Raw genomic sequence first — 461,373 nt, 5'->3', positions numbered from 1 at the left:
GCGTGACGTGAGACTCTCAAACTCGGGCTTGCTCTCAGGCGGTACTCAGGAGCTGCATCTGAAAAATCTGCACCTGCAGCCGCTGACCGGACCCGGTGGGATCAATGTCGCAGCCCTGGATCTGAAAGCGTCCCAGGACTTAAACGGCCTCTGGCATGTGGAGCGCGGACTCCTGCAAAAACCAGTCATCGAATGGACCCGTGAACTGGAAACAGCCCTGCTGCCCAAAAGCAAATCCACACAGTCCACCGCCTGGCAGGCAAAGATCGATGCACTGGAAGTGCAGGGCGGCACGCTCAAACTGACGCCCACCGAACTCTGCCCCCTGACGGGTGACCTGAACTGGAGCACCAGCCTGGAAGCGCTGGATATTTCCTCAGAGGGACTGCGCTCGGCAGTGAAGCAAAAACTCGCCCTGGCAGATGTGTCCCTGCGTTGGAATCCAAAAGCCGCCGGCATCCAGCCAAACCCCTTCGCACAGACAAAGTCCGCCACACTGGAACTCGTGCCCGACAGCTTTCGCGAGTTGTGGCAGGTGGAATCACTGGTGCTCACGGCCCCCCATTTTGCTTTCACTCCCGAGAACGGTCCATGGTTTGACAAGATCGAAACACCCCCGGTGAAGTCACCTCTCAAACACGCCCTGCCCTGGTGGAAGCAGCTGCAGTTTGGCTCCCTCACGGTGACGGGTGCCGAGCTCGACATCGCGATGCAACTGGCGGAGCGCCTGGAATCTTCGATTCACTTCTCGATCACGACAGAGCAATCCAAGCAGCATCTGCGCATTCAATCCGCTCAGATGAGCATCCCCAAACGTTCGAGCTTGCCGGTGTTGAATTTCGCGGAGGTGGAGGTGCAGGCGGCGCTGCCGGACATGTGGCGCACGCGGCGCCTGGATTCATTGAAGATCACGGAAGGTCATGTGGCGGCGGGAGATGCACTGATGACTTTGTTCACTGGTGATGCAGCAGTGGTTCAAACCAAAGCAGATGCCGCCGCAGCGCGCTGGACAGCAGGCAAAATCGAAGTGGAGAAACTCGGCGTCACGCTCATGAGCATCGCTCCCGGCATGCCCCCGGTGCGTTTTGATGTGAACCTCACCGCAAACGAGACCCCTCTGGATCTGGACGGCCTCGCGGAAAACGTGGAGCCACAAAGCATCCAGCTCACACGCCTGCGCATCCCCTCCCCGCACGAAGCCCTGCGCACCGTGGCGGAAATGGATGTCATCCATGTGAACTACACCCTCGATGGCCTGCTGCACCGCCGCATTGACCGCGTCGAAATCGTCTCCCCCGTTCTCTATGTGGGCGAAGATCTGTTTTGGTATGTGGAAAACTACCGCAAATCAATGAAGGGCGAAGCTCCCATTTCGGATGCCACCTTTGGCCCTCCCGCACCGCCAAAACCCACCGCCCCCGGCTGGCAGGTGGACACCCTGTCAGTGACCGATGGCAAGCTGATCATCGCACCAAAGGGCGTGCCTCTCGCAGGCATCAGCCGCCCCTTTCCCTTCAGCTTCACTTCGAAGCTCGAAAGCGGCCAGCTCGATGCCCAGTTCGACATCCCGTCGGACGATTACACGCTCAATGAGCTGAAGCTCGAGTTCCGCGGCATGAAAGGGCAGGTGCATTTCAATCTGCCGATGAAAGACCGGAACAACAATTTGACCGAGACCTTCACCGTCGAGCAGCTGCGCTGGAAGCAGCTCCACTTTGAAAAAGCCCACCTGAGCGTGACCTACGACGTGCACGGCATCTACGGTCTCTTCGGCAGTTCGGCCTACGGCGGCTATGTGAATGGCGCGTTCGACATCTATCTGGACGAATCCTTCACCTGGGATGGCTGGGTGGCCGGCACCGATGTGGATCTCAAGCCCGTGACAACCACCTTGTTCCCGGATTACTTCCTGATCGACGGCAAGGTGCAGGGCAAGATCGTCGCCACAGGAAACAAGAACGAACTCTATCAGGGCGATGCAGAATTCCAAAACCGCTCGCATGGCCGCTTCAGCATCGCCGCGCTCAATGACTTGATCAAATCCCTCCCCAAGGCGCTGACCGGCACCATCGGAGATCAAATAACTCGCATCGGGCTGGAAACACTGCGCGATTTCGAGTATGAAAACATTGATGGCAAAGCACGCTTCTACGGACGTGAGGGCCGCGGTCACCTGCGATTCCTCGGCCCGAAGGGCTCGCGCAAGTTCGATGTGAATGTCTATGATCACCGCTGGAAAGAGGAACCACGCAAACCCGAAACCGCTGATGCTTTGGCAAACTGAACGACTCATCCTTTGCGCTGCCTCATTTATCCTGGCCGCCTGCAAGCTGCCCGAGGTCCCGATCACCACGCCGAAGCCTCTCGAAGTCAACCTCAACATGCGTCTGGATGTTTACCAGTACCGGGGTGACGAACCCCAGGACAAGGAGGCTCTCAAAAACGCCAGCGAGGCCACCGAGCGCATGCGCAACCGCATGCAGGAAATCCAGACCTTGAAAAACAACCAGCTCGTCAGCGAAGATCATCGCGGTCTGCTCCAAATCCGTGAAGTGCCCGCCGGCGACTGGGGTGCCCAGGTGAAAAAAGCCGTGGCCGCCGAAAATGAAGACCGCATGCTCCTCATGCGCCAGAAAGCAAAGGAGGCCAACCGCCCTCTCTACGAGATCGAGGGCGAGCAGTGGCGCCTGCGCAGCGAGCAGGCCGAACCAGGCGAATGGATTGAAATTCCAGGCTCCACACCCGGCTCGTTTGAGTTAAAACGGGTGGACGCCAAAACGACTCCCCCAGCCAGCCAGCCAACCACCACCACTCCACCCATCCCAGCCACACCCAAGCCATGAGACTCATCCTCTTTCTCCTCTTTTCGTTGATTGTCGTACTTGCCTTCACGAATCCCAACGAGACCGAGTTCCGTACCTACATGCAGCAGAAGCATGGCATCGCCGGCTCGCTCAGCTTGAAAGTCGCCGCCATCTTCTCCGCCGGCACCAGCACCGGAGTGTCTCGTGACAACTACATCATCTGCAGCCGCTACTACATTGGCGGAGACGGCATCCTGCCACGCACAGATCTGGCCTGGGCCGTGGCCGGAAAATTTTTTGACATCGACGAAAGCGGCGGGAAATGAGGCCATGCTTCATCTGCTGCCCTCTTTCATGAGGCTGCCATCTCTGCTGATTCTGTGTCTCCTGCCCGCTTGCACACTGCTGCAGCGCAAACCATTGACGCCCTCACTGCCCAAGCCCGTCTATCACATCGACGCCCCCTTGGCCTCAGCCTTGAAACCGGCGGCGGCCAGCATCGAAATCGACCTCTCCCGGCAGGAAATGCGTTTGTTCAATGCAGACAAAGTGCCCGTCGTGGTCACCCAAATCTCCTCAGGCCGGAACACCTCGCCCACGCCCACCGGTCATTTCAAGGTGCTCGAAAAGCTGCCGACGAAGTTCTCCAACCGCTACGGCAAATTCGTCAAGCAGGACACGCGTGAGGTGGTCGTGTGGCGCGTCTGGGAGCATCACGGCCCGCAGCCACCGGGCACCCGCTACGAAGGCTACGAAATGCCACACTGGCTGCGGCTCACCTGGCCCGGAGTGGGCATTCATCAGGGCGAGTTCAAGCCGGGAGAACTCTCCAGCAAAGGCTGCATCCGCACTCCTGCCGAGCCCCAGCAAGTGATCTGGGAGCATGCCCAGGTGGGCACTCCGGTGCACATCCGTGGCAGCAGCGCCGCTCACCCTGACGCGCCTTGACCTCAGCCCTGTCACCAGCGCAAAAGTTACGGGGCCGGTTCCACCTCGGCTTTCTTCACCGTCGGCATTTCCACGGTCACACTCAGCTCCCAGGCACGATTTTTGATGCACCACACCAGCACCGCCAGGGCGAGGAAGCCGATTAAAACCAAATGCACCATGCAGCCAGTGCCGCATCCGATTCCTTGAAACGAATCACGATAAGTGCGGATATTAGTTCTGCCGGAGTCCCCCATTCATCACAACCTGCCTCATCTTGGATTGGACAGCCAGCGTTTGTCGTCGATTTTTAGTCTGCCTTTTACTGATCCCTCCACCCAAAACTTCCTGATCCACCCATGTCACGCCGTGCCCAATCTGGAGTCCGCCCCACCCACTGGATGGGATTGATCGCCATTCTCGCTTTCGTCGGCGGCGGTGGTTTTGCTTTGATGCATCGTTCGACTGATGCGATGACCGGCGTCACCGAGCTCAGTGCCAGTGAGTTCATGGAAAACGCCACCGCCCTCAGTGGCAATGAATACAAGGTCGAGGGCGTCGTGGACGACCGCCTCGACAACTGGCGCAGCGCAGACGGCCGCCTCTTCAGCTTGCAGATCAGCGATGGCGCAGGCAATACTTACCTTCCTGTCTGGGTGCCGCCGGATTACAAAGGGGCCAACATTCAGCGCCGCCAGCGTTACATCTTTAAAGTGCGCGTCATGGAAACCGGCGTGCTCGAAGTGCTCGAACTCATCAAAGCGTAATCTCACACCGTCATGAAGCGCCTTACTTTTGCCCTCGTCCTAGCAGCGCTGTCTCCTGCCAGCGCCCAGGTTCTCCCAGGCAGCCCCGGTGCGGGTGCGCCCCCGGCCAGCACCACCTCCAATAACAATTACAACATGGTGCCCGGCAGCGCTGCCGACCGCCAGACCGATACGCAGACCGCTCTCGGCAACATGCCCATGGCCGATCCCGGCTCGGAGAACGTCTCCTTCAACGGCAAGCTCTGGAATGTGACCAACAACCGCCTCATGCGCTCCCGGTTTGAGACCTATCTCACCACGCCTGAGGCCAATGGCCCTGAAGACCAGGCCTACCGTGATCTCATGGCGCAGATCATGGAACTCCTCGCCCCCACGCACAAGGCCACCGACCCCGTCACCAAGGCTCAGATCCGCGGTCCTGAAGTCATGAAAGCCTTTGCCATGTTGCCGGAGGCCGGTGCCGCCAGAATCGACGGTGGCCTCTGCAATGCCGTCGCCAATGCCATCTGGGATGTCTGGACTTCCCAGAAACGTGTCAACGAACGCAAGCTCGCCAACACCGCCATGATGGAGCGCCGCAAGCAGCTCGAATGGAACGCTGAGGTGGCCATGAACAGCACCCCTATGGTCAAAACCGGCGGCTCCACCAAAACCGACCAGCAGCAAAGCGAAAAGCAAAGCCAGCAGTCCAATACCAATACCGTCGGCCGCACCTCCGGTTACATCAAGGGCATCGCTGAAATCGAAGCCCGCACCAAACTGAACGAGACAGCCATGGGCCTCTCCGAAATCACCAGCAAGATCCAGTTCCAGGCCCTCATCATCCAGATGTTCATGCAGCGTCGTTTTGAGCACGCCGTCATCGCCTGCCGCTTCTACCCCAATCTTTTCCGCGACGGCGAAAGCATCCTGCAGCTCGACAAGAACAGCGATGTCCAAAAGCTCCTCTCCAGCAGCTTCGGCGTCCCTCCCACCGTCAGCATGATCGACGGCCTCTCCCTCGAAGCCATCCGCAGCGTCGATGAATCCCTCGTCTCCTTCGAAAACCTCGTGTCCCGCCGCGATGTGGACAGCGCCAGCAACCGCCTCCTCGAAGCCTACGCCATCGGTGAATACCTGCCTCGCGTCCGCCGCCTCCCCATGTCCGAAAAGACCAAGGTCCTCGATTTCGTCCGCAAGAAAAACAAGCTCCTCTCATTCTTGGAAATGAAGGACTATTCCAGCGCCGAAACCGTCGTCATGGAGCTCCGCACCACCTCCGACGACTTTGAATACGCCAAGCCCCTCGCCGCGATTCAAACCGCCAAGACCATGAGCAATCTGCACGTGAACAACGCCAACGCAGCCATGGGCAACAAGGATGCCGTGACCGTGGAAAAGGAGATGAAAGCCGCCGCCGAAATCTGGCCCACCAATCCCCGCGTCACCCAGCTCAGCGAGCACATGATGCAGTCCACCGACATGAAGTCCCAGGCCCTCATGGAATTCGACCGCCTCCTTAGCCAGCGCAACTACCGCCAGATCTTCGAAAACCAAGCCCCCTTCATCGCCGCCGTCGCCGATGACCTCACCCGCAAGCAGCAGCTCGAAAAAGTCCTCAAGGACATGGGCCGCCTCGAACTCATCCTCGGCGGAGCCAAAGAAATGGCCGCCAGCAGCGCTCCCGCCGCATGGGAAAAAGTGGAGAAGGAATCCAAGCTCTACCCCGACGATCCCGTGCTCAGCAAACTGCGCGCAGACCTCGGTGTGAAGGCCAGCGAATTCGTCACCGCCATCGAAAACGCCCGTCAGCAGGAGGAGAAGCAGCAGATCGGTTCCGCCATCGCCTGGTATTTGAAAGCCAAGAGCATGCACCCCCTTAGCGAGATGGCCCGCGATGGCATCAAGCGTCTCGTCGAAGTCGTCAAAAACGGCGACCAACCACCGCCCACCATCCCCGAGCCCACCGCGGCTTCAGCGCTCAACAACTAGAGCGGTTTCGTCTCCGAAACGCGCGCGCCAGGTTGCATTACTTGCCGGTCGCCTTCTCGACAGCATCACGCACCCCTTCAGCAGGGCGTGAATCCGTGGCATCATCGATCTTGTCGCCAATCTTTTCAGCCGGGCCCTTTTTGCAGCTAGGAAGAGCGGTCACGGATACAAGGAACAGGGCAAGGAAGCAGAAGAGTGATTTCATACCATCACATCGCGTCTTCCACCATCCCTGCGTGTATCTATTTCAAAATACGAAGTTTTCTCCTCCGCCGTTGATCAGCGGTACTTCGACAACCCTTCCAAATACTGCCGCGCCAGCTCCGTCTGCGGCCGCGTGAAAAACTCAGCCGCAGTGGATGACTCCTCCACTTTCCCGCCCACCAGAAACACCACCCAGTCCGCCACCTTGCGCGCAAAGCTGATCTCATGCGTCGCCAGGATGATGCTCTGACCCGCCTCCGCCAGTTCACGGATCACATCCAGCACCTCCCCCGTCATCACCGGATCAAGTGCCGAGGTCGGTTCATCCAGCAGCAGCAAACGCGGCTTCGGCGCCAGCGCCCGTGCGATAGCCGCACGCTGCTGCTGCCCTCCGGAAAGCTGGCTCGGCCGTTTATGCTCATGCCCTGCCAGCCCCAGTCGGTGCAGCAGTTCCAGCGCCCGCTGCGTGGCCTGCGTTTCACTCATGCCATGCACTTCCCGCAGCGGCAGCGCGATGTTCTGCAGCGCCGTGAGATGCGGAAAAAGGTTGTACCCCTGAAACACAAAACCATTCCCACGCCGCTCGTTCAAAGCCCCCTCCTCATCATGCGGCAGCGCACGCGCGTCGATGCTCACATGCCCGTCATCCGGCACCAGCAGACTCCCCAGCACACGCAGCAGCGTGGACTTCCCTCCGCCCGAAGGCCCCAGCAGCGCGATCACCCGCGCCTCGTCCCCCGTGGCAAACGAAGCCCCGTCCAGCGCCGCGTGCGCGCCATACCTTTTAGTCACCGCATGCGTTTCAAGTTTCATACGCAAACCTCCCTTCCAATCGACGCGCCAGATGCGAAAGCGGTATCGTCACCACCAGATACGCCAGCGCCAGCGGCAGGTAGCCCTCCAGCGGCGCAAAGTTCGCCGCGTTCATGATCTTGACCTTCTGCACCAGCTCCTCGATCCCGATCACCGAGAGCAGCGACGAATCCTTGATCAGCGACACCAGCTGCCCAGTCGTCCCCGGCAGCGCCCGCCTCAGCGCCTGCGGGATGATCACAAACCGGTACGTCTGCGCCTTGCTAAAACCCACCGCACGCGCCGCCTCAAGCTGCGATGCACTGATGCTCTCCACCGCACCCCGAAAAATCTCCGCCAGATACGCCCCCTCAAAACACCCCAGCAAAATGATCCCCGTAAACAGCGGCTGATCGATGTGCAGCGCCTGCGCGATGATGTAATGCCCAATGAGCAGCTGCACCAGCAGCGGCGATCCCCGCACCACCTCCACCACACTGCCGCATCCCATCCGCACCGGCAGCCATGGCGCACGCCGCCCCAGCATCAGCACAAACCCAAACGCAATGCTCACCACCATCGCCACCAGAGACAACCCCATCGTGCTCAGCCAGCCATGGAAAAACTGCTCCCGGTACTGCCACACCCCGCTCCAGTTCCACGGATACTCCACCGCTGAAAACACCCCGTAAAACGCCGCCGACGCGATCGCAAACAGCCCCAGCGCATAAAGCGCACGGCGCGTACTCGAAACAGCGATGTCGTGGGAGTCAGACAAGACCCCATGATTTACGCCGTGAAGACACCGTTTGTCCCGCTGATTTTACTTCGCCACCGCAGCAATCACTCCCGCCCTCGCCGCCCGGCTCTGCAAAAACAGCACCACCCCCCGCGCGATCCCATCCGCCACCTTGTCCCGATACCCCGCCTGCTTCAGCCGCACCGACTCGCTCGCGCTCGTGATGAATCCGCACTCCACCAGCACCGCCGGGCACGCCGCCCGCGCCACCACCGCGTAGTCCCTCGCCTTCGTCCCCCGGTTCTCCGCCTTCGTCGCACCGCACACCAGCCGCTGCACCGTGCTCGCAAAATCCGCCCCGTCCCCCTCCGTTCGCCCCTCGCCAGCAGACACCAGCTGCCGCGCCATCAGCCCCTTCCCTTCCGCAAAATACGTCTCAATCCCCTCCGCATCGCTCCCCTCACCGTCCGTGTTCAGGTGCACGCTCACAAAGGCCGCCGCCTCATGCGTCCCCGCCATCGCCGCACGCTCATCCAGCGTCAGAAACCGGTCCCCGCTCCGCGTCATCACCACCCGCACCCCCGCCTCCTCCAGCTCCTTCTTCAGCCGGTTCGCGATGTCCAGGCTCATGTTTTTTTCGATCACCCCGTTCGCCACCGCCCCGCCGTCATGCCCGCCATGCCCCGCATCCACCACCACAATCGGCGCCCTCTCATTCCAAAATCCCTCCCTCGGCAGAGGCTCCGCCGCCTGCCGCCCCTCCAGCCACACCAGCGAATACACACTCCCTCCGAGGGCCAAAAAAGCGACCACCGTTTGCAGGCTCAGGGCGATGAACGGGCGAAATTTCAAAAAATATATTCGTAGTTATAAAATATTTGATTGAATTAACAATCGAATTTTCTACAATAACCATATGAAGACGACCTGCCTTTCATCCTCCGTGCTGAGATCTCTCGTGCTTTTCGGGGGAGTCATTTTCACCCACCCGCTCCAGGCAGTCACCAATACCTTCACCCAGCCACCCCCTCCCGGCTACCCCGCCCCCGGCACCGGGCTCCAGCAGCCCTCCGCCAGAGCCACCCGGCAGTCCGCCGCCGCCATCCAGGCCCCCGCCGGCCGCCCCCAGTACACCCAGCCCACCGGCTATACCTATCCACCCGCCTCCGCCGGCTACACCTACCCACCCGCCCCTCCCGGCTACGGCCCCGCCCCCAAGACCGCATCCACCAAGTCCTCCAAGGCACCCACCCACGGCAAAACCACCGCCAAATCCACGGCCACCAAAAAGCCCGCCGCAGGCCCCCCGCCACCCCCCAAAGTCTACGGCCCCACCGGCGATCTCACCAATCAGGTCTCCCGGCTCCGCGACAGCGACCGCGTCCAAAACATGCGCATCGGCGACCTCGAGCGCGATGTCAGCAGCATCAAGCGCGGCGGCAAAGGCAGCACCACCCGTTACGATGGCGGCACCGATCTCGCCGCCCACACCACCTACATCGCCCGCCCCGGCGACACCCTCTGGCGCATCGCCTCCACCCACCGCGTCAGCGTCGGCGAGATCCAGCAGCTCAATCGCATGACCGAAGACGAAGTCCACGTCGGCCAGACCCTCCTCATCCCCTCCCCCCACCGCCTCAGCGGCAGCACCTCCACCACCCAGGCCAGCTACACCCCGCCCACCCTCACCGGCAGCCCCTCCTCCGGCTCCGCCCCCGCCTCCGCACCCGTCACCACCATGGTGAAGGTCAGCTCCCCCCTCTACTACACCGTCAAAAAAGGAGACAGCCTCAAAGCCATCGCCCTCAAGCACAAAATCACCCCCGTCGCCCTCGCCACCGCCAACAAAGTCAAAGACGTCAATAAAATCATCGTCGGCCAGCGCCTCAAAATCCCCGGCCGCACCACCACCACCCTCGTCGCCACCAAGACCCGGTCCGCCCCCCCACGCGCCGAATCCCCCGACACCGTCCCCCTCCCCGGCTTCGGCGTCCCCGGCGGCGCCCCGCCCCCAGCCGCCAGCGGCTTCGCCCCGGTGTCAGCCCCGCCATCCGCGCCGCCCCCCGCCCCCATCGCCGCCGCACCCCCAGCCGCACCCCCAGCCGCGCCCAAAGCCCCCGACACCTCCGACTCCCACCGCGGCATCCTCGCCTACCGCGTCGATCGCTCAGACACCATCGAAACCATCGCCACCCAGTTCACCACCACCCCGGATCACATCCGCGAAATGAACCGCCTCCCCTCCGGCTCCACCCTCAAACCCGGAGACGAAATCATGGTCCCCGCCATGGGCGCCGTCTCCGTCAGCACCCGGTAACAGGGGCATTCCTGCCCCAAAGTTGCCTTGTTCCTGCGGAACAAGGACCCCACCGCCTCGCCCCAGACGCTTAACAAAGCAGAGCAAACAGCTCCCGCCATCGCGGCCTGAAGGGCCGCCGGACTCAGCCCAGGGCGCCGCGCAGCAAGCCCTGGGTCACCCCATCACGCGCCCCCTTTCACCGAAGGCCGCACCCTGAAGGGGTGCGGGAGATCTCCCTCCCACCCCCTTTCGTTGGTGATTCCCTTGCCATCCCTAACGCCCTCAGCTTTGGTGGGCAGAGCGCCGTAGGAAATTTCCGATCCAAGCGCTGCCTTTCATCCTCCCCGCCATGCCCCGTTCTGAAGTCCGTTATGACCTGCCCTCCGATACCCCGACCTCGGTTTTGCGCGAAGATGGCATCGAGTCCGGCTTCATCGGCAGGCTCCAGGCACTCAAATACGAATACCGCCGCGACATCACCAATCGCGCCACGCTGGAGCAGAACTTCCGGGAGAAATTCGAGGCCCTAAACCGCGTTCGCCTCACCGACGCCGAATTCGCCCGCCTGCTCGATGAAATCGTAACGCCGGATGTCTTCACCGCCTCCAAGACCCTGCGGGCGATCAACAGCTTCACTCGCGACGATGGCACGCCGTTGAACTACACGCTGGTCAACATCAAGGACTGGTGCAAAAACCACTTCGAGGTCATCAACCAGCTCCGCATCAACACGGACAACAGCCACCACCGTTACGATGTGCTCCTGCTCATCAATGGCGTGCCCTGTGTGCAGATCGAGCTGAAGACCCTCGGCGTGAATCCACGCCGGGCCATGGAACAGATCGTCGAATACAAGAACGATCCCGGCAACGGCTACACCAAGACGCTGCTCTGCTTCATGCAGATCTTCATCGTTAGCAATCGCGACCGCACCTACTACTTCGCGAACAACAACGCCCGCCACTTTGCCTTCAATGCCGAAGAGCGCTTCCTGCCCATCTATGAGTTTGCGGACGAGGACAACAGCAAGATCACCCACCTCGATCCCTTCGCCGAGCGCTTCCTGAAAAAGTGCGACCTAGGCCGTACCATCAGCCGCTACATGGTGCTGCTCGCTGGCGAGCAGAAGCTCATGATCATGCGGCCCTATCAGGTCTATGCCGTGCAGCACATGGTGAAGTGCATTGACGACGACGACGGCAACGGCTTCATCTGGCACACCACCGGCAGCGGCAAGACGCTCACCTCCTTCAAAGCTTCCACCCTGCTCAAGGAAAACGACCACATTCACAAATGCGTCTTCGTCGTGGACCGCAAGGACCTCGACCGCCAAACGCGGGAGGAGTTCAACAAGTTCCAGGAAGGCTGCGTCGAGGAAAACACCAACACCGCCGCCCTTGTGCGTCGCCTGCTTTCCGAAGACTACGCGGACAAGGTCATCGTCACCACCATCCAAAAGCTCGGCCTCGCGCTGGACGAGACCAGCAAACGCAACAAGCAGCGAAAGAAGAACGACCAGCCGACCTACAAGGAGATGCTGGCCCCGTTGAGTGACAAACGCATCGTCTTCATCTTCGACGAGTGCCACCGCTCCCAGTTCGGCGAGAATCACAAGGCGATTAAAGAGTTCTTCCCCAGGGCTCAGCTCTTCGGCTTCACCGGCACGCCCATCTTTGAGGCCAATGCCTCCTTGCAGAAGATCACGGACACGCAGGCCTCCATGCGCACCACGGCGGACCTCTTCAAGAAGCAGCTCCACGCCTACACCATCACCCACGCCATCGAGGATGGGAACGTCCTGCGCTTCCACATTGATTACTTCAAGCCCGAGGGCAAAAGCCCGCCGAAGCCCGGCGAGGCCATCGCCAAGAAAGCCGTCATCGAGGCCATTCTGTCCAAGCATGACGCAGCCACCGGCGGACGCCGCTTCAATGCCATCCTCGCCACCGCGTCCATCAATGACGCCATCGAATACCACGGGTTGTTTGCCGCGATGCAAAAGGACAAAGTGGAGGCTGATCCCGAGTTCAAGCCGCTGAACATCGCCTGCGTTTTCTCCCCGCCTGCCGAGGGCGATCCCGATGTGAAGCAGATTCAGGAAGACCTGCCGCAGGAGCAGGCGGATAACGAGGAAGACCCCGAGGGCAAGAAAGCCGCGCTCAAGTCCATCCTCGCCGACTACAACTCCCGCTACGGCACCAATCACCGCTTCAGCGAGTTCGATCTCTATTACCAGGATGTGCAAAAGCGCATCAAAGACCAGCAGTGGCCGAATGCCGACTACCCCGCCGCGCAGAAGATCGACATTACCATCGTCGTGGACATGCTGCTCACCGGCTTCGATTCCAAGTTCCTGAACACGCTCTACGTGGACAAGAACCTCAAGCACCACGGCCTCATCCAGGCCTTCTCCCGCACCAACCGCGTACTCAATGGCACCAAACCGTATGGGAACATCCTCGACTTCCGCCAGCAGCAGGACGCCGTGGATGCCGCCATCACCCTCTTCTCCGGGGAGAAAACCGGCGAGCAGGCGCGGGAAATCTGGCTCGTGGACAAGGCCCCCGTCGTCATCCAGAAGCTGGAGGCCGCCGTGCAGAAGCTCGACAGCTTCATGAAATCCCAGGGCCTCGACTGTACACCGTCTGCGGTGGCGAATCTGAAGGGAGATGCCGCCAAGGCCGCCTTCATCACCCACTTCAAGGAAGTCCAGCGGCTCAAGACCCAGCTCGACCAATACACTGACCTCACCGAGGAAAACAAAACCACCATCGATGCGGTGCTGCCGGAGGAAGCCCTGCGCGGCTTCAAAGGCCAGTATCTGGAGACGGCCAAAAAGCTCAGAGACCAGCAGGGCAAGACGGGAGGCAAAGACGACACCATCGACGACCCCGTAGATCAGATCGACTTCGAGTTCGTCCTCTTCGCCTCCGCCGTCATTGATTACGACTACATCATGGGCCTCATCGCCAAGTTCTCGGCCAAGGGGCCGGGCAAGTCGAAGATGACCCGTGAGGAACTCATCGGCCTCATCAGCGCCGATGCCAAGTTCATGAACGAGCGGGACGACATCGCCGAATACATCGGCACACTCAAGGCGGGCGAGGGCCTCAGCGAAACCGCCATCCGTGAGGGCTACACCCGCTTCAAGGCGGAGAAGAACGCCAAGGAACTCGCCGCCATCGCCGCGCGGCACGGCCTCGCCACCGCCTCCCTGCAAACCTTCGTGGACGGCATCCTCGACCGCATGATCTTCGATGGCGAGCACCTCAGCGACCTCATGGCTCCGCTCGACCTCGGCTGGAAAGCACGCACCCAGGCCGAACTCGCCCTCATGGCCGATCTGCACCCCCTCCTCACCAAACGCGCCAGTGGCCGCGACATCTCAGGACTCAGCGCCTATGAGCAGTAAGACCAAAACCACCGCCCCGAAGGAAGAGGCAGCGTCCGCGCTGGTGCCGAAGCTGCGATTTCCCGGCTTCAGCGGTCCGTGGGTGTTTGAACCGCTCTCGAAGGTTCTAAAGGAACACAAACTCAAGAACGCCGACGGACGTAATGTCTTCTCGGTCTCGATGGAATACGGCATCGTCAACCAGATCGAACTCTTGGGCCGCAGTTACGCAGCCGCTGACACTTCGCACTACACCATCGGGCGTCCCTTTGATGTGGTTTACACGAAAAGTCCATTGAAGGCCTTCCCTTTTGGCATCGTAAAGCAATGCAAGTTCGACGGAGAAGTCGCACTCTCGCCACTTTACGGCGTCTTCACGCCGCCCAACCCGCATCTGGGTTTGATGATCGAGGCCTATTTTGAATCACCAAACCGGTCGAAGGACTTCCTTTCACCGCTTTGCCAAAAGGGTGCGAAGAATACGCTTCAGATTACAAACACGACTTTCCTGTCGGGCCGTTTGCCGCTTCCGACGCAGCCCGCCGAACAACAAAAAATCGCAGAGTGCCTGAGATCGGTGGACGAATTGATGGCCGCGCAAGCGCGGAAAGTGGACGCGCTCAAGACCCATAAAAAAGGGCTGATGCAGCAGCTTTTCCCCCGCGAAGGCGAAACCCAACCCCGCCTCCGCTTCCCCGAATTCCAGAATGCAGGGAAGTGGGAGATTCGGACGATTGGTGAGATGTTTAACCTCGTCAACGGTTGTGCCTTCAAGCCGGAAGACTGGAAATCAACCGGGACTCCAATCATCCGCATCCAGAATCTGAATGATCCTTCCGCTGAGTTCAATTACTCGCAGGCACCAGTGCCAGATCGAAACCGCGTTGAATCAGGGGATTTACTCTTTGCTTGGTCTGGAACGCTGGGGTCGTCTTTCGGCGCTCGTATTTGGAATGGTCCGTCTGGTGTCTTGAATCAGCATATTTTCAAGGTGCTGATGGATGAGCAGCAGATCACATTACAGTTCGCTTTACTGATCCTTGCGAGGGTTGAAGAAGAAATTGCGAGAAGGACGCATGGATTCAAAGCCTCCTTTGTTCATGTAAAGAAGTCGGACCTTGTTCAAGTTGAGATGCTATTGCCATCCGTCCCCGAACAACAACACATCGCCACGTGCCTGAGCAGCCTCGACGCCCTGATCACCGCCGAAACCCAAAAGCACGAAGCCCTCAAGACCCACAAGAAAGGCCTGGTGCAGCAGCTTTTCCCATCCCCGGAGGAGGTGGAGCCATGAGTGGCATCAGCACCTACAAGAATCTGAAAACATTGGTGACGCGCCTCCGCGATGATTTGAATCAGCAAGCCAGCGTCTCACAAAAGGACGTGGTCAAGACCCCGCCGACCATTCTCCTTGTTTACGCCTACAACCGCACCGGCAAAACGCGGCTCTCCATGGAGTTTAAGGACACGGGGAAGCGCAAGAACCACGGCAATGCCGACACGCTCTACTTCAACGCCTACACCGAAGACCTGTTCACCTGGGAGAATGACCTCGACGGCGACGCCGTCCGCCATCTCCAGCTCAATCCCGACTCCAATTTCTTCAACGGCCTGAAAGACCTCGCCCTGGACGAGACGATTGCAGGCTATCTCGGTCGGTATGCCGACTTCGACTTCGATATCGACTATACCGAATGGAAGATCAGTTTTTCCAAGGAAGTTCTGAAGCCAAGACGGAGCGGAGAACCTGAGCGCATTGTAGAGAGGAACATCAAAATCTCTCGTGGCGAGCAGAACATCTTCATCTGGTGCCTCTTCATGGCTATCTGCGAGCGGATGCTCGATGGTCATGTCTCATATCAGGCCAACAAGTATCTCTACATTGACGACCCCATTTCCTCTCTGGACGACAACAATGCCATCGCCGTCGCCTGTGACCTCGCCCAACTCCTGCGGCGAGCGGCGAGCCGGAAAGACGCGAACGGCGCTGCCGCCCCCATCAAAGTGATCTTCTCCACGCATCACGCCCTGTTCTTCAACGTGATTTGCAATGAAATCGGAAGAGCGAAGGAGGGCGATCCGAGGGTGTCCCACAAACGCTACTTCCTGCACCGCCCGAACGGCGACGGTGCCTACACGCTGCGCGCCACCGAGGACACGCCGTTCTTCCACCACGTCGCGACGCTCGCCGAGCTGCATCAAGCCGCCGATCCCACCACCGGCAAGCTCTACACCTTCCACTTCAACGCCCTCCGTAGCATCATGGAGAAAACGGCCTCTTTCTTCGGACACGCGGACATTTCCTTCTGCATCAAAGCGCTGGACAGCGAGGAAGACCAAGCACTCTACAACCGAGCTTTAAATCTTCTCAGTCACGGCAAATACGCCATTCACGAACCGACCGAGATGGGCGAGGACAACAAGGACCTGTTCCGCCGCATCCTCAGCGATTTCACCACCAAGTTTAAATTCGACCTGCCAGAGATTCTTGAGGTTGCACCGGTCGCACCGGCATCCGCACCAATCCCAGCACCCGTAACCGGAGCCATCAAATGACCGACACCAATCAAAAACAACTGGGCAACACCCTCTGGAGCATCGCCGACCAACTGCGCGGGGCCATGGATGCGGACGACTTCCGCGACTACATGCTGTCCTTCCTTTTCCTGCGCTACCTCTCCGACAACTACGAGACAGCGGCGAAGAAGGAGCTGGGGCGGGATTACCCCGATGTGGGGGGAGACGCCCGCAAGGTGCCGCTGGCGCTGTGGTATGCGAACAACGTGGACGACATCCCGGCCTTTGAGAAGCAGATGCGGCGCAAGGTGCATTATATCATCCAGCCCGCGCACCTTTGGAACAGCATCGCCAACCTGGCCCGAACGCAGAACGCGGAGCTGCTGAACACGCTGCAAGCGGGCTTCAAATACATCGAGACGGAATCCTTCGAGAGCACCTTCCAGGGCTTGTTCTCCGAGATTGACCTGAGTTCCCCCAAGCTGGGCAAGAAGTATGAAGACCGCAACGCCAAGCTCTGTACCATCATCCAGAAGATTGCTGAAGGGTTGGCGGAGTTTTCCATGGACATCGACGCGCTAGGAGACGCCTATGAATACCTGATCGGCCAATTTGCCGCCGGGTCCGGCAAGAAGGCGGGCGAGTTTTACACGCCGCAGCAGATTTCCGACATCCTCTCCGCCATCGTGACTCTGGACAGTCAGGAACCCAAGACCGGCACGAAAAAGCGGCTGGAGAGCGTGATGGACTTCGCCTGTGGCTCCGGCTCTCTGCTGCTCAACGTCCGCAAGAAGGTGACCAAGGCAGGCGGCACTATCGGCAAAATCTTTGGCCAGGAGAAGAACATCACCACCTACAACCTCGCCCGCATGAACATGCTGCTGCACGGGGTGAAGGACACGGAGTTCGACATCTTCCACGGCGACACCCTGCTCAACGAGTGGGACATGATGCGGGAGCAGAACCCGGCGAAGAAACCCAGCTTCGACGCCATCGTGGCCAATCCGCCCTTTAGCTACCGCTGGGAGCCCACCGACGCGCTGGCCGACGACGTGCGCTTCAAAAGCCACGGCCTCGCCCCCAAGTCCGCCGCCGACTTCGCCTTCCTGCTGCATGGCTTCCACTACCTCAAAGACGAAGGCGTGATGGCCATCATCCTGCCCCACGGCGTGCTCTTCCGTGGCGGTGCCGAGGAACGCATCCGCACCAAGCTGCTCAAGGACGGCCACATCGATACCGTCATCGGCCTGCCCGCCAACCTCTTCTACTCCACCGGCATCCCCGTCTGCATCCTCGTGCTGAAGAAATGCAAGAAGCCCGACGACGTGCTCTTCATCAACGCCGCCGAGCACTTCGTGAAAGGCAAACGCCAGAACCAACTGAGCGAGGAGAACATCACCAAGATCATCGACACCTACCAGAACCGCACGGAATCACCCCGCTACTCCCGCCGCGTGGAAATGGCCGAGATCGAAAAGAACGACTTCAACCTGAACATCTCCCGCTACATCAGCACCGCCGTGGGCGAGGAGGAGATCATCCTCGCGGATACGCATGCCGAGCTGGTGAAAATCGAGGAGGCCATCAAGACGGCCACAAACAAACACAATGAGTTCCTCAAAGAGCTGGGCCTGCCCCTTTTGCCTGGCTCCTACCCACCAGCCAAGAAATGAAGCACCAGAAAACTGGTCTCATATTCCCCTTCTGAATTAGCGTCATATCAGCGTCTAATCAGCGGTTAAAATCCGTCTCATCTTCCAGGAGCATCGAGTCAATGGGGCTACCCTCAGGCATTCCTCTGCCAACTCATTCCCTTGCCATTCTCAGCGCATCCGCAAGGCCACAACCCATCCTTCACCGCCCAAGGCCATCACGCCCCAGATTCCAAGGCTGAATCAGCGTCATCTCAGCGTCCCATTCATCCTTCGCAGTCTTGCTACGGAGAATAGATCAGCCGTTAAAAATCCGCCTCTTCCTCCAGCACCACCGAGTCCATGGAGCCAAGCAAACAGGACCACCCTGCAACTTCCCGCTCTCCCTCTTTTCAGACCACTGAATTCATTCCCGTCATTCTGAGTTCCAACTCAGGTTCCGTGTATTGATTCGCTGCGCTCCCCTGCGGGCTCACTGCGTTCGTCTGTCTCGCTACGCTCGGCTCCGTGTATTCCGTGGTCAAAATTCAGGCTCCAACCCGCTGACGCACGGATCAAAGCATTGAGCCAGTCAGTTTCTGACTCCGTCATCCGTGTCAATCCGAGTGATCCGTGGTCAGAAATTCCGGATTCTTTATTAGCGTTCCTATCAGCGTCTAATCAGCGGTTAAAATCCGGGCAGCTCCAACCTCAGTCATTCCTCTGCCTAACATTCCTCTGCCTAACATTCCTCTGCCTAAATCAGCGGCCCCAGTTCCGGCTCCATATCAGTGCCAGTCAGTGGTCCAACTCCCGCTCCAGCCTGCAACGACCCGACAACCCACCGCTTTCCCAAAATCCAATCTCAGTCATTCCTTTGACTAATACCATGAGCAGTTAAAAATGGGTCTGGACAGAAGGGGGCCTGTTTTCAACCACAGAGGCACGATGGACACAGAGGTTTGCAATCAAGACCGGCTTCAGATCTCTGCGCTCATCGTGCCTCTGTGGTGGATTCATTGCTGAGATACAGACCTGTTTTCAATTGATCGTGGTATAACATTCCCTTGCTAAAACCAACGCCCCCTCTTCCTCCAGCACCATCGAGTCCATGGAGCCAGGCAATTGAGACCAGTCTGTCACTCCCTGACAGAAAACCGCCATCTCAATCACCAACCTCAGTCATTCCCTTGCTCTCCATTCCCTTGCCGAAACCAACGCCCCCAGCTCCGGCTCCATATCAGTGCCAGTCATTGTACAGTCAGTGGTCCAATTCCGGCTCCAGCCCGCAACTCCCCGACAGAGCCGCCGCTTTCTCAAAGTCTAAACTCAGTCATTCCTCTGCCTAAATCAGCGGCCCCGCAGCATCCAGAACAGAGAACAAAGAACAAAGAACCCCACTCCCTCCCCCCCTTTTTTGCGACTTTTTGCGCCCTTTTGCGGCCCCAATTCCGGTCACCCTCACTCCTTCACAAAATCCCGCATCTCATACAGCTTCGGGTCCCGCACCGGCTGTTTCCGCGCAGCCTTCGCCCGCGTCAGCATCTGTGAAAACAGCGCATCCCCCGCGTCCCCTTCATCCATCCCGCCAAACTGCTCCTCCAGCTTTTCCGGGTCCTCCCCCGCCTCAAGCCGACGCACCATCTCCCGCAGTTCCGGCGGCGTCTTGTCGCCCATCATCTCCGTCATCTTGCGCATGAAGTGGCCCAGCTGACGCGGATCCGGATTCTCCTCGTTCATGCTCCCCATCTCCCGCTCCATGTCCGCCATGAAGCTCTCCAGCTTCGCATCATCCACCCCCGCAAACGGATCATCCCCCGACTCCTCCTTCGCCTTCCCGATCACCGCAAACGCCGACACCCGCTTCTCCATTCTCAAACCCTCGCCATCCGGACACACCGGCAGCTTGTCCCGATACGCCAGCGAACGCGCCAGGAAGGAATACAGCTTGTTGTTGTCAGGGCAGTAGAACTCGTAAATCGGCATGAGAGGAAAGGTTGGAAAAAGGTTTCCTCCAAATATAGCCAGCCCACCCGACCGCTCAAGCCCCGCCAAACATCCGCCGCCCTTTCAGTCCTTTCAGTCCTTTCCGTCCTTTCCGTCCTTTCTGTCCTTCCCACGCCTTCCGCAGTCCCACCCTCCCAAAACTTCATCTCTGCGGCTTTCCAATCTCTGCGGTGCAAAATCAGTCTCCCTTCAGAGCACGTAGTGGGGGTCGTAGCCCGCTCTGGAAGCGCCACAACACCCCAGATTTGAAGCAAGCCAGCGCACGTATGGTAGTACCGGCTTTAGCCGGAATCTGGAAGCGTGCTTCATCAAGAACGCCCCCAAACACCACTGCCATCCTCCAGAGCAAAATCCCAGAGCCTCAATCGCCAGAACTCATCTCTGCGGCGTTCCAATCTCTGCGGTGAAAAAAAATCAGTCTCCCCCTCCCCAAATCCTCACTTGCCAGCCCCCGCAATCATCGGCACACCATCCACCGTGCCCGCCCTCTTCACGCCCCCCGATCACTTCCGCGAACTCTCCCGCGCCGAAATCTTCCCCGACCCCGCCCGCCCCCTCGAAGTCGATCTCGGCTGCGGCGACGGCACCTTCCTCACCGGCATGGCCGCCCACCACCCCGAGCGCGACTTCCTCGGCGTCGAGCGCATGCTCGGCCGCGTCATCAAAACCGGGCGCAAGATCGACAACCAGCAGCTACCCAACGCCCGCATCATGCGCCTCGAAAGCGCCTACACCGTCGGCTGGCTCCTCCCCACCTCCGGCGTCTCCCGCCTCCACCTCCTCTGCCCCGATCCCTGGCCCAAGAAAGGCCACACCGCCCGCCGCCTCGTCAATCAAACCGAATTCCTCGACGGCCTCCACCGCATCCTCACCGACGGCGGCGAATTCCTCCTCAAGACCGACGACCAGCCCTACTTCGAAGACGCCCTCGCCAGCTTCGCCACCCGCGAGCACCAGTTCACCCGCCTCGACTGGCCCGCCGACGCCTTCTTCTACCCCACCACCGACTTCGAAACCGACTGGCTCCACATGGGCCGCACCATTCACCGTGCGAGATGGCAGAAAATCGGACGTTAAAGTCCGACCATGCTCCGCCGCAGCCTCCTCCTCCTCTTCGCCCTCAGCCTCAGCCTGAGCATCAGCCACGCTGAAGAAACCCGCACCCGCATCGCCCTCGCCGGAGACTCCACCGTCACCGACAAAGCCGGCTGGGGAGCCGCCTTTGCCAAACTCCTCGGCCCCAACGCCGAGTGCCTCAACTTCGCCGCCGGCGGCCAGAGCTCCAAAAGCTTCCGCGACACCGGCAACTGGAAAAAAGTCCTCGACTCCAAACCCGCCTACATCCTCATCCAGTTCGGCCACAACGACATGCCCGGCAAAGGCCCCAAACGCGAAACCGACCCCGCCACCACCTTCCCGCAGAACCTCACCCGCTTCATCGAAGAAGCCCGCGCCATCGGCGCCAAACCCATCCTCGTCACCTCCCTCACCCGCCGCATTTTCGACAACAACAAAATCCGCGGCGAACTCAAACCCTATGCCGACGCCGCCACCAAAGTCGCCACCGAACAGCAGGTCCCCCTCGTCGACCTCTTCACGCGCAGCGTAAACCTGCACAACAAGCTCGGAATTGCGGAATCCGACACATTCAACCCCACAGTTGTCCGCCCCCCCACCGAAGCCAAAACCACCGATCGCACCCACCTCAACGCCCACGGCGCCGAAGTCATCGCCGCCATCATCGCCGAAGAACTCCACAAAGTGGCCCCCGATCTCGCCAAGCTCCTGAAGTAACTTGATGCAACGTCTTGCAGCTTGGCGCAGCCCGCAAAGACGTCTATGATCCAAGCCGTGAAGTTGATGCCGCGTCAGTTCCAAAGATTCCGGTGCCTCGCATGGGCGCTGACCCTCGCTTTGGCGTTGAAAATCAACGCACAAACCACCCCAAAACCCTGGGCCGAGCGCGAAACCAAGCTGGCCAATGAATATCTCTCCCTTCTGGTGCAACAACCGGAATATGGACGCGTCCTGGACCTCCTTTGGGCCCTTTATGAGAAACACGACGCAACCAAGCTCCTCGTCGAAAACGTCTCCCAGCAGGCCGAGAAATCCAAGTTTGAAGCCGTCAAAATCGTCGAAGCCCACCTCATCCGCCGCAGCGGCGACCTGAAACGCGCTGCACAGCTTTACGACGATTTGCTCAAGGCTGCACCCAACAACCTCATCCTTCTCAAATCACGCGCCGAAGTCGCCCGCGAACTCTCCGACCCCGCAACGGCTTTCACCCTGATCAAAAAAGCCGCCGAGCTCACCCCAGCCGATGATCCCCAGGCCCCCCAGATGTGGATCGAACTTGGCGGCATGGCCATGGCAAGTGGAAGAAATGCAGAGGCAGCCGATGCATATGAGCGCGCCGCGCTGCAAAAGCCGCAGGACATCGACCTCGCCCGCCAGGTGGCGCAACTCCTTTTGCAGGCAGGTTTTCCAGAACGTGCAGCGAATTTCTTCTCCAAGCTCGCCGATCAAAAAGACCCCCAGCGCAAACTCGATGCGCTCTACGATCTAGCGCGCATCTACGAACACGCCGATCAGTTCGCAAAAGCTGACAAGGCCCTCACCGACGGGCTGGCCCTGCTGCATTTCCGGGACGGTCGTTACTTTGATTTTTTCCGCAGGCGAGTGCGCCTGCATGAACGCTTTGGAACCTTGGAGGATCTCCGCAAGACCTTGGTGGAAGCCGCCAAGGCCTCCCCTCCTTCAGAACAGACCCTGCTGGATGCCGCACGCTTCTTCGAACTGACCGTCGAACCCGATGAGCAGGTGCGCTGGCTGCGCGCCCTGGTCCAGGCAGTGCCCCAGGTGGAAGATTACCGCTGGCAACTGGTGAGAACCCTGCTGGATCACGAAGGTGCCGCAGAGGCTGCCAAGCTGCTCGATGAGCGCATTAAAAACGACGGCAGTGATGTTCCTACCATTGTGCTGCTGCGTTGTGAGGCCGATTTGCGCAACGGAGATGTAAATAGCGCAAAAGAGCGCCTTCTGAAGCTGCTGGAAATGCAAAGCTCCACCGACGTGGAAAAGCAGGTTTTGAGTTTTGCTCAAACCCGTGCGCTCGACGCCGTCATTGAAAAAATCCTCCGCTCACGCGTGGAACGCGATCCACAGAAAGCAGAAGCGGTCTTTGATCTGGCAGCATTTTTCCGCGCACGCCGTGATGTGGTGTCTGAAGACAAGCTGCTGCACGGATTTACCGAAAGCGCGACCACTCCGGAGGAACGGCAGAAGCGGCTGAGCGACGCCTCGACCTTCCTGGCGGCAAGCAACAATCTCGACAGCGCGATCATCCTGGCACGTGAAGCAGTTTCGAAACCTGGTGCAAGCCGTGGCGCCTGGCTGCATCTGGCGGAACTGCTCGCTGAGCAGGGCGAGAATGACGAGGCTGCGGAATGGATCGAAAAGGCCTGGCATGCCAGCACGACGGACGAGGAACGCGTGGATGTGGATGAGCGCATGCTCTCGATCCTGATGGGCGACACGAAGGCGGCGGTCAAGCCGGTGCCAAACGGTGAATTCAAGCTGCCCGATGCATTTACCGGTACGGGCTTTGCAAGCGATGACACCGAAGGCACAAAACGTGAAAAACTTCCTGAGCGGGTGCTGGAATTCGCACAAAAAGTCATTTCAAGCGCCAGGAAGGTTGATCCCAAATCCAAAGACGCCCAAGCCACGAGGTTTCGCGGCTGTTGGTGGGCAGTGCGGACCAGCCAGTTCGAAGATGCGTATCAATTGCTGAATGTTTTGGAATTTGATCCTGTGACGGAGAAAAAACAGCCCGCTTCACTGGTGCTGGAGCAGTTGAAACTGGATCTGGCGCAGGAGGATGAAAACCATGCGCTGATGGAGCGGCAGCTGCGGCGGCTCTCTGAGATGGATGCTGCGGGACGTGTGCGGTATACGCTGCGGCTGGCGGAACTGCTGATGGAGTCGGAGCGGCGGGTGGACTCGGAAACGAGCAGCCCCGGATGGAAGAGCGACAATCCCCTGCCGCCACCGGGCGTGGCTGCGGCGAAGCTGCTGGAGCGCATGTATCGCGAGTTTCCAGACTCAGGGCAGCTTCTCTCCGCACTATCTCAAATTTATTTCCTGCAACGCCGTGCGGATGATGCGCTGGCGCTGTGGAAGCAGGCGGTGAAGCGGATCGAAGGCCCGGCGGCCATCCCACTTCTTGAAAATTATGCGGACATTCTGCTTCGGCAGCATCGCATCACGGATCACGTGGAAGTGCAGGCGCAGATTTTGGAACGTGAGACGGATGTGAAGCGCCGCCGTGAAGTGCTGCGCCGCAGCATCGACCGGCTGACGTTTTCTGACGCAAGCGGCGGCGAACTGGCACCGAGTGTGATGCGCGATCGCCTGAAGCTGCTGGAGCACGCACTTCTGGAACGCGTGCAGCGGCATCCGTTTGACGGATTTTATCATGAGGCACTGGCGCAGGTGTATGAGCGCGGTGGCGACCATGTTAAGGCCTTCGCGAGCATGAAGCAGGCGTATTACACCGCTCCGGACACACCCTTTTCCCTGGATCAATTGCGTGATGCGGCGCTGAAGGTGGCAGACCTGAAGTCGGCGATTTATTTCCAGAAACAGATCGCGGCAGTCGCTCCGCCTAAAGAGATCGCGACCGAGTCGCGACGGCTGGTGGAACTGCTGGAACAGACATTTCAAATCACCGAGGCAGACCGCGTGAGGCGACGCCTTGAGAGCCGGTTTGCCCAGGATGCGACAGCGCTGGAGGAACTGGCGAAGTACTATCAAAGCTCCGGGCAGGATGAGGCGGAGCGAAGGGTGTATGAGCAGATGACCCAAGTGCGTTCGTGGGATGGCCGTGCGCGGCTGCGGCTGGCGCTGAAGTGCCTGCGATTTGCCGATGAAACGGAGGCTGAGAAGCAGCTGCAGGCGGTGCTGGCCACGCCTGTTAAAGTGCTCAATTATCTAACCACGGGTGTTCGCGCGCCGCTGCCTTTGACGGAAACGCGGCGCACGGGCGGAGGCGTGACAACGGGGGACATTGTCTCGCTGCTAGATCTCGCCCCGGGTCTAGAGCGAAAGGAGCTGGACACGCTGCGGGCTTTCCTTGGCCAGCCAAGGGCTGAGTTTGCCGAACTGCCGGAGGATGCGGCTCTAGTGCGTCTGCGGGCGATCGAGGAACTGGCAAAACTGCGCAACACCCATGGCGGGGAGAAACTTAACGAGTGGATCCATCAATGGAGCACCAGTGAACAGGCGAATGAAGTGGAGAAACTCTGGGCGCTGTTTTATGCGGGTGCAGGCACGGAGTTTCGCGTGGTGCTCAAGAAGGTGCTGCCAGACACCACCACGCTGGAGGCGCAGTTTGCGATACTTTGGCTGATGCTTCACAGCCATGGGATGGATGAGGCCGTGCGTTGGGCCAGCGAAAAAGGCTGGTCGCCAGAAGTGCTGAAATCACGGGCCAGCCTGCTGCAGGCCTGTGTCTCCATGCTGGTGGATGTGAACAGTTTCCGCTTCCGTCCCAGCAGTCTCGCTCAGTTAGGCAGCTGCCGGGTGCTGCGCAACGCCGCCATCGTGGAACTGACCCGCAAGCTGCAGGACAAGCAGCGATATGAAGAGGCGCTGGCGCTGGGCGCGAGCCTGCCGATCAATTCACCGGAAATGGAAATGGACTACTCGCTGTTCCTCGCACGTATCGCGGAAAGCGCGGAGCGCTGGGAACTGGCACGGCAATACCTCGATGTGGCGGTGCGCGGCCCGGTTTCCGCAGAAAACTACCGGACCACCTACGATCCCTTTTTGCTGAGCCTGTCTTCACTGAGCCGCATGACCAGCTCTGAGCAGCAACGCGGAGAGGCGCTGCAGGATGCCTGGCGCAGGCTGCAACGCACCCAGCCTTCGGCGCTGACGGCCATTCGCAAGGCGGCGGTGGCGGGCTTGTCGGGTGCGGATCAAACCGGTGGCGAATCACTGGGCCGGTTTCTTTCCGGGCCGTTCATCGCCCAGCGTGAGATGACGGATTCCAAAGGCAGCCTGCTCCCACAGGGATCATCACGCTATGAAGAACCTCCGCATCTGCGCAGCCTGTGGGAGGAAACGCGGGAGATCGAGGCGCTGCTGGTGCAGCAGGGCATTGGCGGTGTGGTTAAAGACGCGAACGCCACCCTGGCCAAGCACTACGGGGCCACGATGCTGGGCCCACGCTCGGATTCGGAATTTGGCGAATGGCGCATCAATGACCTGCTGGGCAGGCTGCGTGCCGTGGACTACCCCACAAGACGGAGACTGATTCGCGAGCATCTGGCTGCGGTCGATCTTCGCACCGAGCACTCAGTGGATACCCTCGGCAACCTCGGCAGCCGTTTGGAGAGCGCGGGCTTTGTGCGTGAGGCCATCGACATTTACAGCATGCTGCCAGACCGTGCGCCGTCGAATCCCGACTATGCGCTGTGGCTGCTGCGCGTGTGTGAAACGTCGATGGAGATCGAGCCGGGGCTGAGCTTTTCATTGAAGCTGCTGCTGGCCGAGCCCCCGCTCAAGCCGCCGCAACCGGGTGACGACACCCTGCGCGAAAAGCATGCGCTGTTCCTAGCGCGCAATTTCAATGTGGATGAACTGCGTCGTCAGGGTTTTCGCGAGCAGTTTACCCAGGTGCTCGAACGCCGCCGCCCGCATGAGGTTTCCTACCTGCGTGAACTCGGCCTGCTGCAGGAACGCATGCAGAACGATCAGGCGGCGCTCTCCGCCTGGGATCGTCTGCACGCCTGCTATGTGGCGAATGATCAAGCAGGCACGGACCTCGACATCGAGGCGAGTTTGCATCGGGGTCAGATTCTGCAGCGCCTTGCACAACCTCAGGCCGCATTGAAGCTGCTGCGTGAGGTGCCTCTCGCCGAGCCGCTGGACCCTGTGGCGCAGGACCTGCTGAAACTGCGCTGCCAGATCGCCACCGCTGCGGGTGCCTGGGATGACGTGCGCGATCTGATGACGCTGTGTGTCGAACGCAAATCCCTGCCCTGCGTGGTGGCGCTGGCCACAGGGCTGCGCACCCATGACCGTGCAGCCGAGGCGCTGAACTTGCTCACACAGGCGGACCGTACCATCAAGGGAGACCACGAACGCTTCACGCTGCGGCTGGAACAGCTCAAGGTGCTGGCGGCGGCGGCAGACTGGGCACCGGAACGCGGGCGGGCGCAGATCGCCGCGCTGTTCCGCACGACGACCCGGGATCAGGACACCCTCAAGGACATGCACGGCTGGCTCAAAGGACTGGCCAAAGGCAAACAGGCCGCAGGCTGGGCCGCGATGCTGCGCACCGAGGCGCGGGCGGGCACTGACCGGCCACTTGCCGCGCTGGCGCTGAGTGCCTTCACGGCGGGACTGCCGCAGGAAGCACACGAGGACTTCATCAGCGCCTGGCAGAAGGTGGAGGAAAAAGACCGGATCTGCATCGAGCTGGCCGCTGAAGAAATGCTCAAGGCAGGCCGTGCGGCCTGGGCCTGGGATGCCTGCGAGATCGTGGCCGGCATCCCGACATTCCGTGAGCAGGGACGCAAGCTGCCGCTGGCCGTGCGTGTGTCGCATGCCCTGCATGATGAGACGGCGGTGAAGGAACTTTTTAGTGAGACGCTGAGGCTGACCTTTCCCGGCGGAGCGCAGACCATCCAATGGGCGCAGGCCTTTGAGGACACCGGCCATGCAGAACTCGCGCATGAACTGCTGGCGGCGGCGCTGCAGCGTCTGGAAGACACCGCCGCGCTGCAGCCGGAGCTGTTTGCCGCACAGGCACGCTTCCTGATTCGTCAGAAGGAATTTGAAGCGGCGGAGATTTTTCTGATGCGCATGAACTGGACGATGCCGGCCGAGTCGGCAAAACTGATCTTTGAACTCTACCAAAGCTGGGGCAGACTAACGAACATCGAAACGGAGCTGCCAAAGTTCCGCCTGCCAGGAGGTGTGAAACAGGAGATCCTGTTCCTCACACGGCAGACGACCGCCAAAACCACCACTCAGCCATGAATGCAACCCTGCGACTTCTGATCTGCCTCGGCGCAGGCGTTGTCCTGTGCCAGTGCTCCACCAAGACCACTACGAAAAAGAAAAAGGTGGATCCATCAGAGCAGAAGCTGCTGCAGCGCACCACTTCAGGAGTGGATATGACCAAGCGCAGCCAGTATGAAAAATACATGACTGATCCCAAGCTTTCCAAAGGCAGCGCAGGTTCGTATTTTCAAAAGCAGACGCATCACTCTAAAAACTTCGGCGGAAACAATTCGTTTTCCGGGCAGAAGGAGTTCAAGACCAATGAGAGCATTTATGGCAGGTCCAAGTCAAAAAATTTCGACATGACCTACGCGCTGGGAGACAAACAGGCCCTCAGCAAGAACAACAGCTTCAAGGCCAATGAGTCCCGCTTTGGCAACCAGAAGGCCCGCGAAGGCGACAGCCTGTTCAGCGGGGCTGACAATCAATTCAAAACCGGGTCTGCCCTGACGCGCTCCAAAAGCCTCGGCAAGGCGCCGAAGATCATCGAAAACTACAATGACCGGGGTGGAGGCAAAAAGAGCGCGTACTCTGAAGAGGAAGTGCGGAAACTCTTGAATCGGAACTGAGCCCTGCTGTGGGCATGTCAGTGAGCTTAACGCTCTCTTGCTGATGACGGTGCTTGCAGGAGCAAGCGCCCTTTCTATTCAACTGCATGCGCATCCTCCACACGGCTGACTGGCATCTCGGCGCCCGACTCGTCGAGCGTGACCGCCTGCCGGAGCATGCCGCCTTTCTTGACTGGCTCATCGACACACTGCGCACCGAGAAGATCGACACGCTGCTGCTGAGCGGGGATGTTTTTGATGCAGCAAATCCACCGCAGGATGCTGTGGCCTTGTATTTCGACTTTCTCAAACGCCTTGCCGATCTGCGCACGGTGAAAGCCGTCATCACAGGGGGCAATCATGACTCCGCCTCGCATCTCAATGCGCCGCGTGAACTGCTGAAGCGCTTCGAGGTGCATGTCTTTGGCCATGCGGGTGAGAACATCGTGGATCTCGGCGAGGCCGTCGTCGCTGCCGTGCCTTTCCTGCGTGAACGCGATCTAAGGCAGGCCGCCGTCGGTGAGGCCATGACGGATGTGCAAAGCCAGGTGCGTGCGGCCATTCGTGAGCATTATGCCGCGCAACTCGGCGCCTGCCGTGCGTTGGCAGGCAAGCGCCCCGTCATCGCGATGGGACATCTCACGGTGCTCGGCGCGACCACCAGTGACAGCGAGCGCGACATCCACATTGGCAATCTGGGTGCCGTGGGCGCGGATGTGTTTGAGGGCTTTGGTTATACCGCGCTGGGTCACTTGCATAAACCGCAGCGGGTCGCGGGGCTTGAACATGTGAGGTACAGCGGCTCCCCCGTGGCGCTTAGCTTCTCTGAAGCTGCGGACAGAAAATCGGTCGTTGTGCTCGATACCGAGGGGATGAAAATCGAGACGCTTTCGATCCCAGCCACCCGGCTGCTGACCCGTGTCAGTGTCAGTCGTGCCACACTGGCTGCTGACTTGGAAAAGGTTGCCGCGGCAAGCTGGGCGGAGATCACGGTGAAACTTGATGCCCCGGAGCCTGACCTTGACCGGCTGATCCGCGAAGCTGCTGGTGCTCGCTTCGAAGTCTTGAAAGTTCTTGCGGACCTGCCTCTGAGTCTGGCCTCTACCTGGGAGCATACCGGCCCTGCTCTCAGCGAACTTCAGCCACGTGAGGTTTTCCGCGAACTGCTGAAGGAAAAGCAGATTGAGGGTGAGGAATTGAGTGCGGTGTTTGAGGAATTGCTGGCGCTGCGGGAACAAAAAATCACTGCCTAATTCATGCGCCTCCTAGCCGTTCGACTTCAGAATCTCAACTCGCTCAGCGGGACGCATGAGGTGCGGTTTGATGCGGTTCCGCTGAGTGCGGCGGGGGTGTTTTTGATCACGGGGCCAACGGGCGCGGGAAAATCGACTTTGCTGGATGCGATGACGCTGGCGCTGTATGGCCGGGCGGCGCGTTATGGCAATGACCGGGCGGATGAGATGATGAGCCGGCACACGGCGGAGTGTCTGGCCGAGGTGGATTTTGAAACGGGTGGTGAGAAGCTGCGTGCCATCTGGCGGCTGCGACGTGCCCGCGGCAAGGCCGATGGGAAACTGCAGCCGGTGGAGCGCCGTCTGGCCAATGCCACAACCGGAGAGATCCTGGCCGAGAAGGCGGCTGAGATGGATCGAATCATCGAGGAAAAGACAGGCCTGGATGTGCACCGATTTTTACGCTCCGTGCTGCTGGCGCAGGGGCAGTTTGCGGCGTTTCTGAAAGCGAAGCCGAACGAGCGTGCGGAACTGCTGGAGAAGATCACAGGCACCGAGATTTACAGCGATCTGTCGGTGCTGGCCTTTGAAACCCACAAGGTGAAGGATGAGTCCGCACGCACGCTGAAGGAGCGCCTCGGCGCGGTGACGGTGCTGGACGATGCAGGCCGCGCCCATCTGGAAGGCAGTCTCGCCGAGGCCCAAACCTATGCCGCACGACTCCAGACCGAGAGTCAAGCGGCAGCCCAGCAACTGCGGGACCAGCGCGAGCATGCAGGCATCGTGGCAGAAATCGCGACTCTTACCGCATCCCATCTGGCGCTGCAGCAATCGCAGGCAGGACTGAGTGCTGCGGTTTTAAAAACGAGGACCGCTGCTGAAGATGCCAAGCAGCAACGTGCGAAACGCGAACCGATGTGGGAGCAAGCAGCGGGCATGGCGGCGCAGAGCGAGCAGTTTGAAAAGCAGCTCGGCGAGAGCCGTGCGATGTATCAAACGTGGGCGAAGGAACAAAAGGAGGCAGCGGCACGACGCGAAGCCGCCGAGAAGGCGCTCGGAGCACATGCAGATGAGACGCAGGCCCTTGAAGCGTGGCTCAAACAACACGCCGACGACGCAGAACTCGGGGAGACTTTGCCAAAGCTGCGCGTGGCCGTGCGCGAATGGCGCAGCGTGTTTGAAAAGCTCGCCGAAGGCCGGAAGCGCCATGTGGAGGCGCTGGCACTTCAGCAAAACTTAGCCAAAGCGGAGTCGGCTGCGGCGGCTTTGGTCAAACAAGGTGCCGAAAGGACCGCAAAGGCGAAGACGGATCGTGCAGAGATGGAGCGGCTCGCGAAAGCGCTCGAAGCGCAGCGGGAGCTGACAAGACATGCCGAACAAGTGGCGGGATTTGACGAGCATCGGCAGGATTTGAAACCGGGAGAGGAGTGCCCGCTTTGCGGGGCGCTGGAGCATCCGTTTGCGAGGGCGAAAACGAATTTTGAATCGCAGCTTCAAGCTGCCCGAAAACTGCTCAAGGGCCTCGAACAACAGCATGAGAAATCAAATCGTGAGCTCGCGATGCTGGAGCGTGAGCTGGCGAAAAACGAGGCTGAGGTGATGGCGGAGAACAAGCGCATCGCGGAGATCAGGAAACGCGTGAGTGAGCTGGAGGCGCCGACAGATGGAGTGTTGGAACAGTGGAGTGCTGAGGAGGAGCAAAAGCGCGGCGTGGTTCAAAGCAGTCTCACGGGTGCGCAACCGAACGGCCTGTCCTCACCTCAGGAGGCTGAGTGTGAAATTGGCGCGCTGGAGCAGCGTGCCGCTTTGTTTGCAAAGAAACGCGATGAGTCGGTGCAGAAGCGCAGCGAGCGGCAGAAGATCGAAAGCGATATCCAGCTCGCGCAGCAGGAGCAGGATGCGAAGACGAAGCGCCTGGATGAATTGAAGGCGGAAGGTGTGACACTGCGGGCAAAGGCGGATGTGTTGAAGGCGCAGTTGAATGAGCTGCTCGGCGGCAAAACGCTCAATGAAGATCGTCAGCAGCATGAAGGTTGTGTTACGACGGCTGAGAAAACCTGGCGTGAAGCGGAGTCAAAACTGAACACGCTGCAAACGCAGAGCGCGGCGACGATGGCCAAGCTGGAGCAGCTTGAAGTACGCCGGCAGCCGTTTGCAGGACAGAGCGTTTTGGATGGGAAGTCCTTGAGCGAACTGGATGCGAGCGCGAAGCGATTGAACGATGCGTTTGCGACCAAGCGCACGGAACTTGGCTCGCTGGAGCAGCAGATCCGCAATGATGATGAGGCGCGGAAGCGGCGTGATTCTGGTGGTGCTGAACTGCAGGCGGCAGAGGCCGAAGCATTGCGCTGGGGACGGCTGAAGGAGCTGATTGGCTCAGCAGATGGCGCGAAGTTTTCGCGCTTCGCGCAATCGCTCACTCTGCGCCAGCTCATCGGTCTGGCGAATGAGCATTTGAAATCGCTGGCAGAGCGCTACCGACTCATGGCGGCGGAGGGCGATGAACTGGATCTCCGTATCGTGGATCTGTATCAGGCGAATGTGGACCGGCCGATGGAAAGTTTATCTGGAGGCGAGAGTTTCCTGGCGAGTCTGGCGCTAGCGCTGGGCTTGAGCGAACTGGCGAGCAGGCATCACCCGATCGATTCGCTGTTTATTGATGAAGGCTTTGGCACGCTGGATTCCGAGACGCTGGAGGTGGCGCTGAGTGCGCTGGAGAATCTGCGATCGCGAGGGAAGACGATTGGTTTGATCTCGCACGTGGAACTGCTCAAGGACCGGCTCACCACGCAGGTGCGCGTGGTGCGCGGTGCGGGTGGGACGAGCCGGATTGAGGTGGTGGCGTAGATGATGCGAGGAAGTACATTTCTTGCATACCTTCGGCATGCGCCCTTGAGAAGGGCATAACCTTGCATGGGGTCCAGGGGTGGCACTCGCTTCGAGAGTTTACCCCAGGCTACCTTCTGCGATCCCTTCGGGATCCGGTCACTTCTTTTCGAAGACGACTTTGCCGCCGAGCCAGGTCTTGAGGACCTGGGTTTGGACGAGGTCATCGATGGGACAGGTCAGGGGGTCGCGATCCACGAGGATGATGTCGGCGAGCTTGCCGGGTTCGAGGCTGCCGGTGTTTTTCTCGGCCTTGAGGAGAAAGGCGTTGTTGCTGGTGTAGAGGCGCAGGGCTTCTTCGCGAGTGAGTGCGTTTTCGATGTGCACAGGCTTGTCGAGTTTGCGGGCTTTGCGGGTGATGGAGGTCCACATGCCGAGCCAGGGGTTGTAGGGATTGATGCTGCGGAAGGAACCGATCTTCTGCATGTGATCGCTGCCACCACCGACGACGACTTTTTGATCGAAGCAGGCGCGCAGGGGTTGGAAGCGCGCCATGCGTGACTCACCAAAGTGGCCGGTCAGGGTGCGGCCGTCCATGTGGAGCCAGATGGGCTGGAGGTCGATGCAGACGCCGAGTTTGGCGGCTTTGGCGATGGAGTCGGGGTGCATGAAGTTGCAGTGGGTGACGCTGCTGCGTGCGGCGCGGACGCTGCCGGGGCTTTGGGCATCGACGGTTTCGTAGGTGTCGATGAGGAGCTGCACGGCGGCATCGCCGACGCTGTGCGCGGTGAATTGGAGTCCGGAGGCGGTGACTTTTTCGACGAGCTGTTTGAGACGTTCGGGCGTGATTTTTTGCACACCGCGATATTGAGAATCGCTTATGCCGTAGGCTTCGCTGATGCCCCAGGGTTCGATCATCCAGGCGCTGCCTGTGAGCATGCCGCCATCGAGATAGACCTTGGTGCCGATGATTTGCAACATGGGGTCATCCTTCGTCAGCGGGTGCTGAATGACTTCGTCGATGGCTTTAGCGCAGGCGGGCCAGAGACTCATGGATGGGATGCCGGGAGAGGGACGCATGCGAACGGTGAGATCGCCTTTGGTGAGCATTTTTTGATAAAGCTCACACTGCTTGAGGCTGGAATCACGGTCCGCCACGGTGGTGAGGCCGACGGAGTTGTAGTCGCGGAATAATTCGACGGTGCGGCGATAGGTGTCCTCTGCTGTGGCGGATTTGGATGATGTGGGCGCTTTGACGTTGTGACTGAGGCTGCGGAGGAGACCGGTGGGTTCACCGGTGGCATCCACCTCCATTTTACCGGCGCTGCCTGCCGGCACTTTGTAGTCACGGCTGTAACCGCCGAGCTTGAGAGCGAGGCTGTTAAGCATGGAATCCGGGCCGGTGGAAAAGACGACAGGGTTGTTGGGCGCGATGCGGTCGAGCTCTGCGCGGGTGGGGTAGCGTTTCTCTTCGAGACGTGTGATGAAGATCTGACGAACGCTGATGAGATCTCCCGGCTTGGAGACTTTGACGCGATCACTCAGGTAGGCGAGCACATCAGCGATGGTTTCCATGGTGGGAATTTCGTGATCGAACTCGATCATCGCCGCGCCGGGATGGACGTGGGAGTCCATGAGGCCGGGGAGCACTGTTTTGCCGGCTAGATCGAGAAGCTGACTGTCTGCTTCTTTTGTGGCGAGAACTTCATCGTTCGTTCCCACGGCTGTGATGCGCCCATCTGCATCGATGGCGATGGCTTCGGCAATGCGGAAATTTTTATCGACGGTGATGACCTTGCCGTGGTGGAGGATCAGGGCGGGTGCGGCGTGAAGAGAGGCAGATGCCAGGGCGGTAAACAGAACAGCGAGTTTCATCGGCATATCAACGTCATGAAAAGCCAGTTTGTTCTTCTCTGAACGGTGGGCCCGTGCTTGGTTGGCTGCATCCCCATGGCCATTTCAAATATCGAGAACAAAGAATCCCAGATCTGGGTGTATGATGAAAACAGCGAGTGTGTCGGACGCATGCCGGACAACCGGGTGGAGCTGGCTGGATATACCTCCGACTTCTTTGTCACGGTGGAAGGCGGGTGGATCCGCACTTATGACCAAGACTGTGAACGACTGGGCAGCCTGAGCGCCATTGGGGTCACGGTTCGCAGTGTGTCGGGTGGCAACTTTACTGTTACTGATGCGGGGGATGTGAAGAATTATGACCGCCGCTGCAAAGAGGTGAGGAAGCGTGGGTGACTTAGCACTACACCCACATCGCCTGCAGGCGCTTCACGCTCACGGGCTGGGCGGTGCCAAGCTCCTGGGCGAAGACTTGGACGCGGTATTCTTCCATCATCCAGCGGAAGGTTTCGTGCTGGGATTTGGGCACGTGGGACTGCCAGCCGTCGAAGTCGGCAATGAGGTTGTATTTCTCGATGTCCTTGGCGGGATTGGCGAGGCAGCGCTCGTTGCGGATCTGGATGGCTTTTAAATACCGCGGAAGATGCTGGAGCTGCTCGTGCGGTGTGGTGGCGAGGAGATCGGCGGGAATGAGGCGGGCGAGATCCTGTTCGAGGCCGGGGTAGCGTTTGGGCTGTGCGAGGAGTTTGGCGCGCAGATCGTGGATCTGCGTGAAGAGCGTCTTCACGCGATGGGTGACGGCAGGGAGATCGCGGCGAACAGTTTCGCAAAGTTTGAAGAAGCGCTCTTGGGTGAGCGGGAAGGTGGGCTGCAGGCGCAGCATGTAGGCGAGGATGTGCTCGTGGGCCTGCTGGGAGAGATTGGATGCGGGTGCGGCAGCGTTAAGCTGGGTGAGTGCTGCCTGGAAGCTGGCGGGCTGCTGCGGTTTGGCGGAGGCACCGCCGATGCTGCGGAGTTCTTTGGGGAGCCACGCGAGGTCTTTGCTCAAGGTGTTTTCAGCGAGCTGACGAACAGCGGCGGGAGTGGTGCGTGCGGCTTCGGCGGAGGTGCGGAAGAGGCGGACATCGATTTCGTTCTCGCGCAGGACGAGGCCGAGGTAGCCGAGGATGGGGGTGCCGTTGAGCTCTTCGACGACGATGGTTTCCGGCAGGTCGCCGAAGGACCAGGATTTGAGCGCGAAGCGTTCGATGCGTGGCAGCAGTTTGTCCCAGGCATCGGAGCGCAGGTCCTGCTTCTGCATGCTGCCACGGATGGTGTCGAGGTCGCGGCTGGCGGCGATAACGGTGTTCTTCTTGGGATCGAGCACTTCGACGCGCGGCTGCAAATGCGCGGGCAGGCTTTGCGGCGGCCAGTCTTCGGCGCGCACCTGGATGCGATAGCGGCGTGTGATGAAATCGGCGAGCGCGTCGAGGAAGGCTTCGCGGCCGGGATCGAAGTCGGCGGCGATTTCGCGGGCCTTGGGATCGATGGGCATCAACTGGCGGCGAATGACTTTCGGGAGCGCACGCAGCATGACGTTGGCAAGTTCTTCGCGGATGCCGGGGACCATCCACTGAATCTGGCCGCTGGTGAGATGACCGGCGAGCTGCGCGGGCACGCGCACGGTGACGCCGTCGTTTTCTTCGCCAGGCTGGTAGTTGTAGGTGAGGGGCAGCGCGGTGTTGCCTAAGGCGACCTGATCCGGGAACATCTGCAGGTCGGCTTCAAACTTCTCGCCGGCGGTGAGTTCCTGCTCGGTGGCGCAGAGGAAGTTTGGCTGCTCGTCGATGTGCTCTTTGACGAAGCGGTTGAGGTCGTGAATCGACGAGACGTTTTTGATGCGCGCGTCATAGAAATTGAACAGGCGCTCCTCGATGGCGTAGACGCGATTGCTGCGCACGCGGGTGAGCATCGTTTCGATCTTCTGGCGCAGCTTGTTGTTGTGCGCGTAAAAGCGCAGGGTGATGGGCACCTCCTGGCTGTCGATGAGTGCGGCGCGGATGAACATCTGAGTGGCGGCGACGGCATCGACCTTGAGGAAGTCGATGTGCTGGCGCTTCACCTCCAGGCCGTGAATGAGAACGCGTTGCGTCACGAGGACGCGCCCGGCTTTGAGATTCCAATGGGGCTCGCTGTATTTGAACTGGCAGAGATGCGCGCCGAGTTCGGCGATCCAGTTCGGATCAACCTTGGCGAGTGTGCGCGCAAAGAGCTGCGAGGTCTGCACGATCTCACCGGCGACGATCCACGGCGGCTGGCGGCCTTTGTCCTGACCGGGCTTGCCCTTGCCGTTTTTCTCACGGCGTTCGTAGAGATTGGAGCCGGGGAAGACGGAGACTTCGCGATTGCCCGCAGCTTTGTAGAGATTGCGCTCCTCTTTCATAGCGACGTGGCCAAGCTGCGCGGCGAGGATGCTGCGATGGATGGCGTCGTCGGTCGCGGGTGGCGTTTGCTGGCGCAGATCGTCGCTGAAGGAATCGCAGAGCTGCTTCCAGACATCGCGCCATTCCTGCATGCGGGTGAAGGAGAGGAAGTTGGATTTGCAGAATTTTCTCAGTGAATTGCGTGAGCCGCCCGAGGCTTCGGGGGTGGCGTTCCAGATTTTGAGCAGCGTGATGAAATCGGACTCAGGTGCGGCGAAGGCTTTGTGCGCGGCGTTGGCGAGTTCGCGTTTTTCTTCCGGACGTTCTCGCGGATCGGGAATGCTGAGACCGGCGGCGATGATGAGCATCTCGGGCAGGGCTTTTTCAACGCGGGCTTGCAGCAGCATGCGCCCCAGCGTGGGATCCAGAGGCAGGCGGGCGAGTTCGCGGCCGAGGGGCGTGAGTTCGTGGGTTTCGCTGAGAGAGCCTAGTTCGTGCAGCAAATCATAGCCTGCGCGGATGGAAGCGCTGACGGGCGGATTGATGAAGGGGAAGTCCTCGATCTCGCCGAGCTTGTAGGCCTTCATGCGCAGGATGACCTCGGCGAGGTTCGCGCGCTGAATCTCCGGCATGGTGAAGCGGTCGCGCTTCTCAAAATCTTCCTGCGAGTAGAGGCGGATGCAGATGCCGTCCTGCACACGACCGGCACGGCCCGCGCGCTGATTGGCACTGCTTTGCGACACGGCCTCGACCGGCAGGCGCTTGGTGCGCGTGCGTGGGTTGTAGTGGCTGATGCGGGCGAGACCGGTGTCCACGACGTAGCGGATGCGCGGAATGGTGATGGAGGTTTCAGCGACGTTGGTGGCGATGACGACGCGACGCTTGCGGCCGGGCTGGAAGATGCGCTGCTGCTCGGCCGAGGCCATGCGGCCAAAGAGGGCGAGCACTTCAAAGCCGGAACCCAGGCGGCCATCGAGAAGATCGCGCGTTTCACGGATGTCACGTTCCGTGGGCATGAAGACGAGGACGTCACCGTCGTCGGTTTCGATGAGGGCGTTTTCAACGGCAGCGGCGGCACCGTCGATGAAACCGAAGTCGTCTTCACCTCCCGAGAGCGGTGCGTAGCGAATATCCACGGGGAACATACGCCCCGAGACTTCGATGATGGGCGCGCCACCAAAGGCGGCGGAAAAGGCCTCGGTGTCGATGGTCGCGGAGGTGACGAGCAGCTTGAGGTCAGGCCGCTTTTTCAGCAGGCCAACAAGGTAGCCGAGGAGGAAGTCGATGTTCAGGGAGCGTTCGTGCGCTTCATCGAGAATGAGCACGGAGTAGTTCCGCAGCATGGGATCGCTCTGGATCTCTGCCAGCAGGATGCCGTCCGTCATGAACTTGATGCGGGTGTCGCGGCTGGTGTCGTCGCTGAAGCGCATCTTGCAGCCGACTTCGCGGCCCCAGGGTACATTCAGCTCTTCCGCCACGCGTTTGGACACGCTCATGGCCGCCACACGACGCGGCTGCGTGCAGCCGATCTGGCCGCGCACATCGTGCAGGGCTTCGAGGCACATCTTGGGAAGCTGCGTGGTTTTTCCAGAGCCGGTTTCGCCTGCCAGGATCACCACCTGATTTTGGCGAATGGCCGCAACGATCTCGTCACGGCGGGCCGTGATGGGCAGGTCTGGGGGATAACTGATGTGCGGCATGGAGCGAAAACGGGCGAGGAGAGTAGGCGGAAAATGGCAGATGACGAATTCCGAATGACGAATGCTGCGCAGATGTATTGTCCGCCATGGAGTCCACCCGTCCAAAAAACGCCCAGCAAGGCGTGTGCGCCGTCACCGGCAAGTCACAGCCGATCACCAAGCTCTTCGTCCTGCGGGAACTGCGTCCCAACATTGCGCATACCCTGCGCGTCCGTCATCCAGAACTGGCCGACGACTCCCGGGTGAGCTTGGATACCGTGAACGCCGCCCGGCTGGAATACATGCGCGATTTGCTGGAGACCCAGGTGGGTGATCTGACGAAACTGGATGAGGAGGTGGTGGAAAGCCTGCACAAACATGAGGTGTTGAGCGAGCGCCCGCTCTCTGAGACGGAGGAGGTGCAGAACCTCACCTTTGGCCAGCGGCTGGCGGACAAGATCGCGGACTTCGGCGGGAGCTGGACGTTCATCATCTCATTCTGCTTGTTTCTGGCCCTGTGGATTGTCATCAATGCCGGGGTGCTGCTGAAGCAGCCATTTGACCCGTATCCATTTATCCTGCTGAACCTCATGCTGTCGTTTCTGGCCTCGCTTCAGGCACCGGTGATCATGATGAGCCAGAACCGGCAGGAGGCGCGCGACCGCCAGCACGCGGAGGGTGACTACAAAATCAATCTCAAGGCCGAGCTCGAGATCCGCCACCTGCACGAAAAGATGGACTACCTGCTGCATCAGCACGCCACCAAGCTGATGGAGGTGCAGCAAATCCAGCTCGACCTGCTGCGCGAGCTGGCGCACGGGCGCGGCAAGCCGCACGTGTGATTCAGATCGAGCGTGGCAGCGGCCCCACTGGAATGAGTTTCACGTTTTGCGCAGGCAGTTTGGCCCCCGCTTTGATCCAATCGCGAAGGATCTGCATGTCCTTCTTGGAGATCGCATGGCCGCTGGGCGGCATGGCACCGGGGATTTCATCAGGAAAGGTGACGACCTGAAAGAAGCGGCTGGCTTGCGGTTTGCCGGGGACAATCCAGTGGGAGCCGATGAGCTTCGACAATGCATGCGTGTCGTTGATCGGCGGCATCGTGGAGAGCCGGTTGTCGCCGTGGCAGTGCACGCACTGATGTTCGAGCACGGTGAGAGCCGGCCCCCAGTTTCCAGACCCGGCGCTCGCGGTCGCAGATTTTTCTTCCCAGACAGGCTGCGTGCAGGAGGCAATCAGAACGAGGCAGGCTGAGAGCAGAAGTCGTTTCATGACTCAGCATGCCAGCATTTCCGGATCTTCACACCGCAAATGCTTGTGCGGGAATTGGCCTACTCCTCGCCTTTGAAGTACTCCACTTCCTGCATTTCGAAGGCTTTCCGGTGAGGTTTAGTCATCCATTTGCCGGAGTCGGGGTAGTGGATCACATCTGCCTGCGGCTGGTCGGCAATGACGAAAAAGGTGAGGTCTTCGGTGCCGTAGTTGATGAGCTGGTGGGCCTCTCCTGGAGGAAAGACGAGGTAGTCGCCCGCCTTGATGTCTTCCTGCCCCTTGGGGGTGCGCACGGCACCGATGCCGCTGAGGATGTAGTAGGCCTCCCACTGGGCGGTGTGTTCATGGAAGGGAAAATTGATCTTTCCCGCTGGAATGCGCTGGATTTCGAGATCGAAGGGATGGCCGCCAGCCCAGGTGCCGATGTCCTTCTGCCCGCCTGCGGCGATCGAGAGTGACTTGCGGGCGAGGCCGTACTTGCCTTGAGGGGAGTTTTGCTGGGTCCAGGGGAGGTCTTCGGCATTGGTGCGGTTCATATGGGCAGGTTGTAGCACGCGACGGACGTTTTGGCGTGATTTGGAGCAAAGAATTTTCAGCAAAACCGGCATCCCCGCTTGCCAAGTGAGCGTTCCCAATGCAGTTAGAATCATTCTAATTCTAAATTCGTCATGCCCCCCTCCCCTTCACGCACTCCTGCCAAACCTACCGGTCTGGACTGCCGCCTTGCCGTGCTGGGTTCGGACGTGCGCCTGACGCCGCACCGGCGTGAGGTGTTCGAAGTCCTGGCCTCCTCCACGGACCATCCCACGGCCTACGACATCCTCGACCGGGTGAAAAGCCGCAGCCCCGGCATGTCCTTGGCCACGGTTTACAACTGCTTGGAGCACCTGACCTCCAACGGCCTGATCAAGCTCGTCCATCTGGAGCGCGGCCAGTCCCGCTACTGCGCGAACCTGCACGAGCACATCCATTTCCACTGCGAGACCTGCGGCAAGGTGATCGACGCGCATCCCACCACCGACTTCGACCCCGCCAAGTTCTGGAATCTTCCCGCCGGCACCAAGATCGCCCGCACGGATCTGGCCATCCACGGCACCTGCTCCAAGTGCGCTGAGGCGAAGTCCTGAACTCCACCCCCTGTCCCCAACACCCTTTCCATGTCCCTCGAAATAAAAGCCCTCCACGCCCAGATCCCCGGCCGCGAAATCCTCAAAGGCCTGAACCTCACGATCAACCCCGGTGAAGTCCATGCCATCATGGGCCCGAACGGCTCTGGAAAGAGCACCCTGAGCAAGGTCCTCTGTGGCCACGACGACTACGAAGTCACCAGCGGCGAAGTCCTGCTGGACGGCGAAAACATTCTCGACATGGCCGTGGATGCCCGCAGCCGTGCCGGCCTCTTCCTCGCCTTCCAGTATCCGCACGAAATCCCCGGCGTGAGCAACGCCAATTTCCTCCGCGCCGCCTTGAAGGCCCGCCTGCCGAAGGGTGAAGACATCGATGCAGTGAAGTTCTACAAGCAGCTCTACGCCCGCATGGACCAGCTGGAAATGGACCGCAGCTTCACCAGCCGCAGCGTCAATGAAGGCTTCTCCGGTGGTGAGAAGAAGCGCAATGAAATCCTCCAACTCATGATGCTGGAGCCCAAGTACGCCATTCTCGATGAAACCGACTCCGGCCTCGACATCGACGCGCTCAAGATCGTTTCCCGTGGCGTGAACGCCATGCGTAGCGAGAACCGCGGCTTCCTTGTCATCACCCATTACCAGCGCCTGCTGAACTACATCCAGCCCGACATCGTCCACGTCCTCAAAGACGGCCGCATCGTGAAGACCGGCGGCAAGGAGCTCTCGTTGGAGCTTGAAGAACGCGGCTATGACTGGGTGACTGATGAGTCGCTGGTGGCGGCAGCATAACCCCACCCTTTGAAGCCATATCGAGATGAAACCCAGCGTGTATATCGAAACGACCATCCCGAGCTACCTCGTAGCCCGGCCTAGTCGTGACATCGTACTCGCCGGGCATCAGGAAACGACGCGCATTTTTTGGACGCAGCGCCGAAAAGAATTCGACCTTTTCATCTCTTCGTATGTGATCGAAGAATCAAGCAGTGGAGAAGCTGAAATGGCGGCCCGCCGCTTGGACAGTCTCAGAGGCATCCCCATGTTAGCCGAAACGCCGGAAACTGGTTTACTGGCCTTGCGTTTGATTGCCAAACTCGGTCTTCCTCAGAAAGCCGAGGCAGATGCATATCACATCGCCATTGCGGCGGTCCACGGAATGGACTTTCTGCTGACTTGGAACTGCACACACATCAACAACCTGAACATGTTTCGACGCATTGAAGAAACCTGCCGGGAAGCAGGCTTTACGCCACCAGTCATCGGCACCCCCGACGAACTCATCTAATGACTGCCATGAACACCATCGAAGATCCTATCGTCGCAGAAGTGCGGGCCAATCGTGAAGCGATCTTTGCCAGTTGTGGTTACGATCATTCCAAATTCAACGCCCACATGCATGAGGTCAGCGAACGACTCAAAAGCGAGGGGTGGCCCGTGGCAAACCGCCCCGTCATCCGTCGCTCCACGAGCCACCAGTCCACTCCTCCAGAATCCTTCATCCTCCGCGAAGACCCTCCAGCAAACACTGAAAGCTGAGTGCATCCAGCTTGAAACTTTAAACCTGAAACCCGCCAAACTTTAACATTATGGTCACCGCCCCAGACAACGACATCTCCGACATCAAGGTCGACAGCGTCGGCGATTTCACTTTCCCCGAGCGCAACAAGTACGACTCCGGCTTTGGCATCACCGAGAAGACGGTCGATTTCATTGCCGACGTGAAGAATGATCCCGACTGGATTCGCGAGTTCCGGCACAAGGCGCTCAAGGTCTTCCAGGACAAGCCGATGCCGACGCATTGGGCCACGAAGGATCTGGAGAACATCAAGTTCGACGAATTCCGCTACTACCTCAGCGACGGCCAGAAGCCGAAGCGCTCCTGGGACGATGTGCCCGAGGACGTGAAGAAGACCTTTGACCGTCTCGGCATCCCTGAGCAGGAACGCAAGTTCCTCGCGGGTGTGGAAGCGCAGTATGACTCCGAAGCCGCCTATTCGAACATCAAGGCAGCCGTCGAAGAGCAGGGCGTCATCTTTGTGAACAGCACCGAAGGCCTGCACAAACACCCCGAGATCTTCCGGAAGTGGTTCGGCAAGGTGATCCCGACGGGCGACAACAAGTTCTCCGCGCTCAACAGCGCCGTGTTCTCCGGCGGCTCATTCATCTACGTGCCGCCCGGCGTGAAGGTGAAGCATCCGCTGCAGGCTTACTTCCGCATCAACAGCGAGCAGTTTGGCCAGTTTGAGCGCACGCTCATCATCGCCGACGAAGGTGCGGAAGTGATGTACATGGAAGGCTGCACCGCGCCGAAGTTTGAAACCGCCACTCTGCATAGCGCGGTGGTGGAACTCGTCGCCATGAAGGGTGCCAAGATTCAGTATGTGACCGTGCAGAACTGGAGCAGCAATGTCTTCAACCTCGTGACGAAGCGCGGCATCGCGCATGAAGACGCCGAAGTGCGCTGGATCGACTGTAACATCGGCAGCCGCCTCACCATGAAGTACCCCGGCGTCATCATGAAGGGCAAACGCGCCCGTGGTGAAGTCATCAGCATCGCTCTGGCGAACAGCGGCCAGCATCAGGACACGGGAGCCAAGATGGTCCATGCCGCCGATGACACCACGAGCAACGTCATCTCCAAATCCATCTCCATCGGTCAGGGCCGCAGCACCTATCGTGGTCTGGTTCACATCCCAAAGCACCTCAAGGGCTGCAAGAACAACACCGAGTGCGATGCGCTGCTCATCAACAGCAACAGCCACACCGACACCTACCCCGCCATCAGCGTGCGGGGCAACCAGCACTCCACGCAGCATGAGGCGAGCGTCAGCCAGGTCAGCGCGGATCAGATCTTCTACCTCATGCAGCGCGGCCTCACCGAGGCTGAAGCCATGAGCTTGTCTGTGAACGGTTTCATCAATGATCTCGTGAAGGAATTCCCGATGGAATACAGCGTGGAATTGAAGCGCCTCATCGACCTCGAAATGGAAGGAAGCGTGGGCTAGCGCCAGCATGACGAAATCAGAATGACGAACAACGAACATCAACGAATCCCAGCTGCGGGATGCCCGACTTTGTCACGGCACTCTGGAGTATTCCATCCTGCCGGACCTTTCCGCATGCCTGTGATCGCCCGAAAGCGCCGGAGGGCCGGCGCACTCCAAAACGCTGTCGCGGCTTTTATCACACCCACGCGTTTGTCTTCGTTGTGTTCCAAAGATGCCGCCCGCCATTAACCACTGACTTTTTACCTCTCACTTCCCTTCGATGTCTGCCACGCTCCTCGCTCCCACATCCCCCTCCATGCCCGCCGAAGCCACTCCTGATCAGCCCGCTCCTTCCGGCCTCGAAATCACCGTGCCTGTGCGCGATGAGAAATCCGCCCCCGGCTGGTTTCTCGCCCGCTCCGAAGCAGCCTGGGCTGAATTCCAGACGTTGCCGATGCCTGGCATCAAGGATGAGAACTGGCGCTACTCCAGCTCGAAGAAAATTGAGCTCGCTGATCATAAGCCTGCCATCGCCCCCACGGCTGCAAACACCGCTGCTGCTCTCGCGGCCACAGAAGGGCTCAAGGAACGTGCGGCACGCTTTGTCTTTGTGAATGACGTGCTCGTCGAGTCTGACACCACGAACCTGCCTGCGGGTGTGGTTTGCGTGACCTTTGCGGATGCGCTGCGGGATCACAACGAGGTGCTCAAGGAGCACTTCATGCAGCGTGAGATGACACTGGGCTCCGCCAAGTTTGCCGCCCTGCACCTTGCCCATGTGAAAGCAGGAGCGGTCATCATTGTGCCGAAAAACGTGGCGATTGAGAAGCCGGTTGAAATCTTCCACTGGGTGGTCGGCGATCATGCCGCCATCTTCCCGCATACGCTCATCGTGACGGGTAACAATGCCGAAGTCAGTGTGGTCGATCATTACCGCAGCCTCGAAGGCGAAGGCGGACTCAGCATCGCCATTGCCGATCTCGTCGGCGGACGTGGCAGCAAGATCACCTATGCCGCATGCCAGGAGCTGGCGGATGATGCGCAGGCGCTGCATCTTTCCAGCATCGTGGCAGGACGTGATTCCGCCATCAAGAGCTTCCAGGTGCAGCTGGGCGCCAGCTTCAGCCGCAGCGAAAGCGTGAGCGATCTCATCGGCGAAGGTTCCCGCAGCGACATGCTCAGCGTGTCCCTGCCCATCGGCGAGCAGGTGGTCGATCAGCGCACGTTGCAAAACCATAAGGCCCCGCATGCGAGCAGCGACCTGCTGTACAAAAACGCCCTCTACGGCAAATCGCGCAGCATCTTCAGCGGTCTCATCACCGTGGATGAAGGCGCGCATTACACCGACGCCTACCAGACCTGCCGCAACCTGCTGAACAGCAACGAAGCCGAGGCAACGAGCCTGCCCGGACTCGAAATCAGCGCCGACCAGGTCAAGTGCAGCCATGGTGCCACCAGCGGCCCCATCAGCGATGAGGAGCTCTTTTATCTCAAAGCACGTGGCATCAGCGACAGCGAAAGCCGCAAGCTCATCATCGAAGGCTTCCTGGCCGGTGTCATCGAACGCTTTGGCAATGGCGAACTGCTCGATACTCTGGTGGCGCGCATCGACGAAAAACTGGAGCGCGCGGTATAGTCTGCGGGGTGCCCCCCTGCCCTCTTATCGCCGCATCTGCACTTTTTGCGCGGGCTCCATCATCGTCTTGACGCCGCTGGCTGCTGGGTTTTTAAGCACCTCGTCCACCTTTTGCAAAAACCCACGAACGTATGCCGCTGAGAGCGACTGCGACAGATGGGAGTTCGGAAGCGACACAACCAAGCCCTCGCCTTGAGCCGCCCGTTCCAAGACGGCACGATCATACCTCTGTCCCTCCAAAGTGACCTCGTGGTCCTCTGCAGTCTCCTGCATGTCGCTCGCCTGCAATTGCAGGACATTTTTTTGATAACAGTGGAAATAGCGCGCCTTGCCAGACGCTATTTGAGCGGCCAGCCCCCCTCTCACCATCCGCGGAAGCTCCGTTGTCGTGGTGAACTCGATGTAATCCCAATCTCCCTGCACCAGCAGCGAACCGCTCTTCAACCGGAAGACCTCGGTGCAGGCATAAGCTTTGGCTGGATTTTTGACTGTGGAAGGCGTTTCACATGCGACCAGACAAAGGCCGACAGCCATAAGAATACGACGGGAGAATTTTTGCATCATGCCCATAGGATAAAACAACCATTCGCCTTCAAGCAATTTTTGCTTCAAAACATCCCTGACACCTTCCGGTCTTAACCACGCTTTCCATCAATCCGTTGCTGCTTGGAAATATACCGATGGCACCAGCTCGACAGTGGCGTTCTGACACAAGAGCTTTGCCCCCACTTCAACAAACGCGATCCAGCGCAGGAATCACCCCGACCGAAAGATCCACCGGGCAGTTGGTCACACTCGGGGTGAGACGCTCCCACATGTACTGAACGGCCTGGGCCAGCAGTTGAACGTCCACGCGAGCATCGTGGCGCTTCACGCCTTTGCTGGACACGCCTACGCGGCCCAGAACCGCGTCCAAACCATGGCCACCTTTGCCGCCCCAGATTTTGCGGGAGAAGTCACGTGAATCGAGGGCGCTCGTCTCGCGCACCGGAATAGCGTGGCGTTTGCAGTTCTCCGCAATGAAGCGCATGTCGAAACGAATGCCATTGTGGGCAATGAGCGTCGCATCATGACCGACGAAGCGGGAGAACTCCATCAGCACATCCACGGGATGGGGAGCGTCCGCCACCTGCTCCTGCGAAATGCCAGTCAGCTTGGTGATGAAGGACGGAATGCGGTTTTCCGGCCGCACATAGCTGTCGAAGTATTCTCCTTCATCCCACTTGCCGTTCTTCACCTTCATGGCTGCGATCTGGATGATCTCGTGCTGGGAAGGTAACAGGCCGGTGGTTTCGAGGTCGAAGATGATGAGGTTCATGAATGCGGGCGGAACACGCTGTCGCATCCCACCCCTTCGTTGCGGCCATAGCAGGCTGATTGCAAGGCATTAAACGTACACCCGGGGCACGCGGGAGTTGATATTGGTCAGCACTTCATAGGGAATGGTGCCCGCCCAATCCGCCACGTCTTGAGCGGATATGCCATCACCAATGAGGGTCACGGCGTCGCCATTGTAGGCGGTGCCCCACTCCAGATTCACCATGAACTGGTCCATGCACACACGGCCAGCAATGGGATGCCGCTGGCCGCGAATGACCACCTGTCCGCGATTTGACAGCGCCCGAAAATAACCATCGCCATAGCCCACGGGCACGGTGACGACACGCACCGGGTGATCGCTCTGCCAGGTACCACCGTAACTGACGGAACTACCGGTCTGCACGACTTTGAAATACACCACCTGAGACTTCCAGCTCAGCGCCGGCTGCAACATGACGGTATGCGGAACCTCCTTTGAAGGATAGACGCCATAGAGCATGATGCCCGGACGGACGAGATCGAGGTGGCTCTCTGGAAGCTGCAGGATGCCGCCGGAATTGGCGATGTGGCGCTGGGGGGGCTGCAGTCCGCGCTTTGGATAAAACTCCAGCACTTCAAGAAAGCGTGCGAGCTGCTCTTTGGCTGAGGCGAGGTCAGCGGCGTCTGAATTGGCAAAATGCGAGTAGATGCCGGCGACTTCCACATTGGTGAAGCTTAAACTGGCCTCCTGAAGCTTCTCCGCGTTGTACCAATGCACGCCAATGCGCTCCATGCCGGTGTCGATCTTCAGATGTACGCGCGCTTTTGTTTTCACTGCGGCGGCGGCTTCATCAATCTGGCGCAGTTTGTCGATGGAGGAGGCCGCCATCATCAAATCATGCGCGATGAACTGAGGGATCTGCCGCGTGGCCACACCGCCAAAGACGAGAATCGGCAGCGTGATGCCGGCCTGACGCAGCACGATGGCCTCTTCCAGCAGCGCCACGCCCAGGCAAGGCGCGCCATGATTCATCAAGTGCCGCGCCACCTCGACGATGCCATGGCCGTAGGCATTCGCCTTCACCACGGGCATGACGGACGCCGCGCCCACATGCGCACGGATGGCGTCATAGTTCTGCGCGATGGCACCGAGGCTAACCTCGACGTGGGCTGGGCGGATGGCGTCGGTTGGATTCAAGTGGGGCACACTCGACTAGCCCAGGATCGCTTTCAACTTCGCTGACACTTCGGCAAAGGCTTCGTCGCTCAGCGCCGGAGTCGCGGCTGCGGCCAGAGGCAGGCCCTCTTCAGGCAGGGTGATCCAAGAGCGGCAGCCGCCGTAGCTCTTTGCATAGGGGAAGTGCCAGTTCTGCGGCAGCTTGTAGGCGCGGACGAGAGCCACATGCAGGCAGGTCTCATCATCGTAGATGAAGCGATCCTTCACCACGTCCTCGTTCCAGATGTGCAGCGGAGCCAGTGCGGCCACTTTGTCCCAGTCCGTGACTTTCCAGACCTGCTCCAGCGTGGCGCAGCCGTCGATGTCGACGGTGGTGCGTTCCTCTTCGGGTGGGAAGTCGCGCTGGGTATTTTCGGGCACCCAGCTGAGTTTTTCGGCCTGATTGTGGAACCAGGTAGGGAAGAGGAAGAACTGACGGTGCTTCCACTCAAAGCCGCCGCGACCTTCGTGGATGCCGCCTTTGCGCAAAATGATGCTGAGCCGGCCCTGCGCGAGGGCGTCGCAGACGAAGGACCATTCTTTGAATCCGGTGGGGGTGGTGAAATCAGGCATGATAGAGGGTTACGTAAGCGGAGCAGCGGCGAGAGCAAGCAGGAGCAAAAAACGAAGTCTTAATGACAAATGACGAGGTCACACTTCGGTCATCAGATAACCACATCTGGCTCCAGCTCCCGCACGCGCTGCACCGCCACTGCCAGGTCCACTGCTTCCCCGCTCTCCCCCACCCAGTGGGCTGCGATCAGCGCCGATCGTTGCAAGCCCAGCTGGCAATGCACAAACACGCGTCGCTCCAGCGCCCGCTGCTCACGAATAAACCCCAGCGCTGCTTCAATCTGTTCCGTCTTCAGCGGCACCAAGTCCAGCAGGGGCAGGTTCACGTAAAACGCCCGCTCCCGAAATGCCGTCGGCGCATTCGTTTCCGCCGTCAGATCCAGCACCGCCAGATCACCCTGCCCTTCCGCCATTACCATCGACTCCGCCTCCTTGCCCGTCACGCGTCGTCCGAAGCACACCCCCGGCGTCACCTCGCACCAGCCTGGCTTCCGCTTCAGCCACTTCTTCTGCACCCAGCCCCGCACCAGCAGGATGGGCAGCAGGCACCATTCGGCAGAGGGCGACAGGGTTCCATTCTCCTTGCCCAAAAGACGCGAAAGCCCCGTGGCATACGCCAGTGCCACGATCCCACACGCCACTGCTGGCCACACAAAGCCGATCCACGCAAATCCCAGCGCCGCGCACACCACCGCGCCCGCTCCATACCTCACCGCATACTTCTTGGAGGGATTCCACGTCCCCATTTGTCTCGGGTCGGGGATCAGCGCGGCCACCACCCAGCCCATGATAAATCCGCCCGCCACATCAATGAGGTGATGCTGCCACACCAGCAGCGTGGACAGACCGATCAGGATGAACCACACTTTCACCGCCGTCCGCAGGTGTCCCGTGAGACGAGCCCCATAAAACACCCACACCAGCGACCGCAGACTGATGTGCAACGATGGAGCCAGATTGTAGGGCAGGTCATTGAAATACAGCGCGTGGAAAAAAGGAGCCGTCCATCCGCTCGGCTCCGGTCTCGGCAGCCCCAGCTTCAGCGGAAACAGCAGGAAAAACAGCCCGCTCAGAATCGTCACCGTCATCAGCCGCTTCGTCAGCAGATTTAGCTCCGTCTTGCTGCCGCATAAGAAAAACGCCCCGCAAAAAAAGAAGTCCAGCGACCAGTACGGCACCACCAGCTCCTTGACGAACGGGATGCTTTTTTCCCATTCAAACATCATCGTCGGCACATTTCCCCGCGAGTGGGTAAACAGGTTGCAGCCGCTGTACACGATCACAAACGTCGCCCCTGCCAGCGCCAGCCGCCAGAGCGCAGGCCACAGCAGCCCCGCCTCACGTGGAGTTCGGTTCATGACCATGCTCATGCGGCCCCACCCTTCGGCTTTCTTGCCACGCTCACCGTGAAGATGCCGAAGTCATCCACCCATTGCTTCTCTTTCTTGAAGCCTGCGGCCTCCACCAGGGCGTCCATTTCTCCCTGGGGGCGCCGGCGCATCACCCAGAACTGGCCATCGCGGTTCGTCAGGGTCCGTGCGATCATCTCCACCTGTGGATGCCACGGCTGCCCCGTGTAGATCAGCCAGCCACCGTCATTCACCGCACTGAAGAGGCCCCGCAAGGAGCGCTGCAGCTTTTCATTCTCTGGAAACAGCTCATACAGGCCTGACACCACCGCAACGGATGGCTTCGGCTCCACACTCGCCAGCGAGTTCTCATCAAACGCATCGCCCTTCAGATGCGTGATCCGCTCCTGCAGTCCCTTCTCGCGCGCCGTCGCACGCCCTGCATCCAGCGCCGACTCACTCCAGTCACGGCACAGCACCTTGAGATCAAAGCCAAATTCCTGGTCCTCCAGCACATCCAGCAAATAGCGGCCTGCGCCGCCCGCGATGTCCATCAGTTGCAGCGGCATGCCCGCCTCACGCACGTGTTTGAGCGCATACTTCAGCGCCTGATTCATGCACGCCCGCCGTTGGCGAATGCCACGCCAGCCGATCGCATCCAGATACCCGCGATCAATCACCTTCCCAAGCCCCAGCCCCCCATTCGCCTTGTTCTTGTACACATAGTCCAGCGACTCCCCGGAATCGAAGCCCGTCGCATGGCCGATGCGGATCCCCTCGCTCAGCTTGCCAAGCGTCCCCATGCTGATCCGCTGCAGCAAAAACGACAGCCCACGCAAGGAAGGCGACGGCAGCGGCTTCTTCAGCATCGCAAATTCCGCGTTCGTCACGGGATTGGACAAGTCCGCCTCCAGCCGAGGTGGCGTGAAGTTAGCGATGCAGCGCTCTGCGAAGCGCTTGATCGCTCCGCATACTTCATCCCGGCATACATCGTGGAAGATCGCATGCCGCGCCCCCTTCAGCGTGAGGTGCGTCTTCTGGTCACTGCCGTAGTTTTCGTACAAAGTGTCCGCCGCTTCCCGCTTCACCACTTTGTCTGCTCCGGCGGAAAACATCAGCAGCGGCCGGTCCATCACCTCCGCATCACTGATCACCCGCTTCGCGGTTTCGAAGAGATCCACGAGAATTTTTGCCGAGATGTCCTTCGATATGAGGGTGTCCTCGTCATACACCTTCGCCGCACTCGCATCCCGCGTCAGCCATGAGCCCTGTACATAGCTCTTAATGGTCGCATCCGCCTTCACCTTCTGCAGCAGGCGGATGCCCGTCAAGGCTCCCGGAACGATCAGGTTCACCTCCAGCGCCGGCGTCGCCAAAACCAGGCCCGCGATTCGTGGCGCGAAATCATGCACCCATGCCGCCCCCACCACACCGCCCACGCTGTGCGCCACCACAACCGTCCGCTCGGGCACCAGCCCATGCGCTTTCTGCAGGTGATGAAAAAACGTGTCCAGATCCCGCACATACTCCATGAATCCCGCCGCATGTCCGCGCCTCCCGGGCGACTGCCCATGGCCTCGTGCCTCCCATGCGTAGATCGCCGTGTCCGGCATCGTCAGAAGCGGCACCACGGTGTCCCACCGGTCCGCATGCTCATGCCCGCGATGCAGCAGCACCAGCGCCTTTGACGCACCCGCCACGTTCCACGTCTTGTAGTGCAGCGCCAGCCCGTCATCCGTCGTGAATTGCAGTCGTTCAGAGTTCATGCGTCGCTCATCCTTTCGGGGGTTTTTGATTCAAGGCCTTTGCGAGATGCGCCGTGCGCCGCCAGCAAGTGATCACGATGCCAGCGTTCACAATCACAAGACACCACAGCATAAGCGGCGGTGCTTTCACATTCATAATATCGATAGTCATCATCGACAGGCAGCCCACCGTCACGGCAAACATGCGGTGAGGCTTCGCCATCGGCCCGCAGAAATCATGCCTCCCAATCAAGCTCGCACCCAGCGCGCGGATGTAAGCCGTCAGGATAGCACCGCCCATCGCCGCCCAGCCCAGCGCGATGCCCCAGTCTGTGCCCACCGCATAACCGAGTGGCACTAAGATTAACGCATCATCAATCCGGTCGGGAATCTCATTGAAGAGATCCCCCGTCACCGACTTCAGGCCGCCCTCCACAGCCAGCAGCCCGTCCATCATGTTGCAGAAAAGCCGCAGCTGAATCCCCGCCGCTGCCACGAGCCACCACGCCCATGCATGCGCGCTCTGCGGCACCATCAACTCCGCTCCACCGGCCACCGCCGCACAAACGATACCCAGCAGCGATACCCCATTGGGCGTCAGCCCCGCCTTCAACATCCATCGCGAGAAAAACCCCGCCCACGCCGTCGTGCGTGACTTAAGCGGACGCCGTGCGGCAGAGTCGTCGATCATGGTCCCCATGCAACAGCACGCCTTGAGTCCCCGCAAGTGCCCGATTGACGCTGTGCCACTATCCGCCGCATAATCCCACCACTCCCGCACGTATAGTCGTTAGTCAGTTCGCCGCCCTCATGCCGCCCTTCTCCAATCCCACCGGAGCCTGCTCCCCCAGCGCTTCAGTCACCCGCCGCCGCCTTCTCTCTGCCGGCGGCCTCGGCATGTTCGGCCTCACCATGCCCCGCTTCCTCCGCGGCGCAGACGCGCAGCAAACTGCGGCCTTGGCGGCTGCCTCCGCCACCACTCCGGGCTTGGACAAACTCGTCGCCCGCGCCAAGTCGGTGATCTTTTGCTTCCAGTGGGGCGGACCGAGCCATCTGGAGACTTTTGACATGAAGCCCGATGCGCCAGAGGGCATCCGCGGGTTTCACAAGCCGATCAAATCGAGCGCCGATGGCATCTGGGTCTCTGAAAAGCTGCCGAAGACGGCGAAGGTGATGGACAAGGTGACGCTGGTGCGGTCCGTGCATCACACGATGAAGAATCACAACAGCGCGGGCTATTACGCGCTGAGCGGCCATGCGCCGCCGAGTGATGACCAGCGTCTGAAGGATTCGCCGGATCTGTTTCCGGCCTATTCGTCCGTGGTGGACAGGATCGCACCGCTCAAGGGTGAAATCCCGACCGCCGCCACCTTCCCTTACATCGTGAGCGATGGCTCCCTGACGCCGGGGCAACGGGCGAGCTTTCTCGGTAAGGAGCATGATCCTTTCATTGTGCTGCGTGATCCGAGTGCGCCGGGCTTTGCGCTGCCCGAACTGAGCCTGCCCAGCGGGGTGAGCTTTGAGCGGCTGAATGCACGGCGCGAGCTGCAAAAGCTGGTCGATTCCCAGACGCGGCTGCTGGATTACTCCGCCGAGGCGCGGGGCATCGAAAGCTACTATGACAAGGCCTTGTCGATGCTGCACAGCGAGAAGCTGCGTGCCGCTTTTGATCTCACCAAGGAGCCGGACAAGGTGCGTGATGGCTACGGACGCTCGCCTTACGGACAGAGTCTGCTGCTGGCGCGGCGGCTGGTCGAAGCAGGGGTGAAGTTTGTGACGGTGAATTTTTCCCAGGGTATCGGCGGGCAGAGCACCACCGAGGGTGGCTGGGACACGCATGGCTTCAATGACACGCGCATGTTCCCGATCATCGAGAAGTATCACATGCCGATCACGGAGCAGACGCTGCCGACTTTCCTGACGGATCTGGATGAGCGCGGCCTGCTGGATGAAACGCTGGTGGTGTGGGTGGGCGAGTTTGGCCGCACGCCGAAGATCAACAAAAACGTCTCCCGTGATCACTGGCCGCAGTGCTACACCGCCCTGCTCGCAGGCGGTGGCGTGAAGCGCGGCTACGTGCATGGCGCGTCTGACAAAAACGGCGAGCATCCTGCAGATAAACCCGTGAAGCCGGATGATCTGGCTGCCACGATGTATCACCTGCTGGGAATTCAGCCGGACACGGAAGTCAGGGATGTGGTCAACCGCCCCGTGCCCATCAGCTACGGCAAAGTCATCCAGGAAATCATCGCATGAAAACACTGCTCGCCACACTCTGCCTGCTGGTTGCCACCAGCCTGTCTGCCAAGGACCTTGGCATGAATCCAGTCTTCAAAAATTACATCGGCACCTGGAAGGCGGCGGGTGAACTGAAGGGGGAGAACAATGTCCTCGACATCAAGGAGGAATGGACCGGCGCAGCTGAAGGAGACAATTCCTTTGTGGTCAAAGGGACGCGCACGATCAATGGTGACACGCAGCCATTCCAATGGACGATCACCTACAACGAAGGAGCGGACAGCTACGAGGCCATTCTCTCAGGAGCGGAAGGTTCGCAGACGATCCGGTTTGAAGGCCATGTATCGGAGGTCAATCTCACGTTTGAACTCAAGGCCGTCACTGGCAGCGGCGAAAGCAGCATCACCATCAACGAAGCATTCGCCGGCGATGCCAAAGACGTCATCGAAAGCAAAGTCACCTTCACGGGAGACACCGGACAGACAACCCTGCAAGGCGTGATCAAGCACCAGAAAGAAAAACTACCGTAGTGAACATCACCGACTGGAATCAGGCCTATCAGGATAACTTCACGCCGTGGGACAAAGGCCTGCCTTCACCACCGCTGGTGGAATGGGTTGCCAAAAACCAGCTTTCAGGAAGGGTGCTTGTACCCGGGTGCGGCGTGGGCCACGATGTGGCGCATCTGGTGTCAAGCGGCATCGACGCCTGTGGACTCGACATCGCGCCTGCCGCCGTGGCACGCGCCAAGGAGCGCTACCCTGATCTGGCGGAGCGCTTTGTGTGCGCGGATCTGTTTGAGTTTCGCGGCCAGTATGACGCCATCGTGGAGCATACCTGCCTCTGTGCGCTGCCACCTGAATGGCGAGTGAAGTATCGGGATGCGGTGGTTTCTTTGTTAAAGCCAGGCGGACTGCTGGTGGGGGTGTTCTTCATCAATCCTGAAATGGATCCTGGGGAAACCGGGCCACCCTTCGGCATTTCGCCGGATGAACTCACCACCTTGTTTGCTGAGCACTTTCACGTCGTGGAAAGTCATGTGCCTGCGGTGGCCTATCCGGGACGCGAAGGCCGCGAAAATCTCCGCGTGCAGCGGCTCGCTGCTACTTGATAGCCCCAGCCAAGGGCGCAGCAGGGTTCTGCATGCGCCGGGTGATGAAATCCTGCGGGACGAGCTGTTTCACAGTGCCCGAAATAATGCCTTCAATCCCCGGAGCAAAACGAGTCGGACGGCCATAGTAGATCATGGCGCCGGCACCTTCGTAGCCGCCTTCCTCCCAAACCCGCTGAGAGGGAATGTAGCAGGGCACGTCGTTGGTGTAGCTGTTGACCCAGGTGCGGGCGGGATCGAATTCGTTCTTGAAGCGCAGGCTGTAATCCACGACCACCTCGCCGGGCAGATTGATGGTGAGCAGGTCGTTTCCGTAATTCCAGACCTGGACGGTATAAGGGAGAGCGGGGGAAATTTTCTCACCGCGTTCGAGCATGGCGAGATGCTGCCGGGCATGATAGGCCGTCCATTTGTTGGGGTCAGCGGCTTTGGCCCGCCACTCTTCCACCGTAGGCAGCTTGTCGAACGGCAGCATCACCTCCCGCTGGGCACAGTTGAGCGGGCCGTTCAAAGACTGCATGGGGCCGTTGATAAGACGCACGATTTCTTTGGCAATGCTAACGCCGTGATTCAAAGCAAAACGGGTTTCCTTGCGTGGGTAAGGGTTCTGATCTGCACCGCAGCCGATGGCGATCAGGCAGATAGAGTCAGGGAAGCGCAATTCGAGCTCCTCATGCGCCAGCCCCGCCCAATCCCCATGAATTTCGTCAATACCGAGAGTCGTGCAGTGACAGGCATAGCTGGCATGCGTGGCGATGAGCTTTTTCCCATCGGCAGATCTGACGCACAGGAGTGGCAGGGCACGATCACTCGGCCCGCTGAAATTTTGGGCATTCTGGAACCCCGCGTCTGTTTTCAACCGGCGGTTGAAGGCGAAATAGGCCCTGCCCACACTCCATTCGAGCCTGGCGGGCGCCATTTTGTCCAATGCCTGACCTATGATGCTGACAATGTGAGAGGTCAGCTCCTCAGTGTAGCGCTCAATGTGCTTCGCCTGATCTGCAGCCAGGTCCTCGCCGAAAAGAAAAGGCAGCGCACCTTTGAGCATCGGCGCACAATGCGTGTGAGTTGAATGCAGGGCGAAGCGCTCGTCTGCAATGATCCTGCCGCCGGTGGCAAGCCGTTTGAGCACCTCGGCACGGACAGACGCGGGCACACCGCAGTTATCGACACTGACAATGACCGCAGGAGCATCATCCTTCCACTGCAGGGCAAGAGCATTGGCATGCAGCCGCTGCGCCACCTTGGCAGTCTCTGCCGTGCGGCTGCCATAACCGCTCAGACGAACCGGATAGTCAGGCGTGATGTCGACATCCACGGCGCCCGCCTTCCAAAGCGGTGCCGTTTGCGCCAGCAACGGCACCTGGAGGAGCAAGAATATCGGGAGGATGATTCGTCGCATTTGTTCGATTATGAACAAATGCGACGAATGCTTACAAGACTAAACCTAAATATAGCAAAAAATGCTACGCATTGGCATTCGCATAATCGATAGCAGCACGGCAGATTTCCCAGAAGCTACCGGGCTCCATGCTGGCTCCGCCGACGAGGGCACCGTCCACATCCTTCTGGCTGATCAGCTCGGCCATGTTGCTAGGCTTCACACTGCCACCGTATTGAATGCGGATTTTGGCGGCCACGTCGTCACCAAACAGTTCGCCGAGCACCTGACGCGTGTAAGCGTGGGCTTCCTGCGCCTGTTCGGGGCTGGCGGTGCGACCGGTGCCGATGGCCCAGACGGGTTCGTAAGCGATGACGCAGTCGGTGATGCGGCGCGGTCCCACGTCCGCAAGGGATTCACGCAGCTGGCTGCCAAGCACCTGTTCGATCTGTCCATTGTCACGCTCAGCGAGTGTTTCGCCGATGCAAAGAATGGGATGGATGCGGGCTTCGAGGGCCGCGAGCACCTTGGCGTTGACGATGGCGTTGGTTTCTCCGTAAAGGCTGCGACGCTCGCTGTGTCCGAGGATGACGTGCTTGCAGCCGCATTCCTTGATCATACGGGCGCTGATCTCACCGGTGAAAGCACCTGCTGGCTGGGCGCTCATGTTTTGAGCGCCCAGTTCAACGCTCTGCTCACGTGCATTAACGAGCGCGTCCTGCGCCTTGGCCAGGCTGACGAAAGGCGGAGCCACGACGATTTGCACTGGAATTTTGTCCGGCACAAGACGGGCGAAGGCACGGAGGAAGTCATCCGTCTCCTGCGGTGTCATGTGCATTTTCCAGTTGGCGGCGATGATGGGTTTGCGGAAGGGAACGAAAGCCATGGGGATGTTTAATAAAGGGGTTGGTAGCTGAGGGGGCGATTATTTTTCTTTCAAGCAGGCAACGCCGGGAAGGACTTTGCCTTCGAGGAGCTCGAGGGAGGCACCGCCACCGGTGGAGATGAAGGTCATTTTGTCGCCGAGCTTGGCTTTCTTAACGGCTTTCACGCTGTCGCCACCGCCAATGATGGTCTTGGCGCTGGAATTGGCCGCGACGGCTTCAGCGACGTCAAAGGTGCCCTTGGAGCTTTCCTTGATCTCAAACACGCCCATCGGACCGTTCCAGATGACGGTTTTGGCCTTGGCGATTTCGTCGGAGAAGAGCTTCACGGACTCAGGTCCGATATCGACGCCTTCCCAGCCGTCAGGGATGCTTTCGCCTGCAGCTGTGAATTTGATATTGCCGAGCTTCTTCGTGTCGAAGTCGAAGGAATCGGTGATCATCGCATCCACAGGGATGAGGATTTTCACACCGCGCTCCTTGGCCTTGTCGAGGGCGGCCTGGGCGATCGGCTCCCACTCGGGCTTGTAGAGGCTTTTGCCAATGGTGATGCCCTGGACGATCTTGCGGAAGGTGTAGGCCATGCCGCCGCCGATGATGATGGTGTCAGCCTTTTCAAGCAGGCGGTTGATGACGCCGATCTTGTCGTTCACCTTGGCACCGCCGAGGATCACCACGAACGGACGCTCAGGGTTTTCGAGTTCGTCGTGCAGCCATGTCAGTTCCTTCTCCATCAGGAGACCGGAGACGGCGGGCAAGTAATCAGCAATGCCTGCGGTGGAGCTGTGCGCACGGTGAGCGGAGCCGAAGGCGTCATTCACGAAGATTTCCGCGAGGTCCGCCATGCCTTTGGCCAGTTCAGGGTCATTCTTTTCTTCACCGGCATGGAAGCGGGTGTTTTCAAGCAGGAGCACTTCGCCGTTGCCGAGGGCGAGCGCCTTGGCCTTTGCCTCTTCACCGACGCAATCACTGGCGAAAGCGACCGGCTTGCCGATCAGGGCGCTCAGCGCTGGAGCCACGGGGGCGAGGCTCTGCTTGGGATCACGCTGGCCTTTCGGACGGCCCAGGTGGCTGGCGAGGATGATTTTGGCGCCTTTTTCGATCAGGAACTTGATGGTTGGCAGTGTCTCCTGAATGCGGGTGGCGTCAGTGATGACCATCTGGCCGTCTTTCTCTTCGAGGGGCACGTTGAAATCGACGCGCACAAAAACGCGTTTTCCGGCGAGGTCGAGGTCACGAATGGTCTGCTTGGGCATGGTGTTTTTTGATGGGGGTAAACGGGCCGCAAGGCGGCGTGGGGCCGGATTCCTAGCACAGAGCGTGCTCGTTGCGCATGGATTTTTTTGGAGGGCCGGGAGGCTTTCCCAAAAATAGGTGAAAAACCTACCGCTCATTCAAATCCAGCCGGTGGATTTCGAGCGGAAGCTCCTGCTCAAGGAACTCAATGAGGCTTTTCACCCGCTGCGGCAGGTGTTCGTGCGCGGCATGGGCGATTTGCAGATCGAGGGGGGCCAGATGCCAGTCGGGCAGCAGCTGCACCAGCCTCCCGGCGTTGATGTCACGCGCCGCCATCCACTCCGGCAGAATCGTAAATCCGGCCCCTTCAATGGCGGCCTCACGCAAAGCGGTGACGGTATCCAGCAGCATGGCGGGAGCGAGCTTGAGCTTTTTGACCTGCTTGGCCCGCTCCAGATCGACCCGGTCCCGAGAATAAAAGTGCGGCTGCAAAATCCCCAGCCAGGGCAGATGGTTCAGGTCATCCGGACGGGCGGGCAGAGGATGGTTTTTCAACAACGACGGTGCCGCAATGAGACGCCGGTTGAGCTGGGCGATCTTTCGGATGGTCACCCGGCGGTCGGTGGGCGCACCGACCATGATACCGCAATCAAAGCCCTCTTTGATGAATTTGGTCGGGCGATTGATGAGGTGAAGCTCGGTGGTGACGTCAGGATGCAGCTTTTTAAACCGTGACAGAACGCGGGAGGCGATCCACTGGCCCACATCGACCACGGAAACCATGCGCAGATGGCCGCGCAGGGAAAGACGTTCAGAACGCAGGCGGCTGCCCATGCGATCCGCCAGAGTGAGAAGCTCGCGAGCGTCCGAAAGCACGATCATTCCGGCCGTGGTCAGGCTCATCGTGTGGGTGTCACGGCGGATGAGCGGTGCACCCATCTGGGCCTCCAAAGCCGCCAGATGCCTGCTGAGCGTGGGCTGGGCCATGCCGAGAACTTTGGCGGCACGGGAGATGCTTCCCGTGTCGGCGATCTGCACAAATTCACGGACATGCTGGAGGTCATTGAGGTTGGTCATTCATTTACTGTATAAGCGATATGTCACTTATGCACTATTTTCGAGGCCTCATCGTACGTAAGTCTGTCCATGCAACGCGCTTCGTTTTACCCGATTCCCCATATTCTCACCTGGCGGAATGCCATGGCTGGCCTGCTCGTGATGAGCTGCCTGACCTCCTGCAAACGCGGTGCCCAGGGCCCTGGCGGAGCTCAGCAGACTCCCACCCCCGAAGTCACCGTGGCCAAACCCATCGCAAAACGGCTCATGGACTGGGACGAATTCACCGGGAGGCTGACTGCGCGTGAACGCGTGGAGATTCACTCGCGCGTCTCCGGCTACATCACCCAGGTCAGCTTCAAAGAAGGCACGGAGGTCAAGGCGGGAGACCTACTGTTTACCATCGATCCACGCCCTTATGAGGCCATCGTCGAACGTGCCGAGGCCATGCTCGCCCAAGCCAAAACGACGGCTGAACTCGCCGGCGTCGAAGCCAAAAACGCCACGGCATTGCGCCAAGGTCAGGCAATCTCCGTGGAGGAATCGGAACGCCGCCTGAAAAGCGCCACGGGGGAGCTGGCCGGTGTGCGCGCGGCGGAGGCGGCCCTGCGCGCCGCCAAGCTTGATCTCGAGTTCACCCAGATTCGCGCCCCCATCAGCGGACGTATCAGTGATGCACGAGTGACCGAAGGCAATCTTGTCAGCGGCGGCACCCAAAACACCACGCTGCTGACCACCATTGTTGAGCTTGATCCAATCTACTGTGAACTCGAAGCGGATGAGCGTTCGGTGCTGAAATACCGCGCAATGCACAAAAACGGCGAGCGTGTGAGCGCGTTGTTCGAACGGATCCCCGCCGAGATGTCACTCATCAACGAAGAAGGCTGGCCCCACAAAGGCCAGGTCGATTTCGTGGACAACCAGCTCAATCCCGCCACCGGCACCATTCGTGCCCGTGCCGTATTTCCGAACACCGACCGTCTGATGGCGCCCGGCTTCTTCGCCAAGGTGCGCATTCCCGGCAGCGGTGAATATGACGGCGTGCTCATTCGTGATTCCGCCGTGGGCGATGATCAGGGCAGCAGCTTCGTCTGGGTGCTCGATGCGGAAGACAAAGCCGTCTATCGGCCCGTCACTCTTGGACCCCTGCTCGATGGGCTGCGCGTGGTGCGCAGCGGCCTGAAGGCGGATGATCGCGTGGTCGTGCTCGGCCTTATGAGCGTGCGCAATGGCGGCAAAGTGAAGGCGACACCGACGGACATGCAGCCAGTGGCGGCCACCAAGTAACACCTCATGAATTTCGCCCGCTTTTTCGTGGATCGGCCCATCTTCGCGGCCGTGCTGAGCATTGTCATCACAATGCTGGGTGGCCTCGCCTACGTGTCGCTGCCCATCGCTCAATATCCCGAGGTCATTCCGCCCACGGTGGTGGTTTCGGCGGCTTATCCCGGTGCGGATGCCCGCACGCTGGCCGAGACCGTTTCCACGCCGCTGGAACAGGAGATCAATGGCGTCGAGAACATGCTGTACTTGTCATCCTCCTCCACGAGTGACGGCAAGGTGCAGATCACCGTCACCTTCCGGCTCGGCACCGATCTCGACCAGGCGCAGGTGCTGGTGCAGAACCGCGTGAATGCCACCATCTCACGCCTGCCCGAGGAGGTGCGCCGTCTGGGGGTCATGGTCAACAAGCGCTCGCCTGACCTCACGCTGGCCGTGCAGTTCTTCAGTCCTGACGGCTCACGTGAGGTCGCTTATCTCAGCAATTACGTCACGCTGCAGATTCAAAACGAAATCGCCCGAATTCCCGGGGTGGCGGAGGCGTCCTCCCTCGGTGGACTTGATTACTCGATGCGGGTCTGGCTCGATCCTGAAAAGATCGCAGGCCTGGGTCTGACTGCGGGTGACATTGTGCGCGCGATTCGTGAGCAAAACGTGCAGGTCGCCGCCGGATCACTCGGCCAGCCGCCTGCTGCCACAGGTTCGGAATTTCAATACACCCTGACTGCGCCCGGACGACTGAAGAAGGCGGCGGAGTTTGGTGACATCGTGCTCAAAACTGGCAAGCAGGGAGATGTGGTGCGGCTGGCCAATGTGGCCCGCATCGAACTCGGCTCGCGCGACTATTCCAGCCGTACTTACATGGATGGCTACAATGCCGTGTCACTTCGCGTGTTCCAGCTTCCTGGCAGCAATGCCATCGAAACCGCCGATGCTGTTTACAAACGGCTCGCACAGCTCAAGGAGCGCTTTCCTCCGGGCGTGGATTACAAAATCAACTACGACACCACGAAGTTCGTCCGCGCCTCGATCTCCTCGGTGCTGCACACGCTGATGGAGGCCGTCCTTCTCGTTGTGCTCGTCGTCATCATCTTCCTGCAAAACTGGCGAGCCTCCTTGATCCCGCTGCTGGCGGTTCCCGTTTCACTCATCGGCACGCTGGCGGTGATGCAGTGGCTGGGCTTCTCTCTCAACAACCTCTCCCTCTTCGGCCTGGTGCTCGCCATCGGCATTGTCGTTGATGACGCCATCGTCGTGGTTGAAAACGTTGAGCGCAACATTGCCAAAGGACTCGCCCCTCATGAAGCGGCCGTGCGTGCGATGAACGAAGTGAGCGGTGCCGTCATCGCCGTGGCGCTGGTGCTCTGCGCCGTGTTTGTGCCGACAGGATTCATCAGCGGCATCACCGGCCAGTTCTACCGGCAGTTTGCGCTTACCATCGCGGTTTCCACCGTCATCTCCGCCTTTAATTCGCTCACCCTCAGTCCCGCGCTCTGCGCCATCCTGCTGCAGCCGCACGGTGCGCCGCCGGATTGGTTCAGCCGTGTCTTGAACTTCCTGTTTGGCTGGTTCTTCCGGGGTTTCAACCGTGTGTTCCAATTCGGCTCCAATCTGTATGCCGGGCTGGTCGGCAAACTCATTCGTCTGGCCGTGCTGGTGCTCATCGGTTATGCCGCGTTGATCGGTCTGGCTGGCAAGCTGTTCCAGGATGTACCGGCCGGCTTCATTCCTTCCCAGGACATGGGCTATGCCATCGTGCTGGTGCAGCTGCCGGATGGCTCGGCCTTCGAACGCACCGACGCCGTGGTGCGCCGCATGGACGCCATGGCGCGTGAGATCCCCGGGATCGCGCACACCTTTGCGATCTCCGGTTATTCCTCCGTGCTGCAGGCCAACCAGCCCAACGTCGGCGCCGCCTTCCTGGTCTTCGATTCGTTCGACAAACGTCACGATCCCGAAGTCAAGGGTGATGGGTTGCTGGCCGTCATCCGCAAAAAGTTCTCCACCATTCAAGAAGGCCGGGTGCTGGTGCTGCCACCGCCACCCTTGCGTGGTCTGGGCAATGCCGGCGGCTTCAAAATCCAGGTGCAGGATCTCAACAATGCCGGTCTGCCGGCGCTCGAAGCTGCAACCCAGAAACTGCTGGCCGCGGCCCAGCAGGAGCCTGGATTGATTTCTCTCATCACCGGCTTCCGCGCGAAGAGCCCGCAGTTCAAACTCGAAATCAACCGTGCGCAGGCGAAAACCATGGGAGTCTCTCTGGCTGATCTGAACGAAGCGCTGCAGGTCTACCTTGGCTCAGTCTATGTAAATGATTTCAATCTTTTTGGCCGCACCTATCAGGTCACCGCACAGGCTGAACCGGCCTTCCGCAAAGACCCGGCGGACGTTGGCCGTATCAAGATTCGCAACCAGGCTGGTGAAATGGTGCCGCTCGCCGCGCTCGTCAAAGTCATCAAGACCGGCGGCGCCGACCGCGTGCAGCGCTACAACCTCTACTACTCCGCCGACATCAACGGCAACACGCTGCCGGGCGTCAGTTCCGGCCAGATGATCGAAAAAATCGAGCGTCTGGCCAAGGACAATCTGCCCGTGGGGTTTGCCATCGAGTGGACGGATCTCACCTACCAGCAGATTCTCGCGGGGGACACGCTCATCTACATCTTCCCGCTCTGCGTGATCTTTGTCTTCCTGGTGCTCTCCGCGCAGTATGAGAGCTGGAGCATGCCCATGGCCATCATCCTGATCGTGCCGATGTGTCTGCTCTCCGCCATCGGCGGCGTGTGGCTGCGGGCGCAGGACAACAACATCTTCACGCAGATCGGCCTGGTGGTGCTCGTCGGTCTCGCGGCCAAGAACGCCATCCTCATCGTCGAATTCGCCAAGCAGCTGCAGGACCAGGGCATGGACCGGGTGCATGCCGCCATCGAGGCCTGCCGCCTGCGCCTGCGCCCCATCTTGATGACCAGCTTTGCCTTCATTCTCGGCGTGCTGCCGCTCGTGCTCGCCACGGGTGCAGGTGCGGAAATGCGTCAGGCGCTTGGCACGGCGGTGTTCTTTGGCATGATCGGTGTCACCATCTTCGGCCTGCTCTTCACGCCTGTGTTTTATGTCATCCTCCGCGCCTTCGTCGAACGCCGTGAACAACGCCGCTCAGCCGCAACCTCTCCTACGCTTCATGAAGCCCATTAATTCTCTGCTGCTCATCACCTGCGTGGTTTCCAGCTGCAATGTGGGCCCGAGCTTCGTCAAGCCGCAGCCCAAGATGCCTGCCGACTTTGCCTCACGGGCGAATGCGGCGCATGCTGCCGAGGTGGATGCCACCTGGTGGCGCAAGCTCAATGACAGCACGCTGAATGAGCTGGTGGCCCAGGCTGACGCCCAGAACAAGGACATCGCAGCCGCACGCTCGCGCCTGCTCGAAGCCCGCGCCCTGTGGCGTGAGTCGCAGTTCAACTATGCCCCCACCGTCACCTTCGGCTCGGCCTACGACAGCGTCCGGAACGGGGCCACCTCATTCTCGGGTCTGCGCACGCGTGATTTTGAGTTGTACCGCACTGGCTTTGACGCTGACTGGGAGCTTGATTTTTTTGGGCGCATCCGCAACTCCGTCAAAGCCGCCAAGGCCAACTCGAGTGCCATGGATGCCAACCTGCATGACCTGCTGATTTCCCTGCAGTCCGAGATTGCCATCAACTACCTGGAGCTGCGCGGCGCCCAGGCCCAGCTCACGGTGGCGAATGAGAACGCTGGCAATCAGTCCGACGCCCTGAACATCGCCGAGGCATCCCTCAAAGGGGGCCGTGGCACGCAGCTCGATGTCGCCCGGGCCAACGCTCTCTGGAACGCCACGCTGGCGCAAATTCCCACGCATCAGGAAAACATCGCCAAGTCCATCCATCGCATCGCTGTCTTGTGCGGACAAAACCCCTCCGAACTCCGCCCCCGGCTGCAAAGCGTCAAAAAGCAGCCCTCCGCGCCAGCACGGATCGGCATCGTCAAACCTGAAGAACTGCTGCGTCGACGCCCGGACATCCGTGTCGCCGAGGACATTCTGGCGGCCGAAACCGCCCGGATTGGCGTGGCCGTCGCGGATTTGTTTCCACGTGTCACCTTCACCGGTCGCATCGACCTGGAGGCATCCACGCTGAGCTCCCTGACTGGCCGCAATTCGGATGGCTTCACCCTGGGTCCGCGCATTACCTGGGCCGCTTTCAATCTCGGCCGCGTGCGTCAGCAGATCGCCGCCGCCGGACGCCGCGCTGATACCGCGCTCGCCCGGTATGAGCAGACGGTGCTCCTGGCCCTTGAAGAGGCTGAAAACGCCCTGACGTCCTATGACCGCGAACGGATTCGCCTGCACCACCTCGAAGCTTCCGCCGCATCTGCCCGCGAAGCCGCCACTTTGGCGCGCAAACGTTATCAGGACGGCATCGCTGATTTCCTCACGGTGCTTGATGCTGAACGCGTCGCCCTTAATGCGCAAAACGACATCGCCCTCAGCCGCACCCGTGTCGCAACCGCCTGGGTGCGCATTTACAAGGCCATGGGCGGTGGCTGGAAGAGCTGAGGTTTGCGCCGGCTGGCAACAGCAGACAGGGGTGCAGTTCGTGGAGCTTGGGCTGGGTCAGAAGAACCGCCTTGCCTCACGGCCCGACCATCAGGAGCTGCCCTTCACTCTTCGGCACGCCACCTTTTTTCTCGATGCTCAGCGCGAACTTAGCTTCACCTGAGACAGCTTCGACAGGTTTAAAAGTGGCCTTCACAGAACCTTTGGCATCGACGGTCACCACCCCGGCACTCACCGGGTTGGGCTTGCTTGGATCCACGACCCAGAGCTGATAATCTTTGTCAGAATCTACCTTCGGCATCTTATCAAGCATCACCACGCCCTGGCTGCGTTTCTGGTCCCAGACCACGAGCATCTCGCTCCGGCGGTATTCCCAAACCTTGCTTTGAAGAGTGGCGATCTGAAGCTGCGACTGCTGCTCCTGCTCTTTGAGCGCAGCCACTTCGGCGGTGAGTCTGGCATTTTGTGCCTTGGTTTCCGTCTCGCGCTTGTTCAGCGTTTCAATCTCCTTCGCCAGCGCCTGTTTTTGCGCCTCGAATTCATCCCGCCGCTTTTTAAGTTCTTCCTCCAGAGTGCGCGTCTTGCCATCATCCACCACGGGAATGGCGGGATTGTTCACGGGTGCGATGGCGCGTGAGGCGGCAGCGAGCTGCTGAGTCATGCCGGCACGTTCCTTCCAGAGCCAGACCGACGCCAAGGCAAAGCTGGCGGCAAGCGCCCAGCCAGTGCCGCCAATGATGACGCCGCGTGAAACACCGGCCCCCTTGAGGCCTTTGGCACGCATCTTGGCACGGATGCGTTTTTTCATGTTCGCAGGCGGTTCCACCGGCTGGACAAGATAGGCCAGCTCCGCTGTCACCTGCTCCAGTTCGGAGGTGAGCAAGCGCACCTCTTTGTCGCGAGCGACGGCGCCATCCAGAGCACGCTTTTCGTCGTTCTCCAGCATGCCAAGCGCATTCATGGCGGCCAGTTCTTGGAAACGTTCCTCGTCCATCATGCGCCTCCTTTCAAAAGATCGCGCAGGCGCAGCAGCCCGCGGCGGATATTGGTCTTTACAGTACCGAGCGGCATGCCCAGTGACTCGGCGATCACATGGTGTGTCAGGCCCTTCAAAAATGCAAATTCGATCAACTGTCGCTGTTCTTTCGGCAGTTCTTTCAGCGCCTCGCCCACCACCAGGCTGCGCTCATGGGCCTGCACCTCTTCATTGACACCGGCAGTGGAGGCAGCCCCCAAGGTGGAGTGCTCCAAAGCCGCGCTGTCCACCAGGCGGTTGCGACGTCCCAGCATGCGCATGCGATCAATCGCCTTGTGGCGGAAAAGCATGACCGCCCAGGTGAATGCCTTGCTGCGCTCAGGATCAAAAGTCGAGGCACGCTCCCACAGCAGCACAAAACCATCCTGCAGGATGTCTTCGGCCTCGCGCTCGTCATGCAGCATCTGACGCAGAAGACCAAAGAGGCGTGGTGCCATCCGGTCATAAAGCTGGTCAAAAGCACGCGAATCCCCGCGTCCAGCACGCTGGAGCAGGTCTTCTTCGCTGAGTTCTGGCTGGCTCATGAGGGGTTTGGGCACGGATCGTTCCGAAAAGGCTACGATGCGCGGATTCCATGCCAGAGCTATTGCGGTCACACAAGTTTTTGCGTTATCAAAGGCGCTCTGGATTCAAAAAAAGTTACTTTACGTCCACCAGACGGCAATTGCGGGTGAACAGCAGGGCAGATTCGATCTGCTCCAGTTTCAAGCCCGTCAGCCGCACCAAAGCCTGACGGTAGAGCAGGATCTGCGGGCGATAACCCGCCACTTTTTCGGCCAGTGACTCCTCGGTCGCCACCTCATCTGTCTTAAAATCAATCAGTCGCACGGAGTCGCGCTGGACCACAACCCGATCAAACACGCCGCTGATCCAGCTCCCTTGATGGATCAAGTCAAAGGGGCGCTCCCGCCAAGACTGTGCTTCAGCCGCCGGTCTGGCGAAGGCAAACTGCGCAGCGGCTGATTGCAACACACAACGCACCATCGCCAGCGCCGTCGTTTCAACCGCCTCTCCTCGCAGCAGTCCGGACGACTGCCAGCGTGATTCGAGTTCGGCCATGTCCGAAGTGGCGTCCCACCACTCCACATGAGCCATCAATTCATGCACCAGATTGCCCAGTCTCCGACCCGGCTCACGCCCCGCGCTGAAGAGCATGCTGCCCTTCACCTGGAAATCTTCCTCTCCCGAAGGCGTCACGCGCTTGGCCAGCGGCTGGAACTCCCGCAGCAACTCCCCCAGCGGACGTGACACCAGCGCCGTTTCCGGTGCCCGCGGCGTTACGACAGAGGATGTGGCAAACCACTGCGCGTCCCCCGTCTGCCACTCGATCAAATAAGAGTCGCCAGCCTCGGAATCACCCGAAACACCCAGCATCCGGCGCAAAAACTGCGCCTCTCGCATGGATGGCTCTTTTGCCTTCGGTGGTGGCTCGGCAATCAGATACAGGCCGCGTTTGGCCCGGGTCATGGCCACATACAGGCGACAGAGTGACTCAAAACCCGAGCGCTGTTTCGAGACCTCCAGTTCCTCATCCAAAGCCTCATGCAACGGCGCATAAATGCGCGGCGGCTCCTGCAAAACCCAGGAAATGCCCTGCGCATCGCGATTCACAATCAATGATCTCCGCCGCACTTGATCCATCGCATCGCCATTGAGGTCCGGCAAGATGACCACATCAAACTCCAGCCCCTTGGCCTTGTGCACGGTCATCACCTGCACCGCGTTTGCCGCACCGCGCACCTGCATCGGCATATCGCGCGCATGCTGGAGAAATGCATCGATGTCGCGTGAACCACCGGCATCAAATTCGGCGGCCATTTCACCGAACTGACGCAGCCGCAGCTCGTGAAAGGCATCCATCTCCGGCAGCAGGTCGCGCACATGCCGGGTCCAGATTTCCGTGAAACCGACAAAGCCACGCTCAAACACGGATTCACGCACCTGATGGCAGGTCAGCGGCCAGCTTTGCACTTGATCCTGCTTCTTAAATTCAATCTGCGGCCACAGAGGGGTCATTCTGAGGTGCTCCAAAGCCAGGGAATCCCCCGGATGCGCCGCCAACTGCAGCAGCGAGAGCAGGGCAAGCGTCACCGCATTGTCCGTGGCCGGGTGGATCTGCGATTCGCACACGACCTCCATGCCCGTTGTCGCCCTCAGTTCTTCCGCCACTTCATTGGCTTTCTTATTGCCGCGCACCAGCACCGCGCAGGTCAGGCCCCGCTCCAAGGGGCGGATCTCGTTCAGCAGCGCCGTCACCGTAGGCGTGGTGGAGGGATTGCGCAGCCCCTCTTCATTCGATACGCTGAGCAGAGCCGCGTAACCGCTGAGCTGCCGATTTCGTTCCGCAGCCACATGTTCTTTGAACGCAAAACCGGCGGTGCAGCCGGGCAGTACCGCTTCAATGCCTGCCGGGTTTGCAAACACCGCATTCACCGCATCCAGGACCGCCGGAGCGCTCCGGAAAGACTGGCTGAGCGTCTGCGGTTCCAAGCCGTCCTGGTCCTGATGGGGCCATTCACGCAGCACATCGTCAAACAGGCCTGGCTCCGCCTGCCGCCAGAGATAGATGGATTGTTTCGGATCCCCCACGGCGTAAAAACTGCGCCTGCCGGTGTCATCCTGCATCACTTCATCCACCAACCCGCGCACGACATTCCACTGCACGCGGCTGGTGTCCTGAAACTCATCAAACAGCCAGTGGTCATAACGTCCGTCGAGCCGGAACCACAGATCACCGCTTTCTCCGTCCGCCCATTCAGCGCCGTCCGTTGTCGCCGTTGCCAGCAGGCGCTGGACATCCGCAAAGGACAGCCGTCCGCGTGACCGCACTCGCCGGGCGTACTCGGCCTCATACAGCGCCATGAGAGCCGCCATGCCCTGAGTACGCTGCGCCCGGCAGATCAGCTCCTGGTCAAGAATAGCCCCGGCCACCCGCCCCCAGGCACGCGCGGTTTCCCCGGTGAGTTCGGACTTTTTGCCGCGCCCCCAGCCGATTTCCGCCCTGCCAGCCTTGAGGTCTTTCCAGACGGCGGTCGTTTTATCCAAAAAATACTTCACTCTCGGCGGCAGTGTCGCCCCCGGTTCCAAGCAGGAGGCTTCCGCCATGAATTCATCGAAGAACCGGGCGCCCTCATCGGTGCGCGGCACAAAACGATCCCGCAGGTCATTGAGCGCCGCCGTAAGGTTGCCGGCCTCTGCCCCCTGCAATCCGGGCAGCCTGCCCCATGGCGAACCATCCCCGCTGTCGAGCCAGGTGGCATGATGATCATTGATCCAGGACTCCAAGCTGCCTGCGGCGCTGCGTTCCTCAATACCAAAGGTGGCCTGCTTGAATCCTTCGAGCAGCGCACGGCCTGCGTGCTCATCACGCGAGGAATGAATGCGTTCCAGCAGCGCATCCAGCGCCTCCCGCCGTGCCTGAGCCGCCTCATTTTCAGCCATGACACTGGCACCCAGCGGCAGGCCGAGCTCCAGCGGAAAGCAGGCGGTGATGTTGGCAAAAAAACTGTCCATCGTCCCCAGGCGCAGGCGATGGAGCTGCTGGGTGACCCTGCGCAGGAGGTCCACAAACTCCGGCCAATGCTCGGGCAAAGGCGCCATGCCCGTGAAGTAGTGCTCCGGCTGCTCACCATGCTGCGAAAGCACGGACAGCCGCTGCAGGATGCGCTGGAAGAATTCCCCCGCCGCCTTCCGCGTGAAGGTCATCGCCGCGATGCGCTCCGGCGGCTGCCCGAGCGCGAGCAGATGCAGGTGCCGCCGCACGAGCTGGTAGGTTTTGCCGGAACCTGCGGAGGCGGAGACGAGGATGTGGCGGAGGCGGTTCACAGGTGTGCCGATGCAAGCCCACGCTGCACACCATGTCCAGCACTCTCACCTTTCCACCCAGCGCCGAATCCAAGGCAAAGCCAGCACAACGGCGATGATGATCGATGCGCCGAGATAAAAGCCCGCGCTCATGACCTCGGCCTTCCCAAACACCCATGCGGCGAGCACGATGCCGTACACCGGCTCCATATTATAGACGACATTCACCGTGAAAACGCTGACACGGCGCAGCACGTCCATGAAACCCGCATAGGCTGCCACGGTGCACACCAGGGCGAGAACACCGAGCCATAGTGCCGAAGCGGCGTCTGGCAGCTCCGGCAGGAACCCGTTTTCCAGGAAGGGGCGGGAAATCCACGCCGCGATGCATGCACCGCCCATTTGATAAAAGCCGATGACGCTCCAGTGCGTGTCCCGGGCGACCTGCTGCTTGCTCAAGGTGGCAAAGAAGGCGGCCAGCACGGCGGCGGCGATGGCCACCGAAAACCCGAGCCAGTAACGGAACTCCACCTGATAGATCAGCCACACGGCCCCGACCATGACCGCCCCTACGAGGAGTTCTGAAATCCGCCAGCGCCGCGAGCCATCAATGACCGGCTCAATCAACGAGGACCACAGCATGGCCGTAGGCATCACTGCCAAACAGACAGAAGCGGTGGCCAGCCGGGCGGACCAAAAGAACAAAATCCAGTGCAGCCCTAGAATAATTCCCACAGCTAACATTGCCAAAATTCTACGTCGGGACACCAAAAGGGAGTACCCCATGCAGCGGGCCAGCGCCCCAAAGCAGAGCACCGACAGCGCTGTGCGCCACAGCACCACATCCACAGGCGGCAGCAGGATGAGCTTGCCCAAAATCGCCGTGAGCCCCCATGCCAGCACGACCAGATGCAGCTGGATGTAATTACTCAGATTGGAACGAGACATGCTTGGTGACGAATCTGTTGCTCCCGCTGTTACAAGGGCTGGGAGCTTCATTTTTTAGCCTTATACAAGGACGAAAACCCTCAATCCGCCATCTATACATCCCTTGGTCTCAAATAATGGCAAGAAGCCCCTTAGAACTTACGCCTTGACGTGGAGCGGTGCGGAAGCAGTAATGCAGGCTTGTCATGCTCCAGTTTGGGCGTGCCTTGCCGCCCAGTCTTTATCTCGTTTGCTCACTCTGCCCTGCCTATGAACCACGGAACTTCCCATCTGTCTCGTCTGACACTTTTATCTGTAGTGGCTGTCACACTCTTGATCGCCACAACCCAGCAGGCACGAGCACAAGCGGGCCTCCCGGCGGCACCTGCGGCAAAAAAAATCGTGCAGGACGTGCAAGTCGTCATCAAAGGCGCGGTCAAGCTGGATGAAAACCGCATCCGCACCCAGCTGTCCACCCGTGTGGGCCAGCCGTTCAGCAATGAATCGGTGGAACGTGACATCCGTGCTCTTTACAGCACAGGAGCGGTGGAAAACCTGGACATCCGCGCGGTGGATGTGGCAGGCGGCGTCAAAGTCATCGTCGAAATCATCGGTCGCGGCGGCATTGCAGAGATCAATTTCATTGGCAACACCGCCATCGACAACAGCAAGCTGCGCAAGGACATCGCGGTCAAAGTGGGCGACCCGGTGGATGACATCAAGCTTTCCGCTGCACAGCAGAAGATTGTGGAGATGTATGAAAAGAAGGGCTTCTCCGATGTCATCGCCAGCTATGACATCACACCGTCCGCCCGTGAAGGATTCTCCACGGTGACCTTCAAGATCGACGAGGGTGCGCGCGGCATCATTCATGACATCCGCTTTGAAGGCAACACCGCCATCAAGTCACGGGTGCTCCGCGGCAGCATCAAATCCCAGGAGCACCACATCTGGAACTTGTGGGGCAAAAAGGGCAAGCTGAGCAATCAGGACCTGCAGGAAGACATCAAGAAGATCGAGCAGGCCTTTCAGGACAAGGGTTATGTCTATGCCAAGGTGACCGAGGTGCGGCGCGAGCCAGTTTCCTCCAAGCAGATGGACCTCGTTTATGTGATCAATGAAGGCGCCAAGTATGATGTCTCGGCAGTTAAGATCTCCGGCAACACCATTTTCACCACTGAGGTGTTGATGCAGGGCATCAAAACTGAGCCCGGATTCCCTTATGTTGGCAGCTTCATCAAGGCTGATGAAAAGATGGTGCAGGATTACTACGGCTCCCGTGGCTACGCCGATGCACGTGTGGAGACCAGCATTTTGGAAACCGGTGCCGGACAGGTCGCCGTGGCCTACAACATCACCGAAGGCACCAAGTCCTACATCAGCAAGGTGAATATTTCCGGCAACTCCGTCACGAAGGACGAAGTCATCCGCCGTGAACTTCCCTTTGCCCCGGGTGAGGAGCTCAACACCGTAAAAATCGAGGCCGGTAAAAGCCGCCTGCAAAACCTGAACTACTTCAGCTCGGTGGACATGCGCAACACGCCCTCCACCGCCCCCGGCTACAAGGATGTGGACATCAATGTGCAGGAGCAGTCCACCGGCACGGTGAACTTCGGCGCAGGTTTCAGCTCCATCGACAGCATCACGGGGTTCATCCAGGTGACCCAGACCAACTTTGACATCCGCGACTGGAAGGATTTCCGCGGTGGTGGCCAGCGTTTCAACGCCAACATCCGTGCGGGTGCCCTCCGTCGTGACGTCACGGTCAGCTGGACCGAGCCGTGGTTCCTTGGGCGTGAACTGGCTCTCACCGTTGAAGCGTTCTATCACAACCTCTACTACCTCTCCAACTTCTTCAACCAGACCAACGTCGGCGTCTCGTCCGGTTTGCGTAAACGGCTGGGCGAGCACTCCTACATTGAGAGCACCTACACCCTGCAGCAGATCAAAATCGACAGCATTGCCAGCGGTGCCTCTGCTCTTATCGCCCAGGAGGCCGGTTCCTACATTCAAAGCAAAATCGACACGAACTTTGTGCACGACACACGTGACAGCGTCTTCATCACCCGCAGCGGTCACAAGATCGAAGCAGGCATCCTGCTTTCCGGCCTTGGTGGAGACGTCCCGGTTTATGGCGGCAACATCGGCGGCCAGCAGTATTTCAATCTGCCCGGAGACACCATCCTGAGCTTTGAAGGCATGTTCCGTGCCGTCAACAGCTGGAACAGCGATCGGGTGCCCATTTTTGAGCGTCAGTTCCTCGGCGGTGCCAACAACCTGCGCGGCTTCACTTATCGTCATGCTGGTCCCAAGGACACCACGGGGGAACCCATCGGTGGCCTGACATCCATCTATGCCTCCAGCGAATTTTCCGTTCCGGTGCACATCACCGCCAACACGGAAAAGTCACCGCGCGTGGTGATCTTCGGTGACGTCGGCTCCATCAGCGGGGCCACCGGCGCCTCCTATGGCAATGGTTCCATTTACTCAGATGTAGGCATCGGCCTGCGCCTCTTCCTTCCCGTCGGTCCTATCCGTGTTGACTATGCGGTGCCAATCGGCAAGGACGCCACTTCAGGCAACGGTGGGCGCTTCCAGTTCAACATGGGCTACAAGTTCTAACAGCCCGTTGTTCAGCCAAATTTGTTTGTCTGCCCCTCCAATCTCATTCAAAATCCCACACTTATGATTCGCAGCGCGTTCATCGCCCTCATCCTCGCCACCGTTACTCTTCAGGCCGCCGACCTCAAAATCGGTGTGATCGACATGTCCAAAGTCTTCCAGGAGTTCCACAAAACCAAAACCGCTGCGGACAAGTACAAGGCCAATTACGAAAAAGCCGCCCAGGAAATGACTGAGCGTCAGAACACGTATAAAAACCTGGCTGCTGAAGCCCAAAAGCTTCAGAAAATCGCCAGTGATCCGATCATCACTCCGGAACAGCGTGCGAAATACGGTGCTGAACTGGGTGAAAAAGTGAAAGAAATCCGCGCTCTGGAAATGGAAATGCAGGAGTTCGCGGACCGCCGCCAGCAGCAGCTCAAGCAGGAAGACATGCAGATCCGCAAAGGTCTGTATGAGGAGATTCTTGTTGTCGTCCGTGACCGCTCCAAGGCAGATGCCTATGACATCGTTTTCGACAAGACCGGCGTCAGCCTTTCCACGGTGCCGATCATTCTGCACGTCAGGGAAGGGGCTGCCACCGATCTCACCGATCAACTCATCGTCGAACTGAACAAGGATGCGCCACCTCCTGGCGCTGAGCCCAAGAAAGAAGGAGCCGCCGCTCCGGCACCCAAGGCTGAGGAACCCAAAAAATAGCCTGCGGCAGTCAGTTATTCCAAGGCACGCCGCAAACATTTGCGACGTGCCTTTTTTTGTTCCAGCGTAGAGATATTGATCTGCCATGAGCAACTCCATCACCCTGCAGAAACTCACTGAACTCGTCGGAGGAACACTCTCTTCTGGCAGCCCGGAATCCATCATCTCCGGTCTGAACTCCATTCTGGAAGCCAGCCCGGGTGAAGTGACTTTCCTTGGCAATGCACGCTACCTGCCCGGACTCAAAACCACCCGTGCCTCCGCCGCCCTCGTACCGGAGGATCTTGACGCCGAAGACGCGCGGGAGGGGCTTGCGCTCATTCGTCTTAAAAATCCCACGCTTGCCTTCTCCCATGTCATTCGTTTCTTTGGCCCTCCCGCCGTTGAATTTGTGCCCGGCGTGCATCCCACGGCCACGGTGGCCAATGACGTGGTATACGACCCGCAGAAGGTCAGCATCGGCCCAAATGCCGTCATTGAGACCGGCGTGCACCTTGGCGATGGCTGCACCATTCACGCTGGCGTCTACCTTGGTCGTGGAGTCAAACTCGGTGCCGGCTGCGTCATTCATGCCAATGCCGTCATCAAAGAATACTGCATTCTGGGCCAGCGCGTCATTCTCCACAGCGGCTCTGTGATCGGCAGCGACGGCTTCGGCTACGAACAGGTTCAAGGACGCCATCAGAAGATTGATCAGGTCGGCATCGTGCAGATTGATGATGATGTCGAAATCGGCTCCTGCACCACCATTGACCGCGCCCGCTTTGGCCGCACTTGGATCGGCGAAGGCTGCAAGATCGACAATCTGGTGCAGATCGGGCACAACTGCACGCTTGGGAAGCACTGCATCATCGTCTCTCAAACTGGCATCTCAGGCAGCACCCGCCTGGGTAACTACGTCACCATGGGCGGGCAGGTCGGAGTGGCCGGTCACCTTGAAATTGGCGACAAGGTCATGTTCTTTGCCAAATCCGGTGTCACCAAAAGCATCCTTGAAGCGGGGGCCTACACCGGTTACCCAGCCCGTCCGCTCATGGAAGGGCGCAAGATGCTCAGCCTTCCGGCCAAGATCCCTGATTTGCTGGACCGCGTGCGCGCCTTGGAAAAAAAACTCGCCGCACTCGAAGGCGGAACGGTCCAATCCTGAGCAAGGCGCGTAACTTTGCCTGAAGCCAGCGCAGACGTTGCCAAGGGCAGGTCTTCGATCTACTTTCATCCCCCCATGACCGCCGCCTCCATCCTTCCCCTCCCCGTGATGCCCGACAGCCACGGCCACTTTGGTCAGTACGGCGGCATGTTCGTGCCAGAGACGCTCATGGCGGCGCTGACTGAACTCTCGGATCATTACGAGAAGGCGAAAGCCGACCCTGCTTTCCAGAAGGAACTGGACCGGCTGCTCCACGAATACGTCGGTCGCCCGACGCCGCTGTACTTCGCCGAACGCTGGACCGAAAAACTCGGCGGCGCCAAAATTTACCTCAAACGCGAAGACCTGCTGCACACCGGCGCCCACAAGATCAACAACGCCCTCGGGCAGATCCTGCTCGCGCAGCGCCTGGGCAAGAAGCGCATCATCGCTGAAACCGGTGCCGGCCAGCACGGTGTCGCCACCGCCACCGTGTGCGCACGATTTGGCTGCGAATGCGTCATCTACATGGGCAAGGTGGACATGGAGCGCCAGGCGCTGAATGTCGCACGCATGCGTTTCCTTGGGGCCAAAGTCGTCGCAGTGACGGCGGGTCAGGCCACGCTCAAGGAAGCGGTGAACGAAGCCATGCGCGACTGGGTGACCAACGTGCGCACCACGCATTACATCCTCGGTTCCGCTCTCGGCTCACACCCCTTCCCCATGATGGTGCGTGATTTCCACCGCATCATCGGCGTCGAGGCACGCCGCCAGATCTTGGAGCGCGAGGAGCGCCTGCCAGATCTCCTCGTCGCGTGTGTCGGCGGCGGCAGTAACAGCATCGGCCTCTTCCATCCTTTCCTGAATGACAAGGATGTGCGCATGACGGGCGTCGAAGCCGGCGGTGACGGCATCATCCCCGAGCGCCATGCCGCACGTTTCCAAGGCGGTCGTCTTGGCGTTCTGCAAGGCACCAAGACCTGGCTCCTGGCCAACGCCGACGGCCAGATCGAGCTCACCCACAGCGTTAGCGCCGGTCTCGACTACGCCGCCATCGGCCCTGAACACGCCTGGCTGCACGAGCAGGGCCGTGTGACCTACAATTACGCCACGGATGACGAAGCACTCGCAGCGTTCCAGGAGCTCAGCCAAGTCGAAGGCATCATCCCCGCCCTCGAAAGCAGCCATGCCATCGCCGAAGTCCACAAAGTGGCCCCGACCATGCGCAAAGATCAGATCATTCTCGTGAATCTTTCCGGTCGCGGGGACAAGGACGTGGCCCAGGCGGCACGCATGATCTTCGGCGAGGAATTGAAGTTTTGAGATATGCTGCCCGCTCCGATAGCCGAAGACATGTCGCAGCTGAAATCGCTGCTGCATGACTCGCTCTCGCCGCATCTGCCTGCGGCGCAGAAGGACATGCGCATCCTTAATCTGGCCTGCGGACGCTGCGATGAAGCGGAGACCTTGATCAAAGTCGGTTCCGAACTCACCCAGGGCGGCGAGGTCGAAATGATCGGTGCAGACATTCGCATTCGCGAAATCCGGCAGGCTCGTGAAACGCATGGGCACCTGCCAGCGCAGTTTTTGATCGAGGACGCCACCAAGATCGACCAACACAAAGAGCTGAATGATGACTTCAACATGGTCTTCCTGCGCCACCAGAACTTCTGGCACGGTCAGGAGCTGTGGAAGAAGATTTTCGACCAGGGCATAGCCAAGCTGCGCCCCGACGGCATGCTGGTCATCACCAGCTATTTCGATGTCGAGCACCGTCTCGCGCTGCGTGCGCTGGAGTCTCTGGGAATGGAGGTTGTCAGCAACAAGCGCAACAAGAACAGCCGTGCCCTGCAGGACGCTCCCGGCAAGTCCGTGGACCGCTGGGTGGCCGTTTTGCGGCAGCGGCAGGCCTGAGACAGGCTGCCAAGACCATTTACAAGGACCCCGCAAAGCGGTAAACTCCTTCCCTTCCCCCAATATTCCATGAATCGCCTTTTTTACGTCCTCACCCTTTTTGCGGCGCTTGTACTTGCCGCACCGGTGTCGCATGCACAGTCCGTTGATGCCAGCAGCGAAGTGGCCGACCAGTACTTCCGCGGCTTTGTCCTCAACAATGAGGCCGCCGCTCTCGAAAACTCCGGTGACTTGACGCTCGCGCAGACAAAATTCAAACAGGCCGGCGAGATCATGGACAGCATCGCCCGGAATTACCCGACATGGCAGCCGGAAATGCGGGCTGCGCGTCAGCAAAAGATTCAAGATGCTCTCCTGCGACTACAGTCACGCTCGTTGCAGGCACAAGCGCAGGCTCAGGCGGCCGCAGCTGCACCCACAGCAGCACCGGCACCTGCGGCTGCTGTGGCTCCGGCCCCCGCCATGGCTGCGACCAACATTCCCTCTCCCGGCGTTCTAGCGCAACCCGCCGTCACCATTCCTACCACCCCCGGTTCCCTTCCAAGTCTCAACGACCTGCTGAGCCAATGGGAGCAGATGCACAAGAAGCGCGTTCTGGAACTGGAAGCGCAGAACAACCAGCAGCAGATCGATCTCGGCAAATGGCAGAACTGGTACCAGTGGGCCTCCGGCGAGATCACCACCGCCCGCCAGCAAAATGACGCCCTCGGCAAAAAGGCCAGCGCTTTGGAGCAGAGCATCCTCGCCATGGGCAGGGAGGTGGCGGCAGGCCAGGCCGCGCAGGGTCAGCTGGCCAAGGTGATGGAAGAAAAAATGGCGGTGGATCTGGAGATGCGCAAAAACGCCCAGCGACTGACAGCCGCTGAAACTGCGGCCAAGGAGGCCTCCCAAAAACTGGCAGACGCATCCACTCAAATGGCTGCCGCGCAACAGGAGCGTGACAAGCTGATCAAGGAACGTGACCAGATTGTGAAGGAGCGCGAGGACGCGATCGCTCAGCGCGAGGACGCGGTGAAACAGCGTGATTCAGCCGTCAAGGAACGTGATGCCGCCAGCGCCCGCAGCCTGGGATTGCAGGCTGAGGTGGATACTTTGAAAAAGAAAACCGGCAGCGCTGAAATGAAGCGCCTCATCGCAGAGAACGAACGCCTGAAAAAGGAGATCGCCGAGGCGCAGAAGCAGGTGGAAACCCTGAAGGCTGATGTTGGTCGCAAGGACCAGGAAATCGTGGCCCTGCGTGGTCAGCTCACCGGCTTGCAGGGCCAGATGGCCGAACTGCGCAAAGAAAGCGCCACCTACCAGACCCAGGTGGCCGAGCTGACGAAGCAGCTCAAAGAAGTCCAGAGCGGCATGGAGGGCAAGATCGCCACCACGCCTGAGCTCACCCAGGAAAATGAAATGCTGCGCGGCATCATCATGCGCCAGCTGCGCACCCAGCATCGTCAGCAGGCCGCCAAGGATCTCATGATTGCTGAACTGCAGAAAATGGAGAGCGCCTCCAATGAACTCGTCAAGCAGGTCGAAGAAATGAAGAACGCACGCATGATTCTGACCCCCGAGGAGGAAAAACTTTTCTCCGATCCCGTCGTGCGGGAACTGCTGGGCCCGAAAGGAGTGCAGGCCACTCTCATCGCCAACGCATCGCCGGACAGCGATAAAAAGGCGGCACCTCCTGCACCGACCTCCGTCGAAAAACTCATCAGCCAGGCCAACGAAAGCTACATGGACAAAAATTTCGAAAGCGCTGCCAAGCAATACCAGGACGCGCTGCGGGCTGAACCCAAAAACGTCACCGCACTCATCGGTCTGGGCATCACACGCCAGCGTGAAAACAAACATGCCGATGCGGAAGTATCCCTGCAGAAAGCGCTGGCCTACGATCCGACCAACGAACCCGCCTCATTCGCCCTCGGCGTCACCTATTTCAAACAGGAGCGCTGGAAGGACGCGATGACCTACTTCGAGAAGAGCCTCGCCAAACGCCCCGACAACGCCAGTGGCAGGCATTACCTCGGCATCATCGCCACCAAGCTCAATCTGATCGAACGTGCCGAACGTGAATTCAAGACGGCTCTGGCCATTGATCCTGCTTATGGCGAGGCCCATTTCAATCTGGCCGTGCTCTACATCACCTGGGATCCCCCGCAGTGGGACAAGGCACGCGCTGAATACGGCGAGGCGATCAAAAAGGGCGTCCGCGCCGACCCCAATCTCGAAAAACTGCTCGAAGGCGGCAAGGTGTCGCAGCGTTAAGAAGACGACGGACGCAAGGTTTCCGTCGCTCTTCTGCCATGAAAACCCTGTTCGCTTTCTTATTCGCGGCCTCCGGCCTTGCAGCGCAAACCTTGGTCGACATCGGTGCCAAGGCGGATGGCTTGGTGATCGATCTGCGCTACACCACGGCGGACAATTATTTCAAAACGGCGTTCTATCCCAAGCATGCGCGCGCCTTGCTACGCCCCGCCACGGCAGCCAAGCTGGCCAAAGTGCAGGCTGAGTTGAAATCCCAGGGCCTGCGCTTGAAGATCTGGGATGCCTACCGTCCGCTCGCTGTCCAGCGCGCGATGTGGAAAACGCTGCCCGATGCGCGCTTCGTGGCCGATCCCGCCAAAGGTGGTCGTCACAACCGGGGTGCCGCCGTGGATGCAACGCTTGTGGATGCCCATGGCGTGGAACTGCCGATGCCGACAGCTCACGATGACTTTTCCGAGAAAGCCGGAGCTCATTTCAAACTGGTGCCGCCCGAAATTTTCAAGAACCGCGAAAAACTGCAGCAAGTGATGACGAAGCACGGCTTCACGGTGTTCGAAAGCGAGTGGTGGCATTTTGACGACGCTGACTGGGAACGCTATGAAGCGCTGGACGTTCCGATGAGTACGCCCCAGGCGCAGAAGCATCTGCTGCTCGACTCGCGTCTGGTCGAGGCGGCGGTGAATACCAGGCTTACACTCGGCACCCCGCAGAAGCATCCGGCCAATCCCCTGTTTCAGGCGGACAAACCATGGGAGAATTCGATGAACAACCTCTATCCCAATGTGATCTGGGACGAGGATGAGCAGATCTTCAAACTCTGGTACAAGTGTGTCCTGGCCGACAAGGAAGTGATCGCGCAGATGGATCAGCCCAGCACAGTGCATGATGTCGGCTGGTATCTGCTGTACGCTACTTCCAAAGATGGCATTCGCTGGGACAAGCCCGAACTGGGCCTGCACAAGTTTGCCGGCAGCAGCGCCAACAACATCGTGGCCCGTGACTGCCCCAATGTCGGCGTGTTCAAAGACCTGCATGATGCCGATCCAGCACGACGCTACAAAATGGTGAGTGATGTCGGTCTCGGCAAACCACAGGTGCGCTTCTCAGCCGATGGCATTCATTGGGGCGAGGCCCTGGCCGCCCAAGGCTTCGGCGCACAGAACGGCGACACCCACAACAATGCGTTCTGGGATGATCGCAGCGGCAAATACCTGTGGTTCACCAAACTCTATCTCGGAGAACGGCTGGTCTCACGCTTCGAGAGTGATGACTTCCTCACTTGGAAAAATGATGGCCTCGTCCTACGCTCCAGCATGGCAGAAGGCCGCGCCAGCCAGACCTACTGCATGCCGGTGTTCCGTTACGGCAGCATCTATCTGAGCTACGTCATGATGTACCACGTCGGCAGCGGCCGCTCGGTCGATTGCGAACTGGCGTGGAGTCACGACGGCCTGCAGTGGCAGCGCGTGGCCCCGGGGACGCCATTCATCCCACGCGGAGCGAAGGGCAGCTACGACAGCGAATGCATCTACGCGATGGCCGGCCCGCCCATTTTGAAAGACGGCAAGCTCATGATCTTCTACGGCGGAGACGACTTTCCCCACACCGGCTGGAAGCGTCATTGCCTGCCTTGTCTGGCGACGCTGCGGCCGGATGGATTCGCAGGCTACACTCCCACCGAAGACAGCAAGCCCTCCCATGTGCTGACCCGCACGCTGCGACTGACTTCGGAGCCGGTACGCATCACAGCTGATGTGGCCGCTGGGGGCAGCCTGCGTGTCGTCGCCATGGATGAACAGGGTAAAGTCTTGGACACGGCTGAACCTGTGTCAATGTCCGTGACCGATGCGGCGCTGAAATGGAACAAGGGTGCATTGCAGGCCCCGACTGCGCGCTTCAAAATCGAACTCGACCATGCGGTGCTGTATGCCATCAGCGCCGGCGATTTGTTGCATGAGGAAATGCCGCCATCAGAAAATCCGTTGAAGGCTGCGACGCGTGTGATCCATCCTACAGCGACACAGACGATTTCCTTCGATGCCAGTGCCCAGGGCTGGAAGGGCGTCGATCAACTCGAACATCATGCCACAGGAGGCGTGAAAGGCGGTTACATTCATGTTTCGCGCAGCGGCAGGGCGCTGCCCATTGCGCTTTCTCCGGTGACGGCCAAAGCATCACCCCTGGCGGGTGACTGGACCCAGATCATCGGCGGCAAAGGAGCCGAGATCACCTGCCAGGTGCGTTCATCAAAAGCGGGCGGGCGGGTGATGATCGAGCTGTTTGCGAATGACATCGCGCAGTGGCAGTTCGAGACGCAGACCAAGTTTTCACCTGAGTGGAGCCAGGCGTCAGCCACCTTGCGCTATGACTGGGATGATGCCGAAGCGCTGTCCGCAGGCTGGAAACGTGCGGCCAACAGCTTCTCATGGGCGGACACGATTCAACACATCGGCAAGGTCGTGATCGTCCCCGGCGCTGCTGGAGCGCAGGAGAGTTTCGACCTGGATGAGTTGAGCGTCAGCGGATCAGCCCGCTGAGATCAGGGGCGAACTTCTTCGCCGGTGGTTGCATTCGTCAGCGTGATCTGCTCGCGGTGGAGTGCAGGATCACTGCGGAAGGTGAGACGCGCCTGATACTTGCGTTCAAGATCGACCAGCAGTTCACCATCTTCGGTCTTGAGGCGGGTCATCACCTCAGGATGCACGATGACGATGAGGCTCTTTTGATCCTCCTTGGCACGGCCCAGCACCGAGACAAGACGGCGCTGCAGTTCCACGCTCATGGTGAGCGGCGTCTTGACCTGGCCGTGGCCTTTGCAGTACGGGCAGGGTTCATAGAGCGTGGTGCCGAGGCTCTCATTGAGACGCTGGCGGGTCATTTCCATGAGGCCGAACTGCGAGATGGGCAGGACCTGGGTCTTGGCCTTGTCACGCTTGAGATGGTCCAGCATCAGCTTGTACACAGCCTGCTGGTCACGGCGGTGTTTCATGTCAATAAAGTCCACCACGATGAGGCCGCCCATGTTACGCAGGCGGAGCTGGCGTGCGACTTCAGCGGCGGCTTCGAGGTTGGTTTCAAGCAGGAGCTTGTCGACGTCCTTGTGCCCTTTGTTGCGGCCCGTGTTGACGTCAATGGAGACGAGAGCTTCCGTTTGATCGATCACGATGTAGCCACCGCAGGGCATCCAGACCTGTCGGTAGAAGGCGTTGTCGATCTGCTTTTGGATGCCGTAATGCTCAAAGATGGCGCTCTGGCCCTGGTAGTGATTGATGCGCCGCTTCGCACGGCCGGAGATGTGGGCCGCCATGCGCTGCATGCGCTCGACGGTGGCCGCGTCATCGCAGGCGACTTCATCGATGTCCTCGGTGAGAAAATCACGCACGGTACGCTCGACGAGATCAGGCTCCTGGAAGCAGCAGACGGGCGCGTTCTGGCCGTCGCGCTTGGCAACGATCTGGTCCCACTCGTCGAGGAGGATGTTCAGATCGCGCACGATATGACGCGCACGTTTGCCCGAGGCTTCGGTGCGCAGAATGATGCCCATGCCTTCAGGCAGGCTGATTTTCTCGATGATCTTGCGCAGACGGGAGCGCTCCTTCGGGTCTTCGATCTTGCGCGAGATACCGCAGGTGTCGTTCAGCGGCATCAGGACAAGCAGACGCCCAGCGAGGGAAATGTTGGTGGTAACGCGCGGGCCTTTGTTTCCCACGGGACCTTTGGTGACCTGCACCATGATCTCCGAACCGATCGGGTACAAAGTAGGGATGTCCTTGGCCTCAATGCGCTTTTTCTTTTTGCTGCCGCCACGATTGATCTCCTCCAGACCGGCATCCAGCGCGGCAGGAATGGCGTCCCAGAAATGCAGGAAGGCGTTTTTGTCGAACCCGATGTCGATGAACATGGCCTTGAGGCCCTGCTCGATGTTGCGGATGCGCCCTTTGAAGACGCTGCCAATGAGGCTCTGGGTGCCGACGCGCTCGATGTTGTATTCTTCGACGACGCCTTTGTCGAGCAAGGCCACGCGGTTCTCCAGTTTCTCGCAGTTGATGACGAGGCGCACACCGCTTTTGATGTCGCGTTTACCTGTAAGCAGTTCTTTGATTCTTTGAACGAAGGTCAATGCCATAATATAAAGTCTCCCTGAAAATGTGATGCAGTTCTTCAGCGGAAGAGCTTGCGAAAAAATCCGCCGCCGCTGGGAGCGGAATCGGATGGTTTGGTTTCCTGGGAACCTCCCCGGTTGAAAATACCGACCCTGCGCACTGGCACGGCCTTGGGCACGTTCTGTCCGGAGTTGCTTCCCGCCGATCCCGCTGAATCGGCTTTCCGTTTGATATTGGGCGTCGTATTCACACGCGGCGCATCAGCATCAGCCGGTTCTGGCGCGGACACACCCGTGCCCACGTCGCCATCCTCATCCGCGCCGAGGCCCTCTGGAACCGCAGCGTCAGCATATTGGACGGATGCTATATGATTGAAATGACCTTCCGCAGGCTCCATCGGGGTGACATCCACGATGTACTTCGGATTGTCCAAAGCCAGACATTGTTCGAGCACCCGGCGCGCCACAGGCGCTGCACAGCCACCGCCGGATTTGCCGTTTTGCACAAGCACGGCCACAGCGAATTTGGGATCCTTGTAGGGCGCGAAACAAATGAACCAAGTGTGATTGTCGTCATGCTTCACGCGCTTCTCGTCGAGGCGCCAGTTCTGGGCCGTGCCGGTCTTGCCAGCGACTTCCACTCCCGTGATGCGGGCTCCTTTGCCCGTGCCTGAGGGATCATTAACGACCTTCCACATGCCTCTGCGAATGACTTCGATCTCCTCGGGTTTCACGCTGGCCGAAAGATCGCCGCGGAGACTGGGTGGATTTTCCAGCACTGCCTGGTCATGATCCATCACCCGCTTCAGCAGATGCGGACTCCAGGCCTTGCCGCCATTGGCGACCGTGGCGCTGACTGATGCCATTTGCAGAGGAGAGGCGAGCACAAAGCCCTGCCCGATGGAGGTGTTGGCGGTGAAGCCGTCACTCCAGCGCTCAGCAGGATGGTTCGCGCGAAGCCAGTCCGGGTTGGGAAGAATGCCAGGGCTTTCGTCTTCGAGTTCAATGCCGGTCTTGGTTCCCAAGCCGAGAATTTTGCCCACCTTGGTGATGTTGCCGATTCCCGCCGCATTGCCATAGCGGTAGAAGAAGCAGTTGCAGGAATATTTGATGGCATCACTGAGGCCGAGCGTGCCATGTGAGCCGCCGTTCTGGCGCTGAATCCAGCACTGCATGGCCTTGGTGCCATAGGTGACGCTGCCGCTGCAGTTGAAGTGGTTCAGGTTGATGCCTGCAAGACAGCCGGCAAACGAGATCGGAATTTTGAAGGTCGAGCCCGGCACATGGCCTTTCACCGCGCGGTTGAGCAGCGGCACGGTTTTGTTTTCCAGCAGGGCATCCCAGTCGGACTGCTGGATGCTGGGGATGAACTGATTGGGATCGAATGAGGGAACGGAAACCATCGCCAGCACCTCGCCGGAGTTTGGATCGATCACGGCCACGGCACCACGGCCGATCTTGGCGTCGCGCAGAGCCTTGTCGGCAATGATCTGCATGCGGGCATCAAGCGTCAGATAAACATCGTTGCCCTTGCGAGGCTCTTCGTATTCTTCATCCACTTCACCCACGGGCCGGCCACGCTGGTCGCGCTGCATCACGCGCACGCCGGGCTTGCCACGCAGGTAGTTGTCGAAGCTTTTCTCCACGCCAGCACCGCCGAAGTCATCCGGCACGTAATAGTCCCAGCCCTTGCGGTCTTCGGCCGAGGCGCGCTGGTCATCCGGCAGACGCACGTAGCCGAGGATGTGGCAGGCGACTGATTTCAGCGGATACACGCGCGAGGCACGCTCGGCGACGGTGACCCCCGGCAGTCCCAGATTGTGCTCGGCGATGCGGCTGAATTCAGCGAAGGTCAGATCATCCCGATACACCCACGGCACCGCACCGCCAAAGCTGCGGTAGTGCACGCGCAGGGATTCCACCGAGTAGTCCTTGTGTACCCCCATCTCGATCATGCGGGCGGTGATTGTCTCCTCGAAAATCTTGTAAATATCGAGTTCGGGCTTCATCCGCTTGATGCCCCTTTCAGAGATCTCAAAGGTGATCTCCGGCACGGCTGTCTTCTTGATCTTGGCAAGGCGCTTGTACTCGGTGACGACCTCCGCGAGATTGATGCGAACCTCGAAGCTGGCCTTGTTGGTGGCAAGCACGACGCCGTTGCGGTCCTTGATCTCACCACGCGGACCGGGAATGCGCGCGCGTTCCTTTTTCGCCCCGGGAATCATCTTGGCAAACTCCTCCCTGCGGTCCATCTGCAGGGACCAAAGCCTGAACACAAGCAGTCCAAACCCGCACATCATGGCGAGCGAGAACAGATAGAGGCGGAAGCGATATTTAACGACCATCGAAACGGTACCTCAGGCCTTCGTATTTGATTTCATAACTCGACAGGCGGGCGAGCGAATAAAGCAGCAAAAAGATGAGCGGTGCCGCGAGCATGGCAAGCAGGGAATCGGTGATCATCTTCGTCCATACGCCTGCCGGAAACTGCAGGGAACCCCGCAGGAAAGTGATGATGAGAAACTGCGCAAGCAGCCACACAAAGACCGCCAGGCCGACCATCAGCACCGGGAGCTCAAGGCGGCCCCGTTTGAACAACGGACGGATGCCCTGCAGGAGGGTGCCGAGCATCCCAAACAGGACGATGGAGAGGCCAAATGGCAGCGGATGACTGCCCGCGCCCAGTTCAACGTCTGCACCGGTGCCAAACACATCCTCCGCACCTGACAGGCTCTCCAGAACTCCGGGCAGATGGCGGGCATCCCAGACAAAACCAGTGATGAAGGCGAGCAGCAGCATCATCGAAAACGGTGCGGCCACGGAAGCACTGAAGAAGAATACCGCCGGCAGAAACAGCGTGGCAAACTGGGCGATCTCCAGCCCGGGAATGAACTCCTGCACCATGAAGGTGAGCAGGAGCAGAATGATGGAGATCGGGTGGAACAACATGGCGGCTCAGGGCTTGGCGCGTGCCGGTGTCGCTGCAGGTTCCGGCGTTGGCTCGGCAACCTGCATTTCAATCACAAAGACATAATCCAAGGTGGAGAAATCAACGGCGGGTTCGATGACGGCCTCTCCGGAAATTTCACGGTTTTCAAAACGCTTCACACGGCCCAGCAACAGATCCGCAGGAAACACGCCGCCCTCACCGGAGGAGTAAACCCCTGCACCGGCGTTGATGTTCGAGTTGCGATGGAGGAAACGCAGGTGCAGCTCTGGGCGCACTTCCAGCGCGGCACGTTCGCCACCCAGGATGCCCTGCTCCAGCGTTCCTTCGATTTTGGCCGATACACGGCACATCTCATCTGTGAGCAAAATCACCTTGGCCATGTGCGGGGCCAGCGTGGAAGTCTTCCCCACAAGTCCGACGGATGTGATCACCGGACTGTCCGTGCCGATGCCATCGAGTGAACCTTTGTCGATGATCAGGCTGTTCCACCAGGTGCTGGAGCTGCGGCGGATCACCTTGGCAGCCGTCATCTTGAAAGGGGCCGACTGCTTGAACTCAATGAGCTGACGCAGCTTGGCGTTCTCCTCGATGATCTGATTGTACTTCTGCTGAATGATGCGCAGCCGCTCCAGCTGGACGCGCTGCTCATCGTTTTCCCGTTTCATTTCCACCGGATTGATCTGCGGAGCCACGGCAGACTCCGCCGCCTGCTCCATCGCCGCACTGCTGTGGATGAAAGGAGACAGCAGACTCATGACACGAGACTGGATCTGCCGGGTGGTCGCAGTGTCAAAGGTGAACACGGCCACCAGCCCTGCCACGAAGATCAGAAGCGCGAGGATGTTGAGCTTTTTCATGATTGGCCTTTCCTCCGGGCTGGGTGCGGTGCTTTTCGGCGGATGCTTTCAAGCGAACACAGGGCAGCGCGAAATGGTCATCAGACTTCGGTCGTGCTCACTTTGCGCAGGAACTCAAGCTCACTGAGCACCCGTCCGGTGCCTTCGCCGACGGCGCTGAGCGGATCTTCCGCCACATGCACCGGGAGCGCTGTTTCTTCCTGAAGCAATTTGTCGAGGCCGCGCAGCAGTGCGCCGCCACCGGCAAGCATGATGCCGCGGTCCACCAAGTCGGCGGAGAGTTCCGGCGGGCAGCGTTCCAAAGTGGTGCGCACGGCGTCGATGATCGCATTGAGCGGCTCCAGCATGGCTTCGCGGACTTCCTGGCTCGTGATGGTGATGGTCTTTGGCAGGCCGGCCACCATGTCGCGTCCTTTGACTTCCATGGTCGTTTCCTTGCCCAGCGGGAAGGCGGAGCCGATGCGCAGCTTGATTTCTTCCGCAGTGCGCTCGCCAATCATGAGATTGTAGGCACGCTTCATGTAATTGATGATCGCTTCGTCGAGTTCATCGCCGGCCACGCGCACGCTGCGGCTGTAAACGATGCCGGAGAGCGAAATGATCGCCACCTCGGTGGTGCCGCCGCCGATATCAACGATCATGTTGCCCGCAGCTTCCTGCACTGGCAGACCCACTCCAATGGCCGCAGCCATCGGTTCTTCGATCAGGTAAACTTCACGCGCGCCGGCCTGCTCTGCGCTTTCCTTCACCGCACGTTTCTCGACTTCGGTAATGCCGGAGGGCACGGCGATGACCACGCGCGGTCCGCGCATCTTGCGGCCCCCGCCTTGCACCTTCTTGATGAAATGGCGCAGCATGGCTTCCGTCACACGGAAATCGGCGATCACCCCGTCCTTCAAAGGGCGGATGGCCGTGATGCCGCCCGGAGTTCGTCCGAGCATGCGTTTGGCGTCGTCACCCACAGCGACGACTTCGTTGGTGCCGGTTTTGACCGCCACCACTGAAGGTTCTCTGAGGACGATGCCGTGATCTTTTACATAGACGAGAGTGTTTGCCGTGCCGAGATCGATGCCGATGTCTTGGGCCACGAAGCCGAAAAGTTTGCCGAACATTGAGAATAAATGGGAAAAGTGTTGAAGCGAGCAAGCGTCAGAATCCAGATGCGCGACGGAGAATTCCAACTGTTTTGAGAATCACGAAAAGCCACGCGCGCAAGGCAATCTAACCCACCTTAAAGCTAAAACTGCCTGAAAATGCGTCAAGGGATGTTTCTGAGAAGCTTGGGATTGGCAAATTCAGGCCATTTCCGGCCAAAAGCCACGTTTTTCAGCCCCGGATTCGGCTGAATTTGGCCTGTTCGACTCCAAAAACCCGCCCCGCGAGGTGGTCGGCGTCGGCCCAGTCCAGATTCGTGGTCGTGATGATCTTCTGCGTTCCCGGTGGCAGGCACGACAGCAGGGCCCGGCGGCGGTGGGCATCCAGTTCGCCAAAAACGTCATCCATCAGCATCAGGGGGGGCGAACCACAGGCGTGCTCCAGCACCTGCGCCTGGGCGAGTTTCATCGCCAGCGCAAACGACCGCTGCTGGCCTTCCGAGGCAAAGGTGGTCGCGTCCAGATCATTCAAGCGCATCCCAATGTCATCACGATGCGGCCCGAATGCGGTCGAACGCGTGCGAGCTTCTTCATCCCGCATCGTCAAAAGCGCCTCAAACAAGCCCAGCGCGGCATCACTCGTGCGCTGATAGGTGATGCACACATTCTCCACCCCTTCACTCAGCTTCGCATGTGCCAATGACACCTCAGTGCCCAGAGCGGCGCACAGTTCCGCACGCCGCTGCCAGAGTGTGTGGGCAAAGCCGTCCATCACTCGTGCAAAGGCGTCCGCCTGCTTCCACGCGATGCTGGCATCCCGCTTCAACACATGATTGCGCCCACGCAGGGCACGTTCATAACCACGCAGCGCATGCAGATAATCAGGGAACATCTGGCTCGCCGCGAAGTCGAGAAACCGGCGCCGATGCTCCGCTCCGCCACGCAGCAGATTCATGTCGCGGTGATCCATCCACACCACCACACCTGAGGCGGCAAGAAAATCCGCAGATCTGCTACAGGTGGCTCCATCCACCGCCAGCCGTCGCGTCGTGGCTGACTGTGCATAACGCAGTCGTTTGCCCCGCCAGTGGGCTTCCACCAAACACGTGGCAGCACCAAAGCGCACCATCTCGGCACGGTTGGATGTTCGGGGCGACTGCAGGCGCAGCAGGACGCACGCAGCTTCGATGAGGGATGTTTTCCCCTGGGCATTCCTGCCCACCAGCAGCGTCACATCGGGATGCAATTCCAGCCTCGCCTCGGCGAAGCAGCGGAAATCGCGCACAAACAGGTCGGAGAGCATGCAATCAGACACTTCTGCACCACGCCGCATTTCCGGTTGCGTTCACGTTGCACATGAAGATGAATCCCGCCCCCTCTATGGCCTCCTTCCGCACAGTCAAAGGCTTTCGCGACTTCTTCCCTGAAGAATGCGCACTGCGAAACTACATCACCGAAACCTGGCGCTCTGTCGCACGTCGCTATGGCTTCGTGGAGTACGAGGCCCCGCTCGTCGAAAGCACCGACCTCTATCGCAAGAAAAGCGGCGATGAGATCACCAACCAGCTCTACTGCTTTCTCGACAAAGCCGAACGCGAAATATCCCTGCGCCCGGAGGTCACGCCATCGCTCGCACGCATGGCTACCGCTCGTCAGCGTGATTTCAAAAAACCCATCAAGTGGTTTCAGATCGGCCCCTGCTTCCGCTACGAAGAACCGCAGGAAGGACGCGGCCGTGAGTTCATCCAGTTCAATGCCGACATTCTTGGCGACTCTTCGCCTGCGACTTCCGCTGAGTTGATCGCGCTGGCGATTGATGTCGTGCGTGAGTTCGGCGTCAGCTCAGATGATTTCATCATCCGCCTGAGCAACCGCGAAATCTGGAGCACCTTCCTCGCGGACAAGAACATCGCCGAGGAGCACACCACGGCCTTCCTGAGCATCATCGACAAAATCGAACGTGCACGCCCGGAGGAGACGGAGAAAAAACTCGCGCTCATCGGTCTCACGACTGCCGAAGTCCGCGCCTTCATGGCCTCCACGGATGAGAACCACCCGGCCTTTGCTGCGCTGCGTGAGAACCTCACCGCCCGTGGCCTGTGGCAGTTCATCAAGATTGATGCCACCATCGTCCGTGGCCTCGCCTACTACACCGGCGTTGTGTTTGAAGTCTTTGATCTCAAGCACGGCCTCCGCGCTCTCGCAGGTGGTGGCACCTATGACAAGCTCTGCGCCCTCATGAGCGACGGCGGCGTGGACATGCCCGCCGCAGGCTTCGCCATGGGTGATGTCGTGCTCGGCATTCTGCTGAAGCGCACGCCCGGCGCGCAGATGAAGCTCACCAGCGCCTACCTCGCCGCCAGCAGCATTGATGCCTTCGTCGTTGTCGCTGATGAAGCCCAGCGCCCACACGCGCTCGCCGCCGTGCAGGCCCTGCGTGCCGCAGGTATCCGCATCGACTACAGCTTTGGAGCGCAAAAAGTCGGCAAGCAGTTTCAAGCCGCCGAGGATCGCAAGGCCCGCTTTGCCATCGTCTTCGGTGCTGAATACCCCGAGGTCGTGATCAAGAACCTGCTCGCGCGTTCGCAGAGCGCTGTGCCTGTGGCAGGTCTGGTCGAAGAAGTGCAGAAGCTCCTCGCCGAACCCGCCATTGGCCCGTTGATCGCCTGATCGAAGGCAAGCAAGTGATCTTCATGAGCGTTGGTTTGAGCCAATCTCATGAAGTCACTCCTGTTATTTCTCGGCCTCGCTGCCATCACCGCGCAGGCACAACCGGCCTTCCGCGCAGGCGTCTCCGCCATCGACATCACGCCCACGACGTTCCCACGGATCATCGCGGGTGGCTTCATCGAGGCGCAGTCTTCCACGATCACCGACAAGCTTTATACGCGCAGCTTGGTACTGGATGACGGGAAGACAGAGATCGCGATCGTCATCGTGGACACGTGCATGATGACACGTTCGCTGATTGATGAGGCCAAGGCGCTGGCGAGCCAGCAGACGGGTATTCCAACGGATCGCATGCTGGTTTCAGCCACGCACACGCATTCAGCCCCTGCGGCGATGGGATGCCTCGGCACGCGTCTCGATGTGGACTACGCCAAGTTCCTCGTGCCCAAGCTCGCCGAAGGCATCGTGGCAGCCCACAAACGTTTGCAACCTGCCAAGATCGGCTGGGGTGTGGTGGATGACTGGGAGCACACGCACACGCGGCGCTGGATTCGCAAGCCGGACAAAGTGATCACCGATCCCTTCGGAGATCCCACCGCCCGTGCGAACATGCATCCTGGGCATGAGAGCCCGGATGTCACCGGTCCTTCCGGGCCTTCAGATCCTGCTCTGTCGGTGATCTCAGTTCAAACAGCGAGCGGCAAACCAATGGCCTTCTTCGCCAACTACTCGATGCATTACTTCGGAGCCAAGGCGATCTCGTCGGACTACTATGGTGCCTTTGCACAGCACATTGCGAAGCTGATGAAACAGAGCAGCAGCGAAGGGCCGGAATTTGTAGCCGCGATGACACAGGGCACCAGCGGCGACCAGCAATGGATGGACTACAGCAAGCCACGCCCGCAGATCACCATGGATGCCTATGCTGAGGAAGTGGCGAAGAAAGCCATGGAGGCATACGCGAAGATCCAGCATCAGAAACTGGCCCCCATCGCCATGGTGGAAAAACTGCTCACTCTAAACTACCGCGTGCCAGGCGAAAAACGCCTCGCCTGGGCACGACCCATCGCAGCAAAAATTGTTAATGATGTGCCGAAGGACAAACAGGAGGTGTATGCACGCGAAGCAATCATTCTGCACGAACGTCAAAAGACGGAGATCAAGCTGCAGGCCATCCGCATCGGCGATCTGGCCATCGCCACACTTCCGAACGAGGTGTATGCCATCACCGGCCTCAAGCTGAAGGCGCAGAGCCCGCTGCCGACCACGATCAACATCGAGCTCGCCAACGGCGGCGAAGGCTACATCCCGCCTCCGGAACAGCATGCGCTGGGCGGCTACACGACTTGGCCCGCGCGCACCGCAGGACTCGAAGTGCAGGCAGAACCAAAGATGGTCGAGACACTGCTCGATGCTCTGGAGGAAATCACGGGCAAAAACCGTCAGATCATCACCCACGCACTGGGCGCTTATCCGCAGGCCGTCTTTGCCTCCCATCCCACCTCCTACTGGCGCATGGACGAGATCGCCGGTGATTCACTCTATCCAGTCAATGACTGGCGTGGCGAGGAACCGCTCTATGAGCCCGGTGTGGCCCGCTATCTGGAGGGGCCGCAGGGAGAGGCATTTTCCGGCAAGGGCATCAACCGTGCGCCACACTTTGCAGGCGGCCGTGTGGACGGCTTTCCGATGACCGGCAGCGACTACAGCGTGGAGTTCTGGTTCTGGAATGCGCTGCCCACGAATACACGTGCTGTGACGGGCTATCTGTTCTCACGTGGCACTGACGGCGACAAGGCCTGCCCCGGAGACCACCTCGGCATCGGTGGCACGCATGCCGATGCCGCGACGGGCTGCCTGTTTGTTTACAATGGCAACACTGCGAAGGGTTTGATCTCAGGCAAAACCAAGCTGGCCCTCAAGCAATGGCATCACGTGGTGCTGAACCGCACGGGGAAGAAGCTGCAGGTGTTTCTGGACGGCAAACCTGAGATCGAGGGGGATCTGGACATCACACACACTCCGAAGGACCAATGGTTCATCGGTGGGCGCAGCGACAACCTGTTCAACTTCGAAGGCAAGATCGATGAGGTGGCTTTTTATAATGACGCATTAACCGCAGATGAAACCGCAACGCATTACAAGGCCAGCGGCATGACACCGCCCGCGCCCGCGAAGCTGCAAACGGCCACGCCACCGCTTTCACCAGAGGAATCAGCGAAAAAGTGGCACGTGCGCTCAGGCTACCGCATCGACCTCGTCGCAGCAGAGCCTGTGGTGCTTGATCCTGTGGCGTTTGACTGGGATGACAAAGGACGGCTGTGGGTCATCGAGATGGCGGACTACCCGCTGGGCATGGATGGCAACGGCAAGGCCGGCGGGCGTGTGGTGATGCTCGAAGACAACAATGCCGACGGCCGCTACGACAAGCGCACAGTCACCGTGAACGACCTGAGCTATCCCACCGGCATCCTGACCTGGCGCGATGGCGTCATCGTGACCGCCGCTCCGGACATCTTTTTCATCAAGCCGAACGGCGAGAAGCAGGTGCTCTTCACTGGCTTCAGCACGGGCAATCAGCAACTGCGCGTGAACGGCCTGCGCTGGGGCATGGATGGCTGGGTGTACTGCGCAGCAGGCGCACACCATGGCGGCTACAACAAAGGCACGCAGATCGAATCCAAGCTCACCGGCGAGAAGATCGACCTCGGCAGCCGCGATTTCCGCTTCAAGCCGGACACGGGCGAGTTTGATCCACAGAGCGGACCCTCGCAGTTTGGCCGCGCCCGCGATGACTGGGGCCACTGGTTCGGCGTGCAGAACAGCTTTCCGCTGTGGCACTACGTGCTGCAGGACCACTACCTGCGCCGGAATCCGCACGTCATTCCGCCGGACCCGATTCACCAGCTCTTCCCGCGCAATCCATCGGTGTATCCCGCCAGCAGTATGGAGAAGCGTTTTCACAGCTTTGATCAAGCCGGCCGCTTCACCAGCGCCTGCGGCATCGAGGTCTATCGCGACCGTGTGCTGTTTGATGATGGCAAAACCCACGCCTTCACCTGCGAGCCCTTCCACAACGTCGTGCAGCATCACATCCTCGAAGACGACGGCGTTACCTTCAAAGCCGTGCGTGATCCCGCCGAATCAAAAATGGACTTCCTCGCCAGCGAAGACCGCTGGTGCCGCCCCGTCATGGTCCGCACCGGGCCCGATGGCGCGCTCTGGGTGGCGGACATGTACCGCTACATGATCGAGCACCCGCAGTGGCTGCCGCAAAACGGGAAGGATGAACTGCTACCTCATTACCGCGAAGGAGACGACAAGGGCAGGATTTGGAAAATCACGCGCACTCCAGAACCGCCTAAAGGCGGGACTACAATACAAGACTTGGCTTCCTCGAACGGCTGGCAGCGCGACAAGGCGCAGATGCAGCTGGCATGGAGCGGTGAGAAGGCCGCCATCGATGGCCTCCTCAAATCCAAGCAGCCCCAAACGCGGGCACAGGCCACGTGGACACTGCTGGCCATGAAGAAACTCAGCTCCACCGCATGCTTGGACCTGCTGGCCGATGAATCACCACATGTGCGTGAGCAGGCATTGCAAATGGCTGAGAAGCTGGAGTGGAAAGACAACGAATCATCGCCACTCCAAAAGACGCTGGCGAAACTCGTGAACGACAAGGACGAGAAAGTGCAGCTGCAACTGGCCTGCACCCTCGGTGAACTGAAAGGCGACTGGGCGGCGGATCTGCTTGCGCAATTGCTGCGCGAGACCCCGTCAGGCTCTTCGCTTCAAGGCGCGGCACTAAGTTCCGTGATGCCGCATTTGGAAGGTGTTTGCACACGCTTTCCTGAAAGTGCGTCACCGGAAAACAACCAGGTCATTGGCATGCTGTTTCGCTGCGCTTTGGCAGTGAAAAATGAGCGGGCCATCGCCACGCTCCTGTCTCACCAAGCATCTCAAAAACATGCCACCGAGCTGCTCGCCGTCCTTGATGAAAAGGGGCTCTCGCTGTCCGCCTTCACACAGCAGGTGACTTCGGCGGAAGCTCAGCAGGGATTGAAGAAAATGGCCGACCTGCTTCACACGGCGGCCGAGGAAGTCAAAGCGGCCAAGGAAACCCCGCCCATGGCGGCAGTGGTGCTGCTGGCCTCAGACCGTGAACATCGCGAGATGGTGAAGGCCCTGCTGCCGGAACTCTGGAAGAAATCAGCAAACACCGAAGTGCTTCGTTTGGTGGCAAAACTGCAGCCGAAGGACGGACCCGAATTCCTGCTGGCAGGCTGGAATGAACGGACACCGGCGGTGCGGGTGCAGATCATCGAGACGCTGCTCTCCAGCGATGCCTGGACCCTGGCGCTGCTGCAGCGGCCGGAGGCGAAAGCCTGTGATGCCGCGCTGCGGGCACGGCTGACAAAACACCCGAAAAAGGAAATCGCCAAGCAAGCGGCAGCAGTGTTTGCGGATGCCACGAGCGCCACACGCGCAGCGGTGGTGGAGAAGTTCAAACCCGCGCTGAAACTGACGGGCGACGCGGCGAAGGGAAAGACGATGTTCGCTCAAGTGTGCATCAGCTGCCACAAGCTGGACGGCGTGGGCATCGAGCTGGGGCCGGATCTGCGCAGCGTGGTGCAGCATGATGCGGAGAAGCTCATGAACTCCATCCTCGACCCGAGCGCGATCATTGAGCCGGGATTCATGGCCTATCACTGCACGCTGAAAAATGGTGAGCAGTTGTATGGAGTGATCGCCACGGAGACAAGTGCGAGCCTCACGCTGAAGATGGCCGGAAATCTGACGAAGTCGGTGCTGCGCAGCGAGATCGCGAGTTTGCAGAGCACGGGTACCTCCCTGATGCCGGAAGGCCTCGAAGCCGCGCTCACGCCGCAGTCACTCGCGGATTTGATCGCGTATTTAAAGCTGGTGAAGTGAATGCAAAGCGGATTTGAAGTGCGCGGTTAGAGTTCCTCCCGGCGCTGCGTATTGAACTCCGATGTCATCTCCCGATCATCCCTGCTCCGGCCACAGCGCCCCGCATGCATTCACGTTCATGAACCCGCGTGTGCGGGATGGCGTGGTCGTCCACAGCCGGCGCTCGGTTTTGAAGACGAGCCTCGCAGGCCTGGGCGGCCTCACCCTGCCTGCGCTGACGAAACTGCGTGCAGAGGGAAAGACCACCAAGAGCGGCAAAGCGGTGATCCTGCTCTGGATGACCGGCGGCCCCTCGCAGATCGACACCTGGGACCCGAAGCCTGATCGCCCGCGTGAGATTCGCGGCCCCTTCAAAACGATCCCCACCAAACTGCCCGGCACGCATATCTGCGAGTATTTGCCCAAGCAGGCTGCCATGCTGGACAAGTTCACCCTCATCCGCTCGGTGGACTGCCGCTTCAGCAATCATGAGCCCAACATGGTCATGCAGACGGCGAACCTCGCCAACGAGCCGCGCACGAATCCAAAGGCGAAGTACTATCCCTCGTTCGGCAGCATCGTGGCCAAGCATCGCGGGGCCAATCATCCGGCCATGCCGCCGTATGTCGTGCTGAACATGAAATCGCGCTCGCACGTCGCGTGGGGCGGCTACCTCGGCACGCAGTATGATCCCTTCGATGGCAGCAGCGCCACCAAGCTCTTCCAGCTTCCCTCCGGCCTCAGCATGGACCGCCTGCAAGCGCGCCAGACGCTGAGCAAACAAATGGACGGCCTGCGTGCCGACATCGATGCCAGCGGCATGATGAGCGCCATGGACAGCTTCTCGCAGACCGCCTTCGACATCGTGGCCGGTGGCCGGGCGCAGGAGGCTTTTGATCTGAGCAAGGAACCGCAAAAAGTGCGCGACCGCTACGGCGAGCATGACTGGGCCAAGCAGGCATTGCTCGCGCGCCGTCTCGTGGAGCGCGGCTCTTCCTTCGTCACCATTGATCTCAGCAATCACGGCGCCTCCGGCACCTGGGACAACCACGGCGACAACATCCCGCCCTACGGTGGCATCTGGAACGGCCTGCGCCCGCTGCTGCCAGTGTTCGACCACGTCATCACCACACTCGTCAGCGATCTCGCCGAGCGCGGCCTGCTCGAAAACACGCTCGTCATCACCATGGGCGAGTTTGGCCGCACGCCCACACTCGGCACACAGGGCAGCACCGACGGTCGCAACCACTGGCCCTACGTCATGTCCATGTCCCTCGCCGGTGGCGGCTTCCGTCATGGCCAGGTCATCGGTGCCTCCGACAAAGACGGCGGCCAGATTGATGAACGCCCTGTCACTCCCGGCGATCTCGCCGCCACCATCTACCATCACATGGGCGTCCCGCTTGATACGATATACACGGATCATCAGGGCAGGCCCAACTTCATCGTGGATCAGGGTGCACCGCTGAGAGAGCTTATCTGAGCCTGAGCGTTCAGCTCTGCCCGCTAGGGCCGTAGCCTATCCACGCACTCTCCTTTCATTCTTTACATGATGCGGGCCAGGTGTCAGGCTTCGTCATCATTCGTGTCCTCCCATCCAGATGACTGTCGCTGTTCCCAAAGAAACCCATGCGGGAGAAACGCGCACCGCCTTGGTGCCTGAGCACGTGGCCAAGCTTGTGGCCCTGGGGGCGAAGATTGAAGTGGAATCCGGACTCGGCCTTTCCTGCGGTCACAGTGACATGGATTACACGAGAGCCGGCGCAGCAGTGCGGACAGATCGCACCGCGATGCTGGCCGCAGCAGATGTCATCCTCCAGGTGCGCAAACCAACGCTGGATGAAGTGAGCGCCCTGCGTGAGGGCGCGGTGTTCATCGCCTTGCTCGATCCGTTTCAGTCGCCGGAATTGATCCGTGCGCTGGCGGCCCGCAATGTGACCGCCATCAGCATGGAGCTTGTGCCGCGCAGCACGCGGGCGCAGAAGATGGATGTGCTCTCCTCGCAGGCGAGTCTGGCGGGCTATGCCGCCGTGATCGTGGCCGCAGGACAATCTGGGAAGATTTTCCCCATGATGATGACGCCCGCAGGCACGATCAAGCCGGTGAAGGTTTTCATCATCGGCGCAGGCGTGGCAGGGCTGCAGGCCATCGCCACGGCCAAACGTCTGGGCGCCAAGGTGGAAGCCTTTGATACGCGGCCGGTCGTCGAAGAGCAGGTGAAATCACTCGGTGCGAAATTTGTGAAAATCGACGTGGGTGAGACCGGGCAGACGGAAGGTGGTTACGCGAAGGCGCTGACCGACGACCAGCTCAAGCTCCAGCGCGAAGGCATGGCGCGCGTATGCGCTGAGTCGGACATCGTCATCACCACGGCGCAGGTGTTTGGCCGGCGTGCTCCAGTGCTGCTCACCAGCGAGATGCTGGATGCGATGAAGCCGGGCAGCGTCGTGGTGGATCTTGCCGTCGAAAGCGGCGGCAATGTCGAAGGCGTGGTGGTCGACCAGATCATCGAGCGCAAAGGCGTGAAGATCGTCGGCATCGCCAGCCTGCCGGGCCGCGTGCCTGTACATGCCAGCCAGATGTACTCGTCCAATGTCACCGCATTGCTGACGGAGTTCTGGGACAAGGAGACGCAGGCGCTGAAGCTGAACCTGGACGACGACATTCTCAAAAGCTGCGTCATAACCCACGGCGGCCGCATCGTGAACGACAAACTCGCCACCGCCACCTGATCTGCCATGACCGTGGAAATGCTCATCTTTGTCATCTTCGTGCTGTCGGTCTTTCTCGGCTTCGAGCTCATCTCCAAGGTGCCGTCCATGCTGCACACGCCGCTGATGTCCGGCACGAACGCGATCCACGGCATCATCCTCCTCGGCGGCATGCTGGCGCTGGCCGAGGCCGATGGCTTCCTGCAATCCGCCGCAGGATTCGCCGCTGTCGTGCTGGGTTCAGCCAACGTGTTCGGCGGCTTCATGGTCACCGACCGCATGCTGCAAATGTTCAAACGGAAGAAGTGAGACAACCGGAACAAAGTGGAGATAGACGAAGTCAAACGCCCCCATGATCACCTCCTTTGCCTTTCTGATCGCTTCTGTTCTGTTCATCCTCGGCATCAAACTGCTGGCCTCCCCCAAGACTGCACGGAGGGGAAATTTAATTGCAGGCCTGGGCATGGTGCTCGCCCTGCTGGCAGTGTTGCCGCAGCTGCATGGCTCGCATGGTGAAGGCGTGTCACTGTGGAAGTGGCTGCTGATCTTCGTCGGCATACTGCTTGGCCTGGCCGTGGGTGCCGCCGGCGCCTACAAGGTGAAGATGACAGCCATGCCGCAGATGGTGGCGCTCTTCAATGGGGCCGGAGGCGGCGCGGCCGCCTTGGTGGCGGCGATTGAATTCGCGCATGTCACAGCGGATTCGAGCCTGAAGTTCGTGATCTCCATGCTCTGCGCGGCCATGATCGGTGCCGTCTCGCTGTCCGGCAGCATCATCGCCTTTTTCAAGCTCGAAGGCCATTTCGACAAACCGGTAACCTATCCCGCGCAGCAGTTGTTGAACGGCCTGCTCTTCCTGGCCAGCCTGCTCCTGGCGCTCACGATGGCAGGAGGCTCGCACAGCATGGCGCTCATGTGCTTGTTCATTGTGATCGCACTCGCGCTCGGCGTGCTGATGGTCATGCCCATCGGCGGCGCGGACATGCCGGTGGTCATTTCACTGCTGAACTCCTTCACCGGCCTCGCCGTCGCTGCGGATGGTTTTGCCATCGATAACGTCGCCATGATCATCGCCGGCACGCTCGTCGGCTCCTCCGGCACCCTCCTGACACTGGCCATGTGCCAGGCCATGAACCGCCCCGTGACGAATGTGCTCTTCAGCGCCTTTGGCAAAGTCGATGCCACCGCCAGTACGGCAGCCGCTGCCACGGGCAGTGTGAAATCCGTGCAGGCGGATGAGGCGGCCCTGCTGCTCGGCATGGCAGGACGGGTGGTCATCGTGCCCGGCTACGGGCTCGCCGTCGCGCAGGCGCAGCATCAGGTGCGGCAGCTGGCGGATGAACTCGCCAAGAAGGGCGTCGAAGTCAGCTTCGCCATCCATCCCGTCGCCGGTCGCATGCCCGGCCATATGAACGTGCTGCTCGCCGAGGCCGATGTGCCCTACGACCAGCTGATCGAAATGGAAACGATCAACCCCGAGATGGAGCGCGTGGACGTCTGCCTCGTCATCGGCGCCAACGACGTGGTGAATCCCGCTGCGCACGAAGACAAATCCAGCCCCATCTACGGCATGCCCATCATCGAAGCCGAAAAGGCCGGCACCGTGATCGTCATGAAGCGCAGCATGGGCAAAGGCTTCGCCGGCATCGAAAACGCCCTCTTCCTCCGCGACAACTGCCGCATGCTCTTCGGCGATGCCAAGGCCTCCCTGCAGGAGCTGGTGACACTGGTGAAGGCGGGGTAGCGGAGCAATGATGAACTTGAAATGAGGAATGCCCATAACACCGGAGTTGATAGGAAGATGCTGTTCCGAATCGCCACCCTCCTCGCAAGCATGGTGTTGACGACTGGCATGACTGGTTGCCATAGCGTGGCCTATCTCAGTGCGGCCAATCTCAGCAAAAGTGACGATTTGCAGAGTCATCAAAAAAACCAGCGTGAACGCGCCTATCGACGTTTGGCAGGTTTTGTGAAACCGGGTATGCTTCGCCGTCAACTGTATGCCCTCTTACCCCCAAAGGATACGCCAATGGCCACTCCGCCAGGAATTGAAAGCATCATCGGCATGGCCATTTTTTCAACGCACCGTGAGCGTCATCTTCTCGATTCCGATTTCTGCCTGGAGGTTTACTATCAGATCGACAATCCCAAAGAGTACGGGATCGAGCTTCGCAAGAGCAAACCGAAAGCCTTGCCACCATCCATTCAACCAAACAGCATTGATGCGTTGCTCGCATCACCTCCGACTTTCATTGAAGGGGTTGAATGGTCGCATGGGAAAACGGTCCCATCGCGTCAGAATCCCAATGACGTCATTGTGGCTGTTCGGCTCCGTTCGAACATGGCAACCAACGAATTTTTGCTTTCCCGCCCGACTTCAGAACCTTGGGTTTTGAAGGAGAGGTAGCGCCCTCCATCCCGAAGTTCTTTAGCCTACCCCCTTCCATGCCCTTCCTCAAACTGGCATAAATCCGTTCGCTCTCCACCTTCGCCCTCCATGCGCCTCCTCCTCACCGCCCTCCTGTTTGCCACAGTCGTTCATGCTCAGCAGCCTGCGGCACCCAAGCCGAAGGCCTTCACCGATCCGGCGCAGACGGACGAGGATTTTGCCATTCAGGGCGAGTACGTCGGTGAAATCGACGGCAAGACCTACGGCGTGCAAATCTGGGCGCAGGGCGGCGGCAAATTCGAGGCGGTGAGCCGTCTCGGCGGCCTGCCGGGCGCGGGATGGGATGGAGACCGGAGCACGATCACCCGGGTTATCGGCACACGGGCAGAAGGCGAAAAGACCGCCGCGTTTACCTCGCCAGACGGTTCCATCAAGGCAGAGGCGAACGGCGCGAGCATCCTGGTGAACAATGCCGACGGGTTGAAAATCATGGAACTCAACCGCCCGAACCGCGAATCTCCCACTCTGGGCGCCCCGCCGCCGGAAAAGGCGGTGGTGCTGTTTGATGGCAAGGGGGTGAACCGTTTCCCCAATTCGCGTGTGGATGAGAAAATCGGCGCTTTGATGGAGGGGATCACGAGCGAGGACACCTTTGGCGACTGTAGCCTGCACGTGGAGTTCCTCCTGCCCTACATGCCCGATGCGCGCGGTCAGGGCCGGGGCAACAGCGGCCTCTATCTGCAAGGCCGCTACGAGGTGCAGATGCTCGACAGCTTCGCACTCGAAGGGAAGGACAACGAGTGCGGCGGGTTGTACAAGATCGCTGCCCCGAAGGTGAATATGTGCCTGCCGCCGCTGACCTGGCAGACCTACGACATCGACTTTACTGCCGCCCGCTACGATGCGGGGGGCCAGAAGTCCTCGAATGCGAAGATCACCGTCAAACACAACGGCGTGGTGATTCACGAGAATCAGGACCTGCCCGGCGCGACGACCTCAGCCCCCAACAAAGAGGCCCCGACGCCGGGTCCGGTGCACCTCCAGAACCACGGCAATCCGGTCCGCTACCGCAATATCTGGGTGGTAAAAAAGTAACGCTGACATCGCATTTGCAGCAGGTTAAAGGGCGGATTGCGCCGCAAAATTGTGAATAACCCAAGCCCCTGTGAATACAGGCGTCGCATTTTTTCGCGAATAATTATGGCAATCGGACTGGGAATCTATTATTTAAGGCCCATTAACTACCAATTCCGCCTGTGTTCGGAACTGGCCTTTTTGTACGCCCGCTCATGTCTGCTGCCAAGAATGGCTCGAAAAAATCAGCCAAGCGCCCTTCCCGCAAGCGCAAGGGAACGGGCACCCACGTAATCGACTATCAGCCGGAATCTCCGGTCATTCGCGAGCATGAGGCCGTGGAGCGCCGCCGCCGCGGCTTCCGTACTGCCATGTGGCTGATCACGGCGATGATCGTGGTCGGCATCGGCTGGGTGACGTGGCACGAAGCTTTGGAAAAGAATTCGCAGTTCATGCTGAAGACCGTGGAGGTGAACACGGAGGGCACCCTCACGCGGCAGCAGCTCGTGGCCGCCACCGGCCTCACCGAAGCCACCAACCTGCTCACCATGAACCTGCGCGAAGTGCGCGCGAAGATTGAACGCCTGCCCCAGGTGAAGTCGGCGGTGATCCATCGTGACTACCACGGCAAGCTTACGCTCGATGTCGTGCAGCGCCTGCCAGTGGCCTGGATGGAATGCCCCAAGCACAAGCTCCTGGGACCGCTGACCGGCAAAGGCTGCCTGATTGACGCAGAAGGTGCGCTGGTGCCCTGCAACGTTATCACCCGGGACTATCTCGCGATGCCCCGCATCCAGTTCCCGAACCTCAGCGAAGCCACCCCCGGCAAGCCATCTCCAGACATGCAGGTGCACGCCGCGCTTCGCCTGATGGAGAAGCTCCAAAAGCGCCAGCAGGATGACCATCCGGCGCTGGAAATGATCGAAATTCCGAATCCATGGTCGCTCGTCGCTCATTTTAACGGTGACACCAAAATCACCTTCGGAGTGGATGACATGGACCCGCAGCTGGCGCGCTTTGACCGCGTCATGCATGAGGCGCGCGCACGCAAATGGCGCCTCGCCACGCTGAACTTGATCGCCACCACCAACACCCCCGCCACTTTTCATGAAACGCCGGATGTCACCGGGCTGAATCTGGCGGACACCGCCTCCACTCCATCCGCACGCTGAAACTCATGGCAAAAAGCACCATTTACGCAGGTCTTGAAATCGGAACGCACAAGATCTGCGTCGTCGTGGGTGAAGCCAAGCGTGATGGAGCCATCAAGATTCTCGGCGTCGGCCAGGCTCCTTCCCGTGGCGTGCGCAAAGGCGAGATCGTGGATTTCGAAAAGGTCCAGACCTGTGTGAACGATGCGCTCGTGCGTGCGGAAGACCGCAGCGATGTGATGATCCGCAATGTCTTCCTCGGCGTCACCGGCGCTCACATTGAGAGCTTGAACAATCGTGGCCGTCACCGCCTGCCGGACGATCAAACTGAAATCAGCGAGGACGATGTGGAAGAAGCGAAGGAAATCGCCCGCAGCGTGTCCATTCCCCAGTCGAATGTCTTTCTGCACAGCGTCACACGGCAGTACATCGTGGACGGGCAGGAGGCCGTGCGCCAGCCCATTGGCCGCGAGGGCCGTGTGCTGGAGGCTGATTACCACATCATCCACGGCGTGCGTGGCCGGGTGCAAAATGCCATCCGCTGCGTGCGTGAAATTCCGCTCGAAGTGGAGGACGTCGTCTTCAATCCCGTCGCTGCGGCACAGGTCGTGCTCACACGTGAGGCGAAAATGCAGGGTGCGCTCATGATCGACTTCGGTGCCGGCACTTGTGACTACGTCTTGTATGAAGACGGCATGATCACCGCCTCCGGCTGCGTCCCCCTCGGTGGCGACCACATCACCAATGATGTCTCGATGGCGCTGCAGATCCCGAACGGACGTGCCGAACGCCTCAAGGTGGAAGAAGGCAGCGTGCTCTATGATGAGGTGCCGGAAGGCGAAATGCTCAGCATCGAGGACGATACGGGCTTGATCCTCGGCGAGATCGAACGTGCGTTTTTGAATGAGGTCATGAACCTCCGCACTAAAGAAATACTTATTCAGGTGAAGGTGCGTGTGGAGGATCACCTCGGCCGTCTCGGCGCAGGCATTTACCTCACGGGCGGTGTCAGCATGATGAAAGGCGTTGACGTGGTGGCCCGCGAAGTGTTTGGGATCAAAGTCACGCGCGCAGGTTCGGCTCCCGTCAGCGGCATCACCGCCACTTTCGAGAATCCCCAATACTCCGCTCCGATCGGCCTCATTCGTTATGCGCAGATTCTTGACAGCGAGAAGCCATTTCTCTCCCCCCTGAAGCGCCTTGGCCGACGAATGCAGGAGCTACTCTCATCCGTCACACTTTAATTTAAAAACAGCAGCCCAACCTTAACCACCCACGATTATGGTAGAATACGACCGCTCCCAATCACCTGAAGGTGCCAGTACGGCGGCACCGCGCATCTGCATCGTCGGTGTCGGCGGCGCAGGTTCCAACGTTGTCGATCGCATCACCCTGGACCGTATCGTGGATGCCACGCTGGTCTGCGCGCATACGGACGTGCGGGTGCTCGGTCATTCCATGGCGCCGGTGAAGATCCAGCTGGGAGCCGAGCTCATGAAGGGCATTGGTGCAGGCGGCGATCCCGATCTCGGACGTGAGGCCGCGCTGTTCTCGCGCGAGCAGATTCGTCAGTCCATTGAGAATCACGACATCATCTTCATCAGCGCCGGACTCGGCGGCGGCACCGGCAGCGGCGCGGCCCCTGTCATTGCTGAAATCGCGAAGAACACCGGTGCCTTGGTGCTCGTCGTCGCCACCATGCCTTTCAGCTTCGAAGGCCGCCGTCGTCTGGCCCAGGCCGAGGAGGCGCTGGAACTGCTGCAAAAGCGTGCGGATGCCCTCGTGCTGTTTGAAAACAACCGCATGGGTGAGCTCATCCTGCCGAAGGACGGCATTCAGAAAGCCTTCAATCAGGCGGACCAGCTCATTGCCCAGAGCCTGCGCGCCATCTCCACCATCACCACCACGCCAGGTCTGGTGAAGCTCGGCCTCGACGACCTCACCTCCGCTCTGGCCAATGCCAACGGCCGCTGCCTCTTTGGCTTCGGCGAAGCCCGCGGCCAGAACCGCGGTGCCGAGGCGCTCAAGAAGGCGCTCAAGAGCCCGCTCATCGACTCCGGCCGTCTCCTGCACCAGACGAAGAACCTGCTGGTCCACGTCGCCGGCGGCGAATCGCTCACCTTGGTCGAAGTCGAGGGTGTCATGAAGCAGCTGGGACGTCATGTGCCGGATCAAACCCACATTCTCTTCGGCCTCGGGGTCGATGCGAAACTGGGAGACGCCGTCGCCGTCACTCTCATCAGTTCGCTGGGACTCAATCAGCTCAACGCTCACGCCACCGCAGCACCGCCTTCGGAAATGCTCCAGCCCCGCGCTGAGCTGCCCGCCCCTGTCGCAGCCCCGGCTCCGGCCCCTGCTCCTGTCATAACCCCTGCCCCGGCTCCCAAACGTGAGATCCATGCCAAGAAGGCTCCATCCCCGTATGCGCCGCCCGTGGAGTCTCCTCCAGATTTGCTCTTCAAGTCCGAGGAGTTCGCCTCCGTTCCTGCCGTCGGTGAAGCCTTTCCTTTGAGCAGCCTCCAGGCTGAAGCCGCCAAAGTGCAGCCCGTGGAGCTGCCAGTGGCCCATGTGGAAGAGCCGCCTGCCTTTGACGGTTTCGAGCCCTTTGAGGAGCTCGCTCCTCCACCCATGATCGCTTCCACTCCCGAAACGGCACGCATTCCAGTGCGCACCCCTGCCGCGAAGGAACTTGCCGATGCCGCCCGCAGCACCAAGGAATCCACCCTCGCCGCCGTCGTGGCCCGCAGCGTCACCTTGCAGACCGAAGTCTCTGCTGCGCAGGACGACCTCATTTCATTCGACGAACCGGAGCCTGAATCGACCACCATCAGCGCCACCGCCGTCCTCACCCGCAAGGCCACTGCCACGGCTGAAAGCCAGCAGACCTTCAGCCTCGGTGAAGAAGACCGCGGTCGTTTCAAGGACACCGAACCTTCGATCGTGCAAGGTGAGGACCTCGACGTCCCGACTTGGATGCGCCTGAAGAAGAAGCTCCGCCGCTAGACTGTGCATTTGCTGCTCTAAAACTGCAGCCCAGGCGCGTTTGTTCACCCGCATGAACGCTCCTTTCACACGCCGTCGCCTGCTTCAATCGCTGCCCCTTGCTGCCTGCGCGGGCAGTTTCAACATCCTCGCCCGTTCGCAGGAGGCCAAGAAATCATGGATCACCGGCAATCCGGCCATCGACAAGCCGCGTGAAATCGCCCTCGGCCTGCTGAAGCCCACGCAAGCGCAGATTGACCACGCATGGGAGCTGCATTTCGGCTCCGTCGTCTTTGAAAGCTACGGCTTTGCACCCCGCTGTGCCGTCGATGCGGAGGCCATGAACGAGGCGATCAAATCCGGCATGAGCGCCGCAGAAATCAACGACCTGCGCGAATCCATGTCCATGAACCGCAACGCGACGAATGAACGAGAGCGCAAAGAATTCCTCGATGCCTTCCACGCCGCCGGCGTGACCTGCATTTTTCAAAACACCGGCGAAGAAGGCAGCGACCCGTTGCGGCTGATCAAACGCCTCGCGCATTTCACCAAAGCCACGGACTTGCTGAATCCGACACTCTCCAAGGTGGTCACGGCAGATGAGATCGTGGCGCTGAAAAAGTCCGGGAACGTCGGCCTCTGCTTCACCACGAACGGTGTGCCGCTGATGCAGGACTGGGAGAGCGTGAGGGATGAGCTGCGCTTCATACGCATCTTCCATGAGCTGGGCACCCGCATGATGCACGTGACCTACAACCGGCGCAATCCGCTGGGCGATGGAGCCGGGGAACCGCACGACGGCGGCCTGAGTGATTTCGGCCATGCGGCTGTAGCGGAGATGAACAAGATCGGTGTCATCGCCGATGTGGCGCACAGCGGCTGGAAGACGGCTTACGACGCGGCCAAAGCCAGCACACGCCCCATGGTGGCCAGCCACACGACTTGCTGCGGCGTTTACGAGCACTTTCGCGGCAAGCCGGACGACACCATCAAGGCCATCTGCGACACCGACGGTCTCGTTGGCATCTGCTGCATCCCACGCTTCCTCGGCGGCAAAGGCGACATTACCGCGCTGCTCGACCACCTCGGCCATCTCATCAAGAAATTCGGGGCCAAGCACGCCGCCATCGGCTGCGATGTGGCCTACACCTCGCGTTTTGACAAAGAGGAGCGGGCCAAACTGCTCAAAGCCCCCGGCGGCAGCGCGGACAAATGGGAGCATCTCTGGCCCAAGGACGACTACGTGACGAGCATCGAGGCAGAGCAGAGCGTCGCCTGGTCCAACTGGCCGCTTTTCACCCTCGGCATGATCATGCGCGGCCACAGCGACGAGACCATCCGGCAGGTCATCGGCGGCAACATGCTGCGGGTGCTGAAGGCAAATCAGGTCTGAAAAGTGACAAAAACCGCATTTTACTACCTGCAAGGTGGCACGTTCGCTGCGCGTTTGGTTTTTGACGGGAAGTGATGTAGAATCCCCCAGTCGAACCCCCACATGACCCTGCGTTTCCAGTTTCCCTCTCTCGTTTTGGGCGGCCTTGCCGTCGCAAGTTCCCTTGCCTCGGCTGCCGAGTCCTTTCCGCCTGACCAGATCGAGTTCTTCGAGAAAACCATCCGTCCCGTGCTCGCGGAGCGCTGCTACGATTGCCATGGCGCGCACAAGCATCAAAACGGCCTGCGTCTTGACTCGCGGGCGGCGATCATTCACGGCAGCGATTACGGCAAGGTTGTGGAACCCGGCAATCCGAGCGCCAGCAAGCTGATCAAAGCCATCAACCATGTGGCAGGTGTCGAGGCGATGCCCAAGAAGGGCGACAAGCTGCCTGCGCCCCAAATCGCGGCGATCGAAAAATGGATCAGCATGGGCCTGCCGTGGCCTGCAGAGGCTGCTGTGGCGGAGCATGCCAAAGCCGACCCGATGCAGCACTGGGCCTACAAGCCGGTGCAAAAGCCCGCCCTGCCCGCTGGTTTTACCGGCAATCCCATCGACGCCTTCGTCGGTGCCAAACTCAAGGCAGCCGGACTCGATTTCGCCGCGCCTGCCGATCCGGCCACGCTGACGCGCCGCATCCACCTCACGCTCACCGGATTGCCGCCGACTTTCGACGAGTTGCAGAAGAATCATTCACCTCAGACGCTGATCCCTCAACTCCTCAGCCAGCCTGCCTATGGCGAGCGCTGGGCGCGCTTCTGGCTGGATGTGGTGCGCTATGCGGACACGAACGGCTATCAGGTGGCTGGCCGCAGCAATTACTACCCTTTCGCCTACACGTATCGCGACTGGATCGTGAAAGCCCTGAACGATGACATGCCTTATGACCAGTTTGTGAGCTACCAGCTCGCGGCGGATCGCATGACCGCAGGCACGCCGAATTCGCCGAATCTCGCGGCGCTGGGCTTCTACAATGTGGGTGAGCGTTTCATCAATGACCGTCTGCTCATCGCCGATGACCGCATCGATGTCATCGGTCGTGGCCTCCTCGGACTCACAGTTGCCTGCGCACGCTGCCATGATCACAAATTCGATCCGATCCCGAGCCGCGACTACTATGCGATGTACAGCATCCTGAACAGCAGCGACGAGCCCGATGACACGGCAATGCCCATCATCGGCAAGGCGGCCAATGAAAAAGATCAGCAGGACTACGATGCCAAGGTGGCTGAGATCGCGAAGAAGGAGCTCGACTTCAAACGCACCGTCTATGACGAGTTCAGGAAGCCGGAGCGTCTGGCTGAATACCTCGCTTTCGCCCAGGACTCGGTGGACATCAAAGACACCACCGTATTCAAAGGCAAGGCCGGTCAGGTCAAGCTGCGTGACCGCGTGGCCAGCCAATGGCGCGACTTCCTGAATCGCTACGCTCTGAGTGCAAAGCCGCACTCGACGATGATTGCCTGGAATCGCTTCGCCAAACTTCCTGAGGCGGAGTTTGCTGCGAAATCAGGCGCCATTGCGCAAGAACTGGCCAAGCCGGAAAGCGGCTGCACGCCGGAGATCGCCGCCGCCTTCACGCAGACACCGCCGAAGTCCATGAAGGACGTCGCCCTGGCCTACGCACGCATCATTCTCGACAGCAAGGTGGAGCCGATGCGTCAACTCATGCAGGACAAGCTTTCGCCCATGTCAGTGCCAGTGGAAGGGGCAAACACGTTCTTCACCCGCAAGGACAGCGAGACCGTGGTGCGCCTCACTAACGAGCGCACCAAACTCGACAGCACGCACCCTGGTGCACCGCCACGTGCCATGGTGATGGTGGACAAACCGAAGCCGCAGGATGTGCGCGTCTATATCCGCGGCAATCCGGCGCGTCAGGGTGATCCGGCACCGCGCGCGTGGCTTACGATGTTCGGCGGTGAAAAATTTACCGACGGCAGCGGACGTCTGGATCTCGCGAAACACATCGCCAGCAAGGACAATCCGCTCACGGCGCGCGTCATTGTGAACCGCGTGTGGCTGCAGCATTTCGGCAAGCCGCTCGTCTCCCAGACCAGTGACTTCGGTGTGCAGACAGCGAAACCCGTGCAGGCAGATCTGCTCGACTACCTTGCCGCCACATTCATGGAAAACGGGTGGAGCTTGAAGAAGCTGCACACGCTGATCCTCACCTCCCGCACCTTCCAGCAGAGCAGCCATGCCACGCCGGAAAAAGCCACCAAGGATGCTGAGAACGATCTGCTCAGCCGCTTCAACCGCCAGCGCCTGGACTATGAAACCATGCGTGACGCGATCCTATCCGCCACAGGTGAACTCGACACCAGCAAGCACGGTGGGCGCGCCGTGGAGCTGAACGCGAAGGATGCCGACACCCTGCGCACCGTTTATCTCAAAGTGGACCGCTATGATCAGGCCAGCGTGCCGGCGATGTTTGACTTCGCCAATCCGGACGGCCACAGCCCGCAGCGTTTCAACACCACCGTGCCGCAGCAGGCGCTGTTTCTGATGAACAGCCCCTTCATGCGCGCCCGAGCCGATTCCATCGCCAAAGCCACGCCGCTGGCCGGCACGACGCTCGATTCCGAGGCTATCCGCGCGATGTACCGCCGCGTGCTCGCCCGCGATCCGAAGCCCGATGAAGTCGAACTGGCCCAGCGCTTCGCCGCTGATGCCACCACGCTCAATGCCGAGAAGCCCTTCCGCTGGAGCTACGGCACGATGAAGTTTGCGCGCACTCCCGAAGGCAAGCCGTCCTTCACCGAGTTCCAGGCCTTCACGCAGCTGACGGATCGTGGCGGTGGCGGTCAGAAAGTCTGGAGCCCCGGCCCCAAAATCCCCGATCCTAAATGGGGTCACGTCTTCTGGGCCAACTACGGTGCCCACGCCGCTCCAAGCGAATACAGCGTCACCGCACGCTGGCATGTGCCGACTGACATGAAAATCTCCATCGACAGCGTCCTGAGCCGCAGCAGCGACCGTGGCGATGGCGTCCGCGCCTGGGTTTACAATGAGCGCACCGGCATCCTGGCCGAACAGCTTTGCAACCCGCAGAACAAAAAGGTGCCCGTCCAGCTCACCACCGACGTGAAACGCGGCGACACCCTCTGCTTCATCGTTCACAACGAAGGCGGCACCGACAGCGACAGCTTCGACTGGCAGCCCACCATCAGCCGCGCCGACAACGGCGAAGTGCTCACCCATTCCAAAGCCGACTTCTGCGACGCCAGCCGCTGGCCCATCGGCCGCGCCCGCCCGCAAAGCGCCCTCAGCCAGCTCGCGCAAGTGCTGCTGATGAGCAACGAGTTCATGTTTGAGGATTGAGCCCCCCGGTCACTTGGCGAGGGCCAGCAGTCGTGTTTCCTCCGGCAGCAGGAGAGATTCGGGAATGCGCTCGGCAATTTGAAACGCGGCGGCCTGATCTCCGCCGACGGCTATCATGGCGGCAAGCACCGCACGAAGTCCCGGCGGCCACGCTCCAGCCTTGATTCCACGCAGTGCCGCGTGCAAAGACGGGGGCTGGCGCAGACGGTAGGCGGACAGAGCCCTGAGCAGCAGGAGCCGCCCTTCGGCTTCCGAGCCAGGCTCCATGCGGATCTCCACGATCCTGGCTGCGATGACTTCCATCGACTTTCCGGCAAGGAGCGCCAGATAGTCGGCCCGAAAGGCATTCCAATCATTGCCGGGTGTGAGCCTGGCGATCTCCGCCGCAAGGCCAAGCATGGCGGAGGTGTCGCCAAGCCTGGAATGCATGGTCAAAGCCTTCTCCATCATGGCGAGTCGCACCATCGGGGCCGTCGCGAGCGAGGCCGCCGCCTGATAAAATTCCGCCGCGAGATGCTTGAAGTCGTGCTGATCGGAAAAAGCAGCCGCACCTATGACATCTTCCAGCCCGTCTTTTGCACCCTTGGCGCTTTTCAGGGCCAGTTCAAGGTGCTGACGGGCCGCAACCTCTCCAGCAGCCTGCTCCACTGCGAGACGCGCATGCCACAGATTGAATACCACGCCGCCAAGAGTCCTTTCCATCGCAGGCCCCAGCAAACGGCGCAATTCATCCCAGCGGTGTGTTTGCGCCAGGGCGTCGAGCTTGAGCTTCAGCAGCGGCGGAGCCAGCTCTGCCGCCGTGACCTCATTCTCTGCAGGAATGAACTTCAGCAGACGCTCGTGTTCATTCAACTCGGCGAGCCACTCCGCCAAAAGGATCTTCGCGTCATTCCCGGCGGACGCGGCACGTGTCGTTTCGCGGTCCAGGACAGACTCGCGTTCGGCAGGAGCCCCTTTGAGCCACGCCCCCAATGCGGCGAAACGCTCCGGACCAGGTGAGTCACGGGTCAGGCGCTCCAGTTCGGCCGCTTCGCGCGTGGTCGGCGCAGGATCAGCCGCCAGCAAAATCACGGCCCTGCTTTTGATGGCCCCATGGGCGTCGCGGGCCAGATCCCACATCTGCTGACGCCCACGCAGGTGAACTGCGGCGTAAGGCTGCGTGTAATCGAGCAGCGCCGTCTTGAAACGGGACTCCGCATCCGGCGAGACTTCCGAAAGCGCGGTTCGTATCTTCGTCGCTGCCTTTCCATGCTCGCCTGCCTGTTTGAGCATGATGGCGTCCAGCATCGCGGCTTCAGGTCCGGCACGTTCCGCTGGCGGCAGGAGATTGAGCGCTTCGTGGGCTGCGTCCAGATCACCGCGTTTCAACTCACTTCGGGCCAGGTTGAGCAGATCGTCCTTGTCCGCCGCTCCTTGGGCGACAAGCCGCTTGAATGACTGGATGGCATCCTCAGGTGAGGTTTGAACTCGCATTTGAAACAGCGCAATCGCACGAATCACATCCGGATCATTCGGTGCCTTGAGGGAGGCTTCACTGAGAACACGCGCGGACTCCGACCACATGCCCCGGCTCATCAGTTCCTCTGCGATCCGCAAGCTGCCGGCCGCCTGCCACGAACGCCAATGACGCACCACCGTGCTGCCCCCAAGCCAGACCGCGAACAGCAGGACAAATGCTGCAAACAGAATCCAAGTCAGCCACGGTTTAGACGGCCTGGCGACAAGTTCGTCAGGAAATCTCCTTTTGCGCCGGCTCGTCTGGGACATGTGTCTTCTCTCGTGAAAAAACCGGCAGGCGGCCTGCGGGAAGATGCGAAATTATTGTCACCTTGACCCGCCTGGGCATGAAATGGCCCGGCGAAGCGAACTCCGCCGGGCCATTCCGAATCAGCTAAACAATCAAGCCCGGCGGCGGCGGAACACCGCCACACCTGCGAACAGCCCCAGCAGCAGAGCCCGCGAGGGCTCTGGAACGGCCGACACAGTCATGCTGGCATTGTCATAGAACGCGCCTGATGGCAGCACCACCTTGCTGACACCTGTGAGCGAAAGCGCCTGGTTTACTGAGAAACCGGACACTGTCTGATCCACCGAGATGCTGTACAAGAGAGCGTCCAAGGAGTCGTAGAACTCCACATTGGTGCCAAAAGGCGTGCCAAGCGTGCTGTTGTCCAGCGTCACGGCGAAGGACGAGATGTCCTGCGGAGTCGTGAAACTGAACAGCACAGCCTGATCCACCGCGTCCAGCGCATTGCCGGAGATGGCAGCGCCATAGCCGCGTGCTGAAGGGTCTCCGAAGGCAAGGGCCGGAGCGGTCAGATCAGCACGATAGCTCGGAACGGGCAACGGATCGCCATTGCCATCCACTGTCTCGATGTAAGCATAGTCCGCTGAGAGCGAACCGACGAGCGGATCGCCCGTGATGGAAGGCGTGGCACTGCTGCTGAAGGGGAAGGTCAGCACCGTGGCGGCCTGCGAGCTGGCGCACATGGCGGCAACAGCCAGGAATGGAAGTAATTTCTTCATGGGAAACGAAGATGGACTGTGAATTACTTCGCGCCGCCAATCGCGGCCTGCATGGCCTTGAAGAAGGCGTCCGTGTTGTCGAACACACCGGTGAATGCTGCCGCGCCGCGACCACCTGCGGAGAGCGGGATGTCGGAAGCGGTGTGGACGGCGCTTTGCACGCCGGTGCCGGGTTGCTGGCCGGTAACCAAGTAGCCGGTGGTGGTGTTACGTGCCTGGGGAGACACGTTGTAGCTGGGGTTGGAGCGCCAGGTTTCGTAACGGTCGGAGTTTCCAGCGTAGCCGATGATCATGCGGTAGTCCACGTCCATCGTGGTCGGGTAGCCATCGCCAGCAATCGTGTAGGCGGGAAACTTGGCATTATCGTAAGTGCCGACGATGCCTTTGAGGCTGCCCACGGCGGTGCTCTGCAGAGCGGCGTCGGTGACAGTGCTGCCGCCACTGATGGCAATACCAGCGCACTCATGGTCAGCGGTGACGATGATAAGCGTGTCCGGATTGGCCACCTGGAAGGCGATGCACTTAGCAACGGCCTTGTCGAACTCAATGGCGTCATGCACCCAGCGCTCAGTGTCCATGTTGTGGGCCTGTTTGTCGATGGAGGCACCTTCGATCATCATGACGAAGCCGTTGGCGTTTTTGCTGAGCACCGTGAGGGCCTTGTCGGTCATTTCTTCCAACAGGGGCTGATCAGGATAGGTGGCGATGAGACTGCCGGGAGCGATGGTGGCAGCATTGCGGCGATGCGCGATTTTGTCGTAACTGACGTCCATGTGGCCGGAGTTGAAGAGGCCGAGGAGCTTGGTTTCGCTGCCGGTCATGGCGTTGAGGCCTGCAAGGTCAGGGGCGTAGTAGAAGCCTGCGGTCTGGAAGTCGGCGATCAGGTTGCGATTAGGATCCACGGAACCGGCGGGGACGCTCCAGCCTGCCTGCACGTCCGAAGGAACGACATAATCACCACCGCTTGAAGTGGAGCTGTTCACACGGCCGCTGCCGGCACCTGCGCTGCCATCGAGAGGCAGGAACCACTTGCGGCCACCGCCCATCAGGACGTGGAGGTTGTGATTGAGGGCGGCTTCGTCGAGATACATGTCACAGATGCCGGTGCCAGCGCCGCGGTCCTGAGTGGACACCGCGAAGGCGGCTGGTGTGGCGTCTTCCACGTCAGCCGTGGTCACGATGCCGAGCCATTTGCCCTGAGTGCGGGCGAGGTAGCTGCCCATGTGCTCGATGCGAGGATTGTCCCACTTGTCATTGGTGTCATCAGGAAACACGCCTTCCTGGCCATTGTTGGCCTTGTTGCCCGTGGAATAGCAATGAGCGCCAGGTGCGGAGTCCGTCACGATGGAGTTCAGGGAGTGGGTGACCACGATGCCAGTGACCGGCAGCGTGTCGATGGCGAGAGGGTCGTTCGACTTGCCAAGAGAGGCCCCCTTGGAGACAATGCGGGCCGCCGTGCGGTGGGCGATGCCCGTGCCGTCACCGATGAGCCAGATGATGTTCTTCGCCTTGCGACCAGCATTGAGCGTGATGCTGGCGATTTCGAAGTTGCCCGTGCCGGTTGCGACCAAGCTATCGCTCTGAGTGGCCTCGACGACGAGTGTTTTCACACCAGCTGTTGAGTTGGAGTATCCACGAATCGTGGCGCTAAACCTGTCACCACCGATGGAGGTGATGGCGGACGCACCGCTGGCTGCTGTGACAGGGGAGCCGTTGACCTTGAAAACGACACTGGTGATCGTCTTGCCTGCATCCGCCTGGATGGTGGCCTGGAGGTCAAAACGCTGCGCGGGAAGAAAGCGCGAGATGTAGGGAGGGGTAGCATCGGCGTAGGTGAACAGCGCGCTGGGGGGATTGAGGCGTGTCACGGTGGGGGCAGCGAAGGCGCTGCCAAGGGCGAAAAGCCCGGTGATGGCGGCAATGAATTTGCCTGAGTTTTGTAACTTCATAGTTTGTCGGGATGGTGGGTGGTGCTGTTTCTGTTTCTTCGTGGGTTGAAGAAAGGGGGTGGGGTGGTCGAGGGTGGCAGTGCGCCGAGATCGCTCGGGATCGGAATGGCCCTGCCGAGCTGCAGCGCGACTGGTTTTCGAAGCTCTAGCGGACCCCCCGTGGCGGCATCCGTGACCGCATGGCATTGAAGGCGTATGTGGGAGACGCGTCCACTCTGCTCCTGCCTTGGTCCGAGCTCCAGCGTGCCGTAAAGAGTCAATTTCTCCTGCCGCCATGCAGGTGCGCAGTTCTTTTTCACCGGCAGGATGACTTGGATCAGGCTGGGCGGCAGACTGTCCGCAAGTCCTTCTTCGCGTTCATCATAAGCGTGCTGTGTTTCACAGAAGAAAAAAATGGCAGGGTCGATGTTGTCGTTGCGCAGCATGAACCCCGTGAGAGCCACTCGTTTGCCAGTAAGCGCCCTGGCTTTGGCGGTGTATTCCAGCCCTTTCGGTCCTGCGGGCATCACAAAAATCTCTTCAAACTTCAAGGCGACACTCGAAGAGTCTTCATACGGCACGACAGGAGACGCATCCGCTGAAGCAGCGGCGTCCGAATCACGGTTGTGCGCCACCGCCGCAGCGTCTTTGCCAGCCAGCATGAGCAACCCCAATCCGGTCAGGAGGATCACTGGCACAACAAACGATAGCGACTTCAAGTTCATGAGTCACGAATCGAGCATCCATCTGCTGTCGTCTCAAACGAGCTAATTCAACGCTTTCGTTGAAGATACAAAATATTTTCAATTTAGTCTTCGACACTGGTGTAACACGCATGCTATTCGACTTAGAGTACTCCAAGTTAAGGCAACTCATTTCTTATAAGGCATGACATATTATTGTTAACTTTGTGTCACTTGCCAATCGGTCCAGTTAAATTGACCTACTGTCAGTGAGCACAAGTTATCCGCGCAACAAAGCAGCAGCAAATGCGCGGCATCTGATCGCCCGGATGATTCCACAGGTCATGACATCAAGCCGTGAACCGCTTTGCTTCGGCATGCGTGCCGGCGCCACGGGTGTTCATTGCTTTTTCAAGTTTCTCCCGCTTGTTTTTACTCTTGCAGGCAGCCTGGCCTGGGCACAGGAGCACGCAGCATTCCGGCCCCCGAAAGGCTACGCAATCGAGCGCTATGAGACAGGATGGAACAAAAATCCATTCACCCTCAAGACAGCTCCTGTTTTGGTACCTCAGGCTTCTTTTGCCAAGGATCTGGCTATTGCCTCCATCTACGGAGACAGGCGTGATCCGACGGTCTCCGTCGTCAACGTCAAGACTCATGAGCGGTTCCTTCTCAAGGCTGGACGGCCAAACGCCCATGGAATCGAGCTCAAAGAAGCAAGCGTCGGACTTGGTCGCAAAGATACGGTCATTCGTATCGCGATGGGTGCCGAACTCTGTGAGGTGCGCTATGACAACGGTTACTTGATGCAGCTTGCCGCCTCCGCAGGTGCCCGAACAGACCCTGCCACCCTGCAACTCAGGCAGCAAATCATGCAGCAGCTACCGGGACAGCCAACCACACCTTCACCTACAACACCACAGCAACAGTCGCTTGCTCGTGGCCGCAGCCCAATCTCTGGAGCGGCGGGATTTGCTCCAACGTCCTTGCCGAACGGTCAGCCTGCTTATGCCGCCGATTCAATCGCCCCGCAGTACTCAGGCTTAGCGAATGCCTCATCCGGTGGCAAGCCTGCAGCAGTCGGCGATCGCCCGTTGCCGACGGGCAGCCGCAGTGACACAGGCGCATCTTCATTGGTAGATCAAATTCTTGGCACGGGGATTCTCCCGCCAAGGCGATATACGTTCAGGACGGGAAATGAGCCCATCATTCCTCACCCAGACCCCCAGTGAGGTGAATTTAAAGCCATGAGAGCCGCCGGTCATCGTTCAGCATGATCCCCGCCCGGGGCATGGAGTTTCCTGCCCAGCCTCGACGAACTTCCCCCAAAATGGCAAGATCGGCCCTTCCTTGTCGTACATGCCCCCGATATTGACCTTCCATCTCAACCCCTAGCACACCATGTTCCGCATCCCAGGCGTTCCCGGTAAAGACCTTTGCGACAAAAACCTCGGCTTCTCGCGGCGTGACATTCTGCGCGTGGGCGGCGGATCCATGATGGGCCTCACGCTCAACAACGTGCTCCGTGGCCAGGCCATGGCGGCGAATTCTCCGAACGCAGGACGCGCAGGCTGGGGCAAGGCCAAGCATGTGCTCATGATCTACCTGCAGGGCGGCCCATCACATCTCGACCTGTGGGACCCGAAGGCAAACGTGCCGGACAACGTGCGCAGCGCCTTCAAAACGATCCCGACGAAGGTTCCCGGCAAGCACTTCACCGAGATCCTTCCGGGCCTCGCGAAGGTGAACGACAAGTTCACGATGATCAATTCGATGAGCTACACGCCGAATGGTCTCTTCAATCACACGGCGGCGATCTACCAGATCATGACCGGCTACACGACGGACAAGGTCAGCCCCTCCGGCCAGCTTGAGCCGCCAAACGCGAAAGACTTCCCAAACTTTGGCAGCAACATCGTGCGCCTCAAGCCGCTGCAGGAGCCGATGCTCCCCTTCGTGCAGCTGCCACGTCCGTTGCAGGAATCCAACGTCGTCGGAAAAGGCGGCGGCGCAGGCTTCCTCGGCAAAGCCTACGAGCCCTACACGCTCTTCCCCGATGGCGATGACCTCGACATGGGCAAGATGGACCGCATCAAGATCGACGACCTCCAGCTGCGCCCCGACCTCTTCAGCGTGCGCCTTGAGCGCCGTGCCAAGCTGCGTGACGCCATCAATGACCAGATGCCGCAGATCGAAGCTGCGGTGAAGGACATGAGCCTGGACAGCTACTACAGCCAGGCCCTGAACCTCATCTCCAGCGGCCGTGCGCGCGATGCCTTCGCGCTTGACCGTGAGCCTGAGAAACTGCGTGACCGCTACGGCCGCAACACCTTCGGTCAGAGCTGCCTGCTCGCCCGTCGTCTGCTCGAAGCCGGCACGCGTGTCGTCGAAGTCATCTGGCCCAAAGTTGCGAATTCCGACAACCATTCCTGGGACCACCATGCGGGCCTCACCGAGCGCATGAAGAACAAATCCGGCCCCATGCTGGACCAGGGCCTCAGCGCTTTGTTTGATGATCTGGATGCCAGCGGCCTGCTCGATGAAACCATCGTCGTGGCCCTCGGCGAATTCGGACGCAGCCCGGAAAAAGGCGTGTCCACCAGCGGCAACAGCAACAGCGCCGACGGTCGTGACCACTGGCCTTACTGCTACACCGCCATCGTCGGTGGTGCCGGCATCAAGCGCGGCTACGTTCACGGCAAATCGGACGCCACGGGCTCCGCCCCCGTCGAAGACGCCGTGCATCCGACCGAACTCCTCGCCACCATTTACCACGCCGTCGGCATTGATCCCGAGACGATTGTTTACAATCATCTCAACCAGCCGCGTGAACTGGTGAAGGCCAAGCCGGTGACGAAGCTGTTTGCTTGATCTAATCGCAATCAAAGAGGCAGGGCGAAAGCTCTGCCTCTTTTTTGTTTACTCTGACTTCTGCGGCACCTTGGCCAGCAAGCGTGTGTCATAGCCCTGCTTTGCCATGCGCTCCAGAATGCCGCGATAAGTGGCGTCATCCAGCACCGGCTTCCGGCTTAGCACCCAGGCCAGTTTGCGGTTGGGATAGCCAATCACGCTCCACTGGTAGTCGGCATCGAGGTCGATGATGAGATAAGGCACCCGCAGCGGCCAGATGAACTGCACGCGCCACTCGGCATTGGTGGTCTTGTTGTGAACCCAGGCCACCCCCTTCCACTGCTCCAGCGGCGCGTCGAGGCTGCCGCGGCGGAACAGGAAGATGTTGTCCATTTTGCCATCCGGGCGCAGCGCGTAGCGATCCAGCGTGCCCACTTTGCCCTTTTCCAAGGAGTACGGGATGTTTGCAAAAACGTACCAGTCACCCACATAGCGTTTGAGATCGACGTGGGGAACTGTTTGCAAGGGAGCGGGTTTCATGGAGGAGCAGGAGATGAGGCCGAGCAGCGAGAGCAACAGGAAGCCGAGGGTCGATGAACGATAGCGCATGCTTGGTGAACGAATCCGGGCGGCGCCTGGGTGCGAATTCAAGCGTATCATCCCGGCATGCCAGCCATCCCCACGCACGAATCCCGCCTCGCCTTCCGTGATCGTCCGACGCGCGCGCGCATGATGCATCAGCGCTGGGAGAGTCTGCTTTTCCTGCACTGGCGCTGGGATGCGGCGGAGATTCAGCGCACTCTGCCACCCGGTTTGTACATGGACACGTTTCAAGGCGATGCATGGCTCGCCATTGTGCCTTTTTACATGCGGGGCATACGTCCGCGCTTCTGCCCGCCAGTGCCCGGCATCAGCGATTTCCTCGAACTCAACGTGCGGACTTACGTGCACGATGAGCGGGGCCGGCCCGGAGTGTGGTTTTACTCGCTGGATTGCAACCAGCGGCTCGCGGTCTGGACGGCGCGCACCTTCTTCCATCTGCCCTATCAAAACGCCCGCATGAGTGCGCAATTGAGCGATGGCTGCATCGATTACCGCTGTCAGCGAAGTGGTGCACTGAACGAGTCACATTTTCGCTATCGAATTGCCGCAAAATCGCAGGTCGCAGAACCCGGCTCGCTCGCCTTTTTTCTCGCCGAGCGCTACCTGCTTTTCTCCCAGACGCCACGTGGCATCCGATGCGGGCAGGTTCACCATATGCCTTACCCGCTTGCAGAAGCCAGTCTGGAGGCATGGGATGTGAATGCTCTCCTACAGGCCGGATTCACGGACCCGCAACGCCCGCCGGATCACATCATTGGCTCGTCGGGTGTTGATGTGGCGGTCTATCCCCTCACCGCATGAACACCGAGATGCCTTCGTCAACGAGAGGCTTGGCGGCGCGCAGTTTCTTGTCGGCGGAGGAGAGCTGCTTGTCGCCGCTGAGATACTCCGGAATGTTTTCCGTGGTGGGGCTGAAGCGAATGATCACCTTCCCCTCCAGTTTGCCGCCTTTCGACAACATGGTCTCAAATCAAGCCGTTATTTGATTGTCATGGGAGGGCCGCCAAGCGCACGGCGTGGTTCCCAGCGCTGATGCAGACGAATCACTGCATAGATCAGCTTGGCCCATGGAGAAATCCAGGAGGCCTCGTAATGATGAATGGCGTAGGAGCCGAGTTCAGCAGCCAGCCTGCGACGGTTCTCAATGAGACGCTCCGTCGGCGCGGCCGGAAAAAACAGCTCGTGCGAATGAATGGTGATGTCCCCACCGCTCATTTGCAGGGCCACGAGGGCTTGATCACACAGCGCCATGCCATTTTTGATCACATAAGCGGAATAGTCTTCAGCCCACCGCCTGGGGCGAAATTCAGAGGCCATCAGCCGCATGATCTGCAACCAAACCGGGTGTCCGGCGGGCGAGGCCAGCAAAGCGCTGCAAATAAAATCCACTCCACGCATCCGCTGGCCGATGCCGTTGATTTCCCTTCCGGCCATGATGGATGATCCTTGCAGCAGCGGATCAAGCGGGCGCAGCACCTCAAAGTCCATGTCCGCATAAATGCCGCCCTGGTTGTGCATGTAAACCACGCGGATGAAATCCATCTTGAGCGGCGCGGGCAGACGTTCGTAGAATTCAGCAAATTCAGGATACTGTTCACGAACCAGCCGGTGATTGTCTTCATGTGTCCACAACTGGTATTTCCAGCCAGGGTGATGCGTGCACCATGAGTGCTGAAAATCGAGCAGGTGGAGCGGTATCTCCGGTGTGTTCCAAGTTTGGTGAATGATGCGCGGGATCATTAGGATCTACTATATTGCTGATGCGGCGTGAGATTGCGGGTTTTTGCATTTTTGTGCCAGCCAGATCTCGAGTTTTCCTGTATTAGAAAGCTGGCGCGTTTGCTCAGCAGACGCTGCCGCATCCCAGCATCGTTTTAACAACGGCAGGCCCTGCTTGAGACTGAACGAGTCACATTTACGTCATCGAATCTCCGCAGAATCCCAGCTCGAAGAGCCCGGTTCGCTCGCATTCTTTCCCGCCGAACGTTGCTTGCTTTTCACCCAAGAACCACGCGGGATTTATTGCGGTCAGGGGCATCACACGCCCTGCTCACTTGCTGAAGCCTGGCTGGAGGCATGAGATATGCACGCTCACCGCATGAACACCGAGATGCCTTCGTCAACGAGAGGCTTGGCGGCGCGGAGCTTTTTGTCGGCGGAGGAGAGCTGCTTGTCGCCGCTGAGATACTCCGGAATGTTTTCTGTGGTGGGGCTGAAGCGAATGCTCACCTTCCCCTCCAGCTTGCCGCCTTCAAAGTTGGCGTAACCACCGTAGTCCCATTCAAACCCGGCGATCTTGAAAGGCTTGCCGTTGATCTTTTCAACCTCTTCCACGGTCATTCCCGACTTGAGACCGTTTTCAAATTTCCAGGCCTTGCCCATGACGCGGATGTCGAACACGACCTTCTTCTTCTCGTTGTCGGGATCCCAGACGATCTCCAACTCGCGATCCGTGTCCGCAAACAACTTCGCGCCATCGATTTCCTCCCCCTCTGCACCGGGTATCTTCTGCAGCTTGAGGTTGTCCTTCCCATAGGCACGCTCGATGTCGGCAGCGGACATGCCGGGCTTGATCAAGCCCACGCGCTTACCGAGGACAATCGTGTTGTCCTTAGGGTCAAACTCATCGGCATGAAGGAAGGCGGTGAACAGCAGCAGGCAGGCGAGGATTCGGCTCATGCTGGGAATACGTCGACAACTGGGTCTCAAATCAAGCCGTTATTTGATCGTTGTGGGATCACCACCAAGCGCGCGGCGAGATTCCCAATGCTGACGCAGACGGATCACCGCATAGATCAGCCTGGCCCAGGGAGAAATCCAGCTGCCCTCGTAATGATGGATGGCATAGGAACCCAGCTTCGCAGCCTGCCTGCGGCGGTTCTCCACAAGACGCTCTGTCGGCGGGGCCGGAAAAAACAACTCGTGAGAATGAATGGTGACGTCCCCGACGGACTGGCTGCGTTCCTCCAGTTTTTCACTGAGCACCCTCATTGCCATTTCGATCACATAGTCAGAATAAGGCTCCAGTCTTCTCTTAAAGCGGTAGCGGGATGCCATCAGATGCATGATTTCCAGCCAAACCGGATGACCTGCGGGCGAGGCGATCAGCGCATTGCAGATAAAGTCGCTGCCACGCATCCGCTGGCCAATGCCGTTAAACTCCCGACCAGACAGGATGTTTGAACCCTCCAAAAGCGGGTCGAAGGGCTTGAGCACCTCGACATCCAGGTCTGAATAGATGCCGCCGTGGCGGTGCATATAAGCCACGCGTGCAAAGTCCACCTTCAAGATATTCGGGGTCAGCTTGGTGAAAAAGTCTGCAAACTCCGGGTAGTGCTGCCGAACCAGGTCAAGGTTGTCAGCATCACTCCACAGCCGGTATTCCCAGCCAGGGTGATGCACGCGCCATGAATGCTGAAACTCGCGCAGGTCGCGTGGCATCTCCTGCCGGCCCCAAGTTTGGTGAATGATGCGTGGAATCATCTGAATCTACTCCCTTGTGGAAGTGCTTTAAGTTTGTGTGCCTTTGAATATTTGCGCGAGCCAGCGCTCGAGCTTTTCCGTGTCTGGACGCTGGCGCATGCGCTCAGCACAGGCTGCGGCACGCTGACGTATTCCGGAGTCCTCCAGGCATCTCCTTAACAGCGGCAGGGCGCGCTTAAGGTTGAATCCGCGTGTGCCAAGGGCCAGCCCGACCCCAAGGCGGTTCACACGGTCAGCATTGTCGAACTGATCGTGCGCCATGGGCACGATGAGCTGTGGCACGCCTGCGGCGAGGCACTGTGCGACGGTTCCCATGCCGCCGTGATGCACAAACGTGGCAGCATGAGGCAGCAACTGGCTGAAAGGAGCGTACGTCACGGCGTGGACCGATGCTGGCAGCGAGGCCGGAAGCTGATTGAGATCGTGCGTCACAAAAACGGCGCGGCATTGAATCTGCGTGACGAGTCGCAGTGCTGTTTCGAAGAAGTCTCGCGCATGTCTGTGCCCGGTGCCTGCGGTAAAGAGCACGGGCTTGCCACCGGCCTCCATGAAGGTTTTCAATGCTGGAGACAGCTTCTCTTCCTGAGATAAATCTTCGAGGGGAAAATCCCATTGCAGCAGGTTGCGCGGCCAGTCCGGTTGCGGCGGACCATACCAGTCGGGGAAAAGCGCCAGCACGCCATCCGGGGAGTCCCACCACTCCCAGCGCAAACTTTGGGGGACAGGAACACCGTGATCATCGCAGGCTTTCCGGACGTGCTGATGCGCATAGTGGTCGAACGGATTGGGTCCTGAAAGCACCAGCCTGCGCAGGGCCAGAGGCAGCCAGCGCAGCCAGCGAAACGCGGGGATGAACAGCGGCGGTGCATGCGCGCTGTTCACCAGCAGAGGGTAAGCGTGTACGGTCACCAGTGGAATGCCGTGTTTTTCGCGGATCAAGCGAGCTCCAAAGCAAGTCATGGGCGCGAACATGAGGTCGGGCCGGCCATTGCGGGCCATCCAAAGCTCGATTGCGGCGGCGTAGTCACCCGTGGCGCGTCCTGCATAACCGTGTGCTACTTGGGTGCCTTCGATGATTTTGAACAGGCCTGGATGGGCGAGCATTTCATCAAAGTCATCCCGGGCCAGCGGCATGAAATCGACCCCAGCCCGCAGGCTGGCGCGTTCAAAGGCACGCGCTGCGATGAGCGTCACTCTGTGGTTGTGCTGCTTGAGGAGCCTGCCCAGCCAGATGAAGGGGAAGACATCTCCCGAGGTGCCGTGGGGCAGCAGGAGAATCTTCTTCATGAGCTCATTCGGGCCTCCAGCCATGCGATGAGTTGGTCGGCAGGCGGCTGCTGGCGCATGCGTTCAGCGCAGAGGGCGGCGCGGCGGCGGATGGTCTCATCGGTGAGACAGCGCTTCAGCAGGGGCATGGCGTGGGGCACATCAAAACGGTCCACACTGATGGTCAGCCCCGCGCCCAGACGCTCCACCCGGTCAGCATTGTCGAACTGATCATGGGCCATCGGCATGATGAGCTGGGGAATGCCTGCGGCGAAGCACTGGGCCACCGTGCCCTGGCCGCCGTGATGCACAAAGGCCTTGGCATGAGGCAGCAGCGTGCTGAAAGGCGCGTATTCGACGGCGTGAATGGAGGGAGGCAGCGCCGAAGGCAGCTGCTGAAGATGACGGGTGACGAAGACCGCGCGGCACTGCAGTTTCTCAACCAGCTTGACCGCGACCTCGAAAAAGTGATGGGCATGCATCGGCCCGCTGCCGGGAGTGAACAGCACCGGCTTGTCGCCCGACTTCAAAAACGAGACGAGATCCGGCGCCAGAGGCACATCGCCCAAGTCTTCCAAGGAAAAGTGCCATTGCAGCAGGTTCTGCGGCCAGTCGGGCTGGCGTTTGGCAAACCAGTCGGGGAACAGGGCCAGCACGCCATCCTGAGAGTGCCCCCACTCGCGCTCCAAGTCACGCGGCACGGCAACACCGTGCGTGGCGCACAGGGGTCTCAAAGCGGCCAGCGCGTGGCGATCAAAAGGGTTGGGCGCGGCAAAAATCAACTTCCTCATCCACAAAGGAAGCATGCGCAGCCAGCGAAATGCAGGCGTGAGCAAGGAGGGCTCATAGGCGCTTTGCATCATCAGAGGATAATGATGCACCGTCACCAAGGGCAAACCGAGTTTTTCACGCAGCAATCGTGCGCCATAGCAGGACTTTAGGCCGAGCATGAGATCGGGCCTGCCATGCGTGGACATCCAAGTCTCGACGGCTTCGACAAACTCACCAGCGGCCAGTCCGGAGTAGTGGTAAGCCAGCCGTGTACCTTCGAGCTTTTTGGACATGTCCGGGTTTTCGACCATCTCCCTTCCCAAAAGATTTTTCGTCGCCACGAACTTCAGTCCACTTTGTGCGGCATAGGAGGCGTAGTCTGGCGTGGTGATCAACGTCACGTCGTGGCCGCGTGCACGAAGCAGCTTGCCAAGCCAGTTTAGAGGCAGGATGTCGCCACAACTGCCGTAAGTCATGATTAGAATTTTTTTCATGGCGGGGATGGAGAATGAAGACAGCCTTCAGCGCATCGGGCCTCCAGCCAGGAAGTGAGAGTGGTGACAGGCGGCCCTTGAGGCATCCGGCGGGCACATTCTCCGGCTTGATGGCGCAGGGAGTCTTGTTCCAGGCAGCGCCGCAACAATGGCAGCGCACGTTCGACGGTGAACTGGTCCAGGCTCAGCGCCAGCCCTGCGCCGAGCCGCTCCACGATGGCGGCGTTGTCTGGCTGATCATACGCCATCGGTGTGACGAGTTGTGGGATTCCCGCCTTGAAGCACTGCGAGAGCGTCCCCATCCCACCGTGATGCACGAACGCCGCCGCGTGGGGCAGCAGGACGCTGAATGGCGCGTAGCTTGTCACGAAGACAGACTGGGGCAGGCCGGTGGGAGCCTGATGGACATCGCGCGTGGCAAACACCGCCCGGCAGCCGAGACGGGCCGTGATTTCCGCCGCCATTTCAAAATAGCGGCGGGAATGCAGATGATGACTGCCCAGTGTGAAGACGACGGGCTTGTCTCCCGCAGTGAGAAACGTGGAAAGATCCGGCTCCAGCGGCCTTGCCTCAGCCAGATCTTCCAATGGGAAGTCCCATTGAAAGGTGTTCGGCGGCCAGTCAGGCTGGGGTGGGGCAAACCATTCGGGAAACAAGGCCAGGGAACCATCCGGCGAGTGCCACCAGTCACGCAATCGCCGTGGCGGTTTGACGCCTTGATCAGCGCAGCACTGACGCACATGCGGAAAGGCGTGATGATCGTAAGGCGCGACATTCGTGAGGAAGAATCGACGCAGTGGCACTGGCAGCAGTCGCAGCAGTCGCGCGAACGGCACGCTCAGCGGCACGGCATGCGCGCTGACGAACTGCAGCGTGCTCAGATGCGTGGAAATCAGCGGTGTGCCCAGCTTGGCCCGCAGCAGTGGCGCGGCGAAGTTCATGATCGGCGCCAGCATCAGATCCGGCCTGCCGTTGCGGCTGAGGTCCTCCATGACGGCCTCCACATATTTGGGAACACAGCGCCCGGCATAGGCATGAGTCAGCTTCAGGCTCTGATGCGGCCGCCAGAAGGCAGGATTGCGCACCAGCTCCTCGTAGCCGTCATTCTTCAGCGGCGCGAATTCCAACCCCGCCTGCAATGCGGCTTCTCGATAAGTCTCCAGCCAGACCAGCAGCACGCTATGCCCACGCGCCCGCATTTGCCGCCCGATCCAGATCAGTGGCAGCACATCACCTGTCGTGCCGTGCGGCATAAGAAAGATGCGGCTCATAGGGCTTGCATGCGTTTTTCCAGCCACTCCATGAGCACATCCGGGGCACGCCGCTCGCGCATTCGCATGGCATAGGCAGAGGCTTTCTCACGAAGGGTGTCATCCTCCAGGCAGCGCCGCAGCAGCGGCAGAGCACGTTTGACGGTGAACCTGCCCTGGCTGATGCTTAAACCCACGCCAAAACGCTTCACGCGATCTGCGTTGTCCGGCTGGTCCAGCGACATAGGCACCACGAGCTGCGGCAGTCCGGCCGCGAGGCACTGCGAAGTCGTGCCGATGCCACCGTGATGAACAAACGCACGTGCTCGTGGCAGGAGCTGACTGAACGGCGCATAAGCCGAGACGAACACTCCTGCGGGCAGACCGCTGGGGACTTGGTCTGTCTTCGGCGTGATGAAAATGGCACGACATCCCAGCTCACGGACCAGCTTTGCAGCCGTCGCGAAAAAGGCCTCGGCATGAAAGTGTCCGGTCCCTGCGGTGAAGAGCACCGGCTTCTCTCCTTCGGCCAGAAACTTGGCCAGTGACTCGTCGAGCGGTCGTTCTGCCGCCATGTCCTCGAGTGGAAAGTCCCACTGCAGCAGGTTCTTCGGCCAGTCTGGCTGCGGCGGCGCGAACCAATCAGGAAACAAGGTCAGGACGCCATCGGGCGAGTCCCACCACTCCTTCCACAAGCTGCGTGGTCTGACGCCATGCTCAGCGCAGCAGCGCTTCACGGCCGGATAGGCAAAAAGGTCCAACGGGTTGGGAAACCACAGAATGAAGCGGCGCAGCAGCAGCGGAAGCCGGCGCAGCCAAAGGAACGGCGGAATGACGATGGGAGGCAGATGCGCCTTGATGATCATCATTGGGTAGAGATGCACCGTCACCAGAGGTATCCGCAGCTTCTCACGCAGCACTCGTGCTCCAAAACAGATCATCGGTGCCATCAACAGATCGGCGGGGCCGTGTTGCGCAATGGCCGCTTCTGCAGCCGCCACGTAATCCCTGGCTGCACGACCACCATGCTTGTAGGCAGTGGCCAGCCCGATTCCCAGCTTCCAGAGACTGGGAGCATTGAGCATTTGCTCCAGCTCATCGCCGCCCGTGGCCACAAAGTTCAATCCTGCCTGTCTGGCAATTGATTCATACCTCGGCGCGGTGACCAGCGTCACGCGATGTCCCCTCGCCATCAACTGGCGGCCCAGCCAGATGAAAGGATAGGTACTGCCCGAGGTGCCATAGGGTAGCAGCAGGACGTGGCTCATGCAGGAATCAGAGGGGGGCAATTCGGGTTTCAATCCAGGACAGCAGTGCTGCCGAACCATTGTCCTGCCGCAGCTTTGTCGCACAAGCCAGCGAAGTCTGTCGAATCGCCACATCCTCACGCAACCGCTTCAAAAAGCCGACCACACGCCCGGGTGTGAACTGCCGCACGCTGAGACCGATGCCGGCACCGAGGCGCTCCAGGCGGTCGGCGTTGTCAGGCTGGTCATGGGCCATTGCCATGATGAGCTGAGGCACACCGGCGGAAAAGCCCTGCGACATGGTGCCGATGCCCCCGTGGTGCACAAACACTGCTGCATGCTTCAGCAGCGTGCTAAAAGGGGCGTATTCGACCGTGAGAATGCTCGCAGGCAAGTTCGGCGGCACCTGTTTCGGCTCACGCGTGACAAAGACCGCTCGGCAGCCGATGCGCTTGACGGCTTCCGCAGCGACGGCAAAAAAGCGTGAGGCCTGCACATTCGCACTGCCAGGGGTGAAGATGACCGGGCGCTCTCCATTTGCGAGAAACGCCTGCAACTCCGGTTGCAGCGTCTGCTCAGTCGCCAGATCTTCGAGTGGAAAGGTCCACTGCAGCAGATTGGCGGGCCAGTCCGGCTGTGGCGGTGCAAACCATGCGGGAAACAAGGCGAGCACACCATCCGGTGAGTCCCACCACTCACGCCACAGACTGCGCGGTGGTTTGACGCCGTTCGCTTCACAGATGCGGCGCACTTTGGGCAGCGCGAAGAGATCGACCGGATTCGGCAGTGAGAAGATCACCTTTTTGAACCACACCGGCAGCTTGTTGAAGAGGCGCATGACCGGATGCAGCAGAGGCGTCTCATGCACACTCAAAAAAACAGCGGGCTGCAGATGCACGGTGATCAGCGGGATGCCATGCTTTTCACGGGCCAGACGTCCGGCGAATGCGGTGACGGGAGCCAGCATCAGATCGACCTTTCCGCAGCTCTCGATGGCTGCGAGATAGGGCTCGACGGATTTGGCGGCGAACTCAAACACCACCTTCGTGCCGATGCCGGACTTCCAGATGCGGGGATCTCGGATCATGGCTTCGAACTCGTCTCTTTCCCCGAGAGAAATGAATTCGATGCCGGCTTTGCGCGCCTGCTCTTCAAACAGACATGCCGTGATCATTCTCACGCGATGCCCGCGCGCCATGAGCTGCCGTCCCAGCCAGATGAAGGGAAACACATCGCCGGCACTGCCGAATGGAAGCAGAAGGATCTCAGCCATGTGTCCAGCGTTTGAGCAATGCAGGCAGGGCCTGCGGGCGTGACATCGTCACATAAATGCCGCCGACCACGGCACTGGCACCGCAGAACCAGAAGATGTCTCCAGGAGTCCAGCCCAGACGGGTGTTCAGCTCCTTCTGCAGCAAAGCGGCGGCACTGATGCCCACCCACGAGAGCCACGAGGCAGCCCCCTGCACCGAGCCTTTGCGATCTGCCGGCGGCCGATGCTGCAGCACTGCGGCCAGCGGCACGATGAACATGCCACCACCGATGCCCAGCAGGGTGAGGCAGACGGTGAATGCCGATCTGGAGATGTCCGCCAACCCGAGTGCGAAGCCCATGGTGGCCATGAGGAAGGCCCCAAGCGGAATGAGGCCATACTCCACATGGTCCCCGCTCAATTTTCCGGCAAGCAAACTGCCAGCCGCCATGCCGACGGCGAGGGCAACCTGCAAGGCGCTGTTTTCCATCGGCTTGATGTGCAGTACCTGTTCCGCATAGAGCACCAGATTCATCTGGATGAGCACGGCGATGAAAAAGAAGCCCGTGTTGCCGAGATTCGCCCGCCACAGGTCGCGGTCCGTGCGCATCCATTTAAACTCGCGCCACAGGTCGCCGAGGAAGTTGAGACGCAGCGGCTTGTCTGGGCTCGCGGCAGGCACGCGCGTGATGCCCAGACTCATGAACCAGCCGATCATGGCCAGCGCCAGCAGAATGCCGCCCGACCACGCCGGTTTGCCCGCGAAGCTCTCCGCCAGCCATGCCGCGGCCAGCGTGCCGAAGATCGCCGCCAGAAAGGTTAGCATCTCGATCACGCCATTGGCCCATGAGAGCTTGGCAGGAGGCACCACTTCCGGCAGCGAGCCGTACTTGGATGCCGCGAAGAACGCGCTGTGCACCCCCATGAGACAGATGCTCACGAGCTGCAGCCCCATCCTGCCGGAGGCCAGCGCATAGGTGGCGAAGATCATGATGCCAATCTCCATCGTCTTCACGCCGATCATCACATGCCGTTTGCTGAAGCGGTCGGCCATCCAGCCGCCAAACATGGAGAGCAGCAGAAACGGAATGGCAAAATACATTCCTGAATCCGACACCAGCGCGTCGAGCTGCTCCTTGGGCAGCTTCTGCGCGATCACCAGATAGATGACCAGCCACTTGAGCACATTGTCAGAAAACGCTCCCTGAAACTGCGTGCCCATCAGGCTCCAGAAGCCGCGCTGCCAGTTGGATTCAGAAGTTGGAGGGGAAGAATCGTTCATGCGCGTTTGGCGGCGGCTTGTTCGGGCGTGGGGCAGATTTTCTTCAGCACAAAATGCGTCGGCACAAAGACCACGAAGATGAGCAGCGCAAGCCATGTGACGAGATAAAGTTCGGGGCTCATCCAAGTCTGAGGCTGCGCATCGTCCATGCCGAACACGTAGTTCACATTGCGCGGCAGATTGGGATCCGAAAGAATGGCACCGGCCTTCGGCAGCCAAAAATAGGCCACGAGGCAGGAGGCCGAGGCCAAAACCGTCCAGCCTTTGAGCGCGCGCTTGTCATAGCCCAGCCTGCACACGAGAAAGGCCAGCAGGAAGGGCAGCCAGCCATGAAAGAACGACAAGCCCCGCAGAAAAAGCGGCTTGGTGCCATCAAACATGTAGGCCGTCATGCCCGTCATCTTGAAGCCGCAGAGCTGCACGGCAAAATCCACGCACCACAACGCCTGCGGCATCAGGATTCCCACCGCTGGCAGCGAAAGGAGCAGCGGACTTTCCAGCCATATCCCAGCCAGCGCGAACAGCAGGGCGATGTCGCAGAAATAAAGGAAGTTCGTCGGACCGTAGTGGCGCCAGTAAACGGGAATCAAAACCGTCATGAAGGCGGTGTAGGCGAGCTTGAGCCAGAGCGGGATGGCCTGGGCGGGGTGAGAGTTGTTGTTCATGCAAGAGGAGCATCCAACCATCGGCTCAGTCTGGCCAATCGACCGTCTGTGAGCTTGCATTGAGAAAATGCATGCCCCTGGCTCCTGGCCTACTGAACGCTCAGGCAGACCATGTCGCCGGCTGCATTGCGCACGTAAACATGTCCGTTGGCCAGCACCGGAGCGCTCCAACAGCGCCCGGTAAGCACCGGGGTGCGGGAAAGAGGCTCAAATTTGGCAGCGCTGGCTTTGGCGATGATCAGCTCGCCCTTGGCCGTCAGGACGATGAGCTTGCCATCGGCAGCCATGAGAGAGCAGAAACCGACGTCTGCCGCGCTCCATTTCTCCGTGCCAGTGACGAAGTCGATGCACTTCAGGCTAGCGGATTTGTCTGCATCGCCATCGCTGCCGTAAAGATGGCCGTCGATCAGCACGCTGGAGTTGAATTGATTCTTCATCACCCGGCTGCGCCAGATCTCCTTGGGTTCGGCGGAGGCGAGATCGAGCAAGGCGCAGCCTTTGTTGTAGCCGGTTGAAATGAAGAGCTGCGTGCCGCTGAGAATCGGATCCGCCGCGTTCACGCCGTAGCTGGTGGACCAGGTGTGCTCCCACAGCACGCTGCCGTTGCTGGGATCGACCCCTTTGTAGGCGCGGCCAGAACTCAGCACGACCTGAGCCTTGCCGTTTACGGTGATTGGATACGGCGTGCAGTAGCCCGAGTTGGCCTTGTCGCTGGTCCACACGGTCTTCCCCGTGGCCTTTTCGACAGCGGTTCCTGCTTTGCCAACGTTCACAATGAGGAGCTTGCCCGCGACCAACGGCGAACCTGCGAACCCCCAGTCCGGGATGTCAGCCTCGGTTTCCTTCTGGATGTTTTTCTGCCACACGACCTTGCCCGTGGCGGCATCGAAACAAAAAAGATCGCCCCAGCGGCTCAGATGATACGCCTTGCCGTCTTCAATCGTCGGCGTGGCCGAGGTACCCCCTTCGTAATACTTGTCGCCGAGATCGGCGGCATAGGCGTGCTTCCATACTTCTTTGCCACTCGTGGCATCGAAGCAGAAGACCGTGTCCTTGCCGTCCGCATGCCCCGTGGTGTACACTCGACCGGCAGCCACGGTGAAGGAGGCAAAGCCGATGCCGATCTGCGCTCCCCAGACCTTTTTGACCGCCGTTCCAGCCAGTTTTTCACTCGAGATACCGTCATGATTGGGCCCGCGCCAGATCGGCCAGTCGGCGGCTTGCAGGGTTGCGGCGGCAAGAAGGAAAAGGAGCGTGGATTTCATACCCTAGGAATGGAGCGGGAACGGCCTGAAATGGCAAGCTTGATCTCGATTGCGCCCCACTGTTCCATTCCTGCGCGGCAAGTGCGGTTTGCACTCGCCGTCCGCCTGTTCTTGTGCTTTTTCACCTGCCCCATGCCAGCCACCGCCACGATCACCAACATCTCCTGCTATCAATTCGCCGAACTCTCCGGATTGAAGGAGATGCGCGCGCGGCTGCTGGAGCAATGCAAAAAACTGGGCCTAAAGGGCACGATTTTGTTGAGCACGGAAGGCATCAACATGTTCGTGGCCGGGCTGCGGGAGAATGTGGATGCACTCGTGGATGAACTGCGCGCCATTCCGGGGCTGGCAGGACTGAAGCCGAAATACAGCGAGAGCGCGGAGCAGCCGTTCCGCCGCATGCTGGTGCGCATCAAGCAGGAGATCATCGCATTCGGAGTCGAGGGCATCGAGCCAGCGAAGTACACATCACCACGCCTGGAGCCCAAGGTCCTGAAGCAGTGGCTGGATGAAGGCCGCCCGGTCATTCTGTATGACACACGCAACGACTACGAAGTGAAGCTCGGCACTTTCAAAGGCGCCGTCGTGGCGGGGGTCGATTCCTTCCGCGAATTCCCCGAGGCCGTGCGCCGCCTGCCGCAAGAAATGAAGAAGGCGGAGATCGTGTCTTTCTGCACCGGCGGCATCCGCTGCGAAAAAGCCGCCCCATTCATGGAGCGCGAGGGCTTTGAGCATGTGTGGCAGCTTGAGGGCGGCATTTTGAAGTACTTCGAAGAATGCGGCAGCGCGCATTACGACGGCGAGTGTTTCGTCTTCGATCAACGCGTGGGGGTCGATCCCGGCCTGCATGAGACCGCCTCCTCGCAGTGCTTCGCCTGCCAGACTCCGCTCACTGCAGAAGAACAGGCCGATCCGCGCTACGTGGAGCATGTCTCCTGCCCGTACTGCTTCAAAACCTCCGAGGAACAGCAGCGCGAAAATCTGGCGCAGCGACATGCGGCGATCCGCCAGGCGGTGACGCCGCTGCCCGGCAGCGTGCCTTATGATCAGACACGGCCGCTGAATGTGCCGGAGGCCTGTGATCACGCCACCATTCTTGACTGCCTCTGCCACGTGATGCCGCACATCCCGCGTGAGCAGTGGCTCGCGGTCTGTGAAGAAGGACGCATCGTGACGGATGATCGGGTGATCGTGCCGGCACATCAAATCGTGCGTGCCGGAGAGCGTTACCTGCACCTGAAGCCAGCCCAGCGTGAGCCGGATGTGAATGCGGACATCCGCGTGCTGTTTGAAGATGAGGCCATCATCGTGCTCAACAAGCCCGCGCCGCTGCCGGTGCATGTGGGCGGCAGGTTCAATCGCAACACGCTGCAGTTCATCCTTAACACCGTCTGGCATCCGTTGAAACCGCGCAGCGTCCACCGCTTGGATGCCAACACGACCGGTGTGACCGTGCTGTGCAAGACACGCCACTTTGCCTGCTTCGTACAGCCGCAGTTTGAGCGTGGAGAGGTCGAGAAGCTTTATCTCGCCCGCGTGAAGGGGCACCCGCCACAGGATACCTTTACCTGCGATGCGCCCATCAGTGGCGAAGCCGGCAAGCTGGGTGGCCGCTCCGTCGATGCCGAAGGACAGGAGGCCCGAACCGAGTTCCGAGTACTGAGGCGCGATGCCGATGGCACGGCACTCCTGGAGGCCCGCCCGCTCACCGGACGCACGAATCAAATCCGCATCCATCTCTGGCATCTTGGCTTCCCGATTGTGGGTGACGCCGCCTACCTGGCCGATGGCGAAGTCGGGGAGACCCAGACCCTGGCCGTGGGAGATCCCCCGCTCTGCCTGCATGCCCTGCGCATCACCTTCACGCATCCTTTGACGAAGGAACGCGTGACGTTTGAGGCAGAGCCGCCAGAGTGGGCCAAATGAACCTCACTGTTGCCGACCCTCTTTATCGCCAGAACCTGAAGGCGCTCTACCGCGACACGTTGCTCAAAGACGTGATGCCCTTCTGGATGAAGCACGGCATGGACCGTGAGTTTGACGGCATCATCACATCCCTTGACCGCGATGGATCGATTCTGGACACGGACAAGAGCATCTGGTTCCAAGGGCGGGCAGCTTGGATGCTCTCAACGCTTTACAACCATGTGGAGAAGCGCAGCGACTGGATCGAGGCCGCAGGCTCGTGCCTGGCATTTCTGGAGAAGCATGGCTACTCCACGGATGGAAAACTGTTCTTCACCGTCACACGCGAAGGCAGACCGCTGCGCATGCGGCGCTATGTGTTCAGTGAAGCCTTTGCGGCCATTGCCCATGCGGCCTATGCAAAGGCCACGGGGGATGAAACCTATGCCGAGCGTGCGAAGAAGGACTTCGCCACCTATTTGAAATTCTCCTTCGAGAAGGGGCTGATGCACCCGAAGATCGAGCCGAACACGCGGCCCATGATGAGCATCGGCGCCTTGATGATCGGCATCGCCACAGCACAGGAACTTCGCGCCAACCTGGGTGATGTGAAAATTTCAGGACATAGCTGCTCAGAGTGGGCTGACCGCTTCATTTTGGAGATCCAGCAGTTCTTCTTCAAACCGGCCATCGGGGCATTGATGGAGATCGTTTCACCGGATGGATCGATCATCGACCATTTCGACGGCCGCACGCTGAACCCGGGCCATGCGCTGGAGTGTGCGTGGTTCATTCTGCATGAAGGCCGTAAGCGTGGTGAGAACAGCTACATCAAGCTCGGTCTGGAGATCCTCGACTGCATGTGGCAGCGCGGCTGGGACGAGGAGCATGGCGGCATTTTCCATTTCCGAGATGTGAAGGGCAAACCGGTGCAGGAATACTGGCACGACATGAAATTCTGGTGGCCGCACAACGAGGCCATCATCGCCACGCATCTGGCCTGGCACATCACTGGGGATGCCAAATACGCACAGTGGCACCAGCAGGTGCATGACTGGAGTTTTGCGCACTTTCCCGATGCGGCATACGGTGAGTGGTTTGGCTACCTGCACCGGGATGGCTCCCCATCCTCCCAGCTGAAGGGCGGCATGTGGAAGGGGCCGTTCCATCTGCCGCGCATGCTGTGGTACTGCGGGCAGTTGCTCGAAGAACACGGCATCCCATCAGATTCCTTGTAACAAAACCCTGAGAGCGAGGTTGAGCACCTGAGCGGCGCCCGCTAGCTTGATCACAACCATGGCAATTACCATCGACGACATCCTCCAAGCCGCTGAAGAGCATCAGGCGAGTGATATTTTCCTGCAGGAAGGCGAAGTGCCGCGAATGAAGATCGCCGAACAGCTCATGATTTTTGGCGATGATCCGCTGCTGCTGCCGCAGATGGCCGGGCTCTGGCAGGCCTGTGGCGGTGACACGCTGAATGACACAGACCGTGACTCTGGACTGCTCTCCCGCACGCACACACGCTTCCGTGTCAACCTGCACAAGGTGCTGGGCCGCATGGCTGCCGTACTGCGCCGCATCCGCACAGATATTCCTGCCATGCAAACCCTGGGCGCGCCGGAATGGCTGTTGCAGCGCTGGGCGCAGAAAAAAAACGGCATGATACTCGTCACCGGTGCCACGGGTCAGGGGAAATCAACCACACTGGCGGCGCTGCTGCAGTGGATGAATGAAAACATCGCCCGTCACGTGGTGACGATCGAGGATCCAGTGGAGTACATCTTTGCCAACAACCGCTGCCTCTTCACCCAGCGTGAGGTAGGCCGCGACACACCCACGTTTGCCCGTGGCCTGCGCAGTGCCATGCGTCAGGCGCCTGATGTGATTTTTGTGGGAGAAATTCGCGACCACGAAACAGCTTTCACCGCGCTCCAGGCTTGTGAAACCGGCCATCTCGTGCTCGCATCAATGCATTCCGCCACCGTCTCCGACACAATGGAGCGTTTTGTAAACATGTTCCCACCGGATCAAGTCGGCATCGGTTTGCACCTGCTTTCACATCAGCTGATCGGAGTCTTGTGCCAGAAACTCGTCCCGAACGTCCAAGGCAAGCTCTCCATGCTGACAGAATGCCTGGAAAACGGTGGAGCCGTGCGTGACTGGATCGCGAAACGAAGCGTCGCGGACATCACAGACTACATGAGCCGCGGCACCGATCCCAATACGCGCACCTTCCTGCAGTCCATTATTGCAGCCTACCAGGGGGGCATCATCTCAGAATCTGAAGCCATCGCCTCCATAGGCAACGAGGCTGAATTCCGCCGCGCCGCGCGCGGCATCTCCTGACCACTCTTCCCTCATCCATGCGCGCCCACGATCTCATTGAATATCTTGTCATGGTCACGGACCAAGGCGGCTCGGATTTGCACCTTAGCGTGGGTGCCGCGCCCACAGGACGCATCAGCGGTCAGCTCCAGCCACTGACGGATGAACTCCTCGACATCGGCGACATTCGCGACCTGGTTTTTGGCGTCTTGAAAGAAACTCAGCGTGTTAAACTAGAGCAGGACTGGGAACTGGATTTCGCCATTCAGGTGGCGAATCTGGGACGTTTCCGTGGCAATGCCTGCTACGTCCTGGGGCGTATCGAAGCCTCCTTCCGCTTTATTCCCGAGGTGATCCCTGAGCTGCGCGATCTGGGTCACGGTCCAACGGTGGAGAGCTTCTGCACCCTGAGCAGCGGCATGATCCTTGTCACCGGCACCAGCAATGCCGGCAAGACAACGACCCTGAGCTCAATGACGCAGCACATCTCAAGATCACGTCGGGTCAACATTGTCAGCATCGAAGACCCCATTGAGTACGTTTTCAAACATTCGCACAGCCTCATACGCCAGCGCCAGCTGGGCAGCGACACACACTCCTTTGCGCAGGCCCTGCGCAGCGCGCTGCGTCAGGATGCGAACGTCATCGTCATCAGTGAGCTGCGCGATCTGGAGACCATCAGCACCGCCCTGACCGCCGCCGAGACCGGTCACCTCGTCATCAGCACCCTGCACACCCAGGACGCCCCTTCGACCGTCATGCGTGTGATGGATGCCTTCCCGGAAGACCAGCAGGATTTCGTGGCATCGCAGCTGGCCAACTGCCTGAAAGGCGTGATCTGTCAGAACCTGATGCCACGGCTTGATCAGGACGGCCGGGTGATGGCCTCTGAAATCATGGTCAACAATCCGGGCATCGCCTCCTGCATCCGCTCCCGCCGGCTCCAGCAGCTTCCCAGCCTGATTCAAATCGGCGCCAACGACGGCATGCATACCATTGATGACAGTGTGACCCATCTTGCCATCCATGGCTTCATTTCCCTCGATGATGCTCTTCTGCGCGCACGTGACAAAGATTTCGTTCTTGCCGGCTATGAACGCAAGATGCGTGAGCGAGACGGGCGACGCCGCTGAAGCATGAAAAAGCGGAACCAGTTTCCCGGTTCCGCTTTCAAACGCTGATCGTCTCAGCGCCGTAGTGACTACTTGTTCTTGGCGTCGAACTTGGCTTTGCACTTTTCGCAGCAGAAGGCGACGGTTTTGCCGTCTTTGCCGGTGCTGGTGATGCTGGAGTCAGCAGGCTTGCCGCTGATGGGGCATTTGTCGGCGGCCATGGCGACCGAAGTGAAGGAGAGGGCGCAGATGGTGAGCAGTGTTTTCATCGAGGTATGTTGGTATGGGTGCGGCCGGTGAAATGACCGGCCAGTGCTCGAAACGTATGAAACCGGGCGTTTCTTGTCGATCTTTGAGCTTTCCTTGTCCGACCCGCCAGGAAACCACCTGCGGCCTCCTACTACCTACAACCATGTCTTTCCTCTCCCGTGAAGCCACCGTCGCCAGCCCTGGATTCAGCCGCTGGCTCGTTCCGCCTGCCGCCATCGCTGTTCACATGTGCATCGGGCAGGTGTATGGATTCAGCGTTTTCAAGAAGCCGCTCGCCAAAGCACTGGGCATCACAGCTCCCGGCGCTGGTGATTGGAGCGAAGCCGATGTCGGTGTGGCTTACTCGATCGCGCTTGCCCTGCTCGGTCTGTCTGCGGCGTTCTTTGGCAAGTGGGTCGAGCGCAGCGGTCCGCGTAAAACCATGTTCGCCAGCATGCTTTGCTTTTGCAGCGGTCTGGTTCTCACGGCGCTTGCCGTGCGGTGGCACCAGCTCTGGCTGCTGTATGCAGGGTATGGGTTGGTCGGCGGCATCGGACTGGGACTGGGGTACATTGCTCCGGTTTCCACCTTGATGAAATGGTTCCCTGACCGTCCGGGCATGGCCACCGGCATGGCAATCATGGGATTTGGCGGCGGTGCGCTCATCGGCGGCCCGCTGGCGGAGGAACTGATGAAGCGCTTTGCCACGGCCAGCTCTGTCGGGGCCGCAGAGACGCTGTTGGTGATGGCGGGTCTTTATGCCATCTCGATGGTGTTTGGGGCTTTGATCGTGCGCGTGCCACCTGAAGGCTGGAAGCCTGCTGGCTGGGTGCCGACGGAACATGTTTCAAAACTGGTCACGACGGCGAACGTCGCCGTGGACACCGCCTGGAAGACACCGCAGTTCTGGATGCTCTGGGTGGTGCTCTGCATGAACGTGAGCGCCGGCATTGGCATCCTCGGCCAGGCCTCGCCGATGATTCAGGACATGTTCAAGGTCACGCCTGCGGCTGCAGCCGGATACGTCGGCCTGCTATCGCTCTGCAATCTCGGCGGCCGATTTTTCTGGTCCTCCATGTCTGATCTCATCGGGCGCAAGGGCATCTACTGCATCTACTTCATTCTAGGGGCCGTCTTGTATGCCAGCGTGCCGTGGATCCAAGGCCAGGGCAGCGTGACTCTCTTCGTCGTGGCCACCGGGCTGATCCTCACGATGTATGGCGGTGGTTTTGCCACGATCCCGGCCTACCTGCGCGATCTGTTTGGAAGCTACCAAGTCGGCGCGATCCATGGCCGTCTCATCACCGCCTGGTCGGTGGCGGCGATTCTCGGCCCCCAGCTCATGGACCGCCTTTCCGTGGCCAACAAAAAAATCATGCCGCCCGAACAGGCTTACAACTCGATCTTTCACCTCATGGTCGGCCTGCTCGTCGTCGGTTTGATCTCCAATCTGCTCGTCCGCCCCGTCGATCCCAAGCACCACCTCGCTGAAAACGCCCAAGCCTGATTCGCCATGAAAGCCCTCACCCTTCTCCTCGCCTGGACCTGGATCACCGTGCCGCTCGGCTGGGGCGTGTATCAGTCCGTGCAGAAATCGTTGCCTCTGTTTGGCATCACGGCAGTTGCGAAGTAGCGCGGGCATCGCTTTGTTGCGCCCCACATGCTCTCGAACGTCACCTTCTTTCTCGCCCGCCGCTATCTGCGTGCGAAGCGTTCGTTTGTCTCGGTCATCACGGTCATCTCGATCCTCGGTGTCGCGGTCGGTGTGCTGATGATGATCGTGGTCAGTTCGGTCATGAAGGGTTTCGAAGGTGAGTTCCGCAAAACACTCATCGGTTCAGAGCCGCACATCCTGCTGCAACCGCAGGACAAAAAGCCCACGGATGCCAAATCAGCAGCCGACGTGCTCGCCAAGGTGCGCCTGCAGCCGGACGTGCTCGCCGCCAGCAGCTACATCGGCAGCGCCATGTTTGCAGAACACGATGGCCAGCAGTCAGGAATGGATGTTCTCGGCCTGCCGGAAGATGGCGCGAAATTTTACATGTCCAAGGTCGCCAAGCACAAGGCTGAAGGCGTGCTGGAACTCACGCCGGGCGGTGTGGTCTGTGCCGATTATGTGGCGGGCGGACTCAATGCCCATCCGGGAGACGCCATCAGCGTCTATGCTTCCAAGAATGTCACCAGCGCAGTGAAGCGTTTCCGCATCGCCTCGGATGAGCAGGACGAGACGAAACGCCACGCCGCCTATGAGGAGATCAAGCTGAATCCCATGGAGATCAAGCTGCTGGGCACCACGCGAATGGAATCCGCCGGCACCTACGGCTACGTCACTCTGGAAACGGCGCAGAAGATCTTTGGCTTTGGCGAGAAGGTCAGCGGGGTGCTCATCGAACTGAAGCAGCCGGGCGAGGTCAAGGAGGTGATCAAACGCTTCACCGCTGCGGGAGTCGTTCCGGCCACATGGAGCGCCTCACTTTGGACCGATGCTGGGGATGCGCGCCTGGCCGCCATGAGCAACGAACGTGTGATGATGTGGATCGTCCTCCTGATCATCGCCGTCGTCGCGGCATTCTCGGTCATGAACACGACCATCACCGTCACGACCCAGAAGCGGCGCGAGATTGGCGTGCTGACCGCGCTCGGTTCGCGGCAGAGCCAGATCATTGGCATCTTTGTCTCGCAGGCCGCCTTCGTCGGCATCCTCGGAACGCTGGCGGGCCTCATACTCAGCGGACTCGTGCTGCAGTACCGTGATGAAATCCGCATGGGCATCGCAGTCCTAAGCGGTGGCAGCGCCAACGCCGATTCGGGCATGTTCCTCGCCACCATACCGGCCCAGATCGAACCGTGGTTCATCGTGGTCACCTGCATCGGTTCCATCACATTCTGCCTGCTGGCCGCCCTGCCCCCCGCCTGGCTGGCCTCACGCGTGGACCCTGCGGTGGCGCTGCGGGACTGATCGGAATTGTACTCAACCTTCACGATTTAAAGCCCCCCAATGACCAGCGCCCCCCTCTTCCTCGCCCTGCGCTACCTGCGACCCACACGCTCGTTCATCTCGGTCATCACCGTGATCTCGATGCTCGGTGTCATGCTCGGCGTCGGCGTGCTGGTCTTTGTGATGTCCGTGTTCAGCGGCTGGCAGCGTGAGTACAGGCAGATGCTCATTGGCTTTGAACCGCATGCCATGGTGGAGCCTTTGGGTTCGATGGAGGGCGAACCCGGCGGCCCGAAACCCGTCGATTGGCGCGAGCTGCAGAAAAGCCTCGCCAAGCGTCCTGAAGTCGTTTCAGCCGTGCCGGTGGCGGACAGAACAAAGGAGGGCCGCCTCGGCATACTCGTCGTTGAAAATGACGCCAATCTTCAAGGTGTCAGCGTCATCGGCATGACCGATGACCAAGACAACGCGCTGTTGCAAAAGCTCAAGAAGCACATCAAGACGGACGCGTTGGGTGACACCAAAACCATCAACGAAAAAGGTGAGGCCGTGTACCGGCAGGGGAAATTCGATCTCAGGGACGACACCATTGTCCTCAGCGACAAGTTCGCGAAGGAGATCGGTGCAAAGGTGGGTGATACGCTCGTTGTGCACGCCGCAGAAAGCGTGAACCAGTTCATCCAAAAGTACCGCGAGATCCCCGAAAATGAAGACAAGAAAAAGCGCGCCGCAGCTCTCGACGACGTCACCATCCTGTCAAAGGACCTCAAACTCATCGCCACGCTGCGTGAAGATACCGCTGGAAAGCGTGGCTACGTGCCGCTGCATGTCGCGCAGGAGTTCTTCAACCTCGACAGTGACATCAGCGGCATCGAGCTGGAACTGAAGGATCCGGACAACGCCGATCATGTCATGATCAAGATGTACCAGTCCGGCGCACTGCCGGAAAACTGGGATTACCACACCTGGGAGCAGGAGCACGGCATGATGCTGGAATCCGTGAAAAACCAGGAGACGATGATGTGGTTTTTGCTGCTGTTCATCATGCTCGTGGCCGCCATATGCGTGATGAACACCACCATCACCGTCACCGTGAAAAAGCGCCGCGAGATCGGCATTCTCACCGCTCTGGGCACGCGTGCGTGGCAGATCATTGCCATCTTTGTCGCCCAGGCGGGCATCGTGGCACTCGTCGGTGCGGTGGCCGGGCTCGCAGGAGGCTTCTTCTTCCTCAGCATCCGCAACTGGCTGCGCGATCAGATCTCCAACATCACCGGCCGCGACATCTTTCCGCAGGACATTTATTTCCTCTCCAGCATCCCCTCTCACATCGATCCAGAGAAGATTCTTGCCATCTGTGCCACCGCCATCGCCCTCTGCCTCATGGCCGCGCTGGTTCCTTCATGGTTCGCAGCACGTGTGGACCCTGCCGTGGCATTGCGGGACGGTGGTTAGGCTCGGCGCGGAAGATCATTCTGCTTTCGCCATTCATCAAGCCGCCGCGCCAGCGTCTCCGCAGTAACGGATTCGGTGATGCCATCAACAAGGGTTTTGGTTTTGCCGAAGATCGTCTCCGCACGCACGCGGTAGTAGAACTTGTTGCCTGCCTGCGTGTTGGAGTCGTGGGTGAAGCCGGTGATGTGGCGGGGCTCGAAAATCTCCTGCCAGGAATAAAAGGGCCCCACACGGTTCAAGATGCGCAATTCGCGTGTGTTAATCTCCAGGCGGAGGCTGTGCAGCAGCGTCCATGCGCTGCCCACGAGAATGAGCGGCGAGGTGATACCCCAGAACAGCCGGAAGATCAGCGGTGCCCCCTTCGCCTGCATGAACAGAAAGCCCGCAGACCAAATCAGGCCAAACAGCAGCAAAAACAGGCCCACATACCGATTCCGCCCTGCAGGACAGTCGATGAATGTGGGCATGCCGTCGGCATCCATCTCCATCTCAATGCCTCTGGCCTTGAGGCGCAGGAGAAGATCATCCGTGCTCAGCAGAGGTGCCGGCTCCGGCTGCGCGGAGGAGGCTTCCACCTCACTTTCAGCGTCAGCGGCTGCAGCCGCCGAAACGAACACCGGTAGCGGCAGCACCACCGGCCTGCCCCCCTGGCCGGAGCTGACTTCCAGCGTCCAAACATGCTGCTCTCCATCTGTCGTAACAATGGAAGCCTCGTTCACAGCAGCACAGGGCAGTCCACGCGGAATGTCGATGCGCAGCGGCAGCGCCACGCCATCCACTTCCCGCCGCGCCTCCGCAGCAGACAGCGTTGTGGTGTGCTCCCAGATGGTTTCCTTCGCGGTGGCGTGGGAGTCACCACTGTTGCGGGTGATGTGCCTCTGGCAGAGCACACGCACGGAAAGGGTGCTGAGAGGAGAAAGCGCCCTGGAAAACCGCAGCTCGCCCACCAGCGGATGTCCTGGAGAAACCGGAACCTGCTTGAGCAGCAACACAGGGCGGCCAAAGACCATCTGTGACTTGATCCGTCTCCAGGCAAAGAGAAGCGGAATCAAAGCAAGCGCGACGGGAATCAGCGTCAGCAGAGCCAGCGCCGATTTGACGATTTCCCCTCCCAGAATCACCGCAAGGGCCAGCGGCAGCTGCACTAGGAGAATCCAGCCGGCGACTCCCAGAATAAACGACAGAGGGTTCGGCTCTGGATAAATGTTCTCCCCCACCCACTCGGGACGCCAGCTCCACGGAGCACCCGGATGCTGTTCTCTGAGCCGCGCAATCTGCGCCGTCCTGCGCGACTGTCGCCAGCCACCGATAGAAACCAGACAGCCTGCCAGTGGGAAGAGCGTCGGAAAAATCGACATCAAGAGCAGCAGTCCCCAGCGGAGATCGCGAAACAGCACGGTCTGCTCCGGGTTGGATGGATTCACAAAGCAGCGAAACGGCCGCTTTTTGCCCTTCGCCGACTGAAGCTGCTGGAACGCCTGCTTCTGAAAATCCCCCATGTTGTCGGAGCCACCGAAGAAGCTCACCTCATCACCATGATAGCCGCGCCGGCCGAACTCATAGCGATAACTGGCCTCAACACGGTAAGTCGTACCACCTTTGTTACCAGACGAGGTCTTGAGTTCCGCAGTCTCAATCCAGCACGGCACTTCCACCCAGCTGCGCGAGGCCCACCATGAACTGATCGCCGGAAAATAGAGAAACACACCGACGGCTAAGCCGGCCAGGATGAAGGGCAGACCAAACAGCACAGCACAACCTCCGGTGAGCTGTTTCGTGGAGCGGGCCGCAGAACGATTGGAGCGTAACATGCCCGCAACATGCCACAAACCGACTGACTTCCGCAACTTCCGCGTATGATGGAGCCCATGCCTCCCGCCTTTCATCCTTACGGCCCATCCCACAAGGCGGTGCTCGCCATCACGCTGGTACTGTTCATCGTGATGCTGCTGCTTTCCCGCACCCGCTGGGCCTTGCTTTCACAGCGCGTGCTTGGTACCATGCTGCTGGCCTTGTATCCTCTGGGACTGGCAGTGCACGCCACTTACGGCTCGCTCAGTGTGTACACGGCGCTGCCCCTGCAGTACTGCGATGTCGCCACTCTGGCAGGTGGCATCGCCCTATGGACGCGCCGTCCGTTTTTTTGTGAGGTGGTGTATTTCTTTGGCATCGCAGGCACCCTTCAGGGACTGCTGACCCCCGCCCTGATCTATGAGTTTCCAGACCCGCGTTTCTTTTTGTTTTTCATCATGCACGCCGGAGTGCCGATCACAGCGATCTACGTCGTCACCGCCATGAAGGTTCGCCCGCGCCCTGGGGCCGTGCTGCGCATCATGACCTTCTCCGTGGCCTGGTATGCCGTGATCGCCGCCGTGAACTACGCCATCGGCGCCAACTACGCTTTCCAGTGCTCCAAACCCGTGCAGGCCAGCCTGTTTGACCAGCTCGGACCGTGGCCGTGGTACAATCTCACCAGCATCGGTCTTGGCCTCGTCTTTTACTCTCTGCTTTACATCCCTTTTGCCTTCCGCAGGGCCAGACACTGACGCCCCGGCCCTCCCCGGGCGTTTTGGCCGCGCCGCACCTCTCCGAGATGTCGCTTTGCATTTCCAAATTTGCCCCCATAATCGCGGCCCTTGAAAGCCCCTCCAACCCAGCCCACGAAAATGAAAAACCCCACATGGACCACCGACGACAGCGCCGAGCTTTATGGCATCCGCGAATGGGGGCATGAGTATTTCGACATCGCGAAAACCGGCGAGGTCGTGGTCAAACTCAAGGACGGCAAGAAAACCAAGTCCGTCTCCCTCGCATCCATCGTCAGAGGTCTGCGCGAGCGCGGCACCCAGCTGCCACTGCTGATCCGTTTCGGCGATCTGCTGCGCTGGCGCATCGACGAACTGAACGAAGGCTTCGCCTCTGCGATCAAGGAAGGCAAATACCAGGGCGTCTATCGCGGCGTTTACCCCATCAAGGTGAACCAGCAGCAGGAAGTCATCGAGGAAATCACCCGCTACGGTCGCAAGTATCACTACGGCCTCGAAGCCGGCAGCAAGCCGGAGCTCATCGCCGCGCTGAGCTACATGCACGATCCGGAAGCCTACATCGTCTGCAACGGCTACAAGGACGAGGAGTTCATCGACCTCGCGCTCTACGCGCAGAAAATGGGTCTGCAGGTCATCCTCGTGCTGGAAATGCCGACGGAGCTGGACTTGATCCTGGATCGTTGTGAGAAAATGGGCGTGCGCCCGACTCTCGGCGTGCGCTTCCGCCTCAGCGCCGAAAGCGCCGGCCACTGGAGCGGCTCCGGCGGGGATGCCAGCATGTTTGGCCTGAACATCTCCCAGCTCATGCACGTCGTGGACAGCCTCCGTGAAAAGGGCATGCTCGACTGCCTACGCATGCTGCACTACCACCAGGGCTCGCAGATTCCAAACATCCGCGCGATCCGCCAGGCGGTCACCGAAGCGGCGCGTGTTTACGTGGGTCTGGTGCAAGAAGGTGCGCGCATGGGCATTCTCGATCTTGGCGGCGGTCTCGCCATCAGCTACGACGGCCTCAAGGGTGCCAGCGAAGCCAGCAGCAACTACGGCACCAAGGAATACTGCGCCGACATCATCGAGGCGATCACCGAAGTCACCGCCGAAGCTGGCGTGCCGCATCCGGATCTCATCACCGAGTCCGGCCGCGCCATCGTGGCCTACTACTCCGTGTTGATCATCAACATCCTCGACATCAACCGTTTTGAGCCGCGCAAGGGCGTCGCCGATTTCGATCTCGACAAGGATGCCCCGCCCCTCCTGCGCAATCTTTATGAGCTGCGACTGGATGCCGAAAAGCATGCCTCCAAGACCTCCCGTGACCGCCTGCAGGAGATCTACAACGACGCCATCTACTACCGCGACAAGCTCCGCAGTGAGTTCAATTACGGCAAGGTCAACCTGCGTGAGCGTGCTCACGGTGAGGAGCTCTACTGGGACATCCTCACCTGGGTGGCCAGCATGAAGGAAAGCTGCGACCACGATGGGAGCCAGATGGATCGACTTGATACGATCATGACCGATTTCTACTACGGCAACTTCAGCGTCTTCCAGAGCCTGCCAGACCTTTGGGCCATCGACCAGATCTTCCCGGTCATGCCGATCCACCGCCTCAAGGAGAAACCCACGCGCAATGCCGTGCTCTCCGACATCACCTGCGACAGCGACGGCAAAATCGACAAATTTGCCCACTCCCACGGCATCAACTCCACCCTCCCGCTGCACGACCCGCAGATCGAGAAGGGCCATGAGTACATGCTCGGCATCTTCCTCGTCGGCGCGTATCAGGAAACTCTCGGCGATCTTCACAATCTTCTCGGCGACACCAATGTCGTCAGCGTCCGCGTGGAAAACGGCAAGGTGAAATACAGCCGCGAACTCGAAGGCGACAGCGTCGCGGAAGTGCTCACCTACGTCGAATACGATCCCAAGGACATGCTCACCCGTTTCCGCAACCTCGCAGAAAGCGCCGTTGTTTCCAAGCGCATCACCGCCACTGAGCGCCGCGAGATCATGGAAAGCTTCGAGGCAGGTCTGCGCGGCTACACGTACTTCGAGAGCTGATTCTTCTCACATAAACGTCGCCTTGCGCGAGATCGCCCGCTGCAGCAGTTCCAGATACTGCGCGCAGGGAATCTCGTGCCCGCCAAACATCGCGAGATGTGGCGTGGTCCACTGCGTGTCATGCAGCAGGTAGCCGCGCTCATGCAGCCGCCATTGCAGGTGCGTCAGCGCCACCTTGGAAGCCTGCGGCTCGCGGCTGAACATCGATTCCCCGAAGAACGCCCCGCCGATGCTCACGCCATAGACGCCGCCACGCAGCTTGCCATCACGCCAGACCTCCACGCAATGCGCAAAACCAATGCGGTGAAGCTCCTCGTACGTGTCCATGATGGCGTCCGTGATCCAGGTGCTTTCACGGTCGGCGCAGCCCCGGATCACATCTCCAAAGGAGGTGTTCCAGCGAACTTCAAACGGGTGCTGCTTCAGGTAGCGCTCAAACCGGCGCGGCACATGAAACTCCGCCACCGGCAGGATGCCGCGCATCTTCGGCCGGTACCATGAGATGGAGCCATCGTCCTCCCCCATGGGGAAGGCTCCCTCACAGTAGGCGTTCAAGAGATCCACTGGCTCGATTTGCGACATGCCGCATTCTAAAGCGATCAAACTTCATGATTCAACTCTTGAACCGTGAACCGTAAACGCGAACGTAGCAGCGTGAACCTCGCCAATCAGATCACCATCTTCCGCATCCTGCTGATTCCCGTTTTCATCGGGCTGGTGATCTACTATGGCGACAGCGCCCGCGGGGAGCACCCCAATGAAGCCCTGCGCCAATGGGCGGCTGCCGTCTTCGGCATCGCCTCGATCAGCGACGCGATTGACGGCTGGATCGCCCGCCGGTTCAATCAGCGCACCCGATTCGGGGCCATCATGGACCCCCTTGCGGACAAGCTGCTCATGCTCGCCGCCATCATTCTGCTGAGTTTCACCTCCTGGCGGCAGCATTTCCCCCTGTGGTTCCCGATTCTCGTTATCGGCCGCGACCTGCTTTCCATCGGCGGGGCTTTCCTGATCGACCACTTTGCCGGCAAATTCCAAATCCACACCCACTGGACTGGCAAAACCGCCACTTTTGCCCAGATGGCGGCCATTTTGTGGATCCTGCTTGATCTCAAGCCCGAGTGGCTCATCTGGCCCACGATCTTTGCCGCCACTTTCACCGCCTTGTCGGGTTTTCTCAATCTGGCGGACGGTGTCAAGCAGTTGCAAGCCGCTGGACATGATTGACTCGGGGGGCTCACCGTGCTCTCTGAACAATGCTCAAAACCGTTGCCATCGTCGGACGCCCCAATGTGGGTAAATCCGCACTCTTCAACCGCCTTGCCGGGAAAACCATCTCCATCGTCCACGATCAGGCCGGTGTGACACGGGACCGCATCACGGCGCAGTGCCGCCGGGGTCCGGCATGGTTTGAGATCATGGACACGGGCGGCATCGGCGCCAGCACCGACGACGTTTTGACCGATCAGGTGCAGATCGAGGCCTCCATCGCCCTGGATGTGGCGGATCTGCTGCTGTTCGTTGTCGATGTCGTCGATGGCATCACCACGATCGATCAGAGCCTCGCCCGCGAACTGCGCCGCACCAACAAGCCCGTCATTCTCGTCTGCAACAAGGCCGATTCCCCGAAGCGCAAGCTCAACGCCAGCGAGTTCAGCAAATTCGGCTTCCCCGACACCCTGGAAGTCAGCGCCGCCCATGGCCTTGGCATCGACGAACTCGTCGCACTCATCTCCGAGCGCCTCGACCTGAAGGAATCCAGCGAAACGGAGGATGCCATCTCGCATCAAAACACGCGTCCGTTGAAGCTCGCCATCGTGGGCCGCCCGAACGCGGGCAAATCCTCGCTCGTGAATGCCATTCTGGGCTCGGACCGTGCCATCGTCAGTGATGTCCCCGGCACCACGCGTGATGCCCTCGACATCAAGGCCACCTGGAACGGCAAGCAGTACCAGCTCATCGACACCGCCGGCATCCGCCGTCGTGCGAATCTGGATACGGTCGTCGAAATCTCCAGCGTCGATCGCAGCCTGCAGAGCATCAAGCGCGCGGACTTGTGCCTGCTCGTCATCGACTGTGCCGCAGGAGCAAAGATGCAGGACCGCAAGATCGCCCAGTTCATTTTGGAGGAGCGCAAACCCTGCATCCTGGTCATGAACAAGTGGGATCTCTTTCATCCGGATGGCAACCAGAAGGACCGCATCGAACATCTGGACGAACTGATGCGCCGCGAATTCTTCTTCCTCAACTACGCCCCGCTCGTCGCCATCTCGGCGAAGAACAAAGACCACATCGGCAAGCTCTTCGTGCAGATCGAAAAAGTGCGCAGCGGCTCACAGAACCGCATTGGCACCGGCGCCTTGAACCGCCTGCTCGCCAACGCCATCGAGAACACCCCCGGTGCTCTGGGCCGCAGCACACACAGCTTCAAGCTGCTCTATGCCACCCAGGTCAATGAAGCCGAAGGTTTCGCCATTCCCGTGCCGCACTTCGTGCTCTTCGCCAATCGTGCCTCAAAACTCACCGACAGCTACATGCGCTATCTGGAGAAAGTCATTCGCGACGAATGGAGCGCCCCTGGTGTCCCCTTCAAAATGAGCGTGCGCGGCAAAGGTCCGAAGTCCGCGCGGTAAGCTTGTTGGATGCCTGCCTGCCTTTGGAATTTGGCACTCCTGCCTTCCAAAGCCGGAGGATGCTGACTAGTCTGCCGCATGGCCACCATCCAGACCACCACCGTCGGCTCCTACCCTGTCCCCGAATGGCTCAGCGCGCTGCCGAGCGGAGCCGCTGTCATTGATGCCACACGCGTGGTGTTCGACACGCAACGTCAGGCCGGCATTGATCTGCCGACGGATGGCGAGCTGTATCGCTTCGATGTGAATCATCCCGACACGAACGGCATGATCGAGTACTTCGTCCACAAACTGGGCGGCATCGACAGCCGCGTGGGTCGTGCGGATGCCGCGGCGTTTCGTGCCAAGCATGAGATGGCCTTCCGCAGCAAACCCGCCGCCGTCGTGCGCGGCCCCATCACCGAAGGCGTCCTCAATCTGGCCGAGGACTGCGCCCGTGCGGGCAAAGTGGCCGGTGGCCCTTTCAAGTTCACACTGACCAGCCCCTACATGCTCGCGCGCACCCTGCTGGACACGCACTACAACGACTTCGCCGCGCTCAACATGGCCATTGCCGATGCGCTGGCTGCGCAGGCCGCCGATTTGCAATGCGACTGCGTCCAAGTCGATGAAGCCAACATTCCCGGCAACCCAGCGGACGCGCCCATCGCCGCCGCAGGCATCAATCGAGTACTGGATGCGGTGAAAGGCACAAAAGCCGTGCACTTCTGCTTCGGCAACTATGGTGGCCAGACAATTCAAAAAGGCGAGTGGGCCACGCTCATCACCTTCTTAAACTCACTGCGCGCAGACCACCTCGTGCTGGAGCTCGCTCATCGGCCCGCCGCTGATCTCGACGCTCTCAAGGAACTCGATCCCAAAATCGGCGTCGGCCTCGGTGTCGTGGACATCAAGGTAAATCACATCGAAACTGCCGACGAAATCGCCCGCCGCATCGAAGCTGCGGAGAATAAAATCGGCTCCGGCCGGGTGAAGTTCATCCATCCCGACTGCGGCTTCTGGATGCTCAAACGCAGCATCGCCGACCGCAAGATCGAGGCGCTGGCAAAAGGACGTGACCGGTTCGAAGGACGGTGATTCACTCGCCCCCATGAAAAGGATCTTTGTCTTTGCCGCGCTGTTCTCCCTGACCACCAAGGTGCAGGTGAGTGAGATTCCGTAACCTCACGCCAGCCCAAACAATTTCTTCAACACCGCTTCATCCGCCGTGGTGGCGAGGAGGAAAGTCTGGCTGCCATCGCTCCAGCTGGCCATGTTCCAGTTCTTGTTGCTCTTAAACTGGGGCCGAAGCTGTGGCGGCAGGTCGGTGAGTCCGGTGTTGTCCATCACGACGAGGTGCGCCTCTTTGCCAGGCTGAATTTCAAAGCAGATGATGGATGCTGCACGACCGCCGATCAGGATGCGCTTGCAGGCCAGCACAGACATGGTCCCCACCTTGCCAGGCAGACGATCCGGCGTCGGGGACTCATCAGCCACAAGCATCTTTTTGATGGCTTCGAAGTCACGCGACATGTGATCGACCTTGGAAATGCCGTACTCGACTTTCGTCACGGCGGCGAGCGAATCAGCCTGCCAGCCGGGCATGCTGTTGCTCACCGGCCAGAGCATCGCCCAGCCGACCACTACTGCGGCAGCAGCGGCCGCCAGTGTGGGTAGCACCCAGCGGGTGGGGCTTTTAGCGGGCCGTCTGGCGTTTTGCAGAATGCTTGCCCGCAGCCCTGCTGGAATGGTGGCAGCAAAGGCCCCGGCGACTTGTTCATCAAACTCAGTGCGCTTTTTGAGCCATGCGCCCAGTTCGGGATCGCTATCAGCCATCCCACGCGCCTCTTGCGATGCATCCTGAGGGCGGAGCGTCGTGGCATCGAGTTCGAGTCTGGCTTCTTCGCGGTTCACGAGGCGGATAGGGGGATAATGTTGGAGGGGGCGGAGTCTTCGAGGCGGCGCAAAATGGTGCGCAGGCTGTCTTTGGCGCGGGAAAGGCGTGACATCACTGTGCCGATGGGAACGCCCAGCGTCTCGGCGATGTCCCGGTAGGATAGCTCCTTGAGGTAAAAAAGCACCAGTGGTGCTCGGTAATTGGGCTCCAGTTCTTCGAGCGCCGTTTGCAGCGTGGCGCTGTCCACGCGCGGATTTTCGCCGTCATCATGGTGCTGCGTGGCGCCATGCTGCTCGGGTTCAAATTCGACCTCTTCATATTTTTTCTCGCGGCGGGCGATGCCGAGCCATTCGCGGTAGATCGTGGTGAACAGCCAGGTCTTCACCTTCGAGGCATCCCGCAGCGTGTGCCCTTTCTTTGCCCATTGCAGAAAGGTTTGCTGCACAAGATCCTGCGCAGTGGCCTCACGCCGGCACATGCTCATGGCAAAGCGGTAAAGCCCCTGATAGTGGGAGTCCACGATCTGCTCAAAGCTGGGCACGGTGTCGGTCACGCGTCGAGGTATCGTGCGGGTTGCAGGCAGTTCAATGCCGAATTGGAAGGCAGATTCCATGAGTTCATGGGTCGGGTATGCAGGTGGGAGACGTGACCGCAGCGTTTATTCCCACAATTCACGCTTTTTTTCGCCGACGCAGGAGTTCATCGGCCGACAACCTGCCAGGACCAAAAATGAAGACGGTCACGCTGGCCAGCAGAAAGAGAAACGGCGGGGCGCTGACGAAGGAGTCGGCATCTGACCAGATCGTTTTGACCACATCGAGATGCGCCGTGCCGTAGGCGACGAGCATGGTGAAGATCAGTGGCACGCAGGTGACTCGGGAAAAGAGGCCCGCCAGAAACAGCAAGCCTCCGAAGCACTCCGTGCAGCCCGCCATGTACGCATTCAGCTCTGGAAAAGGAATGCCGAGTTCGGTGAAGAAAGCGGTGGGCACGCTGATGTCGCTGAGCTTGCCTTTTCCGGTCTGAAAAAACTGCCAGCCCCAATAGAGGCGGATGCCGAACAAAAAGGGATCTGCCAGGCAACTGGCGGCGCGGTCGAGGAGTGTGTTGGCGAGGGTCCAGGGCTTCATGATTTGCGGGGAAATTGGATGAACCACCCGAGCTGGGAGAATTCGGCGAACCAAACACGAATCTGCGCGGGCCAGTCAGTCTCGGGACTGGCTTGGGAGAGAGCGAATTCGATGGCATTAGCCAGCGTGAGGCCATCCCTCAATGCCGTGAGCATGGCGAAGGACTCCGGGGCAAGGCGCTTGAAGTACAGCTGGTTGTCATGGCGGTGAACGGCCAGATGCACACGCTCGCGCTTTAATTTCGGTGCCTTGGCGACTTTGGCACGTGTGGGTGCCTCGGACATGGCCTGGCTGGCTGAACCGCGCACATCGGCGTCTGCTTTTTTCATCGCGGTAATGAAGTGATCGACCGCGTGTTCAATCTGCAGAAACACGACGCAGGGCTGGAGCCCCAGACGAAGCATGGAGGGGTCTGCGCCAAGGAGATCATCGATCCGCAGCGGCTTTTTCAATACCTCGTCAAAGGCAAGCGTCTGCGCCCATTCAACGCGGGCCACATCACGCGCGTTGAGATCTGTAACAAAAGCGGGAAGTGCGGAGCCTAGATTACGCAAAGTCCAGGAAGTGCTGGGATGCTGCGCGAGGTAGTCGCGGCAGAGCCGGTGAAAGCGGCGCTCGCCCAGGAAAACGCGCAGTGCAGGATAGTCGTCGTAGAGACAGTCGAGCAGGCGGAACCAGTACTGGCGGGCGTAGATTTCAAGGCGCTCGAAACCGCTCATACTATCGTTCGGTGTGATGAAATCGACCTCCGTGCTGACGGGCATGCCGTCCTGGCGCGTGAGCGGCTGCATCAGCGCCGCAGCCATGGTGCGTTGCAGTTGGCGCAGGTCGGCATTGGTGCGGAGACGGCTAGGCGTGGGCATGCTCATGAAGGTAGCGGCTGGCTTTGAGCGCTTCGGCATGCACATCATCGAAGCTGGGAATTTTGTCGTCCCATTCGAGGAGTGTGGCGGTGCTCCCGGTGTTTTGGATGGCGGCGGCGTAGAGATCCCACACGGGATCTGGCACGGGATGATCGTGGGTGTCGAGGATGACGTGATCCAGCCGGGTGTGCCCGGCGATGTGAATCTGGCCGACGCGATGATGCGGCACTGCACGGAGGTATTCGAAGGGATCGAAGCCGTGGTTCTGCGAGGAGACGTAGATGTTGTTTACATCCAGGAGGATGCCGCAGTCAGCGCGCTCAACGACTTCGTTGAGGAATTCCCACTCGGTCATCTCGTTCTGCGTGAATTCGGCGTAGCTGCTCACATTTTCCACGCAGATGGGCACTTCGAGAAAATCCCGGGCCTGCCTGATTTTCTCGGCGGTGTGCCTGGCCACACTCTGGGTGTAGGGCATGGGCAGGAGGTCGTGGGAGCAGCGGCCATCCACACTGCCCCAGCAGAGGTGATCGGAGAGCCAGGGCGTGTTGGTCCGCTTCACCAGACGCTTGAGCTTTTTAAGGTGGTCGCGATTCAGCGGATCGGCATTGCCGAAGTACATCGACACCCCGTGCTGCACGACGCGGTATTGCTCCAAAATGCTGTCCAGCACCTCCAGCGGGCGGCCGCCATCGACCATGAAGTTTTCGGAGATGATCTCAAACCAATCACAGACCGGCTTCTTCTCCAGAATATGCCGGTAGTGCGGCACACGGAGGCCGAGACCGATGCCTAGATCGGTGTGACCATTGTGAGGGTTGGCGGGCATGCTCTGGAATTCCAAGTGTAATGTTTAAAGATTGGCCGCAGCCACACGCGGGGGTGTCGTGTGGCTGCGGAAATCGATTCGGCTTACTTCTTCGGCATGGTGTTGCAGCCGCCTTTGCCCTTGCAGGAGTTCTTGCCTTTGCAGCCGTTGTCACCGGACTTGCAGCCACCCTGTCCTTTGCAGGTATTGTGTCCCTTGCAAACGTGCTGGCCTTTTTCAGCCATCTTTTCGATGGAGACGCCGAGGCTGGCGGCCTTCTGGGTGCTGGTGGTCTGGGCGGCGTAGGCGCCGGAAAGGAGACCGGTGAAGGCGGCGGCGGCGATGATGTGCTTGGTGCTCATGGTGGGTGTGATGTATTTTGATTTGTTTGTTAGTTCTGGCTGGCTGCGGGGATTCGAGCCATCGCAACGTTGGAGCCTCCGCCTGTGCGATTATTCCCGCCGAACTGAACTTTCTTTTAGCAGGGGGCAAAAAGTCCTGCTTTAGTTCACGTCTGCGCCTGGATTTGAACCGTGCGCTTCTTTTCCATGGCATCTCCCAAGCACATTCATTTCATCGGCATCTGCGGCACCGCAATGGGCTCCACCGCAGTCGCTCTGCGCGCCCTCGGTCACACCATCAGCGGATCCGACAATCAAGTTTATCCGCCCATGAGCGATGTGCTGCGGGATGCCGGCATCACTGTGACTGAAGGCTACAATCCGGACAACCTGCCGCTGCAGGCGGATGTGTATGTGGTGGGCAACGCAATCTCTCGCGGCAATCCCGAACTCGAGGCACTGCTGGAGAAAAAGCTGCCTTACGTCTCCATGGCGGAGATGCTGAAGCGCGAGGTCATCCAGGGCAAACGCAGCTTTGTGGTAAGCGGCACGCACGGCAAGACGACGACCACAACGATGCTTGCGTGGATCTATGAGCACGCAGGCAAAAACCCCGGCTTCATGATCGGCGGCGTGCCGGAGAATTTCGAATCAGGCGCACGCTTCACTCACTCGGACCTGTTTGTGATCGAAGGCGACGAATATGACACCGCCTACTTCGACAAGCGCAGCAAATTCCTCCACTACCTGCCGGAGTGCGCCATAGTGAACAACATTGAGTTCGATCACGCGGACATCTTCCGCGACCTCGACGAGATCCTGCTCTCGTTTCAGCGCTTCCTCAACACGGTGCCTCGCAACGGCCTTGTCCTCGTCAACGGGGACGACCCGAACTGCCTCAGCCTGCGTGCCAAGTGCCCGGCACCGTTCAAGACCGTGGGCTTGGGCGACACTTGCGACTTCCGCATCACGATCACCCGCGTGACGCCCGAAAGCACCCATTTTGAAATCAATGGAGCAACGTTCGACGTGCCCATGGTCGGAGAGTTCAATGCACGCAATGCAGCGATGTGCGTCTGCGCAGCCCGTTTTGCCGGATTGAGTGATGATGAAATCCGCGCCGGTCTGAGCAGTTTTCGCGGCATCCGCCGTCGTCAGCAGGAGCGTGGCACGGCCCACGGCATCACGATCATCGACGACTTCGGCCATCACCCGACCGCCATTCGCGAGACACTGCGAGGCCTGCGCCAGCGCTATGAAGGACGCCGCCTCTGGGCGCTTTTCGAGCCCCGCTCAAACACCAGTCGCCGCAACGTGCTGCAGAATGAACTGATCGAAGCACTGACAGAAGCCGACGGCTCTGTCATCGCAGCAGTAGCCAATCCAGAAAAGGTCGCCGCAGATCAACGACTCGACACCGCCAAGGTGGCTCAGGCAGTCACCGCACGCGGCAAACCCTGCTGGTTTGAAGCAGACACCGACGCCATCGTGAATCGCCTGAAACAGGAAACTCGCACAGGCGATGTGATCGTGGTCTTCAGCAACGGCGGCTTCGACGGCATCCACGACAAGCTGCTGAAAACGCTGTAGGACCGGGCCTTTTACGATTGCTTTCAGCGCAACAGCGAAGCCGATCATCGGCTTGGGAACAAATGACCCGCTAATAAACAATCTCCACCTCGTCGCCCACACGCACCTGGCTGAAGAACTGCTTCGCCTTCTCGTAGGGAAGACGGATGCAGCCATGTGACGCAGGCTGCCCCGTGACATACCCGCTGTGCAGGCCGATGGCCCCGCAGTTCAAACGCATGAACCAAGGCATGGCCACATGGTAGAGCGTAGAAACATGGGAGGTGTGCTTGTCGGTGATGACATAGCGCCCGGCCGGTGTGCCGTAGCCTTCACGCCCGGTGGAAACCATGGTGTGGTTGATGATGCGCCCCTGCTTGGTCACCCAGGCACGTTGACTTGAAAGATCGACAGTCACGAGCGTGTCCGGTTCCGACTCAGGATCGCGGCCCAGCAGGACACGCATGAGGAACAGATACCCCTGCGTGGCGGCAAAATTGATCGGGTAGCGGTGAAAGCGTGTGGTGCCCATTCCTGGCCGGCCTCCCGCGCGCATCAGAGTGACCGCGCCTTCCACATCGCCTCGTGCAGCACAGCAGATCATCGGGGTGATGCCACGATCGCTTTCCATGGCGTTTCGCAGATCTTTGATCGTGCAGCGATCAATGACCTGCTTCAGAATAGGTGTGTTAAAGCGTGTGTTGGGATCGACACCAAAATCCAGCAGCGCCTGCAACACGGGAACATTCCGGCGCAGGGAGGCGATCGCTATCGGTGGCTGTTTTTCATGCGCCGGCTGGTTCAGATTCACTCCCGAGAGCGCCAGCACATGCACACAATCCGCACGTCCCATGCGCACGGCGGCGCACAGCGGCGTATCTCCGCCCAAGGTCATTTCGTTGGGGGAAATGCCCATGGCGATGATTTTGGCAAGGTGGGCGGCGTCATCGTTGAGCACGGCCTGATACGCCTGGGGCAGCGCCTCGGTGCGCGGCATCAGACGAGTCCAGTGATCTTCGATGGGATCAAGGATCGGACGCCAGACAGGCATTTTGAAGTCGATGGCAGGAACGGGTTTGTCAGACTTCCTGGCAGCGGCCACCGTGGAATCACCGTTGGACGGCTTCGTTGGAATGACCGGTTTAACCTTGGCGTCCTCAGCCGCACGTCTCAGGGCGGCTTTTTCCGCATTCGGCGACACTGGCAGCGGACGCACCGGGGCAAATGTTGCATCAACAGGCAGCGCGGCACGGATCTCCGCACTGTTCTCGCTCAGCTTGCCTTGGCGCACTTTGCTGACTGCGGCCACGGGTGGTGTAACCGCATCCACACGAAACATTTCATGGTTCTTCAAAAGCTGGATGATACCCCAGCAAATTCCCACGCCGACGATCGGCGGAAGAATGCAGGCACCCAGCATGTTGATGAATGAACCTTTTTTCATTTTTGCGTCACAAGCCTGCCATCCATAACAAAAATGATCAGTGTGTCGAGCGGGTTTTCACCGAGTGAAGGTCATACCATTTACAAATCAGGTTTTGAGGCTGCTTGTGGGGAGAAAATTAAGGCAATTCAGCAGAGTTTTATGGTAATTCAAAAACATGATGAGACATTACTCGATGTTTGTGGCCGCCAATGCATCAGACTCCATGTGTTCGCGCATCATGTGCGCAGTGGTTGCCTTGTTATGCCTGGGCATAGCACCATGTCGTGCGATTGTGTTTGAAGCCACCGCCGATCCGAATCACAACACCACAGCCCCCACCGGCATTTTTGCCAATTCAGGCTGGCAGTATGAAGGCACTTACGGCGCCTATCTTGGCACCATGATTGCACCCCAGTACTTCATCACCGCGCAGCATTTCGGCACTCAGGGCTTCACCTTCACACAAAACGGCATATTCAGCGGCGGAGCAGATGTGACCTACAACATCGACACTGCGGCCAATGGTGGCGTCGGCTACTGGGACATCGCTGGCACCGACCTGCGCATCTTCAAAATCCAGGAAACTTTTGCCACCTACGCGCCGCTCTACACGGGTTCCTCTGAAACAGGTCTGACCATGCAGGTCAACGGCAGAGGCGGTCCGCGCGGGACGGATGTGATGGTCGGTGGGATTCTGCATGGGTGGCAGGACACCAATCCTGACGGCAAAGCGCGCTGGGGCACCAACACCGTCAGCGGCATTTATTCGAGCGCCATTGGCGATCTGCTCACCGCCTCATTCAGTGCCAGTGGCACCGCCGAAGAGGCCACCCTTTCCAACGGTGATTCCGGCGGCGGCGTGTTCGTCAATGACGGTGGCATCTGGAAACTGGCTGGCGTGAACTACAGCATTGATGGCATGTTCGACACCAACAACGTCACCGGAGATGGCAGCGATTTCAATGCAGCGCTGTTTGATCGAGGTGGCCTATATCAGGGCTCTGACTCCTTTGGCTGGACCTACATTCCCGATCTTCCTTTGGACAATCCCTCCAGCATGTACGCCTCGCGTATCTCCACCAGCGCGGCCTCCATCATGTCCATCACCATGGTTCCAGAGCCGCAGTCGGCATTGCTGGTGATGCTGGCCCTCTCAGCAGGTTTGCTGCAGCGCAGGCGCGTCACGCGTCCGGTTTGATCTCAGCAAAGATCAGCCTTCCGGCACTGGTCGGAAGGGTGCCCGAAACCACCACATCCACCGTCTGCCCGATCTGCGCAGCGGCGTTGTTGACGACGATCATGGCACCGTCTGGCAGATAGCCCACCGCCTGGTTCTTGTCCTTGCCAGGTTTGGTCAGCGGCAGCCGCAGTTCATCGCCCACGCTGAGTTCTGGATTCAAGGCTGCTACCAGCTCGCGCAGGCTGAGCACCGTGATGCCACGCAAGCGGGCCACCTTGGCGAGATTGTCATCGTTTGTCAGCAGGCGGGCATTCAGTTCACGTGCCAGCGTCACCAGCCGCACTTCCACTGAGGCATCTGAAGAGCCGTCTTCATGAATGGAAACCTTCATCTCCGGCCTTGCCCGCAGCTTTTCCATCATCTCCAGCCCTCGCTTGCCCCGCAGGGACTGCGCAGCGTCAGGGGAGTCTGCCAGATGCTGGAGCCCGTCTAAAACGCAACGCGGAACCACGACGGCACCGCTGAGAAATCCGGTGGCAAAAACACCTGGCAGCCGGGCATCCATGACGACGTTTGTGTCCAGCAGCAGCGGTTCACCCTCAGAGCCGTCTCGGCGGAACCGGATGTATGGGATCAGAAAGGCAAACTGGTCCCGGTCACTGCGCAGCGCAAACGTGACTCCGAAAAACGCCAGAGTCCCATAGATGCAGATTTCTGCGACGTTTTGCAGCGCCACCCCTTCCTCGTGATTTTGAAAATAGGCGAGCTGGAACACGCCGATGCGCGTGATCAGCCACGCGCAGAAAAGGCCCACTGCCAGCCCAAGCGTAGCGTGGGAAAAATCCCGCAGGGTGAAGTGCGCCAGCAGCACATCCAGCACCACCAGCATGCCCATGAACACCGCGCCGCTAAGCGCCCCCACCCAGGCGTCCTGGTCCAGGCCCAGGGCGATCGCGATGCCAATGAAAACGGAGAACGCAAAGAACAGCGCACGCACAAGGCGGATGGGCCAGGAAGTTTTCATGGAGATGCCCACGGATTAAAGGCAAAAACCAGACGGGGCAAAAGGATTCTCCCCCGGAATTCGTCACGGCCTCATGGCCAGACCACCACGCCGCGTAAACTGAAGCTCCACGCCGGCATCCGCAAACACCCGTCCCATCTCACGTTCCAGTTCTGCCACACTGCGCCCCGCCAGGATAAACTCCCGCACGGCGTTCTCCTCAGACATGCCCTGCTCCATGGCTTGCAGCAGTGCTTTCACACCAGCGCCGTTTCCCGCACGATCAAGGTAGGTAAGATAGAACGTCAGCAGCATGGCCGAGGCACGGTTCTCAGTCGCGACGGGCGTATTCAGGCTTGCCGTCCACGCTCTGGAATCCATGACCATCAGCTCGGACAGGTTCAGCATTCCAAAACGCACCGCCTGCCCCATCTGCCGGGCACCCGACTCACGCAGGCTTTGCCGCAGCTGATCGATCGTTTGCGCAGCAGACAACCCGGCATTCTTGGCATCAGCAAACTCGGGGACGTCCGCCAGCAGCCACACCGGGGGCATTTTTTTCACGACCGGCTCTTGGACCTGGGGTGGAGCCTGCACCACTGCGGACGCGGGTGTCGGCACGGGATCTTTCTTCAGTCCATAGGCCGCCAGCCCGGAGGACTGCACTGTCTGCAAGGGTGACTTCAAAGTCCGCGCCTGGACGAACGGAGATTCACGAACAGCAATTGCGGCACTGGGGTGCGGCGTCTCCTTTTTTAACCACAGCACAAACGCCGTGACACCCAAGGCGGCTGCAGAAACAACAGCCAAACGCAGCATCGTGATCATGCTCAGCTTCCCACGCCGATGCCGTTTGCGAACGGTTTCGGTTTGGTTCATCTGCGGCATAGGCGCGCAGCTGGGAGCAAGAGGATGCATGACTATTGGTACTGACCGGGTAAAAGCCTCAATCGTCAAGCCACCTTGACTAAACCTTCCTTTAAACAAATTTAATTAACCCGAATCACTGCATCATTGCCTGAGCCTTTTCAGCCACCACCGGCTCATCCCGAAACACCGCCAGCGCCGGACGCAGCAATTGCGGATCTTCGTCCAGTGTCCGCTCGGCAAGCTGCCGCGCCAGGCGCACCAGCCGCGTATCTGCCAGCAGTTCACCAAACAGCAGCGGTGCCTGCCCGCTCTGCGCATGGCCCAGCACATCCCCTGGCCCACGCCGCCGCAGGTCCTCCTCGGCGATCTGGAAGCCGTCGCTCGTCTCCTCCATGATTGCCAGCCGCTGACGGTTTTCCTCGTCCTTGTCATCCACAAACAGCACGCAGTAGCTCGTGTGCGCTCCGCGACCGATGCGGCCACGCAACTGATGCAGCTGAGCCAGCCCAAAGCGGCCAGCGTCGTGGATGAACATCACCGTCGCGTTTGGAACATCGATGCCTACTTCGATCACCGCGGTCGAAACCAGTGCGTCCAGCTTGCCCGCACGGAAGCGTTTCATCACCTCCTCCTTCTCCTCCGCGCTCATCCGGCCATGCAGCAGACCCACCTCACATGGGGCCAGCAGCTTGGACCACTCCTCATGTCCCTTCGTCGCCGCACCCGCATCGAGCTTTTCCGATTCATCGATCAGCGCATAGACAATGTAGCCCTGCCGACCCTCCTCGATCTGCTCACGCAGGAATTTGGCCGCGTCCTTGAGCTTGGTCTTCGGTCGCACCTTGGTGATGATCTTCACCCCATCGCGTGGCTTCTGGTCGATCGTTGAAACCTCCAGATCCCCGTAGATCGTCAGCGTCAACGTGCGCGGGATCGGCGTGGCCGTCATCACCAGCACATCCGGCGTATCCCCCTTGCGGATCAGCTTCGCCCGCTGCGCCACGCCAAACTTGTGCTGCTCATCAATGACAACGATCCCCGTGTTGTGCATCAGCTCTGCGTCATGCAGCAGTGCATGCGTGCCAATGACGATCTCGGGTTTCGCAGAGCTGCTCTTTCCGCGCATCAGCTCCACGCCATCCCCATCCTCACGCTTCGAGCCCGTCCGTAGCGCCACACGCAGTCCCAGCGGTTCCAGCCACTTGCGTGCGTTGCGCGCATGCTGCTCAGCCAAAATCTGCGTCGGTGCCATTAGAACCGCCTGCCGGCCTGATTCGACCGCACGCAGCATCGCAGCAAAGGCCACCACCGTTTTGCCGCTGCCCACATCGCCGTGCAGCAGGCGGTTCATCGGATTGCCCGAGGCCATGTCGCGATGAATTTCATCCAGACAACGCTGCTGCGCCGGGGTGAGCTGAAACGGCAGCTCGTTGAAAAAATCCCGCAGGAGCTCGCCCGTGCCGACCTGCCTGCGTCCGCCCGACTCGATCACGCGCCGTTTCCGCCGCGCCACGCGCAATTGGTAACCATAGAACTCCTGCAGCGCCAGGTAGCGCCGCGCCTGCTCCAGTTTTTCCATGCTGGATGGGAAATGCACCTCCCGCAGTGCTTTCGAACGCGACATGCCAGCGAACTCCCCTTCCCCGCTCGGTGCGGGCAGCAAATCTTCAATAAACGACTCTGGCAGCGCCTGCATCACATGCCACACCGCCACGCGCAGGGCTTTCTGCGTCATCGCCCCTTTCAGCCGGTAGATCGGTGTGATGCGCCCCGTGTGAATCTGACCCGCATCATCATCCGCGCCGCCTTTGACGATCTCATACTCCGGATGCGCCATGCTTAGGCGGCCTTTCGTGTCCTTGATGATGCCGTAGACAATCAGCTCCTGCCCCTCCGCCAGCACCCGGCTCATGAATGGCATGTTCCACCACTTCAGCGTGAGCTGCTGCCCCAGCAGCCCCGTCGCATGCCGCACCACCGCCTCAAACACGCCCGCCCTGCCGAAAAACTTGTTCCCCGTCTTCGTGATCAACACGTGATGACACGACGGCAGCAGTCCCGCCTGAAACGCCAGCGCCTGCATCTGCCGCCGGTCCTCGTGCCGGGATGGCATCAGAGCAATCACATCCGCCACCGTCATCACCCCCTCCTTGCCCAGCAACCGCGCGGCATTCGCGGGCATGCGGGGAACTTCAGCGAGAGAAAGGTCGAGTGGGATCACTGGGTGAGATGGAATGCGTGTTGATGAGTGTCAAAGACGATCTCCCATTCACACCGCCTTCTCCATCACATAATCATCCATCACAAAACCGCTGCCGATGTCACTGACGATGTCTTCGGTGAATCGGAAGCCCGCCCGCAGGTAAGAGCGGATGGCCGGGGCGTTGCGTTTGTTCACACGGAGGCGCACAACTTTGCAGCGCATCTCGCGGGCGCGGTCCTCGGTCCATCGAAGAGTGATTCCCCCAAGCCCATGGCCGTGCACTTCAGGCAGCAGGTAGAGCTTGTTGATGAAGAGCACGGGCTCGAAAAGAAGCTTCTCAAAAGAAATGTAGCCGACCGGCTTCGGCCTGGCTGTCTCCACGAGTGCATACCACACATCACGCGCCTGCATTTCATGCGCCATGGATCCAGGCTGATACCAGATGGAAAGCATGTAGCGAATCTGCTCCACGCTGATGATGCCGGGATAATAGGCATGCCAGATTTCATGTCCCAGCCGCTGCACCGTGGGCAACTCGTGGGCACCAATCCGGCGGATGCGGGCGCTGAGCGGTTCGCGGTGCGTTTGTATCGTGCTCAGTGCATGCCGCCAGACATCCTCATCCCGCGCTGGTGAGAGGCGGTGCAAATGCTCGGCGATCTGTCCCTGCGTGGGTTCCACGATCTGCTCCTCGCGGATTTGCTTCTGATCCGATGGGAACTCAGCCTCCGGCAGGATCAACTGCGCAAGATACCAGCAGGCCCAGGCACGCCAGGTGCGCAGCTCCTTGTTCGGCTCCACCATGCGCGTGGCCAGGTGCTGCCAGTGACGGCGGGGATTGCCGATGAACTGGCCCTCAACCCGGTGCTGCATGATCCACACCAGCGCCAGATACGGCAGCGGCCATTTGGCGAGAACGGGCTCATCAGCGCTCAGTGGCAGTGACAGCGCACGGTTGATGATGAGGATGCTTTTGGCCGGAAAACCTTCACGCCACAGGCTCTGGGCATAGTGCAGCGCCGTCTCATAAAACAGCGGCCCACGCTCATGATTCAGCGCCTCAATGTCCGTGTGATCGTAGTGCCGGTTCTCCTCCGGCAGCAGCGGGCAGGGCGGATTGATCCATGCGGTGTGTCGCATGATCAGTCAACGCTCACGGAACGTGGCACTTTTGGGCAGAGCAATGAGCCAGCAGCCGTTTCCGGGTCATCTTTGAGGAAGAACTTCAAGCGACCACGCCGGTCGCACACCCACACTTCCTTTGCTCCTGCTTCAAAATACAGACGGCGCTTCTCCTCGATCTCGCCGCGTTTGTTGCCAGGAGACACAACTTCCACGCAAATTTCAGGAGCACCCTTGAGCGCCACACGTCCGCCGACTTGAACCAGCCTTTTTTTCGACACCCAGGCCACATCCGCGACCTTGATGCCTTCACTTGTCGAGATGGGACATTCGACAGTGATTTTGCCAGCAGGCGCGTGCTTTTGAAGCAACAAGGCAATATCAGCTTGTTTGCCTCCATGGGAAAATTCGGCGTAGCACATCATAATCGGATTCCCGTACCGGTCGGTTTCCACCCTCCCTGGCCAGCTGCGCACCAGCGGATCACGCCCGATCTCCTCCCAGCGGTCAATATTGAAGACCGTCTGGTTTTTAATCTCGGGGATGGAAAGCAGGGCGCTCATGGCTTCTGGTTTTAAGTTTGCCACATTAATCCGGCTGCTTCAACTCCCATCCCTTGGCACGGCCCAGCGCCCGGTTCCAGCCCTGCGTGATCTGGGTGCGGGCGGAGGCTTTCATGCCCGGCTTGAATTTGAGGTCCACCTGCCAGTGCTTGGCGATATCGGCCAAGTTTTTCCAATAGCCCACGGCAAGTCCCGCGAGGCAGGCCGCGCCGAGCGCGGTGGTTTCATTCACTTTGGGGCGAACGACTGGAACACCCAGCAGATCGCACTGCAACTGCATGAGCAGATTGTTCACGCTGGCACCGCCATCGACACGCAGCTCCTTCAGCTTGATGCCCGCATCAGCTTCCATGGCCTTCAAGATGTCCATGACTTGCAGGGCGATGCCCTCCAGCGCCGCACGCGCAATGTGCGCCGCCGTGGTGCCGCGCGTCATTCCCACCAGCGTGCCGCGCGCATAGGCATCCCAATGCGGTGCCCCGAGACCGGCAAACGCAGGCACAAGGTAAACGCCCCCGGTGTCAGGCACACTCGCGGCCAGCGCTTCAACATCCGTCGACTGACGGATGATGCCCAGCCCATCGCGCAGCCATTGAATCGCCGCGCCAGCAATGAACACGCTGCCTTCCAGCGCGTATTCGGTGCGCCCGTTGATTCGCCAGGCCACGGTGGTGAGAAGTTTGTTTTTGGAATTGATCGGTTTGGTGCCGGTGTTCATCAGCATGAAACAGCCCGTGCCATAGGTGTTCTTCACCATGCCGGGCTTCGTGCAAATCTGGCCAAACAAAGCCGACTGCTGATCTCCCGCGATGCCTGCAATGGGAATCGAACCGCCAAGCAGCGATGTCACGCCAAACTCCCCGCTCGAATCCCGCACCTCCGGCAACATGGATCGCGGCACGCCGAAGATTTTCAACAGTTCCTCATCCCAGATGCCTTTGCGAATGTCATAGAGCATCGTGCGCGAGGCATTGCTGACATCCGTGGCATGCACCTTGCCGCCGGTGAGATTCCACAGCAGCCAGGAGTCGATGGTGCCAAAGGCGAGCTCACCTTTCGCCGCACGGGCTTTGGCTCCTTTCACGTTTTGCAAAATCCACTGCACTTTAGTGGCGGAGAAGTAGGCGTCCACGATGAGGCCGGTCTTGCGCTGAATGAGCTTGTCGAGCTTCTGCGCGCGCAGCTTGTCGCAAATCGAGGCCGTGCGGCGGTCCTGCCAGACGATGGCGTTGCAGATTGGCTTCCCGGTTTTGCGATCCCACACCACGGTCGTCTCCCGCTGGTTCGTGATGCCAATGGCGGCCACGTCAGCGGCCTTCGCCCGCGCTTTGTGCAGCACTTCAGAGGCCACCCCGGCCTGCGTGGCCCAGATTTCCTGCGCATCATGCTCCACCCAGCCCGGTTTAGGGAAGATCTGCCGGAATTCTTTCTGGGCCGTCGCCACGATGCCGCCGTCGTGGTTGAAGAGAATCGCGCGTGAGCTGGTGGTGCCCTGGTCTAGTGCGAGTATGTATTTCATGGTTATTTCAGATGTTCCCAAGGCCAGCGTGCCGAGTCAATGCCTTACAAACTGCCGGGGAACATGTAGATGGCATTTTTCAGTCAGAATGAATACTCTTGCCTGGAAAGCATCCAAACTCACCACCATGCAAACCGTCCCTGAAACCGCAGCGCCCGCCGCACCGCGTGCGCGTTCCACCAAGAAAGTCGTGCTCATCACCCTCGCCGTCATTCTCGGCTGCGCGGGCATCGCCGCCGCCACCGGCGCATTCTGGGTCAAACAGAACTTCTACCCCTCCGCCATGACTCCTGTGAGCCTGACCGCCACAGAAAAAGCGGAGTTCGACAACAAGCTGCAGGCCCTGAACAATCCTGCCGCCATTCCGCCCGATGAGGCAAACCGCACGATCGTCGTCAACGAGCGTGAAGTGAACGCCTACCTCGCCCAGCAGCAGCTCGGCGAGACCGTGCAGGTGAAGTTTGGCGAAGGCCAGGTCTCCGCTGTGGTCATTTTCACCGCCCCGGAAGATTTCCCGATCGTACCAAACCAAAAGATTCGCCTCCGCTTCACCTTCGGCACCAGCCTCTCGGCTGAGCACAAACTGTCGCTGAAACTCGACGACCTCAGCCTCGGCGGCATTTCCCTGCCAAACAGCTGGATCGGTGACCTCAAGGGCGTGGATCTTGTGGCTGAAAACGTGGAGACTGATCCTGCGCTACAAAAATTCCTCGCTGGCATCCAGTCGCTGGAGGTCCACAACGGCACACTGCGCCTCGTGCTGAACAAGTAAAGCAGCCGAAACAATCAAAAAGCCGCAGAGGTGATCCCTCTGCGGCTTTTTTCATTTAGGCTGATCGGATCACTTCTTCGCGTCGGCTTCGGCAAGGATCTTCTTGGCTTCCTCAGCACCGATTTCGCGCACCTTCAGATTGCGCCAGCGGATCTCGCCGCCGTGCGTCTGCAGCATGATCGGTCCCTTGGCAGGCAGCGGCTTGGTGCGGTCGTAGTAGTTTTCCATCACATTCCCGTCGACGACGAGCTTGTCGTTCAGCCACACCCAGGTGCGCGCCCCGATCTGGCGGATGCGGAAGCTGTTCCACTCACCCATGGGCTTGTCCGCCACCACCAGTGGATCGCGGCCGGGAGTGTCCGGGGTGTTGTTAAACAGACCACCTGAGCCAAGGTGCGGCCTGCGTGTCGGTTTGGCCGGATCGAAGACCTGGGACTTGTCCCAAATCTGCACCTGGGGTGCGCCACGCAGGTAGATGCCGCTGTCAGCACCTGCCACGGTTTTGTATTCGATGAGGAATTCGATGTCGCCAAATTCCTCTTCAGTGGTGGCATAGGGGCCGTGACCGTCGTTGACCAGTTCGCCGTTCTCCACCTTCCAGTCTTTGGCGAATTCGTCGCGCATCTTCTTGAGCGCTTCGGCTTTCTTCTCGCCTTCGAGTTTGACGACGGAATGTGGGTTCAGGCCGTACCAGCCCGTGAGGTCCTTGCCATTAAAGATCGGGCGGAAGCCGGAGTCTTCAGCCTGGGTGACAAGACAAAGAGACAGCACCAGGCCGCCGAGAGTGAGGGGATTGAGTTTCATGATCATGGATGGTGAATGTGGAGGTGCCTCACTTTGCTTCCTTGAGCTTGGCGATGAGGAATTCGTTGATCGTCTTGTACTTCACATCCGTCGCGCCCGGATAAACGACCTCACAGGCCACGCCCTTTTCTTTGCAATGCTCCTGCAGTTTCACGCCAAAATTGGCGGTGTGCGTCGGGTCCTTCTGCTCCTGGCCGATGGCAGGAGGAGCACCGAATAAGCAGTACACACCAGGATCATCAGAAGAAACGAGCGCGTAGGGCGAGTACTCATTGATCCAAGGCAGAATGCGTTCCCGCGCCGCCACGAAGTCATCGAAGTTTTTAAACTCACCCGCCTTGCTGAAGGCATGGCCGCCATACTTGCTGTTCGGCGTCCACTCGCGCATCTGCTTGGGATCCAGCGTGGTCTGCGGACCATTCACGGCAGCCGTGTAAAGGCGGGTCGATTCACGTGCGATGGGATCGCTGCTTTTCGGATCGGCCATGTCGTCGTGGAAAGCCAGCCACAGGCTGCTGCATGCACCTGCGGAGCCACCGCTGGCGCCAATGCGGGTCTTGTCGATGTTCCACTCCGCCGCCTTGCTGCGCACGGTCTGCAAAGCAAGCGCCGCATCCGTCAGCGGTGCCTTCACCGGCGGCACCACGTCCTGTGCCTGCGAGATGTAGCGGTAGTTGATCGACACCACCGAAATGCCCTCCTTCAAGAAAGGCTCTACGGCGATGCCCGCCTTGTCCCCGCCCATCCAGCCGCCGCCATGGATGAAAAACAGCAAAGGCGTCGGCTTGTCCGACTTCGCCTGCCAGAAATCGAGCACATTTCGCTCAGCCGGCCCATACTTCAGATTCGCCACCGTCGGCGGCGGATTCTTCGGATAGACTTTCTTGGCCGGAGCCTTGGCCGCAGGGGCATCAGCTTTTTTTGCGGGAGCCTCGGCCTTCTTCGCCGGTGTGTCGGCGGCAAAGGCAATGGAGGTGAGTAAAAGGAGGGAGAGAGCGAGTTTCATGAGAGCAGGTAGAACGCTCTTAAATCAGCTTATCTGGCTGCAATCATGAGTCTTCCTCCGCAGCCATACCAGTCTGGCTGCGGGTCGACATGACCTCTCACTTCTTCAGCGTCTCAATCAGAAACTCCGCAATGCTCTTGTGCTTCACGTCTGGTGCACCGGGATAAACGAGCTCGCATTCGTCACCGATTTCGCGGCAGTGTTCCTGAAGTTTGACGCCGTAGTTCGCGGTATGCGTGGGGTCTTTCTGCTCCTGCCCGATGGCCGGAGTATTGGTATAGAAGAGATAGACGGGCGGGTCATCCTTGGAGACGAGCTCATACGGCGAGTACATTTTGATCCACTTCAGCACGGACTCGCGCTTTTCCAAAAATTCGGCAAAGCGGGTGTCGCGGGTTTTGCGCTCGTTCGGGTCCATGAATCCGAAGGCATGACCGCCGTAGCGGCTGTTCGGCGTCCATTCCTTGAGCTGCTTGGGATCCAGCGAGGTCTGCGCACCGCTGACCGCCGCGCACCACAGACGAGTGGATTCACGGGCGATGGGATCACTGCTCTTGGGATCGGCCATGTCATCATGGAACGCAAGATAGAGGCTGGAGCAGGCCCCGGCAGAACCGCCACTGGCTCCGATGCGCTGCTTGTCGATGTTCCATTCCACCGCGCGGCTGCGCACAAACTGCAAGGCACGCGCAGCATCCTCCAGCGGCCACTGCACAGGCGGCATCACGCCTGCAAGCTGCGCCTGCCAGGAGTAGCGGTAGTTGATGGAGACGACGGAGATTCCGGCCTTGAGGCAGGCTTCGAGCTCGCCGACACCGGACTTATCTCCTGCGACCCAGCCACCTCCATGGATGAAAAACAGCAGCGGCGTGGGCTTCGACGAATCCGCTTTGTAAAAATCAAGCACCTGCCGCTCATGCGAACCATAAGGCACATTCGCGATGGTGGGCGCACGTTTAGGAGCCGGAGCGGGTTTAACGGCGGGGGCAGGCGTCTGTGCGTGCAAAGACGCAGCAAGAAGCAGAGTGAGGATGACGGGCGATTTCATGGCTGGAGAGTTCAATAATTGGAGTTTCATAAAGCGGGCAGCGGCGGCTTTTTGAAAGGTCGGCAAGACCAATCCAAACGTGCCGCACAGGCCATTTGATCAAACAAAAGCAATCGCGACGCAGTTGGCAGCTTACGCCAGTGCCCGGGTGATCACCCGCCGGTCCTCGACGCCGGTGAGGCGTTGGTTGAGTCCCTGATGCAGGTAGCTGAGGCGTGAGTGGTCGATGCCCATCAAGTGCAGGATCGTCGCGTGCAGGTCGCTCACGTGACAGCGGTCTTCGACGGCCTTGAAACCGAGTTCGTCGGTGGCACCGATGGCCTGGCCACCCTTAACGCCTGCTCCGGCCAGCCACATGGAGAAGCCATGCCAGTCGTGGTCACGGCCCGGCTTGCCCACGCCTTCGCTGGTCGGGGTGCGGCCAAACTCACCGCCCCAGACGAGCAGTGTTTCGTCCCACAGGCCGGTGCGTTTGAGATCCGCGATCAGCGCCGCGATGGGCTGGTCGGTTTCACCGGCGTGCAAAGTGTGATTGGTGATGCAGTCGTTGTGACCGTCCCAAGTGTCCTCAATATGGCCGCCGCCGGAGTAAAGCTGGATGAAACGCACACCTTTTTCGATGAGCTTGCGTGTGATGAGGCACTTGCGGCCAAAGTCTGCGGTGAGCTTGTTGTTGAGACCGTACATCTCACGTGTGGCTGCGTCTTCGCTGTCAAGATCGACCACGCTCATCGCTTCGGTTTGCATGCGATAGGCCAGCTCGTAGGACTCGATGCGCGCCATCAGTTCCGTCTCTTCGGGATGCCGCTTGAGATGTTCTTCATTCAAGGACTTGAGGAGATCGAGACTGCGCCTCTGGGTGCGGTCGCTGGTGCCTTCGGGTGTGGCGAGGTCAAGCAAAGGCGAGCCGCCGCTGCGGAACAAGGTGCCCTGATACGCCGCTGGCATGTAGCCTGCGGTCCAGTTCGATGCACTACCGATGGGACCGCCACGCGGATCGGTCATCACCACGAATCCCGGCAAGTCTTGATTGGCTGTGCCGAGACCGTAATTGAGCCATGAGCCAAGGCAGGGCTTGCCGATGAAAATGCTGCCCGTGTTCATCTGCAAGCAGCCGGAGGCATGCGCTGCTGTGTCAGCATGCATGGAGCGGATCACGCAGAGGTCGTCTGCATGCATGGCGGTATGTGGAAAGAGGCTGCTGATTTCAAGGCCGCTCTGACCGTGCTTCTTGAACTCAAACGGCGACTGCATCAGGTGACCTACTGCGCGACCGTTGGAGCCCACCTTCGCATCGCCATGATAAGGCATGCCGTGGTATTTCTTGAGCGCCGGTTTTGGATCAAACGTGTCCACCTGGCTGGGGCCGCCGTTCATGAAAAGGAAGACGCAGTGCTTCGCTTTGACTGGAAAATGCGGGCGCTTTTCTGAGAGGGGGGATTCCGCCATTAAATCAGCCAGCGCCAGTCCGGCAAAGCCGCCAGTGGCACGCATCAAGTATTCGCGTCGTGTGAGAGGGCGGTTCATCGTCTTACTCGGGATAAACAAACTCGTTCAGATTCAAAATCACGCGGCAGGCCTGCTCCAGCGGCTGGTCTTGCAGAAAGGTGCGCATCTTCGCCAGTTCATCAGGTGCGGGATTGCGGCAAAGGGCGAGCTTCCAGGCGAGGGTGATCTGCTTTTCAGGATCATTGCCTGCTTCATGGCGCAAGCGGGTGGCAAAGTGCTGTGCCTGCTGGTTGACGAATTCCCCGTTGAAGAGGCTCAGCGCCTGCGGCGCGACCGTGGTGACCTGACGCTGCGGGCAGCTGCTGACGGTGTCGGCGAGGTCGAGGGTTTCGAGCATGGGGATGACGAGGCCGCGCTTGATGAAGGCATAGATGCTGCGGCGCGAGGCTTCCCGTTCTTCGGAGGTCTGCCAGACTTTTTCCTTGTCGGTGTTGGCTTCGAGCGCGGCCTTGGGAATGCCGGGCTTCATCGCCGGGCCGAAACGCTTCGGATTGAGCTGGCCGCTGACGGCGAGCATGGAGTCGCGGATGGCTTCGACTTCGAGGCGGCGGTAGCGCATGAGCGAGTTCGACGATTTGCTCATCTGCCACGCACGGCTTGTGAGGATGAGGCGGTGCAGCTTTTTCAGCGACCACCCAGCCTCATGCATGAACCAGTGAGCGAGCCAGTCGAGCAGTTCAGGCTGTGCAGGAGCGGCACCCATAAGACCGAAATCGTTCGCAGTGGTCACAAATCCCTGTCCGAAGTGCTGCTGCCAGACGCGATTTACGATTACTCGGGCCGTAAGCGGATTTTGCTCACTGGCGATCCATTGCGCGAGACCGAGGCGGCGCTGCGTGGTTTTGTCGTTCGGTGCTGGAAATGAGGGCTGCTGTTTGACGAGAATGGCAGGCACCGCAGGTTCGACGAGATCGCCGAAACGTGTGGGTGAACCACGCACGAGCACATGCGTCTCCGGTGCTTTTGCGGTTGGTTCACTCCAGGCGTAAACCTCCGCTCCATCAACAGGCACGGTCAGCTCTGTACGACCTTTGGCTGGACGCTTGAGAGGATTAAACACAGCCACGAGGCTGTAGTAGTCGCGAGTCGCCAGCGGCTCGAACTTGTGATCATGGCAGCGTGCGCAGCCGATGGTGAGACCGAGGAAGGCCTGCCCGGTGGTGCTGACAATGTCGTCGAGCTGATCATAGCGATCCGCCGCAGGATCTGCGGGCTCGTCGTCCCAATGCCCGAGGCGCAGAAAGCCGGTGGCAATGACGGACGCGAGGGAGCGATCCGGCAGTTCGTCACCCGCGAGCTGCTCCAAAACGAAGCGATTGAAGGGCTTGTCCTGATTGAGTGACTCGATGACGTAATCACGATAGCGCCAGACGAAGGGCTTCTCCGCATCGCGCTCGTAGCCGTTGCTGTCGGCGTAGCGCACCACATCCAGCCAGTGGCGAGCCCAACGTTCACCGTATTCAGGGCGTGTGAGCAGGTCATCGATAACGGCGTTGAGATCACCGGATTTGGCGAAACGCTCCTGCTCTTGAATCGTCGGAGGTAGACCGGTGAGATCAAGGTGCACGCGGCGGAGCAGCGCCAGCGGATTCGCATGAGGCGCAGCCTCGCGTTTGCCGAATACGAAGGCGTCAATCGGATGAGCAAAGGCAGACGCAGGCAGTGGTGGACTCTGCACGGGTTGGAATGACCAGTGCTCGGAAGGCTTCTTTGGAATCACTTCATCCTTTGGAAAGGGCGCACCGTCCGCGATCCACTGCCGCAGCAGTACGATCTGCTCTGCGCTCAAACGTTTGCCTTCCGGCGGCATGCGCTCGTCTTCATCCGTGGAAGCGATGCGTTCGAGCAAATCATGGTGAACCTCTTTTTGAATCAAAGCGCCGGCATCGAGCCGCAGATCACCTTTTTGCTTCACGGTGCCATGGCAGGAAATGCAGCGCTCCTTGAGCAAGGGCTTGATGTCTTTCACATAGTCCGCCGCCATGACGGGCAACACGAATGCATACGCGCCCAGCACTGCGAGGAACGCAGATGGCATGGGAATGCAGCGATGAAGTTCAGGCGGGCGCATGGTGTGGCATAGACTGTCTGACATACCCATACGGGCATTCCACCGTTCTCTAAATTGAATGTTTGACCTCATGCATGTAGATTTTGACATGGCCGAGGAGCGCGATCCCAATCTCTACTTCAACATTCCAGGTCCCTGGAACATGAACGCGACGCGGCCCATGCACTGTGATCTGGGGCAAATCGTTTACGCGGGAACCAAGTGGAACAGCCAGGCCACTTATGCGCATGCACCGCCACCGCATTACCTGCGCCCCACGCCGCACTACCTGCTGGTTTTGACACTTGAGGGCATGGCGGATTACATGGACGACACGGGCGTGCGCTGTGCGCTGCAGCCCGGCACGCTGGTGTGGTCAAAGCCTGGCATCAATCAAAGCTACGGCCCTCAAGAGGGCGAGCGCTGGAGTGAGCTGTTCCTGTGGTTCAATGGCAGCATCTTCGATGCCTGGCAGTCTGCCGGATACCCCGGAGATCGCAGCCGCGTGCTGGAGCTCAGCCCCCTGCCCTACTGGACGAACCGGCTGCGCCGTATCCTCGAACCACCACCGGATGCGCCCCATGAGACGGCTCTGTCACGCCTCTGCCACTTCCAGCAGTGGCTGGCCGATGCTCTTCAATTTGATGCCTCACAGCACCAGACGACGGAGACCCTGCAGTGGCGGGAGACAGCAGAGCGCATGCTGGCAGACGGCAAACTGGGAGCGCCATCGCTGGAAGAAATCGCGGCTTCTCTGGGCATGTCCTACAGTGCTTTTCGGAAACGCTTTGTGCAGTTGACTGGCAAAAGTCCTGGCGAATTCCGTGCGGACGCGATTGTGCTGCGTGCGTGTTCCAGGCTGCTGGAGAGCAGCCACACGCTGGCCCAGATCGCGGGTGATCTCGGCTTTCATGACGCGTTCCATTTCTCGCGGCGCTTCAAGCAGGTGGTGGGGATGTCGCCGAAGGATTTTCGACGGCAGCACACGCTGAGGTGAGGATCACACTTCCGGCAGTTCAAATCCGGCGGCGTATTCCTCCTGTGCCAGCTTGTTGGCCTCAGCGGCAAACTCGCCGGTGAAAACCTCTTTGACCGGATCGAAATCGAGCCATGGGCCGACGACCACCTGCTCGACTTCCGTGTTGATTTGATTCGCGGCAAGCGTGGCGAGCATGTCTGCAAAAATGGCCTGGCCGAACTTATCTCCCTGCAGACGCTCTTTGATCTCCTCGTTCTTCATGGCTTTGCCAAGGCGGTAGGAAGTGTTCGCAAGGTTCGCCAGTGCGGCGGCCTGCTGACCGTGGCGGATGTGCAGCACGTCCTTGGTGTATTTACCGGCGCGCACGGAATCGATGAAGTTTTTCATGTGATCCGGGCCGGTGAGGAAGTTCTCAAATTTCGTGATGGTCTTGCCCTCGTTGTCGTACGCCTTGGACTCCGCGACGTAGCCGCCTTCACAGTGGATGATGTTACCGGTGCGGATGCCCTTGTAGGGCGGTTCGCCGGTTTTTTGATCCATGTTCTTTGTGGGCAGGCCAAACATGTCCATGAGCAGAGGCACGGGCTCATAAGGGTGGAAGGCGAGCTGGCAGTTCGCCGTCTGGCCGTCATCCACATAGCCCCAGCGATGGCCGAGGCTCATCACACGCTGCGGCAGCGTGGCGGGATCGTTGAGCGCCCAGCGGGCCACGTCATACTGATGCGGCCCCTGATTGCCGATGTCGCCGTTGCCATAGGGCCACTGCCAATGCCAGTCGTAGTGGAACTGCTTGCGCATGATGGGCATCTCAGGGCGCGGAGAAGACCACAGCTTGTAATCCACCGTGGCGGGCGGCGGCTGGGCGGCATCCACCTTGTCAATGCTGAGGCGCAGACCGTGGACGAGCGCATGGGAGAGCTTCTTTTTACCGATGTGGCCTTCATTCACCCATGCCATCGCAGCAGCCCAGCCGAGGTCGGAGCGGCGCTGCATGCCGTGCTGCACGATGATGCCTTTCGCTGCTGCTTTGGTGGCAGCCGCCATGAGCTTGCTGCCTTCAATGAGATTGTGGCAGACGGGTTTTTCCACATAGACGTGCTTGCCATGCTGCAAGGCCGTGAGCGCGATGAGCACATGGCTGTGGTTTGGCGTGGCGATGGTCACGGCATCGATGTCCTTGTCCGCGCAGCACTCGCGGAAGTCACGGTAGGTTTTGACGGTGATGTTCTGCTTGGCTAGCTCGGCCACTTTCTTGTCCACGACGGCGGAATCGACATCGCACAGGGCCACCAAGCGCACGCCGGGAACTTTGAGCAGTTCCTTGATATGGCCGCCGCCACGACCACGAAAACCGATCACCGCGACACGCACATCTCCGTTGGCCCCGAGCGGCGCTGCCCAGGCGGGCATGGAAATGGCTCCGGCAAGGGAGGTCTGAAGGAAACGACGACGGGAAGTGGCAGGCGTGTTCATGGTGCCGCTCATAACGTCGGCTGCGGGCTTGCCTTTTCGGAGTTCGTGCCTAGCCATGAAAGATGGAGCCACTGCCGACCCTCAGCGAAATCGAAGCCGCCAAGGCGCTCATTCGCCCCCACATTCACGAAACACCGGCGTACCGCTGGCCTCTGCTCGAAGCGGGCCAAAGCTGCGATCTGTGGTTGAAGCATGAAAACCACACGCCCGTTGGGGCCTTCAAAATTCGCGGCGGGCTGGTCTATATGGACGAGCTGAAACGTCAGCAGCCGGAGGTGCGCGGGGTGATCGCGGCGACGACGGGGAATCATGGGCAGTCGATTGCGTTTGCGGCGAGGCTGAACGGCCTGCGTGCGGTGATCGTGGTGCCGCATGGAAACAATCCAGAGAAGAATGCTGCGATGAAATCGCTGGGTGCGGAGCTGGTGGAGCATGGGCGGGAGTTTCAGGAGGCGCTGGAGTACTCGCGTGAGCTCGCCGTGAAGGAAGGGCTGCATGCGGTGCCGTCATTTCATCCGTGGCTGGTACGGGGTGTGGCGACGTATGGGCTGGAGCTGTTTCACGCGGTGAAGGATCTGGATGTGGTGTTTGTGCCGATCGGGCTGGGGTCTGGATTCTGCGGTGTTACGGCGGCAAGGGAGGCGCTGGGATTGAAGACGAAGATCATCGGCGTCGTATCCGAACATGCCCCGGCGTATGCCTTGTCGTTTCAGCAGCGGCAGTTTGTCGAACAAACGAGCATGACGCGAGTGGCGGAGGGAGTGGCCTGCAAAACGCCGAACCGGGATGCGCTGGAGCATGTGATGCGTTATGCCCATGATATCGTCACAGTAAGTGATGATGAGACCGTCACTGCGATGCGTGAGATCATTCAGGGAACGCATAACATCGCCGAAGGCGCGGGCGCTCTGGCGTATGCTGCGCTGAAGAAGCAACGCGACACATGGCAGGGCAAACGTGTGGCGTGTGTGCTCACGGGCGGGAATGCGAGCATGAGCATCCTGCGCGAGGCGCTGGGAGTGTGACGCAGCGCGGAGCGTCTTGGAGTGCGCCGGTCCTCCGGCGCTTTCGAACGTTCCATGGCCAGCGAAAAGCTCCAGAGGACTGGAACACTCCAGGACGCTGGCGCGCACTCGATTACCCAGACCTACGGCTTCACCAATGGCAGCACGATGTGGGAGGGGTGCTCGCGGTCGAAGTGAATGGTGTTCGTGGCGATGACCGTGCGGCGATGCTGCTGGAGAGGCTCGCCGGTGTTGGGGTTCACGTCGAAGCGGGGGAAGTTGCTGCTGCTGATGTCGACGCGGATGCGGTGGCCTTTTTTGAAGACGTTGCTAGTGGGGTAGAGCTTGACGGTGAAGGGATAAACCTTGCCGGGCTGCATGAGCTTTTCTTCCTGCAGTGAATCACGAAAGCGGGCGCGGACGATGCCGTCGGCCAGATTGAGATCAAAGCCGTGCGGCCAGTCGGCGCTGGATGGATACACATCGATCAACTTGGCGGTGAAATCCGTGTCCAGGGCGTCGGAGGAAGCCCAGAGTTTGACTTCGATCTCGCCAGTGATTTCGGTGTCTTCGGCTAGCGGTGCTGTTTGGAACACCAGCACATCACTGCGGGCGGACAGCGGGATGGGCTTGGTCCAGTTCCAGAATTTGTCACTGCCACGCTGATCCCACGCACCCTGCTGCATGATGCCGTCTCCGGAAGAAATGTTGCCGCCGAGCGTGGGCACCGGGTTCTTGGGGTCAAAAGCATAGGTCACGGATGCGCGCTCGTCCTTGGGCTTCGCGTCACTCAGCAGGCCTTCGGCATGCAGATAGAACGGGGTGGGTTTCATTCGCGCCAGAGGCCATTCGTTTTCATCACGCCATTGTCCACCGTGATTGAGCAGGCCGTCCTTGGTCTTGCTGCCATCTCCTGTGCCCATGACGAAGATGCGCACTTTTTTGGCGAAGGGAGCGGCCTTGCCGACGCTGTTGTCGATGCCCTTCATCCAGTGATCAAACCACTCCTTGCGCCATGCAAGCTGGTCCGCAATGGCCGCATCGCCGCCAAACTCCACCTGCCCATGTGCTGATTTGTTCTGCGCGCCGTGAATCCATGGGCCCATGATGAGATAGACATCGCTCTTGAGCGTCTTCGACAGCGCCTGAAAATTCGCCGAGGTGTTGCCGGCCCATGAGTCATACCAGCCGCCGACCAAATAGACCGGCATGTCTTTGTAGCGCGAGGGATCAGCCAAAATATTGTTTTGCCGCCAGAAGGCATCATCCTTGCCGTGGCGTATGGCCTGGATGAGCCAGTCCTCATATTCAGGGGCGAGCTTCAGAGGCGTTGAGCCGGGGCGCAACGGCAGCAGGGAGAGGTAATCCCAGCGATGGTCCGCCATTTCCTTGAGCTCGTTCTGAGTCGCAGGATCAAGCGCCGCATTGCTGCCCTTGCCGGCATTGAGCATGATCCAGTTCCAGAAGCGCATCTCAAACGCACCCGCATTGCGCATGCTCTGCCGTCCCATGTTGGACACGGCATCCACCGGGATGACGGTGGTGAGCTGCGGCACTTTTTCCATGGCCATCGCGTGTTGAGTACCGCCGACATACGAGGTGCCCACCATGCCGATCTTGCCATTTGCCCAAGGCTGTGCGGCGATCCATGCGGCGCAGTCGGCACCATCCACGCCATCATCGGTCATCCAGTGCCAGACGCCCTCGCTGGCATAGCGCCCACGAGTATCCTGTGCCACAAACGCATAGCCGTGCGCCGCAAAGTACTCACCGAAACTTTTCGCGCCGTCCTTGTTGTAAGGCAGACGCGTGAGGATGACAGGCAGCTTTTCGGCGCTGCCCGCAGGCAGGTAAACATCCGTGGCGAGCTTCACGCCATCGCGCATCGCCACCATGACGTTCTTTTCGACCTTAACGCCCGATTCCTGGGCATGAAGCAACGAAGCAGCCAGCAGGACCGCCATGAATACGGGACGATGGATCATGATCTTACTCCGCGAGAAGTTTGGTCACCTGTGCTTCCAGACCGCCGCGTGCATTGGTGCTCACAACCATGCCCTTCTTATTGAGCAGCCACATGGCAGGGATCGAATTGATGCCGTATTTGGAGGAGATCTCGTTCTGCCAGCCTTTGCCATCAAAGTACTGCGGCCATTCCATGCCTTTCTCCTTCACAAAGGCCTCCAGTTCAGCCTTATCGCTGTCGAGCGAGATGCCCACAATTTCAAACCCCTTCGGGTGCAGTTCCTTGTAGGCCTTGAGCACGTTCGGCAGTTCGGCCACGCAGGGCCCGCACCAGGTGGCCCAGAAGTCGATGAGCACCACCTTGCCCTGAAGTTTTGACACATCCACTTCACGACCGTCCACGGCGGTGAATTTCAATTCAAGCGGCTTGGTCTTCAAGTCGGCGGCCGCCTTGACACTCTTGATCTTGCCTTCCACCACCTTGTTCATCTTTTCAGCGGGATAATCTTTCAGATGCTTTTCCGCTTTCGCCAGCCATGCGGCGGCGTCCCCTTCAGAGCTTTCGGCGGCGTCGGCTGCCTCCATGACGCTCATCAAGCTGGCCTGCGATTTGGTTGCAGGTTTGGCGTCTGCGGCGTTGAGAATATCTTCAAGACTGACGGCTTTCTTTTCAGGAGCAGGGACCCCTGCGACTTCACGCGCACGTCCGACCATCATCTCAAACAAGGCGGCATCCCAGCGGGAGGGATTTTCCGGCGCGACCTTCATGGCCGCCGCATGAGCGGAATCGAACTCAGTCAGCCCCTTTTTCAGCAGTGCGATCGCTTCATCCCGCGATTGCGGCTTGTCCTTCGGATTTTTGAGACTTTCGACAATCTCATTCACTTTTTGCCATTCAGCATCGCCATTGGCAGCATGAAGGAATGAAGAGACGGCCAGGACCAAAGTCGTGACCCCAATGCGGAGAAGGCGATGCGCGTTCATATGCAAACCTAAACGGGAGACCGCAGCCTCACCAATCTTTTCACGCGAAGATTTCCATCACGGCTTCCCCTCTCAACTCCTGTCACGCCTCGCCAGGATGACACTTCCCTCAATCTGAAAGGCGGCCTCCACGGCAAGGCGAATGACTCCGATGAATGCGGCACGTGCCATCATCATGTTATTCAGCCAGCAGTTTCTTCACCTTCTCCTCCAGCCCCTCAAAGGCAGTCATGTTCACGACCACGCCCTTCTTGTTCAGCAGCCACATCGTGGGGATGGATTCGAGATTGAACTTGAGGAACAGCTCGTTCTCCGGGCCTTTGCCATCGAAGTACTGCGGCCATTCGACGCCTTTGTCTTTCAGGAAGGCCTCGAGTTCTGCTTTGTCGGCATCGAGCGAAACACCAATGACCTCAAATCCCTTCGCATGCTGCTCTTTGTAAATTTTGAGGACCGTCGGCAGTTCCTCGACGCAGGGCCCGCACCAGGTGGCCCAGAAGTCGATGAGGACGACCTTGCCCTGCAGCTTGCTCACATCCACCGCACGACCGTCCACGGCTGTGAACTTCAGGCCCAGCGGCTGGGTCTTGAGATTCACCTCCTGCAGCTTGACCTCCACCATCTTGTTGAGCTTTTCCTCCGGGAAAGCCTTCAGGTGCTTCTCCGCCATGGCGACCCACGCAGCAGCGTCGCCCCCGGGAGCAACAGCAGAGTCAGACGCGAGCATGACCTGCGTCAGACTGGCCTGTGATCTCGTCTCGGGCTTTGCATCCGCTGCTTTAACAATGTCGTCCAGGCTGATGGCTTCCTTCTCAGGCGCAGGGACGCCGGCAAGCTCACGCACATGCCCGAGCATCGCTGCAAATAGAGCCACATCCCAACGGGCAGGATTGGTGGGCGCCGACTTCATAGCTGCGGCATAAGTGGCATCAAAATCCGTCAGGCTGTGCTTCAGCATCATGCGCGCCGTTTCACTCGTCTGGGGATTCTCCTTGGGATTCCGGATGCCTTCGATGATGTCATTGACCTTCTTCCACTCGTCATCGCCATCGGCGGCATGGATGGATGAGGAAACAGCCAAGACGAGAGTCGTGACACTGAGGCAGAAAAGGCGGAGAGCTTTCATGAAGAAGGGAGAGCCTAAACGGATGAAATCCACGCCACCAATCTTTTTACGCGAAGATTTCCGTCACGGCTTTTCCTTTGCCGTCTTCAGTCACGTAGAAGGGGCGGCCTTCGATTTCGAATTCCGTCTTCGGACTGATGCCCATGGCCGTCATGATAGTTGCATGCAGGTCCATGACACTGACCGGATTTTTGGTGGCAATGAGAGGGCGTTCATCGGCGGTTTCGCCATAGAGGTGGCCTTTCTTCACGCCACCACCGAACATCACCACGCTGGTTCCGCCGGTGAAATGGCGGTGCAGGCCGTAGTGCTTCATCTCGCTGAGCGTATCGACTTTGAAGGTGGTCTGATCGTTCGCGGTGGAGCCGGGCTTGCCTTCCATGAGCGCATCGCGGCTGAACTCGCTGGCAATGACGATGAGCGTACGGTCCAGCAGGCCCTTTGCCTCCAGATCACGCACGAGCTGCGAGATTGGCAGGTCAATCTCCTTGTGCATGGCGTCCACGGTGGTGTGGCCGTCTTTGTGCGTGTCCCATTGGAAGAAGGGCACGTACTCGGTGGTCACCTCGACGAAACGTGTGCCCGCCTCGACCAATCGGCGGGCAAGCAGGCAGCCACGGCCAAAGCGGCCGGTGTCATACTTGGCGTAGCTCTCCTTCGGCTCCAAGGTGATGTCGAAGGCCTCGCGCTCCTTGGCACTGAGCAGGCGGTAGGCGTTGTCCATGCTACGCAGCATGGACTCCTGCTGGTAGTCGCTCATAAACTCACGCTGCGGGCTTTGATCGACGAGCTTGCGAAAGAGGCGGTCGCGGTTGGCGAAACGATTCGCATCCATGCCCTTCGGTGGTTTTACGGACTGCGCGGCTTCTTCAGGAAACGGCAGGTTCATGGGGCCGAATTCGCTGCCGAAAAATCCGGCGGTGGTGAAGGCCTTCAGCTCTTCGCTTTCGCCCACCCCTTCGAGCCGCTGCCCGATGTTGATGAAAGCAGGCATCACGGCATTACGCGGACCGAGCACCTTGGCCATCCATGAGCCGATGTGCGGGCATGCCACTGTCTGCGGCGGCACGTAGCCGGTGTGCCAGTGATACTGGTGCCGCGAGTGCAGAATGCTGCCGAGGTCGGGCTGCACTGCGCTGCGGATCAGCGTGGCGCGGTCCATCACCTTAGCGATGTTTTCCAAGCCCTGGCAGATTTTGATGCCATCCACGTTGGTATTGATGGCGGGAAAGGTGCTGAGCATGCGCTTGACCTCCAGACCCTTCTCGAAGGGCAGGTAGCGCTTTGGGTCAAAGGTGTCAGGTGCGGCCATGCCACCGGCCATCCAGAGCAGAATGCAGGCGTCGGCTTTCGCGGGGGGGTGAGTGACCTTCTCTCCCGTTTTCGCCCAGATGGCCTGCGGTGCGCCGGTCATCCACGCAGCCGTGCCTGCAGCCGCGAGCTTCTTTAGGAAATCGCGACGGATGAGGTGCTCGGGGAGGGTGGAATCGATGTCGTGCATGACAGTACTCAAACGCAGCAACAAGCGCTTCACTGACGTAATTTTCCACTTCCTCTGCCATCTTGGATCAATCCCCAAGATTCCATGATTGACGGGCGTCTTGCTATCGCCATCTCCATACTTGTGCTGACCAGTCTCCACCATCTGCTGTTTGTGCTTCTGCCTGTCGCTCTGACGGTGCGCCTGTGCGTCAAACCACGACCGGCCGCGCATGACGTGGCGAATGGAATCGCGCGCTTTTGCCTGGGAATCGGCAAATGGGTGCTGCTGGTCGATCCGCTGTGGCATCTCGCGACGATGACTTTCCGGGGCGGACCGGAAAGCCTGGGCACCAGCGTGGCGTGGATGGGATTTCTGGGGCTGCTGCTCAGCCTGCATTTCGCCTTCACCTCCGCTGGTGATGTGATCGCCGGACTAGGCGGCATGTTGGGTTTCAAGGTGGCGGAACCGGTGCAGGAGGTGCTGACGCTGCGGCGCTTCACGCGGGGAAACTGGCTGCGACTGATTGTGCTCCTGCTGGTCATCACCGTGATAGGAGCACTGGTGCAAACGGCTTCGTTCGGTGACACCTGGCTGCATTTGAAGGCGCTGTTCGCACCTCCGACGCGGACGATTCCCACGCTGATTCAGCAGGCGCGTGTGCGGACGGATTTTCATGTGCTCACGATTTTTGCGGCACTGGTCTGCCTCATCGGCCTGCCGCATTCGCGCGATTTTCTGCGCGAGCCGGCTCCGTGGAAGGCGACAATCTGCCTTCTCATTTTCACCTTTGCCGTGGCGATGCTCTGGACGCATGCCGCCCCCATGTCATGAAACCGACGCTTCCCCGAATCGACCCTGCGAAGCGGACCGTGGTGCCGCCCGACCCGGAACTGAGCCCCAAGGCAGCGCGGAACATCATCCGTGTGTTTGCCCTGATGCTGGCCGTGCCGCTGCTGTTTGAAGCTGCGTCATGGTTCACGTCTTCCAAGACCAATCTGGCGGCGGCAACGGTGCGCAGCGGATTGCAATGGCTGCTGATGCATGGCCTGAATGAAGGCAACAAAAACGTCTATCTCGGGCGTGAAGGCTGGCTCTTTGACCAGCGTGAACTCGACCGTCTGGCACATGCCAGACGCCCAGCCAACGACCTGCAGTCCGGTTTGATCAAGCTGGCATCACAGCTGAAGGCTCAGGATACGACACTGCTGGTGATCACGATTCCAGACCGTGCCACGATGTACCCGGAACAAATCCGCCCCGGCCGCTATCTGGACGTGGTGCGTTTGAAAGGTGAGGCGGGCCGACTGGCTGATTTGAAAGCGGCGGGCGTCAATCTGCTGGACATGACGGAGCCGCTTTGGGAATTCCGTGACAGGCAGCCGGTGTTCTTTTCGCATGACAGTCACTGGACCCCGGAGGCCATGAAGGCGGTGGCCCTGGCGGTGTACAAGCATGTGCATGAAAAGCTGCCACGTCTGAGCAGCCCGGAGACGCCCGTGATCAATGCCAAAATTCTTGATCGCACCGACCCCGGTGATCTGGCGCGCCAACTCGATCCACTGCATGCCGCCAAGCTGCTGGGTGAGGAAGAGGCGAACCTGGTTTCCATCCAAGGCTTCCCACCGAGCGACAAATCCCCCATCGTCCTGCACGGCGGTGAATTGATGCGTGTGTACGATGATGCGCAGCTCAGCTTTGGCGGGGGCGGTCAGGCGCCGGAGGCTGGTTTTGCCACTCAGCTTGCCACTTTGCTGGGGCGCCCACTGGACGTCCGGGGTATGCTGGTGCCGGGAGAAAGCTACGAAGACAAGAAGCTGGTCATCATTTTGTTGCCGATGGCGGAACTGGTGCCGTAAGTTTGGCGAACCCATGCTGCGACTTCTCCTTCATTTCTTTTTCGGCGGCGTCTTTGTTTATGCGGGGATTCTGAAGGTGGCGGATCCGATGTCCTTTCTCGATGACATCCGCAGCTTCGATCTGCTGGGAGATCCCTGGGCCGCATGGCTGGCCATGGGCCTGCCGTGGCTGGAAATTTTCGCCGGGCTGGCGGTCATGAGCGGCCTGCTGCGTTCCGGCGGCCTGCTGATCTTGAATGGATCGCTGGTGGTTTTTCTGGCGACCATCAGCATCTCATGGTGGCGCGGCATCGACATCCGCTGCGGCTGCTTTGGGCACGCGGATGCCACCTCCAACTACCGCGACCTCATCCTGCGCGATCTGCTGCTGCTGCTCGCAGGGATCGTACTTGCATGGCACGGGAAGCCGAAAGCAAAAGCATGAGCGCTGAACTGAAATACCACTTCGCCTCCGACAACACGTCCGGCATTTGTCCCGAAGCCTGGCAGGGGCTGGAAGAGGCCAACGCAGGCTATCAACCCAGCTATGGGGCCGACTCGACCACTGCCGAGGCCTGCGAAATGTTCCGGCGCTTCTTCGAGACGGACTGCGATGTGTACTTTGTCTTCAACGGCACGGCGGCGAACTCGCTCTCGCTCGCCACGCTGTGCCAGAGCTACCACAGCATCATCACCGCGCAGGAGGCTCATGTGGAGACGGACGAATGTGGTGCGCCGGAGTTTTTCAGCCACGGCTCGAAGATCCTGCTGGCCCGCAGTCCGCTGGGGAAGCTCGACCCCGCTGATGTCGTTCGTCTGGCGACCAGCCGCAGCGACGTGCATTTTCCGAAGCCACGGGCCCTGAGCATCAGCCAGAGCACAGAGCTGGGCACGGTGTACCGCCCGGGCGAGGTCAAGGGCCTTGGCGCTGTCGCGAAACAGCATGGCCTGTCGATTCACATGGATGGTGCGCGGTTTTTCAATGCGCTGACCGGATTGAATTGCGCGCCCGCTGACATCACCTGGCGAGCCGGGGTGGACGTGCTGTGCTGCGGCGGCACGAAGCTTGGCATGGCGGTGACGGAAGCCGTGGTGTTTTTCAACAAGGAGCTGTCCCAGGAGTTTGCCTACCGCTGCAAGCAGGCGGGGCAGCTTTGCTCCAAGATGCGCTTCATCTCGGCGCAGTGGCTGCGCATTTTGAGTGATGAAACCTGGCGCAGGCATGCGCAAAACGGCAACACCCTGGCCAGACGCCTCTCAGATGCACTCGGCCATCTGCCGGGTGTACAGATTCTCTACCCGGTGGATGCCAATGCCGTGTTTGCCAAGCTGCCGGACCGGATGAAGGAGGGCCTCAAGGAGCGGGGCTGGGTTTTCTACAGCTTCATCGGCGGCGGTTCACGCCTGATGTGCTCATGGCGTACCACGGAGGCGGATGTGGATGCCTTCGTCGCGGATGCGGCTGCTTTCGTGTGAGCCGTCTTACACGCCTTCTGGCGCAGCATCAGCCGCTGCGGCTTCTTCCGCCACGGTGGAAAGGCGCTTGAAGTGCAGCTGCAGCACACGCCGGAGGTCCGCCTTGGTGGTGGTCACCTCATACTCTTCAATGACCACTTTTTCGCCCACCTTGGGCAGATGGCCAAGGAGATGCGTGACGTATCCGCCGATGGTGGTGACTTCGTCGCTGTCGAGATCAATGCCGGTCTGATCGGCCAATTCGTAGAGGTTGTAGGTGCCTTCGACGGTGAACTCGTTGTCGTTGATGCGACGGAACTCGCTGACTTCATGGTCGAATTCGTCCTGAATATCGCCCACGATTTCCTCCAGCACGTTGTCCAGCGTCACAATGCCGACGGCACCGCCGAATTCATCCACGGCAAGGGCCACGTGCACGTGTTTGTCGAGGAAGAAGCGCAGCAGCTTGTCGATGGGCATCATCTCCGGCACCATCTGCAGCTCGCGTTTGATCTTGCGCAGATCCGGCTGCGGTTTGCCGATGAGGCTGAGCAAATCTTTAATATGAATGGTGCCGATGGCGTGGTCGAGATGCCCTTCCACAAGCGGATAGCGCGTGTGCTTGGAATCGATGGCGATCTTGAGATTGGCCTCAAAGGTTTCATCCGCATCGAGCGAGACGACCTGGTTGCGCGGCGTCATCACATCCCGCACGCAGCGATCATTGAGGGCGAGGGCATTGAGAAGGATGTCCTTCTCAGTTTCGGTCACTTCCTTGGATTTCTGGCTTTCGGCCACGATGTGGCGCAGCTCTTCTTCAGAGTGGGCGATCTCGTGCTCGGAAACGGCCGTGATGCCCAGGAAGCGGAGGACGAGGTTGGTGCTGGCGCTGAGAATCCAGATGGCCGGCTTCAGCAGGATGTAAAACAGGTGCAGCGGGCGCGCGATCAGCAGCGCGGTTTGCATGGATTTGCGGATGGCGACCACCTTTGGCGTCTGCTCGCCAAGCACGACGTGCAGGAAGGTGACGATGGCATAGGCGATGCCGATGGACGTCCAGCGGATCACCGTCTCGTTGACGATGCCCATTTTAAACAGCATCGGCTGCACGACGACAGCGACAAACGGCTCGCCGAAAATCCCCAGCGCGATGCTGGTCAGTGTGATGCCCAGCTGCCCGGCGGAGAGGTAGGCGTCCAGATTGCGCGTCACGGTCTGCGCAAATTTGGCACCGCGCATGCCGTCTTCGATGGCGGCCGTGAGCTGGCTGTCCCTGACTTTGACGATGGCAAACTCAGCCGCCACAAAGAAGGCGTTGAGCAGTACGATGACCAGCACAATCACAGCCTGCCAGAAGACTTCACCAGCGGTGAAACTCCACTCGCGAACGAGTTCAGCAGAGGCATTGGCGAGCAAAGGAGTCATGGAGCGGCGCGATCAGGCGTTCACAGCTTCTCGTAATTTCCATCGCATCGTTTTTCGAGGATGGTGAAGCCGGCGGCCTTAGCGTCGGAAACTGAGAGGGGTTTGGTGATCTTCGGCGTGTTAAAACCGGAAATGAGTTTTTTGACCGGCTGCCTGCACAGAGGGCATGCCTCCAGCGCAGGCCTGCTGAGCGGACGGCGCAGATCAAAGCCTCTGCGGCAAGCAGGGCATCCTTTTTCAGGGTCGTCAGCGATGTAGGAGTAGGTAGGCATCAGAGAAGAACGCACCGCCTCCCCCATGCAGCCAGAAAAATTTCCGGCTGCAAGTTCGGACGGAATTCTACCAGCTGGACTTCGTCACCCCGGGGATCATTCCTTGGGAGGCGAGTTCGCGGAAGGTCATACGGGACATCTGGAAGCGGCGAATGAACGCGCGACGACGGCCGGAAACGCGGCAGCGGTTGATGAGACGTGTCGGGCTTGCATCACGTGGAAGCATGGAGAGACCGACGAAGTCGCCTTTCTCCTTGAGTTCTGCACGGAGTTTAGCGTACTTTTCGACGGTTTTACGTTTGCGCTTGTCGCGCTCGAGCCAGCATGTTTTTGCCATAGGGGCGTGGAGTCTGCCCCAAAGCGCTCCATTCGCAAGAAAAAATTTCTACTAGCGAACGCTCTATTTCACGCTAAATCCCCAACCATTATGGTCATCTTTACTGGAATGTGTCTTGCAGCCGGTCTGCTTTTCTGCGGCGTCATCGCTTTCACCTACCTGGTGAAAGGCTGAATTAGCCCTTTTCAAAGCTGCTTACTGGTAGAGAAAAGTCGTCAGCGGGCTGGTGGCTGAAGCCTCTGCTGCGCCCTCGCTCAGGCCGATTTCATAGGCGCTGCGTCCTGCTTCCACAGCCATTTTGAAGGCTTTGGCCATCCGGACTGGGTCGGCTGCCACGGCAATGGCCGTATTTACCAAGACGGCATCCGCCCCCATCTCAAATGCCTCGGCAGCGTGGCTGGGTGCCCCAATTCCGGCATCCACCACCACCGGCACTGTGGCCTGGGTGATGATGATTTCGATCTGACGACGCGTCGTGATACCCTGATGCGAGCCGATGGGCGAACCCAGCGGCATGACCGTAGCCGTGCCCACATCCTGCAGACGGCGGGCCAAAACGGGGTCGGCATTGATGTATGGGAGGACGATGAAACCCTCCTTCACGAGAATTTCAGCCGCCTTGAGCGTCTCGATCGGGTCTGGCAGCAGGTAGCGGGGGTCAGGATGGATCTCCAGCTTCACCCAGTTGGGCAGCCCCGCCGCCACGGCCAGGCGGGCCAGACGCACCGCCTCCTCCGCATTCATCGCACCGCTGGTGTTTGGCAGCAACAGGACGTTCTTGGGGATGAAATCGAGGATGTTGGCAAAGGGATCCCCCTTGCCGGTCAAATCCGCCCGGCGCAGTGCCACGGTCACGATCTCTGTCTCCGAGGCCACGATGGCATCCCGCATCAGCTCACCGCTGGCGAATTTGCCCGTCCCCATCATGAGGCGGGAGTTGAACTGACGATTGGCGATGGTGAGGGGCAGATTTGGCACAGGAAGTGAGAGATGCACCCAATCTCGCCTCACGCAAGCATCACCCGCTGCAGCAGCTCACCTGTCGCAGGTTCAATTTCAGTCTTATTTGCGAGATCAACCGTGACTCTCATGGCCGGGCGGCTCTGCGGGCCCGGAGTCGGCTTGCGACTTCCTCCAAGGGTATGGCGCTGCTTTCGCCTCGTTCCAAAGCTGCTTTGAGTTTTTCAAGCAGCTCCCACGGCCAAGGGATGGCCTCCCATTGGCCGCTTTCGCCTTCTACACGAAGAACCTCGTCCAGCAGCAAGCGATCCTCCCTCGAGAGCTCGTCGATGCGGCCTTTGATCTCGGCGACCGGGGCTGGAAGCGTGGCTGTCATGCAGGGAGGATAGTTTCTGAATCGCTAAAATCAACTCAGCATCACCCGCTGCAGCAGCTCACCAGTCGGTGGCTGGATGCCGATGTAGAAGTCGCCAAATTCGCCATACTGGGTGGTGACTTCATCAAAGCGCATCTCATAGACGATGCTTTTGATCTGGAACATGTCGTGCGCGAAGAGCGTCACACCCCACTCGTGGCTGTCGAGGCCGGTGGAGCCGGAGATGAGCTGGCGCACCTTGCCGGCGTATTTGCGGCCCGTCTTGGCGTGGCCGCCCATGAGTTCACGACGCTTGGCAAAATCGTTGGCATACCAGTTTGCGCCCACGCTGCGACGCTTGCTCATCGGGTAGAAACAGAAGACCTGCCAGTCGGGCATGTTCGGATAGAGGCGGTCATTGAAATATTTCGTCATGTGGCCCTTCCATTCCGCCACACGCTTGTCGAAGGCCTCCGTGCCGGGAGTCAGGTTTTCCGCTTTCTCGATCTGCGCCTTGAACTCTTCTTCGCTCTGTGAGTACTCGGTCCACTCCGTCATGGAAAGATAGCTGTAGGCAGGCGTCAGCACATCAGGGCCCAGAGCCAGAGTGATCTGCTTTTCAAAGCGCTGTGAGTCGTGCAAATCCGGCGTGATCAGCATGAAGCCCAGCTCCGACTTGGGCGACACCATGGCAAACGCGAGCAACTGCGTGCCGGGATGCTTGCGAATGGCCTCAATCGTGCGTGTGAAGTTCTCACGCCGCTCCTGGCGCTCTTCCGGCATCAGCGCCGCCCAGTAGCCATGATCAATGGTAAAAAACAGGTGCTGCACGACCCAGCCCTCCTCGGAAATCAGCGGTTTGGATTCAGCAGGGCCGTTGGACGTGGGGAAAGAGGTCGGAATGAGCATGAGGTTGGGTGGGGTTACACCCGTCACATACGCCGGAATTCAGGCGGCTCAACGGACGATCATTGGCTTTTGCTGTGCTTTATCGGTTCTTCCACAGCTTCAATCAGGATGGATCTCCAGCCTCCGGAGCATGGCCGCGAACCGGGGGCTTCCGCGCAAGATGGACGCCAGTCCAGCCAGCCAGAGCGCCAGCCCGAGAATCCAAGGCAGATCAGGATGTGAAGGAGGTAGTTGAATAATCGTGTGCCTGCCCTCAAACCAATGAACAGGTGCCACGATGATTTTTGAAAACATCGCAAACCCATCCGAGCTGCCGAATCCCATGCCGAATCCAACTAAATAGGTCAATACCGGAGGAATCCAGGAACGCGGCATGAGGCAGGCTAAAATGACCGGAAACACAGAGCAATAGCCGCCCCTCAGTAAAACCGTGGCGAGATCGAGCTCCCGTCCTCCCATCCCATTTCCCCAGAGTCCAAGAAGAAACCCAATGAGGCAGGCGGGAATACCTCCCACCACGAGCGCCACAAATTGGCGCTCATGCCAGGCAAGTTCACGCATGGGATTCATGAGAGTGGCGTTCTTCACAGCTGTGGCTAGCATGGCATGACATGAAAAATTCGTCGAGACTGTTTCTGCTACTTTTTGCCCTGAACGTCTGCTCTGCGCAGGAGGCGTTTGACCGGCTGACCTTTCATGCGGCGCCGAAGCCGCTGGCGGCAGAAGCGAAGACGAGCGACTGGCCGCGCGTGCTCGGCCCCACGAATGATGCCCACTCTCCTGAAACCCATCTGCTCAAGACCTGGGGCCAGAACGACCCGAAGCCAGTGTGGGAAGTTCAGATGGGTGAGGCCTACAACTCACCCGCCATCAGCGGCGACTTCTGTGTGATCTTCCATGCCCTGGAAGGCAAGGAAACCATCGAGTGCCTGCATCGTGAAACAGGGAAGCGGTTCTGGTCGCAGGATTACCCGATCTCGTACCAGGATCGCTATGGCTTCGGCAATGGACCGCGTGGCAGCCCGGTGATTGCCAATGGCATCGTCGTGACTTTCGGCGTGACTGCCGAGTTGCGCGCGTTCGATTTAAAAACCGGCAAGGCATTGTGGCAGCATGATCTGCGCAAAGAATACAACGTGCCTCAGGATTTCTTCGGAGCGGGCGGCACGCCGCTGATTCTCGACGGGCGCGTGATCGTGAATGTCGGCGGCAAAAAAGCCCTGATCGAAGACAACGAAGGAATGCGCGACCGTAAAACGAAGCTCGCGGAAGCAGGCGTGAGTGTGGCGGCCTTCGATTTGCAGAGCGGCAAGGTCGTGTGGATTGTCGAGGACTCCTGGGGCGCGAGCTATGCGTCTCCCGTTCCCGTCAAGCTGCATGGACAGACGAAGGTGCTCATCTATGCCGGTGGCGAGAGCGACCCGGCCACGGGCGGCCTCATGTGCATTGATCCCGCAAGCGGCAAACTGCATTCGAAATTTCCATGGCGCAGTGAGGACTACATCCAGGCCATTGGGACTTCCCCCGTCGTCATTCCGGAGAAAAACCGCGCCTTCATCACCACGGCGTATCCGAAGGGCCGCCCGCTCGGCGGTGCGATGGTCGAGTATGACGCGGAGTTTCAGGTGAAGGAAGTCTGGCAGTCCAGAAAGCTCGGCGTCCACTGGATGAACCCGGTGTATCACGACGGTCATCTCTATGCGATTGACGGCGAGACAGAGCCCAAGTCGCGCCTTGTCTGCGTAAATGCGGATACCGGTGCGGAAGTATGGGAACAGCACATCGAGTGGGAAGATGCTGAGTTTAGCAAGCTGACCGGACGTGCCAATCCCACCCGCCTCAGCATCCTGCGTGCGAGTTTGCTGAAAGCCGATGGTGCCTTCCTTTGTCTCGGCGAAACTGGTTCGCTGCACTGGCTCGATCTGACTCCGTCCGGGGCCAAAGTGCTGGCTCAAACCCAGCCGTTTTATGCGCTCAACACCTGGAGCCTGCCCGCGCTGAGTCACGGCCTGCTCTATATACGCCAACAGTCGCAGGATCTGCTGCATAAGTCAGGCCAACGGGTAATGGCCCTGGATTTGAGAGGTAAGTAAACCGTGCCCATACATGGACATGAGTCAGTGGCAAGGCACCGCTTACTGAGGAAAGCCGGGCCTCTGTAGCGAACTCTAACAAAATAAGTAGAGGCTGACACTACTCCGGTTTCAGCCGGCCTTGTTGAAAACATTTGAGTGCCATGCACCCGATGTTTTTCATCATCTTTAAATTCCTGCAAATGAGCAACTTGAAACGCGCATGTCAAAGCGCGTCAGGTGATGATCGGGCACTCTAAAAACAGCACCCCATCAATGATGGAGACATCTGTTGCTGCGGAGACCGGTTGTGCCCTAGCCAGCGCATATTGAGAGATGGCACGTCAAATGCTAGTGCTCTTGGATACCTGTTACAAACATCACATCAGATTCCAAAGTCATCAAATGCTGATGACAAAAGTCCGATGAAACCTAATGAAATCCCCATGAGCTCATATGCATACATCATCGCAAGATGTGCCGGATCGAAAGCAGTCATCTGCCTTTCGCTACTTCTGTTATTGAATTCCTGCAACGAAAGTGCCACCGCAACCGGTCATGAGGTTAAAAGAACCTTTCCTGTCACTTCCGCCGTGGTGATGGATGTGCCGAATGGCCAGGAGTACGTCGCAAGCATTCAGAACTCCAACTTCATTGAACTGGAAGCACGGGTAAGCGGCCGCCTCGAAAAAATCTCTGTCGACGAAGGCCAGCGGGTCACTGCAGGACAGCTGCTATTCACCATCAGCAGTCATTCCTATCAAGAGGAGGTGAAGCGGGCCAATGCCCGGCTCAAAAGCGCCCAGGCGGAGGCCAAGATGGCGGAGATAGATCTGCAGAACAATCAACTGCTGCTGCAGAAGAAAATCATCGCCACTTCAGAGTTGGAAATGGCCCAGGCAAGGCTGGACTCGGCCATGGCCAAAGTGGACGAGGCGAAAACCACGGTCGCCGATGCCGAGCGCAGACTCTCTTATGCCGAAGTGCGCGCGCCGTTTGACGGCATCATCAACCGGATCCGCAACAAAACCGGCAGCCTCGTGGCAGAAGGGGATCTGCTCACATCCATTTCCAATGACGGAGATGTTTACGCCTATTTCAATGTGTCCGAGCGTGAGTATCTGGAGCTGGCCAGGCGCAAGGACCTCGGTGTGCAGGGCAGTGTGGCGCTGGAGCTGGCCAACGGAGAAATCCATCCTTTCAAAGGCCGGATTGAAACCTGGGAAAGCGTGATTTCCAAAAGCACCGGAAACATCGCCTTCCGGGCCAGCTTCCCAAATCCCAACCATCTCCTCAAGCATGGTTCCAGCGGCAAGGTGATTGTGCAGTCGGAGCTGAAGAACGCCCTCGTAATACCGCAGAAATGCACCTTTGAAGTTCAGCATAAAACCTGCGTGTACATGCTCAACGCAGACAACAGCATTCAGCTGAGAAGCATCGACACGAAGCTGCGCCTGCCAAACCACTATGTGATCGACTCCGGCCTCCTGCCGACCGACCGCATCATCTTTGAAGGCATCCAGGTGGTGAAAGAAGGCGATGTGATAGCTCCTGACTTCAAAGCCCTGGCAGACGTCGCCCCGTTCTGATGCTGCCAGACTACCGGACAGCCAACAATAAACTGGTGGGGGATGCCGCTGTCAGACCTGACGGTCTCAGGCCTCTATCCCCATGCACCCAACCGATGAATCAAACGCTGAATGATTAACGAGTTCATCCGCAGACCCGTGCTGTCGATGGTCATTTCCATCATCATCACCTTCCTGGGTCTGCTGGCTTTGTATCAACTGCCCATCACCCAGTTTCCCAGCATCGCTCCGCCGGAGGTCAATGTGACGGTGGAGTACATCGGTGCCAATGCGGAGACGCTGACGAAGGCCGCCATCGTCCCGCTGGAGCGGTCGATCAACGGCGTACCTGGCATGAAGTACATGTCCTCGCGGGCGGCCAATGACGGCGTCGGCGTCATTTCAATCGTCTTTGAAGCAGGCACTGACCCTGATGTGGCGGCGGTGAATGTGCAAAACCGCGTGAACAAAATGATGGGCGAGCTGCCCGAGGAAGTCATCAAGGCCGGGGTCCAGATCGCCAAGGAGGAGAAGGCCATGCTGATGTACCTCGACGTCACCAGCACGAATCCTGAACTCGATGAGATGTTTTTGTACAACTTTGCCGACATCAACATCCTCACCGAGCTCAAGCGAATTGAGGGCGTCGGTTTTGCGAAGATCATCGGCGTCAAGGAATACTCCATGCGGATCTGGCTCAAACCGGACAAAATGCTGACCTACAACATTTCGACGGAGGACGTGCTGCTCGCCTTGAAAGAGCAGAATGTGGAGGCCGCTCCAGGGAAGGTGGGGGAAAGCTCGGACAAGACCGAGCCGCACCTGCAGTACGTGGTGCGTTATGCAGGCAAATACCAGAACCAGGAAGATTATGAAAAGATCCCCATCCGCTCCAATGACGAGGGCCAGGTGCTGCGTATCAAGGATGTCGCCGAGGTCGAATTCAGCACCCTTTACTTCGATGTGGAGACCCGGTTCAATGGCAGGCCCACGGCCGCCATTCTTCTCAAGCAGCTCCCCGGCTCCAATGCCAACGAAGTCATCGCCAGCATCAAACAGCGCATGGCGGAAATCAAGGAGGACACTTTCCTCCAGGGCATGGACTATGACATCAGCTACGATGTCTCCCGTTTCCTTGATGCCTCGCTGCATGAGGTGGTGCGCACGCTCGCAGAGGCCTTCCTGCTGGTTTCCTTGGTGACGTTTGTCTTCTTGCAGGACTGGCGCTCCACGCTGATCCCGGTCATTGCGGTCCCGGTGTCATTGGTCGGCACCTTCTTTTTCATGCAGCTGCTGGGCTTCTCGCTGAACCTGATCACGCTGCTGGCACTGGTGCTCGCAATCGGCATCGTGGTGGACGGAGCCATCGTGGTGGTGGAGGCGGTCCATGCGAAGATGGAAAGCACCGGCGCAGGCCCGCGCCAGGCCACCGAGGAGGCCATGGGTGAAATCGGCGGTGCCATCATCGCCATCACGCTCGTGATGGCCGCCGTCTTTGTTCCCGCGTCCTTCATGTCCGGCCCCTCGGGCATTTTCTACCAGCAGTTCTCCCTCACGATGGCGATAGCGATCGTGCTGTCAGGCTGCGTCGCGCTCACGCTCACCCCGGCGCTGTGCGCCCTGATGTTGAAAAACATGCATCATGCGCCCAGGAGCAGCAGCCTGCTGAACCGCTTCTTTGGCCACTTCAACCGCAGCTATGACAAAATTTCGGCCACTTACACGCGGTGGATCTCGGCGCTGGCAGGCAGGCGCACGCTGAGCTGGGGCATCCTCCTGGGCTTCTGTGTGGTCATGGTCTTCATGGGCGGCAGACTGCCATCCGGATTCATTCCCAATGAGGATCAGGGCGCGTTTTACGTGGGTGTCACCACTCCGGCCGGCTCCACCCTGGAGCGAACCAAGGCCGTGGTGGATGAGATCCAGAACTGCTGTAAGGGCATCACCTCTATCTCATCAGTCTCCACTCTGGCAGGCGTGAACATCATCACCGATGCCAGCGGCGCAACTTATGGCTCCTGCCTGATCAATCTCACCGGCTGGCATGAGCGAACCGAGTCGGTCAGGGCTGTGATGGACGAACTTCTCCGCAGGACCCATCACATCAAAGATGCCGAGATTGAGCTGTTCTCACCACCCGCCGTGCCGGGATACGGCAACGCAAGCGGCTTCGAACTCCGCCTTCTGGACCGGACTGGAAGCGGCGATTTCAAAAACATGGAAAGCGTGGCCGCAAAGTTCATCGACGATCTGGAGGCACGGCCGGAGATCGCCAATTCCTTCACCAGTTTCGACGCCAGCTTTCCGCAATACCTGCTGCATGTGGACAGCGACATCGCGGCGCAAAAAGGGGTGACGACCAACAATGTGATGAGCACTCTGCAGACCATGCTGGGTGGCAAATACGCCACCAACTTCATCCGCTTTGGCCAGCTCTACAAGGTCATGGTCCAAGTGCTGCCGGAATACCGCGCACGTCCGGAGGACATCCTGAAACTTCACGTCAAAAATGACCTTGGGGAGATGGTCCAGATCAGCACGTTTGTGGAGCTGGAAAAAGTGTACGGGGTGGATCAGGTCACACGCCACAACATGTTCACCTCGGCTGAGATCAACGGGGAGCCTGCAGCCGGGTTCAGCAGCGGCGCCGCCATCCAGGCCATTCAGGAAACGGCCAGGGAAAAACTGCCGAAAGGCTTTGGCATCGACTGGGCCGGCATCACCCGGGATCAGATTCTGGCAGGAAATCAGGCGGTGTTCATCTTCCTGATCTGCCTCGCATTTGTTTATCTCCTGCTATCCGCCCAATACGAAAGCTTTCTGCTGCCAATGCCGGTCATCCTGTCACTGCCCACAGGCCTGCTTGGCGCATTTGTGTTTCTGCTGTGGATGGGTCTTGAAAACAACATCTATGCCCAGGTGTCCATGATCATGCTCATCGGCCTGCTTGGAAAGAACGCGATCCTCGTGGTCGAGTTCGCCATCCAACGGCAGCGTGAGGGCCTCACCCCGCTGCAGGCGGCGGTGGAAAGCGCGACCTCGCGCCTGCGCCCCATCCTGATGACGTCACTTGCCTTCGTCGCCGGTTTGAGCCCCTTGATGATGGCATCGGGCGTCGGCGCGGCTGGCAACAGGACCATCGGCGCCTCGGCGGTGGGCGGCATGATCTTCGGCACCGTGTTTGGCATGCTGATCATTCCGGGCCTCTACGTCATTTTTGCCTCATTCACTTCAAGCCTAAAACCATCCAAGGAACCGGAACATGCGTGAGACCCTGCATCTGAACTGGCCATTCCTGAGCGCCTGCGTTTCGTTCATGACGCTGATGTTCACCAGCTGCGAAGATCTTCGCCGCCATGGCAAAAAAACGGAGCAGGCGCCGGACAAAACCGCCTCATTCACCGGAGTCAGCCAATGGCGGAAACACTTCACCGATCCCCGGTTGCAGTCCCTCACTGAGCAGGCGCTAAACAACAACCGCGATCTGAAAATCGCGCTTCAGCGCATCGAGATGGCGAAGGCTCAAATCACCGCCGCACGCAGCATGCTGGCCCCCAAGGTCTCGGGCGTGGCAGGCGCGGGCATCCAACGCTTTGGCCTCTACACCATGGACGGTGCCGGCAACAGCACCACGCCCATCTATGACGGGCGCATTGTCCCGCGGGATGTCCAGGACTACACAGTCGGTTTGCAGACGAGCTGGGAAATTGATCTCTGGGGAAAACTGCGGAGCAAAAAAGCCTCCGCCTCCGCGCGCCTGCTCGCCAGTGTGGAGGGAAGGAATCTGGTGCAGACGCATTTGATTGCCGACCTGGCCACAGCCTACTACGAGCTGCTGGCGCTGGATGCTGAGATCATCAACATCGATGAGACCATCAAAATCCAGCGTGATGCGCTTGAGACGGTGCAGACTCAAAAACAGGCGGGAGCCGCCAATGAACTGGCTGTACAGCAGTTCGAGGCACTGTTGTTCAACCTTCAGGGCATGCGACTGGATACGCAGCAGCGGATCGTGGAGCAGGAAGGCATCATCTGCACCCTGCTGGGCGATCCGCAGCGTCCCATCGCCCGCAACAGGACGGCCCTGATGCATGCCCAGCTGCCGCAGCTGTCATCCAGTGTGCCGGCCGACATGCTCAAAAATCGCCCTGACATCCGCCGGGCTGAATTTGAACTGGCGGCTTCAAAAGCGGACGTGAAGGCGGCCAAGGCTGCATTTCTGCCCTCAGTCTCCATCAATGGCGTGCTGGGACTTCAGGCTTTCCAGAGCAACCTCCTGCTCAATGTTCATTCCGCCACCTACTCGGCGCTGGGCGGACTGGTGGCTCCGTTGATCAACCGCAAGGCGATCCAAGCCGAGTTTGATCACGCCAACGCCTCCCAATTGGAAGCACTCAACACCTATCAGCAGTCCATCGTGAACGGCTACGTCGAGGTGCACAACCAGCTCGCCTTCATCCGCATTTTAAAGGATCTTCAGGTGCTGAAGACCAAGGAGGTGCACCTGCTGATTGAGTCCGTCGGCACCGCAGCAGACCTGTTCCGCACGCGTCGGGCCACCTACATCGAGGTGCTCAACGCGCAGCAGAACGCCCTGAAGGCCCGGCTGCAGCTGATCGGTGTGACCAAGCGGCAGTTTCAGGTGCAGGCCAATCTGTATCGCGCCTTGGGAGGAGGCTGACCGGGATGGCCGCCAATTTCGTGCTTGGCGGCAGACAGGCGTTTTGATAGCCTCGTCTTACATCCCGAAAATGAACACTGCCATTGTCATCCGCATCTGTGTCATCACGCTCGTCCTTCTGGTCATCGCTTTGATCTGGAGTTTCGTGAGAGAAGCCGGAGACGGCATGAAGCTCGTGTTTGTGATTTTGCTGGGGCTGTCCGGCGGGCTTCTGGCCGTGAAGTATTTAATCCCCTGGCTGGGCGATCTGATGGGAGAGGCGGTGTTCTCCTCCGGTGAGAAGGTGGAGCAGGATCACATGACCAAAGCTGCAGCCCGCATCGCCCAGGGAGACTACTCGGGAGCCATCGAGCACTATGAAAAAATGCTCGAAGAGAAGCCGGACGATCCCTTCCCGGTGGCCGAAATCGCCAAGATCCATGCTGAGCGTCTGCGTGATCCTCAGACGGCTTTGAAAGTGCTGGAAGAGCATCTGCAGAGCAAAGACTGGCCGGTGGATGATGCCGCCTTCATCATGTTTCGCATCGCCGACGTACATCTGACACACCGGCACGATTTTGAAGCAGCGCGCGACATGCTGGAGCAGATCATCGGCAACTTCCCAAACACCCGCCACAGCGCCAATGCGCACCACCGCATCAGCGAACTCGAACAGATGCAGTTCAAGCTGCTGATGGAGCAGCGCTCCAAGGCGGGAACCGCCGGCGCAGAGAAGGCCTGATCGTTTCAACACCAGCTGCCGATGCTCGAGAAGCTCCCGCTTTGGACCCGGGCCAATCCGCTGCTGACACTGGCGCTGGCTGCCGTCAGCGGTATCCTCGCCGCAGATATGGGATGGCTGCCCGCGCATGGCGGGTGGTTTCTGCCGGTCACCACGGCGCTGCTAGGCGTGGCGCTCTTCAGCGGTCGCGCATGGCTGCTGATCCCGGGTGCTGCGCTGGTCTTTGCCTTCATCCATGCAACACGCACAGACGAAACATTCCGCCACCCGCTGCGCCTGGCACTCCAGCAGCAGGACAAGCCGGTGCCAGCAACGATTCGCGGCAGCCTGCTGCCGGAATTCGACACCTCGCCGGATGAGCGCACCCATGCGCTGTGCACCACACAGAAGATTGAGATTCCAGCAGCAGGGATCGTGATTGAGCAAACTGCCACGCTGCTGGTGCGGCTGCCCAAAGGTGTGCGCTTTCCAGGTGCTGGCGTGTATGAACTCCGCGGCAGCATCTACCTGCCCCGCACTGCATCCAATCCAGGCACCTTCGATGCGCAGGTATACTCCCTGCGCATGGGGCGCGTGGCCCGTTTTGACATCGACCACATGCAGCGCATCGGCGGCAGTGGTGAGGAATGGTGGTGCGCCTTTTTGGAACGTGCGGAAGATTGCAGGCGCTGGATCAGCAGGCAGCTCATTCAGGACCTCGAAGAAGATCCACAAACGGTCGCCGTGCTCCGGGCCATGGCGCTGGGAGTCTCTGCCGAGGCGGATGATGAAATCGAAGATGCTTTTCGCAACAGCGGCACGCTGCATGTGTTTGCAGTCAGCGGCCTGCATGTGGGCCTCCTCGGAGTCATCGTGCTGGCGCTGTTGCGGCAGATCGGAACACCACGCGGCATCTCGCTTTGGATGGTTATTTTCGTCGTGTTTGCCTATGCGTTCGTCACCGGCTGGCGGCCTTCGGCGGCACGGGCGGCGTTCATGGTGGCCATTTACTTGAGTGCCACGCTGATGGATCGTGAATCGTCCCTGCAAAACAGCCTCGGCGCCGCAGCCCTGCTGCTGCTTGCCACGGACTCGCATCAGCTGTTCATGCCGGGGTTTCAACTGTCCTTCGGCGTGCTGTGGCTGAGCACCATCGGCTCCGCCCCGTTGCTGAAACGACTGCTGCCATTCACACGAATCGATCCCTTTTTGCCGCCCCAACTCGCCAGTTGGCGGCAGCGCACCTGGAGCCAATGCCGGCTGTGGTTCGCGACCACTTTGAGCGTGTCGTTTGCCGCATGGATTGGCAGTCTGCCGTTCATCCTCGGTCATTTTCAATCAATCACTCCGGTGGCGGCGATCGCCAACTGCGTGCTCGTTCCGCTGTCGTCCCTGTGTCTGGGTGCCACCTGCCTGAGCCTCGGCGCTGCCGCGCTCCATTTGACGGGCGCTCAAATCATTTTCAACAACGTCAATTGGGCGCTGGCGAAGGCGATGATCGCCAGCGCGATGTGGTTCGCCGGCCTGCCTGGCGCGAATTTTCATTTTCAACCCGGCATGTCTCTCACCCCTGCCCCCGCCGTCTGGCATGTGCTGGAGCTTCCCCATGGCGGCGCGGCGAATCATCTGCGCATCGGCAAGACCCACTGGCTGTTTGACACGGGCAGCGAAGCCAGCTTCCGCCGCGTGCTGCGTCCCTATCTGCATTCCAACGGCGTGGATGCTCTCGCGGGCGTGTTCCTGAGTCATAACGATGTCGACCACATCGGTGCCGCAGGGCAGGTCATCACGACGTTTGACGCGCCCATGCTCTTTTGCAGCACCCAGGAGCCGGGGCGGCGTAACTCCACACGCTCCGCACTGCGGCGCCTGCTCGATGAACCCCACCCGCCATCGCTGCGCAAACTGCATGTCGATGAACGTGTCACTCTCTCCGATGCCAAGGATTTCCAGATTGAAGCCACGGTATTGTACCCGACGCAGCAGGTGCAAAACGACCGGGCAGATGATCGTGCCATGGTGCTGATGGTTCAGCTCGGTCCCTGGCGCGTGCTATGGCTGAGCGACACCGGCTGGCACGCCGAAAAAGCTCTCTGCTCCAGCTCCGAGGATTTGCGCTGCGATGTGTTAATCCGCAGTCAGCATGAGGTCGATCTCTCCACGAGCTCTGAATTCCTGCTCAAGGCGAGCCCGCAGATCATTCTCTGCGGAAGTGATGCGCGCGCAGTCGAAACAGCCCTGCCCGAATCACTGGTTCAACGGGCCAAAACACAGAACATTCCGCTGCTCGACACCTGGAGCACTGGCAGCATCGACCTTCAGTTTCACCGAGATGAACTTCGTATCGTCACCAACCGCAACAAGCAGCGGTTCGTGTTGAAACCGCGATGACATAAAACGCTTCTTAAAAAGCTACGGTTCTGCCTCAGGCCTGGCTCCAAGGCGGGCAATGATATCTCCCATCTTGTTGTTGCGGATGACTTCGAGCTTCACCTCGCTGCCAGGGGGCTGGGTGCGGATGATCTGCAGCAAATCTGCCGGAGATCGGAAGGCCATGCCCTGAAACTTCGTCACCACATCCCCCTGGCGCAGCCCTGCTTCAGCCGCAGGTGATTTGTTGCCGATGTCCGTCACCAGCGCGCCACGGCGTGAAGTGCCCCACACGGGATCGATCTCCACAGGTTCGCTGCTGACTTCGAGGCCGAGGTAGCCCTTGCCCGTTGAACTGGTCACACCATTCGCCTGCTTCGCACTTTCCTTGAGCTTGGCCTGAATGTCGTCCACCACCATTTTGGCTTCATTGGATGGAACGGCGAGTCCCACGCCCTGCCAGGCGCTCACCGTCGCGTCACCCCGATAAATGGCGACGTTGATGCCGATGATCTCGCCACGAATATTCACCAGCGGACCACCTGAGTTGCCGGGATTGATCACGGTGTCCGTTTGCAGGTAGTCAAACTGGCTGTCGCTGAGATGGCGATCACGCGCGCTGATGATGCCCTGAGTCACCGTGCCGCTGAGTCCGAAGGGATTGCCCACCGCGAGCACGATCTGCCCCACCCGGGCGTCGTCTGAATTGGCAAAACTTAACGCAGGAAAATCGAGACGCGGACTGTCGATTTTCAGCAGGGCGATATCACGCTCTTTGTTGAACCCCAGAATGAGCGTCGGATAACTTTTATTGGCATTTGTGGTGATCTGAATGTCCGCCGCCTGCACGCCTTCGATGACGTGGTAGTTGGTGACCACATGCCCTTCTTTGCTGATGATCACCCCGGAGCCGAGGCTGGGTACCACCTGATCACGAGGGCCGACGAAGCCATAGTAGGAATGCCAGCTGCTCTTTCCGGGCCGCACCGTCTTGGTGGTGACACTGACCACCGAGGGCAGCACGGTGGCGGAAATTTTAGAAAATTCATCATTCAACCGGGTTAGCATCGGAACCTCATCGGGCGCTATTTTGGGTTTTTTCGGTGGTGTGAGCGCCGTGGGTCCCGGCTTCTCTCCCTTCAATAAATTGAGCAGCCCATAGCCCTCCCTCCCGTGACGCCACCACGCAAACAGCAGCGCGGCCAGCACGAACACGGAAAGGGCAAAAAGCAGACGACGGAGGTTTTCCATGCGGCACCAATGCGCCAACGGCTGCCAACTTCAAAGTTCAATGTTATGCGCCTCTTTCCAGCCTAAGCCATCAGGCCGCCTGCTTTGGACACAGGATCACGAGTTTTTGGCGGGAGATCGGCTGAGGTTCTTCAGGCTCATTGAGTGCACGAATCACAGCACTCTTGATTTCTTCAGGCTCAAAAGGTTTCGTCACGTAATCACAGACGCCGCGCCGCACTGCGGTCACGATGTCGCGCGTCTCAGAGCAGGCGGAAACCATGACATAGCGCGTCTTGGGCGAAGCCTCACGCGCATCACGGATCATGTCGAGTCCATCGACGTCACCGAGCCGACGGTCCACCAGAGCCAAATCTGGAGCCATCTCTCGGATCGCTTCCAGCCCAGCACGGCCGTTGTCGAAAGCCATCACCTCGTGTCCTTCAGCCCGACAAAGGGTGGCAAGAAGCTTCAAAACAGGCGGATGATCTTCGATAACAACAATATTTGCCATATTGAATGAAATTGTAGCATTCGGCCTTGGATCGGCAAGAACCATGTAAGAAACTTGTAATGCCATGCCACCCTCTGCGGCTTCCCGTTTGCGTCGGGGCTGCAATCCGGCATTCTAACCGCCCGCCATGTCTTCCCCCCTGCTCCGCTACTGCCCCGACCTCTACAACTACCAGCGCCGCGAAACACGCCCCGTTTTGGTTGGAAACGTCCAGATCGGAGGCGGTGCGCCCGTAGTGGTGCAGAGCATGCTCACCAGTGACACGCGTGACGCTGCGGCCTGCGTGAAGGAGGCACTCGGTCTCGCCGAAGCCGGCTGCCAGATCGTCCGCGTCACCGCTCAGACCCGCATCATCGCCGAAAACCTCCAGCACATCCGTGATGGCATCCGTGCCGCCGGTTGCGATGTCCCCCTGGTGGCCGACATCCACTTCAAGCCTGACGCCGCCATGGAAGCGGTGAAGTGGGTGGAAAAAGTCCGCGTGAATCCCGGCAACTACGCCGACAAGAAGAAGTTTGCCGTCAAAGAATACACCGATGACGAGTACGCCGCTGAAGTGGCCTACATGGAGGAGCAGTTCGTTCCGCTGGTGAAGGATTGCATCCGCCTGGGCCGCGCCATGCGCATCGGCACCAATCACGGCTCCTTGAGTGATCGCATCATGAACCGCCATGGCGACACACCGCTCGGCATGGTCGAGAGCGCCCTCGAATTCGCCCGCATCGCCCGCGCGCAAGGCTACCACAACTTCCTCTTCTCGATGAAGGCCAGCAATCCGAAGGTCATGATCGAGGCCTACCGCCTGCTCGTCGCGCACCTCAATCAGCTCGGCTCGGATTGGAACTATCCGATCCACCTCGGCGTCACTGAAGCAGGCGACGGTGAAGACGGTCGCATCAAGAGCGCCATCGGCATCGGCTCCCTGCTGGCCGACGGCATCGGTGATACCGTGCGTGTCTCATTGACCGAAGACGCCATCTTCGAGATCCCCGTGGCACAGCAGCTCGTGAAGCCCTACAACGAAGGGCTTCCTGCGCAGTTCGAGCATATCTCCAATGCACCGCAGGTCAGCTACGATCCCTTCGACTACGTGCGCCGTGAGACCGAAGTGCTCACGATCAATGGTGTCAAAGCCGGCGGTCATGAAACCGTGCCCGTCTTCACCACGCGCAAGAAATGGGACGCCGTAGCTCACAAGATCGACAAGCTCGGCGACTACAAACCCGAGGTCGTCATCGAAGATAGCGGCGTGGTCGAGATCGACCCGCGTGACGATGCCGCCATCGCCAGTCTCTATGAAAGCACCGAGGCGAAACTCGTGACCATCAAGGACGGACTCAAGCTGCCCGTCATCGCTGCGTATCGCCTGCTCGCCGCCAAATTGCAGCCACGTCATTCGATCCTGCTCAAAGACACACTGCAGGCCGCCGGCAGCGACGACTTCACCGAGAACCTGCTCGTTGCCGCCACGAACATCGGCTCGCTGCTGTGCGATGGCATTGGCGACGCGGTGATCGTGAATGGCGAAGAGGCCCCCGGCCAGGCCCTCCGCATCAGCTACAACATCCTGCAGGCCGCCGGAGTCCGCATTTTCAAGACCGACTACGTCGCCTGCCCAAGCTGCGGCCGCACGCTCTTCAACCTGCAAACCACCACGCAGAAAATCCGTGCCGCCACGGGTCATCTCAAAGGCGTGCGCATCGCGGTGATGGGCTGCATCGTCAACGGTCCCGGTGAAATGGCCGACGCCGACTTCGGCTACGTTGGCGGCGCCCCCGAAAAGATCAATCTCTACGTCGGCAAGACCGCCGTGAAGTTCAACATCCCCGAAGGCGAAGCCGTCGAGCGCCTCATCGACCTCATCAAGGAGCACGGCCGCTGGTTTGACGCGCCTGCGCCTGTCGCGGCATGAGAAAGCGGCACTGTTACACTTAAACTCCGGCAAAAAGGCCAGCCACATTCACGCTCACTCCGCTGAGTGCTGCACACTCCAGCACTTCACCTTCGGCAACACGCTGCTGGGTTTGGTAACGACCGTTAACTGGCGCACGATACACCTCGATGCAGCGTTCCGTCGCATTGACGATCCAGTATTCCGCCACGTCGGCTTCTGCATAAATCGAAGCCATCTCGCGATCCACCAGCAGACTGCTGACAGACACTTCAACGACGAGTCGGGCAGAGACAGGGTGCGCGTTATAATCGTCACGACGACCATCCACGATGGAGATGTCCGGCTCTGGCTCGGAATCCTTGAACGTCAAAGGAGCCTCCTGCCGAATCCAGAACAGACCGCTGACGGCAGCCCTCAAGAACTCGATCATCGCATCTGCCAGCTTGGTGAGAAGGAAGGATTTGCTCATTTTTTCGATGATCACCCCACGGATGAGTTCTGCCCGTTCAGGAGCCAGTCCTTTGTCGATCATTTGATGCCATGCCGCGACAGACAGCGGCATTGCGCGCTGCTGGAAGGCTGGTTGCGACAGGATAGGCACCATAAGGAAATATTAAGGTCAAAAGCAAAACAGGCAAGCCTAAGCAACGGCATCCACTGCCCGCCATCGCCTGACCGCCTCCGCATTTGACTCAAACGCAAACTGATCCAGCGGCACTTCATCCAGCGAACAAATCAGGAACTCCGACACCTCCGAGGCCTGCATCACCACGTTGTTGAAGTCCGGCACGCGGGCGGTGTAGCAGAGATCCAGCGTGGGCCAGCTGTAGCCTTGAAACAGGTAACGGTTGTTGAGCGTGCAGAGGTAGGTGAATGCACTCGCCGGCAGTTCAATGCCCACCTCCTCATGTGTTTCACGTGCGGCAGCCATCTCGCCGCTTTCTTCCGGCTCAATGACACCGCCGGGCAGCCCGAGCAGGCCGAAGCCGGGCTCATGCGCGCGGCGGATGATGAGAACCCGATCCTGCGCATCAAGCAGCAGCGCCACAGCGGCGGGGATCGGCGTGATGAAATGACGGAAGCCGCAGGCAACACAGACAAACTCGCGGTCACTCTTTGGGAGCCAGTCGTCCTTGCCGCAGTCGCTGCAAAATTTGAAGGGGGATTCAGCCATGAGGCTTTCCCTGCCGCCGATGCGCGCGCCATGCCAGCAGAAACACCAGCGCGCAGGCGGCTTTCAGTACAAAGAGCCACCAGGGCTCCCACCACGCACCGGTTTGCACTTCGATGAGATCAGAGACACCAAAGCACGCAAAGGCCACGGGCAGCAGCCAGCGCCAGGGTCGTTTCATCCGCAGTCGAACAGCCAGCACGAGAGCGATGGTGAACCACAGCCCGGCTTCAGCGTAGTTAAACACGGCATGCAGTGAAAGCGGGACCTCTTCGTTCATGCATGAACATTCCCCGCCAAACTCTCGCGGGCAAGGTCAGGCCAGGTGATAATTCTTGATAACGCTTCTTGGCTTGGATGACATGATTTGTCACAATTCACGTTAATTCTGACCATGAGTACCAACCTGCTCCAGTCCTGGCTGCGCCTTCCCAATGGGGAGCGTCATGATCTGAATGGCACCTGCTCCATCGGCCGCGCGCCGGACAATTCCATCCCGGTGGCCGACAGCGAAGTCTCCCGCCGCCACGCCATCATCCAGGCACAGGGGGAGCACGAATACTGGCTGGTCGATCTCGGCAGTGCGAACGGCACCTATGTCAACGGCCGCCGCATCTCGCAGTCGGTGCGCCTTCACAACGGGGACATCATTCGTGTCGCCAGCAACGAACTGGAATTTTCCTCCGAGATCCTCAGCGCCATGCATCCGGCAGGCCAGCAGGTCATGGCCTCGACGATGATCCACATCCGCCAGGCGCAGTGCTGGCTCATGGTGGCAGACATCATCGGCTCCACCCAGCTCTCACAAACGCTGCAGGGTGCGCACTTCCCGCGCATGACAGGCAGCTGGTTCAAAAACTGCCGCCAGATCATCGACGAATGCGGCGGCCACATGTCGAAATATCTGGGTGACGGGTTTTTCTGCTACTGGGATGATACCGAGGACAGCGCCATCCAGGTGCGCCAGGCCGTGTCCAAGCTGTATGAAGCCCAGCTGGCCGCCAATCCGCCTTTCCGCCTCGTGCTGCATTTCGGGGCTGCCATGCTCGGCACCGTGCCGACGATGAACGAGCTCAATCTCCACGGCCCCGAGGTGAACTTCGTCTTCCGCGTCGAAAAGGTGGCCGCAGCACAGAAGCAAAACATCCTCTTCACCGAAGCCGCCGTGAAACGCATGGTGGCAGAAAACGAAGTCCGGCTCGTGTGCGAATGCGCCGTGGAAGGCTTTTCGAAGACCTATCCCTTTTACACGCTGGTCGCGTGAAGCGACCAGCACGCTTGCCTGATCAGTCCACCGCACTCGCCGTGCCATCAGCCTGCTCCGGCTCAGACGGCAGCAGCATCGCCACAGCGGCGGAAGGAATGAAAAGGAATCCCGCATACAGCAGTGCCGTGCGGAAGTCACCGACCTTCACAAAGATGCCGAAGAAAACCGTGCCACCAGCCGCGACGATGCGGCCGATGTTGTAGCAGAAGCCGGAGCCGGTGGTGCGCAGCAGCACGGGGAAGAGCGGCGGCAGGCACATGGTGAAGAGTCCAAACACACCCTGGCACGCGCCGATGATCGCAAACTGCCACTTCGTCGCCTCCCAGCTCCACACCTGCGAGAAGGAGAAGTACATGATCGCAAAGTAGGCCAGCATCATGCCGACGATGGCGTTGCGGTAGCCGAAGACCTTGGCCAGGCCACCGGCGATGTAGTTGCCGATCAACGAGCCAAACATGATCCACATCAGCCCCGTCACCACGGCGGCATCCTTGACGGATTTGTCGATGAGGGGGGAGGAAAATTCAGCGAGGCTCAGCACGTGCTTCTGCTGCCAGAAGAGGAAGGTCCAGTGTGCAGTCAATGACACCGCGCAGATGAGCATCACCCGCCACGTCACACCACGCACCGCAGGGCTGAAAAGATCGCTGATCTTGGGCACTTCCTGGCCTTCACGGGCCTGCGTCCACTCCTCAGTCTCCGGCACCGCTTTCCGAATCCACAGCGTGATCAATGCCGGCAGAATGCCGATGAGAAAAATGTAGCGCGGCTCTTTTCCGGCGAGCAGGTATCCGGCAAAGCAGGCCAGCAGCACGCCGCAGTTCACCGCGCTTTGCAGTGTGGCGGCGATCCATGGGCGCCATTTTTTCGGCCACGTTTCAGACAGCAATGATGCACCCACCGCCCACTCACCGCCGATGCCGAGCGCTGCCAGAAAGCGGAAGATCATGAGATGCCACCATGTCTGCGCAAAGAACGACAGCCCGGTGAAGCAGGCGTAGGTCAGGATCGTGAGTGTCAGCGCCCGGCTGCGGCCCAGCACATCGCCAATACGGCCAAAGAACGCTCCGCCAACCGCCCAGCCGACCAAGAATGCAGCCTGGATGATGGAACCATGCATGCCGACGGTCGGATCGCTCTCCGGCACCATCATGAGCTGCGCCACGAAGGCCGTGGCGACCAGCGTGTAAAGATGCATGTCGAGGCCGTCAAACATCCAGCCCAGCCATGCGGCGAGTCCGGAACGGCGTTGTTGCGGCGACAGATCGCGAAGACGGGTGATGTCAGGAGTGGCTGGTTGGCTCATGCGGGCGCGAGTCTTTCGCAGCCGGGCCGGAATGGCAAGCACGGATCACCGGCTCTTCGCCAGCTTGTTGTACTTCTCCACCAGCTCGTTGAACTCCCTTGTGCGGGCATTGAGCTTGGAAATCGCGTCATTACGCTCTTCCACCAGCTGCTTTAGCAGCTCGTTCTGCTTTTCCATCGCGCTGTTCTGCGTCGTGACGACGCTGTTGTGGCTTTTGATTGCATCCGCGCCTTTGCCAAACGCGAGCTGCGTCGCCTCCAGACCGTGCTGCAGCTGCCTCAGCTCGCGCATGTAGATGGCGATGGTGATGCCGCGCGCGACGGAGTCGGCGGAGAGATCTTTGTACTCACGAGACACCTCGACCAGCCGGGCCTCCACTTCGGCACGCAGTTCCGTCAGACGAGCAATTTCCTTTTCATACTCGCGCACCTTGCGCTCCGCTTCGATGCGCAGGGTGTTTTCCGCTTCGAGCCTTTTGACGAGATCCTGGATGTGGCCGCGCAGACGGTCCTCGCGCTGCCATTGCACGATGCACACGGCGCAGAGCCCCAGGGAGATGACAACCAGCAGCGTGGTGAGCAGACGCTTCATGGGTCAGAGAGACGGCTTGGCCGCATTCACGGGTTTGACGTTGAAGGCCACCTTGGTGAAGCCGACCCGCTTGGCGGCATCAAGCACTTTCACGAGATCTGAGTAGCGTGTGTTCACATCGGCGCTGATGTACACCGGCGTGGCGGGGTCCTTGCTGAAACGTTCGGCCAGTCTGCGATCCAGCTCCGGCAGCGTGATGCCGGCCTTGTCGAAAAACACATCCCCTGTGGCGTTCACTGCGAGGTTGATCATGTCCGGCTTGAAGTCGGACTGCGCCGAGGAGGCGACGGGCAGGTTGACCTTGATGGTCTGCTGCTTGGACATCGTGAGGCTGACCATCATGAAGGAGGCCAGCAGGAAGAACATCACGTCAATGAGCGGGATGATTTCCAGCCGCGTCTTTCGTTCGGGCAATGGCGAATGAAGTTTCACGGCAGGATCAGGCCTTCGGAGTGGCTTTGTCAAAACCGTGCTGCACGGCGAGAATCAGCACGTTGTTTGCGGCGGCTTCGAGATCAAACTTCAATCCGGCCAGACGCGAGTGGAAGTAGTTCATCGGCACCAGCGTGCCAATGGCGATGCCGAGACCGGCGGCGGTGGCGATGAGCGCCTCGCCGATGCCACCGGTAACTTTTTCGACAGCAAGTTCGCTGCCGCCAATGCTGGTGAAGCTTCCCATGATGCCGGTGACCGTCCCGAGCAAACCGAGCAGCGGTGCCAGGGTGACGATGGTGTCCATCGCGCTCAGGTAGCGGCCTGCATCCCGCAGTTCCTGCCCTGCGGCCACTTCAAGCGCACCCTGCATGCTGGTGTGGCGATGATTGAGCCCGTGATGAATCATGCGCACCACGGGATCGCTGGATTTCGCCGAAAGGGCGATGGCCTGGGCGAGGTCTCCCGCCTCCAGTTTTTCATAGACTTCGTCCACCTGCTTGACGGAGCGCTTGGTGGCAAAGCGCACCCACCAGAATACACGCTCCACAAAAATGCAGACCGCCACCACCGTGACGACGGCAATGGGATACATGATGGGACCACCTTTGTGGAAGAGATCGACGACGACGTTGGCTAGGATGGGCATGAGGGAAATAGAGGCATGTGAATGGATGTCATGGCAGTTTGAAATTAAAGGGCTGGCTAAAACTCCTCGCCACGCCAGTGGCAGGCGCACGCCATTCCCGGCGCACCCAGGAGGCAGCGCTTTCATCGAGTGGACTGTAACCGGAGGTGCTTATAACACTGACACTTTCAATCACGCCCGAGGGACTGACGCTGATTTTCAGACGCACAGTGCCATGCATGCCCGCCCTTTCCGCAAAATCAGGATAAGGCGGCTTGGGATTAATCCACTTTCCACCTGTGCCATTCCCTCTGCCCCCCATGCCCCCTGCCTGGCCTCCCTGTGTTCTGCCCGATGATGCACCACCGCCACCAGCCGCCACGGCAGTATTAAGTGTGCGCTGCGGTGCCGGTTTAGGCTTGGCCACGGGATCAATGGGCCGCAACGCGTCCTCAATCTTGGGTGCGGTAGGCACGGCAAAGACATCCTCCAGCGTCATCGCCTCCGCAATCTCAGGCAGATCAAGATTTTCAGGCGGCGTCTCGATTGCCTCAGAAATCACTGTAGGCAGTACTGGATCACCTTCAGCCGATTGCTCAGCAGTGTCTGGGAGTCCCATCTGGTCTCCATTTAAAATCTCCTCAAGTGGCGTTTCCACATCTTCTTCGAGAGTCTTCAGATGAATCGGCGGCAGATCGTCAGCAAACATGCCAATGACGCCCACAGTCAGAAAGCTACCCGTGATGCCCACGAGCCATGAAAGCGTGATGAGCACACGCGCCCAGTTACCACCACGTTGCACCACCCTTGCGGCAGAGCCAGCAGCAGCGGTTCTTGGCTTTGGAAGGTTGAAGCCCATGGTGGGCAGGGGATTTATCACTGAGGAGGTCATTGCACAAGGCGGGGCAGGAATGGACGATGAAACGTAAGAATGGCATGTCAACTTGCAATTGCGACTCAGTCGCATCATTATGTTTTTATTGCTCTCGATACTGCCAAAGTTGTCCCAGAAGCCCTTCCGAATGCCCCCTCCCCCGGATACCCACGAATCCTCCCCTGACGATCGCAATGCAGTCGCCAAAGTCTGGATGAAGCGCGGCATTGCACTGCTTTCGGCCAATGACGCCGCTGCGCTGCCGGAGGCCCTGAACTGCTTTGAGCAGGCGCTGGCCATTCGCCGTAAGCTCCCGTTTGAGGAAAGCGCCTGGTATCGCTGGCTGCTCACAGCCTGCTGGATGAACCGGGGGGACGTGCTGACACGACTGGGAAACCCAGCTGAGCTGATCGCAGCGGTGCAGAGCTTTGATGAGGCCATCTTGCACCTGCAAAAGCTGCCGCTTGAGGAGGACTCGCAGTATCGCGGTCGGCTGGCCCTGGCATGGATGAACCGATCCCTGGCGCTGCGTGCGCAGGCAATGCCTGAGAGCCTGCACGCTGCGCTGCTGTCGCTGGATCATGGCAAAACCGTGATCGAGGAAAGCGTGGCGCAGGGACTTCCGGTGAATACGGCCCTTCTGCCGATCTTGCTGATCAACCGCGCCGCGCTGCTGCTGGAAATCTCCCCTCCCAGGATGCTGGAGGCCATGCAGGTGGCGGAGGAGACCCTGATTTTAAGCAACCCCACGGAACATCTGAATCTGCAAGCCGCCGAAATCGGCTTGAAAGCACGCCATATCTTCTGCCGCGCCGTGGCCCTGCTTCTGGAGACACCCCCGGTGGACACCACTCGTGCGGATGACTGGATCATGCAGGCCACGGACAAAGTGGACGAAGCCATGCAGCTCACCGCCAGATGGGAGAACCAGAAAGAGGCCGAACCTTTCCATGCCCTGCGTCATGAATTGTTTCGCTATGGCTGCAACCTGCTCCTCGCTTACCAGCCCCATTTCATGGCGGAGTTCCTGCTCGATGTGCTGGATCCAGAGCAGGGTTCCCCGCTGCTGGCAAAAGCGGACGACCTCTACCAGGTGGGTCTTGAAGCCTTGGATCTGGCGGCGGCGGAAATGCGGCGGCGCGGGCCCTTGGATCTCGGATTGCAGAAAATGGACCGGCTGATCGAGGTGCTGGAGTCGATGAGCCGGGCGGCAGAGCGGATCAAAAAACGTTCCGCAGAAAGAACCGCATAGCGCCCATCTTCATGCCGGCAATGGGCCAAGACACTCCGCTGCTTTGACGTCCACCGTCAAATTCTGAGCCAAAAGATTGGGCTGAAAGTCAATGGGGCTTTGGATCGCCGAGCGTTTTCAAGACCCATTTTCAGTCCCCGGGAGACCGCAAAAGACCGCAAGTTTTGAGCAAAAGGTCGCTATTTTCCAAGGTTGACTGGGTTTGAAAATGAGACTTAATCGCAACTTGCTAATGAAATCGAATCTCATTAGCATTAGTTAGCCCTTTCCGATCATCCCTCTCATGCCAAAAAAATTCGCCTCCCGCATCCGCCGCGCTGCTCGCAAGACAGGCCCCCAAACTCTCTCTGTCACCTCGTTGCTGTGCGCTGCAGGCAGCCTGAGCGCCCAAACCGCCGCCCCCAGCAAGCTCAAGCCGCAGATTGAAGAAATTCCCACCGAGCTGCCCGAAGTCCTCATTGAAGCGACTGGCTCGGTCTACAACCCCACTCGCCTGCAATCACAGAAGTACACGGAGCCGCTGCGCGACATCCCACAGACGATCACGGTCATTCCCAAGGCGGTGATCGAGGACCGCGGCGCTTTCAGCCTCCGCGATGTGCTGAAAAACACCCCAGGCATTTCCATGCAGGCAGGTGAAGGCGGCGCAGTGTCTGGCGACAATCTCGCCATCCGCGGCTTCAGCGCACGCAGCGACATCTACCTCGATGGCGTGCGCGACTACGCCAACTACAACCGCGATCCTTTCAACACCGAGCAGGTCGAGATCACCAAAGGCCCCTCCTCCTCCACTGTCGGTCGTGGCTCCACCGGGGGCTCCATCAACACCGTCAGCAAGATGGCCAATCTGACAGACTCCGTGCTCACCACGGTTAGCGGCGGCACCAGCAGTCTCTACCGCGGCACGGTGGATGTGAACCAGAAGCTCTCTGAGCACACGGCCTTCCGCCTCAACACCATGTACCACAGCGCTGATACACCAGGACGTGACCACGTCTCGATGGAGCGCTACGGCATCGCCGCATCGCTGGGCGCGGGTCTGGGCACGGACACACGCTTCATGCTGAATTACCAGCGGCTGGAGGAAAGCAACGTCCCGGACTACGGCCTGCCATGGGTCCCCAACAACGGCACCTTCAGTGGTTCCGGAGCCGCACTCGCCGGCTACCAGAACCAGCCGCCTCCAGGCGTGAGCTTCAACACCTTCTACGGCATCCCCGGCGTGGACTATGAGAAGGTTCAGACCGACCACTTCACGGCGATCTTTGAACACGATTTCTCTGACCACGCGCGCGTCCGCAACATCACCCGCTACTCGCGCAGCCATCGCGACTCCGTGAGCACCGCACCACGGCTCCGTGACGTTGGCGTGGCCCCGGGCAATCAATATACCACGATACTGAACCGCCAGTTGCAGCGTCGTCAGCAGTTCACTGAAATGTTTGGCAACCAGACCAATTTCGTGGCCGACTTCTCCACCGGCCCGATCAAGCACGCGCTCGTCACCGGCATGGAGTTCTATCTCGAGCACCAGCAGAATGCCAATGTCGCCGGGGTGGCAACCCTCACCGATTTGTATGCCCCCAGCGTAACATATTTGCCAAGCGCCTTCTCACCCCCGGCCGGCACGCAGGACCTCACGGGCGCTACCTACCCTGGTCTGCCAGCCCCGATTGAGGCGTACCTCTACACCGTCTCCGCTTATGTGTTCGACACCATGAAGATCGGCAAACACTGGGAAATCAGCGCCGGCCTTCGCTATGACCACATGTATGCTACCGTGAGCGGACCCGGCAACACCTCTGCCGGCGGCTATGCCAACGCGGACGATCTGTTCAGCTACAAGGCCGCTCTGATCTACAAGCCTGTGAAGCAGGGCAGCATTTACTTCGGCTACGGCACTTCGTTCAATCCCACCATCGACGGTGCTTCCGGTGCAGGCCTGGGCCTCACCGCCGCCACATCCTCGCTGGATCCTGAACAAACCTCCACCTTCGAGCTCGGCACCAAGTGGGACGTTCTCAAGGAGCGCCTCTCGCTCACGGCGGCCCTCTTCCGCTCTGAAAAAACCAACGCCCGCACCACGGACCCATCCGGCGTCACAACTCTGGGCGGAGATCAGCAGGTTCAAGGCATCGAGTTCAGCATGACCGGCAGCATCACCAAAAATTGGCAGGTCTTCGCAGGTTACGCCATCATGGAAAGCGAGACGAAAGCCTCCACCGCCGCAGGTGCAATCGGTCAGTCCTTGTCAAATGCCCCCCCTCAAACCTTCAACCTGTGGACGACCTACACCCTCCTGGAAAAAACGCAGTTCGGCTTCGGAGCCCAGTATATGGGCCCGCGTACGAGCAACGATTCCGCCGCAAGCGCCCGCACCGCCCCAAGCTATTGGACACTGGATGCCATGGTCAGCTACAAGTTCTCCGAGAAGATCAGCCTGCGCCTGAACATCTACAATCTCGCGGATGAGCGCTACGTCGGCAGCGTCGGCGGTGGTCACTTCGTCCCCGGCCCGGGACGTTCCGCCGCACTCACCGCAAGCATCAAATTCTAATCTGTTTCCCCTTCCCGTCATGCTCATCGCAATTCCCGATGTTCTCACCGCTGAGCAGGTTGCTCATGCGCGCCAGCTCCTGGACTCCACCGAATGGGTGGATGGCAAAGGCACCGCTGGTTACCAATCCGCCAAGGCCAAGGACAACATGCAGCTCCCGGAGGACAGCCCCGCTGCGCGTGAGCTCGGAGAGATGATCCTCACCGCTCTGGCTAAAAATCCGCTCTTCCACGCCGCCGCACTGCCTCAGCGGATTTTCCCGCCGTTGTTCAACCGCTACTCCGGAGGCCAGTCCTTCGGCACGCATGTGGACAACGCCATCCGCCAGCATCCCACCATGCCCATCCGCATCCGCACGGACCTCAGCGCCACGCTGTTCTTCGCCGGCCCGGAAGAGTATGACGGCGGGGAGCTTTGCATCGAGGACACCTACGGTGTACAGCGTGTGAAGCTCCCCCCCGGCCACATGGTTCTCTACCCCTCCACCAGCCTGCACCACGTCACCCCGGTGACACGCGGCGCCCGCATCTGCTCCTTCTTCTGGCTGCAAAGCATGATCCGTGACAACGGCCAGCGATCACTCCTCTTTGACCTCGATCTCGCCATCCAGCGTCTGGGCCGCGACCTCAAAAACAATCCCGTGGCTGAACAGACCGGCGTGCAGCTCACCGGCGTCTATCATAATCTCCTGCGCCAGTGGGCGGAAATGTAACCGTGAAGCCCACCTTTCTTCGCCTCATTTTCTGGGGTCATCTCATCGCAGGTCTCGTCGCCGGTGTGGTCATTCTCTCCATGGCCGTCACCGGCCTCATGATTTCATACGAGGCCCAGCTCATCGACTGGGCCAATCGAGATTTGCGCGTCGCCCCGCCTGCCGCAGGTGTCTCACATCTCGACATCGAAACGCTGCTGGCCAAGGTTCACGAAACCAAGCCCGATTTGAATCCCAGCGGCATCACCTGGAAAGCAGACCCTGCCATGCCCGTGACGCTGTCCGTCGGAAAAGAGGGCATCTACTTCGCCAATCCCTACAACGGCGAATTTCTCGGCGAGGGCCACCGCGCCTGGCATGACTTCTTCCACGCCGCCACCGAGTGGCACCGCTTCCTCACCGGTTCTGGCCTTCCCAAAGAAGTGGGCAAGGCCATCACCGGCGCAGGTTGTTTGATCTTCAGCCTGCTGCTGCTCTCCGGTATCTACCTCTGGTGGCCGCGCCACTGGCGCTGGGCCAACGTGCGCGCGGTCATCCTCTTCAATCCCAAGCTCAGAGACCGCGCGCGCAACTGGAACTGGCATAACGTCTTCGGCTTTTGGAGCGCGCTCCCTCAGCTCTGCATCATCCTCACCGGCCTCATCATGTCCTACGGCTGGGCGAACAACCTGCTCTTCACCCTCACCGGCAGCGAGCCACCACCTCCACGCGAACGCCCGGCAGGCGGTCCTGGCGGCAAACGCGAAGGCGGCGGACCCGCAGCCCCATCCCCTTCCCTCACCGGACTCGAACCACTCCTCGCCCAGGCACGCCAGCAAATCCCCGGCTGGTCCACCCTCAGCCTGCGCATGCCTCAGAAACCCAGCGCCCCTTTTCCCCTCATGGTAGATCGTGGTGGCCGCGGCCAGGTCCATCTCCGCACCATGCTGAATCTCGATGTGGCTCAGGCCAAAGTGCTGCCCAGCCCGGACGATCTGCAGCACCAAAATCTCGGACGCCGCCTGCGCATGTACGCCCGTTTCCTCCACACCGGCGAGCTCTTCGGCCTCATCGGTCAGACCGTCGCCGCCTTGTGCACCTTGGCCACCATGATCCTCATCTGGACCGGCTTCGCCCTCGCCTTTCGTCGCTTCTTCCCCAAACGCGGCCACGTCGCCGCATCGGAGACAGCTTCCTAGTTTGGTCCTTGTTAGGTTGGATCAAGTCCCTGCGGGGTGCGGAAGTGGTGTTCCGCCGCCGCAGGGACATTCCCCTCGCATGAAGCGCAAGAAATGGTTGCCACTTTGCAATTGCGACTCAGTCGCACAAAAAACTTGCGCGTATAGTCATCCAACTCACTATCGCAGTCTGCTGCGACAGAATCTCAAGACCGACCTTTGATGAAGCCCATTGCCCCTTCCCATTTCCCCCGCACCGCTGGTACCTCACTTGCTGCCGTTGCCCTCCTTTTCCTTGCCATAGCTTCCCATGCTCGGTCCCAAAGCGTTCGCAATCCGGCAAGCAAACCGAGTTCAGACATCGTCACCGAACTGCCAAACATCGTTATCACGGCAGACGCTCAAGAAGAACCTCAGGTCAAAATTCCCTACCTGCCGCCCGTCGAAGGCACCAAGATTTATGCAGGCAAGAAAGCGAGTTCCTTGAACATCCAGGCACTCCCTGAGGTGCAGGCCAACAACTACAGCCAGGCCTTTGCCATGACGCCCGGCCTGATCACTGCTGAAGAAAGCACTCCGCTGGTAAGCCTTGGCTATCGTGGGATCGGCTCGCCAGATCGCGCCCAGTATTTCATGATGCTGCAGGATGGCATCCCCATCGCCGCAGACCCTCAAGGCTACCCCGAGTCCTACTGGACCCCGCCGCTGGAGTCCACCCATCGCATCGACTTCGTCCGTGGCGGCGCCTCGCTGCTCTACGGCCCGCAGCCGGCCGGTGCCATGAACTACGTCTCATCCATGCCTCGCACGGACCGCCTCTTTGGCATGCAGACCAAGCACATTTTTGGCAGCAACGACCTCTACTCCACCTTCACCTCCATCGATGGCAGCGCTGGCAAATGGAGCTGGTACGGCTGGTTCAACCACCGCTCCGGCACCGGGTTCCGCAAAGCCAACAGCGACTTCAACGTCGATGGCGGCCGCTTGAAACTCATCTACCAGCAGGCCACCGACACACGCTGGATTTTTTCCCTCGATGCTGGCTCTGACCGCCATGGCGACCCCGGTGGACTGACCGCCTCGGCCTATAACGCCGACCGCAATCAAACCGTGCGCACCACCGACCGCTTCCGCCTGAGCCGCGTCGTCGCCAGCGCAGAGCTCCAGCACAAGTTTTCCAGCCAGACCGAGCTCAGCGTGAAAACCTGGGCCGGTGCCTATGACCGCTGGAGCAATCGTCAGACAGGCGGCTTTGGCACCGTCACCGCCCCTACTACGGCCATCCAGCACCAGCAGTTCTACAACTGGGGTGTCGAGCCCCGCATCCGCCACGATTATGAGCTCTGGGGCGGCAATCACTCCCTCGCCGCAGGCATGCAGTTCTACATGTGCCGCTCTCCGCGCAAGGACGCCACCGGAGCCTATCCCACGGACAACATCGGCACCGTCAACACCGTCGCTGCCCGTGATGTGATCTACGGCTCCGTCTTCCTCGAAAACAAGTTCACCTTCGGCCGCCTCACCGTCACGCCCGGTTTCCGCATGGAGATGGTCAATCAAGACATCACCGTCAGGAACATCGGTGTCACCACCACGCAGCGGGATGCCAGCAAGTTCGACAAGCAGCCGCTCTTTGGCCTCGGCCTCTCCTACGATCTCGGCAACCAGACCGCCGTCTATGCCAACATCTCCCAGAGCTACCGTGCCACCACCTTCGGCCAGTCGCTCATCCCCGCCGCAGGTGGTACGGCCAGCGATGTCGCCCCATCCCAGGGCTGGAGCTACGAACTCGGCCTCCGTGGCAATCCCAAACCCTGGTTCACCTATGACACCTCCTTCTTCCTCGTTGATCTCGATGACAAGATCGGCACCGCCGGCCTGAACATCCAAAGCGTCGGCCGCAGCATCAACTACGGCTGGGAAGGCGCCGCACAGTTCGATGTCATCGGCGGGCTCGATGCGCTCAACGGCACTCATCGTGGCGAATACCTCGGTGCCCTCAATCTCTACGGCAACATCTCCGTGCTCGAAGCCCGTCTCTCCGGCGGCGTCAACAACGGCGGCACCCCGCAGTACGCTCCGCCCTACATCATCCGCACCGGTGCCATCTACAAACGCAAGAGCGGCCTGAAGATCGCCTTCCTCGGCACCTTGATGGCCCGCCACAATGGCACCGACAACGCCGACGGCCGTTTCGACATTCCCGCCTACACCACCTGGGATCTCACCGCCGAAGTCCCCCTCGGAAAAAACTTCTCCGTCATGGCCGGCCTCAACAACGTCTTCGACAAGCACTACTACTCCCTCGTCAACAGCAGCGGCATCATCCCCGCCTATGGCCGCAACTTCTACGTCGGCGGCACCTTGAAATTTTGATCTGAATTAGGTTGGATCAAGTCCCTGCGGGGCGCGGAAGTGGTGTTCCGCGTCCCGGCAGGGAAAAAGTGGTCTCTACTTCAGGCGCCAGCACTCGATGCGGCTCCGGTCAGCCCTTCCTGACGGCCGGCTTGCATGCTGGACCATGATGAAAAGAAAACGTCCGTCACGGGACGGCACCACTGTCTCCATCCAGTTGCCCGTGTATTTGATGCCAAAGCGGGAAGTTCCATCCATGGAGTAAACACCCAGGCCGTTTGGCTCCGCGTTGGCAAAGAAGCACTGCGAGTCCGCGGTAAAACCAACCGGTCCAGACTGCATACGTCTGCCACGAAACATCGACTGCATGCGCTTCGTGATGACATCCCACAGGATGACACGATCATCCTCCGCCACAGAAATGAGCTTGGTGGAGTCCGGCGAAAAAGCGTACTTGCTCGGGTAGGACGCATGTCCCACGAACTCCGTGACCAGCTCCCCCTCTTTGGCGGAATCGAGGAGCTGGATGGTTTTGAACTCTTCATCCACCAGCGCTATCCACTTCGCATCGGGTGAGAGTTTTGTCGTTCTCCTGCGGTTTGACTGAAGCTCCTTCGTCCACAAGGTTTTGAATGTGATCTGATCCATCCGAACGAACCGTTCCTGATTGCTCTCGCCTTCAAACAATCCAAACGGCTTGTCAGCGGCAAGTTGAAAACTGAACTGCGGCTCCACCGACTGCCAGGATTCTTTTCCGCTCGCCACATCCCAGACATGGATCTGACCCATCGAGCTTGGAGCATGAAACAGCAACTGGGTGCCATCAGGGTTGAAAAACACGTTCAAGTACTCGCCTGACTGGGCAATGCGATGCTTCTCCTTTCCACTCCCCGCATCCAGCACACGCACACCTCCGCCTTCGTCACTCATGCCCACGGCAAGCAACGAACCGTTGGGGTGGATCACCATGCTGTGTGCCAGCCCATCCAGTTCCACAGACCATTCAGGCTTATCCAGATATTTTTCCGGCCGCTTGAGTTCCTGGATCGCGAAAGAGCCGATCTTGAAATAGGCTCTCAGCAAACCACGAACTTCGTCTGCCCTCTCGTCGTTCCAGGAGCGCTCAATGGAAAAGTCTGGAGTGATCTTTTTCAGCAGCGACGCCAAGTGGGTCACATCCTCGGGCCTCAGACGATCAAGCTCCGGATCACTTGCCAGCAGCCTGATGAGTTCCTTTCCTGCACGTGGTCGGCGCTGTTCCAGCCTGGTGAGAAACACCGTCTGCGGCGTCGATCCGCGGGCGCCATTTGACTCCGTGTAAAACCATCTGGCCACTGTGGCCAAGTCCGTTTCATCCCCAAGATCTGCCAAAGCTGCCATCACCTCGGCACGCTCCCAGCCCCCGTATTTACTGGCGTGATACTGCATGGCCTCAACTTTCACCTGTCTGGCCCGCGCCGGATCAGCATCCATGGCAGCCGTGTAGTGTTTCAAGGCCGTCAGGTCTTTGGCATTCTCAGGTGAGAAAAAATGTTTGGCATAGGTGATGATGAACCTTCTGCCTTGTCTGGGGTCATCAATGGCTGGCTCCTTCAGCCCCGCTCTGCGACCCGTCTGCAAAAACTCCACCAGTGCCGCAGCTCCAAGTCCACGCACCGCACGGATCATCTCCTCCTCCGTGGCATACCAGTCCTGCCACTGCCCGGTGGACATTAAGACGCCATCGGCCATGTAGAGCATCAGCCAGGCACGAGTTTTGGGCGGCAGCTTCTCCGCCTGGCTCCAGAATTGTTTCAGGGCAGGCTTGGCCTCTTCCTGCGGCGGTGAATATCCCATGGAGGCCCGCTTGTGTAAAAAACCATGCCAGCCTAGCCAGTCCATGTTCGACTGCCTCTGCTCCCACCACGTCTCCGCATTGGGCTGAAACGCCTTTTGGGCATCATTCGGATCCCGGAAATCGCAGCCCACCATCTGCAGGCATGTGCGCGCCACATCTGCCACTGTCTGCGGGATCGTTACCATCTCGGGGCCAATGAGGTCTCCACTATGGCCGAAAGGAAGGGTCGGGGTGAAATCATTCGCCAGCCTGATGCACACCGGCACAAAGTCAGGCTTCTCCTGGGCTACGAGCGCCAGAACCGCCAGACAGCGTATTGCTGCATCTCCCTGCTCTGCGAGCCTGACCAGTTCGGCGCTCTCGAGCTCGGCTGAGCAAAGCCCCTGAAGAGTATCCCATGCGGCACGGATCTTTTTCACCCGCTCGTAACCCATTGGCTGCCGATTGTAGAGAAAATCCGCGGTCGAGATGAACGGCAGTTCTTTCTTGAGGGCCGTCAGCCGGTCCTCGGTCTCAGACGCGAGGGCCGGAGTCGTCCAGAGGGCAGCCCACAGAATGATCCTTCTCCAGTCATAAGCAGAAACTCGTTTCATGATGAAAACGAGTATGCCCTCCCATCAAAAGGACTGTCAATCCTATCTCACCAAGGCACATCACTTCCGAAATGGCGAAGCCGGAATGCCCGCACCGTTGAAGAGCGAGGCCACGGGATTGTCCTTCCACGCATACCGCACCTGCTTCGGGTCGGCGACGGCCTTGGATGAGACGACAACCGTCTCGCCCTCGATCTTCGCCTCAGCCGCATGCCACTGTCCATCCACTCCGGCGATTTCAAACTCACCAAGCTCACCTTTCGCGTTCAACCCCTTGGCATGCGTGAAAGTGATCACGAATGCGCCGCCCTTGACCGTGGCTTGGTCAATCAGCGGCCCGGAAGTGTCAGCCACATCCTTGTGATACACCGAACCCAGCGCCCACTGCGCGAGGCGGCGGCCCACTTCCTGTTTGTTGGCTGGATGAATGTTTTTCGCCTCGCCAATGTCGAGCGTGATGGCCATGCCGCTGTTCGGAATCGTGCTCAGTGCGTTGAGCATCTGCTCGCGCACAATCGGCCATCCGTCACCGACGCGGGTAAAATTCGGCAGCTGCACCCAGGCAAAGGGAAACTCGTCGTTCCAGCGTGTGCGCCAGTCCTTGGCGAGCAGCGTGAGCTGAGCCTGGTAGAACGACGGCTTGGGGCCGTTGCTGTTCGCCTCGCCCTGATACCAGATGGCACCACGAATCGCATAAGGGATGAGCGGCGAAATCTTGCCGTTAAAGAGGCCCCCCACATTCCCTTTGCGCTTGCGGGTTTCGATCGGGTCACGCGGCTTGCGCGGTGCGGATTTTCCCTCCGCCTTAGCCGCCTTCACCTCCTCGGCCCATTTGGCCACTTGACGCACATAAACAGCCTTCACCTTGGCTTCATCAAATGCTGCATCGTCCCGCTTCAGCGCCTCAAAGAAGGGCTTCAATTCCGCGCTCGCATGCTGTGCCTCAGGACTGATCCAGGACTCGATCGGCGTGCCACCCACGGAGGAATTGATGAGCCCGACCGGTTGCTTGAGCACCTCATAGACATTGCGGCCAAAGAAATACGCCGTGGCAGAAAAACGCCCCACCGTCTCGTGGGAGCAGATCACCCAGGTGCCTTTGCCCTGCGACTGCGCCGTGGCGGCAGCCGCGCTGCCTTCGGTAAACATGCGGATCAGCGGCACATTCGCCGCCGCCTGGCTGGCCGGGTAATCTTTGGCGCTCTGCACGGTCATCGCCATGTTGGACTGCCCCGATCCGAGCCACACTTCGCCGACCAGCACATCGTTGATCGTCTTGTCACCAATCGTCAGCGTCTGCGGCTCAATGGAAGCAGTCAATGCATCCAGTTTGACCGACCACTGGCCGTTCGCGTCCGCCTTGGCCGTTTTCTTTTGACCCGCGATGGCCACGCTGACTTCCGAGTTCGCGTCCGCAGTGCCCCAGACAGGCACCGGCTTGCCGCTTTGCAGCACCATGTGATCGGAGAAAATCGCAGGCAGCGTGACGGCGGCCTGAGCGGACAAGGAAAGAAGAAGGAATGAGGTGAGTATCTTCATGGCAGGGAGGGATGAGAAGAGCCTTGTCAACGTCAGGACCCGCACCATTGCTTCACAAATGTCTGCCGCCCTTTTTGCCGCCGGCCTCGGCGATGTGATCCGTGTTTGCTATCAGAATGCCAGCTACCGCGTGCTGAGCGAGACCACACAGCCGGTTCCCGTGATCATGGCCTCTCACAATCCGTTTTCGATCGAGATCTTTCGCCATCATCGCAACGCGAAGAATTTCATCCTCTACGATCTCGCGCACAAATATGTGGAGTTCTTCAACGCCGGCCTGCGCGGTGTGGACATCAGCCGGGAGCTGTGCGCCTTTGCCGGTGTGGACTATGCGCAGCTCATCCGCGGCCCTGCAAACGGCCATGTCCCCGTGTTTGACGCACCGGACAACATTCCTTCAGACGGACACATTGTGTTCCAGCCCTTCGCAGGTGTGACGGAGCGCTCCCTGCCTCCTGATTTGATCGAAAAGACTCTGCAAGTGCTCAGGAAACTGCCGTGCCGGGTGTTCATCGTGACGCGCAGTTATCCCCGTTCCGGCGGCGGCAAGCTTGTCCACAACGCAGAAGACGGGCGGGCTTTTGCAGGCGGCAATGTAACCGTTCTCGAAAACCTCTCCACACCTGCGACACTTAACCTCGTGAAAAGCTGCCGCGCCTATGTGGGCAGCTGGTCCAGCCTGCAGCAGGCCGCTTGGTTTGAGCACAAGCCCGTTGCCGTGTTTTACCCAGCGGACCATGTCGATGTGAGAAAGAAGACGGACTACGCCTTCGGCATGGATCGCGAAAACACACTGGGCCGTGAATTCCCGCAGGCGGATGCAGCTGAGCTGGCGGCCTTTCTGCAGCGCTGTTGATCACCTCTCGATGAAACGCCGCAACACCTCAAAGTGACCGGCGGCGGATGCGGTCGAAGCGGCATAATCTTCCTGCCGCAATTTGTACGGCACCTCCGTGGGTGTGATGAATGGCACGCGGCTTGTTCTCGAAAAAATCATGCCATGATAACGTCCTGTGATGACGAACCGTGAGGAGGCGATGCACCGATACGCTGCCTCAGGGTCTGCTGCGTTGATGGTCTTCGAATCGGGGAAACGCTGCGCCGCTTCCTCCAGCATCCAGCCATCATCCACCAGCGCGCCCATGCGCAGCCATGACACCGGAGCACCGCTGGCCGCAAACTGGCGCAGGTAGTGGTTGATGAGCGCATTGCGCGGATTGACCAGGCCGGCGGGTACAATCGTCACACCTTCTGCAAGGCCCTGCTGCAGCACACCTGCCGGATGATAAAGATACGCCGCATCTGGGAAGAAAACAGCGTCGGCTCTGCCGCTGATCTCCCGTGCGATGCGGACACACTCGGGTGAGCGCAGAGTAATGAAGGCTGCCTGCTGCAAATACGGCACCCATGGCTTCAGTGACCGGGCATAGGCGGAATCACGTTGCACTTCAAACTGAAATCCACAGGACAGAATGCCCCAGGGAATGCCGCTCTCGATAGCCGCATGGATGTAAAACCGCATGCACCGGAAATGGGGCGACTCCCCCTCTTCGGGTTCCGCTCCGGCATTGTGCAGCACCCCGCCTCCGCCTATCACGATCATATCCAGATCGTCTGGCAGGCTGGATGGGAGGTCTGAATTGTAGAACACCAGTTCATGCTCGGGCAGCTGTTGCGCAAAGACGAGTGGATAGGTGTCGTCACCGATGTTGCCGTACCCTGATGCTCCGACGAAAGCGATTTTCATGCACCGTCATGCTACCACAGAATGGGATGAGAAGGACAGTCCATGGATGAGCAAAATCGGGAAAAACACAGCGTGCAAAATTTCACTTGAATTATTTAACCATTTGGTTAACTATTCAGCCGGTTACAAACCATACTCCTATGAAAACAAATCTGCTTCTTATCACTCTGTCCCTCCTCTCCCTGGTGCTCACCACCTCTGCAGGCGAACCGCCCAAGCCCTACACCGGCTCCGCCGAATTTGAAAAACTCAAAACACTGGCCGGCACCTGGCAGGCCAAAGTGGACATGGGCCAGGGCCCCATGACCGTGACGACCCAGTACCGCGTCATCTCCGGCGGCAGCGCGCTGGAAGAGCGCATGTTTCCCGACACCCCCAAGGAAATGGTCACCCTCTACCATGAAAAGGATGGCAAGGTCGTGCTGACCCATTACTGCATGCTGTGCAACCGGCCCAGCATGACGCTGGTGAAGACCGATGACAAATCCCTCACCTTCGACCTGGCCAAGGACAGTGAAATCAAAGTGGAAACGGAGAAACACATGCACTCCGCCGTCATCACCTTCGTGGATTTGAATCATGTGACACAGAACTGGACGTTGTTCGACAACGGCAAAGCCCAGGAGGACCATTCATTCCAGTTTGAGCGCGTGAAGTAAGCCCGCTTGCCAGCGCGCCACGCAGCATCCACTCGTTTCTCCATGAGACGCGCCCCCCAGCCTCTGCTCCTTGATCTCGTATTCGCCGCACTCTCCGATGCCACACGGCGGGGGCTGCTGACACGCCTGATCGAGGGAGAGGCCACGGTAGGGGCGCTCGCAGAGCCCTTGCAGATGTCCCTCCCGGCCGTCTCCAAGCATCTGCGCGTGTTGGAGGATGCAGGACTGCTCAAGCGCCGGATCGAAGGACGCACCCATTACATCTCCGCCAATCCCAAACCCCTCCGCGAAGCAGTGAACTGGATCGAACGCCACCGCCAGATGTGGGAAGGCAGTTTCGACAGACTCGCCGCCCTCGTGGAGCAGGCCCCGCCAGAGCCACCCGCCCAAGAACAGACCAAACCTAAAAAGTCATGACCACTCTCGTCGCCGAACAAACCCTCAATCTCACCCGTCGCTTCAAAGCACCGCGCGAGCGCGTCTTTGCCGCCTTCTCCAGCGCCGAAGCCATCCAGCAATGGTTTGGCTGCGGACCTCCCCACATCATCGAATGCAGCGCCGACTTCCGCGTCGGCGGCAGCTACCGCACCAGTTCGTACAATCCGGAAACCTCCAAAGCCGTTGTTGCCGTGGGTGTTTACCGTGAGATCACACCGCCCTCGAAGATCGTCTACACCTGGAAATGGGAGAACGATGAAGACTGGGCAGACTGCGAGTCACTCGTCACCTTTGAGTTCAAGGCCGTTGGCGATGAAACCGAACTGCATCTCACCCAGACCGGATTCCCCAGCGACGACAGCTGCCAGAAGCACACCTACGGCTGGAATGGCTGCCTCGACAAACTGGCGGCCCTGCTCGCTGGAACTCCTCAGCCTGCTTTCAAGCATTGCTGCTGAACAGCCGGGATCGAGCATCCTGCCGCCGCTTCGCCTGGCACGGAGCGGTGGCCAGCAGCTCCTGAAATTGCCGCGCCACAGTCTCCCAGCGGAAGGCCTCACCGCGCACGTGCACCAGTCCTTCTGCGGCAAGACGGCTGCGCGCATCTCGGTTTTCATGGAGCGACTGCAACGCAGCCACGAAGGGTGCCTCATCGACCAAGGAGCCGGTCGTGTTGATCTCAGGATGAATAAGCGTGCGTGAACACGGAATTTTAATCGCAGGTCTGGCCCACTCCCCCAGGGCAGAAGATTTGGGCACGATTTGCGGAATGCCGCAGGCCATGCCTTCCATCGTGGTCAGCCCCCAGCCTTCCCCCAGCGTGGTGGTCATCTGCACATCGAGACAGTTATAGACGAGCCTCAACCTGTGTACGTCCTGCAAATCCCGGATGTCTTCGGCACCGGTGAGGATCAGACGGTCAGCGACACCGCAGTAGGCGGCCACTCTGCGCAGATCCCAGCCCGTGTCTTTTTGAGCGCAGTGCAGGAGCAGATAAGCGTCGGCGATGTTGTGCTGTTTGATCCAGGCGGCGAAAATCTGAATCGTGAGATCGAGCCGTTTGCGCGGCTGGTTGCGATTGACGTTGCCCACGATGAATGCGTCCGGCGATACATCGAGCCGCAGCGTCTGCCGTGCCGCAGCACGATCCCCTGGCCTGAATATTTCTGTATCGATGCCATGCGGAATGATCTGACGCTGGCCGGTGAAACCTGCGTCGCAGGCAGCACGGTGGCCAAACCTCGTGTACCACACCGCCGAGTGCAGCCGGTTGATCTCCGCCATGGCCGCAGGGTCTAGGTGACCGCCATCCACGGGCATGTAACCGATGACCGGTACTCCGGCGGGCGCGATCCTGGCAAACTGCGCCACGTTCCACCAGTCGCTGTTGATGATGACGGCAGCGGGATCAAACTCGGCGCAAAGATCCTGGAAACGGTTCATCCCCCACATGTCACCTCCCTGCTGCGCAGGCATGATGCGATAAGGCAGATCATGGTCCCCACCATCATAATTCACGCCAGAGACCACGATCTCCCAGTCATGCCGCAAATGATTCAGAATCGCATGAGTCACAGTGGCAAAGCCGGTGGGCACCAAGGCATCTCCGATCCAGAGCAGCCGCGGCTTGGTTCGCCGGGCCGTGAAAGAATGACGCGACACTCCGGCAACCGCCGCGCGACCGCTGTCACCGGAGTTGAAGGTCAGACCGCTGGCCATCACCGGCATCACAGTCCCCCCCGCTCCACCAGCTTCAGTTTTCCGCTTCGTTGTTTGAGAATACACGGCAGGCTTCCGCTGCGAGAGCTTCGTCCCAGTGGCCGGTAAAGTTTTGGATTTCACTGCCTTTCGCCTTCTGTTTTTCGAGGTCGAGGTGTTGGTGGCTTTGGCGGCCAGTTTTGCCATCGGTTGCTTTTGAGTGATCATGATGAGTCTCTTGAAATGTCATCTCTGCCTTTCAGCGCCTGCATTTTCCGAAATCATGCCCTGCTTGAGAAGCGCACTGTACGATTTCGCCAGTGGCAGCAGCGCATCATTTGGAAACGAGGGAGCCAGCGGTCTCCGGGCGACTTCGTTTCCATAAAGGCAATCAGGGTGTTTTTCTCCTTTTTGCAAGACTTCCGGGCAAAAAATCCGCAAAATAGTATTTATTCATCACAAGAAGAAGCCTCTACTTGTCGTCGTGAACTCCGCAGTCAGGCAGCAGGGCTCGGAGCTGTTCCAGCACGGCACCCTCGAGCGGCGGGATCCCCCCGATGCGCAGCAGCCGCAGCTGCCGGCAGGCAGCAATGTAGGGTATGGCCGCGGCAGTCACCGCTGGACTGGACATCAAATCAAGACTCGTCAGCGTAGGCATGGAAACCAGGCTCTTGAGCGCATCCGTCGGCACTGCCAGCCCATGCAGGTTAAGGTTGGAGACCGTTCCGGCGTCTCGAATCCGGGCCACGAGTTCATCATAAACAGCCACGTCCGTCACCGGCACCACCAGAAAAGAGACACGCCAGACGGTGAATGCGCCTGATGGCAGGTCTGCCAGCTCATCCAGATCGGCAGAGCCTCCCATCGCTTTCTCGGAACTGGCGGGGGTCTGCACATTCACCACGCCGCCATGCTCTACGACGAAACGCGCGAGCGCCATCTGCTGCGGGTTCACGTCAGGAGATAACGGCCGCCCCGCCTCAGCGGCTTTCGGATTCGCCTCGGATGCCGCCGCCAGCAGACCCGATTGCCATGCCACGGCAAACCCGCCCCCAAGCAGCAGCAGCGCCGCAGCTACCCAAGGCAGCCAGCGCCTGCCAGCCCCGTCATCCTGCCGTATTTTGAGCGTCACTGCGCCGGTGGGAACAGCCTCCTCTTTTTTTCCCGCCGGTGCGGTGAGGCTTGGAGACTGTCTGCGAAAATTTTTCCAATTGTCGCTGTTCTTGAAGAGCTTTTCCAGCACCTGCGTCATGTCACGCACATGCTGGTAACGTTTCTCGGGATTGTTTTGCATCGCCTTGCTGACGACAGCATCGATGCCCTTGTCCGCACCAGAACGAATCGAGGGCGGCTCCCACACCCCCTTCGGAACATGCCCGGTGAAGAGCTCATAGATCATCACTCCCAGCGAATAGATGTCCGCCCGGTGGTCGATATCCCTGCTCTGATCGAGCGCCTCGGGCGCGATATAATCAGGCGTCCCAATAGTCATGCCTGTGGCCGTGTAATCGACTGACTGCGGACCAATGACCTTGGCCAGGCCAAAATCGGCGACCTTCACATTGCCACGCTCATCGACGAGAATGTTGGCTGGCTTGATGTCACGATGCACAATTCCGTGTTCATGGGCAAACTGCAGCGCCTCGCAAACCTGGGTGATGATTTTGAGGATCTGTCTCGGCTCAGGTGGATCACGCTTGAGCAGATGCTGCAAATCCATGCCGGAAACAAACTCCATGACGTAGTACATCTGGCCGTCGGGGGTTTCACCAAAGTCGTAAACAGCGATGATGTGCGGGTGATTTAGCAACGCGAGCGCATGCGCCTCCCGTTTGAAGCGTTCAGCAAAGCTCTCCTTGTTCCGATGCACCTGAGGCAGCAGTTTCACCGCCACCGTGCGGTTGAGGCTCTTCTGCACCGCCTTGTAAACCGCGCCCATGCCGCCCCTCTCGATAAACTGAAGAAACTTGTAGCCCGGAATCAATGCATCCAGCTCCTCCGTCGATGGCGGAGTAAAGGGCTCGAAATGAACGGCATCCCCCCCATGTTCATTCACCTGGTTCATTCCGATGAATTAAGAACAACGAGGCGCTTTAGCAAGACCCTAGACAACGCAGGGCAAAATAATCACTAGAAACCACCTCACGCCGCCTGGTATGCCGCCAGCAACTGCCCCACGCTCCGCTTCCAGTTCAGCTCCTGGGTCAGCCGTGCATGACCGGCGGCTCCCAACGTTTGACGACGGGGCTCGTCGTCGAGGAGAGTGAGGATGGCATCGCCCAGCTTTTCAGCCGAGTTTTCCATGACGTACACCGCGCTCTCACCCGCTGAGAACCGGCCTTCCACGGTGCCAAACATGACCATCGGTTTGGCGAAGGCCATGTATTCCAGCACCTTGTTCATGGTGCAGTGGTCGTTGTAGGCGTTGATGGGGTCGCAGGCGACGCCGAGGTCCATGGTACGTAAAGCACGGCATAGAAACTCGTCGCTGACCCGTCCGGGCATGCTGAGGTAATCCTGCAAGCCAAGCAGGTCACGCAATGCGACCAGATCCGCATGCTCCGCGCCGGAACCCATCAGCAGAAACTGCACATCCGTGCGCTGACGGGTTTTAACGATGTGATCCGCGGCGCGCACGAGGTAGTCCACGCCATCCGCATTGCCCATGACGCCTATGTATCCCACCAGGTACCGTCTCCCGGCACGCAGTGCTTCATCCGGCTGCGCAGCGGTGTTCATGCGGCTCGGCGCTGTGCGCACCACAAAGGCTTGGTCCTCACGCAGCTTCCCACGCTGTTTCACCGCTCTCAGCACGCTCTGATTCGTGGCGATCACCACATCCGCCAGCGCAAGTGTGCACCGCTCGGCAACCCGCACCGCCAAGTACATCAGCCCACGCCTGCCAAATTTCGCCTCAAACATCTCCGGCCACAGATCATGCACATCAAAGATGACTTTCACGCCACCAAACAGTTTGAACGGCAGCGCCACGAGAAACAGCAGATCCGGCGGATTGCAGAGGTGAATGACATCAAAACCACCACGCCGCCAGGCTTTAACGGCACACCAAAACTCCCCCCACAAAGCGGAGGCGTATTCCGTGATGAATCCACCCAGCGATCCTGCCTCCCCACTGATCCAGTGCCGGTAGATTTGGATGCCTTCCAGCACTTCCTCCGGCTGCGTGTAGCCGCGCATCTGCGGGCAGATGACCGTGACCTCATGCCCCGCATCACGCAGGGCGCAGGCCTCCTGCCACACGCGCCTGTCGAAGGGAACGGGAAGGTTCTCAACGAGGATGAGGACGCGCATAAGCGGCGGAAATTACGCGCCTGCGGCGCCACGCTGCTCTTTGGAGAGCCACTCGATTTTCAAGACCTTGCCCTCTTTGGCTCCACCGCCAAAGAAATCCCCCGTGTCCTTGAGGGTGACAAAAATGATGAAGCCAAAGAGCATCAGCGCACACGCAGTTTGCACGTACTCCAGAATCCTGCCCTGCGGCGGCTTGCGGCGGATCGCCTCAGCAGCAGCCATGGTGATGTGCCCGCCATCCAGCACCGGGAAGGGCATCATGTTGAGGATCGCCAGGTTGATGTTGAACACCACGCTGAACCAAAGAACCAGGCGCCAGCCGTCCGGGTGCTGGAACAGCTTGTAATACAGACGGCCCACTCCCACCGGGCCGCTCATGTGCGCAGGGCTGAGATCAGACTTCGGTGAAACCAGCTTGGACACCAGATTGCCCATGTGCCGCACGGCATCGCTGATCTGCTCCCACGGGGTGATAACGCTGGGAGTACGCTTGCCTTCCACATCCCAGGCCACGCCAATCATGGGGTATTCCTGATGATCATCCGTGACCTCCTTGAGATTGTTCTTGTCCGGGATGCGCGGCAGGATGGGGATTTGGATGACCTTGCCCGCACGTTCGATGTCCAGCATGATGGTCTTGCCCGCCGTGGCTTTGATGTAATCGCCCAGATCCCCCATGCTGCGCAGTTGTCTGCCATCAGCACGCAGCACCAGGTCATCTGGTTTGATGCCCGCTTCTTCCGCCGGACTGTTTTTAGCAACACCCCCGACCATGGGCGTCATCTGGCCTTCAAGGCCGATGGAACGCAGTTCGGGCCGTTTGAAGATCGAGCGCCACCAAGAAACCGGCTCCGCCTTTTTTTCGCTGTTGGGCCAGGCCTTGGGATCCACATTGAACTTCATCACTCCCTGTCCAGGACGCTCCACCTCGAAGGCGATCGTGTCACCTTCGCTGGCCACCACGCCCCAGCGCACACTGTCCACCAGTCCTTCGAAGCGCTTCACGGGCTGACCATCCACCTGAAGGACCTTGTCCCCCGGAAGAATGCCCGCTTTTTGAGCCGGACTGTCTTTGGCCACATAGCCGACGATCGAGGTGGTGTGGGATTCGCTCTCCGGCTTGCCCACAACCCAGACGGCCACGGCAAACACACAGGCAAGCATGAAACTGAACAGCGGACCCGCAAAAGCCACGATGGCCTTGTCCAGCGGCGTGATCGCCGGCAGCCCTTCCTGGTTCACCTCACCTTCGAGCCCGCCCATCGGGGCCATCTGCGGCAGCGCCACAAAACCGCCCGCAGGAATGCTGCCGAGGCCGTACTCCACGCCATTAATGGTCTTTTTCCAGAGCGGCTTGCCAAACCAGATGTAGAACTTTTCGACCTTCAGCCCGCGCCAGCGTGCCGCCAGGAAGTGGCCCCACTCGTGAACCACGATCATGAGATTGAACACGAGGATCACCTCCAAAATGAGGATGATGAATCGGAGGATTTCACCGAAGGAACCGAGAGAGGAAAGCCATGCCATAAAGTTGGAAGGAAAAGATCAGGCGGAGCGCGGCGGAATTGCCGGAGCACTGCATGACCAGACGGGAAAGCTAACACCCCCCCATGGTTGGCGCAAATGTTGCGGGGAAGTTTGTGTTGGGGCCGATATATGAAATATTTGCCATCCCCCTTTCTCAAACGTATCCCAATACCGTTCCATGATACTGATCCGTGCTTCTCTCTTCCTGCTCATCCCTTGGATGATGATTTCCTGTCGTACCGCCAAAAGCGTGGTGGCCGCTGTCAATGTTAAGCCCACTAAAATGCTCCCACACGGAAGCGAGCTAAAGGAAAACCGTAAACGCTCGCCTTTCATCGGCAACTGGTGGAACACCGACAAGCGAGTTCTGGACGCTGCTGAAAAGGTGAAGTCGATCTACATAGCCCCCGTGGTCTCCGATGAATTGCGGCCCATGCTGCAAAAATTCACCCAGGTGGAGTTCAGCAAGAAACGGCGTGAAAAGAAAATGAAGGGCCTGCTCACCTACGCTCACGATAAATTTGTCAGCGCCTTCAAGGCGAACAAAAAATCGCGCTTCACCGTCGTGGATGCTCCTTCCAAGGATGCCATGACCCTGAAACTCTCCATCATCGAGTGGGAACCCAACACCTACTCAGGACTGGTGGTGCGGGAAGCCGTGGACCTCGTGACTCTGCCCATGGTCGGTGGCAGCTTGCTTGGAAAACCTTCACGCGGCACCATCGCCATTCAAGGTGTCCTGACCGAGCCCAAGACCGGCAAGTCCGTCTTCGAGTTTGCCGACAAAGAAGAGGCCAAAACCCTGTTCTTCTTCTTTCCCCAGGAGCTGTTTCCTACCGGTCAGGCCAAGTTCGCCATTCGTGAATGGGCTCGGCAGTTTGAAAAGATCATGAGCTCACCGCCCGACAAGCAGATCAGAGACAGCATGCCCTTCCAGATCATTGGCTTCTAAGATCGCTGAAGTTTCCCAAGCGGTTCGCTCATAAAATTCAGAACCACTCTATTCGGGCGGAATTATACCCCTGTCGCGTGGTCGTTTACTCATTGCCAAGAGGGCGGAATTGGTGCGCTAATCCTGCGCACTCCCTTCGCCATGAAAAAGCCGTTCCTTCAATCTCTCCTGATTCTGCTCGTCGGTCTTTCACTGACCCTTACTGCCTGCCAGTATCCCTACGCCTACAACGGCTCAGGCCCCTATCGCGGCACCTTCATTCCTTACAACACCACCGGACGTGGCCCGCTGGGCGATCTCGCAGCCAGCACCCTTGGCTCCAATCGGGACCACTACTATTATGTGATTCGCGGCGCAAACGCCGGCACACGCTGCTACTCCGCCCGTCCCTATTACACGGGCATCTACAGCCGCCCGGCGGCCTACCCGGTCTCATATCAGCTGCACCCCTACTACTCGAACGGCATCTACAGCAGCCCGTATTACACCCGCAGCCCTGCGTACAGCAGCAGCTTCACCAACCGCCCATGGGGTGGTGGCTACGGCTTTGGCCAGCCCTTCAGCTGGGGCAGCGGCCTGGGCCTCGGCTCACGCTGGTTCTGAGCCCCGTTTCAGTCCGCTCTGAGCAACCTGCGCTGTTGGCCAGCGCAGGTTTTTTATTGCAGCTCAAAGATGCCCTCGATCTCAACGGCGATGTTCCCCGGCAGCGAACCCATGCCCACCGCGCTGCGTGCGCCGATGCCGCATTCCTCGCCCCAAACCTGGCCAAACAATTCGCTGCAGCCGTTGATGACCTTCGGATGATCTCCGAAGTCTGACGTGCAGTTCACCATGCCGAGCAGTTTCACCACGCGCTTCACGCGGTCCAGGCTGCCCAGTTCGCTTTTCAAGGTGGCCAGCAAGGCGAGGCCAGTCTGCTTCGCCGCAGCCTTGCCCGCTTCCAGATCAAGATCCGCACCGACCCGGCCGGTGAGATACTTCCCATCGCCAAGATACGGCCCATGACCAGAGACGTAGGCGATGTTTCCGACGATCACGACCGGATTGTAAACACCCCCGCGCGGCGGTGCGGTAGGAAGTGTGAGACCGAGGGTGGTGAGTTGTTGTTCTGCGTTCATGGCTGTGAGTTCAAAAGAAGCATCAAGCATCGTCAAACAGATGACGATTCTTCCAAAAGTAGCTGAAACCAGACACCAGCGTCAGCAGGCTCGTCAAAGAAATGAGGGCCAAAGCCACCATTCGCTCGACATCCGGACTTGCCGTGAAAGCCGGGTGAGTGAAGCCAAAGATCGGCTCGAGCGATGCCTGCCTCATCATGAAATAAATCACCGTCAGGATCTGCCACAGCATCTTGTGTTTCCCCAGTTTTTCCGCAGACAGCACCGCCCCCTGCCCCGCCGCCACCAGCCGGATTCCGGTCACGAAAAACTCCCGCGCCAGGATCACGATGGTGATCCACGCCGGCATCCGCGTCGCTTCGGGGAAGTTCTTGTCTGAGCTCAGCAGGATAAAGGCTGCGGCGATGAGGATCTTGTCCGCCAGCGGGTCAAACAGCTTGCCAAAATTCGTCACAATGCCGCGCGCACGCGCGATCTTCCCGTCAAAGTAATCGGTGGCCGAGGCAATGCCGAAGATGATCAGTGCCAGCGAAATGGTGTTCGCCCACGGGATGTAAAAACACACCACAAACACGCCCGTCAGGATCAGGCGTGAGAGAGTGAGTTTGTTCGGCAGGTTCATGCGGTGGTTGGTCTCTCTGTCTAGCGATGGAATCCCCCTGCTGTCAATGGCGGTCCTGCAACGAAAGAACATTGCTCAATGCCACTGGGCGCTGTCCAGATCAAGGGTTCCGATACTGCGGCTCAAACTCACGTTCCCGCGGGCTTTTTAAGCGTGGGCTCTCCCTTCAACCACCCCAGCGAGGCAAGGAACTTATCCGTGGCCAGCAGCGTCTCGTAGTAAAACTGCATCTTGCCGCCCTTGCCGGGATTGAAGAAGCCGTGCCCCTGCCCCTCGTAAAAGATCGCTTCACAGCGCACCCCCGCCTTTCCCATATTTGCCTTGAAGCGCTCCACGACGGCCATGGGGATCAGCTTGTCCTGCGTGCCGAGGAAGATGATCGCCGGCGGATCATCAGCACTGATGTTGTGCGCCGGAGAAAACTCTTTGAAGCGTTCACCCACTCGGGCGTAGCCCCAGCCCTGATCCGGCCCGTTGTCGAAGACAGGATTGAACAACACCAGCGCATTGGCCCTCGGCGAAATTTTCACATCGTCCTGTGGATCATCCAGTCCTTCCACCATGCCCACAAACGCCGCCAGATGCCCGCCCGCGCTGCAACCTCCGGCACCAATGCGCTTCGGATCAATCCCCAGCTCTCCCGCGTGGCCACGCACCCAGCGCATCGCCGACTTCGCATCATGCACACAATCGATGGGAGCTCCCTTGTCGCCCTTGGCAATCAACCGGTACTCCACCTGGATGCAAACCATGCCACGCGTGGCCAGATACTCACTGTGCTGGGTGAACTGAGTCGGCCCGCCGCCCACCCAGCCGCCGCCATGGAAAAACACCATCGCTGGACGTTGATCGCTGCTTTTCCAGTCCGGCGGATTGACGATGCTGAGCTTCAACTCACGATCACCCGCCTTCTTATAGGTGTGCGTGATCGGTTCTCCGGCAGACACTGTGAGAGCCAGGAAAAACAGGAACAAAAAGGAACGAGACAGCATAAATGGATCTGAACGCGCTGGTTCATGCCCGCTAAAACGCGGCCTGTGAATGCAGTTTGCAAAATAAACGGAATGGCGGTCAATCTCACCTCAGGCATGAATTTCACTTCCGACCCTGCACTGCTCTATCTTCTCGGCGGCACTCTGGGAGTACTCGTCCTCGCTTCAGTCATCGGCTGGGTGCTGGCAAAACGGGCTGTATCGGACTCTGCCAGGACAACGGTGGCAAACCTGAACGCACGCACCAAGGCCTGGTGGACCATGGTCGCCGTTTTTGCCGGCGCGCTCGCGGTGGGGCCCGTTGGCACAGCCGTGATGTTTTTCTTCAGCTCCTTCATGGCGCTGCGCGAGTTCATCACCCTCACGCCAACGAAGCCCGCAGATCACCGGACGCTCTTCTGGGTCTTCTTCATCATCACCCCGCTGCACTACTACTTTCTGGCAACCCAGTGGTACATCATGTTTCTCATTCTGATCCCGGTTTATGCCTTCCTGTTTGTACCCATGCGCTCCGCACTGGCAGGCGACTGCGAGAACTTCCTCGAACGCACCGCAAAAATTCAGTGGGGGCTCATGATCTGCGTGTATTGCATCAGCTACGCCCCAGCGATCCTCTGGCTGGATCTTCCTGACTGGCCACACCAGCGGGCCAAGCTGCTTTTCTGGTTTATCACCGTCGTCGAAATGAGCGATGTGATGCAATACGTGTGGGGCAAAATCTGCGGCAAACACAAGATCGCCCCCACCGTCAGCCCCAGCAAAACGTGGGAAGGTTTCCTCGGCGGTGGATTGACGACTGTGGGCCTCGGTGCCGCCCTGTGGTGGGCCACGCCGTTTTCACCCTTGCAGGCAGCAGCCATGGCCGCCCTGGTCGTACTCATGGGCTTTGTCGGCGGACTCGTGATGTCAGCCATCAAGCGTGATCGAGGTGTGAAGGACTGGGGCGGGGCCATCGCCGGCCATGGCGGTTTTATGGACCGGCTCGACTCGCTGGCCTTCGCCGCACCAGTGTTTTTCCATGCAACGGGCTATTTCTTTGGCCGCTGAAGCCGGAAAGCCTGGATGCACGAGCTTCGTACACCACACCCATGCTTTTCCGTGCCTTCATCGTTTCTGCCGCTCTGACCGCCACCGCATCCGCGGCGACGAAGCTCGACTTCAACCGCGACATCCGGCCCATTCTCAGTGACAACTGCTTCGCCTGCCACGGCCTGGACGCCAAGAAACGGAAGGCAGATTTGCGGCTCGATGTCCCGGAAGTCGCCTACAAGGCCATCGAAGGCGTGTTCCCCATCAAGCCCGGCAGCCCCGAGGCAAGCTCCGTCATCCAGCGCATCCTGACCAAAGACGAGGATGAGGTGATGCCACCCCCTGAGTCGAACAAGCACATCACCCCCGCTCAGGTGGAGATCCTGCAGCGCTGGATCAAGGAAGGCGCGGAGTTCAAAAAACACTGGGCCTTTGAAGCCCCCGTCAAAGCGCCACCGCCAGCAGTCAAAGGACCAGTTCAGAACGGCATCGATGCCTTCATCCAGGACCGCTTGGCCAAAGAAGGCCTGTCCCCGTCGCCAACGGCTTCCAAAGAAACTCTCATTCGCCGCGTCACACTCGATCTGACAGGCCTGCCGCCGACGCTGGCTGAAGTCGATGCCTTCATCGCGGACACAGCGCCGGATGCCTATGAAAAAGTCGTCGCCCGCCTGCTGAAATCCGAACGCTATGGCGAGCACATGGGCCGCTTCTGGCTGGATGCCGCACGCTATGCAGACACCCACGGTCTGCATCTCGACAACGAGCGCAGCATGTGGCCCTACCGCGACTGGGTCGTGCGCGCCTTCAATGCCAACCTGCCCTACGATCAGTTCACCATCTGGCAGCTTGCCGGTGATCTTCTGCCAAATGCCACCGTGGATCAGCAAATCGCGTCCGGCTTCAACCGCTGCAACGTCACCACCAGTGAAGGCGGCAGCATCAATGAGGAGTTCATCTTCCGCTACGCCGTGGATCGCGCGGACTCCACGGTGGCGGTGTGGATGGGCCTCACCGCAGGCTGCGCCGTGTGCCATGATCACAAGTTCGACCCCATCTCCCAGAAGGAATTTTATTCGCTCTACGCCTTCTTCAACAGCACCGCCGATCCCGCCATGGATGGCAACATCCTCCTCACCCCGCCCATCCTCCGGCTGAGCACTGCCGAGCAGAAAAAGCAGCTCGCGGAACTCGATCAAAAAATGGCCGCCGCACAGACGAAAATCCGCGCGACAATTCAGTCACTGAACTACACCGACCCCGCCACTCAAACCCCGCCTCCGCCGGTACAGAACAGCGAGCTCGTGTGGTTTGAGGATGCTTTCCCGGCGGGTGCCAAGGTCGGTGTCGCAGGCGAACCGACCCAACTCATCACCAAGGAAAAAGGCCCCGTTTTCAGCGGCACCACCTCACTCAAGCGCACCGCCACAGGTGTGGCGCAGGACTACTTCACCAGCGGCGCCAAATTCGACATCCCGCCAAACGGCAAGCTCAGCGTGCAGTGCTACATCGACCCCGCCAATCCTCCCAAGGCCATCATGCTGCAGTTCCACACAGCCGGCTGGAACCACCGTGCTGTCTGGGGCCAGGAAGGTGCGATCCCCTTCGGCCAGGTGCGCACGCCTGAAAAAGTACAAATGGGCGAACTTCCCAAAGCAGGCGAATGGGTGAAGCTCGAAGTGCCCGCAGAACGTCTGGGCCTCAAGCCCGGTCTCAAGGTCAGCGGCTATGCCTTCACCCAGTTCGGCGGCACCGTTTACTGGGACCGGCTGGCCATGACCTCCCGCGTCGATCCGGCCAAAGATCCGCAGTGGTCATGGAGCAAGTGGATTGAAAAAAACCAGGGCAAGCGTGTTGCTGAACTCCCCAACGATCTGCAGACTCTCGTGCGTGGCAAAAAGCCCGCCGAATGGCCCGAGAAAGACGCCACGCGGCTCAAGGAGTGGTGGTTTGAAAACGAGTATCAGGGCGCACGCAGCCTGGTGGAAGGTGCCCGTGGTGAAAAGCTCGCGCTGGAGTCCCAAAGAAAAACGCTGGATGACGTCATCCCCGCCACCTTCATCATGGCCGACCTGCCGCAAAAACGCGACAGCTTCGTGATGGATCGCGGCCAGTATGACAAGCCAAAGGACAAGGTCACCCGGGGCACCCCGGCTGTCTTTCCTCCTCTCCCCGCACAGGCCGACTACACGCGCCTCGATCTCGCCAAATGGCTCGTCAGCCCGCAGCACCCGCTCACCGCCCGTGTGCAGGTGAACCGCCTCTGGCAGCAGTTCTTCGGCACCGGCTTGGTGAAAACCAGCAACGATTTCGGCTCCCAGGGAGAGCCTCCCAGCCACCCTGAACTGCTCGACTGGCTGGCCGTGACCTTCCGCGAAAGCGGCTGGGACATGAAGGCCTTTGTGCGCATGATCGTCACCTCAAACACCTACCGGCAGAGCGCTCAATGCTCCGACCTCGCAATGCAAAAGGATCCGGAGAACCGCCTGCTCGCCCGTGGCCCGCGCTTCCGCCTGGATGCCGAGGCTGTGCGTGATCAGGCTCTTTTCGTCTCCGGCCTGCTCAGCCCCAAGATCGGCGGCAAAGGCGTGAAACCCTACCAGCCCGAGAACATCTGGGAGCCCGTCGGCTTCGGCGGCAGCAACACCCGCAACTACATCCAGGACCACGGCGAATCACTCTACCGCCGCAGCCTCTACACCTTCTGGAAGCGCACCGCCCCGCCGCCGAACATGACCTCGTTCGACGCGCCCAATCGCGAGAGCTACTGCCTGCGCCGCGAACGCAGCAACACCCCGCTGCAGGCGCTCACCCTCATGAACGACATCCAGTTCTTCGAAGCCTCGCGCAACTTCGCCCAGCACGTCATGCAAACCAACGCCAGCACGGACGCGCGCATCACCGCCCTCTTCCGCACCGCCACCGGCCGCTACCCCAGCGCCCAGGAAGCCGAAATTATCCGTCAAGATTTCACGAAGCAGCTCGCCGCCTACACCGCCAAGCCCGAGGAAGCCAAAAAAGCCATCACCTACGGCGAATCCAAGCCCGACGAAAAACTCAACCCCGCCGAACTCGCCGCCTGGACCATGGTGGCCAACCTCGTCCTCAACCTCGACGAAGTGGTGACCAAGGGATAAGCTTTCTTGCACTCACCTCTGAATATCAGCCATGAAGCTCCGAGAGCATCTTGATTCACTATCGAAGACGAAGAGACGCGTTTTAAAGAGTTTATTGAGCCAGCTTCAGCAGCAACTCATGCATTCTCGCCGTCAGGCACTCGCCACCGAGTCCAGACTCGGCCCCCCGGCATGGCACGTTATGACAAAGCGCCTGGCAGTCACTTCTCCTCTAAGCTCCGAAGAAGAGGCCGTGGCTTTAGTAGCAGAATCATTGGCGACGAATGGCCTCCGCGGCCCGTCTATTCATGGTCGCCCTAAATTGCTTGGCCGAGCGATGATGCCTCAAAAGATGACCCGAGTACTTCAGAAAGCACGCAAGGGGCGCGTCTCAAAAAAACATGCCATTCCCCCATTGTCGGACATCACCCGTTCTGAGCTGGTCAGACTTGTACAGACACACGACGAGATAGTCGGTGTGCCTTTGTTACGACCGCCAGTGTGGGCCACATTCAATGAACGTGACCACAACACCGATCCCTTTGCGGGCATTCATTCACCTGCAGCCATGTCCTCGCTACTGGCCCTTAACTGGGACGATGAACGTGAGGCACTGCTCATTATTTACCAGCCCCATCCGCGAAAAGCCCTACGATTTCCCACTTTGGCTGATGCCGTCTGGGCCTACGATGATCAGAATGGAATTCGTCGGACCGGATGGCATCCCTACTTCCTGCCTGCGCCTCCCACCGCGCCTTGCGGACGCTCGAAGCCTGTGGGAATATATTGTCGTCAGAAAGGGAGACCTGAATTGGTCCATGACCACCTCCCCTCTACTGACATCGAAGATGTTCGTGTATTGCCATGAAAACCACTTTGCGGACCAAGAGCTTGGAGTTACCCATCCCTCGACTGGATGAGAAGGGACAGATAGATTTTGAAAGCGTAAACCGCTTGTCTCAGGAGCAGATGACCAGTTGGATCACTCTGCGTTTACAGGGTCATGATAGCCTCTGCCCGCCGGACGAACGAGAAGGGGCCGCTTGGCAGGATTTGATTGCGGCTGTCTACGGGCATCGTCGTGCCACAGATGAAACATGTCGCCGCATCCGGCGGGCGTTATTCGAAATTGGCACCCTTTTCACGCGCTGGCCCGTTACTGGAGGTTGGCATCCGTTTGCTATCGAGTCATTTTTTGATCTCGCTTCTGAGGTGTTTGCTGAAAGCCGTGCAATGGGCCGGATGGCGCGGCTAGTAGTTCGGTCGGTGCACGTATTGCCTTGGGTGGCCAAAGGGCGCAATTCCCTTACCTGCGACCTTAAAGCAGCCGCCATGCAATGCCTCATCGATTTGGAACATCGCGAGAAGCCCACAATATGGGAAACACGCTGGGGCCGAGGCCGTCATCCGGAAATTGTCGGATTGGTCTTCGAAGGCATCCAGAGAAGTGCAGGCTATCGAGCCGCTTTTCGTTGGCTAGGCCGTTCACGCCCATGGAACACAGAATGCGTCCTCGACGCCCTCAGCGCTCGCTGGGGTCAGCTTCTTCATGATTGCCAAGGGCAGGATACACTAATTGAAATAATTTCGTCAGAAATGTTACCAGGGATGGATCTTAATTCCGTTCAAGAATTGGCGGAGTGGTTAGAACGCGAAAAACAAACAACACTTAAAATGAAAATGGTTGTTTCCCCTTCTTTCGGTTGTCTGGCAGAGATCGTTAAAATTGCTGCAATGAAGCCCGTATCGGTATCGAATGAAAAGGGGGAATCAGTGACTATCACTTATTCATCCGCGCAGCAAGACATCATTGATAAACTAGGCGTCATCTACCGGACAATGGTTGCGCAGAATCCTGCACTTGAAGATTACAATATTCGTGAAATCAGCGAAGCCGCCATGGCCGCGACACTGCAGCAACCAAAAAGAAACAGAATTGACCCAGCCATAGAGTTGATCAGAACAAATGTTCATCCACTGCGCAGATGCGCTTGATGCAGAGATCAGTCATCATAGTGGCCCCAGAACCTGAGGATTTTGACCCCACGCTCCTGCTGAAATACCTGGTAGACCAAGCGATGTTTGCGATTTAGGCGACGCGCTAGGCACCCTGCAAAATCCCGGGTGAGCATTTTGAAGGGCGGCGGGTTCTGATACGGATCCTCTTCTAACGCATGAAGCAAATCTAGAGACCTCTTTTTCAGACTCTGCAGCCCAGCCTGTTGCAGGCGCTGCCAATCTTTCTCGGCTTGGGGAGCCAGTCGAATTTCCCAGGTCATGCTTTTGCCAACCGAAAAGGTTTACAGGCGTCCCAAGGGATCCGCATACCTTCCAAAATAGTGCGGCGCAATTCAGACTCGGACTCCAATTCTCTAGTAACAACATCGGCCGATTCGTCCCAAGGCATTCCATCAATATCATCATCGGAAAGCGTACGGGCCTTTTCTTCCAACTCCTTGAGTTTCTGCATGACCGCCTGCAAACTTTCCTCTTTCGATATAAATGCTGCGATTTTGTCTGTGTCAGTGAATCCAGCCGTCTGCTTCCGTATGGCGGAATAAAACACAACCGGCACGCGCTTCATAGCCTTGATCTTACGGGCTTGTTTTCGCAGCCTTTCTCCAGCTTTAGCAATTCCCTCCTTCATGATTGCTTTGCTTGGCTTGCGCGAATCTGGACCCGGAATGCTAAAGAGCATCATGGCATCACTCAGCCAAGCACGCGGCGGCGGCATGAACCCTTGTTCAATGTCTTTCAAAAAGGCCAATGCCTCTGCCTCAGATCCAATCCATTTAATCGAAAAACCACGTTCAATTTCTGAAAGCAGTTTGTCTTGAATAGACTTCGCTTGTTCAGGGTCATCTTCTGTCAGAAGATAATATCGTTCATTTTGCATATGGTAATTTAAATGATTGTATCTCTAAAAACCAGTCGAACTTCGGTAATACCATCTGATTTGCGGGTAGGCGAAATTTCAAGGCTACCATTGTGAGCTTCCATAATTTTGTCCACAATCCACAGCCCAACGCCATTACCTTCCCCAGTCTGATATTGGGCTTTCACCCCACGCTCTCCGCGTTTTTTAAATCGGGTAGTTTCTTGACCTTGAATAGGTATTCCTTGGTTAGAAACGCATACCCAGAATTGGCCAGTCTTAGATTTTCCGGCTTTCACTTCAATCTTAGTGTTGGAATAGCTGTATTTAACAGCATTATCCACCAGACAGGAGAGGGCCTGAGTGATGAATTCCAAGTCCGCTCTCATTCCAGTGGGGACATGCCGATAGAAACTGTCAGCATTTAACACTAGGCGCACGTTACGATTTTGGGCAGCCAAACGAGGCTGATTAGATAAGCATATTTCTCCCGCCACTTTCACCCAGTCTGCAGGGGTGATTTCAATGCCATGAACAGTTAGACGTTCATCATGTCCTAGTTTTGCAATTACCCCAACGATTTTGGCCATCATTAAAGATCGTTTTACCATGCCACGTAGAGCATTCAGGTCAGCCGGGGGAACCCATTTCTGCGCATCAACCATATCAGTCAGGCGCCGTTCGGCGTCTGTCAAAGGTCCCTTCATCTGGTGGGCGATATCCTCATATGCCTGAGCCTGTTGCTTAACAGCATCTGACTCCTTGCGTTTGTTCTCCCATGCCTGCTCTTGAAGTTTGACTCTTGAATATTCAATCCCCATTAGACGTCCTATAGTTTCTGCCATGCTAACAGTATAAGCAGGAAAAGAACGCTCTTTGCAGGAGCGGATGTCAATAACGCCCACTACTTCTTCATCGGCATCAATAATCGGTGCGATGATCATGTGCCGAACATCATCGAAGACCTTTTTATATCCTGCATACCGGCTTACATTTTCGAAAACCCTAGTTCTCTTGCTTTTCACCACTCCCGCCGCTAGACTGGTTGCTCCATCGCCATCCAGTGGCTGACTTCGTTTGATCGCTGCATTCAACTCCTGCTTGCTGACATGTTCACTTGGAGCTGGGTAGGCATAAAAATATAGACTTTGAGTCGCTGTATCAATCAACCGCACTGTATTGATTTCCGCATCAGGGATTACTTTTTCCACTAGGCGCAATCCTTGCAAGAAGGTATCCTTATAAACCCCTTTTTTGCTCTGATAGTGACCGCCACCAGCCTCGGCCAGCTTTTTCCATGCGTTCTTTTCTCGACGATGCTCATACTCTTGTTCCCAAGCACGTAGTAGTAGCCCCAGCTTGCGAATGGCAAGGTCCAAAAGTTCGATGTCATCTGTGGAGAAGAAAAAGCGTCCCGTACGCAGGTTCCAGCAGTGCACCAAGCCTTCAACCTTCCCATGGCGGTCGAAAATCGGCACCCCCAACCAAGCATGAGGGTGAGGACCTTCTTTTTCTCCAGGATTTTGCCGCTCAAAGCCGGGATATTTACTCTTGAGTTCATCAATCATTTCTGTGCAATTGCGAGTATCATGAATTCGCAATGGTTTTCCTGTTTCTAAAACTAAGCCGCTAAAACCAGTATTGCGTTTTGCAAAAAGAGGCCGACGCGCTTTTTTAGCGTGCTGCCCTGGTGTTACATATCGACACTCAAAACACTCTGCCACAGAAGCACTGGGTAAAAAAATGGCCACTTCCTGGCATTGAAAGGCATGCTTAACCGCTTTCGCCCACCGACGCAAAGCACCAGTTAACCATTGCTTTGCTTCCTCGCGTTCCAATTTAGTCAAGAACTCATCAACAATCGCTTCTGTCTCCTTTAATAGCTCGTAGGCGGCACGATCCCATGCCGAGCGATACAGACGAGAAAGCACCTTGGCAGCTCGTTTAGCAACAAAGCATTCTTCATCACCAAACTCTGGTTGGTCACTCCGACGGTACAAGCATATGGCTGCTTGACGTCCGCTTAAATGAAATACCATGGGCACCGCTAGTGCTCGTGATATATTCTGTGATTCAAACAAATGGGCAAATTTGATTCCATCATCTTTTATGTGATTAGATACCCTTTCTGTTTGTAGGATGACTGCCTCCGCAGCCAGCATGCGGAGGCCATTGTCGTCGTGAAGAGGCAACCGCGCAATTGGGGGCATATCCCCACTCTTTAGCCAACCCGCCACCAAGTTCATATAACCTATTGGGGGGGAAGTAGTGAGATCTACATCCCCTGTGCAACGCCAGAGCGCAGCTCCCGAGGCACCTGCCATACCTGCCAGCGCCTGGAGCATTTTTGTAATTGCGAGTCGGGCAGGATTCGCGAACGAGGCTTCGACAAAGCGATCAGCATCCCATCGTGGGAAACCAGTTTTCGGCGAGGTTAGAAACTTCCTGCCCATATGGGTTGATGCTACAGCACTATTTCATCTGGTCAATCACCACCCCTCAAACTCCGTCTCCCGATCCGCCGAAGAAAAGCAGATCACTATCTCCGCATCCTTCCCATCCAGCGCACTCGCATTGTGCCACTGACCCGCAGGAATGGAAATGATGTCGCCGGAATTGAGAATGTACTTCTGATCCCCAAGACTGTGCTCCAATCGGCCCTTGAGCAGGTGCAAAATTTCATCGCAATTGGGGTGCCTGTGACGCGGGTTCGTCTGGCCTGCCGGGATGATCACATGCCCCATCGTCATCGTGGTTGAATTCCCCATCTCGCGCGAGGCCAGCCACGTGAGTTTTCCCCACGGCTGATCGATCAAAATGCCTTCGGCAAACGTGCGAATAGGAGATCCATTCATGATGCCTGTCATGATTCCCATGACGCAGGGTTTGGCGACTGATTTCTGAGTTCTGTCAGCGAGGTAAGTTGTTTGTAAACCAATGTTTAGAGCATTGCTTACAGTTATTGAAACTCTACGGTGACAGTGTTCGCAGTTTTGAATGCCCAACGCACCCTGTCATGCACTCCGCATCACTCACTTCCCGGTTCACGCGCTCTACATCCGGCCTGCTGTCGAAACTCCGCGTTGTGGCCCTCTTGGGGCTGATGGGAATCCCGGGAATGGCGTCGGATCTGCCCTCCTACCGCAGCCTGTTCGTCGATCAATCGCTGCGCCCTGATGCACGCTCTCTCGCCGCCTTCGACCTCGCCATTTTGAATCCTCAGGCGCAGCTCGACATGGAGCCCGGCCATGCCCTGGGAAACAACTACTTCGCGCTGCTCGACATCGCTCATTTCCGCACCGGCACACCTGCCGCCATGCAGAGCGCAGCGCGCCAGTTGTCCTCGAAACCTTCCGCCTCAGACCAGCAGACCCGCATCATCGATCCCACAGATTCCCAATGGCTCCCCTGGGTCGTCGAAGCCCTCGCAGACCCGGCCGCGAAGAACGGGTTCGACGGCTTTGTCCTCAGCTTCGGCGCTGAAGCAACCACTCCAGCAGCACGCACCGCCGTGCTTTCACTCGCCGCCACCCTGCGCCAGCGTTATCCAGACAAGCATCTCCTGCTGGATCTCAGTCTGGGACTTGGCGTGGAAGCCGTTCACATTGCCAATGGTTTCCTCGCCCTCGGCGTTTACACCCGGGAAGGCAGAAACGGCGTAGTGGACTGGACGCCCATCGTGGAAACACAGCGCCTCACACGCCTCATCCGCACCGTTCAGATGCAGGGCCTGCGCGTTTTCGCCGTGGAGTATGCCTCGGCCGATGACCGCACCGGTTGCCGCGAAGCCGCGCAGCGTCTCACCAGCCTCGGCGCTGTTCCCTTCATCACCACTCCGACGCTGACCGGCGTCAATCTGGGTCCTCTGGAAGAAGTCTCCCGCCGCGTGCTGGTGCTTCACGGCTGGGATGAAAAGCACGTCGGCGAAAAGTCCTCCCCCGCAGCAGCCACCGTCACCTCACGCCTCCTGCGTCAGTCCTTGGAATGGCTGGGCTGCGAGCTCGATTTCCGCGCTGCCAGTGGCACCAGCTTCCTGCCGGCAGACCACGATTTCGCCGCCGTCATCCTCGACTCCACCCTGGTCCTCAGCGCTGAACAGCAGACGACCCTGGCCGCCTGGCTGCCCTCGCTGCGTGCCCGGAAAATCCCCCTGCTTCTCACCGGCATGCCATGGACGGACGCCGCCGCACGCCGTCTCGCCCTCCAGCATCTCGGCCTCGGTGGCAGCGCCCAACCGGCAGCCCGCCTCGTCAAAACGAATGTTGTCGCCATGGATTCCTCCTTGCTGCGCGTGAACACGAAGATCACCTCCCGCTCGCTCGGCTTTCTCGATCTCACAGCCCCAGCAGACTCCCGCATCGTGCTGGGACTCTATGGCCAGGATGCCATGGGCACCGGACATCGCTTTGATCAGGCATTCCTCACCAGCTGGGGCGCTGCATGGATTGATCCAGCTGCTGAGGCCGCCTCCTCACAGCTCGATCTTCCAGCCTTCCTCACTCAATGGCTCGGTGCCGACCGCAGCCTCCCCGTGCCAGACACCACCACACGCACCGGCCGCCGGATCTTTTACAGCCACATCGACAGCACCGGCTTCTCCACCCCTTCCACCCTTCCCGGCTTCCCTCTCTGCTCCGAGGTCATGCGTGACCGCATTCTGGGCCGCAATCTTCTGCCTGTCACGGTTTCCGTTTGTGAAGCCGAAATGCGTGCCTGGCTGCCCGGCCAGCAGACCGGCCAGGCCGAGCGGCTCGAACACGTGGCCCGCAGCATTTTTGAAATGCTGCAGGTTCAGGCCGCTTCGAACTCCTTTTCACGTCCATCCCAATGGACCGCTGACATCGACATCACCAGCAGGCTCAACGACCGCGCCAAAACCACCCGTCATGACATGGAGCGCGAGATCGCCGGCTCCATGAGCTACATCCATCGCCGCCTGCTCCCGCTGGGCAAGGAGGTGAGCCTCATGCTCTGGCCTGCCAACGCCACTCCTTCCGCTGAAGCTGTTAGCTACTGCCACGCCATGGGTGTTGAGAGCCTTTCTTCGACATCCAGTTTTGATCCCATCTCCAGCCCCTCAGGCTCCCGCACGCCCCTCCGCATGGAGCCCCTCGCCCTCCGCTGCAGCTTCGCGGATGTGCGCACCGCAGCAGGCCTTGCTTCGCTCGAAAAAACCTTCGCTGCATGCTCGGAACAACCGCTGCATGCCATGACCACCGCCGCCTATGCCGCGAGCGTGCGCGATGCCCGGCACACCCGCATCCTGCGTGCCGCTGCGGATCATTGGATCATCCTGAATGCCGGTGACTGCCGCACCCTGCGCCTGCCCGCGACAGCCGGCCTGCCTGACATGGCGCGCTGCCAGGGAGTTTCAGGCTACAATGTGGATCAGGGTCAGCTCTACATCCACACCATGGGCTGTGCGCGCACCGAACTGGTGCTCACTAAAAACAAACCGGCACAGCACCTCCATCTTGTGGAATGCAGCACGGCGGTTTCATTCTTTGAGCTGACCACAGGCCGCGCCACCTTCCAGGTTCGCGATCTCCGTCCCGTGGAAATCGTGCTCGGTGGTTTCGAGCCCCGCGGCCAGTGCGCTTATCTCGAAAACGGCCGCCCTTACACCGCAAACGCAGACGCTCAGGGCCTCGTTCATCTCGAAGTCGCCTGCCGTTCCACCGTCTCCCTCCAGTCCCTGCCGCCCGCCGCCCACGCGGCCATGCGCTGATCCCCACCTCTTTTCCGAGCCCTCATGTCACGCAGCTCCCGCCAGGCTTTCCTGCTCATTTTTTCCTACACCATGCTCGCCGTCGCCTGGGGCTGGCGCCTGCTGGCCAACGATCCGTCCGCCCCCAAGGAAAACCCGCTGCTGAACACCACACGCACCGCCATCGCTTCCAGCCTCGCTCATGTTCCCAAGCACCTGCAACTGCCTGCCGTGTTTCAGCTCGCATTGCTGCCGGATAGTGAAGTGGAGGCGCTGCACACCTGGCTGAAGGCGGCCCCCGAGCAGCGGCTCCGTCAGCTCACGGTGCAGCAGGGTCCGCTCCATACGCCCTGCCCGCTGAACACCGCGCTTCTGTTTGTCGAACTCACGCGCACCGACGCACCGCTCATCGACGAAAGCAGGCTCCTCGTCTCCGCCGCCGGCGACCGCATCGAAGAACCCCATAAAATCGAAGCACTCGAACTGCTCGCCTCGCAGGCCATGGCGACCCACGAACGCACCTTGGCCGTCGAAATCCATGAGCGTGTGTGCGACTCTGCCGCCGCCACCTGGCAGAATGTGCTGAACCTCACCGAGGCTGCACGCACTGCACGGCGTCCGGCGGCAGCCTTGCGTGTCGTGAATGAGTGGCTCGGTGCTACGCCGCCGCGCCTCAATGAGGCCGACCGAGAAGCTGCCCTTGATCTGCAGAGCACCCTTCTGCTCGAAGGCACCCGCTATGCCGAAGCCTCCCGTGTCGCGCTCGATTCTCTGCGTGCCTTGAAGCCCGCAGACGCCATCCCGCCGCGCCTCATGCAGCGCGCGCTGCATGCCACCCGCGCCGCAGGAGAATCCGCTGAACTGCTGCCTTGGATCGAGCGCCAGCTGCGCACCTGCCCCGACCACAAGCGTTCTCTGAAAGAACTCGCCTCGGCAACAGCCATCGACCCTGAATATCGTCGCTGGCTCAACGAAGGCGCCAGCATCGCCGATCTCAATCATCTGACCAGCATCGCCTGCGAGTTGTACTTCCGCCTCGCCGCCATCGGTGAGACCCAGGTGCTGGCCCGCTTGCACGCACTGGCCACCCAAATCGGGCATGGCAAAGAACTCACCAACGTGCTCACCAGCCTGCAGGGCCGCTTCTCCCCGGTGCAACTGGCACAGGCGCTGACCGACGGCGATGCACCTGCGGCTGCTCGCACACTGCTCGCCGCCCACCTCCAGTCATCACCCGATGACCGCGCAGGCTGGCGTTTGCTCACACAGCTCGACATCATGCTGCGCGGCGAATCCTCCGCTCCGATGCTGTGGGAAGGCTTCCTCAAACGCTTCCCCGACGATGCGCCCGCTTTGCAGCACCTCGCCAGGCTGCAAGTCTCCGCCGCGCAGCCTTCCCAGGCCCTGCGCACACTTCAGTCCATTCCCAGCGCGCAGCTCGATGAAGCCACCCTGCGCCTCACCACCGCTCTAGCCATCCAGCTCGATGACATTTCCTCCGCCCATCGTGCGCAGCAGCTTCTCATCGAGTCTTCACCCCATCCCGCTGTCAGCGATGTCCTCGCCCTCGCCACCACCACCCTTCAGCATCCTGAAGGTGGAGCTGCGCAGACCGCATTGACAGCGGCTCTCGCCAAACTACCCGCCGGCACCGCACTCCACCAATCCCTCACCGCCCTGTCCAGCATCAGCGAAGCCACACCCTTCAACACTGCGGCAAAGTCTGAGTAAGCATCATAATGCATGCTTGATTAGTCCGGTCTGTCCGTCACATTTGCCATATGCAACTGACAGCTGTCCTCACACCGGCGGAAGAAGGAGGCTATGTTGCCTTCAATCCGGAAACTGGAACCACGAGCCAGGGTGAATCCGTTGCCGAGGCCGTTGAAAATCTGCGTGAGGCCACGGAACTGTTTCTCGAAGAGTTTCCGCAACGCCGCATTCTTGGGCATGCGCTCATGACAACTTTCGAACTTTCGCATGCCTAAGCTCCCCCACGTATCGGGCAGGGAGGCCGTGCGCGCTTTGCAAAAGCTGGGTTTCGAGGTGTCCCGTCAAAAGGGCAGTCATATCGTCATGAAACGTGGTGCCGATGGCTGCGTGATACCAAATCACCCGGAGATCAAAACCGGCACGCTCGCGGGTGTGCTCCGGCAGGCTGGAATCTCCGCAGAAGAATTCATTGCTGCTCTTTGAGCAGTTTGAAGCTCCTTGCAGACTTACTCACCATGAAATCCATTCACGCCTTTCTGCTTCTCCTGCTCATCCTCACCTCCGCCGGTTGCAGCACACTGCCGCGTGATGAATACAGCCGCCGTCAGGTTTATGAGCGCCGCTTGCGCAGCCTCGAATTCCCCGTCAGCCGCGCTCGTCTCTACAAAACCCTGCGCCCCGCCTCACCTGCATCCCCCACCGGCCAAACCGGCTCCGGCCTCCTCACCGGCAGCGAATTTTACCGCCTGGACGACATCTTCGTGGTCGAAATGTCCGTCGTCTACAAAGCGGTGACCGGCATCGACGACTACCTCAATTCCGCCCCCACCGTCGGCAGTCAGGTCCGCTCCATTCTCGATGCCTCTCGCAGCATTGAAAACTTCATGGATCGCGGCACCCCGGAACATCCAGCCGACATCATTCAAAAAGCACGCATCCTGAAGCGGCCGGTGATGCGCTATTAATCCGGTCTCACCCGTGCTTCTTGATGATCTGAATGAAGTCCGGCAGATACTCCTTCGCCTTCTTCTCGCCCACCCCGCGAATCTTGAGCCCCGCCTCAATCGTCTTCGGCTTCAGTCGCGTCATAAACTCCAGCGTCTGATTGCTGAAGATAATATAGGGCGGCACGCCCTCGGCCACGGCCACGGCAGTGCGGTGCCGTTTGAGCTTCTCAAACAGCGCATCATCAAACCCAAGCTCGCGCGCAGCCAGTTCCTCATTCATCGCCGTCTTGCCCTTCGGCTTCGTCACCGGCGCATGCATCGAAGGCCAGCGCATCTTCACGTTCAGGCCCTTTTTCATCACCTCCGCGCCACGGGAAGTCAGCGTGACTTTCGGATACTCACCGCCGCTGGTCTCAATGAGCCCGAGCTTTTCAATTTCGGCAAACAGAGGGTGCAGCGCATGCGTGCCCACATCCTTGAGCAGCCCATACGTAGTTAGCTGGTCATGCCCCGCGTCCACGATCTCCTTGGACTTGCTGCCCACCAGCATCTGGATGATGCGCCCTTTGCCAAAGCGCCCTTCCCACGTGCCATCCGGCAGCTTCACGGACATACGGGCAATGCCGCTCAGCGCCTGCCGCAGCATCGTGACTTCGTCCGCTCCGCCTTCACGAGGTGGCTGCACGCCTTCAGCCCGGCACACATCGCAGGTGCCGCAGGGCGTGCTTTCGCTCTCGCCGAAGTAGCGCAAAATCTGCTCCTGCCGGCAGGCCTTGTCATCGTAGCAGAGCTCCACCATCGCCTTGAGCTTCGAGCGGTCACGGCGGTCTTTCTCCTTCAGGGCGTCCGTGTCGAATTTCAGATCACGCGTCAGCACAGTCGGCTGCAGCAGTCGCGTGCCACGGATGCGTTTGCCGGGAATGTCAAAACGTTCGATGTAGTCGTTCCGGTTCAGGAAACTCAGGGCCGAGCCGATCGCCATGCTGTTCTTCGCGCCGGAACGCTCCGTGATGTCATCAATCGAAGCCTGCACCTCATGATTGGAGTCCGCCGCATTCAGCAGCGTCTGGTACACATTGCGGATGATGTCCACGCTCGGGTTGTTCCCATCAATGAAGAACTCCTGCGTCTTCGTGTCGGCAAAATTAAAGAACAAATCGCACTGCGAAGGCTCACCATCGCGCCCCGCACGCCCTGCCTCCTGGTAATAAGCCTCCACACTGCCAGGCACATCGAAGTGCACCACAAACCGCACGTCAGAGCGGTCGATCCCCATGCCAAAGGCGTTCGTAGCCACGGCCACATCCGCCTTCTTCGTGATAAACTTCGTCTGCCGCGACTCGCGCTCCTTGTCATCCAGCCCGCCATGGTACTCGATCACCTTGATCTTCCACGAACGCAGCTCCTCGCCCACCTCCTCCACCCGTTTGCGCGTGGAGCAGTAGATGATGCCCGTTTTGAACTGCGAGATGATCTTCCTCAGCCGGTCATACTTGTCCGAGTTCGATTTCGTATGCGCGATGTTCAAGCTCAGGTTCGGGCGCTCAAAGCCACGAATCGTCACAAACGGATCACGCAGCGCGAGCGTCTGCAAAATGTCATCCCTCACCTCAGGCGTAGCCGTCGCGGTCAGGGCCACGACCTGCGGTCGATCCAGCTGCGCCAGCGCCTCGCCCAGCCGCATGTAATCCGGTCGAAAATCATGCCCCCACTGCGAAAGACAGTGCGCTTCATCCACCGCCACCAGCGCAATCTGCACCTGCCGCAGCGCGTTCGTAAACGCCCGGCTGCGAAACCGCTCCGGCGCCACATAGACCAGCTTGTAGTCGCCGCGTCGCAACGCATCGATGCGCTCCTGCTGCTCGCCCAGCGAGATCGAGCTGTTGATCAGCGTCGCAGGAATACCCCGCCGCTCCAGCGCATCCACCTGATCCTTCATCAAGGCAATCAGCGGACTCACCACCACTGTCACGCCGTCCATCACCATCGCAGGAAGCTGGTAGCACAGCGATTTGCCTCCCCCAGTCGGCATGATCACCATCGTATCACGCCCGCTCAGGATGCTCGCCATCACCGTTTCCTGACCATCCAAAAACTCCCGAAAGCCAAAATACTTCTGCAACGCCATCTTGGCGTCGTGAATGGGAGTGGAGGCTGCAGTTGGAAGAAGTTCGGACACGGACGCTCGATCATGCACGCAGGGAGGATGAGCCGCAAGAACCCACAAAAATTAACAAAAAAGAAGATCCAGACTCCCCCTCTTATTTTTGCTCATTTTTGCGCCTCTTTGCGGCCAATCAATGCTCGTCCTTCTTCCCCGCAGCCTTCGGCTTCAGCGAAGGCGTAAACCCATACTTCTCCCCCGCCTGACGCAGGCATTTTACAATATTGGTCTCCTCAAACTCCAACGCCGCCTCGAGATTGAGCCCGCTCGTCTTGGGCATCTTCTCCGCCTTGCGCTCACGCGCCATCATCAGGGTGCGCGCCAGTTCCGTGCCCGGCTTGTCAGGGAAAGTGGCCCAGTAGTTCGGCTTGAGACAGGGAATGTCGAGCGGATCACGCGTGATCATCTCCAGGTGGTAGTCGATCTGCGGATTGTACTTTTCAAACAAGGCAAACATGCGCGGAAGATCCAGGAGGCCCTCTCCCAGCGGCACTTCGGCCAGCAGAAAACCCGTCGCCGTCTCCTGCACCGCCATGTCCTTGATATGCGTGGTCACCGCAAAGGGCGCGAGCGTTTCAACGACCGTCATCGGATCTTCCAGCAAAGCGATGCTGTTGCCCGTATCGACACACGCCCCAATGTGCGGACTGCTCAGACGCCCCAGCACCTCCGCAAGCTCCGCCGCATGAAAGTCCTTGTGATTCTCAATGCCAATCTTCACCTTCTGCCGCCGCGCCACTGGCTCCGCAAGCTGCATGGACTTAAACGCCCCGTCCTTCCAGTGCCTGAAGTCCTCCAGGCTGGCAAACAGCTCATAGCGCCTTCCTCCGGTAGCCGAACGAAAAATCGTCGCCCCCGCCTCCTTGGCGATCCTCACCTCCTGCTCAAATCGCCCCACATCATTCTCATTCTTCGGCAGCGTGATGCTGCCCTCCAGCTTCATGCCATAGGATTCACAGGTCGCGCGCACCTTCCCCGCAAACTCACTCGTCCACCCACCCACCAGCGTCTGCAATGAACCCACGCCAAGATCCCGCACATGATCCAGCACATCCAGCGCATGCTCAAACGGCGGATACTTCAGATTCGAGTACTTCCCCTGCCAGCGCTTCCAGTACGAATGAATCACGATCCCCATCTTCTTCCCCCGCAGGGCTCCCGAAGAAGGCAGCGCAGCCGCAAAAGCAGCAGCAGAGGTGAGAAACGTGCGTCGGTTCATGCGGTTTCAGTGAACGTGCATCCAAAGGAAATCATTTCTCCCACTTGATCAGCAATCTTACTGCCGAAACAACAACTCACGTATTTAGATTGGGGAGAATGGGCCTCATCAAACCAATCCACCTTCACCACCATCGAAGCCAGTCAGCCAGACTATGCCAGAACTCGTCTCCTTTTCGCATGGCGAGATAGCCAAAGAAAAGAGCGATGCCCGCGACAAACGCCCAAAAGTTCCCGCTAAAGGTCGCGATCTCTCTCAATGCGAAGATGAAGCCGATAAAACCACCAAATAGAAAACCACATCCAAATCGAAGACGCTTCTCAGAGGAGTCTGGCTCGGGGCTGTCTTTCATTACATAAATAATTGGCCATGCCTGACCACCGTATCAAACTTTGCATTCACCTCACCACCCCACCCACCCACTCCGGCTGCCGCTTCGCCAGGCACTCAGACAGCCACCGCACCAGATCGGCCACAGAGTCATGCTTCTTCCGCAAGGTATTGAGCGCAGACCAGTCAAGCGTCGGGCGCGACGTCGGCAGCGTGATCTTCTGAATGCGCAGCAGATTATGCACCGCCTCAAACTCCGCCGCACTCATGGCGCGCAGCTCCTTCGCCGAGGGCAGGTCATCCAGCACGGTCAGCGGAATCCCCAGGCTGCTGATGCCCACGCCAAACTGATGCCCGAGACTCCGCAGTGCATCCACGAGCGCCTCGTCATTCAGGCCTTCCGCGATCACGATCTCGCTCTGCAGCGTCCACCGTGTGGCGCTGAGCGCCTGAAAAAAGTCGGCGCTGAAGGTGTCCGGCGCCACGCTGAGCTTGAGTTGCACCCCGGCCAGCCCCACTTCCGGTCCACCTAGATGTCGGCGCAGATCAAGCATCGCCGCATCAAAACGCGGCGCATCATCGCTGCCCGTGTCGAGATCCCAATCAGCCACCACGAGATCGGGAATATCCCACTCACCTTCCATGCTCGGCGTCCCGCTGCTGTTGCGATTGAGCAGGAAGGGATAGCGCGAGCGCTGCAGGCACAGCCGCTCATAGATGGCCACCATCCGCAGGTAGCGCGACCAGCATTGATCGCTCTCGCCAATCTCGCTGTCGAACAGCCCCTGGCGCGTCACGCCGTTGCTGCCAGAGAGCGTTTTTTTCTGCCGCTGGTAGTACCCCTGGCCCTGATCCACCTTCGCGATGGGCGACGTGGGATCGTAGCTGAGGATGGAAAAATGGTAGCGCAGCGTGGCGTCGCTGTAGCCGTCTCCGAGGCGCAAGCGCACAAGGCGGATGAGTTCGGTGCCCTTGATCGAGTCCGCAGGATCATGCGGCAGGATTTCGGGCAGCAGTAGTCGCAGTTGTTCGCGTAGGTTCATCCTTGGTGCTGTGTCACAGCATGGCTGCGAAGCAGTTGTCTCGTCAACAACAGAAACGCATCAGCCACGCCGTTCCTCACGAATGACATAGCGGGTGCGCCGGCTGTTCAACCAGCGCACGCCAAACATGTCCATCGTCGCGCGCAGCGCCCGGTTGCCGAAGCCATATTTGCTCACGCCATGGATGCGCGCGCGGTGGTTCACCGGCATTTCAGTCACGCGCCAGCCCATGTTGCGGATGAGCGCGGGAATGAAACGGTGCATGCCGTTGAACAGCAGCAGGGCCTCGCGGCAGTCGCGGCGCATCACCTTCAGCGTGCAGCCCGTGTCGCGCACGTGATCACCCACAAAGCGGGAGCGCACAAAATTGGCGATGCGGCTCTGCAGGCGCTTGAATGTCGTATCCTTGCGCTTCGCACGGTAGCCGCAGACGAGATCATAGCCCCCGTCCTCATCCAGCTTCGCGATCATCGCGGGAATATCGGCCGGGTCGTTCTGCAGGTCGCCATCCAGCGTGACGATCACATCCCCCAGCGCGGCATAAATCCCGGCGTGCATGGCGGCGCTCTGCCCGCTGTTCTTTTCAAAGACGATCACTCGCACCCGCGGGCCACGCTGCACACGGGCAAGCGTCTGATCTTTCGATCCATCATCAACAAGCACCAGTTCGTAATCGCGCCCACCCAGGACCTTGTCGATCTGCTGCTGCATCTCCACGACATTGTCCTCTTCATTATAAAGCGGCACGACGACGGAAATGGCAGGTGAGGAGGACATGGAGGCGAAAAGGGCGTCAAAAGTCGGGCGCTCGATAATCGTGGCAAGCAAAGATTTTCAACCATCGCACCTCATTCCCCGCATGCATGACCCGGGCCACAGAGAGCAATTCAGTGCGCTGAAACCTCTTCTTGAGCGAATCGGGCAGGCCTTTCGCGTCCCTGTCCTCGGTGACAAACAGCGCACTTCGCCCGGCAAAAGAGCTCAGATCACGGGCTGGCCACTGCACCATCCCGGCTTGACCAAGGTAGTGATCCAGCTCGACCGCGAGCGGCCAGTCACCCGCCAATACAAACCAAGACTCCGCCCCACCCGCCTGCTCCAGCACGGCGGAGACGACTCTGGCGCTCTCACGCCAGCCACGCTGGGTCTTGGACGGATCAGCGGTGAATGCATGAGCGGAATTCGTCTCAGCACTGGGTTTGGGCGAAAATCGCCACGTCAGCCCCAGCGTGCGCGGCAGATCCGTTTGCAGCAAAAAAGCACTCTGCAGCGCGGCCAGCACTATCGTGATGGTGCGCAGGCTGATCTTCTGCTCGATCACCCCCGTCCGGGCGACCGTGCTGCGATGCGCCAGCAGCACCGCCGCAAAGAGCATCCACACCACGCCTCCCGTGTCCGGCCAGATTTCATGCGGACCATAGAAAAAGTCGATCCCCGCCAGCGGCAGCAGCATCGCCATGGGCAGGCTGCGGTGAGTTTGCAGCATGCCGTTCGTAAATCCCGCACGCACCGCCATCACGAAAAGCACCAGCAGCAGAGGAGAGGCGAGCACGATCCAGCGCAGCAAATTCGGAATCACCCGCCACTCAGGCAACCAGTGCCCCGCTGCAAACGTCGGCCAGCCATGCACGCCCTGCCAGATCAGCCAGACCAGCACCACCACGGACCATGCAGCCAGGATCCCTCTGAATCCCGTGCTATTCAGGTGATGCCGCTGATGCCTGGACAGACCCAAAACGCACACCACCGCCGCCATCGTGGCCAGCGCAGGCGGCTGCGCCAGCGCCGTGCCCGCCACGCAAGCCCCGGCAGCCCACCACGCCCGGTGCTTCACATCCTCTTTCATCAAAGCACCGCGCAAACACAGCGCTGCTCCTGGCACCAGCACACAGGCAATCGTCCCCGGAGTCAGCGTGACAGCGGCGAGATTGAAGGCAGGCAGCACATTCACAATCACCACCGCCCAGCCCGCGATCTGCTCATCAAACAGCTCACGCGCCAGCCGCCAAATCAGCAGCGATGCCCCCAGCGCGAGCAATGGCGCGAAGAACCTCACCCCAAATTCACCCGCACCTCCAATCAGCATGCCAAGCCTCGCAAACAGCGGCACCAGCGGTCCGACATCAAAAAAACTGCCCCACTGACCATGCTTGCCGCAGAAAACCGCCAGCGCCTCCTCTGGCGCGAGTTCCAGCGTCGGCAGCAGCGCCCAGCGCCAGAGCGTGAGCAGGCCCAGGGCGGCAAAGAGAAAGCGCTGGCGCTGCATGATGGTTGAGCGCATTGAATAGAGGACGCCGTCCGCATGTCAAAGTGTCGTCTCCAATCTCCCCCACTCTTATGAAACGTCTCTTCCTGCTCCCGCTGCTTCTCGCCTCCATGCTGCGTGCCGAGGATGCCCAGCCGAAAACCGCCGAGGAAATCATTCGCATTGTCCAGAACAGCTACGCCCTGCAAAACTACAAGATGACTGGCGAGCTTCGTGACGACACCTCCGGCCGCTCAGAGCCCCTCACGCTCACCATGCAAAACAAGGTCATGCGTTTCCTCTTCAAAAACGCACCGCCAGAAATCGTCCACCTGGATATGAACACCTCCCCGGCCACCCTTTATCAGGTGCGCGCCGGCGGATCGTCCGTCGTGCCGGACAGCCAGCATGGCAACAAGGTGCGCGGCATGGAGTTCAATTACGAAGATCTCTCCCTCGCCTTCCTCTACTGGCCGCGTCCCCAGCTCATGGGCGAAGACCGTGTCAGCGGCCAGAAATGCTGGATCGTGCGTGTCACCAACCCCAGCAGCCAGGGCCCCTACTACGCCGTGGATCTTTGGGTGCATCAGGGCAGCGGCGGCGCGGCCAAGATGGCGGCCTTTGATCGCACGAGCAAAATCGTCAAACGCTACCAGGTCACCAAGGTGCAGAAAGTGGAAGGCGCCACCACGCTCAAGGAGCTGCGCATCGAGTCCGTGAATCCCGCCAACGGCGAAGTCATCGGCCGCACCTACATGAAGCTGGATGATCCAGTGAAGAATAACTAATGCGTCGTCAGTGAAAGGGAGTCTCACACAGATCCCTCCCTGCGCCCGCACCGCCATGAAGTTCATCATTCTCGCCACACTGCTGCTCACGCCATGCCTGCGTGCCGCTGGTGCGCCGCCAAAGACCGCCGAGGAAATCATGCTCGATGTGCGCCAGAGCTACGCCGGGCAGAACCAAAAGCTGCAGGGCGAACTGCGTGACGGCGACTCCGGCCGCACCGAGCCCCTGGAACTCACCATGGGAAATCAGGTCATGAGCTTCCTGTTCTCCACCCCTCCGGCTGAGACCATCCGTGTCGATTTAAACACCTCCCCCGCCAGGCTGTATCAGGTGATCAAGGGCACTTCAAAGCAGGTTTCCGCCAGCCAGCTCGGCAGCAAAGTGCGCGGCATGGATTTGAATTATGAGGATCTCTCCCTCCGCTTCCTCTACTGGCCGCGCCCGCAGCTCCTGGGTGAGGACCGTGTCAGCGGACAGAAATGCTGGATCGTACGCGTCATCAACCCTGGCAGGGAAGGCCCCTACTACGCCGTGGACATCTGGGTTCATCAGGCCAGCGGTGGCGCGGCCAAAATGACTGCCTACGACCGCAGCAGCAAGATCATCAAACGCTACGAAGTCACCAAGATGCAGAAAGTGAATGGCACGAATGCCTTGAAAGAACTACGGGTCGAAACTCTGGATCCCGCCACTGGCAAAGTCCAAGGCCGCACCTACATGAAAATGAACACCCCCGCCAAACCCTGACGCGACGCATGCAACCGCCGCGCAAATTCACGCCCCATCCCTTCGCCTATCACCAGGAGCTGGACGTCCGCATCGAAAGCCTCACCAACGAAGGTGCGGGAGTCGCCCGTGTCGATGGCTGGGTCGTCTTCGTTCCCTTCACACTCGCCGGAGAGCTGGTGAAGTGCCGCGTCTTCCGCAATCACAAGAACTACAGCGAGGCCGACTTCGTCTCAGTCATCGAGCCCTCACCAAACCGCGTCACACCTCAGTGCCCTTTGTTCAGCCAGTGCGGCGGCTGCCAGTACCAGCACCTCTCCTATGAGGAGCAGTTGCTCTCCAAGCAGCGCCAGGTCGCCGAGCTGCTCAAGCACATGGCCAAGATCGAGCACCCCGTCTGCCCGGTGATCCCCTCACCCGTTCAGTACGGCTACCGCTCCAAGATCACACCTCACTTCCAGCGCCCGAAAGAAGGCGGCATCGGTGCCATCGGTTTCCTGCGCGCACGCACCCGCAATGCCATGGTCGATGTCGAGCAGTGCCCCATCGCCATGCCCGAGCTCAACGCGCAGCTCGCCTCCGTGCGCGAGCGCGCCCGCGCAAACTCCGCCGAATTCAAAAACGGTGCCACCCTGCTCATGCGTGCCGCCGATAACGGTGTCCTCACCCGCCCCGATGAAATCGCCGTCGAAAACGTGGACGGTGTCCGCTTCGAGTTCCAGGCCGGAGACTTCTTCCAGAACAATCCCTTCATCCTGCCCAAGTTCGTCCGCCATGCCATCGACGAAGCCAAAGCCACCGGTGCCAGGCATCTCGTCGATGCCTACTGCGGCAGCGGCCTCTTCGCCATCAGCGCCGCGCGCGACTTCGAAAGTGTCATCGGCGTCGAGATCTCCGAAACCGCCGTCAAAAAAGCCGCGCACAACGCCGAGATCAATTCCCTCACCAACTGCCGCTTCATCGCCGCCGATGCCCAGCACGTTTTCAAAGACGTTCCGCATGCCGGAGCCGACACCGTGGTGATCATCGATCCACCGCGCGCCGGCAGCAGCCCCGAGTTCTTGCAGCAGCTCTTCGCCTTCAATCCCAAAGGCGTCGTCTACATCTCCTGTAATCCCGCCACCCAGATGCGCGATCTCGTGCTCTTCACCGAGGCCGGATTCAAACTCGGCACTGTTCAGCCCTTCGATCTCTTCCCGCAGACAAAGCACCTCGAATGCGTCATGACGCTGAGCCGCGATCCCGAGGCATACGCCGCTCAGCTTTCCCCTGCCGCAGAGGTTCCCGCCGAAGAGACAGAACTCCCCGCCGCCGCCTGACCTCAAACGCGCTGCGCCCATGAACCGTTTCGAATTCGCCACCGCCCAGCGCATCATCTTCGGCCGCGGCGTGTTCCGCGAACTCCCAGAACTATGCCGCAGCTTTGGCCATCGCACTCTCCTCATCACCGGCAGCCGCCCGCAGCAATGGGAAGACCGCCTGCCTCATGTCGGCGTCCACTCCATCAGTGGCGAACCCACCGTTGAAGACATCCAAACCGGTGTCGCACTCGCCAAACAACTCAACGCCGATGTCATCGTCGCCATCGGCGGCGGCAGCGTGGTCGATGCCGGCAAAGCCATCTCTGCCATGAGCACGCAGCCCGGTGACTTGATGCGCTACATCGAAGTCATCGGAGAAGGCAAACCATTGGACGCCACTCCCCTGCCCTACATCGCCGTCCCCACCACGGCCGGCACAGGAGCCGAGGCCACACGCAACGCCGTCATCGCCAGCACCGAACACCGCGTCAAAGCCAGCCTTCGTCATGCCTCCATGCTGCCGCGCATCGCCTTGATTGATCCCGAACTCGCCGCCGATGTGCCGCCATCCGTCACCGCCGCCAGCGGCATGGATGCTCTCACGCAATGCCTCGAAGCCTTCGTCTGCCCCCGTGCTCAGCCAATGACCGATGCCCTCTGCCTCGATGGCATCCAGCGCGCCATTCGCTCCCTCGAACGCGCCTTTCAAAACGGCAATGACCTCGAAGCCCGTGGAGACATGGCCCTCTGCGCCCTCAACAGCGGCATCGCCCTCGCCAACGCCGGCCTCGGCGCCGTCCACGGCTTCGCCGCCCCCATCGGCGGCATGTTTCACGCCCCCCACGGCGCCGTTTGCGCCGCCCTCCTCGCCCCCGTCTGGGAAGCCAACTCCACACGCGTGACAGACCGCACCAAGTTCGCTCAAGTCGACTCAATGCTCGGTGGCGATGCCGTCTCATACCTCCACGCCCTCACCGCCCGCCTGCTCATCCCCAAACTCAGCCAGTGGGGCATCACCGAAACCGACCTCGACGAAATCGCCCACAAAGCAGCCGCCGCCAGCAGCATGAAAGCAAATCCCGTCTCGCTCACGCACGACGAACTGCTCCAGATTTTACGCGCCGCTCTGTAGCAACTGCGTGCGCGCCAGCGTCCCCGGAGTGCGGTGCTTCAGCACCGCTTTCGCCACACCCACAAGAGACAAGCCCTCCTTGTCTTCCAAACCTCCCAGGAGCACCATTCCCCAGAGTCCAGCCCCCACCCAGCCCCCACCACTCACTCCGGCTGAAAATCATCCTCCACCTTCAGCCGCTCCGTCTTGAACCGCTCAATCGCCCTCACCATGGCCGGCGCGGTCTCCCTCTCAAACCACGCCGCCGAGCACCACGGATAATCTCGCGCCACCTGCACAAGCCCATGCTTCACCGCGTTGTTGTGCGTGTAATTCAGTCTCGCAAAATACGATGTCTGCTTCGTGAGCAATGTCTCCCAGTAGTTGTGCCAGACTTTGCGCTCTGGCGTGCCATCCAGTTTGTTCACCCATCGAGACAGCGGCCCATGCAGTGCACGCACCATGACGGGCAGTGATTCCGCCCCCTCCACATCCGGCGGGGTCTTGGCAATAAAATGGTAGTGATTGGAAAACACCGCCCATGCTTCCAGCCTCCAGCCAAACTTATGAGTGATCGTCAATAAGCCTCGTTGCAGGACTTCGAGCCGGGCAGGGTCACGAAAATGGTGCTGTTTGAGATGCGTGCCCGCAGTGACGAAGTAGATGCCTCTGGCATCCAGAAGATGCGTGGGAGCATGCGGCCAGGGTGGCGGCTGATCTTGACGACGGGGCATAACACCACCGTCACTTGAAATTCGTCTTGAACGTCTCCCTCGGTTTCATCCCAAGAAACTTCACCCTCAACTCCGGATGCGCTTGCAGATGCCTCGACAGCTCAGGGCAGTTGGTTTCAAAATGCAGGAACTGATTGTCATCGGCAAACACCGCCATGATGTAGTACTTGTACTCCTGCCCGCCGACATTGCTGCTGTCACGGTCCGAATCATAGCGTGTCGACAATGATTTGAATTCAATGCTACGACGAGAGCCTTTGGCCACCGCAGGGATTCCCTGCGTCTCCGAAGTCGCAATGATGAGCTCTTCTTGGCCCCGCGCGTATTTGGCCGACGTTTCCATGGTCACCAGCAGGAAGGTGGCTGAAGCCGAAGCCATGGGCTGGGTTTTGGCACTTTCGATGATAATCTCCGGGGTCATGGTCATCGTCATCATGTAGGACGATCCTGGGACTGGAGTGTTTCGCTTGCCGACCTTGGCCTGGATGTGCAGAGACGGATATTTTTTCTCCATCTTCTCCTTGGCAGCTTTGTCCGGCTGCTGCCCCACAACATTCAAACTCACACTAATCAAGCCGATGATGCAGGCCCATATGCTTTTCTGGTTCATAAGCAGGATAAAACCACGTTGCAGGCCCAATCGTCAAGCCCCTTGTCGAATCCGCGCTGGCGAAGGTATGAATCGACCGTCCCGGTTGCCCGTCTCAGTCCTCTTTCACAGACAAAAAGAAAGCCGGGGCTGCTTTCGCAAACCCCGGCCCCGCTCGTTGTTGGTTGCGGTAGTTATTTGATGACGCCGGCGAAGCCAGCGGCATTGAGGGCGGCGGTCAGTTCAGACTTGGTGAACTCGCCTTCGACAGTGAATGAGGTGGACTTCGCGACGATGTCGCTCTTCGTGATGCCTGGAACAGTCTTCACCGCATTCGCTGCGGCGGTTTCGCACTTCTTGCAGCAGAGGTGCACACCGGAAACAGTGGCCTTGGTCATCTTCGCTTCCGGCTTCGTGCTCGCCGTGGATTTGCTGGCGGACTTGGAAGGTTCACCACCTTCGATCTTGCCGAAGTATCCTGCGGCAATGATCGCCTCCGCGGCTTTCATGGCATCACCCTTCTTCTTCGAGGTGATCGTCACCGTGGTGCTCTTTTCAGGCACATCAATCGTGACACCTTCGCCGATGCTGCCAGCCTTGGTGATGCCCTTGGCGCAGCTGCCGCAGCAGTTGTGCACGCCGGTCATGGTGAGTGTGGTCTCAGCGCGAAGAGATGCAGTGAGAGCAAGGACGGAAAGCAGAGTGATTAATTTCATAAGCGAACACTGAGACGATACGACAAGTCGGTTTCTTTGCACAATTTAATTTTTAACGTCGGATAGCAGTCATGAATCCGCGCGCCACCGCCGTGTCATGATACTCACCCGGTGTGAATCCCGCTTCATCCAGCAGCTCCGCATACTCGCTCGTGCTGTAGCATTTCCCCTGCGTGGAATGCATCAGCAGGCATGAATACTCAGCCACATGCAGTGGTCCCGTTTTGTCCGCATTGATGAACGCATCATGAATGATGAGCAGTCCGCCCGCCGGCAAAGCCGCATGTGAAACCGCCAGCAGCTTCTTCACTTCCGGCACGCCCCAGTCATGCAGCACGTTGGAAAAAAGATGCACATCGCAGCCCGCAGGCATGCCATCAAACATGTTGCCCGTCGCCACGCTCACGCGCTCCGCACACCCGCGTTCCTCGATCAATTTGCCCGCGATGCGGTCCACCGGTGCCTGATCATACACGATGGCCTTCATGTGCGTATGCTGCGCAGTGATCGCACACGCATAAATTCCCGAACCCGCACCAATATCCAGCAGGCAGGAGCGTCCGGTCAGATCCAGCTTCTTCGCCAAAGCCTGCGAGAGCAGCACCCCGCGGCAGTCCATCGCCGCTGTGAACTTCCGCGCAAAGTCCTCCTGCTCCATCGCCTTGTGCCAGTCAAAGGCCGCCTTGTCACCACTCCACACCGCCGGCTTGTCCGTCCTCAGCACCTCCAAAAAGTCGCGCGCAATCGGCCGGTCATGCAGCGAGGCAAAGTAAGGCCGCACTTCCCACACCGGCCCCGCACACAAAAATTCACGCGTCACCTCCGTCGCTTGAAACACCCCGCCCACATTCTCCACCCACCCATTCGCCGCAAACAACGTCATCATCGTATCCGTCGGACGCTCCGTAAATCCAAAGTGCCCGCAAATGCCCGCCAGCGAAGACGGATTCGCCGACAGCCACGTGAAGAAATCCACACTCAACGCCGCCGTCACCATGTCAGCCCCATAGAGGCAGTCTCGATAACGGTAAATGCTCGTCGGATCAGTGGCAGGCGCGGAGGTCAGGTCGTGAAACATAAGGCCGCATGATGAAGGCGGCCCCCATCGGCGGCAAAACCAGATTTCACTTTTTCTTCAGATCTTCCACAAGGTGCCCGGTGATGAATAGAAGCCGTGACACGCCTTCCGAAGGTTGCGCGCCCAAAACAACCGTCTGTCCGTCCCAAATGCTCAACTCCGTGGAGATGCGTCCGGTCATGTTGGGATCGTTTCTGACCGTGACATCCAGGGTGTTTCCATCCCCGCCGATCTGCCACTCCACAGTCACCCCGCTGCCGCCCATGGAGGCGGGAAGCACATACGCCAGCTGCTTGGATGCCGGATCGCCTTTCGGCTTCAAGATTTCGAGTTTCATATTGTAGTCAGCCACCTCGCTCATCCGCTGCAGCACCGTCGCATACTGATCGTTGGTGAAAACACCAGCCACGCTGAACTGTCGTAACACATCCTCGGGTGGCGATGATGTCGTCAGGGATAACGGCGGCGGGTCCAGGGTGGTGGCTGGCTTTTGATCACTGGGCGGCACAGGAATCCAGTCTCCAACCAGCTTCAAAAAATCGCCCTTTATCTCTACGGCATGCACCGTGGTGACCACTCTCTTCTTCACCGTGGCCCGCTGGAAATCGATCCATGCCTCAATAAAGTCCAGGTTTGGCCTGGTGTTGCGCACCGTGAGTTTTCCATCCTTCAGCTCCGCATCCGCCGGTTTCGGGAATGTGATTCCCGCCTCCTGGAGCACTTCAATCGGCGGCTTGTCCCGGGGAAAGTCAGCAGGCACTTGGTAAACACGCACGGCCCATTCGCTGGCGGCCTTGTCTGGCACATCAATGCCTGTGATTGATGGCTTGATCACCGCGGTTGCTTCAAAACTCGGCACCTTCTGACCTCTCGGATTCAGCGCTTCGGCAGTGATGAGAACCGTCACATGCTTTTTCGAAGTTGGCAGATGCATCACCAGTGTCTCCCCGCTCCCCAGTTCAGCCTGCGCGGCGGCAGTGTGGATTTGCACCCGCTCCCACACCGGCTTGTCCCCCTTTTGCGGCAGCCATGGATGCGATCCATCGGGATCAATCCCCAGATCCACCTTCGATGTGACCATCGCTTTTCCATTCGGCGTCGTGTTTGCAATGAGAAGGATTCTCGGCCCGACGAATTTCATCACACTCGCCATCTCTTTTGCCGGCGGCTTTTCAGGAAGCACCTCCCGCACGATTTCAGCGGTGGCTTCCTGCCCCAGCTTCATCGTGATGCTTGGCAGGTTGGCCAGGTCGATGCCCTTCTTCTGCAGCAGCTGTCCCCACATTTGCTGCACTTCATCAGCACCCAAAATTCCGCCATGCATCCCATAGTAACTCTCTGCCTGGATCAGTTTGCACTGAACATACACCAGCGGCGACCGCCTGCTAAGGTCATCAATGATCGTTTCGATTTGATGGTGCGCCGCCTTGTAATGACGCACCGTCAGCTGCGAGGTAGCCGGATTATACATCACAAGGGCGCCTTCAGGGAAAGGGATGCCTCGCTCCTCCAGCAGTTGACGCGCGGATTTTCCGATAAACTCAGGCACTGGAGCTTTCGTGACCGCATCTCCATTCAGAAAATCAGGAGCCACCCTGTACACTCGCATGTACATCACGCCACCATCATCCGCCTTTGTCTTCACCACTTCCTGCGCAGCCGCAGTGGCGGTGGTCGCAATCCCGAACGACGCCGCAATCACCGGCGCCACCACCGCGAAAGCCAGACACCCCAGCACAAACAGCGCCCCCAGTTTCTTCCTCACACCCCTCGCCTCCATCAGCGCCACCAGCCGCACCTTCAGCCTCTTCGCAGGTCGTGAATAAGCAATCGCCATCACGCATTCGCGCTGCGGAGCAGATCGGTCAGCCCAAGCCAGCAGAAAGTCAGCATACGCCGTGTGCTCACGCTCCTCCCCCACCGCAGCCGCATCACACGCCTCCTCACGCGCCCGGGCATATTCCTCCACGAGCGCATGCGCAAAAGGGTTCCACCACAGGAATCCGCGCACGATGTTTTGCAGCAGCACCACCACCGTGTCATGCAGGCGCAGATGCTCTGCCTCATGCCGCAGCAGCCAGCGCCACTGCCGGGCTGTGAGTTTTTCAAACGCAGAGGCAGGCACAGCGATCACCGGAAAAAACCAGCCCGCCACACAAGGCGTACCTTCTTGCTCAAAGACACGCACGCGCTCTCGCTTCAAGTCCTCCGGCAGTTGGTCATACTCTTTAATAGTAGGCTGCCTCAGCCGCCACGCCCAGCGCTGCACTCGCACACTTTGGTACAAAAGACGTCCCCACAAGGCCACAGTCACCAGCCAGAACAACCAGCGCAGCACCTTCACCACCTCATCAACCTCCCAGCCTCGCTTCTCGGTCGTGATGTTGATTTCAGGCGCCCTTGCAGGTGCCACACTCACACGCCAGTCCGCCTTGAAAGTCTCCTGAATCGGCGTCCACACCGGCACCTCCTTCTTCACCGGGAACAGATCCTGCATCGAAATATTAAACGGGCTGTAGAGACACATCAGCACCGCCAGATTCGCCAGGATGCAGCGGCGCAGCGCATCGCGAATGACAAACCGCACCAGCAGCCACGCCGCCGCACCGATCACCAAACTGTGAACCATGAAATTCAGCGTGCTGACCGTCTCCGCATTCATGACTCCTCCCCCTTCTTCCCCGTGCTGTTGCGCACGTATTTGCGCAGCTCCGCCAGCTCCTCTTCGCTGATGTCGCCGCTCTCCACCAGGCAGCGCACCAGCGCCAGGTTGCTCCCGCCAAAGAAGCGCTGCTTCAAATCCGCCAGCACACTCGTGCGGCCACGCTGCTCCGGCACGGCAGGCTCATAGGCGTGGCTGCGGCTGGAGTCATCCCGGCTGACCCATCCTTTCGCCTCCAGTCGCGTCAGCTGCGTTTGCAGCGTGTTCCGCGTCACGGGGTCACTGCGCCCCTGGTTCACCACTTCCAGCAGTTCCAGCACGCTCGACGGATGCTTTTTCCAGAGAATGTCCATCAGCGCCTGCTCGGCGGCTGACAGTGGGGGCAGAGATTTTTTAGCCATATTTCGCGAGTTTGCCGACAAATGTCGGATTTGTCGAGCCCAAACTCCGACACATGTAGGATGTCTTCTCGCCATCAATCCCGTTGATGAATTCCGCCCACGCCGCCCGTTGACTTGCCTCCCATCTCCTGACAGCATCGCCCCGCCATGTCCTCTCCCGCACCCAAATTCACCACCACCCACTGGCTCATCATCATCATCGCCAGCATTGGCTTCTTGTTTGACACCTATGAGCTGCTGATGACGCCCCTCGTCGCGGCACCGGCCATCGCCGAACTGCTCAAGCTCCCGATGAACAACCCCATCGTGACCACCTGGGTGGGCAATCTGCTCTGGATCGCGGCCCTGTGCGGCGGCGTGTTTGGTCTGCTCGGCGGCTGGCTCGTCGATAAATTCGGTCGCAAGAAGATCATGGCCCTGAGCATCTTCCTGTACTCCTTCTCCCCCTTCTGCGCCGCCTACTCCACCTCGCTGGGCATGTTCGTCTTCTTCCGCAGCACCACCTTCATCGGCGTGTGCGTCGAGTTCGTGGCCGCCATCACCTGGCTCGCGGAAGTCTTCTCGGATAAAAAGCAGAAGGAAAAGTGGATGGGCATCACGCAGGCCTTCGCCTCGCTCGGCGGTGTGTTTGTCACGCTCGTCAGCGTCTGGATCAACAAGCATGGCATGGACCTCCCGCACATCGGTCTGCCTGCCGGTCTCGGATCAAACGATCCCTCCACCTGGCGCTACCTCCTCATGACGGGCATCCTCCCCGCCATCCCCATCGCACTGCTCCTGCCATTCGTGCCTGAATCCCAGGCCTGGAAGGAAAAGAAAGCCGCAGGCACGCTCAAGCGCCCCAGCTTCGCCGCTCTCTTTGCCCCCGAGCTCCGCCGCGTCACTTTGGTGACAGCCGCGCTGTCCGCCTGCGCCTACGGCATCGCCTTCGGTGCACTCCAGGTCACTGTCTCACGCGTCACCCCCGGCCTGCCGGAATTGAGAGCCCAGTCCAAAGCCCTCGCTCCGCTGCGCAAAGCCGGTGAAGACCTCAACAAGCAGCTCAATGCACTCCCTGCCACCGACCCTGCCCGCAAGGAACTAATCGCACAGATCAAGGCCAACTTCGGCCAGCAAAAGCCGATCAACGATGAAGTGAAAAAGATGGCCGACACCGTGCAGTTCTACCAGGAAATGGGCGGCCTCGTCGGCCGAATCGCACTGGCCATCCTCCTCATCGTCGGCATCAGCCGCGTCGCGTTGTTGAAGGTCTTCCAGGTTCCCGCGCTCATCATCCTGCCGCTGACTTACTTCTATTTCTTCGAGCAAGGAGGCAATAGTTTCCTCTGGGCCTATGGCGTCTGCGGTCTGCTCACCGTCGCTCAGTTCAGCTACTTCGGTGAATACCTGCCCAAGGTGTTCCCCATGCATCTGCGCGGCACCGGCGGCAGCTTCGCCACCAATGTTGGCGGTCGCATGATCGGCACCAGCATGGCCTTCGTCACCACCAACCTCGTCGCCCCCATGCTCGCCGGCACCGGCCCCATGCTGCCCATGCACGTCGCCAAAGCCGCAGGCATCGTCGCCACCGCCATCGTGGTGCTGAGTTTCCTCATCGGCTTCATGCTGCCAGAACCCAAGGCGGAAGAGGCTTGAGCCGAGAGAGTCTATGTCATGGCGGCGTACTCATGCCGCCATGATTCGCTCTCTCCTCTCTCTCGCCATCTGCCTCGCCACCTTCACCCTCCACGCGGAGGATCCAAACGACGGCAAGCTGCGCATCATCGTCTTCGGCGCCCATCCCGATGATGCCGAATACAAGACCGCAGGCACAGCCGTCAAATGGGCGCGCCTGGGCCACCACGTCAAACTCGTCTCCGTCACCAATGGCGACATCGGCCATTGGAAAGAAGCCGGTGGCCCGCTCGCACAGCGCCGCGCCGCAGAAGTGGCGGCCTGCGCCAAAAAGCTCGGCGTCACCTCCCAGGTCCTCGACATTCACGACGGCGAACTCCTCCCTTCCTTGGAAAACCGTAAGCTCATCACACGCGTCATTCGCGAGTGGAAGGCGGACATCGTCATCGCCCACCGCCCCTGGGATTACCATCCCGACCACCGTTATGTCGGCGTCCTGATCCAGGACGCTGCCTTCATGGTCACCGTCCCCTTCATCGTTCCTGACGTGCCGTTTTTGAAAAAGAACCCCGTCTTCCTCTATTCCAGCGATGGCTTTCAAAAGCCCTACCCCTTCACGCCGGACATCGCCGTGAGCGTGGACGATTCATTCGACCAAAAACTCGACGGTCTCCACGAACTCACCTCCCAGGCCTACGAAGGCGGTGCCAGCGGCTCCGCCGAATACGTCGCCAAAGACGTGCCTCCTGCCGCGGATGAAGTCGCCCGCCGCGCCTGGCTCAAACGCCGCTGGGGCGCCCGCCAAAGCAGCGAAGCCGAGAAGTACCGCGACCTGCTCGTCAAACTCTACGGTGAGGAAAAAGGCAGGGCCGTGAAATACGCCGAAACCTTCGAAGTCTGCGAATACGGCCGCCGCCCCAGCGCCGCCGAGATCAAGCAGCTCTTCCCTTTTTATGAGGCGAAGTAATGCCCGCTCACCGAATTTCTGAAGTTTCTTTCGCATCGCATTTCCACTGAGTCCCTCTTTAACAAAACCGTTTTCGAACTCATCTCAGCCCTGAAAGGGCTGGGGACTCAGCCCAGGGTCAGCCGAGCCTCGGCGAGGCGACCCTGGGTAGAGTCATCAAAAGCCAGGAAGCAAACCCAGCACTCCGCCGCGCTCAGCTTCCACCAGCAGCGTCCACAACAAGCCCCGAAGCATGCCTGCTTCACAGGAATTTCCTTCACTCCCAAAGCTACGACGGCCAGCCTGAACGCGCGCCATTCATTATCCCTTCCTCTCACTTCAGTGCCTTGAAGCGGACTTGCAGTTTTTTGAGCGCATCCTTGTTGGCGGCGCTTTTGCGTTCCAGTTCACGCAACAGCGTCGCGGCACGCATTTTGTCTCCTCCGTTCATCAGGTCCTCGGCGTGGTTGGCCAGATCATTGAGCTGGGGAGTGAGGCCGGTGGTTGCAGCAGTCTGGGAAGCCTTGCCAGGATTCCCACGGGCATGGCCGCCGAAAATGTTGTCGACCTTCATCCACGTGGCTTCGGAGCCATCCTCTGAAAACGCCAGCCAGAACAAGGCGTTGTTTTCACCACCGGCTTCCAAGACACGTCGATTGGCCACAACGGCATCCACCTTCTGCACGATCCATTTGTCCGCTTTCGCACCTACCTCAAGCTCCTTCCCGTTCCAGCGCATCTTGAGTTCGGCCTTCTGATTCCTGCCCACCCAAACGACATTCTGAATGTCCTGCGGGAAATTTTTCACCGGCTTGATGGCAGTTCCGGCATCAGCCTTGAACTCCACCATCTCGCTGATGTTGATCGGGGTGAGGACCTTTAAGTCGTCGCTCACAAAATACCATGCGGCCCGGTTATCGCTGAAAACGAGCTGGAACACACCCACATCCACAAAGGCATGCTCCTTGTACGGATTCTGATTCATGCCATTCCCCGTCACCGGGAAGATGCTTTCACCATCGTAACGCAGGTGCCTGAGCGAGTTCGTGCCCCGCAGATCCCAAAGCACATTGGTGATCGAGGTGGCAAATTTCTCCACCTCAGGCCATTCCTTTTGTTGGCCCTGGGCAAGACTGGCGAAGGCGACGAGCGAAACAAAAATGGCATGCAGCGGTCTCATTAGGTCGGATTCTGGCATTCAAAGCAGGCTCTGGCAATCTCCAAACCATGGGCGGCTTTTGCAGTGGCAATGCGCCCGGAAACGGCTATGAACACGGCCCACTCATCCGTACGACCATGCAACCGACGCCCGCAGCCCCAGAACATTCCGAGTCCGAACTCCTCCAATTCCGCCGCGAAAAGCTCGACGGACTGGTGAAGGCCGGACTGGACCCCTTCGGCGGCCGCTTTGACACCACGCATCAGCCCGGCTCGCTGAAAGAACAGATGAAGTCCCATTTCGAAGAGCTTCAGGTAAGCGTCGCTGGCCGCGTGCTCTCTCGCCGCGAGATGGGCAAGGCCACCTTCTTTGACATCGGCGACATCACCGGCCGCATGCAGTGCTACCTCAGCAAGGGCGACGTCGGCGATGAAGCCTACGTGCAGTTCAATCAACTCATCGACATCGGCGACTTCGTCGGTGTGGAAGGTTTCACCTTCGTCACCAAGCGCGGCGAAAACTCCATCCACGTCAAAAAACTGACCCCGCTGTCCAAGGCCCTGCGTCCCCTGCCCGACAAATGGCACGGCGTCACGGACAAGGAGATCAAGTACCGTCAGCGCTACCTCGACCTCATTGCCAATGACCGCAGCCGCGAGATCTTCGTGACCCGCAGCAAGATGGTCGCCGCCATCCGCAACTACATGCAGGAGCGCGGCTTCCTCGAAGTCGAAACCCCCATGATGCAGGATGTCCCCGGCGGCGCCGCAGCCAAGCCCTTCGAGACTTTCTTCCACGCGTTGAATCAGCAGATGTTCCTCCGCATCGCGCCGGAGCTCTATTTGAAGCGCCTGCTCGTCGCCGGCTTCACGCAGATCTTTGAACTCAACCGCAACTTCCGCAACGAAGGCCTCAGCCGCCGCCACAATCCCGAGTTCACCATGCTCGAAGCCTACTGGGCTTACGCCGACTTCGAAAAGATGGCCGACCTCGTCGAAGGCATGATCTGCCACCTCGCCGAAAACTTCTGCGGCGGTCTCAAGATCGAGCACAAAGACGAAGAAGGCACCGTCACCAAGTCCATCGACCTCTCCCGCCCATGGCGCCGCGCCCGCTACACCGACCTCCTCAAGGGCGTCGATCCAAAGTGGTATGAGTACACCCCCGAAGAACGCAAAGCCCGCGCCAAGGAACTCGGCGTCGAGATCGGAGCCAACTTCGAAGACTACGAAGTCACCCAGCACGTCTTCGAGCGCCTCATCGAGGCGAAGCAGTTCGATCCCCTCTACGTCACCCATTGCCCGAAGGAACTTGTCCCCCTGGCCAAGCAGAACGCCACAGACGACTCCATCGTGGACGTTTACGAACTCATCATCAACGGCCAGGAAATCAGCCCCGGTTACTCCGAACTGAACAACCCCATCGTCCAGCGCGAACGCCTCGAGCACCAGGCCGGCGAAGAGACCCAGAAGATCGACGAAGAGTTCATCCTCGCCCTCGAACACGGCATGCCCCCCGCCGGCGGCATCGGCATCGGCATCGACCGCCTCATCATGATGCTCACCGGCGCCGAAAGCATCCGCGACGTCATCCTCTTCCCGCAGCTGAAGCGGAAGGACTAATTCTACATTGTTAGACTTGGTCGTCAGCCAGGCTGCTTTCGGCTCAGCGAAGCAAAGTAGCCTTGTTCCTGTGGAACAAGGAACGCTCCGCCTCGCCCCAGACACTTAACAAGGTAGAACTTAGGCCCGCTTGAATACTTGGGCTGAGCGCCCGAAGCAGGCTCATGCCCCTCCGAAAGCCCGGAGGGCTGGCATTCAAATAGCCGCGAGTGCCAACCCAGGGAACTGCACCTTCCCTCTCAAAGGTCGTGGAACCGCGTAGCGGTGACACAAAACGCCTCCATACCCAAACCTGACTGGGTCGCATGAACGACCCACGCTGATCACTTCTTCACCGTCTTGCCCGCATCCAGAAACTCGATCGCTTTCTTGAGCCATTCAGCCTTCGGCGGCTGGTGCCCCTGCCCCGGCACGTTCATCAACTCCACCGCCTTAAACCCCTCTTTCTTAAAGCCGTTTTCAAACACCGCGCTCGTGTTCTTGAGATTGAAATCCTTCTCTCCCGTCACGAGCACATAACGGCACTGGTCCTTCGCCAGCGCGGCAATCTCCTCATGCGGAATGTACCGCGCCTCAAAGACCTCACTTTTATCCAGGGTGACAATGTCCGTGTAAAAATTCGTGCCCATGAAGGCGATGGTCCCGGTGAACATGTCTGCATACGTCACGCCAAGCATGCTGGCCACACGCCCGCCGCCCGAGAAGCCGGAGACATAGACACGCTTGTCGTCAATGTCGTAGAGCTCGCGCATGTTGTCGTTCGCATCCACGGCCATGCGCATGCGGGCGAAGACTTCGCGGTTGTTGCCGGAATTATGCGCGCCCACAAAGATGAGCTTCTTCTCCGCCAGCACAGCCTCCCATTCAGGCGAGATCGAAGGCGCGGGACTCGGGCTCACCCAGATGAAAAGTCCATGCGGATCGCCCTTCTTGTACTTCTTCGGCACAATGATGTCGAATTTCTCCATGCTCACGTCGTAGGGCGGCGGTGTCTCCGCCGCATGCATGCGCATCTTGATCTGTGCATTGTCGGAGACCTGCGGCGAGACTTTGAAGGAAATGGGCGAACGCACACCGGGCTTGATCGCCACATCGGCGGCGAAGCTAAGCGCGGTCAGGAAGGGAAGGATCAGGAGGAGCCGGGACATGCGCCGATCAAAGCGGCTCCGTTTGCGGCTGTCGATGCTGAAATCATGCAATCTCTCAGCTGCACCACTCGTTCACGGGCCCATGAAGCACCTGCTCTGCCTCTTCCTCCTCACACTCTCCCTGCGTGCCGCAGATCGCGCGCCCAACATCGTTTTCATTCTCGCAGATGACCTCGGCTATACCGACGTGGCATGCTTCGGCTCCAAATACTACGAGACGCCCAACATCGACAAACTCGCGCAGCAGGGCATGAAGCTCACCCGGCACCACCACTGCCAGAACTGCCAGCCCACACGCGCCGCCCTGATGAGCGGCCAGTACGCCCCACGCACCGGCGTCTACACCGTGGGCGGCATCGACCGCTTTGGTTGGGAGTCGCGCCCATTGCGTCCGGTGGACAACGCACAGCAGCTGCCCCTGGAAAAAATCACCATCGCGCAAACCATGAAGCAGGCCGGCTACGCCACCGGGATGTTCGGCAAATGGCACCTCGGCGAAAAAGACGCATACCATCCCGGGCAGCGCGGCTTTGACGAAGCCATCGTCACCATGGGAAAGCACTTCGATTTCAAAACTCAGCCACCGGTCGAATACCCTAAAGGCGAATACCTCGCCGACTTCCTCACCGACAAGGCCGTCGATTTCATCCAGCGCCACAAAGACGCCCCCTTCTTCCTCTACCTGCCCCATTTCGGTGTCCATTCCCCGCACGACGCCAAAGATGAAATCACCGCCCGCTTCAAGGACAAGCCCCCCGTCGGCGGCCATCACAGCCCGGTCTACGCCGCCATGATCGCCAGCGTGGACGAAAGCGTCGGCCGCGTCATGGCCACCCTCGATGAACTCAAACTCGCCGACAACACCGTCCTCATTTTCGCCAGTGACAACGGCGGCGTGGGTGGCTACGCCCGCGAGGGCCTCAAAAAAGCAGGCGACATCACCGACAACGCCCCGCTCCGCAGCGGCAAAGGCAGCCTCTACGAAGGCGGCACCCGCGTCCCCTTCATCGTCCGCTGGCCCGGCGTCACCAAGCCCGGCTCCAGCAGCGATGTGCCCACCATCCACGTGGATCTATACCCCACCTTCGCCGAGATCGGCAAAGCCACACCTCCCGCCAATCAGCCCCTCGATGGCGAGAGCCTCGTCCCACTCTTTCGCGATGCCTCCGCCAGCCTGAAGCGCGACGCCATCTACCAGCACTTCCCCGGTTATCTCGGCGCAGGAGAAAACACCTGGCGTACCACTCCCGTCGGCCTCATCGAAGAAGGCGACTGGAAGCTCATGGAGTTCTTCGAAGACGGCCGCCTTGAATTGTACAACCTCAAGGATGACATCGGCGAGCAGAAGAACCTCGCCGCCGAACAGCCCGAAAAGATCAAGGAACTGCACGCCAAAATGATCGCATGGCGCGAAGCCATCAAAGCACCGATGCCCACGAAAAACGCCCAGCAGACCACCGCAGCACCCAAGAAAAAGGGCAAAGGCAAAAAGAAGAAAGCGGAGTAAACCCGCTCACTTTTTCCGCGCCAGATACACAAACGCCGGCGGCACATTGCCCCACACGATGCGGCTGGTTTCCACGCCATGCGTCATCTCATGCAGCAGCGCACGAAACTGCCTGCCGCCCGGCAGCTTGTGAAATCCCCAGTACGCAAAAGTGGCAAAGCATCCTCCCGGCGCGAGGTGCGGCAGCACATTGTTCAAAATGGCCTCCTGCAGCCCGCGCGGAAACGCCGTCCATGGCAGGCCGCTCACGATCGTGTCAAACTTCTCCCCGGCAGGCAGCACCTGGCTGAAATCAAACTCCTGCGCTCCAGCACACTCAAAGCGCATCTTCGGAAACCGTGGCCGCAGTTGCTGCACAAAGGTCTCGATCAGCTCGATGCCCACATAGTCCGCATCACGCGGCATGGCGTCGGCAATGGCTCCGGTAAAGGCACCCGTTCCGGGCCCAAGCTCAAGAATCCGTTTGGACTTCCACACACCCGCAGACTCCATCATGCGCTCCGCCAGCGCCGTACTTGAGGGCGCCACCGCGCCGATGGTCTTCCAGTTATGACGCAGTTCTTTGACGAAGGTGACGGCTGACATTGGGGCCGATGTTAACGAGTACCTGCCATGGCGCGAGAGCTTTTGCAGCAGAATGCCTTCAGCAAAGACAATTATTTTTTGATCTCCGCCGCGATCCGCTTCCGGCAGTCTTCTGCAGCTTGAGTGTACGGATGGCCCTCACCCAGGCCTTTTTTAAAGCCCTCCTGCGCGCGCGCCATGAAAACCAGCGCATCCTTGTGCCTGGCCTGCGCCTCAAGGCACAAAGCCAGATTGAAGCAGCTCATGAAAACATCGGCATGCTTCACTCCCAGCACCTTCTCGCGCAGCGCCAGCACCTTGCGGTGCTCCTTCTCGGCCTCCGCATGCCTGCCCATGTCATTCAGCGCCGTCGCCAGGTTGTTGCGGCTGTCCAGCGTGTCCAGATGCTCTTCGCCCAGCACACGCTGCCTCACCTCCAGCACCGCACGATACTCGCGCACCGCTTCCGCATGCCTCCCCTGTTCCTGCAGCGTCATCGCCAGATTGTTCCGGCTCAGCAAAGTGTCCGGGTGCTCCTTGCCCAGCACACGCTGGCGGATGGCCAGCACCGCACGATTTTCTTTTTCCGCCTCGGCATACTTGCCCTCCCCGGCCAGCGTGGCCGCCAGATCGCTCCGGCTTGTCAGCGTGTCCGGATGCTCCTTGCCAAACACCTCCCTGCAGGTGGACACGATCACCCGCAGTTCCGCCTCCGCCTCCACCAGCCGCCCCTGGGCAGACATGGCGGCCGCGCTTTCGTAATGCCGATGAAGAGCGATCAAGCGCCCCTTTTCACTCGCCATCTCCGCCTTCGGCGGCTCGGCTCTCAAGCCAGCCCACGGCAGCAGGCAGACAGCTGACATCACCAAGGATAGGCGCATTTCATGCATGGGCGTGTAGGATCATGCGGATGAGGGGATGGTGAAGCAAGACTAAAATCTGGTCAGACGGCGCTCTCACATATGAAAATGACTAATGCATACTTTCTAAACTTTGAACGCCATCCGCTTGGCCGCGTCCAATCCCGCCTCAGCTTCGTGCTGAACTTAAGCCCCTCATCCAACCATGAAATCCCTCTTCAAAACCCTCGGTTTTTCCGCCCTCACTCTTTCCACGGTCCTCCTGACCCAGTGCGCCGCCCCCCGTGCAGGAACCCAAGCTGAAAGTGCTCGTGCCGCCACTCCCACACAGACAGGAAACGTCACAGTAAAAGCTCTGGGGGACACCACTGTCGCCACACGCAGGCTGATCCATCATCCACTCACCAACAAGGACATCGGCAAAGTGTACGAGGAAATCACCATCGTGTCACCCCGTGGCACCTCGGTCGAAGAACGCGTCATCGTGCGCGCCTTGCCAAAGCTGGAGACCAATGTCGTCTCCAAATAACCCGCACCACGGGCCTGTCCCTGCCCCGGGTTAGTTTCCACAGCCGCAGGCTGTTCTCTTGACGTGTGTGGTGCTTTGCAGCGAGACTTCGCACCACACACGCCATGCCTTACCTCCTCGACGCGATCGTCATCCTCGGTTACTTCGCCCTGATCATCGGCATCGGTCTGTCGCAGCGCAGCAAAAGCGACAGCGTGGAAGGCTTCACGCTCGGAGACCGGCAGATTGCCTGGTGGGCCGTCCTCGCCTCCATCCTCGCGGCGGAGATCAGTGCCGGCACCTTCTTCGGCGCTCCGGGCGAAGGCTTTGCACTGCGCAATTTCACCTACATCCAGCTCATTGTCGGTTATCTGCTCGCGCGCGTGGTCGTCAGCGCCGTCTTCATTCCTGCCTATTACCGGCACAATGTCGTCAGCATCTATGAATTCCTCGGCCAGCGCTTCGGCCCCCGCACGCGGCGGCTGACGTCCGCCGTGTTTCTCGTCACCCGCACGCTGGCCAGCGGCACACGACTCTGGGTACCCAGCATGCTGCTGGTTCTGCTGTGGCATCTGCAATATCCCAACGAATTCTTGTCTCCCACCAAGGAGTTCTTCCTCACTGGCGGCGCATTGGTTTTAGTCACACTCGCCACCGCACTCTACACCTCCGTCGGCGGCATTCGCGCCGTGATCTGGACGGATGTGATTCAGATCATCGTCCTCATCTGCGCCCTCGGCTTTTCCTTGTTCTATCTGCTCGGCCACATCCCCGGCGGCTGGGCCGGTGCCACCAAGCTGCTCACCGGTGACAAAGACCTGCTCTTCTGGGACTGGGGCTTCAAGGAGGGCGCAGGCGTCTGGGGCAACATCAAAGGCATCCTCGAACAGGAGTACACCGTTTGGGCCGCTTTCCTCGGCTCCACCTTCGTCACTCTCGCCACACACGGCACGGACCAGGACATGGTGCAGCGCATGCTCACCGCCAAGAACAAAAAGCAGAGCGCCGTCGCCACCATCCTATCCGGCCTGGCAGACGTGCCCATCACGCTCGTCGTTCTCGCCATTGGCATCCTTCTTTGGGTTTACTACCAGCAGAATCCGGACCTCACATTGCCACGCAGTGAATCCGGCATCGTCTCCGCAAACAAGGTCTTCCCCCACTTCATCCTCACCGTCATGCCCGCTGGCATTCGTGGTCTCGTGCTGGCAGGCGTCCTCGCCACCGCCATGGGCTCCCTGAGCACAGCTCTCAATGCCCTCGCCACCAGCTACGTGCGCGATTTCCACTTCCGCTGGTTCGGCGAGCCAGCCACAGACGCAGGCCGCGTGCGCGTGCTGCGCTTTGGCACCGTTCTCTTCGCCGCCCTGCTCATCTCCGTTGCGCTCGGCACCGCCTGGGTCACCGCACATAATCCCACACTCCGCATCCTTCCCATTATCTTGGGCATCTTCGGCTACACCTACGGCTCGCTGCTCGGTGTGTTCATGGTAGGCCTCTTTACCCGCTCCCGTGGCAATGATTTTGGCAATATCCTCGCCATGCTCGCAGGCTTCATCGTCGTCGCCTACCTCAGCGGCCTGGACATCGATGTGCTGAAACTCTTCAATGCCAAAAGCACCTGGAAACATGCCGACTGGGTGCCCGTTATCGAGTTCCCGTGGCGCATCATGTTTGGCACCGTCGTCACCTTCTGCGTTGCGGTCCTCTTCCGCACCCCCGCCCAGACGCAGGCAGACATGCGGGCATAAAAAAGCGCGGACTGTTTCCAGTCCGCGCTCTTCTTGATTCATTGACGGTCCCGCCAGCGGCACCGTCTTCCACCACTCTTACGAGTAGCTGGCCTGCTGGCCCTTGATGTCGCGCTTCTTGATCCACGGCATCAGGCTGCGGAGGCGTGCGCCGGTCTTCTCGATCGGGTGCTTCTCGCCGTCCTTGAGCAGCTTGTTGAACTTCTTGTAGCCCGTCTTCGTCTCGCGGATCCACTCCTTGGCAAACTTGCCGGACTGGATGTCCTTGAGAGCTTCCTTCATGCGCTTCTTCACCGACTTGTCGATGATTTTCGGACCGACCTTCACGTCGCCCCACTTGGCGGTTTCGGAGATCGAGAAACGCATGCCGGCGATGCCGGACTCGTTCATCAGATCGACGATGAGCTTCAATTCGTGCAAGCACTCGAAGTAGGCCATCTCAGGAGCGTAGCCAGCTTCCACCAGCACTTCAAAGCCGGCCTGCACCAGCGCGCTGGCGCCGCCGCAAAGCACGGTCTGCTCGCCGAAGAGATCGGTTTCGGTTTCTTCCTTGAAGGTCGTTTCGAGGACACCACCACGCGTGCCGCCGATGCCGTGCGCCCAGGCAAGGGCGATCTTCTTGGCCTGCTTGTCAGCGTTCTGATAAATGGCGATGAGGGCGGGGACGCCTTTGCCTTCGGTGTATTGACGGCGCACGATGTGGCCCGGGCCTTTCGGAGCCACCATGATCACGTTCACGTCCGTTGGAACGATGATCGTCTTGAAGTGAATGGCGAAGCCGTGGCTGAACAGCAGGGTCTTGCCCTTGGTCAGGAATGGCTTGATGTCCTTGTCGAACACTGCCGCGATTTTCGTGTCCGGCACCGCGACGAAGATCACGTCAGCTTTCTTCACGGCTTCAGCGGTGTCATAGACCTTGAGGCCCTTTTCTTCTGCCACTGCGCGGCTCTTGCTGCCGGGGTAGAGGCCGATGATCACATTGACGCCGCTCTCTTTAAGGTTCAGAGCGTGGGCGTGGCCTTGGGAGCCGAAGCCGATCACAGCGCAGGTCTTGCCTTTGAGCGGTGCAAGGCTGGCGTCTTTTTCAGTATAGATTTTCGCGGGCATATAAGTTCTGGTTAGAGGGGCGGCGATAGTGCTTCAAGGGGGGGGCGGGGTCAAACGGCTTTTTCCCGCCCCGCCAAGGCTGTCATTGACCGCCACGGGCCACTGGGTAGTCTCCGCGCCTCCAATATGAAACCCACCATCGCCCTGCTCTGCACCGCACTTGCTGCGGTACCACTCATTCACGCCCAGGATGTCAAACCCGCACAGCCGGCCGACGCACCCGCAGCTTCCCCCACCCTCCCCATGGACAAAGTCAGCTACTTCATCGGCAAAAACGTCGGCAATTCCATCCTCAAGCAGCAGGAGAAAATCGACATCAAGGAGTTCACTGAAGGCGTCAAAGACGCTCTCACCTCCAAGAAAAGCTCCAGCTACTCCATGGGCACCGGCCTCGGCCAGCAGTTCGCCAGCGAAGGCATCCCGATCGACATCGAAAAATTCATCGCCGGCATCACCCACACCGTGAAGCCCGGCTCTGACAAGCCCGCCTACACCGAAGAAGAACTCACCGCCGCCATGGCCTCCTTCGAGATCTTCATGAAGGCCAAGGCTGAAGCCAACATGACGCCTGAGCAGCGCGCCGAACAGGCCGCCGTGAAGCAGAAAATGGCCGCCGCCAAGGAAGAGGGCGTAAAATTCCTCGCCACCAATGGCAAGCGCAAGGAAGTCACCACCACCAAGAGCGGCCTCCAGTATGAAATCATCAAGGCCGGCACCGGACCCAAGCCCGCCATCACCGACACCGTCAGCGTTCACTACCACGGCACCCTCGTGAACGGCACCGTCTTCGACAGCTCCGTCGAGCGCGGCATGCCCGCCACCTTCGGCCTGCAGGAAGTCATCAAAGGCTGGACCGAAGGTCTTCAGCTCATGCCCGTCGGCTCCAAGTGGAAGTTTGCCATCCCCTCCGATCTCGCCTACGGCGACAGCGGCAGCCCAAGCGGCGGCATTGGCCCAGGCGTCCCTCTCATCTTCGAAGTCGAGCTCCTCGGCATCGTGAAGTAATCGCACCCTTCATCATTGAATCCCATCAGGGCAGGTCCTCGGACCTGCCCTTTTTCATTTCGCCACAAGGCGTCAAGGCTAGGACCAGTTCCAAAACGGATATTCATTCGTGCAGAGACGACTTGGAAGTCTTCTCGGTATGGCGCTTTCCAAAACGGATTTCCGAAAAGCCGCGCGCGACGATACTCGACGGTGCTTGAAGGACTAGGTGCCCCACCTCGTGAAGGACACACGCATGCCCAGCGCAGGTAGGGCTGGCTGTCCTCAGCCAGCCGCCGTCGAAGCCCATGATCTTCGAGTATGAAACAGCCTGCTAACCGGAAATCCGTTTTGGGAAACGCTATGTAAAACATAGTCGCTGTTTGCCGTGAACCCATTGACCGGGTCATTCTTGGTTTGCGGAAGGAAGCGTTCCTCCGATGGCGTAGCCATCTCAGCCTGTAGCGAGGCGGTTGAGCGCAGCGACACCCCTCGTTCACAGAGCCTTCAATTCTCCCACGACAAGCATCGCGTAGCGATGCCAGCACGAGTCATTCATACGCACTCTGATTCCACCATGCTTCCTCTCAGGAGCATCTTGCGCCATTCCACTCCGCCACACACCAGCCCCAAAGGGGCTGCGTAGTACAGCCCAGGGTCAGCCGAGCCTCGGCGAGGCGACCCTGGGTTTCCGGCATCATAACAGGGAAGCAAACCCAACAGTCCGCCACACACAGCGTTTACCAGCAGCGTCTCCAACAAGCCCCCGCCACACATCTCCAGCGCTCCGCCATTGTCCACACCTCGAAACCCACGCTCAACGTCCTTGGCTGAGCATCATTCAGGGTCACTGATCGTTTGCGCTGTCCACTCCGTATGACTCCTGATATTCGCCTCCCCATGTCCCCTGCCCCGCTTTCACCCTCCGCCTCCTCGGCACGCCTGCTGTCCCTCGATGCCCTGCGCGGTTTCGACATGTGCTGGATTCTCGGTCTTTCCACCGTCGTCTCCCAGATCCTCAATCGCGCATTCCCGCAGTCCGATGCCGTCACCACCATCACCACTCAGTTCAAGCATGTGGACTGGGCCGGCTTCCGTTTCTACGACCTCATCTTCCCCCTCTTCCTCTTTCTCGCAGGCGTCTCCCTCGCCATCGCCCTGCCCCGCCGTGTCTCGCGTGATGGCCGCCGCGCCACCATTCGCCACCTGCTCGCACGCGCCGCCATTCTCGTGGCCCTCGGCGTCATTTTCTCCGGCGGCGTGAAGAACGGCTGGGATCAAATCCGCTGGCTTGGCGTGCTGCAGCGCATCGGCATCGCCTCAGCTGCTGCCGGCTTGCTCTCATTGTTTCTAAAAACTCGCGGCTTGACGGTGGCCGCCGCTGTCCTGCTCATCGGCTACTTCCTCATGCTCCGTTTCGTTCCGGTCCCCGGAGTTGGCGCAGGAAACTTCGCCGAAGGCATGAACCTCACCAACTACCTCGACAGCATCTGGCTGCCCGGCCGCAAATACGATGGCAATCACGACCCCGAGGGCATCCTCAGCACCCTGCCAGCCATCGCCACCGCACTGCTCGGCCTGCTCGCAGGCAAATGGATCACAGGTGCCTCATCACCTCCGCGCAAGGCCGCCGGGCTCATCGCCGCAGGCCTCATCATGCTCGCCCTCGGCTGGGCCTGGCATCCCTTCTTCCCCGTCATCAAGAAAATCTGGTCCTCAAGCTTCGTCCTCGTCGCCGCCGGTTGGAGCGCCCTCCTCCTCGGACTGTTTTACACCCTCGTCGATGTCCTCGGTTTTCGCCGCGGCCTCTCCCCCTTCCTCTGGGTCGGCGCCAACCCCATCGCCCTCTACCTCTGCTCCGGCTTTGGCTTCTTCCGCACCATCAGCGAACGCCTAGCCACCACCCCCCCGCCCCCCTACGACTGGCTCCCTTCCGCCCTGACCTTCGCCCTCATGCTCGCCACCGCCCAGTGGCTCCACAAACGACAGCTCTTCCTCAAGGTCTGAAGTACGATAGACCCTCCTGTCTGTCGATCAGCGCTCTCAAAAAACACATTCCGAGCGCAGCATCTGCCACCGTAGGATGGGGGTGGCGACAGCCCGCCCGTCCTTGAGCGCGGTGCAAACACCCATGCCCTTCATCCTCCGATCCAATCACCGAAACACGGAATCAAAGGCTCCATGAATCGCAGGGTTTACGCTGCCCCCCACAACGCCCCGGCAGGCTCGGAAGCGCGTAGCGCTGGCATAACGGTAGCCGTGGGTGCCAACCCACGGAATCGCGCCGCCCGCACCTGTGGAATCCAGTCGAACCGCGTAGCGGTGACACAAACCTCCGCTCCCCCCATCGCATTCTCCCCATCCTCACCCACCCGCTTGCTTCACCGGCAGCAGCAAATGCAGCTCCGCAAAGCCACGATAAAACTCCATCGCCGGCCGTGATGGATCCACCTCATGCTCCTCTGCCATCTGCGCAAACAACCCACCGATTTCATCGAGCTTGCTCTTCCAGTTCTCCAGCTTGATCCGCGCACACGGACCACCCGCCACTTCAATCACCGGCAGCCCCGTCACGCGCTCCTCCAGCTCTCCATCCGACACCAGCCCGGCGTAATACTCCATGCCCGCCTCCGTCGTACAAATCAGGCCATAGGCCTTCCGCCCCTTCATCGCACGCTTCGACTCGATCTCCTGCCATGACGCACGAATGCCGTCTGGAAAAGACCGCGCCTTCACCGTGATCAGCCGCAGCGGCACCTGCTGGATGACGGTGGATTTCATCGGGGTGTGCTGGCGGTATGGTATCGTTTCACCTTGGGCTCTTCCTGGCCTCGTCCACCGCTTTCAAGCCGCAGCGGCACCGGGCCGTCTTCTTTGACTTGAATCGTGGCATGCTCATGAATCACGCCATTGCCTTTGACGGTCATCTCCAGGACCACGGTGAAACCATCCTTCTCATCATGCGCACAAAAGGATTCCCACCAACGCACCTGATCATCACCATTAAACACCAGGAATGGACGGAAACCCATGCCTCCTCCAGGCGCCACGTCCTGGATGCCCAGCCAGCAGCACACCAGTCCATCACCATCCGGATTGCCACCTTCGTTCCAAAACACAAACCGCCGGATCTCCTTCCCACCCTCGCGTGCCATCAGCTCTGTCTTGCAAACAATGCTGCTTTCTTTGGCGAGCCACTTCAATCCGACCGGCTGCCCGGCATCATCATACTGCACCTCGGGGTAGCGGTCTGTTAGATGCTGATCGCTGGCAATCACATCACGGGTCAGAAAGACAACATCCGACCCCATGGTGACACACCTCCCGCCCACATCAGCCGCAGGAAGCATTTTGATCATCAGACCAAAAAGACACGGCAGGAGAAATTTCATGCGGGCATTTTAGACCTCACCCTCATTTGATGGCAAGGCCATCTTGCCCCTCGCAGCGCCCAACTCGAAAAAGCGCGCCGCCCGCCCCGGCAATTTACAATTCTCAGTTTTCAGTTCTCAGTTTACAAGACTCAGCACCTCGTCCTTCGAGGTGCTCAGTGCGAAGAATAAGCGCCATGCCCGAGCGCTCCCGGCCCCATCACTTTCCGCTCGCCCACTTCACCGCATTCGTCAGAATCTGCTGGTACGCCTTCAGATCATGCACCCGCGCATCATGCCCCAGCGCGATGCCCACGACCTTCGCCTTCGCATGCTCCGTGATCCACACACTCGGATGCGACGCCTTGTACTTGTCGCTAGGGCTCGTCTCCGCCAGCACGGTAATCTTGGCCGTCCCCTCCGGAATCTTATCAGCCTCCGCATTCACATAGTACAGCTCATCCTCCACGGTAAAACTCGCAGGCACTCCCGCCATGATCGGATGCTCCGCCTTCACCGCCTTCACCTCAAACGGATGAATCTTGTCATGTCCCCGCGCACCACCACCCACGATCTGCGCATTCAGCTCAGGCCATCCGCCAAAGCCATACCACGTGCCAGGATGCAGCATGATGATCCCCTTGCCCGCAGCCGCGAAATCAAACAGCGCTTTGCGATACACCGCCGTGTCGAAAAACTTCCGGTTCACGCTGATCACCGCCACATCTGCATTCGCAAGCTCAGCCGCAGCCTGATCGCGGTCCTCCGTGTAATGCACCGTAAACCCGGCCGCCTTCAGCGTCGCCACATCCGTCTCGCCAAAGAACTTCGCGAAGTTGTGCGATGACCCGCCGCCAATGACCAGCACCTTCGTCTTCCCAGCTTCCCAGTTCACCGGCGTCACAGCCACCAGCGGCCCATCCCCTTTGCCACCTTCTTTGGGCCCGGTTTCTGGCATACCACGAACGTCCACGTTTGTTTGAGGCTTCGCCACCGCCCCAAGTTTCGCAGGCTCCATGCTCGCCGTGATCGCCACCGTGCAAGGCGTGACAATGCTGCCGCTCGTCTCCAGCGTGATCTTCTTCAGCGCGCCCTTCTTCTTCAAGTTGATTGCGAAATAACGCAGCTGTCCGCGCCGGGTGAAGTCGCCCGCATCATCACTCAGCGGCACCTCGGCCTTGCCGATGTAGTCGGCGAAGTGCTCTCCGTTTTTGAGCACGATGCTCTCCTTGTCGCCGTCGGCGAATTCAACCTGCACCGTCATCGCGGGCTGCCCGAGAGCTTTGTTCCCGCCAAAAGGCCAGCCCCAGCCAGCCACACCACCAAGGAAGTGCAGGCTTGCGGCGGTGGCGCTCGTGGCGATCTCGACCTTCTCAGGAAAATTCTCCGCCACCGTGCCTTTGCCACCCCCTTTGAGCGCGATCAGGCTCGCGCCCGATTGCGATTTCTCGGGGTCCATCACGAAAAACGGCACGCCATTCACAGTGACATTTCCAAATTTGTGCAGCGTCACCGTCTGATCCTTCGCATCTTCCTTCGCGAAGATGCCGGCACGGCTGTCAGCGTTGTAGGCCGTGCGCAGATCAATCACACGGAACTTCTGCTCGCCACCGCAGATGAAGGCCAGAATGTCCCGCAGCGTCTCAGCACCCAACGCATCCAATCCGTCCGGCATCAGACTGCGCCGCGTGTTTTCCCGCGTGACGATGTCGTCCTTCTTGATTTCAAAATCACCCACCTGATTGCGCAGCGTCAGGCTCGCCTGGTTCTCCGTGATGATCACACCCGCCTGCGTCTCACCCTTCTTCGTGGTGATGTTCCAGGCCCAGAAGCTCGGATCCACCTCACGGTTCGGATCCACAATATGCACCAGCAGTTCCGCCGGACCGTGCGCCCCCATGCCCGTGAGCTGCGGCCCCACATCACGCAGCCCCAGATCCCCCAGCTTGTGACAAACCGCACAAGCCGCAGCAAACATCGCCTTGCCCTTCACCGCATCGCCCGGCTTCTCCACCTCCGGCGTCAGCTGCGCGAGCAGCTCATTCTTTGCCTTCGCATTCGGGTTCAGCTTGTCGATCATCGCATTCGCCTGCTTCGCCACCTGTTTGTTCGGATGTGTCCGCAGCCGCGCAATATTCCCCGGCCCAATCTCCTTCGGATCAATCTTCCCATTCTGGATAGCAGCCAGTAGCGCCAGCGAAGCCTCAGGCCGTTTCAAGATCGCATCAAAAGCCTGCGTGCGCAGTTCAGCCTTCAGCCCGTTCAGGTTCCCCACCAGCTCCGTGACACTCCCCTTCTCATCCATCGCCGCAATGATCGCAGCCTGCAGAGCCACAGGCGAATCCGGACGCGCCAAAGCCCCCACCACCAGCGCACTCGCCTCACCACCGATCCCAATCAGAGCCTTCGCAGCCGTGATGCGCTCACTCATTGCCGCAGCCTTGTCCTCCAGCTTCGCCGTCAGACGTGCAATCTGCCCTTTCACCTCAGCCGCCAGCACCCCCGCCTTGTCCCACTTCACCACCAGCGGCAACGCAGCCGCTGCAATTGCAGGCTGCGTGAGAAGCTTCTTCAAAGCAGCCGTCAGCTCCGGCGTGAGCGCAGGCCCATCACTCAACTGCTGGGTGATGCCCTGCAGGATGACAATTTTCAGCGCATCGGCTTTGGCATCCGCATTGGCACAGGCACTGATAAGTTTGTCTGCACCAGCAGGCAAGGCCGCCGGAAGCAATGCGGCTACAAAAGCTTCTGCCCCACCATGGGTGAGCGCGGCTTCAATGCTTGGCTGCGCCTGATCAGCGCAGGCGGCAATCAACGCAGAACGACTCCAGTCCTCCTTGGCAGCCGCGTAGTCCTTCAGAACCTTCTGACGTCCTGCTTCGGTCTGCACAGCCTTTTCAGCTGCTTCGTACGCTTTGAGGGCATCGCTGCCCATGCTTGCATTGAGGTTTTCGCCCTTCTTCACCACCTTGGTCGCCTGCTTGTGTTGCACCTTCCAGATGCGGCCAAAATAATGGTCACGGTCAGGACGCACCGCCGCATTCGCCGGACCATGAATCGGCCCGCGCGTGTCATTATGAATCACCGCCTGATTATAAAAATCCACCACATACAGCGCCCCATCCGGCCCCACACGGTTCTCAATCGGACGGAACCACAAATCCTTGCTGCGAATAAACTCCGTCTTCTCACGCCCCGCTTCACGATGCGCCTTGTAAGTCACTCCATCTTTCTCCACAAAGAAATGACTCACAATGTTCAGCGTCGGCTCGGTGGTGAAGTAGCTGTAGTTCCACTTCGACGGCCACGCGCCGCCTTCATAAATGGCGCAACCAGCCGCAGCCGTGTAGCTCCCCACCTGATCGATCTGCACATACGCCTGCTCCGGCCATGACATCAGCGGATACGTCGGCTCCTTCGGCAGCATCCCATTCGTGCCCATCACCCCCGGCAGCTTGCCCTTCGCCAGCACATACTCCGGCAGCACCACATGCAGGAAATGATTCCCGCTCGTCGGCTGCGTGAAAAATACCTGCCCGTCCGTGGTGATGTCCAGCCCCCAGGTATTCCCACCGCGCGAAGCATACTGCTCAAACGCGCTGCCATCCGGCTTGAACCTCACGACACCACTTCCATCCGTCCCAAAATCCTGTTTGCCATCCGGCGATGTCACATGCCCGGAGCTGTACCCATGCGTGGCATACACCCACCCATCCAAACCCCAGCGCAGATTGTTGATCACCGCATGCGTGTCTCCCGTTCCCAGCCCCGTGTAAAGCTTCGTCCGCTTGTCAGCAGTCTCATCACCATCGGTGTCTTCAAGATACCAGATGTCCGGCGCAGCACAGGCAATAACACCCTTCTTGTAGAAGCAGAAGCTCGTCACGAGTTCCAGCTTGTCCGCAAACACATGCTTCTTGTCCATCACCCCGTCACCGTTTGTGTCAGACAAAATTGAAATCCGGTCGATCGGATCACGGTCATACTTGGTCGTCCATGAGCCGCTGTCCTTCCACTTCTCCACATTCAGCTCACGCCGCCCGTTCGGATACTCCGGCGTCTCACACACCCACAGCCGCCCCTTTTCGTCCCAGTCCACATTCATGACCTTGTTGATCAGCGGCTCGCTGGCCACCAGCGCGATGTCGAACTCCGGATGCACCTCCAGCTTCTCCGCCGCCTTCTCCGGCCTCGTGGGTCCACCTTCCACATACCGCAGATTGTCCCCCAGCTCCTCCGGCTTGCACAGCTCATCCACATTCTCCCTCTTCCCCGCCCAGGCGATCCCCCTCAGCAGCAGCGCCCGGAAATTCGGCCGGCTGAAGTTCGCATAGTAGTGCCCCGGAATGCTGACAAAAGACCGGTAGTTGCCCTTCTCGTAAGTCCACATCTGCGGCTGAATGTCATAGATGCTGACCTCCTTGCCACCCTTCGTAATTTCAGCAGCGCGTTTGGCAGCCTTTTCATTCCGCACCCCCGCAGGTTTCGGAGTGTAAGCCCCGGCCAAAATGTGGCACTCAGGCAATACATCCATGTCGTAGTAAATTTCGTCATCCATTGCGAAATTCGACACATCTTTCGTGATTTTGTCCGACCTGTCGGTGAAATACAAATGCATCGGCCCCTCCCGCCATTTCGTCTGCCCATGGTGCCAGGAGCCGCCGATGATGCCCTTGAACCAGTCATGATCCTTGGAAACCGAGGCCGCGTGGATCGTCACAATGCCGCCCCCCCGCTGCAAATACTCCATCAAGTCCTTCCGCTCCTGCCCGATCTTGATGTCCCCTCCGCTGTCCAGATGCAGAATAAGGACATCCGTTGCATCCAGTTGCTCTTTGGTGGGAAATGCATCCCCCCCCGTCGCCTTCGCCCCCCGCTCATTCAGCAGCGGCACCCAGTCCCGCAGGAAGGAGGGATGATCATGCGCCCCCGGGCCGTGGGACTTCGGACCCGACCGGATGAAAACGCGCAGCGGCTCCGCCGCGAAGGACGAGTGCGGAACAACGCAAGACGCTGCAAGTGCGAGACAGAAAAGGAAACGTTTCATGGTTGGTTCGATGGTAGGCAGAACCAACGCATGATGTGAAGCCCGTTTTCGCACGGCACACTATCGGAAATGCACATGCCATCCGCGCCTGAAAAAACAAAGGGCACGACTCGCGTCGTGCCCTCGGTGTGAAATTCAAAGCAAACCGTCGCTTATTTCGGCTGTGCTGCGGGAGCAGGAGCAGGCGTCGGAGCTGGCGTTGCCGCAGGAGCCGGTGCTGCCGCAGGTGCAGGAGCCGTTGTTGGGGCTGGTGCAGCCGCCTTGGGTGCTTCAGGAGCCTTGGCCGGCTCTGTCTTGGCAGGAGCAGGCACGTCTTTCTTCGCTTCAGCCTTCGGAGCCTCGGCTGCATCCTTTTTCACGGCTTCCTGGATTTTCTCCAGAATCTTGGCCTTGGCCTGCTCTTCAGCCGTAGGGGCGGCCGGGGCTGCGGCCTCGGGCTTGGCATCGCCAAAGAGAGACGGAGCCTTGCTGCCGGTCTGGTGACGGCTCACAAGCACAGCCAGGAGGATGGTCAGGGCAAAAAGAATGATGGCCAGATAGACCGTGAACTTCTGCAGCACGTTCGTCGTCTGTGCACCCCAGACCTGGCTGGCGGCGGCGTCGCCGAAGGAGGCACCGAGGCCTTCCTGACGGGGGCGCTGCATAAGCACGACGAGAATGAGCAGAAGGCAGACGATGACTTCCACTACGGTAAGAATTCCAATGAAGATGTCCATAAAAGGGGCGCGAATATGGGGGGACTTCCCAGCTTGGCAAGGGGGAGTTCCAGTTGAGCAGCCCGATTCACTCCCCTGTCCAGGGCCAGTCAGGGCGTTTTCCGCCCCTTTACAGTGCGTTTACAGACGACGCCCGCCGCCTAAACCACCATGGTGGCATGAAGACGATTCTTTATGCCTTTTTCCTCGCCACGCCCCTGATTGCGCAGGATTTCCGTGCGCGGGCCTGGATTTCCCCCAGTTCGCGCATCATTCACTCGCAGCCGGTCCAGGTGACCCAGGTGGACGCCCACATCGACATTGCGGATCAAATCGCCACGACCACCCTCGACATCGCCTTGCGCAATCCGACCGCCCGTCCGCAGGAGTCCGAACTGCTCGTCCCGGTGCCGAGCGGGGCGGTGCTGAAGGCCTTCGCCTTTGAAGGCGGCAATTCCGAGGGAACGGCCAAATTACTGCCGCGTGAGGAAGCCCGACGCATCTACGACACCATCGTGGCACAGACCCGCGATCCGGCGCTGCTGGAGTTCGTCGGCAACGCCGTCGTGAAATCCAGCGTTTTCCCGGTCCCAGCCAATGGTACGCAGAAAGTGCGGGTAACCTATGAGCAACTGCTCGAAGCCGATGGCGCGCGGCTCGACTACGTTCTGCCGCGCTCGGAAGCGGTGGAATATGCGGTGCCGTGGAAGCTCTCCATGCGCGTCAAATCCACGTCACGCATCGCTTCGCTCTACTCTGCAAGCCACGAGATCTCGGCCAAACAGCCGGATGGCAACACCGCCACCCTGTCCTGCGAGACCAAGGACCCGGGTGCTTTCCGGGTGTCTTTGCTGCGTGAAACCAAGGATGAAATGACCGCCTCACTCCTGGCCTATCCCGATCCCAAGATCGGCGGCGGCTATTTCCTGGTGATGATCGCCCCGCCGAAGCCCAAGGCAGATGCGAAACCGATCCTGCGGGAGGTCACCCTCGTCATCGACCGCAGCGGCAGCATGGCAGGCCCCAAGCTTGATCAGGTCAAAGCGGCCGCCTTGCAGGTGATCGAAGGCCTGAACGACGGCGAAGGCTTCAACCTCATCGTTTATAATGAGGCAGTTGAGATGTTTGCCGCGCAGCCGGTGATCAAAAACGCCGAGACCACCAGGCAGGCCCGCGACTACATCAGCGCGCTGCGGGTGAGCGGCGGCACGAACATCCATGACTCCGTCGTCGAGGCGCTGCGCCAGAAGCCGCTCGAAGGCATGCTGCCTATCGTTTTGTTCCTCACCGACGGTCTGCCCACCATCGGCCAGACCTCGGAAAAGGCGATCCGTGAGGCGGTGGCCAAGGGGAATCCGCACCAGCGCCGCGTGTTCACCTTCGGCGTTGGTGTGGATGTAAACACGCCACTGCTTTCCCGCATCGCCCGCGATACCCGGGGCAGCGCGGAGTTTGTGCTGCCGAAGGAGGATGTGGAGGTCAAAGTGGGCCGTGTTTTTGAACGCCTGCGCGGTCCGCTGCTCACGAAACCAGCCGTGCGGGTGGATGATCCAAGCCGTGTGAGCGATCTCATCCCCTCTCCCCTGCCCGATGTGTTTGAAGGGGAGCAGATTCTCCTGTCCGGCACCTATCGCGGCGAAGCACCGCTGCATTTCCAGCTCACCGGCGCTGGAGCCGGGGGAGAACGGAAGTTCGATTTCACCTTCAACCTCGACAAGGCCAGCACCACGAACGCCTTTGTGGCACGTCTTTGGGCCAGCAATAAAATCGCGGTGCTCAGCGAGGCGATCCGTGACCTCGGCGCCGATGGTGCAACGGGTGGAACGACTGAGCTGGTGAATGAAATCGTGCGCCTTTCAACGCAGTTCGGCATTCTCACGGAATACACCGCCTTCCTGGCTGAAGAAGGCACCTCGCTCGCCGCAGCGCCTGCCAATGCCAGCAAGGCTGCCTTCAATTACAACGACAGGGCGATGAAGATTCGCAGCGGCGCTGCCTCGGTCTCTCAGGAGGGCAACTTGAAGAAAGCCGTGGAATCCAAGCAGCTCAACGTCCGCAATCGCTTCCTCGATGACAAGATGCAGGCCATCGAGATCACCAGCGTGCAGCAGTGCCAGGCCGGAGCCCTCTTTAACAAAGGCAACCGCTGGACCGACGCCAGCGCCGCCAAGGCTGAACGTGCACCCGATCGCACCATCGAGATTGGGAGCCCTGAGTTTGGCCGTCTGGTCGATGAACTCGCCGCCGACAACCGCCAGAGCCTGCTGGCCCTGCGTGGCGAGCTGCTGCTGCAGCATCGCGGCCAGCTGGTCCTCATTCGCTGAGAATTTCTCCCGTCAACTCATCCACAAACACATCCATGAAAACGCAATCCATCCTCATCGCCACGGCCTTGTCCGCGTGCCTCGCCATCGCCAAAGATGCACAACCACCCGCCCCCGTGGCAGAGATCACCAAGGTCGAAACAACCGCCGCTGACACCCCGCTGGTGCAAATCGCCGTGCTGCTGGACACCAGCGGCAGCATGAGCGGCCTGATCGAACAGGCGAAGACCCAGCTTTGGAAGCTGGTGAACGAATTCATCACCGCGAAGCAGGACGGCAAAACGCCCATCGTGCAGGTGGCGCTGTATGAATATGGCAAATCATCACTGCGGGCGGAAGAGAACTGGATTCGCCAGATCCAGCCGCTCACCCGCGATCTGGACAAAGTGTCCGAAGAACTCTTCGCCCTGACGACGAACGGTGGTGACGAATACTGCGGCGCAGTGATTGAGCGGGCGACGAAAGACCTCGTCTGGGATGCGAATCCGAAAGTGTACAAGGCGATCTTCATCGCCGGCAACGAACCTTTCACCCAGGGTCCCATCGATTCCAAAAAAAGCTGCCAGAACGCCATCGCGAAGGGCATCATCGTGAACACGATCCATTGCGGCAGCGAGTCCCAGGGCATCGCCGAGCATTGGAACCAGGGCGCTCTGCTCGCAGACGGAAAATACCTCGTGATCGACCAGAACCAGGCCATCGTTCACATCGAGGCACCGCAGGACAAGGAGATTGTGAAACTCAATGAACAGTTGAACAGCACCTACATCAATTATGGAAAGGAAGCACCGATGGCCAAGGCGCGACAGGTCGCCCAGGATGACAACGCCGCCGCCAAGGCCCAATCCGGCGCCCAAGTGCAGCGCATCGTCAGCAAGGCCAGCGCAAACTACTGCAACACCGGCTGGGATCTCGTCGATGCCTGCAAGCAGAAGGACTTCGACATCACGAAGATCAAAGAGGCCGATCTGCCCGAGGAGATGAAGAAGATGACCGCCGAAGAACGCAAGGCCTACCTTGAGAAGAAAATCGCCGAACGTGCTCAGATCCAGAAGCAGGTGCTGGCACTGAACAAGGAACGCGAGGCCTACGTGGCAACGCAGCGCAAAGAGTCCGCCAAGACCGACACGCTCGACACTGCCATGACGAAGGCCCTGCGGTCCCAGGCGGAGAAAAAAGGCATCGCGTGGGAGAAATGAACCTTTAAACTTCGCCATGCCTGCCACCATCCTTGTTGTTGAAGACGACGCCGCGATCCGCCGCGGCGTCCTGGATGCGCTCAAGTTCGCCGGTCATACGACACTGGAGGCAAGCGATGGTGAGAAGGGCATGAAGCTGGCCCTGAGTTCGACCTTCGACCTCATGCTGCTGGATCTGGTGCTGCCCCATGCGAGCGGCTTTGACATCCTGAAAGCCCTGCGCCGCGAACGGCCCGGCACACCGGTGATCATCCTCTCGGCCCGTGGTGAAGAGAATGACCGTGTGCGCGGCCTCCGGCTGGGTGCGGATGATTACGTGGTGAAGCCGTTCAGCGTGCGGGAACTGCTCGCCCGCGTGGAGGCGGTGCTGCGCCGTGCTCCCGAACGCCAGCCCGTGAGTGAAACGCTCACGCTCACCGCAGCGACGATCGATTTCGGGCAGAGCGTGGCCCGTTTTGAGAATGGCGAGAGCGCCGATCTGTCCGAACGCGAGCGTGATGTGCTGCGCTACCTTGCACTGAATCGCGGCAGGCCCGTTTCACGGGAGGAGCTTCTGCAACGCGTCTGGCACATCGAGAACCAGCAGACGGAAACACGCACCGTGGACATGCACATTGCAAATCTGCGCCACAAACTGCGAGATGACGCCGAGTCGCCGCGTCTGATCGTCACCATACGCGGGAAAGGCTACCAACTCACCTGATTCCCCCATGCGCAAACCGCTGCACATCTGGATCACTTTCATCGCCTGCCTCGGGCTGCTGCTCACGGCGATGGCGTGGGTGAGCTGGCACACGCTGGCTCTGGAGCGTGAGCGTGAAACGGCGGCGCGTGAGGCAGACCAGCAGGAGCGCGTACGGCTGGCGTTGTGGCGGCTCGATTTCCAGGCAAGTGCGCTCATGATCCGCGAGAATGCGCGACCGCCCTATGATTTTCGGCCGTTTCATTCGCCGGAAGGTCTGATCAACAAAGCCTACGACAATGTGGCGAAGGGCGAGGTGCTGGTGCCATCGCCGCTTCTCGCCGAGGTGCCGGAGCATGTGCTGCTGTATTTTCAGATGGACACGCGCGGTCAGGTTTTGTCCCCGCAGGTGCCGCAAAACAACGAGCGCACCCTGGCGCTGGCGCAGTTCATCAATGCGGATGACCTGACTCGCAGCGAGCAACGATTGAGCGGATTGCGCGAACTGCTCGCCAAGCCGGTGCAGGTGATCACGCCGCCGCAACAACGCGAGTCCTCGGCCTGGAACAACGGACGCGCTGCCCCCATGGCCCCTGCCGCGGCAACCCCGCTCAATCGCCAGCTGCTTGCCGAAATGGCCTGCGTGGCCCGCTTTGACATCGATGATTCCAAGGCGGCTGAAGCCAATGATGCCAATCTTCCACGCAATCCGGCCTGGAACACCCAGCAGGGCCAGGTGGCGTCCCAGCAGTTGATGCTGAACAGCACGGAAAACTATTCGCGTAATCGTGCAGTCAACCTGCAGGCCGAGGAGGCGATCAAACAGCAGCCGCAGATCAAGATGAAGCAAGGTGCCGGTACACTTGTTCTTTCCAACGAAAAGGAGGCCGAGACCAAGCCAGCAGCAGCGAAGGCTTTGAAAAAAGAATCCGTGAAACCGTCGATCAGCAGCAATGGATCCAGCTTCGCTGCTTCGTCAGATGCGGCTGCAAAGTCGATGGATGACAAGCAAATGGCGGCTCGGCAGCAACCCCAGGATCTGGCCCCTGCGGCGGCTCCAGCACCGATGCCGTTGGAGCCGAAAGCGGATGGTGCGGCCCGAGCATTGGGCAAAGAGTCCCCCGCTGCTCCAGCCGTTCCTTCCGCTGTGCAGCCTCCACTCAAAAACATCGCGACCGCGAACAGTTCGCGGCCTTTTCAGGGCGTGTGGATCGGCAGCAACCTCATGCTGACCCGCGAAGCCTTCGTGGATGGTGTGCGCATGGTTCAGGGCGTGTGGCTGGACTGGCCTGCTCTGCGCGAATCTCTGCTGCGGGAGATCACCGATCTGTTTCCGGATGCGAAGCTGGAGCCAGCGGCGAACGCCACCGCAGGAACACGCCCGAATGACGATCCGCTGCGCTTTGCGGCGCTGCCGGTGCGACTGATGCCAGGAGCCATCCAGCTGCCGCCGCTGCCGTTCTGGACTCCGCTGCGCAGGTCTCTAGGCATCGCCCTTGCATGTGTCCTGCTGGCGGCCGCGGCGGTGGGGCTGGTGCTCTTCGGCACGGTGGCGCTGAGTGAGCGCCGCGCGGACTTCGTTTCCGCCGTGACGCATGAGCTGCGCACGCCGCTGACGACGTTTCGCCTCTACTCCGAGATGCTAGCAGACGGCATGGTGACCGATGAGGCGCAGCGAAAGACCTATCTGGACACCTTGACCGGAGAAGCGAGCCGGCTGAGCCATCTCGTCGAAAACGTGCTCGCTTATGCCCGGCTTGAGCGTGGCAGTGCGAAGGCGCGAGCCGAAAACATCACGATCGGCGAGCTGCTGGACCGCATCCAGCCAAGGCTGCAGCAGCGTGCAAATGACTGCGGCATGACGGTGCAGGTGCAAGCCTCGGAAACGGACCGCAAAACGGAGCTGCACGTGGACGCGGCGGCGGTGGAGCAGATTCTTTTTAACCTCGTGGACAACGCCTGCAAATACGCCGCCCCACGAGCGGCGCATCCGGTGATCCACGTGGAGGCGGACACGAGCGGCAAGTTTGCCATGCTACGCGTGCGTGACCACGGCGGCGGCATCTCCCGCAGCGAGCAGCGGCGGATTTTCCACCCCTTTCACAAAAGCGCCGATCAGGCGGCGCATTCGGCACCCGGGGTCGGGCTGGGACTCGCCCTGTGCCGCAGGCTGGCCACCGCGCTGGGGGGAGCGATCACGCTGGATGCCAGCCACAAGGACGGCGCGTGTTTCATGCTGCGCCTGCCGAAGTAGTCAGCGCTCTCCTGCCAAGGTGACAGACCCCGTGAGGATGACATTGCCCGCATCATCACGGATTTCGCCACTGACCTGCCCGAGATTGTCCAGCATGCCCTGCAACGCGCCACTGAGGTGGAGTGACTGCCCGGGTGTGATACTGCCGAGGATTTTGATCTGGCGCACTGCGGTGAGGCGCATGTTTTTGAGCGGGGCTTCGCCCGGTCGTGTTTGAATGAGAATGCCACCCAACTGGGCCAGGGCCTCGATCATCAACACGCCGGGCATGAGCGGGGATCCGGGAAAATGGCCGCGGAGAAACTCCTCATCCCCCTTGAGCTTCCACACCGCTGTGGCGGAGGTGCCGGGAATCAGCTCTACAAGCTCGTCAATAAAACGAAACTCAGAACCGTGCGGAAGGGAGGAAAGCGCTTGAATTAGGTCGGCAGAAGATGGCATGCTGCGGTCTTATTCACGATTCACTCACAGAGCAAACAACAAGATGCGCGTCTGCGCCGACGTTCTGCCGTGTGCTCATCCATGTGTGGCACGTCGTTGTGCTGCTGCTGAGCATGATCTACTGGGCCATCGGGGGCTTGTTGTTTGTGCTGGCAGGTGCTGTTCTGGTGCCGGTTCTTCCCGTGGAAAAATCCCGCTCCCTGGGCCAGTGGCTGCTGAGTGTGGCCTTTCGCCTTTTCCTCACATTCCTGCGCGTGTGCGGTGTGTATGAGTGCGAATACATCGGTTTCGATGCGCTGAAGGATGTCAAAGGCGGGCTGATCATCGCGCCCAATCATCCGGCGCTTTGGGATGCAGTCTTCATTCTGTCCAAAATCCACGGCCTGCGCTGCATTTTGAAGGCGTCATTGATGCACAACCCGTTTCTACGTGGCGCAGCCAAGCTGGCGGGCTTTATCCCCAACAAGCCCGCGCATAAAATGCTGCAGAATTCCATCGAAGCGCTGCGCCAGGGCGACCGGCTGCTGTTTTTCCCGGAAGGAACGCGCACGCGGAAGCTGGAAAACTGCATCAACACGCTTCAGGGCGGTTTGGGCATCATCGCCACGCAGTCGAGCGCTCCGGTGTGGCCGGTGTTCATCGAAACCAACAGTGACTACCTTTCCAAGGGCTGGCCGCTGTGGCATCTGCCAGATAAAAAGATCCGCATGCGCATCACGCTGGGGGAGCCGCTGGCCAGCCCGCCGGATGAAAGTGCGGCGGAGTTCACCAAGCGCCTGCACGAGGTGTTTCTGGCAGCGCTGGGCCACCGGCCGAATGCTTGATGGGCGGGATGATTTGCAGCGTTATTCTTGAATGCGCACGCTGCTTCTTTTTTTCATAGTCGGCACCAGCCTCCACGCTGCGCCGAACATTCTCCTCATCGTCGCCGATGATCAGCGGCCGGACACGATTCATGCGCTGGGGAATGCCGTGATCGACACACCGAATCTGGACCGCCTCGTCGCCCGCGGCACTTCATTCTCCCGTGCCTATGCGGGCTACCCCATCTGCCATGTGAGCCGTGCGCAGATCCTCACGGGCAACCCCGCTTTCAAAGCGCTGCCGAAGTATCCTGGCGGTGCGATTGATCCCCGCCTGGCCACGCTCGGCGGGACGCTGCAAAAAGCGGGCTATCACACCTGCTATGCGGGCAAATGGCACAACGATGGCCACCCAACGCAGCGAGGCTACACCACCACCAGCGGGCTTTATTCCAGCGGCGGTGGCAAGGGTGTCACGCAACCGGACATGGATGATCGTGGTCGGCCGCTCACGGGGTATCGCGGCTGGACCTTCAAGGATGAAAACAACCAGGCAGAACTCGGCAAAGGCGTGGGACTCCAGTCCGACAACAGCCGGCACATCGCTGATGGGGCGATTCATGGGATTCAAACGGCCCCGAAGGACAAGCCGCTTTTCCTGCATGTGAATTTTGCTTTTCCTCACGACCCACGCCAGTGGCCGGCGGGCATGAAGGACCGCTATGACGCGGCGAAAATGCCGCTGCCAGCCAACTTTGCGCCGAAGCATCCGTTTGACCATGGTAACATCGACGGACGCGATGAACTGCTGCTGAAGACGCCGCGCATCGAAAGCGAGGTGCGCGAGGAACTGGCCATCTACCATGCCATGATCACGGATCTGGATGCGCAGCTGGGCCGCATTCTGAATGCGCTGCCAGCGGCTGATGAAACGATCATTATTTTCACGAGCGACCAGGGCCTTGCGCTGGGCAGCCACGGACTGCTGGGCAAACAAAACGAATATGAGCACAGCATCCGCAGCCCGCTGATCATCTGCGGTCCTGGGCTGCCGAAGAATGAGCGCAGTGCTGCACTGGTGAACCTGAACGATCTTTTCCCCACGCTGTGTGATCTCGTGGGCACCGCGGTTCCTGGCACTGTGCAGTCAAAGAGTCTGGCACCGTTGCTGCGGCATCAAGCCGAGCGCGCGCATGATTTTGTCACCGGTGTTTTTACGGATACCCAGCGCATGATCTGCGATGAGCGCTGGAAGTTTGTGATGTACCCGAAGGCAGGACGAGAGCAGCTCTTTGATTTGAAGAGCGATCCGGACGAGATGCATGATCTGAGCGGAGAGCCGGTGCATCGCTCAATGAAAGAGGAACTCGCCGCGAAGCTGCAAACCTGGCGGCAGCAGAACGGTGACCCAAACCTTGAGTGAAATGGCTGCGCCTTTTTGGCCGTTCAAGCCACCTGCCATGAAACACCTCTGCGTCGCGATCCTTTTTGCCATCTCCTTCCTGCAAGCCCAAAGCCCTGCTTCGACGGAAAAGCCCGCCGCCAAGCCGAAAACGCCTGATGCGGTGGATGAGATGGCCGCCGTGCTGAAACCCACGCGAATCGTGCCGTACAAGAAGATCGCTGACAAAGAGCTGCAACTGCATGTTTTTGAGCCGGAAGGTTTCAAGGCTGGCGACAAGCGCGCCTGCTACCTGATCATTCATGGCGGCGGCTGGACGGGCGGCACACCGCAGCGCATGTACCCCTTCGCGGCGCATTCTGCGAAGCTCGGACTGGTGGGGATCAGCATGCAGTACCGCCTGCACAGCACGAAAACCGGCGTCAGCGTCTTTGACTGCGTGAAGGATGCCCGGTCTGCTGTGCGCTACATCCGCGGGCATGCAACGGAGCTGGGCATTGATCCGCAAAAAATCATCGTCAGCGGTGGATCAGCCGGTGGTCATCTGGCCGCCGCCACCGCTCTTTTTGACCCTGTGAATGAAGACAGCGACGACCTCAAAATTTCCCCGATCCCCAACGCCCTGGTGCTGCTCTTTCCCGTCATCGACACCTCCAAGAAGGGCTACGGGAATGCGAAAATGGGTGAGCGCTGGCAGGAACTGTCCCCGGTGCACCACGTCCGCCCGGGCGTGCCTCCAACGATCATCTTCCACGGCACCGGTGACACTGTCACGCCCTTTGCAGGTGCCAAGGCTTTCCAAGAGGCCATGCTGAAGGCAGGCAACCGCTGTGAACTCGACATCAATGAAGGCGGAGTGCACGGCTATCTCATGCGCAACAAAGCCCTCTATGAGGACACCCTGCAGAAGACGGATGTCTTTTTGAAGTTACTGGGGCTGCTCAAATGAGGTGCTACAACGGGGAGCCCGGGGCTCATTCCTCGATCCATACCGGCGTCCCCGTCGGCACGAGATCAAACAGCTCGATCATTTCGCGATTGCGCAGGCGCACGCAGCCGTGGCTGGCAGGGCGGCCGATGCTGTTTTCATCGTTGGTGCCGTGAATGTAGATGTAGCGCTGGTAGGTGTTCTCATTGCGCGGCTCCGTGCCATGCAGCCAGAGGATGCGCGTGAGGACAAGATCGGACTTTGTTTCCATGCCAGGGGTCCAGCGACCAACGGGCTGGCGTGACTTGAAAATGGTGCCGCTCTCCGCGCCGTCGCCGTGCTTTTCCTTTACCACAAAGCGGCCCAGCGGCGTCTTGTTGCTGCCTTCGGTGAAGCCGATGCCAAATTTAGACGTGCTGCACGGCCACTCGCGCACCAGGCGCCTGTCATCAAACAAACGCAGCCGCTGCATGCCGATGCTGACTTCGAGGTGGGGGTGGGTGAGGCTCATGGGTATGGAATGATCGATGGCGTGCAGGAACTGCGTTTCATAGCATCTGCGGACGGAATTGCATGATTCAAAAATTACGTTTGACGGATTAGACTGATCGGTCTATTAATTCATCTATCATGAGCGACCGGACGACCAAAGAACGCATTCTCGACGCAGCTGAAGGGCTGATGCTTGAGAAGAGCTTTCACTCGGTCGGCCTGACGGAAATCCTTGAGGCCGTGAAGGTGCCCAAGGGTTCGTTCTATCACCATTTCAAATCCAAGGAACAGTTTGGCGTGGAAATGCTGAAGCATTACGTGGCCGATGCCACGGCCTACAAGAAGCAGATGCTGCTCTCCGACACGCCTGAGCCAGACCCGCTGAAGCGCCTGCTCAGCTTTTGCGAAGGCACGATCTGTCGTGTGCTGGAAACGAAGGGGAAGTGCCCCTGTCTGGTGCTCAAGCTGGCGGCTGAAGTCGCTGACATGAGTGAAGCGATGCGCGAGGTGCTTGCGGCTGGAAATCGCGAGGCGATCGCCATTCTGGAGCAGGTGCTGCAGGAAGGCCTGGACAAGAAGAAGATCGCCAAAACCGTGCGCCCTGCTGAAGCGGCTGTGATCATTCATGACCTGTGGAATGGAGCCATGCAGCGCTCCGCCATCTGCCGTGACGCGACCCCTCCACGCGAAGCGCTGAACTTCATTCGCACGCTGCTCACCCCCTGATTTTCTTTTCACCCCACTATAAACCGACCGGTCTATTCTTATCCAACCCACTCCTATGAAACCCATCGCCCTCACTACTGAAACCTTCGACACCACCCTCGCCAACACTGACCAGCCCGTCCTCGTGGACTTCTGGGCTGAGTGGTGCGGCCCATGCAAAATGATGTCGCCCATCCTCGACCAACTGGCCACTGAACAGGCCGGGCGAGCCACGATCGCCAAGGTGGATGTGGACGCCTTCCCCGACCTGCAAGCTCGCTTTGGCATCCGCGCCATTCCCACGCTCATCGTCTTCAAAAACGGCCAACCCGTGAACACGATCACCGGCGTGAAGAGCAAAGGCTTCCTCGAGGCCGCACTGGCCGCGTGATTTCCCCCTCTCCCCAAAACCAACGCCAAAAACAACCCCCAAGTCCATGTCCATCGACCTCACTCAACGTCCCCCACGCAGCCCACGCGTCCGCCTTGGCGGCTATGTTTTGCTCCCACGCCTGCTCGACAAATGCCGGGCTGAAATCGCAGGCAAGAACGGCGAGTATCATTACAACTGCCCGCTGGATCAGCGCTTCCTGAGCTTCACCGGCATCGACCACGAAGCCCTGAAAGCCGAAGCGGCCAAGGGACTGGGCGACGCCGACATGTTTGCCTGGATCGAAAAGAGCGCGCTGCACAAACGCAGCGACTACGAGATCGCCCACTGGAGCGAATACCGTGAAGCTGCCGTGCCTGCTGACAATGAAAGCCGCGAGTACATCAGCGCGCAGATCGCCAAGGCGGGAGGCTCTGCACGTGAAGACATCGGCACGTGGTTCGATTTCCTCGATTTCGACGACCACGTCTCATTCGGCGGCAAAGCCTGACCCACGCACGCATGAAATACACTTCACTCTTCTGGGGCGCGCTGGCCGTGCTCAATACAGCCGGATTGGCTGAGGACTCACTGCGCGAGCAATTGCACACGAAGCAGGCGGAATTTTCCACCAAGGCCCCGGCCGAGGTCAAAACCGCCTACGCAGCCGGCATTCAGGCTGTAGCCGATTCCGGTATTCTGAAGTCTGCCAAACAAGCGGGTGAGCGTGCGCCGGATTTTACTCTGCGCAATGCCACGGGAAAGGACATCACACTGAGTTCCCTGCTCAAGCAGGGGCCGGTGGTGCTGACGTGGTATCGCGGCGGATGGTGCCCTTACTGCAATCTCTCGCTGCGCGCTTTGCAGCAGGTGCTGCCGGAACTGCAGGCGGCTGACGCGCAACTGGTGGCCCTCACGCCCGAGCTGCCGGACAAATCCGCCACGACGCAGGAGAAGAACGCGCTACAGTTTCAGGTTCTCACGGATTTGAATCACAGTGTCGCCAAAAATTACGGTGTCGCGTTCAAGCTGACGGCGAACGTGCGTGACCTCTACAAGAAGCATTTTGATCTGCTCGAATACAATGGTGCGGAGGCTGGCGATGACACGCTGCCCCTTGCAGCCACCTACATCATTGATCGCGACGGCACCATTCGTTACGCCTTCCTTGATGCTGATTATCGGAAGCGGGCCGAACCTGCGGAACTGGTTTCCTTTGTGAAACAACTGCTGCCGCAGCAGGGCGATGCCGAGGCGGTGGCATTGCTGAAGCGCTTCTGGCTGCGTGTGTGGAATCCGCCGCATGATCTCGGCGCGGTGGATGAGCTTGTTTCGGAAGATTTTGTTCTTACCAATCCCAGCGGTGACACGGTGGGCAGGGATGCCTTCAAAGCCTGGCTGCGCGAGTTTCAGACCAAGCTGGGGGATGCGCGGCTCATGCCCATGGAGACCTTTGCGAACGCTGATGGCACTCGTGTCGTTTCACGCTGGCAGGCCACGGGCATCAATCACGGTGTGCTCGGCACGCCTGATGACGGGCAGCCCGTCGAATTTTCCGGTATCGCCATCTGGGAGATCCGTGATGGCAAACTCACGCACAACTGGGTGGAACGCTCCGCCTGGGAACTGCACCGGAAACTCACTGGCAAACCCTGAACTCACAAGACCCCACTCCCATGCAAACCACATTCCAAAACAAAGTCGTCCTCATCACCGGAGCCACCAGCGGCATCGGCAAAGTCAGTGCTCTCGCCTTCGCCAAAGCCGGGGCGAAAGTCGTCGTCAGCGGCAGGCGTGAAGCCGAAGGTCAGGCCGTCGTGGCTGAAATCAAAGCCGCGGGTGATGAAGCCACCTTTGTGAAAGCGGACGTCGCCGTGGAGGCTGATGTGGCGGCGCTCGTGGCCAAGACAGTGGCGACGTATGGCCGACTCGACGTCGCTTTTAATAACGCGGGCGTTGAACTTACCGGCACCATTGTGGATGCCACCGAGGCCGACTACCGCCGCGTCTTTGACATCAATGTCTGGGGTGTGCTCACCTCCATGAAGCATGAAATTCCCGTCATGCTCAAGCAGGGCGTAGGTGTCATCATCAACACCAGCAGCGTGGCAGGACATGTGGGAATGGCAGGTGCGAGCATCTACGTGGCCAGCAAGCATGCGGTGGAAGGCCTCACGAAAGCGGCGGCGCTGGAATATGCCAAACTGGGCATCCGAGTGAACGCCGTGGCACCTGCTGCGATCGAGACGGACATGATGAACCGCTTTACGGGTGGTGGAAATGAAGAGGCACTCAGCTACATGCGGTCTCTGCATCCCGTGGGCCGTTTGGGGCGCTCCGAGGAGATCGCCAACCCGGTGCTCTTCCTCGCCAGCGATGCGGCTTCCTTCATCACCGGTGCCTCGCTCAATGTGGACGGTGGCCTGCTTGCGCAGTAACAATAACGCGTCATGACCCCGCTCGAAACCATCCGTGAAATGTATCGCGCCATGCGCGCGGGAGATGATGCTGCCTTCACCGCGCTCTGCACCGACGACCTCGTCTGGCAGCAGAGCGCGGGTTTTCCCGGCGGCTCCATCTGGCATGGTGCCGCCGCAGTTATTGAGAATGTTTTCCGCGCCAACGCCAAACGCTGGACCGGCTTCGCTTTCACGGATGAAGAGATGTTCGCCACCGGTGACCGAGTCGTCGTCCTCGGATATTACAGCGGCACCTCTCCCGCCACTGGCAAAGCCATGCGCGCCGCCGTTGCCCACGTCTATGATTTGAGAGACGGCCGGATCGCGCGCTTTCGCATGTTTGCTGATACGCAGCCGATGTGGGAGGCGATGGCTGAGTAAACTGCGTCCGCCGTGTCCGACTTCACAGGCGAGCCGCGAGGTACTCTTTGAGGCGGGGGTTCACCCTTTCAGCAAAGATGCCATGATACCATGGCGAACGGATCTGCCACATGATGACCAGCACGGTAAACGGCAGCTGATACAGCATGGGCGAAAGACTGTCCTGTTCGCCTAAAACAAAATGCGCTGCGACATTGAGTATGAATACCAAGGCCCACAGCAGTTCCAGGCGTCGCCATACGAGGAAGACATTGCAGAAGAGGAAGAAGTGCCCGAGTGCCGCGGGAACGATCCACCAGAGTGGAAATGACTGGCTCCGTAGCCACCATGACAAGACCGCACCGACGATGAGAATTACCGCATCGAGCCATGACAGGCGGAAACCGCTTGTCCGGCTCGTGGATGGAGTGGAATTCATAGAAGGAATGATATTGGATCAGCGCCTCATAGCGCTGCCGATCTGCCGCCGCGAAGCAGCAGAAGATGATCTGTTTCAGAGAAGATGGTTTGCTGATGAATTCGCGTACCGCTTCCACGGCGATCTTCGCCGCCTGATCAGGTGGAAAGCAGTAAACGCCGGTGGAGATGCAGGGAAAAGCGATGCTTGTCAGCCCGTGCTCTGCGGCGATGCGCAGGGAGTTGGCATAGCAGGAGCGCAGTTTCTCGCTCTCTCCATTTTTTCCGCCATTCCAGACGGGGCCGACGGTGTGGATGATGTGACGGGCTTTGAGGTTATAGCCTCGGGTGATTTTGGCCTCGCCGGTGCGGCAGCCATTGAGCATGCGGCATTCGGCCAGCAGCTCTTTGCCTGCGGCGCGATGAATGGCACCGTCCACGCCGCCACCGCCGAGGAGGGAGGAGTTGGCGGCATTGACGATGGCATCCACTTCGAGGGTAGTGATGTCGGCCTTGAGGGCTGTGAGGATGGCATTCATGAAAATTGGATGAAGCTGGTCGGCACATGTTCCACGAGCCAGACGCGGTTGGTGCTGAGGTAAAAGGTGTGGCCTGCTTGAAGCATTCGGCTGGGTTCATTTGAATTCTAAATCGAGAGGCTCGCGAGCTTTTAGCCAGAGCGGAGGAATTCCTTCACGCCCGACTCGCAGAGCGACGATTCCTCCGACGATTGCGCAGTTGGTATCACAGTCGCCATCACCCTCGAGCGTGGTGATCAAGGCTTCGTGATAGTTGTCGAGATGGCGAAGCGCACACCAGATAGAGAAAGGTACGGTATCGGGTGCAGTGACAAGAAAACCAGATCCAAGAATCCGCGCGGCATTTTCGGCTGACATTTCCAGCGGCACGAGTCGTGCCTTTCGAAGGCCTTCGTGGGTTTCTCCAGTGGGTGTGAGTTCCAAGACCTTCTGCCAGATGGCTTTGCGGGCATTTTCCAGAGGAAGCATTCTGGTATTCCATGCCATCGCGGCCGCCAATGACACCGCGACGCTGCCCGCAATCCCTTCTGCATGAGCATGTGTCACAATGGATGATTGCCAGCTTTCGGTGACGACTTTCGCCAGACTATCAGCGAACCAAGCACCCAGAGGTGCTGAGCGCATGGCGCTGCCATTGCCCTTAGAGCCACGCCCGCTGAACGCCGCAATCGAAGTTTCCCGCCAGTTCGCTCCGCTCGCAATCTCTTCCAACTGCATCCGTGCGCCCTTGCCATAGCCGCGGCCGGGATCAGCCTGATAGCGCCTGACGAAGCGCGAGGCCAGCGAGTCAGTCGCGATTTGACCATGGTCCACCATCTCCTCAACGATGGCCATGGCCATCTGCGTATCATCCGTGTGCCACCACGGGCCGGAAGGGAGACCATCACGCTCAAAGACGCTTCTGGCACTGCGAGCACACGTCGAAAGCATTTGCCCGAAGGCATCTCCTACAGACAAGCCATCGAGGGATAACAATGCGCGGTCGCAAAGTGTTGTTGATGGTGTTGAATTTTCTGTGCTCATATCTCGAAAAGGAATCCCTTTTTTTTCAGGCGCTCATATTTCGCGGGATCGAAGCGGAAGAGTTGGGCGGGGCGGTGGGGGCCTTCGCGGTGTTGTTCTTTGAGGGGGATGAGGAGGTCGTAGCTGAGGACTTTTTTGCGGAAGTTGCGCTTGTCGATCTCGGTGCCGAGGACGCTTTCGTAGAGGCGCTGGAGCTGGGTGAGGGTGAACTTGGGAGGGAGGAGCTCGAAGCCGACGGGCTGGTAGGTGAGCTTGCCGCGGAGGCGGGCGAGGGCTGCGGCGAAGATTTCGGCGTGGTCGAATGCGAGCGGGGGGATGTCTGTGACGGGGAACCAGCGGGCCTCGGCGGCATCTGTGGAGGCGGCGGTGGTGTGGTCGGCGGGTTTGGTTAAGGCGTAGTAAGCGACGCTGACGACGCGCTCGCGGGGGTCGCGGTTGACGGTGCCGAAGGTGTAGAGCTGCTCGAGGAAGAGGTCTTTGAGGCCGGTTTCCTCCTCGAGCTCACGGCGGGCGGCGTCATCGAGGGTCTCTTCGACACGGACGAAACCGCCGGGGAGGGCCCAGTGGTCTTTGAAGGGGGCGAGGCCGCGGCGGATGAGGAGAACCTGGAGAGCGCCGCCGTCAAAACCGAAGACGACGCAGTCCACGGTGAGGGCGGCTCTTGGGTATTCGTAGGTGTGTTTCACACACGAAGTAATGTGTATTTTTCACACGAAGTCAAGACGGGTGTTTTTGGGAGAGGTGGATTGAGGACGGATCAGAGCGGGCTCAACAGGCTGTGGATTTCGGGTGGTCTGGGACGTTTGTCCGGAACCGGCTGAAGCCGGGACTACAATACGAAGAGCCCGGCCCCGGACGGGCTGCAATGGAGCGAACCCCGAACTACGTGCGGGGACGCTGCCCCAGAGGGCGGAAGGATCGAGGACGAGGATGATTCGGGGCAGTCCCGGGAGGAGGAGTATGAGTAAGAGGAGGAGGAAGATTGGGGAAAGCCGCGCCTCCTCCACTGTTTACCCGCCCTTGCATCCGGCGGGTGAGGCCTTACTATCGCGGCCCCTTTTGAACCAACCCCTCGTTAGTAGAATACCATGAGCACCCTGAAGAATGTCGCCATCGTCGGAGCCACAGGCGCTGTGGGCGCGGAGATGATCCGCTGCCTGGAAGAGCGCAAGTTTCCCGTCGGCCAGCTTACCCTCCTTGCCTCCGCACGCAGCGCGGGGAAGAAGCTGAAGTTCAAGGGCGAGGACATCACCATTCAGGAGCTGACGCCGGATTCCTTCAAGGGGATCGACATCGCGTTGTTCAGCGCAGGTGGCGGTATCTCGCGTGACTTTGCCCCGCATGCGGTGAAAGCCGGTGCGGTGGTTGTGGACAATTCCTCCTTCTTCCGCCAGGACCCGAACGTCCCGCTGGTGGTGCCGGAAATCAATGCAGCGGATGTGAAGAGCCACAAGGGCATCATCGCCAATCCGAACTGCACGACGGCAATCTCGCTGATGGCGCTGTATCCGCTGCACCAGGCGTTTGGTGTGAAGCGCATCTTTGCCTCCAGCTACCAGGCGGTGTCCGGCACGGGAGCTCAGGCGATCGAAGAACTGGCGAACCAGTCCCGCGAATGGGCCAGTGAGAACCGCGCGTGGGATGCTGCCAAGCTGGACAGCAAGCCTCACGTGTATCCGCACCAGATCGCCTTCAATGCGATCCCGCATGTGGATTCCTTCCTGGATTCTGGTTACACCAAAGAAGAGATGAAGATGGAGAACGAGGGCCGCAAGATCATGCACCACGACAAGTTCCGTGCGTCTGTGACCTGCGTGCGCATCCCGGTCTTCCGTGCGCATAGCATCGCCATCAGCGCGGAGTTTGAGAAGCCTGTGACGGTGGAAGCGGCACGTGAAGTCTTGTCCAAAGCCCCCGGGCTGGATGTGCTGGATGATCCTGCCGCGAAGCAGTATCCGCTGGCGCTCGACATCGCGGGCCGGGACAACTGCGCCGTGGGCCGCATCCGCATGGACTGCGCGCTGGACAATGGCCTGGCCTTCTGGGTCGTAGGCGACCAGTTGCTCAAAGGGGCGGCGCTGAACGCGGTGCAGATCGCGGAGTGCCTGCTGTAATCAGACTGACCAAACCAAGGATTCAACCAAGGGCGGGGCCGATGAGGTCCCGCCTTTTTTGTGTGGGTATGTCAGCCCGGGCTTGAAACGGTTTTTTTCGGGTTTGGGCCGCCGATTAAGAGTCTTACAATTTCCTTACAACGTACTCACAAGCCGCTGACTCAAACTTTTCCATTCATGCGATGTTACCCATAGATCAAAGGAAAGCGGGCAGCGGCCCGGGCCTCATGATCACCCTTTTCTCAAAGTGTGGTTATCCTTCTGGCTGTTGGAAACTCTACGAATCACCGGGGCGGACTCAAAAGGTCCGCCCCGGTTCTTTTTATGGTTTTTATAAAATTTAGATGACCAGATAAATCGCGAGGCTAAATTTTACATCTCGCGCATGCTCCAACGCCGTTCCACGATCCTGTTCATCATTCTGGTGATCCTGCCGCTAGCTCTGCTGGCATGGCTGGGGACGTATCTCATTCGTGATGCGGAGAAGCGAACGGACGCCTCCATGCAGGCCATTCTAGCTGAGCGACTTAGCTCGGCTGATCAGCATCTTCTGCATGACATGCGGCAGATTACGGACCGGCTGGATGTGTGGGGTGCGCAGAGCATTGGATCAGCCCGTTTGATGTCCCAAAGGCTGGCCAAGCACCCATGGATTGCCCAGACATGGTCTGTGACTGGCGAGGGGGAAACCGCTCCGGTCGAGTCTTTCGAGGGACTGGCCGGATATCAGCCGGGGCAGATTTTCAAAGCCGAGGACCGCATCAAAGCCATTCTGGAATCCACACGTAACCCGGACAGCATGCCGCAGTTTGTGTCAGTCCTAGAGGATGGAGGACCGCCGTTTCAGCGTGTCTATGTTTCTGGCAAGCATTCATCCCTTCAACGGCGCTCATCCGAATGGATGACGTACCTCAAGATGTTTGGCTACCACATCGACGATCGTCCGGTGCAAACAGACATCCCCATGTCCTGGAGCGGCTGGCATGTGGGCGATTCCGTTTTCATGTACTGGCACCGGTTTGCCGACGGCAGCCTGAGCTGTGCCCTGCTGAACCCGCAGATGCTGATGAACTCCTTGTTTCAGCGCCTGCCGCAGCCGGGGCTGGCCATCCCGCCCGGCCGCATGATGCTAACGACGGTGAAAGGCATCCCGCTGCACGAATGGGGCAAGCGACTGCCCGGGTCTGAGCGCCCGCCTGCAGCGCATCGGGCCTGTTCGGAGCCGCTCTCACAATGGGAGATGGCTTATACGCCCGCGAATGAGGAGTTTCCCAAGCCCTACCTTTTCCCGATTTTGCTTGGTGTCAGTTCCGGCATCGTGCTCGTCTTTGTGGTGGGCTGGCTTTATTTCCACGAGAGCGCCAGTGAGATCCGCGTGGCGCAGCAGCGGGTGACGTTTGTGAACCAGATCTCTCATGAACTGAAGACGCCGCTGACCAACATCCGTCTCTATGCTGAAATGGCGGCGCATCGTGCGGAATCTCAGGGAGACACCATCGCGAAACGCCAGCTCGGGGTCGTGGAGGCAGAGACCTGCCGTCTGGACCGCCTGATCCAAAACGTGCTCAACTACGCGCGCCAGCAGCGTGACAAGCTGACCATCCAGCCCAAGCCGCTGGCACTGGATCAAACCGTTTCGCGCATTGCCGATTTTTGGAAGCCGCTGCTGGAGACCAAGGGGTTTGAAATCGTCACCTCTTTTAACGGACCGCAAACTATCATGGCTGACCCCGACGCCATTGAACAGATCCTCGGAAATCTGATTTCGAATGTCGATAAATACGCGAACGCCGGCAAGTGGATCGCCATCCACACGGAGCAGGATGAGCGCAATGCCCGGATCATCGTGGAGGATCACGGCCCAGGCATCCCATCCGGCAAGCGCCGCACGGTTTTCGAGCCCTTTGAACGCCTCCGCTCCGACCTTGCTGAAGGTGTGAGTGGAACCGGCATCGGATTGACCATCTCGCGCGAACTGGCACAATTGCATGGCGGTTCTCTTACGGTGTGTCCTAATTACCGCGACGGCGCACGCTTCATTCTCACCCTCCCCAACCAGTCATGACCAAAATACTCATCGCCGAAGACGACGACCACACGCGAGATGCCCTGCGTGAAGTGCTCACCATGGAGGGCTACGCAGTCATCCCCGCCAGCGATGGGCTGCAGGCGGTGGATTTTTTCCGCGCTGAAAACCCCGACTTCGTCTGCCTGGATGTGATGATGCCTGGCCTGAACGGCTATGAGGTGTGCAAGCAAATCCGCCGCCAGGATGAAAAAGTGCCCATCCTCTTTCTCACGGCCAAAGCTGAGGAGATCGACACGGTGCTGGGGCTTGAACTCGGTGCGGATGATTACATGACCAAGCCCTTTGGGGTGAAGGAGATCATCGCCCGCATCCGCGCCATTTTGCGGCGCACGGCATCGCGTGGCGGTGGCAGGACGGATGATGATTTCACGATGGACGATCTGCGCATCGTGCCAACGGAGCTGCGTGCCTACCGTGACAAGGTGGAGCTGGCCCTCAGCCCGCGGGATGTGAAAGTGCTGCGACTGCTTTATGACCGCCGAGGGAAGGTCATTGATCGCAATACTCTCGCGGACGAGGTGTGGGGCGTGGATTACTTCCCGGAAAGCCGTGCGCTGGACCAGCACATCTCTCAATTGCGCAAGCGCATCGAAAAAGACCCGGCTCAGCCGAGAATTATTCGCACTGTGCATGGTGCAGGCTATCGGTTTGAATGACATGTGATTGCGTCAGCGTAGAATGACGCTCACGTTAGTCATTCTCTCCCATGCTTACCTTCGACGCTCACCTCGACCTCAGCCTCAACGCCCTCGGCGGATTCAATCGCGACCTTCGCCTGCCTGTACATGAGATTCGACGTCGTGAGGAAGGCATGACCGGCAAAGGCCGCGCCCGTGGCACCACCGCCTTTCCGGACATGAGGCGTGGCAAGGTGGGGCTCTGCGTGGCCACGCAGCTTGCGGGGTGCATGCCAGGGCCATCTCCCATCGCGGGATGGATGTCTGCGGAGCAGGCTTGGGCGGAAACGCAGGGGCAGCTCTCGTGGTATCGCGCCATGGAGGAGGCGGGTGAGATGCGCCAGATCACCAATGTACGTGAGCTCGATGAGATGATCGCGCTCTGGAACAACGACTCGATTCCCGATGACGAAAAAGCCATTGGCTACATTCTCAGCCTCGAAGGTGCGGACTCCATCCGCACCGTGGGGCATCTTGAAAAAGCGTGGGAGCAGGGGCTGCGTGCCATGGGACCTGCACACTATGGCGTGTGCCGTTATGCTTTGGGTCATGACAAGGTGGGGCCCCTGCCCGCCGGTGGCAAAGAGCTGATCCAGGAAATGGACAGGCTGGGCATGATCCTCGATGTGACGCATCTCAGCGATGAGTGCTTCTGGCAGGCGCTGGAGATTCATCAGGGCACCGTGTGGGCCAGCCATAGCAACTGCCGAGCCCTGGTTCCTGATCCGCGCCAGTTTTCCGATGACCAGATCAAAGCACTCATCGCACGCGGCGGGGTCATGGGCGCAGCGCTGGATGCGTGGATGATGGTTCCGGGCTGGATCCGTGGCAAGACCACGCCGCAGGAAGTCGGCCTCAAGCTTGAGGTCATCTGCGATCACATTGATCACGTGTGCCAGCTTGCAGGCAACGCTTTGCACAGCGGCATCGGCACGGATCTGGATGGTGGCTATGGCACCGAGCAGACGCCGGAGGATCTCGACACCATCGCCGATCTTTCCCACATCCCCGCCATGCTCGAAAAGCGCGGCTACAAGGCTGAGGACATCGCCAATATCATGCATGGCAACTATCTGCGCCTGCTGCGTGAAGCGTGGGCGGAGTGATGCAACGCGGCGGCATCAACCGCAGCGAATTTGTTTCACGCCTGGCTCCAGTTCTTCGACCGTGAACTTCACGGGCAGGAACTGCTCGATCAGCGCCATGTTCGTCCGGGTGTGGTCGCTGATCGCCAGCGTGTGAAACACGCCGCCGTCGGCCAGCGCCATGGGCAGCAGGAGTTGATCCGCCAGATGCACTCCCACGGGTGCGGATGAGGCGAGGTACGAGCGCAAGCCTTTCGCCGCGCCTGTGGCCACGGCTTCAGACGATTTGCCCTGCTGCGCGATACCGCTGCTGATCTCGCACACGTTCGCAAAGCGGGCGCCCAGCAGGATGGTATTGCCGGGGCCGGGGCTGTCATTGGCATAGCGAAGTTCAATGTCGGTGGCCGGCCAGGCAAGGAGGGCGGAGGCCGTCGCGATTTCGCGCTCGGCGATTTCGCGATGGAGATGGGCATGGAGGACGCGACCGAACGTTTCGACCGCGTCTCCGCGCTCGGTGAGTTTGAGCCTTTTCCACTTTTTAAGGGGTTGGATTTCTGCCGTAATCACACCACCACCTGCCTGCATGAATCCATGGCGCTCCAGCGTGGCGGTGGTTTTCACGCCCATGCGTTGAATCACCGGCAGATAGCATTGCTCGATGAATTCAAATGGTGGAGCCATGGGGTTGTGTGTCCCGCCTTCGATGCGCAGCGTGCTTGATGATTCCGCATGCAGGAGCGCGGGCAGCAGGGTTTGCAGGACGAGGGTGGTGCTGCCGCCGGAACCAATGGGGAAAGAATAAGCGCCGGCCATGACTTTCCCAGGGTGGAACACGAGTTCCACCGATCCGAGCTCAGCGCCGTCGACGCTCGCTTCGCACACTTCTGCGGCGGCTTTCACGCAGGTGAGATGCTGGCGCATCAGTCCAGGCTTTGGCCGCTTGCCACGGATGTTGGTCATCCGAAATGGACGACCGGTGACGAGGGACAGGGAGAGAGAGGAACGGAGGAGCTGACCGCCCCCGGATTCGCCGGAGATTTGGAGGATGGGGATGGATTTGGTCATTGAGAATTGAAAGGGATGAAATTAAGCTTTGAGTCGTGAATCAAGAAGCTGCACTGATCGAAATCATGCGTGACGCTGACCGAACGCGTCTTGCGCGCATGGTGCGTGAGCAGCCGCCTGTCACGCGCGAAGCCTGGGACAAGCAGGTGAAGGTTTTTGAGGCGGCAGGGAGAGACACAGCTTCCAGCCTGCCATTCTGGAAGCGTTGGTGGAAAACCCGCGGATGAGCCCGGTGAATATACCTGAAGGCTTCGGACAAACACGTGGTTCGGAGCATGAGGTGTGGTTCTCTGAAAATGGTCGTGCGAGCAAGGCCACCCACTCCGGAGAATGCGGGCGCGCTTTCGGTCCCTCGCGGTTTGCCAGTCAGGAGGAGTATCTCGAACGCATCCGTCTTACGGTTCAGGTTTTCGGCCTGGACTGGCAGGTGCATGGAATTCACGATTCCGGGCGTCAGGCACGCATTGTGACAAGCCAGCCCATCTTCCTTGGCACTCCAGCCACGCGGCAGGAGATCGCGGATTTCATGCGAGAGCGAGGCTTTGTGCTTCATCGGACGAGATATGGAGATGCCTGGTATCGGAAACAGGACAATGTGCTGGTGGCTGACGCAGAGCCGAAGAACATCGTCCACGGGGCAAAAGGGCTGGCACCTATTGATGTGATTGTGTGCAGGCCTTCCCAGGACTTGTTAAAAGCGGCAGACATAACCTGATGGAGAAGTTGTCATTTTTTACATGCATGGCTGAGTTTGGTCCCATCAATCATCCGCCTCCGCCGCGTCTTTGATGACGAAGCGGGCTTTGAGTTTGCAGACCTGCTGGGCCAGACCGGCGGCTTCGACGCTGCGGAGGACTTCTTTGAAATCCTTGTAGGCGTTGGGGGCTTCGTCGATCGGGTACTGGCGGGCGTTGTAGAGGATGTCGTGGGTTTCGAAGTCGGCATCGACGCTTTTTTGATCGAGCGTGCGTGCGGCGGCTTTGCGGCCCATGCAGCGGCCGGCGCCGTGGTTCACGCTGTAGCAGCTTTTTACGGCATCGGGTTTCGCCACCATCACCACGGAGCCATCGCGCGGATTTCCTGGCAGCAGGATTGGGTGACCGGTTTCGGCAAAAGGGGTGTCCTTGAGCGCGTGGTGGCCACCGGGGAAGGCACGCGTGGCGCCTTTGCGGTGGACCCAGGCGAGCTGGTTGTCCACGACTTCCTGACGGGCGATGTTGTGGCTGATGAAGTACACGAGCTGGCCTTTGGTACCTGGCAGTACTTCCTGGAAAGCCTCCAGCACGAGGGCATTGATGAGCATGTGGTTCACGGTGGCGAAGTTTGCCCCGAGAGCCATGTCATCGAGATAGGCGTCCGCTTCGGGAGTACCAAGTGGTGCATAGACGAGCTGTTTGTCATCGGCAGGAAACGACATTCCCCAAGTGCGGAAGAAGCCTTCCAGTGACTTGAACTGACGCTGCGCAAGGATGTTGCCGAACCCGCGCGAACCGCAGTGGCTGAGGAAGGCGACGTGATTGTCCTGCAGGCCGAAGACTTCGGCGGTCTGGCGCATCGCTGGATCATCAGCAAGTTGCACGACCTCGCACTCACCGAAGTGGTTTCCACCTCCGTAAGAACCGAGCTGCATCATCTTGTTTTCGAAACCGGCGAAGCCGTTGAAGGAGCGCATCTTGTCCAGGCGCTCGTGCAGCGTGGAGACGTTTCCATCGTGGCCGAGGTGCGTGCTGTCTTCGCAGCGCGGCGCCCACTCGGGCGGGATGCCGAGTGCTTCGCACACGCTTTTGCTGGCGCCTTCGGTGCAGACCTGCACACCGAGCTCGGAGGACACGCGGCGGGATTTTTTCGCTTCGCGCTGACCACGACCTGCTCCGGTCGGGGTACGCAGCAGGATGGCGTCGATGAACTGACGGCGGATCGCTTTATCCACGATCGCATCGGCAGGGATGTTCATCTGCAGCAGGGACATGGAGCACTTGATGTCCACGCCCACAGGGCCTGGATAGATGTACGTTGGCGAAACCATCACGCAACCGACAGGGGCACCGTAACCGGCATGCGCATCTGGGTTGAGCACGAGATCGGTCACGCCCGGAGCGGAGCGCGAGTTGAGAGCCTGATCGATGCAGGTTTGGTCAAAGCCGGAGCGGATCGCTTCCGTACCGATCACGGTGATCGGCTTACCTGCGTTGTTGCGGGCAGGCAGGAAGGCTTCGGCTTCAGCGGTGATGTGGAATGGGGAGGTCATGGTTGTTTGGAAATTGGCGGTGACGACAAGGATTTGATGAAACGTTCTCTGCTCTACCAGGCTGAGCTACGGTCCCGTGAAATTGGAAAGGTGGGACCGGTGGGATTCGAACCCACGACCGGAGGGTGAATAGCCATGTAGTTCCATCGGCATTCGTCACCATTTGAGGTGATTGGTTTATGAAAAGAGATGGCGACAAGGATGGAGAGACTTCTCCGCATTGCTGCGGGGCGGGATTTGAACCCGCTGGTTACGATGTAGTCCGCTCCGGCATTCGCCAAAGATGGTGGTTAAGTGTGAAAAGGTGACGGCGACAAAAAGGTGAGAAACGTATCCAATTGCTCTACCGACTGAGCTACTGGCATGCTGGTGCATGACAGGCAGGGCTCGAACCTGCGGCCGACTGGTTCAATGTAGTTCCTCGGGGCATTCGCCGTCATTTGAGAGTTGAGATGGAGCCTGGTGACAAGGATTGGAGAGACGCAACAGTTGGAAATGTAGTCCGCTCCAGCATTCACCAGGCTCCAAAGTTTGGGTTAAAGGGGTGTTTTTTCGATCTCACCCATCCAGTGGGCGCTGCTGAGTTCGCCACGGGCAAAGGCGGCGATCACGTTGAACACCGCATCGGAGAAGCCACCGATGTTGAGGATGTCCTCACGCTCCTGGGCCTGCGTTGTCGCATAGGGCTGGATGTCCAAGCACACGAGACGGGCTTTCGGATTGCGCTGCTTGAAGATGTTCCACTGGCTCATCGTCAGGGTGGCAGAACCACCGAAGTGGCCGTGATAGGGGGTGTCCATCCACGACTCGTTGTCGGAGACGTAGATCACCAGATCCGCCTGCACCTTGCGGGCATTGAGATCGATGAGCACGGCGCTGCAGTTTGTCCCACCACATGGCAGAGACGCGAGCTTCTGCGCGTTCGTCATCACGGAATCACGTGGATTCAGCGAGACACGAACGACGTTGTTCTCGAATGGCAGCACTTCGGCGTCACGGTTTTGGCGCAGGAAGGCGGCGGCCACCAGGGCGGCCACATCGATGCAGCGCACCTTGCTGGTGGCGCCCTTGCGGACACCGGTCACAGCGGAGTGCATGGACCCGGACACGTCCGGAGCCACGACCACCTTTCCAGCCACCACCGGCACGTTGGAGACCGAGATCTCCATCGCATCCTGCAGGGCTTCCTTCACCTCGTGCGGGACTTCCGCGCCGACGTTGAGATAAGCGGCCAGGAGCTGGTATGGGAACACCTTGGAGCGGCGCACCTGATCCTCATGGCGCAGGCGGCTGGCCACGAGACGGGTGATCTCCTTGATGGAGAACACGCCGTGACGGGCGTAGGTGTTCAGGTTCATGCGCGTCATCTGCCATGGGGCACGACGAGCGATGGCCTGCCACTGCTCTGCCGTCAAAGGCAGGGCGGTGAGCATCTGGAACGGCACGTCCGGCGGATCTCCCGCAGGCTCGGCTTTCCAGGCCTCGAACTCGCGCACGATGCGTGGCAGGGCCGAGGCGTCATGCTTGCGACCGATGAGGTAGCCATAGAGCGCCTCACGGCTTTTCGTGGCAGGGTGAGGGTGCACCATTTTCACGATGTCTGCCAGCGAGGGCGACTGCCCCACGTCCGCGCGGAAGATGGCCTCGTCCGAGCGGGTCTCGAACCAGCGGCGCACGAGGCGCTTTGGCAGAGAGCCGAGGGATTTACGACCCGTCACACCGGAGCGGAGGATCTGCACGAAGTTCCGCAGCATCTTGGCGTCGTCGATCACGCGATCAAAGATCAGTTCCAGACGTTCGGCATCACGGGCGGCAAGCACGGCGCAGAGCAGTGCTGGCACATCCTTCATGAAACCTTTCTGGCGGCAGTGAAGCGCCGTGCGGGCGATGAAGTCGGTCGGAACTTTCTCACACAGCTTCAGCACCTGCTGGAGCTGATCTTCCGCCGTGGCGTAAAAGGTGCGGTTCAGGCAACCCGTGGCCGCATACTGAGCCAGCGCATGACGAGGCTTGAGCTGATAGGCCTGGCCACCGGCTTCATTGAAGCTGTCAGCCTTTGGAGCCAAAGCGCCGCGGAGGGTCGAAAAGAGTGATTTGCTAGCCATGGTGTTGGTTTGGGTTGGTTGTTTGTGTGTGCCAATACCTATTGCTAGGGCCGTGCCAAGTGCTCTGGACTAGGGTGCCTGAAAGACGCTGGAAGCCTTGTAAAACAAGGGCTGCATGAATTTTAAGATTATTTTTTCGAGCAAAAATCTGCGTTTTCCATTCCGTATATTATCTCCAATGGGATATTGTTTTATCTTTTGAGATAGTGTACTTGATCCCCATTCAATGAGCGCTTCCGTCAGTTGCTTTGCATGTGTTTTAGACCATCTTCATGAGTGATGCAGTCCCCAGTTCCAGCCCAAGAGAAACCCACGCAACGCAGCCAGGACAAGGCAGCGGCGGGGGGCTTGCGGATGCCGCAGCACTCCTTGCAACAGGCAGTGGAGATGGCGCGACGGAACCTTGGTCACTCGATGCCATCGGTGATCGACAGATTGCGGAGCAAGCATTGATCGAAGTGAGGATGGCAACGCATGGTCTCTGTCTGGAGCCCGCCATGTTTTGTCAGCTTCTGTTAGGTGGCACGGAGCATGATGTTGAGTTTGTAGGAAGGCCGGTATCACATGTCCGCCGAGTCACAAAGCCAACGGATGAGAACCGAGGTGTGGGCTATGGCTATACGCCAATTGTTGAAGGAGGGTTGAGACTGGGGCCGGCAAGCTTGGGCGAATATCTGCGCCGCCTGGTGCTGCTGAATGAAGTTTTTCCCGATGTGGCCATGACTTTGGAGGGATTCATCCGTACACCGCTCAGGCTGGAGGTGGTGACGTTGCAGGAGTATGTGCCTGGACGATTGCTGGGAGACATCGCTGCGGAGGTCGGCGGCCATGAGGTGCGGCGGCTCATTGAAGGATGGTTCACGCGACGAGGTTTTGCGAAGCTGTATCTGAGCAACCAACCGGGGCCTTCGCATGCGTGGTATCGGGAGGCGGACAACACGGCAGTGTTTGATGCCAAGCCAGCGAACCTTCTGGAGTGGAATGGTTCTCTCCGTCCCATTGATGTGAATCCTGTACGCCCAACCGGCGCATTGCTGCGAGCCATTCGAGCCGCGCTGTAACTTTCCCTGCTCTCTGCATGAAACCCATCATCACATTTGGATTCCTCGGATCGAACTTGGACCGTGCCTCAGGGCCGGAAAGATGGTCGAAATGGCGGCCCACGGTGGCGATGTGTCAGCAGGAGGATCTGGTGATTTCGCGGCTGGAGTTGCTGGCTGAACCGAAGTTTGCGGATCTGGCGCAGCTAGTAAAAGCGGACATCGAAAAGGTGTCGCCTGAAACGACGGTGGTGGTGCATGAGTTTCCATTGAAGGACCCGTGGGATTTGCAGGAGGTGTATGAGAGGCTCTACGACTTCGTGCGGGGTTACGCCTTCGATCCCGAGAAGGCGGATTACCTGATCCATCTCACGACGGGGACGCATGTGGCGCAGATCTGCTGGTTTCTGCTGAATGAGGCAAACTTCATTCCGGCACGGCTGCTGCAAACCTCGCCGTCGCGCGAAGGAGGCCGTGATGCGAGCGCGGCAGGACGCTATGAGATCATTGATCTCGATCTCTCGAAGTATGATCGTCTTTCCACCCGCTTTGCGCAGGAACAGGAGCGCACGCTGGACTTTCTGAAGAGCGGCATCGCCACGAAGAGCAAGGGCTTCAACAAACTCATTGAGCAGATTGAACTCGTGGCGGTGAACTCGAAAGCGCCCATTCTCATCATGGGTCCAACGGGAGCGGGCAAATCCATGCTGGCCAACCGCATCTACGATCTGCGGCGTTCGCGCGCCGGGCTTGGTGGCAGGTTTGTTGAAGTGAACTGCGCCACGCTGCGCGGTGATCACGCGATGTCGGCGCTGTTTGGACATAAGCGCGGCTCCTTCACCGGCGCACAGTCGGACAGGCCGGGACTGCTCAAGGAAGCGGACAAAGGGCTGATCTTTCTGGATGAGATCGGCGAACTCGGTCTCGATGAGCAGGCGATGCTGCTGCGGGCACTTGAGGACAAGACCTTCCTGCCGCTGGGCAGTGACAAGGCGGTGCAGAGTGATTTTCAACTCATCGCGGGCACGAATCGTGATCTGCGCACGCAGGTCGCTGCAGGCAAGTTTCGCGATGACTTGCTCGCGCGCATTAATCTTTGGACCTTCACGCTGCCGAGCCTCGCGGAGCGGAGAGAGGACATCGCCGCGAATCTTGATTTCGAACTGGAGCGCTTTGCGAAGTCGCACCGCCGCCAGGTGCGCATGAACAAGGAAGCCCGCGAAGCCTTCCTCAAATTTGCCCGCAGTCCTGAAGCGAAATGGAGCGCCAATTTTCGCGATCTGAATGCGGCGGTGACACGCATGGCCACGCTGGCCCCCAGAGGCAGGATCACCGTGGAGTGTGTGGAGACAGAGGCTGCGCGATTGCGCGATGGCTGGCGGGATGCTGGTGCGCAGGCATCAAGCCAAGAGAATGCCGTACTCACCAAGGCGCAGAGAGAGGAGATTGATCCCTTTGATCTGGCGCAGCTGGACTTTGTTTTGCAGGTGTGCCGGGAAAGCAAAACGCTTTCGGATGCCGGACGGAAGCTGTTCGCAGTTTCGCGTGCCAAGCGCTCGAAGATGAATGACGCTGACCGGCTCAAGAAATACCTGGCACGCTTCAAACTGAGCTGGGATCACTTGATGAAGTAATGACGCGGCTACCGCAATTCCTGCGGCTCGCGTGATTTCAGGACTTCGTACTTTGTCAGCTCACGCCACTGGCCTTTTTGCAGGTTTCCCAGAACGAGCATGCCGATTTTGACGCGCACTAAACGGAGAACTTCGATGTTGAAGGCTTCGAGCAGGCGGCGGATGTGGCGGTTGCGGCCTTCATCGAGGACGACTTCCAGCCACATGTTCTTTTCGCCACTGCGGAGGATTTTGATGACCTTGGCGGAGAGGTGGTCGCCTTGCTCCTCGTCTACGACCCCTTCCTTGATCAGAGCGATGCGCTTTTCATCAATGGTGCCGCTGATTTGAACGTGGTAGGTTTTGTCGAGATGTGTGTCGGGATTGGTGATGGTGTCGGCCCAGACGTTGTCATTGGTGAAGAGCAGCATGCCTTCGCTGGCTTTGTCGAGCCGGCCTACGGGAGAGAGATGTGGAAGCTTGGAATTTTCAAAGCAGGAAAAAACCGTCTCGCGGCCGAGTTCGTCCGAGGCGCTGGTGACGAGGCCGCGCGGCTTGTTGAGCATGACGTAGAGACGCGGCGCCTGATTGATGCTGACGTCGTCCATGATGATGACGTCTTTTTTGAGGATCACGGGAAACTCGGGATTCTTCCGCACGACGAGGTTCACCTTCACCTTGCCCATGCGGATCAGTTCGGTGGCACGGCTGCGTGAGCAGAAGCCGAGCTTTGACATGGCGCGGGCGAGGCCGGTACGGGTAGGAGGAGGCTGGGGAGGCATGGGTGCAGATTAATGGCGTGGCTTCAAATCGCGCTCGATATCCTCGCGATCGACACGATTGCGCGCCTTGATTTTGTGATCGCGTTTGTTGCGGCGTTCGACAGTCATCTGGCGCTTCTTGCGCTGTTTGCGCAGCTTGGCGATTTCGTCCTCCAGCTTCAAATAGCCTTCGTAGCGCTGGGCATCCAGGGTTCCGGCCTCCACGGCGATGCGGATGGCGCAGCCAGCATCGGTGCCGTGCTTGCAGTCGTGGTATTTGCAACGCTGGGCGAGTTCTTCGATGTCGGCAAAGCGTTCACGCAGCGTGGTTTCATTCGTCCACATCTGCACCTCTTTGATGCCGGGGTTGTCGATCAGGATGCCGCCCCTGTCGAGCACGAGCAGTTCGCGTGCGGTGGTGGTGTGGCGGCCTTTGCCGGTGACTTCGTTCACTTCATCCACCCACTGCCAGTCTTCACCCAGCAGGAGATTGACGAGCGCGGACTTGCCGACACCGCTGGAGCCGATCACGGCCACGCTTTGGCCTCGCTTGAGGTAGTCTTTCAGCACCTTCAGGCCCTTGCGCTTTTTCACGCTGGTCACATGCACATCAGCATCGGCATTGAGAGCTCGGATGGCCTCGGCGGCTTCCTGATTCTGCTTGTCGGGATAGAGGTCGGCCTTGTTTACCAGGACAACCGCTTTCGCACCACTGCGGGAGATGAGCGTGAAGTAGCGCTCCATGCGGCGCAGGCTGTAATCAGGCCCAGAATCGGTGACGACGATCACGGCATCCACGTTCGCGGCGATCACCTGCTCCTCGGCACTGAAGCCGGAGGCTTTGCGTGAGAAGCAGGTCTGGCGTGGCAGACGTGCGCGGATGATGTTGTCGCCGTTTTCGCCGCCGACTTCGAGAGCTACCCAGTCGCCGACGGCAGGCAGCTCGGCATCTGTTTCAGCATCGTGATAAACTTTGCCTCCCAGGATGACCTCGAACTCATCGAAGCCGTTCGTCCCATCTTCAAGCAGAGCTCCGTAGCTGATCTTGTTGTCACGGATCAGGCGCGCAGGTTTCCAGCCCTGCTCGCGAAACGGTTCGAAGTGTTTTGCGAAGAACTCGTTCCAGCCCAGATCGATGAGACTTAGCGACGCCATTGATACATCCAGCGTTCAGAAATGACCTGCTTCTCGTCTTTCAATTCCATCATGATTTCCAGCAGGTTGGTGGTCTCAGGAATGTCGAGCTTGAAGAAGGCACGCCAGCCGCCGGTCTCGTTGTTGCGCATCACACGCTTGTCCAGAACCTTGCCCTCGCCGGCACTGAGAACGACATCGATGTCGGGCGTCCAGTCCTTGGGTTTGGCCGTGCCATTCTCGGCACCTTTGGCAAAATCCACGACATATAGATGGTCGTCTGAGTCCATCACAAAGCCACGGCGTGAACTGATGACTCTGCAGAGCGCGCCTGGCAGATGTTGATCGAGCCAATGGAGCTTGTACTCGACTTTGAGCGGCTCTGCGGGTGTCGCGGGCAGGTGCGCCGGCTTCCACATGGCGACGATGTTGTCCCAGGTCTCTTCGCCGCTGGAGAGTTCGACAAGGGTGACAGCGCCTTTGCCAAATCCGCTCACCGGTTCCACCCACACCGCCGGACGACGATGGTAGTTGGCTTCGAGATCCTGGAAGTTGTTGAAGTCACGATCCCGCTCCGCGAGACCAAAGCCCTTGAGATTGTCCGTTTCAAAAATGCTCAGGCGCATGTCCCGGCTGACATCCAGCGGACGCCAGATGGACGGGCCGTCCTTGATCTCGACCTGCAAACCGTCCGAATCATGCACTTCGGGACGGAAATCATAGGGCTTTGGATGCGAGTTCTCGCCGAACCAGAACATGCTCGAAAAGGGTGCGATGCCCAGCATCTTGACCGGCTTGCGCAGGTGCAAAGAGGCCTTGATCCTCATCTCGGTGCTGATCCCTGGTGTGGATTCAAACTCATAAGCGCCGGTGATGCTGGGGCCATTGAGAAGCGCGAGCAGTTTGAATGATTTTTCTCCTGCCTTGGGCTCCTTGAACCAAAAATGGGTTAAATCGGGGAATTCTTCGGGCTCGCCGCCGATCGTGTTCACCGCCACGCCGCGCGCGGAGATGCCGTAGCCGAGCTGCGTGGTGACAGCACGGTAGTAACTGGCACCCATGAACACCATGAACTCGAAGGGCCGCTTCACCAGGGAGTCCGGGGCCAGAACGCGAAACCCCGCGTAGCCGACGGGATTTTTGGCACCCGCAGGCACCTTGAGGTCACCATAGTCAAAGTGGCTGCCATCAAACGGCACACCGACGGTCTGGGGTTCCTTGATGTTGTAAAAGACGACCGGCTTCTTGAACATCCAGCCTGGGTGGAAGAACTCGACACGGAATGCATCTCCCTGCTCGGCAAACAAGGCTTTGTCGCGCAGGAACCGGATCTGCCGGTGGCCATCATATTTCAACCCCTCGAAAAACGGATCGAGCTGCTGCGTGGGTGCCTGGTAGGGCTGCAGTGCCAGTTGCGCTGCCACTTTTTCAAGCTCGGCAAAGCTTTTGACGGATTCCAGAGTGATTTGAGCCTGGCTCGGCGAAGCGGAAAGAACCAGGGCGGCAAACGGAAGGATGAATTTCATGCGGGAGGGGTGCGCTAGGATGCAGCACACAGAGTGCCAGTCAACCGGTGTAGCAGGAAGCTCTTGCCAAAGGCCCGGCCAGGCGTTGCATGCGTACCGCATGCCCCCTGCCCCTCCCGCGAAGCTGCTGCCAGTCATCCTGTTCAATGCCGCCTACATGATGGTGGCCATCATCGGGGCCATTGTTCAAGGCAACCGCGAGTTCATTTTCTACATCGTGGTCATGCTCGTCCTGATCGGGGTCATGAGCGCCGTCCATCGCCGTGTGCGGCTCACGACGCCGCTGCTGTGGGCCTTTTCGGTTTGGGGGCTTGCCCACATGGCAGGCGGCCTGTGCCCCCTGCCCTCCGGCTGGCCCTACAATGGGGATCAGGCGGTGCTCTACAGCTGGTGGATCGTGCCGCAGTGGCTGAAATACGACCAGATCGTGCATGCTTACGGATTTGGCGTCACCACCTGGCTCTGCTGGCACCTTTTGAGCAAGGCCCTGCGTCAGCCGGATGGCAGCGCGGTGCGCCCCACGTTTGGCATGCTGATGCTGTGCGCGGCGGGTGGCATGGGTTTCGGCGCGCTGAATGAGGTGATCGAGTTCATTGCAGTCTTGACGATCCCCAACACGAACGTGGGCGGCTACGAAAATACGGGCTGGGATCTCGTTTCCAACCTCATCGGGACGGTGATCGCAGCGGTGATCATCCGCTGTCGCTGCCAGGTCAGCCGGTGATTTTCAGGCCACAAAACTCCAGCGCGCCTGCTTTTTCGCCTTCGGGACCACCGGAATCCCCGCCCAGACCGAAGGTTTGCTTTTCCTCGGCGATGCAGGGATGGCTGGCGGTGATGGTCTTGCCATCGATGGTGGCGGAGATGGTTTCGCCTTTGAATTCGATCTTCACGTGATGCCAGCCGCCCACGGTCAGGATGTTGGATTGTTTGAGCAGTTCCACGTTCTCGCCCTTCTTCGGATGGGCCAGGATGCGCAGCGTGTCAGTGCCCATGACAAGGTGGACGATGTGCCCGCGCTCCTGCGAACCATTGAAGATGATGCCGGCAAAAGTCGCCTTTCCTTCCAACCGGAAGTCGCACTCGATGACAGCGTCTTTGAGCGAAAGTTTGCGCATTTTGACCGGTCCGTGACGCCGCGGGCCGGATTCAAACCCGCGCAGAACACCGTTCTTTGCCGTCCAGGTGCCGAGACCCCAGAACCAGTCTTTGGAAAGTTCTGCGGTGAAGGATTCTTCTAGCAGGGTCTGCGACTCGGCGCTCTGGATGTCACCACAGAGGACGCCCAGCAGAGCGAATAGGGCGCCGATAAAGTGCCTGCCGCTCATGGTTTCGCCTCGCCACTGATCTTGAGATTGCGCACCTTCACGGACTTTCCGGCAGCCAGCCAGCTTCGAGCCTTGGGGGTCGCAAAATAAGGATGCTGTGCCTTCAGTTCCTGGCCGTCGAGATTGGCGGCCATTTGATCTCCCTGCCACTCGACACGGAGCTTGTGCCATTCGCCTGCTTTCACCGTCATTGGGAGCTTGGCTATGGTGTGGGAAGGCACCACGGAATCTTCCGCGATGCTCAAACCTGCCGCACCGACAACCACACGGCCCACATGTTTGCTGGAATCACAGCCCACGAGAAAGCTGCCCGGGCCTTCGATCAAGAACTCCACCTCGATGGTGGCGCTGGAGAGGCCCACTTTGTGATGCAACACCGGGATGTGCTTCTGCTCCGGCAGATCCAGCACGCTGAGGACGCCGCCTTCGGGTGTCCATTTTCCTTTGGCTATGCTGAAACTGGAATCCAGCGGTGTCTTGAAATCTGGCGTGGCGAGGACAGGCAGGGCGTAATCGTGCAGCAGCGGTTTGGTTTCTTGGGCCAGAGCGGCTGAAGCGAGGGTGAGTGCGAGGGAAGCGGCGAGAAAAGGACGGAGATTCATGGTGTGGTCAGTACAGCTCACGACGAGCTGCTCAGGAGCAAACGCCATTCACCACATTTTCTAGCGGCTCGTTACGCACTGCGGCGAGAGCAATGCGGGCTGAAGTGCTGCGCATTTCGATCTTGCTCTCCACGCTGCAAAACGCGGCGTGACAAGTAGCGATGAGATTTGGCGTGGCGGCTTCGTCAGCGGTGCGGAGGGGCTCATCTTCGATGACGTCAAGCCCGGCGCCTGCGATGCGATTCTCGCGCAGCGCAGCAAGGATGGCGGTTTTTTTAATGACACCACCACGTGCGGTATTAACGACAAATGCCGAAGGCTTGAGCAGGGCGAGTTCACGCTCGGCAATGAGGTGCCGTGTTTCTTCATTCAACGGGCAATGCAGCGAGAGGACGTCGGTTTGCGCGAGGAGTTCATCAAGCGTGCGCACGCGGGTGATACCGACAGCTTTGTCGGCCCCATTGGGAAGGTAGGGATCGTAGAAGATGACGCGGAAACCGAGGGCTTTGGCGCGGAGGGCAGTTGCGGTGCCGATGCGCCCCAGACCGACAGTGCCGAAGGTGAGAGTGCTGAGGCGGCGGAGTTTTGGCGTGACACGGATGTTCCAGCCGAGCTGTTTGGCTTCGGCATCCAGTGGTAAGATTTGCCGGCACAGCGCCATGGCGAGAGCGATGGCATGGTCTGCGACTTCCTCGGTGCCGTAATCTGGCACATTGCACACGGCAATGCCGCGCCCACGTGCCGCAGCGACGTCCACGCTATCAAAGCCAACGCCATTGCGGATGATGGCGCGGCAGTTCTGGAGCTTTGCGATGCCTTTGGCCGTGAGCGGCATGTTGTGCCAGATGATGATTGCGTTTGCTCGGCAGATTTCGTCGGTCAAATCGGCATCAGTTTCGCAGAGGGTACGTGTGACATGTGCGGCACCGCCGATGATCTGGCGTTCGATGGTGGATTCGGGATCACCTTGTGGGGAGGTGGTCCAGTCGATGATGGCGATGTGGGGTTGGGACATGTGAAAATGCAGCGAGAAGTTATGCGAGAATATCTTTGATGACGTGCCCATGCACATCGGTGAGCCGACGGTTGATGCCGTTGTTGTAGAAGCTGAGTTTTTCGTGGTCAATACCGAGCTGATGCAGCGCGGTGGCGTGGAGATCGTAGCAATAGGCGGGATTTTCTGCGGCCTTGGAACCGAGATCATCGGTGCTGCCATACGCCGTGCCGCCTTGGATGCCGCCACCTGACATCCAGGCGGTGAAGGCACCGGGATTGTGATCTCGTCCCTTGCCTTGTGCCGCAGGCTGGCGGCCAAACTCGCTGGTGCAGATGACGAGTGTGCTGTCGAGCATGCCGCGTGATTTCAGATCGCGCAGCAGAGCGGCAGCTCCGGTGTCGAGGACCTGGCCCCAGTAGCCGTGGTCACGCACGAGGTCTTCGTGGCTGTCCCAGTTGGGGCGGATTTTTTTAGCCGTGGTGTTCTCCGCGCCGCAGTAGATCTGCACGAAACGCACGCCACGCTCCACAAGCCGGCGCGCGAGAAGACACTGCCGGCCAAAGGGACCGATGTCTTCGTGATCGAGCTGGTAGAGCTGCTTGGTGACATCCGTTTCGCCACGGAGATCGGTGACTTCAGGAGCGCTGAGCTGAAGGCGTGCCGCGAGTTCATAAGCGGCGATGCGGGCTTCGAGCTCTGTGTTGCCTGCACGTTCGGCGGCATGTGCGCGATTGAGGGTTTGCAGAAAATCACGACTCGTCTCTTCGGTGTCGCCACGCAGTTGCGCGAAGCTTTTGGGTGGGAACAGATCGGCGATGGGCGGCTTTTCAGCATTGGTCTGCAATGTCGTCCCCTGATGCACGGCCGGGAGAAAGCCCGCGCCCCAATTGATCACACCGCCGGGCGGCAGGCCACGCTGATCAGGCAGCACGACGAACGCGGGCAGGTTCTCGCTCTCGCTGCCGAGGCCATAGGTGACCCAGGCACCCATGCTCGGAAAGCCGGGCAGGATGAAGCCGGTGTTTGCCATGAACATGGCAGGGCCATGCAGCGCGCTCTTGCTCTGCATCGAGTGAATGAAGGCCATGTCATCGACGCAAGTCGCGAGCTGCGGGAAGAGATCGCTGATCCAACGCCCGCACTGACCATGCTGGCGAAACGACCAGTAGCTGCCCTGGCAATTGCCCGGCTTGGAGGCGAAGAACTGCATTTTGCCATCAGGATCGAAGGGCTTGCCGCTGCGCTTCGCCAGCTCCGGTTTGTAGTCCCACGAGTCCACATGGCTGAGGCCGCCAGGGCAGAAAATCTGAATCACCGCACGCGCCTTGGCCGGCATGGGAGGTCGCTTGGCTGAAAGTGGATTGGTAGCGGCCCGAGTGTCCTGCTCCAGCAAGGAAGCGAGTGCGATGCTGCCGAAACCGCCGCCGATTTTCTGGAGGAAGTCGCGGCGGGATGGGCCGGAGAAGTGAGTGCTCATAGGAGTGTGAGTTAGCGAATCCAAATGCCTTTGCCTGTGCCGCCTTTGGGAATGGTCTTTGGGTAGTCAGGGTTGGGTTGCAATTCGATGACATGGACGACCTGCTCCATGGACAAATCGTTCGCTGCCCCTTCTGGGCGAACGCCAGAAACGCTCAGACTGCGTACGGTGCAGTCGAGGTCAGGGGAGAAGATTTCGGTCCAGGTGGCCGGGTCGTCTGCCTTGTGTTTGTAGGTCTGCGATTTCGGACCGAGTTCGATGAGGTGATAGTCTGCCGCGAGGGGAAAGTTGAGCTTCACGTCGCGGATGGTCAAGCCATCGGTGTTGGCATGAATTTGAATGCTGCCGGGACGGTTGAAGGTGAGGTTAGCGAAGACGATGTCGCGCAGCGAGCCGATGGCGGCGCTGGCGTCGTTGTCGCGTCCGACTTCGAGGTTAGGCTGGTCGTAGAGTTTGAAGTCGCTGATGTCGGTGATACCGCGCACGGTGATGTCATGAATAGGACAGTCGAGTGTGGTGCCGTCGCTGAAGCGTTTCACGCCGGGGAGCATGCGGATGGAATTTGCGGCCGGAACGCCCTGAGACGAGCCGTGAACATCTTCGATGACGATGTGATGAATGGCCCCAAAGCTGGGCGCGTAGTTTTTCCATTCCCAGGCGTTCAGAGCGACGGTGTCGTCATGCGAAACACCGCTCACGCGACGGATGAGCCCATGGCTCGCGGGAGCATTCACATGCACGCCATCGCGTCCATGACGATCCAGCGTGACGCCATCGATGGTAAAGTCGCTGACGTTGGCCAGATGCACCGCGAAGGCTCGGCTCTGTCGCACGGTGATGTTGCGCACGGTCACATGGCGCACGTTGTGAAGAAGGATGACGCCATGGGTCCCGGGCACGGGATCCTTTTTCGACGATGCGCCACGGTGGTTGCCATTGCTGTCCTTCAAGCCATTCGCCAACGTCGTCCAGATGCCGCCTTCGATGGTGATGTGCGTGTCTGGCTTGGTGTCTTCAGGCACAGGTTCGTCAGCGAAGCCGACAATGTGCTCGTTGCGCACCATGCAGGTGTTGGCGCCGGGTTTCAGGCGGATCTCGGCGTCCGGATCTGCTGTGAGCTTTTGACCGGACCTCAGGACGATCGGGCCATCGAGGTAGTAAGGCTGATTGCGCTTCGGCAGATGGACGGCGTTGTCTTTGTCGAGGGAGGTCTGGATGGCGTCGTTCCAGATTTTTCCCTGCACTTTGCGAGTCTGGGCTTTTCCCTCTGTATCAGGCCAGATTTCGCTCCAGACCGAAGCATGCGCCAGCGATGAATCGACATCTGCAGCAGACAACGACGCAAGCAGTCCGAATAGGAATGGAATGAGCGGTTTGATCATGGGAGCACGGGGCAGAGAAAAGGGATGTTCATGGCAAAAGCATTGTTGTTTGCGACCGCACATTATTCTGTGCTATAATATATCTATGAATCTGGTTCTTGATCAAGACATCGTCAGCCTTACCGACTTCGCGCGCCGGACGCGTGAGCACACTGCGGAGCTGAAAAAACACGGCAGGCCTCGTGTGCTCACCCACAATGGCAAGGCGGCGGCGGTGGTGCTTTCCGTGGCTGCCTATGAGCAACTGGCCCACGATGCGGAGGAACGACGGGCGGACATGGAGCTGAAGGCTGCTATTGAAGCCTATGCCAAAGGAGAACGAGGAACCCCGGGACCTCTGGCCTTTAAGCAAATTCGAGCACGTGCAGCAAAGCGCAGAGCAGCCAAATGAGCTATCGGTGGGAACTTTCAAACACGGCCAAGGCTGCTGTCGAAGCTCAACTGGTCTGGTATGAATCCGATACCAGGCACGGAGGCGCAGAACTAGGCGACAGCTGGATTGAAAGCTTGGAGCGTGCTTTATCCAAACTGGCAGAAGCACCGCTCCGACATGGCATGGCTCCGGAAAACGGTCGCTGGAATGCGCACCTGCAGCTCCGTCAGATGCTGTTTCGCCCGTGGAAAACCGGCATCGGCTGGCGCGTGCTCTATACCATCGACGAAGACGCCAAGCTGGTGAGCGTGCTCCAGATCCAGCACGAGCGCCGACGCTGGCTGTTCGAGGTGGAAGATGATGATCAGTCCACATAGACAAACTCGTTCGTGTTGATGAGCATGCGGCAGAGGGCAAAGAGGCCCTGCTCGGCGACGAGATGGGTGGCGGCGCTTTGTTCGTCAGTCTTGGGTTCCCTTTGCAGGCACAACAGGAAGGCCCGGCGGATGGCGGCTGCACGGGAGTCGGTTTCGTTTTCGATGCGGGTGACGAGGTTCGCGGCCTGCTGCAGCATGAACTCATTGTTGCTCAGCGTGAGCGCCTGCAGTGCGGTGGTGGTTTGTGCGCGGGCCGGGGTGAGATTGGCGGGATCAGGGCAGTCGAGCGTGGACATGAACTGATGCGGTGTGGTGCGCACCACGAAGCGGTAGATGCTGCGGCGCAGCAGTTCGGGTTTGTCGGGCGTGATGTAGTCGTAGATGGGGGCATAGGCCTCGGTGAAATTGAAATCACGGTAGCCGGGGCCGCCCATGGTGGGGTTCAAAGTGCCTGAAACGCTCAGCACGGCGTCGTGCACGGACTCAGCATCCAAGCGGCGTGGGTTTTGCCGCCAGAGCAGACGATTTTGCGCATCTAGACGACTTGCCGCGTCATTGTGAGAAGCAGACTGCTGCTGATACGCGGCGCTCATCACGATGAGCTTGTGCATGTGCTTCATCGACCAGCCGCTGCGCAAAAATTCATCGGCCAGCCAGTCGAGCAGTTCAGGGTGAGAAGGTTTGTCTCCGCCGAGACCGAAGTCGCTGGGTGTGGTGACGATGCCCTGGCTGAAATGATGATGCCAGAGGCGGTTTACGAGCACGCGGCGTGTGAGCGGATTTTCGGGATGGGTGATCCACTCAGCCAGGATGCGACGGCGCTGACCTTCAGGCATGGCGTTCGTGCCGAAATCCATGCTGGCGTGGTGAGCCCAGGCAAAAGCACCGGGCTGCACTTCCTGCTGCGGGTCTTCGGGATTGCCACGCCGCTGCACCTGGATCACGGGAGGCTTTGCTTCGCTGACAACGGCGTAAACTTTGGCGGGTTCGGGCAATGCTTTGAGCGAAGCGTCCAGTTTGACGGCTTGTGTCCGCAGGTGTTTCAACAGCTCCTGCTCAGTGTCAGTGAGTCTGCTGTGCTCAACATCGGGCACAAGCCGTGCATCACCGAGGAACAAGAGGTCACTGCCAATGCCATCGCCGCCATCGGTGGCGATGAGTGTGAAGGTTTTCGCTGTCGCTGGAATGGCGATGTCCAGATGCGTGAACTCGTCCTTGCGCATTTTAAGCTTCTGAAACTTGCGCTCGGCATCCACATAGACGGTGAAGTCTGCGCGCGAGGCTGCGGCACCTGCATCGGCACCGAAGCCGAGAGCGGCGGTGAAATGCATCATGCCGAGACCGCTGTTCTGGCGAATCTTGGCGAGATCAAAGGTGATGCCGCTGTTGGCGTGCAAGCCGAGGATGGAGTGCTCTTTCTCCGCGTAATCCACGCCACCAATCTTCGTGCTGCGCTGCGCATTCAGCGGACCGTTGCGAATAGCGTCCCAAGTGTGGCCGCTGGTGGCGGGAAGTCCTTTGACCTCTTGTTTGGTGGCCACGGGCACCGGATTCTTTCCATCCGGCACGAAGACCCACGACACCGAGCGCTCCGCGTCTTTTACTTCGGCGGGCCATTCGATGCGTTGCAGCCGGTTCGTTTGGATATCGCGATGGTAGCCAAGTTTGCTGCTCGTCAGATTGCCGGTGCGCAGGTCGATACCACGACCTTTGACACCGCCACCCACCATGTCGGAAATATTGAGACCCTCGCCAGCCAGTTTCGCGATCTGGGCACGCGCGGCTGCCAGTTCCTGGGTAAGGCGAGCTTTCTCTCCAGAGATGCGTTTTGATTCCATGCTGTCAATTTCACGATCTCCGCGCTTCACTCCGGCAAACACGGCCCACAGTCTATAGTACTCTTCCTGTTTGACGGGGTCGAGCTTGTGATCGTGGCAGCGGGCACAGTTCACTGTGATGCCCATGGTTGAGGTGATGACTTGAGTGACCATGTCATCGAGATCGCCTGCACGGGCGGCGCGTCTGAGCATGTCGCTTTTGGTTTCTACCTGGCCTACATAGTCCCATGGTCCGGCAGCGAGAAATCCGGTGGCGATGACGGCTTGCGGATCATTCGGTGCGATGACATCTCCCGCAATCTGCTCGCGGATGAACTGATCGTAGGGCTTGTCAGTGTTGAGCGACTCGATGACGTAGTCGCGATAATGCCATGCATTCGGACGCAGTTGATCCCGCTCAAAGCCATGCGTGTCGGCATAGTGGGCGATGTCGAGCCAGTGCCGCGCCCAGCGCTCGCCGTAATGGGTGGATTGCAGCAGTTCATCCACCAGCTTTTCATAGGCGTTGGGATCTGCATCCTTTGCAAACTGTTCCACCCGCTCCGGTGTCGGTGGCAGGCCGACCAGATCAAAGCTCAAGCGGCGGATCAAGGTGCGGCGGTCCGCTACGGGTGACATCACGAGATTTTTCTCGGTAAGCTTCGCATTGACCAGCGAGTCGATGGAGGCGCCGTTGACTGCTCGCACGGGCTGCACAGACCAATGTTGGAGGCGTTTGTCCACGGCGGCGGCTTTATCAGCGGCGTTTTCTGGCCACACGGCTCCGGCTTGAATCCACGCCTGCACCAAAGCGATCTGCGCGGGTGAAAGCGGCTCGCCTTTCGGTGGCATGCGTTCGTCGTCATCGGTGGATTTGATTCTTTGCAGCAGCAGACTTTTGGCGGTGTCCCCTGCCACGATGGCCATACCCTCGTGACCGCCTTTGAACGCAAAGATTTTGGCATCAAGGCGCAGCTCGCCCTTCTGCTTTTTTTCGCCGTGGCATTCGACGCAGTGCTGCTGCAGCAGCGGGCGGATGTCCTGGTCGAAATCCACAGCCAAAGCCGGAGCGGCTGCCAGGAGGATGAAGAGGAGGGTTTTCATCGTTTGGTTTTCGCTTTAACAGCCAGATCGTGTGCGGCCTCGTCCATGTGATGTTTCATCGCCTTGGCGGCGGCGTTCGCATCATGCGCAGCCACTGCGTTTAGGATGGTGGCGTGGTGGTCGATGGCGCGCTGCCTTCCGACATTGCCAATCGTCACACGGCGGCTTTCACGCCCGAGGTCAGCCAGCGATTCGAGCATGAGCTTCAAGATCTCATTACCGGCGATGCGTGCCAAGGTGCGGTGGAAGTCGATGTCCGCCTCGACGGCTTCATCGTGCGTCTCAGCCGCGAGCAGGCGCTCATGAATGGTCCGCAGTTGCTTCACATCAGGGGCTTTAGCCTTCAGGGCGGCCTGCCGCGCGATTTCCGGCTCGATGGCGGCACGGGCTTCGCTCAACTGGCGAAGGCGCTCCTGCAGTTCGGGAAGCAATATCGACAAGGAACCACTCAGCGGTTTGTGCAGCCGGTTCACTGCGCGGATGCCGCTGCCGTGGCGGATTTCGAGCAGGCCCTGGAGTTCGAGCCGCTTCGTTGCCTCGCGCAGCACGGTGCGGCTTACGCCGAGGCGCTCTGCCATCAGGCGCTCCGGCGGCAGTTTGCCGTCGCCGGAGTCAGCCTCGTCACGCAGCTGGCGCGCCAGACGCGAGCAGACCTGCTCAACGAGCGAAGGGGTGGGTTTGAGCGGGGTAATCGTCATGCAATTGGTAGGAGGTCATACCAGTTACGAGGGGGTTGCCAAATTCTTTCGTGTCTGATTTCATGGGTGGCGGCAGGCAGCATTCTCACCGCCGCTGCACTTGCGGCTTGAGCACCCGCCTGAACGCTGGACAGTAGGCAGGCTCCATCCCCGACCGCATGAGCATGCCTTTCCGTGACACATTGCTGAATCTCGCCATCACCTGCGTGCTGGTGCTGATCATCGTGCTCGTGGCGGTTTTGCTGAAAGAGAGCCGGCCCGCGCCGCTGCAGGCGCTGCCTGTGGCGATGGCCCAGGTGCCGGCGGGGCAGACCGCGTCTGACGCCAGCCGCGCGCCGCTGCAGCAGTTCAAGATCTTCCCCAAGGCCAAATTGATCGAAAGCCGCGCCAACGAAGCGGACACGCTACGCATCAAGGTGAGTGACACGGAGGACGAGCACATCTTCGTGCTCTACTTTGTGGATGCACCGGACATTTCGCTGACTCATCCGCAGCGCGTGCAGGAGCAGGCGCGTTACTTTGGTGTGAACAGCCAGCGCGTGATCGAAGAGGGGCAGAGGGCGGCGCATTATGTGACGCAGCTGCTCAAGCAGCAGCCCTTCACGGTGATGACACGCTGGGAGGAGGTGACGGGACTCAGCCGCTACTACGCGCTGATTCTGGTGGAAATCAGTCCCGGGAAGCAGGTGTATCTGGCGGACCTGCTGGTGCAGCAGGGCTACGCCCGCGTGGCGGGTGTAACTTCGAGCCTGCCGGCGGATTCACGCTCGATCAATGACTACGCGCTGGAGCTGCAGGAACTGAAACGGCGGGCCCAGCAGAGCAAGGCGGGCATCTGGGCGGCCTCAAAGCTCTGAAACCCCGCCCGAAATTCTGGCATTGATGTATCATGATGCGTTGATACGATGGCTTACCTTGGCCTCTGTACTCAAATCGCTCAGTCTCATTGCCGACCCGACGCGGGTGCGGCTGCTTTTGCTGCTCAAGCAGGAAGAGCTGAGCGTGGCTGAGCTGCAGGAGGTCCTGTCTCTGCCACAGTCCAATATCTCCGCCCAACTTGCTAAATTAAAAGCGGCAGGTCTGGTGACTGACCGCCGCAGTGGCAAGAACCGCCTGTATCAGCTCGACGAGCCTGCGGCGAAGGATCTGCCGACCCATGAGCATTTTCTCGCGCTGCTGGAGGCGGCGGGTACTGAGCTGCGGGAGGTGACCAAGGATGCTGAGGCGCTGCAAATCGTGCTGCGCAAGCGGGTGCAAACGGCGAAGGCCTACTTTGATGCGCTGGCGGGCAAGTTTGGCCGTCACTACATTCCCGGACGTTCGTGGAAGGGGCTGGGCGAGACTTTGCTCAAACTCATGCCACCGCTGGTCATTGCCGATCTGGGTGCAGGAGAGGGTACGCTTTCCCAACTGCTCGCCGAGCGGGCTAAAAAAGTGATCGCCGTCGATAACAGCGAGAAGATGGTGGCTTATGGCGCAGAGCTGGCCCAGAAGCACGGTTTTACGAACCTCGAATTCCGCCTCGGGGATATCGAAGCACCGCCGATCCCACCGCTGAGTGTGGACTTGGTCTTCCTTAGCCAGGCGCTGCATCATGCACAGAATCCGGAAAAAGCGCTCAAAGCTGCGCTGACAATCCTGCGACCGGGCGGACGCATCGTGGTGCTGGATCTCCTCAAGCATCAGTTTGAGCAGGCACGTGATCTCTATGCCGACGTGTGGCTAGGCTTTTCAGAGAGCGATCTGCACGACATGCTCAGCAGTGCGGGATTCAAAAAGATCGAGACGAGCGTGGTGCACCGCGAAAGCAAGAGCCCGCACTTCCAGACGATCCTGGCGCTGGCCGAAAAAGAAAACCGCCTCACTTCGACGGGGCACTGGTCGGGCTCTTGACGCGGGGTGCAGGCACAGTCATGCCGTTTTGCAGGAATGTGAGGCCGTTGATCAGCTTCTTGTCATCCCGCGTGAAGATGAGCACCGCTTTCACCACATCGAGGTCGAAACGGTCAGGTGCCGTCTCGAAGACCGGTACCGCCTGCTGCCCTTCAAGCTGCGCAAAGAGAGTGCCGGCCTGCGCGGTGACGGTGATCGCCTTCGAACCCATCAGATCATACTTGCCCGCATAGGGCTGCAGCTCTTTGTCGGTACGCAGTTGATACTCCGGCGGTGGAGCGCTGCTGCGTCTGGCGGTGAGTTCGTTGCCGTTTTGAAACAGCGTCAGTGAATGGATCACACCTTCACGACGGTTGAATGCTATCTCCGCAGGAACCACTTTGTAAAAGAAACGGTCCTGCGCTTTGGCAAAGGTTTGGACAAACGGCTGACCGGTCAGGTTCACATAGATCTGACCGTCACGCAGCAGCACGGTGAAGCGGAAGTCGCGGTCGAGATCATAGACGCCGGGATACTGCTTCAGCACCTCCGCAGGAAGGGTTATTGCTTTCTGCGTGGCGGGGTCCACAGGCTTAACCTCGGACGTGCCGGCGATCACCTGGCTTCCGGCGATGCTGTTGTTGTTGATCAGAACCACGCGCACGATTCCCTTCGCGGGGATCACCTGCAGTCCGGAGCAAAAACCACCGGTGCCGCCGTCATGATGCAGGGTCGCCTCACCCTCAAACTTTCCCATCAGCACCCCCAGGCCTATCTGCCCGCCCTGGGATGGTGCGTCAGCCTGCGGCTGCAAGGCGAGTGCCAAGGCATCCTTCAATGAAGTCTTGTCAGGGTGGAGCAGAGCCTCGCCGAATGTCATCATGTCCGCCGCAGTGCTGCGCAGGGCACCAGCGCCTGCCAGGGAGATGAAATGCCAGGGTTTGGTCTCCTTGTCGCCATCATGCGGTATGGCCAGCCGCCGTTTGGTCTGAGGCCACAAGGCGGTGTCCTGCATGCCCAGCGGCTGGCAGATTTTCTCCACCACCGCCTGATCCCATGTCATATGATACACCTCTCCTAACAGATGCCCGAGCAGCCCAGCGCCGAGGTTTGAGTAGCTGAAGGTGAAAGGCGCTTTGCCATCAAGCTTGGCTGAAGACAGATAGTTCAGCATCAGTTTTCCATCATAGCTGGCATAGGGGTCCTCCTCCAAGGCTCCCGCCACGACATTGTCCGGCAGGCGCGGCAGGCCACTGGTGTGGGTGGCCAACTGCTTCAATGTGATCCCTGCGACGCGGGGATCTGCAAACGTCACCTGCTTGGCCAAAAGAGTGCCGATCGTCGTATCCAGCGTGACTTTCTTTTCCACCACCGCCTGCGCCAGCAGCAGGCCGGTGAACACCTTGGAGATGGAGCCAATTTCAAAAACCAGCTTTTCCGGCTTTTCATCCCCGGCCTCGGGAGCCTTTCCGGAGATGGCGTATTTCACCTCGTCCCCCCTGCGCTCGGCCGTGACGATGCACCCGGCTTTGAGTTCCTTGGAGTACCGTGCAGCAGCCTCGGACAATGTGCGAGCTTGAACGGTGTTCAATGCCATGATCAGACCCAGCAGCGCCCAGGAAATGAATTTCATATTCGGGAGGCTACAAAACTCCTGTGCAAACAGCAAGGCGTCTCGTTGACTAGGTGCGCTTTCCCGCCTCCAATGCCCTTCTGTGAGAGACACCCTGGAAGACATCGAAAACTTCATCATCGACGTGGTGATCAACAACCGCCGTGGCATACGCGCCTCGCTGCTGCGGGTGGTGTTCCGTGGTCTTTCCGGCATTTACTCAGCAGTGGTGCGGTCACGGCTCTATTTATACCGTCACCGCTACATCCATGACCATCACCTGGGTGTGCCGGTCATCAGTGTGGGCAATCTCACCGTCGGCGGCACGGGCAAAACACCGGTGGTGGAGATGCTGGCGAAGGCGCTGCATGAGCATGGCCGCCGCGTGTGCATCCTCAGTCGTGGCTACAAGAGCAAGCGTCAGAAGAAACTGCCATTCTCGAAAAAAATGGCCGCACGCCTGGGCTTCATTCCCAAGCCGCCTGAGCCTCTGCCACGAATCGTCTCTGATGGTGAGAACGTACTGCTCGATTCGCACAATGCAGGGGACGAACCCTTCATGCTGGCGAAGAACTGCCCGGGCATTCCGGTCGTGGTGGATAAAAACCGTGTGAAGGCCGGAGCGCATGCGATTCAGCGCTTCGGCGCCGATGTGCTCGTGCTGGATGACGGCCTGCAATACCTCAAGCTCAAGCACCGCCACGACATCGTGCTGATCGACAAAACAGCGGTGTTCGGCAATAACGGCTACATGCTGCCACGCGGCACCCTGCGCGAACCACCGCGCAGCCTGCGCCGAGCCAGCTACATTTTCATCACCAAGTCTGACGGCGACAGCGAGGATGTGGTCAAGCAGATCCGCCGCTACAATCGCGCGGCCGAAATCATCGAGTGCCGCCACCGCGCGATGCATTACGAAAACATCCACACCGGCGAGCGACTGCCGATCGACGGACTGCGTGATAAATTTGTGGGCGCTCTTTCCGGCATCGCTGTGCCGGAGAGCTTTGAAAACGGTCTGCGCAAACTTGGAGCGAAGGTCGAAGTCATCGCGCGATTTGCGGACCATCACCGCTTCCGCGGCCCGGAGTTGAAAAATTTCGTGGAGCGTTGCGTGCGACGTGACGTGCACTGCATGGTCACCACGGAGAAAGATTTTGTGCGCTTTCCCAAACTGCCTGTGGCGGACATCCCGTTCTACTTCATGCGCGTGGAGATCGAGATCATTCGTGGGCGCGACGTTTTTGACAAAATGGTGCGTCTCATCGCCGAGCCACGCCGGGTGCCTGCGGGAGTGCTTCCCGCTGATTTCATGGAGGCCTCGTAATGACTGCGGAAAATCCAGCCATGGCTGAAGTGCAGGTGCACAAGGTGAACACTGCTGGCGGCAGCAGCGAGGTCGGTGATGTCACCGCCCGTGAGGAACCGCTCGAAATCCGTGTGGAAGGCCGTTCCGTGGCGGTGGTGATGCGCACGCCGGGCCATGATGAAGAACTCTCCGCCGGCTTTCTCGTCAGTGAAGGCGTGGTGCAGCGGCCGCGTGACATTCTGGAAGTCTCGCAGTGTCCCAGCACCAACAACAAGCATGGCAACATCGTCGATGTATTGCTCGGTGGTGCGGTGGTGAATTGGGACTCGCTGACGCGTCATGTCTTCAGCGCCTCCAGCTGCGGGCTGTGCGGCAAGACGAGCATCGAGAGCGTGTTTCAGAAGTTTCCCGCTGTGAAGGGAGACTGGCAGGTTTCACCCAAGCTCATCGCCAGTCTGCCCGACAAGCTGCGTGCTGCGCAGGAGACCTTCTCCAAAACCGGCGGGCTGCATGCGAGCGGATTGTTTGACCTGGATGGCAACCTGATTGTGCTGCGTGAGGACGTGGGTCGACACAACGCGCTGGATAAAATACTCGGCTACGCTTTGCAGCGCGATCTGCTGCCGCTGGACCGGCACATCCTGCTGGTGAGCGGGCGGGTGTCGTTTGAGATCATTCAGAAGGCGCTGGCGGGTGGCATCCCGCTCGTCGCGGCCATTTCCGCGCCCAGCAGTCTCGCGGTCGATTTCGCGCAGGAGGCGGGTCAGACGCTCATCGGGTTTCTGCGTGGCGAAACGATGAATGTTTACACCCATCCGCAACGTGTGGAGATGTCGTCATGAAACAGGTTCAACTTCTCGTCTTCATCATCTGGGGGGCGCTTTGCGGCTCGCTCTGCCTTTATGCTGTCATGCTGAGTTCCATGACTTTTGCTCCGGCCAAAAGTGATGCCAAGTCGCTGGGGCAGATCATTGCGCTGGCGGCGGGCAGTGCGGCAGCCCTGAGTTTCTTCCTGCGCAAACTGCTGCTTGGAGGTTTCGCCACGGGTGCGCTCAGTCTGGATGATCCGGCACAGCGCGGACGCTTTATTGCAGGCAATGTGGTGGTCTTTGCGCTGAGCGAGGGCGTCGGCGTGCTAGGCTTCGTCAATGGCATCCTCTCGAACGGCAAAGGAGACGCCTGGCTGCCCTACATGGGGCTCGCTCTTGCCCTGATGCTGCTGCACATCCCGCTGTCCTCCCGTTTCAAGACTGCTGCATGAACGGCTATTTTGATCACAACGCCACCACGCCGCTGCACCCTGCCGCACGTGAGGCATGGTTGAAAGCCAGCGAGAAGCACTGGCATAATCCTTCGAGCTTGTATCGCGACGCGGGGCTGGCGAGCCAGCAGCTTGAATCTGCACGTGAACGGCTGGGGACGCTGATTGGTGCGGAGGCCGAACGTATTGTGTTCACGTCGGGTGCCACGGAGTCGAACAACGCTTTGTTTGCATCGCTGCCAGCAGATGCCCTTGTTGTGATCTCCGCCATTGAGCACCCGAGTGTGCGTGAAGCTGCGCGGCGTCGAAACGTGATCGAACTTCCGGTGAATGCGGATGGTGTTGTGCGAGCCGATGACCTAAAGCAGCTCATCACTTCCAAGCGTCCCGCGCTCGTCTCCGTGATGGCGTCGAACAATGAAAGCGGGGCGTTGCAGCCCTGGCGCGAACTCGCCTCGCTTTGCCGTGAGCATGGTGTGCTATTTCACACGGATGCCGCGCAATGGCTTGGCAAGCTGGACGCCTCGGAGCTTGGGGAATGCGATTTTATCACCGGCAGCGCGCATAAATTTGGAGGTAGCAAGGGCTGTGGTTTCTTGGTGCTGCCCGAAGAGGATTCACGGCTCGGCTTCATCCGTGGCGGTCCGCAGGAACACGGACGGCGTGCAGGCACGGAAAACTATCCGGCCATTGAAGCCATGGTGACGGCCCTGGAGAAAATCACCCCGCGTTTATACGAGGTTGAACAAACGCAATCCAAGTTGCGCGATGCATTCATCGCGGAGATGCGCACGCGTTTCGACTCCCTGCGGGTGATCAGCGAATCCGCACCACGCCTTTGGAACACGGTGCTCATGGTCATGCCGGAGCACGACAATCTGAAATGGCTCACGCGCTTGTCGCGTCGCGGCTTCAGCACCTCCACGGGTTCGGCCTGCAGTTCGGGCAAGGAAGGTTCGTCAGTCGTGGTGACTGCATTAGGTGCCAGCGCGGAAGAATTGAAGCGTGTCGTGCGCATCAGCAGCGGCTGGGAGACGAAGACCGAGGAATGGCAGGCGCTCGCCGCCGCGTTCATCGAAGTGTTTGAGGAGTTGAATCGCGGCGGCAGACCTCAGTAGGCCCTCATGCTCCCGGTCTGGGGCGGATCAGGAGCACGAGAACGAGCGAGAACACGCAGACCATGGCGAAAACGCCGAAGATGACATTGAGCGGCACTTGCAGGTCACGCATCTTGCCGAAGCCCCAGTCGGCCAGGCCACCGCACATCATGCTGACGAAATTCATGAGACCATAACCTGTGGCTCGCATGTGAGGCCGCACAATCTGGCTGAGGATGGGCATGTTGTTGCAGTCAAAGAAGCCCCAGCCGACGCCAAACAGAACCAGTGATGCGATGGCGAGCGCGAAGGAGTTCAGGGCGGGTGCATTGCCCACACCAAACATGGCGGGAACGATGAGCATCATGCCGATGGCGCTGACGTAAATGCGGCCTCGGTCGCTGTGCCGCATCCAGCGGTCCGCCAGCCAACCGCCGAGGATCGCGGAGAGCAGCGCGGCTCCCTGCCAGTAGAGCGCGGCGGACACGCCGGCTTTGCCCTGGCTGATGTCGAAGGCCTTTTGCAGGATGGCTGGCATCCAGTCGCGCACGACCCAGGCGGCGAGGGCGGGAAGGGTGAAGTAAAACACCAGCAGGATGAAATTGCGATTGCAGAGCAGTTCTCCAAGAGCGCCGCCGCGCGCGGTGGGGCTCAGCGCCTCCTGCGTGTCCACCTGACGTGGCACATCGCGCAGCAGGAGCAGCAGCGGGATGGCATAGAGGATGCCTGCCAGTCCTGTGAAATCGAACATGAAGCGCCAGCCAAGCTGCGGCGCATCCGCCACGAATCCGGCAAACCCGCCAACCATCACGCCGCAGTAGATGCCCATCTGGTGCACCCCAATGGCGCGTGAACGCGTCCCGGCGGTGTGGTAATCAGCGATCAAGGCCAGGGCTGCGGGAATGTAAAACGCCTCGCTGATGCCCATCAGCGTGCGCGCCCAATAGAGTTCATTGAAGCTGCCCACATGTCCCGTAAGCCAGGTGATGAGCGACCACACAAACAAGCTGCCGCAGATCGTCAGCTTGCGGCTGAAGCGATCCGCAATGTACCCGCCGATGGGGCTGCAAATGGCATAGACCCATTTGAACGAAGCCAGCATGTGACCCCAGTTTTCCTCAGTGCCAATGTCCTTGATGTCGCCCATCACGGAGACCTTCATGGAGGCGATCATCTGGCGGTCCAGGTAGTTCAACAGCGCCACTGGAAACAACAACCCCACGACCAGCCAGGCACGGCGCATGAGTGGGGATGGGGCGTCAACTGAGGGCAAGGACGAAGACATCCCGCCATTAATCACAACAGTTCCCGGACGGAAAGCGTGAATTCATGCCCAGGCTTGATCAGCGCATGATTGAACCCACATCACAAGGGCCTCAAGGCTCTTCTAGACGGTAGCCGATGCCCGGCTCATTGACGATGCGCGGGCCGGCTTCGCCAAGTTTCTTGCGCAGGTGATTGATGTGTACACGCAGGCCTTCGCTCGGATCGCTGGACTGGCCGGCCCAGACTTGCTTCATGATCTGGTTCTGTGTGACGATGCGCCCCGCGTGCTCGGCAAGCACCTTGAGCAGCGCGAACTCGGTGGGGGTGAGTTTGAGCGGTGCCTCATCCAGCGATGCCTCGTGATGCAGCAGGTCCAGCTTCAATGGCCCGACGACAATCTCGGCGCTCTGGCGCGTGAAACGACGGCGCTGAATGACCGTGAGACGGGCCAGCAGTTCAGCGGTGCCGAAGGGTTTTGTCACATAATCGTCCGCGCCGATTTCCAGAGCCTCGACCTTGATGGTCTCCTGATCGCGCACGCTGAGGATGAGCACGGGGACATCGCTCCACTCTCGCAGCCGCTTCAGCACCTCTATGCCGTTCATGCCGGGCAGACCGAGATCGAGCAGCACCACATCGGGTCGGTGAAACGCCGCCTCCTGCAGACCGAGCTGGCCTTCGGCTGCCTCACAGACCTCATAACCGCGCGACTCCAGCACCATGCGCAGCAGGCGGCGCATCTGCTGTTCGTCGTCGATGATGAGGGCTTTGCTCATGCGGTGCTGCGGGTTTTCACGGGAAGGTGCAGCACGAATTCAGCTCCACCGGTGGGATGAGTGTGTGCTTCAATGTCACCTTTCATGGCGCGCATCAAGCCGCGTGCTATGGCGAGCCCCAGACCGGTGCCGCCAGCGGGTGAGTCAGGAGCACGGTAAAATTTTTCGAACAACTGGTCTTCAGCCCCCAGTGGCAGGCCGGGACCGTGATCGCGCACGCGGAGTTCCAAAGTACTGCCGGCAAGCGAGGCTGCGATTTCGATGTTGGTGCCTGCAGGCGCATAGCGCGTGGCATTGTGCAGCAGGTTGCCCAGCACTTGGGCGAGCAGGCGGCTGTCGAGCCGGAGCAAAGGAAGATCCGTGGTGCCTGTGATGAGCAAAGGGTGAGCGGCCAGTTCTTCCTGGATGGGCTTGGTGGCAGCGTGCAGCACATCGCCGATCTCGCACCAGTCGGGCTGCGGCTCCAGCGCCTCAGATTCCACGCGTGTCATTTCCAGAAAGCTTTCGACGATGCGCTGCAGGCGGCGGTTTGCGGTCTCGATCTCCCGGGCATACGGATTCCCCTGCCCCAGGCCGTCCAAAGCGGTGCGGATGATGGCGATGGGAGTTTTCAGCTCATGCGCCACGCTGTCCAACAGCGTGCGGTGCAGGCGCTCAGACTCCGCCAGCAGCTCGGCGCGGTGTTTCAGCTCCAGCAAATGCTCACGCTCCTGATGATGCTGCGCCAGTGCGGCCTCGCGCGCGCGCAGCCGTGTGATGAGATGCCCCATGCTCAGCGCCACCACGAAAAACAGGCTGAACATCACCATGTCCTGCGGCTTGTCGATGTGCAGCGTAAACTGCGGCGGGATGAAAAAGTAATTCCACACCAGGGCGCTGACCACCGCCATCATCAGCACCGGGCCGCGGTTCCACCATGTACCCGCGAGCACAATGGCCATGAGAAAGACCAGTGCGACAAAGAGATCCCCCGTGTAGGGCAGCAGCACCCAGCAGGTGGAGGCCAGCACAAACACCAGCGTGAGTCCGCAGCTGTACTGCCCCACCTCCGCCAGAGAAACCGGCGGGCGGGGTGATGGTGCACTGGAGCTGTCGGTGGCAGACATGGCTGGGTCTTGGTTTGAGACACCTTCACCGCAAAAGAACGGCCCGCCAGTAAACAGCCGCAGCGATGGCGTTAAGAAAGTGTAAAAGCAGCGCTCAAGTCTCCTCCAAACGGTAGCCGATCCCGGGCTCGTTTTTGATCTCCAGGGTGGAGCCTTCGAGCTTTTTGCGCAGGTGATTGGCATACACGCGCAAATATTGGCTCTGCTGCTCCGCCTGCGGGCCCCAGACGGCACGGAGCAACTGCTTCAAAGTAACAAGTTTACCGGCATGGCGCACGAGCTGTGCGAGCAGCGCATATTCGGTGGGCGTGAGTTTGAGAGAATGGCCATTCAGTGACGCCTCGTGATGCACGGGATCAAGCACGAGTGGGCCAAGTTGCAGATTGGCCGCGTCATGGGCTCCCTGTCGGCGCTGGATTGCGGTAAGGCGTGCGAGAAGCTCCGCCGTGCTGAAGGGCTTTGAAACGTAATCGTCCGCTCCGGCATCGAAGGCGGCGAGTTTGACGGATTCCTGATCGCGCACGCTGAGGATGAGCACGGGGACACTGCTCCATTCGCGCAGCCGTTTTAGCACATCGACTCCATCCATGTCGGGCAGACCTAGATCGAGCAGGATGACATCGGGTTTGAGAAAGACCGCCTCCTGCAGCCCCATCTGTCCTGACGCGGCCTCCCTCACGGTGTAGCCCTTTGATTCCAGCGCCATGCGTAGCAGGCGGCGAATCTGGATTTCGTCGTCGATGATGAGGGCCGTCATTGGGAAGGTGGAACAAAAGCGGACACTCGATTGATCTCAATCACAAACTCCGCTCCGCCGTCAGGATGATTCCGTGCGGTGATGTCCCCGCCCTGCGCCTGAACAAAGCCACGAGCGATGGCCAGCCCGAGACCTGTACCGCCTGCGGGTGATCCCTGCACACGGTAGAATTTTTCAAACACGCGCCGTTCCGCGCCAGCAGGCAGACCGGGACCATGATCGCGAATGACAAGGCGCAGCCGCTGATCTCGAATCGTGGCACTGATGTCAATGGCGGTGCCTGCGGGAGTGTAGATGGCGGCATTGTGCAAGATGTTGGCGACAGCCTGGGTGAGCAGGGCGTGATCAAGTTTCAGCAACGGGAAATCATCGGCCAGTTGGAGCCTCACTGCATGAGTGGTCAATGGATCGCCGATGGCGTGCTGCGCTGCGGCGATGACATCGCGCAGATCGCACCAGTCGAGATTGGGTTTGAGCACCTCGGATTCGAGCTGTGTCATCTGCAGCAGGCTGTCCACCACACGCTGCAGCCGCTGCGTGGCGGTGGTGATCTCGCCGAGGTAGGGGCTTCGCGAACCATGCATCCCTTCGAGTGCGGCGGTGATGATGGCGATGGGGGTTTTCAGCTCATGCGAAACGCTGTCCAGCAAAGTGCGGTGCAGTTTTTCCGACTGCGAGAGCATCTCTGCGTGGCTTACTGCCTGGATGAAGTGCTCCTTTTCCAGCACGAGAGCGATCTGAAGCGCAAAAGCTTCGATCATCTGCCGTGTAACGAAGTCGAGGCGGGATGTGTCTTCAAACTGCACGCCCAGAACGCCCATGGTGGCGGTGGCAGTTTGCAGCGGGAACCAGGTGGCGGCGGACTCGGGCAGGGTGTCGGTGTAGCGGCCCGCGCACTGCTTGTTCTCATAGCTCCAGGCCACAACGCCCCATTCCTTGGGCGAGGGCTGGAAACTGCTGGCCTTGTGCGCGGCCTTCGGCAGCGAACGATCCTGCTCGCGCACAATAAGAGCGGTGTTTGCATTGAGCAGTTCGTTGATCGTGCGCAGCGCCTCGGCCAGGCCCTTTTCCGGCTCGGCGGCCAGTGCGGCGCTCTGCGTAACGCGCAGGAGTGCATCTGTCTGGCGAAGACGGCGGCGCTCCGCCACCTCGCGCATGCGCAGCCGAGAAGTGAGGCTGCCCATGCTGAGCGCCACGATGAAGAACATGCCGAACATGATCCAGTCCTCCGGCTTGCTGATGTGGAAGGTGAAAATCGGCGGGATAAAAAAGTAATTCCAGCACACAGCGCTCAGCGTGGCCATCATCAGCACTGGTCCGCGGCTGAAACGAAGCGCCGCGATCACCACCGCGAGCAAAAAAACCAACGCGACAAACATGTAGCCGGTGAATGCCACCAGCCCCCAGCACACGCTGGCGATGGCAAAAATGGCGACAATGGCCCAGCTGTATTCGCCAATGATCGAGTCCTGCAGCGGCTCCTGCAGAGGGGCGATGTTGCGCACCTTGTCTGCGGCGGCCAAAGGCCGCACGACACACACATCGATGTCGCCACTGCCGACAATGAGCGTGTCAGCGAGCGACTTGCTCCACATCCCTGCCTTCTCCGGCTTGCCGACGACAATCTGCGACACGTTGCGTTCGCGGGCGACCTGAAGCAGGGCCTCGGAGATGTTCTCCCCAGTCACGGAAACGACTTCCCCGCCGAGCTTGCGTGCGAGGCCGAGTGAACGGGTGAGGCGATCCTGCTCGATGGGAGTGAGAACACGCGAGCCTTCCACCCAGACAACGAGCCAGGGGCAGTTCAGCCGCGTGGCGGCGCGGCGCGTCCAGCGGATGAGGCTTTCGGCATAGGGACTCGGGCCGACACCCACCATGAGGCGTGCATTGGTTTTCCATGGGCTGCTGACACGTTTGACGCGGCGGATGTCCTCCAGATCCCGGTCCACATGCTCGGCGGTGAAGCGCAGAGCCAGCTCGCGCAGCGCAGTGAGGTTGCCTTCCTTGAAGAAGTTGCTCACCGCATGCTCCGCACGTTCGCCCAGATAGACTTTGCCGTCGGCCATGCGCTCCAGCAGCTTTTCGACGCTGAGGTCGATGAGCTGGATCTCGTGTGCGACATCGAGGATCGAATCGGGAACAGTCTCGGAGATGACCACGCCGCTGATCTGCCGCACGATGTCCACCTGGCTCTCGATATGCTGGACGTTGAGCGTGGTGTACACATCGATGCCCGAATCGATCAGCTCCAGCACATCCTGGTAGCGCTTTGCATGGCGTGAACCGGGAGCATTGGTGTGGGCAAGTTCATCCACGAGCACGAGCTGTGGCCGTTGTGCCAGCACGGCATCGATGTCGAACTCCTCCAGCGTGAATCCCCGATGTTCGAGCTTCTTGCGTGGCAGAAGACGCATGCCTTCGAGCAACACAGCCGTCTCGGAACGACCATGCGTCTCCACGATGCCCACAAGAACATCCACGCCTTCTTTCACCCGCTGCCTCGCAGTCTGCAGCATCGCATAAGTCTTGCCAACGCCAGGGCACATACCGAGGAAGATGTGGAGTCTTCCGGATTTGGACACGGCATCCGCCAGCCGCATCTGCGCTAGCAGTGCATCAGGGTCGGGACGGTGGTCGTCATTCATGGCCTGCGGCGGTTACTTCAAGGCATCGAGACTCAGATTCAACTTCAATACATTCACGCCAGCATCGCCAAAGATGCCAAGATCAGGCTTCTCAGTGCTGGCAGCGATGAGTTCTTTCACCTTCTCAACACTGAGGTTGCGGGCCTTTGCGACGCGGGCGGCCTGGAGCTCGGCGTTCTTCACGCTGATGTGCGGATCAAGGCCGCTGCCCGAGGCCGTGACGGCATCCGCGGGAACGGCGTCTTTGTCACTGAGGCCGTTGGTGCTGCGGTAGGCTGCGATGCGCTCTTTGAGAGCGTCGTTCAGCTTTTGCGAGGTGGGGCCAAGATTGCTGCCGCTGGAATTGGCGGCGTCATACCCGGCACCTGCGGCGCTGGGGCGCGGGTGGAAGTACTGAGCGGCGGCGAAGTTCTGGCCGAGGAGATCAGACCCGCGCACGGCGCCATCTTTGTCCGTGATGAGACTGCCATGGGCTTTGCTATTGAAGCCGGCCTGGGCGGCGCCGGTGACGATGAGCGGATACAAACCGCAGGTGACAATGGCCAGAACAAGGGTGGCGCGAAGGGAGACAAAGAGGGAGTTCATGATATTAAGCGAGGTGGAGGGTGGCGACGATGACATCAATGGCCTTGATGCCGATGAAGGGAACGATGACACCGCCAAGGCCATAGATGAGCAGATTGCGCTGCAGCACGGCGGCGGCTCCAGCAGCACGATAGGGAACCCCTTTCAGCGCGAGCGGAATGAGGGCGATGATGACGAGCGCATTGAAGATAACGGCGCTCAAAATGGCGCTCTGCGGACTGGCGAGGCCCATGACGTTCAGCGGACTGATCGCGGGAAACGTGACCATGAGCATCGCCGGAATGATGGCGAAGTATTTGGCAATGTCATTGGCGATGCTGAAGGTGGTGAGCGAGCCACGCGTCATGAGGAGCTGTTTGCCGATCTCGACGATCTCAATGAGCTTCGTCGGATTGCTGTCCAGATCGACCATGTTGCCGGCCTCACGGGCGGCCTGCGTGCCGGTGTTCATGGCCACGCCGACATCGGCCTGGGCCAAAGCCGGGGCGTCGTTGGTGCCGTCACCTGTCATGGCGACGAGATGGCCTTCGGCCTGCTCGGCACGGATGCGGCGCAGTTTGTCCTCGGGCGTGGCTTGGGCCATGAAGTCATCCACACCCGCCTCGGCGGCAATGGCGGCGGCGGTCATGGGATTGTCACCCGTGATCATCACGGTGCGGATGCCCATTTTGCGCAGCTGGGCAAAGCGCTCCTTGATGCCGCCTTTGACGACGTCCTTGAGTTCCACAACACCGAGCACGCTGCCGCCCTCGCACACGACGAGCGGTGTTCGTCCGGCGCGTGAGGCAGCTTCGACGACCTTTACAACTTCCTGATGATAAACACCGCCCAGGTTTTCAATGTGGGCTTTGATCGAATCCGCCGCCCCCTTGCGAATGCTGCGGCCATCGAGATCGACACCGCTCATGCGGGTCTGCGCTGTGAAGGGAACAAAGGTGGCATGCGGTGCGGCAAGTTCGCGGCCGCGGATGTTGAACTTCTCTTTGGCCAGCACCACGATGCTGCGGCCTTCGGGCGTTTCATCGGCCAGGGAGGCAAGCTGCGCGGCGTCGGCGAGCTGCTGCTCGGTAATGCCGGGAGCAGGACGGAAATCGGACGCCATGCGGTTGCCGATGGTGATGGTGCCGGTTTTGTCGAGCAGGAGCACATCGATGTCTCCTGCGGCCTCAACGGCACGCCCGCTGGTGGCCATGACATTGCGGCGGATGAGACGATCAATGCCACTGATGCCGATGGCGCTGAGCAAGCCGCCGATGGTGGTGGGAATCAAGCAAACGAGCAGGGCGATGAGCACGGGCGTGGAGAATTCAACGCCGGAATAGATGCCAAAGGGACGAAGAGTGATGCACACGAGCAGGAAGATGAGCGTCATTGCAGACAGCAGAATCGTGAGCGCGATCTCGTTCGGCGTTTTCTGGCGTTTCGCGCCTTCCACCATCGAGATCATTCGGTCGATGAAGGTGTTGCCCTTTTCCGAAGTGATGCGGATGACGATGCGGTCGCTGATGACACGAGTACCACCAGTTACGGCGCTGCGGTCACCACCGCTCTCGCGAATGACGGGGGCGGATTCACCGGTGATGGCGGCTTCATCCACGCTGGCAATGCCTTCGATCACCTCGCCGTCAGCGGGGATCACATCGCCCGTTTCACAGACGACAATGTCGCCTTTTTCCAGTGCAGGAGCAGGCACGCTGGTCTCGACACCATTTTTCAAACGGCGTGCGAGGGTGTCCTTGCGCGCGGCACGCAAGCTGGCAGCCTGGGCTTTGCCACGGCCTTCGGCGACGGCTTCGGCGAAATTGGCGAAGAGCACGGTGAACCAGAGCCAGATGCTGAGCTGGGTGATGAAGCCGTGGTCCGCCCTGGCGGTGAAGATGCTCACCGTGGTGAGCACCGCGCCGACCAGCGTGACGAACATGACGGGGTTCTTCACCATCAGACGCGGATCGAGCTTCTTGAACGACTCGCCGATGGCCGGAACGAGAATGGAAGCATCAAAGAGAGATGTGGGTTTGTGTGACATGGTGGTGGGGCCGATGGCCTGCTGAATTGGATGAATGAGTGAATGGAAAGAGATGAGAGAGGCTCAGGAAAAACGGATGCTGAAGGATGCGAGGAGGGAGGTGCTGCTGCGTGCCAGCGAGTCGCCGCGCTGAAAGGCGGGCGAGCTGTTGCGCAGGTACCGCATCTCAACCCGGAAGAGCAGATTTTTGCTGATCTGGCGGTCCACGTTGAAGGACAGGCCGGTGAGAGATGTCCTGCCCGGCAGGCTGATGATGACACCCGAGGCGTCATTGTAGTGCTCCACCCGGAAGGCGGTGGCCCAGTGGTCATCCAGCTTCCATCTTACGATGGCATTCGGAGACCACCAGATGTTGTTGCCGCTGGTCGCACGCTGCTGCCAGCCAATGTCAAAGCCCAGATACATGCTCACAGCACTGCTCAGCACCATGTGCGCATACAGGTTGTTGAAGTAGCGCATGCGGCGCTGGTCGTCTGGAAACTCGCTGCCGATGTAGGTGCTCCAGTTCAGCAGCAGGCTGTCATGCGGCGTCCACGCCACCTTGGTGCCAAAACCCGGCAGACTGTTACCCGCCAGAGGGCGGACGCGCTGCCAGCCATCCACCACGAGAAACGCGAGCTCCCACTCCTTGTTTGGCTTCCAGGTGAGGCGGCCGCCTGTCAGGAAGTAGGGCGAGTTTTCCGCCATAAGGCTGCGGCTCAGCGTGTAGTTGTCCGCCGAAATGGCGCTTTCAAAACCGATGTGTGAGCTGAATTCCCCCACATCCAGCCAGAGGGTGCGGCTGCGGTTCAGCGCCACTCCGACATAAGTATCATAAAAATGCTGCAGCAGATTCGGCTCCGCTGCCAGGTTCTCTCGGGAGTAGGTGCCTGTCATGAGGCCGAGGCTGCTGTGGTACCAACCGCCGTTGAGCTCAGCCTGGATGAGCGCCAGATTGATCGCCGGAGCGTCGGTGCGGGTGTGATTGTAGAGGAAGGCCGGCCTGCGGTGGTTCGCAGGCTCGTTGAAGTCGTAACCGTAGTAGCTGTCCAAAAATCCTTTGTAAGCCACAATCGGTGAGTCGTTTTCCGCCAGCACCATGGCAGGTGCCAGCAGAAGAAGACTGAAAAGGGATGCTTTCATGATGCAGAATCTCCGTGGTGATTTGCCTGGTTTAGAACAAGCGTCCCTGCGCCGTGAGAAAATGCTCAACGATGGGACCGAGGGCGAGAGCAGGCAGGAAATTGAGCGCGCCAATGAGCAGCACGGTACCGATGAGCAGCGCGGTAAACGTGGCGCCGTTCACTGGAAAGGTGCCCGCGCTCGGCGGCACAGCTTGCTTGCCCGCGAGTGAGCCAGCCAGCGCCATGATGGGCACGATCATGAGGAAGCGGCCGACGAACATGGCGATGCCGAGCGTGGTGTTGTACCAAGGGGTGTTGGCCGTGAGACCTGCAAAGGCGCTGCCGTTGTTGCCAGTGGCGGAGCTGTAGGCATAAAGCATCTCACTGAGGCCGTGCGGGCCGCTGTTGTTCAGACCGGCGACGCCCCAGTCACTCACACAGGCCCAGGCGGTGAAGCCGAGGATGCTGAGCGTGAGCACCAGCAGCGTGAGCATGCAGAGCTTGACCTCCTTGGCCTGGATCTTCTTGCCCAGATACTCCGGCGTGCGGCCCACCATGAGTCCCGCGATGAAAACCGCGAGGATGACAAACACGAGCATGCCGTACAAACCCGCGCCGACACCGCCGATGACGACTTCGCCCAGCTCGATCATGAACAACGGCACGAGTCCGCCGATGGCAGTGAACGAGTCATGCATCGAATTCACCGCGCCGCAGGAGGCGGCGGTGGTGATAGTGGCAAACAGCGCCGAATTGAAGATGCCGAAGCGCACCTCCTTGCCCTCCATGTTGCCATCCGCCGCAGCGATGCCGAGCTGCTGATGGATCGGATTGCCAGCGGCTTCAGAGTGCGCGCAGACGAGCACACCGCCGACAAAGAGCACCATCATGGCGGCCCATACGGCCCAGCCGTGCGCTTGATTTTTCACCATGCGCCCGAGGTAGTAGGTCAGACCACTGCCGATGGCGAAGATCGAAAGCATCTGGATGAAGTTCGAGAGCGGCGTCGGGTTTTCGAAAGGATGTGCGGCGTTCGCATTCATGAATCCGCCACCATTGGTGCCGAGCATCTTGATCGCCACCTGCGAGGCCATCGGCCCCTGGGCGATCACCTGCTCCGCACCTTCCAGCGTCTTCACCTTGGTGTAGCCGTCAAAGTTTTGGATCATGCCCTGCGAGACGAGGAAGATCGCGAACACAACGCAGATCGGCAGCAGGAGGTAATAGGTGACGCGGACGAGATCGGCCCAGAAGTTGCCGACGGTCTTCACGGAACTGCGTGCAATGCCCCGCACCAGTGCTGCGGCGATGCCAATGCCGACGGCAGCAGAGGTGAAGTTATGAAACGTCAACCCGACCATCTGCGAGAAATAGGACATCGTGGCCTCACCGCCATAGCTCTGCCAGTTGGTGTTCGTCGTGAAGCTGACGGCGGTGTTGAAAGCCAGGTGATGGCTCAAAGCCGGCAAGCCCTGCGGATTGAGCGGCAGGACATCCTGCAAGCGCAGGATTGCATAAGTGAAGACCACGCCTACGAGGCTGAAGGCCAGCATGGCAAAGGTGTACTGCCGCCACGTTTGCTCGCGCTGTGGATCGATGCCGATCAGCTTGTAGGTGAGCTTTTCCACGGGTTTGAGCACCGGATCCAGCCAAGTGCGCCCGGAGGTGTCGAGCACCTGCATGAGGTACAGGCCCATCGGCTTGGTGATGAGTGTGAGGATGCCCAGAAAGAGGGCGAATTGCAGCCAGTCTGTGGAGTGCATGAGGGTATCAAGTTAGAATTTTTCAGGACGCAGCATCGCCACCGTGAGGTAGGCGAGCAGGGCGAGGGCGATGAGCCCGACGAGGATGGTTTCCATGGCGCGGGTGGGATTAGAGGGTTTCACAGCCACGGGCATAGAGCCCGGCGAGGATGAAGCAGGCCACTGTGAGGCCGAGGTAGATGAGATCGTTCATGGCGTGGTGGAATGTTGTTCCACCGCCAAGATGCCTGCTCACCGGATCCTGCCGAGTTAAAGGCAGGACGTGCGGCGTCAAAAATGCGTTAAAGCGAGGCTTAAATCTCCACCTGCTGCCCCAGCTCGATCACCCGGCCCACCGGAATCTGGAAGTAAGTGGCGGGCTGCTGCGCCAGCTTGCTGGCGAAAGCGAAGAGGTGCTCGCGCCATCTCACCATGCCTGGTTTCGGGCTTGGAACGATGATTTCGCGGCCCAGGAAGAAGGTCGCTTTCTCCGCCGAGACCTCCAGATCTTGATTGGAACATTGGCGCAGCAGGCGCGGCACATCGGGCTTCTGCATGAAGCCGAAGCGGCCGGTCACACGCCAGAAACCTTCAGCGAGACGTTCGACTTCCACACGGCGGCTCGGCGGCACCCAGGGTTCGTCCTCGGTGATCAGTGTCATGAAGATGACGCGCTCATGGATGGCCCGGTAATGCTTCAAGCTGTGCAGCAGCGCAATGGGGGCACGACCGCTGGTGCTCGACATGAAAATGGCGGTGCCGGGCACGCTGATGGGAGGGCTGCGCTTGAGGCTGTCACAGAGCATTTCCTGACTGAGCGAGCTTTTCTCCATCGAGGCGCGCACCAGACGGCGGCCCGTGGCCCAGGTTGTCATGAGCGTGAAGATGATCACACCGACCACGAGCGGGAACCAGCCGCCGTCGAAGAATTTCACCAGGTTGGCGCTGAGGAAGGCGATCTCAATCGCGGCGAACAGCAGGCATAGCGGCAATGTTTTGAGCAGCGACCACCGCCACAGATGACGTGCGGCAAAGTAAAACAGGAAGGTGGTGATGAGCATGGTCATCGTCACGGCCACGCCGTAGGCAGCGGCCAGATTCGTCGAATTGCGGAAGGCCAGCACCAGAGCCAGGCAGGCCAGCATGAGCAGCCAGTTCACCAGCGGAATGTAGATCTGACCGCGGGCGTGTTCCGACGTGTGGCGGATGCTGAGACGTGGCAGGTAACCTAGCTGCACGGCGCTGAGCGTCAGCGAGTAGGTGCCAGTGATGAGCGCCTGCGAAGCGATCACCGTCGCTGCGGTGGCGAGCAGCACGAGCGGCAGTGTGGCCCAGGAGGGAGCCATTTGGAAGAAGGGTGCATGCGCCAGATCCGGCTGCTGCATGAGCATGGCCCCCTGGCCGAGATAGTTCAATGCAAGCGCAGGCAGCACGAGCGAAAACCAGCCACGGCGAATCGGCCCGGCGCCAAAATGCCCCATGTCCGCATACAGCGCCTCGCCGCCGGTGACGGCCAGAAACACACTGCCAAGGATCACGAATGACTTGTGGCCGCCGGTCGTCAAAAAATGCCAGCCGTGCAGAGGATTGAACGCCGCGAGGATTTCCGGGCCCTTGATCAGGTGCGACACACCGAGTGCGGCGAGTGAAACGAACCACAGGCCGGTGATCGGACCAAAAAAGCGCCCCATACGTGCCGTGCCAAGGAACTGCACCGAAAACAGCGCGATGAGAATCACCATGGTGATGCCCATGATGAGCCACTCCCGCTGATCGTCCCATAACAATGCGGCAGCCGCATCCACAGGCGGGCTGCCGAGCAAGCCACCATCCTTGAGACCTTCGATGGCGCTGAGCACGGAAATGGCGGGCGTGATGATGCCATCCCCAAACAGCAGCGCCGCACCAAACAGACCGAGCAGCACGATCACAGCGCGGCGTTTCAAGGCCTCAGACATGCCATGCGACGCCAGCGCCATGAGCGAGAGCACGCCCCCCTCGCCCTTGTTGTCCGCACGCAGAATGAAGACGAGGTATTTGATACAAACGAGCACGATCAGCGCCCAGAGCACCAGCGAAACGACCCCCAGCAGATTTGCGTGCGTCGCGGCCACATGATGCGGGCTGTGCGGACTGAAGCACTCTTTGAGGGTGTAGATCGGGCTGGTGCCGATGTCGCCGAAGACCACACCCAGCGCCGCGATGACGAGGGTGGTGGTGGAATGCTTGTGGAGGCCGGGCTTGTCTGTCGTGTCGTTCATGACGGCGGGAGGATCATCAGAAACGTTCCGGCCTCCAGTGAACGCCCTTGATGGGTGAGTTAAGAATGTGTGAAGATGCTGACGCCTCCCGCAAAAGCCGGATTAATCCAGGAAGGAGCAGATGTATTCGCAGATGCCGGAGCTGACGCTGATGTCGAAGCCGCTGTTGGCTGGAACATCGAAATACTGTCCGCCCGTGTAAGTGGTCTTGGCATCGCCGCCATCGAGCTTCACGACGCAGTCACCGGCCACGATCTCCATGCGCTCCGCCTTGGCGGTGCCAAAATGGAAATCACCGGGATAGATGAGGCCCAGGGTTTTCTTGCTGCCATCAGGAAACAAAATGCTGTGGCTGACGACTTTGCCGTCAAAATAGACGTTCGCTTTGGTGACGGCGGTGACTCCGGAAAATTCGGCGGGGATGGCTGACATAAGGTGCGAGAAATAGGCGATCTTTTCGCACGCGGCAAGCACCGACCTGCTTATTGACTCACAACGGATTACTTCACCGGCACCCCTTGCAACAGGCCGATCGCGGCCCACGAACATCCCCAGTAGGTGTAAATGCCGGTGGCATCCTTGAAGGATTTCGCTTTGGCTGGGCCGCTGCGGTCGACCTGGCTGATGTGCGTTATGTCGATGGGCCAGCTGCCATCTGCGCGCTGGGTCTGGAGCAGCCAGTGCTGGGCACGGGCGATGGCGTTTGCTGTGGGTGGATCAGCCGCAAGTTCTTGCAGCACATAAAGCACCTGACCAGTGGCGAGCACGTCGCTCATGTTTTCTCCGAGGATGTAGCTCCAGCCTCCATCGCCGCGCTGCCGTTTGACGATGTCTTTGATCAAAGATTGGGCCTCTTCCGGCTTGCCAATGCGGCGTGCATAGAGCGTGCGGAAAACGAGCGACTCCATAGTGGTGGGTGCGTCCTTCTTTTGCAGCACTGGGGCGGCCTTGGCCTGCACCGCGGCAGCCTCTGATGCCGCCGGCTGCGGGGTGGCCAGAGCGATCAGGTGGAGACGCAGGGCGTTGGCCTGCGCATCACCCGCACCGCGTTTCTGCATGCCGGAAAACTGCCCCGCAGGAGTCCATGAACCATCCGGCTTTTGATCCGCAGCAATCAGTTTGGTCAATTCAGACGCGGACCGCTCCGGGAGGGCCAGGATCATCAGCGCGGCTCCCTCAAGCCCCGACCGCTTGTCCGTCGCACGCTCGACCGCCCATGCCTGCCATTCCTCGTACTTTTTGGCATCCACGGCAAATCCACGCCGCTGGGCTTCGCGGTGGCTCCACAGCATCTCTGGCATGTGATGGCAGCCGTTGCAGTTTTTGGCAGTCATCCATTCCTCCCCTTCCCTCTCAATAAAGCCGAGACTCTTGGTGATGCCGGCGCGGAGTTCCGTCTCGCTCGGCGGCTTTACCGGCTCCGCAGTTTTCGCCGGAGCTTGCTTGGCTGCCTCAGCGGGATTCGCCGCTGCCGGGGCCTTGTCATCCGCGTGGACAATCGACACAGCGCCCACCATCAGCACGAGCAGATACGTCAGGTTGCGAGTCTCGTTCATACAGCCTTGAACGCTCTTGCGGCGGAGTTTTTGCAACTGCGGCCTGCCGCTTTTGTTGGACAATCGCAGGCTGACCGAAATTTCCCACGCGACAATCACTCCCACACGCCCAGCTTCATCAGTTGCTTCGTGGCGGCTCCGGCCCAGTCACGATTGGCAGCGGGGCTGGCAGGGCTGGGATGGAGGACACGGCCGGTTTGGAATCTGCCGTGCATGGCTTCTTTGGCACGCAGGGCACGCTCTTCAGCGAAGGCACCGACACCGATCACCCACTCGGGCTGCAGGGCGGCAATGACGGCGCGCAGATGTGCATCACAGGCCACTTCCATGGCGGTGGTTTCGGCGGCGGGCAGTTTGTCCGGCGTGTGGTTGCGCCCGCTGGCCTCGATGAAAACGAGCGGGCAGTAGTTGGCGACGAAGTGGTCTTTGAAGAAGGCTTCCGCTTTGCCGAACCTCTGGGCAAACAGGCCCCACAGGCGTCTGCCGCTGACTTCGGAATTCGGGCAGTCAAAGCCGACGACGGGGCGCTTCGGATGCTCGCGCTCCGGTTTGCCCACAGGCTCATGGATGCCCATCCAGTCACGCACAGCGGCGATTTCCCCGAAGGGAACGCCGGTCTGCGTCATGCCAAAGGGGCCGGGGTTCATGCCCACGAAGACGACACGTTTTTTGCTGCCGCCAAAACGGCGCAGATAGGCCTCATGCGGCACCCAGGCGTAGTCGAGCGGCTGATAGACATACTCGACCGGCGCGGCAAAGCGCAGCGGGCGCAGGGTTTCGCGCAGGGTCTGGGCGGCGGAGATGAGAGCGTTGGCGGGCATCAGTGCATGAGATGCGCGGAGATTCGTCGAGTCAAGATGTGCAAAAAGAACTCGTATCCTCAAACTCGTCCGCTAGAGTTTGAATCCGTAATGCGAAACAACCTGAGCTTCGGAATCCTGGTGGCGGCCTGCCTTGCGGCCTCATCGTTGTCGGCGGAAAACGTCAAGATCGTGCTCAAAAACGGCGCTGAACTGCGCGGTGAAGTGCTCAAGGACCGCGAAGATGCCGTGGTGCTGGATCTCGGTCACACCGTCCTGACCGTGCCGCGCTCGGAGATTTCTATTTTTGAAAAGGCTGGCTCGTCTGCCGCCAAAACCACCACCGTGCAGGGCGAGGACATCTACTTTGTGGAACCCTCACGCGAGGCCATGACGGTGGAAAAGAACGTCCAGCGCGTGGCGGAGTCCGTGGTGCAGATTCAAACGGCCTCCGGTCTCGGCTCCGGGTTCATCATCAACAAGCTCGGCTACGTCATCACCAACCAGCACGTCATCGCCGGAGAGCGCGAGATCACCGTGGTGGTGTATCGCAAAAAGCCCGACGGCCTGGAGAAGCAGCAGTTTACGAAGGTGAAGATCATCGCCATGAACGGCTTCCTTGATCTCGCCATCCTGCAGATCGACGACGCTGCCGTGGCCAGCCTGCCGTTCGTCCCCATGGGCGACTCCGATGCCCTCACGCAAGGTCAGGACGTGTTTGCCATTGGCAGTCCGCTGGGGCTGGAGCGCTCGGTCTCCAAGGGCATCGTCAGCATCCGTGCACGCGAGAGCGGCGGCCGCTGGTACATTCAAAGCACGACGCAGATCAACCCCGGCAACTCCGGCGGGCCGCTCTTCAACGCACGCGGCGAGGTCGTGGGCGTGAACAACATGAAGACCGCCGGTGTCGGCGTCGAAGGTCTGGGCTTTTCGATTCCTTCGAACGTGCTGAAGCTCTTCCTGAAAAATCGCGAGGCCTTTGCCTTTGACCCGCGTAATCCCAACAGCGGCTTCCGCTATCTTCCGCCGCCTGCACCACCTCAGGAAAAAATTAAGTCTGAATCTGTAACCACAGGCGGCTGATTTTTCTGTACTGGGTATCACCCGCTTCCTTCCACTTTCTATGAAACGCGCCTCCATCCTCTTTTCACTGCTGCTTGCCAGCATCCTCCCCGCCTCCGCCGCCGACCGGCTGGAGCAATGGTACAATCTCATGCCCAAGGACACGGTCGGTGTCATCGCCATCAAGAACACTCCGGAACTGCTCACCGACTGGGACAAGAGCAACTACGCGAAGTTCATGCAGGACGACGAAGCCAAACGCTGGATGGCCCCCATGCGCAAAGACGGCGACACTCCCTGGGACAAGTTCTTCAAGGACACCTACGGCAGCGGCATGTACGACACCCTCAAGGATTATCCAGGTGCGCTGGTAAGCTTTTTGGTGGTCGGAGACATCTCCCAGTTCGACAAAAATCCGCCGAACGTCTCGCTGTGTGAAATCGCCGGCAAACAGAAGGAGATCGAGGCCCACAAGCTCGCCGAAGTGGAAGCCAAGAAAAAGGAGAACGCAGACGTCAAGCTCCGCACCGAGGACATCGGTGGCGTGAGCGTTCAGATTGCCGCGCTGTCTGACGCCGCGGATGCGCCATGGATCCTGGCCTGGGCGGTGGTCGGAGACGTGATGATCGAGGCGAACACCCACGCGCTCATGGAATACATGATCGGTGCGCTGAAGAACAACGCCGGTGATCCTCCCGGCGCCGCACGCGAGCACCTCTCCCGCATCGGCCAGGTGACCAACGGCGGCGGTGACATGCTGCTTTATTTCAACGGCGTGAGGCTGCTCGACCTCGGCGAGCAGGCGTTCGCCGCTGCGGAAGCCAAAAAGAAAGCGGACGGCGACAGGGCTGCCGCCGGTAGGGCCGCCGCCGGCGGACTCGACATCTTCAAGCCGAAGATGATCATGGACATGCTCGGCGCGCAGGAACTGCAGGCCTTTGCCATCACCGCAGAATTGACGGACACCCAGTCACGCATGGACGTGACGATCCTGCATCCGCAGAAGCCCACGGGACTTCTCTCCTTGATGCGCGGTTCCAGCAACGAAGTGACGCTGCCCGCCTTCATCCCCGCCGGCATCCTGACCGCCAGTGTTTCACGCATGGATTTCGGCACGGTGTATGACGGCCTCCTTGGCATGATTGGAAAACTTGGCCCCATGGCGATGATGGTGACGATGCAGATTCCTCAGCTCGAAGGCCAGCTGGGCTTCAAGATCCGTGAGGATCTCTTTGGCAGCCTGGCTGATGAAGTCATTCAGGTGCAGGATGGCAGTGGCACCAAGGAAAGCCAGGTCATGGGCTTCAAGATCAAGGATGCCGACAAGCTCGGCGGCGTGCTCGAAGGTCTGAAGCGCTACGTCGGTGCCGGTTTCGGCGCCTTTGAGGAAAGCGATTACCTCGGCTTCAAAATCAACACGCTCAAATTGACCCAGACGGCCAACGCCGCCACCGAAGTTGCCTTCTGCAACACCGGCAAGTATCTGTTCATCTCTGTGGGCGGTCAGGACACGCTGAACAAAGTCCTGGGTCGCATCAAGGATCCCTCCGGCCCCAGCGTCTGGGACAATCCGCATGTGCAGAACCTCCTCTCGCTGGTTCCCAAAAACTACAGCGGCGTCGGTGTCACGGATGCCGGTCGCCTGATGAACACGATCGCCACCGCCGCCGCCACGCTCGAAAGCAAAACTGGAGCCAAGGGCAAGGCCGCTGCGAAAAAGAAAGGCCCCGGCAAGAAAGCTCTGGCCCCCGAGGAAGCAGCCGCCGCTGCTGCCAGCAGCTGGTTTGACGCCAGCGCACGTCCTTCCAATGAGACCTTCGAGCGCTACTTTGGCAGCCTTCTCAGCACCACTTATTCCCACCCGGACTCCATTCAGGTTCACTACCTGACCACGCCCGTCGAGGCCAAATAAGTCCCACCCCCATCGCACGCCATGCGTCTCGCCTTCCTGCCGTTGCTCTTTGCGACCAGCCTTCTTGCTGACAAACCCGCACTGTATTTCGACGGCCCGGAGATCGTGAAACTCGACTGGAACACCGCCAGCCCGCATGCCGCTGACTTCAATGGCGATGGCCTGACCGACCTCGCCATCGTCAATGCTTCACGGGCGCGCATCGAGTTTCTCCTGCAGCGCAAGGACGGCGTGCAGCCCGGTGCGCCGGAAAAGTCCGCCCGCGCCGACCGCTGGAACCCGATCCTCGAAGTCTCACGCTTTGACAAGCAGCCGCTCGTCATCGGGCGTGCGGCGCTCGCCCTCGTCGTGGGTGATTGGAATGGAGACAAGAAGGCGGACATCGCCTTCCTCACCGATGAGGACAAACTCGTGCTGCGCATGCAGGACGACAAAGGCACCTGGGCAGCCAAGCGCGAGTTCACCCTCGACTCCACTGCAGACGACACGGAAGTGCTCGTCGCACGTGATTTGAACAGTGACGGGCGCGATGACATCGCCCTGCTCACCAGCACCCGTTTGATGGTGCTGCTGCAAACCAAGCCCGGCGAGTGGGCGGAGCCGCAGAACTACGCCTTGGGCGAAGGCGGCTGCGCTGGATTGGCCAGCACTGATCTCAATGACGATGGACGTGCCGACCTATTCTACACCGCCCCGGATGGCGACGCGCTGCTCGTCCGCCTGCAGCATGAAGGCACCACCTTTGGCGAGGAGTGGCGGCTCGAAATCCCCGCCGCGCGCCACTGGCTGCATGCCATCCGCCTGGGTGGCAAGAAATCCGGCGTCGCCTGGATCCAGGATGAAACGAACATGGTGGAAGTCGCGAAGCTCACTCAAGGCACCGCCGAACCCGACTCCGATCACGCTGCCACCATCCGCTATGCCATGCCGCCCACGGAATCCAAAAACGGTGCCGTGGCCTATGGAGACCTGACCGGTGACGGGCATGCCGATGTCATCATGTCCGAGCCCAAGGCAGCGCGTGCCTGGTTGTTTCAAGGCAGCGCCAGCGGCGCCTTCAGTGAGGGGCGCGAGTTCCCCATCCTCAGTGGTGTGGAGTCCCTGGCCATCGCCGATGTGGATGGTGACAAGAAAGCTGAGCTCGTGCTGCTCAGCCCCGGTGAACAGTCCATCGGCGTGGCCCACTGGCAGGACAACCGCCTGCTCTACCCCGAGATCATCTATCAGGCCAAAGAGGGCGAAACCCTGCTCACCCTGACCACCGACTCAGCCGTTCTTTGCGTCACCGAGATCAAGTCCAAGCCCCAGCTCGTCACATTGCGCAAGACGGCTGGAGCCAAAGGCTTCACCGCCACCACGCAGGAGCTCACTGTCAAGACCGGCCGCATCAACGGCATCCGCGTCGTCGATGCCAATCAGGATGGCCGTGGCGACCTCGCCTTGTTTTCCAATCTCGGCCCCATGCAGCTGCTGCTGAGCAATGCGGACGCCAAAGCGCCCTACAAGCGCGTCGAGGGCATCCCGGATTCCTTTGTCAGCAAACTCACCCCCGCCGCACTGACCACGGGAGATCTGGATGGCGACGGCAAGGCGGAGATCATCATCGCCCATCAGCAGCTGGCGCGTGCGTTCAAGGTCGATGCTGAGGGCAAGGCGACCATCGTGGAGCAGTTCAACGCCCCGGATGCCGCCGCCGAGCTGCACAGCGCGCTGGTCTCCCGCAAGAACGGCAAGATTTCCGTGCTGCTGATCGACGCCACGCACAGCAAGCTGCACGAACTCACCGCTGGCACAGACCGCGTCTTTCGCGCGGATCACACCCATGCACTGCCCGCCATGACGCCTGAGCAGTGCGTCCTACTGACTGCGGAGCAAAGCACCAAGCTGCTGCTGCTTGGCAAAAACAGCTTCCAGATCGCTCCTTTGGATGGCTCCACGCTCAAACTCGAAACCGTGGCGACCTTTGACAGCGAATTGAAGGACACTACGCCCTCAGACCTCATGGCCGCTTCGTTCTCCGGCGAAGATGTGGATGACATCGCCCTGATCGACACCGCCAAAAGCCGCGTGGTCGAAATCTTCCAGCCCGCCGCCGGGCAGAAATGGGAGAGCGCCATGTACTTCCGTGTCTTCGAGACGGATCCTCATTTCCGTGGCAAAATGGGCCTCGAAAACGAGCCCCACGATTACGCCGCCCTGGATCTCAATGGCGATGGCCGCCTGGACCTCTGCCTCCTGACGCATGATCGTGCGCTGCTCTACGTGCGGAAGAAGTGAAAGTGATGCGGGCACACCTGCCTGCAAAACGAGCGTCCAGGGCCATTCGTTACAGGCAGGATTGCCCGCAGCACTTGGAGAGTCCCCCGCTTCAGACGATCTCATTTCACAGGCTTGCGCAGGCGGAAATCATGCCTGACATCATGGCTGCATGAAACGCCTTTACCGCAACGCCCAGATCGCCAGCGAAGACAGTCCCCAGCTCCAGACAGCCGATGTGCTCGTCGAGGGTGGCCAGATCATCGGCGTGGCACCAAGCATCACCGGCGTCGAAAACGCAGAAATCATTGACTGCACCAGCCGCATTCTGCTGCCCGGGCTCTTTGACATCCACGTCCATGCCCGTGAACCCGGCCAGGAGGACAAGGAAAACATCGCCTCCTGTGCCGAGGCCGCGATCAACGGCGGCGTCACCGGCTTTGTCATGATGCCGAACACCACGCCAGCCATCGACAATGCGGGTGTCGTCCGCAGCGTGCTCGAGAGCGCCCGCCGCACGCGCATCGGCCCCGGCATCTACACCAGTGGAGCCATCACCAAGGGCCGCAAGGGCGAGGAACTCGCCGGCATGGCCGGCATGAAGTCCGCCGGCTGCGTCATGCTCACCGACGACGGTTACGCCGTGGACAACCCCCAGGTGCTGCGGCGAGCGATGGAATACGCACGTGACTACGACCTGCCGCTGTCCAGCCATTGCGAGCTCAAGGCGCTCAGCGGCAAGGGCTGCATGCATGAGGGCAAGATCAGCTACGCCCTCGGCCTGCCGGGCATCCCGAACATCAGCGAGGAGATCTGCATCTCACGCGACATCCGCCTCGCCGAATACACCGGCGTGCATCTCAACATCCAGCACGTCACCACCATCGAAGGCATGCGCACGATCAAACGTGCCAAGGATCGCGGGATCCGCGTCACCTGCGAGATCACGCCGCATCACTTGATGTTCAATCATGAGCACATCGGCGATTACGACACGCACTACAAGATGAACCCGCCGCTGCGCACGCCGGAGGACAATGCCGCGCTGCTTCAGGGCCTCAAGGACGGCTGGTTCGACGTCATCGCCACGGACCATGCCCCGCACACGCCGTTCGAGAAGAATCAGGACTTCGCCAGCGCCCCCTTCGGCATCACCGGCCTCGAAAGCGCCCTGGTCTCGCTCTATGACAGCTTCATCGCCAAGGACATCCTGGGTTGGCAGCTCATCGTGCAGCGCTACAGCGCCGAGCCGCGCCGACTCATGAAACTGGCACCCGTTCCGATCAAGGAAGGCGGCACCGCCGAGTTCATCGTCTTCAATCCCGCCCGCACCACCACCTTCAGCCGCGGCTTCATGAAGTCGAAAAGCATCAACACCCCCTTCCTCGACAAAACCCTGCAAGGCATGGTCGAGCGTGTGATGTATCGCGGTGAGGAACTGCTGGCGCGGTAATTTCAGCCCAGCCCGAGATCACGCGCCTTAAGCGCGGCTCCTGTGCGGTCGGCCACCTGCAGCTTGTCCAGAATGCGGGTCATGTGATTCTTCACCGTCCCTTCAGTAAGGCTCAAAGCAGAGGCAATTTCCTTGTTGCTCATGCCCCGCACCAGATGCTGGAGAATCTCCACTTCACGCTCAGAGAGCATGCTGGCGAGGCGGCGTTCCTCACCGCTCAGCGCGGTGGGTCGGGAGAGGCGGTTGAACTCCGCCACCACGTGGGTGGCAATGGTGGGCTGCAGGTAGGTCTGGCCGGCAGCGACGACCCGGATGGCATCCAGCATCTGCGGCATTGGAGTGTTTTTGAGAATGTAACCGGAGGCACCTGCACGCAGGGCCTCAAAGACATCCTTTTCCTGATCAAAGACGCTGAGCACCAGCACCCGTATGCCGGGATGCCTGTCACGAATGCGCCGGGTGGCCTCCGCTCCGCACATCACCGGCATTTGCAGATCCATCAGCACGACCTGCGGCATGTGTTCCGCAGTCAGTTTCAGGGCCTCCTCGCCGTTGGCAGCTTCGGCAACCACCTCCACACTGCTGTCGAGCTCAAGCAGGATGTGCATCGCTTCACGAAACGATGCCTGATCATCAACGAGAAGGGTCTTGATGGGTGATTTCATGCGTTCAAGCAGGGATAATCATGCGACAGCAGCCACCTCCCTGCTGCTCCGTTCCTGCGAAAAACTCACCATTGAGCAATGCCGCACGTTCGCGCAGGCCTTTCAATCCATGGCTGTTTTCCGGGATTCGGCTGAAGCCACGGCCATTGTCCGTCACACTTAGCATGATGCGTGCATCCGAAGTAAAATCCAGATGCACCGCGATTTCCGACGCACCCGAATGCCGGCACGCGTTGGTGATGCCTTCCTGCGCACAGCGATAGAGCGAAATTTCCACCAGAGATGGCAACGCACGTGACTTGCCAGACTGCTGCAGCACCAGCTTCAGCCCGGGCCGTTCAGCACCTGTGATCAGCGAAGTCAGCGACTCGGCGAGCGTGCGCTGCTCCTGCGGCGTCGCACGCAGGGAGGCCACCGAACGTCGGATTTCCGCCAGCCCTTCACGGCTGGAGCGCTGCGCCTTCTGGACCGCATCCAGCGCACGGGCGGGCTCCTGCTTCATCAAAGACTCCGCAACATCGAGCTGTGCCCCCACCACCGTCAGACTGTGCCCCACCGCGTCATGGATCTCCCGTGCCAGGCGGTTGCGCTCCTGCTCCACGGCGAGCAGCGCCGCCTGCTCCGCCTGCAGCTCGAGCTGGGCGTTGGCGGTGCGCAGTTCCGCCGCCAGACGCGCCGTGTTCATGCGCTGCCTCGACGCTTGCGTCATCGCAAAGGAACAGCCCATGATGAACACACTGGTGGAGATCTGGCCGCACATCCAAAACACCGCCGGATGCAGGCCACGCATGGTATGCTCATGCGCCGTGGAAATGGCCAGAGTAATGCAAATCACCAAAAACATGTGCCGGCGCCTTCTCAAAAGCACTCCAGAAAAACCAGCCACGGGCATCCAAAACCATTGCTGCATGCCGATGGGATTGAATGACCCGGCCAGATGGTTGCAGATGAGAGCAAGCAGGGCTTGCACGCCAAGAATCCCGACGACCTGCGCTCTGTTGTGGCCTATTTCCTTTCTAGGGCGCTCCTCCTGATAGAGGTCGAATAACAGTCGTTTGAGGAAAAAGCGATTCCAAAAAAACGTCAGCAATCCACAGATGATCAGCTTCGTCGCCTTGGCAGCCATGTTGCTTTGGAACATCAGACAGCCAATCCAGGCGATGGGCATCAGGCTGATCCATGCCAAGATTGCAGCCGCGACCAAAACCATCCAACTGGCGGAGAGATATTTACCTTCAGGACGTGCCCCTCCCACTTTTAAACCTCCCTGGCTGAATGATTTAGACACTTTTATTGATAGCATGAATCAGCTTATCTTTCACATATTTGTCTTATTCGCGACAACTCCCGGCATTACATGACTTTAGTCATATTCAGCGGAAGCCTCCGCATGGTGGCGATGGATGGAACCCGATCCTGGATCCCCCCTCTCCTGTTAATCTCGCTTGAATTGAGGCGGACTCACGGCTTCACAATCACCCCATGTCCGATCTCAAAGAATACCTCGCCCAGCGCTGCCAGTTTGTTGATACAGCGCTGAACCGTCTCATCCCGGGCTCGGACACGCGGCCAACCATCCTTCACCAAGCGATGAGGCACAGCATGTTCGCGGGCGGCAAACGGCTGCGGCCGATCCTCTGCCTCGCGGCGGCGGAAGCCTGCGGCGGCACGACGGAAGATGCGGTTTTCAATGCCTGCGCGGTCGAATGCCTGCACACCTACTCGCTCATCCATGACGACCTGCCCTGCATGGACGACGACGACATGCGCCGCGGGGTGCCGACCTGCCACAAGGTCTATGGCGAGGCCATCGCTCTACTCGCGGGTGATGCGCTGCAGGCCCTGGCGTTTGAACTGGTGACGAAGACACCCATGTCATCGACTCATCCCACGGCGGTGATGGTGCTGGAACTCGCACGCACGGCAGGCAGCCTGCATCTTGTGGGTGGTCAGGTGGCGGATCTGGAAGGCGAGGGCAAAAAACTTCCCTTGGAAGACCTGCGCTTCATCCACGAAGGCAAAACCGCCGCACTGCTCACCACCAGCGTGAAACTGGGTGGCATGAGCGCCAGCGCGAGTCCTGAGCAGATGCAGGCGCTGCATGACTTCGGCATGGCCACCGGTCTGGCTTTCCAGATCATCGACGACATCCTCGACGTGACCCAGACGAGCGAAAAACTCGGCAAAAGCGCCGGCAAGGACATCGCGGCAGAAAAAAGCACCTACCCGGCGCTGATGGGCCTGGAAGCCTCCCGCGCGGAAGCGCACCGCCTCACCGAGGTGTCACACCGGGCGCTGGATGTGTTTGGTGACGCCGCCTTGCGGCTGCGCCAGCTTTCCGACCACCTGCTGAACCGGGATTATTGAGGCCGAAACAGCTGAGCTAAATCGCCCACGAGCTTCTCAGGAGGACCAAAATTGAGCAGCAGCGTGGACCCATCTCCCTGCACCACGCGGAAGCCGAGGAGCCGCCTGCCGCCGGGCTCAATCTGCATGTCGAGCTGCCGAAGATACTTTTTGATGAGCAGCGGCCGTGGAATCATGGCCACGGTGGTGTAGCTCTTCTCCTGCTGGGTGACCTTGAGTGTGAAATTGTTCGTCAGGGATTCAGTGTCCATTTCCCGGCCGCTGAGGAATTTCATCCAGATGCGCACCCGGCTGTCATCGGGCTTCAGGGTCTGCCAGGAGACGTCTGCGCTTTCTTTGAGGCGCACGGTTTCCTTGTCGAAGACCAGGATCGTCGTTGCGGGCGACCCAAGTTCCAGGCGAAAACGGCCGTCGGTCATGCGCCAAAAACGACCGCTGGTGCTCACAGGCTCCTTGAGCGCAGGGGTGGTGCGGGTCTGCTGAAAGGCGACTTTGATGCTGCCAATGCCTTTCTCAGCCGCCATCCACTCACGCATCACGGGCGGAATGAGGGCAGGATCCGGCGCCGCCTGGGCGGGCAGCGTCAGCCAGAAGGCAGCGGCAAGAATGGATGACAAACGAATCACACAGCAAGCCAGACACCCAAAACAACCAAGTCTCAAGCTTTTCGCTGCCATGTTTTCCCTTGCCCCCCCGTGCAATCCGTGTTCTCTGAACTTTCGAACCAACCCCTATTTATACACATGAGCGAGCGTCGCGTAGTCATCACCGGCATGGGAGTTATCTCCCCGGTCGGCAACACCAAAGATGACTTTTGGAAGAACATCCAGGCAGGCAAGAGCGGCATCCGCCGCATCCAGTCCATGGACACCGAAAAGTACGACTGCAAGATCGCGGGCGAGGTGGTGGACTTTGATCCGACCGTCCATTTCAACAACCACAAGGACGCACGCCGCGCCGACCGCTACTTCCAGTTTGCCATGGCAGCCTCGAAAATGGCCGCCAAGGACGCTGGTCTGAACCCGGACAGCCTGGACCCCCACCGCGTGGGCGTCATGGTTGGCAGTGGTATCGGCGGTCTCGGTACCCTGGAAACCCAGTATGAAGTGCTGCTGACGAAGTCCCCTTCCCGCGTCTCCCCTTTCATCATCCCGATGATGATCTCGAACATCGCCAGCGGCATGATCGCGGCGGAATACGGCTTCATGGGACCGAACATGGCCATCGTCACGGCCTGCGCGACTTCCAATAACAACATCGGTGAGGCCTGGCGGAACATCAAATTCGGCGATGCCGACGTGATGATCTGTGGTGGCGCTGAAGCCTCCATCCGCCCCTGCGGTCTGGCCGGATTCGCCAACATGAAAGCCCTGAGCATGCGGAACGACGACCCTGAGCGTGCCTCCCGCCCCTGGGACAAGGACCGCGACGGCTTCGTCATGGGCGAAGGCGCCGGTGTCGTCGTCATTGAAGAACTCGATCACGCCAAAAAGCGCGGAGCCACCATTTACGCCGAACTCGTCGGTTATGGCGCCACGGCAGATGCCTACCACCTCACCTCACCGCATCCCGAAGGTCTGGGCGCAGCCAAGTGCATGGAGATGGCCCTGCGTCATGCCAAGCTGAACGTGACGGATGTGCAGTACATCAACGCCCATGCCACCTCGACCCCCGTCGGCGATTTGTGCGAACTGCGCGCCATCAAGCGCGTGTTCGGTGAATACGCCACGAAGGGACTGCTGGTCTCCGGCACCAAGTCGATGACCGGTCACCTACTCGGCGCTGCCGGCGGCGTGGAACTCATCGCCTCCATTTACGCGATCAAGGACCAGGTGGTGCCACCCACGATCAACGTCGAGAACCTCGATCCCGAGGTGGATGTGGACGTGGTGCCAAACACCGCCCGCCCTGCCAAAGTGGACGCCGTCCTGAGCAACTCCTTCGGCTTCGGCGGTCACAACGCCGCGCTGCTGATCAAGAAGTTCTAAGACTGATCGCCGCAGCGGTGTCTTTTTGAATGTCTCGGGAGCTGTCATGCAGCTCCCGCAATTTCATGCTTCTCACACTCGCCCGGTTTTACAGCACGCTCTCCCTGGCGCTACCCCCCGTGGCTCTGGTGGTGATCGGAGTCATGATCGCCGGTTTCAAAGAGACCGGTCCTCAGTCCAACGGACTCGGGACCTTCATCCTGATTGCCGGCACCATCCTGGCGGGGCTGTCAGTCAACGCGGCCATTGCCGGCATCGTCGCATGGCGCTGGCCCAGCGCACGCACGACGTTTTTGTGCGTTGCCTGCATGGCAGGAGTATTGCTCGTCCTGGCCGTGATTCTCAATGAGGTGCTTCGCCTGCTTTAGATTCAACGCGTCACCTGCAAGTCCACATCCTTCGCACCCTCGGCAATGTCGAGGCTCCAGTCGCCTGCGCCGGGTTTTTGCTCCTTCGTGGTTGCAGTGCCATCTGCTGTCTCCAAGCCCGGAACATCGGCGGCGCTGTAGCTGACCGTCAGCTTCACTTTGCCGACGATGGGGCCGGTCTTTTCATCGAGCTTGAACTTGCCGCCCATGACTCGGGCGCAGGCCACGGGTGCGGAGGGATCGTCTGACGCGAAGATGACACTGCCCCAGCTCACGGGCTTGCCATTCACGGTGACCTTGCCGTTGATGGCGGTGCGCTTCATCGGCTTGAGGAAGCCCCGGTTGCGCAGCCAGTCGCGCAGGTGCCCGCTCCAGGTGCCGAGCACGGGATCGCCCAAGAACAGGCCGACGCCATGCGGACCGGGGCGGTAGATGTGGAGTTCGGCGGGGACTTTGTTCTTCCGGCAGGCGAGATAGAAGGCCACAGCGTTCTCGGCGGGCACCACGGTGTCTTCATCGGTCTGGAAGATGAAGATGGGCGGCGTGTTGACGGTGACACGGGTTTCGGTGCTAACATGCTTGGCCAGTTCGTCGTTATCGCCAGGGCCAAGGAGGTTTTTGCGTGAGCCTTTGTGTCCGTAGTCCTCGATCATCGAAATCACGGGATAGGTCGGCGCGGCGACATCGGGCCGGGCGCTGACTTGATCGACGGCGTCATTCGTCGCACCGGCGGGTTTTTCATCGAACATGGTGGCCGCCATGGAGGTGAGATGGCCGCCGGCGGAGAAGCCGATGACGCCAATGCGGTTCGGATCAATGCCATACTCCTTGGCATTGGCCCGCACATGGCGGATGGCCCGCTGCACATCGATGAGCTGCGTGGGAAAGTGATAGCCCTGGCTGCCGAGGCGGTAGTGCAGCACGAAGGCGGAAACGCCGAAGCCATTGAACCACTTGGCCACTTGCACGCCTTCGTGATCTGCCGCCAGACCGCCGTAACCACCGCCGGGACACACGACAAAGGCAGCCCCATTGGCTTTATCCTTGGCCGCCGCCCACACATTGATGAAGGGCTGATCCTTGTCCTCAGTCCCCTTCGCCCCCGGTGCGCCATCTGGCCAAAGCTTGACCTTGGTGGGCTCGGCGTGGGCCAGGGAGGTGAAAAAGAGGGCGGCGGCGAAAAGAGAAATCTTGTTCATGCAGGTGGAAGTCTGTTAATCCTGTCTTTTCAATCCGTTCTTTCATCCGCCATGATCTCACGCCGTCATTTTCTCTCCACCAGCCTTGGCGCGCTCAGCGTCTCCACCCTGCCTGCCATTGAGCCCATCAAGCGCCCAGGCAAGAGCCGCATGCAGCTTGGCGTCGCAGCCTACAGCTTCCGCGAGTACTTCCAGTGGATGCGCGACAAGGAGCAGAAGCCGAAAGGTGGCCGCCCGCTTTGGAGCATCCTCGATTTCATCGACTGGTGCGGTGACAACAACGTCCCCGGCGCTGAAGTCACGAGCTACTTTTTCCCGAAGGACGTGGACGAGGCTTTCCTGCTGGAAGTGAAACGCCGTGCCTACCTGCGTGGCGTGCAGCTTGCAGGCACTGCCGTGGGCAACAATTTCGCCCTGCCCAAGGGCGAGAAGCTGAGCGAGCAGATCGCTTACACCAAGAAGTGGATCGATTACTCCGCGATCATGGGTGCCCCGCACATCCGCGTCTTTGCCGGCCCCCAGTCCAAAGAGCTCAGTGAGGAGCAGGCCGTGGCCAACTGCCTCGAATCCTACCAGGAGTGCCTCGATTACGCCGCCAAGAAGGGCGTCTTCCTCGGCATGGAAAACCACGGTGGCATCGTCGCCGAGCCGGAAAACCTCATCAAGATGATCAAGGCCGCCAAAAGCCCCTGGGCCGGTATCAATTTGGACAGCGGCAACTTCCACACCGAAGACCCGTATGCCGATCTCGCGAAGATCGCGCCGTACGCCGTCAATGTGCAGCTCAAGATGGAGATCAGCCGCAAAGGTGCCGCCAAAGGCGTCAGTGAGCCCAGCGATGTGAAACGTGTGATCCAGATCATGCGCGACGCCAACTACCAGGGCTGGTTCACGCTGGAGTTTGAGACCAAGGAAGATCCGTTTGTGCGCGTGCCGGAGATTTGCGACATGCTGCGCCCCTTGCTGGCCTGAGTTTGCGGTGGTTGGCAGTTGTTTGCGATGGTTTCCCCTGCCAAGGCAGGTGCGTGCCCACGTAACTCTACATGCTCCGGGGAGCGGAAGGTCTTTGAAAACCACTGGCAACGACTGTAGACAACCGTCAACAATCGCAAACCTCCCCTCCCCCCATGTCCGTCACCCATGCGCCCACTGTCGTCATCGAGAACTTCTACCCCTGCCTGGATGGCGGACGGCATCCGGTCAAGCGTGTGATCGACGAGCCGCTGGATGTGTGGTGTGACATTTTCAAAGACGGGCACGATGTGATGAGCGCGGTGCTGCGCTGGCGGCTCACGGGATCGCGCCGCTGGTTTGAAGCGCCGATGAAGCTAACTGAAAATGACCGCTGGCATGGGCAGTGCAGCTTTTCCAAAGCGGGACGCTGGGAGTACGTCGTTGAGGCCTGGGGCGACACCTTCCGCTCCTGGAAAAAGACGTTTGCGGTGCGGGTGCAGGCCAAAGATCCGGATGTGCCGATCGAGGCGCAGGAAGGGGCTCGGCTGCTGCGCGATGCTGCCAAGCGCGCACGCGCGGCAGGTGTGCCGACTGCGGGAACGCAGCTGGAAGATTGCGCGGATCTGCTCGCGTCGATGAAAGCTGCGGATCTCATGGACGTGCTGCTTTCGGACGAGATGCAGAGCCTGATGGATCAGTATCCGGACCGCTCGCAGTCCACCACTTCAGATACGCTTCGCGCCACCGCAGAACGCGAGCGCGCCCGCTTCTCCGCCTGGTATGAATTCTTCCCTCGTGGGGCCGAAGGCCGCAGTGACAAGCATTCCTCCTTCCGCGACTGCCTGGGCCGTCTCGACCACGCGGCCCACATGGGCTTTGATGTGATCTACTTCCCGCCGATCCACCCGATCGGCATCACGGCCCGCAAAGGCAAAAACAACACGCTCACGGCCAAGCCTGACGACGTGGGCAGCCCCTGGGCCATCGGTGGCCCGACGGGTGGGCATCGCAATATCGAACCCGCGCTCGGCACAGAGAAGGATTTTGTCTGGCTGGTGAAGGAAGCGAAGAAACGCGGACTGGAGATCGCGCTGGATTTTGCGCTCAACTGCTCGCCCGACCATCCTTACGTCAAAGATCATCCGGAGTGGTTTTACAAGCGCCCGGACGGCAGCATCCGCTACGCCGAGAATCCGCCGAAGAAGTATCAGGACATCTACCCGCTGAACTTCCATTGCGATGACTGGCGCAACCTGTGGAAGGAGCTGATCGACGTGGTGCAGTACTGGGTGGACCGCGGCGTGAAGATCTTCCGCGTGGACAATCCTCACACCAAGCCCGTCGCGTTCTGGGAGGAGCTCATCGCCACCATTCAGCGGAAGGATCCCGATGTGCTCTTCCTTGCCGAAGCTTTCACCAAACCGAAGATGATGCAGGTGCTGGGCAAGGTGGGCTTCACTCAGAGCTACACCTACTTCACCTGGCGCGAAGACCGCCAGTCGCTCACCGAATACGCCACCGAGCTCACGCGCACGGACATGCGCTGGTACTACCGCGCGAATTTCTGGCCCAACACGCCGGACATCCTGCCCGCCCACCTGCAGAATGCCAATTCGCAGATGTTCCGCATCCGCGCCGCACTGGCCGCCACCCTTTCATCCTGCTGGGGCATGTACTCCGGCTACGAACTCTGTGAGAACGATCCGTATCCCGGCAAGGAGGAGTACGACAACAGTGAAAAGTACGAGCTGAAGCAGCGCGACTACAATCAGCTGGGCAACATCACGTCCTTCATCCGCATGCTGAACCTGATCCGCCGCGACAATCCAGCAATGCATCTCTACGACAACCTCAGCTTCCACGGCGCCGATCACGGCCAGATGCTCTGCTACAGCAAGGTCACGCCCGACTTCAGCAACCGCATCCTCTGCGTCATCAGCCACGATGCCCATCATCCTGCCATCGGCATGGTTCATCTGGATCTGCCGGCCCTCGGCCTGGACAGCAGCCGCCCCTTCAAAGTCACCGACCTGCTGCACAATCAAACCTACGAATGGTGCGGCGCGGACAACTATGTGGCGCTGCACCCCACCGGCATGTCGATGCACATCTTCCGGGTGGAGCAGTGATGCCATGAAGCTGCTGCTTTGCCTGTTCCTGCTGACTTGCAGTGCTCAGGCACAGCCGTGGCGGTTGGTCTCCATGTCCAAAGCCGAGCCTTTGAGCTCTGGAGCTTTCCATGTCGTCAAACAAATCGCCGGGCCTGCCAAGGCGGAAATCAGGCTCGTCGTGTTTGATGAGAAGCAGTGCGAACTGCACGTGGTGGCCAATGGCGATCCCAGAACAGCCTGGAAGCTGGATGAAATCGGTCACGCCAGGAAAGCGCTGGCCGTCTGCAACGGGGGTTACTTCAACGTCAGTGGAAACTTTGGCCCGGTAGGGCTGGAAATCGCCGAAGGAACTCGCAGCGACAAGTTCATCGCAGGAGAATGGGTGGGCGGGCTGATGGTCAGGCAGGGCAAGGCCTCCCTCGTCTGGAGCAACGAGTTCCAAGACGCGGCAGACATCAGCGAATTCGTGCAGTGCAGTCCGTGGTTGGTTAGCGAAGGTCTCGAGTGGCCGGTGCCACCGGGCAAAGAGCCGGAACCGCGCAACCACCGCACTTTCATCATGACGGATGCCGCAGGCCGCTGGGCCATCGGCACCGCCAAACGCACCGGCCTGCTGGAACTCGCCCATATCCTCGTCACTCCCGGCATCATCACCGAGATGAAGGTGAAACGTGCGCTCAATCTCGATGGCGGTCCTTCCACCGGCCTTTGGTGTCGCAACGAATCCGGTGCCGTTCAGTTTGAAAAGCCCGGCTGGGCGGTGCGCAATGCCATCATCGTGGTGCCGCGAGATTCCAAGTGAGATAGGCGCGTTTGCGAACGTTCGAATATGATGCGTCCAACCCTTCTCAGTCTTCTTGCCCTCGGCCTGATTCACACCGCCTCCGCCCAGCAGACGCGCTGGTACAAGGGCAACACGCACACGCATTCCCTGTGGAGCGACGGCAATGATTTTCCGGAGATGATCACAGACTGGTACAAGCAGCATGGCTACGACTTCCTGGCCATCTCCGACCACAACGTGCTCCAGGCTAAGGAGGTATGGATGAGTGAACCCGCGATCGAAAAGCGCCGCCGTATTCTGGGCAAGACGACGATGGAAAAGTATCGCGCCCGCTTCGGTGATGAATGGGTGACGACGCGTGAAAAAGACGGTGTGACCGAGGTGCGGCTGAAAAAGCTGGAGGAGTACCGACCCAAGTTTGAGGAGCCGGGGAAGTTCTTGCTCGTTCAGGCGGAAGAGATCAGCGCAGGCTTCGGCAAGATCCCGATTCATCTAAATGCGGTGAATCTGAAGGAGGAGATCAAGCCGGTCAAAGACCTCACCAGCATCCAGGAAGTGATGCGTGCGAATTTGCAGATGGTGAACGAGCAGTCCAAGCGTCTGGGCGTGCCGATGCTCTCGCACATCAATCACCCGAACTTCAGATGGGCGCTTTCAGCCGAGGATCTGGCGGCGGTGCTGGAAGAAAACTTCTGGGAGATCTACAACGGCCACCCCACCATCAACTACCCAGGCGATGCCTCTCGCATGGGCCATGAGAAGATCTGGGACGTGGCCAACACACTGCGCATCACCGAATTCAAAGCACCGCCGCTGTATGGCGTGGGCACCGATGACTCCCACCGCTACCACGGTGAGGAAAACGGCCCCGGCCGCGGCTGGGTAATGGTGCGCGCATCGAGGCTCGATCCTGCTGAGATCGTCAAAGCCATGAAGGCCGGAGATTTCTATGCCTCCTCCGGCGTGACGCTGGACGATGTGAGCTTCAAGGATGGCGAGCTGCGCATCCGCATTCACAAGGAGCCCGGAGTCACCTACAGCACGCAGATTCGCGGCACGCTGCATGGTTACGACCCAACCACCCGCCCGGCTCCTCCGGTGGCCGATGATCTGCATCCTCCGCGCCTTCTGTATTCGGACGATATTGGCAAGACGCTGGCGACCATTGAAGGCGAAGAAATCGTCTGGAAACCCAGCGGCAAGGAGCTGTATTTCCGTGCGGTCATCACCTCTTCAAAGCCCTATGCGAATCCGTCATTCGAAGGGCAGAAAGAGATGGCCTGGACGCAACCGATGGGGTGGAAAAAGTAGCCTTGTTGCTGTGCAACAAGGGATCCCCTGTTCCTCAGGAACAGGTCAACTTTACCGAATCCGCATGCCCTGCATGCGGCCCTGCATGGCTTCCAGCATCGGAGCCATTTCCAGCTTCATGGAGAGCGGCGCCTCTTTGAAAAAGAGGCCCATGTCCTTGGTGAAGGATTTTTCAAAGCTGGCGGCGTCCTGATCCAAGATCATCTGCATTTCGGGATTCTTCGAAGCCTTCTTTTTCATCTCGCGCTGGATGCCGCCGATGATGCGGCGGCGGTCTTCGGCGGGCAGTTTTTCCAGGCCCTTCATCACGGCCTTGAAGTTTTCCTCCACGGTGCGGTTCACGTACTGGCCCTTTTCTTCATCGGTCAGCGATTTGAAAAAGTGGTCCATGGTTTCCAGACCGTCCTCACGCATCTCACTGCGCTGATTGAAGTCGAGCTTGATGATGGAGCTGATGACCTTGTCCAGGTATGCTTTGCGCGGCGCGTCAGCGAGATCTTCGTCCGCCAGCCACGGCGCGTTCGCCATGAGCGCCAGCGTCTTCTCGGACGAAAAAACCGAATCCTCGGTCACCCACATGACCACGCCCACACCGGCCCACACGAGAGCAAGGAAGGCGGCAATCTGGAACCAGAAGCGTTGGAGCGGCATGGCCGGTTACTTCTTGCCAAAGCGGCGGCCTAGCAATGAGAGAAATTCGCCGGCTTCCTCCACCTGGAGCTTCTTGGTGACCGCGAAATAGGCGGCCGCGGCCACGCTGATGCTGACGCCAAGGCCGACGCAGCGCAGCATGAAATTCAGATGCGACCAGTCCGCCATGATCGTGTACTTGGCCGCGAAACAAACGGCGGACATGGCGGCAATGCCGATGAGGAGCTTGATGAGCGACTGCACCAGAGAGCCCGTTTCAAGCCCGGAGGCAAACTTGCGCATGCAGAGGTACAGCGTGAGGAAATTGAGCGAGAGACCAACCGCCGTGGCCCAGGCGAGTGCGGTGTGATCCCACTTGAAGACGAAGACGGTGATGGAGTTCACCGTGGCCGTGAACGCAATGACGCCGATGCTGACCAGCATGGGAATGAAGCGGCGGTTGATGGTGTAAAACGCAGGCTGCAGCACCTTGATGGCGGCGTAGAAGATCAGGCCAAAAGCGTAGGCCTGCAGCGGTGCGGCGGTGTTCTGCACGTCCTGAGCATTGAATTTGCCGTGCTCGAAAATGACGGAAATGATCTCCTGTGACAGCAGGGTGAGGCCAACGGCGCAGGGCAGCGTGAGGAAGAGCACCAGCCGCAGGCCTTTGGCCAATGCAGCACGAAACGCGGGTGTCATGCCTTCGGTGGCAAGGCGTGAGAGCATGGGCAGCGTGACGGTGGCCACGGCGACACCAAAGAGACCTAGCGGCAATTGTTGAAGGCGCTGGGCATTCGCCAGCCAGGCAAGCGCGGACTCCTTGCCCGGCGTGTAGGAGGCGAAAATGGAATTGAGCAACACCGCCACCTGGGTGCCGCTGGCGGCGAGCATCGAAGGCCACATGAGGTGCAGCACTTCCTTCACCGCAGGATCTTTGCAGCCGAAGTCGAAGCGAAAACGAAACCCGACACGATGGAGCGAAGGAAGCTGAACCGCGAGCTGCAGCACACCGCCGATCAACGTGCCGATGGCGAAACCGGTGAGGCCTTTTTCGCTCACATGCCCATGGCGGAAACCGGGATCAATGAGCCATGCGAGCACGACACCGCCCACGATGCAGCCGAGATTGAAGAACGCCGATGCGACGGCGGGAATGAAGAACACCTTCTTCGAATTCAGCATGCCCATGACCAGCGCGGTGACTGACACCAGCGCGATGAAGGGATACATGATCTGAGCCAGCCAGATGCCGAGTACCTTGGCCTCTTCACTAAGACCGGGCGTCAGGATGCGGAAGATGATCGGCGAGAGCAGCACGCCGGCGATGGCCACGATGCTCATGAACCAGATCGAGAGAGAGATCATCTTGCGTCCGAGCACCCAGGCGGCTTCATCGCCCTCGGTCTTCATTTTCTTCGAGAAGGTGGTGACGAAGGCCGTGGAGAGCGCGCCTTCAGCAAACAGATCCCGCAGCATGTTCGGCGTGCGGAAGGCGGCGGTGAAGATGCCAGTGAAGGCGGAGCCGAAGAAGCCGTTCAGCATCTGATCCCGCACCAGGCCGAGCACACGGCTGCAGAGGATGGCAATGGAGACGATCCCGGTGGACCGCGCTTGAGAGTTGGAGTCTTTTTTTTCTTCGCTCATGAGGAGTAGCGGCCGCTCGCGCGCCGCAGTTTGTCCATCATGGCGATTCCCATGCCATGTTCATGCAACGGTTCTGCAATGATTTCGTCGACGCCGAGCTTGTCGAGCGCGCGGAGGACGTAGAAGAAGCGCACGGCGGCTTCGGGGAGCTTGCCGTTGCCGGGGCTGAGCATCATCACTTCCTCCCATTCGCAGAGATTGAGGTAGCCATCCTTTTCTTCGCCACGGTAGCTCATGAGGGCGTAGCGTTTGCCTTCTTCGGGGATGAAATCAGAAGGGCGCTCCAGCAGGCGCAGCGGGGTCTTCGGCGCGTAGTGGGAGGCCAGCTGGCCGGGGGCGGCGGTGGCTTCATCGACGACGGTGCGCGTAGTGTAGCGCACCTTGCCATAGGCTTTCAAATCCTCTGCCGTGATGGGGCCGGGGCGCACGATGTCGATGAACATCTTCGGGCTGCCGGGCTCGATCTTGATGATGGTGGACTCCAGTCCGAACATGCACGCACCGGCATCGACGATGAGGTGGATGCGGCCATCGAGTTCCGAAAGCACGGCACTGGCGGACGTCGGGCTGATGGAGCCAAAACGATTCGCGCTGGGGGCCGCGATGGGTTTGCCAAGATCGGTGATGACGCGGCGGAAAATGGGATTGGAGCTGACGCGCACGGCGACGGTCTGCAGCCCGGCGGTCACGAGGTCGGGAACGATGGGCTTTTTGGGCAGCAGGATCGTCAGGGGGCCGGGCCAGAAGCGCTCGACCATTTTCTTCAGCGTCACAGCGATCTCAGGCGGCACATCGGCCACGAGGTCGATCTGCTCCTTGCTGGCCAGATGGACGATGAGCGGGTCAAAGGTGGGGCGTTCCTTGGCTTCGAAGATTTTCGCCACGGCTTCCGCATCGAGCGCGTTGGCCGCGAGGCCATAGACGGTTTCGGTGGGCAGGGCGACGACTTCACCCTCACGCAGCAGACGGACGGCCTCATCGACCGCCTGGTGCATCAGCGGTGGCTGGTCGGTGGGCAGAACGGCGGTGACGTAACTCATGATGGCGATGTGTGGCTTTCAATCACCGCCCAGGCGTTGTGATTGTGGATGGATTCGTAATTCTCTGCTTCAACGCGGAACCAGGTGATGCGCGGATGCGCCTTGGCTTTCACGGCGATGTTGCGCACGAGGTCTTCGACGAAGACAGGATTGTCGTAGGCGGCTTCGGTGACGAACTTTTCGTCGGGACGCTTGAGCAGGCTGTACAGCTCGCTGCTGGCGCTTTGTTCCACCAGTTCCAGCAGGTCTTCGATCCAGACGGGATCGTTGAAACGAATGGCGAGGGTGACGGTGCCGCGCTGATTGTGGGCACCGCGGGCGCTGATGGCCTTGGAGCAGGGGCAAAGCGTGGTCACGGGCACTTCCACGGTGAGGACGAAGTCGGTCTTCTCCTTGTCCGTGTTCACTTCAAAGATCACACCGTAGTCCAGCAGCCCCTCAGCGCCGGAGACCGGGGCCTTTTTGGCGCGGAAGTATGGGAAGCGCATTTCCACGTGAGCCTTGTCAGCATGGAGCTTTTTCATCAGCTCACGCGGCATGGCGACGATGTTGGAGACGGTCAGTTCCTTGCCGTGGGCATGCAGCACCTCCACAAAGCGGCTCATATGAGTGCCTTTGAACTGGTGCGGCAGGTCGACGGCCAGGGAAACGGTGGCGACGGTGTGCTGCACGGCGGCATCACGGTCGCGGATGCTCAGGGGAAAGCGCAGGCTGCGCACGCCCACGCGATCAATGGGCAGACGGCGTTCATCGCGTTCGTTTTGCGTGTCGGTAAGGGCGGACATGGACGAGGCTGGAAATGAAACTTCCCACTGCCGCGTAATGCAACAGTGGGAAGCAGATCAAAAGGGACCCTTTACGGGCAGACCCTGGAAAATCACGCCATGAGGTTCACAGCGCGGGAGCGCTTGATCTCACGGACGACCACGCGGTGCAGCCAGGCTGGAAGACCAGTGATGCGGCGGGGGATGAGCTTGCCGGATTCCGTGGTGAAACGGGCGAGCAGCTCAGGATTGGTGTAGGAAATCTTCTCCACCGGGATGTCCACTCGGCGGCGCGGCATCTTGCGATTCGCGCGACGGAAGTTGGACATGCGTTCTTTGGTCTTCGGTTGCATGGCAGTCTGGGGTAAAAATTAGCGGGTTTCGCGGTGAAGGGTGCGCTTCTTCATGAAGTGATTAAACTTCACCTTCTCAAGACGGCCCGGAGTGCGGACGCTTTTCTTATTGCGCGTGGTCACGTAGCGGGAGGGCGGCATACCTGCGGCTTTCGCTTCGGTGCATTCAAGGGTGATGATTTCTCGCGGCATAAATTTGGGGCGCAGAGGCTAGGTCACTCTTTGGAGAAGTCAAGCGATTCGCCTGAGTTGTTATTCGAAGAGCTCGGAGCGGCGTCATCATCGTCCTTGTCGTCGTCGGAAGCGTCGTCGGCATTGTCGAGGCCGAAGAGGGAATGTACAGGGCGGCTCCAGCGGCCGCTCATCTGGCTGCGCTCCAGCTTTTCCTGATAGGTGACGGAGAAGCGGGCGAAGGGCATGGCCTCCAGGCGCTCTTCAGGAATATCGACGCCGGTGCCTTCGCACAGGCCGTAGGTGCCGGTTTCGATGCGCTTGAGCGCTTCGTTGATTTCGTAGAGGGCGTCCTGTTCCTTGCCGAGGAGGCTGAGGGCGAAGTCGCGGTCATAGGCGTCACTGCCGGCGTCGGCCTGATGCATGCCGAAAGCGGAGGAGTCACCGTTTTCATTGCGGATGGTCTCGCTGGCCACGCCTTCAATGGAGTTCAAGTAGGCGTCACGCAGTTCGATCAGGCGCTGCTTCTGCTTCTTGAGGAAGGGGGTCATCTTGACCGGGCCCTTGGCGATGTCGATGGTGATGCCTTCTTCTTCGCGGTTGAGGCGTGAGCGTGGTGTGCCGGTGGTGGAAACGGAAGTGCGGCCTTTGGGAACCAGCGGGGCTGGCGTGCTCTTGGAGGACTTCGTCGCTTTGACTGGAGCCGGAGCGGCGACAGGGGCGACCTTCACAGGTGCTGGAGCAGAAGCAGGGGCGGCTTTGGCAGCAGGCTTCTCAGCCTTGGCTGCGGGCTTTTCAGCTTTGGCAGGAGCCTTCTTGGCGGGAGCAGCGGCTTTCGCGGCGGCTTTCGCGGCGGCTTTTTTGGCGGGGGCAGGTGTCTTGGCGGCAGCTTTTGTCGGGGCGGTTTTCTTCACAGGCATGGGGGAGGTTTTCTTCGGGGCGGGCTTTTGCGGCGTCGCCTTCTTCAAAATGGGTTTGCTCTTGGACTTCGCCGCCGGCTTGGCGGCCTTGGCTGGAACGGGCTTGCTCTTCGACTTCACCGCCTTGGCAGGAGCCTTTTTCACGGGCTTGGCGGCGGGCTTCTTAACTGCGGGTTTCTTGGATTTCGCAGGCATGACTTTGACGGTGTTGGGTTGTCGATGAACTTCTCTGTTAATGCACCTGGCCACAGGGCGGAAAAAGAGGCGCGGATTCTGCCTGCGGTTGTCAAAACACGCAACCAGTATTCCAACGCCGCCCCAAGGTTCCCTCTTCCGGCGCATTTGGCGGGTTGCGCCCGCAGGGTCAGAGCCTACTCTGCCGCCATGAATGCCGAGCCCCCCTCCAGTTCCGCGCTTTCCAGCCTGTGGCAGCAGATCCGCGCCGTGCTAGATCTCGTGCTGGATCTCTCCTTCAAGCGCTTCGTCACTCCGCACCTCGTGCGCATGCTGTATGTGCTGAGCCTGCTGGCGGCCCTCATGTATGCCATCTCCTGGCTCTTCTACAGCTGGTGGGGCATCATCGTCGCCCCGGCGGCCTTTCTGCTCTACCTGATCGTCGCCCGCGTGACAGTGGAGCTGATCCTCGCGGTCTTCCGCATCGCGGAGCACATCGCCCCGATGGGAGATGAGCAGGGCACGCGGCCTGCGCCGAAACCGCGCTCCTTCACGGATCCGGTGAAGTGAGAGGCCGAAAAGCCCCCGTTCAAGATGGCGAGACAAGGCGCTTGTGAAATTTTTCACAAAATCGGGTTGCTGCTCCTCGCTGCGTCCTGATAATCGCCCTGCCGATGTTCACTCCCACGCTCGCCACTTTCGATCTCATTGCGCTCGCCGTCTCGGTGGGGAAGATCGTGTTTCTCACTTTTCTGGTCATCCTCCCGCTGGTTTCCATCGCGGTTTACTTTGAGCGACGCATCTCCGCTGTGATCCAGGACCGCGTGGGTCCGAACCGCGTGGGCGTGCCGCTGACGCTTTTGGGCTTCAAGAAAGACTGGCAGCCCTTCGGCATCGGCGGGCTGGCTCAGGCGGCTGCTGACGGCCTGAAGTTCATTTTGAAGGAAGACTTTGTGCCCGCCCATGTGCGCAAGTTTTACTACTGGCTGGCCCCCTGCATGACAGTGGTGCCTGCGCTGCTCACCTGTGTGGTGCTTCCTTTCGGCAGTGAATTGAACCTCTCCTTCCTCGGCATCGCCGAACCGGTCAAGATGGTGATCGCAGACCTGAGCATCGGGCCGCTCTTCACCTTCGCCATCGCCTCCCTCGGCGTGTATGGCATCGTCCTCGCCGGCTGGTCCTCCAATTCCAAGTACCCCTTCCTCGGCGGTGTGCGCGCCAGTGCGCAGATGATCTCGTATGAAATCTCACTGGGCCTGTCCATCATCCCGGTGCTCATGATCTTCGGCGAGCTGAACCTCACCAAGATGTCCGCCTTCCAGGACGCGAACGGCTGGCTGCTGCTGCCGCTCTGGGGCGAAGGCCTCAGCGTCGCACGCTGGGTGCTGCTGATCCCCATCGTCATCTCCTTCGTCATCTTCACCGTCTCCATGTTTGCCGAGACAAACCGCCTGCCCTTCGACCTTGCCGAGTGCGAAACGGAACTGGTGGCCGGTTACCACACCGAATACAGCTCCATGAAGTTCGCCCTGTTCTTCATGGGTGAATACGCCGCGATGATCATCGGCTCAGGCATGGCGGTGACGCTCTTCCTTGGTGGCTGGAGCATCCCCTGCTGGCCGCTGCTGGAGAAAATCATCCCGCTGCAGCTGCATTACACGCCGGACACCACCCCGTTCTATACCGGCCTGCTGCACATCGGCACCTTCTTCGCCAAGGTCTTCGCCTTCATCGTCTTCTTCATCATCATCCGCTGGACCCTGCCCCGCTTCCGCTTTGACCAGCTCATGGCCCTCGGCTGGAAAGTGTTCTTCGAGCTCGCCCTCGCGAACGTCTTCCTCACCGCGGTGCTGATGTGGTGGTTTCCGCTGAAGTAAGGCACTTGGGTATTTGGACTGCGGTTGCGCAGCGCGGAACGAGCGCAGCTACCGCTTTAGACGTGCTGAGTGACGCACGCATGTGCGCAGATACCGAATGCGGGAACTGATGGGGATATCGCAGGCCTCTCAGCATACGCCCACCACGAGACGCTCGAAAGCGGCAGCTACCGCAGCCGCGCTCCAAAAACTGTCACGCCTTCATTGGAGCTCTCACCAGCCACTTCTGTACCCTCAGGGCCAAAAAAGCACCAATCAACCCGCCGCACAAATCAGCGGTCCAGTCCCACACATCCCCGCCGCTGCGGCCCGGGGTGTAGGTTTGATGCCACTCATCAAAGCCGCCGATGGCACCGCAGAACAGGACCGAAGCGAGAATGGCGACGGCCGTGCCTTGCGCACGCCCCGCCAGACGCAGGCTGAGCAGAAAGCACATGCCGCCGGCAGAGAAAAAGATCGCATGCTCCAGCTTGTCCACGCCCTCAAAACTCGCGGGGGATGGCAGATGCGTTTGGGAGGACAGCCAGAACAGCACCCCGAACCACAGCACGACCAAAAAACGCCACAGAGCGGGAGAAGAGAGGAAGCGGGGCAGTGGCATCGTGCGCGGTGTATAGCAGACTTAGCACCCATTTCCATTTCAAGAAGATCACGATCTTGCTCCGCAGATGCCTTCGATGGCTCCGCCATCCCTGCCCCACCTCCCACTCTTTGCGAGAGCGACCCATCCTTCCGCCTCCTGCAAAGCGATAGACAACCCCGGGCCTGCGCGTTAAACCTCGCCCGACCACCACAACCATCCTTCATGAAACTGCACCTCGCTCTCGCCGCCTTGTTCGCCTCCCTTTCCTTCGCCAGCGCGGAAGAAAAAGAAATCTTCAACGGCAAGGATCTCACCGGCTGGGAAGGCAACAAGGACCTCTGGAGCGTGCAGGACGGCACCATCACCGGCAAGACCCCGGCTGCTCCTGCAGATCCGGCAAAGCCCGACGCTCCGGTCAAGAGCATCCTCAAGCACAACACCTTCCTGGTCTGGAAAGGCGGCACCGTGAGCGATTTCGTGCTGACGTTCCAATACCGCATCGAAAAGGGCAATTCCGGCGTGCAGTACCGCAGCAAGGAGCTCAATGCCGGAGAAAACGGCCCCATCATCAGCGGCTACCAGGCCGACTTCGAGGCCGGCAAGACCTACAGCGGCATCCTCTACGAAGAGCGCGGCCGTGGCATCCTGGCCAAGCGCGGTGAAAAGACCGTGATCAAGCCCGCCGCCGACGGTGGCAAGAAGGCCGTGGTGGAAGTGACCGGCAGCGTGGGAGACAGCGCCGCCATCCAGGCCAGCATCAAGTCCGAAGACTGGAACGAGTACCGCATCGTGGCCAAGGGCAACCATGTGCAGCATTTCATCAACGGCCAGCAGACCATCGACGTGACGGATGAAGACACCGCCAACGCGCCAAAGGAAGGCCTCCTGGCCCTGCAGATCCACGCCGGCCCGCCGATGGTCGTGCAGTTCAAGAACTTCAAGCTCGTCGAAACGAAGTAGTCGTGCTTTGTTAGCCCCATCATGATCCGCCTGCTTTTCACCGCGCTTCTCCTGCTCACCAGCGGCCTTGTCACCAAGGCCGCCGCAGATACCGAATACCTCGTCGTCAGTGGAGGGCCTGCGTCACGCGGGTTTGAGGATTTGCGCCGGCCCGGAGAGCAGCACGACCGCTGGTGGGGCAACTTCATCCGCACCGCCCGCGTGCGCATGCAGGAGATCCACAAGACCGTCCCTGCCAGCACCCGCATCACCTGGCTGGTGTACCGGGACGCCTACGTGCGCCGCGCCGCCGCCGAGCACCAGCCGCTGACGCAGAATGTGGAGTCCGTGACCAAGGCCTACCCCTACATCCACCTCGTGTGGTTCCGCAGCACGGACGAACTCATCAACTACATCAACAACGGCCAGTCCGGCCGCGGCAATCTCAAGATTTCCGGCTTCGAGTACTTCGGCCACTCGAACAAGTACAGCTTCATGTTTGACTACAGCTCCGACGTGTATGCCACCTCCACCGCATGGCTGCATGAGAATGATCTGCGCAAGATCAGCCGCTGGGCCTTCAGCGGCAAAGCCTACTGCCAAAGCTGGGGCTGCCACACCGCCGAGAGCTTCAGCAAAGCCTGGAGACGCGCCACCGGCACCACCATGATCGGCGCCCAGGGCAAGACCGACTACTCCGACATGCACCTCCGCGACTGGCACGTGGGCCTCTCCAGCGGCGCACGCTGGGTGCGGTAAGCGCGAAGGACATCAATCCATCATGGTCCAGGCGTGTGCTTCAACGCCTCAGGGATGGTAGGGACTCGTTGTGCGCGTCCGTAGAATCCTTCGTCCCAGCGTGGGCTGCCGCCTCATCGCACTCCCCCTTTTCAAACGCCTCCGCCTTGTGCTGTCGGAGGGTTTCAGGACGGCGCACCATTTTGATCGCCTGCGAAGCGACAGACCCGAAATCACGGACCCGCGCAGCGGTTCCCTACCCGCTCTGCGGCACGCACTGTTCTGGAGGGCAGGGATGCGCTGTGCGCGGCCTTGGAAGCCTTCGTCCCAGCTTGGGCCTGCTGCCTCATCGCATGCGCCCTCTGAAAAGCTCCCGCCCACCGTTGGCACTGATGATTTGCACGACTCGCACAGTTCGCACGCTCAACTCCGAAGCCTTATCAAACTCACCCCCAACTACTACACACCCCACACAAACGTCACCGGCTTGTCGATGTCCGGGTGCACGCTGTGGTGCACGGGGCAGCCGAGGGCGGTGGCTTCGAGGAGCTTGCGGTCTGGGTGGTCTTCCGGCAGCGGGATCTGGATAGTGATGGGCAGGCCAACGATGCGGCGTGGGCTGTCCGCGCTCATGTGCTTTTCCACGCTGACCTTCATGCCTGCGATATCGTAGCCCTTCTGCTGGGCCTTGATGCCGATGACGGTGGCCATGCACGTGGCCAGCGCCGTGGCCACGAGGTCGGTGGGGCTGAAGGACTCGCCTTTGCCGTGGTTGTCCACCGGCGCATCGGTGATGAACTGGTTTTGCGAAGGGCCATGCGTGGCCCGGCAGCGCAGGCCGCCTTCGTAATCGACGCTGATGGAGACGGCCATGGCTGGGGACGGTGAAAAATTACTGCGCGGTGAGGACGCCGTTCATGATGGCGACGTGTCCTGGGAAGGTGCAGAAGTAGGGGTAGTCACCGGCGGCTGGCACGGTGAACTCGATGGTCTCGCTGCTGCCGGGCTGAAGCAGCTTGGTGTGGGCGAGGATGTCCGGGGAGTCCGGGATGTAGCCTTTGTCCACCAGCGTCATGGCGCCCATGGCGATGCCCATCATCTTGTCCTTGGTGCCGAGCTTGCCGATCACGATGTTGTGCGGCTGGGGCAGGGTGGGGTGGGTGTTGGTGAAGGTGAGCTTGATCTTCTGGCCGGCCTTGGCGCTGATGGTCTTGGTGTCATAGGCCAGCGGGTTGGCGGCGTCCGGCTTGATGGTGATTTCAAGCACAGGCAGGTCAGCGGCGGCAGCGGCAGGAGCCGGAGCGGCGGCGGTGCCGGCAGCAGGGGCAGAAGCAGCGCCGGGGGCGGCTGGAGCAGCGGCAGCCGGAGCAGCAGCTGCGGCTTTCGCCTTCGGACGCAGGGAGCCCAGACCGTCAAAAATAAAGGCCAGCACCCACAGCAAAACAGCCCCGCCGAGAACTGATCCGATGATCAGATTGAGAACAGACCAGATGGAGGAGGATTTTTCCGAAGTAGAGGAGGGCGCGGACATGAGCTAGTGGGTGGGGATTGAGCCCCCATCAGAGCACAGCAGCGCCTGAAAGCAACCGCCGTGTGCCTTACGGCTTCGCGCCCGCCGTCACCTCCGCCATCGCCCGACCGATCTGGGGTGAAATCAGGTCCAGCAGGTCGTTGTGATGCCCGCCGGGAACGGCGTGAAAAGTCACCGCCTGCGGGTGGGCCGCCGCCAGCTCCGCCCCCATGCGCACGGGGATCACCTCATCCTCCGCGCCGTGGAAGATCACGAACCGCGCCCCGGCACGGGAGGCCACGTGGCGCAGCGATGTGCGGTTGTTGAAGCGGTGCTGGTTCAGGTAGCACAGCGGCCAGCCGAGCACGATGCGGCCCATGTCCGTCATTGTGGTAAAAGGGGACATCAGCACCCCGCGCCGGATGTCCAGATCATCCGCCGCCATCAGGGCCGCCGCAGAGCCCAGGGAATGGCCCAGTACCGCCAGACGGGGCTGCAGTTCGGCCTGGGTGGTGTGCAGGTGCCTGGCCAGCACCTCCACCGCCACCTTGCCGCTTTCCCGGATTCGCGCCGGGCTCGGGGTGCCCTCGCACTCGCCATAGCTGGGATAATCGACCAGCAGATAGGCGAAGCGGTCGTCCCACGTGGCGGTCTCATAAAGCCAGTCGAGCGCCAGGGATCCATTTCCGGCAAAGCACAGCCAGAGCGTCTGCGGCAGGCCGCTGGCAGGTCTGCGCGCGGGAATGTAGAAGGCCGTCTGGTGGCCCTGAGACGTCTCAAAAAGCACGCGCTCCCCTCTGTCGGCCTGCAGCATGCTCTCATACTCCGCCCGGTAAGGATTCGGGTGGTAGATCAGGCTGGACTGGCAGCTGAGCAGAAAGATCACCGGTGTGAGGATGAGTATGGCGACGAGGCGCAGCAGGCGTTTCCAGAGAGGCATGGGGATTCAGTCCGGGGAATAGGTTTTAGACTTCACCTTCCCGTTCTCGAAAACCAAAAAAATACCCTCGCAATTCGGTTCCGCTGAATGTTCCGGATGCATGAAAAACGTCAGGCTTTTCTCTTCATCAATGATGATCTGCGGCTTTTGGCGGGGGCCGCCTTCCGGGTAAAGCTGCGTCTGCAGGGCCATGACCTCCTCCCGTGTCATGCCCAGCCGGATGCCTTCGTAAAAGGATTTGTAGCTGCGGTAGCGGGCGTCCATCCACTCCGGATGCATGGCGTACACCACCAGCCCGGCCGGGGCCAGCGTCACCAGGGCGATGAGCACCAGAAGTACCTTCAGCCCCCAGCTGCGCACCCGGAACACGGTGATCAGCATGATCACCGTGGCCACGGCACCGAGCACAGCCAGAATAACGATGGGATGGGTGGAGGAACTCATGCGCCGGGCATGCTGAGTGATGCCGCAGGGAAAGGCGATCAAAAAATAGTCCCTCCCCTTCCCGCTTCAGCCCGATTTCAGTACCACCGAAACAAGATCGCATGCCGATGTACTCGTGAGCCATGCAACCTGCCGATTCCGCCACCACGTTTGAAGCCGCCGTCACCGACGCCGGGATGACGGTGCAGGGCCTAAATGCAGCCACCGCGCTGGCGCAGATGGAGGCCTTCTACCGCGATGTGCGGGCGGAGAACTGCATTCTGGATGAAGAGGGCGACACCCTGCACTGCCAGTGGGGTGTGAACGAGCAGGGCACTGAAAAAACCTTCCAGCTCGAATTTTCGCGCCATTTCATCGAACCTGGAGACGAAGATGAGGACGGCATGAGCGAGCTCTCGCTGACCCTGACCTACGCTGCTGACCCTGACCTGATGGGTCTGGAGCCCGGCACCTGCCAGTGCAGCCTGCCCTCAGAGCTGCCGGAGTTTGAAAAATCCATCCGCGCCAGCCCGCCTTTCCAGACCCTGGCCACGCTCAAACCGCAGCAGACGGCGCTGGCCTGGTGGCTGACGTGACACCTGCGGCAGCCTCCATCCGCTGCTGATCGCCCCGCCCGGATGCGGGTCGGGATTCGTATGCATACTGGGACACGCAACGCGCACCAACCACCTCCTCTCAAGCCATGAAAACCATTCTCGCACTCATCGATTTTTCCGATGTCAGCCCTCAAGTCCTCGAGCAAGCCGAAGAGCACGCAAGGGCCTTCGGGGGGAATGTGGTTCTCGTCCACGTCGTGCCACCAGAGCCGCTGGTGGTGGATTTTGAGCCGCCCGCCGTCCCGCCGGACGTGTTCAAATCGCGGCAGCAGCAGTTGTTCCTCATGCGCGACACCCTGATCGATCACGGAGTGCAGGCCACGGCGCAGGTGTTTGGAGGCCTGCTGCTGGAGACCGTGCTGGACCAGATCGCAAGCATCGCCCCCGACATCATCCTCATGGGCTCCCATGGCCATGGCGCGCTGTACCATCTGTTCGCCGGCAGCGTCACCACCGGCGTCATCCAGCACGCCAGCCGCCCCGTGCTCGTCATCCCGAGCGTGCCCGCCCCGGAGACCCATCTGGTGAAAATGGCCGCCCAGAAAGCCCAGCTCGCGCGGGTGGGCCCTTTGGGCGGAGTTCCCGCGCCGATTTGATGCAGGACGAAAAGGAGGATTCTTTGTTATCATCCCCCGCCGCCGCCCACCATGCCTGCATCCGGCGTGGTCATCCGGGCAGGATCCAGCGCCTCGTTCAGCTCCGCCTCTGTGATGCCCAGCTCTGCAAGCTGTTGTAGGCAGAGCTCTCGCACGGGCGTCCCCGTTTTGGCGCTCTGCTTCGCGATTTCAGCGGCCTTGTCGTAGCCGATTTTGGAATTCAAGCCGGTCACCATCGCGAGGCTGTGCTCGATGAAATTCGTGCAGCGCTCCCCGTTCGCCACGATGCCTCTCACACAACGTGAGGCGAAGAGCGCGGTGACATTGGTCAGTAGCTCGATGCTTTCCAGCAGCGCCGCCGCGAGTGCGGGCATCATGACGTTCAGTTCCAGATTCCCGTTGGCGGCGCACCAGGTGACAGTGGTGTCGTTGCCCATGACCCGGGCGCAGACCTGCATGAGGCTTTCGCACATCACGGGGTTCACCTTGCCGGGCATGATGGAGCTCCCGGGCTGAGTGGCAGGAAGCATGATCTCACCGATCGCACACTGCGGGCCGGAGCTGAGCCAGCGCAAGTCATTGGCGATCTTGAAAAGGCTGGTGGCCACCGTCTTGAGCTGGCCGCTTGCTTCCACGAGGGCGTCTTTCGCGGACTGCGCCTCGAAGTGATCCTGCGCCTCGCGGAAAGGCAGGCCGGTCTTTTCAGCGAGCAGCGGGATGGCGCGGGCGGGCATCTCCGGGTGGCTGTTCAGCCCAGTCCCCACCGCCGTGCCGCCCAGCGGCAGCTCCATGAGGGCGTTCAGCGCCTTGTGTACGCGGCTCACCGCCAGCTCCGCCTGCCTCGCGTAACCCCTGAACTCCTGCCCCAGACGCACCGGCGTGGCATCCATCAAATGCGTGCGGCCGATTTTGAGCACTTCCCAGAACTCCTCCGCCTTCGCCGCTAGCGATTGCTGCATTGTTTCCAGCGCCGGGAGAAGCCTCCGGTTCAACTCCTGCGCCACGGCGATGTGCACCGCCGTGGGAAAGGTGTCGTTGCTGGACTGCCCCATGTTCACATGGTCATTCGGATGCACGGGGTCCTTCGCCCCGAGGGGCCTGCCGACGATCTGGCAGGCGCGGTTTGCGACCACCTCGTTCACATTCATGTTCGTGCTCGTGCCGGAGCCGGTCTGATAGATGTCGATGACGAAATGCGCATCGTGCCTGCCCTCCGCCACCTCCAAGGCCGCCTGCTCAATAAGCGCCGCATTGTCCTGCGGCAGCAGTCCCAGTTCCTCATGCACGCGCGCCACCGCCCATTTGATAAGCCCATAGGCGTGAATGACCGGCAGCGGCACACAGCGCCCGCTGACCGGGAAATTGAGCACCGCGCGCTGCGTGCTCGCGCCATACAGCGCCTCCGCCGGCACGGCCATCGCCCCCATGCTGTCTGTCTCGGTGCGCGTATTCATGGCAGAGGATACGCACGTCATGAGCGGAGGGGAAATGGCATTCACCCACCTTCCTCACCTCACCGGCGTCCAGCGCAGGCGGTAGAAATAACTTCCGGCGGTCTGGGTGGGCTGGAACGTGTGGGTGAAGGACGGGGTGGTGTCCGCTGTGCGAAAGGTCTGCTCAGTGGTCCAGGGATTGACCAGATTGGGGGAGCTTTCGATGGTGTAACTGACGCGGGGATCAAGACTGGATGCGCTGAGCTGCAACTGACCGCCGGTGAGGGTGGCGGTCAGCACGGGCCCACTGCCAAGCAGGGCATCCCAGGCCAGTCCGTACGAGCGGATGCTCGAATTCGCGGTGACGACGAGGACGTACTGGCCGGGCGGGAGATTGTAGCAAAAGAGGTGCTCAACATTGTCCACGCTGCTGGTGGAGGAATAAAGCGCGGTGGAGCCGGGCGTGAAGCTGGTGGAGGCGTAAAGCTTCAGATTGAGGTCTGACAGAGTGCTGGTGTACGAGCCGGGAAAACCATCGACCGTGCGGTGCCAGGTGACGGCTGCGGAGAACGTGGTGGCGTAGCGCCCGGCGGGGATGCTGAAGAAATAACGCCGGCCCGAAGAGTTGGTGGTGCTGGTGGAAAAATCCCAACCGCGTGAGGGGGATTCAGTGCTGGTCGAAAAAGCATGCTGGCCCGCCTGCTGGATGTAGTAGGCGTTGCGGATGTTCAGCTCGCCAGCGCCGAAGACGGCGTCATACGGTGTGGCATCGGACTGGCGCACCCATTGCGGCAGATTTTGTTTCGATGCTCCCGCCAGCATCTGCGCCTTGATGACCTGGGGCTTTTCCGCGTTGGTGTTGCCCAAGGCCACGGCGGACTGCAGCAGCGCCGCTCCTGCGCCTGCGATGGCCGGTGCGGCATAGCTGGTCTCCCCGACATTGACCACGAGATCGGGCTTCATGCGTCCGGAGCCATCCGTGTTGGTGCCGCCCAGGCTGTGGACGCCGGAGCGGAGGCCGGCGGTGAGGGCATGGTAATTGTTCCCCAGCAATGCTGGCAGCGCCCCGGTGTTGTTGTCCAATGGCACGGTGACGATGCGGCCATCTCGATTGATGAGGAAGTCCAGACTCCGCAGCAACTGCGGGTCCGTGGTGGCGTCCGTAGTGCCTTTCCAACTGTGATTCTGCACCCTGCCCGGCAGGACTTCCGGGCCGGAGCCGGTGTAGATCCGGTTGATGAAGTCGAGCGCGGTGTAGTTGTGGATTTCCGTGGCTCCCTGAGCGATGCCGGTGCCATTGGCATAATAAAAGGAGGCCACGGACTGCGCATGGCTCAGCACCACCCCTGCACCGGACTCGGCGAAAAACGTTTTGCCGGTGTATGAGCCGGCACCGGCAAACGAGCCGGGGCCGCCGTCCTGCGGCAGGTAGTTGGGCGGCGAGGTCTGATCATTGGCTTCGGACTGCATCAACACGATGCCCGCGCCAGTCGGCACCGCAGCGCCCAGCTCGGCGGCCAGCTGAGTGTAGCCAATGTCATCCCGCCAGTCCGCACGCACTCCCACCTGCGCCGCCAGCAGCAGCACAGCAACCACGCAGAGGCGTGAGAATGGGGAAGTTTGGAGAACTGGGGGAATGATCACGCGGTGTGTTAAAGACAGCACTGACGCGCTGGCGTTAATCTAAAAAGCAAAAAAGACCGCCAGTTGCACACCGGCGGTCTTTTGATTGAAACAACTTTGCTACTTTCAGAGCTGGGCGAGTTACTTCACCTCGGCCAGCACGCGCTTGATGTCAGCGGCCTGCTGGTCGGTGGCGGCCGAGTAGTCCTGCCAGACCACTTTGCCATCCTTGATGAGGAAGCAGCTGCGTGAGGCGAGTGAGAGCAGGCCTTTGAGCATCTTCTTCACCTTGAAGGCTTCGACGATCTTGCCTTCTGGATCGGCGATGAGGTCATACGGAAGCGTGAACTTGTCCTTGAACGCCTTCTGCGACTCCGCCTTGTCAAAGCTGACACCCAGCACCTGCACGCCCTCTTTGGAGAGATCCGCAAAGGCGTCCCGCAAAGAGCAGGCCTGCTTGGTGCAGCCGGGGGTGTCGGCCTTCGGGTAGAAGAAGACCACCGTCGGCCCCTTCTTGTACACATCGGCGAAGTTCACCGTGGCACCGTCCTGGTTGATGCCAGAGACCACCGGAGCGGGGTAGCTGACCTTTTCGCCTTCGCCAGCGTTGGCGGTTCCAAAGAGTGCGCTGAGCATGGACATGGTGGTAAGAAGGAAGAGACGCGTTTTCATGAGGGGCTACGGTTGGGATGGATTATTCGATGCTGACTTTGATGCCGGGGATGGCGGCGCTGAGTTCTTTTACGCCGGGCTTGGTGGCCTTGGACTGCCAGAGATGGACATTCTTGAGGCTTTTGATCTTAGACAGGTGCTTCAATCCGGCGTCCGTGATCTCGGTGCCGTAGAGATTCAGGGTCTCGAGTTTCTTCAGCCCGATGAGGGATTCGAGGCCGGCATCAGTGATTTTGGTCTGGCGTAAATCGAGCGATACCAGGCGCGGCAGCTGGCCAATCGTCTTCAAGGCACCGTCGGTGATGATGGTGCGCCCCAGATCCAGCTGCACGATGTTTTCCTTGAGCGGCAGGATCTCGGCGACCTTCGCGTCATCGCACTTCGAGACTCCCGTGAGGAAATCCACCCGTACCAGCGGGCTGTCCACCTTCACCGGAGAGACCTGCGCACCGGCGGCCTTCGCCTTGGCCAGCACGCCGTCAGCAAGGGGCTTCACCTCTTTTTCAAGAGCCGCATAAAACAGATCGTGCGGACGCGGCTTGTAAGGCTTCGCGGATTCCGTCATCGCGCCTGCGGGCATGCCTTCCACACTGCCGACCCAGCCGCCGAAGTCCGCACCTTCCTCAATCCACTTCTTGAGCAGGGCGATTTCTTCCTTCGTCAAATCTTCGCCCTTGGAGGGCATGTGGCCGTCGTCATCCTTCGGCAGCGTGACGGACTCATAGATGCCGCTCTTGTCCGGGGCGCCGGGCGTGAGCACGGGCCCGTTTTCACTGCCTTTCAGGATGGCCCAGGAAGCATCCAGCCGCAGTCCGGCCTTGGGTTCCTTCTTCTGGCCGTTTTCCACATGCGGAGCCTTGTGACAATCAACGCATTTCTTAGTAATGACGGGCAGCAGGTCTTTTTCAAAGCTGACCGCTGAATAGGCTGAGGACGCAATCAGGCAAACGCTGATCATGCAGGGGAAACGAAACGTCGGGGTGGACATGAGGTTGGAGGAAGGTGATAGAGCTGAATCGCTCGCGAGGCGCGTCAGCTCGCAAGATTTGGACAGGGATAACGCTTGCTTGTTCTCCTTGTTGCAGAGAATTAATGACAACCAACTTAGGACAATGAGCACACCTCCAAACGCCACGGCCCCCTCGTCATCCAAAGTCCAGATCGAAGCAGACACTCTCTTACGCCGCAATACTCTGGCCATCGTCATGGGTGGTGGGGCAGGCACGCGTCTTTTCCCTCTGACTGAAAACCGCGCCAAACCCGCCGTGCCCCTCGCCGGCAAATATCGCATCGTCGATATCCCGATCAGCAACTGCATCAATTCCGGGCTGCGCCAGGTGTACGTGCTCACCCAGTACAACAGCGCCTCGCTCAACCGCCATCTCGCCCGCACCTACCGCTTTGATCAGTTCACCCGCGGCTTTGTGGAGGTGCTCGCAGCGCAGCAGACTCCCGATGGTGAGCGCTGGTACCAGGGCACCGCCGACGCCGTGCGGCAGAACCTGCGCTACTTCCTCGAAGGCGACTACGACTACTTCCTCATCCTCAGCGGGGACCAGCTCTACCGCATGGACTACCGCATGCTGATGCGCCAGCACGTCGCCACCAATGCGGACATCACCATCGCCACGATTCCTGTCGATGCCGAGGCCGCAACGTCGTTTGGCATCATGCATTCCGATGAAGACGGCCGGATCTATGAGTTTGTGGAAAAGCCCAAGGATCCTGAAGTCCTCGAAAAGCTGCGCATCCCGCCTTCCACTTTGAAGACCATGGGCATTGATCCTGTGGAGTCGCGCTTCCAGGCCTCCATGGGCATCTACCTCTTCCACCGCGATGTGCTCATCGAGTGCCTCGACAACACGCTCAACGACTTCGGCAAGCACATCATCCCCACCGCGATCAAGAACAAGCGCGTCTTCAATTTCAACTTCCAGGGCTACTGGGAGGACATCGGCACCATCCGCAACTTCTTCGACGCCAACCTCGACCTCTGCCGCTTGGTGCCGCAGTTCGACTTCTTCGAAAGCTCCGCGCCCATCTTCACCCATGCCCGCTTCCTGCCTGCCACCAAGATCAATGGTGCCACCATCCGCGGTGCGCTGATCGCCGACGGCAGCGTGCTCACCGACGCCCACATCGAAACCGCCGTCATCGGCCTGCGCGCCAAGATCGAGCCCGGCACCACCATCCGTGACTGCATCATCATGGGTGCAGATTACTACGCCGGTGCCGTCGGCACCGATCCGAACCGCCCGCCTCCCGGCATCGGCCGCAACTGCCGCATCGAGCGCGCCATCATCGACAAGAACGTCCACATCGGCGACAACGTGGTCATCACTCCCGAAGGCAAGCCGGACAACATGGACGGCGAAAACTTCTACATTCGCGACGGCATCATCTGCATTCCGAAAGACGCCATCATCCCGTCCGGGACGTGGATCTGAGCCACGCCAAGACCCCACGCAACACCGGAGGACCGGCACGTTCACCGTGGGTGCCAGCTCACGGTTTGCAGGCAAACCGACATCGCCAGGACGGGTTGTATCCGCCCTCTGGACTTCCGGCCTCTCAGATCATATGACATGCCGCTTCTTGCAAATGCCCCATAAGCCCAGCACCAGCAGAGCACAAATGCCTGCGGCTGCCATCATCCCCTCACGCCACCGCCTCGCCCCTTCGGCGCGAATCGCACGCGCTCCGGCGCTCTCAGCAAAAACCCGCCGATGCAAAGCGGGCGAAGCCACCTTGAGCACCTCCAGATCATCATCCGTAAACTCCTCCGGCAACAGCGCAGTCCGCCGCAGGATCTCCGGCAGCGTAGCCGTGCGGTCATCGAGAACCATCAGTTCCTCCACATCAAAGCACGGCGCCCCTTCACTCCGGTGAAGAATCACAATCAACCTCTGCCCTTTCTTGAAGTGCCACAGCCTGCCCCAGTCTTCATCAATTGGAACGTAAGGTGATTGCTCATAGCTGGCCTGGAGCACCGCCGTTTGAACGCCCGCGATTTGGTCCAGATACCCATAAGCGGAATCCACGCGCAGCGTGCATGACTCTGAGAGCCGGGTCTGCTGCGGCTGGCGGTCTTCTTCAGCCGCCACCTCCGTGACCGTGCCGAGCAGAAACGCCTGGGCAGCTCCATTCGCAGGGAGCCTCGGCGCACTCTGGATCACCAGCTCCCGCCCGCCGGTTCCCACCGCGATTTCTGGCAACGGCCCGCCATAGCCAGCCAGGCAGGTCGTGCCAGTGAGGAGCCAGGCAAGCCACCGCATCCCATCACCCCCTCATCGCGCGCTGGCGCAGGAAATGATCGGCCAGCACCAGATGCACCATGGCCTCCACCATCGGCACAGCGCGTGGCAGCACGCAGGCATCGTGGCGGCCGCGTGCGGAAAGGGTGGTGTCCTCGCCAGTGTTGGTCACGGTCTTCTGCTCGCGCAGCACGGTGGCCGTCGGCTTGAAGGCCACACGGAAGACGATCTCCTCGCCATTGCTGATGCCGCCCTGAATGCCGCCGCTGCGGTTCGTGCGGGTGCGCACCTTGTCACCGTCCATGTAGAATTCGTCGTTGTGCTCCAGGCCCGTCATCGTCGTGCCGCCAAAGCCGCTGCCGATTTCAAATCCCTTGGTCGCAGGCAGACTCATCATCGCCTTGGCGAGATCCGCCTCCAGCTTGTCGAACACCGGCTCTCCAAGCCCCGTCGGCACGCCGCGCACGACGCACTCAATGATGCCGCCCACGCTGTTGCCTTCGCTGCGGATCTTCTCAATGAGATCGATCATCTGCTCCGCCGCCACGGGATCGCAGGTGCGGACGATGTTGGATTCGATCACCGCCGAATTGAGCTCCGCGCCCACAGGCACTTTCGCCTCGATGTGCTGCACTGTTTTGACATAGGCCAGGCATTCGTAACCCGTGAGCGAATGCTGCAGCACCTTGCGCGCAATGGCACCGGCAGCCACACGGCCGATCGTCTCGCGTGCGCTGGAACGTCCGCCGCCGGAGACGGCGCGGATGCCGTACTTGGCGTCGTAGGTGTAATCCGCGTGGCTGGGGCGGTAGGCCTGCTGCATCTCCGTGTAGGCCGAAGGGCGCTGATCCGTGTTGCGCACCAGAATGCCGATGGGCGTGCCGAGCGTGAGGCCATCCAGCACGCCGGAAAGAATCTCCGCCTTGTCGTCCTCTTTGCGCGGCGTGACGATCTTGCTCTGGCCGGGCCGGCGGCGGTCGAGTTCAGCCTGAATGTCCTCCACGGTCAGGGGGATGCGTGGCGGACAGCCGTCGATGACGACGCCGACGCCGATGCCATGGGATTCGCCCCAGGTGCTGATGTGGAAAAGGGTGCCTAGACTGCTGGACATGTGAGGGTCATCATGGGGCAATCCGTTCCGGGTTCAAGGCTCTTCGTTTTGTAGTACCGGCTTTAGCCGGTTCTGGGGTTGTGGGATGACGTGAATTCAGCATCCTGTCGCATGACCTTTCCCCGCTGGCTCCTCACCCTTTTCGGCTGTGCCACCCTCACCTCACACCTGCACGGCGCGGAGACGGTGGATTACGAAGGCGGGCGATATCACCTTTACCGCGTGGACAAGGCCGACTGGTCGCGCCTTCAGCTCGCCTGGCTGGGTGACAACGGCCAGCCGCTGGGAGATTTCAACGGCCTGCGCCGGCAGCTCGCCGCGCGCGGCAAACAGATCATCTTCGCCACCAACGCCGGCATCTACGAGCGCGGCCCAAAACCCTGCGGCCTGACCATTTGCGCCAGCAAGGAACTGGTGCCGCTGAATCTGAGCGCAGGCGAGGGCAACTTCTTCCTCAAGCCCAACGGCATATTCTACCTCGACGACCAGGCCGGCCCCGGCGTGATGGAAGCAGCGGAATTTGCCAAAAGCGGCCTCAAGCCGCGCCTCGCCACGCAGTCCGGCCCGCTCATGCTGCGCCAGGGCGTGATCCACCCCGCCTTCCAGGTGAACTCCCCCAACAAACGCCTGCGCAATGCCGTGGGCGTGCGCAAGAAAGATGGCCAGATCCTCTTCGTGATAAGTGATCGCGAAGACGCCGTGAAAGGCCGCGTGACGTTTCACCAGTTCACCCGCTTCTTCCAGCACCTCGGCTGCGAAAACGCCCTCTATCTCGACGGCGACATCTCCAACATGCTCGTGGATCCCAAACCAGACGCCAAGCTCACCCCCAACACCTTCGCGGGAATGTTTTTCGTGGCGGAGTGAGGGTCACGCCTCCACCGGCTTCTTCTCCATCACCACCACCGGCTCTCTGGCCGCAGTGGGTGCCAGCCAGGTGGTGATCTCCGCCTTGATCCACACCTTGATCCCCGCCCACAGCAATCGCGCTGCGGTGTGGTCTGGCGACAGGCTCATGAACGGCATCCAGACGTGCCCGTTGTTGGTGCTGCCATAGATGCCCTTGCGGCGCCGCTCCTGCCCGAGGTGCACGAAGCGGCGGTTGTAGAATGCCATGAAGCCGGCAAAAAATGCACCCGCCTTCCCTTCGTACGGCATGTGAATCCATTCATCATCCGGATTGTCATACACCCCCCTCACCGGGCCGAGGAAATACGCGGAGAGGTCCAGCAGAAACGTCGCATTGATCAGCTCCGCGTCGCCCATGTAGGAGTACTTGTCCTTGTAGAGCGAGTTGAACCACATGCGGTAGCTGCGCGGGTAGGCCGTGTTCAGGTAGTCGGTGATCGCCTGCGTGTTTTCACCCGCCAGATTCTTTTGCACCAGATCCACCGCCGCAGACACCGTGTGGCCGCAGAAGTCGAGCCCATGACTGTACAGCGGGTCCATGAACCCGGCCGCATCACCCACCATCACCCAGCGATTTCCCGCGATGCGTTCGGAACGGTACGCGAGGTTCTTGTAGTAAAAGGTGTCATCGGCATCCGGCACCGCGTTTTCAAACATGAGCCGGCCAATCGGGTGCGTCATCAGATGCGCCTGCAGGCGTGCCAGCAGCGAAGGCCCCTCTGGCAGCGTGAAAAACCTCCGGTCCCACGTCACACCGGCGCTGAAGCTGCCATCGGACAGCGGGATGATCCAGCACCACCAACCATGCCCCATGAGATGATTCGTGGCCGTGGTGCGGAGCTGGCTGACACCCTTCATCAGCGATGGATGCATCTTCCGGCTCTTGAAGCTGTCGAGCCCGTTCACATTGCGAAAACGGCACCAGATGGAGGATGTCGGGTGCTCGCTCTCCAAGGATTGATGCAGCCCGAGTTTCCTGGAAAGCACAGCAGCCTTGCCGGAGGCATCGATCAGCCAGCGCGCAGTCACCGTGCGCATCTGCCCTTCCTGCGGCATGATTTCCAGCGTGTGCGGTGCCTCGTCTTCGGAGAGTGTGATGGTTTTGATCGTTGCCGGGCGCAGCAGCTCGCAGCCGAAATCACAGGCCTCCTTCAGCAGGTGCTCGTCGAGGATGGCACGGTCCAGCTGGAAGGTCGGCAGCCGTGACTGGTAGCGCGGCCCGACCTCGGTGAGGCAGCCCACATCATCCTCAGGTGTCTTGCAAAACCACATGCGCAGACCGTGCTTTTGATAGTGATGCGAACTCAGATGATGCCCCTGATGCAGCACACGGGTGAGGAAGCAGCCCGCCACTTCGGACGTGCTTTCCCCTACCTTGCGGTCAAACTGCACCGTGCGCTCCACGATGAGGATTCGCATCTCCGGATGCTCGCGTTTGAGCATCATTCCCGCCGATGCGCCGGAAAAAGCACCGCCCATGATGACCACGTCGTAATCGGTGTTGGATGAAATCATGCGTGCAAGTGCTGAAAAAGTCAGTTGTCGGAGAGGGTGTGACAGTCGAAACACAACGTTTCATCCCATCCATGGTACGCCTTTAAATAATGCCATCCGCCGAATCTGCAACTCACGAGCCGACCGCGCCTCCTCCTCCCCCGCGCATGGGTCTGCATGATGCATGCTGGACTCAGGCCATTTTGTTTTGCATGCACTGGGTGCCCGCGCCGCTCTTCACGCTGCTCGCCTACCCCCTCTCCTTGATCGCTTACATCCTGGCGGTGGAGCCGCGTGAGGCCATCCGTGCCAATCTCAGCGCCCTCATTCCCGGCAAAGGCTCCAGCTCTCTCGCAGGATTTCAGGTCTTCCTCCAGTTTTCGCTGACCTACCTTGACCGCCTCTGGTACCTGCATTTTCAGCGCAAGATCGACTGGGAGATCATCGGCGAAGGCGACTTCGAGGATTTGGAAAAGCACCCGGGCGGCGCGCTGATCTTCACCGTGCATTCCGGCAACTACGACATCGGCGCCAGCCTCTTCGCGCGCAAATTCACCCGGCCCGTCCATACCGTCCGCATGCCGGAGGCCTCGGCATCCCTGCAAAAGCTGCGCGGCAAGGAGCTGTGTGACGAGGAGCGACGTGAGCCGAATCTCCACGTTCATTACAACGAACCCGGCGGCCATCTCGGCATGGAGCTGTGCCGCCTGCTCCTCGCAGGTGAAGTCGTCTGCGTGCAGGGCGACCGCGTGCTGGGTGAGGTGACACCCACGCTGGCCCACATTGACGGCGTGACTTATAAGATCCCGCGCGGGCCGCTGGTCCTCGCGGAGGTGACCGGCGTGCCCTGCTACCCGGTGTTCCTCAGCCGCAGAGGCCGGCTCGCCTACCGCATTGAGATTGGCAAACCCTTCTTCGAGGGCGGGCGCAAGGCCAAGGCCGCCGAGATCAGCGCCGCCTGGCTCCCGGTGATGCATCAATTTCTTCTCCAGCACTGGGACCAATGGTTTGTCTTTGAACCGCTCGTCACCCGCGATCCGGCATGAATGCGGCCGTCCGTGCCAGCGCCCTGCGGCGGGCGTACTTTCACTTCGCCCTGGCCCTCGGACCGGTGCCGGTGGTGATCTGGCTGGCAGCTCGCGGGCAGCCCCTGGCGGCTGCCCTGCTGTTTTGCACCGTCCTGACCACCATGATGATCGGCACGCTGGTGCCACGCTGCGCCTTGTTCGGCCGCATGATCAAACAACTGCCTCCCGCAGGAAATCCGGTGCTGCTCACCATCGATGACGGTCCGCACCCCGACCACACCCCGGCGATTCTCGACATCCTCGACCATCACCGCATCAAGGCGCTGTTCTTTCTCGTCGGCGAACGTGCCGCAGAACATCCGCAGCTGGTGCGCGAAATCCTCGCGCGCGGCCACGAAATCGGCAATCACACGCAGACGCATCCGGCCACCACCTTTTGGATGCTCCGCCCTGCCCGGTTGTGGCGCGAGATCGCAGGCTGCCAGGAGACGCTGGCCGCCCTCTGCCCGGGCCAGCCGCCACGCTTCTTCCGCCCGCCGGCAGGCCATCACAACCTCTTCACCGCACTGATCGTCCAGTCCCTGGGCCTGCGGATGATGCTGTGGAACGCACGAGGATTTGACGGCGTGCTGACAGACGTGCCCACCATCACCCGGCGCATCACCCACCGCTTAAAAGCAGGCGCCATCGTTCTGATCCACGAAGGCACCCCCGTAGCCGTCGAGGTGGCGGAGGCCATCGCCTCCATGATGGCTGCGAGCGGCCTTCCATGCATTCCGCCGGCCTCACTCGCGTTCCGCGACGACGAGATGGTTGTTGAACGGCGTGCCGCCCCATAGCGGCTGCACCCGCACCTGCAGTCCCGCAGCGCCCAGCACGGACTCAAATAACGCACGGTCCGGGTAGCACACCGGTGCGTCCTTCATCCAAAACGTCAGCTTGGCCAGCCAGTCTCCCGCCACCGTGACGCGAAAGCGCAGGGAGTCGTTCTGCAGGCAGGTGCGAATGATCAGCTTCCCCCCCTGCGCCACGCGGGATGCCGCCGCTTTGAGCAGCGCCTCCTGCTCCTGCCGCGTGAAAAACTGCAGGATATCCAGGATCACCACATGCCCGCTGCATTCCGGAAGTCCGGTGCGTGCATCCCCCGTCATGAAGCTGAGCCCTTCGCAGTCGCTGAGCGAGACCATGTCATGCGCACAGGAGATTTTTTCCGCATCGTAATCAAATCCGGCGATGGCAGGCGCAAAGCCTGACTCACGCAGATAAAACGCCAGCAGACCGATGCCGCAGCCGATGTCGAGCACCGGCAGCGGGGAGCCCAGCAGCTCTTGGGTGACGGCGGCGTAAACGGGATCAGAACGCAGCTTCACCACCGAGTAGAAACGCTCGTGGCGCCTGGCGCAAAGCCGGGTGATGCGCCTTAGGGCACTGGATGGCAAACGGGTGTTCATGGTCTGCCGATCCATTTACGCGGGACTTCCCAAGGTGCGAGCAATGAACAAGCTGTGATTTTAAAAGCGGGATCAATTTCCGCCTGGGGCAGGCCGACTTCCGCCACGATGTCCTGACAGCGCTCGGGATCGCGGCTCCGTGCGCCATAAATTTTCACCTGCTCCAGCTTCGATGCCCGCATGATTTTTTCAGCAATTTCGAGGGGGCTGAGCTTCCGACCCGCCACATTGATGCCTGCACCCGTGCATTGCTGAAACCGCAGGCGGGCTCCCTCCTGCTCCACCAGATCGCTGGTGGTGAAAACCCCGGCACCATAGTTCTCCTGCGGCAGCTGGTCATCATACCCCAGCCCCACAGAGCTGCTGGTCACCACCAGACGGCCCTCAGCATCGGTCTGTGTCTGCACGCCCGGCAGGAGGGTGCCGATATCGCGCCCATCCTCACGCAAATCGAGCGTCTCGTCCCAGGACACCGCACCGCACTCGCTCGTCCCGTAGAGATTGTGAATCTTCAGTCCATGCTGCTCCAGCGCCATGCGCTCCAGATCGAGCGTGAGCGGAGATCCGGCGGAGATCGCCAGACCGATGTTGTCAAAGCAGACATCGCCCCTGAGCCAGGCCTTCCACAGGGCTGGAACTCCCGGCAGAAACACCCGCCGGTGGTGCTTCATCGCCTCCGTCAAAGGCTGCGCAAACGGCTGCGGTGCAAAGCACGTGGGCACTCCGTTGAGCAGCGTTTGCAGCACCGTTGTCGTCAGACCAAAGGAATGCGCGCAGGAAATCGCCGCCACCCCTGTGCCGCGTGAGCCGAGATCCAGCGCCGCATGCAGCCGGTCCACATCCGCGGCGATTTGATCAAACGTGAAAAACTGGCAGCGCCGCACCCCCGAACCACCCACGGCCTGCTTGATCAGGGCCGTCCTCGCAGGCGGCGGGCTGGCGGGAATGCGGCGGGAGCGGTCTTTTTCCACCAGTTGCACAGGCAGGCCGTGCAAAAACCCGACCAGCAGCAGGCGCAAAATTTGTGGCACCTCACCCTGCACCAGCACGTAATCACCGGTCGGCTTTGCTGCACGCGCCTCGGCATCCAGCTCGCGGAACGTGGTGGCACGTCCGTCAGCAAGATACAAAGCCGCCTGCGCGCCGCGCTCAGCCACAATACGATCCCAGCGTTCACCAAACATTTGCAGTCCTTGCGGCGAAGCGTAAACCATAGGCCGCGCCGTGCGGTAGATATGAACACTTGCGTTAGCAGTTCAACCCTCCACACAACGAATCTCATCCTGTCCTCCCTAGTGCCTTCTCCTCTAAGTAAGAACATCGCCATCACCGGAGCGGGGATCGTTTCGCCTTTGGGCATGGGCTGGCAGGCGAATGAAGCAGCGCTGGCGGCGGACCGCACCGCCTTCAAGCCGGTCGAACTCTTCGACACCCGCGAGTTCATCGCCAAAACCGCCGGGGTGGTGGATCTGCCCGCAGAAAACCTCTTCCACCGCATCCCCGCCCACAAACAGACCTACTTCGATCGCGGCACGCGCATGCTGCTCATGGCCATCCGCGAGGCGCTCGCGCAGTCTGGCCGGGAGAACATGGAGGGCATCGACGCCATGGTCATCGGCACCTCCGCCGGGGCCATGCCTTTGGGAGAGGCCTATTTCGAACACGCGCATCAGGATGCCGCCCGCGTCCCGACCCAGCTTTCGCGTGCCGAGTATTACCAGCCGCAGCGCCAGATGAGCAGCATCGCCGCCGAATTTGACTGGCGCGGCCCGGTCATCATCGTTTCCAATGCCTGCGCCTCCGGTGCCAACGCCATCGGCTGGGCGGCGGACATGATCCGCTCCGGCCGCGCCAAACGCGTGCTCGCAGGCGGCTACGATGCGATCGCGAAGCTCGTCTTTGCCGGGTTCGACACCCTGCACGCCCTCGCACCCAGCGGCATTCCCCGCCCCTTTGATGCGAACCGGGATGGACTCGCGCTCGGTGAAGGTGCCGCCGTCATGCTGCTGGAAGCCGAGGAGGTTCGCCAAAGCGCGGCTCTGGGAAATGTCTCCGGCTATGCCACCGCCACCGACCTGCATCACCTCACGCAGCCAGATCCCGCCGGCAAAGCCGCCATCCGCACCATGACCACCGCCTGCGCCCAGGCCGGTGTTTCTCCCGCTCAAATCGGCTACATCAACTCCCACGGCACCGGCACGCCGTTCAACGATGTGGCCGAAGCCTCGGCCATCGCCGCCTGGGCGGGTGATGCCGTGTCCAAGATTCCCGTCAGCTCCACCAAGTCCTCCATGGGTCATCTGCTCGGCGGCGCTGGCGCCGTCGAAGCCGTGATCTGCCTGATGGCTCTGCAGGGGCAGTGGCTGCCCGGGAGCCTGAACGTGCGCGAGATCGATCCCGCCGTTCACTTTGATCTGGTGCGCCAGTTCCGGCGCGCCTCGCTTGACTATGCGCTGACGAATTCCTTCGGTTTCGGCGGCACCAACGCAACCCTCGTGCTGCAAAGGAGGTCCGCATGAACGCGCGCAATATCCGCATCCGTGGTGTCGGCGCCGTAAGCTCTGCTGGCTGGAACGCCGCCGCCATGCACGCAGCCGTGCTGGCGGGAACACCGCTGCCCTCCCGATCCTGTGACCGTCCCGGCGATGTTCGAAACTGGCCCTGCGAATCGCGTTTTACACCCCCTGCCCCGCCAGAAAAAGTCGCTCGCCATCCGCGCCTGCGCCGCTCCAGCGCAATCACCCGCTACTCCGTGGCTGCGACCCTGGAGGCCCTGGCAGATGCCGGGCACGACCCCTCCGCGCCGCCTCCCGGTCTGGGCATTCTGTTCGTGATGATGAACGGCTGCGTGAACTACACCGGCCGCTTTTACGATGAGGTGCTGCAAAACCCCGCGCAGGCCAGCCCGCTGATCTTTCCTGAAACCGTGTTCAATGCACCCGCCTCGCATGTCGCCTCCTTCCTCGGAGTGGACGGCGCGGTCAGCACCCTGTTGGGGAGCCCAAACTCCATCATGGAAGCACTCGACACCGCCGCGTTCTGGATCGGCAGCGGCATCGTGGAGGACTGCCTGCTCATCGCCGCGGAAGAATGCGACTGGCTCAGTGCTGAGGCGCTCACCTACTATCACCCCAAGCTCATCGGCTCCGAAGGTGCCGGAGCACTCCTGCTCTCCGCCAGCGGCGGCGGCCCCCGCGTCAGCGAAATCATCGGTCCGCTGGGTTACCTCTCCTGGCAGGAACGCTGCGAGCTGCTGCCCGAACTTGCTGCGCAAACGCTGGCGCATTGCCAAGGCCCGGCCACGCTCATCAATGATCGCACCGGGATCGCCAAACTGGACCACACGGAAATTGCCGCCTGGTCGGGGCGGACATGGGACGCCGTGCTCAGCCCGAAGTACGTCCTCGGTGAAAGCATGGGGGCCAGCAGCGCCCTGCAGCTTGTCCTTGGAACTCTGGCCGTGCGGCAGACGCAGCAGCCCGTGGTTATCTCCATGCCCGGCTCCAACACCGCCGCCTACGCGTGTGTGCTGACGCCGTAACTCATTTCGGCGCTCCGGGCATTTTCATTTCGTTGTAGCCGGCAGGGGGCACAAACTCCTCTGCAGCCACCGTCTCTTCTTTGGCAGAGACCAAGTGTGAGACCACGCTCTTGCCCATCATCGTCATCTCAGATTTCACCACCATGCCGTCGAAATCCGAAGCCTGCGGTGAAATGCCGGACACCGCGCCGCCCATCACCTTGCCGAGCTTGTCGCTGATGGCGCTGATCTCAGCGTGTTTCGGGAAATCCTTGGCCACCCAGAAGCGGCCTTTGCCCAGCGTCCCTTCCCAGGTGTAAATCTCCGCGTCCCACTCGCCGACTTTCTCCTTCTGCCCCGTCGCCACGGGCTTGGCTGCCGGCTGCCCACCCGGGGCCTTTCCCGTCTTTTCCAAGGACGCCTTCAGCGTCGCCAGATCCATCTTCATCATCATTTTCTGTGCATGCATCAGCATGACCATGCCCTCAGCCCCCAGGATGGCGGACATCTTGTCTCCCATGTCCACCCTTGCCTGCTCTCCCTTGATCTTCGTGGTGACCACGGTCTCCTTGCCCTCCGCGTCAGTTTTCTGCACTAGCACCCAGTCGGCGCGGGCATGGGTGGCGGCCAGCAGCAGGACAATCAAAGAAAAAAAGCGCGTTTTCATAAGTGCCGCAGGTTACTCTGAAACGCAGCCCGGGGTCAATCATGAACGTCTCCGGCCTTGAACTGCATTGTTCCGCCCCTCATGATCGTTCTTTCCGCATGAGCCGTCTTCCTGCCTTCATCCGCCACCGCCTCGCCGGCTCCGGCATGCTCATCGCACTGCTGCTGCTGTGCGTCTTCTTCAGCATCGCCACCTGGACCCGGCAATACCCGCAGAATGCTGCCGCAGCCAAAGACGTCGTCTCCCAGATCAACCCGAACGCGAAAGTCCTTATCGTCGTGCGCCCGACCACCGCAGACGCCGTCTTCGCCAAAGCACTCCAGGCAGAGCTCGGCTCTCGCGCTGAAATCGTTGAGGGCGAACCCAAAGACGCACGCGCCGCGCTGCTGCGTGCTGCGGCATCGGGCGGCATCGATGTGATCGCCTGCAATCAGGCCACCGCATCCTGGCTCGTGTTCAGCGATCTCGCCGCCGACTTCCCCGCGCTCAAAAACGCCCGCGTGGTGCGACCACGGCCCCATGCCTGGCCCGTCTTCCTCAAGACCGACAACCTGCTCAACATCGCCAATCAGATCGCCGTCATCGCCATCCTCGCCATCGGCATGACATTGGTCATCATCACCGCCGGCATTGATCTGAGCGTCGGAAGCCTGATCGCCCTTTCCGCCGTCATCACCACGATCATCGTGCGTGATTTCTGCGGCGGTGTGCATGCCGGAGCCGCTGGCATGTTCGCCGCCGGGCTCGGTGGCATCGCTTTGTGCGGCGCATGTGGCCTGCTCTCCGGTGCCTTCATCACCCGCCTGCGCATGCCGCCCTTCATCGTCACGCTGGCGATGATGCTCGTGGGCAGCGGCCTGGCCTATCGACTCGCCGAAAATCAATCCGTCTATCAGGTGCCGGATTCCTTTGCCCGGCTGGGACGTGGCTCCGATCTCCTGGGCCTGCCCAACGCCGTGGTCCTCATGCTGCTGCTCTACGCCGCCGCTCACATCGTGATGACGCAGACCCGCCTCGGCAGAAACCTCTACGCCGTCGGTGGCAATGTGGAAGCCGCGCACCTTTCCGGCGTGCCCGTCCAGCGTGTCATCCTCATCGCCTACGTCCTGTGCGGACTGCTCGCCGGCCTCGGCGGTGTCGTCACCGCATCCCTGCTCAAAAGCGGTTCCCCCACCTACGGCCAGATGTATGAGCTCTACGTCATCGCCGCCGTCGTGGTGGGCGGCACCAGCCTCAGCGGTGGCAAAGGCACCATGCCCGGCACCCTGATCGGCGCCTTCATCATCGCCGTCATCCAAAACGGCATGAACCTCACCAACGTCGAAAGCAACACGCAGAAAATCGTCCTCGGCCTCGTCATCCTCTGCGCCGTTCTCGTCGATCGTGTGCGTAAGTAGAAATCAAAACTCATGTTCAACTCCTGGCTCCCTGAATCTCAAGATCGACTCCCGCTGACGTGGTGGAAAACGCACCCCGTCTATCTCGCCGCCATCATCGCACTCGCCGGAGCTGCGAGCATGATCATCACCGCGGTGCTCGGTTACGACTTGATGGGGCATTTTGTCTTCACCTACGACAGCGCCTTTCGTCAGCTCCATCTCTGGACGCCTCTGACGTACATCTTCGTCAATCCTCCCAGTCTCTGGACTCTCATCGGCTGCCTCCTGCTCTGGAATTTCGGCGAAGCGGTGGAGCGTCACCTGGGCCGTCGCGCCTTTGTCCGGCTGCTTTTGCTTCTGCTGCTGATCTCTCCGTTGGCCATCACCTTGATCAGCCTCTTCGGCAGTCGGGGCTTCGCCTGCATGGGGATGATGCAGCTTGAGTTTGGCGTCTTTATCGCCTTCGCCACCCTCTACCCCCACGCGAAGCTTAGCGTCATCATTCTCACCATCGATGCCTGGATCCTCGCCGCCGTCTTCGTGGGCCTTAATGCCCTCGGCAGCCTCGGAGCGCGCGACTGGTCCTCGCTCCTCCTCCTCGCCGCCAACGTCGGCACCGCCTACGCCTTCATCCGCTACGAAACAGGCGCGCTGAAGCTTCCCTCCCTGCCCAAACGTTCGCCGCCGCAGACCCGGAAGCCCGCGAAAAAAAGCAGCACTCCCACCGTCGATGACATCCTCGACAAGATCAGCCATCAAGGCATGCAAAGCCTCACCCCCGAGGAACGCCGCATCCTCGACCAGGCGAGCGATCAGATGAAGCGGCGCGCGGGTTAGCGCAGCACCACCCGGCACGGAGCGCCGTCGGCACCTTCCAGTTTGAGCGGCAGGCAGATCAGCTCGTAGTAGCCGGATTTGATCTCGGCCAGATTGAGGCCTTCGATCACCCAGATACCAGCACCGAGCATGATCTGATGTGTTTCCACACCGTCCTTGTTGAAGCCGCCGATGCTGAGGTAATCGACGCCCACGGTCACCACGCCTTGATCGACGAGGTACTGCGCGGCGTCCGCACGGATGGAGACGAAGTCCTTGTCGAACTCGTTCATCGCCCAGCTTCGCGTCGAATTGCGCGTCTTGAAGAGCACGCGCTGGCGCGGGGCTATTTTGAGCTTCTTCAGATCATCCACCGTGATCTGATCCTCACAGTCGAGAAGCTCAAAAACGCGGCAGCGGCCGATCACAGGCTCCAGCGGCATCTGCTCCATCGTCAATCCATCGGCGATGAAATGTCGCGGCGCATCCATGTGCGTTCCCGTGTGGGCGCTCATGCTGAGGTGTGTCAGATTACACACGGCGCCATCGTCCATGCTGACCACACGTTTGATGTGGCACTCGGGGTCACCGGGCCAGTGTATCATGCCGTCACGCAGGGGGACGGAGATGTCTTTCCAAGGTCGTTTCATAAGGACTAATACGAGCCTGACAGCGGTCTCTACGCAAGACCTTGTTTTTATTTTGCGTTTTCTAAAAATGTCCCAGCTTCCTCGTCGTCAGTTCATTAAATCCACCGCAGCCGCAGCCTTCGGCTTTCAAATCGTGCCTCGCCACGTCATTGGCGGTACCGGTTTTACTCCACCGAGTGAAAAAATTAATCTCGGCTGCATCGGCATCGGGGGGCAGGGCGGTGGGGACATCAGGGATCTGGATGATTCAGGCCTCGCCAACATCGTGGCGCTCTGTGACGTGGATCTCGACCACTCCGCCGGCACGATCAAAAAATACCCGAATGCCAAGCTCTACCGCGACTACCGCGAACTGATCGACAAGCAGAAGGACATCGACGCCGTGCTCGTGGCCACGCCGGACCACGTGCATGCACCCGCGAGCATCATGGCCATGCGTGCCGGGCGCCACGTCTATGTCGAGAAGCCGCTCGCCCACACCATCGCCGAAGCGCGCGCCATGCGCGATGTGGCCGCAGAGACCAAACGCGTCACCCAAATGGGCAACCAAGGCCACGCCAGCGAAGGCATCCGCCTGACCCGCGAGTGGATTCAAGCCGGTGCCATCGGCAAAGTCTCCGAGGTGCATGTGTGGTCCGACCGCCCCGGCAAATTCTGGGATTCCCAAGGCAAGGCCTACCCCACCGACACACCGCCCGTGCCCAAGAATCTCGACTGGGACCTTTGGCTCGGCCCGGCCAAGGCACGAGCCTACCATCCTGACTTCTGCCCGCGCAAATGGCGCGGCTGGTGGGACTTTGGCTGCGGTGCGCTGGGCGATATGGCCGTGCACAACGCCGATCCCGCCTTCTACGCGCTGGATCTCGATGCCCCCGACTGGGTCGAAGCCGAGAACGGCCCGAACAACAATCAGTCCTACCCGACCTGGAGCGTCATCACCTACCACTTCCCCGCCAAAGGCAACCGCCCTGCCGTGAAAATGGTCTGGTATGACGGCGGCAAGCTGCCACCCCGCCCGGAAGGTCTCGAAGAAACGCGCAACCTCGGCGACAACGGCATCTACTTCGTGGGAGACAAAGGCTGCATCCTCGCCGGTGGCTGGTCCGGCACCCCGCGCATCGTGCCTGAGACCAAGATGCAGCAGTTCGTCATCCCCGCGAAAACGATCCCCCGCTGCCTCAGCGGCCACCGCAAAGAATTCCTCGAAGCCTGCAAAACCGGCAACCCGCTGGATGCCAAATCCGGATTCTGGTATTCCGCCCCCTTCACCGAATCCCTCCTCGTCGGCCTCCTCGCCGTTCGCTTCGGCAAACGCGTCGAATGGGACACCAAGGCGATGAAATCCCCCAACACACCGGAAGCCGACGCCATCATCCACAAAGCCTATCGCGCCGGTTACGGCATCTGAAGTAGCACAACCGTCCCGGTTGTGTGAGCTTTGGAAAAGCGACTACGCCAGCATCTTCGTCACCAACTCCCCAGCCACTCCCGTCAGCCTCATATCCAGGCCCTGGAATCGCTGATTGAGCTTCGTGTGATCAAAGCCCAGCACGTGCAGCAGCGTGGCATGCAGGTCATGCACATGCACCGGGTCTTCAGTGACATTGAACCCAAACTCATCGCTCTGGCCAAGCGTGAGGCCGGGCTTCATGCCGCCGCCGGCAAACCACATGCTGAAGCAGTTCGGGTGATGATCGCGCCCATCATTGCCACCCTGCACCATCGGCGTGCGGCCAAACTCACCGCCCCAGATGACCAGCGTGTCCTCCAGCAATCCTCGCTGCTTCAAATCCCGCAGCAAAGCGGCGCAAGGCTGATCCGTGAGCCCGCACTGCGTCTTCAATCCATTCACCAAGCCACCATGATGATCCCACGCCTCATGGAATAGCTGCACAAAACGCACACCGCTTTCCACCAGCCGCCGCGCGAGCAGGCAGTTGTTGGCAAAGGACGCCTCGCCCGGCTTTGCGCCATACATGTCGAGGATGTGCTTGGGTTCCTTGCTGATGTCCATCAGCTCCGGCGCCGTCTGCTGCATGCGATAGGCCAGCTCGAAGCTGTTGATGCGGCTCGCGATCTCAGGATCACCCACCACTTTGAGCCGCTCTTCATTGAGCTGCTTCAGCACATCCAGCGTGTCCCGCTGTGTCGCGTCATTGACGCCCTCCGGATTGCTCAAAAACAAAACAGGCTCCCCGCTGCTGCGGAACGGCACGCCTTGATACACCGTGGGCAGGAAGCCGCAGCCGAAGTTGCTCATGCCGCCGCTGGGCCCTTTCTGCCCGCTCTGCATCACCACATATCCCGGCAGATCCTGATTCTCCGTGCCGAGGCCATACAGCGTCCACGCCCCAAAGCTCGGCCGCCCGAAAATCTGCGAGCCCGTGCTCATCAAAATCTGTCCCGGCGCATGATTGAAGGCGTCCGTTTTCATCGACCGCACAATCGTCAGATCATCCGCCATCTTCGCCGTGTGCGGCAGCAGCTCGCTCAGTTCCGCGCCGCTCTGACCATGCCGCGCAAACTTAAACTTCGGTCCCAGCAGCTTGCTGTTGGGATTGATGAACGCGGCGCGGTAGCCTTTCAGCAGATCCGGCGGCGGCAGCTTGCCGTCCCATTTGGAAAGCTCCGGCTTGTTGTCGAACAACTCCAGATGGCTCGGCGCACCACCCATGAAAAGATAGATCACCCGCTTCGCCTTCGCAGGATAATGCGGCTTCTTCAGCGCCAGCGGACTCACGGGAGCAGCCGCACTGGCCGTGCGCGACATCAGATCCATCGCCGCAATGCTCGCCAAGCCCACGCCGCAGTCTTTGAAAAACCAGCGGCGGGTGCGGTAGCGGGCGTATTCGGCCTGAAGTTCGTGGCGGAGAGTCATGGCAGGGAGTTAGTCGAGTTTGACGCGCAGCGATTCTCGAAAGCGATCATTGGAGTTTTTGACGAGCAGGACGATCACCGTGATCAGGCTGCCAAACAGGCCCAGAAAAAACCAGAGCCAGGCGTTCCGTCCGGTGTTCTGCGCCCAGAGCGCACAAAACACGCCAAACAAGAACAGCACCAAGCCAGTGGATTCCAGTTTTTTCACCTGGTGTTCAAGCTGGCTGACTCGGGTCTTCAACTGAGTGATTTCATGCACCGCAGCATATGGGTTGGACGCCAACGGTGACGCTGCCTGCCCCAGCGCCGGCTGAGAAATCAGGAGCACGGCGCAAAGCTGAAGAAGTCGATAGATGTTCATGAAACTCGAATGACGCATAGAAATCGCCCGCTGGCGATCATGTCTATCCGCACGGGTTGCGCAGCACAATCCCGGCGGCGGCTTTCTCCATGCACGCACATTGAAATGAAGGATCGCAGCACCCGCCATCGTTCCACCCGCCCCATGAAGCTCCTGAGCATCCTCCTTTCTGCCTTCGTCATTCTGCATTCGTCATTTGCCGCGGAGCGGCCCAACATCCTCTGGCTCACCAGCGAGGACCACGGCCCGCACATGGGCTGCTATGGCGACACCTATGCCGACACCCCAAATGTGGATGCCTTGGCCGCGAAGGGTATGCTCTTCAAGCACGCGTGGTCCTGCGCTCCAGTCTGTGCTGCAGCACGCACCACCATCATCGCGGGCATGTACTCCCCATCCACCGGCGGCGAGCACATGCGCAGCATGGCAGCCATGCCCAAAGGCACAAAGATGTATCCGCAGTTCCTGCGCGAAGCCGGCTACTACTGCACCAACAACAGCAAGGAGGACTACAACCTGCAAAAGCCCGAAGGCGTGTGGGACGAATCCAATGGCAAAGCGCATTGGAGAAACCGCAAAGATGGCCAGCCCTTCTTCGCCATCTTCAACGAGCAGTGCAGCCACGAAAGCCAGCTCCGCAAACGCCCTCACGTCGCCATTCATGATCCCGCCAAAGTCCGCGTCCCCGCCTACCATCCCGACACGCCCGAAGTGCGCCAGGACTGGGCGCAGTATTATGATCAAGTCACTCTCGCCGATGCCTCCGCAGGCAGGCGTTTAAAAGAACTCGAAGCCGCCGGTCTCGCTGCCGATACCATTGTCTTCTATTACGCCGACCACGGCAGCGGCATGCCCCGCAACAAGCGCTGGCCCTGCAACTCCGGCCTGCAGGTGCCCATGGTCGTCTATTTCCCGCCAAACTGGAAACACCTCGCCCCCAAGGAATACGGCGCCGGAGTGAAGTCAGACCGCCTCGTCAGCTTTGTCGATCTCGCACCCACACTGCTCAGCCTCATCGGCGTGCAGCCTCCGGAATGGATGCAGGGCCACGCCTTTGCCGGCAAGTTCCAGACCGAGCCTCAGCCCTTCGTCTACGGCTTTCGTGGCCGCATGGACGAGCGCTACGACTGCGTCCGCAGCGTCACGGATGGCCGCTTCGTTTATCTCCGCAACTACATGCCCCACCTCTCCCAGGGCCAGCATGTGAACTACCAGTTTGAAACACCCAGCACCCGCGTGTGGCGGCAGCTATATGATGCAGGCAAGCTCACCCCCGAGCAGTCCATCTTCTGGAAGGTGCCGAAAGACCCCGAAGAACTCTACGACCTGCAAAGCGATCCCGATGAAGTCCACAACCTCGCCGCCCAGCCCGAGCACGCAGCGACACTCGCCAAGATGCGCACCGCGCAGGAAAACCTCGCCCTGAAAATCCGCGACGCCGGCATGGTCGCAGAAGGTGAGATGCACCACCGCGCCGAAGGCACCACACCCTACGACATGGCGCATGATGACTCCCTGTATCCCCTCGCCCGCATCCTCAAAGCCGCGGGCACAGCCTCCTCTCTGAAGCCAGACGCCATCGCAGATCTCAAGGCCGGATTTGCCGACAAAGACAGCGCCATCCGCTACTGGTCCGCCATGGGCATCCTCATGCGCGGCGGCGATGGCGTGAACGCAGCGCACGATGAAATCTCCCAGGCCGCCAAGGACACCTCCACCTACGTGCAGGTCGTCGCCAGTTGGTCCTTGGCCAAATACGGCAGCGATGCCGAGCGCGCCGCCGCACTGCCTGCCCTTGTGAGCCTCGCCAACAGGAGCCAGCACGATGTCTTCACCTCCCTGAGCGCCCTCAATGCCATCAGCGATCTTGGCGACAAAGCCGCCCCCATCGCCGCCCAGCTCAAAGAACTCCCCGCCAAAGGCGAATCCCCCGATCCCCGCTTTAACGGCTACGTCGCGCGTCTGCTCGCGGATCTAAACGGCACCAAGCCCGCCGCTGATGATGCCGGTGAGCCCCCTGCAAAGAAAGCGAAGAAGAACAAGAAAAAGTAGGCCCTGTTCAGAGCAACTCACAGACCCAGCAGCTGCCGCATCTGCGCCTTCGGAATGCCCCCAATTTGACGCCCGATTTCGCGCCCTGATTTGAAAGCGATGAAGGTGGGAATGGGCCCCACTCCATGATCACGCGCCAGCGTAGGGTCTTCGTCGACATTGATGCGAATCACCACCGCCTTGCCCTTCAGTTCCTGCGCCAGTTCCTCCACCATCGGACCCACAACTTTGCAGGGGCCGCACCAGTCAGCGTAAAATTCCACCAGGACAGGCAGCTTCGAAAGGCGCACAGCGCTGATGGAAGTGGTGGACCCAGTCCCCCCGCCCGAAACCGGACGCAGCATGTCGAATGCGATCCAGCCGATATACAGCAGGACGGCTCCGGCGAGCCAGAAAGGGAGGTTGCCTTTGTTCACGCGGTACCATCCGGGGCAAATTTCATTCTGGCAAGGGGCGATGATGACCGATTCCCCCCAGTTTTCGACCTTGAAACCGACCCCTGCGCCAGTAAGGAAGGCGTCCCGCGCTTGGCCGCATCTGGCGCTGTTTCTGACCCTCATTGACCCTGAACCTCTCTACATGAATAAAACCCTCCTCGCTCAAGCCGCCAACGAAGCCCGTGGTCTCGCCATGGATGCCGTGCACAAGTGCTCCTCCGGCCACCTCGGCCTGCCCCTCGGTTGCGCCGAAATCGGTGCCGTCCTCTTCGGCGAAACCCTCCAGTGCGATCCCGCTGATCCCAAATGGCTGAACCGCGACCGCTTCATCCTCAGCGCCGGCCACGGCTCCATGTTCATCTACTCCTGGCTGCACCTCAGCGGCTATGACCTTTCCATTGATGAAGTCTCCAAGTTCCGCGTTCTGGGCAGCCACACCCCCGGCCATCCGGAGTCCTTTGAGACCGTCGGCGTCGAGTGTACCACCGGCCCTCTCGGCCAGGGCATCGGCAATGCAGTGGGCTTTGCACTCAGCGGCAAAATGGCGGCGGCGAAGTACAACACCGCCGACCACAAGATCATCGACAACCACATCATCGTCCTCGCGGGTGACGGCTGCCTCCAGGAAGGCGTGGCCCGTGAAGCCGTGGCCTTCGCCGGTCACAACCGCCTCGACAACCTCATCCTCATCTATGATTCCAACGATGTGACTCTCGATGCGATGGCCAAGGTCACGCAGGACGAGGACACCTTGGCGATTTACTCCGCCTTGGGCTGGGACGCAGTGGTCATCGAGGGCAACGACCTCGACGCCATTTCCACCGCCATCGAAAACGCCAAGAAGGGCGACAACGGCAAGCCCAAGATCATCATCGCCCGGACGCTCATCGGCAAAGGCATCCCTGAAGTCGCCGGCACTGCCAAGGCCCACGGCGAAGGCGGCGCAAAGTTCGTCGATGCCGCCAAGAAAGGCCTCGGCCTGCCAGAAGGCAAGCATTTCTACGTCAGCGACGAGGTGAAGGCCTACTTCGCCGATCTGAAGAACAAGCGCGCCGCGATCCACGGTGAATGGAACAAAGTCTTCCTCGCCTGGGGTGCAGCGAATCCAGGGCTCGCGAAAGAGCTCGACGCCGCACGTCATGGCTCGCTGAAGGCCGAAGACCTGCTCAAGCTCGTCCCTGAGTATCCGGCAGAAGGCAAGGCCGCCACGCGCAACAGCGGCGGCGAGATCTTCAATCACATCGCCAAAGCGGTGCCTCACATCATCACCGGCAGCGCCGACCTCTTCGGCTCCACCAAGAACTACCTCACGGGCATGGGCGACTTCAGCCCTGCAAACCCAACCGGTCGCAACATCTGGTTCGGTATCCGCGAGCACGCCATGGGCGCCATCTGCAACGGCATCGCCTATGACGGTCTATTCCTCCCCAGCGGTGCGACCTTCCTCGTCTTCGCCGACTACTGCCGCCCGAGCATCCGCCTTGCCGCGCTTTCCCGCCTGCCCGTCACCTACATCTTCACCCACGACTCCGTCGGTGTCGGTGAAGACGGCCCGACCCACCAACCCGTGGAAACCGTCAGCGGTCTGCGCGTGATCCCGAATCTCGACGTCATCCGCCCCGGCGATGCCGAAGAAACCGCAGGTGCCTTTGCCGCCGCCTTCAGCCGCACCGATGGCCCCACGCTCCTCGCTCTCAGCCGTCAGGATCTGCCGCATCAGGGCATCGCCAGCGCAGCCGCCCGCCGTGAAGGCACGCTCAAAGGCGGCTACATCCTCGTGAAGGAAACCGCCCCCCTCGAAGCCATCGTCATCGCCACCGGCTCTGAAGTCCAGTGGGCCGTCGAAGGCGCCAAGGGCAAGCCCGGCGTCCGCGTCGTCAGCCTGCCATGCTTTGAGCGTTTTGACCGCCAGGACGCCGCCTACCGCGAATCCGTCCTTCCGGCCGCCTGCACCAAGCGCATCGCCATCGAAGCCGGCGTCACCGGCCTCTGGTGGAAATACGTCGGCACCCAGGGCCAGATCATCGGTATCGACCGCTTCGGCCTCAGCGCCCCGGGCAACACCGTCTTCAAGCAGCTCGGCATCACCGCCGAAGCCGTCGCCAAGGCGCTCGCATGATCTGACCCACACGATCTAGTCTGAAAACTCACGAAGAGAGGCTGGCAACAGCCTCTCTTTTTTGTCTCCGCACAGTCTCCCGTTCATCGGCCAGCGTAACAAAAATTCCCCGCATGAACCGCCGCAACATCCCCTCTCTGCAGATGAGCGTGTACGGTCAGGACCGGCTGCGCTCAGAGGGCTTTGTGGTCATGCCGCTGGAATTTTCCATGAGGCAGGAGCCCCAGCGGCTGATCCCGCATTTCCATGATTTCTTCCAGATCTTCCTGATCACCGGCGCAGGCAGGCTCATGCACGATTTCCGAGATCACGACGTCACCGGCGTGACCCTGTTTTTCCTCAGCCCCGGGCAGGTGCACACCATCCGCCCCGCAGCGCAGACGCAGGGCACGGTGGCCTCCTTCACACAGGAGTTCTTTGATCATCACGCACCGCCGCCCAGCATGCTCTTTGATCTGCCCTTCTTCTTCAGCTCGGGCGTCACGCCATGGCTGACAGTGAGCGCGAAGGAAGCCGCACGCATCACCGCGCTGTTTGCCGAACTGCAGCAGGAATACGACTCCGCTCAATCCGGCGTGCAGGAAGTATTGCGCGCCACACTGCGCATCCTCTTCATCCAGGCCGGTCGCCTCTATGCGCAGAAGCATTCGGTCAAGGAGTCCTCGCGTGCCGCGCTCCTGACCCGCCAGTTCCATCTGTCACTGGAGCATCACTTCCGGGAATGGCAGACTCTGGCGCCGTATGCCAAAGAGCTGGGCATCACCGTCAATCATCTGAACGACGTCATTCATCAGGAGACCGGTCATGCCGCCGGGGAGCTCATCCGCCAGCGCCGCCTCCTGGATGCCAAGCGCCTGCTGCTCCACTCGGACCTCAGCGTCTCTGAAATCGGCTACCAGACGGGCTTCCAGGACCCCTCCTATTTCACCCGTTTTTTCCGCCGTCATGCCGGACAGACACCCGGCGAGTTCCGCGACACAATCCGAGAAAAATACCAGCCAGAGGCCGCCTAGCACCAGCCTGCCAGATTGTGCCCACCAGCCTTCAGGCGAAAGGTCGCGGTCCTTATGAATGACACGATGATCGAGGACCAACCACCTCACGCGATCACTCCCACCGCAGCGCCGGACACAAAAGAAACCGTCTTTGCGCTGCTCTTCGCCATCAGCTTTTCCCACATGCTGAATGACACCATCCAGGCCCTGCTGCCAGCGATCTATCCGGTGCTCAAGGAAACGTACGGACTGAGCTTTGCACAGCTCGGATACATCACGCTGACCTTCCAAGTCACCGCCTCCCTGCTGCAACCGCTCGTGGGTTACATCACGGACAAGCGGCCGCTGCCCTACTCGCTGCCGGTCGGCATGGGTCTGACTTTGATCGGCCTATTGGCCCTCTCCAGAGCCCACAGCTACCCGGCCATCCTCATCGCCTCCGGGCTGGTGGGTTCCGGCTCCGCCATCTTCCATCCCGAGGCATCGCGCATCGCTCACATGGCGGCGGGCAGGCGACGTGGTCTGGCGCAGTCCCTGTTTCAGGTGGGTGGAAATGCAGGCTCTTCCATCGGCCCCCTGCTGGCGGCGTGGTTCATCGTGCCCCATGGTCAGGCTGCCCTGTCATGGTTCTCCATCATCGCGATGCTGGGCGTCTTCGTGCTGTGGCAGATCGGCCTCTGGCAGGCGCGCAATCTCCACCGCATTCAGCGCAAATCAGCGCGCTCAGCCACCGCTCAAGCCCGCCCGACATCCGGCAGGATTGCCTTTGCCATGGCCATCCTCGTCATGCTGATCTTCTCCAAGTACGTGTACCTGGTCAGCCTGAGCAACTACTACACCTTCTACCTGATGGAGCGCTTCCATGTCTCGGTGCAGACCTCGCAGTACTATCTGTTCCTCTTCCTCTTTGCCGTGGCCGTCGGCACCATCGTGGGTGGCCCCGTGGGAGATCACATTGGCCGCAAGCGCGTCATCTGGTTTTCCATTCTGGGTGCCGCACCCTTCTCACTGTGGCTGCCGCATGCAGGCCTGTGGCTGACGGCTGTGCTGACAGTCATCATCGGCTTGATCCTCGCCTCCGCCTTCTCAGCCATCCTGGTGTATGCTCAGGAACTCATGCCCGGAAAAGTCGGCATGATCGCGGGCCTGTTCTTTGGCCTCGCCTTTGGCATCGCTGGTATTGGCGCTGCCGTGCTGGGAAAACTGGCGGACCATCAGGGCATCAACTTCGTCTTCCACTTCTGTGCCTTCCTGCCCCTGCTGGGCCTGCTGACCATGTTCCTTCCTGACGTGGAAGGAGAAGGCCGCGCTAAGAACTGACCGCTGGCGAGTGATCTCTCTACTATCAACACTTACGCCACCGTCTTTAGGAGCAGTTTGGGATGTCGATCAGCCACTTTGAGCAGCACCTTGGCAGGCCCCGTGGGCTTTCGGCGGCCTTGCTCCCAGTTCTGCAGGGTTCTTTCGCTGATACCCAGCAGCCGGGCAAAGGCTGGCTGGGTAACCCCCAGCTTTGCCCGGACTTTGGCTACGTCGGAAGGCGTGTCGAAGGTGAAACTTCGAGATGGCTTCTCCTTGCCTGCGCGGATGGCCTTCATTTCGCTAACACTCTGGAGGAGTTCCTGGAAAAGGGCTTCTTTCATGGACGGTCGATGAGTTGTTTAAGACGTTTAAGCTGGTCTGGTGTGAGGTTGTCTTGTTCGTTTTTGGCGTAGATCAAAACCATCGAGATGAGATCCTCTGAGTTCCACCAGTAATAAATAATGCGCACGCCACCACGCTTGCCACGCCCAGGCGCGCTCCAGCGAACTTTTCGAAAACCACCGGACCACGGATGAGATCACCATCATCGGGATGGCTGATGAGATGCTGTTGGAGCTTGGCATAGTCATCATCGGTGAGCAATTGCGTGACACGACGGGTGAAGATGGATGTTTCTTCGAAAACCACTTCTCAGACTACGCCATTGGCGGACATCGTCAACGACTCAATCCAGCCCGCTACAATTCCTTCAGCGTCTTCCTCCCACGCTCCTTCGTCCCCGGATCATCCTGATCACGGTTCGTCATCGCGAGCCCTTTTTCGATGAACTGCTTCGCTTCCGTTTTGCGTCCCATGAGTGCGTAGGTGCGCCCAAGTTCGACGTAGTGGATGAGGCGGTTCGGATTGAGCGCGATGGCCTTTTGAAAACACTTCACCGCCTCGTCATATGACGCACTTGGCAAGGCCCCATACACGATCATGGCCACGGCACGGGTCATGCCGCCGATCTGCGCCAGTTCCTGATTCCAGCGCCCAAGCAGATGCCAGGCAAAGTCGTCTTTGGGATTGAGCTTCGCCGCAGTCTCTGCCTCCGCCTTGATCTTGTGTGACGCTTCGATGCTTTCCTTGTTGCCCAGCAGCGGTGAGAGTTTGCCAAGACAGATGGCGACCGCGAGATGTGGATCAGACTCCTTGGGAGCCAGCTTCACCGCACGTTCAGAATAGGCAAGTGCGGTGCGCCCCGACTTCAATTGATCTGCTTTGCCCGAGAGATCTGCCATTCGGTAAACATACTGCCGCGCGATTTTCACCAGCAGCGACGCATCCTTGGGATTCAGCTTTTCAGCCGGCAGGTAGTACTGCAGCGCCGCCTCCGCTTTGAACTGGGCATCATACGCATCGCCCTGTTTCACGAGTTCCGTGAAGTCTCCGAATGCATGCCCCGCCATCAGCATGGCCGCAGCGATTGTCAGTGTCGTTTTCATGGTTTGATAAACCGGTAGTGTGAAACGATCCATTCCTCACCGCCGCGGTATCCCCACAGCTCGGCGCAGGCGAGGAAAAACAACCTCCACCAGACCCACCACTTGGTCACCTGGTCTTTGCCGTAGGTCTCGGCAAACAGCGGCAGGATCTCCGCCTTGTGCGCGCCCATGTTCGCCAGCCAGGCCTCGCTCGTCTTGGAATAATGCTGACCACTCACGCACCAGTGATCTTCGATTTTTAAATCATCCTGGAAGTAGAGCAGCAGGTCATCGCTGGGCATCTGCCCGCCGGTGAAGAAGTATTTCGCCATCCAGTCGTCCTCGCTGCGCACCTCGTAGTGGTAGGCGTATTCGCGGTGGGTGAAGATGTGCACGAAGAGCTTGCCTCGCGGCTTCAGCCAGGTGGAGACTCGGCGCAGCAGCTCCTGGTAGTTCTTCATGTGCTCGAACATCTCCACCGAGACGCAGCGGTCGAAGATTCCTTCACCAACGCCTTCGAAGTGAATCATGTTGGCGGTGATGATCGTCAGATTTTTCAAGCCTCGCTTCACCGCCTCTGCATCAATGAACAGCTTCTGCGTGCGCGAATTGGAAACACTGGTGATCTGCGCATTCGGATAATGCTCCGCCATCCACAGTGACAGCGAACCCCAGCCGCAGCCCAGTTCGAGAATGCGCTGTCCATCCTGCAACTCCGCACGCTCGCAGGTCAGCTGCAGCATCGCTGCTTCGGATTCATCAAAGGTGGTTTTCTCATCCGGCCAGTAACCCGAGCTGTACTTCAAGTGTTTGCCAAGCACGAGCTGATAGAACCGCGTGGGCACCTCATAGTGCTGCTCGTTGGCCTCATCCGTCGCGATGGCCACGGGCATCTGCTTGAGATCCTGCACATAGCGCATCAGGGCGGCGCGCTGGGCTTCGGCGGTGGGCTGCTTGTTCTCCTTCAGCGTCTCGGCCAGCCGCTGGCGGATGCCGATCCGGATCATGCTGTCCGGGAGAATGTTCTTGGCGAGGATGGCGTTGATGGTGCTCATGCGGTTTGGGGAGTTGTGCGACCTTGGAAACAGACTGGATTCAACTTTTCGGCGGCCACGGCACAAAGGCGCTCGTGGTGCGCTGATACTCGCGGTAGGCGTCGCCCTTGCTCTTCACGGCGCATTCCTCCGTGAGCGGGATGCCGGTGACACGCAGCAGAAAATACAGGATCAATGCCGGGGCATACACGGTGACCCAGCCCCACGGTGAACCGCAGGCAAACAGCCAGAACCCCCACCACACGATGGACTCAAAGAAGTAGTTCGGATGCCTCGAGTAGCGCCAGAGCCCAACCTGACACACCTTGCCTTTGCTCGCAGGATCAGCTTTGAACCTCTTCATCTGAGCATCGCTCAAAGCCTCGCCACTCAGACCGATCAGCCACACAATGGCCCCTGCCATTTCGATGAGGTTCAACTCCGGAGCGGGATTCAAACACGCCAGCAGCACAGGCACCGCCAGCAGCACGATCAGCAAAGCCTGCGCCTGAAAGAAAAAGAAAAAGTTCTTCGCCAGTCCGTCCTTCCATTTCTCACGCAGCACAGCGTAGCGCACATCCTCATGAGGATGATGCCCTTTGACTCGGATTAAGAGATACGTCCCAAGCCTCACACTCCACAAGACCCCCATCGTCACCGCAATGATTTTGCGCTCCGTAAATCCTCCCCCCAGCCACGCATAAAGTGGGGCAATCACAGCGAGCGCATAAGACCATGTTACATCGACAAAGCTGAAGTTGTTCAGCTTCAAGCTCAGCAGCCAGGTTAGCGCAAACAGCAGGAATGCCACCACCGTGCCTATGCCCATCAGGAACCAGAAATCATGCATCATGTTTTGCGAAGTTGAGGTGTTTGGCGAGTTTCTCGACGAGGGGTTTGCTGACAAAAAAGACCACGCCAATGAGCAGCGGTGCGAGCAGCAGCCAGACGACCACACCGTAGAGTCCGATCATGCCGAATTCAGCCATGAACTGACCCGGGCTGGCAAAGAAGCGCTCCATCATCATCGGAATGGAAAGCGGCACATGCTCGGCACCGAAGAGTGACTCACCCGCGCGCATGAAGAGGAGGATGCTTGCCAGATGCAGCGGATACGTCAGCTCACGAAACACCTGCAGCACCGGCTGGTTCAGCTTCAAAACAACGCCCACCCCCAGTGCCAGCACAGTTGTCGTTCCCAGCAGCGGAAAGACGCCCGTCGTGACACCAAAGGCAATGGCCTGCGCGATTTTGGCAGGTGTCGTCCCTTGCGCCAGCTGCGCAACGACCGGCTTCACCACCCAGCGGCGCCACAAAGATTCTCGCTGGATGGGTTCAGTCATGCTTTTCGAAGCAGGATGTCCTCCATGCGCGCATTCGATGGCACACGGAAAAGTAGGATGAGCATGTACACCGCCATCGCTATGTTGCCGAGCAGCAGAATGCCCAGCAGCCAGCCAATGCAGCCGAACCACGAGCGCTCCTTGTAAGCGACCCAGCAGTAAAAAGTGAGAAAGGCCCAATAGGTGTCAAACAGCGTAGCGATGAACCATGGATGCCCTCCCACCGAACCCGGGATGGCCCACAGTGCACACTGCTGCGAAGCCCAGCTCGTGACGCCAAGCATGGACACCAGCACTACGACAAAGAAGATTCGAAGAAACCAGATCATGATGTTCAGAAAGTGCGATGCAGTGCCCCGTTATTCGGACGTGTGTACACCGCCTGCACGACACTGATGTTCCTCGAAGCAAAAGCAGCCTCGCAGTATTGCAGGTAGAAGTTCCATTTGCGGACAAAGCGGTCGTCGAAGCCGAGCGCCTTCACGTCGGCGAGTTTGGCATTGAAGCGCTCAAACCACACCCGCAGTGTCTTGGCATACGATGCGCCGAGATCTTCCAAACCGTGCATGAAGAGCTCGCTGGTGCGGTTGATGGCTTCGTTGACGCGTCCCACGCTGAGCAGCAGCGATCCCGGGAAGATGTGCTTCTGAATCCAGTCCACCCCCTTGCGCAGATCCTTGTGCTGACAGTCCGCCACCGTGATCATCTGGAAGGCCAGCAGCCCCTCAGGCTTCAGCACTTCAGCGCACTTGGCGAAGTAGGTTTCCAGATACTTGTCACCCACAGCCTCCAGCATTTCGATGGATGCAATCTTGTCGAACTGACCGGTGATGTGTCGATAATCCTGCAGGCGAATTTCCACCTGATCGGCCAGCCCCTCACGCGCCACACGCTCGGTGGCATACTTGAGCTGCTCCTGCGAAATGGTCACAGCAGTGATGCGGCACCCATGATGCTTTGCCGCATGGCATGAGAATCCTCCCCAGCCGCAGCCAATTTCCAGCACATGGTCTCCCGGCTTGAGCTGCAGTTTCTGACACAGCGCCTCATATTTGGAATACTGCGCATCCGCCAGCAGCTGCCCAGGATGCTCGAAACGCGCGGCCGAGTAGGTCATCGTCTCGTCAAGCCACAGCGAGTAGAACTCATTCCCCAGGTCATAGTGCTCGGCGATGTTGCGCCGGCTGGTGCTCACACTGTTGGGCCGCAGCAGATGTTGCACGCGATTGACAAAGTTCAGCAGGTTCACAAACGCCACCTTCCCGGAGGAACTTCGCGATCCCTGGGTCTTGGAGAGATTCAAAATGAACCACTCGATCACCGCCGCGATGTCGTCAGTCTCCCAGTCACCATCGACATAGGCCTCGCCAAAACCCACATTGCCGAACAAGGCGCAGCGCTTGAAAAAATCGCGGCTGCGGATGCGCATCTCGGCCGTGACCGGGGCGCCATGCTCCCCCAGTACATGTGCACGACCATCGGGGTGCACCATTCGAAGCCCCCCGTGAACGAAGGGTTTGAGCGACAGCATGAAAAGCCGCTCATAAAATCCAGGCTGCGCCGTCGCAGGTGTGGAGACGGAGATGTCGGTGTCGCAGGTGATGGTGTCGTTCATGGTTTGTAGGGGGCGATGGATTCGTGGGGACGCAGAACTCCGAGCTGCAGCCCGGCATCGGCTGATTTGCGGTGCCAGGGAATGCGCTTCAGCCACAGCCGCAGCGCATGCCAGTGGATGAGAAAAATGACGCGCAGCGTGAGCAGCGGATACTTCACCGCACAGAGAAGCAGCGCGGCATCCGTCAGCGGTCGTTGCCTGCCGGTCAGCGAGGTGAGCAGCATATGATCATCCTCTTTCCGGTCGTCGATGTGAATCTCCAGCCTTTCACCCGGCACCTGCAGCTTGAAGTCAAAGCTCAGATCCAGCGCAAAGAACGGCGACACATAGAAATGCTTGGGCGTTATGAGGCGGAAGCGCTGCGCACGGTCACACTCCTTCAAAAGGTAAGGCTTCTGCTCATGGAAAGTGTTCGTCACCTCCGCCACCGCACACACCGGTTCTCCGGCGGCATCAAAGGCATAATAAAAACAGACAGGGTTGAAGATGTACCCCAGCACCCGTGGAAAAGTGAGCAGACGAATGCTGGCGATACGCGCAGTATCCACCTCGTTCTCCGCCAGATACTTCAGGATGTTCGCCTTCACATCCCCTGCACCGAGATCAAGATGATCCCGGTCATAAAAGGAAAACAGGTTGAAGCGATTCCGGCTGAACCAGCGCAGCTTCGAAGCAAGTTGATCGATGGCATCAAGATCCAGCCAAAGGTAAAAGACGTTGTAGTTGAACCGATGCACCTTCGGCTGCAGCCGGTGGTGCATCACCGCACATTCATAGATGGCGGATTCGGTTGGCATCACCACGGCTCCTTTCCAAGAAGGTCACGGCACAATGCCACCGCCGAGCCAAAAGCATCCTCATGGAAACCATGACGAAAGTAACTGCCGCAGAAATACGTGCTCTGTTCTGGTGAAAGCCTGTTCAGGTCAGGCAGTCTCTTCTGCGCATCAATCGCCGCCAGATCGAAGAGCGGATGCTCGTAATTGATCCGCTTCAGCACCTTGTCCGGGGCGATTTCATCCGCCGCATTGATCGCGACAAAATAGTTCGTCTTGTCTGAAACGCCCTGCAGGCTGTTCATCCAGTAGTGCGTGCTCGGATCGATGCCGCCACCTGCCGTCGGCTTGATGCGGTAGTTCCACGAGGCCCAGCACTTCTTCGACTTGGGCATGAAGCTTTCATCCGTGTGCAGCGTGGCAATGTTGGGCTGATATTTGAAACACCCCAGCAGCTCGCTTTCGAGATCCGTCGGCTTCGCCAGCATGCGCAGCGATTGATCCGCATGACTCGCGAAGATGACCTTGTCGAAGACCTCAGCGCCGCCATTACGAGGAAACACCTTCACACCATTCTCACCCCGCTCCACACTCACGACAGGCACACCCAGCCGGATACGATCCTTGAATGGCGCAGTCAGTTTCTTCACATACGAACGCGCCCCGTCCGTCACCGTCCGCCACGGATGCTGCGTATTCAGTCCGAGGAATCCGTGATTGTGCCAGAAGTGGATCAGCGTGAGCGCAGGAAATTCCAGCATCAGCTCCGGCGGTGTGGACCACACCGCAGACCCCATTGGGATGATGTAGAGATTGAGGAAGTCACTGCCGTAACCTCGCACCTCCACGTATTCTCGCAGCGTCATGCGGGCAAAGCGCGCCTCATTCAGCGCCGCCACGGCCTCGGCATTGAAGCGATTGATCTGAAGAATGAATTTCCAAAATCGTGGACTGATCAGATTGCGACGTTGCCCAAACAAATGATTCAGCGACGTGCCATTGTACTCGATGCCGCTTTGCAGATGCGACACGCTGAAGGACATCGAGGTCGGCTTCGTCGCCACGTCGAGCTCTTTAAACAGGCGGCTCAGTAGCGGATATGTCACGTAGTTGAACACCATGAATCCCGTGTCCACCGGCAGCTCGCGCCCCGCTTCGTTCACCGTCACCGTATTGGTGTGCCCACCCGCGTAGTCGTTCTGCTCAAAGATTGTCAGATCAAAATGCGGATGCAGAAAGTGTGCGCAGCCCAGACCCGCGACACCCGTTCCGATGATGGCAAGACGCGGCCGTTTCATACGCCAGGATTTTGGGCTGATTGTTTGAGCTGTGCCGCTTCACGATACACGCTGGGCGGCACTCCCTTGAGATCCCAGATCAGCCCCGTCCACGAAAGCATCTTGAGAAGGTAGTAGGACACATCAATCTCCCACCAGAAGAATCCCTGTCGCGCAGCACCGGCATAGCGGTGATGATTGTTATGCCATCCCTCTCCCAGCGTCAGCAGCGCCAGCAGAAGGCTGTTGCGGCTGTCGTCATCGGTCTTGAACCGCTTGGAGCCAAACACATGGGCCAGCGAATTGATGAAAAACGTCGCATGCAGCAGGATCACCGTGCTGATGAAAAATCCCCACACAAACATCTGCGCACCGTTGGTCCCAAGTCCGGGTGCGTAGCGTTCCATCAGCCATCCCGTGAACCAGAGGAACGCCCCATAAAGAACCGGCACGATCTGATCATGCCGGTTGAGAAACACCAGTTCGGGAAACTGCTCCAGATCTCGAATGCGGCTGTAGTCCGTGGGGAAGTTCTTGGGGCTGGTCAGCCAGCCGATGTGAGACCAGATAAAGCCGCGCACACGTGGTGAATGCGCATCCGGCACTTCATCCGAATGCTGATGATGGTGGCGGTGCACCGAGGCCCACCACAAAGCCCCGCGCTGGCAGGAGGTGTTGCCCAGCACCGCGAACAAGAACTGCATCCCGCGTGAGGTGCGGTAGCTCCGGTGTGAAAAATAGCGGTGGTAAAAAGCCGTGATGGCAAACATGCGCACCGCATAGAGCAGCAGCGCCGCCACCAGCGCCGCCCAGCTGAATCCCACCCACAGCACGCTCAGACACCCCAGATGCAGAACAATGAACGGCAGGCAGCGCCGCCAGTCGATCCCGTCGGTCAGCTTGTCGTCCCCCTCCCAGCCCGGCGGGCGGTAGTCGGAATCAAACCACTGCCTCATCATCACGGCAATCTGCCAGAGGAGGTTCCGTTTTTGGGGTTTGTTCGCAGGGCTTTCACTTTTCACGCCTCCTATTGCGTCTGCCCCTTTCTTCTGGATTCAAAAAAATGGCAAATATCGGTGATCGTCTTGTGCTGAGCCTGTCCGGCGTGGTATGAATCAGCATGAACGACTCCATCGCTCCCGGCGCACGTGAGTTTCACACCACCCGCTGGAGCCTCGTACTCGCCGCCCAGCAGGGTGGGGATGACACGCAGATGCACCGGGCTATGTCCGCCCTCTGCCAGGACTACTGGTACCCGCTGTATGCCTTTGTACGCAGGCGCGGTCATGCTCCGCATGATGCCCAGGACCTGACCCAGGCCTTTTTCCTTTCGCTGCTGGAAACTCATGCCGCCGCCGATCCGGCACGCGGAAAATTTCGCTCCTACCTGCTCGGTGCCTTGAAAAACTTCCTCGCCAATGACTGGCATCGCGCGCAAACGCAAAAGCGTGGCGGCGGACAGCGGCTGGTGGAATGGGACGCTCTGGACGCCGAGGCCCGCTACGCCCTGGAGCCTGCGGAGCAGTCCGATGCCGAGACGCTCTACGACCGCCGCTGGGCCATGGAGCTGCTGGCTCGCGCGGTGGAAAAACTTCGCGCTGAATTTGCAGCCAAGGGTGAAGCCGAAACTTTTGAGGTGCTCAAAGGCACGCTCAGCGGCGCAGGCCCCGATCGTGGGCAGATCGCGCAGCAGCTCGGCATGAGCGAAGGCGCGCTAAAGGTCGCCATTCATCGCCTGCGCCAAAGCTATCGCGAGGTGCTGCGTGCCGAGATCGCGGAGACGGTGGATTCACCGGAGGAGGTCGATGCCGAGATGCGGCATCTGGTGGCGGTGCTGCGGAGTTGAAGTTTTTTGTAACTCGCCTGCCCGAAGCTTTCAGGAAGTCAGTGAACCCGCCATTCCCACACCATGACTCCTGCCCAAACCTGCCCTCAATGCGGCGCCACCCTGCCTGCCGATGCACCCGCATCCCTCTGCCCTGCGTGCCTGCTCAGCAGCGCGCTGCCCACAGATCCCGGAGCGACCATGCTTATGGCCCCGCTGAAAACCCATGCACTGCCGCAGATTGGCGAAGTCTTTGGCGGCTACCGCATCGAGCGTGAGCTTGGTCGCGGTGGCATGGGCGCGGTCTATGCCGCAGAGCAGCTGTCCAGCGGACGCCGGGTGGCCTTGAAGGTGCTGAGCCACCAGCTCGATTCACCAGACGCTCGCGCTCGCTTCCTGCGCGAAGGACGGCTCGCAGCCTCCATCAATCACCCCAACAGCGTCTATGTCTTCGGCACGGAGGAGATCGACGATACGCCGGTCATTGCCATGGAGCTCATCGCGGGCGGCACCTTGCAGGATCGCATTCAGCGCTACGGCCCCCTGCCAGTCGGTGCAGCCGTGGATGCGGTGCTGCAGATCATCGCGGGTCTGGAGGCCGCGCATTCCGTCGGCATCCTGCACCGCGACATCAAACCGGCGAACTGCTTCGAGGACATGGACGGCACCGTGAAGATCGGCGACTTCGGCCTCTCGATCTCCACCGCAGGCCGGGGCGATTCCATGCAGACGATGGATGGCACCTTTCTCGGCACCCCGGCGTTTTGCTCGCCGGAGCAACTGCGCGGCGAGGAGCTGAACGTGCGCTCAGACATGTATTCGGTAGGCGTGACATTGTTCTACCTCCTCACCGGACGCACACCCTTCGAAGGCAGAAACATGGTGCAGCAACTGGCCAACTCACTCGAGAAAGCCGCGCCGTCCCCCCTGCAATACCGGCCGGACATGCCCCAGGGGCTCGCTCGCATCGTGTTGCGCTGCTTGAACAAGCAGGCCACCGAGCGCTTTGGCAGCTACCAGGAATTGCAGCAGGCACTGCTGCCCTATGCCTCCATCGCCCCCACACCTGCAACTCTGGGTCTACGCTTTGCCGCTGCGGTGATCGATCATTTCATCCTGAGCGCGGCAAGTTTTGTCGTCCCGCTGTTCTTTGTGGATTCACCGATGGATATGCTCAACCCCAAGTTCATTCACACCTGGAGTTTCTTCTGGCTCACTCTGGGCATGTTCGTGGCGCGGCATTTGTATTTCGGCATCAGCGAAGGCGTCTGGGGTGCCTCCATCGGCAAGGCGCTCGTGGGCCTGCGCGTGGCCAGGCTGAACCGCAGCGCACCCGGCATTCCGCGCGCGCTCATGCGCTCGGTGTTGCTGCAGGCCCTCGTCATTGTGGAAATCTTCCGCTACAGCACGATGGATGTCACTCAGATCACCGCTTGGAGTTATGCGTGGATCGTCATTCAGATCCTGTTTTTCCTTCTGTTCTTCGTCACAGCTCGTCGTCAAAACGGCTTCGCTGGACTCCACGATCTATGGACCGGCACACGGGTGATTCAGAAGTCGGCGTATCAGCCGCGTGTCGCCATGGCGCAAACCGAGGACACTGTCCCAGCAACGGACGGCATGCGGAAGATCGGCCCGTTTCATGTCATCGCCACTCTGTCTGCTACCGGCACTGAAGAGGTGCTGCTCGGCTACGACACCCGTTTGCTGCGCAAAGTCTGGATTCGCCAGACACCTTCCGGCTCACCACAAGTGTCGCAGGTGCAACGCAACATCGCACGCCCGGGCCGCCTTCGCTGGCTGCAGGGAGAACGCAGTGAACACGAATCATGGGACGCCTACGAAGCCGCCAGCGGCACCCCTTTGACGAGCCTTGTCGCTAAACGCCAGCCCTGGCGTGTCGTTCGCCACTGGCTCCACGATCTCGCGGCTGAATTGTACGCCTCCACGCAAACGGGCTCACTGCCGGACACGCTCACGCTGGATCATGTCTGGATCACCTCGGAGGGCCGGGCAAAGCTTCTCGACTTTCCCGCCCCCGGCAGCGTCATCGTTGCCAGCGAAGGTGCAGTGACCCCACAGATCTTTCTGAACCAGGTCGCCATCGCCGCTCTTCAAGGGCGCATCGTGACTTTGCAGGAAGCCACGGCACTCAACATGCCGGTGCCACTGCCCATCCAGGCCCGTCAGACGCTGCTCAGCCTAAAGAGCGCCACGGATCTCCATGGCAGCGTGGTGCAGCTTCGCGCATTGACGCAGCTGCCTGCGGAAGTTTCGCGCTGGCGGCGTTTCGCACTTCTCATTGGCACGGTCGCGCCATCGTTGTTCCTGACCGCCTTCATGGCGCTCGGCATGTCATTCTACAAAGGATGGGCCGCCAAAAATCCAGCCTTCTCCGCGATACGTGGCTGCATGATGTCCTATGAGGACATGCTCAAAGACAAGCAGCAGCCAGGACTGGAAAACATTCCGGCACCCGTGGCCAGAGCCGCCATGGAAACCTACATCGCCGGCACTTACGGCCCCATCGTGCGAGATCCGCAGCAGTGGGATTCCCCCATCGGGCGCAGCATCCTGCCTCCTCCTGTGCGAGCCAGTGTGGAAAAAATCGTTCATGGCCACCCACCACCCACACCAGAGGATCTTCAAAAGGCCAAAGCTTTGCTGCAACCTTTGCTGGACACCCGTGTCGCAGAACGGGCCAGGGAACTGGGCTTTGCTGGCAAGCACCAAACGATGGACTTCGTCACCGCTTCCGTGCTCGGTGTGTATCTTCTTGTCACCGCCATTTTGAGCCTGTTCTGCGCCGTCGCTTTTCGCGGCGGCCTGATGATGCGCATCCTCAGCATCGCAGTGGTCAAAGATGACGGCACTGATGCCACCCGCCTGCGCATGCTGTGGCGCAGCCTCATCGCCTGGTCACCCATACTGCTGCTGCCCTTGGTGATCATGTTCGACGCTCCACTGATGCAGATGGCCGGTGATCAAGACGTGATCCGAGTCATCGGTTTGATCGGCATGACCGTTCTGTCCCTGGCTCTCGTCCTCGCCGCCATCGCCACACGTGGCCGCGGTTTGCATGACCGTCTGGCACACACCTGGCTGGTGCCCCGCTAGAGCACGATGCCGCGCACACGCTCGGCGCAGCGCTCGGGCCTCATGCTGTTGATGTAGGTGCCGCTGCCGAGTTCAAAGCCCGCAAGCTGCGAGATGCGTGCAACGATGGAAATGTACCAGTGGAAGCAGCCGGACACTTCTCCCACGGGCGCGGAACGAATCGTAAAGTTATAGTCCGGCGCACCTGCAGCTGCCTTGAGTCGGCGCAGCAGGCGGCTCAGCAGTCCCGCCAGTTCCTCGATGTCCGCATCGCTGATCTCATCAAACGCCGCCTGATGCTTGCGCGGAAAAACCCACGTGTGATAGGGCGACAGTGCCGCATAGGGCATGAAGGCCACAAACGCCTCACCCGCCTCGATGATCCGCTCTTCCGCCAGCAATTCCTCGTGCAGCACCGTGCAATACAAGCAACCGCCCTCCAGTTCGTGAAAACGCCGCGCCTCCTGCAACCGCATGCACACCTGCGAGGAAAGCACCGGTGCCGCCGTGATCTGCGAATGCGAATGCTCCAGGGAGCTGCCCGCGCGCTGCCCCTGGTTTTTGAAAATAACGATGCTCTCCACCATCGGATGGCTGCGCAGTACCTGATAGCGTTCCCGATACATGCGCAGCACCATCACCAAATGCGCCGCATCCATCTCTCCGAGGTCAAGATCATGCCGTGGATGTTCCACCACCACCTCATGCACCCCGGAGGCGGACATGGAGCGAAACGTCCCATGCTTCTTCCGCTGCACATCCAGCTTGGCATCAAAGACAGAATATTTATTGGGCACCACACGCACCAGCCAGGAACCATCCGGGGCTGCCACGCGGGCGATTTCCGCAGGAGTCCGTGCTTCATTGCCCGTGCAGAAAGGGCAGTCGTCACGGTGCGGCGGCCGCGTTAGATGCGACGCGGCCTGCGGATGAAAATCATCCGGCCTCAGCGCCCGCTCCGGAGCCATGACAACCCAGTCAAGCGTGATGGGATTGAAACGCATTTCAGACATGGGCAAGGGCGGGGTTGGGTCTGCTCTAACGAACAGACTCCACTTAGCTGGCAGAAAAAAGCCGCGCAAGTTTCCCTGCGCGGCTTTGTCTTTATTGATGCTTGGGCAAAAGCCTGATGTCAGCTTACTTCGCTGCCTTCTTGAGAGCGTCGGCCTTGTTGGTCAGTTCCCAGGTAAGATCTGGATCGTCGATCTTGCCGAAGTGACCGTAGTTGGTGCTCTTCGAGTAGATCGGGCGCAGCAGGTTGAGCTGCTTGACGATGTCGGCTGGCTTGAAGGAGAAGACCTTCAGCACTGCAGCAAGGATCTTCTCGTCACCGATGGTGCCGGTGCCAAAGGTGTCGATGTGCACGCTCACAGGCTCCGGATGGCCGATGGCGTAGGCGAACTGAACTTCGCAGCGGGTGGCAAGGCCCGAGGCCACCACGTTCTTGGCAACCCAGCGGCCCATGTAGGCGGCGCTGCGGTCCACTTTGGACGGGTCTTTGCCGGAGAAGGCACCACCGCCGTGACGGCCCATGCCGCCGTAGCTGTCCACGATGATCTTGCGTCCGGTCAGGCCGCTGTCGCCCTGAGGGCCACCGACGACGAACTTGCCGGTCGGATTGATGAGATACTCAGTCTCCTTCGTGAGCATGTCCTTCGGCAGCACCTTCTTGATGACCTGCTCGATGCAGAACTTCTCGATCTCGGCGTGGCTCACATCCGCAGCGTGCTGCGTGGAGATGACGACGTTCACGATGCGCGTAGGCTTGCCATCCACATACTCGACGGAGACCTGGCTCTTCGCGTCAGGGCGCAGCCACTTGGCCAGCTTGCCAGCCTTGCGGATGCGTGTCAGCTCACGCCCAAGGCGGTGAGCATACATGATCGGCGCAGGCATGAGTTCCGGCGTGTCGTCACAGGCAAAGCCAAACATGATGCCCTGGTCGCCAGCGCCCTGCTCGGCGTGCTTCTTGCCTTCGGCTTCAGCGGCGTCCACGCCCTGGGCGATGTCCGGGCTCTGGATGGTCAGGTAGTTGTTGATGAAAAGCTTGTCGGCGTGGAACACGTCGTCGTCATTGGTGTAACCAATGCCGCGCACAGCGTCACGGATGACTTTGCCGACGTTGATGACTTCGTCGATCGGCTTGGTGGTGCCGAGCTTCTTGTTCTGCAGCTTCGGGATGGTGATCTCACCACCGACGACGACCACGTTGCTCTTCGCAAAGGTCTCGCAGGCGACGCGGCTCTTCGGGTCGATCGCAAGGCATGCGTCGAGGATGGCGTCAGAAATGGTGTCGCAAACTTTGTCAGGATGGCCTTCGCCGACGGACTCGGACGAGAAGATGTAGCTACGGGACATGATGGTGGTCGTATGGGTTATATGGACGAATCATGATTTGATGATGCGTCCTGTGGAAGCCGGGAGAGTATTCCCCAAACCGGAGGCGTCAATGTGGATTTCATCGTAGAGCAAGCCTCCGGCTTGCCAGTGCGGGCAGGATAGGTGCTGGTGGATTGTGCAGGATAAGGCGCTGCAAGGCCCCCGTTTAGATCCCCCATCATGCGTTGTTTCCTTTTCTCAGTGCTCGTCACTGCTTTCCTCAGCCCAGCCTTCGCCGCAGAAAAGCCCAACGTACTCTGCATCGTTGTCGATGACATGGGCTGGGGCGATATCTCCTGCTTTGGCGGGCAGGTGCCGACACCTCATATGGACCGGCTGGCCAGAGAAGGAATGCAGTTCCGGCAGTTCCACGTGGCCTCCCCCATCTGCTCAGCGTCACGTTGTGCCATGGTCACCGGGCAGTTCCCGGCACGCTGGCGCATCACAAGCTATCTGCAAACGCGTGCAGGCAATCATGAATGCGAGCAGGCAGATTTTCTCGATCCGCAGGCACCCTCCCTGCCGCGCGCCTTCCATGAAGCAGGCTACGCCACCGCCCACATCGGGAAATGGCATCTCGGCGGTGGCCGTGATGTGACGGACGCCCCCAAATTCGCCGCCTATGGCTACGATGTGGGCCTGGGCACCTACGAAAGTCCGGAGCCCGCCGCAGCACTCGGCCTGAAGACGATGCCTTGGGAAACCAAACGCGAACCCCAGCAGGTGCCCCGCCATGAACGCACACGCTGGATGGTGGATGAGACGCTGAAGTTCATGCAGCAGCACTCAACGCAGCCCCGCTTCGTCAATTTATGGCTCGATGACGTTCATACCCCCTATCGCCCCGGCGAGGGAAAGGATGATCGCGCTCTCCCGGCGAAATACCGCGACGTGCTCGTCGAAACAGATCGCCAGATTGGCCGTCTCATCGACGCACTGCCCCCGAACACCCTCATCCTCCTCTGCGGTGACAACGGCCCCGAGCCCACGCTGGAACACACCCGCACCAAGGGCCTGCGCGGCATGAAATGGAGCCTCTACGAAGGCGGCATCCGCACCCCGCTCATAGTCCGCTGGCCCGGCACGGTGCCGGCAGGCGCAGTGAATGACACCACCGTCTTCAGCAGCGTCGATTTCATGCCCACCCTCTGCGCCTTGGCTCAGATCAAAGCTCCCGCAGCCGATCAAGATGGCGAAGACATGAGCGCCGCCCTGCGCGGGGAAAAAATCGTGCGCCACAAACCTCTCCTCTGGGAATACGGCCGCAAACCCGGCGAGGCAGGCAAAGTCAAAACCGGCTTCCCCTACCCCAAAGAGCCAGATGCCAAATCTCCCAATGTCGCCATCCGCGAAGGTGAATGGAAGCTACTCGTCAACGCCGATGGCACCCAAACCGAACTCTACCACCTCGGCAAAGATCCCAGCGAAACCACCAACCTCGCCGAGACCGAAAAAGACACCGCCCAACGCCTGAAAAAGGCCGCTTTGGACTGGCGGAAGGCTTTGCCGTGAAATTTCCCCTCGCCAGCCGAAAAAATGCCACTAGGATGCGCGCCCCCTTCCCCCAACCATGTCCGAACCCAAGAATATCCTCCGCCTGGGACTGCCCAAAGGCAGCCTGCAGGAGCCGACGCTTGAATTATTCAAGCGTGCGGGGTTCAACATTGTCGTCTCCTCCCGCTCCTACCGTCCCTCAGTGGATGACTCCGAGCTGGAGCTCCGCCTGCTGCGCGCACAGGAGATCGGACGCTATGTCGATCACGGCTTCCTCGACTGCGGCATCACTGGCCGCGATTGGATCGTGGAAAACAACGCGGATGTCGAAGTCATCACCGACCTGCGCTACAGCAAGGCAACCTCTTGGCCCACCCGCTGGGTGCTCGTCGTGCCGGATGATTCCCCTGTCCAGTCCGTCAAGGACCTGCAGGGCAAGCGCATCGCCACCGAGGCGGTCGAGATGACCAAGAAATACCTCGCCAAACACGGTGTCGAAGCCGAGGTCGAATTTAGCTGGGGTGCCACGGAAGTGAAGGTGCCCGAAATGGTGGACGCCATCGTGGACATCACCGAAACCGGCTCGTCCCTGCGCGCGAACAAGCTGCGCATCGTGGACACGCTGATGGAAAGCTACCCCCAATTTGTCTCCAGCAAACCTGCCGCCCGTGATGAATGGAAACGGCAGAAAATGGAGACACTCGTGCTGCTGCTCAAAGGTGCGCTCGAGGCCCGCCACAAGGTAGGTCTCAAAATGAACGTACCAGCGAAACAGCTGCAGGAGGTGGTCGCATGCCTGCCGTCCCAGCGCTCGCCCACCGTTTCTACGCTCGCCAGCCAGGATTGGGTGGCCGTGGAAACGGTCATCGACGAAGCCACCGTGCGGGTCATCATCCCACGGCTGAAGTCGCTGGGGGCCGAGGGTATTGTGGAATACCCTCTAAATAAAGTCGTCCACTAGATCAACGCCAACACAACAGGAGAACACGAACATGGGATCGCTCAAAAAGCGGAGAAAAACGAAGATCAACAAGCACAAGCGCAAGAAGCGCATGCGCGCGAACCGTCACAAGAAGCGTTTGCGCTACAAGTCGTAACCGCTAGCCTTCCCGGCATGGCTCCTCTCCGCAGTGCGATTCGATGGTATCGAGACGCAGGAAGCTTTGTCATGCCCGGGTACGGCTCGGTTGGCAGGGCTCTGCGGCCCTGTCTCACGATGGGTCTTGCCGCCTTCTTTGGCTCCCTCCTCTCAGGTTATGCTGCAACACCAGCGGACCTGTCCTTGGGAGCCAGAGCGGCAGACACATCAGACCTGCAACTATCTCCAGCATCTGCCTCCAGGGCAGATGTCTTGGCGCATTACACTGCCGCGCTCCAGTTCGAAGCCTCCGGGAAACTGAGGCAGGCGCTGGATCATTATCTGGCCGTTTTCAAAGCTGACCCGGGCAATTCGGATCTGGCAGCGCATACAGCCGGGATTGCCATGCAGTTCCAAGGCCGCGAAGCCGCCGTCAAAATCCTCGAGGATGCCGTGCGTGCCAGCCCCCGCACTCCCGCGCCGCTGCTCAATCTCGCGCGCTTCGCCAGCACCTACCCCCCGGAGGACCTGTTCGTCAAAGACGACGTCCCATCCAAAGCCGTGGCCGAAGCCCTGGCCAAATTTCCCACGCATGCCGAGGTCTACGAAACGGCCGTCATGCTGCACCTCACTCACAACGAGCGTGACAAGGCCATCGCCGTCATGACGCAGGCCGCCAATCAGAACAGCCGCGATCCGCAGTACTGGCTGGCCACGGGACACACCGCCGAACGCGTCTGGCCGCTCGGTCAGGCCGAGTTCGCCACGGAGTACCGCCAGCGCGTGGCCCCGTTTTTTGAAAATGCCCTCAAAACGGCCTCCAAAGCCGAAGCCGAGCAGGTCACCCTCGAAGTCGCCCGTCAATACCTCCTGACCAACGATCCCGACCGTGCCCGGCAGCTCTGTGAGAAACTGGCGGCCGAATACAACAATCTCGACGCCCGCAAACTGCTCTACCGCCTCTACGTTGCCTCCGAACAAAAAGAAAAGGCGCTCACCACTCTGGAGCAAGTCGTCAAACAAGCACCGGAGGACGCCGAAATGCAGCGCCTCCTGGCCAGTGAGTACGACAAACTCAAGCAGCCCGAAAAGGCCATCGCCCACCTCCAAGCCGCCATTCAAAACGGCGGCGGCGAAATCGGCGACTACGTCAAACTCGGCTGGGAACTCTACCAGACACAGAAGTTCGATGACATGGTGCGTGTCGGCCAGCGCAGCGTGCGCCTGTTTCCCGACCATCCCCTCGTGCACTACCAGCTCGCGATCGCCCATCGCGCCCGTGAAGAATGGGGCCCGTCGGTGCAGCACTTCGCCGAAGCCGAGCAGTTCGCCAGCTCCACTCAGAACGAGCTTCTGGACCACCTGTTCTACTATCAGTACGGCATCACCCTCGAACGCCTCGCTCGCTACGAGGACGCCTCACGCATGCTGGAAAAATCCATCACGCTGACTCCGCGCGAAGAAGCCAAGGCAGCAGCCAACACCATGAACTTCCTCGGCTACATGTGGCTGGATGCCGGCACACATCTCGACAAAGCAGGCGAACTCATCACCAAGGCCAACGAACTGCTGCCCGATCAGCCCGCCTACATCGACAGCCTCGGCTGGTTCCACTACAAGAAGGGCAACTACCCCGGCGCGCTCAAGGAATTTCAGCGCGCCGAAGCCCTCATGCAGCCCGTCACTCCGGAAGATGCCGAGATCCTCGAACACATCGGCCTCACCCATCAGGCCCTCGGAGACAAAGCCAAGGCCCTCAGCTACCTCGAACGCGCCGAGTCCCTCAAGACCCCCGATTTAAAAGCCCGCAAGCGCATCGAAAACGAGCTGCTGAAAATCAAAGGCGGCAAATCGGACACCGAGAAGAAATAGAGCGGAGCGCGCGCACTTCGTTAGCGCATTTCAATTCATCTCGCGCCTGCCCCTCAAGGCATGCAAAGCCGCTCTCCCTCTCCCCGCCCCTGAGACACGACGAAAACGAATATTTTACTCCGGGGAGAGGGCTGGGGTGAGGGGACAAAGAAAAACCCTCGCCAGCATGGAATGCCCCCTCATCTCGCCCCAAGGGTGTCTTGGGCACGGCCGATAAAATCATCAAAATGCTAACCCTCCTCCAGCCGCTCATCACTGTCGATGAACATCCAGCACAGTGCCGCAAGCAGGTAGGTGGCTGCGGCGACATACATCACCTTGTCCCAGCTTTGGTTCGTCAGGTTCATCAGCCACGGCACAGCCACGCCACCCAGCGCACCGCCAAGATTGCCGATCATGTTCATGCTGCCTGAGACCGATCCCGCAAGCTTGCCGCCCACCTCCATGCACGCGCCCCAGGCCCCTGGCATTGACAGATCATTGAAGAAACCTGAGAAGCCCAGCGCCAGCATCGCATACGTGGGATTGTTCAGGGTCGTGGCCAGGATGATCATCCCGCCCGCCGCCAGCATGCCCAGCACGCCGATCGTGCGCCGCGCCCGGCTCAAACTGGTAGACTTGGCCGACATACGCCGCGCCACGACTCCACCAATGAAGCAACCGATCCCTCCAAGGAACAGCGGCAGACCGTTCAAGATCGAAGTCCACGTGTCCTTCATGTCCATCTTCAGCTCCAGCTCCATGTACTTCGGCATCCAGGTGATGTAAAAGTACCACACGTAGCTGATGCAGAAGTAATACACCCATAGCAGCAGCACCGACTTCGTCGTGAAAAGCCGCTTCCACGGGATCGATGCGTGCCCGCCGCTCAGATTTTTTTGCGCCTCCTCCAGCAGTTCACACTCCGCCGCATTCACCCCCTTGTGATCCTTCGGATTGTCCCGGAACCACACGTAAAAACAGATCGCCCAGACCACGCCCAGTCCGGCAAACAGCACGAAGGTGTTCCGCCAGCTGACATAGCCCAGCACCCACACCACCAGCAGCGGCGTGAAGGCCCCGCCCCAGCGCGCCGCCATCCACGTGATGCCCTGCGCCACTCCATGCTCACGCTCCGGCAGCCACACGCTGAACATCTTCGCAATGTTCGGAAACCCGCCCGCCTCACCAGCACCAAACAAAAACCGGCACACAATCATCGACGCCAGATTCCACGCGTAACCCGTCGCCGCAGTGAACACGCTCCAAAACATCACCACACGCAGCAGCACCCGTCGCGGCCCCCATTTGTCCCCCAGCCATCCACCCGGAATCTCAAACAGCGCATACGCCAGCGTGAATGCGGAGAACACATAGCCCATCTGCGTGTCATCAAATCCCAGATCCTGCTGGATGAACGGCCGCGCCTTCGAAATGCACACCCGGTCAATGTAATGAATGATGCCAAGCATCACGGCAAAAACGATCACGCCATAGCGCGTACGAGTGGGACGAAGGGTGGACTCCATGGACGGGTTGGGAAAGCGCGCATGCTGCCACGCGGCCTGACTCAACGTCAACTCCACAAACAATCCATCACGGCTCTCCCACCGTAGGATTCTTCACCACAATCGCGCTCGCCTTCACCGCCCGCGTCAGCACTTCCTTGGGCTGCTTGCCGCTGGGCACCAGCTCATGCGCCATGCCCTTGTAACGCAGCGGCTTGTAGCCGAGCGCCAGCAGCGCATCCAGCGGTGCCTGCTTCAGTCCAGGCTTCCAGTAGTCCGGCGCACCGCCCGTTTCATAGTAGTAGATCCAGGTGTGCTGCGGATCATACCATCCGGCACAAAGAATCACATGCCGGTGCGGAATGTTCAGCACATCCCCGGGCTGCAACTCCTGCGCGCTTCCGAGTTCCGTACACACCGCCGGCAGCCGGCTGGTGTCATGCACGCTTGGCAGTTTCAGACAGCGCGACACAAATCCCGAGCAATCCACCCCCGCAGCCTGCGCGCTCACAGCCGCATTGTCAGCACGCCGTTTTTCTGGCGATGACACATCACCGCCCGCGCTGCCATTCGCAATGGCTTGATCAAACGAAGCCGGATCATCAAACCCGCCCCACTTGTACGGCACCCCGCTGTTCATCTCCCCCGGCACCCACCAGCCCTTGCGCTCCTGCTGCGGTTCGTGCGTCACATCCGGTGTGTTGACGAGCACGCCCGCCTTGTCCTTCCCGTGCAGAATGTTCCTCGCAAACGGCCGCCACGTGTGATTCGCAAACCGCTGCGCAATCGCCATCGCCTCATCCGGCGTCACCTGCGAAGGCGCGGACGGATCTCCGGGAATGAGCGGCGCAGAAGCTGCGTCAGGCTTCAACGTGGCGTTGCAACTCACGAGGACAAGCATCAGGGCGGGCAGGGCAGACTTCATCGGGCGGATGATGCGGGAACTGCACGCCAGGTCAACCGATTGCGCCTGTCCATGAGGTTGACCTGCCCGTTCTCGATTGCAGAATGCGTCCATGCCCTCCCGCCTCCGCCTCGCTGGCTTCCTGCTGCTGGCCGCCTTCGCCCTGCGAACGCATGCTGCACCCGCCAAGCCCCCTGCACGCACCGCCCTCGTCATTGGCAATGCGAAGTACGAAGCCGCCGTGGGTCCGCTGCGCAACACCGGCAACGATGCCAAAGCCGTGGCCAAAACCCTGCGTGATCTCGGCTTCGCAGTGATCGAAAAACATGACGTCACCCGCGATCAACTGCTGCGCGCCGTGGTGGAATTCCGCACCACTCTGACCGGTGCCGAAGTCGGCCTCTTTTATTACGCAGGCCACGGCATCTCCGTGGCAGGCTCAAACTACCTGCTCCCCATCAAATCCGGCTACACCTCCGAAGGAGCCGACGATGTCACCCTGCGCCTGCTCGCAGAAACCAAACTCTTCAATGTCGAGCAGGCCGTGGCCGACATGAAATCCTCCGGCGCACTCTGCAACCTCGTCATCCTCGATGCCTGCCGCACCACGGCCGTTGCACGCACCGGACGCACCCGCGACGCCACCAACCCCGGCGGCCTCAGCGAGATGAAGCCGCCCGCCGGATCACTCATCGCCTTTGCCACCGATGCCGGACAAACCGCCCTCGATGGCGATGGCACCAACGGCCTCTACACCGAAGAACTCCTCAAAAACCTGCGCACCCCCGGTTTGACGGTCGAGCAGGTCTTCAAACGCACCCGCGCTGGCGTGCTCGAACGCTCCAATGGCGGACAGATTCCCGCCGAATACTCACGCCTCGTTGGCGATGACATCTTCCTCGCCGGGCAGGCTCCCGCCGCGGCCCCCATGGTGGCATCGCTTCCAGCTCCAGCCGCTCCCGTAGAATCACCCCCATCTCCACCACGGTCAGTCACTCCGCCCGCACTGCCCACTTTGAAGGAGGTCACAAAACTCGCCACCGCAGGCATGGCCCGTGAATGCGTCGAGGCATTGCAGCAGATCTCAAAGTCCAAAGGCCCCGGCGACTATGCCGCTCTGCCCATCGAAGTGCTGCTGGATCACGTGAAGGAAGACCTCAAAGACGCCACCACCGCCTCTCCCACCGTCGAATCCGCCGCCACCACCTGCGAGCTCATCCTCCAGGCCCTGCGCGACTGCCTGCCACCGGATCATGAGAAGAAGATCCCCTTCACCGCCAAGGCCCTGAACCGTCGTGGCGATACCCTCCTCCTCCTCGGTCGTGCCGACGAAGCCCTCGAAGCCTACAACGCCGCCCTCCCGCTCACCCCCGACGATTCCTACATCCTCTACAATCGCGGCCGCGCCCACCTCGCCCTCGGCAGCACGGATGCCGCCAAGGCTGATTTTACCGAAGCCGCCAGCACCAAATACCATCAGCTCAAAGCCCGCAAACTGGCGCAAGAAGCCCTCGCAAAACTCAAATAATTCCATCATGGCAAAATCTTGGAGCGAAAAGTTTGCCCATCCGCCGAAGCCCACCGTCTCCCGGCTGGGAAAGCCCTATGCCGGACATGCTGAAGGCGAAAAGATGCTAATCCCCACCCCCGCCGTCGTGGCCGCCTACGTAGCCCAGATTCCCCCGGGCGAATCACGCACCATGCCCCAGATGCGGGAAGATCTCGCCGCCGCTCATCACGCAGATTTCACCTGCCCTCTCACCGCCGGCATCTTCCTGCGCATCGCCTCCGAACTCGCTTGGGAGCAGCATCAAAACGGCAGACCACTTGCTGAGATCACCCCCTTCTGGCGCGCAGTCGATGTGAAATCACCCATGGCCAAAAAACTCGCCTGCGGCCTGGATTTCATCCTCCAGCAACGGCAGAGCGAAGGCATCGGGTGAGGCCCCCTCTACTCATGCCACGTCCGCGCCACCCGCTCAATACTGAGCGCCTTCCCCGTGGCAGGATCAATCGTGATCAGCACCCCATTCACCCGCACCGCACCACTACCCACGCCAAAGCGCGTGGGCATCATCGTGTGGAAGCGTTCCAGCACCGGCTCGATCTGGCTGCCGATCACGCTGTCCATCGGGCCGCACATGCCGGCATCGCTTTGAAAGGCGGTGCCCTTCGGCAGCACACGCTCGTCAGCCGTCGGCACATGGGTGTGCGTGCCGACAACGGCTGAAACTTTGCCATCCAAATGCCAGCCCATCGCCACTTTCTCGCTCGTGGCCTCGGCATGGAAGTCCACAAAGATCACCGGCGTTTCCTCGCGCAGCTTTTCCACAAGAGCGGCGATGGCCGGGAAAGGGTTGTCGAGTTGCTGGTTCATGAAGGTCCGCCCCTGCAGGTTCACCACCGCCACTTTGCACTTCTTCGATTCCAGCACCACAAAGCCGCTGCCGGGTGTGCCTTCCGGGTAGTTCATCGGGCGCAGCATGCGCGGCTCATCGGCCAGATACGGCACAATCTCCCGCTGATCCCAGATGTGATCTCCGCTGGTCACCACGGCGGCGCCGGCTCGCATGAGGCTGATCGCGATCTTCGGCGTGATGCCCCGCCCCCCCGCTGAGTTTTCACCATTCACCACGATGAAGTCGAGCTTCAGCTCCTCCTTGAGCACAGGCAGCAGCAGCCCGACCGCCTTGCGCCCCGGTTCGCCCACCACATCGCCCAAAAAGAGAAGGCGAAAGAGTCCATCCGCACCGTCAGCCGTGTTGTCATTCATCGTGGCGCTACTTAGTAGATGATGAAGCCGGGGATCAAGTCTAGGATGCACTTTATGATGATGAAACGAATGCTGTGTGGCTGCGCGCTGCCGGTCATGCTCGCGTCCGTAATGGTGACGCCGGGCATGGCTCAGACGATTGTGCCCGCACCCACCCCGGCGCCTCTTTTGACGCCCGCCCAGGTGACACCGGGCTCCGCGCCGGCAGCGCCTCCTCCTGCCCCCGCTAATCCACCCGCGCCGCCCGCACCCGCTGCCCCTGCCCCCCCCCCACAGGCGGCACCCGCCCCCGTTCCGGTCCCGACGATCGCCCCCGTCCAGCCCGCGCCACCCCCACCCCCCGCACGTCTGGACCGCCTCAGCCCCCTCGGCACCACGCCCGACTGGCTCAAGCTGCAGTCCTTTCATCAAACCCTCACCCGCAGCGAATTCGAAGCCGCCATGCGGGATGTCTATTCAGACGGCTCCCCCTTTCCTACACCGTGGAAGCTGGAGCCCGACGGCGTGGTCATCAAGACGGGCGATCCCCTCAAACCGGAAGCCCGCATCGCCTTTGCCACCCGCTCCGAAGCACCTCTGCCCGGCACACGCACCTGGAGAGCTGCGGCCGAAATGCCCCCGCTCAAGGGCCGCCCTCTGCTCAGCGACATCCACATTGCCATCGACCCCGGACATATCGGCGGCGCTTACGCTCAGATGGAGGAGCGCATGCTCAGTTTTGCTCCTGGCGAATCCATTCAAGAGGGCAATCTCACCCTCACCACCGCGCAAGTGCTCGCCGAACGGCTCAAGGCTCTCGGCGCCTATGTCTCCCTCGTGCGCGACCATGCAGAACCTGTGACACCGCAGCGCCCCACCGATTTCGTCATCCAGGCGCGTCAACTCCTCGTCGATGCCGGCTTTCCGCTGCCCCAGGAAAATTACACCGGTGTCACCGGCGATGCGAAAATCCTCACCGTGCAGTGGCAGAGCGAAAAGCTCTTCTACCGCGTGAGCGAGATCCACGCTCGTGGCGAGAAGGTCAACGCCACCATCAAGCCTGACGTGGTGCTCTGCCTGCACTTCAATGCCGAAGCTTGGGGCGATGCCACCGCACCGCAATTCTCGCCCATGAATCACATGCATGTGCTCGTGAACGGCTGCTATTCCCCTCTCGAACTCGAGCAGCAGGACGTGCGCTTCGAAATGTTCCGCCGCCTCTTCTCCCGCGTTCATCAGGAAGAGCTCCCGCTCGCCGAAGCCGTCGCCAATGGCATGCGTCTGGCCACCGGCCTGCCAGCCTACGTTTACACCACCCCCAATGCCCGGCGCATCGGCACAAACTCCTATGTTTATGCACGGAACCTGCTGGCCAATCGGCTCTATGACTGCCCCGTCGTCTACCTCGAACCCTACGTCATGAACAACGAGGAGACCTACCACCGCCTGCTGCGTGGTCATTTCCTCGGTCGCACCCTGATCGCAGGGCGGCTGCAATCCAGCGCCATCGAGGACTACGTGCAGGGCGTCGTCAAAGGCATCGTCGCCTACTACCAAAAACACCGCCAGCTATGAAAGTGCTCGTCGCAGGATGTGGATTCGTGGGCGAGCGCGTCGCCGATCTCCTGCATGCCGCCGGACATGAAGTCATCGGCCTGACGCACTCGCCAGAATCCGCCGCACGCCTCGCCACGGTCAAACCCTGGCGCACGGAGTCCTGCGACATCTCAAACAGTGCTGATGTACTCGCCCTCGCTGCCAGGCTCAACGCCAGCAGCATCGACACCGTCATCCATTGCGCCAGTTCCAGCCGTGGCGGGGCTGAGATGTATCAGTCCGTCTATGTCGATGGCATGCGTCATCTCACCCAGGCCTTCCCCGCCGCCTTTCCGCTCTACACCAGCAGCACCAGCGTTTACCCCCAGGTGAACGGTGAAACCATCGACGAAACCAGCTTTGCCGATCCTGATCGCGAAACCGGCCGCCTGCTGCGCGAGGCCGAGAACATCGCTCTCAATGCAAAGGGCGCTGTCGCCCGGCTCGCCGGCATCTACGGTCCCGGGCGCTCCTTTGTTTTGAAGAACCTGCTCGAAGGAAAGGCCGCCATCGAAGGCAATCACGGCCAGGGCCGCATCCTCAATCAAATCCACGCCGATGATGCGGCCAGCGCGCTCGTGCATCTCGTCACGCAACGCCTGAGCGGCATCTACAACATCGTCGACGATGCCCAGATGACGCAGCGCCAGTGCGTGGAGCGTTTGTGCTCCATCTTTGGCGTCAAAATTCCCGGAACACGCGAGCCTGACCCCAATCGCAAGCGCGGCTGGAGCCACAAGCGCGTCTCCAACACCAAGCTGCATGCCACCGGCTGGGCGCCGCGCTACGCCAGCTATTTCGATGCCCTGCGTGACGACCCCGACCTCGCATCCTCCATCCTCGATCTCGTTCAAACCTCCGGCGAAACCACCCCGTCCCGCCAGCCCAACATTCTGCTGATCGGTCTCATGGGTTCGGGCAAAACCACCGTCGGCCGTATCGTCGCGCAGATGATCGGCTTCCAGATCGTCGACACCGACCATCTCATCGCGGACACCGTCGGGAAAAGCATCCCTGAGATTTTTACCACCGAAGGCGAGGCCGCATTCCGCCAGCATGAATCCGCTGCCCTGCGTTCGCTGCTGGGCAAACGCGGCTGCGTCATCGCCACCGGCGGCGGCATCGTCACCCAGCCACGCAATCTGGCCATCCTCCGTCATCTTGGTTACATCGTCTGGCTGGACGCCGATCCGGAGCGACTCGCCCGCCGCACGGCGATGAACACCAACCGCCCGCTGCTCAACGGCGAGGAAAATCCCAAGGCCAAACTCGAACGACTGCTGAACGAGCGCAAACCGCTCTACAAAAGCCTCGCCGACCTGCGCATCAAAACCGCCGAGCTCACGCCCCAGGAAACCGCCTACGGTGTCATGGAAAGCGCCCGCGTCTTCTTTGCCCGCCGGCAAAAAATCGAATCAGTGAGCTGACAGGTTCAGCTCCAGTTGATCCTCCGCCCCCAGCGCCCGCGCATCATGCCCGCGCAGACGAAGCTCCGCGGCAAACTCACGCGTCGAACCATGCACCAGGTAAATGCGCCTTGGTTTCACCTGTTCAATCGTTTCATGCAGTTCCGGGTGGTCCGCATGGTCACTCAGTGGCAGCGCCAGATCGACACCATACCGATACTTGGCGCTCGGCTGAATCGCCCAGCCCGACAGCATCGCCGTCCGCATCTTCGGCAGATCGAGTTTTGATCCCGGCGGAAACACCAGCACATGCCCTGCGACTTCGTCGGCCTTGAACAGCCGCCACTGCGGCAGCTTCCCCAGATGCGGTGCCAGCACCTCCGTGATTTGCGCCACACTCGGGTGCACCATCACCGGCAGCCCCTCATCTCCCAGCGCACAAAGAATTTCCTGCGCCTTGCCCAACGAATACCCCATCAGCACCGGAATGCCGCCATCACGCAGCGTATCCCGCACAAATGCCAGCATCTGCGCGATCACATCTTCAGCCGATGGAAAGCGATACTTCGGCAGCCCAAACGTCGTCTCCATGATCAGCGTGTCCGCCTGCATCAGCTCGCAGCGCTCCGCACTCAGCCCCTGCCGCAGCTTGTAGTCACCCGTGTAGAGCAGCGTGGCTCCGTCCGCCTTGCGCGTCAGATGCAGCATCGCCGAACCCGTGATGTGCCCCGCAGGCAGCAGCCTCATCTCCCAGCCTTCCCATTCAAACACCTCCCGCATCTGCGGCGACACCACCCTCCCCGCTTTTTTCACCGATTTCCGCACCACCATGAGCTGATGCGTGATCTCCGAACAAATCGTCAGCCCATGCCGCGCCACATGGTCGCTGTGCGCATGCGAAACAAACGCCCGCTCCTTCCCAAAATGCGGATCCAGCCACAAATCCGCCTCCGGCAGATAAATGCCGCGTGGGTGGGTGACTTCGATGAGCGGGGGCATGAGTGTTGAGTGATTTACGCTTGAGCACCGCCGCTGTCGCCGCATTCTGCCTCAAACACCGTGTCAGCCCAAACCAGCATCAGTCTCACCGCCAAACAACACGACCTGCTCGTCCGGAGCCTGGCGTTCTTTGAACGGCATATCATCAAGCGCGGCACCCAGTTGTTCGCGCGTCAGGCCGTGCGGCACGTGGAGTGGGTGGAGCCAGACGTCGTGCTTCAGGCAGACGTTCAGGGCGGGGAACTCTACAAGGTCACACTCGAATTCACCCCCGGCGACATAGAGACCTCCTGCACCTGCCCCTATGGAGTGGACTGCAAGCACGCCGTCGCCCTGATCCTGCATTTGCAGGTGCAGTCCGTCGCAAGGAGCGTCACGCAGGCCAGGACGAAAAAACCGCCGAAGCCCGCCCCTCCCCCCATCGCCCAGCCACCTGCGGATTCTTTCCCAGGCCGTGCCGCCGCACAACTGGGCATCACCCTCACCGCCTCCCAGTTGAAATTTCTCCAGCAGGCGTCGGTCTGGTGGGTGGGCAGGCAGAATATCGTGTCACAGCAGGATTTGTTCAAGCTCTGCGGTCGGCAGAGCTACTGGGGCTATGGCCAGGTGCAGCTCTGGCCCACGAATCATCCACCTGTCGATGAAGCCGAGTTCTTCGCGTGTCTGGCTGGGGCGCTGGATGCCTGCCAGCTCGCGATGCCGCCTGCTTTGGCCGGGCTGGTTGATCCAACGGTGTTGCAACGGCTTCTCCACAAATGGGAGCGTCTCAGACAAATCGACGAATGGCGGCAGCGCCTTGGGTCATGGCAGGAGCCGCAGCTGCATCTGGCCACTGAGGCTCCGGAACTGCGTCTCATGTTGCATGCCAAAGGCGCTCTCATCCAGGTGCGCCATCCGGGAGAGGCCGACTTTGGCAAAGCTTCGCAGAAGCTTCTCAAGCAGTTTTGGGGTGGCTCCACTCACTACGGCAATGGCCCCCAAAACCTCCTCAGCGCGGGCTCAAACCTCGTGCTGAAGGCTGCCGTCCAGCAATATGGAGATCTCCGCTCCCACGACATCGAGCCGCTCTCAGACTCGCTTGCCAAAAGCCTCGGCCAGCTCATCTCCACGCCGCAGTTGTTTCAAACTCACGTCGTCACCTCCACGGGGGAACCTCTGCCCATCATCGACGAACCCCTGCGCTGGGATCTGCAGCCCCCCACCACCTCAGGGGGCGACTACGAGCTGCGCATGTTCGATGAAGAAGGCCGCACCCCGCCGCCACCCCTCGCCATCGTGCCCGGGTTCCCCATGCGTTACGTCACCCATGAGTCCGTGTTCCCCGTGAATTACTGGCCCTTCGGCCATGATTCCATGCACTGGCCGGTCTCCATTCCTGCTGCGGCGCTGGAAACCAAGGAAGGAGTCAGCGCCCTCGCCAAACTCGGTCTGCCCGTGCCGCAGCGCCTCGAAGGCCGCGTGAAGATCATTCGCGCTGAAATTAAAGTGCGCTGCAAGCTCCACCGCTATCCTCAGACCAGCAGTGACTACCTCCACGTGCGTGCGCAGGCAAAATTCGCTGGTGTGCAGAGTCCAAGCCTCTGGAACGGCACAAACTGGTCCGCCTCCCAACGCTTCAACCAGAGAGAAATGCCCCCGTCGGATGAAATCGTGCAGCTCGACAGCTCTCACCTGCCCGCCGCCGGTGCATGGCTGACGCAGTGGCCGCTCAGACCCGTTTACGGCGCCTTTAATGAATTCTGGCTCGAACAGCGCATTCAGGGCCGGGACTGGCCGGACCAATTCCTCGCCTGGCTTGACCGCCGCCCTCAAGGCTTCATCGTCGAGCTCGATGCCGAACTCGCCAGCCTGCGCGATGGCAAAGTCGCCGGTCACGTACGCCTCGACATCGAAGAATCCAAGACCGGCATCGACTGGTTCGACCTCAGCGTCGCTCTGGATGTCAGCGACAGCACCCTGACCCAGGAAGAAATCGATCTCCTGCTCAAGGCCAAGGGCAAATGGGTGCGCCTCCCCGGCAAAGGCTGGCGCAAACTCGAATACCAGCTCACCGAGGCGCAGTTGCACGAGCTCGCCGAACTCGGTCTCGCGGCGCATGATTTCAGTGCGGAGAAACAGCGCCTGCACGCCCTCCAGCTCGGCGGTCTCGCGGGGAAAGACACCACGCTCCTCAGTGCAGAGCGCGTTGCTCAGGTACGCCGTCGTGTGGAGGAAATCCAGACCCGCGTCACCCCGCAGATGCCGGAGGGCATCACCGCCACCCTGCGTCCCTATCAAACCGAAGGCTTCCACTTCCTCGCCTATCTCACGGCCAACCGCTTCGGCGGCGTGCTGGCCGATGACATGGGCCTCGGCAAAACTTTGCAAACGCTCGTCTGGATCGCCTGGCTGCGCGGTGAGCAGCAGTTGCAGGAGCCCCTGCTCGTCATCTGCCCCAAGTCCGTGCAGGACAACTGGCGCGGCGAAGTCTCCCGCTTCTTTCCCCAGCTCAGCGTGGACGTGTGGAATCGCGCAAATGCCGGAAAGAGCGGCCTCGAAGGCACGGCGGATCTGCTCATCATTCACTACGCTCAGCTCCGCATCCATGAAGACCTGCTGCGCAAAATCGAATGGGGTGCGGTCATCCTCGATGAAGCGCAGGCCATCAAAAATCCCACCTCGCAGAACGCCCAGGCCGCATGTGGATTGAAAGCAAGGTACCGCCTCGCCCTCACCGGCACCCCCATTGAAAATCGCCTGCTCGATCTTTGGTCCATCTTCGCCTTCGCCATGCCCGGCGTCCTCGGCACCCGCGCCGCCTTCACCAAGAACTTCGACGGCAGGGACGATCCGCTCGCCCGCCGCCGCCTCGCCGCACGCACCCGCCCCTTCCTGCTGCGCCGCACCAAAAACGAAGTCGCCCGTGATCTGCCAGACCGAGTGGAAGAAGATCTCAGCATCGAACTCGAAGGCACGCAGGCCGCCCTGTATCAGGCCGAAGTCAAACGCGCTCGCGCTCAGCTATTGAAGGTCGAAACCGGCAAACAACTCGACAAACTCCGCTTCAACATTCTCACCAGCCTGTTGCGCCTGCGGCAGATCTGCTGCCATCCGCGCCTGCTCGGCCTTGAGGCCACCGCCACCAAAAAGGGACGCAAAAAAACCGCCGAACCCGCCAGCGAGAGCGCCAAAGTGGCCGCGCTCATGGAACTGCTCGAACCCCTCATGGAGGAAGGCCAGAAGGTGCTCGTCTTCTCCCAGTTCGTCGAAATGCTCGCCATCATCGAGGCGGAAATTCAGGAGCGCGGCTGGCAGTCCTTCAAACTCACCGGCCAGACCGAAGACCGCGGCAGCCTAGTCAATGATTTCCAGACCCACGCCGGTGCCGCCACCTTCCTCATCAGCCTCAAAGCCGGTGGCTTCGGCCTCAATCTCACCGCCGCCAGCTACGTCGTCCTGTTTGACCCCTGGTGGAATCCCGCCGTCGAAGCCCAGGCCATCGACCGCACCCACCGCATCGGCCAGCAGCAGACCGTCTTCGCCTACCGCCTCATCGTCAAGAACAGCATCGAGGAAAAAATCCGCCTCCTGCAAAAACAAAAAGGCTCCCTCGCCAACGACATCCTCGGCGAGGAAAACTTCGCCCAGGCCCTCACCCTCAAAGACTTTCAGTTCCTGCTCGGCGGGGAGGAGTGAGCCTCACTGCGTCACCTCGGGATACTGCTGCCGCAAAAACACCAGATCTCCCGCATCCTTCTCACGATGCGTATTCTTTTTCATGCGCCACAGGAGCCTCGGCGATGCGAACGGAATTGGAACGCCTTGCACCATGCGAATGACGACTTCTTTCGACGCTTCCTCATAGTCGATGCCTGAGGCAGATTTCATTAGATCGATAATGATTTCATCGGCCACACGAATGATCGTGTATTTGCCAACATCCCCTGGCTGCAGGTGCAGCACCGCTTTGTCCGGCAGAGATTCAAGACAACGATAGACCTTCGCCTCGTTGACCAGTTCGGTGTCAAACAACAGATCAACATCGCCAGTGGTCCGGCTGTAGCCTGCATACATAATCGCAAATCCACCCACGATCATTTATCGGGCGCCGGATTCGTCGAGCAGGCGGCACATGTCCACCAGATCGTCCTCTGTGGGTGCCCGTGAGATTAACTCGCCTTCTTGCGGTTCATCATCTTCACCATCCATGCGTCAGCCTCCTCATGAGATTTGAAACGATACACGCCTTTCGGGCACAGGCCGCGCTTCTGCGTCTTGAGCGCTTGATTCAGCGTCTTTTGCAGCCCCGCTCCAGAAGGAGGCACGCGCCGCCCTACGGTCTTGCCGATGAATTCTTCGACGTTGACGACTGGCCTGGGCTGCATGGAGGGCAAATTAGACGCAGGGCATGAAGTTGCAAGGCCGGGCATCCGGCCCCAAGAATGCGCATGGCCTCCCTCGCCGATCAACTCATCTCCCTTCTTGGTCCTGACCGCGTATCCGTCACGCAAACCGACATCGCCACGCACAGCACGGACAAATGGTTCGCATCAAATCCGCCCGAAGTCGTCGTGCATGCCGAATCCACCGCCGAAGTCTCCGAGGTGCTGCGCTTTGCCAACGCAAACAAGATCCCCGTCACCCCCCAGGGTTCACGCGTGGGCTATGTCGGTGGCTGTGTGCCGCTGCAGGGTGGCATCGCGCTGTCGGTCGCGCGAATGAACAAGATCAAGGAGATCACCCTCGCAGACGGCGTGGCAGTGATCGAACCGGGCGTCATCACCGGCCATCTGCAAAGCGAAGTGCGCAAGCTGGGCTGGTTCTATCCGCCGGACCCCGCCTCTCTCAAAGAATGCTCCCTCGGCGGCAACATCGCAACCAACGCAGGCGGTCCGCGCTGCCTGAAATACGGCGTCACCCGGCACTACGTGCTCGGTTTGGAAGCGGTGCTGGCAGACGGCTCCATCGTGAAGGCGGGTGGGCGCTGCCACAAAAACAAAACGGGCTTCGACCTCGTCGGCCTCATGGTCGGCAGCGAAGGCATGCTTGGCGTCGTCACGGAGGCCACCCTGCGCCTGATCCCGCACCCACCCATGCGCGCGATGCTCTCCGCAGGCTTCAACTCTTTTGCCGAAGCGGCGAATGCCGTGCAGCGCATCCTCGGCAGCGGATTCCTGCCCAGCGCGCTCGAAATCGCCGACAAGTTCACTCTGCGTGCCGCACGCGAGTATCTCGGCGCCTCCGTCACCCCGGAAGGCGATGCGCATCTCCTCGTCGAGATCGACGGCCAGGCCGATTCGGTCAAAGGCGAAATCGACCAACTAGCGAAACTCGTGGAAAACCTGGGCAGCATCTGCCTGAACACAGCCATGGGCGATGAAGCCTGCGAGGCCTTCTGGAAACTGCGCCGTGAATTCAGCTACAGCCTGCGCAACACCGGCCTGATCAAACTGAACGAGGACATCGTCGTGCCACGAGGCCGCCTCGTGGATCTGGTCGATTTCGCGGAGACCCTCCAAAGCGAAACCGGCTTCCCCGTCGCCTGCTTCGGCCACGCCGGAGACGGCAACATCCACGTCAACATCATGGTGCCGACCATGGACGACCCCGCGATCCGCGAACGCGCCGAGGTCGCTCTAGACAAGCTTTTCCACCAGGTCATCGCCTGGAACGGCGCCATCACCGGCGAACACGGCATCGGCGTCGCTAAAAAACGCTGGTGGCGTGATGCGGTCTCCCCCGCCGCGCATGAAACCCACCTGCGCATCAAGGCGGCGCTGGATCCCAACGGCATTCTGAATCCCGGGAAGTTTCTGGGCTGATGCCTCACGCCTGCAAGATCACTCCTTCCAACTCTGTTCCAATCCAACCACCATGACAAAACTGCTCATCCCGACCCTGTTGCTCGCGCTGCCCTTGTGCGCCGCCGATTTGAAGTTCAAAAAGTTCACCCTGACCGAGGAATTTGTAGCCGAAGGCGCGCACTTTGCAGATTTCGATCATGACGGTCAGAACGACGTCTGCTCAGGCCGCTTCATCTGGAAGGGCCCCGAGTTCAAGGAACGGGTTGAGTTTGCACCCAAGTTCGAAAAAGAGCCCTACGATCCGGCCAAGGGCTACAGCGATTTCTTCCTGACCTACAGCTATGACTTCAACGGGGACGGCTGGAGCGACATCATGGCCTACTCCTGGCCGGGCAAGGAGACCTGGGTGTTCGAAAACCCGCAGAACAAAGGCGGTGAATGGAAGCGCCACACCATCTTCGACATCACAGACAATGAATCCCCCGATTTCAAAGATGTGAACGGCGACGGCAAGCCGGAACTCCTCTGCCACACCGGCGGACAACTCGGTTATGCCGAGATCGACTGGGCCAACCCCTTCGGCAAAGCCCGCTTCCGCCCCATCTCTCCAAAATCACCCGAGAACGACAAGAAGTACTTCCGCTACACCCACGGCTATGGCGTAGGCGACGTGAATGGTGACGGCCGCCCCGACATCCTCGACAAGGAAGGCTGGCGCGAACAGCCAGCAGACACCAAGGCCGACAGCGACTGGGTCTTTCATCCTCAGCTGTTTACCGTGGCAGGCGGACGCGGCGGTTCCTTCATCCTCGTTTACGATGTGAACGGTGACGGCCGCAACGATGTGATCAGCAGCTACGATGCGCACGGCTACGGCTTCGGCTGGTTCGAGCAAAAAGCCGACGGCACCTTCGCCGAACACAAGCTCATGGGAGCCACCGTCGAAGAAAGCCCGGTGGGTGTCAAATTCAGTCAGCTCCACGCCATGCAGCTCGCCGACATGAATGGCGACGGCGTTATGGACGTGGTCACCGGCAAACGCCGCTGGGCCCACGGCCCCCTGAAGGACGATGAGCCAAATGCCGCCCCAGTGCTCTACTGGTTCGAAATCAAACGCGAAGGCAAAGAAGCCAAATTCATCCCCCATCAAATCGACGACAACAGCGGCGTCGGCACCCAAGTCACTCCCGGAGACGTCAACAAGGACGGCAAAATGGACGTCGTCATTGGCAACAAGAAAGGCGTCTTCGTCTTCCTGCAGGAATAAGCAACTCAGTGCAGCACATCGCCCGCGTGCAGCGGGTGCCCGCGCAAGAAGTCGGCGGCAGACAAACGTCTGCCGCCTTCGATTTGGACCTCGCTCAAATTGAGCAGGCCGTTGCCACAACTTACCAAAATGCCGTCGGCATTTGCGCTCACAATCGTGCCCGGTGCAGGACAAGCATCCGCATTGGCGATGGCCTGAGCGCGGTGAATCTTCATCTGCGCCTCCTTGAGCAGGCAGGAAGTTCCCGGCCAGGGGGTGAAGGCGCGAACGAGACGGTCGAGTTCAATGGAGGGACGCGTCCAGTCGAGGCGGCCATCCTGACGAGTCAGCTTGCGAACGTGGGTGACCTTGGATTCGTCCTGCTTTTCACGCGGCGGGTTTCCAGTGGCCAGAAGATCCAGCGCTTCTTCGAGCGCGGCAGGTGCCCGCTGCGCGAGCTTGTCATGCAGGCTGCCACCCGTTTCATCGCAAGCAATGGCAACACGATGCATCAGGAGGATGTCGCCGGTGTCGAGGCCTTCATCCATGAACATGATGGTGACACCGGTTTCAGTATCGCCGTCGCGGATGGCGGCTTGGATTGGCGCGGCACCACGGTGGCGTGGGAGCAGCGAGGTGTGGACGTTCAGGCAGCCGAGAGGCGGCACATCCAGCACGGCACGGGATAATATCTGACCGTAGGCGATGACGACAGCGACGTCGGCATTGAAGGCTTTCAGTTCCTCCACGGCGTGGCGGATTTTCAGAGGCTGCAGGACGGTGAGTCCTGCTTCAAGGGCGCGCACCTTGATCTGCGGTGGGGTGAGCACCTGCTTGCGGCCCACGGGTTTGTCGGGCTGGGTGATAACTCCGACGACGGAGTGTTTGGATGTGCTGAGCAGCCAGTCCAGCGAGGGGAGGCCGATGTCGCCGGTGCCAATGAAAAGAACGCGCATCGTTTTGCGGCTAGACCTTCATCTTTTCCAATTCTTTCCACGCTTCGAGCTGCATGACGCCGCCGATGATGTCGTAGAGCACCTTGGCGGGCGCCTGGCTGGCATCGATGTCGAGGATGCGGTCGCCGGCGTAGTAGTCTAGGATGGGCTTGGTTTCGGCTTCGTAGGTGGCGAAGCGCTGCTGGATGACGGTTTCGTTGGCGTCGTCGAAGCGGTTGTCCTTGAGGGCGCGTTTGCGCAGGCGGCGGGCGAGTTCGGTGCGGTCGGGGCAGGAGAGATGGAAGACTTTGAGGACTTCGATGTGGGGTTCCATGAACTTTGCCTGCTCCACATTGCGGGGGATGCCGTCGAGTACGAGGAAGTCGATCTCGGGCTTAAATTGATGAGAATCAATGCGTTGCTTGAGATTGGCATGCCAGAGTTCCACGGTCACATCGTCCGGAACGAGTTCACCGCGGCTGGAGTATTCGACGAATTTCTGGCCGATGGCTGTGCGGGTGTCGAGGGAGCGAAAGACATCGCCGCAGGCGAGGTGGTGGAAGCGGGGGATGCTGCCCAATACCTTGCCTTGCGTCCCCTTGCCACTTCCGGGTGCGCCGAGGATGAGGAAGGCTTTGATGCGGGCAGAGTGGTGTTCGTGAGACATGATTTTTGATCAAGCTAACACGTTACGCTTTCGCAACAACTTGCGTGGCGGCCAATTTCACTTCGTGGACGGACAAATCGGACAACTCGTGTGTCGGATTCCGCAAAAACTGCACCCAGGGCTGGGGTGGTAACCAAATGGCGGGATCGGTTGGACCGAACAAGAGGAGGGATGGGACTCCGCAGGCGGCGGCGAGGTGGGAGATGCCGCTGTCATGGCCGAGGAAGGCGGTGCAGGTGCTAAGGCGGGTGGCGAGTTCGGTCAGGGGGAGGGCGTGCCAGATGGGACGACCGGTGGGCTGGATGCCGCGCTCTTGTTCGGCTTCGCCGGTGATGAAGATGACTTCATCGGTGGGAAATTCATTGGCGACTTGGAGCCAGCGGTCGAGGGGCCAGTTTTTCTTTTCGGAGCCGCTGCCGACGTGGATGGCGATGCGGGGCTGGTTATTGGGAGGGCTCTGGAAGTGGGCGCGGTGGAGGTGGTCGTCTTCCAGATACATGGCGAGCTTTTCGAGGCCTTTGGCGAGCTGCCTGGAGGCGTGGGGGCCGTCGGGGTTAACGAGGGGGGAGCACTCGATGAGGGTTTTGACGCCGACGCGTTCCATGCTGGCGCGGAAGAGGCCATCGGGATCGTAGAGGAAGCTGACGACGAGATTGAAGCTGCGGAGGTGTTCGGCGAGGGCTTCGTCGATGGGGGCTGTTTTGGCAAACAGCGGGGCCATGGTGCGGTGCTCGAGGCTGCGGATGGAATCGGCTAGGCCTGCGGTGCGGGCGAGTTCGGCGATGGCGGGATAGCCGATGACTTCGAGATGGCAGCCGGCGATGGTTTCGCGCAGGAGGCGGAGAGCGGGGAGCGTGAGGATGAAGTCGCCTATCGCGCCGCCACGAATGACGAGGACACGGGGCTGAGGGTTCATCTTCAGTAGAACAGGATCGCTGCGGCAAGAAGGACGATGCCGTAGGCGATGCCGCCGTAGACGGCGAGATTCCAGCGCTGCGGTTTGGAAATGAGAGCGTTCACCCAGTCACGCATGAGGAAGGGCATGCCGATGAAGAACATGCCGACGATGATCCAGGCGTAGGCGAGGATGGGGATGAGGAGGCGGCTGATCTGGGGCTGCAGAAAGGCGGCGGTGAGGACGGGGCCGGCGACGAGGAGGAGGAGGGCGCCGAGGGCGCGCACGGCGAGGAATTCTTTGACGTAGATGAGCACGGCGACGTAGCCGCCTGCGACGATCATCATGAACTTGTCGCGCATGTTGAAGAACTCACCCATGTCCATGTTGACGAGGGCGAACTCGCTCCAGAGGAAGTCGATGGTGAGGAGGATGACACCCCAGGAGTAGGTGCGGGGGAAGGCTTTGAGGAAGGCCTGGGTCTTGGCGGTGTTTTTGAGGGCCCAGCCGTGGGAGAGGATCAAGGCGAGCGCGACGACGATGCCGGTGCCCTTCAGCGGGATGCCACCGGTGGGGGCCAGGTGGTAGAGGTAGTCGTAGAGGTCTCGGAACATGCGCGGAAGGCGGGAAAAAGGGGTGGCACAGGTGGCGCAGACCCTGCTGGTGCGCAAACCCGTTGTTGGATGCGGGGGGAACCGGAATGGGGTGGCCGCAAAAAAGCGCAAAATGGCGCAAAAAAAGAGGGGGAGACTGAAGGAGTGGTGGGGTGCGGGCGGGGGCGGGGGCGTGTTGAAGGAGGTGC

General features: G+C 59.8%; 403 protein-coding genes and 2 pseudogenes (1 of these 405 only partly in view). 191 read left to right on the top strand and 214 right to left on the bottom strand.

Annotated elements, in window-relative coordinates; genetic code table 11:
- The 4 genes in view from AC24GY_RS02025 to AC24GY_RS02010 are tightly spaced (at most 28 nt apart) and all read left to right on the top strand, a layout consistent with a single transcriptional unit that may run on beyond the window.
- Positions 1–2,284: the 3' portion of a hypothetical protein gene (locus tag AC24GY_RS02025; protein ID WP_487679848.1), read on the top strand. The gene continues 776 nt to the left of window position 1, outside the view; 2,284 of the gene's 3,060 nt are visible here — the last part of the coding sequence; the start codon falls outside the window, past its left edge; the stop codon is at positions 2,282–2,284.
- Positions 2,268–2,843 carry a DUF1318 domain-containing protein gene (locus AC24GY_RS02020; protein WP_422318578.1) on the top strand — a complete coding sequence of 192 codons (576 nt, stop codon included), beginning with the start codon at positions 2,268–2,270 and terminating at the stop codon, positions 2,841–2,843. Before AC24GY_RS02025 ends, AC24GY_RS02020 begins: the two co-directional genes overlap by 17 nt.
- On the top strand, positions 2,840–3,130 hold the full coding sequence (locus AC24GY_RS02015) for a hypothetical protein (RefSeq protein WP_422318580.1): 291 nt from the start codon (positions 2,840–2,842) through the stop codon (positions 3,128–3,130). The genes AC24GY_RS02020 and AC24GY_RS02015 overlap by 4 nt, the downstream gene beginning before the upstream one ends.
- 28 nt (positions 3,131–3,158) lie before the next feature.
- The gene (locus AC24GY_RS02010; protein WP_487679845.1) at positions 3,159–3,752 is read left to right on the top strand and encodes a L,D-transpeptidase; all 594 of its coding nucleotides are present in this window, start codon (positions 3,159–3,161) and stop codon (positions 3,750–3,752) included.
- Positions 3,753–3,778: 26 nt separating this feature from the next.
- On the opposite strand, the gene AC24GY_RS02005 is transcribed toward AC24GY_RS02010, so the two are convergent.
- The gene (locus tag AC24GY_RS02005; RefSeq protein ID WP_487679843.1) at positions 3,779–3,913 is read right to left on the bottom strand and encodes a hypothetical protein; all 135 of its coding nucleotides are present in this window, start codon (positions 3,911–3,913) and stop codon (positions 3,779–3,781) included.
- 177 nt (positions 3,914–4,090) lie between these two features.
- On the opposite strand from AC24GY_RS02005, the gene AC24GY_RS02000 reads away from it, so the two are divergent.
- A complete protein-coding gene (locus AC24GY_RS02000; protein ID WP_422318586.1) occupies positions 4,091–4,498 on the top strand; it encodes a hypothetical protein in 408 nt (135 codons plus the stop codon).
- A gap of 12 nt (positions 4,499–4,510) precedes the next feature.
- Positions 4,511–6,469: a hypothetical protein gene (locus AC24GY_RS01995; protein ID WP_487679841.1), complete on the top strand. Its 1,959-nt coding sequence runs from the start codon at positions 4,511–4,513 to the stop codon at positions 6,467–6,469.
- Positions 6,470–6,506: 37 nt separating this feature from the next.
- Here AC24GY_RS01995 and AC24GY_RS01990 read toward each other — a convergent pair whose 3' ends face one another.
- The 4 genes from AC24GY_RS01990 to AC24GY_RS01975 all read right to left on the bottom strand — a co-directional run bounded on the left by AC24GY_RS01990 (position 6,507) and on the right by AC24GY_RS01975 (position 9,056).
- Positions 6,507–6,674, bottom strand: coding sequence for a hypothetical protein (locus tag AC24GY_RS01990; protein ID WP_487679839.1), 168 nt, complete (start codon positions 6,672–6,674; stop codon positions 6,507–6,509).
- Between the two features lie 74 nt (positions 6,675–6,748).
- Positions 6,749–7,486, bottom strand: coding sequence for an amino acid ABC transporter ATP-binding protein (locus AC24GY_RS01985; RefSeq protein WP_487679837.1), 738 nt, complete (start codon positions 7,484–7,486; stop codon positions 6,749–6,751).
- On the bottom strand, positions 7,476–8,243 hold the full coding sequence (locus AC24GY_RS01980) for an amino acid ABC transporter permease (RefSeq protein ID WP_487679835.1): 768 nt from the start codon (positions 8,241–8,243) through the stop codon (positions 7,476–7,478). Before AC24GY_RS01980 ends, AC24GY_RS01985 begins: the two co-directional genes overlap by 11 nt.
- Positions 8,244–8,288: 45 nt before the next feature.
- A complete protein-coding gene (locus AC24GY_RS01975) occupies positions 8,289–9,056 on the bottom strand; it encodes an N-acetylmuramoyl-L-alanine amidase (RefSeq protein ID WP_487679833.1) in 768 nt (255 codons plus the stop codon).
- 64 nt (positions 9,057–9,120) lie between these two features.
- Between AC24GY_RS01975 and AC24GY_RS01970 the strand changes: the two genes are divergently transcribed.
- The 5 genes from AC24GY_RS01970 to AC24GY_RS01950 all read left to right on the top strand — a co-directional run bounded on the left by AC24GY_RS01970 (position 9,121) and on the right by AC24GY_RS01950 (position 18,084).
- A complete protein-coding gene (locus AC24GY_RS01970; RefSeq protein ID WP_487679831.1) occupies positions 9,121–10,521 on the top strand; it encodes a LysM peptidoglycan-binding domain-containing protein in 1,401 nt (466 codons plus the stop codon).
- A 331-nt stretch (positions 10,522–10,852) separates the two neighbouring features.
- Positions 10,853–13,915, top strand: a complete 3,063-nt coding sequence (locus tag AC24GY_RS01965; RefSeq protein ID WP_487679829.1) for a type I restriction endonuclease subunit R — start codon at positions 10,853–10,855, stop codon at positions 13,913–13,915.
- Positions 13,905–15,188 (top strand): restriction endonuclease subunit S, encoded by a 1,284-nt coding sequence (locus tag AC24GY_RS01960; RefSeq protein ID WP_487679826.1) that lies wholly within the window; start codon positions 13,905–13,907, stop codon positions 15,186–15,188. The genes AC24GY_RS01965 and AC24GY_RS01960 overlap by 11 nt, the downstream gene beginning before the upstream one ends.
- Positions 15,185–16,450 (top strand): AAA family ATPase, encoded by a 1,266-nt coding sequence (locus tag AC24GY_RS01955; RefSeq protein ID WP_487679824.1) that lies wholly within the window; start codon positions 15,185–15,187, stop codon positions 16,448–16,450. Before AC24GY_RS01960 ends, AC24GY_RS01955 begins: the two co-directional genes overlap by 4 nt.
- Positions 16,447–18,084, top strand: coding sequence for a type I restriction-modification system subunit M (locus tag AC24GY_RS01950; protein ID WP_487679822.1), 1,638 nt, complete (start codon positions 16,447–16,449; stop codon positions 18,082–18,084). Before AC24GY_RS01955 ends, AC24GY_RS01950 begins: the two co-directional genes overlap by 4 nt.
- Positions 18,085–19,503: 1,419 nt before the next feature.
- Here AC24GY_RS01950 and AC24GY_RS01945 read toward each other — a convergent pair.
- Positions 19,504–20,028 carry an FmdB family zinc ribbon protein gene (locus AC24GY_RS01945; RefSeq protein WP_487679820.1) on the bottom strand — a complete coding sequence of 175 codons (525 nt, stop codon included), beginning with the start codon at positions 20,026–20,028 and terminating at the stop codon, positions 19,504–19,506.
- 462 nt (positions 20,029–20,490) lie between these two features.
- Between AC24GY_RS01945 and trmB the strand changes: the two genes are divergently transcribed.
- From trmB to AC24GY_RS01915, 6 genes are all read left to right on the top strand, one after another.
- Positions 20,491–21,126 carry a tRNA (guanine(46)-N(7))-methyltransferase TrmB gene (gene trmB / locus AC24GY_RS01940; protein WP_487679818.1) on the top strand — a complete coding sequence of 212 codons (636 nt, stop codon included), beginning with the start codon at positions 20,491–20,493 and terminating at the stop codon, positions 21,124–21,126.
- 9 nt (positions 21,127–21,135) lie between these two features.
- A complete protein-coding gene (locus AC24GY_RS01935) occupies positions 21,136–21,843 on the top strand; it encodes a rhamnogalacturonan acetylesterase (RefSeq protein WP_487679816.1) in 708 nt (235 codons plus the stop codon).
- A gap of 45 nt (positions 21,844–21,888) precedes the next feature.
- On the top strand, positions 21,889–28,098 hold the full coding sequence (locus tag AC24GY_RS01930) for a tetratricopeptide repeat protein (RefSeq protein WP_487679814.1): 6,210 nt from the start codon (positions 21,889–21,891) through the stop codon (positions 28,096–28,098).
- Complete coding sequence (locus tag AC24GY_RS01925; protein WP_487679812.1) at positions 28,095–28,691, top strand: hypothetical protein; 597 nt, start codon at positions 28,095–28,097, stop codon at positions 28,689–28,691. Before AC24GY_RS01930 ends, AC24GY_RS01925 begins: the two co-directional genes overlap by 4 nt.
- A gap of 86 nt (positions 28,692–28,777) precedes the next feature.
- On the top strand, positions 28,778–29,923 hold the full coding sequence (locus tag AC24GY_RS01920; protein ID WP_487679810.1) for an exonuclease SbcCD subunit D C-terminal domain-containing protein: 1,146 nt from the start codon (positions 28,778–28,780) through the stop codon (positions 29,921–29,923).
- Between the two features lie 3 nt (positions 29,924–29,926).
- Positions 29,927–32,749: an AAA family ATPase gene (locus AC24GY_RS01915; protein WP_487679808.1), complete on the top strand. Its 2,823-nt coding sequence runs from the start codon at positions 29,927–29,929 to the stop codon at positions 32,747–32,749.
- A gap of 138 nt (positions 32,750–32,887) precedes the next feature.
- Here the strand turns inward: AC24GY_RS01915 and AC24GY_RS01910 are convergent, their stop codons facing one another.
- Complete coding sequence (locus AC24GY_RS01910; RefSeq protein WP_487679806.1) at positions 32,888–34,603, bottom strand: amidohydrolase; 1,716 nt, start codon at positions 34,601–34,603, stop codon at positions 32,888–32,890.
- A gap of 75 nt (positions 34,604–34,678) precedes the next feature.
- Between AC24GY_RS01910 and AC24GY_RS01905 the strand changes: the two genes are divergently transcribed.
- On the top strand, positions 34,679–34,978 hold the full coding sequence (locus tag AC24GY_RS01905; RefSeq protein ID WP_487679804.1) for a hypothetical protein: 300 nt from the start codon (positions 34,679–34,681) through the stop codon (positions 34,976–34,978).
- Positions 34,979–34,985: 7 nt separating this feature from the next.
- Here AC24GY_RS01905 and hrpA read toward each other — a convergent pair whose 3' ends face one another.
- The gene (hrpA, locus tag AC24GY_RS01900) at positions 34,986–38,789 is read right to left on the bottom strand and encodes an ATP-dependent RNA helicase HrpA (protein ID WP_487679802.1); all 3,804 of its coding nucleotides are present in this window, start codon (positions 38,787–38,789) and stop codon (positions 34,986–34,988) included.
- Here hrpA and AC24GY_RS01895 point away from each other — a divergent pair.
- A complete protein-coding gene (locus AC24GY_RS01895; protein WP_487679800.1) occupies positions 38,771–39,505 on the top strand; it encodes a DUF1003 domain-containing protein in 735 nt (244 codons plus the stop codon). The genes hrpA and AC24GY_RS01895 overlap by 19 nt on opposite strands.
- Position 39,506: 1 nt before the next feature.
- On the opposite strand, the gene AC24GY_RS01890 is transcribed toward AC24GY_RS01895, so the two are convergent.
- Positions 39,507–39,935 carry a hypothetical protein gene (locus tag AC24GY_RS01890; RefSeq protein ID WP_487679798.1) on the bottom strand — a complete coding sequence of 143 codons (429 nt, stop codon included), beginning with the start codon at positions 39,933–39,935 and terminating at the stop codon, positions 39,507–39,509.
- A 59-nt stretch (positions 39,936–39,994) separates the two neighbouring features.
- Complete coding sequence (locus tag AC24GY_RS01885) at positions 39,995–40,471, bottom strand: cupin domain-containing protein (RefSeq protein ID WP_487679796.1); 477 nt, start codon at positions 40,469–40,471, stop codon at positions 39,995–39,997.
- Between the two features lie 132 nt (positions 40,472–40,603).
- On the opposite strand from AC24GY_RS01885, the gene AC24GY_RS01880 reads away from it, so the two are divergent.
- The 6 genes from AC24GY_RS01880 to sufD all read left to right on the top strand — a co-directional run bounded on the left by AC24GY_RS01880 (position 40,604) and on the right by sufD (position 45,682).
- Positions 40,604–41,062 (top strand): Fur family transcriptional regulator, encoded by a 459-nt coding sequence (locus AC24GY_RS01880; protein WP_487679794.1) that lies wholly within the window; start codon positions 40,604–40,606, stop codon positions 41,060–41,062.
- A 30-nt stretch (positions 41,063–41,092) separates the two neighbouring features.
- Positions 41,093–41,851: a Fe-S cluster assembly ATPase SufC gene (gene sufC, locus AC24GY_RS01875; RefSeq protein ID WP_422318220.1), complete on the top strand. Its 759-nt coding sequence runs from the start codon at positions 41,093–41,095 to the stop codon at positions 41,849–41,851.
- A gap of 25 nt (positions 41,852–41,876) precedes the next feature.
- Positions 41,877–42,344 carry a type II toxin-antitoxin system VapC family toxin gene (locus tag AC24GY_RS01870; protein ID WP_487679792.1) on the top strand — a complete coding sequence of 156 codons (468 nt, stop codon included), beginning with the start codon at positions 41,877–41,879 and terminating at the stop codon, positions 42,342–42,344.
- An 8-nt stretch (positions 42,345–42,352) separates the two neighbouring features.
- Entirely contained in the window at positions 42,353–42,595 is a 243-nt protein-coding gene (locus tag AC24GY_RS01865; RefSeq protein WP_422318217.1) for a hypothetical protein, read from the top strand.
- Between the two features lie 50 nt (positions 42,596–42,645).
- Positions 42,646–44,064 carry a Fe-S cluster assembly protein SufB gene (gene sufB / locus AC24GY_RS01860; protein ID WP_395733896.1) on the top strand — a complete coding sequence of 473 codons (1,419 nt, stop codon included), beginning with the start codon at positions 42,646–42,648 and terminating at the stop codon, positions 44,062–44,064.
- 262 nt (positions 44,065–44,326) lie between these two features.
- Positions 44,327–45,682, top strand: a complete 1,356-nt coding sequence (gene sufD / locus AC24GY_RS01855) for a Fe-S cluster assembly protein SufD (protein WP_487679789.1) — start codon at positions 44,327–44,329, stop codon at positions 45,680–45,682.
- Between the two features lie 24 nt (positions 45,683–45,706).
- Here sufD and AC24GY_RS01850 read toward each other — a convergent pair whose 3' ends face one another.
- The 7 genes from AC24GY_RS01850 to AC24GY_RS01820 form a co-directional block, all read right to left on the bottom strand.
- The gene (locus AC24GY_RS01850; protein ID WP_487679787.1) at positions 45,707–46,294 is read right to left on the bottom strand and encodes a hypothetical protein; all 588 of its coding nucleotides are present in this window, start codon (positions 46,292–46,294) and stop codon (positions 45,707–45,709) included.
- 118 nt (positions 46,295–46,412) lie between these two features.
- The gene (locus AC24GY_RS01845; protein WP_422318210.1) at positions 46,413–47,000 is read right to left on the bottom strand and encodes a 3'-5' exonuclease; all 588 of its coding nucleotides are present in this window, start codon (positions 46,998–47,000) and stop codon (positions 46,413–46,415) included.
- 69 nt (positions 47,001–47,069) lie between these two features.
- Positions 47,070–48,179 carry an alanine racemase gene (gene alr, locus AC24GY_RS01840; protein WP_487679785.1) on the bottom strand — a complete coding sequence of 370 codons (1,110 nt, stop codon included), beginning with the start codon at positions 48,177–48,179 and terminating at the stop codon, positions 47,070–47,072.
- A 15-nt stretch (positions 48,180–48,194) separates the two neighbouring features.
- The gene (locus tag AC24GY_RS01835) at positions 48,195–48,770 is read right to left on the bottom strand and encodes a DUF1802 family protein (protein WP_487679783.1); all 576 of its coding nucleotides are present in this window, start codon (positions 48,768–48,770) and stop codon (positions 48,195–48,197) included.
- A gap of 92 nt (positions 48,771–48,862) precedes the next feature.
- Entirely contained in the window at positions 48,863–50,128 is a 1,266-nt protein-coding gene (locus AC24GY_RS01830; protein WP_487679781.1) for a phosphatase PAP2 family protein, read from the bottom strand.
- Positions 50,129–50,136: 8 nt separating this feature from the next.
- On the bottom strand, positions 50,137–51,885 hold the full coding sequence (locus AC24GY_RS01825; protein ID WP_487679779.1) for a bifunctional alpha/beta hydrolase/class I SAM-dependent methyltransferase: 1,749 nt from the start codon (positions 51,883–51,885) through the stop codon (positions 50,137–50,139).
- 7 nt (positions 51,886–51,892) lie between these two features.
- A complete protein-coding gene (locus tag AC24GY_RS01820; protein WP_487679777.1) occupies positions 51,893–52,555 on the bottom strand; it encodes a CDP-alcohol phosphatidyltransferase family protein in 663 nt (220 codons plus the stop codon).
- 119 nt (positions 52,556–52,674) lie between these two features.
- Between AC24GY_RS01820 and AC24GY_RS01815 the strand changes: the two genes are divergently transcribed.
- The 3 genes from AC24GY_RS01815 to AC24GY_RS01805 are packed head-to-tail and all read left to right on the top strand — an operon-like array spanning position 52,675 to position 55,213.
- Complete coding sequence (locus tag AC24GY_RS01815) at positions 52,675–54,120, top strand: DUF1501 domain-containing protein (RefSeq protein WP_487679775.1); 1,446 nt, start codon at positions 52,675–52,677, stop codon at positions 54,118–54,120.
- On the top strand, positions 54,117–54,632 hold the full coding sequence (locus AC24GY_RS01810) for a hypothetical protein (RefSeq protein WP_487679773.1): 516 nt from the start codon (positions 54,117–54,119) through the stop codon (positions 54,630–54,632). The genes AC24GY_RS01815 and AC24GY_RS01810 overlap by 4 nt, the downstream gene beginning before the upstream one ends.
- On the top strand, positions 54,632–55,213 hold the full coding sequence (locus tag AC24GY_RS01805) for a methyltransferase (RefSeq protein WP_487679772.1): 582 nt from the start codon (positions 54,632–54,634) through the stop codon (positions 55,211–55,213). The genes AC24GY_RS01810 and AC24GY_RS01805 overlap by 1 nt, the downstream gene beginning before the upstream one ends.
- On the opposite strand, the gene AC24GY_RS01800 is transcribed toward AC24GY_RS01805, so the two are convergent.
- The 4 genes from AC24GY_RS01800 to AC24GY_RS01785 all read right to left on the bottom strand — a co-directional run bounded on the left by AC24GY_RS01800 (position 55,206) and on the right by AC24GY_RS01785 (position 59,791).
- Complete coding sequence (locus AC24GY_RS01800; protein WP_487679770.1) at positions 55,206–56,615, bottom strand: neutral/alkaline non-lysosomal ceramidase N-terminal domain-containing protein; 1,410 nt, start codon at positions 56,613–56,615, stop codon at positions 55,206–55,208. The two genes, AC24GY_RS01805 and AC24GY_RS01800, sit on opposite strands and share 8 nt — an antisense overlap.
- A 64-nt stretch (positions 56,616–56,679) precedes the next feature.
- Complete coding sequence (gene tpiA / locus AC24GY_RS01795) at positions 56,680–57,480, bottom strand: triose-phosphate isomerase (protein WP_487679768.1); 801 nt, start codon at positions 57,478–57,480, stop codon at positions 56,680–56,682.
- Between the two features lie 39 nt (positions 57,481–57,519).
- Positions 57,520–58,734, bottom strand: a complete 1,215-nt coding sequence (locus tag AC24GY_RS01790; RefSeq protein WP_487679766.1) for a phosphoglycerate kinase — start codon at positions 58,732–58,734, stop codon at positions 57,520–57,522.
- A 127-nt stretch (positions 58,735–58,861) separates the two neighbouring features.
- On the bottom strand, positions 58,862–59,791 hold the full coding sequence (locus tag AC24GY_RS01785) for a LysR family transcriptional regulator (RefSeq protein WP_422318186.1): 930 nt from the start codon (positions 59,789–59,791) through the stop codon (positions 58,862–58,864).
- Positions 59,792–59,914: 123 nt separating this feature from the next.
- On the opposite strand from AC24GY_RS01785, the gene AC24GY_RS01780 reads away from it, so the two are divergent.
- The 3 genes from AC24GY_RS01780 to AC24GY_RS01770 are packed head-to-tail and all read left to right on the top strand — an operon-like array spanning position 59,915 to position 65,621.
- The gene (locus tag AC24GY_RS01780; protein ID WP_487679764.1) at positions 59,915–61,057 is read left to right on the top strand and encodes an efflux RND transporter periplasmic adaptor subunit; all 1,143 of its coding nucleotides are present in this window, start codon (positions 59,915–59,917) and stop codon (positions 61,055–61,057) included.
- A gap of 6 nt (positions 61,058–61,063) precedes the next feature.
- Positions 61,064–64,243 (top strand): efflux RND transporter permease subunit, encoded by a 3,180-nt coding sequence (locus tag AC24GY_RS01775; RefSeq protein ID WP_422318182.1) that lies wholly within the window; start codon positions 61,064–61,066, stop codon positions 64,241–64,243.
- Complete coding sequence (locus AC24GY_RS01770) at positions 64,230–65,621, top strand: efflux transporter outer membrane subunit (protein WP_487679761.1); 1,392 nt, start codon at positions 64,230–64,232, stop codon at positions 65,619–65,621. Before AC24GY_RS01775 ends, AC24GY_RS01770 begins: the two co-directional genes overlap by 14 nt.
- Positions 65,622–65,697: 76 nt before the next feature.
- Here the strand turns inward: AC24GY_RS01770 and AC24GY_RS01765 are convergent, their stop codons facing one another.
- The 4 genes from AC24GY_RS01765 to AC24GY_RS01750 form a co-directional block, all read right to left on the bottom strand.
- Positions 65,698–66,618, bottom strand: a complete 921-nt coding sequence (locus AC24GY_RS01765) for an anti-sigma factor domain-containing protein (RefSeq protein ID WP_487679759.1) — start codon at positions 66,616–66,618, stop codon at positions 65,698–65,700.
- Complete coding sequence (locus tag AC24GY_RS01760) at positions 66,615–67,196, bottom strand: RNA polymerase sigma factor (protein ID WP_487679757.1); 582 nt, start codon at positions 67,194–67,196, stop codon at positions 66,615–66,617. The genes AC24GY_RS01765 and AC24GY_RS01760 overlap by 4 nt, the downstream gene beginning before the upstream one ends.
- Before the next feature lie 100 nt (positions 67,197–67,296).
- On the bottom strand, positions 67,297–70,482 hold the full coding sequence (locus AC24GY_RS01755) for a UvrD-helicase domain-containing protein (protein ID WP_487679755.1): 3,186 nt from the start codon (positions 70,480–70,482) through the stop codon (positions 67,297–67,299).
- Positions 70,483–70,527: 45 nt separating this feature from the next.
- Positions 70,528–71,409, bottom strand: coding sequence for a DMT family transporter (locus AC24GY_RS01750; protein ID WP_487679753.1), 882 nt, complete (start codon positions 71,407–71,409; stop codon positions 70,528–70,530).
- Between the two features lie 312 nt (positions 71,410–71,721).
- Between AC24GY_RS01750 and bamA the strand changes: the two genes are divergently transcribed.
- The 7 genes from bamA (at position 71,722) to AC24GY_RS01715 (ending at position 82,539) form a co-directional block, all read left to right on the top strand.
- On the top strand, positions 71,722–74,010 hold the full coding sequence (gene bamA / locus AC24GY_RS01745) for an outer membrane protein assembly factor BamA (RefSeq protein WP_487679751.1): 2,289 nt from the start codon (positions 71,722–71,724) through the stop codon (positions 74,008–74,010).
- Between the two features lie 63 nt (positions 74,011–74,073).
- A complete protein-coding gene (locus AC24GY_RS01740; RefSeq protein WP_395730931.1) occupies positions 74,074–74,709 on the top strand; it encodes an OmpH/Skp family outer membrane protein in 636 nt (211 codons plus the stop codon).
- An 85-nt stretch (positions 74,710–74,794) separates the two neighbouring features.
- A complete protein-coding gene (lpxD, locus tag AC24GY_RS01735) occupies positions 74,795–75,856 on the top strand; it encodes a UDP-3-O-(3-hydroxymyristoyl)glucosamine N-acyltransferase (protein ID WP_422318167.1) in 1,062 nt (353 codons plus the stop codon).
- Between the two features lie 75 nt (positions 75,857–75,931).
- Positions 75,932–77,158 carry a tryptophan synthase subunit beta gene (gene trpB / locus AC24GY_RS01730; RefSeq protein ID WP_461526529.1) on the top strand — a complete coding sequence of 409 codons (1,227 nt, stop codon included), beginning with the start codon at positions 75,932–75,934 and terminating at the stop codon, positions 77,156–77,158.
- Between the two features lie 3 nt (positions 77,159–77,161).
- Complete coding sequence (locus tag AC24GY_RS01725; RefSeq protein ID WP_487679748.1) at positions 77,162–77,749, top strand: methyltransferase domain-containing protein; 588 nt, start codon at positions 77,162–77,164, stop codon at positions 77,747–77,749.
- A gap of 69 nt (positions 77,750–77,818) precedes the next feature.
- Positions 77,819–80,002 (top strand): tetratricopeptide repeat protein, encoded by a 2,184-nt coding sequence (locus AC24GY_RS01720; protein ID WP_487679746.1) that lies wholly within the window; start codon positions 77,819–77,821, stop codon positions 80,000–80,002.
- A gap of 38 nt (positions 80,003–80,040) precedes the next feature.
- Positions 80,041–82,539, top strand: coding sequence for a M15 family metallopeptidase (locus AC24GY_RS01715; RefSeq protein ID WP_487679744.1), 2,499 nt, complete (start codon positions 80,041–80,043; stop codon positions 82,537–82,539).
- A gap of 2 nt (positions 82,540–82,541) precedes the next feature.
- Here the strand turns inward: AC24GY_RS01715 and AC24GY_RS01710 are convergent, their stop codons facing one another.
- The 6 genes from AC24GY_RS01710 to recF all read right to left on the bottom strand — a co-directional run bounded on the left by AC24GY_RS01710 (position 82,542) and on the right by recF (position 90,308).
- Positions 82,542–84,128: an Rne/Rng family ribonuclease gene (locus AC24GY_RS01710; protein ID WP_422322281.1), complete on the bottom strand. Its 1,587-nt coding sequence runs from the start codon at positions 84,126–84,128 to the stop codon at positions 82,542–82,544.
- A gap of 35 nt (positions 84,129–84,163) precedes the next feature.
- Positions 84,164–86,449 (bottom strand): penicillin-binding protein 2, encoded by a 2,286-nt coding sequence (mrdA, locus tag AC24GY_RS01705; protein WP_487679742.1) that lies wholly within the window; start codon positions 86,447–86,449, stop codon positions 84,164–84,166.
- Positions 86,439–87,053, bottom strand: a complete 615-nt coding sequence (locus tag AC24GY_RS01700) for a hypothetical protein (RefSeq protein WP_422322277.1) — start codon at positions 87,051–87,053, stop codon at positions 86,439–86,441. Before AC24GY_RS01700 ends, mrdA begins: the two co-directional genes overlap by 11 nt.
- A gap of 6 nt (positions 87,054–87,059) precedes the next feature.
- Complete coding sequence (gene mreC / locus AC24GY_RS01695; protein ID WP_397382761.1) at positions 87,060–87,911, bottom strand: rod shape-determining protein MreC; 852 nt, start codon at positions 87,909–87,911, stop codon at positions 87,060–87,062.
- Positions 87,912–87,991: 80 nt separating this feature from the next.
- Positions 87,992–89,023, bottom strand: a complete 1,032-nt coding sequence (locus AC24GY_RS01690) for a rod shape-determining protein (RefSeq protein ID WP_377169129.1) — start codon at positions 89,021–89,023, stop codon at positions 87,992–87,994.
- Between the two features lie 214 nt (positions 89,024–89,237).
- The gene (recF, locus tag AC24GY_RS01685) at positions 89,238–90,308 is read right to left on the bottom strand and encodes a DNA replication/repair protein RecF (RefSeq protein WP_487679739.1); all 1,071 of its coding nucleotides are present in this window, start codon (positions 90,306–90,308) and stop codon (positions 89,238–89,240) included.
- Between the two features lie 77 nt (positions 90,309–90,385).
- Here recF and hisS point away from each other — a divergent pair, with 77 nt between their 5' ends.
- From hisS to AC24GY_RS01620, 13 genes are all read left to right on the top strand, one after another.
- Complete coding sequence (gene hisS / locus AC24GY_RS01680) at positions 90,386–91,675, top strand: histidine--tRNA ligase (RefSeq protein WP_487679737.1); 1,290 nt, start codon at positions 90,386–90,388, stop codon at positions 91,673–91,675.
- A gap of 48 nt (positions 91,676–91,723) precedes the next feature.
- On the top strand, positions 91,724–96,607 hold the full coding sequence (locus AC24GY_RS01675) for a neutral/alkaline non-lysosomal ceramidase N-terminal domain-containing protein (RefSeq protein ID WP_487679735.1): 4,884 nt from the start codon (positions 91,724–91,726) through the stop codon (positions 96,605–96,607).
- 61 nt (positions 96,608–96,668) lie between these two features.
- Positions 96,669–98,069, top strand: a complete 1,401-nt coding sequence (locus AC24GY_RS01670) for a DUF1501 domain-containing protein (protein ID WP_487679733.1) — start codon at positions 96,669–96,671, stop codon at positions 98,067–98,069.
- A 118-nt stretch (positions 98,070–98,187) separates the two neighbouring features.
- Positions 98,188–99,318 carry a Re/Si-specific NAD(P)(+) transhydrogenase subunit alpha gene (locus tag AC24GY_RS01665; protein WP_487679731.1) on the top strand — a complete coding sequence of 377 codons (1,131 nt, stop codon included), beginning with the start codon at positions 98,188–98,190 and terminating at the stop codon, positions 99,316–99,318.
- A gap of 6 nt (positions 99,319–99,324) precedes the next feature.
- The gene (locus tag AC24GY_RS01660; RefSeq protein ID WP_397381651.1) at positions 99,325–99,606 is read left to right on the top strand and encodes an NAD(P) transhydrogenase subunit alpha part 2; all 282 of its coding nucleotides are present in this window, start codon (positions 99,325–99,327) and stop codon (positions 99,604–99,606) included.
- 43 nt (positions 99,607–99,649) lie between these two features.
- A complete protein-coding gene (locus tag AC24GY_RS01655; protein ID WP_487679729.1) occupies positions 99,650–101,041 on the top strand; it encodes an NAD(P)(+) transhydrogenase (Re/Si-specific) subunit beta in 1,392 nt (463 codons plus the stop codon).
- Between the two features lie 57 nt (positions 101,042–101,098).
- Complete coding sequence (locus AC24GY_RS01650) at positions 101,099–101,704, top strand: hypothetical protein (protein ID WP_487679727.1); 606 nt, start codon at positions 101,099–101,101, stop codon at positions 101,702–101,704.
- 90 nt (positions 101,705–101,794) lie between these two features.
- Positions 101,795–102,781: a 3-keto-disaccharide hydrolase gene (locus AC24GY_RS01645; RefSeq protein WP_487679725.1), complete on the top strand. Its 987-nt coding sequence runs from the start codon at positions 101,795–101,797 to the stop codon at positions 102,779–102,781.
- A 194-nt stretch (positions 102,782–102,975) separates the two neighbouring features.
- A complete protein-coding gene (locus AC24GY_RS01640; protein ID WP_487679723.1) occupies positions 102,976–103,932 on the top strand; it encodes a cell division protein FtsQ/DivIB in 957 nt (318 codons plus the stop codon).
- 5 nt (positions 103,933–103,937) lie between these two features.
- Positions 103,938–105,155, top strand: a complete 1,218-nt coding sequence (ftsA, locus tag AC24GY_RS01635; protein ID WP_422322256.1) for a cell division protein FtsA — start codon at positions 103,938–103,940, stop codon at positions 105,153–105,155.
- A gap of 37 nt (positions 105,156–105,192) precedes the next feature.
- Entirely contained in the window at positions 105,193–106,914 is a 1,722-nt protein-coding gene (locus tag AC24GY_RS01630; protein ID WP_487679720.1) for a cell division protein FtsZ, read from the top strand.
- 52 nt (positions 106,915–106,966) lie between these two features.
- Complete coding sequence (locus tag AC24GY_RS01625; RefSeq protein ID WP_487679718.1) at positions 106,967–108,286, top strand: dipeptidase; 1,320 nt, start codon at positions 106,967–106,969, stop codon at positions 108,284–108,286.
- Between the two features lie 102 nt (positions 108,287–108,388).
- Positions 108,389–111,649, top strand: coding sequence for a PSD1 and planctomycete cytochrome C domain-containing protein (locus AC24GY_RS01620; protein ID WP_487679716.1), 3,261 nt, complete (start codon positions 108,389–108,391; stop codon positions 111,647–111,649).
- 9 nt (positions 111,650–111,658) lie between these two features.
- On the opposite strand, the gene AC24GY_RS01615 is transcribed toward AC24GY_RS01620, so the two are convergent.
- The 4 genes from AC24GY_RS01615 to AC24GY_RS01600 all read right to left on the bottom strand — a co-directional run bounded on the left by AC24GY_RS01615 (position 111,659) and on the right by AC24GY_RS01600 (position 116,828).
- Positions 111,659–113,212, bottom strand: a complete 1,554-nt coding sequence (locus AC24GY_RS01615) for a hypothetical protein (protein WP_487679714.1) — start codon at positions 113,210–113,212, stop codon at positions 111,659–111,661.
- 336 nt (positions 113,213–113,548) lie between these two features.
- Entirely contained in the window at positions 113,549–114,175 is a 627-nt protein-coding gene (locus AC24GY_RS01610) for a PEP-CTERM sorting domain-containing protein (protein WP_422322246.1), read from the bottom strand.
- A gap of 23 nt (positions 114,176–114,198) precedes the next feature.
- Positions 114,199–116,124, bottom strand: coding sequence for an alkaline phosphatase (locus AC24GY_RS01605; protein WP_487679712.1), 1,926 nt, complete (start codon positions 116,122–116,124; stop codon positions 114,199–114,201).
- Positions 116,121–116,828 carry a hypothetical protein gene (locus tag AC24GY_RS01600; RefSeq protein ID WP_487679710.1) on the bottom strand — a complete coding sequence of 236 codons (708 nt, stop codon included), beginning with the start codon at positions 116,826–116,828 and terminating at the stop codon, positions 116,121–116,123. The genes AC24GY_RS01605 and AC24GY_RS01600 overlap by 4 nt, the downstream gene beginning before the upstream one ends.
- A gap of 227 nt (positions 116,829–117,055) precedes the next feature.
- On the opposite strand from AC24GY_RS01600, the gene AC24GY_RS01595 reads away from it, so the two are divergent.
- Both AC24GY_RS01595 and AC24GY_RS01590 read left to right on the top strand, forming a co-directional pair.
- On the top strand, positions 117,056–118,018 hold the full coding sequence (locus tag AC24GY_RS01595; RefSeq protein ID WP_487679708.1) for a hypothetical protein: 963 nt from the start codon (positions 117,056–117,058) through the stop codon (positions 118,016–118,018).
- Positions 118,019–118,187: 169 nt separating this feature from the next.
- The gene (locus AC24GY_RS01590; RefSeq protein WP_422322240.1) at positions 118,188–119,657 is read left to right on the top strand and encodes a DUF1501 domain-containing protein; all 1,470 of its coding nucleotides are present in this window, start codon (positions 118,188–118,190) and stop codon (positions 119,655–119,657) included.
- A 48-nt stretch (positions 119,658–119,705) separates the two neighbouring features.
- Here AC24GY_RS01590 and AC24GY_RS01585 read toward each other — a convergent pair whose 3' ends face one another.
- The gene (locus AC24GY_RS01585) at positions 119,706–120,245 is read right to left on the bottom strand and encodes a lipocalin family protein (RefSeq protein WP_487679706.1); all 540 of its coding nucleotides are present in this window, start codon (positions 120,243–120,245) and stop codon (positions 119,706–119,708) included.
- 57 nt (positions 120,246–120,302) lie between these two features.
- Between AC24GY_RS01585 and AC24GY_RS01580 the strand changes: the two genes are divergently transcribed.
- Complete coding sequence (locus tag AC24GY_RS01580) at positions 120,303–121,040, top strand: YqjF family protein (RefSeq protein WP_487679704.1); 738 nt, start codon at positions 120,303–120,305, stop codon at positions 121,038–121,040.
- Here the strand turns inward: AC24GY_RS01580 and AC24GY_RS01575 are convergent.
- From AC24GY_RS01575 to AC24GY_RS01520, 12 genes are all read right to left on the bottom strand, one after another.
- A complete protein-coding gene (locus AC24GY_RS01575; RefSeq protein ID WP_487679702.1) occupies positions 121,030–121,200 on the bottom strand; it encodes a hypothetical protein in 171 nt (56 codons plus the stop codon). The genes AC24GY_RS01580 and AC24GY_RS01575 overlap by 11 nt on opposite strands.
- Before the next feature lie 17 nt (positions 121,201–121,217).
- Positions 121,218–121,979 carry a glycosyltransferase family 32 protein gene (locus AC24GY_RS01570; RefSeq protein ID WP_487679700.1) on the bottom strand — a complete coding sequence of 254 codons (762 nt, stop codon included), beginning with the start codon at positions 121,977–121,979 and terminating at the stop codon, positions 121,218–121,220.
- A gap of 351 nt (positions 121,980–122,330) precedes the next feature.
- Complete coding sequence (locus AC24GY_RS01565; RefSeq protein ID WP_422322235.1) at positions 122,331–122,918, bottom strand: hypothetical protein; 588 nt, start codon at positions 122,916–122,918, stop codon at positions 122,331–122,333.
- A gap of 39 nt (positions 122,919–122,957) precedes the next feature.
- Entirely contained in the window at positions 122,958–123,722 is a 765-nt protein-coding gene (locus tag AC24GY_RS01560) for a glycosyltransferase family 32 protein (RefSeq protein WP_487679698.1), read from the bottom strand.
- Between the two features lie 27 nt (positions 123,723–123,749).
- A complete protein-coding gene (locus AC24GY_RS01555; protein ID WP_487679696.1) occupies positions 123,750–125,009 on the bottom strand; it encodes a glycosyltransferase in 1,260 nt (419 codons plus the stop codon).
- Positions 125,006–126,253, bottom strand: coding sequence for a glycosyltransferase (locus tag AC24GY_RS01550; protein WP_487679694.1), 1,248 nt, complete (start codon positions 126,251–126,253; stop codon positions 125,006–125,008). The genes AC24GY_RS01555 and AC24GY_RS01550 overlap by 4 nt, the downstream gene beginning before the upstream one ends.
- A complete protein-coding gene (locus AC24GY_RS01545) occupies positions 126,250–127,524 on the bottom strand; it encodes a glycosyltransferase (RefSeq protein WP_487679692.1) in 1,275 nt (424 codons plus the stop codon). The genes AC24GY_RS01550 and AC24GY_RS01545 overlap by 4 nt, the downstream gene beginning before the upstream one ends.
- A complete protein-coding gene (locus AC24GY_RS01540) occupies positions 127,521–128,771 on the bottom strand; it encodes a glycosyltransferase (RefSeq protein ID WP_487679690.1) in 1,251 nt (416 codons plus the stop codon). Before AC24GY_RS01540 ends, AC24GY_RS01545 begins: the two co-directional genes overlap by 4 nt.
- A gap of 7 nt (positions 128,772–128,778) precedes the next feature.
- Complete coding sequence (locus AC24GY_RS01535) at positions 128,779–130,023, bottom strand: glycosyltransferase (RefSeq protein ID WP_487679688.1); 1,245 nt, start codon at positions 130,021–130,023, stop codon at positions 128,779–128,781.
- On the bottom strand, positions 130,016–131,284 hold the full coding sequence (locus AC24GY_RS01530) for an MFS transporter (RefSeq protein WP_487679686.1): 1,269 nt from the start codon (positions 131,282–131,284) through the stop codon (positions 130,016–130,018). The genes AC24GY_RS01535 and AC24GY_RS01530 overlap by 8 nt, the downstream gene beginning before the upstream one ends.
- Entirely contained in the window at positions 131,281–131,949 is a 669-nt protein-coding gene (locus AC24GY_RS01525) for a hypothetical protein (protein WP_487679684.1), read from the bottom strand. Before AC24GY_RS01525 ends, AC24GY_RS01530 begins: the two co-directional genes overlap by 4 nt.
- 89 nt (positions 131,950–132,038) lie before the next feature.
- Positions 132,039–133,214 (bottom strand): outer membrane protein assembly factor BamB family protein, encoded by a 1,176-nt coding sequence (locus AC24GY_RS01520; RefSeq protein ID WP_487679682.1) that lies wholly within the window; start codon positions 133,212–133,214, stop codon positions 132,039–132,041.
- 132 nt (positions 133,215–133,346) lie between these two features.
- On the opposite strand from AC24GY_RS01520, the pseudogene AC24GY_RS01515 reads away from it, so the two are divergent.
- From AC24GY_RS01515 to AC24GY_RS01495, 5 genes and pseudogenes are all read left to right on the top strand, one after another.
- Positions 133,347–134,180, top strand: a pseudogene (locus AC24GY_RS01515) (sulfurtransferase); the annotation flags it as partial.
- Between the two features lie 48 nt (positions 134,181–134,228).
- A complete protein-coding gene (locus AC24GY_RS01510) occupies positions 134,229–135,140 on the top strand; it encodes an RluA family pseudouridine synthase (protein ID WP_487680149.1) in 912 nt (303 codons plus the stop codon).
- Positions 135,137–136,357, top strand: a complete 1,221-nt coding sequence (locus AC24GY_RS01505; RefSeq protein ID WP_487679680.1) for an AGE family epimerase/isomerase — start codon at positions 135,137–135,139, stop codon at positions 136,355–136,357. Before AC24GY_RS01510 ends, AC24GY_RS01505 begins: the two co-directional genes overlap by 4 nt.
- Positions 136,358–136,415: 58 nt before the next feature.
- A complete protein-coding gene (locus tag AC24GY_RS01500; RefSeq protein ID WP_487679678.1) occupies positions 136,416–137,468 on the top strand; it encodes a type IV pilus twitching motility protein PilT in 1,053 nt (350 codons plus the stop codon).
- A gap of 17 nt (positions 137,469–137,485) precedes the next feature.
- Positions 137,486–138,580 (top strand): type IV pilus twitching motility protein PilT, encoded by a 1,095-nt coding sequence (locus AC24GY_RS01495; RefSeq protein ID WP_422322223.1) that lies wholly within the window; start codon positions 137,486–137,488, stop codon positions 138,578–138,580.
- 68 nt (positions 138,581–138,648) lie between these two features.
- Here the strand turns inward: AC24GY_RS01495 and AC24GY_RS01490 are convergent, their stop codons facing one another.
- The gene (locus tag AC24GY_RS01490; RefSeq protein WP_395730891.1) at positions 138,649–138,828 is read right to left on the bottom strand and encodes a hypothetical protein; all 180 of its coding nucleotides are present in this window, start codon (positions 138,826–138,828) and stop codon (positions 138,649–138,651) included.
- Between the two features lie 143 nt (positions 138,829–138,971).
- Between AC24GY_RS01490 and AC24GY_RS01485 the strand changes: the two genes are divergently transcribed.
- From AC24GY_RS01485 to AC24GY_RS01470, 4 genes are read left to right on the top strand one after another with little or no spacing between them, the layout of a single operon-like run.
- Positions 138,972–140,315 carry an L-lactate MFS transporter gene (locus AC24GY_RS01485; RefSeq protein WP_487679676.1) on the top strand — a complete coding sequence of 448 codons (1,344 nt, stop codon included), beginning with the start codon at positions 138,972–138,974 and terminating at the stop codon, positions 140,313–140,315.
- 6 nt (positions 140,316–140,321) lie between these two features.
- The gene (locus tag AC24GY_RS01480) at positions 140,322–140,441 is read left to right on the top strand and encodes an MFS transporter small subunit (protein ID WP_482812993.1); all 120 of its coding nucleotides are present in this window, start codon (positions 140,322–140,324) and stop codon (positions 140,439–140,441) included.
- A 27-nt stretch (positions 140,442–140,468) separates the two neighbouring features.
- Complete coding sequence (locus tag AC24GY_RS01475; protein WP_487679674.1) at positions 140,469–141,767, top strand: FtsX-like permease family protein; 1,299 nt, start codon at positions 140,469–140,471, stop codon at positions 141,765–141,767.
- A gap of 39 nt (positions 141,768–141,806) precedes the next feature.
- A complete protein-coding gene (locus tag AC24GY_RS01470) occupies positions 141,807–143,201 on the top strand; it encodes an FtsX-like permease family protein (protein WP_487679673.1) in 1,395 nt (464 codons plus the stop codon).
- On the opposite strand, the gene AC24GY_RS01465 is transcribed toward AC24GY_RS01470, so the two are convergent.
- A complete protein-coding gene (locus tag AC24GY_RS01465; protein ID WP_487679672.1) occupies positions 143,198–145,012 on the bottom strand; it encodes a DUF3592 domain-containing protein in 1,815 nt (604 codons plus the stop codon). The genes AC24GY_RS01470 and AC24GY_RS01465 overlap by 4 nt on opposite strands.
- Before the next feature lie 57 nt (positions 145,013–145,069).
- Here AC24GY_RS01465 and AC24GY_RS01460 point away from each other — a divergent pair, with 57 nt between their 5' ends.
- Complete coding sequence (locus AC24GY_RS01460) at positions 145,070–145,747, top strand: YwaF family protein (protein ID WP_487679671.1); 678 nt, start codon at positions 145,070–145,072, stop codon at positions 145,745–145,747.
- 120 nt (positions 145,748–145,867) lie between these two features.
- Positions 145,868–147,805 (top strand): biosynthetic arginine decarboxylase, encoded by a 1,938-nt coding sequence (gene speA, locus AC24GY_RS01455; RefSeq protein ID WP_422322216.1) that lies wholly within the window; start codon positions 145,868–145,870, stop codon positions 147,803–147,805.
- A gap of 6 nt (positions 147,806–147,811) precedes the next feature.
- Here the strand turns inward: speA and aat are convergent, their stop codons facing one another.
- Positions 147,812–148,387: a leucyl/phenylalanyl-tRNA--protein transferase gene (gene aat, locus AC24GY_RS01450; RefSeq protein WP_422322215.1), complete on the bottom strand. Its 576-nt coding sequence runs from the start codon at positions 148,385–148,387 to the stop codon at positions 147,812–147,814.
- A 45-nt stretch (positions 148,388–148,432) separates the two neighbouring features.
- On the opposite strand from aat, the gene pgsA (AC24GY_RS01445) reads away from it, so the two are divergent.
- From pgsA (AC24GY_RS01445) to AC24GY_RS01435, 3 genes are all read left to right on the top strand, one after another.
- Positions 148,433–149,032, top strand: coding sequence for a CDP-diacylglycerol--glycerol-3-phosphate 3-phosphatidyltransferase (pgsA, locus tag AC24GY_RS01445; RefSeq protein ID WP_487679668.1), 600 nt, complete (start codon positions 148,433–148,435; stop codon positions 149,030–149,032).
- A gap of 29 nt (positions 149,033–149,061) precedes the next feature.
- The gene (der, locus tag AC24GY_RS01440) at positions 149,062–150,438 is read left to right on the top strand and encodes a ribosome biogenesis GTPase Der (RefSeq protein ID WP_487679666.1); all 1,377 of its coding nucleotides are present in this window, start codon (positions 149,062–149,064) and stop codon (positions 150,436–150,438) included.
- A 78-nt stretch (positions 150,439–150,516) separates the two neighbouring features.
- Positions 150,517–151,515: a cobalamin-independent methionine synthase II family protein gene (locus tag AC24GY_RS01435; protein WP_487679664.1), complete on the top strand. Its 999-nt coding sequence runs from the start codon at positions 150,517–150,519 to the stop codon at positions 151,513–151,515.
- A gap of 87 nt (positions 151,516–151,602) precedes the next feature.
- Here the strand turns inward: AC24GY_RS01435 and AC24GY_RS01430 are convergent, their stop codons facing one another.
- From AC24GY_RS01430 to AC24GY_RS01405, 6 genes are all read right to left on the bottom strand, one after another.
- Complete coding sequence (locus tag AC24GY_RS01430; RefSeq protein ID WP_487679662.1) at positions 151,603–152,331, bottom strand: hypothetical protein; 729 nt, start codon at positions 152,329–152,331, stop codon at positions 151,603–151,605.
- Complete coding sequence (locus tag AC24GY_RS01425) at positions 152,328–152,927, bottom strand: RNA polymerase sigma factor (protein WP_487679660.1); 600 nt, start codon at positions 152,925–152,927, stop codon at positions 152,328–152,330. Before AC24GY_RS01425 ends, AC24GY_RS01430 begins: the two co-directional genes overlap by 4 nt.
- 58 nt (positions 152,928–152,985) lie before the next feature.
- On the bottom strand, positions 152,986–153,444 hold the full coding sequence (locus AC24GY_RS01420; RefSeq protein ID WP_487679658.1) for a DoxX family protein: 459 nt from the start codon (positions 153,442–153,444) through the stop codon (positions 152,986–152,988).
- The gene (locus AC24GY_RS01415; protein ID WP_487679656.1) at positions 153,441–154,313 is read right to left on the bottom strand and encodes an HvfC/BufC family peptide modification chaperone; all 873 of its coding nucleotides are present in this window, start codon (positions 154,311–154,313) and stop codon (positions 153,441–153,443) included. The genes AC24GY_RS01420 and AC24GY_RS01415 overlap by 4 nt, the downstream gene beginning before the upstream one ends.
- Positions 154,294–155,136: an MNIO family bufferin maturase gene (gene bufB, locus AC24GY_RS01410; protein WP_487679654.1), complete on the bottom strand. Its 843-nt coding sequence runs from the start codon at positions 155,134–155,136 to the stop codon at positions 154,294–154,296. Before bufB ends, AC24GY_RS01415 begins: the two co-directional genes overlap by 20 nt.
- Before the next feature lie 83 nt (positions 155,137–155,219).
- Positions 155,220–155,477 (bottom strand): hypothetical protein, encoded by a 258-nt coding sequence (locus tag AC24GY_RS01405; RefSeq protein ID WP_422322206.1) that lies wholly within the window; start codon positions 155,475–155,477, stop codon positions 155,220–155,222.
- A gap of 186 nt (positions 155,478–155,663) precedes the next feature.
- On the opposite strand from AC24GY_RS01405, the gene mpl reads away from it, so the two are divergent.
- The gene (gene mpl, locus AC24GY_RS01400; protein ID WP_422322205.1) at positions 155,664–157,046 is read left to right on the top strand and encodes a UDP-N-acetylmuramate:L-alanyl-gamma-D-glutamyl-meso-diaminopimelate ligase; all 1,383 of its coding nucleotides are present in this window, start codon (positions 155,664–155,666) and stop codon (positions 157,044–157,046) included.
- Between the two features lie 70 nt (positions 157,047–157,116).
- On the opposite strand, the gene AC24GY_RS01395 is transcribed toward mpl, so the two are convergent.
- Positions 157,117–158,469: a L,D-transpeptidase family protein gene (locus AC24GY_RS01395; protein WP_487679652.1), complete on the bottom strand. Its 1,353-nt coding sequence runs from the start codon at positions 158,467–158,469 to the stop codon at positions 157,117–157,119.
- A 274-nt stretch (positions 158,470–158,743) separates the two neighbouring features.
- Between AC24GY_RS01395 and AC24GY_RS01390 the strand changes: the two genes are divergently transcribed.
- Positions 158,744–159,649, top strand: coding sequence for a hypothetical protein (locus AC24GY_RS01390; RefSeq protein WP_422322203.1), 906 nt, complete (start codon positions 158,744–158,746; stop codon positions 159,647–159,649).
- Here AC24GY_RS01390 and AC24GY_RS01385 read toward each other — a convergent pair.
- The 6 genes from AC24GY_RS01385 to glpK form a co-directional block, all read right to left on the bottom strand.
- On the bottom strand, positions 159,633–160,655 hold the full coding sequence (locus AC24GY_RS01385; protein ID WP_422322202.1) for a PIN/TRAM domain-containing protein: 1,023 nt from the start codon (positions 160,653–160,655) through the stop codon (positions 159,633–159,635). The two genes, AC24GY_RS01390 and AC24GY_RS01385, sit on opposite strands and share 17 nt — an antisense overlap.
- A gap of 63 nt (positions 160,656–160,718) precedes the next feature.
- Positions 160,719–161,513: a hypothetical protein gene (locus AC24GY_RS01380; protein WP_487679651.1), complete on the bottom strand. Its 795-nt coding sequence runs from the start codon at positions 161,511–161,513 to the stop codon at positions 160,719–160,721.
- A 124-nt stretch (positions 161,514–161,637) separates the two neighbouring features.
- A complete protein-coding gene (gene recG, locus AC24GY_RS01375) occupies positions 161,638–163,725 on the bottom strand; it encodes an ATP-dependent DNA helicase RecG (RefSeq protein WP_487679650.1) in 2,088 nt (695 codons plus the stop codon).
- A gap of 48 nt (positions 163,726–163,773) precedes the next feature.
- Positions 163,774–164,847 (bottom strand): GNAT family N-acetyltransferase, encoded by a 1,074-nt coding sequence (locus AC24GY_RS01370; protein ID WP_487679648.1) that lies wholly within the window; start codon positions 164,845–164,847, stop codon positions 163,774–163,776.
- Positions 164,848–164,849: 2 nt separating this feature from the next.
- Complete coding sequence (locus AC24GY_RS01365) at positions 164,850–165,392, bottom strand: Uma2 family endonuclease (RefSeq protein ID WP_422322198.1); 543 nt, start codon at positions 165,390–165,392, stop codon at positions 164,850–164,852.
- Between the two features lie 25 nt (positions 165,393–165,417).
- Positions 165,418–166,911: a glycerol kinase GlpK gene (gene glpK / locus AC24GY_RS01360; RefSeq protein ID WP_487679645.1), complete on the bottom strand. Its 1,494-nt coding sequence runs from the start codon at positions 166,909–166,911 to the stop codon at positions 165,418–165,420.
- An 88-nt stretch (positions 166,912–166,999) separates the two neighbouring features.
- Between glpK and AC24GY_RS01355 the strand changes: the two genes are divergently transcribed.
- Positions 167,000–167,683, top strand: coding sequence for a hypothetical protein (locus tag AC24GY_RS01355; RefSeq protein WP_487679643.1), 684 nt, complete (start codon positions 167,000–167,002; stop codon positions 167,681–167,683).
- 69 nt (positions 167,684–167,752) lie between these two features.
- Here the strand turns inward: AC24GY_RS01355 and AC24GY_RS01350 are convergent, their stop codons facing one another.
- From AC24GY_RS01350 to AC24GY_RS01330, 5 genes are all read right to left on the bottom strand, one after another.
- Positions 167,753–168,493 (bottom strand): 3-keto-disaccharide hydrolase, encoded by a 741-nt coding sequence (locus tag AC24GY_RS01350; RefSeq protein ID WP_487679641.1) that lies wholly within the window; start codon positions 168,491–168,493, stop codon positions 167,753–167,755.
- A 22-nt stretch (positions 168,494–168,515) separates the two neighbouring features.
- A complete protein-coding gene (locus AC24GY_RS01345; RefSeq protein WP_487679639.1) occupies positions 168,516–169,493 on the bottom strand; it encodes a carboxylesterase family protein in 978 nt (325 codons plus the stop codon).
- A 97-nt stretch (positions 169,494–169,590) separates the two neighbouring features.
- The gene (locus AC24GY_RS01340) at positions 169,591–170,541 is read right to left on the bottom strand and encodes an alpha/beta hydrolase family protein (protein WP_487679637.1); all 951 of its coding nucleotides are present in this window, start codon (positions 170,539–170,541) and stop codon (positions 169,591–169,593) included.
- A gap of 132 nt (positions 170,542–170,673) precedes the next feature.
- The gene (locus AC24GY_RS01335; RefSeq protein WP_487679635.1) at positions 170,674–172,068 is read right to left on the bottom strand and encodes a DUF1501 domain-containing protein; all 1,395 of its coding nucleotides are present in this window, start codon (positions 172,066–172,068) and stop codon (positions 170,674–170,676) included.
- 4 nt (positions 172,069–172,072) lie between these two features.
- Positions 172,073–174,088, bottom strand: a complete 2,016-nt coding sequence (locus AC24GY_RS01330) for a DUF1553 domain-containing protein (RefSeq protein WP_487679633.1) — start codon at positions 174,086–174,088, stop codon at positions 172,073–172,075.
- A gap of 103 nt (positions 174,089–174,191) precedes the next feature.
- Here AC24GY_RS01330 and AC24GY_RS01325 point away from each other — a divergent pair, with 103 nt between their 5' ends.
- Positions 174,192–175,097, top strand: coding sequence for a helix-turn-helix domain-containing protein (locus tag AC24GY_RS01325; RefSeq protein WP_487679631.1), 906 nt, complete (start codon positions 174,192–174,194; stop codon positions 175,095–175,097).
- A 3-nt stretch (positions 175,098–175,100) separates the two neighbouring features.
- Here AC24GY_RS01325 and AC24GY_RS01320 read toward each other — a convergent pair whose 3' ends face one another.
- Positions 175,101–176,552 (bottom strand): Gfo/Idh/MocA family protein, encoded by a 1,452-nt coding sequence (locus tag AC24GY_RS01320; protein ID WP_487679629.1) that lies wholly within the window; start codon positions 176,550–176,552, stop codon positions 175,101–175,103.
- Between the two features lie 71 nt (positions 176,553–176,623).
- Between AC24GY_RS01320 and AC24GY_RS01315 the strand changes: the two genes are divergently transcribed.
- Entirely contained in the window at positions 176,624–177,577 is a 954-nt protein-coding gene (locus AC24GY_RS01315; RefSeq protein ID WP_487680147.1) for a threonine dehydratase, read from the top strand.
- Positions 177,578–177,699: 122 nt separating this feature from the next.
- On the opposite strand, the gene AC24GY_RS01310 is transcribed toward AC24GY_RS01315, so the two are convergent.
- The 4 genes from AC24GY_RS01310 to AC24GY_RS01295 form a co-directional block, all read right to left on the bottom strand.
- Positions 177,700–179,541 carry a CocE/NonD family hydrolase gene (locus AC24GY_RS01310; RefSeq protein ID WP_487679627.1) on the bottom strand — a complete coding sequence of 614 codons (1,842 nt, stop codon included), beginning with the start codon at positions 179,539–179,541 and terminating at the stop codon, positions 177,700–177,702.
- A 4-nt stretch (positions 179,542–179,545) separates the two neighbouring features.
- Complete coding sequence (locus AC24GY_RS01305; protein WP_487679625.1) at positions 179,546–180,505, bottom strand: TlpA family protein disulfide reductase; 960 nt, start codon at positions 180,503–180,505, stop codon at positions 179,546–179,548.
- A gap of 178 nt (positions 180,506–180,683) precedes the next feature.
- A complete protein-coding gene (locus AC24GY_RS01300; protein WP_487679623.1) occupies positions 180,684–181,631 on the bottom strand; it encodes a TlpA family protein disulfide reductase in 948 nt (315 codons plus the stop codon).
- A gap of 46 nt (positions 181,632–181,677) precedes the next feature.
- Positions 181,678–183,132 carry a DUF1501 domain-containing protein gene (locus AC24GY_RS01295; protein WP_487679621.1) on the bottom strand — a complete coding sequence of 485 codons (1,455 nt, stop codon included), beginning with the start codon at positions 183,130–183,132 and terminating at the stop codon, positions 181,678–181,680.
- An 84-nt stretch (positions 183,133–183,216) separates the two neighbouring features.
- Here AC24GY_RS01295 and AC24GY_RS01290 point away from each other — a divergent pair, with 84 nt between their 5' ends.
- From AC24GY_RS01290 to AC24GY_RS01275, 4 genes are read left to right on the top strand one after another with little or no spacing between them, the layout of a single operon-like run.
- Positions 183,217–183,945 (top strand): hypothetical protein, encoded by a 729-nt coding sequence (locus tag AC24GY_RS01290; protein ID WP_487679619.1) that lies wholly within the window; start codon positions 183,217–183,219, stop codon positions 183,943–183,945.
- Positions 183,942–184,970: an alginate O-acetyltransferase AlgX-related protein gene (locus AC24GY_RS01285; RefSeq protein ID WP_487679617.1), complete on the top strand. Its 1,029-nt coding sequence runs from the start codon at positions 183,942–183,944 to the stop codon at positions 184,968–184,970. The genes AC24GY_RS01290 and AC24GY_RS01285 overlap by 4 nt, the downstream gene beginning before the upstream one ends.
- 13 nt (positions 184,971–184,983) lie before the next feature.
- Positions 184,984–185,394 (top strand): MauE/DoxX family redox-associated membrane protein, encoded by a 411-nt coding sequence (locus AC24GY_RS01280; RefSeq protein ID WP_487679615.1) that lies wholly within the window; start codon positions 184,984–184,986, stop codon positions 185,392–185,394.
- Positions 185,391–186,425: a threonine aldolase family protein gene (locus AC24GY_RS01275; RefSeq protein ID WP_487679613.1), complete on the top strand. Its 1,035-nt coding sequence runs from the start codon at positions 185,391–185,393 to the stop codon at positions 186,423–186,425. Before AC24GY_RS01280 ends, AC24GY_RS01275 begins: the two co-directional genes overlap by 4 nt.
- A gap of 6 nt (positions 186,426–186,431) precedes the next feature.
- Here the strand turns inward: AC24GY_RS01275 and AC24GY_RS01270 are convergent, their stop codons facing one another.
- From AC24GY_RS01270 to AC24GY_RS01240, 7 genes are all read right to left on the bottom strand, one after another.
- The gene (locus tag AC24GY_RS01270) at positions 186,432–187,829 is read right to left on the bottom strand and encodes a hemolysin family protein (protein WP_487679612.1); all 1,398 of its coding nucleotides are present in this window, start codon (positions 187,827–187,829) and stop codon (positions 186,432–186,434) included.
- Positions 187,830–187,849: 20 nt separating this feature from the next.
- Complete coding sequence (locus AC24GY_RS01265) at positions 187,850–188,101, bottom strand: zinc ribbon domain-containing protein (protein WP_300932566.1); 252 nt, start codon at positions 188,099–188,101, stop codon at positions 187,850–187,852.
- A 67-nt stretch (positions 188,102–188,168) separates the two neighbouring features.
- Positions 188,169–188,438, bottom strand: a complete 270-nt coding sequence (gene rpsN / locus AC24GY_RS01260; RefSeq protein WP_395730845.1) for a 30S ribosomal protein S14 — start codon at positions 188,436–188,438, stop codon at positions 188,169–188,171.
- Positions 188,439–188,633: 195 nt separating this feature from the next.
- Entirely contained in the window at positions 188,634–189,416 is a 783-nt protein-coding gene (locus AC24GY_RS01255) for a thiazole synthase (protein WP_487679609.1), read from the bottom strand.
- Between the two features lie 109 nt (positions 189,417–189,525).
- The gene (locus tag AC24GY_RS01250; protein WP_487679607.1) at positions 189,526–189,774 is read right to left on the bottom strand and encodes a hypothetical protein; all 249 of its coding nucleotides are present in this window, start codon (positions 189,772–189,774) and stop codon (positions 189,526–189,528) included.
- Between the two features lie 30 nt (positions 189,775–189,804).
- Positions 189,805–190,662, bottom strand: coding sequence for a chlorite dismutase family protein (locus AC24GY_RS01245; protein WP_487679605.1), 858 nt, complete (start codon positions 190,660–190,662; stop codon positions 189,805–189,807).
- A 99-nt stretch (positions 190,663–190,761) separates the two neighbouring features.
- Positions 190,762–191,232: a hypothetical protein gene (locus tag AC24GY_RS01240; protein ID WP_487679603.1), complete on the bottom strand. Its 471-nt coding sequence runs from the start codon at positions 191,230–191,232 to the stop codon at positions 190,762–190,764.
- 41 nt (positions 191,233–191,273) lie between these two features.
- On the opposite strand from AC24GY_RS01240, the gene AC24GY_RS01235 reads away from it, so the two are divergent.
- From AC24GY_RS01235 to AC24GY_RS01210, 6 genes are all read left to right on the top strand, one after another.
- Positions 191,274–192,755 (top strand): outer membrane protein assembly factor BamB family protein, encoded by a 1,482-nt coding sequence (locus AC24GY_RS01235; RefSeq protein ID WP_487679601.1) that lies wholly within the window; start codon positions 191,274–191,276, stop codon positions 192,753–192,755.
- A gap of 425 nt (positions 192,756–193,180) precedes the next feature.
- On the top strand, positions 193,181–194,323 hold the full coding sequence (locus tag AC24GY_RS01230) for an efflux RND transporter periplasmic adaptor subunit (protein WP_422322173.1): 1,143 nt from the start codon (positions 193,181–193,183) through the stop codon (positions 194,321–194,323).
- A 111-nt stretch (positions 194,324–194,434) separates the two neighbouring features.
- Positions 194,435–197,572 (top strand): efflux RND transporter permease subunit, encoded by a 3,138-nt coding sequence (locus AC24GY_RS01225; RefSeq protein ID WP_487679599.1) that lies wholly within the window; start codon positions 194,435–194,437, stop codon positions 197,570–197,572.
- The gene (locus tag AC24GY_RS01220; RefSeq protein ID WP_487679597.1) at positions 197,565–198,983 is read left to right on the top strand and encodes an efflux transporter outer membrane subunit; all 1,419 of its coding nucleotides are present in this window, start codon (positions 197,565–197,567) and stop codon (positions 198,981–198,983) included. The genes AC24GY_RS01225 and AC24GY_RS01220 overlap by 8 nt, the downstream gene beginning before the upstream one ends.
- Before the next feature lie 70 nt (positions 198,984–199,053).
- Entirely contained in the window at positions 199,054–199,704 is a 651-nt protein-coding gene (locus AC24GY_RS01215; protein WP_422322170.1) for a tetratricopeptide repeat protein, read from the top strand.
- A 21-nt stretch (positions 199,705–199,725) separates the two neighbouring features.
- Positions 199,726–202,074 (top strand): ComEC/Rec2 family competence protein, encoded by a 2,349-nt coding sequence (locus AC24GY_RS01210; RefSeq protein ID WP_487679595.1) that lies wholly within the window; start codon positions 199,726–199,728, stop codon positions 202,072–202,074.
- Between the two features lie 21 nt (positions 202,075–202,095).
- Here AC24GY_RS01210 and AC24GY_RS01205 read toward each other — a convergent pair whose 3' ends face one another.
- Both AC24GY_RS01205 and AC24GY_RS01200 read right to left on the bottom strand, forming a co-directional pair.
- Positions 202,096–203,304, bottom strand: coding sequence for a S1C family serine protease (locus tag AC24GY_RS01205; protein ID WP_487679593.1), 1,209 nt, complete (start codon positions 203,302–203,304; stop codon positions 202,096–202,098).
- A 70-nt stretch (positions 203,305–203,374) separates the two neighbouring features.
- Positions 203,375–203,863: a response regulator gene (locus tag AC24GY_RS01200; protein ID WP_487679591.1), complete on the bottom strand. Its 489-nt coding sequence runs from the start codon at positions 203,861–203,863 to the stop codon at positions 203,375–203,377.
- Positions 203,864–203,924: 61 nt separating this feature from the next.
- On the opposite strand from AC24GY_RS01200, the gene ispG reads away from it, so the two are divergent.
- The gene (gene ispG / locus AC24GY_RS01195; protein WP_487679589.1) at positions 203,925–205,709 is read left to right on the top strand and encodes a (E)-4-hydroxy-3-methylbut-2-enyl-diphosphate synthase; all 1,785 of its coding nucleotides are present in this window, start codon (positions 203,925–203,927) and stop codon (positions 205,707–205,709) included.
- Positions 205,710–205,728: 19 nt separating this feature from the next.
- On the opposite strand, the gene AC24GY_RS01190 is transcribed toward ispG, so the two are convergent.
- From AC24GY_RS01190 to AC24GY_RS01180, 3 genes are read right to left on the bottom strand one after another with little or no spacing between them, the layout of a single operon-like run.
- Positions 205,729–206,295 (bottom strand): Uma2 family endonuclease, encoded by a 567-nt coding sequence (locus AC24GY_RS01190; protein WP_487679587.1) that lies wholly within the window; start codon positions 206,293–206,295, stop codon positions 205,729–205,731.
- 36 nt (positions 206,296–206,331) lie between these two features.
- A complete protein-coding gene (locus AC24GY_RS01185) occupies positions 206,332–206,865 on the bottom strand; it encodes an NUDIX domain-containing protein (protein ID WP_487679585.1) in 534 nt (177 codons plus the stop codon).
- Entirely contained in the window at positions 206,858–207,142 is a 285-nt protein-coding gene (locus AC24GY_RS01180) for a hypothetical protein (protein ID WP_397382292.1), read from the bottom strand. Before AC24GY_RS01180 ends, AC24GY_RS01185 begins: the two co-directional genes overlap by 8 nt.
- Positions 207,143–207,256: 114 nt before the next feature.
- Between AC24GY_RS01180 and AC24GY_RS01175 the strand changes: the two genes are divergently transcribed.
- The gene (locus tag AC24GY_RS01175; RefSeq protein WP_487679583.1) at positions 207,257–208,126 is read left to right on the top strand and encodes an FHA domain-containing protein; all 870 of its coding nucleotides are present in this window, start codon (positions 207,257–207,259) and stop codon (positions 208,124–208,126) included.
- A gap of 22 nt (positions 208,127–208,148) precedes the next feature.
- Here AC24GY_RS01175 and AC24GY_RS01170 read toward each other — a convergent pair whose 3' ends face one another.
- The 5 genes from AC24GY_RS01170 to AC24GY_RS01150 are packed head-to-tail and all read right to left on the bottom strand — an operon-like array spanning position 208,149 to position 212,056.
- Positions 208,149–209,435, bottom strand: coding sequence for an MFS transporter (locus AC24GY_RS01170; RefSeq protein WP_422322162.1), 1,287 nt, complete (start codon positions 209,433–209,435; stop codon positions 208,149–208,151).
- Positions 209,436–209,480: 45 nt separating this feature from the next.
- Positions 209,481–210,026: a hypothetical protein gene (locus AC24GY_RS01165; protein WP_422322161.1), complete on the bottom strand. Its 546-nt coding sequence runs from the start codon at positions 210,024–210,026 to the stop codon at positions 209,481–209,483.
- Between the two features lie 3 nt (positions 210,027–210,029).
- Complete coding sequence (locus tag AC24GY_RS01160; RefSeq protein ID WP_422322160.1) at positions 210,030–210,458, bottom strand: ExbD/TolR family protein; 429 nt, start codon at positions 210,456–210,458, stop codon at positions 210,030–210,032.
- Positions 210,459–210,465: 7 nt separating this feature from the next.
- Positions 210,466–211,107: a MotA/TolQ/ExbB proton channel family protein gene (locus AC24GY_RS01155; RefSeq protein WP_422322159.1), complete on the bottom strand. Its 642-nt coding sequence runs from the start codon at positions 211,105–211,107 to the stop codon at positions 210,466–210,468.
- Between the two features lie 28 nt (positions 211,108–211,135).
- Entirely contained in the window at positions 211,136–212,056 is a 921-nt protein-coding gene (locus tag AC24GY_RS01150; protein WP_487679579.1) for an energy transducer TonB, read from the bottom strand.
- A 52-nt stretch (positions 212,057–212,108) separates the two neighbouring features.
- Here AC24GY_RS01150 and AC24GY_RS01145 point away from each other — a divergent pair, with 52 nt between their 5' ends.
- From AC24GY_RS01145 to AC24GY_RS01125, 5 genes are all read left to right on the top strand, one after another.
- Positions 212,109–213,212 carry a hypothetical protein gene (locus AC24GY_RS01145; protein ID WP_487679577.1) on the top strand — a complete coding sequence of 368 codons (1,104 nt, stop codon included), beginning with the start codon at positions 212,109–212,111 and terminating at the stop codon, positions 213,210–213,212.
- 283 nt (positions 213,213–213,495) lie between these two features.
- A complete protein-coding gene (locus AC24GY_RS01140; RefSeq protein WP_422322156.1) occupies positions 213,496–215,769 on the top strand; it encodes a TonB-dependent receptor in 2,274 nt (757 codons plus the stop codon).
- 19 nt (positions 215,770–215,788) lie between these two features.
- Entirely contained in the window at positions 215,789–216,481 is a 693-nt protein-coding gene (locus AC24GY_RS01135; RefSeq protein WP_422322155.1) for a Fe2+-dependent dioxygenase, read from the top strand.
- A gap of 2 nt (positions 216,482–216,483) precedes the next feature.
- A complete protein-coding gene (locus AC24GY_RS01130; protein ID WP_422322154.1) occupies positions 216,484–217,659 on the top strand; it encodes a PepSY-associated TM helix domain-containing protein in 1,176 nt (391 codons plus the stop codon).
- Between the two features lie 201 nt (positions 217,660–217,860).
- Positions 217,861–220,014 (top strand): TonB-dependent receptor family protein, encoded by a 2,154-nt coding sequence (locus AC24GY_RS01125; RefSeq protein WP_487679575.1) that lies wholly within the window; start codon positions 217,861–217,863, stop codon positions 220,012–220,014.
- A 75-nt stretch (positions 220,015–220,089) separates the two neighbouring features.
- On the opposite strand, the gene AC24GY_RS01120 is transcribed toward AC24GY_RS01125, so the two are convergent.
- Both AC24GY_RS01120 and AC24GY_RS01115 read right to left on the bottom strand, forming a co-directional pair.
- Entirely contained in the window at positions 220,090–222,423 is a 2,334-nt protein-coding gene (locus AC24GY_RS01120; RefSeq protein WP_487679573.1) for a WD40 repeat domain-containing protein, read from the bottom strand.
- Positions 222,424–222,483: 60 nt separating this feature from the next.
- Positions 222,484–223,962, bottom strand: coding sequence for a sialate O-acetylesterase (locus AC24GY_RS01115; protein ID WP_487679571.1), 1,479 nt, complete (start codon positions 223,960–223,962; stop codon positions 222,484–222,486).
- A gap of 58 nt (positions 223,963–224,020) precedes the next feature.
- On the opposite strand from AC24GY_RS01115, the gene AC24GY_RS01110 reads away from it, so the two are divergent.
- Positions 224,021–224,818, top strand: coding sequence for a hypothetical protein (locus AC24GY_RS01110; protein ID WP_422322150.1), 798 nt, complete (start codon positions 224,021–224,023; stop codon positions 224,816–224,818).
- On the opposite strand, the gene AC24GY_RS01105 is transcribed toward AC24GY_RS01110, so the two are convergent.
- Entirely contained in the window at positions 224,819–225,709 is an 891-nt protein-coding gene (locus tag AC24GY_RS01105; RefSeq protein ID WP_487679569.1) for a polysaccharide pyruvyl transferase family protein, read from the bottom strand.
- Positions 225,710–225,849: 140 nt separating this feature from the next.
- Between AC24GY_RS01105 and AC24GY_RS01100 the strand changes: the two genes are divergently transcribed.
- The 3 genes from AC24GY_RS01100 to AC24GY_RS01090 are packed head-to-tail and all read left to right on the top strand — an operon-like array spanning position 225,850 to position 227,264.
- A complete protein-coding gene (locus AC24GY_RS01100; RefSeq protein ID WP_422322148.1) occupies positions 225,850–226,368 on the top strand; it encodes a hypothetical protein in 519 nt (172 codons plus the stop codon).
- Positions 226,369–226,410: 42 nt separating this feature from the next.
- A complete protein-coding gene (locus tag AC24GY_RS01095; protein ID WP_487679567.1) occupies positions 226,411–226,785 on the top strand; it encodes an ArsR/SmtB family transcription factor in 375 nt (124 codons plus the stop codon).
- Entirely contained in the window at positions 226,782–227,264 is a 483-nt protein-coding gene (locus tag AC24GY_RS01090; RefSeq protein WP_422322146.1) for an SRPBCC family protein, read from the top strand. The genes AC24GY_RS01095 and AC24GY_RS01090 overlap by 4 nt, the downstream gene beginning before the upstream one ends.
- Here AC24GY_RS01090 and AC24GY_RS01085 read toward each other — a convergent pair.
- The 4 genes from AC24GY_RS01085 to rseP all read right to left on the bottom strand — a co-directional run bounded on the left by AC24GY_RS01085 (position 227,248) and on the right by rseP (position 233,343).
- A complete protein-coding gene (locus tag AC24GY_RS01085; RefSeq protein ID WP_422322145.1) occupies positions 227,248–228,732 on the bottom strand; it encodes a glycosyltransferase family 4 protein in 1,485 nt (494 codons plus the stop codon). The two genes, AC24GY_RS01090 and AC24GY_RS01085, sit on opposite strands and share 17 nt — an antisense overlap.
- A gap of 244 nt (positions 228,733–228,976) precedes the next feature.
- The gene (locus AC24GY_RS01080) at positions 228,977–230,569 is read right to left on the bottom strand and encodes a serine/threonine-protein kinase (protein WP_487679564.1); all 1,593 of its coding nucleotides are present in this window, start codon (positions 230,567–230,569) and stop codon (positions 228,977–228,979) included.
- Positions 230,570–230,646: 77 nt separating this feature from the next.
- Positions 230,647–231,816, bottom strand: coding sequence for a glycosyltransferase family 4 protein (locus tag AC24GY_RS01075; protein WP_487679562.1), 1,170 nt, complete (start codon positions 231,814–231,816; stop codon positions 230,647–230,649).
- A 12-nt stretch (positions 231,817–231,828) separates the two neighbouring features.
- Positions 231,829–233,343, bottom strand: coding sequence for an RIP metalloprotease RseP (gene rseP / locus AC24GY_RS01070; protein WP_487679560.1), 1,515 nt, complete (start codon positions 233,341–233,343; stop codon positions 231,829–231,831).
- Positions 233,344–233,626: 283 nt separating this feature from the next.
- Between rseP and AC24GY_RS01065 the strand changes: the two genes are divergently transcribed.
- Both AC24GY_RS01065 and AC24GY_RS01060 read left to right on the top strand, forming a co-directional pair.
- Entirely contained in the window at positions 233,627–234,295 is a 669-nt protein-coding gene (locus tag AC24GY_RS01065; protein ID WP_487679558.1) for a DUF3313 family protein, read from the top strand.
- 141 nt (positions 234,296–234,436) lie between these two features.
- Positions 234,437–234,898, top strand: coding sequence for a hypothetical protein (locus AC24GY_RS01060; protein ID WP_487679556.1), 462 nt, complete (start codon positions 234,437–234,439; stop codon positions 234,896–234,898).
- 53 nt (positions 234,899–234,951) lie between these two features.
- Here the strand turns inward: AC24GY_RS01060 and AC24GY_RS01055 are convergent, their stop codons facing one another.
- From AC24GY_RS01055 to AC24GY_RS01045, 3 genes are all read right to left on the bottom strand, one after another.
- Positions 234,952–235,413 (bottom strand): RidA family protein, encoded by a 462-nt coding sequence (locus AC24GY_RS01055; RefSeq protein ID WP_422322139.1) that lies wholly within the window; start codon positions 235,411–235,413, stop codon positions 234,952–234,954.
- Positions 235,414–235,435: 22 nt separating this feature from the next.
- On the bottom strand, positions 235,436–236,035 hold the full coding sequence (gene pgsA / locus AC24GY_RS01050) for a CDP-diacylglycerol--glycerol-3-phosphate 3-phosphatidyltransferase (RefSeq protein WP_422322138.1): 600 nt from the start codon (positions 236,033–236,035) through the stop codon (positions 235,436–235,438).
- Positions 236,036–236,163: 128 nt separating this feature from the next.
- Positions 236,164–237,027, bottom strand: a complete 864-nt coding sequence (locus tag AC24GY_RS01045; protein WP_487679554.1) for an alpha/beta hydrolase — start codon at positions 237,025–237,027, stop codon at positions 236,164–236,166.
- A gap of 96 nt (positions 237,028–237,123) precedes the next feature.
- Between AC24GY_RS01045 and AC24GY_RS01040 the strand changes: the two genes are divergently transcribed.
- From AC24GY_RS01040 to AC24GY_RS01025, 4 genes are read left to right on the top strand one after another with little or no spacing between them, the layout of a single operon-like run.
- On the top strand, positions 237,124–238,074 hold the full coding sequence (locus tag AC24GY_RS01040) for a phosphatidate cytidylyltransferase (RefSeq protein WP_487679552.1): 951 nt from the start codon (positions 237,124–237,126) through the stop codon (positions 238,072–238,074).
- A gap of 41 nt (positions 238,075–238,115) precedes the next feature.
- A complete protein-coding gene (locus AC24GY_RS01035) occupies positions 238,116–241,193 on the top strand; it encodes a PSD1 and planctomycete cytochrome C domain-containing protein (protein WP_487679550.1) in 3,078 nt (1,025 codons plus the stop codon).
- A 31-nt stretch (positions 241,194–241,224) separates the two neighbouring features.
- Entirely contained in the window at positions 241,225–242,040 is an 816-nt protein-coding gene (locus AC24GY_RS01030; RefSeq protein ID WP_487679548.1) for a hypothetical protein, read from the top strand.
- The gene (locus AC24GY_RS01025) at positions 242,037–243,167 is read left to right on the top strand and encodes a hypothetical protein (protein ID WP_487679546.1); all 1,131 of its coding nucleotides are present in this window, start codon (positions 242,037–242,039) and stop codon (positions 243,165–243,167) included. The genes AC24GY_RS01030 and AC24GY_RS01025 overlap by 4 nt, the downstream gene beginning before the upstream one ends.
- Before the next feature lie 8 nt (positions 243,168–243,175).
- On the opposite strand, the gene AC24GY_RS01020 is transcribed toward AC24GY_RS01025, so the two are convergent.
- From AC24GY_RS01020 to AC24GY_RS01005, 4 genes are read right to left on the bottom strand one after another with little or no spacing between them, the layout of a single operon-like run.
- Positions 243,176–243,451 (bottom strand): Txe/YoeB family addiction module toxin, encoded by a 276-nt coding sequence (locus tag AC24GY_RS01020; RefSeq protein WP_487679544.1) that lies wholly within the window; start codon positions 243,449–243,451, stop codon positions 243,176–243,178.
- A complete protein-coding gene (locus tag AC24GY_RS01015) occupies positions 243,448–244,068 on the bottom strand; it encodes a hypothetical protein (protein ID WP_487679542.1) in 621 nt (206 codons plus the stop codon). The genes AC24GY_RS01020 and AC24GY_RS01015 overlap by 4 nt, the downstream gene beginning before the upstream one ends.
- Before the next feature lie 8 nt (positions 244,069–244,076).
- Entirely contained in the window at positions 244,077–246,500 is a 2,424-nt protein-coding gene (locus AC24GY_RS01010) for a GAF domain-containing protein (RefSeq protein ID WP_487679540.1), read from the bottom strand.
- Between the two features lie 36 nt (positions 246,501–246,536).
- Positions 246,537–246,902, bottom strand: a complete 366-nt coding sequence (locus AC24GY_RS01005; RefSeq protein ID WP_487679538.1) for a cupin domain-containing protein — start codon at positions 246,900–246,902, stop codon at positions 246,537–246,539.
- 263 nt (positions 246,903–247,165) lie between these two features.
- Between AC24GY_RS01005 and AC24GY_RS01000 the strand changes: the two genes are divergently transcribed.
- The 5 genes from AC24GY_RS01000 to AC24GY_RS00980 are packed head-to-tail and all read left to right on the top strand — an operon-like array spanning position 247,166 to position 252,432.
- Complete coding sequence (locus AC24GY_RS01000; protein ID WP_487679536.1) at positions 247,166–249,775, top strand: polysaccharide deacetylase family protein; 2,610 nt, start codon at positions 247,166–247,168, stop codon at positions 249,773–249,775.
- Between the two features lie 24 nt (positions 249,776–249,799).
- The gene (locus tag AC24GY_RS00995; protein ID WP_487679534.1) at positions 249,800–251,485 is read left to right on the top strand and encodes a hypothetical protein; all 1,686 of its coding nucleotides are present in this window, start codon (positions 249,800–249,802) and stop codon (positions 251,483–251,485) included.
- Between the two features lie 50 nt (positions 251,486–251,535).
- Positions 251,536–251,742, top strand: coding sequence for a type II toxin-antitoxin system HicB family antitoxin (locus AC24GY_RS00990; RefSeq protein ID WP_422322131.1), 207 nt, complete (start codon positions 251,536–251,538; stop codon positions 251,740–251,742).
- Positions 251,735–251,950, top strand: coding sequence for a type II toxin-antitoxin system HicA family toxin (locus AC24GY_RS00985; RefSeq protein WP_422322130.1), 216 nt, complete (start codon positions 251,735–251,737; stop codon positions 251,948–251,950). Before AC24GY_RS00990 ends, AC24GY_RS00985 begins: the two co-directional genes overlap by 8 nt.
- A 32-nt stretch (positions 251,951–251,982) precedes the next feature.
- Positions 251,983–252,432 (top strand): hypothetical protein, encoded by a 450-nt coding sequence (locus AC24GY_RS00980; RefSeq protein ID WP_487679531.1) that lies wholly within the window; start codon positions 251,983–251,985, stop codon positions 252,430–252,432.
- Between the two features lie 7 nt (positions 252,433–252,439).
- On the opposite strand, the gene AC24GY_RS00975 is transcribed toward AC24GY_RS00980, so the two are convergent.
- The 6 genes from AC24GY_RS00975 to AC24GY_RS00950 form a co-directional block, all read right to left on the bottom strand.
- Complete coding sequence (locus tag AC24GY_RS00975) at positions 252,440–254,593, bottom strand: RecQ family ATP-dependent DNA helicase (RefSeq protein ID WP_487679529.1); 2,154 nt, start codon at positions 254,591–254,593, stop codon at positions 252,440–252,442.
- 118 nt (positions 254,594–254,711) lie between these two features.
- Positions 254,712–255,797: a sugar phosphate isomerase/epimerase family protein gene (locus tag AC24GY_RS00970; RefSeq protein ID WP_487679527.1), complete on the bottom strand. Its 1,086-nt coding sequence runs from the start codon at positions 255,795–255,797 to the stop codon at positions 254,712–254,714.
- A gap of 124 nt (positions 255,798–255,921) precedes the next feature.
- Positions 255,922–256,149 carry a hypothetical protein gene (locus tag AC24GY_RS00965; RefSeq protein ID WP_487679525.1) on the bottom strand — a complete coding sequence of 76 codons (228 nt, stop codon included), beginning with the start codon at positions 256,147–256,149 and terminating at the stop codon, positions 255,922–255,924.
- A 46-nt stretch (positions 256,150–256,195) separates the two neighbouring features.
- Entirely contained in the window at positions 256,196–257,170 is a 975-nt protein-coding gene (locus tag AC24GY_RS00960; protein WP_487679523.1) for a hypothetical protein, read from the bottom strand.
- Positions 257,171–257,230: 60 nt separating this feature from the next.
- Positions 257,231–257,947 carry a glycosyltransferase family 2 protein gene (locus AC24GY_RS00955; protein WP_487679521.1) on the bottom strand — a complete coding sequence of 239 codons (717 nt, stop codon included), beginning with the start codon at positions 257,945–257,947 and terminating at the stop codon, positions 257,231–257,233.
- Between the two features lie 16 nt (positions 257,948–257,963).
- Complete coding sequence (locus tag AC24GY_RS00950) at positions 257,964–259,451, bottom strand: ArnT family glycosyltransferase (RefSeq protein ID WP_487679519.1); 1,488 nt, start codon at positions 259,449–259,451, stop codon at positions 257,964–257,966.
- A 56-nt stretch (positions 259,452–259,507) separates the two neighbouring features.
- On the opposite strand from AC24GY_RS00950, the gene AC24GY_RS00945 reads away from it, so the two are divergent.
- Genes AC24GY_RS00945 through AC24GY_RS00930 form a run of 4 tightly spaced genes read left to right on the top strand, consistent with a single transcriptional unit; the run spans position 259,508 to position 263,363 of the window.
- Complete coding sequence (locus tag AC24GY_RS00945) at positions 259,508–260,203, top strand: outer membrane lipoprotein-sorting protein (RefSeq protein ID WP_487679517.1); 696 nt, start codon at positions 259,508–259,510, stop codon at positions 260,201–260,203.
- A gap of 55 nt (positions 260,204–260,258) precedes the next feature.
- A complete protein-coding gene (locus tag AC24GY_RS00940; RefSeq protein WP_422322121.1) occupies positions 260,259–260,951 on the top strand; it encodes an outer membrane lipoprotein-sorting protein in 693 nt (230 codons plus the stop codon).
- A gap of 8 nt (positions 260,952–260,959) precedes the next feature.
- Positions 260,960–262,249, top strand: a complete 1,290-nt coding sequence (locus tag AC24GY_RS00935; protein ID WP_487679515.1) for a class I SAM-dependent RNA methyltransferase — start codon at positions 260,960–260,962, stop codon at positions 262,247–262,249.
- A gap of 19 nt (positions 262,250–262,268) precedes the next feature.
- Positions 262,269–263,363 carry an iron-containing alcohol dehydrogenase gene (locus tag AC24GY_RS00930; protein WP_487679513.1) on the top strand — a complete coding sequence of 365 codons (1,095 nt, stop codon included), beginning with the start codon at positions 262,269–262,271 and terminating at the stop codon, positions 263,361–263,363.
- Positions 263,364–263,506: 143 nt separating this feature from the next.
- Here AC24GY_RS00930 and AC24GY_RS00925 read toward each other — a convergent pair whose 3' ends face one another.
- From AC24GY_RS00925 to AC24GY_RS00900, 6 genes are all read right to left on the bottom strand, one after another.
- Entirely contained in the window at positions 263,507–264,076 is a 570-nt protein-coding gene (locus tag AC24GY_RS00925; RefSeq protein ID WP_487679511.1) for an REP-associated tyrosine transposase, read from the bottom strand.
- A 10-nt stretch (positions 264,077–264,086) separates the two neighbouring features.
- Positions 264,087–264,716 carry a hypothetical protein gene (locus AC24GY_RS00920; RefSeq protein WP_487679509.1) on the bottom strand — a complete coding sequence of 210 codons (630 nt, stop codon included), beginning with the start codon at positions 264,714–264,716 and terminating at the stop codon, positions 264,087–264,089.
- 143 nt (positions 264,717–264,859) lie between these two features.
- Positions 264,860–265,381: a hypothetical protein gene (locus tag AC24GY_RS00915; protein WP_487679507.1), complete on the bottom strand. Its 522-nt coding sequence runs from the start codon at positions 265,379–265,381 to the stop codon at positions 264,860–264,862.
- Between the two features lie 52 nt (positions 265,382–265,433).
- Positions 265,434–266,459: a methyltransferase gene (locus tag AC24GY_RS00910; RefSeq protein WP_487679505.1), complete on the bottom strand. Its 1,026-nt coding sequence runs from the start codon at positions 266,457–266,459 to the stop codon at positions 265,434–265,436.
- 46 nt (positions 266,460–266,505) lie between these two features.
- Positions 266,506–269,121: a M56 family metallopeptidase gene (locus tag AC24GY_RS00905; protein WP_487679503.1), complete on the bottom strand. Its 2,616-nt coding sequence runs from the start codon at positions 269,119–269,121 to the stop codon at positions 266,506–266,508.
- Positions 269,118–269,522 carry a BlaI/MecI/CopY family transcriptional regulator gene (locus tag AC24GY_RS00900; RefSeq protein ID WP_487679501.1) on the bottom strand — a complete coding sequence of 135 codons (405 nt, stop codon included), beginning with the start codon at positions 269,520–269,522 and terminating at the stop codon, positions 269,118–269,120. The genes AC24GY_RS00905 and AC24GY_RS00900 overlap by 4 nt, the downstream gene beginning before the upstream one ends.
- 147 nt (positions 269,523–269,669) lie before the next feature.
- Between AC24GY_RS00900 and AC24GY_RS00895 the strand changes: the two genes are divergently transcribed.
- Together AC24GY_RS00895 and AC24GY_RS00890 are read left to right on the top strand one after the other, a co-directional pair.
- Complete coding sequence (locus AC24GY_RS00895) at positions 269,670–271,157, top strand: MFS transporter (RefSeq protein WP_487679499.1); 1,488 nt, start codon at positions 269,670–269,672, stop codon at positions 271,155–271,157.
- A gap of 40 nt (positions 271,158–271,197) precedes the next feature.
- Positions 271,198–272,103, top strand: a complete 906-nt coding sequence (locus AC24GY_RS00890) for a PIG-L deacetylase family protein (protein ID WP_487679497.1) — start codon at positions 271,198–271,200, stop codon at positions 272,101–272,103.
- Between the two features lie 313 nt (positions 272,104–272,416).
- On the opposite strand, the gene AC24GY_RS00885 is transcribed toward AC24GY_RS00890, so the two are convergent.
- Entirely contained in the window at positions 272,417–273,262 is an 846-nt protein-coding gene (locus AC24GY_RS00885) for a hypothetical protein (RefSeq protein ID WP_487679495.1), read from the bottom strand.
- A gap of 116 nt (positions 273,263–273,378) precedes the next feature.
- On the opposite strand from AC24GY_RS00885, the gene lysS reads away from it, so the two are divergent.
- Positions 273,379–274,863 (top strand): lysine--tRNA ligase, encoded by a 1,485-nt coding sequence (gene lysS, locus AC24GY_RS00880; protein WP_487679493.1) that lies wholly within the window; start codon positions 273,379–273,381, stop codon positions 274,861–274,863.
- 323 nt (positions 274,864–275,186) lie between these two features.
- Here the strand turns inward: lysS and AC24GY_RS00875 are convergent, their stop codons facing one another.
- Entirely contained in the window at positions 275,187–276,011 is an 825-nt protein-coding gene (locus AC24GY_RS00875; RefSeq protein ID WP_487679491.1) for an alpha/beta hydrolase family protein, read from the bottom strand.
- A gap of 82 nt (positions 276,012–276,093) precedes the next feature.
- Here AC24GY_RS00875 and AC24GY_RS00870 point away from each other — a divergent pair, with 82 nt between their 5' ends.
- Positions 276,094–277,518, top strand: a complete 1,425-nt coding sequence (locus AC24GY_RS00870; RefSeq protein WP_487679489.1) for a sulfatase — start codon at positions 276,094–276,096, stop codon at positions 277,516–277,518.
- 6 nt (positions 277,519–277,524) lie between these two features.
- On the opposite strand, the gene AC24GY_RS00865 is transcribed toward AC24GY_RS00870, so the two are convergent.
- Positions 277,525–278,103 carry a class I SAM-dependent methyltransferase gene (locus AC24GY_RS00865; RefSeq protein WP_487679487.1) on the bottom strand — a complete coding sequence of 193 codons (579 nt, stop codon included), beginning with the start codon at positions 278,101–278,103 and terminating at the stop codon, positions 277,525–277,527.
- A 71-nt stretch (positions 278,104–278,174) separates the two neighbouring features.
- Positions 278,175–278,945, bottom strand: a complete 771-nt coding sequence (locus AC24GY_RS00860; protein ID WP_487679485.1) for a tetratricopeptide repeat protein — start codon at positions 278,943–278,945, stop codon at positions 278,175–278,177.
- 202 nt (positions 278,946–279,147) lie between these two features.
- Between AC24GY_RS00860 and AC24GY_RS00855 the strand changes: the two genes are divergently transcribed.
- Both AC24GY_RS00855 and AC24GY_RS00850 read left to right on the top strand, forming a co-directional pair.
- Entirely contained in the window at positions 279,148–279,471 is a 324-nt protein-coding gene (locus AC24GY_RS00855; protein ID WP_487679483.1) for a hypothetical protein, read from the top strand.
- A 104-nt stretch (positions 279,472–279,575) separates the two neighbouring features.
- Positions 279,576–281,201 carry a sodium:solute symporter gene (locus AC24GY_RS00850; RefSeq protein ID WP_487679481.1) on the top strand — a complete coding sequence of 542 codons (1,626 nt, stop codon included), beginning with the start codon at positions 279,576–279,578 and terminating at the stop codon, positions 281,199–281,201.
- 78 nt (positions 281,202–281,279) lie between these two features.
- Here AC24GY_RS00850 and ilvC read toward each other — a convergent pair whose 3' ends face one another.
- Entirely contained in the window at positions 281,280–282,308 is a 1,029-nt protein-coding gene (ilvC, locus tag AC24GY_RS00845; protein ID WP_422318059.1) for a ketol-acid reductoisomerase, read from the bottom strand.
- A gap of 126 nt (positions 282,309–282,434) precedes the next feature.
- Here ilvC and bamJ point away from each other — a divergent pair, with 126 nt between their 5' ends.
- Both bamJ and AC24GY_RS00835 read left to right on the top strand, forming a co-directional pair.
- The gene (bamJ, locus tag AC24GY_RS00840) at positions 282,435–283,313 is read left to right on the top strand and encodes a BamJ family beta-barrel-assembly machinery protein (RefSeq protein ID WP_422318061.1); all 879 of its coding nucleotides are present in this window, start codon (positions 282,435–282,437) and stop codon (positions 283,311–283,313) included.
- Between the two features lie 879 nt (positions 283,314–284,192).
- Positions 284,193–285,299, top strand: a complete 1,107-nt coding sequence (locus AC24GY_RS00835) for an acyltransferase family protein (protein WP_487679478.1) — start codon at positions 284,193–284,195, stop codon at positions 285,297–285,299.
- 357 nt (positions 285,300–285,656) lie between these two features.
- On the opposite strand, the gene AC24GY_RS00830 is transcribed toward AC24GY_RS00835, so the two are convergent.
- The 4 genes from AC24GY_RS00830 to secG all read right to left on the bottom strand — a co-directional run bounded on the left by AC24GY_RS00830 (position 285,657) and on the right by secG (position 292,426).
- Complete coding sequence (locus AC24GY_RS00830) at positions 285,657–286,073, bottom strand: hypothetical protein (RefSeq protein ID WP_487679476.1); 417 nt, start codon at positions 286,071–286,073, stop codon at positions 285,657–285,659.
- Positions 286,070–286,684: a hypothetical protein gene (locus AC24GY_RS00825; protein WP_487679474.1), complete on the bottom strand. Its 615-nt coding sequence runs from the start codon at positions 286,682–286,684 to the stop codon at positions 286,070–286,072. The genes AC24GY_RS00830 and AC24GY_RS00825 overlap by 4 nt, the downstream gene beginning before the upstream one ends.
- Positions 286,685–286,883: 199 nt before the next feature.
- Positions 286,884–291,710: a PVC-type heme-binding CxxCH protein gene (locus tag AC24GY_RS00820; protein WP_487679472.1), complete on the bottom strand. Its 4,827-nt coding sequence runs from the start codon at positions 291,708–291,710 to the stop codon at positions 286,884–286,886.
- A gap of 152 nt (positions 291,711–291,862) precedes the next feature.
- Complete coding sequence (gene secG, locus AC24GY_RS00815) at positions 291,863–292,426, bottom strand: preprotein translocase subunit SecG (RefSeq protein ID WP_487679470.1); 564 nt, start codon at positions 292,424–292,426, stop codon at positions 291,863–291,865.
- A gap of 158 nt (positions 292,427–292,584) precedes the next feature.
- On the opposite strand from secG, the gene AC24GY_RS00810 reads away from it, so the two are divergent.
- The 4 genes from AC24GY_RS00810 to AC24GY_RS00795 are packed head-to-tail and all read left to right on the top strand — an operon-like array spanning position 292,585 to position 298,864.
- Positions 292,585–294,729 carry a VIT and vWA domain-containing protein gene (locus tag AC24GY_RS00810; RefSeq protein ID WP_487679468.1) on the top strand — a complete coding sequence of 715 codons (2,145 nt, stop codon included), beginning with the start codon at positions 292,585–292,587 and terminating at the stop codon, positions 294,727–294,729.
- Positions 294,730–294,764: 35 nt separating this feature from the next.
- Positions 294,765–295,928: a vWA domain-containing protein gene (locus tag AC24GY_RS00805; RefSeq protein WP_487679467.1), complete on the top strand. Its 1,164-nt coding sequence runs from the start codon at positions 294,765–294,767 to the stop codon at positions 295,926–295,928.
- Between the two features lie 16 nt (positions 295,929–295,944).
- Positions 295,945–296,631 carry a response regulator transcription factor gene (locus AC24GY_RS00800; RefSeq protein ID WP_487679465.1) on the top strand — a complete coding sequence of 229 codons (687 nt, stop codon included), beginning with the start codon at positions 295,945–295,947 and terminating at the stop codon, positions 296,629–296,631.
- Between the two features lie 7 nt (positions 296,632–296,638).
- Positions 296,639–298,864 (top strand): sensor histidine kinase, encoded by a 2,226-nt coding sequence (locus tag AC24GY_RS00795; RefSeq protein ID WP_487679464.1) that lies wholly within the window; start codon positions 296,639–296,641, stop codon positions 298,862–298,864.
- On the opposite strand, the gene AC24GY_RS00790 is transcribed toward AC24GY_RS00795, so the two are convergent.
- Positions 298,865–299,305 carry a 3-hydroxyacyl-ACP dehydratase FabZ family protein gene (locus tag AC24GY_RS00790; RefSeq protein ID WP_422317359.1) on the bottom strand — a complete coding sequence of 147 codons (441 nt, stop codon included), beginning with the start codon at positions 299,303–299,305 and terminating at the stop codon, positions 298,865–298,867.
- Between the two features lie 83 nt (positions 299,306–299,388).
- Between AC24GY_RS00790 and AC24GY_RS00785 the strand changes: the two genes are divergently transcribed.
- From AC24GY_RS00785 to AC24GY_RS00775, 3 genes are read left to right on the top strand one after another with little or no spacing between them, the layout of a single operon-like run.
- Positions 299,389–300,129, top strand: coding sequence for a lysophospholipid acyltransferase family protein (locus AC24GY_RS00785; RefSeq protein ID WP_487679462.1), 741 nt, complete (start codon positions 299,389–299,391; stop codon positions 300,127–300,129).
- 31 nt (positions 300,130–300,160) lie between these two features.
- On the top strand, positions 300,161–301,531 hold the full coding sequence (locus AC24GY_RS00780; RefSeq protein ID WP_487679460.1) for a sulfatase-like hydrolase/transferase: 1,371 nt from the start codon (positions 300,161–300,163) through the stop codon (positions 301,529–301,531).
- Between the two features lie 37 nt (positions 301,532–301,568).
- Positions 301,569–302,459, top strand: coding sequence for an alpha/beta hydrolase (locus tag AC24GY_RS00775; RefSeq protein ID WP_487679458.1), 891 nt, complete (start codon positions 301,569–301,571; stop codon positions 302,457–302,459).
- A 25-nt stretch (positions 302,460–302,484) separates the two neighbouring features.
- Here AC24GY_RS00775 and AC24GY_RS00770 read toward each other — a convergent pair whose 3' ends face one another.
- Entirely contained in the window at positions 302,485–302,949 is a 465-nt protein-coding gene (locus AC24GY_RS00770; RefSeq protein WP_487679456.1) for a L,D-transpeptidase family protein, read from the bottom strand.
- Positions 302,950–303,068: 119 nt separating this feature from the next.
- Between AC24GY_RS00770 and AC24GY_RS00765 the strand changes: the two genes are divergently transcribed.
- The 6 genes from AC24GY_RS00765 to AC24GY_RS00740 are packed head-to-tail and all read left to right on the top strand — an operon-like array spanning position 303,069 to position 306,845.
- Complete coding sequence (locus AC24GY_RS00765) at positions 303,069–303,656, top strand: TetR/AcrR family transcriptional regulator (RefSeq protein WP_487679455.1); 588 nt, start codon at positions 303,069–303,071, stop codon at positions 303,654–303,656.
- Between the two features lie 55 nt (positions 303,657–303,711).
- Complete coding sequence (trxA, locus tag AC24GY_RS00760) at positions 303,712–304,026, top strand: thioredoxin (protein ID WP_397381756.1); 315 nt, start codon at positions 303,712–303,714, stop codon at positions 304,024–304,026.
- Positions 304,027–304,072: 46 nt separating this feature from the next.
- Positions 304,073–304,516: a DUF5069 domain-containing protein gene (locus AC24GY_RS00755; protein ID WP_487679453.1), complete on the top strand. Its 444-nt coding sequence runs from the start codon at positions 304,073–304,075 to the stop codon at positions 304,514–304,516.
- 11 nt (positions 304,517–304,527) lie between these two features.
- Positions 304,528–305,661 (top strand): redoxin domain-containing protein, encoded by a 1,134-nt coding sequence (locus tag AC24GY_RS00750; RefSeq protein ID WP_487679451.1) that lies wholly within the window; start codon positions 304,528–304,530, stop codon positions 305,659–305,661.
- Positions 305,662–305,681: 20 nt separating this feature from the next.
- Positions 305,682–306,443 (top strand): glucose 1-dehydrogenase, encoded by a 762-nt coding sequence (locus tag AC24GY_RS00745; RefSeq protein ID WP_487679449.1) that lies wholly within the window; start codon positions 305,682–305,684, stop codon positions 306,441–306,443.
- Positions 306,444–306,455: 12 nt separating this feature from the next.
- A complete protein-coding gene (locus AC24GY_RS00740; RefSeq protein ID WP_487679447.1) occupies positions 306,456–306,845 on the top strand; it encodes a nuclear transport factor 2 family protein in 390 nt (129 codons plus the stop codon).
- A gap of 434 nt (positions 306,846–307,279) precedes the next feature.
- Here AC24GY_RS00740 and AC24GY_RS00735 read toward each other — a convergent pair.
- From AC24GY_RS00735 to AC24GY_RS00725, 3 genes and pseudogenes are all read right to left on the bottom strand, one after another.
- A pseudogene (locus AC24GY_RS00735) lies at positions 307,280–307,780 on the bottom strand (O-acetyl-ADP-ribose deacetylase); the annotation flags it as partial.
- A gap of 96 nt (positions 307,781–307,876) precedes the next feature.
- Positions 307,877–308,803, bottom strand: coding sequence for an ADP-ribosylglycohydrolase family protein (locus AC24GY_RS00730; RefSeq protein ID WP_487679445.1), 927 nt, complete (start codon positions 308,801–308,803; stop codon positions 307,877–307,879).
- On the bottom strand, positions 308,800–309,489 hold the full coding sequence (locus AC24GY_RS00725; protein WP_487679443.1) for an NUDIX hydrolase: 690 nt from the start codon (positions 309,487–309,489) through the stop codon (positions 308,800–308,802). The genes AC24GY_RS00730 and AC24GY_RS00725 overlap by 4 nt, the downstream gene beginning before the upstream one ends.
- A 402-nt stretch (positions 309,490–309,891) precedes the next feature.
- On the opposite strand from AC24GY_RS00725, the gene AC24GY_RS00720 reads away from it, so the two are divergent.
- The 4 genes from AC24GY_RS00720 (at position 309,892) to AC24GY_RS00705 (ending at position 314,789) form a co-directional block, all read left to right on the top strand.
- Positions 309,892–310,917 carry an aspartate-semialdehyde dehydrogenase gene (locus tag AC24GY_RS00720; RefSeq protein ID WP_461524809.1) on the top strand — a complete coding sequence of 342 codons (1,026 nt, stop codon included), beginning with the start codon at positions 309,892–309,894 and terminating at the stop codon, positions 310,915–310,917.
- A 385-nt stretch (positions 310,918–311,302) separates the two neighbouring features.
- Positions 311,303–312,982, top strand: coding sequence for a sensor histidine kinase (locus AC24GY_RS00715; protein WP_422317319.1), 1,680 nt, complete (start codon positions 311,303–311,305; stop codon positions 312,980–312,982).
- Positions 312,979–313,662 carry a response regulator transcription factor gene (locus AC24GY_RS00710; protein ID WP_487679440.1) on the top strand — a complete coding sequence of 228 codons (684 nt, stop codon included), beginning with the start codon at positions 312,979–312,981 and terminating at the stop codon, positions 313,660–313,662. The genes AC24GY_RS00715 and AC24GY_RS00710 overlap by 4 nt, the downstream gene beginning before the upstream one ends.
- A gap of 50 nt (positions 313,663–313,712) precedes the next feature.
- Positions 313,713–314,789 carry a dipeptidase gene (locus AC24GY_RS00705; RefSeq protein WP_422317315.1) on the top strand — a complete coding sequence of 359 codons (1,077 nt, stop codon included), beginning with the start codon at positions 313,713–313,715 and terminating at the stop codon, positions 314,787–314,789.
- 15 nt (positions 314,790–314,804) lie between these two features.
- On the opposite strand, the gene rtcA is transcribed toward AC24GY_RS00705, so the two are convergent.
- Positions 314,805–315,833 carry an RNA 3'-terminal phosphate cyclase gene (gene rtcA, locus AC24GY_RS00700; RefSeq protein WP_487679438.1) on the bottom strand — a complete coding sequence of 343 codons (1,029 nt, stop codon included), beginning with the start codon at positions 315,831–315,833 and terminating at the stop codon, positions 314,805–314,807.
- Positions 315,834–315,868: 35 nt separating this feature from the next.
- Between rtcA and AC24GY_RS00695 the strand changes: the two genes are divergently transcribed.
- Both AC24GY_RS00695 and AC24GY_RS00690 read left to right on the top strand, forming a co-directional pair.
- Positions 315,869–316,060, top strand: a complete 192-nt coding sequence (locus tag AC24GY_RS00695) for a hypothetical protein (RefSeq protein ID WP_422317311.1) — start codon at positions 315,869–315,871, stop codon at positions 316,058–316,060.
- Positions 316,042–316,548 carry a putative polyvalent protein kinase domain-containing protein gene (locus tag AC24GY_RS00690; RefSeq protein WP_487680145.1) on the top strand — a complete coding sequence of 169 codons (507 nt, stop codon included), beginning with the start codon at positions 316,042–316,044 and terminating at the stop codon, positions 316,546–316,548. The genes AC24GY_RS00695 and AC24GY_RS00690 overlap by 19 nt, the downstream gene beginning before the upstream one ends.
- A gap of 45 nt (positions 316,549–316,593) precedes the next feature.
- On the opposite strand, the gene AC24GY_RS00685 is transcribed toward AC24GY_RS00690, so the two are convergent.
- Together AC24GY_RS00685 and AC24GY_RS00680 are read right to left on the bottom strand one after the other, a co-directional pair.
- Positions 316,594–318,081: an RtcB family protein gene (locus AC24GY_RS00685; protein ID WP_487679435.1), complete on the bottom strand. Its 1,488-nt coding sequence runs from the start codon at positions 318,079–318,081 to the stop codon at positions 316,594–316,596.
- Positions 318,082–318,617: 536 nt separating this feature from the next.
- Complete coding sequence (locus AC24GY_RS00680; protein WP_487679433.1) at positions 318,618–320,186, bottom strand: vWA domain-containing protein; 1,569 nt, start codon at positions 320,184–320,186, stop codon at positions 318,618–318,620.
- A gap of 662 nt (positions 320,187–320,848) precedes the next feature.
- Between AC24GY_RS00680 and AC24GY_RS00675 the strand changes: the two genes are divergently transcribed.
- Entirely contained in the window at positions 320,849–321,247 is a 399-nt protein-coding gene (locus tag AC24GY_RS00675) for a hypothetical protein (RefSeq protein WP_487679431.1), read from the top strand.
- A gap of 17 nt (positions 321,248–321,264) precedes the next feature.
- Positions 321,265–322,860: an RNA repair transcriptional activator RtcR gene (gene rtcR / locus AC24GY_RS00670; protein ID WP_487679429.1), complete on the top strand. Its 1,596-nt coding sequence runs from the start codon at positions 321,265–321,267 to the stop codon at positions 322,858–322,860.
- Between the two features lie 8 nt (positions 322,861–322,868).
- On the opposite strand, the gene AC24GY_RS00665 is transcribed toward rtcR, so the two are convergent.
- The 3 genes from AC24GY_RS00665 to AC24GY_RS00655 are packed head-to-tail and all read right to left on the bottom strand — an operon-like array spanning position 322,869 to position 326,260.
- On the bottom strand, positions 322,869–323,621 hold the full coding sequence (locus AC24GY_RS00665; RefSeq protein WP_487679427.1) for a pseudouridine synthase: 753 nt from the start codon (positions 323,619–323,621) through the stop codon (positions 322,869–322,871).
- Positions 323,622–323,630: 9 nt separating this feature from the next.
- Positions 323,631–324,755, bottom strand: a complete 1,125-nt coding sequence (gene rsgA / locus AC24GY_RS00660; protein WP_487679425.1) for a ribosome small subunit-dependent GTPase A — start codon at positions 324,753–324,755, stop codon at positions 323,631–323,633.
- On the bottom strand, positions 324,743–326,260 hold the full coding sequence (locus AC24GY_RS00655; RefSeq protein WP_487679423.1) for an OpgD/OpgG family glucan biosynthesis protein: 1,518 nt from the start codon (positions 326,258–326,260) through the stop codon (positions 324,743–324,745). The genes rsgA and AC24GY_RS00655 overlap by 13 nt, the downstream gene beginning before the upstream one ends.
- 100 nt (positions 326,261–326,360) lie before the next feature.
- On the opposite strand from AC24GY_RS00655, the gene AC24GY_RS00650 reads away from it, so the two are divergent.
- Complete coding sequence (locus tag AC24GY_RS00650; RefSeq protein ID WP_487679421.1) at positions 326,361–326,984, top strand: DUF2238 domain-containing protein; 624 nt, start codon at positions 326,361–326,363, stop codon at positions 326,982–326,984.
- On the opposite strand, the gene AC24GY_RS00645 is transcribed toward AC24GY_RS00650, so the two are convergent.
- The 5 genes from AC24GY_RS00645 to AC24GY_RS00625 are packed head-to-tail and all read right to left on the bottom strand — an operon-like array spanning position 326,974 to position 332,046.
- A complete protein-coding gene (locus tag AC24GY_RS00645) occupies positions 326,974–327,588 on the bottom strand; it encodes a LamG domain-containing protein (protein WP_487679419.1) in 615 nt (204 codons plus the stop codon). The genes AC24GY_RS00650 and AC24GY_RS00645 overlap by 11 nt on opposite strands.
- Positions 327,585–328,190 (bottom strand): hypothetical protein, encoded by a 606-nt coding sequence (locus AC24GY_RS00640; protein WP_487679417.1) that lies wholly within the window; start codon positions 328,188–328,190, stop codon positions 327,585–327,587. The genes AC24GY_RS00645 and AC24GY_RS00640 overlap by 4 nt, the downstream gene beginning before the upstream one ends.
- A gap of 31 nt (positions 328,191–328,221) precedes the next feature.
- Positions 328,222–329,205, bottom strand: coding sequence for a C-terminal binding protein (locus tag AC24GY_RS00635; RefSeq protein WP_487679415.1), 984 nt, complete (start codon positions 329,203–329,205; stop codon positions 328,222–328,224).
- Positions 329,206–329,224: 19 nt separating this feature from the next.
- Positions 329,225–330,664 (bottom strand): DUF1501 domain-containing protein, encoded by a 1,440-nt coding sequence (locus AC24GY_RS00630; RefSeq protein WP_487679413.1) that lies wholly within the window; start codon positions 330,662–330,664, stop codon positions 329,225–329,227.
- An 11-nt stretch (positions 330,665–330,675) separates the two neighbouring features.
- Entirely contained in the window at positions 330,676–332,046 is a 1,371-nt protein-coding gene (locus AC24GY_RS00625) for a glycoside hydrolase family protein (RefSeq protein WP_487679411.1), read from the bottom strand.
- A gap of 85 nt (positions 332,047–332,131) precedes the next feature.
- Between AC24GY_RS00625 and AC24GY_RS00620 the strand changes: the two genes are divergently transcribed.
- Positions 332,132–332,437, top strand: coding sequence for a type II toxin-antitoxin system Phd/YefM family antitoxin (locus AC24GY_RS00620; RefSeq protein WP_422317153.1), 306 nt, complete (start codon positions 332,132–332,134; stop codon positions 332,435–332,437).
- Positions 332,434–332,796 (top strand): type II toxin-antitoxin system RelE/ParE family toxin, encoded by a 363-nt coding sequence (locus AC24GY_RS00615; RefSeq protein WP_487679408.1) that lies wholly within the window; start codon positions 332,434–332,436, stop codon positions 332,794–332,796. The genes AC24GY_RS00620 and AC24GY_RS00615 overlap by 4 nt, the downstream gene beginning before the upstream one ends.
- Here AC24GY_RS00615 and AC24GY_RS00610 read toward each other — a convergent pair.
- Both AC24GY_RS00610 and AC24GY_RS00605 read right to left on the bottom strand, forming a co-directional pair.
- A complete protein-coding gene (locus AC24GY_RS00610) occupies positions 332,784–335,717 on the bottom strand; it encodes a DUF1553 domain-containing protein (protein WP_487679406.1) in 2,934 nt (977 codons plus the stop codon). The genes AC24GY_RS00615 and AC24GY_RS00610 overlap by 13 nt on opposite strands.
- Positions 335,714–336,415 (bottom strand): FadR/GntR family transcriptional regulator, encoded by a 702-nt coding sequence (locus AC24GY_RS00605; RefSeq protein ID WP_487679404.1) that lies wholly within the window; start codon positions 336,413–336,415, stop codon positions 335,714–335,716. The genes AC24GY_RS00610 and AC24GY_RS00605 overlap by 4 nt, the downstream gene beginning before the upstream one ends.
- Positions 336,416–336,573: 158 nt before the next feature.
- Between AC24GY_RS00605 and AC24GY_RS00600 the strand changes: the two genes are divergently transcribed.
- The gene (locus tag AC24GY_RS00600) at positions 336,574–337,272 is read left to right on the top strand and encodes a thermonuclease family protein (protein WP_487679402.1); all 699 of its coding nucleotides are present in this window, start codon (positions 336,574–336,576) and stop codon (positions 337,270–337,272) included.
- A gap of 58 nt (positions 337,273–337,330) precedes the next feature.
- Positions 337,331–338,308 carry an ArsR/SmtB family transcription factor gene (locus AC24GY_RS00595; protein WP_487679400.1) on the top strand — a complete coding sequence of 326 codons (978 nt, stop codon included), beginning with the start codon at positions 337,331–337,333 and terminating at the stop codon, positions 338,306–338,308.
- Here AC24GY_RS00595 and AC24GY_RS00590 read toward each other — a convergent pair.
- The gene (locus tag AC24GY_RS00590) at positions 338,277–339,920 is read right to left on the bottom strand and encodes a serine hydrolase (RefSeq protein WP_487679398.1); all 1,644 of its coding nucleotides are present in this window, start codon (positions 339,918–339,920) and stop codon (positions 338,277–338,279) included. The two genes, AC24GY_RS00595 and AC24GY_RS00590, sit on opposite strands and share 32 nt — an antisense overlap.
- Before the next feature lie 82 nt (positions 339,921–340,002).
- Here AC24GY_RS00590 and lpxK point away from each other — a divergent pair, with 82 nt between their 5' ends.
- From lpxK to AC24GY_RS00570, 4 genes are read left to right on the top strand one after another with little or no spacing between them, the layout of a single operon-like run.
- Positions 340,003–341,226 carry a tetraacyldisaccharide 4'-kinase gene (gene lpxK, locus AC24GY_RS00585; RefSeq protein ID WP_487679396.1) on the top strand — a complete coding sequence of 408 codons (1,224 nt, stop codon included), beginning with the start codon at positions 340,003–340,005 and terminating at the stop codon, positions 341,224–341,226.
- A 20-nt stretch (positions 341,227–341,246) separates the two neighbouring features.
- On the top strand, positions 341,247–342,050 hold the full coding sequence (fdhD, locus tag AC24GY_RS00580; protein ID WP_487679394.1) for a formate dehydrogenase accessory sulfurtransferase FdhD: 804 nt from the start codon (positions 341,247–341,249) through the stop codon (positions 342,048–342,050).
- A complete protein-coding gene (locus tag AC24GY_RS00575) occupies positions 342,047–342,469 on the top strand; it encodes a hypothetical protein (RefSeq protein ID WP_487679392.1) in 423 nt (140 codons plus the stop codon). Before fdhD ends, AC24GY_RS00575 begins: the two co-directional genes overlap by 4 nt.
- Positions 342,466–343,587, top strand: a complete 1,122-nt coding sequence (locus tag AC24GY_RS00570) for a cysteine desulfurase family protein (RefSeq protein ID WP_487679390.1) — start codon at positions 342,466–342,468, stop codon at positions 343,585–343,587. Before AC24GY_RS00575 ends, AC24GY_RS00570 begins: the two co-directional genes overlap by 4 nt.
- Before the next feature lie 4 nt (positions 343,588–343,591).
- Here the strand turns inward: AC24GY_RS00570 and AC24GY_RS00565 are convergent, their stop codons facing one another.
- From AC24GY_RS00565 to AC24GY_RS00495, 15 genes are all read right to left on the bottom strand, one after another.
- Entirely contained in the window at positions 343,592–344,809 is a 1,218-nt protein-coding gene (locus AC24GY_RS00565; RefSeq protein WP_487679388.1) for an MFS transporter, read from the bottom strand.
- Positions 344,810–344,942: 133 nt separating this feature from the next.
- A complete protein-coding gene (locus AC24GY_RS00560; RefSeq protein WP_487679386.1) occupies positions 344,943–345,608 on the bottom strand; it encodes a response regulator transcription factor in 666 nt (221 codons plus the stop codon).
- On the bottom strand, positions 345,605–346,714 hold the full coding sequence (locus AC24GY_RS00555; protein WP_487679384.1) for a sensor histidine kinase: 1,110 nt from the start codon (positions 346,712–346,714) through the stop codon (positions 345,605–345,607). Before AC24GY_RS00555 ends, AC24GY_RS00560 begins: the two co-directional genes overlap by 4 nt.
- Before the next feature lie 94 nt (positions 346,715–346,808).
- Complete coding sequence (locus AC24GY_RS00550) at positions 346,809–347,471, bottom strand: response regulator (protein ID WP_487679382.1); 663 nt, start codon at positions 347,469–347,471, stop codon at positions 346,809–346,811.
- Positions 347,468–350,116 (bottom strand): DUF4118 domain-containing protein, encoded by a 2,649-nt coding sequence (locus AC24GY_RS00545; RefSeq protein WP_487679380.1) that lies wholly within the window; start codon positions 350,114–350,116, stop codon positions 347,468–347,470. The genes AC24GY_RS00550 and AC24GY_RS00545 overlap by 4 nt, the downstream gene beginning before the upstream one ends.
- Positions 350,117–350,128: 12 nt before the next feature.
- Positions 350,129–350,704, bottom strand: coding sequence for a K(+)-transporting ATPase subunit C (gene kdpC, locus AC24GY_RS00540; protein ID WP_422317259.1), 576 nt, complete (start codon positions 350,702–350,704; stop codon positions 350,129–350,131).
- A gap of 1 nt (position 350,705) precedes the next feature.
- Positions 350,706–352,727 (bottom strand): potassium-transporting ATPase subunit KdpB, encoded by a 2,022-nt coding sequence (kdpB, locus tag AC24GY_RS00535; protein WP_487679378.1) that lies wholly within the window; start codon positions 352,725–352,727, stop codon positions 350,706–350,708.
- A 63-nt stretch (positions 352,728–352,790) separates the two neighbouring features.
- Positions 352,791–353,849: a porin gene (locus AC24GY_RS00530; protein WP_487679376.1), complete on the bottom strand. Its 1,059-nt coding sequence runs from the start codon at positions 353,847–353,849 to the stop codon at positions 352,791–352,793.
- A 31-nt stretch (positions 353,850–353,880) separates the two neighbouring features.
- Positions 353,881–355,593, bottom strand: coding sequence for a potassium-transporting ATPase subunit KdpA (gene kdpA, locus AC24GY_RS00525; RefSeq protein WP_487679374.1), 1,713 nt, complete (start codon positions 355,591–355,593; stop codon positions 353,881–353,883).
- A gap of 12 nt (positions 355,594–355,605) precedes the next feature.
- On the bottom strand, positions 355,606–355,716 hold the full coding sequence (gene kdpF, locus AC24GY_RS00520) for a K(+)-transporting ATPase subunit F (protein WP_422317188.1): 111 nt from the start codon (positions 355,714–355,716) through the stop codon (positions 355,606–355,608).
- Positions 355,703–355,828, bottom strand: coding sequence for a hypothetical protein (locus tag AC24GY_RS00515; RefSeq protein WP_422317190.1), 126 nt, complete (start codon positions 355,826–355,828; stop codon positions 355,703–355,705). The genes kdpF and AC24GY_RS00515 overlap by 14 nt, the downstream gene beginning before the upstream one ends.
- Positions 355,829–355,886: 58 nt before the next feature.
- The gene (locus AC24GY_RS00510; protein WP_422317192.1) at positions 355,887–357,833 is read right to left on the bottom strand and encodes a potassium transporter Kup; all 1,947 of its coding nucleotides are present in this window, start codon (positions 357,831–357,833) and stop codon (positions 355,887–355,889) included.
- Between the two features lie 102 nt (positions 357,834–357,935).
- Positions 357,936–358,265 carry a pyrimidine/purine nucleoside phosphorylase gene (ppnP, locus tag AC24GY_RS00505; protein WP_487679371.1) on the bottom strand — a complete coding sequence of 110 codons (330 nt, stop codon included), beginning with the start codon at positions 358,263–358,265 and terminating at the stop codon, positions 357,936–357,938.
- Positions 358,266–358,333: 68 nt separating this feature from the next.
- The gene (locus AC24GY_RS00500) at positions 358,334–359,389 is read right to left on the bottom strand and encodes a hypothetical protein (RefSeq protein ID WP_487679369.1); all 1,056 of its coding nucleotides are present in this window, start codon (positions 359,387–359,389) and stop codon (positions 358,334–358,336) included.
- A 95-nt stretch (positions 359,390–359,484) separates the two neighbouring features.
- Positions 359,485–360,210 (bottom strand): uracil-DNA glycosylase family protein, encoded by a 726-nt coding sequence (locus tag AC24GY_RS00495; RefSeq protein ID WP_487679367.1) that lies wholly within the window; start codon positions 360,208–360,210, stop codon positions 359,485–359,487.
- Between the two features lie 90 nt (positions 360,211–360,300).
- Here AC24GY_RS00495 and AC24GY_RS00490 point away from each other — a divergent pair, with 90 nt between their 5' ends.
- From AC24GY_RS00490 to AC24GY_RS00475, 4 genes are all read left to right on the top strand, one after another.
- Positions 360,301–361,272, top strand: a complete 972-nt coding sequence (locus AC24GY_RS00490; protein WP_487679365.1) for a trypsin-like peptidase domain-containing protein — start codon at positions 360,301–360,303, stop codon at positions 361,270–361,272.
- A 40-nt stretch (positions 361,273–361,312) separates the two neighbouring features.
- Complete coding sequence (locus AC24GY_RS00485) at positions 361,313–363,163, top strand: hypothetical protein (RefSeq protein ID WP_487679363.1); 1,851 nt, start codon at positions 361,313–361,315, stop codon at positions 363,161–363,163.
- Between the two features lie 21 nt (positions 363,164–363,184).
- On the top strand, positions 363,185–365,440 hold the full coding sequence (locus tag AC24GY_RS00480) for an FG-GAP repeat domain-containing protein (protein WP_487679361.1): 2,256 nt from the start codon (positions 363,185–363,187) through the stop codon (positions 365,438–365,440).
- Positions 365,441–365,591: 151 nt separating this feature from the next.
- Positions 365,592–366,872: a dihydroorotase gene (locus AC24GY_RS00475; protein ID WP_487679359.1), complete on the top strand. Its 1,281-nt coding sequence runs from the start codon at positions 365,592–365,594 to the stop codon at positions 366,870–366,872.
- A gap of 2 nt (positions 366,873–366,874) precedes the next feature.
- On the opposite strand, the gene AC24GY_RS00470 is transcribed toward AC24GY_RS00475, so the two are convergent.
- Positions 366,875–367,537, bottom strand: coding sequence for a response regulator (locus AC24GY_RS00470; RefSeq protein ID WP_487679357.1), 663 nt, complete (start codon positions 367,535–367,537; stop codon positions 366,875–366,877).
- Between the two features lie 4 nt (positions 367,538–367,541).
- Entirely contained in the window at positions 367,542–368,381 is an 840-nt protein-coding gene (locus AC24GY_RS00465) for a sensor histidine kinase (protein ID WP_487679355.1), read from the bottom strand.
- A gap of 253 nt (positions 368,382–368,634) precedes the next feature.
- On the opposite strand from AC24GY_RS00465, the gene AC24GY_RS00460 reads away from it, so the two are divergent.
- Entirely contained in the window at positions 368,635–368,898 is a 264-nt protein-coding gene (locus AC24GY_RS00460; protein ID WP_422317213.1) for a hypothetical protein, read from the top strand.
- Positions 368,899–369,019: 121 nt separating this feature from the next.
- Complete coding sequence (locus AC24GY_RS00455) at positions 369,020–369,904, top strand: polyprenyl synthetase family protein (RefSeq protein WP_487679352.1); 885 nt, start codon at positions 369,020–369,022, stop codon at positions 369,902–369,904.
- Here the strand turns inward: AC24GY_RS00455 and AC24GY_RS00450 are convergent.
- Positions 369,898–370,521 carry a LolA family protein gene (locus AC24GY_RS00450; protein ID WP_487679350.1) on the bottom strand — a complete coding sequence of 208 codons (624 nt, stop codon included), beginning with the start codon at positions 370,519–370,521 and terminating at the stop codon, positions 369,898–369,900. The two genes, AC24GY_RS00455 and AC24GY_RS00450, sit on opposite strands and share 7 nt — an antisense overlap.
- Before the next feature lie 126 nt (positions 370,522–370,647).
- Here AC24GY_RS00450 and fabF point away from each other — a divergent pair, with 126 nt between their 5' ends.
- Both fabF and AC24GY_RS00440 read left to right on the top strand, forming a co-directional pair.
- Positions 370,648–371,892, top strand: coding sequence for a beta-ketoacyl-ACP synthase II (gene fabF / locus AC24GY_RS00445; protein WP_487679348.1), 1,245 nt, complete (start codon positions 370,648–370,650; stop codon positions 371,890–371,892).
- A 65-nt stretch (positions 371,893–371,957) separates the two neighbouring features.
- Positions 371,958–372,260 carry a hypothetical protein gene (locus AC24GY_RS00440; protein ID WP_422317221.1) on the top strand — a complete coding sequence of 101 codons (303 nt, stop codon included), beginning with the start codon at positions 371,958–371,960 and terminating at the stop codon, positions 372,258–372,260.
- Between the two features lie 2 nt (positions 372,261–372,262).
- On the opposite strand, the gene AC24GY_RS00435 is transcribed toward AC24GY_RS00440, so the two are convergent.
- Positions 372,263–373,459: an alpha/beta hydrolase gene (locus AC24GY_RS00435; RefSeq protein ID WP_487679346.1), complete on the bottom strand. Its 1,197-nt coding sequence runs from the start codon at positions 373,457–373,459 to the stop codon at positions 372,263–372,265.
- Positions 373,460–373,510: 51 nt separating this feature from the next.
- On the opposite strand from AC24GY_RS00435, the gene AC24GY_RS00430 reads away from it, so the two are divergent.
- From AC24GY_RS00430 to AC24GY_RS00415, 4 genes are all read left to right on the top strand, one after another.
- The gene (locus AC24GY_RS00430) at positions 373,511–374,431 is read left to right on the top strand and encodes a sugar phosphate isomerase/epimerase family protein (RefSeq protein WP_422317225.1); all 921 of its coding nucleotides are present in this window, start codon (positions 373,511–373,513) and stop codon (positions 374,429–374,431) included.
- Positions 374,432–374,586: 155 nt separating this feature from the next.
- Positions 374,587–376,542, top strand: coding sequence for an alpha-1,4-glucan--maltose-1-phosphate maltosyltransferase (locus AC24GY_RS00425; RefSeq protein WP_487679344.1), 1,956 nt, complete (start codon positions 374,587–374,589; stop codon positions 376,540–376,542).
- A 4-nt stretch (positions 376,543–376,546) separates the two neighbouring features.
- Positions 376,547–377,326: a phosphodiester glycosidase family protein gene (locus tag AC24GY_RS00420; RefSeq protein WP_487679342.1), complete on the top strand. Its 780-nt coding sequence runs from the start codon at positions 376,547–376,549 to the stop codon at positions 377,324–377,326.
- Between the two features lie 27 nt (positions 377,327–377,353).
- Positions 377,354–378,619, top strand: a complete 1,266-nt coding sequence (locus AC24GY_RS00415) for a CehA/McbA family metallohydrolase domain-containing protein (RefSeq protein WP_487679340.1) — start codon at positions 377,354–377,356, stop codon at positions 378,617–378,619.
- A gap of 51 nt (positions 378,620–378,670) precedes the next feature.
- Here AC24GY_RS00415 and AC24GY_RS00410 read toward each other — a convergent pair whose 3' ends face one another.
- From AC24GY_RS00410 to AC24GY_RS00380, 7 genes are all read right to left on the bottom strand, one after another.
- Complete coding sequence (locus tag AC24GY_RS00410; RefSeq protein WP_487679338.1) at positions 378,671–379,270, bottom strand: hypothetical protein; 600 nt, start codon at positions 379,268–379,270, stop codon at positions 378,671–378,673.
- A gap of 6 nt (positions 379,271–379,276) precedes the next feature.
- The gene (murJ, locus tag AC24GY_RS00405) at positions 379,277–380,893 is read right to left on the bottom strand and encodes a murein biosynthesis integral membrane protein MurJ (protein WP_487679336.1); all 1,617 of its coding nucleotides are present in this window, start codon (positions 380,891–380,893) and stop codon (positions 379,277–379,279) included.
- Complete coding sequence (locus AC24GY_RS00400) at positions 380,890–381,933, bottom strand: L-threonylcarbamoyladenylate synthase (protein ID WP_487679334.1); 1,044 nt, start codon at positions 381,931–381,933, stop codon at positions 380,890–380,892. The genes murJ and AC24GY_RS00400 overlap by 4 nt, the downstream gene beginning before the upstream one ends.
- Positions 381,930–382,718: a GTP cyclohydrolase FolE2 gene (folE2, locus tag AC24GY_RS00395; protein WP_422317239.1), complete on the bottom strand. Its 789-nt coding sequence runs from the start codon at positions 382,716–382,718 to the stop codon at positions 381,930–381,932. The genes AC24GY_RS00400 and folE2 overlap by 4 nt, the downstream gene beginning before the upstream one ends.
- A gap of 92 nt (positions 382,719–382,810) precedes the next feature.
- Positions 382,811–383,050, bottom strand: a complete 240-nt coding sequence (rpsR, locus tag AC24GY_RS00390) for a 30S ribosomal protein S18 (protein WP_294397375.1) — start codon at positions 383,048–383,050, stop codon at positions 382,811–382,813.
- 18 nt (positions 383,051–383,068) lie between these two features.
- Positions 383,069–383,242 (bottom strand): 50S ribosomal protein L33, encoded by a 174-nt coding sequence (gene rpmG / locus AC24GY_RS00385; protein ID WP_294397372.1) that lies wholly within the window; start codon positions 383,240–383,242, stop codon positions 383,069–383,071.
- Between the two features lie 23 nt (positions 383,243–383,265).
- Positions 383,266–384,336 carry a TraR/DksA family transcriptional regulator gene (locus tag AC24GY_RS00380; RefSeq protein WP_487679331.1) on the bottom strand — a complete coding sequence of 357 codons (1,071 nt, stop codon included), beginning with the start codon at positions 384,334–384,336 and terminating at the stop codon, positions 383,266–383,268.
- Between the two features lie 189 nt (positions 384,337–384,525).
- On the opposite strand from AC24GY_RS00380, the gene AC24GY_RS00375 reads away from it, so the two are divergent.
- Positions 384,526–384,885 carry a DUF4282 domain-containing protein gene (locus AC24GY_RS00375; RefSeq protein WP_487679329.1) on the top strand — a complete coding sequence of 120 codons (360 nt, stop codon included), beginning with the start codon at positions 384,526–384,528 and terminating at the stop codon, positions 384,883–384,885.
- Positions 384,886–384,989: 104 nt separating this feature from the next.
- Entirely contained in the window at positions 384,990–386,192 is a 1,203-nt protein-coding gene (locus tag AC24GY_RS00370; RefSeq protein ID WP_487679327.1) for a complex I subunit 1/NuoH family protein, read from the top strand.
- 193 nt (positions 386,193–386,385) lie between these two features.
- Here the strand turns inward: AC24GY_RS00370 and AC24GY_RS00365 are convergent, their stop codons facing one another.
- Positions 386,386–386,793: a VanZ family protein gene (locus tag AC24GY_RS00365; RefSeq protein ID WP_487679325.1), complete on the bottom strand. Its 408-nt coding sequence runs from the start codon at positions 386,791–386,793 to the stop codon at positions 386,386–386,388.
- Positions 386,794–386,997: 204 nt separating this feature from the next.
- Between AC24GY_RS00365 and AC24GY_RS00360 the strand changes: the two genes are divergently transcribed.
- The gene (locus tag AC24GY_RS00360) at positions 386,998–387,735 is read left to right on the top strand and encodes a 3-keto-disaccharide hydrolase (protein ID WP_487679323.1); all 738 of its coding nucleotides are present in this window, start codon (positions 386,998–387,000) and stop codon (positions 387,733–387,735) included.
- Positions 387,736–387,756: 21 nt separating this feature from the next.
- Positions 387,757–388,473 carry a hypothetical protein gene (locus AC24GY_RS00355; protein WP_487679321.1) on the top strand — a complete coding sequence of 239 codons (717 nt, stop codon included), beginning with the start codon at positions 387,757–387,759 and terminating at the stop codon, positions 388,471–388,473.
- Positions 388,474–388,911: 438 nt separating this feature from the next.
- Here the strand turns inward: AC24GY_RS00355 and AC24GY_RS00350 are convergent, their stop codons facing one another.
- The 4 genes from AC24GY_RS00350 to AC24GY_RS00335 all read right to left on the bottom strand — a co-directional run bounded on the left by AC24GY_RS00350 (position 388,912) and on the right by AC24GY_RS00335 (position 391,346).
- Complete coding sequence (locus AC24GY_RS00350; RefSeq protein ID WP_487679320.1) at positions 388,912–389,325, bottom strand: OsmC family protein; 414 nt, start codon at positions 389,323–389,325, stop codon at positions 388,912–388,914.
- A gap of 19 nt (positions 389,326–389,344) precedes the next feature.
- Positions 389,345–389,983, bottom strand: coding sequence for a plastocyanin/azurin family copper-binding protein (locus tag AC24GY_RS00345; protein WP_487679318.1), 639 nt, complete (start codon positions 389,981–389,983; stop codon positions 389,345–389,347).
- Positions 389,984–390,050: 67 nt separating this feature from the next.
- The gene (locus AC24GY_RS00340) at positions 390,051–390,902 is read right to left on the bottom strand and encodes an alpha/beta fold hydrolase (RefSeq protein ID WP_487679316.1); all 852 of its coding nucleotides are present in this window, start codon (positions 390,900–390,902) and stop codon (positions 390,051–390,053) included.
- Positions 390,903–390,908: 6 nt separating this feature from the next.
- Positions 390,909–391,346 carry a hypothetical protein gene (locus AC24GY_RS00335; RefSeq protein WP_422321077.1) on the bottom strand — a complete coding sequence of 146 codons (438 nt, stop codon included), beginning with the start codon at positions 391,344–391,346 and terminating at the stop codon, positions 390,909–390,911.
- Positions 391,347–391,468: 122 nt separating this feature from the next.
- Between AC24GY_RS00335 and AC24GY_RS00330 the strand changes: the two genes are divergently transcribed.
- Positions 391,469–391,921 carry a hypothetical protein gene (locus AC24GY_RS00330; protein WP_487679314.1) on the top strand — a complete coding sequence of 151 codons (453 nt, stop codon included), beginning with the start codon at positions 391,469–391,471 and terminating at the stop codon, positions 391,919–391,921.
- A 107-nt stretch (positions 391,922–392,028) separates the two neighbouring features.
- Positions 392,029–392,538 (top strand): universal stress protein, encoded by a 510-nt coding sequence (locus AC24GY_RS00325; protein ID WP_487679312.1) that lies wholly within the window; start codon positions 392,029–392,031, stop codon positions 392,536–392,538.
- Between the two features lie 29 nt (positions 392,539–392,567).
- On the opposite strand, the gene AC24GY_RS00320 is transcribed toward AC24GY_RS00325, so the two are convergent.
- From AC24GY_RS00320 to AC24GY_RS00305, 4 genes are all read right to left on the bottom strand, one after another.
- The gene (locus AC24GY_RS00320; protein ID WP_487679310.1) at positions 392,568–393,992 is read right to left on the bottom strand and encodes a class II fumarate hydratase; all 1,425 of its coding nucleotides are present in this window, start codon (positions 393,990–393,992) and stop codon (positions 392,568–392,570) included.
- A 54-nt stretch (positions 393,993–394,046) separates the two neighbouring features.
- On the bottom strand, positions 394,047–395,615 hold the full coding sequence (locus AC24GY_RS00315; RefSeq protein WP_487679308.1) for a hypothetical protein: 1,569 nt from the start codon (positions 395,613–395,615) through the stop codon (positions 394,047–394,049).
- Between the two features lie 120 nt (positions 395,616–395,735).
- Positions 395,736–396,266, bottom strand: coding sequence for a peroxiredoxin (locus tag AC24GY_RS00310; RefSeq protein WP_397381800.1), 531 nt, complete (start codon positions 396,264–396,266; stop codon positions 395,736–395,738).
- Positions 396,267–396,288: 22 nt separating this feature from the next.
- Positions 396,289–397,254 carry a c-type cytochrome domain-containing protein gene (locus tag AC24GY_RS00305; protein ID WP_487679305.1) on the bottom strand — a complete coding sequence of 322 codons (966 nt, stop codon included), beginning with the start codon at positions 397,252–397,254 and terminating at the stop codon, positions 396,289–396,291.
- A 124-nt stretch (positions 397,255–397,378) separates the two neighbouring features.
- On the opposite strand from AC24GY_RS00305, the gene AC24GY_RS00300 reads away from it, so the two are divergent.
- Positions 397,379–398,713 carry a glucose-1-phosphate adenylyltransferase gene (locus tag AC24GY_RS00300; protein ID WP_422321071.1) on the top strand — a complete coding sequence of 445 codons (1,335 nt, stop codon included), beginning with the start codon at positions 397,379–397,381 and terminating at the stop codon, positions 398,711–398,713.
- A 129-nt stretch (positions 398,714–398,842) separates the two neighbouring features.
- Here AC24GY_RS00300 and AC24GY_RS00295 read toward each other — a convergent pair whose 3' ends face one another.
- Both AC24GY_RS00295 and aroC read right to left on the bottom strand, forming a co-directional pair.
- Positions 398,843–399,541 (bottom strand): hypothetical protein, encoded by a 699-nt coding sequence (locus AC24GY_RS00295; RefSeq protein WP_487679303.1) that lies wholly within the window; start codon positions 399,539–399,541, stop codon positions 398,843–398,845.
- Positions 399,542–399,545: 4 nt separating this feature from the next.
- A complete protein-coding gene (aroC, locus tag AC24GY_RS00290; RefSeq protein WP_487679301.1) occupies positions 399,546–400,631 on the bottom strand; it encodes a chorismate synthase in 1,086 nt (361 codons plus the stop codon).
- A 111-nt stretch (positions 400,632–400,742) separates the two neighbouring features.
- Here aroC and AC24GY_RS00285 point away from each other — a divergent pair, with 111 nt between their 5' ends.
- Positions 400,743–401,498: a phosphodiester glycosidase family protein gene (locus tag AC24GY_RS00285; RefSeq protein WP_487679299.1), complete on the top strand. Its 756-nt coding sequence runs from the start codon at positions 400,743–400,745 to the stop codon at positions 401,496–401,498.
- Between the two features lie 3 nt (positions 401,499–401,501).
- Here the strand turns inward: AC24GY_RS00285 and AC24GY_RS00280 are convergent, their stop codons facing one another.
- Positions 401,502–403,055, bottom strand: coding sequence for an NAD(P)/FAD-dependent oxidoreductase (locus tag AC24GY_RS00280; RefSeq protein ID WP_487679297.1), 1,554 nt, complete (start codon positions 403,053–403,055; stop codon positions 401,502–401,504).
- Positions 403,056–403,246: 191 nt separating this feature from the next.
- On the opposite strand from AC24GY_RS00280, the gene AC24GY_RS00275 reads away from it, so the two are divergent.
- Both AC24GY_RS00275 and AC24GY_RS00270 read left to right on the top strand, forming a co-directional pair.
- A complete protein-coding gene (locus AC24GY_RS00275) occupies positions 403,247–404,080 on the top strand; it encodes an LpxL/LpxP family acyltransferase (protein WP_487679295.1) in 834 nt (277 codons plus the stop codon).
- The gene (locus AC24GY_RS00270; protein WP_487679293.1) at positions 404,077–404,901 is read left to right on the top strand and encodes a polysaccharide deacetylase family protein; all 825 of its coding nucleotides are present in this window, start codon (positions 404,077–404,079) and stop codon (positions 404,899–404,901) included. The genes AC24GY_RS00275 and AC24GY_RS00270 overlap by 4 nt, the downstream gene beginning before the upstream one ends.
- Here the strand turns inward: AC24GY_RS00270 and AC24GY_RS00265 are convergent.
- Together AC24GY_RS00265 and AC24GY_RS00260 are read right to left on the bottom strand one after the other, a co-directional pair.
- The gene (locus AC24GY_RS00265; RefSeq protein ID WP_422321064.1) at positions 404,848–405,513 is read right to left on the bottom strand and encodes a class I SAM-dependent methyltransferase; all 666 of its coding nucleotides are present in this window, start codon (positions 405,511–405,513) and stop codon (positions 404,848–404,850) included. The two genes, AC24GY_RS00270 and AC24GY_RS00265, sit on opposite strands and share 54 nt — an antisense overlap.
- On the bottom strand, positions 405,510–406,697 hold the full coding sequence (locus tag AC24GY_RS00260; RefSeq protein ID WP_422321063.1) for an AMP-binding protein: 1,188 nt from the start codon (positions 406,695–406,697) through the stop codon (positions 405,510–405,512). Before AC24GY_RS00260 ends, AC24GY_RS00265 begins: the two co-directional genes overlap by 4 nt.
- A gap of 111 nt (positions 406,698–406,808) precedes the next feature.
- Here AC24GY_RS00260 and AC24GY_RS00255 point away from each other — a divergent pair, with 111 nt between their 5' ends.
- A complete protein-coding gene (locus AC24GY_RS00255) occupies positions 406,809–408,032 on the top strand; it encodes a beta-ketoacyl-[acyl-carrier-protein] synthase family protein (protein WP_487679290.1) in 1,224 nt (407 codons plus the stop codon).
- A complete protein-coding gene (locus tag AC24GY_RS00250; protein ID WP_487679288.1) occupies positions 408,029–409,054 on the top strand; it encodes a hypothetical protein in 1,026 nt (341 codons plus the stop codon). The genes AC24GY_RS00255 and AC24GY_RS00250 overlap by 4 nt, the downstream gene beginning before the upstream one ends.
- Position 409,055: 1 nt before the next feature.
- Here AC24GY_RS00250 and AC24GY_RS00245 read toward each other — a convergent pair whose 3' ends face one another.
- A complete protein-coding gene (locus tag AC24GY_RS00245) occupies positions 409,056–409,700 on the bottom strand; it encodes a DUF4412 domain-containing protein (protein WP_487679286.1) in 645 nt (214 codons plus the stop codon).
- Positions 409,701–409,798: 98 nt separating this feature from the next.
- On the opposite strand from AC24GY_RS00245, the gene AC24GY_RS00240 reads away from it, so the two are divergent.
- Positions 409,799–411,097 carry an ABC transporter permease gene (locus AC24GY_RS00240; protein WP_487679284.1) on the top strand — a complete coding sequence of 433 codons (1,299 nt, stop codon included), beginning with the start codon at positions 409,799–409,801 and terminating at the stop codon, positions 411,095–411,097.
- Positions 411,098–411,109: 12 nt separating this feature from the next.
- Complete coding sequence (locus AC24GY_RS00235) at positions 411,110–411,916, top strand: rhomboid family intramembrane serine protease (RefSeq protein ID WP_487679282.1); 807 nt, start codon at positions 411,110–411,112, stop codon at positions 411,914–411,916.
- Here the strand turns inward: AC24GY_RS00235 and AC24GY_RS00230 are convergent.
- Positions 411,913–412,545 carry a cyclase family protein gene (locus AC24GY_RS00230; protein WP_422321056.1) on the bottom strand — a complete coding sequence of 211 codons (633 nt, stop codon included), beginning with the start codon at positions 412,543–412,545 and terminating at the stop codon, positions 411,913–411,915. The two genes, AC24GY_RS00235 and AC24GY_RS00230, sit on opposite strands and share 4 nt — an antisense overlap.
- Before the next feature lie 67 nt (positions 412,546–412,612).
- On the opposite strand from AC24GY_RS00230, the gene AC24GY_RS00225 reads away from it, so the two are divergent.
- Positions 412,613–413,953 carry a Gfo/Idh/MocA family protein gene (locus AC24GY_RS00225; protein ID WP_487679280.1) on the top strand — a complete coding sequence of 447 codons (1,341 nt, stop codon included), beginning with the start codon at positions 412,613–412,615 and terminating at the stop codon, positions 413,951–413,953.
- A gap of 42 nt (positions 413,954–413,995) precedes the next feature.
- Here AC24GY_RS00225 and AC24GY_RS00220 read toward each other — a convergent pair whose 3' ends face one another.
- Both AC24GY_RS00220 and AC24GY_RS00215 read right to left on the bottom strand, forming a co-directional pair.
- Positions 413,996–415,423: a DUF1501 domain-containing protein gene (locus AC24GY_RS00220; RefSeq protein WP_487679278.1), complete on the bottom strand. Its 1,428-nt coding sequence runs from the start codon at positions 415,421–415,423 to the stop codon at positions 413,996–413,998.
- Between the two features lie 9 nt (positions 415,424–415,432).
- Positions 415,433–415,912, bottom strand: a complete 480-nt coding sequence (locus AC24GY_RS00215; RefSeq protein WP_487679276.1) for a hypothetical protein — start codon at positions 415,910–415,912, stop codon at positions 415,433–415,435.
- A gap of 15 nt (positions 415,913–415,927) precedes the next feature.
- Here AC24GY_RS00215 and AC24GY_RS00210 point away from each other — a divergent pair, with 15 nt between their 5' ends.
- Positions 415,928–417,835, top strand: a complete 1,908-nt coding sequence (locus tag AC24GY_RS00210; protein WP_487679274.1) for a sulfatase-like hydrolase/transferase — start codon at positions 415,928–415,930, stop codon at positions 417,833–417,835.
- A 17-nt stretch (positions 417,836–417,852) separates the two neighbouring features.
- On the opposite strand, the gene AC24GY_RS00205 is transcribed toward AC24GY_RS00210, so the two are convergent.
- A complete protein-coding gene (locus AC24GY_RS00205) occupies positions 417,853–418,251 on the bottom strand; it encodes a thioredoxin family protein (protein ID WP_487679272.1) in 399 nt (132 codons plus the stop codon).
- Positions 418,252–418,414: 163 nt separating this feature from the next.
- On the opposite strand from AC24GY_RS00205, the gene tkt reads away from it, so the two are divergent.
- The 3 genes from tkt (at position 418,415) to AC24GY_RS00190 (ending at position 422,706) form a co-directional block, all read left to right on the top strand.
- A complete protein-coding gene (tkt, locus tag AC24GY_RS00200; protein WP_487679270.1) occupies positions 418,415–420,391 on the top strand; it encodes a transketolase in 1,977 nt (658 codons plus the stop codon).
- 113 nt (positions 420,392–420,504) lie between these two features.
- Complete coding sequence (locus AC24GY_RS00195; RefSeq protein ID WP_487679268.1) at positions 420,505–421,404, top strand: helix-turn-helix transcriptional regulator; 900 nt, start codon at positions 420,505–420,507, stop codon at positions 421,402–421,404.
- A gap of 54 nt (positions 421,405–421,458) precedes the next feature.
- Positions 421,459–422,706, top strand: coding sequence for an MFS transporter (locus tag AC24GY_RS00190; protein ID WP_487679266.1), 1,248 nt, complete (start codon positions 421,459–421,461; stop codon positions 422,704–422,706).
- A gap of 32 nt (positions 422,707–422,738) precedes the next feature.
- Here AC24GY_RS00190 and AC24GY_RS00185 read toward each other — a convergent pair whose 3' ends face one another.
- Genes AC24GY_RS00185 through AC24GY_RS00130 form a run of 12 tightly spaced genes read right to left on the bottom strand, consistent with a single transcriptional unit; the run spans position 422,739 to position 431,113 of the window.
- Positions 422,739–423,029, bottom strand: a complete 291-nt coding sequence (locus tag AC24GY_RS00185) for a helix-turn-helix domain-containing protein (RefSeq protein ID WP_487679264.1) — start codon at positions 423,027–423,029, stop codon at positions 422,739–422,741.
- Positions 423,026–423,157: a hypothetical protein gene (locus tag AC24GY_RS00180; protein ID WP_487679262.1), complete on the bottom strand. Its 132-nt coding sequence runs from the start codon at positions 423,155–423,157 to the stop codon at positions 423,026–423,028. Before AC24GY_RS00180 ends, AC24GY_RS00185 begins: the two co-directional genes overlap by 4 nt.
- Positions 423,103–423,336, bottom strand: a complete 234-nt coding sequence (locus AC24GY_RS00175) for a hypothetical protein (RefSeq protein ID WP_487680158.1) — start codon at positions 423,334–423,336, stop codon at positions 423,103–423,105. The genes AC24GY_RS00180 and AC24GY_RS00175 overlap by 55 nt, the downstream gene beginning before the upstream one ends.
- Before the next feature lie 50 nt (positions 423,337–423,386).
- Positions 423,387–424,133: a hypothetical protein gene (locus AC24GY_RS00170; RefSeq protein ID WP_487679260.1), complete on the bottom strand. Its 747-nt coding sequence runs from the start codon at positions 424,131–424,133 to the stop codon at positions 423,387–423,389.
- Positions 424,130–425,167, bottom strand: coding sequence for an SAM-dependent methyltransferase (locus tag AC24GY_RS00165; RefSeq protein WP_487679258.1), 1,038 nt, complete (start codon positions 425,165–425,167; stop codon positions 424,130–424,132). The genes AC24GY_RS00170 and AC24GY_RS00165 overlap by 4 nt, the downstream gene beginning before the upstream one ends.
- Positions 425,168–425,207: 40 nt before the next feature.
- On the bottom strand, positions 425,208–425,999 hold the full coding sequence (locus tag AC24GY_RS00160) for a DUF1295 domain-containing protein (protein WP_487679256.1): 792 nt from the start codon (positions 425,997–425,999) through the stop codon (positions 425,208–425,210).
- Positions 425,989–426,489 (bottom strand): DUF2062 domain-containing protein, encoded by a 501-nt coding sequence (locus AC24GY_RS00155; protein WP_487679254.1) that lies wholly within the window; start codon positions 426,487–426,489, stop codon positions 425,989–425,991. Before AC24GY_RS00155 ends, AC24GY_RS00160 begins: the two co-directional genes overlap by 11 nt.
- Positions 426,486–426,818: a DUF1475 family protein gene (locus AC24GY_RS00150; protein ID WP_487679252.1), complete on the bottom strand. Its 333-nt coding sequence runs from the start codon at positions 426,816–426,818 to the stop codon at positions 426,486–426,488. Before AC24GY_RS00150 ends, AC24GY_RS00155 begins: the two co-directional genes overlap by 4 nt.
- A gap of 5 nt (positions 426,819–426,823) precedes the next feature.
- Positions 426,824–428,104 carry a class I SAM-dependent methyltransferase gene (locus AC24GY_RS00145; RefSeq protein ID WP_487679250.1) on the bottom strand — a complete coding sequence of 427 codons (1,281 nt, stop codon included), beginning with the start codon at positions 428,102–428,104 and terminating at the stop codon, positions 426,824–426,826.
- A complete protein-coding gene (locus AC24GY_RS00140) occupies positions 428,101–428,901 on the bottom strand; it encodes a DUF1365 domain-containing protein (protein ID WP_487679248.1) in 801 nt (266 codons plus the stop codon). The genes AC24GY_RS00145 and AC24GY_RS00140 overlap by 4 nt, the downstream gene beginning before the upstream one ends.
- On the bottom strand, positions 428,901–430,178 hold the full coding sequence (locus tag AC24GY_RS00135; protein WP_487679246.1) for an NAD(P)/FAD-dependent oxidoreductase: 1,278 nt from the start codon (positions 430,176–430,178) through the stop codon (positions 428,901–428,903). Before AC24GY_RS00135 ends, AC24GY_RS00140 begins: the two co-directional genes overlap by 1 nt.
- Positions 430,175–431,113: an acyl-CoA desaturase gene (locus AC24GY_RS00130; RefSeq protein WP_487680142.1), complete on the bottom strand. Its 939-nt coding sequence runs from the start codon at positions 431,111–431,113 to the stop codon at positions 430,175–430,177. The genes AC24GY_RS00135 and AC24GY_RS00130 overlap by 4 nt, the downstream gene beginning before the upstream one ends.
- A gap of 164 nt (positions 431,114–431,277) precedes the next feature.
- On the opposite strand from AC24GY_RS00130, the gene AC24GY_RS00125 reads away from it, so the two are divergent.
- Together AC24GY_RS00125 and AC24GY_RS00120 are read left to right on the top strand one after the other, a co-directional pair.
- Positions 431,278–432,003: an RNA polymerase sigma factor gene (locus tag AC24GY_RS00125; protein WP_487679244.1), complete on the top strand. Its 726-nt coding sequence runs from the start codon at positions 431,278–431,280 to the stop codon at positions 432,001–432,003.
- A 63-nt stretch (positions 432,004–432,066) separates the two neighbouring features.
- Positions 432,067–435,099: a protein kinase domain-containing protein gene (locus AC24GY_RS00120; RefSeq protein ID WP_487679242.1), complete on the top strand. Its 3,033-nt coding sequence runs from the start codon at positions 432,067–432,069 to the stop codon at positions 435,097–435,099.
- Here the strand turns inward: AC24GY_RS00120 and galT are convergent.
- Entirely contained in the window at positions 435,096–436,091 is a 996-nt protein-coding gene (gene galT / locus AC24GY_RS00115; protein ID WP_487679240.1) for a galactose-1-phosphate uridylyltransferase, read from the bottom strand. The genes AC24GY_RS00120 and galT overlap by 4 nt on opposite strands.
- Positions 436,092–436,215: 124 nt before the next feature.
- Positions 436,216–437,436 (bottom strand): methionine adenosyltransferase, encoded by a 1,221-nt coding sequence (gene metK, locus AC24GY_RS00110; RefSeq protein ID WP_487679238.1) that lies wholly within the window; start codon positions 437,434–437,436, stop codon positions 436,216–436,218.
- 201 nt (positions 437,437–437,637) lie between these two features.
- Between metK and AC24GY_RS00105 the strand changes: the two genes are divergently transcribed.
- The 4 genes from AC24GY_RS00105 (at position 437,638) to AC24GY_RS00090 (ending at position 441,901) form a co-directional block, all read left to right on the top strand.
- Entirely contained in the window at positions 437,638–438,969 is a 1,332-nt protein-coding gene (locus tag AC24GY_RS00105; RefSeq protein ID WP_487679236.1) for a sulfatase-like hydrolase/transferase, read from the top strand.
- A 58-nt stretch (positions 438,970–439,027) separates the two neighbouring features.
- Positions 439,028–439,912 carry an ATP phosphoribosyltransferase gene (hisG, locus tag AC24GY_RS00100; protein WP_397380217.1) on the top strand — a complete coding sequence of 295 codons (885 nt, stop codon included), beginning with the start codon at positions 439,028–439,030 and terminating at the stop codon, positions 439,910–439,912.
- A 31-nt stretch (positions 439,913–439,943) separates the two neighbouring features.
- Positions 439,944–440,048: an AURKAIP1/COX24 domain-containing protein gene (locus tag AC24GY_RS00095; protein ID WP_133796641.1), complete on the top strand. Its 105-nt coding sequence runs from the start codon at positions 439,944–439,946 to the stop codon at positions 440,046–440,048.
- 254 nt (positions 440,049–440,302) lie between these two features.
- A complete protein-coding gene (locus AC24GY_RS00090) occupies positions 440,303–441,901 on the top strand; it encodes a tetratricopeptide repeat protein (protein ID WP_487679233.1) in 1,599 nt (532 codons plus the stop codon).
- A gap of 230 nt (positions 441,902–442,131) precedes the next feature.
- Here the strand turns inward: AC24GY_RS00090 and AC24GY_RS00085 are convergent, their stop codons facing one another.
- Positions 442,132–443,409 (bottom strand): MFS transporter, encoded by a 1,278-nt coding sequence (locus tag AC24GY_RS00085; protein ID WP_487679231.1) that lies wholly within the window; start codon positions 443,407–443,409, stop codon positions 442,132–442,134.
- A 67-nt stretch (positions 443,410–443,476) separates the two neighbouring features.
- Positions 443,477–444,313, bottom strand: coding sequence for a hypothetical protein (locus AC24GY_RS00080; RefSeq protein ID WP_487679229.1), 837 nt, complete (start codon positions 444,311–444,313; stop codon positions 443,477–443,479).
- Positions 444,314–444,404: 91 nt separating this feature from the next.
- Here AC24GY_RS00080 and AC24GY_RS00075 point away from each other — a divergent pair, with 91 nt between their 5' ends.
- Positions 444,405–445,820, top strand: coding sequence for a caspase family protein (locus tag AC24GY_RS00075; protein ID WP_487679227.1), 1,416 nt, complete (start codon positions 444,405–444,407; stop codon positions 445,818–445,820).
- 7 nt (positions 445,821–445,827) lie between these two features.
- Entirely contained in the window at positions 445,828–446,235 is a 408-nt protein-coding gene (locus tag AC24GY_RS00070) for a hypothetical protein (protein ID WP_487679225.1), read from the top strand.
- Between the two features lie 8 nt (positions 446,236–446,243).
- Here AC24GY_RS00070 and AC24GY_RS00065 read toward each other — a convergent pair whose 3' ends face one another.
- Positions 446,244–447,065 (bottom strand): TIGR00282 family metallophosphoesterase, encoded by an 822-nt coding sequence (locus AC24GY_RS00065; RefSeq protein ID WP_422321028.1) that lies wholly within the window; start codon positions 447,063–447,065, stop codon positions 446,244–446,246.
- Between the two features lie 96 nt (positions 447,066–447,161).
- On the opposite strand from AC24GY_RS00065, the gene AC24GY_RS00060 reads away from it, so the two are divergent.
- Together AC24GY_RS00060 and AC24GY_RS00055 are read left to right on the top strand one after the other, a co-directional pair.
- A complete protein-coding gene (locus AC24GY_RS00060) occupies positions 447,162–448,619 on the top strand; it encodes an N-acetylmuramoyl-L-alanine amidase (RefSeq protein ID WP_487679223.1) in 1,458 nt (485 codons plus the stop codon).
- The gene (locus AC24GY_RS00055; protein WP_487680140.1) at positions 448,541–450,067 is read left to right on the top strand and encodes a shikimate kinase; all 1,527 of its coding nucleotides are present in this window, start codon (positions 448,541–448,543) and stop codon (positions 450,065–450,067) included. The genes AC24GY_RS00060 and AC24GY_RS00055 overlap by 79 nt, the downstream gene beginning before the upstream one ends.
- On the opposite strand, the gene AC24GY_RS00050 is transcribed toward AC24GY_RS00055, so the two are convergent.
- Positions 450,056–451,045 carry an MBL fold metallo-hydrolase RNA specificity domain-containing protein gene (locus tag AC24GY_RS00050; protein ID WP_487679221.1) on the bottom strand — a complete coding sequence of 330 codons (990 nt, stop codon included), beginning with the start codon at positions 451,043–451,045 and terminating at the stop codon, positions 450,056–450,058. The two genes, AC24GY_RS00055 and AC24GY_RS00050, sit on opposite strands and share 12 nt — an antisense overlap.
- 60 nt (positions 451,046–451,105) lie before the next feature.
- Between AC24GY_RS00050 and AC24GY_RS00045 the strand changes: the two genes are divergently transcribed.
- Positions 451,106–454,720, top strand: a complete 3,615-nt coding sequence (locus AC24GY_RS00045; RefSeq protein WP_487679219.1) for a DEAD/DEAH box helicase — start codon at positions 451,106–451,108, stop codon at positions 454,718–454,720.
- Between the two features lie 3 nt (positions 454,721–454,723).
- Here AC24GY_RS00045 and AC24GY_RS00040 read toward each other — a convergent pair whose 3' ends face one another.
- Positions 454,724–455,122, bottom strand: a complete 399-nt coding sequence (locus tag AC24GY_RS00040; RefSeq protein ID WP_487679217.1) for a hypothetical protein — start codon at positions 455,120–455,122, stop codon at positions 454,724–454,726.
- A gap of 71 nt (positions 455,123–455,193) precedes the next feature.
- Positions 455,194–455,409: a hypothetical protein gene (locus tag AC24GY_RS00035; protein ID WP_422319275.1), complete on the bottom strand. Its 216-nt coding sequence runs from the start codon at positions 455,407–455,409 to the stop codon at positions 455,194–455,196.
- 63 nt (positions 455,410–455,472) lie between these two features.
- Here AC24GY_RS00035 and AC24GY_RS00030 point away from each other — a divergent pair, with 63 nt between their 5' ends.
- Positions 455,473–456,846, top strand: coding sequence for an FAD-binding oxidoreductase (locus tag AC24GY_RS00030; protein WP_487679215.1), 1,374 nt, complete (start codon positions 455,473–455,475; stop codon positions 456,844–456,846).
- A 52-nt stretch (positions 456,847–456,898) separates the two neighbouring features.
- Entirely contained in the window at positions 456,899–458,095 is a 1,197-nt protein-coding gene (locus AC24GY_RS00025; protein WP_487679213.1) for an FG-GAP repeat domain-containing protein, read from the top strand.
- A gap of 5 nt (positions 458,096–458,100) precedes the next feature.
- Here AC24GY_RS00025 and fmt read toward each other — a convergent pair whose 3' ends face one another.
- Genes fmt through AC24GY_RS00005 form a run of 4 tightly spaced genes read right to left on the bottom strand, consistent with a single transcriptional unit; the run spans position 458,101 to position 461,185 of the window.
- Positions 458,101–459,030, bottom strand: a complete 930-nt coding sequence (gene fmt, locus AC24GY_RS00020) for a methionyl-tRNA formyltransferase (protein ID WP_487679211.1) — start codon at positions 459,028–459,030, stop codon at positions 458,101–458,103.
- A 10-nt stretch (positions 459,031–459,040) separates the two neighbouring features.
- The gene (locus AC24GY_RS00015) at positions 459,041–459,676 is read right to left on the bottom strand and encodes an adenylate kinase family protein (protein WP_422319267.1); all 636 of its coding nucleotides are present in this window, start codon (positions 459,674–459,676) and stop codon (positions 459,041–459,043) included.
- A 22-nt stretch (positions 459,677–459,698) separates the two neighbouring features.
- Positions 459,699–460,592 (bottom strand): glycosyltransferase family 9 protein, encoded by an 894-nt coding sequence (locus tag AC24GY_RS00010; RefSeq protein ID WP_487679208.1) that lies wholly within the window; start codon positions 460,590–460,592, stop codon positions 459,699–459,701.
- Positions 460,593–460,594: 2 nt separating this feature from the next.
- Complete coding sequence (locus AC24GY_RS00005) at positions 460,595–461,185, bottom strand: hypothetical protein (RefSeq protein ID WP_487679206.1); 591 nt, start codon at positions 461,183–461,185, stop codon at positions 460,595–460,597.
- Between the last annotated feature and the right edge of the window lie 188 nt (positions 461,186–461,373).

Source organism: Prosthecobacter sp. Pr1, assembly GCF_057652315.1.
This window is presented reverse-complemented; position numbering and strand designations above follow the sequence as displayed.

What these genes read in the sequence shown, in the direction of transcription:
- AC24GY_RS02020 (WP_422318578.1), top strand. Translation starts at nt 2,268, where the DNA reads ATGCTTTGGCAAACTGAACGACTCATCCTTTGCGCTGCCTCATTTATC.
- AC24GY_RS02015 (WP_422318580.1), top strand. Translation starts at nt 2,840, where the DNA reads ATGAGACTCATCCTCTTTCTCCTCTTTTCGTTGATTGTCGTACTTGCC.
- AC24GY_RS02010 (WP_487679845.1), top strand. Translation starts at nt 3,159, where the DNA reads ATGAGGCTGCCATCTCTGCTGATTCTGTGTCTCCTGCCCGCTTGCACA.
- AC24GY_RS02005 (WP_487679843.1), bottom strand. Translation starts at nt 3,913, where the DNA reads ATGGTGCATTTGGTTTTAATCGGCTTCCTCGCCCTGGCGGTGCTGGTG.
- AC24GY_RS02000 (WP_422318586.1), top strand. Translation starts at nt 4,091, where the DNA reads ATGTCACGCCGTGCCCAATCTGGAGTCCGCCCCACCCACTGGATGGGA.
- AC24GY_RS01995 (WP_487679841.1), top strand. Translation starts at nt 4,511, where the DNA reads ATGAAGCGCCTTACTTTTGCCCTCGTCCTAGCAGCGCTGTCTCCTGCC.
- AC24GY_RS01990 (WP_487679839.1), bottom strand. Translation starts at nt 6,674, where the DNA reads ATGAAATCACTCTTCTGCTTCCTTGCCCTGTTCCTTGTATCCGTGACC.
- AC24GY_RS01985 (WP_487679837.1), bottom strand. Translation starts at nt 7,486, where the DNA reads ATGAAACTTGAAACGCATGCGGTGACTAAAAGGTATGGCGCGCACGCG.
- AC24GY_RS01970 (WP_487679831.1), top strand. Translation starts at nt 9,121, where the DNA reads ATGAAGACGACCTGCCTTTCATCCTCCGTGCTGAGATCTCTCGTGCTT.
- AC24GY_RS01965 (WP_487679829.1), top strand. Translation starts at nt 10,853, where the DNA reads ATGCCCCGTTCTGAAGTCCGTTATGACCTGCCCTCCGATACCCCGACC.
- AC24GY_RS01960 (WP_487679826.1), top strand. Translation starts at nt 13,905, where the DNA reads ATGAGCAGTAAGACCAAAACCACCGCCCCGAAGGAAGAGGCAGCGTCC.
- AC24GY_RS01955 (WP_487679824.1), top strand. Translation starts at nt 15,185, where the DNA reads ATGAGTGGCATCAGCACCTACAAGAATCTGAAAACATTGGTGACGCGC.
- AC24GY_RS01950 (WP_487679822.1), top strand. Translation starts at nt 16,447, where the DNA reads ATGACCGACACCAATCAAAAACAACTGGGCAACACCCTCTGGAGCATC.
- AC24GY_RS01945 (WP_487679820.1), bottom strand. Translation starts at nt 20,028, where the DNA reads ATGCCGATTTACGAGTTCTACTGCCCTGACAACAACAAGCTGTATTCC.
- AC24GY_RS01935 (WP_487679816.1), top strand. Translation starts at nt 21,136, where the DNA reads ATGCTCCGCCGCAGCCTCCTCCTCCTCTTCGCCCTCAGCCTCAGCCTG.
- AC24GY_RS01930 (WP_487679814.1), top strand. Translation starts at nt 21,889, where the DNA reads ATGATCCAAGCCGTGAAGTTGATGCCGCGTCAGTTCCAAAGATTCCGG.
- AC24GY_RS01925 (WP_487679812.1), top strand. Translation starts at nt 28,095, where the DNA reads ATGAATGCAACCCTGCGACTTCTGATCTGCCTCGGCGCAGGCGTTGTC.
- AC24GY_RS01920 (WP_487679810.1), top strand. Translation starts at nt 28,778, where the DNA reads ATGCGCATCCTCCACACGGCTGACTGGCATCTCGGCGCCCGACTCGTC.
- AC24GY_RS01915 (WP_487679808.1), top strand. Translation starts at nt 29,927, where the DNA reads ATGCGCCTCCTAGCCGTTCGACTTCAGAATCTCAACTCGCTCAGCGGG.
- AC24GY_RS01910 (WP_487679806.1), bottom strand. Translation starts at nt 34,603, where the DNA reads ATGAAACTCGCTGTTCTGTTTACCGCCCTGGCATCTGCCTCTCTTCAC.
- AC24GY_RS01905 (WP_487679804.1), top strand. Translation starts at nt 34,679, where the DNA reads ATGGCCATTTCAAATATCGAGAACAAAGAATCCCAGATCTGGGTGTAT.
- AC24GY_RS01895 (WP_487679800.1), top strand. Translation starts at nt 38,771, where the DNA reads ATGGAGTCCACCCGTCCAAAAAACGCCCAGCAAGGCGTGTGCGCCGTC.
- AC24GY_RS01890 (WP_487679798.1), bottom strand. Translation starts at nt 39,935, where the DNA reads ATGAAACGACTTCTGCTCTCAGCCTGCCTCGTTCTGATTGCCTCCTGC.
- AC24GY_RS01885 (WP_487679796.1), bottom strand. Translation starts at nt 40,471, where the DNA reads ATGAACCGCACCAATGCCGAAGACCTCCCCTGGACCCAGCAAAACTCC.
- AC24GY_RS01880 (WP_487679794.1), top strand. Translation starts at nt 40,604, where the DNA reads ATGCCCCCCTCCCCTTCACGCACTCCTGCCAAACCTACCGGTCTGGAC.
- sufC (WP_422318220.1), top strand. Translation starts at nt 41,093, where the DNA reads ATGTCCCTCGAAATAAAAGCCCTCCACGCCCAGATCCCCGGCCGCGAA.
- AC24GY_RS01870 (WP_487679792.1), top strand. Translation starts at nt 41,877, where the DNA reads ATGAAACCCAGCGTGTATATCGAAACGACCATCCCGAGCTACCTCGTA.
- AC24GY_RS01865 (WP_422318217.1), top strand. Translation starts at nt 42,353, where the DNA reads ATGAACACCATCGAAGATCCTATCGTCGCAGAAGTGCGGGCCAATCGT.
- sufB (WP_395733896.1), top strand. Translation starts at nt 42,646, where the DNA reads ATGGTCACCGCCCCAGACAACGACATCTCCGACATCAAGGTCGACAGC.
- sufD (WP_487679789.1), top strand. Translation starts at nt 44,327, where the DNA reads ATGTCTGCCACGCTCCTCGCTCCCACATCCCCCTCCATGCCCGCCGAA.
- AC24GY_RS01845 (WP_422318210.1), bottom strand. Translation starts at nt 47,000, where the DNA reads ATGAACCTCATCATCTTCGACCTCGAAACCACCGGCCTGTTACCTTCC.
- AC24GY_RS01835 (WP_487679783.1), bottom strand. Translation starts at nt 48,770, where the DNA reads ATGCCTGATTTCACCACCCCCACCGGATTCAAAGAATGGTCCTTCGTC.
- AC24GY_RS01830 (WP_487679781.1), bottom strand. Translation starts at nt 50,128, where the DNA reads ATGAACCGAACTCCACGTGAGGCGGGGCTGCTGTGGCCTGCGCTCTGG.
- AC24GY_RS01825 (WP_487679779.1), bottom strand. Translation starts at nt 51,885, where the DNA reads ATGAACTCTGAACGACTGCAATTCACGACGGATGACGGGCTGGCGCTG.
- AC24GY_RS01820 (WP_487679777.1), bottom strand. Translation starts at nt 52,555, where the DNA reads ATGATCGACGACTCTGCCGCACGGCGTCCGCTTAAGTCACGCACGACG.
- AC24GY_RS01815 (WP_487679775.1), top strand. Translation starts at nt 52,675, where the DNA reads ATGCCGCCCTTCTCCAATCCCACCGGAGCCTGCTCCCCCAGCGCTTCA.
- AC24GY_RS01810 (WP_487679773.1), top strand. Translation starts at nt 54,117, where the DNA reads ATGAAAACACTGCTCGCCACACTCTGCCTGCTGGTTGCCACCAGCCTG.
- AC24GY_RS01800 (WP_487679770.1), bottom strand. Translation starts at nt 56,615, where the DNA reads ATGCGACGAATCATCCTCCCGATATTCTTGCTCCTCCAGGTGCCGTTG.
- tpiA (WP_487679768.1), bottom strand. Translation starts at nt 57,480, where the DNA reads ATGGCTTTCGTTCCCTTCCGCAAACCCATCATCGCCGCCAACTGGAAA.
- AC24GY_RS01790 (WP_487679766.1), bottom strand. Translation starts at nt 58,734, where the DNA reads ATGCCCAAGCAGACCATTCGTGACCTCGACCTCGCCGGAAAACGCGTT.
- AC24GY_RS01785 (WP_422318186.1), bottom strand. Translation starts at nt 59,791, where the DNA reads ATGACCAACCTCAATGACCTCCAGCATGTCCGTGAATTTGTGCAGATC.
- AC24GY_RS01780 (WP_487679764.1), top strand. Translation starts at nt 59,915, where the DNA reads ATGGCTGGCCTGCTCGTGATGAGCTGCCTGACCTCCTGCAAACGCGGT.
- AC24GY_RS01775 (WP_422318182.1), top strand. Translation starts at nt 61,064, where the DNA reads ATGAATTTCGCCCGCTTTTTCGTGGATCGGCCCATCTTCGCGGCCGTG.
- AC24GY_RS01770 (WP_487679761.1), top strand. Translation starts at nt 64,230, where the DNA reads ATGAAGCCCATTAATTCTCTGCTGCTCATCACCTGCGTGGTTTCCAGC.
- AC24GY_RS01765 (WP_487679759.1), bottom strand. Translation starts at nt 66,618, where the DNA reads ATGATGGACGAGGAACGTTTCCAAGAACTGGCCGCCATGAATGCGCTT.
- AC24GY_RS01750 (WP_487679753.1), bottom strand. Translation starts at nt 71,409, where the DNA reads ATGTCTCGTTCCAATCTGAGTAATTACATCCAGCTGCATCTGGTCGTG.
- AC24GY_RS01740 (WP_395730931.1), top strand. Translation starts at nt 74,074, where the DNA reads ATGATTCGCAGCGCGTTCATCGCCCTCATCCTCGCCACCGTTACTCTT.
- lpxD (WP_422318167.1), top strand. Translation starts at nt 74,795, where the DNA reads ATGAGCAACTCCATCACCCTGCAGAAACTCACTGAACTCGTCGGAGGA.
- trpB (WP_461526529.1), top strand. Translation starts at nt 75,932, where the DNA reads ATGACCGCCGCCTCCATCCTTCCCCTCCCCGTGATGCCCGACAGCCAC.
- AC24GY_RS01725 (WP_487679748.1), top strand. Translation starts at nt 77,162, where the DNA reads ATGCTGCCCGCTCCGATAGCCGAAGACATGTCGCAGCTGAAATCGCTG.
- AC24GY_RS01720 (WP_487679746.1), top strand. Translation starts at nt 77,819, where the DNA reads ATGAATCGCCTTTTTTACGTCCTCACCCTTTTTGCGGCGCTTGTACTT.
- AC24GY_RS01715 (WP_487679744.1), top strand. Translation starts at nt 80,041, where the DNA reads ATGAAAACCCTGTTCGCTTTCTTATTCGCGGCCTCCGGCCTTGCAGCG.
- AC24GY_RS01710 (WP_422322281.1), bottom strand. Translation starts at nt 84,128, where the DNA reads ATGGCATTGACCTTCGTTCAAAGAATCAAAGAACTGCTTACAGGTAAA.
- mrdA (WP_487679742.1), bottom strand. Translation starts at nt 86,449, where the DNA reads ATGGTCGTTAAATATCGCTTCCGCCTCTATCTGTTCTCGCTCGCCATG.
- AC24GY_RS01700 (WP_422322277.1), bottom strand. Translation starts at nt 87,053, where the DNA reads ATGTTGTTCCACCCGATCTCCATCATTCTGCTCCTGCTCACCTTCATG.
- mreC (WP_397382761.1), bottom strand. Translation starts at nt 87,911, where the DNA reads ATGAAAAAGCTCAACATCCTCGCGCTTCTGATCTTCGTGGCAGGGCTG.
- AC24GY_RS01690 (WP_377169129.1), bottom strand. Translation starts at nt 89,023, where the DNA reads ATGTTCGGCAAACTTTTCGGCTTCGTGGCCCAAGACATCGGCATCGAT.
- recF (WP_487679739.1), bottom strand. Translation starts at nt 90,308, where the DNA reads ATGCTCTCCGACCTGTTTGTGCGCGATTTCCGCTGCTTCGCCGAGGCG.
- hisS (WP_487679737.1), top strand. Translation starts at nt 90,386, where the DNA reads ATGGCCTCCTTCCGCACAGTCAAAGGCTTTCGCGACTTCTTCCCTGAA.
- AC24GY_RS01675 (WP_487679735.1), top strand. Translation starts at nt 91,724, where the DNA reads ATGAAGTCACTCCTGTTATTTCTCGGCCTCGCTGCCATCACCGCGCAG.
- AC24GY_RS01670 (WP_487679733.1), top strand. Translation starts at nt 96,669, where the DNA reads ATGTCATCTCCCGATCATCCCTGCTCCGGCCACAGCGCCCCGCATGCA.
- AC24GY_RS01665 (WP_487679731.1), top strand. Translation starts at nt 98,188, where the DNA reads ATGACTGTCGCTGTTCCCAAAGAAACCCATGCGGGAGAAACGCGCACC.
- AC24GY_RS01660 (WP_397381651.1), top strand. Translation starts at nt 99,325, where the DNA reads ATGACCGTGGAAATGCTCATCTTTGTCATCTTCGTGCTGTCGGTCTTT.
- AC24GY_RS01655 (WP_487679729.1), top strand. Translation starts at nt 99,650, where the DNA reads ATGATCACCTCCTTTGCCTTTCTGATCGCTTCTGTTCTGTTCATCCTC.
- AC24GY_RS01650 (WP_487679727.1), top strand. Translation starts at nt 101,099, where the DNA reads ATGCTGTTCCGAATCGCCACCCTCCTCGCAAGCATGGTGTTGACGACT.
- AC24GY_RS01645 (WP_487679725.1), top strand. Translation starts at nt 101,795, where the DNA reads ATGCGCCTCCTCCTCACCGCCCTCCTGTTTGCCACAGTCGTTCATGCT.
- AC24GY_RS01640 (WP_487679723.1), top strand. Translation starts at nt 102,976, where the DNA reads ATGTCTGCTGCCAAGAATGGCTCGAAAAAATCAGCCAAGCGCCCTTCC.
- ftsA (WP_422322256.1), top strand. Translation starts at nt 103,938, where the DNA reads ATGGCAAAAAGCACCATTTACGCAGGTCTTGAAATCGGAACGCACAAG.
- AC24GY_RS01630 (WP_487679720.1), top strand. Translation starts at nt 105,193, where the DNA reads ATGGTAGAATACGACCGCTCCCAATCACCTGAAGGTGCCAGTACGGCG.
- AC24GY_RS01625 (WP_487679718.1), top strand. Translation starts at nt 106,967, where the DNA reads ATGAACGCTCCTTTCACACGCCGTCGCCTGCTTCAATCGCTGCCCCTT.
- AC24GY_RS01620 (WP_487679716.1), top strand. Translation starts at nt 108,389, where the DNA reads ATGACCCTGCGTTTCCAGTTTCCCTCTCTCGTTTTGGGCGGCCTTGCC.
- AC24GY_RS01615 (WP_487679714.1), bottom strand. Translation starts at nt 113,212, where the DNA reads ATGTGGTCGGAGTCCGCGCGTGTTCTCAGTGAAGCCTCCCTCAAGGCA.
- AC24GY_RS01610 (WP_422322246.1), bottom strand. Translation starts at nt 114,175, where the DNA reads ATGAAGAAATTACTTCCATTCCTGGCTGTTGCCGCCATGTGCGCCAGC.
- AC24GY_RS01605 (WP_487679712.1), bottom strand. Translation starts at nt 116,124, where the DNA reads ATGAAGTTACAAAACTCAGGCAAATTCATTGCCGCCATCACCGGGCTT.
- AC24GY_RS01600 (WP_487679710.1), bottom strand. Translation starts at nt 116,828, where the DNA reads ATGAACTTGAAGTCGCTATCGTTTGTTGTGCCAGTGATCCTCCTGACC.
- AC24GY_RS01590 (WP_422322240.1), top strand. Translation starts at nt 118,188, where the DNA reads ATGTTCCGCATCCCAGGCGTTCCCGGTAAAGACCTTTGCGACAAAAAC.
- AC24GY_RS01585 (WP_487679706.1), bottom strand. Translation starts at nt 120,245, where the DNA reads ATGCGCTATCGTTCATCGACCCTCGGCTTCCTGTTGCTCTCGCTGCTC.
- AC24GY_RS01580 (WP_487679704.1), top strand. Translation starts at nt 120,303, where the DNA reads ATGCCAGCCATCCCCACGCACGAATCCCGCCTCGCCTTCCGTGATCGT.
- AC24GY_RS01575 (WP_487679702.1), bottom strand. Translation starts at nt 121,200, where the DNA reads ATGTTGTCGAAAGGCGGCAAACTGGAGGGGAAGGTGATCATTCGCTTC.
- AC24GY_RS01570 (WP_487679700.1), bottom strand. Translation starts at nt 121,979, where the DNA reads ATGATCCCGCGCATCATTCACCAAACTTGGAACACACCGGAGATACCG.
- AC24GY_RS01565 (WP_422322235.1), bottom strand. Translation starts at nt 122,918, where the DNA reads ATGAGCCGAATCCTCGCCTGCCTGCTGCTGTTCACCGCCTTCCTTCAT.
- AC24GY_RS01560 (WP_487679698.1), bottom strand. Translation starts at nt 123,722, where the DNA reads ATGATTCCACGCATCATTCACCAAACTTGGGGCCGGCAGGAGATGCCA.
- AC24GY_RS01555 (WP_487679696.1), bottom strand. Translation starts at nt 125,009, where the DNA reads ATGAAGAAGATTCTCCTGCTGCCCCACGGCACCTCGGGAGATGTCTTC.
- AC24GY_RS01550 (WP_487679694.1), bottom strand. Translation starts at nt 126,253, where the DNA reads ATGAAAAAAATTCTAATCATGACTTACGGCAGTTGTGGCGACATCCTG.
- AC24GY_RS01545 (WP_487679692.1), bottom strand. Translation starts at nt 127,524, where the DNA reads ATGAGCCGCATCTTTCTTATGCCGCACGGCACGACAGGTGATGTGCTG.
- AC24GY_RS01540 (WP_487679690.1), bottom strand. Translation starts at nt 128,771, where the DNA reads ATGAGCCACGTCCTGCTGCTACCCTATGGCACCTCGGGCAGTACCTAT.
- AC24GY_RS01535 (WP_487679688.1), bottom strand. Translation starts at nt 130,023, where the DNA reads ATGGCTGAGATCCTTCTGCTTCCATTCGGCAGTGCCGGCGATGTGTTT.
- AC24GY_RS01530 (WP_487679686.1), bottom strand. Translation starts at nt 131,284, where the DNA reads ATGAACGATTCTTCCCCTCCAACTTCTGAATCCAACTGGCAGCGCGGC.
- AC24GY_RS01525 (WP_487679684.1), bottom strand. Translation starts at nt 131,949, where the DNA reads ATGAACAACAACTCTCACCCCGCCCAGGCCATCCCGCTCTGGCTCAAG.
- AC24GY_RS01520 (WP_487679682.1), bottom strand. Translation starts at nt 133,214, where the DNA reads ATGAAATCCACGCTCCTTTTCCTTCTTGCCGCCGCAACCCTGCAAGCC.
- AC24GY_RS01505 (WP_487679680.1), top strand. Translation starts at nt 135,137, where the DNA reads ATGAACCTCACTGTTGCCGACCCTCTTTATCGCCAGAACCTGAAGGCG.
- AC24GY_RS01500 (WP_487679678.1), top strand. Translation starts at nt 136,416, where the DNA reads ATGGCAATTACCATCGACGACATCCTCCAAGCCGCTGAAGAGCATCAG.
- AC24GY_RS01495 (WP_422322223.1), top strand. Translation starts at nt 137,486, where the DNA reads ATGCGCGCCCACGATCTCATTGAATATCTTGTCATGGTCACGGACCAA.
- AC24GY_RS01490 (WP_395730891.1), bottom strand. Translation starts at nt 138,828, where the DNA reads ATGAAAACACTGCTCACCATCTGCGCCCTCTCCTTCACTTCGGTCGCC.
- AC24GY_RS01485 (WP_487679676.1), top strand. Translation starts at nt 138,972, where the DNA reads ATGTCTTTCCTCTCCCGTGAAGCCACCGTCGCCAGCCCTGGATTCAGC.
- AC24GY_RS01480 (WP_482812993.1), top strand. Translation starts at nt 140,322, where the DNA reads ATGAAAGCCCTCACCCTTCTCCTCGCCTGGACCTGGATCACCGTGCCG.
- AC24GY_RS01475 (WP_487679674.1), top strand. Translation starts at nt 140,469, where the DNA reads ATGCTCTCGAACGTCACCTTCTTTCTCGCCCGCCGCTATCTGCGTGCG.
- AC24GY_RS01470 (WP_487679673.1), top strand. Translation starts at nt 141,807, where the DNA reads ATGACCAGCGCCCCCCTCTTCCTCGCCCTGCGCTACCTGCGACCCACA.
- AC24GY_RS01465 (WP_487679672.1), bottom strand. Translation starts at nt 145,012, where the DNA reads ATGTTACGCTCCAATCGTTCTGCGGCCCGCTCCACGAAACAGCTCACC.
- AC24GY_RS01460 (WP_487679671.1), top strand. Translation starts at nt 145,070, where the DNA reads ATGCCTCCCGCCTTTCATCCTTACGGCCCATCCCACAAGGCGGTGCTC.
- speA (WP_422322216.1), top strand. Translation starts at nt 145,868, where the DNA reads ATGAAAAACCCCACATGGACCACCGACGACAGCGCCGAGCTTTATGGC.
- aat (WP_422322215.1), bottom strand. Translation starts at nt 148,387, where the DNA reads ATGTCGCAAATCGAGCCAGTGGATCTCTTGAACGCCTACTGTGAGGGA.
- der (WP_487679666.1), top strand. Translation starts at nt 149,062, where the DNA reads ATGCTCAAAACCGTTGCCATCGTCGGACGCCCCAATGTGGGTAAATCC.
- AC24GY_RS01435 (WP_487679664.1), top strand. Translation starts at nt 150,517, where the DNA reads ATGGCCACCATCCAGACCACCACCGTCGGCTCCTACCCTGTCCCCGAA.
- AC24GY_RS01425 (WP_487679660.1), bottom strand. Translation starts at nt 152,927, where the DNA reads ATGGAATCTGCCTTCCAATTCGGCATTGAACTGCCTGCAACCCGCACG.
- AC24GY_RS01420 (WP_487679658.1), bottom strand. Translation starts at nt 153,444, where the DNA reads ATGAAGCCCTGGACCCTCGCCAACACACTCCTCGACCGCGCCGCCAGT.
- AC24GY_RS01415 (WP_487679656.1), bottom strand. Translation starts at nt 154,313, where the DNA reads ATGAGCATGCCCACGCCTAGCCGTCTCCGCACCAATGCCGACCTGCGC.
- bufB (WP_487679654.1), bottom strand. Translation starts at nt 155,136, where the DNA reads ATGCCCGCCAACCCTCACAATGGTCACACCGATCTAGGCATCGGTCTC.
- AC24GY_RS01405 (WP_422322206.1), bottom strand. Translation starts at nt 155,477, where the DNA reads ATGAGCACCAAGCACATCATCGCCGCCGCCGCCTTCACCGGTCTCCTT.
- mpl (WP_422322205.1), top strand. Translation starts at nt 155,664, where the DNA reads ATGGCATCTCCCAAGCACATTCATTTCATCGGCATCTGCGGCACCGCA.
- AC24GY_RS01395 (WP_487679652.1), bottom strand. Translation starts at nt 158,469, where the DNA reads ATGAAAAAAGGTTCATTCATCAACATGCTGGGTGCCTGCATTCTTCCG.
- AC24GY_RS01385 (WP_422322202.1), bottom strand. Translation starts at nt 160,655, where the DNA reads ATGAAAACTTCCTGGCCCATCCGCCTTGTGCGTGCGCTGTTCTTTGCG.
- AC24GY_RS01380 (WP_487679651.1), bottom strand. Translation starts at nt 161,513, where the DNA reads ATGAACCAAACCGAAACCGTTCGCAAACGGCATCGGCGTGGGAAGCTG.
- AC24GY_RS01370 (WP_487679648.1), bottom strand. Translation starts at nt 164,847, where the DNA reads ATGCGACACACCGCATGGATCAATCCGCCCTGCCCGCTGCTGCCGGAG.
- AC24GY_RS01365 (WP_422322198.1), bottom strand. Translation starts at nt 165,392, where the DNA reads ATGAGCGCCCTGCTTTCCATCCCCGAGATTAAAAACCAGACGGTCTTC.
- glpK (WP_487679645.1), bottom strand. Translation starts at nt 166,911, where the DNA reads ATGAAATACATACTCGCACTAGACCAGGGCACCACCAGCTCACGCGCG.
- AC24GY_RS01355 (WP_487679643.1), top strand. Translation starts at nt 167,000, where the DNA reads ATGAATACTCTTGCCTGGAAAGCATCCAAACTCACCACCATGCAAACC.
- AC24GY_RS01350 (WP_487679641.1), bottom strand. Translation starts at nt 168,493, where the DNA reads ATGATCATGAAACTCAATCCCCTCACTCTCGGCGGCCTGGTGCTGTCT.
- AC24GY_RS01345 (WP_487679639.1), bottom strand. Translation starts at nt 169,493, where the DNA reads ATGAAACTCGCTCTCTCCCTCCTTTTACTCACCTCCATTGCCTTTGCC.
- AC24GY_RS01340 (WP_487679637.1), bottom strand. Translation starts at nt 170,541, where the DNA reads ATGAAATCGCCCGTCATCCTCACTCTGCTTCTTGCTGCGTCTTTGCAC.
- AC24GY_RS01335 (WP_487679635.1), bottom strand. Translation starts at nt 172,068, where the DNA reads ATGAACCGCCCTCTCACACGACGCGAATACTTGATGCGTGCCACTGGC.
- AC24GY_RS01330 (WP_487679633.1), bottom strand. Translation starts at nt 174,088, where the DNA reads ATGCCATCTGCGTTCCTCGCAGTGCTGGGCGCGTATGCATTCGTGTTG.
- AC24GY_RS01325 (WP_487679631.1), top strand. Translation starts at nt 174,192, where the DNA reads ATGCATGTAGATTTTGACATGGCCGAGGAGCGCGATCCCAATCTCTAC.
- AC24GY_RS01320 (WP_487679629.1), bottom strand. Translation starts at nt 176,552, where the DNA reads ATGAACACGCCTGCCACTTCCCGTCGTCGTTTCCTTCAGACCTCCCTT.
- AC24GY_RS01310 (WP_487679627.1), bottom strand. Translation starts at nt 179,541, where the DNA reads ATGATCCATCGTCCCGTATTCATGGCGGTCCTGCTGGCTGCTTCGTTG.
- AC24GY_RS01305 (WP_487679625.1), bottom strand. Translation starts at nt 180,505, where the DNA reads ATGAACGCGCATCGCCTTCTCCGCATTGGGGTCACGACTTTGGTCCTG.
- AC24GY_RS01300 (WP_487679623.1), bottom strand. Translation starts at nt 181,631, where the DNA reads ATGAAAGCTCTCCGCCTTTTCTGCCTCAGTGTCACGACTCTCGTCTTG.
- AC24GY_RS01295 (WP_487679621.1), bottom strand. Translation starts at nt 183,132, where the DNA reads ATGCACGACATCGATTCCACCCTCCCCGAGCACCTCATCCGTCGCGAT.
- AC24GY_RS01290 (WP_487679619.1), top strand. Translation starts at nt 183,217, where the DNA reads ATGATTGACGGGCGTCTTGCTATCGCCATCTCCATACTTGTGCTGACC.
- AC24GY_RS01285 (WP_487679617.1), top strand. Translation starts at nt 183,942, where the DNA reads ATGAAACCGACGCTTCCCCGAATCGACCCTGCGAAGCGGACCGTGGTG.
- AC24GY_RS01280 (WP_487679615.1), top strand. Translation starts at nt 184,984, where the DNA reads ATGCTGCGACTTCTCCTTCATTTCTTTTTCGGCGGCGTCTTTGTTTAT.
- AC24GY_RS01275 (WP_487679613.1), top strand. Translation starts at nt 185,391, where the DNA reads ATGAGCGCTGAACTGAAATACCACTTCGCCTCCGACAACACGTCCGGC.
- AC24GY_RS01270 (WP_487679612.1), bottom strand. Translation starts at nt 187,829, where the DNA reads ATGACTCCTTTGCTCGCCAATGCCTCTGCTGAACTCGTTCGCGAGTGG.
- AC24GY_RS01265 (WP_300932566.1), bottom strand. Translation starts at nt 188,101, where the DNA reads ATGCCTACCTACTCCTACATCGCTGACGACCCTGAAAAAGGATGCCCT.
- rpsN (WP_395730845.1), bottom strand. Translation starts at nt 188,438, where the DNA reads ATGGCAAAAACATGCTGGCTCGAGCGCGACAAGCGCAAACGTAAAACC.
- AC24GY_RS01250 (WP_487679607.1), bottom strand. Translation starts at nt 189,774, where the DNA reads ATGACAGCCACGCTTCCAGCCCCGGTCGCCGAGATCAAAGGCCGCATC.
- AC24GY_RS01245 (WP_487679605.1), bottom strand. Translation starts at nt 190,662, where the DNA reads ATGCTCATTCCGACCTCTTTCCCCACGTCCAACGGCCCTGCTGAATCC.
- AC24GY_RS01240 (WP_487679603.1), bottom strand. Translation starts at nt 191,232, where the DNA reads ATGAATCCCATGCGTGAACTTGCCTGGCATGAGCGCCAATTTGTGGCG.
- AC24GY_RS01235 (WP_487679601.1), top strand. Translation starts at nt 191,274, where the DNA reads ATGAAAAATTCGTCGAGACTGTTTCTGCTACTTTTTGCCCTGAACGTC.
- AC24GY_RS01230 (WP_422322173.1), top strand. Translation starts at nt 193,181, where the DNA reads ATGAGCTCATATGCATACATCATCGCAAGATGTGCCGGATCGAAAGCA.
- AC24GY_RS01225 (WP_487679599.1), top strand. Translation starts at nt 194,435, where the DNA reads ATGATTAACGAGTTCATCCGCAGACCCGTGCTGTCGATGGTCATTTCC.
- AC24GY_RS01220 (WP_487679597.1), top strand. Translation starts at nt 197,565, where the DNA reads ATGCGTGAGACCCTGCATCTGAACTGGCCATTCCTGAGCGCCTGCGTT.
- AC24GY_RS01215 (WP_422322170.1), top strand. Translation starts at nt 199,054, where the DNA reads ATGAACACTGCCATTGTCATCCGCATCTGTGTCATCACGCTCGTCCTT.
- AC24GY_RS01210 (WP_487679595.1), top strand. Translation starts at nt 199,726, where the DNA reads ATGCTCGAGAAGCTCCCGCTTTGGACCCGGGCCAATCCGCTGCTGACA.
- AC24GY_RS01205 (WP_487679593.1), bottom strand. Translation starts at nt 203,304, where the DNA reads ATGGAAAACCTCCGTCGTCTGCTTTTTGCCCTTTCCGTGTTCGTGCTG.
- AC24GY_RS01200 (WP_487679591.1), bottom strand. Translation starts at nt 203,863, where the DNA reads ATGGCATTACAAGTTTCTTACATGGTTCTTGCCGATCCAAGGCCGAAT.
- ispG (WP_487679589.1), top strand. Translation starts at nt 203,925, where the DNA reads ATGTCTTCCCCCCTGCTCCGCTACTGCCCCGACCTCTACAACTACCAG.
- AC24GY_RS01190 (WP_487679587.1), bottom strand. Translation starts at nt 206,295, where the DNA reads ATGGTGCCTATCCTGTCGCAACCAGCCTTCCAGCAGCGCGCAATGCCG.
- AC24GY_RS01185 (WP_487679585.1), bottom strand. Translation starts at nt 206,865, where the DNA reads ATGGCTGAATCCCCCTTCAAATTTTGCAGCGACTGCGGCAAGGACGAC.
- AC24GY_RS01180 (WP_397382292.1), bottom strand. Translation starts at nt 207,142, where the DNA reads ATGAACGAAGAGGTCCCGCTTTCACTGCATGCCGTGTTTAACTACGCT.
- AC24GY_RS01175 (WP_487679583.1), top strand. Translation starts at nt 207,257, where the DNA reads ATGAGTACCAACCTGCTCCAGTCCTGGCTGCGCCTTCCCAATGGGGAG.
- AC24GY_RS01170 (WP_422322162.1), bottom strand. Translation starts at nt 209,435, where the DNA reads ATGAGCCAACCAGCCACTCCTGACATCACCCGTCTTCGCGATCTGTCG.
- AC24GY_RS01165 (WP_422322161.1), bottom strand. Translation starts at nt 210,026, where the DNA reads ATGAAGCGTCTGCTCACCACGCTGCTGGTTGTCATCTCCCTGGGGCTC.
- AC24GY_RS01155 (WP_422322159.1), bottom strand. Translation starts at nt 211,107, where the DNA reads ATGCCCATCCTAGCCAACGTCGTCGTCGATCTCTTCCACAAAGGTGGT.
- AC24GY_RS01150 (WP_487679579.1), bottom strand. Translation starts at nt 212,056, where the DNA reads ATGATGCGACTGAGTCGCAATTGCAAGTTGACATGCCATTCTTACGTT.
- AC24GY_RS01145 (WP_487679577.1), top strand. Translation starts at nt 212,109, where the DNA reads ATGCCCCCTCCCCCGGATACCCACGAATCCTCCCCTGACGATCGCAAT.
- AC24GY_RS01140 (WP_422322156.1), top strand. Translation starts at nt 213,496, where the DNA reads ATGCCAAAAAAATTCGCCTCCCGCATCCGCCGCGCTGCTCGCAAGACA.
- AC24GY_RS01135 (WP_422322155.1), top strand. Translation starts at nt 215,789, where the DNA reads ATGCTCATCGCAATTCCCGATGTTCTCACCGCTGAGCAGGTTGCTCAT.
- AC24GY_RS01125 (WP_487679575.1), top strand. Translation starts at nt 217,861, where the DNA reads ATGAAGCCCATTGCCCCTTCCCATTTCCCCCGCACCGCTGGTACCTCA.
- AC24GY_RS01120 (WP_487679573.1), bottom strand. Translation starts at nt 222,423, where the DNA reads ATGAAACGAGTTTCTGCTTATGACTGGAGAAGGATCATTCTGTGGGCT.
- AC24GY_RS01115 (WP_487679571.1), bottom strand. Translation starts at nt 223,962, where the DNA reads ATGAAGATACTCACCTCATTCCTTCTTCTTTCCTTGTCCGCTCAGGCC.
- AC24GY_RS01110 (WP_422322150.1), top strand. Translation starts at nt 224,021, where the DNA reads ATGTCTGCCGCCCTTTTTGCCGCCGGCCTCGGCGATGTGATCCGTGTT.
- AC24GY_RS01105 (WP_487679569.1), bottom strand. Translation starts at nt 225,709, where the DNA reads ATGAAAATCGCTTTCGTCGGAGCATCAGGGTACGGCAACATCGGTGAC.
- AC24GY_RS01100 (WP_422322148.1), top strand. Translation starts at nt 225,850, where the DNA reads ATGAAAACAAATCTGCTTCTTATCACTCTGTCCCTCCTCTCCCTGGTG.
- AC24GY_RS01095 (WP_487679567.1), top strand. Translation starts at nt 226,411, where the DNA reads ATGAGACGCGCCCCCCAGCCTCTGCTCCTTGATCTCGTATTCGCCGCA.
- AC24GY_RS01090 (WP_422322146.1), top strand. Translation starts at nt 226,782, where the DNA reads ATGACCACTCTCGTCGCCGAACAAACCCTCAATCTCACCCGTCGCTTC.
- AC24GY_RS01085 (WP_422322145.1), bottom strand. Translation starts at nt 228,732, where the DNA reads ATGATCACTCAAAAGCAACCGATGGCAAAACTGGCCGCCAAAGCCACC.
- AC24GY_RS01080 (WP_487679564.1), bottom strand. Translation starts at nt 230,569, where the DNA reads ATGAACCAGGTGAATGAACATGGGGGGGATGCCGTTCATTTCGAGCCC.
- AC24GY_RS01075 (WP_487679562.1), bottom strand. Translation starts at nt 231,816, where the DNA reads ATGCGCGTCCTCATCCTCGTTGAGAACCTTCCCGTTCCCTTCGACAGG.
- rseP (WP_487679560.1), bottom strand. Translation starts at nt 233,343, where the DNA reads ATGGCATGGCTTTCCTCTCTCGGTTCCTTCGGTGAAATCCTCCGATTC.
- AC24GY_RS01065 (WP_487679558.1), top strand. Translation starts at nt 233,627, where the DNA reads ATGCTCCCACACGGAAGCGAGCTAAAGGAAAACCGTAAACGCTCGCCT.
- AC24GY_RS01060 (WP_487679556.1), top strand. Translation starts at nt 234,437, where the DNA reads ATGAAAAAGCCGTTCCTTCAATCTCTCCTGATTCTGCTCGTCGGTCTT.
- AC24GY_RS01055 (WP_422322139.1), bottom strand. Translation starts at nt 235,413, where the DNA reads ATGAACGCAGAACAACAACTCACCACCCTCGGTCTCACACTTCCTACC.
- pgsA (WP_422322138.1), bottom strand. Translation starts at nt 236,035, where the DNA reads ATGAACCTGCCGAACAAACTCACTCTCTCACGCCTGATCCTGACGGGC.
- AC24GY_RS01045 (WP_487679554.1), bottom strand. Translation starts at nt 237,027, where the DNA reads ATGCTGTCTCGTTCCTTTTTGTTCCTGTTTTTCCTGGCTCTCACAGTG.
- AC24GY_RS01040 (WP_487679552.1), top strand. Translation starts at nt 237,124, where the DNA reads ATGAATTTCACTTCCGACCCTGCACTGCTCTATCTTCTCGGCGGCACT.
- AC24GY_RS01035 (WP_487679550.1), top strand. Translation starts at nt 238,116, where the DNA reads ATGCTTTTCCGTGCCTTCATCGTTTCTGCCGCTCTGACCGCCACCGCA.
- AC24GY_RS01030 (WP_487679548.1), top strand. Translation starts at nt 241,225, where the DNA reads ATGAAGCTCCGAGAGCATCTTGATTCACTATCGAAGACGAAGAGACGC.
- AC24GY_RS01025 (WP_487679546.1), top strand. Translation starts at nt 242,037, where the DNA reads ATGAAAACCACTTTGCGGACCAAGAGCTTGGAGTTACCCATCCCTCGA.
- AC24GY_RS01020 (WP_487679544.1), bottom strand. Translation starts at nt 243,451, where the DNA reads ATGACCTGGGAAATTCGACTGGCTCCCCAAGCCGAGAAAGATTGGCAG.
- AC24GY_RS01015 (WP_487679542.1), bottom strand. Translation starts at nt 244,068, where the DNA reads ATGCAAAATGAACGATATTATCTTCTGACAGAAGATGACCCTGAACAA.
- AC24GY_RS01010 (WP_487679540.1), bottom strand. Translation starts at nt 246,500, where the DNA reads ATGGGCAGGAAGTTTCTAACCTCGCCGAAAACTGGTTTCCCACGATGG.
- AC24GY_RS01005 (WP_487679538.1), bottom strand. Translation starts at nt 246,902, where the DNA reads ATGAATGGATCTCCTATTCGCACGTTTGCCGAAGGCATTTTGATCGAT.
- AC24GY_RS01000 (WP_487679536.1), top strand. Translation starts at nt 247,166, where the DNA reads ATGGCGTCGGATCTGCCCTCCTACCGCAGCCTGTTCGTCGATCAATCG.
- AC24GY_RS00995 (WP_487679534.1), top strand. Translation starts at nt 249,800, where the DNA reads ATGTCACGCAGCTCCCGCCAGGCTTTCCTGCTCATTTTTTCCTACACC.
- AC24GY_RS00990 (WP_422322131.1), top strand. Translation starts at nt 251,536, where the DNA reads ATGCAACTGACAGCTGTCCTCACACCGGCGGAAGAAGGAGGCTATGTT.
- AC24GY_RS00985 (WP_422322130.1), top strand. Translation starts at nt 251,735, where the DNA reads ATGCCTAAGCTCCCCCACGTATCGGGCAGGGAGGCCGTGCGCGCTTTG.
- AC24GY_RS00980 (WP_487679531.1), top strand. Translation starts at nt 251,983, where the DNA reads ATGAAATCCATTCACGCCTTTCTGCTTCTCCTGCTCATCCTCACCTCC.
- AC24GY_RS00970 (WP_487679527.1), bottom strand. Translation starts at nt 255,797, where the DNA reads ATGAACCGACGCACGTTTCTCACCTCTGCTGCTGCTTTTGCGGCTGCG.
- AC24GY_RS00965 (WP_487679525.1), bottom strand. Translation starts at nt 256,149, where the DNA reads ATGAAAGACAGCCCCGAGCCAGACTCCTCTGAGAAGCGTCTTCGATTT.
- AC24GY_RS00960 (WP_487679523.1), bottom strand. Translation starts at nt 257,170, where the DNA reads ATGAACCTACGCGAACAACTGCGACTACTGCTGCCCGAAATCCTGCCG.
- AC24GY_RS00955 (WP_487679521.1), bottom strand. Translation starts at nt 257,947, where the DNA reads ATGTCCTCCTCACCTGCCATTTCCGTCGTCGTGCCGCTTTATAATGAA.
- AC24GY_RS00950 (WP_487679519.1), bottom strand. Translation starts at nt 259,451, where the DNA reads ATGCGCTCAACCATCATGCAGCGCCAGCGCTTTCTCTTTGCCGCCCTG.
- AC24GY_RS00945 (WP_487679517.1), top strand. Translation starts at nt 259,508, where the DNA reads ATGAAACGTCTCTTCCTGCTCCCGCTGCTTCTCGCCTCCATGCTGCGT.
- AC24GY_RS00940 (WP_422322121.1), top strand. Translation starts at nt 260,259, where the DNA reads ATGAAGTTCATCATTCTCGCCACACTGCTGCTCACGCCATGCCTGCGT.
- AC24GY_RS00935 (WP_487679515.1), top strand. Translation starts at nt 260,960, where the DNA reads ATGCAACCGCCGCGCAAATTCACGCCCCATCCCTTCGCCTATCACCAG.
- AC24GY_RS00930 (WP_487679513.1), top strand. Translation starts at nt 262,269, where the DNA reads ATGAACCGTTTCGAATTCGCCACCGCCCAGCGCATCATCTTCGGCCGC.
- AC24GY_RS00925 (WP_487679511.1), bottom strand. Translation starts at nt 264,076, where the DNA reads ATGCCCCGTCGTCAAGATCAGCCGCCACCCTGGCCGCATGCTCCCACG.
- AC24GY_RS00915 (WP_487679507.1), bottom strand. Translation starts at nt 265,381, where the DNA reads ATGAAATTAATCACTCTGCTTTCCGTCCTTGCTCTCACTGCATCTCTT.
- AC24GY_RS00910 (WP_487679505.1), bottom strand. Translation starts at nt 266,459, where the DNA reads ATGTTTCACGACCTGACCTCCGCGCCTGCCACTGATCCGACGAGCATT.
- AC24GY_RS00905 (WP_487679503.1), bottom strand. Translation starts at nt 269,121, where the DNA reads ATGAATGCGGAGACGGTCAGCACGCTGAATTTCATGGTTCACAGTTTG.
- AC24GY_RS00900 (WP_487679501.1), bottom strand. Translation starts at nt 269,522, where the DNA reads ATGGCTAAAAAATCTCTGCCCCCACTGTCAGCCGCCGAGCAGGCGCTG.
- AC24GY_RS00895 (WP_487679499.1), top strand. Translation starts at nt 269,670, where the DNA reads ATGTCCTCTCCCGCACCCAAATTCACCACCACCCACTGGCTCATCATC.
- AC24GY_RS00890 (WP_487679497.1), top strand. Translation starts at nt 271,198, where the DNA reads ATGATTCGCTCTCTCCTCTCTCTCGCCATCTGCCTCGCCACCTTCACC.
- AC24GY_RS00885 (WP_487679495.1), bottom strand. Translation starts at nt 273,262, where the DNA reads ATGAGACCGCTGCATGCCATTTTTGTTTCGCTCGTCGCCTTCGCCAGT.
- lysS (WP_487679493.1), top strand. Translation starts at nt 273,379, where the DNA reads ATGCAACCGACGCCCGCAGCCCCAGAACATTCCGAGTCCGAACTCCTC.
- AC24GY_RS00875 (WP_487679491.1), bottom strand. Translation starts at nt 276,011, where the DNA reads ATGTCCCGGCTCCTCCTGATCCTTCCCTTCCTGACCGCGCTTAGCTTC.
- AC24GY_RS00870 (WP_487679489.1), top strand. Translation starts at nt 276,094, where the DNA reads ATGAAGCACCTGCTCTGCCTCTTCCTCCTCACACTCTCCCTGCGTGCC.
- AC24GY_RS00865 (WP_487679487.1), bottom strand. Translation starts at nt 278,103, where the DNA reads ATGTCAGCCGTCACCTTCGTCAAAGAACTGCGTCATAACTGGAAGACC.
- AC24GY_RS00860 (WP_487679485.1), bottom strand. Translation starts at nt 278,945, where the DNA reads ATGTCAGCTGTCTGCCTGCTGCCGTGGGCTGGCTTGAGAGCCGAGCCG.
- AC24GY_RS00855 (WP_487679483.1), top strand. Translation starts at nt 279,148, where the DNA reads ATGAAATCCCTCTTCAAAACCCTCGGTTTTTCCGCCCTCACTCTTTCC.
- AC24GY_RS00850 (WP_487679481.1), top strand. Translation starts at nt 279,576, where the DNA reads ATGCCTTACCTCCTCGACGCGATCGTCATCCTCGGTTACTTCGCCCTG.
- ilvC (WP_422318059.1), bottom strand. Translation starts at nt 282,308, where the DNA reads ATGCCCGCGAAAATCTATACTGAAAAAGACGCCAGCCTTGCACCGCTC.
- bamJ (WP_422318061.1), top strand. Translation starts at nt 282,435, where the DNA reads ATGAAACCCACCATCGCCCTGCTCTGCACCGCACTTGCTGCGGTACCA.
- AC24GY_RS00835 (WP_487679478.1), top strand. Translation starts at nt 284,193, where the DNA reads ATGTCCCCTGCCCCGCTTTCACCCTCCGCCTCCTCGGCACGCCTGCTG.
- AC24GY_RS00830 (WP_487679476.1), bottom strand. Translation starts at nt 286,073, where the DNA reads ATGAAATCCACCGTCATCCAGCAGGTGCCGCTGCGGCTGATCACGGTG.
- AC24GY_RS00825 (WP_487679474.1), bottom strand. Translation starts at nt 286,684, where the DNA reads ATGAAATTTCTCCTGCCGTGTCTTTTTGGTCTGATGATCAAAATGCTT.
- AC24GY_RS00820 (WP_487679472.1), bottom strand. Translation starts at nt 291,710, where the DNA reads ATGAAACGTTTCCTTTTCTGTCTCGCACTTGCAGCGTCTTGCGTTGTT.
- secG (WP_487679470.1), bottom strand. Translation starts at nt 292,426, where the DNA reads ATGGACATCTTCATTGGAATTCTTACCGTAGTGGAAGTCATCGTCTGC.
- AC24GY_RS00810 (WP_487679468.1), top strand. Translation starts at nt 292,585, where the DNA reads ATGAAGACGATTCTTTATGCCTTTTTCCTCGCCACGCCCCTGATTGCG.
- AC24GY_RS00805 (WP_487679467.1), top strand. Translation starts at nt 294,765, where the DNA reads ATGAAAACGCAATCCATCCTCATCGCCACGGCCTTGTCCGCGTGCCTC.
- AC24GY_RS00800 (WP_487679465.1), top strand. Translation starts at nt 295,945, where the DNA reads ATGCCTGCCACCATCCTTGTTGTTGAAGACGACGCCGCGATCCGCCGC.
- AC24GY_RS00795 (WP_487679464.1), top strand. Translation starts at nt 296,639, where the DNA reads ATGCGCAAACCGCTGCACATCTGGATCACTTTCATCGCCTGCCTCGGG.
- AC24GY_RS00790 (WP_422317359.1), bottom strand. Translation starts at nt 299,305, where the DNA reads ATGCCATCTTCTGCCGACCTAATTCAAGCGCTTTCCTCCCTTCCGCAC.
- AC24GY_RS00780 (WP_487679460.1), top strand. Translation starts at nt 300,161, where the DNA reads ATGCGCACGCTGCTTCTTTTTTTCATAGTCGGCACCAGCCTCCACGCT.
- AC24GY_RS00775 (WP_487679458.1), top strand. Translation starts at nt 301,569, where the DNA reads ATGAAACACCTCTGCGTCGCGATCCTTTTTGCCATCTCCTTCCTGCAA.
- AC24GY_RS00770 (WP_487679456.1), bottom strand. Translation starts at nt 302,949, where the DNA reads ATGAGCCTCACCCACCCCCACCTCGAAGTCAGCATCGGCATGCAGCGG.
- AC24GY_RS00765 (WP_487679455.1), top strand. Translation starts at nt 303,069, where the DNA reads ATGAGCGACCGGACGACCAAAGAACGCATTCTCGACGCAGCTGAAGGG.
- trxA (WP_397381756.1), top strand. Translation starts at nt 303,712, where the DNA reads ATGAAACCCATCGCCCTCACTACTGAAACCTTCGACACCACCCTCGCC.
- AC24GY_RS00755 (WP_487679453.1), top strand. Translation starts at nt 304,073, where the DNA reads ATGTCCATCGACCTCACTCAACGTCCCCCACGCAGCCCACGCGTCCGC.
- AC24GY_RS00750 (WP_487679451.1), top strand. Translation starts at nt 304,528, where the DNA reads ATGAAATACACTTCACTCTTCTGGGGCGCGCTGGCCGTGCTCAATACA.
- AC24GY_RS00745 (WP_487679449.1), top strand. Translation starts at nt 305,682, where the DNA reads ATGCAAACCACATTCCAAAACAAAGTCGTCCTCATCACCGGAGCCACC.
- AC24GY_RS00740 (WP_487679447.1), top strand. Translation starts at nt 306,456, where the DNA reads ATGACCCCGCTCGAAACCATCCGTGAAATGTATCGCGCCATGCGCGCG.
- AC24GY_RS00730 (WP_487679445.1), bottom strand. Translation starts at nt 308,803, where the DNA reads ATGAGCACAGAAAATTCAACACCATCAACAACACTTTGCGACCGCGCA.
- AC24GY_RS00720 (WP_461524809.1), top strand. Translation starts at nt 309,892, where the DNA reads ATGAGCACCCTGAAGAATGTCGCCATCGTCGGAGCCACAGGCGCTGTG.
- AC24GY_RS00715 (WP_422317319.1), top strand. Translation starts at nt 311,303, where the DNA reads ATGCTCCAACGCCGTTCCACGATCCTGTTCATCATTCTGGTGATCCTG.
- AC24GY_RS00710 (WP_487679440.1), top strand. Translation starts at nt 312,979, where the DNA reads ATGACCAAAATACTCATCGCCGAAGACGACGACCACACGCGAGATGCC.
- AC24GY_RS00705 (WP_422317315.1), top strand. Translation starts at nt 313,713, where the DNA reads ATGCTTACCTTCGACGCTCACCTCGACCTCAGCCTCAACGCCCTCGGC.
- rtcA (WP_487679438.1), bottom strand. Translation starts at nt 315,833, where the DNA reads ATGACCAAATCCATCCCCATCCTCCAAATCTCCGGCGAATCCGGGGGC.
- AC24GY_RS00685 (WP_487679435.1), bottom strand. Translation starts at nt 318,081, where the DNA reads ATGACCTCCCCATTCCACATCACCGCTGAAGCCGAAGCCTTCCTGCCT.
- AC24GY_RS00680 (WP_487679433.1), bottom strand. Translation starts at nt 320,186, where the DNA reads ATGGCTAGCAAATCACTCTTTTCGACCCTCCGCGGCGCTTTGGCTCCA.
- rtcR (WP_487679429.1), top strand. Translation starts at nt 321,265, where the DNA reads ATGAAACCCATCATCACATTTGGATTCCTCGGATCGAACTTGGACCGT.
- AC24GY_RS00665 (WP_487679427.1), bottom strand. Translation starts at nt 323,621, where the DNA reads ATGCCTCCCCAGCCTCCTCCTACCCGTACCGGCCTCGCCCGCGCCATG.
- rsgA (WP_487679425.1), bottom strand. Translation starts at nt 324,755, where the DNA reads ATGGCGTCGCTAAGTCTCATCGATCTGGGCTGGAACGAGTTCTTCGCA.
- AC24GY_RS00655 (WP_487679423.1), bottom strand. Translation starts at nt 326,260, where the DNA reads ATGAAATTCATCCTTCCGTTTGCCGCCCTGGTTCTTTCCGCTTCGCCG.
- AC24GY_RS00650 (WP_487679421.1), top strand. Translation starts at nt 326,361, where the DNA reads ATGCCCCCTGCCCCTCCCGCGAAGCTGCTGCCAGTCATCCTGTTCAAT.
- AC24GY_RS00645 (WP_487679419.1), bottom strand. Translation starts at nt 327,588, where the DNA reads ATGAGCGGCAGGCACTTTATCGGCGCCCTATTCGCTCTGCTGGGCGTC.
- AC24GY_RS00640 (WP_487679417.1), bottom strand. Translation starts at nt 328,190, where the DNA reads ATGAATCTCCGTCCTTTTCTCGCCGCTTCCCTCGCACTCACCCTCGCT.
- AC24GY_RS00635 (WP_487679415.1), bottom strand. Translation starts at nt 329,205, where the DNA reads ATGTCCCAACCCCACATCGCCATCATCGACTGGACCACCTCCCCACAA.
- AC24GY_RS00630 (WP_487679413.1), bottom strand. Translation starts at nt 330,664, where the DNA reads ATGAGCACTCACTTCTCCGGCCCATCCCGCCGCGACTTCCTCCAGAAA.
- AC24GY_RS00625 (WP_487679411.1), bottom strand. Translation starts at nt 332,046, where the DNA reads ATGATCAAACCGCTCATTCCATTCCTATTCGGACTGCTTGCGTCGTTG.
- AC24GY_RS00620 (WP_422317153.1), top strand. Translation starts at nt 332,132, where the DNA reads ATGAATCTGGTTCTTGATCAAGACATCGTCAGCCTTACCGACTTCGCG.
- AC24GY_RS00615 (WP_487679408.1), top strand. Translation starts at nt 332,434, where the DNA reads ATGAGCTATCGGTGGGAACTTTCAAACACGGCCAAGGCTGCTGTCGAA.
- AC24GY_RS00610 (WP_487679406.1), bottom strand. Translation starts at nt 335,717, where the DNA reads ATGAAAACCCTCCTCTTCATCCTCCTGGCAGCCGCTCCGGCTTTGGCT.
- AC24GY_RS00605 (WP_487679404.1), bottom strand. Translation starts at nt 336,415, where the DNA reads ATGACGATTACCCCGCTCAAACCCACCCCTTCGCTCGTTGAGCAGGTC.
- AC24GY_RS00600 (WP_487679402.1), top strand. Translation starts at nt 336,574, where the DNA reads ATGAGCATGCCTTTCCGTGACACATTGCTGAATCTCGCCATCACCTGC.
- AC24GY_RS00590 (WP_487679398.1), bottom strand. Translation starts at nt 339,920, where the DNA reads ATGAAATTCATTTCCTGGGCGCTGCTGGGTCTGATCATGGCATTGAAC.
- fdhD (WP_487679394.1), top strand. Translation starts at nt 341,247, where the DNA reads ATGGCTGAAGTGCAGGTGCACAAGGTGAACACTGCTGGCGGCAGCAGC.
- AC24GY_RS00575 (WP_487679392.1), top strand. Translation starts at nt 342,047, where the DNA reads ATGAAACAGGTTCAACTTCTCGTCTTCATCATCTGGGGGGCGCTTTGC.
- AC24GY_RS00570 (WP_487679390.1), top strand. Translation starts at nt 342,466, where the DNA reads ATGAACGGCTATTTTGATCACAACGCCACCACGCCGCTGCACCCTGCC.
- AC24GY_RS00565 (WP_487679388.1), bottom strand. Translation starts at nt 344,809, where the DNA reads ATGCGCCGTGCCTGGCTGGTCGTGGGGTTGTTGTTTCCAGTGGCGCTG.
- AC24GY_RS00560 (WP_487679386.1), bottom strand. Translation starts at nt 345,608, where the DNA reads ATGAGCAAAGCCCTCATCATCGACGACGAACAGCAGATGCGCCGCCTG.
- AC24GY_RS00555 (WP_487679384.1), bottom strand. Translation starts at nt 346,714, where the DNA reads ATGTCTGCCACCGACAGCTCCAGTGCACCATCACCCCGCCCGCCGGTT.
- AC24GY_RS00550 (WP_487679382.1), bottom strand. Translation starts at nt 347,471, where the DNA reads ATGACGGCCCTCATCATCGACGACGAAATCCAGATTCGCCGCCTGCTA.
- AC24GY_RS00545 (WP_487679380.1), bottom strand. Translation starts at nt 350,116, where the DNA reads ATGAATGACGACCACCGTCCCGACCCTGATGCACTGCTAGCGCAGATG.
- kdpB (WP_487679378.1), bottom strand. Translation starts at nt 352,727, where the DNA reads ATGTCACACAAACCCACATCTCTCTTTGATGCTTCCATTCTCGTTCCG.
- AC24GY_RS00530 (WP_487679376.1), bottom strand. Translation starts at nt 353,849, where the DNA reads ATGAAAGCATCCCTTTTCAGTCTTCTTCTGCTGGCACCTGCCATGGTG.
- kdpA (WP_487679374.1), bottom strand. Translation starts at nt 355,593, where the DNA reads ATGCACTCCACAGACTGGCTGCAATTCGCCCTCTTTCTGGGCATCCTC.
- AC24GY_RS00510 (WP_422317192.1), bottom strand. Translation starts at nt 357,833, where the DNA reads ATGAACGACACGACAGACAAGCCCGGCCTCCACAAGCATTCCACCACC.
- ppnP (WP_487679371.1), bottom strand. Translation starts at nt 358,265, where the DNA reads ATGTCAGCCATCCCCGCCGAATTTTCCGGAGTCACCGCCGTCACCAAA.
- AC24GY_RS00500 (WP_487679369.1), bottom strand. Translation starts at nt 359,389, where the DNA reads ATGAACGAGACTCGCAACCTGACGTATCTGCTCGTGCTGATGGTGGGC.
- AC24GY_RS00495 (WP_487679367.1), bottom strand. Translation starts at nt 360,210, where the DNA reads ATGCCCGCCAACGCTCTCATCTCCGCCGCCCAGACCCTGCGCGAAACC.
- AC24GY_RS00490 (WP_487679365.1), top strand. Translation starts at nt 360,301, where the DNA reads ATGCGAAACAACCTGAGCTTCGGAATCCTGGTGGCGGCCTGCCTTGCG.
- AC24GY_RS00485 (WP_487679363.1), top strand. Translation starts at nt 361,313, where the DNA reads ATGAAACGCGCCTCCATCCTCTTTTCACTGCTGCTTGCCAGCATCCTC.
- AC24GY_RS00480 (WP_487679361.1), top strand. Translation starts at nt 363,185, where the DNA reads ATGCGTCTCGCCTTCCTGCCGTTGCTCTTTGCGACCAGCCTTCTTGCT.
- AC24GY_RS00475 (WP_487679359.1), top strand. Translation starts at nt 365,592, where the DNA reads ATGAAACGCCTTTACCGCAACGCCCAGATCGCCAGCGAAGACAGTCCC.
- AC24GY_RS00470 (WP_487679357.1), bottom strand. Translation starts at nt 367,537, where the DNA reads ATGAAATCACCCATCAAGACCCTTCTCGTTGATGATCAGGCATCGTTT.
- AC24GY_RS00465 (WP_487679355.1), bottom strand. Translation starts at nt 368,381, where the DNA reads ATGTTTTTGGTGATTTGCATTACTCTGGCCATTTCCACGGCGCATGAG.
- AC24GY_RS00460 (WP_422317213.1), top strand. Translation starts at nt 368,635, where the DNA reads ATGATCAGCTTCGTCGCCTTGGCAGCCATGTTGCTTTGGAACATCAGA.
- AC24GY_RS00455 (WP_487679352.1), top strand. Translation starts at nt 369,020, where the DNA reads ATGTCCGATCTCAAAGAATACCTCGCCCAGCGCTGCCAGTTTGTTGAT.
- fabF (WP_487679348.1), top strand. Translation starts at nt 370,648, where the DNA reads ATGAGCGAGCGTCGCGTAGTCATCACCGGCATGGGAGTTATCTCCCCG.
- AC24GY_RS00440 (WP_422317221.1), top strand. Translation starts at nt 371,958, where the DNA reads ATGCTTCTCACACTCGCCCGGTTTTACAGCACGCTCTCCCTGGCGCTA.
- AC24GY_RS00435 (WP_487679346.1), bottom strand. Translation starts at nt 373,459, where the DNA reads ATGAACAAGATTTCTCTTTTCGCCGCCGCCCTCTTTTTCACCTCCCTG.
- AC24GY_RS00430 (WP_422317225.1), top strand. Translation starts at nt 373,511, where the DNA reads ATGATCTCACGCCGTCATTTTCTCTCCACCAGCCTTGGCGCGCTCAGC.
- AC24GY_RS00425 (WP_487679344.1), top strand. Translation starts at nt 374,587, where the DNA reads ATGTCCGTCACCCATGCGCCCACTGTCGTCATCGAGAACTTCTACCCC.
- AC24GY_RS00420 (WP_487679342.1), top strand. Translation starts at nt 376,547, where the DNA reads ATGAAGCTGCTGCTTTGCCTGTTCCTGCTGACTTGCAGTGCTCAGGCA.
- AC24GY_RS00415 (WP_487679340.1), top strand. Translation starts at nt 377,354, where the DNA reads ATGATGCGTCCAACCCTTCTCAGTCTTCTTGCCCTCGGCCTGATTCAC.
- AC24GY_RS00410 (WP_487679338.1), bottom strand. Translation starts at nt 379,270, where the DNA reads ATGCCGCTCCAACGCTTCTGGTTCCAGATTGCCGCCTTCCTTGCTCTC.
- murJ (WP_487679336.1), bottom strand. Translation starts at nt 380,893, where the DNA reads ATGAGCGAAGAAAAAAAAGACTCCAACTCTCAAGCGCGGTCCACCGGG.
- AC24GY_RS00400 (WP_487679334.1), bottom strand. Translation starts at nt 381,933, where the DNA reads ATGAGTTACGTCACCGCCGTTCTGCCCACCGACCAGCCACCGCTGATG.
- folE2 (WP_422317239.1), bottom strand. Translation starts at nt 382,718, where the DNA reads ATGTCCGCCCTTACCGACACGCAAAACGAACGCGATGAACGCCGTCTG.
- rpsR (WP_294397375.1), bottom strand. Translation starts at nt 383,050, where the DNA reads ATGCAACCGAAGACCAAAGAACGCATGTCCAACTTCCGTCGCGCGAAT.
- rpmG (WP_294397372.1), bottom strand. Translation starts at nt 383,242, where the DNA reads ATGCCGCGAGAAATCATCACCCTTGAATGCACCGAAGCGAAAGCCGCA.
- AC24GY_RS00380 (WP_487679331.1), bottom strand. Translation starts at nt 384,336, where the DNA reads ATGCCTGCGAAATCCAAGAAACCCGCAGTTAAGAAGCCCGCCGCCAAG.
- AC24GY_RS00375 (WP_487679329.1), top strand. Translation starts at nt 384,526, where the DNA reads ATGAATGCCGAGCCCCCCTCCAGTTCCGCGCTTTCCAGCCTGTGGCAG.
- AC24GY_RS00370 (WP_487679327.1), top strand. Translation starts at nt 384,990, where the DNA reads ATGTTCACTCCCACGCTCGCCACTTTCGATCTCATTGCGCTCGCCGTC.
- AC24GY_RS00365 (WP_487679325.1), bottom strand. Translation starts at nt 386,793, where the DNA reads ATGCCACTGCCCCGCTTCCTCTCTTCTCCCGCTCTGTGGCGTTTTTTG.
- AC24GY_RS00360 (WP_487679323.1), top strand. Translation starts at nt 386,998, where the DNA reads ATGAAACTGCACCTCGCTCTCGCCGCCTTGTTCGCCTCCCTTTCCTTC.
- AC24GY_RS00355 (WP_487679321.1), top strand. Translation starts at nt 387,757, where the DNA reads ATGATCCGCCTGCTTTTCACCGCGCTTCTCCTGCTCACCAGCGGCCTT.
- AC24GY_RS00350 (WP_487679320.1), bottom strand. Translation starts at nt 389,325, where the DNA reads ATGGCCGTCTCCATCAGCGTCGATTACGAAGGCGGCCTGCGCTGCCGG.
- AC24GY_RS00345 (WP_487679318.1), bottom strand. Translation starts at nt 389,983, where the DNA reads ATGTCCGCGCCCTCCTCTACTTCGGAAAAATCCTCCTCCATCTGGTCT.
- AC24GY_RS00340 (WP_487679316.1), bottom strand. Translation starts at nt 390,902, where the DNA reads ATGCCTCTCTGGAAACGCCTGCTGCGCCTCGTCGCCATACTCATCCTC.
- AC24GY_RS00335 (WP_422321077.1), bottom strand. Translation starts at nt 391,346, where the DNA reads ATGAGTTCCTCCACCCATCCCATCGTTATTCTGGCTGTGCTCGGTGCC.
- AC24GY_RS00330 (WP_487679314.1), top strand. Translation starts at nt 391,469, where the DNA reads ATGCAACCTGCCGATTCCGCCACCACGTTTGAAGCCGCCGTCACCGAC.
- AC24GY_RS00325 (WP_487679312.1), top strand. Translation starts at nt 392,029, where the DNA reads ATGAAAACCATTCTCGCACTCATCGATTTTTCCGATGTCAGCCCTCAA.
- AC24GY_RS00320 (WP_487679310.1), bottom strand. Translation starts at nt 393,992, where the DNA reads ATGAATACGCGCACCGAGACAGACAGCATGGGGGCGATGGCCGTGCCG.
- AC24GY_RS00310 (WP_397381800.1), bottom strand. Translation starts at nt 396,266, where the DNA reads ATGAAAACGCGTCTCTTCCTTCTTACCACCATGTCCATGCTCAGCGCA.
- AC24GY_RS00305 (WP_487679305.1), bottom strand. Translation starts at nt 397,254, where the DNA reads ATGTCCACCCCGACGTTTCGTTTCCCCTGCATGATCAGCGTTTGCCTG.
- AC24GY_RS00300 (WP_422321071.1), top strand. Translation starts at nt 397,379, where the DNA reads ATGAGCACACCTCCAAACGCCACGGCCCCCTCGTCATCCAAAGTCCAG.
- AC24GY_RS00295 (WP_487679303.1), bottom strand. Translation starts at nt 399,541, where the DNA reads ATGCGGTGGCTTGCCTGGCTCCTCACTGGCACGACCTGCCTGGCTGGC.
- aroC (WP_487679301.1), bottom strand. Translation starts at nt 400,631, where the DNA reads ATGTCCAGCAGTCTAGGCACCCTTTTCCACATCAGCACCTGGGGCGAA.
- AC24GY_RS00285 (WP_487679299.1), top strand. Translation starts at nt 400,743, where the DNA reads ATGACCTTTCCCCGCTGGCTCCTCACCCTTTTCGGCTGTGCCACCCTC.
- AC24GY_RS00280 (WP_487679297.1), bottom strand. Translation starts at nt 403,055, where the DNA reads ATGATTTCATCCAACACCGATTACGACGTGGTCATCATGGGCGGTGCT.
- AC24GY_RS00275 (WP_487679295.1), top strand. Translation starts at nt 403,247, where the DNA reads ATGCACTGGGTGCCCGCGCCGCTCTTCACGCTGCTCGCCTACCCCCTC.
- AC24GY_RS00270 (WP_487679293.1), top strand. Translation starts at nt 404,077, where the DNA reads ATGAATGCGGCCGTCCGTGCCAGCGCCCTGCGGCGGGCGTACTTTCAC.
- AC24GY_RS00265 (WP_422321064.1), bottom strand. Translation starts at nt 405,513, where the DNA reads ATGAACACCCGTTTGCCATCCAGTGCCCTAAGGCGCATCACCCGGCTT.
- AC24GY_RS00260 (WP_422321063.1), bottom strand. Translation starts at nt 406,697, where the DNA reads ATGTTTGGTGAACGCTGGGATCGTATTGTGGCTGAGCGCGGCGCGCAG.
- AC24GY_RS00250 (WP_487679288.1), top strand. Translation starts at nt 408,029, where the DNA reads ATGAACGCGCGCAATATCCGCATCCGTGGTGTCGGCGCCGTAAGCTCT.
- AC24GY_RS00245 (WP_487679286.1), bottom strand. Translation starts at nt 409,700, where the DNA reads ATGAAAACGCGCTTTTTTTCTTTGATTGTCCTGCTGCTGGCCGCCACC.
- AC24GY_RS00240 (WP_487679284.1), top strand. Translation starts at nt 409,799, where the DNA reads ATGAGCCGTCTTCCTGCCTTCATCCGCCACCGCCTCGCCGGCTCCGGC.
- AC24GY_RS00235 (WP_487679282.1), top strand. Translation starts at nt 411,110, where the DNA reads ATGTTCAACTCCTGGCTCCCTGAATCTCAAGATCGACTCCCGCTGACG.
- AC24GY_RS00230 (WP_422321056.1), bottom strand. Translation starts at nt 412,545, where the DNA reads ATGAAACGACCTTGGAAAGACATCTCCGTCCCCCTGCGTGACGGCATG.
- AC24GY_RS00225 (WP_487679280.1), top strand. Translation starts at nt 412,613, where the DNA reads ATGTCCCAGCTTCCTCGTCGTCAGTTCATTAAATCCACCGCAGCCGCA.
- AC24GY_RS00220 (WP_487679278.1), bottom strand. Translation starts at nt 415,423, where the DNA reads ATGACTCTCCGCCACGAACTTCAGGCCGAATACGCCCGCTACCGCACC.
- AC24GY_RS00215 (WP_487679276.1), bottom strand. Translation starts at nt 415,912, where the DNA reads ATGGCGGGTGCTGCGATCCTTCATTTCAATGTGCGTGCATGGAGAAAG.
- AC24GY_RS00210 (WP_487679274.1), top strand. Translation starts at nt 415,928, where the DNA reads ATGAAGCTCCTGAGCATCCTCCTTTCTGCCTTCGTCATTCTGCATTCG.
- tkt (WP_487679270.1), top strand. Translation starts at nt 418,415, where the DNA reads ATGAATAAAACCCTCCTCGCTCAAGCCGCCAACGAAGCCCGTGGTCTC.
- AC24GY_RS00195 (WP_487679268.1), top strand. Translation starts at nt 420,505, where the DNA reads ATGAACCGCCGCAACATCCCCTCTCTGCAGATGAGCGTGTACGGTCAG.
- AC24GY_RS00190 (WP_487679266.1), top strand. Translation starts at nt 421,459, where the DNA reads ATGAATGACACGATGATCGAGGACCAACCACCTCACGCGATCACTCCC.
- AC24GY_RS00185 (WP_487679264.1), bottom strand. Translation starts at nt 423,029, where the DNA reads ATGAAAGAAGCCCTTTTCCAGGAACTCCTCCAGAGTGTTAGCGAAATG.
- AC24GY_RS00170 (WP_487679260.1), bottom strand. Translation starts at nt 424,133, where the DNA reads ATGAAAACGACACTGACAATCGCTGCGGCCATGCTGATGGCGGGGCAT.
- AC24GY_RS00165 (WP_487679258.1), bottom strand. Translation starts at nt 425,167, where the DNA reads ATGAGCACCATCAACGCCATCCTCGCCAAGAACATTCTCCCGGACAGC.
- AC24GY_RS00160 (WP_487679256.1), bottom strand. Translation starts at nt 425,999, where the DNA reads ATGATGCATGATTTCTGGTTCCTGATGGGCATAGGCACGGTGGTGGCA.
- AC24GY_RS00155 (WP_487679254.1), bottom strand. Translation starts at nt 426,489, where the DNA reads ATGACTGAACCCATCCAGCGAGAATCTTTGTGGCGCCGCTGGGTGGTG.
- AC24GY_RS00150 (WP_487679252.1), bottom strand. Translation starts at nt 426,818, where the DNA reads ATGATCTGGTTTCTTCGAATCTTCTTTGTCGTAGTGCTGGTGTCCATG.
- AC24GY_RS00145 (WP_487679250.1), bottom strand. Translation starts at nt 428,104, where the DNA reads ATGAACGACACCATCACCTGCGACACCGACATCTCCGTCTCCACACCT.
- AC24GY_RS00140 (WP_487679248.1), bottom strand. Translation starts at nt 428,901, where the DNA reads ATGCCAACCGAATCCGCCATCTATGAATGTGCGGTGATGCACCACCGG.
- AC24GY_RS00135 (WP_487679246.1), bottom strand. Translation starts at nt 430,178, where the DNA reads ATGAAACGGCCGCGTCTTGCCATCATCGGAACGGGTGTCGCGGGTCTG.
- AC24GY_RS00130 (WP_487680142.1), bottom strand. Translation starts at nt 431,113, where the DNA reads ATGAGGCAGTGGTTTGATTCCGACTACCGCCCGCCGGGCTGGGAGGGG.
- AC24GY_RS00125 (WP_487679244.1), top strand. Translation starts at nt 431,278, where the DNA reads ATGAACGACTCCATCGCTCCCGGCGCACGTGAGTTTCACACCACCCGC.
- AC24GY_RS00120 (WP_487679242.1), top strand. Translation starts at nt 432,067, where the DNA reads ATGACTCCTGCCCAAACCTGCCCTCAATGCGGCGCCACCCTGCCTGCC.
- galT (WP_487679240.1), bottom strand. Translation starts at nt 436,091, where the DNA reads ATGTCTGAAATGCGTTTCAATCCCATCACGCTTGACTGGGTTGTCATG.
- metK (WP_487679238.1), bottom strand. Translation starts at nt 437,436, where the DNA reads ATGTCCCGTAGCTACATCTTCTCGTCCGAGTCCGTCGGCGAAGGCCAT.
- AC24GY_RS00105 (WP_487679236.1), top strand. Translation starts at nt 437,638, where the DNA reads ATGCGTTGTTTCCTTTTCTCAGTGCTCGTCACTGCTTTCCTCAGCCCA.
- hisG (WP_397380217.1), top strand. Translation starts at nt 439,028, where the DNA reads ATGTCCGAACCCAAGAATATCCTCCGCCTGGGACTGCCCAAAGGCAGC.
- AC24GY_RS00095 (WP_133796641.1), top strand. Translation starts at nt 439,944, where the DNA reads ATGGGATCGCTCAAAAAGCGGAGAAAAACGAAGATCAACAAGCACAAG.
- AC24GY_RS00085 (WP_487679231.1), bottom strand. Translation starts at nt 443,409, where the DNA reads ATGGAGTCCACCCTTCGTCCCACTCGTACGCGCTATGGCGTGATCGTT.
- AC24GY_RS00080 (WP_487679229.1), bottom strand. Translation starts at nt 444,313, where the DNA reads ATGAAGTCTGCCCTGCCCGCCCTGATGCTTGTCCTCGTGAGTTGCAAC.
- AC24GY_RS00075 (WP_487679227.1), top strand. Translation starts at nt 444,405, where the DNA reads ATGCCCTCCCGCCTCCGCCTCGCTGGCTTCCTGCTGCTGGCCGCCTTC.
- AC24GY_RS00070 (WP_487679225.1), top strand. Translation starts at nt 445,828, where the DNA reads ATGGCAAAATCTTGGAGCGAAAAGTTTGCCCATCCGCCGAAGCCCACC.
- AC24GY_RS00065 (WP_422321028.1), bottom strand. Translation starts at nt 447,065, where the DNA reads ATGAATGACAACACGGCTGACGGTGCGGATGGACTCTTTCGCCTTCTC.
- AC24GY_RS00060 (WP_487679223.1), top strand. Translation starts at nt 447,162, where the DNA reads ATGCTCGCGTCCGTAATGGTGACGCCGGGCATGGCTCAGACGATTGTG.
- AC24GY_RS00050 (WP_487679221.1), bottom strand. Translation starts at nt 451,045, where the DNA reads ATGCCCCCGCTCATCGAAGTCACCCACCCACGCGGCATTTATCTGCCG.
- AC24GY_RS00040 (WP_487679217.1), bottom strand. Translation starts at nt 455,122, where the DNA reads ATGATCGTGGGTGGATTTGCGATTATGTATGCAGGCTACAGCCGGACC.
- AC24GY_RS00035 (WP_422319275.1), bottom strand. Translation starts at nt 455,409, where the DNA reads ATGCAGCCCAGGCCAGTCGTCAACGTCGAAGAATTCATCGGCAAGACC.
- AC24GY_RS00030 (WP_487679215.1), top strand. Translation starts at nt 455,473, where the DNA reads ATGGCCTCCCTCGCCGATCAACTCATCTCCCTTCTTGGTCCTGACCGC.
- AC24GY_RS00025 (WP_487679213.1), top strand. Translation starts at nt 456,899, where the DNA reads ATGACAAAACTGCTCATCCCGACCCTGTTGCTCGCGCTGCCCTTGTGC.
- fmt (WP_487679211.1), bottom strand. Translation starts at nt 459,030, where the DNA reads ATGCGCGTTCTTTTCATTGGCACCGGCGACATCGGCCTCCCCTCGCTG.
- AC24GY_RS00015 (WP_422319267.1), bottom strand. Translation starts at nt 459,676, where the DNA reads ATGTCTCACGAACACCACTCTGCCCGCATCAAAGCCTTCCTCATCCTC.
- AC24GY_RS00010 (WP_487679208.1), bottom strand. Translation starts at nt 460,592, where the DNA reads ATGAACCCTCAGCCCCGTGTCCTCGTCATTCGTGGCGGCGCGATAGGC.
- AC24GY_RS00005 (WP_487679206.1), bottom strand. Translation starts at nt 461,185, where the DNA reads ATGTTCCGAGACCTCTACGACTACCTCTACCACCTGGCCCCCACCGGT.